Source organism: Microbulbifer maximicatervae (SeqCode), assembly GCF_052468155.1.
This window is the reverse complement of record NZ_CP174335.1, coordinates 1,002,501-1,463,873: the sequence shown is the minus strand read 5'-3', so window position 1 is coordinate 1,463,873 and position 461,373 is coordinate 1,002,501. Positions and strand designations below refer to the sequence as shown.

Annotated in this window: 417 protein-coding genes, 3 tRNA genes, 3 pseudogenes and 1 riboswitch (2 of these 424 running past the window's edge); of the genes and pseudogenes, 213 read left to right on the top strand and 210 right to left on the bottom strand. The window is 50.4% G+C overall.

Translation table 11 applies throughout. From position 1 onward, the window contains the following. The 9 genes from trxA to proC form a co-directional block, all read right to left on the bottom strand. Positions 1–245: the 5' portion of a thioredoxin TrxA gene (gene trxA, locus ACJJIY_RS06325; RefSeq protein WP_444895465.1), read on the bottom strand. It extends 85 nt beyond the left edge of the window; the window shows 245 of its 330 coding nt (coding positions 1–245); the start codon lies at positions 243–245; the stop codon falls past the left edge of the window. A 147-nt stretch (positions 246–392) separates the two neighbouring features. Next, on the bottom strand, positions 393–1,607 hold the full coding sequence (gene hemW, locus ACJJIY_RS06320) for a radical SAM family heme chaperone HemW (RefSeq protein ID WP_444895466.1): 1,215 nt from the start codon (positions 1,605–1,607) through the stop codon (positions 393–395). Further along, complete coding sequence (gene rdgB / locus ACJJIY_RS06315) at positions 1,600–2,217, bottom strand: RdgB/HAM1 family non-canonical purine NTP pyrophosphatase (RefSeq protein ID WP_444895467.1); 618 nt, start codon at positions 2,215–2,217, stop codon at positions 1,600–1,602. Before rdgB ends, hemW begins: the two co-directional genes overlap by 8 nt. Positions 2,218–2,309: 92 nt before the next feature. Next, positions 2,310–2,759, bottom strand: coding sequence for a DUF4426 domain-containing protein (locus tag ACJJIY_RS06310; RefSeq protein WP_413664060.1), 450 nt, complete (start codon positions 2,757–2,759; stop codon positions 2,310–2,312). A 140-nt stretch (positions 2,760–2,899) separates the two neighbouring features. Further along, positions 2,900–3,490: a methionine biosynthesis protein MetW gene (gene metW, locus ACJJIY_RS06305; protein WP_282930320.1), complete on the bottom strand. Its 591-nt coding sequence runs from the start codon at positions 3,488–3,490 to the stop codon at positions 2,900–2,902. Next, the gene (gene metX, locus ACJJIY_RS06300) at positions 3,490–4,674 is read right to left on the bottom strand and encodes a homoserine O-succinyltransferase MetX (protein ID WP_444898269.1); all 1,185 of its coding nucleotides are present in this window, start codon (positions 4,672–4,674) and stop codon (positions 3,490–3,492) included. The genes metW and metX overlap by 1 nt, the downstream gene beginning before the upstream one ends. A 137-nt stretch (positions 4,675–4,811) precedes the next feature. Continuing rightward, a complete protein-coding gene (locus ACJJIY_RS06295) occupies positions 4,812–6,779 on the bottom strand; it encodes a dynamin family protein (protein WP_445359301.1) in 1,968 nt (655 codons plus the stop codon). Positions 6,780–7,012: 233 nt separating this feature from the next. Continuing rightward, positions 7,013–7,621: a YggT family protein gene (locus ACJJIY_RS06290; protein WP_413664057.1), complete on the bottom strand. Its 609-nt coding sequence runs from the start codon at positions 7,619–7,621 to the stop codon at positions 7,013–7,015. Between the two features lie 67 nt (positions 7,622–7,688). After that, on the bottom strand, positions 7,689–8,522 hold the full coding sequence (proC, locus tag ACJJIY_RS06285; protein WP_444926443.1) for a pyrroline-5-carboxylate reductase: 834 nt from the start codon (positions 8,520–8,522) through the stop codon (positions 7,689–7,691). A 126-nt stretch (positions 8,523–8,648) separates the two neighbouring features. On the opposite strand from proC, the gene ACJJIY_RS06280 reads away from it, so the two are divergent. Beyond that, complete coding sequence (locus ACJJIY_RS06280; RefSeq protein WP_445359300.1) at positions 8,649–10,664, top strand: alpha/beta hydrolase family protein; 2,016 nt, start codon at positions 8,649–8,651, stop codon at positions 10,662–10,664. Positions 10,665–10,744: 80 nt separating this feature from the next. Here ACJJIY_RS06280 and ACJJIY_RS06275 read toward each other — a convergent pair whose 3' ends face one another. Both ACJJIY_RS06275 and ACJJIY_RS06270 read right to left on the bottom strand, forming a co-directional pair. Beyond that, complete coding sequence (locus tag ACJJIY_RS06275) at positions 10,745–11,032, bottom strand: hypothetical protein (protein ID WP_413664054.1); 288 nt, start codon at positions 11,030–11,032, stop codon at positions 10,745–10,747. A gap of 38 nt (positions 11,033–11,070) precedes the next feature. Next, positions 11,071–11,775: a YggS family pyridoxal phosphate-dependent enzyme gene (locus tag ACJJIY_RS06270; protein ID WP_444914993.1), complete on the bottom strand. Its 705-nt coding sequence runs from the start codon at positions 11,773–11,775 to the stop codon at positions 11,071–11,073. Between the two features lie 69 nt (positions 11,776–11,844). Here ACJJIY_RS06270 and ACJJIY_RS06265 point away from each other — a divergent pair, with 69 nt between their 5' ends. The 4 genes and pseudogenes from ACJJIY_RS06265 (at position 11,845) to ACJJIY_RS06250 (ending at position 15,698) form a co-directional block, all read left to right on the top strand. Beyond that, complete coding sequence (locus ACJJIY_RS06265; RefSeq protein ID WP_445359299.1) at positions 11,845–12,879, top strand: type IV pilus twitching motility protein PilT; 1,035 nt, start codon at positions 11,845–11,847, stop codon at positions 12,877–12,879. A gap of 60 nt (positions 12,880–12,939) precedes the next feature. Then, positions 12,940–14,092: pseudogene (locus ACJJIY_RS06260) on the top strand (PilT/PilU family type 4a pilus ATPase). A 236-nt stretch (positions 14,093–14,328) separates the two neighbouring features. After that, the gene (locus tag ACJJIY_RS06255; protein ID WP_445359298.1) at positions 14,329–15,078 is read left to right on the top strand and encodes an SDR family oxidoreductase; all 750 of its coding nucleotides are present in this window, start codon (positions 14,329–14,331) and stop codon (positions 15,076–15,078) included. A gap of 11 nt (positions 15,079–15,089) precedes the next feature. Beyond that, entirely contained in the window at positions 15,090–15,698 is a 609-nt protein-coding gene (locus ACJJIY_RS06250; protein ID WP_445359297.1) for a LysE family translocator, read from the top strand. Positions 15,699–15,701: 3 nt separating this feature from the next. Here the strand turns inward: ACJJIY_RS06250 and ACJJIY_RS06245 are convergent, their stop codons facing one another. Next, positions 15,702–16,448, bottom strand: a complete 747-nt coding sequence (locus tag ACJJIY_RS06245; RefSeq protein ID WP_445359296.1) for a LytR/AlgR family response regulator transcription factor — start codon at positions 16,446–16,448, stop codon at positions 15,702–15,704. After that, a complete protein-coding gene (locus tag ACJJIY_RS06240; RefSeq protein WP_445359295.1) occupies positions 16,445–17,602 on the bottom strand; it encodes a sensor histidine kinase in 1,158 nt (385 codons plus the stop codon). The genes ACJJIY_RS06245 and ACJJIY_RS06240 overlap by 4 nt, the downstream gene beginning before the upstream one ends. An 89-nt stretch (positions 17,603–17,691) precedes the next feature. Between ACJJIY_RS06240 and argH the strand changes: the two genes are divergently transcribed. Next, on the top strand, positions 17,692–19,116 hold the full coding sequence (argH, locus tag ACJJIY_RS06235; RefSeq protein ID WP_445359294.1) for an argininosuccinate lyase: 1,425 nt from the start codon (positions 17,692–17,694) through the stop codon (positions 19,114–19,116). Between the two features lie 7 nt (positions 19,117–19,123). On the opposite strand, the gene cyaY is transcribed toward argH, so the two are convergent. After that, positions 19,124–19,450: an iron donor protein CyaY gene (gene cyaY, locus ACJJIY_RS06230; protein ID WP_282930329.1), complete on the bottom strand. Its 327-nt coding sequence runs from the start codon at positions 19,448–19,450 to the stop codon at positions 19,124–19,126. A 107-nt stretch (positions 19,451–19,557) separates the two neighbouring features. Here cyaY and lptM point away from each other — a divergent pair, with 107 nt between their 5' ends. The 4 genes from lptM (at position 19,558) to ACJJIY_RS06210 (ending at position 22,958) form a co-directional block, all read left to right on the top strand. Then, complete coding sequence (gene lptM / locus ACJJIY_RS06225; RefSeq protein WP_282930330.1) at positions 19,558–19,908, top strand: LPS translocon maturation chaperone LptM; 351 nt, start codon at positions 19,558–19,560, stop codon at positions 19,906–19,908. Positions 19,909–19,919: 11 nt separating this feature from the next. Beyond that, positions 19,920–21,173: a diaminopimelate decarboxylase gene (gene lysA / locus ACJJIY_RS06220; RefSeq protein ID WP_444911921.1), complete on the top strand. Its 1,254-nt coding sequence runs from the start codon at positions 19,920–19,922 to the stop codon at positions 21,171–21,173. Positions 21,174–21,266: 93 nt separating this feature from the next. After that, the gene (gene dapF / locus ACJJIY_RS06215) at positions 21,267–22,097 is read left to right on the top strand and encodes a diaminopimelate epimerase (RefSeq protein WP_413664046.1); all 831 of its coding nucleotides are present in this window, start codon (positions 21,267–21,269) and stop codon (positions 22,095–22,097) included. A 123-nt stretch (positions 22,098–22,220) separates the two neighbouring features. Beyond that, positions 22,221–22,958: a DUF484 family protein gene (locus ACJJIY_RS06210; RefSeq protein ID WP_444926434.1), complete on the top strand. Its 738-nt coding sequence runs from the start codon at positions 22,221–22,223 to the stop codon at positions 22,956–22,958. 74 nt (positions 22,959–23,032) lie between these two features. Here ACJJIY_RS06210 and ACJJIY_RS06205 read toward each other — a convergent pair whose 3' ends face one another. The 5 genes from ACJJIY_RS06205 to ACJJIY_RS06185 form a co-directional block, all read right to left on the bottom strand. Continuing rightward, positions 23,033–23,257, bottom strand: coding sequence for a hypothetical protein (locus tag ACJJIY_RS06205; RefSeq protein WP_108731384.1), 225 nt, complete (start codon positions 23,255–23,257; stop codon positions 23,033–23,035). Between the two features lie 383 nt (positions 23,258–23,640). Next, positions 23,641–23,979 (bottom strand): P-II family nitrogen regulator, encoded by a 339-nt coding sequence (locus ACJJIY_RS06200; RefSeq protein ID WP_108731383.1) that lies wholly within the window; start codon positions 23,977–23,979, stop codon positions 23,641–23,643. An 87-nt stretch (positions 23,980–24,066) separates the two neighbouring features. After that, positions 24,067–25,326 (bottom strand): ammonium transporter AmtB, encoded by a 1,260-nt coding sequence (gene amtB, locus ACJJIY_RS06195; RefSeq protein ID WP_444895479.1) that lies wholly within the window; start codon positions 25,324–25,326, stop codon positions 24,067–24,069. A gap of 54 nt (positions 25,327–25,380) precedes the next feature. Further along, positions 25,381–25,719 carry a P-II family nitrogen regulator gene (locus ACJJIY_RS06190; RefSeq protein ID WP_413664043.1) on the bottom strand — a complete coding sequence of 113 codons (339 nt, stop codon included), beginning with the start codon at positions 25,717–25,719 and terminating at the stop codon, positions 25,381–25,383. Positions 25,720–25,771: 52 nt separating this feature from the next. Next, entirely contained in the window at positions 25,772–26,497 is a 726-nt protein-coding gene (locus tag ACJJIY_RS06185) for a TorF family putative porin (RefSeq protein WP_445359293.1), read from the bottom strand. Positions 26,498–26,922: 425 nt separating this feature from the next. Here ACJJIY_RS06185 and ACJJIY_RS06180 point away from each other — a divergent pair, with 425 nt between their 5' ends. From ACJJIY_RS06180 to ACJJIY_RS06155, 6 genes are all read left to right on the top strand, one after another. Further along, positions 26,923–27,165 carry an accessory factor UbiK family protein gene (locus ACJJIY_RS06180; protein ID WP_444915000.1) on the top strand — a complete coding sequence of 81 codons (243 nt, stop codon included), beginning with the start codon at positions 26,923–26,925 and terminating at the stop codon, positions 27,163–27,165. 29 nt (positions 27,166–27,194) lie between these two features. After that, positions 27,195–28,691, top strand: a complete 1,497-nt coding sequence (locus ACJJIY_RS06175; protein ID WP_445359292.1) for a YifB family Mg chelatase-like AAA ATPase — start codon at positions 27,195–27,197, stop codon at positions 28,689–28,691. 153 nt (positions 28,692–28,844) lie between these two features. Beyond that, positions 28,845–31,277, top strand: a complete 2,433-nt coding sequence (locus ACJJIY_RS06170) for a Kelch repeat-containing protein (protein WP_445359291.1) — start codon at positions 28,845–28,847, stop codon at positions 31,275–31,277. 182 nt (positions 31,278–31,459) lie between these two features. After that, the gene (locus ACJJIY_RS06165; RefSeq protein WP_444915003.1) at positions 31,460–31,747 is read left to right on the top strand and encodes a putative quinol monooxygenase; all 288 of its coding nucleotides are present in this window, start codon (positions 31,460–31,462) and stop codon (positions 31,745–31,747) included. Between the two features lie 7 nt (positions 31,748–31,754). Then, positions 31,755–32,198 carry a MarR family winged helix-turn-helix transcriptional regulator gene (locus ACJJIY_RS06160; RefSeq protein WP_445359290.1) on the top strand — a complete coding sequence of 148 codons (444 nt, stop codon included), beginning with the start codon at positions 31,755–31,757 and terminating at the stop codon, positions 32,196–32,198. Further along, a complete protein-coding gene (locus ACJJIY_RS06155) occupies positions 32,195–32,392 on the top strand; it encodes a putative antibiotic biosynthesis monooxygenase (RefSeq protein WP_444915005.1) in 198 nt (65 codons plus the stop codon). Before ACJJIY_RS06160 ends, ACJJIY_RS06155 begins: the two co-directional genes overlap by 4 nt. 31 nt (positions 32,393–32,423) lie before the next feature. Here the strand turns inward: ACJJIY_RS06155 and bla are convergent, their stop codons facing one another. The 6 genes from bla to ACJJIY_RS06125 all read right to left on the bottom strand — a co-directional run bounded on the left by bla (position 32,424) and on the right by ACJJIY_RS06125 (position 36,166). Then, positions 32,424–33,296: a subclass B3 metallo-beta-lactamase gene (gene bla / locus ACJJIY_RS06150; RefSeq protein WP_445359289.1), complete on the bottom strand. Its 873-nt coding sequence runs from the start codon at positions 33,294–33,296 to the stop codon at positions 32,424–32,426. A 9-nt stretch (positions 33,297–33,305) separates the two neighbouring features. Next, positions 33,306–34,256 carry an alpha/beta hydrolase family protein gene (locus tag ACJJIY_RS06145; RefSeq protein ID WP_445359288.1) on the bottom strand — a complete coding sequence of 317 codons (951 nt, stop codon included), beginning with the start codon at positions 34,254–34,256 and terminating at the stop codon, positions 33,306–33,308. Positions 34,257–34,401: 145 nt separating this feature from the next. Beyond that, on the bottom strand, positions 34,402–34,959 hold the full coding sequence (locus ACJJIY_RS06140; protein WP_444906662.1) for a GNAT family N-acetyltransferase: 558 nt from the start codon (positions 34,957–34,959) through the stop codon (positions 34,402–34,404). A 12-nt stretch (positions 34,960–34,971) separates the two neighbouring features. Continuing rightward, positions 34,972–35,475, bottom strand: coding sequence for a GNAT family N-acetyltransferase (locus ACJJIY_RS06135; RefSeq protein WP_444906663.1), 504 nt, complete (start codon positions 35,473–35,475; stop codon positions 34,972–34,974). A 17-nt stretch (positions 35,476–35,492) separates the two neighbouring features. Beyond that, entirely contained in the window at positions 35,493–35,945 is a 453-nt protein-coding gene (locus ACJJIY_RS06130) for a YaiI/YqxD family protein (protein ID WP_152450565.1), read from the bottom strand. A gap of 2 nt (positions 35,946–35,947) precedes the next feature. Next, complete coding sequence (locus ACJJIY_RS06125; protein WP_252084134.1) at positions 35,948–36,166, bottom strand: DUF3565 domain-containing protein; 219 nt, start codon at positions 36,164–36,166, stop codon at positions 35,948–35,950. 153 nt (positions 36,167–36,319) lie between these two features. On the opposite strand from ACJJIY_RS06125, the gene rep reads away from it, so the two are divergent. After that, a complete protein-coding gene (gene rep / locus ACJJIY_RS06120; RefSeq protein ID WP_252084133.1) occupies positions 36,320–38,353 on the top strand; it encodes a DNA helicase Rep in 2,034 nt (677 codons plus the stop codon). A gap of 106 nt (positions 38,354–38,459) precedes the next feature. On the opposite strand, the gene ACJJIY_RS06115 is transcribed toward rep, so the two are convergent. Next, positions 38,460–38,885: a c-type cytochrome gene (locus ACJJIY_RS06115; RefSeq protein WP_444940250.1), complete on the bottom strand. Its 426-nt coding sequence runs from the start codon at positions 38,883–38,885 to the stop codon at positions 38,460–38,462. 186 nt (positions 38,886–39,071) lie between these two features. Between ACJJIY_RS06115 and ACJJIY_RS06110 the strand changes: the two genes are divergently transcribed. From ACJJIY_RS06110 to ACJJIY_RS06095, 4 genes are all read left to right on the top strand, one after another. Further along, positions 39,072–39,148 (top strand) — tRNA-Arg (locus ACJJIY_RS06110). A 497-nt stretch (positions 39,149–39,645) separates the two neighbouring features. Then, positions 39,646–39,966, top strand: a complete 321-nt coding sequence (locus ACJJIY_RS06105) for a hypothetical protein (RefSeq protein ID WP_445359287.1) — start codon at positions 39,646–39,648, stop codon at positions 39,964–39,966. Continuing rightward, positions 39,966–40,151 carry a hypothetical protein gene (locus ACJJIY_RS06100; RefSeq protein WP_444906666.1) on the top strand — a complete coding sequence of 62 codons (186 nt, stop codon included), beginning with the start codon at positions 39,966–39,968 and terminating at the stop codon, positions 40,149–40,151. The genes ACJJIY_RS06105 and ACJJIY_RS06100 overlap by 1 nt, the downstream gene beginning before the upstream one ends. Beyond that, positions 40,148–40,561: a type II toxin-antitoxin system YafO family toxin gene (locus ACJJIY_RS06095; RefSeq protein WP_444906667.1), complete on the top strand. Its 414-nt coding sequence runs from the start codon at positions 40,148–40,150 to the stop codon at positions 40,559–40,561. The genes ACJJIY_RS06100 and ACJJIY_RS06095 overlap by 4 nt, the downstream gene beginning before the upstream one ends. A gap of 198 nt (positions 40,562–40,759) precedes the next feature. Here the strand turns inward: ACJJIY_RS06095 and moeA are convergent, their stop codons facing one another. Both moeA and narL read right to left on the bottom strand, forming a co-directional pair. Next, positions 40,760–42,001 (bottom strand): molybdopterin molybdotransferase MoeA, encoded by a 1,242-nt coding sequence (moeA, locus tag ACJJIY_RS06090; protein ID WP_445359286.1) that lies wholly within the window; start codon positions 41,999–42,001, stop codon positions 40,760–40,762. A 41-nt stretch (positions 42,002–42,042) separates the two neighbouring features. After that, positions 42,043–42,708 (bottom strand): two-component system response regulator NarL, encoded by a 666-nt coding sequence (narL, locus tag ACJJIY_RS06085; protein ID WP_445359285.1) that lies wholly within the window; start codon positions 42,706–42,708, stop codon positions 42,043–42,045. A gap of 198 nt (positions 42,709–42,906) precedes the next feature. On the opposite strand from narL, the gene ACJJIY_RS06080 reads away from it, so the two are divergent. Next, positions 42,907–44,520, top strand: coding sequence for an MFS transporter (locus ACJJIY_RS06080; protein ID WP_444918765.1), 1,614 nt, complete (start codon positions 42,907–42,909; stop codon positions 44,518–44,520). A 54-nt stretch (positions 44,521–44,574) separates the two neighbouring features. Here ACJJIY_RS06080 and ACJJIY_RS06075 read toward each other — a convergent pair whose 3' ends face one another. From ACJJIY_RS06075 to ACJJIY_RS06020, 12 genes are all read right to left on the bottom strand, one after another. Next, on the bottom strand, positions 44,575–45,777 hold the full coding sequence (locus tag ACJJIY_RS06075; protein ID WP_445359284.1) for a hypothetical protein: 1,203 nt from the start codon (positions 45,775–45,777) through the stop codon (positions 44,575–44,577). Positions 45,778–45,877: 100 nt separating this feature from the next. Then, positions 45,878–46,996 (bottom strand): ATP-binding cassette domain-containing protein, encoded by a 1,119-nt coding sequence (locus tag ACJJIY_RS06070; RefSeq protein WP_445359283.1) that lies wholly within the window; start codon positions 46,994–46,996, stop codon positions 45,878–45,880. Next, positions 46,996–47,718 carry a molybdate ABC transporter permease subunit gene (modB, locus tag ACJJIY_RS06065; protein ID WP_445359282.1) on the bottom strand — a complete coding sequence of 241 codons (723 nt, stop codon included), beginning with the start codon at positions 47,716–47,718 and terminating at the stop codon, positions 46,996–46,998. The genes ACJJIY_RS06070 and modB overlap by 1 nt, the downstream gene beginning before the upstream one ends. Then, complete coding sequence (gene modA / locus ACJJIY_RS06060) at positions 47,715–48,497, bottom strand: molybdate ABC transporter substrate-binding protein (RefSeq protein ID WP_445359281.1); 783 nt, start codon at positions 48,495–48,497, stop codon at positions 47,715–47,717. The genes modB and modA overlap by 4 nt, the downstream gene beginning before the upstream one ends. Further along, positions 48,482–48,961: a molybdopterin synthase catalytic subunit MoaE gene (gene moaE, locus ACJJIY_RS06055; RefSeq protein ID WP_444923714.1), complete on the bottom strand. Its 480-nt coding sequence runs from the start codon at positions 48,959–48,961 to the stop codon at positions 48,482–48,484. Before moaE ends, modA begins: the two co-directional genes overlap by 16 nt. 10 nt (positions 48,962–48,971) lie before the next feature. Next, positions 48,972–49,217: a molybdopterin converting factor subunit 1 gene (moaD, locus tag ACJJIY_RS06050; RefSeq protein ID WP_444959102.1), complete on the bottom strand. Its 246-nt coding sequence runs from the start codon at positions 49,215–49,217 to the stop codon at positions 48,972–48,974. 21 nt (positions 49,218–49,238) lie between these two features. Beyond that, entirely contained in the window at positions 49,239–49,730 is a 492-nt protein-coding gene (moaC, locus tag ACJJIY_RS06045) for a cyclic pyranopterin monophosphate synthase MoaC (protein ID WP_282951931.1), read from the bottom strand. Between the two features lie 3 nt (positions 49,731–49,733). Beyond that, positions 49,734–50,276, bottom strand: a complete 543-nt coding sequence (gene moaB, locus ACJJIY_RS06040; protein ID WP_108731355.1) for a molybdenum cofactor biosynthesis protein B — start codon at positions 50,274–50,276, stop codon at positions 49,734–49,736. A gap of 2 nt (positions 50,277–50,278) precedes the next feature. Continuing rightward, entirely contained in the window at positions 50,279–50,878 is a 600-nt protein-coding gene (gene mobA, locus ACJJIY_RS06035) for a molybdenum cofactor guanylyltransferase (protein WP_444915015.1), read from the bottom strand. Between the two features lie 4 nt (positions 50,879–50,882). Then, entirely contained in the window at positions 50,883–51,860 is a 978-nt protein-coding gene (gene moaA, locus ACJJIY_RS06030) for a GTP 3',8-cyclase MoaA (RefSeq protein ID WP_413664021.1), read from the bottom strand. Then, positions 51,849–51,999: riboswitch (molybdenum cofactor riboswitch) on the bottom strand. (Overlaps the previous gene by 12 nt.) Positions 52,000–52,195: 196 nt before the next feature. Continuing rightward, the gene (locus ACJJIY_RS06025; protein ID WP_445359280.1) at positions 52,196–53,404 is read right to left on the bottom strand and encodes an alginate export family protein; all 1,209 of its coding nucleotides are present in this window, start codon (positions 53,402–53,404) and stop codon (positions 52,196–52,198) included. Positions 53,405–53,547: 143 nt separating this feature from the next. Then, on the bottom strand, positions 53,548–54,858 hold the full coding sequence (locus tag ACJJIY_RS06020) for an MFS transporter (RefSeq protein WP_445359279.1): 1,311 nt from the start codon (positions 54,856–54,858) through the stop codon (positions 53,548–53,550). Between the two features lie 402 nt (positions 54,859–55,260). Between ACJJIY_RS06020 and ACJJIY_RS06015 the strand changes: the two genes are divergently transcribed. From ACJJIY_RS06015 to ACJJIY_RS06000, 4 genes are all read left to right on the top strand, one after another. Further along, positions 55,261–56,736, top strand: coding sequence for a NarK family nitrate/nitrite MFS transporter (locus ACJJIY_RS06015; RefSeq protein ID WP_020413728.1), 1,476 nt, complete (start codon positions 55,261–55,263; stop codon positions 56,734–56,736). Positions 56,737–56,837: 101 nt separating this feature from the next. After that, a complete protein-coding gene (locus ACJJIY_RS06010; protein ID WP_445359278.1) occupies positions 56,838–58,610 on the top strand; it encodes a bifunctional protein-serine/threonine kinase/phosphatase in 1,773 nt (590 codons plus the stop codon). Between the two features lie 599 nt (positions 58,611–59,209). After that, complete coding sequence (locus tag ACJJIY_RS06005) at positions 59,210–62,776, top strand: hypothetical protein (RefSeq protein WP_445359277.1); 3,567 nt, start codon at positions 59,210–59,212, stop codon at positions 62,774–62,776. Between the two features lie 119 nt (positions 62,777–62,895). Beyond that, complete coding sequence (locus ACJJIY_RS06000; protein WP_444915022.1) at positions 62,896–63,231, top strand: hypothetical protein; 336 nt, start codon at positions 62,896–62,898, stop codon at positions 63,229–63,231. Positions 63,232–63,322: 91 nt separating this feature from the next. Here ACJJIY_RS06000 and csrA read toward each other — a convergent pair whose 3' ends face one another. Next, positions 63,323–63,511: a carbon storage regulator CsrA gene (gene csrA, locus ACJJIY_RS05995; protein WP_444915023.1), complete on the bottom strand. Its 189-nt coding sequence runs from the start codon at positions 63,509–63,511 to the stop codon at positions 63,323–63,325. A 731-nt stretch (positions 63,512–64,242) separates the two neighbouring features. On the opposite strand from csrA, the gene ACJJIY_RS05990 reads away from it, so the two are divergent. Together ACJJIY_RS05990 and ACJJIY_RS05985 are read left to right on the top strand one after the other, a co-directional pair. Continuing rightward, positions 64,243–65,085, top strand: coding sequence for a hypothetical protein (locus ACJJIY_RS05990; protein ID WP_445359276.1), 843 nt, complete (start codon positions 64,243–64,245; stop codon positions 65,083–65,085). 126 nt (positions 65,086–65,211) lie between these two features. Then, on the top strand, positions 65,212–65,643 hold the full coding sequence (locus tag ACJJIY_RS05985; protein WP_445359275.1) for a hypothetical protein: 432 nt from the start codon (positions 65,212–65,214) through the stop codon (positions 65,641–65,643). A 59-nt stretch (positions 65,644–65,702) separates the two neighbouring features. Here ACJJIY_RS05985 and ACJJIY_RS05980 read toward each other — a convergent pair whose 3' ends face one another. The 3 genes from ACJJIY_RS05980 to ACJJIY_RS05970 form a co-directional block, all read right to left on the bottom strand. Next, positions 65,703–66,737 (bottom strand): IS481 family transposase, encoded by a 1,035-nt coding sequence (locus ACJJIY_RS05980; RefSeq protein ID WP_444913809.1) that lies wholly within the window; start codon positions 66,735–66,737, stop codon positions 65,703–65,705. Positions 66,738–67,094: 357 nt separating this feature from the next. Beyond that, entirely contained in the window at positions 67,095–67,670 is a 576-nt protein-coding gene (locus ACJJIY_RS05975) for a hypothetical protein (protein ID WP_444915026.1), read from the bottom strand. Further along, positions 67,667–68,350, bottom strand: coding sequence for an AHH domain-containing protein (locus ACJJIY_RS05970; protein WP_445359274.1), 684 nt, complete (start codon positions 68,348–68,350; stop codon positions 67,667–67,669). Before ACJJIY_RS05970 ends, ACJJIY_RS05975 begins: the two co-directional genes overlap by 4 nt. Before the next feature lie 272 nt (positions 68,351–68,622). Here ACJJIY_RS05970 and ACJJIY_RS05965 point away from each other — a divergent pair, with 272 nt between their 5' ends. The 6 genes from ACJJIY_RS05965 to ACJJIY_RS05940 all read left to right on the top strand — a co-directional run bounded on the left by ACJJIY_RS05965 (position 68,623) and on the right by ACJJIY_RS05940 (position 72,779). Further along, positions 68,623–68,835 (top strand): hypothetical protein, encoded by a 213-nt coding sequence (locus ACJJIY_RS05965; RefSeq protein ID WP_445359273.1) that lies wholly within the window; start codon positions 68,623–68,625, stop codon positions 68,833–68,835. Positions 68,836–68,995: 160 nt separating this feature from the next. Then, the gene (locus ACJJIY_RS05960; RefSeq protein ID WP_444915029.1) at positions 68,996–69,514 is read left to right on the top strand and encodes a hypothetical protein; all 519 of its coding nucleotides are present in this window, start codon (positions 68,996–68,998) and stop codon (positions 69,512–69,514) included. A gap of 519 nt (positions 69,515–70,033) precedes the next feature. After that, a complete protein-coding gene (locus tag ACJJIY_RS05955) occupies positions 70,034–70,411 on the top strand; it encodes a hypothetical protein (protein WP_444915030.1) in 378 nt (125 codons plus the stop codon). Between the two features lie 184 nt (positions 70,412–70,595). Further along, positions 70,596–71,135, top strand: a complete 540-nt coding sequence (locus ACJJIY_RS05950; protein WP_444915031.1) for an SF0329 family protein — start codon at positions 70,596–70,598, stop codon at positions 71,133–71,135. Positions 71,136–71,661: 526 nt separating this feature from the next. Continuing rightward, on the top strand, positions 71,662–72,354 hold the full coding sequence (locus ACJJIY_RS05945) for a hypothetical protein (protein ID WP_444895513.1): 693 nt from the start codon (positions 71,662–71,664) through the stop codon (positions 72,352–72,354). An 8-nt stretch (positions 72,355–72,362) separates the two neighbouring features. Continuing rightward, the gene (locus ACJJIY_RS05940) at positions 72,363–72,779 is read left to right on the top strand and encodes a hypothetical protein (RefSeq protein WP_445359272.1); all 417 of its coding nucleotides are present in this window, start codon (positions 72,363–72,365) and stop codon (positions 72,777–72,779) included. A gap of 207 nt (positions 72,780–72,986) precedes the next feature. On the opposite strand, the gene ACJJIY_RS05935 is transcribed toward ACJJIY_RS05940, so the two are convergent. Continuing rightward, the gene (locus ACJJIY_RS05935; protein WP_445359271.1) at positions 72,987–73,472 is read right to left on the bottom strand and encodes a hypothetical protein; all 486 of its coding nucleotides are present in this window, start codon (positions 73,470–73,472) and stop codon (positions 72,987–72,989) included. 892 nt (positions 73,473–74,364) lie between these two features. Between ACJJIY_RS05935 and ACJJIY_RS05930 the strand changes: the two genes are divergently transcribed. Further along, positions 74,365–77,403, top strand: coding sequence for a TonB-dependent receptor (locus tag ACJJIY_RS05930; protein WP_445359270.1), 3,039 nt, complete (start codon positions 74,365–74,367; stop codon positions 77,401–77,403). Positions 77,404–77,925: 522 nt separating this feature from the next. Here the strand turns inward: ACJJIY_RS05930 and ACJJIY_RS05925 are convergent. The 7 genes from ACJJIY_RS05925 to ACJJIY_RS05895 form a co-directional block, all read right to left on the bottom strand. Further along, positions 77,926–78,390: a PraA/PraB family alkane oxidation protein activator gene (locus ACJJIY_RS05925; RefSeq protein WP_413663995.1), complete on the bottom strand. Its 465-nt coding sequence runs from the start codon at positions 78,388–78,390 to the stop codon at positions 77,926–77,928. Between the two features lie 1,136 nt (positions 78,391–79,526). After that, the gene (can, locus tag ACJJIY_RS05920; protein ID WP_445359269.1) at positions 79,527–80,174 is read right to left on the bottom strand and encodes a carbonate dehydratase; all 648 of its coding nucleotides are present in this window, start codon (positions 80,172–80,174) and stop codon (positions 79,527–79,529) included. Position 80,175: 1 nt separating this feature from the next. After that, positions 80,176–81,000, bottom strand: a complete 825-nt coding sequence (locus ACJJIY_RS05915; RefSeq protein ID WP_444892523.1) for a peptidylprolyl isomerase — start codon at positions 80,998–81,000, stop codon at positions 80,176–80,178. Between the two features lie 54 nt (positions 81,001–81,054). After that, positions 81,055–81,744, bottom strand: coding sequence for a respiratory nitrate reductase subunit gamma (gene narI / locus ACJJIY_RS05910; RefSeq protein WP_282930422.1), 690 nt, complete (start codon positions 81,742–81,744; stop codon positions 81,055–81,057). Between the two features lie 4 nt (positions 81,745–81,748). Next, positions 81,749–82,471: a nitrate reductase molybdenum cofactor assembly chaperone gene (narJ, locus tag ACJJIY_RS05905; protein ID WP_445359268.1), complete on the bottom strand. Its 723-nt coding sequence runs from the start codon at positions 82,469–82,471 to the stop codon at positions 81,749–81,751. Positions 82,472–82,490: 19 nt separating this feature from the next. After that, complete coding sequence (narH, locus tag ACJJIY_RS05900) at positions 82,491–84,038, bottom strand: nitrate reductase subunit beta (protein WP_282930424.1); 1,548 nt, start codon at positions 84,036–84,038, stop codon at positions 82,491–82,493. A 2-nt stretch (positions 84,039–84,040) separates the two neighbouring features. Beyond that, complete coding sequence (locus ACJJIY_RS05895) at positions 84,041–87,811, bottom strand: nitrate reductase subunit alpha (RefSeq protein WP_444892521.1); 3,771 nt, start codon at positions 87,809–87,811, stop codon at positions 84,041–84,043. A 320-nt stretch (positions 87,812–88,131) separates the two neighbouring features. Between ACJJIY_RS05895 and ACJJIY_RS05890 the strand changes: the two genes are divergently transcribed. Together ACJJIY_RS05890 and ACJJIY_RS05885 are read left to right on the top strand one after the other, a co-directional pair. Then, positions 88,132–89,982: a histidine kinase gene (locus ACJJIY_RS05890; protein ID WP_445359267.1), complete on the top strand. Its 1,851-nt coding sequence runs from the start codon at positions 88,132–88,134 to the stop codon at positions 89,980–89,982. A gap of 481 nt (positions 89,983–90,463) precedes the next feature. Further along, positions 90,464–91,141 (top strand): CHRD domain-containing protein, encoded by a 678-nt coding sequence (locus ACJJIY_RS05885; RefSeq protein ID WP_444892519.1) that lies wholly within the window; start codon positions 90,464–90,466, stop codon positions 91,139–91,141. Between the two features lie 122 nt (positions 91,142–91,263). Here the strand turns inward: ACJJIY_RS05885 and ACJJIY_RS05880 are convergent, their stop codons facing one another. Beyond that, positions 91,264–92,463: an alginate export family protein gene (locus tag ACJJIY_RS05880; protein WP_445359266.1), complete on the bottom strand. Its 1,200-nt coding sequence runs from the start codon at positions 92,461–92,463 to the stop codon at positions 91,264–91,266. A gap of 376 nt (positions 92,464–92,839) precedes the next feature. Here ACJJIY_RS05880 and ACJJIY_RS05875 point away from each other — a divergent pair, with 376 nt between their 5' ends. Continuing rightward, entirely contained in the window at positions 92,840–93,283 is a 444-nt protein-coding gene (locus tag ACJJIY_RS05875) for an SRPBCC family protein (protein ID WP_444892517.1), read from the top strand. A 201-nt stretch (positions 93,284–93,484) separates the two neighbouring features. Here ACJJIY_RS05875 and rtcA read toward each other — a convergent pair. From rtcA to ACJJIY_RS05855, 4 genes and pseudogenes are all read right to left on the bottom strand, one after another. Beyond that, positions 93,485–94,504 (bottom strand): annotated as a pseudogene (gene rtcA / locus ACJJIY_RS05870) (RNA 3'-terminal phosphate cyclase). Positions 94,505–94,550: 46 nt separating this feature from the next. Continuing rightward, entirely contained in the window at positions 94,551–95,711 is a 1,161-nt protein-coding gene (locus tag ACJJIY_RS05865; protein WP_445359265.1) for a slipin family protein, read from the bottom strand. A 370-nt stretch (positions 95,712–96,081) separates the two neighbouring features. Continuing rightward, positions 96,082–96,153, bottom strand: a tRNA-Ser gene (locus ACJJIY_RS05860). Between the two features lie 189 nt (positions 96,154–96,342). Then, positions 96,343–97,572, bottom strand: a complete 1,230-nt coding sequence (locus ACJJIY_RS05855; protein ID WP_445359264.1) for an RtcB family protein — start codon at positions 97,570–97,572, stop codon at positions 96,343–96,345. A gap of 219 nt (positions 97,573–97,791) precedes the next feature. Between ACJJIY_RS05855 and rtcR the strand changes: the two genes are divergently transcribed. The 3 genes from rtcR (at position 97,792) to ACJJIY_RS05840 (ending at position 101,811) form a co-directional block, all read left to right on the top strand. Further along, positions 97,792–99,390 carry an RNA repair transcriptional activator RtcR gene (rtcR, locus tag ACJJIY_RS05850; RefSeq protein ID WP_445359263.1) on the top strand — a complete coding sequence of 533 codons (1,599 nt, stop codon included), beginning with the start codon at positions 97,792–97,794 and terminating at the stop codon, positions 99,388–99,390. Between the two features lie 60 nt (positions 99,391–99,450). Then, positions 99,451–100,941, top strand: a complete 1,491-nt coding sequence (locus tag ACJJIY_RS05845; RefSeq protein ID WP_445359262.1) for a C13 family peptidase — start codon at positions 99,451–99,453, stop codon at positions 100,939–100,941. An 87-nt stretch (positions 100,942–101,028) separates the two neighbouring features. Then, positions 101,029–101,811 carry a TSUP family transporter gene (locus ACJJIY_RS05840; RefSeq protein ID WP_444918730.1) on the top strand — a complete coding sequence of 261 codons (783 nt, stop codon included), beginning with the start codon at positions 101,029–101,031 and terminating at the stop codon, positions 101,809–101,811. An 84-nt stretch (positions 101,812–101,895) separates the two neighbouring features. On the opposite strand, the gene ACJJIY_RS05835 is transcribed toward ACJJIY_RS05840, so the two are convergent. The 10 genes from ACJJIY_RS05835 to ACJJIY_RS05790 all read right to left on the bottom strand — a co-directional run bounded on the left by ACJJIY_RS05835 (position 101,896) and on the right by ACJJIY_RS05790 (position 113,591). Further along, entirely contained in the window at positions 101,896–103,122 is a 1,227-nt protein-coding gene (locus tag ACJJIY_RS05835; protein ID WP_445359261.1) for a glycosyltransferase family 2 protein, read from the bottom strand. Then, positions 103,119–104,102, bottom strand: coding sequence for a glycosyltransferase family 2 protein (locus ACJJIY_RS05830; protein ID WP_445359260.1), 984 nt, complete (start codon positions 104,100–104,102; stop codon positions 103,119–103,121). Before ACJJIY_RS05830 ends, ACJJIY_RS05835 begins: the two co-directional genes overlap by 4 nt. 268 nt (positions 104,103–104,370) lie before the next feature. Beyond that, positions 104,371–105,414 (bottom strand): DUF5700 domain-containing putative Zn-dependent protease, encoded by a 1,044-nt coding sequence (locus ACJJIY_RS05825; RefSeq protein ID WP_445359259.1) that lies wholly within the window; start codon positions 105,412–105,414, stop codon positions 104,371–104,373. A gap of 251 nt (positions 105,415–105,665) precedes the next feature. Next, positions 105,666–107,450, bottom strand: coding sequence for a DUF885 domain-containing protein (locus tag ACJJIY_RS05820; protein WP_445359258.1), 1,785 nt, complete (start codon positions 107,448–107,450; stop codon positions 105,666–105,668). Positions 107,451–107,655: 205 nt separating this feature from the next. Further along, on the bottom strand, positions 107,656–108,393 hold the full coding sequence (locus tag ACJJIY_RS05815; protein WP_413663975.1) for a YopT-type cysteine protease domain-containing protein: 738 nt from the start codon (positions 108,391–108,393) through the stop codon (positions 107,656–107,658). A 627-nt stretch (positions 108,394–109,020) separates the two neighbouring features. Continuing rightward, positions 109,021–109,758: a YopT-type cysteine protease domain-containing protein gene (locus ACJJIY_RS05810; protein ID WP_445359257.1), complete on the bottom strand. Its 738-nt coding sequence runs from the start codon at positions 109,756–109,758 to the stop codon at positions 109,021–109,023. A gap of 648 nt (positions 109,759–110,406) precedes the next feature. Continuing rightward, entirely contained in the window at positions 110,407–111,414 is a 1,008-nt protein-coding gene (locus ACJJIY_RS05805) for a fumarylacetoacetate hydrolase family protein (RefSeq protein ID WP_444895534.1), read from the bottom strand. Continuing rightward, positions 111,411–111,971, bottom strand: a complete 561-nt coding sequence (locus tag ACJJIY_RS05800) for a VOC family protein (RefSeq protein ID WP_252084079.1) — start codon at positions 111,969–111,971, stop codon at positions 111,411–111,413. Before ACJJIY_RS05800 ends, ACJJIY_RS05805 begins: the two co-directional genes overlap by 4 nt. Before the next feature lie 14 nt (positions 111,972–111,985). Beyond that, positions 111,986–113,065 carry a 4-hydroxyphenylpyruvate dioxygenase gene (gene hppD, locus ACJJIY_RS05795; protein ID WP_445359256.1) on the bottom strand — a complete coding sequence of 360 codons (1,080 nt, stop codon included), beginning with the start codon at positions 113,063–113,065 and terminating at the stop codon, positions 111,986–111,988. A gap of 274 nt (positions 113,066–113,339) precedes the next feature. Continuing rightward, positions 113,340–113,591, bottom strand: coding sequence for a hypothetical protein (locus ACJJIY_RS05790; RefSeq protein ID WP_413663971.1), 252 nt, complete (start codon positions 113,589–113,591; stop codon positions 113,340–113,342). Between the two features lie 348 nt (positions 113,592–113,939). On the opposite strand from ACJJIY_RS05790, the gene ACJJIY_RS05785 reads away from it, so the two are divergent. Then, positions 113,940–114,920, top strand: coding sequence for a calcium/sodium antiporter (locus ACJJIY_RS05785; protein WP_413663970.1), 981 nt, complete (start codon positions 113,940–113,942; stop codon positions 114,918–114,920). A gap of 138 nt (positions 114,921–115,058) precedes the next feature. After that, positions 115,059–116,045 (top strand): glycerophosphodiester phosphodiesterase family protein, encoded by a 987-nt coding sequence (locus ACJJIY_RS05780; RefSeq protein WP_445359255.1) that lies wholly within the window; start codon positions 115,059–115,061, stop codon positions 116,043–116,045. A 6-nt stretch (positions 116,046–116,051) separates the two neighbouring features. On the opposite strand, the gene ACJJIY_RS05775 is transcribed toward ACJJIY_RS05780, so the two are convergent. The 7 genes from ACJJIY_RS05775 to ACJJIY_RS05745 form a co-directional block, all read right to left on the bottom strand. Continuing rightward, positions 116,052–116,372 (bottom strand): chaperone modulator CbpM, encoded by a 321-nt coding sequence (locus ACJJIY_RS05775; protein WP_413665909.1) that lies wholly within the window; start codon positions 116,370–116,372, stop codon positions 116,052–116,054. Between the two features lie 5 nt (positions 116,373–116,377). Beyond that, positions 116,378–117,331, bottom strand: coding sequence for a DnaJ C-terminal domain-containing protein (locus ACJJIY_RS05770; RefSeq protein ID WP_444915061.1), 954 nt, complete (start codon positions 117,329–117,331; stop codon positions 116,378–116,380). A 142-nt stretch (positions 117,332–117,473) separates the two neighbouring features. Next, positions 117,474–117,842: a hypothetical protein gene (locus ACJJIY_RS05765; protein WP_444895538.1), complete on the bottom strand. Its 369-nt coding sequence runs from the start codon at positions 117,840–117,842 to the stop codon at positions 117,474–117,476. Positions 117,843–118,253: 411 nt separating this feature from the next. Continuing rightward, the gene (locus tag ACJJIY_RS05760; RefSeq protein WP_445359254.1) at positions 118,254–118,817 is read right to left on the bottom strand and encodes a TFIIB-type zinc ribbon-containing protein; all 564 of its coding nucleotides are present in this window, start codon (positions 118,815–118,817) and stop codon (positions 118,254–118,256) included. 121 nt (positions 118,818–118,938) lie between these two features. Next, positions 118,939–120,648: a flotillin family protein gene (locus ACJJIY_RS05755; RefSeq protein ID WP_282930451.1), complete on the bottom strand. Its 1,710-nt coding sequence runs from the start codon at positions 120,646–120,648 to the stop codon at positions 118,939–118,941. Further along, complete coding sequence (locus tag ACJJIY_RS05750) at positions 120,649–121,302, bottom strand: YqiJ family protein (RefSeq protein WP_445355307.1); 654 nt, start codon at positions 121,300–121,302, stop codon at positions 120,649–120,651. Beyond that, positions 121,302–121,964: a PspA/IM30 family protein gene (locus tag ACJJIY_RS05745; RefSeq protein WP_444915067.1), complete on the bottom strand. Its 663-nt coding sequence runs from the start codon at positions 121,962–121,964 to the stop codon at positions 121,302–121,304. Before ACJJIY_RS05745 ends, ACJJIY_RS05750 begins: the two co-directional genes overlap by 1 nt. 735 nt (positions 121,965–122,699) lie before the next feature. On the opposite strand from ACJJIY_RS05745, the gene ACJJIY_RS05740 reads away from it, so the two are divergent. The 10 genes from ACJJIY_RS05740 (at position 122,700) to ACJJIY_RS05695 (ending at position 136,932) form a co-directional block, all read left to right on the top strand. After that, positions 122,700–124,112: a nicotinate phosphoribosyltransferase gene (locus ACJJIY_RS05740; RefSeq protein ID WP_444915068.1), complete on the top strand. Its 1,413-nt coding sequence runs from the start codon at positions 122,700–122,702 to the stop codon at positions 124,110–124,112. A 197-nt stretch (positions 124,113–124,309) separates the two neighbouring features. Further along, positions 124,310–125,941 carry a TldD/PmbA family protein gene (locus ACJJIY_RS05735; protein WP_413663966.1) on the top strand — a complete coding sequence of 544 codons (1,632 nt, stop codon included), beginning with the start codon at positions 124,310–124,312 and terminating at the stop codon, positions 125,939–125,941. A gap of 35 nt (positions 125,942–125,976) precedes the next feature. Beyond that, on the top strand, positions 125,977–127,308 hold the full coding sequence (locus tag ACJJIY_RS05730; protein WP_445359253.1) for a TldD/PmbA family protein: 1,332 nt from the start codon (positions 125,977–125,979) through the stop codon (positions 127,306–127,308). Positions 127,309–127,335: 27 nt separating this feature from the next. Beyond that, positions 127,336–128,967, top strand: a complete 1,632-nt coding sequence (locus ACJJIY_RS05725; RefSeq protein WP_444891653.1) for a TldD/PmbA family protein — start codon at positions 127,336–127,338, stop codon at positions 128,965–128,967. A 214-nt stretch (positions 128,968–129,181) separates the two neighbouring features. Next, the gene (locus tag ACJJIY_RS05720) at positions 129,182–129,907 is read left to right on the top strand and encodes a DUF4159 domain-containing protein (RefSeq protein WP_282930459.1); all 726 of its coding nucleotides are present in this window, start codon (positions 129,182–129,184) and stop codon (positions 129,905–129,907) included. A gap of 2 nt (positions 129,908–129,909) precedes the next feature. Next, positions 129,910–130,908 carry an AAA family ATPase gene (locus ACJJIY_RS05715; RefSeq protein ID WP_444940293.1) on the top strand — a complete coding sequence of 333 codons (999 nt, stop codon included), beginning with the start codon at positions 129,910–129,912 and terminating at the stop codon, positions 130,906–130,908. A 5-nt stretch (positions 130,909–130,913) separates the two neighbouring features. After that, entirely contained in the window at positions 130,914–131,816 is a 903-nt protein-coding gene (locus ACJJIY_RS05710) for a DUF58 domain-containing protein (RefSeq protein WP_445359252.1), read from the top strand. A gap of 1 nt (position 131,817) precedes the next feature. Beyond that, positions 131,818–133,023, top strand: a complete 1,206-nt coding sequence (locus ACJJIY_RS05705; RefSeq protein WP_445359251.1) for a BatA domain-containing protein — start codon at positions 131,818–131,820, stop codon at positions 133,021–133,023. Next, positions 133,016–135,244: a hypothetical protein gene (locus ACJJIY_RS05700; RefSeq protein WP_445359250.1), complete on the top strand. Its 2,229-nt coding sequence runs from the start codon at positions 133,016–133,018 to the stop codon at positions 135,242–135,244. Before ACJJIY_RS05705 ends, ACJJIY_RS05700 begins: the two co-directional genes overlap by 8 nt. Further along, positions 135,241–136,932 (top strand): hypothetical protein, encoded by a 1,692-nt coding sequence (locus ACJJIY_RS05695; RefSeq protein ID WP_445359249.1) that lies wholly within the window; start codon positions 135,241–135,243, stop codon positions 136,930–136,932. Before ACJJIY_RS05700 ends, ACJJIY_RS05695 begins: the two co-directional genes overlap by 4 nt. Here the strand turns inward: ACJJIY_RS05695 and ACJJIY_RS05690 are convergent. Further along, positions 136,921–137,484 (bottom strand): lipocalin family protein, encoded by a 564-nt coding sequence (locus ACJJIY_RS05690; protein WP_445359248.1) that lies wholly within the window; start codon positions 137,482–137,484, stop codon positions 136,921–136,923. The two genes, ACJJIY_RS05695 and ACJJIY_RS05690, sit on opposite strands and share 12 nt — an antisense overlap. A 139-nt stretch (positions 137,485–137,623) precedes the next feature. Beyond that, positions 137,624–138,400 (bottom strand): ferredoxin--NADP reductase, encoded by a 777-nt coding sequence (locus ACJJIY_RS05685; RefSeq protein ID WP_445359247.1) that lies wholly within the window; start codon positions 138,398–138,400, stop codon positions 137,624–137,626. Between the two features lie 124 nt (positions 138,401–138,524). Here ACJJIY_RS05685 and ACJJIY_RS05680 point away from each other — a divergent pair, with 124 nt between their 5' ends. Then, a complete protein-coding gene (locus tag ACJJIY_RS05680) occupies positions 138,525–139,403 on the top strand; it encodes a LysR family transcriptional regulator (protein WP_445359246.1) in 879 nt (292 codons plus the stop codon). 49 nt (positions 139,404–139,452) lie between these two features. On the opposite strand, the gene ACJJIY_RS05675 is transcribed toward ACJJIY_RS05680, so the two are convergent. From ACJJIY_RS05675 to ACJJIY_RS05630, 10 genes are all read right to left on the bottom strand, one after another. Next, a complete protein-coding gene (locus ACJJIY_RS05675) occupies positions 139,453–139,947 on the bottom strand; it encodes a hypothetical protein (protein ID WP_444895551.1) in 495 nt (164 codons plus the stop codon). Between the two features lie 132 nt (positions 139,948–140,079). Further along, positions 140,080–141,705, bottom strand: coding sequence for a M28 family metallopeptidase (locus tag ACJJIY_RS05670; RefSeq protein ID WP_445359245.1), 1,626 nt, complete (start codon positions 141,703–141,705; stop codon positions 140,080–140,082). Between the two features lie 184 nt (positions 141,706–141,889). Further along, on the bottom strand, positions 141,890–142,633 hold the full coding sequence (locus ACJJIY_RS05665) for a hypothetical protein (protein WP_445359244.1): 744 nt from the start codon (positions 142,631–142,633) through the stop codon (positions 141,890–141,892). 14 nt (positions 142,634–142,647) lie between these two features. Beyond that, positions 142,648–143,058 (bottom strand): ACT domain-containing protein, encoded by a 411-nt coding sequence (locus tag ACJJIY_RS05660; protein WP_444911866.1) that lies wholly within the window; start codon positions 143,056–143,058, stop codon positions 142,648–142,650. Positions 143,059–143,417: 359 nt separating this feature from the next. Then, positions 143,418–144,092: a hypothetical protein gene (locus tag ACJJIY_RS05655; protein WP_445359243.1), complete on the bottom strand. Its 675-nt coding sequence runs from the start codon at positions 144,090–144,092 to the stop codon at positions 143,418–143,420. A gap of 45 nt (positions 144,093–144,137) precedes the next feature. Continuing rightward, positions 144,138–144,617, bottom strand: coding sequence for a hypothetical protein (locus tag ACJJIY_RS05650; RefSeq protein WP_445359242.1), 480 nt, complete (start codon positions 144,615–144,617; stop codon positions 144,138–144,140). 265 nt (positions 144,618–144,882) lie between these two features. Beyond that, on the bottom strand, positions 144,883–145,347 hold the full coding sequence (locus ACJJIY_RS05645) for an ecotin family protein (protein ID WP_444926362.1): 465 nt from the start codon (positions 145,345–145,347) through the stop codon (positions 144,883–144,885). Between the two features lie 44 nt (positions 145,348–145,391). Continuing rightward, a complete protein-coding gene (locus ACJJIY_RS05640; RefSeq protein ID WP_445359241.1) occupies positions 145,392–146,588 on the bottom strand; it encodes a hypothetical protein in 1,197 nt (398 codons plus the stop codon). Positions 146,589–146,711: 123 nt separating this feature from the next. Beyond that, on the bottom strand, positions 146,712–147,398 hold the full coding sequence (locus ACJJIY_RS05635; protein WP_413663932.1) for a thiol:disulfide interchange protein DsbA/DsbL: 687 nt from the start codon (positions 147,396–147,398) through the stop codon (positions 146,712–146,714). Between the two features lie 229 nt (positions 147,399–147,627). Continuing rightward, positions 147,628–148,302: a c-type cytochrome gene (locus ACJJIY_RS05630; protein ID WP_444906752.1), complete on the bottom strand. Its 675-nt coding sequence runs from the start codon at positions 148,300–148,302 to the stop codon at positions 147,628–147,630. A 124-nt stretch (positions 148,303–148,426) separates the two neighbouring features. Here ACJJIY_RS05630 and yihA point away from each other — a divergent pair, with 124 nt between their 5' ends. Continuing rightward, positions 148,427–149,086 carry a ribosome biogenesis GTP-binding protein YihA/YsxC gene (gene yihA / locus ACJJIY_RS05625; protein WP_444895556.1) on the top strand — a complete coding sequence of 220 codons (660 nt, stop codon included), beginning with the start codon at positions 148,427–148,429 and terminating at the stop codon, positions 149,084–149,086. 75 nt (positions 149,087–149,161) lie between these two features. On the opposite strand, the gene ACJJIY_RS05620 is transcribed toward yihA, so the two are convergent. The 4 genes from ACJJIY_RS05620 to polA all read right to left on the bottom strand — a co-directional run bounded on the left by ACJJIY_RS05620 (position 149,162) and on the right by polA (position 154,697). Next, positions 149,162–149,374: a hypothetical protein gene (locus ACJJIY_RS05620; RefSeq protein WP_444911863.1), complete on the bottom strand. Its 213-nt coding sequence runs from the start codon at positions 149,372–149,374 to the stop codon at positions 149,162–149,164. Between the two features lie 13 nt (positions 149,375–149,387). Further along, positions 149,388–149,846 (bottom strand): hypothetical protein, encoded by a 459-nt coding sequence (locus ACJJIY_RS05615; protein WP_413663928.1) that lies wholly within the window; start codon positions 149,844–149,846, stop codon positions 149,388–149,390. Positions 149,847–150,580: 734 nt separating this feature from the next. After that, a complete protein-coding gene (locus ACJJIY_RS05610; protein WP_413663927.1) occupies positions 150,581–151,549 on the bottom strand; it encodes a ribose-phosphate diphosphokinase in 969 nt (322 codons plus the stop codon). A gap of 409 nt (positions 151,550–151,958) precedes the next feature. Then, complete coding sequence (gene polA / locus ACJJIY_RS05605) at positions 151,959–154,697, bottom strand: DNA polymerase I (protein ID WP_445359240.1); 2,739 nt, start codon at positions 154,695–154,697, stop codon at positions 151,959–151,961. A gap of 334 nt (positions 154,698–155,031) precedes the next feature. On the opposite strand from polA, the gene ACJJIY_RS05600 reads away from it, so the two are divergent. After that, positions 155,032–155,325: a hypothetical protein gene (locus tag ACJJIY_RS05600; RefSeq protein ID WP_444918683.1), complete on the top strand. Its 294-nt coding sequence runs from the start codon at positions 155,032–155,034 to the stop codon at positions 155,323–155,325. Positions 155,326–155,380: 55 nt separating this feature from the next. On the opposite strand, the gene ACJJIY_RS05595 is transcribed toward ACJJIY_RS05600, so the two are convergent. Beyond that, positions 155,381–156,283, bottom strand: a complete 903-nt coding sequence (locus tag ACJJIY_RS05595; protein WP_444934565.1) for a metal ABC transporter substrate-binding protein — start codon at positions 156,281–156,283, stop codon at positions 155,381–155,383. A gap of 121 nt (positions 156,284–156,404) precedes the next feature. Here ACJJIY_RS05595 and znuC point away from each other — a divergent pair, with 121 nt between their 5' ends. The 3 genes from znuC (at position 156,405) to ACJJIY_RS05580 (ending at position 160,839) form a co-directional block, all read left to right on the top strand. After that, on the top strand, positions 156,405–157,196 hold the full coding sequence (znuC, locus tag ACJJIY_RS05590) for a zinc ABC transporter ATP-binding protein ZnuC (RefSeq protein WP_445359651.1): 792 nt from the start codon (positions 156,405–156,407) through the stop codon (positions 157,194–157,196). After that, positions 157,197–157,997, top strand: a complete 801-nt coding sequence (locus ACJJIY_RS05585; protein WP_445359239.1) for an iron chelate uptake ABC transporter family permease subunit — start codon at positions 157,197–157,199, stop codon at positions 157,995–157,997. It abuts the gene before it with no gap. Between the two features lie 202 nt (positions 157,998–158,199). Beyond that, positions 158,200–160,839: a TonB-dependent receptor gene (locus ACJJIY_RS05580; protein ID WP_445359238.1), complete on the top strand. Its 2,640-nt coding sequence runs from the start codon at positions 158,200–158,202 to the stop codon at positions 160,837–160,839. Between the two features lie 86 nt (positions 160,840–160,925). Here ACJJIY_RS05580 and ACJJIY_RS05575 read toward each other — a convergent pair whose 3' ends face one another. The 9 genes from ACJJIY_RS05575 to ACJJIY_RS05535 all read right to left on the bottom strand — a co-directional run bounded on the left by ACJJIY_RS05575 (position 160,926) and on the right by ACJJIY_RS05535 (position 167,980). Beyond that, a complete protein-coding gene (locus ACJJIY_RS05575) occupies positions 160,926–161,096 on the bottom strand; it encodes a hypothetical protein (RefSeq protein ID WP_444906760.1) in 171 nt (56 codons plus the stop codon). A gap of 194 nt (positions 161,097–161,290) precedes the next feature. After that, positions 161,291–161,527 (bottom strand): hypothetical protein, encoded by a 237-nt coding sequence (locus ACJJIY_RS05570; protein ID WP_444906761.1) that lies wholly within the window; start codon positions 161,525–161,527, stop codon positions 161,291–161,293. An 85-nt stretch (positions 161,528–161,612) separates the two neighbouring features. Beyond that, positions 161,613–162,809, bottom strand: coding sequence for a dipeptidase (locus tag ACJJIY_RS05565; RefSeq protein ID WP_445359237.1), 1,197 nt, complete (start codon positions 162,807–162,809; stop codon positions 161,613–161,615). Between the two features lie 197 nt (positions 162,810–163,006). Next, on the bottom strand, positions 163,007–163,585 hold the full coding sequence (locus ACJJIY_RS05560; RefSeq protein WP_445359236.1) for a CPBP family intramembrane glutamic endopeptidase: 579 nt from the start codon (positions 163,583–163,585) through the stop codon (positions 163,007–163,009). A gap of 269 nt (positions 163,586–163,854) precedes the next feature. Continuing rightward, entirely contained in the window at positions 163,855–164,523 is a 669-nt protein-coding gene (locus ACJJIY_RS05555; protein ID WP_445359235.1) for an SCO family protein, read from the bottom strand. A 7-nt stretch (positions 164,524–164,530) separates the two neighbouring features. Beyond that, on the bottom strand, positions 164,531–165,424 hold the full coding sequence (gene cyoE / locus ACJJIY_RS05550; RefSeq protein ID WP_445359234.1) for a heme o synthase: 894 nt from the start codon (positions 165,422–165,424) through the stop codon (positions 164,531–164,533). Between the two features lie 37 nt (positions 165,425–165,461). Beyond that, entirely contained in the window at positions 165,462–166,553 is a 1,092-nt protein-coding gene (locus ACJJIY_RS05545; RefSeq protein WP_444895568.1) for a COX15/CtaA family protein, read from the bottom strand. Positions 166,554–166,578: 25 nt separating this feature from the next. After that, positions 166,579–167,217 carry a redox-active disulfide-containing membrane protein gene (locus ACJJIY_RS05540; protein ID WP_444895569.1) on the bottom strand — a complete coding sequence of 213 codons (639 nt, stop codon included), beginning with the start codon at positions 167,215–167,217 and terminating at the stop codon, positions 166,579–166,581. A gap of 1 nt (position 167,218) precedes the next feature. After that, entirely contained in the window at positions 167,219–167,980 is a 762-nt protein-coding gene (locus ACJJIY_RS05535; RefSeq protein ID WP_444895570.1) for an SURF1 family protein, read from the bottom strand. Between the two features lie 17 nt (positions 167,981–167,997). On the opposite strand from ACJJIY_RS05535, the gene ACJJIY_RS05530 reads away from it, so the two are divergent. Next, positions 167,998–168,237: a DUF2909 domain-containing protein gene (locus tag ACJJIY_RS05530; RefSeq protein ID WP_444911855.1), complete on the top strand. Its 240-nt coding sequence runs from the start codon at positions 167,998–168,000 to the stop codon at positions 168,235–168,237. Positions 168,238–168,282: 45 nt separating this feature from the next. Here the strand turns inward: ACJJIY_RS05530 and ACJJIY_RS05525 are convergent, their stop codons facing one another. Genes ACJJIY_RS05525 through coxB form a run of 4 tightly spaced genes read right to left on the bottom strand, consistent with a single transcriptional unit; the run spans position 168,283 to position 172,471 of the window. Then, the gene (locus tag ACJJIY_RS05525) at positions 168,283–169,173 is read right to left on the bottom strand and encodes a cytochrome c oxidase subunit 3 (RefSeq protein ID WP_282930522.1); all 891 of its coding nucleotides are present in this window, start codon (positions 169,171–169,173) and stop codon (positions 168,283–168,285) included. Between the two features lie 5 nt (positions 169,174–169,178). Then, the gene (locus tag ACJJIY_RS05520) at positions 169,179–169,751 is read right to left on the bottom strand and encodes a cytochrome c oxidase assembly protein (RefSeq protein WP_444895571.1); all 573 of its coding nucleotides are present in this window, start codon (positions 169,749–169,751) and stop codon (positions 169,179–169,181) included. Between the two features lie 3 nt (positions 169,752–169,754). Then, positions 169,755–171,305 carry a cytochrome c oxidase subunit I gene (gene ctaD / locus ACJJIY_RS05515; RefSeq protein WP_282930524.1) on the bottom strand — a complete coding sequence of 517 codons (1,551 nt, stop codon included), beginning with the start codon at positions 171,303–171,305 and terminating at the stop codon, positions 169,755–169,757. A 20-nt stretch (positions 171,306–171,325) separates the two neighbouring features. Beyond that, positions 171,326–172,471 carry a cytochrome c oxidase subunit II gene (gene coxB / locus ACJJIY_RS05510; RefSeq protein ID WP_413663910.1) on the bottom strand — a complete coding sequence of 382 codons (1,146 nt, stop codon included), beginning with the start codon at positions 172,469–172,471 and terminating at the stop codon, positions 171,326–171,328. A gap of 953 nt (positions 172,472–173,424) precedes the next feature. Between coxB and ACJJIY_RS05505 the strand changes: the two genes are divergently transcribed. Continuing rightward, positions 173,425–174,711, top strand: coding sequence for an MATE family efflux transporter (locus tag ACJJIY_RS05505; RefSeq protein WP_445359233.1), 1,287 nt, complete (start codon positions 173,425–173,427; stop codon positions 174,709–174,711). A gap of 204 nt (positions 174,712–174,915) precedes the next feature. On the opposite strand, the gene ACJJIY_RS05500 is transcribed toward ACJJIY_RS05505, so the two are convergent. From ACJJIY_RS05500 to ACJJIY_RS05490, 3 genes are read right to left on the bottom strand one after another with little or no spacing between them, the layout of a single operon-like run. After that, positions 174,916–175,746 (bottom strand): hypothetical protein, encoded by an 831-nt coding sequence (locus ACJJIY_RS05500; protein ID WP_444895573.1) that lies wholly within the window; start codon positions 175,744–175,746, stop codon positions 174,916–174,918. Continuing rightward, a complete protein-coding gene (locus tag ACJJIY_RS05495; protein WP_413663907.1) occupies positions 175,743–176,021 on the bottom strand; it encodes a YheV family putative zinc ribbon protein in 279 nt (92 codons plus the stop codon). The genes ACJJIY_RS05500 and ACJJIY_RS05495 overlap by 4 nt, the downstream gene beginning before the upstream one ends. Before the next feature lie 35 nt (positions 176,022–176,056). Further along, a complete protein-coding gene (locus tag ACJJIY_RS05490) occupies positions 176,057–178,105 on the bottom strand; it encodes a M3 family metallopeptidase (RefSeq protein ID WP_445359232.1) in 2,049 nt (682 codons plus the stop codon). 65 nt (positions 178,106–178,170) lie between these two features. Here ACJJIY_RS05490 and ACJJIY_RS05485 point away from each other — a divergent pair, with 65 nt between their 5' ends. The 3 genes from ACJJIY_RS05485 (at position 178,171) to ACJJIY_RS05475 (ending at position 180,263) form a co-directional block, all read left to right on the top strand. Then, the gene (locus ACJJIY_RS05485) at positions 178,171–178,725 is read left to right on the top strand and encodes a gamma carbonic anhydrase family protein (RefSeq protein WP_444892455.1); all 555 of its coding nucleotides are present in this window, start codon (positions 178,171–178,173) and stop codon (positions 178,723–178,725) included. 19 nt (positions 178,726–178,744) lie between these two features. After that, complete coding sequence (locus ACJJIY_RS05480) at positions 178,745–179,659, top strand: LysR family transcriptional regulator (protein WP_444892454.1); 915 nt, start codon at positions 178,745–178,747, stop codon at positions 179,657–179,659. A gap of 85 nt (positions 179,660–179,744) precedes the next feature. Further along, a complete protein-coding gene (locus ACJJIY_RS05475) occupies positions 179,745–180,263 on the top strand; it encodes a carboxymuconolactone decarboxylase family protein (RefSeq protein ID WP_413663903.1) in 519 nt (172 codons plus the stop codon). Between the two features lie 32 nt (positions 180,264–180,295). On the opposite strand, the gene ACJJIY_RS05470 is transcribed toward ACJJIY_RS05475, so the two are convergent. The 10 genes from ACJJIY_RS05470 to ACJJIY_RS05425 form a co-directional block, all read right to left on the bottom strand. Next, on the bottom strand, positions 180,296–180,697 hold the full coding sequence (locus ACJJIY_RS05470) for a hypothetical protein (protein WP_444895575.1): 402 nt from the start codon (positions 180,695–180,697) through the stop codon (positions 180,296–180,298). A 15-nt stretch (positions 180,698–180,712) separates the two neighbouring features. Beyond that, on the bottom strand, positions 180,713–181,546 hold the full coding sequence (gene aroE, locus ACJJIY_RS05465) for a shikimate dehydrogenase (RefSeq protein ID WP_444892453.1): 834 nt from the start codon (positions 181,544–181,546) through the stop codon (positions 180,713–180,715). Further along, the gene (locus tag ACJJIY_RS05460; protein ID WP_444892452.1) at positions 181,543–181,992 is read right to left on the bottom strand and encodes a DUF6841 family protein; all 450 of its coding nucleotides are present in this window, start codon (positions 181,990–181,992) and stop codon (positions 181,543–181,545) included. The genes aroE and ACJJIY_RS05460 overlap by 4 nt, the downstream gene beginning before the upstream one ends. Before the next feature lie 30 nt (positions 181,993–182,022). Next, positions 182,023–182,928, bottom strand: coding sequence for an oxygen-dependent coproporphyrinogen oxidase (hemF, locus tag ACJJIY_RS05455; RefSeq protein ID WP_445359231.1), 906 nt, complete (start codon positions 182,926–182,928; stop codon positions 182,023–182,025). A 28-nt stretch (positions 182,929–182,956) separates the two neighbouring features. Then, positions 182,957–183,523 (bottom strand): L-threonylcarbamoyladenylate synthase, encoded by a 567-nt coding sequence (locus tag ACJJIY_RS05450; RefSeq protein ID WP_413663899.1) that lies wholly within the window; start codon positions 183,521–183,523, stop codon positions 182,957–182,959. Between the two features lie 13 nt (positions 183,524–183,536). Continuing rightward, positions 183,537–183,659, bottom strand: coding sequence for a hypothetical protein (locus ACJJIY_RS05445; protein ID WP_444895577.1), 123 nt, complete (start codon positions 183,657–183,659; stop codon positions 183,537–183,539). A 171-nt stretch (positions 183,660–183,830) separates the two neighbouring features. Continuing rightward, a complete protein-coding gene (locus ACJJIY_RS05440; protein WP_444895578.1) occupies positions 183,831–185,039 on the bottom strand; it encodes a transglutaminase domain-containing protein in 1,209 nt (402 codons plus the stop codon). A gap of 95 nt (positions 185,040–185,134) precedes the next feature. Next, on the bottom strand, positions 185,135–186,577 hold the full coding sequence (locus ACJJIY_RS05435) for a catalase (protein WP_444895579.1): 1,443 nt from the start codon (positions 186,575–186,577) through the stop codon (positions 185,135–185,137). 127 nt (positions 186,578–186,704) lie between these two features. Continuing rightward, positions 186,705–187,871 carry a DNA-processing protein DprA gene (gene dprA / locus ACJJIY_RS05430; protein WP_444895580.1) on the bottom strand — a complete coding sequence of 389 codons (1,167 nt, stop codon included), beginning with the start codon at positions 187,869–187,871 and terminating at the stop codon, positions 186,705–186,707. Positions 187,872–187,949: 78 nt separating this feature from the next. Further along, the gene (locus ACJJIY_RS05425) at positions 187,950–189,032 is read right to left on the bottom strand and encodes a LysM peptidoglycan-binding domain-containing protein (protein ID WP_444895581.1); all 1,083 of its coding nucleotides are present in this window, start codon (positions 189,030–189,032) and stop codon (positions 187,950–187,952) included. A gap of 183 nt (positions 189,033–189,215) precedes the next feature. Here ACJJIY_RS05425 and def point away from each other — a divergent pair, with 183 nt between their 5' ends. From def to ACJJIY_RS05380, 9 genes are all read left to right on the top strand, one after another. Then, positions 189,216–189,722 carry a peptide deformylase gene (gene def, locus ACJJIY_RS05420; protein WP_444895582.1) on the top strand — a complete coding sequence of 169 codons (507 nt, stop codon included), beginning with the start codon at positions 189,216–189,218 and terminating at the stop codon, positions 189,720–189,722. 75 nt (positions 189,723–189,797) lie between these two features. Next, entirely contained in the window at positions 189,798–190,745 is a 948-nt protein-coding gene (gene fmt / locus ACJJIY_RS05415; protein ID WP_444895583.1) for a methionyl-tRNA formyltransferase, read from the top strand. A gap of 2 nt (positions 190,746–190,747) precedes the next feature. Next, positions 190,748–192,055 (top strand): 16S rRNA (cytosine(967)-C(5))-methyltransferase RsmB, encoded by a 1,308-nt coding sequence (gene rsmB, locus ACJJIY_RS05410; protein WP_413663893.1) that lies wholly within the window; start codon positions 190,748–190,750, stop codon positions 192,053–192,055. A 30-nt stretch (positions 192,056–192,085) separates the two neighbouring features. Further along, entirely contained in the window at positions 192,086–193,471 is a 1,386-nt protein-coding gene (trkA, locus tag ACJJIY_RS05405) for a Trk system potassium transporter TrkA (protein WP_282930545.1), read from the top strand. An 86-nt stretch (positions 193,472–193,557) separates the two neighbouring features. Beyond that, on the top strand, positions 193,558–195,009 hold the full coding sequence (locus tag ACJJIY_RS05400) for a TrkH family potassium uptake protein (protein WP_282930546.1): 1,452 nt from the start codon (positions 193,558–193,560) through the stop codon (positions 195,007–195,009). A 97-nt stretch (positions 195,010–195,106) separates the two neighbouring features. Further along, on the top strand, positions 195,107–196,138 hold the full coding sequence (locus ACJJIY_RS05395; RefSeq protein WP_444895585.1) for an efflux RND transporter periplasmic adaptor subunit: 1,032 nt from the start codon (positions 195,107–195,109) through the stop codon (positions 196,136–196,138). A gap of 46 nt (positions 196,139–196,184) precedes the next feature. Next, positions 196,185–196,880, top strand: coding sequence for an ABC transporter ATP-binding protein (locus ACJJIY_RS05390; protein WP_282930547.1), 696 nt, complete (start codon positions 196,185–196,187; stop codon positions 196,878–196,880). Beyond that, the gene (locus ACJJIY_RS05385) at positions 196,877–198,037 is read left to right on the top strand and encodes an ABC transporter permease (protein WP_444895586.1); all 1,161 of its coding nucleotides are present in this window, start codon (positions 196,877–196,879) and stop codon (positions 198,035–198,037) included. The genes ACJJIY_RS05390 and ACJJIY_RS05385 overlap by 4 nt, the downstream gene beginning before the upstream one ends. Positions 198,038–198,100: 63 nt before the next feature. Beyond that, positions 198,101–199,288 (top strand): ABC transporter permease, encoded by a 1,188-nt coding sequence (locus tag ACJJIY_RS05380; protein WP_445359230.1) that lies wholly within the window; start codon positions 198,101–198,103, stop codon positions 199,286–199,288. Positions 199,289–199,321: 33 nt separating this feature from the next. Here the strand turns inward: ACJJIY_RS05380 and ACJJIY_RS05375 are convergent, their stop codons facing one another. Continuing rightward, on the bottom strand, positions 199,322–200,209 hold the full coding sequence (locus tag ACJJIY_RS05375; RefSeq protein WP_444895588.1) for a lysophospholipid acyltransferase family protein: 888 nt from the start codon (positions 200,207–200,209) through the stop codon (positions 199,322–199,324). Positions 200,210–200,368: 159 nt separating this feature from the next. On the opposite strand from ACJJIY_RS05375, the gene glyQ reads away from it, so the two are divergent. From glyQ to ACJJIY_RS05350, 5 genes and pseudogenes are all read left to right on the top strand, one after another. After that, the gene (gene glyQ / locus ACJJIY_RS05370) at positions 200,369–201,325 is read left to right on the top strand and encodes a glycine--tRNA ligase subunit alpha (RefSeq protein WP_445359229.1); all 957 of its coding nucleotides are present in this window, start codon (positions 200,369–200,371) and stop codon (positions 201,323–201,325) included. Further along, a complete protein-coding gene (gene glyS / locus ACJJIY_RS05365; RefSeq protein WP_444895589.1) occupies positions 201,325–203,406 on the top strand; it encodes a glycine--tRNA ligase subunit beta in 2,082 nt (693 codons plus the stop codon). Before glyQ ends, glyS begins: the two co-directional genes overlap by 1 nt. A 56-nt stretch (positions 203,407–203,462) precedes the next feature. Continuing rightward, on the top strand, positions 203,463–204,014 hold the full coding sequence (gene gmhB / locus ACJJIY_RS05360; RefSeq protein ID WP_444895590.1) for a D-glycero-beta-D-manno-heptose 1,7-bisphosphate 7-phosphatase: 552 nt from the start codon (positions 203,463–203,465) through the stop codon (positions 204,012–204,014). Positions 204,015–204,318: 304 nt separating this feature from the next. Further along, positions 204,319–205,890 (top strand): annotated as a pseudogene (locus ACJJIY_RS05355) (S8 family serine peptidase); the annotation flags it as partial. Between the two features lie 79 nt (positions 205,891–205,969). After that, positions 205,970–207,301 (top strand): fibronectin type-III domain-containing protein, encoded by a 1,332-nt coding sequence (locus ACJJIY_RS05350; protein WP_507021879.1) that lies wholly within the window; start codon positions 205,970–205,972, stop codon positions 207,299–207,301. 66 nt (positions 207,302–207,367) lie between these two features. On the opposite strand, the gene ACJJIY_RS05345 is transcribed toward ACJJIY_RS05350, so the two are convergent. Both ACJJIY_RS05345 and ACJJIY_RS05340 read right to left on the bottom strand, forming a co-directional pair. Then, positions 207,368–208,642, bottom strand: coding sequence for a serine hydrolase domain-containing protein (locus ACJJIY_RS05345; protein WP_444895592.1), 1,275 nt, complete (start codon positions 208,640–208,642; stop codon positions 207,368–207,370). Between the two features lie 426 nt (positions 208,643–209,068). Further along, entirely contained in the window at positions 209,069–210,064 is a 996-nt protein-coding gene (locus ACJJIY_RS05340; RefSeq protein WP_445359227.1) for a GlxA family transcriptional regulator, read from the bottom strand. A 273-nt stretch (positions 210,065–210,337) separates the two neighbouring features. Between ACJJIY_RS05340 and ACJJIY_RS05335 the strand changes: the two genes are divergently transcribed. Beyond that, positions 210,338–211,525 (top strand): class I SAM-dependent rRNA methyltransferase, encoded by a 1,188-nt coding sequence (locus ACJJIY_RS05335; RefSeq protein ID WP_444895595.1) that lies wholly within the window; start codon positions 210,338–210,340, stop codon positions 211,523–211,525. Between the two features lie 71 nt (positions 211,526–211,596). Here ACJJIY_RS05335 and ACJJIY_RS05330 read toward each other — a convergent pair whose 3' ends face one another. Continuing rightward, entirely contained in the window at positions 211,597–213,777 is a 2,181-nt protein-coding gene (locus ACJJIY_RS05330; protein ID WP_445359226.1) for a TonB-dependent receptor family protein, read from the bottom strand. Between the two features lie 231 nt (positions 213,778–214,008). Here ACJJIY_RS05330 and ACJJIY_RS05325 point away from each other — a divergent pair, with 231 nt between their 5' ends. Together ACJJIY_RS05325 and ACJJIY_RS05320 are read left to right on the top strand one after the other, a co-directional pair. Further along, positions 214,009–214,455: a GNAT family N-acetyltransferase gene (locus ACJJIY_RS05325; protein WP_444895597.1), complete on the top strand. Its 447-nt coding sequence runs from the start codon at positions 214,009–214,011 to the stop codon at positions 214,453–214,455. 139 nt (positions 214,456–214,594) lie between these two features. Then, on the top strand, positions 214,595–215,275 hold the full coding sequence (locus ACJJIY_RS05320) for a phosphoadenosine phosphosulfate reductase domain-containing protein (RefSeq protein WP_444895598.1): 681 nt from the start codon (positions 214,595–214,597) through the stop codon (positions 215,273–215,275). Positions 215,276–215,496: 221 nt separating this feature from the next. Here ACJJIY_RS05320 and ACJJIY_RS05315 read toward each other — a convergent pair whose 3' ends face one another. Continuing rightward, entirely contained in the window at positions 215,497–216,003 is a 507-nt protein-coding gene (locus ACJJIY_RS05315) for an SRPBCC family protein (protein ID WP_445359225.1), read from the bottom strand. A 97-nt stretch (positions 216,004–216,100) separates the two neighbouring features. Between ACJJIY_RS05315 and ACJJIY_RS05310 the strand changes: the two genes are divergently transcribed. Then, positions 216,101–216,994 carry a LysR family transcriptional regulator gene (locus tag ACJJIY_RS05310; protein WP_444895600.1) on the top strand — a complete coding sequence of 298 codons (894 nt, stop codon included), beginning with the start codon at positions 216,101–216,103 and terminating at the stop codon, positions 216,992–216,994. A gap of 251 nt (positions 216,995–217,245) precedes the next feature. Here ACJJIY_RS05310 and ACJJIY_RS05305 read toward each other — a convergent pair whose 3' ends face one another. The 5 genes from ACJJIY_RS05305 to dnaA all read right to left on the bottom strand — a co-directional run bounded on the left by ACJJIY_RS05305 (position 217,246) and on the right by dnaA (position 225,774). Continuing rightward, positions 217,246–219,027: a hypothetical protein gene (locus ACJJIY_RS05305; protein WP_445359224.1), complete on the bottom strand. Its 1,782-nt coding sequence runs from the start codon at positions 219,025–219,027 to the stop codon at positions 217,246–217,248. Between the two features lie 312 nt (positions 219,028–219,339). Then, positions 219,340–221,760 (bottom strand): DNA topoisomerase (ATP-hydrolyzing) subunit B, encoded by a 2,421-nt coding sequence (gene gyrB, locus ACJJIY_RS05300; RefSeq protein WP_444895602.1) that lies wholly within the window; start codon positions 221,758–221,760, stop codon positions 219,340–219,342. A gap of 18 nt (positions 221,761–221,778) precedes the next feature. After that, positions 221,779–222,885, bottom strand: coding sequence for a DNA replication/repair protein RecF (gene recF / locus ACJJIY_RS05295; protein ID WP_445359223.1), 1,107 nt, complete (start codon positions 222,883–222,885; stop codon positions 221,779–221,781). 117 nt (positions 222,886–223,002) lie between these two features. After that, positions 223,003–224,109 carry a DNA polymerase III subunit beta gene (dnaN, locus tag ACJJIY_RS05290; RefSeq protein WP_444895604.1) on the bottom strand — a complete coding sequence of 369 codons (1,107 nt, stop codon included), beginning with the start codon at positions 224,107–224,109 and terminating at the stop codon, positions 223,003–223,005. Between the two features lie 33 nt (positions 224,110–224,142). Beyond that, entirely contained in the window at positions 224,143–225,774 is a 1,632-nt protein-coding gene (dnaA, locus tag ACJJIY_RS05285; protein ID WP_444895605.1) for a chromosomal replication initiator protein DnaA, read from the bottom strand. 511 nt (positions 225,775–226,285) lie between these two features. Between dnaA and rpmH the strand changes: the two genes are divergently transcribed. From rpmH to ACJJIY_RS05185, 20 genes are all read left to right on the top strand, one after another. Further along, complete coding sequence (gene rpmH, locus ACJJIY_RS05280) at positions 226,286–226,420, top strand: 50S ribosomal protein L34 (protein ID WP_020413885.1); 135 nt, start codon at positions 226,286–226,288, stop codon at positions 226,418–226,420. 29 nt (positions 226,421–226,449) lie between these two features. After that, positions 226,450–226,836, top strand: coding sequence for a ribonuclease P protein component (rnpA, locus tag ACJJIY_RS05275; protein ID WP_413663877.1), 387 nt, complete (start codon positions 226,450–226,452; stop codon positions 226,834–226,836). After that, positions 226,833–227,066 carry a membrane protein insertion efficiency factor YidD gene (gene yidD, locus ACJJIY_RS05270; protein ID WP_108735100.1) on the top strand — a complete coding sequence of 78 codons (234 nt, stop codon included), beginning with the start codon at positions 226,833–226,835 and terminating at the stop codon, positions 227,064–227,066. The genes rnpA and yidD overlap by 4 nt, the downstream gene beginning before the upstream one ends. A gap of 8 nt (positions 227,067–227,074) precedes the next feature. Continuing rightward, entirely contained in the window at positions 227,075–228,745 is a 1,671-nt protein-coding gene (gene yidC / locus ACJJIY_RS05265) for a membrane protein insertase YidC (protein WP_444895606.1), read from the top strand. 79 nt (positions 228,746–228,824) lie between these two features. Further along, the gene (gene mnmE, locus ACJJIY_RS05260) at positions 228,825–230,201 is read left to right on the top strand and encodes a tRNA uridine-5-carboxymethylaminomethyl(34) synthesis GTPase MnmE (protein ID WP_444895607.1); all 1,377 of its coding nucleotides are present in this window, start codon (positions 228,825–228,827) and stop codon (positions 230,199–230,201) included. An 866-nt stretch (positions 230,202–231,067) separates the two neighbouring features. Next, the gene (mnmG, locus tag ACJJIY_RS05255) at positions 231,068–232,957 is read left to right on the top strand and encodes a tRNA uridine-5-carboxymethylaminomethyl(34) synthesis enzyme MnmG (RefSeq protein ID WP_444895608.1); all 1,890 of its coding nucleotides are present in this window, start codon (positions 231,068–231,070) and stop codon (positions 232,955–232,957) included. Between the two features lie 85 nt (positions 232,958–233,042). Continuing rightward, positions 233,043–233,672, top strand: a complete 630-nt coding sequence (rsmG, locus tag ACJJIY_RS05250; protein ID WP_444895609.1) for a 16S rRNA (guanine(527)-N(7))-methyltransferase RsmG — start codon at positions 233,043–233,045, stop codon at positions 233,670–233,672. A 126-nt stretch (positions 233,673–233,798) separates the two neighbouring features. Further along, entirely contained in the window at positions 233,799–234,608 is an 810-nt protein-coding gene (locus ACJJIY_RS05245) for a ParA family protein (protein ID WP_444895610.1), read from the top strand. Between the two features lie 12 nt (positions 234,609–234,620). Continuing rightward, positions 234,621–235,523, top strand: coding sequence for a ParB/RepB/Spo0J family partition protein (locus ACJJIY_RS05240; RefSeq protein WP_282930568.1), 903 nt, complete (start codon positions 234,621–234,623; stop codon positions 235,521–235,523). A 201-nt stretch (positions 235,524–235,724) separates the two neighbouring features. Then, on the top strand, positions 235,725–236,087 hold the full coding sequence (locus tag ACJJIY_RS05235; protein ID WP_444895611.1) for an ATP synthase subunit I: 363 nt from the start codon (positions 235,725–235,727) through the stop codon (positions 236,085–236,087). Positions 236,088–236,136: 49 nt separating this feature from the next. Next, on the top strand, positions 236,137–237,063 hold the full coding sequence (atpB, locus tag ACJJIY_RS05230; RefSeq protein ID WP_444892422.1) for a F0F1 ATP synthase subunit A: 927 nt from the start codon (positions 236,137–236,139) through the stop codon (positions 237,061–237,063). Positions 237,064–237,122: 59 nt separating this feature from the next. After that, positions 237,123–237,368 carry a F0F1 ATP synthase subunit C gene (atpE, locus tag ACJJIY_RS05225; RefSeq protein WP_020413895.1) on the top strand — a complete coding sequence of 82 codons (246 nt, stop codon included), beginning with the start codon at positions 237,123–237,125 and terminating at the stop codon, positions 237,366–237,368. Positions 237,369–237,420: 52 nt separating this feature from the next. Beyond that, positions 237,421–237,891: a F0F1 ATP synthase subunit B gene (locus ACJJIY_RS05220; RefSeq protein ID WP_282930571.1), complete on the top strand. Its 471-nt coding sequence runs from the start codon at positions 237,421–237,423 to the stop codon at positions 237,889–237,891. A 12-nt stretch (positions 237,892–237,903) separates the two neighbouring features. Then, positions 237,904–238,440: a F0F1 ATP synthase subunit delta gene (locus ACJJIY_RS05215; RefSeq protein ID WP_108735091.1), complete on the top strand. Its 537-nt coding sequence runs from the start codon at positions 237,904–237,906 to the stop codon at positions 238,438–238,440. A gap of 48 nt (positions 238,441–238,488) precedes the next feature. Further along, complete coding sequence (gene atpA, locus ACJJIY_RS05210; RefSeq protein ID WP_108735090.1) at positions 238,489–240,033, top strand: F0F1 ATP synthase subunit alpha; 1,545 nt, start codon at positions 238,489–238,491, stop codon at positions 240,031–240,033. A 77-nt stretch (positions 240,034–240,110) separates the two neighbouring features. Further along, positions 240,111–240,971: a F0F1 ATP synthase subunit gamma gene (gene atpG, locus ACJJIY_RS05205; protein ID WP_444895613.1), complete on the top strand. Its 861-nt coding sequence runs from the start codon at positions 240,111–240,113 to the stop codon at positions 240,969–240,971. A gap of 53 nt (positions 240,972–241,024) precedes the next feature. Next, positions 241,025–242,428, top strand: a complete 1,404-nt coding sequence (atpD, locus tag ACJJIY_RS05200) for a F0F1 ATP synthase subunit beta (protein ID WP_282930574.1) — start codon at positions 241,025–241,027, stop codon at positions 242,426–242,428. 18 nt (positions 242,429–242,446) lie between these two features. Beyond that, positions 242,447–242,866, top strand: a complete 420-nt coding sequence (locus ACJJIY_RS05195; RefSeq protein ID WP_108735087.1) for a F0F1 ATP synthase subunit epsilon — start codon at positions 242,447–242,449, stop codon at positions 242,864–242,866. Between the two features lie 160 nt (positions 242,867–243,026). After that, positions 243,027–245,168 (top strand): hypothetical protein, encoded by a 2,142-nt coding sequence (locus tag ACJJIY_RS05190; protein ID WP_445359222.1) that lies wholly within the window; start codon positions 243,027–243,029, stop codon positions 245,166–245,168. 164 nt (positions 245,169–245,332) lie between these two features. Continuing rightward, on the top strand, positions 245,333–246,319 hold the full coding sequence (locus ACJJIY_RS05185) for a hypothetical protein (protein ID WP_445359221.1): 987 nt from the start codon (positions 245,333–245,335) through the stop codon (positions 246,317–246,319). Between the two features lies 1 nt (position 246,320). Here ACJJIY_RS05185 and guaD read toward each other — a convergent pair whose 3' ends face one another. Next, entirely contained in the window at positions 246,321–247,718 is a 1,398-nt protein-coding gene (gene guaD / locus ACJJIY_RS05180) for a guanine deaminase (protein ID WP_445359220.1), read from the bottom strand. Between the two features lie 236 nt (positions 247,719–247,954). Here guaD and ACJJIY_RS05175 point away from each other — a divergent pair, with 236 nt between their 5' ends. Beyond that, a complete protein-coding gene (locus ACJJIY_RS05175; RefSeq protein WP_444895617.1) occupies positions 247,955–248,383 on the top strand; it encodes a VOC family protein in 429 nt (142 codons plus the stop codon). A gap of 115 nt (positions 248,384–248,498) precedes the next feature. Continuing rightward, positions 248,499–249,137: a glutathione S-transferase family protein gene (locus tag ACJJIY_RS05170; protein WP_444895618.1), complete on the top strand. Its 639-nt coding sequence runs from the start codon at positions 248,499–248,501 to the stop codon at positions 249,135–249,137. 74 nt (positions 249,138–249,211) lie between these two features. Here ACJJIY_RS05170 and ACJJIY_RS05165 read toward each other — a convergent pair whose 3' ends face one another. Both ACJJIY_RS05165 and ACJJIY_RS05160 read right to left on the bottom strand, forming a co-directional pair. Continuing rightward, positions 249,212–250,210: a hypothetical protein gene (locus ACJJIY_RS05165; protein WP_282930579.1), complete on the bottom strand. Its 999-nt coding sequence runs from the start codon at positions 250,208–250,210 to the stop codon at positions 249,212–249,214. A 25-nt stretch (positions 250,211–250,235) separates the two neighbouring features. Beyond that, positions 250,236–251,582, bottom strand: a complete 1,347-nt coding sequence (locus ACJJIY_RS05160; protein WP_444895620.1) for a methyltransferase — start codon at positions 251,580–251,582, stop codon at positions 250,236–250,238. Between the two features lie 409 nt (positions 251,583–251,991). On the opposite strand from ACJJIY_RS05160, the gene ACJJIY_RS05155 reads away from it, so the two are divergent. From ACJJIY_RS05155 to ACJJIY_RS05135, 5 genes are read left to right on the top strand one after another with little or no spacing between them, the layout of a single operon-like run. After that, positions 251,992–253,221 (top strand): NAD-dependent epimerase/dehydratase family protein, encoded by a 1,230-nt coding sequence (locus ACJJIY_RS05155; RefSeq protein WP_444895621.1) that lies wholly within the window; start codon positions 251,992–251,994, stop codon positions 253,219–253,221. A gap of 15 nt (positions 253,222–253,236) precedes the next feature. Next, the gene (locus ACJJIY_RS05150) at positions 253,237–254,214 is read left to right on the top strand and encodes an NAD-dependent epimerase/dehydratase family protein (RefSeq protein WP_444895622.1); all 978 of its coding nucleotides are present in this window, start codon (positions 253,237–253,239) and stop codon (positions 254,212–254,214) included. After that, complete coding sequence (locus ACJJIY_RS05145; RefSeq protein ID WP_444895623.1) at positions 254,204–257,335, top strand: glycosyltransferase family 4 protein; 3,132 nt, start codon at positions 254,204–254,206, stop codon at positions 257,333–257,335. The genes ACJJIY_RS05150 and ACJJIY_RS05145 overlap by 11 nt, the downstream gene beginning before the upstream one ends. A gap of 13 nt (positions 257,336–257,348) precedes the next feature. After that, entirely contained in the window at positions 257,349–259,451 is a 2,103-nt protein-coding gene (locus ACJJIY_RS05140) for a glycosyltransferase (protein ID WP_444895624.1), read from the top strand. After that, positions 259,448–260,686, top strand: coding sequence for a glycosyltransferase family 2 protein (locus ACJJIY_RS05135; protein ID WP_444895625.1), 1,239 nt, complete (start codon positions 259,448–259,450; stop codon positions 260,684–260,686). The genes ACJJIY_RS05140 and ACJJIY_RS05135 overlap by 4 nt, the downstream gene beginning before the upstream one ends. A gap of 70 nt (positions 260,687–260,756) precedes the next feature. Here the strand turns inward: ACJJIY_RS05135 and ACJJIY_RS05130 are convergent, their stop codons facing one another. Then, entirely contained in the window at positions 260,757–264,110 is a 3,354-nt protein-coding gene (locus tag ACJJIY_RS05130; RefSeq protein ID WP_445359219.1) for an amidohydrolase family protein, read from the bottom strand. Between the two features lie 226 nt (positions 264,111–264,336). Here ACJJIY_RS05130 and glmU point away from each other — a divergent pair, with 226 nt between their 5' ends. The 11 genes from glmU to ACJJIY_RS05075 all read left to right on the top strand — a co-directional run bounded on the left by glmU (position 264,337) and on the right by ACJJIY_RS05075 (position 277,576). After that, complete coding sequence (glmU, locus tag ACJJIY_RS05125) at positions 264,337–265,698, top strand: bifunctional UDP-N-acetylglucosamine diphosphorylase/glucosamine-1-phosphate N-acetyltransferase GlmU (RefSeq protein ID WP_445359218.1); 1,362 nt, start codon at positions 264,337–264,339, stop codon at positions 265,696–265,698. Positions 265,699–265,823: 125 nt separating this feature from the next. Continuing rightward, positions 265,824–266,915 (top strand): pyruvate dehydrogenase (acetyl-transferring) E1 component subunit alpha, encoded by a 1,092-nt coding sequence (pdhA, locus tag ACJJIY_RS05120; RefSeq protein ID WP_445359217.1) that lies wholly within the window; start codon positions 265,824–265,826, stop codon positions 266,913–266,915. Further along, positions 266,915–267,910: an alpha-ketoacid dehydrogenase subunit beta gene (locus ACJJIY_RS05115; protein WP_444918629.1), complete on the top strand. Its 996-nt coding sequence runs from the start codon at positions 266,915–266,917 to the stop codon at positions 267,908–267,910. The genes pdhA and ACJJIY_RS05115 overlap by 1 nt, the downstream gene beginning before the upstream one ends. Then, positions 267,907–269,124 carry a dihydrolipoamide acetyltransferase family protein gene (locus tag ACJJIY_RS05110; protein WP_445359216.1) on the top strand — a complete coding sequence of 406 codons (1,218 nt, stop codon included), beginning with the start codon at positions 267,907–267,909 and terminating at the stop codon, positions 269,122–269,124. The genes ACJJIY_RS05115 and ACJJIY_RS05110 overlap by 4 nt, the downstream gene beginning before the upstream one ends. Positions 269,125–269,247: 123 nt before the next feature. Further along, positions 269,248–270,072 carry a DeoR/GlpR family DNA-binding transcription regulator gene (locus tag ACJJIY_RS05105; protein ID WP_444895631.1) on the top strand — a complete coding sequence of 275 codons (825 nt, stop codon included), beginning with the start codon at positions 269,248–269,250 and terminating at the stop codon, positions 270,070–270,072. A 2-nt stretch (positions 270,073–270,074) separates the two neighbouring features. Next, complete coding sequence (gene glmS, locus ACJJIY_RS05100) at positions 270,075–271,904, top strand: glutamine--fructose-6-phosphate transaminase (isomerizing) (RefSeq protein WP_444895632.1); 1,830 nt, start codon at positions 270,075–270,077, stop codon at positions 271,902–271,904. A 24-nt stretch (positions 271,905–271,928) separates the two neighbouring features. Then, positions 271,929–272,807, top strand: a complete 879-nt coding sequence (locus ACJJIY_RS05095) for an alpha/beta fold hydrolase (protein ID WP_444895633.1) — start codon at positions 271,929–271,931, stop codon at positions 272,805–272,807. A 156-nt stretch (positions 272,808–272,963) separates the two neighbouring features. Next, the gene (locus tag ACJJIY_RS05090) at positions 272,964–273,980 is read left to right on the top strand and encodes a zinc-binding alcohol dehydrogenase family protein (RefSeq protein ID WP_444895634.1); all 1,017 of its coding nucleotides are present in this window, start codon (positions 272,964–272,966) and stop codon (positions 273,978–273,980) included. A 310-nt stretch (positions 273,981–274,290) separates the two neighbouring features. Beyond that, positions 274,291–275,106 (top strand): class II aldolase/adducin family protein, encoded by an 816-nt coding sequence (locus ACJJIY_RS05085; RefSeq protein WP_444895635.1) that lies wholly within the window; start codon positions 274,291–274,293, stop codon positions 275,104–275,106. A gap of 455 nt (positions 275,107–275,561) precedes the next feature. Beyond that, positions 275,562–277,181 carry a Na+/H+ antiporter gene (locus ACJJIY_RS05080; RefSeq protein ID WP_413663851.1) on the top strand — a complete coding sequence of 540 codons (1,620 nt, stop codon included), beginning with the start codon at positions 275,562–275,564 and terminating at the stop codon, positions 277,179–277,181. Positions 277,182–277,225: 44 nt separating this feature from the next. After that, on the top strand, positions 277,226–277,576 hold the full coding sequence (locus ACJJIY_RS05075; RefSeq protein ID WP_444895636.1) for an AraC family ligand binding domain-containing protein: 351 nt from the start codon (positions 277,226–277,228) through the stop codon (positions 277,574–277,576). A gap of 14 nt (positions 277,577–277,590) precedes the next feature. Here the strand turns inward: ACJJIY_RS05075 and ACJJIY_RS05070 are convergent, their stop codons facing one another. Beyond that, positions 277,591–279,408 (bottom strand): monovalent cation:proton antiporter-2 (CPA2) family protein, encoded by a 1,818-nt coding sequence (locus ACJJIY_RS05070; RefSeq protein WP_445359215.1) that lies wholly within the window; start codon positions 279,406–279,408, stop codon positions 277,591–277,593. A 52-nt stretch (positions 279,409–279,460) separates the two neighbouring features. Then, entirely contained in the window at positions 279,461–280,762 is a 1,302-nt protein-coding gene (locus ACJJIY_RS05065) for a cation:proton antiporter (protein ID WP_282930598.1), read from the bottom strand. A 519-nt stretch (positions 280,763–281,281) separates the two neighbouring features. On the opposite strand from ACJJIY_RS05065, the gene ACJJIY_RS05060 reads away from it, so the two are divergent. Together ACJJIY_RS05060 and gstA are read left to right on the top strand one after the other, a co-directional pair. After that, positions 281,282–281,677, top strand: coding sequence for a DoxX family protein (locus ACJJIY_RS05060; protein ID WP_413663848.1), 396 nt, complete (start codon positions 281,282–281,284; stop codon positions 281,675–281,677). A gap of 114 nt (positions 281,678–281,791) precedes the next feature. After that, positions 281,792–282,397 carry a glutathione transferase GstA gene (gstA, locus tag ACJJIY_RS05055; protein WP_444895638.1) on the top strand — a complete coding sequence of 202 codons (606 nt, stop codon included), beginning with the start codon at positions 281,792–281,794 and terminating at the stop codon, positions 282,395–282,397. Between the two features lie 10 nt (positions 282,398–282,407). On the opposite strand, the gene ACJJIY_RS05050 is transcribed toward gstA, so the two are convergent. Together ACJJIY_RS05050 and hexR are read right to left on the bottom strand one after the other, a co-directional pair. Next, complete coding sequence (locus ACJJIY_RS05050; RefSeq protein ID WP_444895639.1) at positions 282,408–283,667, bottom strand: multidrug effflux MFS transporter; 1,260 nt, start codon at positions 283,665–283,667, stop codon at positions 282,408–282,410. A 117-nt stretch (positions 283,668–283,784) separates the two neighbouring features. Next, on the bottom strand, positions 283,785–284,639 hold the full coding sequence (gene hexR / locus ACJJIY_RS05045; protein WP_282930602.1) for a transcriptional regulator HexR: 855 nt from the start codon (positions 284,637–284,639) through the stop codon (positions 283,785–283,787). A gap of 144 nt (positions 284,640–284,783) precedes the next feature. Between hexR and uvrD the strand changes: the two genes are divergently transcribed. Together uvrD and ACJJIY_RS05035 are read left to right on the top strand one after the other, a co-directional pair. Beyond that, positions 284,784–286,988, top strand: coding sequence for a DNA helicase II (gene uvrD / locus ACJJIY_RS05040; RefSeq protein ID WP_282930603.1), 2,205 nt, complete (start codon positions 284,784–284,786; stop codon positions 286,986–286,988). A gap of 232 nt (positions 286,989–287,220) precedes the next feature. Next, positions 287,221–288,354, top strand: coding sequence for a TRAP transporter substrate-binding protein (locus ACJJIY_RS05035; RefSeq protein ID WP_444895641.1), 1,134 nt, complete (start codon positions 287,221–287,223; stop codon positions 288,352–288,354). Between the two features lie 69 nt (positions 288,355–288,423). Here ACJJIY_RS05035 and ACJJIY_RS05030 read toward each other — a convergent pair whose 3' ends face one another. The 3 genes from ACJJIY_RS05030 to ACJJIY_RS05020 all read right to left on the bottom strand — a co-directional run bounded on the left by ACJJIY_RS05030 (position 288,424) and on the right by ACJJIY_RS05020 (position 290,931). Next, positions 288,424–288,813, bottom strand: coding sequence for an acyl-CoA thioesterase (locus ACJJIY_RS05030; protein ID WP_108735392.1), 390 nt, complete (start codon positions 288,811–288,813; stop codon positions 288,424–288,426). A 184-nt stretch (positions 288,814–288,997) separates the two neighbouring features. Beyond that, on the bottom strand, positions 288,998–290,362 hold the full coding sequence (locus ACJJIY_RS05025; RefSeq protein ID WP_413663845.1) for a TRAP transporter large permease: 1,365 nt from the start codon (positions 290,360–290,362) through the stop codon (positions 288,998–289,000). After that, positions 290,359–290,931, bottom strand: coding sequence for a TRAP transporter small permease subunit (locus ACJJIY_RS05020; RefSeq protein ID WP_444895643.1), 573 nt, complete (start codon positions 290,929–290,931; stop codon positions 290,359–290,361). Before ACJJIY_RS05020 ends, ACJJIY_RS05025 begins: the two co-directional genes overlap by 4 nt. A gap of 183 nt (positions 290,932–291,114) precedes the next feature. Between ACJJIY_RS05020 and ACJJIY_RS05015 the strand changes: the two genes are divergently transcribed. The 7 genes from ACJJIY_RS05015 (at position 291,115) to ACJJIY_RS04985 (ending at position 298,166) form a co-directional block, all read left to right on the top strand. Beyond that, positions 291,115–292,167, top strand: coding sequence for a PstS family phosphate ABC transporter substrate-binding protein (locus tag ACJJIY_RS05015; RefSeq protein ID WP_282930607.1), 1,053 nt, complete (start codon positions 291,115–291,117; stop codon positions 292,165–292,167). 162 nt (positions 292,168–292,329) lie between these two features. Next, positions 292,330–293,709, top strand: a complete 1,380-nt coding sequence (gene pstC, locus ACJJIY_RS05010) for a phosphate ABC transporter permease subunit PstC (protein ID WP_445359214.1) — start codon at positions 292,330–292,332, stop codon at positions 293,707–293,709. Beyond that, entirely contained in the window at positions 293,702–294,988 is a 1,287-nt protein-coding gene (gene pstA, locus ACJJIY_RS05005; protein WP_282930609.1) for a phosphate ABC transporter permease PstA, read from the top strand. Before pstC ends, pstA begins: the two co-directional genes overlap by 8 nt. Positions 294,989–295,090: 102 nt before the next feature. Next, a complete protein-coding gene (gene pstB, locus ACJJIY_RS05000; protein WP_282934617.1) occupies positions 295,091–295,900 on the top strand; it encodes a phosphate ABC transporter ATP-binding protein PstB in 810 nt (269 codons plus the stop codon). Between the two features lie 23 nt (positions 295,901–295,923). Next, on the top strand, positions 295,924–296,625 hold the full coding sequence (gene phoU / locus ACJJIY_RS04995; protein WP_282930610.1) for a phosphate signaling complex protein PhoU: 702 nt from the start codon (positions 295,924–295,926) through the stop codon (positions 296,623–296,625). A gap of 84 nt (positions 296,626–296,709) precedes the next feature. After that, positions 296,710–297,024, top strand: a complete 315-nt coding sequence (locus ACJJIY_RS04990) for an antibiotic biosynthesis monooxygenase family protein (protein WP_444895645.1) — start codon at positions 296,710–296,712, stop codon at positions 297,022–297,024. A gap of 290 nt (positions 297,025–297,314) precedes the next feature. Continuing rightward, entirely contained in the window at positions 297,315–298,166 is an 852-nt protein-coding gene (locus ACJJIY_RS04985; RefSeq protein ID WP_444895646.1) for a putative porin, read from the top strand. Positions 298,167–298,255: 89 nt separating this feature from the next. Here the strand turns inward: ACJJIY_RS04985 and ACJJIY_RS04980 are convergent, their stop codons facing one another. Continuing rightward, entirely contained in the window at positions 298,256–299,542 is a 1,287-nt protein-coding gene (locus ACJJIY_RS04980; RefSeq protein ID WP_444895647.1) for a M48 family metalloprotease, read from the bottom strand. Positions 299,543–299,614: 72 nt separating this feature from the next. On the opposite strand from ACJJIY_RS04980, the gene ACJJIY_RS04975 reads away from it, so the two are divergent. The 4 genes from ACJJIY_RS04975 (at position 299,615) to ACJJIY_RS04960 (ending at position 301,920) form a co-directional block, all read left to right on the top strand. Next, a complete protein-coding gene (locus ACJJIY_RS04975) occupies positions 299,615–300,094 on the top strand; it encodes a DUF4265 domain-containing protein (RefSeq protein WP_108735048.1) in 480 nt (159 codons plus the stop codon). Positions 300,095–300,173: 79 nt separating this feature from the next. Further along, positions 300,174–300,950 carry a peroxide stress protein YaaA gene (yaaA, locus tag ACJJIY_RS04970; protein ID WP_444895648.1) on the top strand — a complete coding sequence of 259 codons (777 nt, stop codon included), beginning with the start codon at positions 300,174–300,176 and terminating at the stop codon, positions 300,948–300,950. Then, positions 300,947–301,558 carry a DUF938 domain-containing protein gene (locus ACJJIY_RS04965; protein WP_444895649.1) on the top strand — a complete coding sequence of 204 codons (612 nt, stop codon included), beginning with the start codon at positions 300,947–300,949 and terminating at the stop codon, positions 301,556–301,558. Before yaaA ends, ACJJIY_RS04965 begins: the two co-directional genes overlap by 4 nt. Positions 301,559–301,560: 2 nt before the next feature. Then, entirely contained in the window at positions 301,561–301,920 is a 360-nt protein-coding gene (locus ACJJIY_RS04960; RefSeq protein ID WP_444895650.1) for a hypothetical protein, read from the top strand. 12 nt (positions 301,921–301,932) lie between these two features. On the opposite strand, the gene phoR is transcribed toward ACJJIY_RS04960, so the two are convergent. The 4 genes from phoR to ACJJIY_RS04940 form a co-directional block, all read right to left on the bottom strand. Beyond that, on the bottom strand, positions 301,933–303,312 hold the full coding sequence (phoR, locus tag ACJJIY_RS04955; protein WP_444895651.1) for a phosphate regulon sensor histidine kinase PhoR: 1,380 nt from the start codon (positions 303,310–303,312) through the stop codon (positions 301,933–301,935). An 84-nt stretch (positions 303,313–303,396) separates the two neighbouring features. Beyond that, positions 303,397–304,101 carry a phosphate regulon transcriptional regulator PhoB gene (phoB, locus tag ACJJIY_RS04950; RefSeq protein WP_108735044.1) on the bottom strand — a complete coding sequence of 235 codons (705 nt, stop codon included), beginning with the start codon at positions 304,099–304,101 and terminating at the stop codon, positions 303,397–303,399. A 110-nt stretch (positions 304,102–304,211) separates the two neighbouring features. Next, positions 304,212–305,030 carry a 4-hydroxybenzoate octaprenyltransferase gene (gene ubiA / locus ACJJIY_RS04945; RefSeq protein ID WP_445359650.1) on the bottom strand — a complete coding sequence of 273 codons (819 nt, stop codon included), beginning with the start codon at positions 305,028–305,030 and terminating at the stop codon, positions 304,212–304,214. Between the two features lie 59 nt (positions 305,031–305,089). Continuing rightward, positions 305,090–305,695 (bottom strand): chorismate--pyruvate lyase family protein, encoded by a 606-nt coding sequence (locus tag ACJJIY_RS04940; RefSeq protein WP_445359213.1) that lies wholly within the window; start codon positions 305,693–305,695, stop codon positions 305,090–305,092. Between the two features lie 145 nt (positions 305,696–305,840). Between ACJJIY_RS04940 and ACJJIY_RS04935 the strand changes: the two genes are divergently transcribed. Next, the gene (locus tag ACJJIY_RS04935) at positions 305,841–307,157 is read left to right on the top strand and encodes a dicarboxylate/amino acid:cation symporter (protein ID WP_413665904.1); all 1,317 of its coding nucleotides are present in this window, start codon (positions 305,841–305,843) and stop codon (positions 307,155–307,157) included. Between the two features lie 10 nt (positions 307,158–307,167). Here the strand turns inward: ACJJIY_RS04935 and recG are convergent, their stop codons facing one another. Then, positions 307,168–309,273 carry an ATP-dependent DNA helicase RecG gene (gene recG / locus ACJJIY_RS04930; protein ID WP_445359212.1) on the bottom strand — a complete coding sequence of 702 codons (2,106 nt, stop codon included), beginning with the start codon at positions 309,271–309,273 and terminating at the stop codon, positions 307,168–307,170. Further along, on the bottom strand, positions 309,252–310,175 hold the full coding sequence (locus ACJJIY_RS04925) for a hydrogen peroxide-inducible genes activator (protein WP_282930624.1): 924 nt from the start codon (positions 310,173–310,175) through the stop codon (positions 309,252–309,254). The genes recG and ACJJIY_RS04925 overlap by 22 nt, the downstream gene beginning before the upstream one ends. A gap of 189 nt (positions 310,176–310,364) precedes the next feature. Between ACJJIY_RS04925 and ACJJIY_RS04920 the strand changes: the two genes are divergently transcribed. Continuing rightward, complete coding sequence (locus ACJJIY_RS04920) at positions 310,365–310,625, top strand: GlsB/YeaQ/YmgE family stress response membrane protein (RefSeq protein WP_108735039.1); 261 nt, start codon at positions 310,365–310,367, stop codon at positions 310,623–310,625. 141 nt (positions 310,626–310,766) lie between these two features. After that, positions 310,767–311,651, top strand: coding sequence for a sugar nucleotide-binding protein (locus ACJJIY_RS04915; protein WP_282930625.1), 885 nt, complete (start codon positions 310,767–310,769; stop codon positions 311,649–311,651). A 47-nt stretch (positions 311,652–311,698) separates the two neighbouring features. On the opposite strand, the gene ACJJIY_RS04910 is transcribed toward ACJJIY_RS04915, so the two are convergent. The 8 genes from ACJJIY_RS04910 to ACJJIY_RS04875 all read right to left on the bottom strand — a co-directional run bounded on the left by ACJJIY_RS04910 (position 311,699) and on the right by ACJJIY_RS04875 (position 321,003). Beyond that, positions 311,699–312,082 (bottom strand): Rid family detoxifying hydrolase, encoded by a 384-nt coding sequence (locus tag ACJJIY_RS04910; RefSeq protein ID WP_282930626.1) that lies wholly within the window; start codon positions 312,080–312,082, stop codon positions 311,699–311,701. A gap of 155 nt (positions 312,083–312,237) precedes the next feature. Continuing rightward, entirely contained in the window at positions 312,238–314,355 is a 2,118-nt protein-coding gene (gene spoT, locus ACJJIY_RS04905; protein WP_282930627.1) for a bifunctional GTP diphosphokinase/guanosine-3',5'-bis pyrophosphate 3'-pyrophosphohydrolase, read from the bottom strand. 51 nt (positions 314,356–314,406) lie between these two features. Continuing rightward, the gene (rpoZ, locus tag ACJJIY_RS04900; protein ID WP_413663830.1) at positions 314,407–314,670 is read right to left on the bottom strand and encodes a DNA-directed RNA polymerase subunit omega; all 264 of its coding nucleotides are present in this window, start codon (positions 314,668–314,670) and stop codon (positions 314,407–314,409) included. 98 nt (positions 314,671–314,768) lie between these two features. Further along, positions 314,769–315,389, bottom strand: a complete 621-nt coding sequence (gene gmk / locus ACJJIY_RS04895) for a guanylate kinase (RefSeq protein WP_445359211.1) — start codon at positions 315,387–315,389, stop codon at positions 314,769–314,771. A gap of 223 nt (positions 315,390–315,612) precedes the next feature. Then, positions 315,613–316,857, bottom strand: a complete 1,245-nt coding sequence (locus ACJJIY_RS04890) for a sterol desaturase family protein (protein ID WP_445355379.1) — start codon at positions 316,855–316,857, stop codon at positions 315,613–315,615. 334 nt (positions 316,858–317,191) lie between these two features. Beyond that, positions 317,192–318,943: a S8 family peptidase gene (locus ACJJIY_RS04885; RefSeq protein ID WP_445359210.1), complete on the bottom strand. Its 1,752-nt coding sequence runs from the start codon at positions 318,941–318,943 to the stop codon at positions 317,192–317,194. Between the two features lie 529 nt (positions 318,944–319,472). After that, the gene (locus tag ACJJIY_RS04880) at positions 319,473–320,027 is read right to left on the bottom strand and encodes a rhomboid family intramembrane serine protease (RefSeq protein ID WP_445359209.1); all 555 of its coding nucleotides are present in this window, start codon (positions 320,025–320,027) and stop codon (positions 319,473–319,475) included. Between the two features lie 88 nt (positions 320,028–320,115). Next, positions 320,116–321,003, bottom strand: coding sequence for a YicC/YloC family endoribonuclease (locus tag ACJJIY_RS04875; RefSeq protein WP_444915163.1), 888 nt, complete (start codon positions 321,001–321,003; stop codon positions 320,116–320,118). Positions 321,004–321,112: 109 nt separating this feature from the next. Between ACJJIY_RS04875 and rph the strand changes: the two genes are divergently transcribed. Continuing rightward, positions 321,113–321,832, top strand: a complete 720-nt coding sequence (gene rph / locus ACJJIY_RS04870) for a ribonuclease PH (protein WP_444934498.1) — start codon at positions 321,113–321,115, stop codon at positions 321,830–321,832. Between the two features lie 66 nt (positions 321,833–321,898). Here rph and ACJJIY_RS04865 read toward each other — a convergent pair whose 3' ends face one another. Further along, positions 321,899–322,666: an exodeoxyribonuclease III gene (locus tag ACJJIY_RS04865; RefSeq protein ID WP_413663823.1), complete on the bottom strand. Its 768-nt coding sequence runs from the start codon at positions 322,664–322,666 to the stop codon at positions 321,899–321,901. A 114-nt stretch (positions 322,667–322,780) separates the two neighbouring features. Between ACJJIY_RS04865 and pyrE the strand changes: the two genes are divergently transcribed. Together pyrE and ACJJIY_RS04855 are read left to right on the top strand one after the other, a co-directional pair. Then, positions 322,781–323,434 carry an orotate phosphoribosyltransferase gene (pyrE, locus tag ACJJIY_RS04860; protein ID WP_413663822.1) on the top strand — a complete coding sequence of 218 codons (654 nt, stop codon included), beginning with the start codon at positions 322,781–322,783 and terminating at the stop codon, positions 323,432–323,434. 47 nt (positions 323,435–323,481) lie between these two features. Further along, the gene (locus ACJJIY_RS04855) at positions 323,482–324,078 is read left to right on the top strand and encodes a hypothetical protein (protein ID WP_444915164.1); all 597 of its coding nucleotides are present in this window, start codon (positions 323,482–323,484) and stop codon (positions 324,076–324,078) included. Between the two features lie 64 nt (positions 324,079–324,142). On the opposite strand, the gene slmA is transcribed toward ACJJIY_RS04855, so the two are convergent. From slmA to coaBC, 4 genes are all read right to left on the bottom strand, one after another. Then, on the bottom strand, positions 324,143–324,751 hold the full coding sequence (gene slmA, locus ACJJIY_RS04850) for a nucleoid occlusion factor SlmA (protein ID WP_108735025.1): 609 nt from the start codon (positions 324,749–324,751) through the stop codon (positions 324,143–324,145). Between the two features lie 111 nt (positions 324,752–324,862). After that, entirely contained in the window at positions 324,863–325,780 is a 918-nt protein-coding gene (argB, locus tag ACJJIY_RS04845; protein ID WP_444915165.1) for an acetylglutamate kinase, read from the bottom strand. Between the two features lie 146 nt (positions 325,781–325,926). Continuing rightward, complete coding sequence (locus tag ACJJIY_RS04840; protein WP_445359208.1) at positions 325,927–328,302, bottom strand: phosphomannomutase/phosphoglucomutase; 2,376 nt, start codon at positions 328,300–328,302, stop codon at positions 325,927–325,929. A gap of 65 nt (positions 328,303–328,367) precedes the next feature. Continuing rightward, positions 328,368–329,573, bottom strand: coding sequence for a bifunctional phosphopantothenoylcysteine decarboxylase/phosphopantothenate--cysteine ligase CoaBC (gene coaBC, locus ACJJIY_RS04835; protein ID WP_413665903.1), 1,206 nt, complete (start codon positions 329,571–329,573; stop codon positions 328,368–328,370). A 148-nt stretch (positions 329,574–329,721) separates the two neighbouring features. Between coaBC and radC the strand changes: the two genes are divergently transcribed. From radC to ACJJIY_RS04800, 7 genes are all read left to right on the top strand, one after another. Beyond that, entirely contained in the window at positions 329,722–330,396 is a 675-nt protein-coding gene (gene radC, locus ACJJIY_RS04830; protein WP_444892377.1) for a RadC family protein, read from the top strand. A 215-nt stretch (positions 330,397–330,611) separates the two neighbouring features. Further along, positions 330,612–330,848, top strand: a complete 237-nt coding sequence (gene rpmB / locus ACJJIY_RS04825) for a 50S ribosomal protein L28 (protein ID WP_020413982.1) — start codon at positions 330,612–330,614, stop codon at positions 330,846–330,848. Between the two features lie 36 nt (positions 330,849–330,884). Continuing rightward, positions 330,885–331,040 (top strand): 50S ribosomal protein L33, encoded by a 156-nt coding sequence (gene rpmG / locus ACJJIY_RS04820; protein ID WP_020413983.1) that lies wholly within the window; start codon positions 330,885–330,887, stop codon positions 331,038–331,040. A 97-nt stretch (positions 331,041–331,137) separates the two neighbouring features. Next, complete coding sequence (gene mutM / locus ACJJIY_RS04815; protein ID WP_444934497.1) at positions 331,138–331,953, top strand: bifunctional DNA-formamidopyrimidine glycosylase/DNA-(apurinic or apyrimidinic site) lyase; 816 nt, start codon at positions 331,138–331,140, stop codon at positions 331,951–331,953. A gap of 71 nt (positions 331,954–332,024) precedes the next feature. Further along, entirely contained in the window at positions 332,025–332,177 is a 153-nt protein-coding gene (locus ACJJIY_RS04810) for a DUF5993 family protein (protein ID WP_282934619.1), read from the top strand. A gap of 11 nt (positions 332,178–332,188) precedes the next feature. Beyond that, positions 332,189–332,737 carry a disulfide bond formation protein B gene (locus ACJJIY_RS04805; RefSeq protein WP_444906853.1) on the top strand — a complete coding sequence of 183 codons (549 nt, stop codon included), beginning with the start codon at positions 332,189–332,191 and terminating at the stop codon, positions 332,735–332,737. Between the two features lie 84 nt (positions 332,738–332,821). Further along, positions 332,822–334,423 (top strand): amidohydrolase family protein, encoded by a 1,602-nt coding sequence (locus ACJJIY_RS04800; protein ID WP_445359207.1) that lies wholly within the window; start codon positions 332,822–332,824, stop codon positions 334,421–334,423. A 49-nt stretch (positions 334,424–334,472) separates the two neighbouring features. Here ACJJIY_RS04800 and ACJJIY_RS04795 read toward each other — a convergent pair whose 3' ends face one another. The 4 genes from ACJJIY_RS04795 to rsmD all read right to left on the bottom strand — a co-directional run bounded on the left by ACJJIY_RS04795 (position 334,473) and on the right by rsmD (position 339,190). Beyond that, a complete protein-coding gene (locus ACJJIY_RS04795) occupies positions 334,473–336,110 on the bottom strand; it encodes an NAD-dependent malic enzyme (RefSeq protein WP_445359206.1) in 1,638 nt (545 codons plus the stop codon). A gap of 139 nt (positions 336,111–336,249) precedes the next feature. Then, entirely contained in the window at positions 336,250–337,974 is a 1,725-nt protein-coding gene (ggt, locus tag ACJJIY_RS04790; protein WP_444934494.1) for a gamma-glutamyltransferase, read from the bottom strand. 62 nt (positions 337,975–338,036) lie between these two features. Beyond that, on the bottom strand, positions 338,037–338,513 hold the full coding sequence (gene coaD, locus ACJJIY_RS04785) for a pantetheine-phosphate adenylyltransferase (RefSeq protein ID WP_282930647.1): 477 nt from the start codon (positions 338,511–338,513) through the stop codon (positions 338,037–338,039). 86 nt (positions 338,514–338,599) lie between these two features. Next, complete coding sequence (gene rsmD / locus ACJJIY_RS04780; RefSeq protein WP_444915169.1) at positions 338,600–339,190, bottom strand: 16S rRNA (guanine(966)-N(2))-methyltransferase RsmD; 591 nt, start codon at positions 339,188–339,190, stop codon at positions 338,600–338,602. Positions 339,191–339,422: 232 nt separating this feature from the next. On the opposite strand from rsmD, the gene ftsY reads away from it, so the two are divergent. The 6 genes from ftsY (at position 339,423) to trmB (ending at position 344,799) form a co-directional block, all read left to right on the top strand. Continuing rightward, positions 339,423–340,646: a signal recognition particle-docking protein FtsY gene (gene ftsY, locus ACJJIY_RS04775; protein WP_444935144.1), complete on the top strand. Its 1,224-nt coding sequence runs from the start codon at positions 339,423–339,425 to the stop codon at positions 340,644–340,646. A gap of 36 nt (positions 340,647–340,682) precedes the next feature. Beyond that, on the top strand, positions 340,683–341,369 hold the full coding sequence (gene ftsE, locus ACJJIY_RS04770; RefSeq protein WP_282930649.1) for a cell division ATP-binding protein FtsE: 687 nt from the start codon (positions 340,683–340,685) through the stop codon (positions 341,367–341,369). Then, complete coding sequence (gene ftsX / locus ACJJIY_RS04765) at positions 341,350–342,366, top strand: permease-like cell division protein FtsX (RefSeq protein WP_445359205.1); 1,017 nt, start codon at positions 341,350–341,352, stop codon at positions 342,364–342,366. The genes ftsE and ftsX overlap by 20 nt, the downstream gene beginning before the upstream one ends. A gap of 222 nt (positions 342,367–342,588) precedes the next feature. After that, positions 342,589–343,443 (top strand): RNA polymerase sigma factor RpoH, encoded by an 855-nt coding sequence (rpoH, locus tag ACJJIY_RS04760; RefSeq protein ID WP_282930650.1) that lies wholly within the window; start codon positions 342,589–342,591, stop codon positions 343,441–343,443. 108 nt (positions 343,444–343,551) lie between these two features. Then, positions 343,552–343,929, top strand: coding sequence for a DUF423 domain-containing protein (locus ACJJIY_RS04755; RefSeq protein ID WP_444895670.1), 378 nt, complete (start codon positions 343,552–343,554; stop codon positions 343,927–343,929). 84 nt (positions 343,930–344,013) lie between these two features. Further along, positions 344,014–344,799: a tRNA (guanosine(46)-N7)-methyltransferase TrmB gene (trmB, locus tag ACJJIY_RS04750; RefSeq protein WP_444958967.1), complete on the top strand. Its 786-nt coding sequence runs from the start codon at positions 344,014–344,016 to the stop codon at positions 344,797–344,799. Positions 344,800–344,872: 73 nt separating this feature from the next. Here the strand turns inward: trmB and ACJJIY_RS04745 are convergent, their stop codons facing one another. Beyond that, positions 344,873–345,883, bottom strand: coding sequence for a hypothetical protein (locus ACJJIY_RS04745; protein WP_445359204.1), 1,011 nt, complete (start codon positions 345,881–345,883; stop codon positions 344,873–344,875). 203 nt (positions 345,884–346,086) lie between these two features. Between ACJJIY_RS04745 and ACJJIY_RS04740 the strand changes: the two genes are divergently transcribed. Then, a complete protein-coding gene (locus ACJJIY_RS04740) occupies positions 346,087–347,025 on the top strand; it encodes an outer membrane beta-barrel protein (protein WP_282930654.1) in 939 nt (312 codons plus the stop codon). A gap of 86 nt (positions 347,026–347,111) precedes the next feature. Here ACJJIY_RS04740 and ACJJIY_RS04735 read toward each other — a convergent pair whose 3' ends face one another. After that, a complete protein-coding gene (locus tag ACJJIY_RS04735) occupies positions 347,112–349,031 on the bottom strand; it encodes an ABC-F family ATP-binding cassette domain-containing protein (RefSeq protein ID WP_444906861.1) in 1,920 nt (639 codons plus the stop codon). A 108-nt stretch (positions 349,032–349,139) separates the two neighbouring features. Between ACJJIY_RS04735 and ACJJIY_RS04730 the strand changes: the two genes are divergently transcribed. Further along, positions 349,140–349,634 carry a TIGR02444 family protein gene (locus tag ACJJIY_RS04730; RefSeq protein WP_413663807.1) on the top strand — a complete coding sequence of 165 codons (495 nt, stop codon included), beginning with the start codon at positions 349,140–349,142 and terminating at the stop codon, positions 349,632–349,634. Positions 349,635–349,749: 115 nt separating this feature from the next. On the opposite strand, the gene ACJJIY_RS04725 is transcribed toward ACJJIY_RS04730, so the two are convergent. Next, positions 349,750–350,712, bottom strand: coding sequence for a histidine kinase (locus ACJJIY_RS04725; RefSeq protein WP_445359203.1), 963 nt, complete (start codon positions 350,710–350,712; stop codon positions 349,750–349,752). Between the two features lie 457 nt (positions 350,713–351,169). On the opposite strand from ACJJIY_RS04725, the gene bamJ reads away from it, so the two are divergent. After that, positions 351,170–351,970: an FKBP-type peptidyl-prolyl cis-trans isomerase gene (bamJ, locus tag ACJJIY_RS04720; RefSeq protein WP_445359202.1), complete on the top strand. Its 801-nt coding sequence runs from the start codon at positions 351,170–351,172 to the stop codon at positions 351,968–351,970. A gap of 134 nt (positions 351,971–352,104) precedes the next feature. Here bamJ and rsd read toward each other — a convergent pair whose 3' ends face one another. The 9 genes from rsd to rpmE form a co-directional block, all read right to left on the bottom strand. Next, positions 352,105–352,572 carry a sigma D regulator gene (gene rsd, locus ACJJIY_RS04715; protein WP_413663804.1) on the bottom strand — a complete coding sequence of 156 codons (468 nt, stop codon included), beginning with the start codon at positions 352,570–352,572 and terminating at the stop codon, positions 352,105–352,107. A gap of 169 nt (positions 352,573–352,741) precedes the next feature. Next, positions 352,742–353,428, bottom strand: coding sequence for an LrgB family protein (locus tag ACJJIY_RS04710; protein ID WP_444895677.1), 687 nt, complete (start codon positions 353,426–353,428; stop codon positions 352,742–352,744). Further along, entirely contained in the window at positions 353,425–353,811 is a 387-nt protein-coding gene (locus ACJJIY_RS04705) for a CidA/LrgA family protein (RefSeq protein ID WP_413663802.1), read from the bottom strand. Before ACJJIY_RS04705 ends, ACJJIY_RS04710 begins: the two co-directional genes overlap by 4 nt. 36 nt (positions 353,812–353,847) lie before the next feature. Further along, positions 353,848–354,339: a disulfide bond formation protein B gene (locus ACJJIY_RS04700; RefSeq protein WP_282930663.1), complete on the bottom strand. Its 492-nt coding sequence runs from the start codon at positions 354,337–354,339 to the stop codon at positions 353,848–353,850. Next, the gene (locus ACJJIY_RS04695; RefSeq protein ID WP_445359201.1) at positions 354,336–354,938 is read right to left on the bottom strand and encodes an acyl carrier protein phosphodiesterase; all 603 of its coding nucleotides are present in this window, start codon (positions 354,936–354,938) and stop codon (positions 354,336–354,338) included. Before ACJJIY_RS04695 ends, ACJJIY_RS04700 begins: the two co-directional genes overlap by 4 nt. A 34-nt stretch (positions 354,939–354,972) precedes the next feature. Then, complete coding sequence (gene gshA, locus ACJJIY_RS04690) at positions 354,973–356,601, bottom strand: glutamate--cysteine ligase (protein ID WP_413663800.1); 1,629 nt, start codon at positions 356,599–356,601, stop codon at positions 354,973–354,975. 40 nt (positions 356,602–356,641) lie between these two features. Next, positions 356,642–357,073, bottom strand: coding sequence for a hypothetical protein (locus ACJJIY_RS04685; RefSeq protein WP_445359200.1), 432 nt, complete (start codon positions 357,071–357,073; stop codon positions 356,642–356,644). A gap of 130 nt (positions 357,074–357,203) precedes the next feature. After that, positions 357,204–358,457, bottom strand: a complete 1,254-nt coding sequence (locus ACJJIY_RS04680) for a malic enzyme-like NAD(P)-binding protein (RefSeq protein WP_445359199.1) — start codon at positions 358,455–358,457, stop codon at positions 357,204–357,206. Between the two features lie 382 nt (positions 358,458–358,839). Beyond that, positions 358,840–359,052, bottom strand: coding sequence for a 50S ribosomal protein L31 (gene rpmE, locus ACJJIY_RS04675; RefSeq protein WP_108734996.1), 213 nt, complete (start codon positions 359,050–359,052; stop codon positions 358,840–358,842). A gap of 330 nt (positions 359,053–359,382) precedes the next feature. On the opposite strand from rpmE, the gene ACJJIY_RS04670 reads away from it, so the two are divergent. From ACJJIY_RS04670 to ACJJIY_RS04640, 7 genes are all read left to right on the top strand, one after another. Further along, positions 359,383–361,596 (top strand): primosomal protein N', encoded by a 2,214-nt coding sequence (locus ACJJIY_RS04670; protein WP_445359198.1) that lies wholly within the window; start codon positions 359,383–359,385, stop codon positions 361,594–361,596. A gap of 82 nt (positions 361,597–361,678) precedes the next feature. Further along, positions 361,679–362,257, top strand: a complete 579-nt coding sequence (locus ACJJIY_RS04665; protein ID WP_445359197.1) for an SPOR domain-containing protein — start codon at positions 361,679–361,681, stop codon at positions 362,255–362,257. Between the two features lie 165 nt (positions 362,258–362,422). After that, on the top strand, positions 362,423–362,962 hold the full coding sequence (gene hslV, locus ACJJIY_RS04660; RefSeq protein WP_108734993.1) for an ATP-dependent protease subunit HslV: 540 nt from the start codon (positions 362,423–362,425) through the stop codon (positions 362,960–362,962). Between the two features lie 73 nt (positions 362,963–363,035). Further along, on the top strand, positions 363,036–364,352 hold the full coding sequence (gene hslU / locus ACJJIY_RS04655) for an ATP-dependent protease ATPase subunit HslU (RefSeq protein WP_282930670.1): 1,317 nt from the start codon (positions 363,036–363,038) through the stop codon (positions 364,350–364,352). A 5-nt stretch (positions 364,353–364,357) separates the two neighbouring features. Beyond that, positions 364,358–364,732: a gamma-butyrobetaine hydroxylase family protein gene (locus ACJJIY_RS04650; protein ID WP_413663796.1), complete on the top strand. Its 375-nt coding sequence runs from the start codon at positions 364,358–364,360 to the stop codon at positions 364,730–364,732. A 265-nt stretch (positions 364,733–364,997) separates the two neighbouring features. Next, complete coding sequence (locus ACJJIY_RS04645; protein WP_445359196.1) at positions 364,998–366,533, top strand: alkaline phosphatase; 1,536 nt, start codon at positions 364,998–365,000, stop codon at positions 366,531–366,533. A 16-nt stretch (positions 366,534–366,549) separates the two neighbouring features. Then, on the top strand, positions 366,550–368,112 hold the full coding sequence (locus tag ACJJIY_RS04640) for an alkaline phosphatase (protein ID WP_445359195.1): 1,563 nt from the start codon (positions 366,550–366,552) through the stop codon (positions 368,110–368,112). Positions 368,113–368,167: 55 nt separating this feature from the next. Here ACJJIY_RS04640 and ACJJIY_RS04635 read toward each other — a convergent pair whose 3' ends face one another. Continuing rightward, positions 368,168–368,980, bottom strand: a complete 813-nt coding sequence (locus tag ACJJIY_RS04635) for a CHAD domain-containing protein (RefSeq protein WP_445359194.1) — start codon at positions 368,978–368,980, stop codon at positions 368,168–368,170. A 123-nt stretch (positions 368,981–369,103) separates the two neighbouring features. Here ACJJIY_RS04635 and ubiE point away from each other — a divergent pair, with 123 nt between their 5' ends. The 8 genes from ubiE (at position 369,104) to tatC (ending at position 374,656) form a co-directional block, all read left to right on the top strand. After that, a complete protein-coding gene (gene ubiE, locus ACJJIY_RS04630) occupies positions 369,104–369,853 on the top strand; it encodes a bifunctional demethylmenaquinone methyltransferase/2-methoxy-6-polyprenyl-1,4-benzoquinol methylase UbiE (RefSeq protein WP_108734987.1) in 750 nt (249 codons plus the stop codon). A 55-nt stretch (positions 369,854–369,908) separates the two neighbouring features. After that, positions 369,909–370,538: a ubiquinone biosynthesis accessory factor UbiJ gene (locus ACJJIY_RS04625; RefSeq protein ID WP_413663791.1), complete on the top strand. Its 630-nt coding sequence runs from the start codon at positions 369,909–369,911 to the stop codon at positions 370,536–370,538. Between the two features lie 2 nt (positions 370,539–370,540). Next, complete coding sequence (ubiB, locus tag ACJJIY_RS04620; protein ID WP_445359193.1) at positions 370,541–372,151, top strand: ubiquinone biosynthesis regulatory protein kinase UbiB; 1,611 nt, start codon at positions 370,541–370,543, stop codon at positions 372,149–372,151. Between the two features lie 51 nt (positions 372,152–372,202). Continuing rightward, positions 372,203–372,595 (top strand): phosphoribosyl-AMP cyclohydrolase, encoded by a 393-nt coding sequence (hisI, locus tag ACJJIY_RS04615; protein WP_282934621.1) that lies wholly within the window; start codon positions 372,203–372,205, stop codon positions 372,593–372,595. Positions 372,596–372,602: 7 nt separating this feature from the next. Further along, the gene (locus ACJJIY_RS04610) at positions 372,603–372,935 is read left to right on the top strand and encodes a phosphoribosyl-ATP diphosphatase (protein WP_282930677.1); all 333 of its coding nucleotides are present in this window, start codon (positions 372,603–372,605) and stop codon (positions 372,933–372,935) included. Positions 372,936–373,023: 88 nt separating this feature from the next. Beyond that, entirely contained in the window at positions 373,024–373,287 is a 264-nt protein-coding gene (tatA, locus tag ACJJIY_RS04605) for a Sec-independent protein translocase subunit TatA (protein ID WP_444892350.1), read from the top strand. A gap of 29 nt (positions 373,288–373,316) precedes the next feature. Then, entirely contained in the window at positions 373,317–373,910 is a 594-nt protein-coding gene (gene tatB / locus ACJJIY_RS04600; RefSeq protein WP_444915181.1) for a Sec-independent protein translocase protein TatB, read from the top strand. Then, positions 373,907–374,656: a twin-arginine translocase subunit TatC gene (tatC, locus tag ACJJIY_RS04595; RefSeq protein WP_413663789.1), complete on the top strand. Its 750-nt coding sequence runs from the start codon at positions 373,907–373,909 to the stop codon at positions 374,654–374,656. The genes tatB and tatC overlap by 4 nt, the downstream gene beginning before the upstream one ends. A gap of 308 nt (positions 374,657–374,964) precedes the next feature. Here the strand turns inward: tatC and ACJJIY_RS04590 are convergent, their stop codons facing one another. Further along, entirely contained in the window at positions 374,965–375,138 is a 174-nt protein-coding gene (locus ACJJIY_RS04590) for a DUF3149 domain-containing protein (protein ID WP_282930681.1), read from the bottom strand. A gap of 415 nt (positions 375,139–375,553) precedes the next feature. On the opposite strand from ACJJIY_RS04590, the gene ACJJIY_RS04585 reads away from it, so the two are divergent. The 6 genes from ACJJIY_RS04585 to ACJJIY_RS04560 all read left to right on the top strand — a co-directional run bounded on the left by ACJJIY_RS04585 (position 375,554) and on the right by ACJJIY_RS04560 (position 386,469). Further along, on the top strand, positions 375,554–376,702 hold the full coding sequence (locus ACJJIY_RS04585) for an aminopeptidase (protein ID WP_445359192.1): 1,149 nt from the start codon (positions 375,554–375,556) through the stop codon (positions 376,700–376,702). Positions 376,703–376,922: 220 nt separating this feature from the next. Further along, complete coding sequence (locus ACJJIY_RS04580; RefSeq protein WP_444895691.1) at positions 376,923–378,341, top strand: winged helix-turn-helix domain-containing protein; 1,419 nt, start codon at positions 376,923–376,925, stop codon at positions 378,339–378,341. 389 nt (positions 378,342–378,730) lie between these two features. Further along, positions 378,731–379,963: a BamB-related PQQ repeat family beta-propellar protein gene (locus ACJJIY_RS04575; protein WP_444895692.1), complete on the top strand. Its 1,233-nt coding sequence runs from the start codon at positions 378,731–378,733 to the stop codon at positions 379,961–379,963. An 871-nt stretch (positions 379,964–380,834) separates the two neighbouring features. Continuing rightward, entirely contained in the window at positions 380,835–382,763 is a 1,929-nt protein-coding gene (locus ACJJIY_RS04570) for a hypothetical protein (protein ID WP_444895693.1), read from the top strand. Between the two features lie 361 nt (positions 382,764–383,124). Next, on the top strand, positions 383,125–385,932 hold the full coding sequence (locus tag ACJJIY_RS04565; RefSeq protein WP_444918573.1) for a TonB-dependent receptor domain-containing protein: 2,808 nt from the start codon (positions 383,125–383,127) through the stop codon (positions 385,930–385,932). Positions 385,933–386,067: 135 nt separating this feature from the next. Then, complete coding sequence (locus ACJJIY_RS04560; protein ID WP_444895695.1) at positions 386,068–386,469, top strand: VOC family protein; 402 nt, start codon at positions 386,068–386,070, stop codon at positions 386,467–386,469. Between the two features lie 494 nt (positions 386,470–386,963). Here ACJJIY_RS04560 and gap read toward each other — a convergent pair whose 3' ends face one another. Next, positions 386,964–387,971, bottom strand: coding sequence for a type I glyceraldehyde-3-phosphate dehydrogenase (gene gap / locus ACJJIY_RS04555; protein ID WP_444895696.1), 1,008 nt, complete (start codon positions 387,969–387,971; stop codon positions 386,964–386,966). A 109-nt stretch (positions 387,972–388,080) separates the two neighbouring features. Next, a complete protein-coding gene (gene tkt, locus ACJJIY_RS04550) occupies positions 388,081–390,081 on the bottom strand; it encodes a transketolase (protein WP_444911791.1) in 2,001 nt (666 codons plus the stop codon). Between the two features lie 258 nt (positions 390,082–390,339). On the opposite strand from tkt, the gene ACJJIY_RS04545 reads away from it, so the two are divergent. From ACJJIY_RS04545 to ACJJIY_RS04525, 5 genes are all read left to right on the top strand, one after another. Then, positions 390,340–391,296, top strand: coding sequence for a metalloregulator ArsR/SmtB family transcription factor (locus ACJJIY_RS04545; RefSeq protein ID WP_444895698.1), 957 nt, complete (start codon positions 390,340–390,342; stop codon positions 391,294–391,296). 72 nt (positions 391,297–391,368) lie between these two features. Further along, positions 391,369–392,589: a methionine adenosyltransferase gene (gene metK / locus ACJJIY_RS04540; protein ID WP_282930687.1), complete on the top strand. Its 1,221-nt coding sequence runs from the start codon at positions 391,369–391,371 to the stop codon at positions 392,587–392,589. Between the two features lie 107 nt (positions 392,590–392,696). Continuing rightward, positions 392,697–394,073, top strand: coding sequence for an adenosylhomocysteinase (gene ahcY / locus ACJJIY_RS04535; protein WP_369974263.1), 1,377 nt, complete (start codon positions 392,697–392,699; stop codon positions 394,071–394,073). Positions 394,074–394,137: 64 nt separating this feature from the next. After that, positions 394,138–394,977, top strand: coding sequence for a methylenetetrahydrofolate reductase [NAD(P)H] (metF, locus tag ACJJIY_RS04530; RefSeq protein WP_444895699.1), 840 nt, complete (start codon positions 394,138–394,140; stop codon positions 394,975–394,977). A gap of 115 nt (positions 394,978–395,092) precedes the next feature. Continuing rightward, a complete protein-coding gene (locus ACJJIY_RS04525) occupies positions 395,093–395,770 on the top strand; it encodes a pseudouridine synthase (protein WP_445359191.1) in 678 nt (225 codons plus the stop codon). Positions 395,771–395,863: 93 nt separating this feature from the next. On the opposite strand, the gene ACJJIY_RS04520 is transcribed toward ACJJIY_RS04525, so the two are convergent. Both ACJJIY_RS04520 and ACJJIY_RS04515 read right to left on the bottom strand, forming a co-directional pair. Beyond that, complete coding sequence (locus ACJJIY_RS04520; protein ID WP_444895701.1) at positions 395,864–398,785, bottom strand: TonB-dependent receptor plug domain-containing protein; 2,922 nt, start codon at positions 398,783–398,785, stop codon at positions 395,864–395,866. 1,205 nt (positions 398,786–399,990) lie between these two features. Beyond that, on the bottom strand, positions 399,991–402,345 hold the full coding sequence (locus ACJJIY_RS04515) for a Tex family protein (protein WP_445359190.1): 2,355 nt from the start codon (positions 402,343–402,345) through the stop codon (positions 399,991–399,993). Positions 402,346–402,639: 294 nt separating this feature from the next. Between ACJJIY_RS04515 and ACJJIY_RS04510 the strand changes: the two genes are divergently transcribed. The 6 genes from ACJJIY_RS04510 (at position 402,640) to ACJJIY_RS04485 (ending at position 409,632) form a co-directional block, all read left to right on the top strand. Continuing rightward, positions 402,640–403,890, top strand: a complete 1,251-nt coding sequence (locus tag ACJJIY_RS04510; protein WP_444911788.1) for an efflux RND transporter periplasmic adaptor subunit — start codon at positions 402,640–402,642, stop codon at positions 403,888–403,890. After that, the gene (locus ACJJIY_RS04505) at positions 403,890–407,021 is read left to right on the top strand and encodes an efflux RND transporter permease subunit (protein WP_445359189.1); all 3,132 of its coding nucleotides are present in this window, start codon (positions 403,890–403,892) and stop codon (positions 407,019–407,021) included. The genes ACJJIY_RS04510 and ACJJIY_RS04505 overlap by 1 nt, the downstream gene beginning before the upstream one ends. 131 nt (positions 407,022–407,152) lie before the next feature. Further along, positions 407,153–407,899 (top strand): 16S rRNA (uracil(1498)-N(3))-methyltransferase, encoded by a 747-nt coding sequence (locus ACJJIY_RS04500; RefSeq protein WP_445359188.1) that lies wholly within the window; start codon positions 407,153–407,155, stop codon positions 407,897–407,899. A gap of 43 nt (positions 407,900–407,942) precedes the next feature. Next, positions 407,943–408,308, top strand: a complete 366-nt coding sequence (locus ACJJIY_RS04495) for a hypothetical protein (RefSeq protein WP_282930692.1) — start codon at positions 407,943–407,945, stop codon at positions 408,306–408,308. Positions 408,309–408,322: 14 nt separating this feature from the next. Continuing rightward, positions 408,323–408,970, top strand: a complete 648-nt coding sequence (locus ACJJIY_RS04490) for an HAD family hydrolase (protein WP_282930693.1) — start codon at positions 408,323–408,325, stop codon at positions 408,968–408,970. Between the two features lie 86 nt (positions 408,971–409,056). Beyond that, a complete protein-coding gene (locus ACJJIY_RS04485; RefSeq protein ID WP_445359187.1) occupies positions 409,057–409,632 on the top strand; it encodes an OmpA family protein in 576 nt (191 codons plus the stop codon). A gap of 43 nt (positions 409,633–409,675) precedes the next feature. Here the strand turns inward: ACJJIY_RS04485 and ACJJIY_RS04480 are convergent, their stop codons facing one another. Next, entirely contained in the window at positions 409,676–411,379 is a 1,704-nt protein-coding gene (locus ACJJIY_RS04480) for a phytoene desaturase family protein (protein WP_413663774.1), read from the bottom strand. A 151-nt stretch (positions 411,380–411,530) separates the two neighbouring features. Here ACJJIY_RS04480 and ACJJIY_RS04475 point away from each other — a divergent pair, with 151 nt between their 5' ends. Continuing rightward, entirely contained in the window at positions 411,531–411,737 is a 207-nt protein-coding gene (locus tag ACJJIY_RS04475) for a ParD-like family protein (protein ID WP_413663773.1), read from the top strand. A gap of 34 nt (positions 411,738–411,771) precedes the next feature. Continuing rightward, on the top strand, positions 411,772–412,515 hold the full coding sequence (gene map / locus ACJJIY_RS04470) for a type I methionyl aminopeptidase (RefSeq protein ID WP_413665901.1): 744 nt from the start codon (positions 411,772–411,774) through the stop codon (positions 412,513–412,515). A gap of 84 nt (positions 412,516–412,599) precedes the next feature. Here map and ACJJIY_RS04465 read toward each other — a convergent pair whose 3' ends face one another. After that, a complete protein-coding gene (locus ACJJIY_RS04465; protein WP_444895708.1) occupies positions 412,600–413,562 on the bottom strand; it encodes a right-handed parallel beta-helix repeat-containing protein in 963 nt (320 codons plus the stop codon). Between the two features lie 303 nt (positions 413,563–413,865). On the opposite strand from ACJJIY_RS04465, the gene ACJJIY_RS04460 reads away from it, so the two are divergent. Next, positions 413,866–414,114: a hypothetical protein gene (locus ACJJIY_RS04460; RefSeq protein WP_413663771.1), complete on the top strand. Its 249-nt coding sequence runs from the start codon at positions 413,866–413,868 to the stop codon at positions 414,112–414,114. Between the two features lie 14 nt (positions 414,115–414,128). Further along, the gene (locus ACJJIY_RS04455) at positions 414,129–414,776 is read left to right on the top strand and encodes an SOS response-associated peptidase family protein (protein ID WP_444895709.1); all 648 of its coding nucleotides are present in this window, start codon (positions 414,129–414,131) and stop codon (positions 414,774–414,776) included. A gap of 34 nt (positions 414,777–414,810) precedes the next feature. Here ACJJIY_RS04455 and ACJJIY_RS04450 read toward each other — a convergent pair whose 3' ends face one another. From ACJJIY_RS04450 to ACJJIY_RS04435, 4 genes are all read right to left on the bottom strand, one after another. After that, a complete protein-coding gene (locus ACJJIY_RS04450) occupies positions 414,811–415,452 on the bottom strand; it encodes a DUF6058 family natural product biosynthesis protein (RefSeq protein WP_445359186.1) in 642 nt (213 codons plus the stop codon). Positions 415,453–415,558: 106 nt separating this feature from the next. Next, complete coding sequence (locus ACJJIY_RS04445) at positions 415,559–416,356, bottom strand: prolyl hydroxylase family protein (protein ID WP_444895711.1); 798 nt, start codon at positions 416,354–416,356, stop codon at positions 415,559–415,561. 34 nt (positions 416,357–416,390) lie between these two features. Further along, the gene (locus ACJJIY_RS04440; RefSeq protein WP_444918561.1) at positions 416,391–417,722 is read right to left on the bottom strand and encodes an aldehyde dehydrogenase family protein; all 1,332 of its coding nucleotides are present in this window, start codon (positions 417,720–417,722) and stop codon (positions 416,391–416,393) included. A gap of 65 nt (positions 417,723–417,787) precedes the next feature. After that, the gene (locus tag ACJJIY_RS04435) at positions 417,788–418,702 is read right to left on the bottom strand and encodes a CmcJ/NvfI family oxidoreductase (protein WP_444895713.1); all 915 of its coding nucleotides are present in this window, start codon (positions 418,700–418,702) and stop codon (positions 417,788–417,790) included. Position 418,703: 1 nt separating this feature from the next. Between ACJJIY_RS04435 and ACJJIY_RS04430 the strand changes: the two genes are divergently transcribed. The 3 genes from ACJJIY_RS04430 to ACJJIY_RS04420 all read left to right on the top strand — a co-directional run bounded on the left by ACJJIY_RS04430 (position 418,704) and on the right by ACJJIY_RS04420 (position 422,566). Next, positions 418,704–419,735, top strand: coding sequence for a LysR family transcriptional regulator (locus tag ACJJIY_RS04430; protein WP_445359185.1), 1,032 nt, complete (start codon positions 418,704–418,706; stop codon positions 419,733–419,735). Positions 419,736–419,842: 107 nt separating this feature from the next. Next, positions 419,843–421,039, top strand: a complete 1,197-nt coding sequence (locus ACJJIY_RS04425; protein ID WP_445359184.1) for a YHYH protein — start codon at positions 419,843–419,845, stop codon at positions 421,037–421,039. A gap of 189 nt (positions 421,040–421,228) precedes the next feature. Then, positions 421,229–422,566 (top strand): dicarboxylate/amino acid:cation symporter, encoded by a 1,338-nt coding sequence (locus ACJJIY_RS04420; RefSeq protein WP_445359183.1) that lies wholly within the window; start codon positions 421,229–421,231, stop codon positions 422,564–422,566. A gap of 37 nt (positions 422,567–422,603) precedes the next feature. Here the strand turns inward: ACJJIY_RS04420 and ACJJIY_RS04415 are convergent, their stop codons facing one another. From ACJJIY_RS04415 to ACJJIY_RS04400, 4 genes are all read right to left on the bottom strand, one after another. Continuing rightward, positions 422,604–422,720 (bottom strand): DUF1810 family protein, encoded by a 117-nt coding sequence (locus ACJJIY_RS04415; protein WP_445359649.1) that lies wholly within the window; start codon positions 422,718–422,720, stop codon positions 422,604–422,606. Between the two features lie 184 nt (positions 422,721–422,904). After that, positions 422,905–423,528, bottom strand: a complete 624-nt coding sequence (locus ACJJIY_RS04410) for a GDSL-type esterase/lipase family protein (RefSeq protein WP_445359182.1) — start codon at positions 423,526–423,528, stop codon at positions 422,905–422,907. 377 nt (positions 423,529–423,905) lie between these two features. Next, positions 423,906–424,343 carry a DUF1810 domain-containing protein gene (locus ACJJIY_RS04405; protein ID WP_413663762.1) on the bottom strand — a complete coding sequence of 146 codons (438 nt, stop codon included), beginning with the start codon at positions 424,341–424,343 and terminating at the stop codon, positions 423,906–423,908. A gap of 101 nt (positions 424,344–424,444) precedes the next feature. Then, positions 424,445–425,242, bottom strand: a complete 798-nt coding sequence (locus ACJJIY_RS04400) for a hypothetical protein (protein ID WP_445359181.1) — start codon at positions 425,240–425,242, stop codon at positions 424,445–424,447. A 1,441-nt stretch (positions 425,243–426,683) separates the two neighbouring features. Between ACJJIY_RS04400 and ACJJIY_RS04395 the strand changes: the two genes are divergently transcribed. Both ACJJIY_RS04395 and ACJJIY_RS04390 read left to right on the top strand, forming a co-directional pair. Next, complete coding sequence (locus ACJJIY_RS04395; protein ID WP_444895720.1) at positions 426,684–427,079, top strand: SEN1984 family lipoprotein; 396 nt, start codon at positions 426,684–426,686, stop codon at positions 427,077–427,079. 1,101 nt (positions 427,080–428,180) lie between these two features. Then, the gene (locus ACJJIY_RS04390; protein ID WP_444895721.1) at positions 428,181–428,900 is read left to right on the top strand and encodes a methyltransferase domain-containing protein; all 720 of its coding nucleotides are present in this window, start codon (positions 428,181–428,183) and stop codon (positions 428,898–428,900) included. Between the two features lie 333 nt (positions 428,901–429,233). Here ACJJIY_RS04390 and ACJJIY_RS04385 read toward each other — a convergent pair. From ACJJIY_RS04385 to ACJJIY_RS04360, 6 genes are all read right to left on the bottom strand, one after another. Next, positions 429,234–429,309 (bottom strand) — tRNA-Phe (locus ACJJIY_RS04385). Between the two features lie 126 nt (positions 429,310–429,435). Then, positions 429,436–429,711 (bottom strand): oxidative damage protection protein, encoded by a 276-nt coding sequence (locus tag ACJJIY_RS04380; protein WP_282930759.1) that lies wholly within the window; start codon positions 429,709–429,711, stop codon positions 429,436–429,438. A gap of 15 nt (positions 429,712–429,726) precedes the next feature. Next, on the bottom strand, positions 429,727–430,812 hold the full coding sequence (gene mutY / locus ACJJIY_RS04375) for an A/G-specific adenine glycosylase (RefSeq protein WP_445359648.1): 1,086 nt from the start codon (positions 430,810–430,812) through the stop codon (positions 429,727–429,729). Positions 430,813–430,891: 79 nt separating this feature from the next. Continuing rightward, entirely contained in the window at positions 430,892–433,051 is a 2,160-nt protein-coding gene (locus ACJJIY_RS04370) for an AsmA family protein (RefSeq protein ID WP_445359180.1), read from the bottom strand. Between the two features lie 176 nt (positions 433,052–433,227). Beyond that, positions 433,228–435,345: a TonB-dependent receptor gene (locus tag ACJJIY_RS04365; protein ID WP_445359179.1), complete on the bottom strand. Its 2,118-nt coding sequence runs from the start codon at positions 435,343–435,345 to the stop codon at positions 433,228–433,230. An 83-nt stretch (positions 435,346–435,428) separates the two neighbouring features. After that, entirely contained in the window at positions 435,429–435,719 is a 291-nt protein-coding gene (locus ACJJIY_RS04360; protein WP_444940439.1) for a hypothetical protein, read from the bottom strand. Between the two features lie 125 nt (positions 435,720–435,844). Here ACJJIY_RS04360 and hisB point away from each other — a divergent pair, with 125 nt between their 5' ends. Genes hisB through hisF form a run of 4 tightly spaced genes read left to right on the top strand, consistent with a single transcriptional unit; the run spans position 435,845 to position 438,626 of the window. Beyond that, the gene (gene hisB / locus ACJJIY_RS04355) at positions 435,845–436,432 is read left to right on the top strand and encodes an imidazoleglycerol-phosphate dehydratase HisB (RefSeq protein WP_282930763.1); all 588 of its coding nucleotides are present in this window, start codon (positions 435,845–435,847) and stop codon (positions 436,430–436,432) included. Next, positions 436,432–437,085: an imidazole glycerol phosphate synthase subunit HisH gene (gene hisH, locus ACJJIY_RS04350; protein WP_282930764.1), complete on the top strand. Its 654-nt coding sequence runs from the start codon at positions 436,432–436,434 to the stop codon at positions 437,083–437,085. Before hisB ends, hisH begins: the two co-directional genes overlap by 1 nt. A gap of 48 nt (positions 437,086–437,133) precedes the next feature. After that, complete coding sequence (gene hisA, locus ACJJIY_RS04345; protein WP_413663754.1) at positions 437,134–437,865, top strand: 1-(5-phosphoribosyl)-5-[(5-phosphoribosylamino)methylideneamino]imidazole-4-carboxamide isomerase; 732 nt, start codon at positions 437,134–437,136, stop codon at positions 437,863–437,865. Further along, positions 437,865–438,626 carry an imidazole glycerol phosphate synthase subunit HisF gene (gene hisF, locus ACJJIY_RS04340; protein WP_445359178.1) on the top strand — a complete coding sequence of 254 codons (762 nt, stop codon included), beginning with the start codon at positions 437,865–437,867 and terminating at the stop codon, positions 438,624–438,626. Before hisA ends, hisF begins: the two co-directional genes overlap by 1 nt. Before the next feature lie 47 nt (positions 438,627–438,673). On the opposite strand, the gene ACJJIY_RS04335 is transcribed toward hisF, so the two are convergent. The 3 genes from ACJJIY_RS04335 to gpmI form a co-directional block, all read right to left on the bottom strand. Then, positions 438,674–440,032, bottom strand: a complete 1,359-nt coding sequence (locus ACJJIY_RS04335) for a S41 family peptidase (protein ID WP_445359177.1) — start codon at positions 440,030–440,032, stop codon at positions 438,674–438,676. Positions 440,033–440,404: 372 nt separating this feature from the next. After that, positions 440,405–441,532, bottom strand: coding sequence for a murein hydrolase activator EnvC family protein (locus ACJJIY_RS04330; RefSeq protein ID WP_445359176.1), 1,128 nt, complete (start codon positions 441,530–441,532; stop codon positions 440,405–440,407). Continuing rightward, the gene (gpmI, locus tag ACJJIY_RS04325) at positions 441,532–443,079 is read right to left on the bottom strand and encodes a 2,3-bisphosphoglycerate-independent phosphoglycerate mutase (protein ID WP_444940443.1); all 1,548 of its coding nucleotides are present in this window, start codon (positions 443,077–443,079) and stop codon (positions 441,532–441,534) included. Before gpmI ends, ACJJIY_RS04330 begins: the two co-directional genes overlap by 1 nt. A 216-nt stretch (positions 443,080–443,295) precedes the next feature. Between gpmI and ACJJIY_RS04320 the strand changes: the two genes are divergently transcribed. The 6 genes from ACJJIY_RS04320 (at position 443,296) to smrA (ending at position 446,703) form a co-directional block, all read left to right on the top strand. Continuing rightward, positions 443,296–443,712: a rhodanese-like domain-containing protein gene (locus ACJJIY_RS04320; protein WP_282930770.1), complete on the top strand. Its 417-nt coding sequence runs from the start codon at positions 443,296–443,298 to the stop codon at positions 443,710–443,712. A gap of 30 nt (positions 443,713–443,742) precedes the next feature. Continuing rightward, the gene (gene grxC / locus ACJJIY_RS04315; protein ID WP_282930771.1) at positions 443,743–444,003 is read left to right on the top strand and encodes a glutaredoxin 3; all 261 of its coding nucleotides are present in this window, start codon (positions 443,743–443,745) and stop codon (positions 444,001–444,003) included. Positions 444,004–444,163: 160 nt separating this feature from the next. Beyond that, entirely contained in the window at positions 444,164–444,655 is a 492-nt protein-coding gene (gene secB / locus ACJJIY_RS04310; RefSeq protein WP_282930772.1) for a protein-export chaperone SecB, read from the top strand. A 133-nt stretch (positions 444,656–444,788) separates the two neighbouring features. After that, entirely contained in the window at positions 444,789–445,241 is a 453-nt protein-coding gene (locus ACJJIY_RS04305; RefSeq protein WP_282930773.1) for an acyl-CoA thioesterase, read from the top strand. Then, complete coding sequence (locus ACJJIY_RS04300; protein ID WP_282930774.1) at positions 445,234–446,097, top strand: SDR family oxidoreductase; 864 nt, start codon at positions 445,234–445,236, stop codon at positions 446,095–446,097. The genes ACJJIY_RS04305 and ACJJIY_RS04300 overlap by 8 nt, the downstream gene beginning before the upstream one ends. Positions 446,098–446,157: 60 nt before the next feature. Beyond that, the gene (smrA, locus tag ACJJIY_RS04295) at positions 446,158–446,703 is read left to right on the top strand and encodes a DNA endonuclease SmrA (protein ID WP_445359647.1); all 546 of its coding nucleotides are present in this window, start codon (positions 446,158–446,160) and stop codon (positions 446,701–446,703) included. A gap of 90 nt (positions 446,704–446,793) precedes the next feature. Here the strand turns inward: smrA and ACJJIY_RS04290 are convergent, their stop codons facing one another. After that, positions 446,794–447,354 (bottom strand): META domain-containing protein, encoded by a 561-nt coding sequence (locus ACJJIY_RS04290; RefSeq protein WP_282930776.1) that lies wholly within the window; start codon positions 447,352–447,354, stop codon positions 446,794–446,796. A 64-nt stretch (positions 447,355–447,418) separates the two neighbouring features. Beyond that, positions 447,419–447,892 (bottom strand): META domain-containing protein, encoded by a 474-nt coding sequence (locus ACJJIY_RS04285; RefSeq protein WP_413663749.1) that lies wholly within the window; start codon positions 447,890–447,892, stop codon positions 447,419–447,421. A 177-nt stretch (positions 447,893–448,069) separates the two neighbouring features. Between ACJJIY_RS04285 and pyk the strand changes: the two genes are divergently transcribed. Continuing rightward, a complete protein-coding gene (gene pyk, locus ACJJIY_RS04280; protein ID WP_445359175.1) occupies positions 448,070–449,506 on the top strand; it encodes a pyruvate kinase in 1,437 nt (478 codons plus the stop codon). 40 nt (positions 449,507–449,546) lie between these two features. Here pyk and ACJJIY_RS04275 read toward each other — a convergent pair whose 3' ends face one another. From ACJJIY_RS04275 to hutC, 6 genes are all read right to left on the bottom strand, one after another. Next, a complete protein-coding gene (locus ACJJIY_RS04275) occupies positions 449,547–449,723 on the bottom strand; it encodes a hypothetical protein (RefSeq protein WP_413663747.1) in 177 nt (58 codons plus the stop codon). A 240-nt stretch (positions 449,724–449,963) separates the two neighbouring features. Next, positions 449,964–450,464 (bottom strand): hypothetical protein, encoded by a 501-nt coding sequence (locus tag ACJJIY_RS04270; protein WP_282930780.1) that lies wholly within the window; start codon positions 450,462–450,464, stop codon positions 449,964–449,966. A gap of 95 nt (positions 450,465–450,559) precedes the next feature. After that, entirely contained in the window at positions 450,560–450,892 is a 333-nt protein-coding gene (locus ACJJIY_RS04265) for a hypothetical protein (RefSeq protein ID WP_282930781.1), read from the bottom strand. A 280-nt stretch (positions 450,893–451,172) separates the two neighbouring features. After that, a complete protein-coding gene (gene hutH / locus ACJJIY_RS04260; RefSeq protein ID WP_445359174.1) occupies positions 451,173–452,723 on the bottom strand; it encodes a histidine ammonia-lyase in 1,551 nt (516 codons plus the stop codon). A 267-nt stretch (positions 452,724–452,990) separates the two neighbouring features. Beyond that, positions 452,991–454,667, bottom strand: coding sequence for a urocanate hydratase (gene hutU, locus ACJJIY_RS04255; protein ID WP_445359173.1), 1,677 nt, complete (start codon positions 454,665–454,667; stop codon positions 452,991–452,993). 89 nt (positions 454,668–454,756) lie between these two features. Then, positions 454,757–455,467 carry a histidine utilization transcriptional repressor HutC gene (gene hutC / locus ACJJIY_RS04250; protein ID WP_282930784.1) on the bottom strand — a complete coding sequence of 237 codons (711 nt, stop codon included), beginning with the start codon at positions 455,465–455,467 and terminating at the stop codon, positions 454,757–454,759. 187 nt (positions 455,468–455,654) lie between these two features. Between hutC and hutI the strand changes: the two genes are divergently transcribed. The 4 genes from hutI to ACJJIY_RS04230 all read left to right on the top strand — a co-directional run bounded on the left by hutI (position 455,655) and on the right by ACJJIY_RS04230 (position 459,353). Then, entirely contained in the window at positions 455,655–456,884 is a 1,230-nt protein-coding gene (gene hutI, locus ACJJIY_RS04245) for an imidazolonepropionase (RefSeq protein WP_444895744.1), read from the top strand. Further along, positions 456,868–457,830 (top strand): formimidoylglutamase, encoded by a 963-nt coding sequence (gene hutG, locus ACJJIY_RS04240; protein ID WP_444895745.1) that lies wholly within the window; start codon positions 456,868–456,870, stop codon positions 457,828–457,830. Before hutI ends, hutG begins: the two co-directional genes overlap by 17 nt. Positions 457,831–457,960: 130 nt before the next feature. Next, entirely contained in the window at positions 457,961–458,860 is a 900-nt protein-coding gene (locus ACJJIY_RS04235) for a LysR family transcriptional regulator (RefSeq protein WP_445359172.1), read from the top strand. Positions 458,861–458,951: 91 nt separating this feature from the next. Further along, entirely contained in the window at positions 458,952–459,353 is a 402-nt protein-coding gene (locus ACJJIY_RS04230) for a RidA family protein (protein ID WP_282930788.1), read from the top strand. A 42-nt stretch (positions 459,354–459,395) separates the two neighbouring features. Here ACJJIY_RS04230 and ACJJIY_RS04225 read toward each other — a convergent pair whose 3' ends face one another. The 3 genes from ACJJIY_RS04225 to ACJJIY_RS04215 all read right to left on the bottom strand — a co-directional run. Next, a complete protein-coding gene (locus tag ACJJIY_RS04225; RefSeq protein WP_445359171.1) occupies positions 459,396–460,415 on the bottom strand; it encodes an alpha/beta hydrolase in 1,020 nt (339 codons plus the stop codon). A 30-nt stretch (positions 460,416–460,445) separates the two neighbouring features. Beyond that, a complete protein-coding gene (locus ACJJIY_RS04220) occupies positions 460,446–460,868 on the bottom strand; it encodes an organic hydroperoxide resistance protein (protein WP_445359170.1) in 423 nt (140 codons plus the stop codon). Between the two features lie 264 nt (positions 460,869–461,132). Next, a protein-coding gene (locus ACJJIY_RS04215) for a MarR family winged helix-turn-helix transcriptional regulator (RefSeq protein WP_444906922.1) crosses the window boundary here: on the bottom strand, positions 461,133–461,373 show its 3' portion. 203 nt of this gene lie beyond the right edge of the window; 241 of the gene's 444 nt are visible here — the last part of the coding sequence; its start codon lies off the right edge, out of view; its stop codon occupies positions 461,133–461,135.

Genomic DNA, 461,373 nt, shown 5'->3' with positions numbered 1-461,373 from the left:
AGCAGCAGCGTGGGGATACCACGGACATTATATTTGGCCGGGCTCTCTTTATTCGCATCAACGTCTACTTTTACGATCTTCAACTTATCGCCGTAGTGGCTTGCCAGGTCTTCCAGCACTGGAGCGATCATCTTGCACGGACCGCACCACTGTGCCCAAAAATCTACCAACACCGGGCCTTCAGCTTTGAGAACTTCTGCTTCGAATTCAGCGTCAGATACGTTGACGATTGAGTGCTCGCTCATATTGCATTCCTGTTCTTTAGTTACTCGATGCGTGGGCACCGCCAACGCATCTTCTCACGGTCACAGCGGTGGTTATACAGCTGCGATGCACCATTGCCCTCAAAATTGGGGCGCAAAATGGGATTTCAAGTCTTTCCTGCCACAGACTTACGCCTGCTCCAGGAAGCGCTGCAAAATCTCATCGATATAGTCAAAGCCAAAAGCCGTGGCAGCAATCCGCTTATCGAGACACTCTACAAGCTCCATTGCCATCAGGGTAGGCCATTGTTTTTGCAGCTCGGACATCGGCAACCCGGTGTAGCGGGTAAAAGTATCACTGGGAACACCATCCGCCAGGCGAAGGGCATTCATAAGAAACTCCAGTGGCAAATCCTCATTCTCAACCCTGTCAGTATGGGGTTCAGACAAGGCACTGTGCAGCAGCTCGGGATGTTGCCTGGCGATAGACAAGTAGTCCCTCGGAGTGCGTGTGCGACGACTGCGCAGAATTTGCCCAGTTTCAGCTAGGGTTACCTTGCCATGAGCACCGGCACCAATCCCTAGGTAGTCTCCAAATGACCAGTAATTAATATTATGGCGGGATTCAAGTTCGGGTTTGCTATAAGCCGACACCTCGTAACGACGATAGCCCTCGGACGCCAGTAGTTCGCGTCCGCTGCCCTGCATACTGGCAATCAGCTGGGAGCCGGGGGTGACTGGTGGCGCACTGTAGAATGCGGTATTTGGCTCAATCGTTAATTGGTACCAAGAAATATGCTCTGGAGCCAAGGAAATTGCTCGGCGCAAATCGCCAAGGGCTTCCACCTCGGTCTGATTGGGCAATCCGTGCATCAGGTCGAGGTTAATATTGTCAAAGCCCGCGCGACGCGCCATCGCCAGGGCACCTTCGGCCTCTTCTCCGCTGTGAATACGTCCCAACTGCTGTAGCTGATTGGAATCGAAGCTTTGCACTCCAATAGAAAGACGGTTAACTCCAGCAGATCGATAGCCAGTGAACTTGGCTTGCTCAAAAGTGCCGGGGTTGGCCTCCAGGGTTATCTCGATCCCCTCAGCAAAACCCACCACCTGCTCAGCAGCCTCCAGGATCTGCCCAATTGCTTGGGGGGAGAACAGGCTCGGCGTACCACCACCAAAAAAGATGGATTGCAATTTTCGCCCCTGCACCCAAGGCAACTGGCTGATCAGATCCTGGCGCAACTGCGCCACGTACTCGGATTCCGGTAGGGCGTAGTCGGAATTAGCCCGGTCTCTATCAGCCTGGTGGGAGTTGAAATCACAGTAGGGACATTTGCGCACACACCAGGGGATATGGATATACAGGCTCAGCGGTGGCAGCTGTAATTCAGCAATCTGATCAGGCAAGGTCGGCACCCTGCATATTTTGCTGCCATAAAAGCTCAAATTGAGACATAGCCTGGGCCCTGTGGCTCAGTCGATTCTTCAAGTCTCTCGGCAGTTCAGCGGAGGTCATTCCCTCAGATTCAACAAAAAACAGCGGGTCATAACCAAAACCCTGCTCTCCCGCCGGCTCCCGCAAAATTGTCCCGCTCCACTTTGCACTAGATACCAAAGGCACCGGGTCATCCCATTGCCGCACAAAAGCCAGCGCGCAGTGGAAACTGGCAGTGCGATTCTTAGATTCAACATCAACCATGGCCTCCAATAACTTCGCATTGTTTTTTTCATCAGTCGCCCCGACACCTGAGTAGCGTGCAGAGTAAATTCCCGGCGCACCACTCAATGCATCCACCGACAGCCCGGAGTCATCGGCTAATGCCGGCAGGCCACTGATACGGCTGGCGTGGCGGGCCTTAATCAAAGCATTCTCAATAAAGCTCAATCCGGTCTCATCAGCGTCACTTACCCCAAAGTCAGATTGAGGAAGAACCTGTATATCCCATGAGGCGAACAGCTGTGAAAACTCACGAAGTTTGCCGGCATTACCGCTGGCAAGAACAATTTTATTTACCATATTGCTTCAAACAAAAAGCGGGCCTCGGCCCGCGGTGAATCTTAAAGAAGGGGTTTCGACCAGCTCTCAGCCAGCGGAACCTTGGCAGATATCTATCGGTTCAGTCTGCGACGGAAAGTGATCGTCTCACTTTTACCATTGGGCAGCTTAATATCTACGTTAAAAGTAAGGGTTTCCTCATCCTCAAAACGCAGGGGCGCGAGATAGTAAACAGCATCCCCTTCCCGAATTTCTTTGAACTTAAGTGGTCTTGACTGCTGGATCAGGTTGGTAGCTGTACCAGACATCTCAGCGCTGAGGCCATGAGTTCCGCCCTCTTTCTTGACGACAGAGACATTTACATAGGCCCGATCTTTTGCTCGAGCCAACTGGTACTGACGGGCGATATCCGGCTGGATAAAATCGCTATTGAACACTGAATAGACTACTCGATAGTCGCCAAAATCAGCGTAGTTCTTAATCGTACGCGCTTCTTGCGCGGCAGCGCCGACAGATAAAAATAGCAAGGCCACAGAAGCAGCCAGGGTAAGGATGCGTTTCACGCTCCACCTCCAGTTGTTATAGGCGCCACCTCTCCCGGCAGGTTTGGTGGTCAATTCCAGTCAGGCCCCCTCAGGAGTGCCTTTCTCGATCTATTTATCGCGCCAAAGTCCTCCACAAAAGAGCTGGCGCAAATCTTAGTTTAGCGAGTTAGGTGATAGATGGCTGTCTCACCAAACAAATTTGGTAAAAAGTCTTTGAATGCCCGCCCAACCATGGACTCAGAAACCACTTGCCGATGCAGAATCGCCCAGCCGTTTTCTCGGCATAACACCTCAAAGTCTGTAAAAGTACAAAAGTGAATATTGGGAGTGTCATACCATTCGTATGGCAATAAGTCGGATACTGGCATGCGCCCGGAGAATGCGAGGTGCCAGCGGGCCTTCCACTGCCCAAAATTGGGAAACGTAATAATGCAATCCCGCCCAACCCGGAGCATTTCCTCTACCACTAAATGAGGCTGACTCAAGGTTTGCAGTGCCTGGGTCATCACCACAGCATCAAAGCTGCCATCAGCAAAATTTCCCAGCCCTGTATTCAGATTTTGCTCGACAACATTGACCCCACGGGCCACACATCGCTCTATTTGCTCGGGATCAATCTCCAGGCCATAGCCTTTCACATTTTTATTTCTCCCCAGCTGATCGAGCAGTGCACCATCGCCACAGCCGAGGTCGAGAACCCGGCTGTTGGGAGCGATCCATTCCTGGATCACATCCAAATCTATCCGCATCAGTACACCTCCTCAGCAATTTCTGCCGCAACTCTCTGCATATAGGCACGAAATACACCTTCATAACGACCATTGGGCAGCAGGAAGGCATCGTGTCCCATTGCTGACTCTACTTCGGCATAGCTGACTGGAATATCCGCGTGCATCAGGGCATCGGCGATTTCCCTCGAGCGCTCCGGCGCAAAGCGCCAATCAGAAGTAAATGACACCAATAAAAACCGGCACTTGGCATGGGAGAAGGCCTCTACCGGGTCATCCCCGTATTCCCGAGCTAAGTCGAAGAAATCCAGCGCTCGAGTCATCAGAATGTAAGTATTGGGATCGAAGGTGGTGGAAAAACTGGCTCCCTGGTAGCGCAGATAACTTTGTATCTGAAACTCCACCTCTTCATCCGACCCCTGTTGAAAGCTGCCACTGCGCAATTCTCGACCAAACTTGCGTCCCAACCCATCGTCAGACAGATAAGTGATATGCCCGATCATACGCGCAACGGCCAGGCCTCTACGGGGTAACTTATCCTGTTGGAGGTAGTGCCCATCGCAAAAGTCCGGATCGGATGTTATCGCCTGGCGTGCGGTCTCATTAAACGCGATATTCTGTGCAGATAACTTCATGGCAGAGGCAATCACCACACAATTGCGCAGGCGCTCAGGGTATTCCAGTGACCAGCGCATCGCCTGCATTCCACCGAGACTGCCGCCAACAACCGCCGCCCACTGTCGAATGCCTAGCATATCCCCCAGACGCGCTTGGCTGTGGACCCAGTCGCGGACACGCAGTGATGGAAAATCCGGCCCCCAGGTAGTGCCGGTATCCGGGTTGATGGATACGGGGCCAGTAGATCCGTGGCAACCGCCGAGATTATTAACAGACACCACGAAGAAGTGATTAGTATCTATCGGCTTACCCGGGCCGATATAGTGGTCCCACCACCCCGGGCGCTTATCATCGATACTGTGTCGCCCCGCAGCGTGATGATGCCCAGACAGAGCATGACAGATCAGAACTGCGTTAGTCTTTTCCCTATTGAGTTCACCGTAAGTCTCATAAACCAGAGTGTAATTTTTCAGCACTCGGCCACAGGCCAATTCCAGCGGTTCACTAAAGTGATGACTTTTAGGCTCAACAAGGCCCACCGAGCCTGGGTCACCGGTAGTTGCGGTTTGGGCTTCCGCAGAAGCGATAGGATTTTCCGTTGACAAGGCACTGTATCTGTCAGGTTGATAGGTGCTGCCTGGCAAATTGCCGAAGCAGTCAGTGAATAAGATCACTGCAACTTATAACAAATGCCAGTCAGAACCAATATCAATTAGCACCCAATTCAGGTGGTATGCGAGGCCTTCAAGGGGGTTACGTTGTGCGCGCGCGGCGCCGGCGCAACCGGCTGTGGTGCAGAGCTGTTGTGCCGCAGTAAATCCTCTAACGCCACCAGCGCCTTATCATTGCGCTGAACCTCATCCTCGAGAGTTCGAAGATCCGTGCGACGACTGCGAGTTTTCTGTTTCAACTCGGTGAGCTTAATCAAATGGCGATTGAGTAACTGTTTCTGATACTGCGCATGCTGTTTAAGAGGCTCAAGAGCCTGCTCTAACCAAGTTTCCGCTTTGTTACCCATATCGTCGTAAAGCCGACCCACTTCACTGGCAAGCGTGGTAATAAAGCGCTCGCTGAGACGGCTGCGGCGCGCCAATAACAGCTGCGGGGATCGCCTCAGCTGAGCGGCCTGGCGATGCAGTCCACGCAACGCGAAGCGAAATTTGCGGATAGTAAAATACTGCTCAGCATCATCGACTTTCTTCAAGCTGGAGCGCTCAAATACAGCGTCGAGCAAGCGATTAGCCTGATCCACTTCCCGCTCGAGGTTAGACATCTGATGGTCTACCCCTTCCATAAAAGTATCGATAGCCCTGGCCATGCCCATGGGCGTCCAACGGCGATTGAGAGTAGCCAGTGTATCGTCAATCAGCGCCTGCAACTGCTGTCTGGATATCGGCGCCAACAAAGAAGTGCTTTGTCGTGTAAGCATTCTCTGGCTGGATTTGAGCGTCAGCAATTCCTGATGACAAATCTTATGCTGCTCGCGCACGGTCGTCTGCAACTGTTCCAACTCTGCCAATTGCTCTGAGGTGTTGCCACTATTGCGCTGCAGGTGAGCCAACGCTGCCCGGCCACTATTCAAACGACGCTTGAGTAGATCGCGGGTATCAGCCATCAGGGTGAGAGCTTGATGCAGTGAGCGGTGCTCGGCCATTTTATGCCGGTGCTCCAACAGGCGCTGAACCAGCATCCTTTCAAACTCACCGAAGCGGCTGCTTCGCACCAAATCCGCATCCCGCTGCTGGCGCCCCAACAGAGCCATTTTTGCAGAGACTCCGGCAACACTTTCCAGAGGCAGAGACAAGAGACCGGCCACTTCGCTGCGCATGCGTCGCAACAGCAACTCAGCATCCTCCTCCGGATCATCCCAAAGTACATCCATCTTGTTGAGCAGGGCCATCACGGATGTTCCGCGATGCTCTTGCAATGGCGCCAGGTGAGTCTCCCACATACTCATATCGGTGCCACTTACGCCCGCATCGGCAGCCAGCAGAAAGGCAACCGCCTGGGCCCCGGGCAGTGTACTCAATGTGAGCTCCGGCTCATTGCCGAGGGCGTTCAGTCCCGGGGTATCAATAATACGCAACCCCTGATCCAGCAATGGGTGCGGCAGACAAATCAAAGCAAAACGCCAGGCGGGGATCTCGACTAGGTTCCCCTTGCCATCCAAGTGGCGCCGATCGAAGCCATAACGAGCGGCCTCTTCCGGCATTACTGACTTGGTCGAGGCAACCTTCAATAAAGTCTCCCGGGTCGCCTCGGGATCATTGGCATCAAACTCGTGAGTTACCCACTTTTGCGGAATTCGGCGGAAGCTCTCCAGGCTGGTATTCGTCGCCAGGGTCTCAATCGGAAGCAGCCGCAGACTGGCGCGCTCGCCGCCATCACTGAAAATTTCCGTGGGGCACATAGTGGTGCGCCCCGGTCTTGAGGGCAGTAGACGCTGGCCGTAAGTTTGCGACAACAGGGCATTGAGCAGTTCAGTTTTTCCCCGTGAAAACTCCCCAACTAAAACCAGAGTGAACTGATCATCTGCAAGTAGGGCGCGGGCCTGCTGTACAACCTGGCAGGCACCAGCGGAATTAGAGAAGTGCTGTTCAAGCCATTGGCTGAAGTGGGCAAACTGGCGATCGAGATTCTTTTTCCAACGGTCGTAGTCAGAAATATGCTGGCGTAAAAGTGCGTCTTCCATTTCACGGTGTTCTTGTTATTGAGACCCGGGACTACCGGCCCCTACTAAGACAAGAGAAAGAGCCGTCAGTCGATAGTATAAGAGTCTAACACCGCGCCAAATACGATCTAGTGCGCACAGGTGAAGAAATGTTCAGCCGGTCACAATTTAAGAAACCTTCGAACAACTGCGCAAGCCCCAGAGGGCGGGGCTTGAAAGATGCAGGGGATATTTTGGGGTTGATCAGAGTCCGGTTAAAAGCCGGGGATATGCCAAAACAGGCTGTACACGAAAGCCGGCATGTTGGCCATTTGGGCAAAACCAATAAGCAGCCTGTTAATCACAGTGAGCAGGATAAAGACAAATATCGGGCTGATATCAATCACCCCCAACGGCGGAATCAAGCGTCGCACAGGTCCGCAAAATGGCTCCAGGAGTTGGTGCAATAAAATTAGAATTGGATGGCCGCTATTCGGCGCAATCCAGCTGGCAACGATGGAGACCAATAAGCCGACAAACACCATCGCTATCACAGTGGAGACACAGCCGATCAACGACCACAGCAGGGCACTGAGGGGGTTAACCAGGCCGTAACCTGCAATCATGGCGCAAGCCATAATCATCGCCCAACCGACTATCAACGCCAGTACTACTGAGGCCATATCGACGCCAAAAAGTCCTGGCACCACTTTGCGCAGCGGCAGCAGCAAAGGGTTGGTAACCTTCACAACTCCCTGAGATATGGGGTTGTAAAAATCCGCACGGCCCAACTGCAATAGGAAACGCAATAACACGGCGAAAAGGAACAAAATGCCCAGTATGCCCACGACATAAACGCCGATATCGCTGAAGGTATTGACCATGGATAAACCCTAAACAAAAAGATTTTCAGCAGCCACCGCTGCACCTACCCAATTGGACCGGAACCTGTTACCGATCCAATTCCTTTGCCATTTCCGTCGCCCGCTGCTCGCAATCGCGCATGGCATCGGCCACTAACTGCGGCAACCCACCCTTCTCGAACCGTTGAACAGCGCGCTCAGTGGTTCCACCTGGTGACATCACATTGCGCTTCAACTGGGCGACGTCAACATCGCTGGCGACCGCCAGTTTGGCGGCGCCCAGGGCAGTTTGCAACACAAGGCGCTCCGCATCTGCACGAGCAAGGCCACCGGCGGAAGCCGCATCAATCATGGCCTCCATAAACTGGAAAAAGTAAGCCGGTGCCGATCCCGCTACCGCAATCACCTGATCGATGCCGCGCTCTTCCTCAACCCAGTATGAGATGCCTACCGCATCGACGATACGCCCGGCAAGTTCCTTCTGTTCGCCCGTAACCTTGCTATCGGCATAAAGACCGGTAACTCCGGTTTGCACCAGGGCCGGGGTATTAGGCATAGCCCTGACAATAGGGAGGTGCATTCCCATCCAACGGTGGTAAGCCGCGAGCGGAATTCCCGCAGCAAAAGTGATAATCAAGGGCGAGCGATCCACCAAATGGGGTTTCAGTCCCTCACAAAGTTCTCGCATAACTTGCGGTTTCACCGACAGTACAATTACATCGGCATCAACAATAGCGGCAACATTATCGTCACTAATAGCTACCCCATGGCTCTCGGCAAAAGCATTGAGTTTGTCCCGATCACGGCCTGTAGCAGTGATCTGGTCCGCCGGATAACCGGAGGCCACCAAACCACCGATCACTGCCCCCGCCATATTGCCGGCGCCACCAATAAAAACCATCTTAGGGTTCGCTGTACTCACTCATATCACCTTGGGCGGTTACAAAAATTTTGTTGCTTTTCCCCGTTCGGGGCATTCCGCTAATATGTGGCCGCCAGATTCAAATAACAAGAGAGCCATACCAAGTGGCTCCTAACGGAGGACAGTATGCAAAAAGGATGGCGTTCACTGCTTATAGCAGCACTGATCACTGCGACCAGTGCTGCTGGTGCAGTAGAAACTCGCACGCTAAACAACGGCCAATTGATACTCGAAGATGTGCCAAACATTCCCCAAACTATCATCAATGAGCTCAATCGTTACCAGAACGTACGCTCAGCTAGCTTCCGGGGCTGGGATCTTGACGGTAACGGTATCTATGTCAGTACCCGCTTCGGCGAAGTTTCTCAATTACACAAGGTAGAGAATGCAGGTGGCGCTCGCCGACAACTAACTTTTTTCGAAGAGCCGATAGGCGGCATCTCTACCCGCCCGGAGCACAGCCAACTGGCATTCACCATGGATGCCGGCGGCAATGAATACGCCCAGATTTTCCTGTTTGATACAGAAAACGGCACTAGCGAGATGATTACTGATGGTGAGTCTCGCAATGGCAGTATTCTCTGGAATAAGCAGGGCTCAGCTATCGCTTACCAGAGTACTCGCCGAGATGGCAGGGCCAATGATATATGGTTAACCACTTTCGACGGTGACAAAAAAGAAGACCGCTTGATCCTTAAGTCTGAGGATGGCAGTTGGTGGGGCCCCAGTGATTTCTCACAATCCGGCAGCCAAATTTTGGTCATGCAATATATCTCCTCCACTCGATCTAATGTTCATTTGCTGGATCTCGACAGCGGCGAAGTCTCACTACTCGCCGGTACGAGCGATGAAGAGGCTGATTCCCGCAATTTCCCAGCGGGTTTCAGTTATGACAATCGCTCGGTTTATATCATCTCTGATAAAGGGCGCGAATTTACCCAACTGATCCGCAAAGACCTGGAGAGTGGCGATGAAAAGATAATTACCTCCGATATCCCCTGGGATATCAGCAGCTTTATCCTCAGTAAAGACGGTCGCCGCGGCGCTTTTGTCGCCAACGAAAATGGTATGTCCACCCTTTATCTATACGATCCACGCAATGACCGCTACCGCAAGGTCGACTCGCTACCGATCGGTCTTATCGGTGGAATAGAATTTAACCCCGAAGGTGATAAGCTGGCCCTAACCCTTAACACACCTAAAACTCCCTCCGATTCCTTCGTAATGGATCTTGGCCGCCGCCCGCTATCCAGTGGTGACCTTACCCGATGGACATTTAGTGAAGTCGGTGGTCTCGACAGCGAAAGCTTTGTCGAACCCGAACTGGTGCACTATCCCACTTTCGACGAGGAGGATGGAAAGCCGCGTGAAATTCCCGCATTCGTCTATAAGCCGCGCAATGCCAAAGGCCCCGTACCTGTGGTTATTTCAATCCACGGTGGCCCTGAAGGGCAGTACCGCCCCATGTTTTCCAGCACATACCAGCTGTGGCTAGAAAAACTTGGCGTTGCTGTAATTGCTCCAAATGTACGCGGGTCCGCTGGTTATGGTAAGAGCTACCTAGCCATGGATAACGGCTACAAGCGAGAGGACTCAGTTAGGGATATCGGCGCTCTTCTGGATTGGATTGCTACCCAGCCTGATCTGGATCCGGAACGCGTTGCTGTGTTTGGCGGCAGCTACGGTGGTTACATGGTGCTGGCCAGTAGTGTTTACTACTCCGATCGTTTAAAAGCAGCAGTGGATATCGTAGGCATCTCTAACTTTGTCACCTTCCTCACCAATACCAAGAGCTATCGTCGCGACCTTCGTCGAGTCGAATACGGTGATGAGCGGGATCCGCAGATGCGCGCCTTTCTCGAAAAAATCAGCCCCAACAACAATGTGGACAAGATCCAGGTGCCAATGTTTGTAGTGCAGGGACAAAATGACCCTCGGGTACCTGTCACCGAGGCTGAGCAAATCGTGGCTGCACTTCGTGAGAATGGCAATCAAGTCTGGTATATGAACGCACTCAATGAAGGGCACGGCTATCGCAAGAAAGAGAACAGTGATGCCTTTACCCAGGCAACAGCGCTCTTCTTTGCCGAACACCTACTGAATGAAGATCAAAAAAAGCAGCTCAGCTTGAATGAACAATAATTATTTGTTCCCAGAAAAAGAAAACGGCCTTTAGGGCCGTTTTCTTTTTAGAACTTAACTATGTAAAGAGCCCCTGATGATTAACTAAACAAAAAAGGAAATGTTTCCACAATCGCAATCAAGTTCAAAACAATCGCCAGTATCCAAAGCCAATAGCGGCTCTTATCTCCGAATATCCCAATAACTGCCGAATTCAAAAAACCGGTCACCAATGAGATTTTGGGAGAAACAAATGCAATCAGGCAGATAAAAGCCAACCACTCAAGCGCCACCCAGGTCACCAGCACACTATTCGTTACAGACAAAGATAGAACTGCGCTTACTGATAAAAGCAGCAGCAATACATCTACAGTCCCAGATTTTGTCATCCCATATCCCAAGAAAGTCTACTTGCGTACTAATTCTGTCATGCAGAATAGTTTCGTGCCCCAAAAATATCTGTGCCAATACGCACAATAGTGGCACCGCAGGCAATAGCAGCCTCCATATCTTTAGACATCCCCATGGATAGAGTATCCAGGGCCTGCTCAGGAAATTCTTCGCGAAGACTTTGCAGCAACCCTGCCAACTGGATAAATGGTTTTTCCTGCTCAAATACATTGTCACGAGCAGCGGGAATCGCCATCAAGCCACGCAGGCATAGCCCCGGCAATGTCATCACTTCACGCGCCAGAGCCACCAAATCCTGTGGAGCTATGCCAGACTTGCTCTGCTCGCCATCGATATTCACCTGCAAGCAGATATTGAGTGGTGCCATATTACTGGGACGCTGTGCCGACAGACGTTGGGCGATTTTTAAGCGATCCACCGTGTGCATCCATTGGAATCGCTCTGCCACAGCGCGGCTTTTGTTCGATTGAAGCGGCCCAATAAAATGCCAGTGAATATCCAGGTCGGACAGGGCATCCTGTTTTTGCAGGGCTTCCTGTAAATAATTTTCGCCAAAGTGATGCTGGCCAGCTGCAAAAGCAATCCGCAGGTCTTCCGCCGGTCGTGTTTTGGAAACCGCCAACAGGGTAATTTCTGCAGGGTTGCGATCGCAGTTGTTGCAGCATGTCACAATCCGCTCACCTACTGCATTCAGGTTTTCGACGATTGTCTCTTTGCGCATATACTGATGCCCTTACCGATTTGAGCGGCGATTTTACCTGAGCCCAAACAAGAACCATAAGGTAGCAGTATGGATATCACTGAACTCCTCGCCTTTAGCGCCAAGCAAAACGCCTCGGACTTACACCTCTCGGCGGGCCTGCCGCCGATGATCCGTGTCGACGGCGACGTGCGCCGTATCAACCTGCCCTCAATGGAGCACAAGCAGGTACACGGCCTGATCTACGAGATCATGAACGATAAGCAGCGCAAGGATTACGAAGAACTACTGGAAACAGACTTCTCTTTTGAAGTCCCCGGTGTCGCCCGCTTTCGTGTAAACGCCTTTAACCACAACCGGGGTGCCGGCGCCGTATTCCGGACCATTCCCTCCAAAGTTCTCACTATGGATGACCTGGGAATGGGTCAGGTGTTTAAACAGATCTCAGATACTCCCCGTGGCTTGGTACTGGTGACCGGGCCCACGGGTTCCGGTAAGTCCACCACCCTGGCGGCGATGATGGACTACATCAACGACAATAAATACGAGCATATCCTCACCATCGAGGACCCGATCGAATTTGTGCACGAATCCAAGAAGTGCCTGGTGAACCAGCGTGAGGTGCACCGGGATACCCACGGCTTTGCCGAAGCGCTGCGCTCTGCACTGCGTGAAGACCCGGATATCATTCTCGTGGGTGAGATGCGGGACCTGGAGACCATTCGCCTGGCGCTGACTGCGGCAGAGACCGGTCACTTGGTATTCGGCACCCTGCACACCACTTCCGCCGCCAAAACCATTGACCGTGTGGTGGATGTATTCCCGGCGCAGGAGAAAGCCATGGTGCGTTCAATGCTGTCGGAATCCCTGCAGGCCGTTATCTCCCAGACGCTAATGAAGAAAAACGGCGGTGGCCGGGTCGCTGCCCACGAAATTATGCGCGGTACCCCAGCCATCCGTAACCTGATCCGCGAAGACAAAATCGCGCAGATGTACTCGGCCATCCAGACCGGAGCCAGCGTCGGCATGCAGACCATGGACCAATGCCTGGAAGACCTAGTGGCACGCCGCATCATCAGCCGCGAAGTGGCTCGCGAAAAAGCCAAGATGCCGGAGAACTTCTAAACGGCCAAAACCCGCCCCCAATCTGGGGAAGAAAAGTCGAGATAAAACGCGGTAATCACCATGGATATTGAAAGACTTCTACAACTGGTTGTAGAGAAGGGCGCTTCGGATTTATTTATCACGGCGGGCGTCCCGCCCTCCATCAAACTGCACGGCCGAGTGGTGCCCTGTAGCAGCACCGCGCTCACGCCAGAGAAAGCGCGCGAGCTGGTGGTGGGAACCATGAACGAGAAACAGCGGCGCGAGTTTGCCGAGCAAAAGGAATTGAACTTCGCGATTGCAGTGCGCAACGTGGGGCGCTTCCGGGTATCGGCCTTTTTCCAGCGCAATCTGGTAGGTATGGTGCTGCGTCGCATCGAAACCAAAATCCCCACTATCGATGGACTCGGACTACCCGACGTACTCAAAGACCTGGCCATGACCAAACGCGGTCTGATTATTTTTGTGGGCGCCACCGGTACCGGTAAGTCCACATCCCTCGCCTCCATGATCGGCCACCGCAATGAGAACACCAAGGGCCATATCATCACCATTGAGGACCCAATCGAATTTATCCACCAGCATCGCGGCTGTATTGTGACCCAGCGCGAAGTGGGCCTGGATACCGAGTCTTTCGATGTAGCCCTGAAAAACACTCTGCGTCAGGCACCAGATGTTATTCTGATCGGTGAGGTGCGCTCCCGCGAAACCATGGACCACGCCATCGCTTTCGCCGAGACCGGCCATTTGTGTCTGTGTACCCTCCACGCCAACAATGCTAACCAGGCCCTCGATCGGATCATTCACTTCTTCCCGGCAGACCGCCACAAACAGTTGTTTATGGACCTGTCCCTCAACCTGAAGGCGATGGTGGCCCAGCAGCTGGTACCAACCCCCGATGGCGATGGCCGCCGTGCCTGCCTTGAGATCATGATCAATACCCCGCTGATGTCGGACCTGATCCGCAAAGGCGAAGTGGATAAGATCAAGGAGTTGATGAAGCGCTCTGGTGAGCAGGGAATGCAGACCTTCGACCAGGCACTCTACGAGCCTCTACGATGGGGGAGAAATTACCTATGAGGATGCCCTCTCCCACGCCGACTCCGCCAACGATTTGCGCCTGATGATTAAGCTCAAATCCGAATCCGATGCCGAGTACTTAAATAGTGCCGCTGGCGAGTTGAGTCTACAAAATGATTCAGAGTACGGAGACGGTGGTCCTCAGCTCTACTAGCCCCCGATCCAGCCAGATCAAAACCGTTTACAGACATATCAAAGGTCCCCAGCCTGTAAACGGTTTTCACCCGGTATAATCCGCTGCGGATATTTCCGCAATGCAAAAGCTGATCCCGCCCGATATTGAATGATATCGCAGGCTCTTTTTTGCAGCATTTTTATTGGAAGAAAATAGCCTTTCAATAAGTCTCTATTTTCCTGCGCAATATCCCGTTTAAAGAGTGACCAATCAATATGAATAAAAAAGTTGCCTTGATCACTGGCGGCAACCGGGGCATTGGTGCCGCGACAGCCAAATTACTTGCCCACAGGGGGTACCAGATTGCCATTAGCTACCGGCAGCGCAAGCAGCAAGCGGAAGAACTGATCGTCGAGCTTCGGTCTTTTGGTGTTTTAGCAATAGCCGTTCGCGCCGATATCTCCTCGGAGAAAGATATTGTCCAGCTATTCAATACGGTCGACGAGCAACTAGGCCCAATTAGCTGCCTGGTTAACAACGCGGCAATCATTAAACCGCAAATGCGCGTCGAAACGATGGACGCTGAGCGCATCAATGAAATCCTGCTTACCAACATCACTGGCACCCTGCTCTGCTGCCGGGAAGCAATCAAAAGAATGTCTATCAAAAATGGGGGCACTGGAGGAACCATCGTGAATATTTCCTCTGCTGCCAGCCGTTCGGGATCACCTAACGAGTACATCGACTATGCAGCGAGTAAGGGCGCTATCGATACGCTGACCATCGGGCTCAGCCAGGAAGTCGCCGATGAAGGGATTCGCGTAAATGGTGTTAGGCCTGGCTTTATTTATACAGAAATGCACGCTGATGGTGGCGAAGCAGACAGAATTGAGCGAGTAAAGTCTGCGATTCCACTCAAGCGTGGGGGGCGAGCAGAGGAAGTGGCTAAAGCTGTGGCTTGGCTACTCGGTGATGAATCCACCTTTACTACCGGTTCATTTATTGACGTTGCAGGCGGGAAGTAGGACCAAAAATTATGTTAGAAGCACTTTTTTCACTAATTGCGGCAACCGCTCTGTTGCTCGGCTCCCCTGGCCCGGCACCACTTGCCCTGGCCGCATCGGGAGCGACATTTGGAGTGAGAAAAAGCGGCAGTTTCCTTATCGGCATCCTGCTCGGCCTGAGTGTCGCCATTGTCGGGGCAACCGCCGGCATCGCCGCACTACTGGCAGCCTGGCCAGAAGCGCGCTTGGCGGTTCAGCTTTGCGGTGCCTTATATATTGGCTATATCGCGATCAAAATTGCCACGGCCCCGGTACTGGAGCAGGGCGCATCGGCGGAAGCTCAGCCTCCGTCGCTGTTGGATGGGTTTATTTTTAACTTATTGAACCCCAAGGCTTATGCCGCCTTCCTTGCCATATTTTCCCAATTCTTACTACCGATTGAAGAGAGTGGCCTGAGCTATTTAGCTACAGGGTTGGTCTGTTTACTGGTAGCCACTGCGGTGGATTTTATCTGGTTGTGCTTAGGAGGAAGCCTGAGGCCAGTTTTTCATAAACCCAGGCAGGCGCGAATAATCAGGGTATGTTTTGCGGTATTAATGGTGGCAGCCGTACTCGCTGTTTTTATCCGCGGAAGCATTTAAGCTCTAACACATCTCTGCGATCAATCCTTTTACCGAAGGCAGCATGCGCCGGCTCACCAGCGGCGCTGCTGTTACGCCATCCAGCTCCACCCGGTAATTTGTACCTTCCCTGCGCAACCCAACAATATATTGCACAGCCACTAGCGCGCTGCGGTGAATACGCACGAAACGCTGTCCAAACTCACTCTCAAGCTCTTTTAGAGACTCGTCCAGAATGGTCTCTCCAGCGGAGTGATGGGCTACAACATACTTGCTGTCCGCAACCAGACAGCGGATAGAATCTACATCCAGCAGCTCCACCCCCAGGCGGCTTATCGCCTTAATGCGGCTGCGGCCACTGGGCTCCTCCAGATCCTGCTTGGTTAACAACTGCTGCTGCGGCTTACTCAGACGCTGCGCTTTGGAAACCGCCTCGCGCAGCTGTTCGACATTCACAGGTTTTAATAGATACCCCACCGCTGAGGTGGCAAAAGCGGGCAAAGCAAACTCATCGTGAGCAGTGCAGAAAATTATTGCCGGCGGGCACACAAAGCTGGATAACTGCTGAGCCAATTCCAGGCCGCTACCACCGGGCATTTCAATATCCAGTAGCACAAGGTCCGGGTCGAGTTCGCGGATCTGTGATAGCCCGGCTTCAATATCTGCCGCTTCTCCCACAGCAATACAATTATCGATCCTCTCCAACTGCCGGTGCAGACGGGCACGAGCCAAAGGCTCATCATCAACAATCAGTACGCGCAATTGGGTCACTCCATCACCTCGATAGTCTTCTTGGAATTTGTGGTGGACTCTATTTCCCGCCGGTCCACTTCCCGGGGAGATAAGGGTAGCTGTAGTATGACCCGGTACCGGCCCTCCTCCCGACAGGCGGTAAATTTGAAGCGATCGCCGTAGTATGCAGTGAGACGCTGGCGAATATTCTCTGTCGCCATGCCATTACCAGTCTTCGCAGGAACTGCACTGTCCTGTGGCAATGGGTTTTCAATAACAACTTTGAACATGCCCCCCTCTTGCGAGAGTTGTACACTGATCTCTCCGCCTGCCCGCAACTGTGCCACACCGTGCAACACCGCATTCTCCAATAGGGGTTGTAGCAACATACTGGGCAGCTGAACCTTATCCAGGCCCTCGTCTAGCTGCCAACTCTGGCGCAAACGTTCCCCCAGACGCAGGGCTTCAATCTCCAAATAGCGTTGAGCTAGAGTAATCTCTTGCGCTAAAGGCACCAGCTTTGGATCGGCGAGGCTTGCACGAAATAATGCACATAAATCCTCTACCAACCGCTCCGCGCGATCAGGATCAACAGCGATCAAACTAGCCAGGCTGTTCATACTGTTAAAGAGGAAATGGGGGCGAATCCGCGATTGAAGTGCCTCAATTCGAGCACCGAGCTCCGCCTGCTGCTGGTTGTAGAGTTGCTGCTGAAGATAGGCGTAGCGCAATACCACCCCCGCACAAATAGCCCCAAGCAGGCAGTCGCCCGCAAACCCCCAGCTGTCAAAGCTGGTCTGTAACAGCACCGCGCGCAGGGAGCGCTGCACTGCCATCACCAATGTGAGCACCGACAGCACTGCAATAAAACTCAAGCCGCCAGCGAGTTTGTGGGGCATTTTCGCCAGGCTCGGCCGAAGCCGGCACAGCAGCGCGGCCGAGGGCAATATCACCCATTGGATCACCAGAGAGATCAGCCCCAAGCGCTGCCAACTGAACTCCGGTAAACCGTCCAGGGCCAGGACCAAGACCAATGCCAGCAATTCCCCCATCAACACCAGTACCGCCAGAGAGGTGACACTACAGAGGTCTGGCAGAAACGGAAGCTGCCCAGGTAGCGCAGAATCCTTATTTCCTGTGCGATATTTTCGAATTTTCTGCGTTATAATGCCCGACGGCCAGGGGAATGACATGCAGTTATTATTCTTGATTGTCCCAAAGTTCCAAGCGCAAGATATCACCAAGCTCCCCAGCCTTTCATCTCACTGCAGCCAGGAAAACCATGAGTAACGAAAAATCCCCCTCCGAGTCCGCCAACAATCCTGCCGCCAAACTCTGGGGCGGCCGCTTTAGTGAAGCCACCGATGCCTTTGTCGAGCGATTTACCGCCTCGGTGACTTTTGACCAGCGCATGGCCATGGAAGACATCCAGGGATCACTTGCCCACGCGCAGATGTTGTCAGAAGTGGGGGTATTAAGTGCTGATGAATATCACAAGATAGCCGACGGTCTGAAGGGCATCGCCGAAGAGATAAAAGCGGGAGAATTTCCCTGGTCTGTGCAGCTCGAAGATGTCCATATGAATATCGAAGCGCGCCTGACCCAACGCATTGGTGCCACTGGCAAGAAACTGCATACCGGCCGCTCGCGCAACGATCAGGTGGCAACCGACATCCGCCTGTGGCTGCGTGGGCGCATCGATCTAATAGCTGCCGAACTAACCCGCCTGCAAAATGGCTTGGTCGATTTAGCGGAGCGCGAAGCCGATACCATTATGCCCGGCTTTACTCACTTACAGAGCGCGCAACCGGTGACCTTTGGCCACCACTTACTGGCCTGGAATGCCATGCTGAGCCGGGATTTCGAGCGCCTGATGGATTGCCGCAAACGGGTTAACCGCTCACCGTTGGGGGCCGCAGCACTGGCCGGCACCAGCTATCCGATCAATCGCGCACGCACGGCGGAGCTGCTGGGCTTCGATGCCCCCACAGAAAACTCCCTCGACTCAGTCAGCGACCGGGACTTCGCTATTGAGTTTTGTGCTTTCGCCGCGCTGCTGCTAACCCATCTGTCTCGGGCCAGTGAAGAGCTGGTGCTGTGGACTTCCAGCCAGTTCGACTTTATTGACCTGCCCGATCGCTTCTGCACCGGCTCCTCAATTATGCCGCAGAAGAAAAACCCCGATGTTCCGGAGCTGGTGCGCGGAAAAACCGGCCGGGTTAACGGCCACCTGATTGCGCTGCTGACACTGATGAAGAGCCAACCGCTGGCCTACAACAAGGACAACCAGGAAGATAAAGAGCCGCTATTCGATGCCGCCGATACCGCACTGGATTGCCTGCGCGCGTTTGCCGATATGGCGCCGGCACTGAAGGCAAAAAAAGAAAATATGCTGGAAGCTGCGGCCAAGGGCTTCTCCACCGCGACGGACCTGGCCGATTACCTGGTATGCAAAGGGGTGGCCTTCCGCGATGCTCACGAGATTGTCGGGCAGTCCGTATCCTTTGCCATTGAACAGGATAAAGACTTATCCGAACTCAGCCTGGTCCAACTACAACAATTCTCAACAGAAATTGACGAAGATGTATTTGAGGTGCTGACTTTAGAGGGCTCGGTTGCGGCTCGCGATCATATTGGCGGTACCGCACCAAACCAAGTGCGCGCGGCCTGTAAACGCGCACGGGAAGAGATTTCGCAGCGCGCTTAAGCGCTGTTTAAGCGGATAATCCGAGGGAAACCTGTTCGCCTTGCTGCTCGCTCAATACGCGGTCGAGCAAAGTCGGCAGGTCCTCACCGGTCGTGGTGCACTTCCAACCGGGGTTTTCAAAAGAAAGATGGTAGCCACCGGATTTGGCGGCGACCCACAACTCCCGGTTGGCAGACTGGCGCGAGAGAATTACCTGGCTGCCATTGTCTTCCAGGGTCAGGGTCAGTACCGCATCACTGCGTTCGTAGTCAATATCCCAATCGCAGTGATCGAGTGCATCCTCAATACCGATTAGAGTCTGCTCCACAGCCGCATCATATTCCGCTTGGCTCATCTTTGGTTACTTCTGTTACCGTGTAATGTGTTGAATCAGGTGGGCCGCTATACTATCAGGCTTTTGCCGGTTGCCGCTGCGAATCTCCGACTCTCAGGATGTTATCGATGCTCAAAAAACGACTCTCTCTATTAACCATCACCATCGGTGCCACCGCACTGTTACTGGGCTGTGGCCAAAAAGGTCCTCTCTATCTTCCACAGGACCCCGCCATGCCCGCCTCCAATATTCCAGGTGGCCCGCCGGAGACAGTACCCACCAGTGGTGCAGCACAACCCGGCGAGCCCGGCTCCGCAGCAGAGCAAGCGGTGGAAACCGTTGACGAAATTGAATCTGAAGACGGCTATGGGCCCGATTTTGATATCGATGACACCATTGAGACCGGCCCGACTATCGAAGTCGACGACGAATCGGGCACAGCGGATGACTCCAATGTCGAGGAAGATTTAGAAGAGTAAGAACCGGTCATATGAGAGAGTTTAGTTATCGCGACGGTAGCCTGTGGGCTGAGCAGGTTTCACTGGAACAAATAGCTGAGAATTTCGGCACCCCCACTTATGTCTACAGCCGCGCACACTTTGAACGGCAATATCGGGATTACGCCGAGGCCCTCGGCAATCGTCCCGGCCTAATCTGCTACGCAGTGAAAGCCAACAGCAACCTGGGCATTCTGTCACTGCTGGCACAGCTGGGGGCGGGCTTTGATATTGTTTCCGGCGGGGAACTTGAGCGAGTGCTGCTCGCCGGCGGCGACCCATCGCGAATCGTATTTTCCGGAGTGGGTAAAACCTCAGAGGAAATGCGGCGTGCTCTGGAGGTTGGAGTGCACTGCTTCAATATTGAATCAGAAGCGGAAATTGACCGCCTTGAGCGCGTGGCCGCAGAGTGTGGCAAGACCGCCCCAATTTCCATCAGGGTCAATCCCGATGTGGATGCCCAAACCCACCCCTATATTTCCACTGGCCTCAAAGAAAATAAATTTGGAATCGCTATAGACAAGGCGATCGAGGTTTATCAGCACGCAGCGGATTCTGAGCACCTGAAAATTACCGGTGTGGACTGCCATATCGGTTCCCAGCTCACCGAAGTCGCCCCCTTCCTGGATGCACTCGATCGCCTGCTGGTCCTTATCGATCAGCTCGCCGAGCTGGGAATTACTCTGGAACACCTGGATCTGGGCGGAGGCCTCGGAGTGCGCTATCGGGGTGAGGAACCACCCCCTGTCGGGGATTACCTGGCGGAGGTCCACAAGCGTATCGGCGAACGCAATTTATCCCTGATTCTCGAACCCGGCCGCTCCATTGCCGCCAACGGCGGCGCCCTGCTGACCCGGGTCGAATACCTGAAGCGTACCGAAGAGCACAACTTCGCTATCGTCGATGCCGCCATGAATGACAACCTGCGTCCGGCCCTTTACCAGGCATGGCAGGATATTGTGCCAGTGACACCGGACGAGAGTGAAAGTACCCTGTGGGATATTGTCGGTCCGGTATGCGAAACGGGTGACTTCCTGGGTAAAAACCGCTCCCAATCTCTGCGAGAGGGGCAACTGTTAGCCATGTTGTCGACCGGTGCCTACGGTTTCACCATGAGTTCCAATTACAACAGCCGCTGTCGCGCTGCTGAAGTACTTGTGGATGGCGACAAAACTTACCTGGTGCGTGAGCGGGAGACTTTTGCCGACTTGGTTCGCGGTGAGACCACTGTCCCCAAAAAAGCCTGATCAGCTACTTGCATCGCAGTGGGGTCCATTTTTCAGCCCGGGCCCCAAACCGCAGCTAACGCCGCGGAAAATCAGTACGAACAGAGAAATGGAATGCGCGTTAAATTCAGCAAGATGCATGGGCTCGGCAACGATTTCGTGATGCTAGACGGCGTCAGCCAAAAAATTAAACTGACCCCGGAAAAAACTCGTCGCCTGGCAGACCGCTGCCTCGGCGTGGGCTGCGACCAGGTACTGCTGGTGGAGCCGCCCCGCACACCCGAGGCGGATTTTCGCTATCGCATATTTAACGCTGATGGCAGCGAAGTGGAAAATTGCGGCAATGGTGCCCGCTGCTTTGCCCGCTTTGTACGTGAACGCCGCCTTACCGGTAAGAAAAATATCCAAGTAGAAACTGCCGCCGGTTTACTGCACCTGAGAGTGCTGGACGGGGATCAGGTTAGTGTCGATATGGGAGCACCGGTCCTCGAGCCCCAAAAAGTGCCTTTTTCCGCCGATCGCCGTGCAGAATCCTATCCCCTGGAAGTGGACGGGGAGACCTTCACCATTGGTGCTGTATCCATGGGAAACCCCCACGCGGTTCTGCTGGTGGAAGATATCGCTTCCGCACCGGTAGAAAGACTCGGGCCCCTAATTGAACGCCACCCGCGGTTCCCACAAAAGGTCAACGCTGGCTTTCTGCAAGTGGATACACGCACCGAAGCCCGGCTCAGGGTATTTGAGCGCGGCGTTGGCGAAACTCGTGCCTGTGGCACCGGCGCCTGTGCTGCCATGGTATACGCTCGCCTGCGAAACCTGGTGGATGACAAAGTCCAAATTCAGCTCCCCGGCGGCACACTGACAATTCACTGGAGCGGACCCGGCCAGCCAGTTACTATGACCGGGCCCGCAACCACGGTTTTTCACGGGCAAATTATTCTCTAAACAATTGTCCGGGTATTTGGCAGTAAACCCGCCACAAGCGGGTACGGGATAACTCAGAGAGCAGAACGCTTCGCCACATCAGTTGTCCGATGCCCCATCCCCGTGCCAGAAAAAGCAAACACAATGGAACACACAGACGCCAATCAGCCCCCCGAAGAGATTGCCGGCGACACTCACAAGGAAACCCAGCGTGACGATAAACTGCTGGCACGGCAGGTAGCCCGCTACCTGATTCAAAACCCGGAGTTCTTTGAAGAGCGCATGGAACTGCTGGAAACCATCAAGTTGCCACGGGAAAATGGCAAGACCGTGTCGCTGATGACCCACCAAACGAATTTGCTGCGTGAGCGCAATATCGAAATGCGCCAGCGCCTCGACCAGCTCTTGCACAACGCACGGGACAACGACCAGTTATTTTTCAATAGCCGCCGACTTATCCTGGCACTGCTGGAAGCTGAAAATATCGGTGAAGTCACAGAAGCTCTCTATGCCAGTTTCGCCGCTGACTTCAATGTTGAGTTCACCAGCCTGACTCTGTTCGAGCCACTATCTGTTCCCCGCCAAAGCCTGGGACAAGTTCAGACCAGCACATTTTCCGATGCCGAGACGGCAATTGGCGGAATAATTCGTAACGGCCGCCCCATCTGTGGTGTTTTGCGCCAGCGGGAAAAAGAATTCCTGTTTGCGGAAAAAGCGCAATATATCGCTTCAGCTGCCGTAGTTCCTTTGGGCAATCAACTTGGCACCCTAGCGGTAGGCTCTGCTGATCCCCAGTACTACCGGTCTAGCCTGGGCACTTTATTCCTATCCTATATCGGCGAAGTCCTGGAGCGCCTGCTACCAAAACTGCTCAATCGGTAAAAGCTCTGAGAGGCTGAGAGGGGTTTGGCCAGCTGTCACTCCTCCTGCTGGAGGAGCAACAGCGACCAGAGAGATTAGATAGGGCGGCTGCCATATTTTGGCTGCGGTTTGCGCGGGGGGTCGGCGGTAACTTCTGGATCAACTTCACTAATCGCGCCGCCACCGGCGAGAAACTCCTCTACATCGGAACTTAACTGGCTTCTGGCGCGCTGGCGAGAGGTGATACTGCGTTCTTCTGCAAATTCCTCGGAGTCCTTGCTGCGAGAGTTCTTACCCTGATCTTCATAACCATCTTTCATAGCTAAAACCCTGTAACCTTTACTCCTGTTACAGAGGGAGTACCTCTGTGCCGCCCCTTTCCCGCGGCATCTACAAAACTGACAACCACTTTTCAGTGGCGATCCCCTACCGCGTCAATAGCGGCGATTAATTTATAGGCAGTTCCCCACCCCCGTGCCAGTAACACAAGGAGGAGGCTGTAGAGTTTTTTGTTGGGAAATGAAATGGGAATATTTCAGTTAGTTATGCAGATTTTTGCGCCTGCACCGATAGCAGGTATTTCAAACAAAATAGATAACAAAGATGGGAGGGAAGATAGCGGGACTTATCAGAAGTGCATATAAAGCCCCTTGCGGGGCTTATGATACTCAATCGCTACGTTATGAAAGAGTTATCAAACAGGTTACACAGCTTCGCTACCGGTTTCACCGGTACGGATACGAATGACTTCTTCGAGAGCCGTGATAAAGATTTTGCCGTCACCGATTTTGCCGGTTTGCGCCGCCTTGGTGATTGCCTCAACAGCGGAGTCCACCATCTCATCATCAACAGCGAGTTCCAATTTTACTTTCGGTAGGAAGTCCACCACATATTCGGCGCCACGATAAAGTTCTGTATGGCCCTTTTGACGCCCAAAACCTTTTACCTCGGTGACGGTCATTCCTTGCACGCCCACTTCAGACAGGGCAGTGCGTACATCATCCAATTTGAAGGGCTTTACTACAGCCGTAATCAATTTCATCTTGAGTATTTCCCCTGATTCGTCCTCGTCGAGAGAACCTTACCCAGGCCACTGCCCCGCCTATGGAGCAGCACCGACACTGTTAACTTACTTGTTCATAAATTCCGGGTAAGCTTCCATTCCGCATTCGGTCAAGTCAACACCCTCTTGCTCCTCATCTTCGCTCACACGGATACCAGTGACGAGCTTGAGCAGGTACCACACTGCAAATGAACTGACGAATACCCAGCCAAAGATGGTCAGTGCACCAATCAATTGCCCGCTGAAACTGGAATCACTGTTAGTCACAGGTACCAATAGCAAACCGAGCAAGCCGACAACGCCGTGTACAGAGATAGCGCCCACCGGATCATCAATTTTCAGCTTATCCAGGGTGATGATAGAGAAGACCACCAACACACCGGCGATCATACCGAAGAGGGTTGCCTGCAATGCAGTCGGGGTCGATGGCTCCGCAGTAATTGCTACCAGACCAGCCAGGGCGCCATTGAGCAACATGGTCAGATCAGCTTTACCGAACAGGATACGGGCGGTGATCAGTGCAGCAATAGCACCACCGGCAGCAGCGGTATTGGTATTCACAAAGACCATGGCGACGGAGTGTGCACTGGCAGCATCGCCCAGCTTCAGTACGGAGCCGCCATTGAAGCCAAACCAGCCCATCCACAGGATAAAGGTACCCAAGGTTGCCAACGGCAAGTTAGCACCGGGAATGGCATACACCTGACCGTTGGGGCCGTATTTGCCTTTGCGCGCGCCCAGTAGCAGGACACCAGCAAGCGCAGCCGCTGCACCCGCCATATGCACGATACCGGAACCGGCAAAATCAGAGAAACCGAGATCGCCCAAGTTGTACAGGCCGAAAACCTCTTTGCCGCCCCAGGTCCAGGCACCTTCCAGTGGATAGATGAAACCGGTCAAAACTACTGCAAAGGCCAGGAAACTCCACAGCTTCATACGCTCGGCAACCGCACCGGATACAATGGACATAGCGGTAGCTACGAAAACCACCTGGAAGAAAAAGTCTGAAGCTCCGGAATAAACGGAGTCACCTTCAAAACCATTTTCTGCAGAATCGCTGAGGACGCCTTCCAGACTAAACGCCTCAATACCGGACAATGCCCAGCCACCATCGTACATAATGGCGTAGCCAGTCAGCAGATACATAATGCAGGCAATCGCAAACAGGGCCACATTCTTGGTGAGAATTTCCGTGGTGTTTTTGGAACGCACCAAGCCGGCTTCCAGCATGGAAAAGCCGGCGGCCATCCACATTACCAAGGCGCCGCACATCAGAAAGTAAAAAGTATCAATTGCATACTGCAATTGAAAAATTTGGTTCTCCATATTCCTCTCCGTTCAAATCTGGATATTTATTAAAATTATGTTTTCGGTTTTTAATTAAATTGCTGCATTACCGGTTTCTCCGGTACGTATGCGCACGACCTGCTCAAGCTCTGCGACAAATATTTTTCCGTCACCGATCTTGCCACTCTGCGCGCTGGAACCAATTGCTTCGATAACCGCATCCAGTTGCGAATCTGACACCGCTATTTGCAGCATGGTTTTCGGAAGAAAATCCACCACATACTCTGCACCGCGATACAATTCCGTATGCCCTTTTTGGCGACCAAAGCCCTTCACTTCAGTAACCGTTACACCATTAACCCCCGACTCCCGCAGGGCATCTCTCACAGCATCCAGCTTGAAGGGTTTAATGATTGCAGTGATTAATTTCATGGTATTCCCCTAAAGAAAAACGGGCCCTCGTATTAGCGAAGGCCCTTTTGTATTACCAGGTATAAGTCGCGCCAGCGAGCAATGTAGGTTCGCACCAGTCGGTCTCGTAGCACTCTTTATCGCTGACATCGGTGCCCACGAAAGAAGCGCTCAGGCTCAAGCCGCCAAATTCTTTACTGAGGGAAACGGAGTAATCGATATAGGAATCAGATTCATCGAGAAAACCTTCTTCTTCAAAAAGGTTTAATCCCAGATGTAGATCGAGAGAAAAATCTGAGGGAAGAGCGAAACTATATTCCGCATAAGGGTAATAAAATTCACCGGTATCCGCCCAATAATCATCGGAATAGGCAAACCCCAACGTTAAATCTGAAAAACTCAGGCTGCCGTATATTTCCTGATAATCTTCATCGGCATTTCCGCCGTGATAGGCGTAATAGATGTAGCCAACATCAAAGCTGACACTGTCATTGATATCTCCGCTATAACCGCCGTAAAAATCCTGTTCATAATCGGTTTCATCGGAGCCGTAATCAAAATCCACTTGGGATGCCCAGGTGCCAATATAAATGCCGTTTCCAAAATCAACATCGACACCACCCTGTACTGCGGGGCCTCCATCAGTCTGGCTAATTCCACGGAATCGATAGTCAGAAACAAGACCCACATTGGCACTAATGCTGGGACCGCCCTCGGCAGCCATCGATAAATTTGCAGCGCCCAGTGCGAGAACGGCACCGGTGACGAGAGTGGCAACTTTATACATTTTATTTTCCACTTTGATCCTCCAAGGCTTTTGAAGCTGTTTTTTCGAGTGCTTTTATGGCGCCGCCTGCAATCAGTCCTTCACTGTCGGGTGTGACAGAGGGTCGCTTGCGTCTCGTGAACTGCTACTTTCCCAGACTCCCAATGATCGTTAATGGGACACCTGCACAGATTGTTTGCAGACTTGATGCCAACACCGCAAGCGCAAATAAAATCAATGAGTTAGAGGAAATTAAGTTAGTGAAATCAGTACGAATAGAGGCGAATTGGCAATGAGATGCACCAACATAGGCCCCTCCACCAGGCCGTGCACTGAAGTGGGGAGCAAAGGTTTTTAGTGCACTCAGAACGGTGCGCAGGTAGTCTGCTTTTTCCCCAAAATGCACTGGGTTACAATCCAGTACTATTCATATTCACCCGATTAGCGAGGAATTGCCTGTGGCAGCCGATAAACTGCAACAGCTGCTGAAAGAGCTACAACAACAAGGCGCCGTGGTAACCAGCGACTTGCGTAGTGCTCTTGAGGTTTCACTGGACAAATTGCCGCTGGTCTCCCAACGGGAGTTCGATACCCAAGTGGAGATACTGCGTCGCACCCGCGAAAAACTGGCACGCCTCGAAGATAAAGTCGAAATGCTGGAGCAAGCATTAGCGCAGAGAGACAGCGCCGCCGAGGACTAAGACACAGGAGTCACTTCAAGGATGAAATCGTGAGCCTCTCAGTTACCTATTCCCGAGCCCAGCTCGGGGTCTCCGCCCCCTTGGTAACGGTGGAAACCCATCTGGCAAACGGCTTGCCCGCTTTCCATATTGTCGGCCTGCCCGAAGCTGCCATCCGCGAGAGCCGCGACCGGGTGCGCAGCGCCCTGATCAATAGTCATTTCGAATTCCCCCAACGCCGTATCACCGTCAACCTGGCCCCCGCCGACCTCCCCAAGGAGGGCGGCCGCTACGATTTGGCGATTGCCATTGGTATCCTCAGCGCCTCGGGACAGGTTCCCACCGAAATTCTGGAACGCTATGAATTTATTGGCGAGCTAGCACTCACCGGTGCCTTGCGGGAAGTAAGTGGTAGCTTACCGGCAGCGGTAGCCAGCACCAATGAAGACCGTAAACTCGTTGTGCCTACCGAGAACGGTGCGGAAGCCGCGCTGGCAACCGGCGAAGTCAGCATTGCCAACTCCCTGCTGCAAGTTTGCGCCGAACTTCATGGGCGTGAATCTATGCCCAAAGCTGTTGCAGAGCCTATTACCGAAGAGCACCTGTGCGCGGACTTAGCCGATGTGCGCGGTCAACTAAAGGCCCGCCGCGCTCTCGAGGTGGCAGCAGCCGGCGGCCACAATCTGCTTTTTTACGGCCCTCCCGGCACCGGCAAAACCATGTTGGCCAGCCGCCTGCCGGGCATATTGCCCCCGCTGACAACCGAAGAGTCACTAGAAGTAGCGAGCGTTTACTCCAGCGCAGGCCTACCCCACCAGAGCCTGCGCCCTTTCAGGGCCCCGCACCATAGCGCCTCACCAACGGCGCTGGTGGGTGGTGGCAGCACCCCAAGGCCCGGTGAGATATCCCTCGCGCACCGGGGAGTCCTATTCCTCGATGAAATGCCCGAATTTCCCAGGCACGCTCTGGAGATACTGCGGGAACCCCTGGAGAATGGTGAAGTGCGTATCTCCCGCGCGCGAGCCCAAGTCACCTATCCCGCTCACTTTCAACTGGTCGGGGCTATGAACCCCTGCCCCTGTGGCTATTTAGGCGAGCCTCGCTGTCGCTGTACCCCAGACCAGATAGATCGATATCGCAACAAGCTCTCGGGCCCGCTATTAGATCGTATCGACATGCAGGTAGAGGTGGGCGCTATGAATGCAGTCCAACTGCAGGATTCAGCTCCCGGAGAAACTTCCGATACCGTGAGAGAGAGAGTTTGTGCCGCACGCCAGCAACAAATACAGCGGCAAGGTAAGACAAATAACCTGTTAAAAGGCGCAGAGCTGGAAAAGCACTGTGCCTTGGGGGAAAAGGAAAAGCACCTCTTACGCCAGTCAGTAGAAAAGCTGGGGCTATCCGCGCGTAGTTACCATCGGGTCCTTAAAGTAGCTCGAACCCTGGCAGACCTCACTAATTTTGAACATATAAGTACTACTCAAATTGCTGAGGCACTAGCCTATAGAAATCTCGACCGAAGAAATGTAATTGCTTTATCAAACTAGTCAAAAACCTGAGTTATAAAGTAGATAGTTATTAACCCTTTCCAATCCCTATCAATATTTAGGATTAAAATCAGTATCTAAATACTGTTATTATTTTCTATATAAAATTAGCTCTAATTAATACGTAAGTACGTACTCATAAAGGACGAGTCGATGATAAAAATAAAAATTAACCCCATTTTATCATTATTTATCACTATATTTATTAGTATTTTTTTAACTGGCTGTGGTGGTGGTGGTGGTGGTGGTGGTGGTGGTGAGAAGTCTGACTCATCGTTGAGCCAACAAAATTTGACATTCGCCTACACTGGTTCAATTGATTTATATCTTGGCGACAGTTTACAAAATACTGCAACTGGGCAAGGCTCAGGCTTAATCGCTTATAGTTCTAATAATCCAGAAATAGTCACTGTTGATTCAGAAGGCTTAATCACTGCTATAGCCGCAGGCTCAGCTACCATAACGGCAAATATAGATCAGGACAATCAATACTTTTCCGCTTCATCTAGCTATCAAGTTAACTCTGAAATAAAAACAATCAGTATGACTGCGTGGGTAGGCAAATCTGATACTAAAATTCAGTTTTCTGAGTCAGATGACAATATCTTATTTTATCGTAGCGCTGAGAATGAGTGTAATCTAGAAAGCTATAATACTTGTAAAAATGGGCAGTTAAGTACTATCAACGGTCAAATAGTTACCGATACAGCTGCCACTCTCTCCCAGCCAGCTTTCTACAATCTTGTTTCTGATACTTCAAAAGCCTCTGTCACAGTAACTACATCAGAATTTTCTGGGAGAGAGGGACACCAGGTAATAGCTTTTAAAGAAAAACTTTGGCTCATCGGTGGTTATGATGGTTTGGAGTACCAAAATGATATCTGGTCCAGTAGTGATGGAATTATTTGGGAACTACAAACCAAAAATGCACCTTTTCCTCTAGCCTGGTCCCCTAAAGCCGCCGTATACAATAATAAATTATGGGTTGTTCTAAGTCCTATTAGTAACCCTGAAAATAATGAAATTTGGTCATCAGATGACGGCATTACCTGGGAACTGGTTACGGATAATCCCAATTTTCCGAGTCGCATTACACAGAGGTTTATTACTCACGATGATAAATTATGGATCATTGGTGGTGCGTATAGAGATTCAACAGGGGACAATTTTCACAATGATGTATGGTCGTCTACTGATGGAGTCACATGGACTCTTGTTACAGAAGACCCCTCATTCTTAATCGGATGGGCAGCAGAAACAATTAGTTTCAACAATAAACTATGGATGATCGGCGCCCTGGGATTTGATTTCACAAAGAGTGAAATTTGGTCATCAGAGGATGGAGAACATTGGAAACAGGTATCAGAAGAGACCCCATTTATGGCGAGAGAAGACCACCAACTAGTATCCCATGACAATAAGCTTTGGGTAATTGGTGGCAGTGAAGGTGGCAGCCCAAATAATATAAACGATATTTGGTCATCAACAGACGGAGTTAGATGGCAGCAAGAAACCGAAAGTACTCCTTTTTCATCCCGTGAAAACCATCAAGCTATTAGTTTTACCGGAAAAATATGGTTAATTGGCGGTCGGTCAGGTGGTATGTTTAGTGGGTTAAGAAATGACATCTGGTCATCTATAGATGGTGTGAATTGGCAACAACACACAAAAACTGATGAGATACCACCAAGAACACAACATCAAGCTATTTATTATAAAAATAAATATTGGATTATTGGTGGTTCTGGAAGTTCAAAGAATGATATCTGGTCATCTAGTAACGGGGCAGATTGGACACTAGCGACAGACAGTCCAAATTTCCCTTTCAGTTATCGACATCAAGTCGCGATCCACAATGAAAAAATGTGGTTAGTTGGAGGTAATGACGGAGCATGTTGCGAGCAATCTCACGGATTAAAGAATGACGTTTGGTCATCTATTGATGGAATAGATTGGAAGTTAGAGTCAGAGACTCCTGGATTCTCAGCCCGATTCGGCCATCAACTCATAAGTTACGATGAGCGGCTATGGCTTATTGGAGGTACCGAAGATTATGGCGATACAGGAAAAAAAGATATCTGGTCATCAATAGATGGTATTAACTGGACACTTGTCACAGATAACCCTCCATTTATATCTCGCCACTTTCATCAGGCACTCAGTTTCAATAATAAAATTTGGGTTTTTGGAGGAAAAGGGGACTTAGGTTCAGATGATGTCATGTGGTCATCTACCGATGGTATCAATTGGTCAAAAGAAACGCTTAACCCAATCTTTAATACTCGTTACGATCACCAATTTGTAGCCTTTAAGAATAAGCTATGGCTAATTGGGGGATGGGACACAGAAATGGCGGAATATACCAATGATATATGGTCTTCTATGGATGGGGTTAACTGGACTCTGGAAACCTCTTCCGCCCCCTTCTCAGCCAGAGGCTCTCACGAAATAGTGAGCAATGGTGACCATCTATTACTTATTGGGGGTCAGGGTGAGGGAATAAATAATGACATATGGAAATCAGAAGACGGTATCCAGTGGCGTAAGCTTTACAAGCGCCAAGTTTATTTTGCCACTCCAAGGTAGCTCATTACTAGTTTCGTGCAATCTTCATTTCTGTGGCTCCTAGTTGAGCCACTGCTATCTCTACAATGTTAAGTAAACCGACTGTTCTCCTCCACTCCTTACATTAAACTGACCCACAAGTAGTTTGACAATCCACCCCATTTGATTATCATGATAACTAAATTCCATAGAGAGCGACGTTTATGGCTATAAATTTATTCATTATTGCCAAGATTTCTCCCAAGACAGAGTTCTTTGACCAAGCCAAGCAGGCCATCCTGTCCATAGTGGCTAATACATTGGAGGAAGAGGGCTGCCTGAAGTTTGCAGTACACGAGGACGGGGAAAACTTGTTTTTATACGAGGAGTGGCGCAGTCAGGAAGATCTCGATAAGCATTACACTATGCCCTACATCACCCCGATTTTCGAAGCCTATCAAGAGTGGCTAAAAGAGCCTGTGGAGATCAATAAGCTGGAGAGGTTAGCTTAAAACCCTTATGTTTTTTCTCAAAGAACTTCCCTCACAACAGATGGTTGAGGGATATTCCAAACGATTTTCTGTAAAAGATCCTGCTGCCGTTCAGGGCGCCCTCACCATGATGCGGGATGCGAGCCTCCTATTGCGGGAGCTGGAGGGGTATTTTTCTGAACACGGAACCTCCCAGCTGCGCTTCCTGGTAATGATCGTTATCGACCGGGAGCCTCAAAGAGACAGTTTGCTGGCTTCAGAAATCGCAGAGCGCATCGATGTTTCTCGGCCAGTAATGACACGAACCCTGAAAAGTATGGTGGAAGATGAGCTCATCGTTATGGGAGCAGACTCCAGCGATGGTAGGGCAAAATGTGTAGCACTTACCAAGAGTGGAAAACAATTTTTACAGAAAATCTTACCCGGGTATTTTAAGACAATTTCTAAATTTATGGAGGAGTTGAACAAATGAAGAAAGCGATACTACACGCCCTGTGCATCTGGGCATTGGTTTACCCTATTGTTACTCTATTACTTCTAGGGATGCAAGCACTGGAATTGCAAATTGCAATTGGTTTAAAAGCGCTAATAATGACCGCTATTCTGGTCCCACTAATGTATTTCTATCTTGTACCAAAGGTGCATCAATTTTTGGCTCGGCATTAATATGCCGAGCCATGTTTTGTGGCGCCAACATCTAGTCAGCTGAACCTTTCTCCGCTTCCAGCTTTTCACTTAATTTTGCGTCCGCTTTCTCTGCATATTGATGACAGCTGACTGATTTTTTCTGTATAGCTTTGTTTTTAAACTCCCAGCCGCTGGCAGGTGCATGAGGGGTAAGTAGTAAATCACATGGTAAATCCCGCACGCGGGCAAAGCTTGTGCGGAAGTCCTCTACGATATTGGGGTAGCGGCGGTTATCAATCAGTTGATAACCGGGCGCTGTAAGGCTATCCACATAAGCTATATCTTTAGTTTTACCATCAACTTTGTCTTCCCAGGTCCAGGCCATACTGCCTGGTGTATGGCCTGGGATAAAATGTACGCGTAGACGCAAATCCCCTAGAACCACTTGCTCGCCATCGTGCAGGATTCGATCCGCCTTTATTGGCGGATATAAAAGTTCGTCGGCAAAGTGAATATCATTGGCACCACCGCGAGCCATTAACACCGCTGACTCGGCATTAGTTACCACCTGTGCACCAGTTACGCGTTTTAGCTCCGCTAAGGAACCTATGTGGTCTGCATGGGCCTGGCTGTGCAAGATTAATTTGAGATCCGAGGGGGCGACTCCCAACCTGCGCATATTCTCCAATAAATGCTCGGCCGTCTGCTCCATGCCACCGTCAATTAGAATTGATCCCTCTTTGCCTTTTAATAACAGTGAGGTAATTCCCTCGGTACCTATTTGCCATGTGTTACCTGCAATCTTTAGAGGCGCTACTGGCTGACGCCAGGATTCTGGTACCTTGTAGGTTTCCAGTTGTGGTAAGACAGCATAGTTTTCCGCTGCCGAAAAACTGGAATAAGCGGCCATCACTATTGCGGCTAATTGGATTCTTATATTCATCTATCAGTCTCAACTTTTACCGGCATCAGGAATACACCCGGGAGCCCCATTTAGTGCAGCTTTGTTAATCCATCCTGCAATTCTTTCAAAAACTTCTCCCCGGTGATTTACACCATTCTTATCCGTCATATAGTGATCGTAACCGGGGTACTCCCAATAAGTCAGCTCACAACGTCCGGCTGATGCGTAGGCATCTCGTGCTGCTCGGCCGGAACTGACCGGGGCAGATTTATCTTCTGTACCCTGGATCAATAATACGGGGGCATGGCTGTTCAATAAATCGTTGACCGGTACCCGATCGACGACATCGGCCCACCAACGCATAGAGTTCCCACCCCAGACTTCCGCGCTTTCTGGGTTAGCTCGGGCATAGGCGAGTTTGGCATCTACCTCTTTAGCTACGTGGGGCGGAACCAAACTCTTTAGCACTTGAGCAAAGGACTCCCCCAATCCACTTGAAAATACCACTGCCGCATCGGGATTTAGCCTCGGCGCCAGTCGTGCAACAAGATCACCACCCTCGGAACCGCCGAACAAAACCAGTTTGCCATTCCACCAATCAGCCCCGCGCAGTTCGTCGACAATCTGCTCTACATCTACCGCACGCTGCTCAACTGTATGGTTAGCTACATACTCTTTTGAACAATCTTTAAATTGCTCTTCCGGGCTGTCAGAGTGAGTTACACCATATTTTTCTACCAATAAAACAGCATATCCTGCCGCTAACTCTTTAGCCTGTTGGATAGTAGTATTTTTAACAGCAGGTAAGCAGCCAGACCCCTGGGCTATCAAAAACAAGCCATATTTCCCGTTAGCCGATGGTTGCTCTAAAGACCAGTAAAGCGTTGATCCATCTGGGCGTTTACTGACTTTAAGTAGAGGTTCGGCGGACACGCCGATATGCAAAGTCGCTAGCAGAAAACCAGTTGCCGTTATAAAGGCCGATTTAAGACAACCCATAGCGAGAACTCCCTGCCCTCACCTGAAATTAATGGTGGGGCTATATTTGCTTGGTTATTGTTGAAGAGGGGATGAACCTCATATTCACCCCCTCTCCGAACCCAAGAAAAAGTAATGGTTCCCGAGTTAACTGAAACGAATCACATCAAGATTTTTTCCAATCATCAGCACTTAAGCGATAAAGGCAGTGCCGCTGCAGATGGCTTTCGCTGGGGACCAGTGGATGTTCAAAGACGAGAGAATCCCGCCGCATACCCAGCCGCTCCATCACCCGCTGGGAACGAAGGTTTTGTAGTGCAGTAAAGGAAACGACTTCGCTGAGATTCAGGGTATTAAAAGCTACATCCAAAGATGCTTGTGCAGCTTCACTAGCATAGCCTTTTCCCCAGTGGGGAAAAGCCAAGCGCCAGCCAATCTCTACCGCTGGAGTGAAAGGCAAATCTTCGGTCACATTTTTCATACCGACAAATCCGAGAAACTCGTTGGTGTCTCTCAGCTCCAAGGCCCAAAAGCCCCAGCCGTATTTCTCAATATGCGCAATACTGCGATCCACACCGGCATCACTCTGCTGTCGCGTCAGCAATGATGGGAAAAACTCCATCACCCTTGGGTCGGCATTCATTTCCGCGAATACAGGCTTATCTTCCGCTCGCCACTGGCGCAGCTGTAAGCGTTCGGTCGTGGGTTGTATTAATTCAGGCATGAAATATTCGCGCTATTCAATATTTTGTTTCTGCTGAAAATCTACAGACGGTGCGACCATAAAATCGCACTGATCCAGCCATTTTCGCTGCCCTGGATAAGCCGCTTCCTCAAAACCCAATTTCTGGTAGAGAGTCCGTGCCGCTAGATTAGTACGCAGGACAAATAAAGAGCACTCGATTGCATCCAGGGCTCTGGCTCCTGTTTGTGCAAGCTGTACTACCAGCGCACGCCCTAATCCGGCTCCGCGATGATTGGGAGAGACAATTAGGCGACTTAGGTGGCAACGACCCAGGTGTTGGTAATACTGCCCAAAAGCCAGCACATCACCGCTGCTGTCCTGAAGTGCGTAGCTGGGCAACTCCGGCCAACGACAATCCTCCAAGAAGGACCTCCCCTCGAACGGAAACCTGAAATCAGGACCACCCCACTGTTGGCACTGCTCCCTATCAGGTAGCCAAGACATCAATGTTGGGAATTGCCACTCTTCCATTGGCTTCAGTCTCAAATTATCCACGGCAATTCTCCTTAAAGTTACTTGCGACTCTTTGCCAGCCATCGATCTAACTGATCGGCAAAAGCTTTACGGTCCGCCTGGCTAAGGGCCGGTGGTCCGCCGGTATGCACGCCGCTGGAGCGCAGGGTATCCATAAAGTCCCGCATATTAAGACGCGCGCGGATATTGGCCTTCGTATAGCGCTCCCCACGGGGATTAAGGGCTTCAGCACCCTTGTCGATCACCTCTGCTGCCAGTGGGATATCGCTTGTAATAATCAGGTCCCCCGCCTCACAGCGCTGCACTATCTCGTTATCCGCCACATCAAAACCGGCTGTCACTTGCACGGAGCGAATATAGCGCGACGGCGGCACCCGCACCGCTTGGTTGGCCACCAAAGTCAGTTCTGTGGCTGTGCGCTCAGCGGCGCGAAACAGGATTTCCTTGATGGCGACCGGGCAGGCGTCGGCATCGACCCAGAGTTTTGTCATGGCTATACAACCTTTTCGAGCGTATCGGGCGGTGCACCCTCATCGCATTTCTTGCAATTGAGCTGGAATCCCAGCATGGACTCGCGCCCTTGTTCAGTAATCACCCAGGGCCGGTTGGTCCAGGGAGGATTGTGGCGTACATGTTGGAAGTGGCCACAGGCGAGCTCCGCCACCCAGTGATTCTCTTCATCCAGGTGGTAGCCGGCGATGGGTTGTTGCATGGGGTTACACAAGCAGGGAATAAGGCGCAGTTATAGCCAATCCCAAGGGCAAAGTATACGTGTGGCCGGTGGTTCGCACTGGTACTGGGATGATTCGAGCCAAGACTGCTAGAATCTCCCGCTTTTCCGCGACGCGAAGATGCAGCCCCATCTATGACCCAGCTCAATCCCCGCCAATCCGAAGCCGTGAAGTACGTCGATGGCCCTTGCCTGGTGCTGGCCGGTGCCGGCTCCGGCAAGACCAGCGTAATCACCCGCAAGATCGCCTACCTGATCGAGCAGTGTGGCTACGCCGCGCGCAATATCGCCGCCCTCACTTTCACCAACAAGGCGGCACGGGAGATGAAAGAGCGGGTCAGCAAACTGCTGGCGGGCCCGGATGGCAAGCGCTCCAAGGCGAGTCACGGCCTGACCGTATCCACCTTTCACAACCTTGGGCTGAATATCCTGCGCAAGGAATACCGCGCCGCCGGCTTCAAGCCCGGCTTCTCCATCTTCGATGCGGAAGACGCCCGCGCCCTGATCAAGGAACTGATGCTCAGGGATGGCGACCTGGATACTGACCTGTTGGATCGGGTACAGAACCAGATCTCCAATTGGAAGAACGATATGCTCACCCCGCGCCGCGCCCTTGAGCAGGCACAGAGCCCCGGTGAGCAGGCCATCGCGGTTGCCTACGATCGCTACTGTGAAGCCCTCAAGGCCTACAATGCCGTCGACTTCGACGACCTGATCCTGCTGCCGGTACAGTTGTTCGACAAAGATCCAGAGTTGCTGCAACGCTGGCGCAAAAAGATTCGTTACCTGCTGGTGGACGAATATCAGGACACCAACAACTCCCAGTACCTGCTCGTGAAGCTGCTGGTGGGCGGGCGCGGCGGCCTCACAGTGGTGGGAGACGATGACCAGTCTATCTACGCCTGGCGCGGCGCGCGCCCGGAGAATATGAGTGCGCTGAAGACCGACTTCCCCAACCTTCGCCTGATCAAACTGGAGCAGAACTACCGCTCCACCAGCCGCATCCTCAAAGTGGCCAACCACCTGATCGCCCACAACCCCCACGAGTTCGACAAGGCATTGTGGTCTGATCGCGGTCTGGGTGAGGAGATCCGCGTGCTCAAAGTGGCCAATGAAAACGAGGAGGCCGAGCGGGTCGCCAACGAGATATTTCTGCAGAAGAGCCGCCGCGGCTGCAAGTTTATGGATTTTGCCGTGCTCTATCGCGGCAACCACCAGGCGCGCCTGATCGAAATGAAACTGCAGGAGCACCAGGTTCCCTACCAGATGTCCGGCGGTACTTCCTTCTTTGCCCGCGCCGAAATCAAGGACGTGATGGCCTACCTGCGCCTGTTGGTAAATCCGGATGATGACAACGCATTCCTGCGCATTATCAATACCCCGCGCCGCCAAATAGGTACCAGCAGCCTGGAGGCCCTGGGCAACTACGCAAAGGGCCGCGAGATTTCCATGTTCAAAGCCTGCTCGGAATTGGGCTTTAAGGAGCATATCAACGAGCAGGGCTACGAACGCCTGAATCGCTTTGCCCTGTGGCTCGAAGGGGTACAGCGCAACTGTCGCGATACCACTGCCAATGGCGCCCTGCGCGAGATGCTGGAAGATATCGACTACGCCGGCTGGCTATCGCAAAACGCCAGCAGCGAGAAAGTGGCCGAGAAGCGCATGGAGAATGTGTATTGGCTGTTGGAAAGCCTCAACAAAATTATGGAGGGCACCGACGACGAGCTGGAGCAGGATATTCGCCTGGAACAGGCCATCTCCAAACTGATCCTGCGGGATATGCTGGAGCGCCAGGAAGAAGAGGAAGCCACCGATAAGGTCAGCCTGATGACCCTACACGCCGCCAAGGGCCTGGAATTCCCCCACGTATTTATGATCGGTATGGAAGAGAACTTACTTCCCCACCGCAACAGTATTGAAGACGACAATATCGAAGAGGAGCGCCGCCTCACTTACGTGGGTATCACTCGCGCCCAGCGCACCCTCACCATGACTTTGGCAGGCAAACGCAAACAGTTCGGTGAAACCCAAGACACCACGCCCAGCCGCTTTATTGACGAATTGCCGGAAGAAGATGTGTTGTTGGAAGGATTTGGTAAGGCGACGCCGGAGCAGAATCAGGCGAAGGGAGAGGAAACTTTAGGGTCTTTGTTGAGTATGTTTGATTAATTTCTTATTGATTAAATATTTTCAAATATTGCCGTAACTGCAAAAACAGATACTAAAAACAAAAAAGGCCGCTCAATGAGCGGCCTTTTTCCAATAGTGAAACAGCTTACTTGCTGTTATCCACCATGTAATTCACAGCAGCTTTGATCTCGTCATCGCTACAGTCCATACACAGGCCTTTGGCCGGCATGGCATTGATACCGTTAATGGCATTGTTGTAGAGAGTGTCCATGCCCTTGGCAATGCGGGGTGCCCAAGCTGCGGCATCACCGAATTTAGGCGCACCTGCAACACCCATTGCGTGACAAGTCTGGCAGCTTGCGTTGTAGATATCCTGACCACTGCGAGCAGCGCCGCCGCTAGCACCCTCAGGAGCTGCCGCTACTGCCGCTGCACACTCTTCACCTTTCATGCAGGTTTCACCTGCCGGAGCAATTCGCTCTGCGATTTCTTCATCAACAGACTGCTGGGCCACTGCCGTAGCCGCACTGACGGCCAATGCCGCCACAATACCCAAAATACGCTTCATCATATTCCCCCAAAAGGACCGAAGTGAGTTGGCCCACAAACGTTCAAAATATCGTCGCAAACTCCTACGCCGCGCATTATAAGCACTGCATCGCCACCTGCCAAAGACTATATAAGCCAACAGAATGTCCTTTAACCCGCCCCCCAGCTTCTGTATAATCCGCCTCCCATTGGCACAAACAGCCAATATCCGCCCGTAGCTCAGCTGGATAGAGCGTCGCCCTCCGGAGGCGAAGGTCAGAGGTTCGAATCCTCTCGGGCGGGCCATATACAAAAAAAGCCCGCTTATGCGGGCTTTTTTTGTATATGGCTAACTCCCAGGGTTTTGTTCGAACTCAGGTTCGACTCGGAGGCGACAAAGCTGCCGTAGAGCAGCGAGCCCAAAGGGCGAAGCTAATCCTCCAGCACACTATCCGCCCGCTTATGAGAGTTTTTTAATATATAGCTAACCCTCTATGACAATATTCTATGCAGTGGATCCTATATATATTCACGTACCTCAGAATCTACTTGAACACAGATTCAACTTGGAAGTAACTCAGCGGCTAAAGATTCGCCTACCCACAGGGAGAAACGACCTACTTAAAACACAACCGTAAATATTTTCTCTTTATATTATTACTGAGGAGGAATCGGTCATCTCTATACAATGAGAAAAGGAACCTTATCAAATTAAAGAGGTTTCATAGCTGGCTTAGTCCTTAAGTTAGCCTCATACTTAGATTTATATAAAGCAACAATTTTGTAAATCAGAGAGGAGCATTATGCATCGGAAAGTAAAATTCGGTCGCACTATGCCTTTAAGCGAGTTCAAAACTAATCCAAGTGCCGCATTACACGAAGCAGAAGGTGACGCCATAGCGGTGACTTCAGATAATAAAGTCCAGTTTTATGCTGTACCCAGTCAACTGTTTGAAGACATGACTGAGTTCTGTGAAGTCGCCCAGCGTGGAACCATGGAAATGAAAGATTTACCTCCCCAAGCGACGGGAGATACGATGGACATGGAAAAAGTGACTCGTAAAATGGCGAAGAAACTGAAAGATTCGAAGCCAAAAGATATAGGAGGTTTTGAGGAAGAGTAATGAATAAAGACTCAAGACATACCGAAGGTCGAAACCTAAATTTTCAATCTACTGAGTTCTCTGAAGAGATTATCGAGCCAAGTACTCGAAATTTCGAAATTCAAGAAAGTGAATTGAAGAAAATAGCACAGAAAACAACCCAGCACGCAAGGCTACGTCAACCTAAAAAGGATACTGGCTGGTGAAAGAAATTAGAGTCTTCACCCATACTTGGTTACGCGAGTCCATGGATGAACAAAAGAGAAAGGCACTAGTTGCGGAGTTTAAATCATATAAAGGGGAGGAAGGGATGCTTCCCCGTTCCTTTGGCCGTGATGTACCTTATGATCGCACATTTAGGCGTTCTTCCTTAGAACTGATGCATCTCCATTATAAAGAGCAAGGCTTTCCCGTGAGACTATTACAGTACCGCCGTACTAGTGGTTATGTTCTAGCCTACTGCCCTGGTTTTATGGAACCGGATACTTATCTCCTTATTGGGATAATAAAGCATTTTGATCCAAGAAAACCTGAAGAAGTAATAAATACAGATAGAGACAATAATTTGATGGCAAAACTAGAGGATATTGCTGAAAATTTTCGAGAACAGTATTAAAAATTATTCAGTCTAATTACTTTACATAGCTTGGGACCTATTACGCAATGCTATTTATTACTGCCAATTAAATTTCATCAGGAAATGATATATCCCATAATTACTTAATATTTAAAATAATTATGGGATGCTTAGCTTTACCTCTTTCAAGATCAGCCTCAACTGTTCAAGCAGCTTAACTTCACTCTGTATATTTACTCAACCCAACGGCACTCTCAAAGGCTCAATCACCACCTGCTCCCCAGCCTCTACACTGCCACTTTCTCGCGCCAAAACGATAAAACAGTTAGCAGCAGCCAGTCCGGAAAGAATATGGCTCCCCTGGGTACCAACCGGTTCTACTACCAATACCCCGTTTTCATCACTGCGATATACACCCCGCTGGAAATCGGTACGGCCCGGCTTTTTCTTCAGCGGTTTTAACAGTTTTGCCTGTAAGGTCTGCGGGCCAGTCCACTGATCGCCTTTCATCACACTCAAGGCGGGAACGGCCAGTTGGTAGAAAGTTACCAGGGCGGAAACCGGGTTGCCGGGTAGGCCGAAGAAGGGCGTTCCCTGTAGAAAACCAAATGCAAAAGGTTTGCCGGGCTTCATCGCCACTTTCCAGAAGCCGATCTCTCCCAGTTCTTCCAACACTTCACGGGTGTAATCCGCTTCACCAACGGAGACTCCACCGGAGGTAATAATTGCATCGGCCTCTTCGGAAGCACGCTGCAAGGCATCGGTAATAGCCTGTTTGTTATCGGGCAATATACCCAAATCCAAAATATCCAGGTCCAGCTGGTCCAGGGCTGATAACAGGGCAATGCGGTTGCTATCGTAAATATCGCCCTTACCCAGGGCGTCGCCGGGCTGGCGCAATTCATCGCCGGTGGAGAAAAGTGCGACTACCGGTTTGCGCACTACAGTTACTGTTCCCACACCGGCAGCGGCGAGCAGGGCAATATGTGGAACACTGATGCGCTCTCCGGCTTTGAGCAGGCTAGCTCCTTCAGCCACATCTTCACCGCAGCGGCGAACATGGTCGCCAGTGCGAACTTCGCAATTTATTCGTATCGACTCCCCCTGGGCATCGACATTTTCCTGCATCACTACCGTATCTGCACCGGCGGGTACTGCGGCTCCTGTCATAATGCGCACGCAGGTGCCGGGGTTCACCACACCGTCAAATGGTGCACCGGCAAAAGATTTGCCGATCAGTTCCAGTGGCAAGCCACTGGCCAGGTCTTCAAAGCGCAGGGCGTAACCGTCCATTGCAGAATTGTCGCAAGGCGGTAGGTTTACTGTGGAGATAACATCCTCAGCCAATACTCGACCGGCGGCTTGTGCCAGGGGCAAAGTCTCAGTGCCACTGATTGGGCTCAGTGCCTCAAGAAGTTTTTCGCGGGCGCTTTCGATGGGCATCAGGCCCGGTTGGCTACAGCAGTCGATAGTGGGCATGGACAATATCTCTTACTTCATTCCTTTGCGGTTGGGACAAACTAGTGGCTGCGGTTTTGGGATTCCGGTCGCTTCTGATTAACCATCCACACAGCAGCTTCCACCCTGGAGCGCATGCCCAACTTTTTCAATAAGTGTTTAACGTGAACCTTTACAGTGGCATCACTGATATCCAATTCACGGGCGATTAACTTGTTACTGAGGCCATCGGCGATCAATTGCAAGATCTGGTATTCGCGACTGGTGAGCGTCGACAGGGTATCCGCACCGGAATTGTCCGGCTTGCGCAGGGCGGAGGCGAGGATCTCGGTAAGGCGCTGGCTGATAGCGAGCTTGCCGTGTGTGGCCTGGATAACCTGATCGAGAATATCTTCCGGCTCCATATCCTTGAGCAGGTAACCATCGGCACCGGCACGAATACAGGAAACCACGTCCGCGTTGTTATCGGAAACCGTGAGTATCACGATACGTGAGGCTACATCGGCCGCGCGCATTGCCCGCAGGGTATCCAGCCCGTCCATACCGCGCATATTCAGGTCCAATAGAATAAGGTCCGGCTCGTGCAGTTTGGCCAGCTCCAGCGCTTCCTCCCCGCTACTGGCCTCGGCTACCAACTCCAGGCTGGGCTCCATAGCAAACAATTGCTTGAGACCTTTACGAAACAGAGGATGGTCATCAACCATCATTACCGTGGCAGAAGAAGTCATGGGGTGTCCTGCTTCATTGCTGTAAGTTGTACTAATTCTGAACAGTGACTTTAACACAGGGCTCAGTGCCTGCGCTTACCCCCAAATGGGTAGCTATTACGCGCGGGGGCAAAGGGGTTACTTACTGTTGGTAATTGAGCAGGGATAAGCCCCGGCCCATAGTGGCCGGACGAATCATTTCGAGGAGGAGTGGCCGCCGTGTCTGACATCTACGAGTGGGCCCCAGAGGACAGCAAATTCTGGCAGTCCAAGGGCAAAAAAATCGCAAACCGGAATTTGTGGATATCCATTCCCAGTTTGCTGTGCGGCTTCGCCGTGTGGCTATACTGGGGCATTATTACCGTTCAAATGCTCAACCTTGGCTTCCCCATTGCCAAAGCCGATCTGTTTACCCTGATGGCAATTGCCGGCCTCACCGGCGCTACTCTTCGAATACCCAGTAGTTTCTTTATTCGATTGTTCGGTGGGCGCAACACCATTGTCTTTACCACGGCCCTATTGATGGTCCCTGCCCTAGGCACGGGTATCGCCTTGCAAAATCCTGAGACCCCATTGTGGGTATTCCAGTTGCTGGCTCTGCTGTCAGGTATTGGCGGTGGTAACTTCGCCTCTTCCATGTCCAATATCAGCTTCTTTTTCCCCAAGGAAAAACAAGGGTTGGCGCTTGGCCTGAATGCGGGCCTGGGTAACTTCGGTGTTACCACCATGCAGATCCTGGTACCGCTGTTTATGACCTTCGGAGCCTTCGGCGCTGCCGGCGGCGACCCCATGACCCTGGTGAGCAGCTCTGGCTCCCTGATTGGTAAAGTACCAGCCGGTTCTGAAGCGTGGATTCAAAATGCCGGTTTTGTATGGCTGCTGTTCCTGATTCCACTGGCCTTTGTAGGCTGGTTCGGTATGAACAACCTGCGCACCGACGAAGTCACCCCGGATGTGGGCAGCTCTATCGGCGCGATGTTGAAGATGACCATGATGTTGGGAATCGGCCTCTTCACCGCAATCACAGGTCTGTGGCTGTTGCTTCCCGAAGCGGCCAACGGTTCAGGCTGGGGGGTGCCCAAGGAAATCGTTCTGGTACTGGTAATCGCCGCTACCGTGTTCGGCTTGAAGCTGCTGCCCGGTGAGATTAAAACCAGCTTGCAGCGTCAGTACCGTATCTTCAACAACAAGCACACCTGGGTGATGAGTGTCATTTACACCATGACCTTCGGCAGCTTTATCGGTTTCGCAGCGGCCTTCCCCCTGGCTATCAAGGTGATCTTCGGATACAGCCACGTGATGGTGGATGGGGTTATGACTCACGATACCATCAACAACAATGGCCCCAGCGCCCTGATGTACGCCTGGATGGGTCCATTTATCGGCGCCCTGATTCGCCCGGTGGGTGGTTGGATCTCCGACCGTATCGGCGGAGCCTTGGTTACCCAAATCTGTGCTGCAATCATGGTGGGTAGTGCCCTAGGTGTGGCTTACTACATGAAGGCCGCCTACGGCTCAGCCACTCCGGAAGAGTTCTTCCTGCCCTTCTTCCTGCTGTTCCTGGTGCTGTTCGCCGCTACCGGTATCGGCAATGGCTCTACCTTCCGCACCATCGCCATGGTGTTTCCGAAAGAGCAGGCAGGCCCGGTATTGGGATGGACCTCAGCAGTTGCCGCCTACGGTGCCTTCTATATTCCCAAGGTCTTCGGCGAGCAGATCAAAGCCACCACCCCGGAATACGCTCTGGCAGGCATTGCTATCTTCTACGCGGTTTGCCTGGTGGTTAACTACTGGTTCTACTTGCGCAAGAACGGCGAATTCTACAATCCATAATTTGGTCTCACGGGCGGGAAACCGCAGTTGCGGGGAGGTTTAACCTCCCCTTTTTTATTTCACCTGAATCAATATCGGCGTTATATCCGAACCTTCAAGCAGGCTGGAAATCAGCTGTCTATCGGTATCCCTGCGATAGTAGATCGTCACTTCATCCAAGTCTTCAACGGTTGGCATCGTCGGGCATAGATGCCTGGCAATAGCCATACACATCTGCTCATAAAAACCTAAATCGTGCAGTTTATCCAGATAGATATGGCACCCTGCGATATCCTCAGCACTAATCGTATAGTTGTAACCTATGGGCGGCTGAAAATAGTAGGCCTGCACAGTAATAGATCCATCTGCATTTTCAGTGACTTCGTATTGGACAGGTCTGCCGCAGATACTCTGTTGGTACCCAACAAGATCCTCCGCAACTGAGGCAAGACTGTCATCCGTCTCAATGGTGCTCTCAATTTCACTGTAGGCTTGATGGATAGCTTCAAAGCAGCTCAAGCAAGACTTAACACCCGCTTCTTGCAGCTCTGGCAGCAGTTCTGTCGCCATATCTTCAAGTAATTGCACCAGCTTTTCTGCCGAAATAGCGTCACGAAAATAGTAAGAGCCTTCTCTCTCAAGCGCCGACTGGAAGATTTTTAGCTTGCGCTCCGGGCAATAGAAATCGAGGTGGTAGAGAGGCTGTTCTGGATCGGAAGTGTGGTTATTTAGCTCTACCTTGCCCAAATACGGGATAAAGAAGGTAAAGGACCAGTACTCCGGGCAGTGAATAAATCGCCGGCAGTGCTCTTCGATATAACCGGGCAGATATTGAAGGTCGAAGAGATTAGCCAGATGATAGTTACCACCACCCTGGTATTCCGCTATGGAGTCATAGTTATAAAACGGGTGCTCGCCGTGGAAATCTATCTTAACGCTCTGCCCACTGGCTGCGCGGCAAGCCAAATGAAAGTACAAGGCATCGTCTTTGTAAGTAGAGCGGATAACGATAGCGTCGCCCTTTCGGCGAAGCTGATAGCGGAAAGTATCGATCCGGTAGGGCTCACAATCCTCAAGTAGCTCGGCAATTTCCAGCTCACCCGATTCCAGGCGGCTTACTCGATAGTTGTGCCCGCCTTCTTCTATGCAACGAGTAAGTACTGGGTGTAGATCCTCAATGGTCACGGCTTTCGCTACAGGTAAGCCCTCGACCTGTGCTTTTTCCCGGTAAAACTTATCGCCCTCGTTAAAGAGAGAAATTCCCAACACAACGCCCATAGGAGCACCACTAAGTTAGCTGATGTTCAAACTTAGCAAAAAAATTGCTGGGGTTTTAGGGATCGAAGCAATGCACTTTCAGAAATTGCCCTGGAACTACCTACAAACCGGCAAGACTACCGGCCTTAAACTGGGCAAAGTAGGTAGTGCCTTCACGCAGTTCCAGGCGCTCGCAGGAGAGACGGGAAATATCTGCGTAGAACACCTGATCAGCAGCGGCTAACTGTAAACGAATGCGGCCGTCGGTAAGGTTCTGCTTAGCAACTAAAGTTACCGGCAGGCAATTGAGGATACTGGACATGCCCGGCTTCTCTACACTGAGGCTAATATCTCCAGCTTCCAGCAGAAAAGCTGCGGTATCGCCTTTGCGATAATGGCCTGCCACCCTATCTGCAAAGATAGAAATCCCCCCTAAATCCAAAGTCAGCAGACCATTGTTTAGGGATTCCACTCGCGCTTCAATCCGGCTGCGGCAGCTATCCCCTACGCCGTGGTTATCCAGGCGCTGGGCAACTTCAGGTAAGGGAAGTGGCGCGGACAAATTGGCAGAATCCATCCACAAACAGCGCTGGGCCAGCAACTGGATTTCATCAAAGTCGTGACTGGTCCAGATTACCAGCGCAGGATATCGAGCCCAGAAATCCCGTAGGGTCGGCAATAGGCGCCGCAGTACCTGGGCGCGGTCAACCGCTGAAAGCGGCTCATCAAATAATTGCAGCGGCGCGTTGTTATAAAGCTGGCGTAATACAGCCACTCGCTGGGCTTCTCCACCAGACAATAGCTCCACCGGCTGATGGAGTAGCGGTTCAATACCAAAAGCCTCTAGCAGCCGACCACACTCTTCCTCGGACAGTGGCCTGCGGCTGTAACGGCGGGCCAGTGCCAGGTTATCCGCCACCGACTGGCCGGCAAACAAGCGGCTATCCTGAAAGCCCAAAGAAAGCGTTCTTTTGTGGGTAGCCAGGGCGCGGCGTCCGCGCTGCCAAACCGTATTGGCAAAAGTGATATTGCCACGGCAATGGTGTTGGCCAGCCAAAGCAGCCAGTAATGTGCTCTTGCCGCTGCCGGAAGGACCGGTAAAGCCAAAAACTCCAGAGGCAGGCAGCTCTAATTGCCAGGGAGTGGCAGCGTTAAGCGAAGTCACCAGCTCTGCAACACTCAGTCCGGTGGAATCAGAAGTGGTAGACGCAGTACCGAATAGGGGTAAGGTGATTTCCATTAGCCCAGCACCCCCATTACCGGTTTAGCGCGCTCACTGTTTAATCCACGCGGGGCCAATCTATGTCCCAGCCAACGGGCAGCGAGTAGCAGTACCGTAGTAATTCCCATCAACATCAAGGCCAGCCGGTGAGCCGCACCGTATTCCATCGCCTCCACATGTTGATAAAGAGCGATAGAAACTACCTGGGTCTCACTGGGAATAGAGCCACCAATCATCAGCACTACCCCGAACTCACCCAGGGTATGGGCAAACGTTAAAGCGCAGGCACTCACAATAGCGGCGCGACTCGCCGGCAAAAGAACTTTTAATAGTGCCGCCCAGGGCGGTATACCCAGTGCTGCGGCAGCCTGGGTCAGGCGCTGACCATTGGCATTAAACGCGGCCAACAGCGGCTGGACCATAAAAGGTAGAGAATAAATCACTGACGCAAACACCAGGCCAGTGAAGGAAAACACCAAGGGGCCATCAAAAAGTTGTGACAGCCACTGCCCGGGGGCGTAGTTAGGGGAAAATAAAAGCAGTAAATAAAAACCCAACACCGTGGGTGGCAGTACCAGCGGTAGGGTAATTAATACCTCTATGCCATGGCGCCAGCGGCTCTGCCATTGGCTCAATTTCCAGGCCAAGGGCACGCCGATAATAAACAGGAGCAAGGTAGTTAAGCCGGCCAATTTTAAAGTTAGCCACAGGGCCTGCCAGTCGGCAGCGGCGATATTCATAAACCACTCCCTCCATCTCTACTTCGATATTGAGTTGGCAAAACACCGTAACCCAAGTGCTGTAGTTGCACCTGCACTTCCGCTGAACGCAAATAGTCAGCGAGGGACTGCGCCTCTTTAGGCCGACGGCTCTGGGTGGGAATCAGCAGCTGCTGTTCAATGGGTTTGTACAAACGCTGCGGCAGCAACCAGTAGTTATCGCGGCCGGCTGCTTGCATCTGGCTGGCGGCGACAAAGCCCAGCTGCGCATTGCCGGAATCCAGCATTAAATAGACTTGGCCGGCATTGTGAGCCCGGGCTAATTGAGTTTGTTTTTTCTTCCACAAATCCAGGCTTTGCAGCGCTTGCCGTGCGGCACTGCCGAAAGGCGCTACTTTCGGATCGGCTAATACAATTTTATCGGGCCAGGTTTGCAGTAGCTGCTCGATATTCGATTCCGAATTTGGGTGCCAGAGAGCCAGTAAACCCAGGGCGTAAGTCTTACGACTGTTGGCCAGTGCCCCACCCTGCTTTTCCAACAGTTCGGGGCGCTCGCGATCGGCAGACAGGAATAAATCGAAGGGCGCGCGGTGCGCTATTTGTTGGTAGAGCACCCCGGAGCTGCCACTACTGATTTGCACCACACAGGCATGGCGACGCTCAAATTCTGGCAGTACCTCTTCCAGTGCCGGGCGGAAACTGGCCGCTACCGCCACCCGCAAGGTGCAGTTATCCGCATTTACCGGTAGCGCGATGGCCACCAGTAAAGCGGATAGCAGCAGGCTCAGCCGGCGGACCACTTTTCCATCTCCGCAGCATCACTGGCCCGAGCTTCGACCCAGCGCTCTGAAGGCTTACCGGACTCATCCGCAACCGCTTCGCGCTTCCAGAAAGGCGCCTCAGTTTTGAGGCGATCCATAATGTATTGGCAGGCGGCAAAGGCAGCCTGGCGGTGGGGGCTGGTAACACCGACAAAAACAATCTCATCGTTGATCTGCATGGGGCCAACACGGTGGACGATAGTCACACGACCCAGGGACCAGCGATCGCGGGCATCATTAATAATCCGTTGCAGGCTTTTTTCCGTCATGCCCGGATAGTGTTCCAGGGCCAGGCCGCAGACATCACTGCCCGCATTGAAGTCCCGCACCGAACCCACAAACAGGGCGCAGGCACCATCACCACTGTTGCCCTGCAGCGCAGTATATTCAGCCGCTACGTCGAGGGGCGCTTCACAGACTTCAATACGATCAACGGCTTTCATATTGGCACCACTAACCGCCGGTAACCGGCGGGAAAAATGCAACTTCATCCCCAGCCTTCACCTGGGCTCCGGTTTCTGCCAGCTCCTGGTTCAGGGCCATACGAATATCATCCCTTTGCAGGTGCGGGCTCCAATCCGGGTGCTGTTCACATAGGGTATTGCGCAACTCGCTGAGACTGCCGGAAAAGTCCTCCAGGGTAGTCTCGCCCATGCCCAATTGCTGGCGCAGACGCGCGAAAAACAGAACCTTTACCATCGCTTTACACCTCTGAAATTTTTACGCCTTGTCCGCAGCATCGCCGCGCCAGTGGCCGCGCTTACCGCCGGTTTTTTGCAGCAGGCGGGTCGGGCCGATTTCCATTGCCGGGTCCACGGCTTTGCACATATCGTAAATGGTCAGCGCCGCTACCGAAGCCGCGGTTAACGCTTCCATCTCTACCCCAGTGCGCCCCGCCAAGCGGCAGAAAGCCGTGATATGCACGCTGTGTTTTTCCGGCTGTAATTCGAAATCCACCGCTACTTTGGTCAATGCCAGTGGATGGCACAGGGGAATTAAATCCGATGTTTTCTTGGCGGCCTGGATGCCGGCGATACGAGCTACAGAGAGCACGTCGCCTTTTTTGTGCGCCCCTTGGCTCAGCAGTGCAAAAGCCTCTGCACTCATACAGATGCTGCTCTCGGCCAGGGCACTGCGGTCAGTGATGTCCTTCTCGGTAACATCCACCATGCTGGCTTCGCCGCGCTGGTTTAAATGGGTTAACTGGCTCACAAATTACCCCCGGCTCTCACAGGGCGCGCTGGCAAAGCGCACATGGGGGATAAAGTTACAGGGCTTGTGGCGGGCATCCAGCTGCTCCAGCAATATGCCTTCCCAAGCAGTGCGACAGGCTCCGGTGGAACCGGGCATACAACATATCAGTGTGCGATTAGCCAGGCCGGCGAGCGCGCGGGACTGCACGGTGGAGCTGCCGATATCCCCCAGGGAAATATGGCGGAACAGCTCGCCAAAGCCGTCGACGGTTTTATCGAACAACGGGCTCAGGGCCTCCGGCGTGGAGTCGCGATCGGTAAAACCAGTACCGCCGGTCACCAATACCACCTGCACTTTCGGATCGGCAATCCAGGCGGAGACCACCGCGCGCATCTGGTAAACATCGTCCGGGGTAATGCGCTTATCTGCGAGCTGATGGCCGGCAGTTTTGAGGGCTTCCACCAGATACTGGCCAGAGGTATCAGTCTGCTCGTTGCGGGTATCGGATACGGTAAGTACCGCGATATTGAGCGGTACAAATTCTTTGCTTGCGTGTGCGGACATAATCAGTGGTCTCTCAAAAAACTGTTTTCTGGAGTTTTATCCGGCGTACTCAAGCCGAGATAATCTGCCGGCGTATTGATATTGCGATGCCAATCGCCAGCACTTTTTATGGGTATGGATTTGGCCCCCAGGTGACGCAGCAGCGCGCCGACAGAATTGCGCGCACTGCCTTCGACGGCACGGCGCAAATAATCCAGGCAGTCGCCATTTAAAGGCAGCCACAGGGGAAAAAAGAAGTTTTCAAAATAACAGGGCCGGCCACTTGCCTGCCCTTCAGCCAATAACTCTGCGAGGTGCTTCCGCCCGAGCAGAGGCATATCTACCGGAATCACCAGGGCTGCATCGGCACCGGTTGTCAGGGCCACCGAATAAAGGCCGCCCAGTGGGCCACGCTCTGGCACCAGATCTTCGATAGCTCCGGGGCGGGCGCCGCTGGTCACGACTTTTTCCAGCGGAAGCTCACTCAGCAATGCCTCGGCATGCTGCAAAAAATTGCCCTGTTGGGGGTGTGCCAGCAGGGCCTTGTCGCAGCCCATCCGGCTGGAGCGGCCACCGGCCAGCACCACGCCAATTGTCGATTTACTAACAAGAGCCCTGGCCATAACCCTAGCCCCCCAGCATCGCCAGGTTGCGGGTAGCGCCGGTAAAACCTTCGTGCAGCTGGTGGCCTGCGGTCTTATCCACAATCAACTCGCGGATATGAGCTGCCAGCGCCTCGCTATCGCCATCGGCGATGATTTCGCGCATATCAAAGCCCTGGTCGGCGAACAGGCACAGGTGCAACTTGCCCTGGGCCGATACCCGCAGGCGATTGCAGCTTGCACAGAAGTCTTTGCCGTAAGGGGTAATAAGGCCGATACGGCCGGCGTAATCCGGGTGGAAATACTCCCGCGCCGGACCGGCATCGCGGGTGCGGATCACCTGCTCCCAACCTTCCCGCAGCAACAGGGTTTCTATATCGCCACCGGAGACATGGTTGCTGGCGAAGAACTCGCGGTTATCGCCGGTGCGCATCAATTCAATAAAACGCAGGGTCACCGGAGTCTCGCGAACCCAGGCGAGGAAATTATCCAGCTCGGCCAGGTTGTACTGGCGCATCAGCACTGCGTTGACCTTGGTATCGATACCCAAGGCCAGGGCGCGATCCAGGCCTGCTAAGGCTTTATCCAGGCGATTGTGGCCGGTGATATGGTGGAATTGAGCCGGGTCGAGGCTGTCGATACTGACATTCACCTGATCCAAGCCCGCGCGGTGCCAGTCGTCAATCTGACTGGGCAGGCGGTAACCATTGGTGGTGATGGCTAAGCGGCGAATCTTATCGCTAGCGCGCACGGCTTCGAGCAGCGGCACCAGGTCTTTGCGCAGGGAGGGCTCTCCGCCAGTAAGGCGTACCTTTTCCGTACCCAGTGAAGCGAAAGCGCGCACTAATGTGCCCACCTCAGCGACTGAGAGAGGATTTTCCCCTTCCAGGGAACGTCCGCAACCGATGCCCTCAGGCAGGCAATAGTTGCAGCGGTAGTTGCAGATGTCCGTCACGGACAGGCGCAGGTAGTAAAACCTACGGCCAAAATTGTCTTGTAACATTAAACGCCTTTCCAATGTCGGGAGGCCGCGCAGTTTCCCGCTAGACCCTGGTGGCCGGTACGGCCACGGTCCCGGCACCTTGCAACGTCAATAAAAAACGACGCGGTTTAGGTAGCGGGACTCGGTGTTTAAACTGATGTCAGTGTATCAAGCTGGTTAATTTATGCTTGGGGCAAAGGTGGTACTCCCTTGGTGCTCGAACTGATGCTCCTCAGGGAGACATCAAAATGTGGAGCTTCAGTCGATTAAAATTTATAGATCAGAAAATCAGGTTCAAGGTGCGGGGAAAACCCCGGCCGAAGCCGGGGGCCTCGCTAAGGAGTTCTTTCAGCCGCTTAGAAATTAGCGGTTACCATGATCCAAAGCTTGTCGGTGTCAGTGCTGTACTCATCAGCACGATAAGTTGCGTACTTAACGAGTGCAGAAATGTCGTCGGTAATTTTGTGCCCGTAGCTCAGGTTCCATTCGTCACCATAACTAACGGAGCCCTCGGCCGCTTCAAAATTGTGATAGGTCAAACCCAGCTTGCCGCCGGCCACTTTCATAGAACCGCCAACATACAGATCTTCAATACCGTCACCGGGGGTTCCCAGGAATTTATCCGTGAAGCCCTGGAACTTGTGCAGGGTCGCTAACGGGGTTTTAAAACCAACGCCATTATCAGAACCCAAAACTTCATAACCGAGTTTTGCCGCAACAGGACCCAGATCTGCGCCAAGCTCTGCCAGGTAATAGTTGGCGCTATAGTCATACTGGTTGTCACCAATATCTGACTGGTGTGCATAACTCAGGTTGGCTTTTACCGGACCAAATTTACCTTTGTAATCTACCCCATAAGTGCGGCTGGCATTATCGGTGAGATCTTCCAGATCCAGGTTGTAAACAAAAGCGCTGACTTTGTGATTTTCAGTTACAGGATAAATCGCGTGTAGCAGTTGGATATCGCCGCCCATATCGGAACCAGCACTGTCTTCACCGAAAATACGGTTAACGTTGTACACGTAGCTGTAATCCAACTGGAAGCTATCGGCACTGCCGTACTGATAACGAACACCATCGTAGGTCTGCTCGTTTTGTCTCCAGCCAACACCGCCGACAAATCGCTGCCCATCCAGGTTAATGCGCTGGCGACCGGCGGTAATTATGGAATTTCCACCGCTGTAGCGAATGTAGGCCTGGTTAATTTCAGTTCCTTCCGGATCAGCCACTACCGGGTATTCGCCTTCACCATTAACAGTGGAGTTGTAGCTGTCATTGCCAACTGCCGTAACATCATCCATTTCCAGGAAGCTGGTAAAGCCACGGTAGCTGCCACTGCGCCAGTTGAGGCGGGTTCTTAAAGTGGATGCAACTGCTTCATCATCAATATCATCCTGATCAACAGTCTCTACGCGGTAACGCAGATTCAATCCGACTTCACCGGATTTCAACGCATCCACCAGAGTGGCATTTTCACTTTCCTGCGCAGCGGCCTGCAATGCAACAGTGCTGCATGCCCCCAACAGTAAGGCACCGAGAATTTTTGGGAATTTGGAAACGGTCATGACGCTTTTCCTTTGCAACAACGGAGTGAACAGTGACAAATTACAATTTTTCAGACTCGACTGAAACCATAGATTTTTTCCTGCCTAATTAATCTTTACTCCCTAGCCTTTACTCAGGCGTAATCCCTTATTGGTAGTGGGCACTACCTATCCGGCAAAGCCTCGGTTTCGCTGGCTTCCTCAAGCAGGAAATTATTTTGCTGTGCGTACTGTAAACGCTGCATATAATTTTCTCTTTTAATCGCCAAATACATAACCAACATACAAATAGCGAGCACACCGTAGAGCAGCATAAAGGCCGCACTGTGGATACCTACTAAGTCCTGAGCGATACCAAAAAGTACAGGCAGGGTAAAACCACCGAGGGCACCAATAGTGGCTACGGTACCGCCAACACTCCCCATATGCGCGGGGAAATTATCGTGCAACGCTTTGTAAACAGACGCGCGGCCAAATCCCTGGGCGATACCGATAACCAGTAGCAGTAAAGTGAACAGCTCAATACCTACTTCAATATTTAAATGCACATCCCGTTCCACCCCGTGAATTGTCATGCTGGTGGGCGGATAACTGAGGAAGAAAAGACAGACCAGGCAGGTCCAGAAAACACTCCAATTTACGGTGCGCGCACCGTAGCGATCGGCAAACCAACCCCCCAAAGCGCGCAGTGAACTGGAAAGGGCCACAAACAGCAGGGTGAGTGCCATTGCTACCGGTGTACTGACTTGGTATACCGACAGATAGTAATTCGGCAACCACAATAAAAGCGCGAGAAAACTGCCAAAAACAAAGTAATAGTAGAGCCCATAACGCCAAACCCGGATTTGCGTTAGCGGCTTTAAATGACTGCGCAGATCCGGTTTTCCCCGGCTGCGCATATAGCGGGTTTCCTCTGGTGCAAAAAATTCGAATAAAACCATCATCAGGATAATCCCGGCTCCATAAGCCGGCCCTATCCACTCGCGGCCAAACCAATTTTGAATGGCTGGAGCCAATGCCAAGGTAATTGCAGCTCCTGCATTTCCTGCACCAAAAATGCCCATCGCAGTACCCTGCCGCCCTCTTTCGAACCACGGGCTGATATAGCGAATCCCCAAAACAAAAGACACCCCGGAAATACCCAGCCACAACCCCGCCAGCAAATGGGCCCCGTAGCTATCGATAAAGGGCAACAAAAAGAGCACCGGCAACAACAACAGCATCTGCAATAAAATCAGCTTTTTCGCAGAAAAATATTCCACCAGTAATCCCACCGGAAAACGCAACAGCGCCCCACTCAAAATCGGCGCAGCCAGTAGAACCCCGTATTCAGTTGCAGACAGATCCAGTTGCCCGCGAATCTCTACCCCCAATACCGCGTAGAGCGTCCAAACAGAAAAGTTAGCGGCGAACATGGCCGAGGCAAATATCAGCGCACGCCCGGCGAGTTGCTGTGTATATTGCACGGCAGGCATCTCCAAAATATTGGCTGTCGAAAATTAATTGCCGCCCCGGTTATTCACCGCATTGGCCCCCCGCCCCAGAAAAGTGATTACAGAACTACAGCGGGGCGAGAAATCCATAGAGGCAAGCTACTGGCAAGATGCACAAAAAATCGGCTAGCGACAATTACTCCTAAAAACCCTTTTTAATCATTATCAATTTCCACCAACTACCTCCACTGGGGTAGAAACGCACTAAAAGCCGCCCCTATCCACTCCGAGCTACTAACCCCAAGGGGTTACTCCCTTCCAACTACAAATCCATTTCCCTTCCACTTACCCCTTTTGCGCGCTTTCCCTCTGGCGCTGCTCAAATACTATCGGTCATGACCCTATCCACCTCTAAAAATTTCTGAGAAGCCGGAGAAAATAGTCATGAGTCAATCCAGCGGCCTCAATTTATTTAATTGGGGCGATCCCAAAATAAAGACGCTGCACGTTACTTGGTTTGCGTTTTTCCTGACTTTCGTGGTGTGGTTCTCCCACGCTCCGCTGATGGTCTTTATCAAGGAAGCGTTCGACCTCACCAGCCAGCAAGTAAAAGCCCTGTTAATCCTCAACGTGGCACTCACCATCCCCGCCCGTATCATTATCGGTATGCTGGTGGATAAATTGGGGCCGCGCCTGGTGTACAGCGGGCTGCTGATGACCTCATCTTTAATCTGTTTGGGCTTCGCCACCGCAGACAGTTATGAATCCCTGGCCCTGTTCCGCTTCCTGCTGGGATTTGTGGGTGCCGGCTTTGTAATTGGTATCCGCATGGTGGGTGAATGGTTCCCAGCCAAACAAGTCGGCCTGGCAGAAGGTGTTTACGGCGGCTGGGGGAATTTCGGTTCTGCTGCCGGTGCCATGACCCTACCCACCATCGCCCTGCTGTTCGGCGGTGAAGACGGCTGGCGCTATGCCCTGGGCCTCACCGGCATCATCGCCGGCCTGTACGGCATCATCTACTACCGCGTTGCCCGCAACACTCCTAAAGGTTCCACTTACTTCAAACCGAAAAAGAGCGGCGGCCTGGAAGTGACCAGCAAGCGGGATTTCTACTTCTACCTGCTGATGAATGTGCCCATGTACCTGGCACTGGCAGCGCTGGCTTATAAACTGTCTCCCAGCGGCGTAGCCCTGCTGAGCCAGAATGCCACCTACGCAATGTGGGGCCTACTGGTAGCACTGTTCGCCTTCCAGACCCGCATGATTTGGAATGTAAACAAAGACCACCTGCGCGAAGGTGTGCCCGAGCTGGAGAAATACAACTTCAAGCAGGTAGCCATCCTCGACCTGGCCTACTTCGTCACCTTCGGCTCAGAGCTGGCCGTGGTTTCTATGCTGCCCCTGTTCTTCCTGGAAACCTTTGAAGGATTGAGCCCGGTGAAGGCCGGCCTGCTCGCCTCTGGCTTCGCCTTTATGAACCTGGTGGCCCGCCCAACCGGTGGATACTTCTCTGACAAACTGGGACGCCGCCGCAGCCTGATGTTTCTGATCGGCGGCCTGGCAGTGGGTTACTTTGTACTGAGCCAGATCAACGGCGGCTGGTGGATTCCCGCTGCGGTAGTTGCCACCATGTGCTGCTCTTTCTTCGTGCAGGCCGGTGAGGGTGCCGTATTCGCCGTCGTACCCCTGGTGAAGCGTCGCATGACCGGGCAGATCGCCGGTATGGCCGGAGCCTACGGCAACGTGGGTGCGGTTACTTTCCTTACCGCCCTGTCTTATGTCAGCTACAGCCAGTTCTTCCTGATTATCTGCGGCGCAGCAGCGGTGATCTTCTTCGCCTGCCTGTTCCTGGAGGAGCCCAAAGGCAATATCGCCGAAGTGCTACCGGATGGCACAGTGCAGCTGATCAGCGTGGAGTGATTGGAAAGCAGTTATCCAGCAACAAACGCAAAGGAGGGCCAATGGCCCTTCTTTATTTTTCGCCGTTGGTCTGAGGGGACAAAACGAGATAGGAGAACGCTGTGAGCGAAACCAATTCCGGGGTGCAAACAGAAACCGAGGCAAACCCCGAAGCCCAGACACCGCGATTGAGCCACGGCCTCTGCACCAGTGCCGGCATCAAACCGCAGAACGAAGACGCGGCAATCTACCACTGGCCAGACAACCCGCACTTACAGGAATATCTGGGTGCAGTTGCCGCGCTAGCAGACGGAGTCAGCTCTGCCGAAGCCGGCGCCCTGGCCAGCCACACCGCCACCGAGCAGTTTGTGCGGGACTACTACAAGGTGCCGGATACCTGGTCTGTGGCCCACGCCGGACAGAAAATCCTCGCCTCCATTAACAGCAAGCTATACCGCAAGAGCCACGACTTTCCCCAACAGGAAAAGGGCTTCCTCTGCACCTTCTCTGCCCTGATTTTTAAATCCCGCACCGCCCACTACTTTCATATCGGCGACAGCCGTATCTATCACCTGCGCGGTGACAACCTTAAATGCCTCACCCGGGACCACAACATCACCCTGGCCCACCGCCAGCAGATGCTGTCCCGCGCGTTGGGAATGGATACCGGCCTGCAAGTGGATTACGGCCAGCTCAGCCTGGCTAAGGACGATGTACTGCTGATTACCAGCGACGGTGTGCACGACTTTATCAAACAGGATTTGCTGCGGGAGCTGCTGGCAGATACCCAACTAAGCGAACAGGAAACAGCGGAAACCCTGGTGCGCCTCGCCGAGGAAAACGGCAGTGACGATAACCTCTCCGCATTAGTGGTAAAGGTAAAGGCTCTGCCACAAACCACCCTGGACGACTACAGCCGCCAGCTTACCCGCCTACCCTTCCCGCCGGAGTTGGAACCAGGCATGGTACTGGATGGTTACCAGGTAGAGCGGGAGCTGTTCTCCTCCCAGCGCAGCCAGCTGTACCTGGTGCGCGACAGTGCCACCGGGGAAATCCTGGTAATGAAAACCCCCTCGGTAAATTACGAGGACGATATCCACTATATTGACCGCTTTATTCAGGAAGAGTGGATAGGACTGCGTATTCGCAGCCCCCAGGTAGTGCGTCTGCACCGCCAGACCCGTCCGCGCACCGCGCTCTATTACCTGATGGAGTATGTGCAGGGCAGCACCCTGGAGCAGTGGACCACCCACAACCGCTTTCCCAAACCGGCGGAAGCGTTTCGTATCCTTAAGGAGATTGCCACTGGACTACAGGCCTTCCACGATCAAGAAACCATTCACCAGGATTTACGTCCAGCCAATATCATGATCGACGGCGACGGGCGGGTAAAAATTATCGACTTCGGCTCAGTTTATGTAGCCGGCAGCGCCGAGATTTTCCGCCCCCTGGAACACCCGGAAGCGCTGGGCACCGCCAGCTATTCCGACCCCCACTATATCCTCGGCCACAACAGCGGTATTCGCGGCGATATCTATGCTCTCGCCACCATCGCCTACGAAATGTTTACCGGCGAACTGCCCTACGGCGAGGAAATCGAAAACTGCCGCTCCCACGCCGACTTCGAACGCCTGCGCTACCGCACCGCCAGCCAGTTTAATCCGGTAGTCCCCATCTGGTTCGACCGAGCCCTGGAACGCGGATGCAGTATCGATCTGGAACAGCGCTACTCCACCCTAACGGAATTTATGCGCGATCTGGCCAATCCGAACCCGGATTACCTAAGGGAAGATCCTACTGAGAAAGGGGATGCTTCTTTGTTTTGGAAGATTCTTTGTGGGATTTGGGTGGCTACTTTATTGGCGGTGGCGGCGTTGTTTTCGTCTAGTGCTTGAGACTAGGGTTTTCGACACGATAATGTCTTTTTGGAAATACAATAGCCCTGAATTATTACAAAGCGCTATGATTTTCTCGTTAATTTTGGGCAGTCATCATTCAGGGCATGTTCTTTATTTAAATTTAATTTCGACATATCATTATATAGTTTCTTATATTGTTAACACTAAGCAAAGCTTCATATATCCCCGATAACACGTGGGCTAATTTATTGATGTTTAATGACTAAAGCCTTCAACCAAAAGAAATAAAATATTGAGATATATTGCAGCCGCTAGATGCTGAAACAACTGAGGTATTTGATTACTATCTGGAAAAGTATGGCTGATATAGTAGTTGAGCGATGTACTTGGATGGGGATCACCACCCTAAGTTAACTCATATCGAATGTTATGTTAATGTTAGAAAACACTCCGTATGGGACGATGTCGGATTAGCTTACCAGTGTGAGTAACAAGTTGTTGATGTATTGCGTTCCGCCCCTGCGAGGGACACCTTTCCTAACTGGGTAGACATCTATCTTCTGAAAAGGGTTGATAAAATGTTATTGATAAAAATTGAAAAAACGGAATTTATAATAAAAGGATAGATAACACTTATGGCAGGTGATGGCAAAAAACTTAGTAACCCATTTTCAACTGGCAGTGGAGGGGCAAGATTTGAGGCTAATATCCAAGCCACGTTTGTAACGTTAATGCTCAGTGGAGGCTATGCTCCTTGTTTGCCCTCATGGCCAATTGTTGAAATTAAGCTACAGGGTGCGGTTACAGGGTATGGTACCGATGATTTGATAGTGCTAGTAGAGAATCCGGTAAATAATGAACGTCGCCGATTACTTGGCCAAGTCAAAAACTCTATTGCTATAACTGCCAGAAGCAAGATTTTTGCAGAAGTTATTCAAGCTGCCTGGAATGACTTCAACAATTCAGATACTTTTACCAAGGAAAAAGATATCATCGCATTGATCACTGGGCCTATCAATGCTACTGATATTGATGGAGTAAATGGCCTATTAGAACAAGCTCGCCATACTCGTGATTCTAACGAATTCCTTACCCAGGTTTCTCGTGCTAATTTTTGCTCTGATACAGTTCGAGCTAAGCTTAATGCTTTTAAAACACAGCTAAAGGCTGCCAATGGTAATCATGATGTTAACAATACCGACTTACATGAATTTCTGAAACACTTCCACCTTCTTGGCTATGACTTAGCCAAAAAAGGAAGTGTCGTATCGTCACTGTTGCAGTCTCATATCTCCCAGTTTAATAAAGATATCCCAGACAAAATCTGGTACCAAATCCTCAGTGAAGTGCAAGACTTCAATCAATATGCAGGAACAATCACAATCGAGACACTGCCTGAGGATTTGGTCGGGCATTTTAAAGAACCTGAGATTACATATATCCCAGAGAGTTTAGCCAAGGAACTAACTGTTGCTGAAGCTGAAGTAACAGATAAACCAATTTTTACTGACTGGAACCAACATCCATCAGCTTCAAAGCTCGCCCTTGCAATGCTATTTGGCAGTTGGAATGAGTCCAGTGAGGCAGATCGTGAAGTGATAAGTCAGACGGTTGGTGAAAATTATAGTGACTGGATAACTAGCTTGAGGGAAATACTGCAAGTTCAAGATACTCTTTTAACCTACAAAAATGGTATTTGGAAATTCAAAGAGCGTTTGCAAGCATGGAAAGACTTAGGCAGCAGAATTTTTGATGACCACTTGAATAGTTTGAAAGATGTTGTACTAGAAGTCCTGCGCATCAACGACCCATCATTTGATTTACCGGGCGATGAGCGATACGCGGCAGCTATTTATGGCAAGGTTCTCCCACACTCAGGAAATTTACGTGAAGGGCTGGCAGAAACACTGGCATTAGTTGGTAGTCATCATACCTCATTAACAAATTGCAGCATGGGTAAAGCTGACAGTATTGCGGTACAAACAATCCGTGAACTTTTTGAGAATAGTGATTGGCTACGTTGGGGGAGCCTCAACAACTTACTCCCTACTCTTTCTGAAGCTCATCCGGGCGAGTTTCTTTCCGCTGTAGAAAATGCCATAGTTGCTTCTCCCTCCCCATTTATCAAGTTATTTGAGCAAGAAGATACAGGTGTTTTCGGTAGAAACTATATGACCGGTCTGTTATGGGCACTTGAGGGCATTGCTTGGGATGAAGTCCACTTGAGTCGGTCGGTTGTTGTGTTGGCTGAAATAGCAGCATATGACCCAGGAGGCAACTGGGCAAACAGGCCTGGAAACTCTTTATCAGATATTTTTCTACCATGGATGCCGCATACATTGGCTTCGGTTGAGAAGCGACAGGCCGCTTTAAAAACGATATGTGCTGAACAGCCAGCTGTCGCCTGGAAACTACTTGAAAGCTTACTGCCTAACCAACACTCCACAACTTCGGGAACCCATAAGCCTGTTTGGAGAAATATAATTCCTGAAGATTGGGACAAAGGGGCTACGAATAGTGAGTATTGGGAACAATCCAAATTTTGTGGCGAGCTTATAGTACAACAGGCAGACTTCGATATTGGAAAACTTGCAACACTGGTCGGACACTATGATCACTTGCCATCCCCTGCATCAGAGTCCCTTCAAGAAAAGCTCTTGTCAGACAGTTGCTTAAGTTTGCCGGAGCATAATCGGCTGCCAATATGGAACCAATTATGCCAACTAATTGCACGTCATCGTCGTTATCCTGAAGCTAAATGGTCTCTCACGAACGAAGTTCTTGTTTCACTGGAAGTGATTGCCGATAAACTGGCCCCCAACACTCCGAGCATCTTACATAGAAGGTTGTTCTCTGACTCAGAGTCCGATTTTTATGAAGGTGGTGGGAACTGGCGGGAGGAGCAGGAAAAATTATTCCAAGTTCGTAAATCTGCTATAGAGGATATTTTAAAAGAAGGCGGCATCAGTAAGGTGCTTGAGTTTTCGTCAACGATAAAAAATCCTCACCTAGTAGGAGAAGTACTCGCAGATTTTTCCACATCTGAGTTTGACGTAGAGCTATTACCTGACTTACTTGATATGACAGAACAAAAAATGTGGCCTCTAGTCGCCTCATATGCATGGCGCCGTAGACATATAGGAAATTGGGAGTGGTTTGATAATATAGATAAGTCCGAGTGGAATTCAAAACAGATTTCCAATTTGCTTTGCGCTTTGCCATTTGATAAGAACGCATGGGATAGAGCTAATCAATTACTTGGTGAAAACGAACATGAGTACTGGAGAAATACAAGTGCTAACACCTACCAGACCGAAGATGATACTGAGCACGCATTATTAAAACTTCTGGAGTATGATCGACCACATGCTGTCATTGATGGCCTATCAAGAAATATATTTCATAAAAAAGAAATAAATCCTGAACTAGCGTGTGAAGCACTGTTGGCGCTTGTACAATCAGAAGATCAGGCAGGAAGAATTGACAATTACAATATCACGGAAATTATTAAATCTCTTCAAGCGAATAGTAACACAAACAAAGATAAACTCTTTCAGGTTGAATGGGCATATCTTTCTTTGCTGGATCAGTATGCTGAGGGTTCACCAATAACATTGGAAAATAAATTAGCATCCAATCCTGTTTTTTTCTGTGAAATGATAAAGCTAATATATCGTGCAAGAGGAGTTGAAACTACTCCCGAAAAGCCAACTGAACATAGTCGCAAGATTGCCTCTAATGCATATCGTTTACTCTCTACATGGAGTACTGTTCCTGGTACTCAATCCGATGGGACGTTCGATCCAGATAATTTTTTAAACTGGATTATAGAAATGGAAGAATTAGTTAAGGAATCAGGGCATTATGATGTCGCATTGATACAGCTGGGCGATGTGCTTGTTCACTCCCCTGAGGAGCCAAATGGTCTATGGATACACCCCGTAATTGCAGATGTAATGAATAATAGAGAGCGATCCAAATTACGAGATGGATATCACACAGGTATTTTTAATTCCCGTGAAGTTCATACTCTTGATCCAGAAGCGAAACCTGAGAGGGCGCTAGCCGAAAAGTATCGACAGCGAGCAGATCAAGTTGAGAGTGCTGGGTATCATAGGTTAGCTACAACCATAAGGGATGTAGCTGACAGTTATGAATTAGAGGCTGAGCGAATTATTTCAACCAGCGACAATCCATATTAAACTCCTGTATAACGGATGTCTTTTACAGACCGGTTTCAGCTAAAAGTCAGTCTTTAATGTGAGAATTAGCTCTCAGGCTATTCATAAATAGGAAACCCATACCAGAATAAGGAAGGTATATGTATTATTCAGATACAAATCAAGTTCTTAGTAATATTGCCTCATATTTGAGTGAACGATATGGGGAAGACTTTAAGATGGATAGGGATGGCAAGCATGATCGCTATGCTACATATCAGTCAAAAAATTATTTCTTTAAAGTAATGACTGCCTTTATACAAGCAAGAGTGAACGAAGACTTTAACCAGCCAATAAATGAGCGTTTAGATAGCGTGCTAAGCGGTATCAAGATTCAGCCTAGAGAGGAATATTTATTGACTTCACGGCTTGTTGAAAGATCTTCTCCACATGAAATTCCTGTTGAATATTGTATTTCTCTACAATCAGCAGGCTAGTTACCTAATAAATAAAGGCAGTATCACTCTATGGGCTTGACGCGCTAATGCGCGTCACTGCTTTGGGTATTTCATTGTCGTGAACAGGCTATCAATGATTTATATCTCCCAGCGACCGTTCCTTTTGAACACGTATATATATTTCCTCACGGTGAACGGGTAGGGATTTTGGAGCTCGTATTCCTATCTTCACCTGATTGCCTTTGACTTCTAATACTGTGATTGAAACATTGGCTCCAATCCTTAAGTTTTCACCTGTCCGGCGTTTTAAAATCAACATAGTTATTTCCTACTGACAGTCAAACCATGGGTAAATCTTCTCTGATGGAAGGCTGAGAAAGTAACGTTGTGAGGAAATACGGGGTGGTGCGCGAGAACGGTAGGCATAGAAGAAGAAAAGGCAGGCACAACGCCTCCAGAGCTTGGGGAGTCGCTCCAAGCCGCTGAATGTTCTCCACTTTATTGAAGACGAGCGGGTTTCTAGCGTATGATCCATATAGCCATTTTGATAGGTGGTTTATCAATTTGGTCAGCTGGCCCTGGGTGTTGCTGCACCTTGGGTCAGCGCCTTTTGCGGTCTCTTACGTCACGCTACCGTTCTCCTGTGAGAGGATGGTTCTTTAGAAAACTCTTAGATGTCTTGATTCTCTCGAATCCCTTTGGCCTTTGGCCATCGGCCTTCAAAAGGCCACCCAATTCCGGCCAAAATACCAATAAATATCAATCGATTTTACGCAGCTTTGACACTAAAACAAACTGAATAAAATCCAATAAGATCATTTTTGTGCCTATATTTTTAATGGCGATGCCCTTTCCATTAAGTGCTTCAGGCCTGAATATCCGGTACGTAAGTCCCTTTCTACTCATAAGTAATTTTTCCAACCCGGACGATCCTATCGATAGATAGTTTTTTTCTGGATAGAAAATCTTCCAATTTTTGGAATCAGTTGACCAAATGATATGATGCGATTTCTTTTGAGTATTCTGATTTACCTTCGGTAGGGTGTAAAAGTGTATAAGTACTTCGGGTTATTAGCGTTAATATTTGTATCTGCCTGCGCTACAAATATACCGGTAGAAAAATTAAGTGGTTTAGAAGCAAGAACACACCTTGATCATGAATACTGGAGCGTCTCACTGCCGGGCAAATGGAGCTATGAGGATAGTGAGGGTATGATCATCGCCACATCTCCAGAAGGTCAATATGCGCTCTATATCACGGTTTATACCGCCTCAGCATCTGCACCCGGTATAGCCTGGGGCAACGAGGAGATTAAGCATCTTAAGTCTGGAAAATATTCAAGGCCGGGGTATCTTTTTGACTTTCAAAAAGAGCAAAGTTATGAAAAAAATGGCAATGCTTATTACGAGCTTGATGGCATAGATGTAAAGAATGAAATGAGGCTTTATAGCAAAGGAATACATCTGGGTAGTATATTCTATACAGTATCATTTCATGATTACTATTATACCGACTCTCTAGAATCAGACAGTATATTGGAATTGATTCTGAACTTGTTTGAGACAAAAGATGATGAAATTAAGTGGGAAGCTATAGAAAGCCTAATCCAAGATAGTACAGCAAGTATAAGTTTTCAGCACAGCAACATTAACTGGCCTCAAATTTCCACCTGGTTGAAAGTAACTTTTGATGATCCCGACCAAAATGGGTTTTATGGCCAAATAAACGAGCTATGGATTAACTGTGAAAAAGATACTGGAACGGTAGTTACTACACGCTACTACGATAATCCAGTGTTTGGCATAAGCGACTGGAAAAAGTTAAGGCACCCCAACACACCTGTTGAGCCTGAATTAGTATACGAAATATGCAATTCATACAAAAAGGTTTAAACCAAACGCATACAAGACTTATAAATGGGGCGCTTCACTACCCAATCTCCCTTTCTGTAACAAGCTTCAACTGAATTGGTTGTAGGGTAAGCATGATCCTCTCGAATTGACCATAGAAGTAATTAAATGAAGAAAATCATCCCGATATCTGAACAGCAAGCAAAAGCAAGGTTAGCAGAACTTCAGGAAGCAAAGATATCTCATGCCTGGATAGGACATGGAAGTGCGATCTTTTTAGAATTGGGAGAGCTCACACCACCGAAACGAGGGAATAACCCTTCCGGTGAACAAACAATAATGATCGAATGGTCATGGAGACTAGAAGACAAGCAATCAATAGTACTGGGGAGTTGGAGTGATCAGACTAAAATTAACCAGCTTCCAGCATTATTAGTCGGAAGAAAGATAGAAACGATTAAACTCTTTGGCCGAATACCAGAGTTAGAAATATCCTTGAGCAAAGACCTTTGGTTACTGACATTTATGACAGATAAGAAGTATCCTGAGTGGTCAATTAGGTTTATAAATGGGCAATGGCTGGATTATGATAATGTGTAGTAGTTCAGACTTGATCTGACAGTTACCGGTTTTTCAGAAGGTACTCTGTCAGGTCAAATTCAGTTTACGAGTTTCTCCTTCCAGATACTTTTACCCTCTTCAAGGGTTACCATCGGTGTGCGACCACAACACTTTTTACCCTGATGAGTTCGATCATTATTGTAATATACGAGCCATTCGTCCAGATCCTTTTGTAGCTCTTCTATTGATCCATAGATCTTTCGTCGTAACGATGGCTGGTAGAACTCTTGTAATATAGTTTTATGGAAGCGCTCACAGATACCATTTGTTTGTGGGTGCCTGGCTTTTGTCTTGGTATGTTCTATCTCGTTGATGTTCAAGTACAACTGATAATCATGCTGCTCCAGCTTGCCGCAATATTCAGTACCGCGGTCAGTCAAAATACGCAACACCGGCAGATCATGCATGGCGTAAAACGGTAATACACGATCATTCAGAAGATCTGCTGCTGTGATTGGCGTCTTAGTGGTGTACAACTTGCAATGGGCTACCTTTGCATAGGTGTCGACATAGGTTTGTTGGTAAACACGCCCAACCCCCTTAAATGTTCCTACATAGAAGGTGTCCTGAGAACCTAGATAGCCGGGGTGTTGAGTATCAATTTCCCCGCAGGCTTCATCATCATGTCGCTTTCTTTCCAAGGCCTGAACCTGCGACTCCGTGAGGATTAGCCCCTCCTTAGCCACCTTGGCTTCAAGTGCTTTTAATCGTAACTTGAAGTTAGCCAGGTCGTTCCGTAACCAGATACTCCGAACACCACTAGGGGACACGAATACGCCACGTTTACGTAGCTCATTGGAGACTCGAACCTGTCCATGGGCAGGCTCTTGGAGGGCATAAGTCAACACGGCCTCTTCAATTGCTGTGTCAACACGGTTCTTGTGGTTAGGCACCCGTCGACTCTTTTCAAGAAGGGCGTCCACACCGCCACTTGAAGCAGCTTCCTTGTACCGATAGAAAGTGTCTCTCGATACACCAAGCATCTTGCAAGCTTTTGAGATGTTGCCAAGCTCTTCTGCAAGATTGAGCAATCCGGTCTTGTGTTTGATGATACGATCATTAGTATGGATCATGGGGTTTATCCTTGGTTTTGTTTTTAGGTTTAGGCACCTTCATCAAAACCGGTAAACCCCTCTTTTTCAAGAGGATGTGTCAGATTTGGTCTGAACTAATACAGATAATGGTTCGTTTAACATTGAAATCACAAAAATTTAATAAAAGTATGAAGCCAAATTTTAGCTCCAAAAACTAGTATTTACTAACACTTATTTAGCACTCTTCTATTTTAATAGAAACACCTTCGGGATAAAGCGTTAATTATAAGACTTCCCAAATTTAGGAGACTCCCTGTAAGCAAAGATATTGTGGGGCTTCTTATTAGCCCCACTAGGTTATATTGCTATAAAAGAGCAACGTCGTTTTAACCTAAGTTAGAATGCTGCTACGAGATTCTCCGAGAAGTTCAACCCTTTCAGCTCAGCCTCTTCTACAAGAGACTTGAAGCGGTCTCCACAATAGAGATTCGCACAGCGGTCAAATCGAGTCTTGAAAATTAAATTTGAAGCAACATCTTCATCGGTGAAGCCGATGTTTTTAATTCCCATCCAAAGATCATCTTGAATATCAGCCTCACTTACGGACTTGTCGGCGGAAACCGCATTCAAGCAGTTAAAGATTACATAGGGCTCACCATCCAGGGTAATAGGCAGGAACTCCCCGTACGGCGCAAGCTCTTTAGAAAGCACCGAGTGGGCTTTGGATGAGAGCACCAAGTGTGCTCCATTCCAAGTAGTGATATCAGGTTTCACGCTCTGATCTAAACCTTCTACCTGGATAAAAGCCCCTCCATGATCCTCCCAAATATCCTTAATAGACTTATTGTCCCAAGGATAATTCTTAAAGGCTTTCATACCGCCCATACGTTTACCCACGGTGAACATTAGCTTCTTGAGGTCAATACTGAGATTCAAAAAGTCTTCGTGGTTAAAACTGATCCTATAAGTCATTGCCCATTCCAATTCTTATCAGAAGGCGCTGTCACCTTCTCCGGTTGAGTACCATTCTTCAGGTGTGTACGAATAATGGTCAACTTAGCGCGTATTTCAGATTCACTATTAAGGTTATTGATTTGGCCGTAAACCCAACGTTCATAATTGTGCGTGTGGATCTTACTATGAGGAGTTGCTTTAGGCATTGCCCAATGACCGTTCTGCTCGCTTGAGCGCGGCATCCACACACCGTTATCAGGATCATTTATCCTAACATCGTGCATGAAAAGTGTCAGTCGGACATCGGCGGTAGCAGGTAGCTTGCCTTTCCCTTCAACAATATGGTGAGCTGTGTACTCTTTACTAGGCTTGGCCCTACCAACTAGACGTAGGTTTGTTTCAAGAACTTCAGTAGGGTGGTGCCTCTCCTGCTCATAGGCTTCTATACGCTCTTCATCGTCCTCTATACCCCGAAACTCATCTCGGTACTGCTGAAGCTGGCTCTGAACCGAAACCATTGACATGATGGTTCGGCGTTCATGCTTTAATTGTTCCATTTCCACCTTGAGACCTGCCAAGCGCTCCTTCCGCTGCTCTTCGGTTTCACCCGCCACTTTCAGCTTACGATAGTGATAGTTCTTACAACGATTCTCATATTGTTGAATGCAAAGGTCTAGTGGGGAGAGCTTCCCAAACATGGGGCGTCACACGTCTACCGTGGTCGTATTCCATCAGTCTTCTCGGTAAGGTGGTTTTAACTATGGCTAAATTGTCGATGGACATGACAAGTGAGTCCAGGGACTTAATAGCTTAGTAAGCTCGATATGAGACCCAATTATCAAAAATATCATTATTAGAATAGTGTGAAACTAGAAGTATCAGATATGTATAGAATTCGGGGAAAAATCAGGCTGATTCTTGCACGCTTGTACCGCATAGATAATACACTTTCAAAATGGAGTCGTTAGTTATGAGTTATTTAGTTGATAGTGATTTTGAAAAGTATTATTCACTTGCGCTAGATGTCTCAGATCTTGCAGAGAAAATGCCATCCTATAGTCAGCGATTTCGTGCAAAACCGAGGCTAGATAAATGGATAGCTCCCAAAGCGCACTTCTACGCTAGTGATAATTTCACAGGTAAAGAAGAATCTATACCAGACATAACTATTTGGGCTTTATGAAATATGGCTCTAAGCCCTAGAGCATTTCCGGCTCTAAAAAATATTCTCAAATCATCTGGTGAGTTCTTACCACATCGCACTATTCAGGCAACTTTTAAACTCTTGATATTTTCCAGTAAGTAATATGATATGCTTAGTTTGAGTAGTCTGTGAAATTCAAATGAAAAAGCGCAAGAAATTACTTTGGCTCAGCCTTCTTACTGTCTCTTTAATTGGAGTCGGATTCATACTTGGAATGTTTGGTAGTGCCCTAAAGCCTCCAGCAAATGCTGGTGAACTATCTCCTAGTATTGATATAGCTGATCTAGAGCCAGGGGAAATACTTACTCGGGATGTTCATTACGAGAAGGCGCGAGACATAAGATATATAATTTATAAGAATTATGAGTCGGAATTTATAGTTTTCAGCGTTCCCCTCAGAGATGGCATGGTAGATATGCCAGACTTAAAGTGGTGGAGGTGGGGCCCAGAATGTAGAAACTTTGGTCCGACCATGAAAAACGGTAAGGTAGTCCCAAATAGCCAGTTCAAATGTCATGACCACGAATTAAATACGTGGCTAGCTAAAGAAAATGTCTGGGATCTTAATGGGAATAACCTCGGTAAATATACAGAAGACATGGAAAGAGTAAAATTTTCAATAAAAGGCTTTGACCTTTTATTACATATGTATTACTAGAAAATTAACCAAAATCTCCTCCTTCTGTTATTGAGCTTTATAATGTCTGACATGCTTCATTATGAAAGAACTAAAAGTATAAACTAATATGGGATTAACAAATTATTTAGTATGTAGACTTAGTATCGCGATGCTATGTGGGTTCATCTCATATTTATTGGTAGCGACTTTTCCAACCCTTATTGCTCCAGAACTGGCGGATTTTTATAGAACACTAGGGATGTATTTCCTTTATACAGCCGTTGTTCAATTAGCAGGGTTGTTATTTTTGATATTTGGGAGCAAGCGATTACTGAATATCACAAATTTGGTTTTATCCTTGATGTGTTTTATACCTATAATAATTTACTTTATAAAAATTGCTCCAAATGTCCTGAGTTAACAATATTGGTACGATCGAGCCTTTTCCGCTGAACTACTATCGCTTTGTGGCTATAGAACTTACTGTAAGTTCTGAGTATTCCATTGAACAGGTAAAAGTACTATTATCCAAATAGATCCTGTTAATGGTTGTAAGTAATGAAAGCAAAATTACAAGAATTAATTAATGATAAACCCATAGAACAAAGCCCTCATTATCTTTTGAGTCAAGAATTGGAGTTCGATTTTTTTAAGTCCATTTCTACATTTGCTATGGCATTTATAGGCGGTATTGTTACTCTCAAAACTGCTCTTGGTATTGATACACCCATTAGTGAAGGATTCACTTTCTCTTTGGTTGTCGCCATGATATCAGCTTTATGTGCCTTTCACGCACAACATGAATTAATTAGCGACCTACGTAATGGTCGAACCCCCAGTAAAATAAAGCAGCTATTCAGGTTTTTCCCCGGACCTATCCTCCTTGGAGTGGCTATCGGATCGGCCTTTACCTATTTCGAAAGCTCATTGCACTAACAGTATTAACTTTATAATTTGTTTAAGCACTCTGGTCTCTAAACGAGTAATCAGAATAGGGGGTAAGGAGAATCTGCTGTATTCTCATCCCCTGAATTTGTGGTACCACAATATTGGAACGAAACAATCAATTGCACAACAGCCGTGAACTGATGAATTTATGTGTAAGTAGGAATATCCCCCAATGAAATGGAGCAAGCTGAAATCTCTAGTTGAAGAAAAGTTTTCTCCATCCCTGGATGGCTGTATCTCTATCAATAGTACCAGTTATGGAAACTGTTCATGTGGACATGCCTGGCTTACTCTTGATAAAGAAGTCATAGCAAACTTCTGTACAAGGGCCTTTTGGAATAGAGCGAGTGGTGATTACTATAGAAAAGATAATCGCTGGGTTACTGATTCCGAAGTGCCTGTGCATGTAAGTGAAAAGCAGAAAATATCCTATGGTGAGATGGAATATGGAGAGTTATCTCGGCAAGATGCCTATCAAGCCTGCTGGGAATTCGTTCATACCCTCAAAGTGGATGAAGCTCTAAACTCCGACAATCCATTGATTCAATCCCTAGCCACACTGGATAGGCGTTTAGGTAAGCGTAGACTCAAAGAGATTGATACAGCAACTTTACATCCATTAGCAAAGAAATTATTGAGCATAAGATTGGAGTCTGAAGGTATTAAAGCCCCAGCAATCACGGAACAAACCTCTTCAACGCAACATCCATAGGTTATTTAATTATCTAAGTATCCAGCAAGCCATCAAGATAATATTACAAGGTTTAGATAGCAGGGCCATTTACTCCAACACTTAACACCAGGCATACCCGGTACGATAGTCCACTTTTCAGAAATGTAGCTCCAAATATAGATAACGCGCTCTGATTTAACATAAAACTTTGGGCGAAGATTATCTATCACACCCCATTTTTTTATTTCTTATTCTCGGTGTAATGCTATGTTATTTCTTGCGTTAGTAGCATCAAGGTCCAAAGGCTTCCAAGTGCATACCTACTATACACCGTACTAACTTTCTGATTCTTAATGATTTATGTCTGTGATTGATAAATATCAAAAATAGAAGATGTGAAATAGCTCCGTTTTTAGAGCGATATTATCAGCCAAAAATACACTATAACAAACTCAGCAGTACAGGATCTCTATTTTCACTTCCTTGACCCTAATTGGCTATTGTCATCTAATCAAATCGTTCTCGATAAGGAAATTCCACAATAATAACAACTGGGAAGTTAGGTATGACAAAGACATTTTCACAGCATGCTGTAGACAAGATTAATTCTATTATGAATGATCACAGCAATCATGTTGGTAGCCAGCTTAAAATAGGTAACCCCACAAAATATAAAAATCATATTTCTAGCGATTGTATAACAATGGCAATTTGGGTTCTTAAATATAGTTTTGAGAAGCTTGGAAAGCTTAATTCCAGCAAGCGAGTGGGTGGACTTGGAGAAAAAGGTACCGAGTTAGCAAAATACTTGATTAATACTCATAACTGGAAAGGCGTATATTATAATCCTGACGTTAAGCACCCTAGTGATGGTCTTGGTGAACATATTGCGAGCTACTACAATCAGGTAAAGAAAAACTGTACTTATAGTGTTGGTCGTGTGCCGATCAGCAATACTGTTATAAACTATAAGCCGAGCAAAAATAAAGTGACCACCTATTTGGATTTAACCAAGAAACAAGACGCAGATTACAACACATTTTCAAATATTCCATTTGGACTGGGAATGTCAAGTGGCGGTAGGCATGTATGGCTTTATTCAAAAGAGTTTGTGTACGAATCACACTGGGAAAAAGAAGCTGGCGATGGATTATATACTAAGACACAATTAAAAATGTTTCCCTGGCTCTCAGGAATTATTGTCGTACCGCCAGACACGCACAACCTTTTAACTATTACTTCCACCAACTGTAAGTAATTATATTTATGCTAAAACCTATAAAAATCCTACTACTATTTTTAATGACATTATCATCCTTCACCTGTGCCAGCACGGAAACGGATTATGTTAAACTGGACAAAGCTCAGGTTGATGTTGTTTTACGAGAGTGGAACAAAAAAGGATTCGGCGATAAGATCGAAACAACTACATTAACGATAATAACAGCTCCAGATTACAAGGGTGATATCGTTATTTTACGTGAAAATGAACCAAAACGTGGTTTCACTGCGGAAGTTTACAAGCCAAAGCCAAATGCACTGAATCCTGAGCTATGGGAATTTGTATCTGGTGATATTGAAAAATCCATAGTGAAACAACCTAACGGTAAATTCCATTTATCCGAGATGGTTGATAAAGGGGTAAGAATTGAAGTTATCGACCTAAGCAATGAAAATAAATAGCTATGTAATTTAGAGTAGCAATCCAGAGCCCCATAGATTTGTTGTTTGTATTACTACTTTCTATGGAATTTGGATAGCTACTCTATTTATCATAGCAAGACTATATTCATCCGGTTTAAGATCAGCGCCATTACAAGTTCCTAATATAAACCTATTAGGAACTTAATAAGGTTGGCATTTAAGTAAACTTAAATATCAGGATTCTGATTATAGCTTTGCCTGCCCCCAAAAGGTTTTGCAGATTGACTTCCAAAGTTTGCCGACTAGATCCTGATTGGAACGAGAGGCAGATTCTACAATTGCTCTATGTAGCTCCTTTTCAGATTCAGTAAATTCGCTTCTATATTTTTCTTCAATCTGTGCATAGGTCAGCCCTTTTGCCTTCATAAACCAAGATAAGAGCTGCCCTAAGTAAGATATTTTTTCTCTTGTTTTTTTCAGCTCATGATTTCTCTGAAGTACAGCGCCCTCACCTAACATCTTCCAAATACCAGCTTCAATCTGTTGAGCTTGCTCTGCAGTAAGCTGCTTATCTTTAGTTGCTTCTTCAAACATTTCATCTGCAAGTGCCTGTACGTTATCTGGCATAGTTGAAAGTGGAACGGAATACTCCCGCTCTCTGGTTTTATAATCTTGGATAACAGCCTGTAATACATAAATTATTGCAGCAATTAGAGTGGTGATAAATTTCATTGTTACGCCTCTATTGGTTGACTATTTTATAAAAGTATTTTGAATTCAAGTTGCTCTTCTAGGAGCCAAGACATATCTATATAGGTTCCCCCTAAAAAGACTGGATTAGGACCCTACTGATGGATTAAGAACGGAAGACATGCACCAGATCAGAGCATAAAAATCACACACCTGAAAAATGCTATAAATTTAATAGATAGAATTTTTACAGAAATTTATTTGATGAGAGATATATCAAGCTCTATAGAATATATATCTAAACTCACCAAATAGAATGACATGCTTTTAATAGAATAAGCTTACCTGGAAAAATATCTGTCAGAGGAAAAACAAACGCCAGAATTTAAATTAAAAATTTTTAAATATTAGAGTGTTATGATTTTTTTGATATTTTCTACCTACTTCAGACAAGGCCATTCTCACTACTAGCATACTTATCTAGTAAGACTTAGGTTTACCAAATAGTAACCACATTTAATTTCCATGCTTCTTTAACGGACAATAAGCTGAATCAAGCTAGACATTAACCTTATGATATCTATGAAAAGCTCTTTCTTTCATATGTTATACAATTCTGTTCTACGTCAACATTCTGTGAGGACTTACATTATATCTACAATGTAAATATGAGATCCTGAAGGTAATTATTTGTTGAAAAATTTCTATTTAATATAGATACCCACCAACCATTTAGGCACGGTTTTCAACGCTCAGACTTCGATTGCGCCCAATTCTTGTGCGTTACTTAGAAAAAGTAAAATTTTTAAACTTCTATATTCTTTTTTATCCCCCCTAATATCTTTTTTTTACGTCTTCAATCTAGTTGGGCCCCAAGGAAGGCAGTTTTGGCCTTGAAAAAAATAATAGTGAGCATAAGAGAGAGAAACTCAGTATGATGATGCGCCTTCGTAAACAAAAAAATTTGATTGCTCAAGCAATCCCCGCCGCAAACCCTAGCGACTATTCAACCCCCTGGTACAGTGTGGCGATTGCCTGTTTGGTAATAAATACTGCATCTGTGGCAGCATTTGCCCAGGAGGGGCAAGGGGACAAGCCCAGTAACTATTCTGGTTCGGCCATTGAAGAAGTTACGGTTACCGCACAGAAAATTGAGGAAAGCATTCAGGATGTGCCTATTGCAGTCTCTGCGCTATCTGGGGATAACATGGATGCTTTAAAGATCGAAGGGGGCAATGAACTGTTGCGAGCCGTTCCCAATGTTAACTTCTCCAAAACAAACTTTAGCTCATACAATTTCTCTATTCGAGGAGTGGGAACTCAGTCAATTTCTGCCAGTAGTGATCCTGCCGTTGCAGTAAGCTTTAATAATGCTTCTTTAATCAGGAATCGTCTGTTTGAGCAGGAATTTTTTGATGTACAGCGGGTAGAAGTTCTGCGTGGCCCTCAGGGCACATTATATGGCCGTAACGCCACTGCTGGTGTGGTTAATATGTTACCAATCATGCCGGAAGATGAATTCGCCTCAGAGATTGAGGTTGAAGTGGGCAATTATAATAGTAAGCGTACCAAGGGTATGTTGAATATACCGCTGGGTGAAACTATGGCTTTCCGCTTTTCTGGAGCCATGACCAAGCGGGATGGCTTTGATTACAATACTTATACCAAGAATGATGTTAACGACCGGGATCTCTACTCCACGCGTGCCATTTTTGAATGGACTCCCAGTGATAAGTTTAATGCTAATTTGATTTGGCAACACTTTGATGAAGATGACAAGCGATCCCGCACTGGCAAGCAGCTTTGTACTACTGACCCCGGTGATGACATGGTCGGAAACACAGAGACAACAAGTCTATCAAAAGGTATGACAAGTCAGGGCTGTTTGCCTGGTTCACTATACAGCGCAGATGCTTTTGATGCACCCAATGGAACGGGGCTCGCCTATATACTTTCAGCAGCGGGGCTGATTGACCCATACCTTTTTGGAGGTAGTTTATCAGACTGGAAAGATCCCTACAGCGGTGTAGAGCAGTCGCGAGATTTACGTGAAATATCTACTAGTTTTGACCCAGTATTTCGTGCGGAAAATGACTTGGTACAGCTGAATTTTGAATGGGCTTTATCTGATACCCTCACCTTTTACTCCCAGTCTACCTATGCTAAGGATGATTACTATTCTTCACAGGATTATAATCGGTTTACCACTGGCGCGGTCTTTAATGACCTAGCAGAAATAGGTGATCAGTGGTCATTGGGCCCCACCCCCGGAGGCATTTATACTGACCCACAACTTGGTCCTTCTGACGGTATTTTAGGAGTTGATATCAGCCGTTCCGATAATGAACAGTGGAGCCAGGAATTCCGGTTGCAGACTGCATTTGATGGGCCCTGGAATTTTTCCTTCGGTGCGAACTACCTGAATTTTGAAACCCAGGATGACTACTTTGTCTTTAATAATATGTTCACCATGATTGCTGAATATGTTTACAGCCGGGGAACAGATGAGGGTGGCAATAATATTCCGATCAATTGCGTTGACCCCACCACAGATTTAGTTAGCTCAGACTGTATATATATCGACCCTAATTCCCTGGAAAATATTGATGAAATGGGACACAACTACTTTCTCAGTCGTAACTTAGTAGATACCCGTTCCTGGGCTGTATTTGGGGAGGCATATTGGCAAATCACGGACGATGTAAAACTTACCACAGGCCTCCGGTATACTGATGACGAAAAAACTACCACCCCTATATCCAGCCAGTTATTACTTGGTACGTATCATGAAGATGGTATTACTGTTCCAGGTAACAGCTCAGGTGGCTATACGCATATGGGATATCCTGAAGGGGAGAAGTTTTCTCAAAGCTGGAAGGAGTATACCGGACGAGCGGTGCTGGACTGGCGAACAGATACCCCCTTTACCGATGATACAATGTTCTATGTTTCTTTTGCTCACGGTTATAAAGGAGGCGGCTCCAACCCACCACGGGCGGAGATTGACCCTGCGCGGGTTCAATATCAGCCACTAGACAACACTTTTGAGCCGGAATTCGTAAATTCCCTTGAATTCGGCACCAAGAATGTTTTGCTGGATGGCCGCCTAAACTTAAACGCAACTGCCTTCTATTACGACTATACCGACTACCAGGTTTCCCAGATTGTTGACCGTATCGCATTAAACGAAAACTTTGATGCAGAAAGTATGGGACTGGAGTTAGAGCTGGCATGGCAAATGACAGAGAGTACCAGGATGAATATGAATGTGGGTTACTTAAGAACCCGCATAGCGGAAGGGGAGGAATCCATAGATGTCATGGATCGTACCCAGGGGAATGAAGATTGGACCGTACTGCGGCCCTCCTTGCAGGTACCTTCCAACTGTATTGCCCCAGTCGAGTATGTTGAAGCTGCTATTGCTTTGGAGCCTATGTTTTTCATGACACCCTTATGGGCATTATGTGCAGGCTCAAAGCAGTGGGGCTCATACTCTGATGCGATTGAAGCTCCCCTAAGATATGATCAAATTTTAGCTCTTTTCGGTTACGATCTGCCCCAATATAACCCGCTAACAGATGCCCCAAATGGCGGGCGTGGTTTTTCTGCTGACCTAAGTGGCAATGAATTACCAAATGCTCCTAAGTTAACGTTTAACTTAGCAGTGGAGCATGTTATTCCCCTTTCGGATTGGGAATTAGCTTTACGTGCAGATTACTATCGACAGTCTGAGAGTTATGCGCGGGTTTATAATACCGAGTATGACCGCTTAAAAGCCTGGGATAACTTCAATGCATCAGCGACCCTTACTCATCCGGAATCAGAATTGCAAATGCAGTTGTATGTGAAGAATATCTTTGATGATACGCCTATCACAAGCGCCTTTACCAATAGCGATGACTCCGGCCTTACCACCAATGTATTTACCCTGGATCCGCGTATTATAGGCTTTAGTCTAAATAAGCGTTTCTAATTTTTATATTTCCAGTAAGACACTAATGGTTCTATAGTGTCTTACTGGTATTTCAGACTGGCTATGCTTGAAAACACCTCCATTTCTAATTTTCTTTTCACTCATATAAATCATCGATCAATCGTATAGCGGGCGGTTGGTGATTGTTTGCTAGGGCTAGCCACACACCTCCCAATTGTACTTTATTTTGGGAATACCCTAGTCTCCCTACATTGTCTTCTTATTTAGACCTAAAGTAACTTTGAGGCGAAATGCAAGTTTATACAATCTATAGACAAATAGTTTGGCAAAAACTATATATCTGTACATTTGGTACATTATTAACGTGCAGAGTTAATGAAGCGAACGGGTAAACTAATGGCAGGCATATTAAAAAAAGAGGATGAGAATTTTTTTTGCAGATAATGATTGATATTTAGAAACAAATATCTTGTTTTTTTATGAATATACCGCCGGGGAAAAAGTAGAGTAGCCAGTACTTTCTGACTACTCTACTTTAGATATTGGCCTTTTAAAGGTTACTTATGGCACGAAAGATGCCTGGGGATTTGTGGAGATAGTACCGGTTATTTTGCAGTCGCTACCAAAACCTACGCTTGGGAGTACCGCGGCATTAAAAGTAATTTCTCCGGTAGATTGGTTAAAACTACCGGTAATATCACCAAAACAATTGCCGGTAATAGCTGCAACAGTTACATCTTTTAGGGTAACGGTATTCCCTGCATTACCTACCAATGTATAGGGCAGATTGGTAAAGCTAACTGACCCACAAAGGAAACCAGTATTCAATGACAAGCTGCCCACAGAGGCGTTACCTGCTGAATTTGTAGTAGAACTACCAGATAGACCACAAGTAAGGTTTATACCCTTAGATACTTTTATATCACCGACATTGGCCAGGCCAATGGTACCTTGGGGAGACCAGGTGTCAGCGGCTGCGCCGGTGCTAACAATTGCCAGGGCGAGCGCGGTAAGGATCTTTTTCATGTTCATTATTTCCTATTTTTAGTAATTAGAATAGGTAGAAGCATGAATACGCTGGGTATTCATCCCTTACGGGTAATGCATCTACATTAATCATCGCTGGAGAAGCAAAAAATTGGGCCCACTTAAACTGCAGTAATATTCAACTTCCAAGTCCTCTTATCTCCACTCCTATAAGACGCTTTTCTTCGTCAGTTCGGAGGGATACAAATTTTGATAAACATGGTATTTGATGCCAGTTTTAGTTATATTTTTTTCGTGAGGATAAATATCGGGAGTGTTTATTAATTTTATGAATTTATAAATTACTTAATGATTTTCATTTATTCGCGAATATATTTATTTATAATAAGTAAGCCACAATCTGGGGGCGTAAAACTCTTTATCTTTGTCTGCTTATCCTTAATTTCTTGTTACTAAATTTGAATAATTTTTAAATATCGAGTCTTAAGTAATCGAAGGTTTTAAGATAAATCTTTTTGTCTCCTATCGATGTTCGAAAATCAGATAGAACTCAGACGATAAAGTGGCATATAAAGTAGCGTTTTAGGAAAAGTAGAGTGCTACGGGGAGCAGCAAGCACAGAATAGTAGAAAGAGAGATTTTAGCGTATAACTCACATATCTAAATTGATGTTCAAATGATCAATTTGATTTTGTACTTCTAAAAGTTGTTCAGCTCGTTCTAGGGTTTAGCCTTCTTTTTTTGCCAACTGATTATCTCCTCACCAAAATCTATCTCTAGCTCTTATTACGCCAGTATCCCGCGATCTTGAGTGCATTGGCTTTATTTCGCAGCTTAAGTAATTCAGGTATTTGAGGGCCCTATCAGTAATAAACCGCTATTTATTTATCATATTAGGGATTTAATCACTGTGTCTTGCACTCAGTGCAGTATTGGGAGTTAGAAGAAATAGAGATAAGCATGGGGCGAACATGTGATTGAGGATAACGGTATTTATGGTTACCCTCTTTGCAGTTTGGAAAGAGACGGCGGTATCGCTCCGCCCCACCTGATGCTGATAGCCGTCTGCTTTAGCAGAAGCCAAGTAGAATCGAACGTAGTATTACTAAAAAATATTTAAACGCAACTGCGCTATTTATACTTATGGTCTCGAAGGGGATAAAGCAGTTATAAACTCACCCCACCTCCTGCACCTCACCATAAACATGATAAATCTCTGGCACCTGACCGCGGTCGTCCATCCGCATTCCCAGATCTCTAATCAGGCCGTCGCGAATATCGTAGATCCAGCCGTGCAGGCTCAGGCGTTGGCCTCGGTCCCAGGCGTGCTGGACTATTTTGGTCATGGCCAGGTTTTGTACCTGCGCCATCACATTTAATTCACAAAGGCGCGCTGAGCGGGATTCTTTATCGAGGGATTCCAGCTCTTGCCGGTGGCGGGCGTAGACATCCTTGATATGGCGCAACCAGTTATCCACCAGGCCACATTCGCTGTGGCCCATGGCGGCCTGTACACCGCCACAACCGTAATGGCCACACACCACCACGTGTTCCACCTTGAGTACTTCTACGGCGTATTGCAGCACCGAGAGGCAATTAAAGTCTGTGTGTACCTCCACGTTGGCGATATTGCGGTGAACGAACAGCTCCCCCGGTGCCATGCCCACAATCTCGTTGGCGGGCACGCGGGAATCGGAGCAGCCGATCCATAAATACTTGGGTACTTGCAGGCGGCTCAGGCGTTGGAAAAACTCCGGGTCCTGTGCCGTCCTATCCTCTGCCCAGGCGCGATTGCGCGCGAACAATTGGCGAATCTCTGCCACCTCAGTGGGCCTCCCCCGATAAATCCAGGCCAGAGATTTGCGCGGCCTGCACCATTTTTTGCAGGTAGTCGCTGGTCATCCGGCGGCGGCGTTTTTCGGTCAGGTATTCCTCGATTCGCTCCGAGACATATTCGTATTCCAGTGGGCGGCCCGGTTCGCATTGCTCCACATAAATCAGGTGCACACCGTAGGGAGTCTCCACGGGTTCCGCTACCAATCCGGTGCCCTGCTCGAACACTGCGCGCTCGAAGGAGGCGACGGTATCACCGCGCCCTACTTGGCCGAGGCTACCACCGGCTTCGGAGGAGGAGCAGGCTGAGTGGGATTGGGCCAAACGAGCGAAAGATTGCAGCGGATTGGAGTCGGCGCGAATCTGTTCCAGCATATTCTCGGCAGCGGTGCGAGCCTTGGCGCAGGCCTCGGAGTCATCCGGTGCAGCCGGGATCAGGATATGGCGTACTTCTGCGAGGGGATCGGAGCGAAACTTGTACGGGTGGGCTTCGAAGTAAGCGCGGCACTCGGCGTCGGTTGCCGGGTTCACCTGTAGCTCGCCTTTTAATAGATCTGAGACTGCGCGATCGAAAGCCTCACTGTGCAAGTCTTCGTCGGCAGCGCAGAGCCCCTGCCCTGCGGCTCGATCCCGTAAAAGCCAGCCGATAACCAGAGCGCGTGCGGCGCAGTAAATTGCCTGACGCGGAGAATCGGCAGGCTGGTACTGCATCTCCTGGTAGATAAGGTCGGCGGGGATTTCAGTTCCGTTGACGGCCACTACCTCGGCCATCTCAAATTCGCCGCCGGCAGCATCAGTGGCCAGTAATGTATTCATGACTCAACTCCACACTGGGCCCGCTCATGGCGGGCCATTTAATAGTTGCAGGGATTAGCGCGCGGCTTTGGCGCGAACTACCTGGTAATTGCGGCGGAAGTACTGCACCGGAACACTCCATACGTGTACCAGGCGGCTGAAGGGGAACAGCAGGAACAGTGTCATGCCGAGGAAAATATGCAGCTTGTAAATGATGTTCACTCCGCTAATCGCGGCAGCTGCACCGGCACCATCTAGCGTGACAATGGACTGAGCCCAAGCCATCAGTTTGAGCATTTCAGCACCGTCCATATGGCCGGCAGATACAACAATACTGATCAGGCCGAGGATCAATTGCGCGTAGAGCATCAGCAGTATGGCCAAGTCCATTTTGGAAGTGGTGGCGCGTACGCGCTTGTTGGTGAGACGGCGCTTAACCAGAATGGTGAGACCGATAAAGCAGATCACCCCGAAGAAACCACCGATCCCCATTGCCATCATCTGTTTGGTGGAAGCTTCAATGCCGAGGAAGTGCCACACTGCCTTGGGTGTGAGTAGGCCGACAAAGTGGCCCGCGAGAATGGCGATCACGCCGATATGGAACAGGTAACTGCCGATGCGTAATTGCTTGCGCTCCAGCAGCTGACTGGAGCCGGTACGCCAGGTGTACTGATCCCGGTCGTAGCGGATCAGGCTACCCACCAGAAATACCGTGAGGGCGACAAAGGGATAAATGGCGAAGAGCAGCGTATTCAGATAGTTCATCTTGTTACTCCTGTGGTGCGGGCTGGGCAGAATTCTGCGCGGCGTTGGCCCAGTTAAGGGGCTGGCCGTCGCGCAGCTGCGTATTGCTGGGCCGCGTTATTGACTGGTCGCAACTGTTGGCGCCGCTAAAGCTAACGGCCTCTTCCTCCCAGATCTTGTCCAGCGCCTCGGGGGTATCGTCACGTTCTTCGTTGGCGACTTCTTCCTTGAGTGCTGTCAGATCGACATATACCCCGGCCATCTGCAAGAGCGCATCCATCAGCAGGTGGTAGGGACTCTCACGCTTGGACAGACGCGCGCTCAACAGGGCTATCACATGGGTAATATCGTGAACCCAGCCGTAGGCTGCTTCCCCCTGGGTGGCACAGAACTCCAAGTAGGTGGGCAGGTAATCCGGCAGTTCGCGCTCATTCAGCTCAAGGCCGGCGCTGCGATAGCGCGCGGTCAGGTCTACCATGGCTTGGCCACGATCACGGGATTCGCCGTGGATATGCTCGAAGATATGCAGGGATACAGCGCGACCGCGCTCGAACAAACCGTCGTATTCGCTCTGCCAATCGAGCGCATCCATACGCTCGTAATGGGAGATAAATGCCAGCAGCTTGTCGCGCAACGGAGCATCCAGATCCTCGGATTCAGCCAACCAGCTGGTCAGCTCATCCAGGTGCGCCACCAGCTCATCGGACGGGTAATCCAGCAGGCGGGCGATCAGGTTTAGTACTTTCATCGGTATTCTCCGCTCGACCTTAGTCGACTACTTTGGCGGGTATTACTTCGCGCACTGCGTGCTGCTTGCCACCGAAAATATTGGTGCTGTCGTTGCCGGTGCTACAGCCGTTGCCGAAGCTGAAACCACAAGAGGACTTCATGTCGTAGGCGTTTTCGGCGTAGGCCTTATGGCTTGAAGGCACCACGAAGCGATCCTCGTAATTGGCCAGTGCCATGTAGCGATACATCTCTTCTACCTGGGCTACGGTCAGGCCAGCCTCTTCCAGCAATTCGCGCTCCTGAATGCCGTCCACATGGATGCCGCGCATATAGGCGCGCATCACAATCATGCGTTCCAGGGCACGGGCCACTGGCTTCTCGTCGCCGGCGGTGAGCAGGTTGGCCAGGTATTGCAGCGGGATACGCAGGGTGGAGAGATCGGGGATCTCGGCGCCGCGACCCACGGTAACGGTTTCCACTTGGCCGGCCTGTACTGCGTTCTGGATCGGAGACAGGGGCGGCACGTACCAAACCATGGGCAGGGTGCGGTATTCCGGGTGCAGCGGCAGGGCGATCTGCCAGTCGATAGCCATCTTGTACACCGGAGATTTCTGCGCAGCTTCGAGCCAGGCTTCGGGGATACCTTCGGCGCGGGCAGCTTCCTGGACCTTGGGATCGCTGGGGTCGAGGAAGATATCGCACTGGGCTTGGTAGAGCGCTTTTTCGTCTTCTACAGAAGCGGCTTCCTCGATGCGGTCTGCGTCATAGAGCAGTACGCCCAGGTAGCGGATACGGCCCACACAGGTCTCGGAGCAGATGGTTGGCTGACCCGCCTCGATACGTGGGTAACAGAAGATACACTTCTCAGATTTACCGGTTTTCCAGTTGTAGTAGATCTTCTTGTAGGGGCAGGCGGATACGCACATGCGCCAGCCGCGACATTTGTCCTGATCGATCAGAACAATACCGTCCTCTTCGCGCTTGTAGATGGCACCGCTGGGGCACGCAGAAACACAGGCCGGGTTGAGGCAGTGTTCGCACAGGCGCGGCAGGTACATCATGAAGGTGTTTTCAAATTCACCGTAAATGTCGGCCTGCACCTGCTCGAAGTTTTTGTCCTTTTTACGCTTCTCGAATTCGGTGCCGAGAATCTCTTCCCAGTTGGGCCCCCATTCGATTTTTTCCATGCGCTCGCCAGTGATCAGCGAGCGCGGGCGGGCTACCGGTTGGTGTTTCTGCTCCGGTGCCTTGTGCAGGTTCTGGTAGTCGAAATCGAACGGCTCGTAGTAGTCGTCAATCTCCGGCATATCCGGGTTGCCAAACAGGTTGGCTAGTACGCGGTGCTTGCCACCGATCTTCGGCTGCAATTTACCGTTCTTCTTGCGGGTCCAGCCGCCGTTCCATTTGTCCTGGTTCTCCCACTCTTTGGGGTAGCCAACACCGGGTTTGGTCTCGACGTTATTGAACCAGGCGTATTCAACCCCCTCGCGGGAGGTCCACACATTTTTACAGGTCACCGAGCAGGTGTGACAGCCGATACATTTATCGAGGTTCAGCACCATGCCTATCTGGGCTCTAACTTTCATTGCTACACCTCCTCTCGCGTCGGCTCTTTGACGTCTTCGCCATCCAGCCAATCGACCTTGTTCATTTTCCTGACCACCACAAATTCATCCCGGTTACAGCCCACAGTGCCGTAGTAGTTGAAGCCGTAGGACTGCTGGGCGTAGCCACCGATCATATGGGTGGGTTTCATCACCGCGCGGGTTACGGAGTTGTGGATACCGCCCCGGGTGCCGGTGGTTTCCGCTCCCGGTGTATTCACGATGCGCTCCTGGGCGTGATACATCATGGCCATACCGTCGGGCACTCGTTGAGATACCACTGCGCGGGCAGCAATGGCGCCGTTGACGTTGAAGATTTCGATCCAATCGTTGTCTTCAATACCTGCCAACTTGGCGTCGTACTCACTCATCCAAACGATGGGTCCACCACGGGACAGGGTGAGCATCAGCAGGTTGTCGGAGTAGGTGCTGTGGATGCCCCACTTTTGGTGCGGGGTGATCCAGTTCAGCAGGATCTCCTTGTTACCGTTGGGCTTCTGGTTCAACACCGGTTGCACGGTTTTCAGGTTGATCGGCGGCTTGTACACACACATGTTCTCGCCGAAGTCACGCATCCACTCGTGATCCTGGTAGAACTGCTGGCGGCCGGTGATGGTGCGCCAGGGGATCAACTCGTGCACATTGGTGTAGCCGGCGTTGTAGCTCACATGCTCATCTTCCAGGCCAGACCAGGTGGGCGAGGAGATAATCTTGCGGGGCTGTGCCACGATATCGGCGAAGCGAATTTTTTCGTCTTCCTTGGGCTTGGCCAAATGGGTGTGATCGCGACCGGTAATCTCACCGAGGGCTTCCCAGGCCTTCACGGCTACCTGGCCGTTGGTTTCAGGGGCCAGTGAAAGAATCATTTCGGCAGCATCTACCGCACTGTCGATACGGGCGCGGCCATCGCGAGCAGTTTCGTCTTTCCAAGTGCGATTGAGCTTCTTGAGGAAGTCCACCTCATCGTCAGTGTTCCAGCTGATGCCCTTACCGCCGTTGCCGAGTTTCTCCAGCAGCGGGCCGATAGAGGTAAAGCGGTTGTAGGTGTTGGGGTAGTCGCGCTCCACCTCAATCATGCTCGGCGCGGTAACACCGGGGATCAGGTCGCACTCGCCTTTCCACCAAGCCTGTACACCGAACGGCTGGGCGATTTCTCCGGGGGTATCGTGGTGGATCGGCAGAGTCACCAGATCCTTTTCCACCCCCAGGTGGCCATCGGTCAGATTGGAGAATTCCTTCGCTATGCCTTTGAAAATTTCCCAATCACTTCGCGCTTCCCAGGCCGGGTCCACCGCCTTGGTGAGCGGGTGAATAAAGGGGTGCATGTCTGAGGTATTGAGGTCGTCTTTCTCATACCAGGTGGCCGTCGGCAATACGATGTCGGAGTAAAGACAGGTGGTGGACATACGGAAGTCCAGTGTCACCAGCAGATCCACTTTGCCCTCACTGGGGGCGTCATGCCAGGCCACATCTTCTGGTTTTTTGCCGCCTTCTTCACCCAGGTCTTTGCCCATCAAACCATGCTTGGTACCGAGCAGATGGCGCAGCATGTACTCGTGGCCCTTACCAGAAGAGCCGAGCAGGTTGGAGCGCCAGATAAACATATTGCGCGGGAAGTTCTGCGGGTTATCCGGGTCCTGGTTGGCGAACTTGAGCGCACCGCGCTTGAGCTGTTGCACCGTGTAGTCTTTGGCAGACATACCGGCGGCGGCGGCATCTTTAGTCAGTTGCAGAGGGTTGATCCCCAGCTGCGGCGCGGAGGGCAACCAGCCCATGCGCTCGGCGCGGCTGTTGTAGTCGATGATGGAAGCCTGCCACTTGCTCTTGTCGGCCAGCGGCGAAACCACTTCATCCATCTCCAACTTCTCATAGCGCCATTGGCTGGCGTGGTTATAGAAGAAGGAGGTACCGTTCATATGGCGCGGTGGACGCTGCCAGTCGAGACCGAACGCGAGTGGGGTCCAGCCGGTCTGCGGACGCAGTTTTTCCTGCCCCACATAGTGGGCCCAACCACCGCCGCTCTGGCCGATACAACCGCACATCATCAGCATATTGATGATCCCGCGGTAGTTCATATCCATGTGGTACCAGTGGTTGAGTCCGGCACCCAGAATTACCATGGAGCGTCCACGGGTCTTGTCGGCGGTGTTGGCAAACTCACGGGCAACCTGGATGACATTCTCACGACGACAACCGGTCACCTTTTCCTGCCAGGCGGGTGTGTAGGGCTTGTCTTCGTCGTAGCTCTGAGCACAGTTGGGGTCGTCGAGGCCGTGCTCGACACCGTAGTTCGCCAGGGTCAGGTCGTAGACGCTGGCTACTTTTAGAATCTCGCCATCTTTGTTTTGAACAAGCTTCACCGGCACCTTGTAGTCTATCACTTCATCGTGTTCGGTATGCTGGAAGTAGTTGTGCTCGTGGGTCTGGCCACCGAAATAGGGGAAGGCGACCTGGGCGATTTCATCGGCGCAGTCTTTAAGGCTGAGCTTCAGCTCCAATTCTTCGCCACTGCGACCATCGCGCTGTTCAATATTCCACTTGCCACGGCCTTCTTTCGCTGAGGGCTCTCCCCAGCGATAACCCATGGAGCCCTGAGGGGAAACCAGCTGGCCATCGTGATTAACACCGATAGTTTTCCATTCCGGGTTGTTATCCTGGCCGAGGTTGTCCGCCAGGTCAGAAGCGCGCAGGAATCGGCCCTGTACCAGCTTGCCGTCGCGCTCTTCCAGGGTCACCAACATCGGCATATCGGTGGTGGTGCGCACATACTCGGTGAAGTAGGCGCTGGGTTTGTCGACGTGGAATTCTTTCAGGATCACATGGCCGAAGGCCATCGCCAGAGCCGCATCGGTACCCTGGCGCGGTGCCAGCCAGGTGTCGCCAAACTTGGAGCACTCTGAGTAGTCAGGGGTGACCACACAGGTTTTGGCGCCCTTGTAACGCACTTCACTGAGGAAATGCGCATCCGGGGTACGGGTTTGAGGCACATTGGAGCCCCATACGATCAGGTAGTTGGAGTTGTACCAGTCGGCGGACTCCGGCACGTCGGTTTGCTCACCCCAGACCTGCGGTGAGGCGGGCGGCAGGTCGCAGTACCAGTCGTAGAAACTCAGACAGTTGCCGCCGATCAGAGACAGATAACGAGCACCAGCGGCGTAGGAAACCATGGACATGGCGGGAATCGGCGAGAAGCCGGTCACCCGGTCGGGACCGTATTTCTTTGTGGTGTAGACGTTGGAAGCGGCAATCAGCTCGTTGACTTCATCCCACTTGATCCGCACAAAGCCGCCCATACCGCGACGCTCTTTGTAGGACTGCGCCTTGGCCGGGTCTTCGACAATACTGGCCCAGGCCTCCACCGGATCGCTGTGTCTCAACTTGGCTTCGCGCCAGAGTTTTACCAGACGTTTGCGGATCTTCGGGTACTTGAGGCGGTTGGCCGAGTACATATACCAGGAGTAGCTGGCACCACGGGGGCAGCCACGAGGCTCGTGGTTGGGCAGGTCCGGGCGGGTGCGCGGGTAGTCGGTCTGCTGGGTTTCCCATGTGACCAGGCCGTCTTTGACGTAGATCTTCCAGCTGCAAGAGCCGGTACAGTTCACCCCGTGGGTGGAGCGCACAATCTTGTCGAACTGCCAGCGACGACGGTAGCCATCTTCCCAGCTGCGGTCGTCATTCGTCTTTTCCCCGTGTCCTCCGGAAAAGGGCTCTTTTTGTTTCTTCAGATATTTCAGTCGGTCCAGGAAATGGCTCATGCGGTACTCCCAGGGCATCGGCATGCGGTTAAAGCATCGGTTTACCGGAAATATAAAAGGGAGGGACGGCAGGATCACCTGACCAAAAAGGGGTAGAAAAGGGACGAAATACCCCCGAATAGGTAGGGAAACGGCATCAGTGGGCCGTTATGGTGGAGCCCTATCCCAGCAATAACAGGGCCTCTGTGTAAAAAACAGGCGCCAGGTTAAATTATGTGCAAAACTGGCGATCTTTAGTGGTACCCACAACTTTGTGCGCCAATGGACGGCACAATAGAGATCAGCCATCCACAACCGCCCCAGGGCGAAGTGAATCCGATATGCTGAACCGAATTCGACAGTCCATCGTCTACCGCATCGGCACCCTGATGCTACTCACTGTGCTGGTAGCACTGAGCTCTATGGTGGCGTCCTATATTATCTCCGATGCCGCCGAAAACGATGCCGCTGCCGTTAACCTGGCAGGCTCATTGCGGGCTATGAACTACCGACTTGCGGCCACTGCTCCCTCTGGGGATGTCGAAGCCACGGCTGAGTTGGCAGACGAGGTGACCGCACGCCTGACCCGGGTACTCAGCATTTCCGACTTCACTGCCAGCGATAACCTGCCCGCAGCGCGCAATTACCGCAAGGTAATCGAAAGCTGGGAGGGAGAAATCCGCCCACTGCTGGAGTCCATTGCCGCCGGGCGCACTTCTATGGACTCCTTGCAGTTAGCCAACCGTCTGGAGCCCTTTATCGGTGATGTGGATACACTGGTGTTCGATTATCAGACCATCGCCGAGGAAAAAATAAGCCTGCTGCGTTTGGTGCAGGTGGGCTCACTGTTTGCCATTGTGACCCTGGTGTATCTCTCCCTGTGCATACTGCACCGCTCTGTGGAGCAGCCTCTCAAGCAGCTGACCAATCGCTCCCTGAGCATCGCCCAGGGAGACTTCAACCAAAACCGCCTGGAGATTAACAGCGAAGACGAACTGGGGGTTTTAGCGCGCACCATCAATTATATGAGCGATGAAATTCACGCGACCCACCGGGATCTTGCCCATCGCGTGGAGTTAAAAACCTCACAGTTGCAGAAGAGCCACGAAGCGCTGGACTTCCAGTACCGTTTGGCTCGGCGGATCAGCGAGGGTCCGCTTTCGGGAGCGGAATTGGGCCAGTGGCTGGGAGAGTTCGCCAATGTCGCCAGCCTGGACAACCTGGATCTGTGCCTGATGACCCCGGAGGGCGAAGCGCCCTACGAGCATCTGGTACAGGGGCTCGGCAACACTCAGTGCACGGGTAGTGAATGCCATATCTGTGTAAACACCTGCGGCCCCTCTGATGAAGACCAACAGCGCGTGTACCGATTCCCACTGGAAGTGGACAAACGCAATTACGGCGTACTCACCTGCACCCTGCCCCGAGGTGAGAGCCTTGATGAAGAACAGCAGCAGCGCTTGGCTACCTTTGCCGACAGTGTCACTGCGGCCATCGCCATCAACGAGCGGGAGGCACAGGAGCGCCGTGTTGCCCTACTGGACGAGCGCGCAATCATCGCCCGGGAGCTACACGATTCCCTGGCCCAATCCCTGTCCTATCTGAAAATTCAGGTTACCCGACTCAACCGCGCCAATCGCAGTGAGCAGGTGGACAAGTCCAAGGTAGAGGAGATTATTACCGAGCTGAAAGAGGGCCTGGATTCCTCTTACCGCCAGCTGCGCGAACTGCTCACCACCTTCCGACTGCAAATAGGTCCCGGCGGCCTGCGCAGTATCCTGGAGCAATCTATCCTCGCTTACCGGGAGCAGCACCCGCAAATTAATGTGCTGCTGGATTACCATCTGGACGAAGTGCCCCTAACACCCCACGAGGAAATTCACCTGTTACAACTGGTGCGCGAAGCCTCGCAAAACGCTGTGTACCACTCCCAGGGCGACATGGTGCAGATCAGCCTGACCCAGGCCGACAACCACTCCCTCAATGTACGCATCCTCGACAACGGCATCGGTATCAGCAACGCGCCGGAGAAACGCAATCACTTCGGTATGTCGATCATGCAAGAGCGCGCCAGCAACCTGAATGGCAATCTGAATATCCGCCGCCGCGGCGAAGGGGGCACCGAAGTGCGCTTCAACTTTATTCCCCTCTACGCCCGCGAGCGGGAATTGGTGTGGAAAGACGTGGGGTGATAACTCTCTACCTTTATGGAAGATCACGTGGGGCGAGCAAATTATTGCCGCCCCTATTTTTCGAAATCCGCCAGTATCTTTATTACTAAAAAGGGAGAAGGAGAGAATACACCGCGCTCGGGACCCTATGAGGCATGGATGCCGATTAGGAGCTTACAGGGATGTATTCACTGCGTGTCTCGAGTGCGGTGTATTCTTTCCTTCCACCCCAGTAGTAACTATCTTCAACGACCTTATTACCTACCCAAACGCTCTTCCATCCTGAAGCTCCTCCAACACCCAAGTAGCTATCGTCAAAAATTCTGACTCTTAAATTGACCCCCAAGGGCCAACCGCGAGCCCATATGCTACAAGTACTTATCGCTAGCCTATCCCGTGATTCACACCGATGACATTGGTGAATATCAGCCTCCTCGATGGCCTGGCATCCAACCATTCCATCAAGCAATGACTATATCGATTTAATAGAGAGGAGAGGTTTATGAAACTGAGTTCATTGCCCAGAGCCACTTTCTTAATGTTGGCAGTATTTCTGCTGGCTTATTCTGCATTCACGGTTTCCGATAGCCATAACAAAAAAGAGAAAGATCCATCAGCTGCCAAGCATGGGGCTGGTGGTGAGAAAGCCTGGTCCAAAGCGGGCAATGACAAAATGTTCACCATCTTTAAATCTGACTTAACCACCGCTAATGAGAATATGCTCGGAAAGAAGGTGAATCCGCAAACCCCCAAAGATGCTGATGGATTCTTCATTGGCGCCTACGACAAACAGTCACATATGCTGCACTTTATGGTTGGCTACAGCGATCTATCAAAGGGCGGGGTGGCAATGTCGCACTTCCATATGCAATGTGCAGGCGATGGCAAAGAGCCCCCTATTTGCAAGCCGGGTAAACCCAGTGGCCCGATTATTCAAACCATCTGCGGAATGCCCAATCATCCGGGTATGGTTCCCGACTGGCCCGAGACTAAAACTGACAAAGGCAAGCACGGCTTGGCAAAAAAATGTGCTGAAGGCACCAGTGGATATATTATGGGTAAATGGATGGTGGAGGAGCCCTATCGCAAGGCGTTAATGGATGGGAAGGTCTTTGTTAACTTGCATACCCAGCTGGACCCCAAGGGTGAGGTTTCCGGCCTGTTAACAATGGACAAGTAGATTGTAAATTTACTGACGCGTCTATAAGCCAAAATTTACTGCTGAGACAAGAAAAAGCTGGGCTTCGTTATGTAGAAACCCAGCTTTTTTATATCTACCTGAAAATTGTTAATTAACAAAAATCAGAATTTTGCTGTAAGCATCAACCAGAGCTTATCGGTATCCTCACTGTATTCATCTGCATCGTAAGCAGCATACTTTACCAACGCTGAGAAATATTCATTAAACTCGTGACCGTAACTGATATTCCACTCAGTCCCGTAATCTGCTGAACCTTCATTGGCCTCAAAACTGTGGTAAGTAATTCCCAAATCTCCCCCGGCAAGCGCCAAGCTGGCACCGAGATATAAATCTTTAACACCATCTGCTGGAGTTTCAATGAACTTATCTGTGTAGCCTTGGAATTTGTGTAGTGTCGCCAGTGGTGTGCTAAAACCCACACCGTCGTCAGAACCCAGAACTTCATAACCCAACTTGCCTTTTACCGGCCCCAATGGTGCGGCAACTTCAGCAAGATAATAATCGGCTGCAAAGTTACTGGGATTATTGCCGATATCCTCCTGGCGGGCATAACTCAGCTGAGTTTCAAACAGGCCAAAATCTCCCCGGTAAGCGGCACCGAAAGTACGGGATGAGAATCTCTCAGCGTTATCCAGGTCCAAGTTGTAGAAGAAGGCAGTTAACTTATGCGCTTCTACCAGTGGATAGCTGGCATGAAACAGTTGAATATCCCCATCCAGGTCCGATAAGTCACTGTCTTCACCAAAAATACGGTTTACGTTGTAGATATAGCTGTAATCCAGCTGTAACTCCCCTTCCCCGCCAAATTGGTAACGCAGGCCGTCATATGTCTGTTCATTCTGGCGCCAGCCCACACCACCGACAAAACGCTGATCATCCAGGTTAATGCGCTGTCGACCAGCAATCACCATAGAGTTAAAACCACTGTACTTTAAGTAAGCTTGATTAACCTCTGTGCCCTGGGGGTCGGCAACCACGGGGTGCTCGGTATTGCCATTCACGGTGGAATTGTAATTGTCGTTGCCAATTTCACTAATGTTATCCACTTCAAAAAACGCATCAAAACCACGGTAACTGCCACTGGTCCAATTCAGTCGGGTTCTCAAGGTTGAGGCGATAGCAACATCGTCCATATTGTCCTGATCAACATTTTCTATCCGGTAGCGAAGATTTACCCCCGCCTGCCCTGAAGTCAGTGCATCAGTGAGTGTGGCGCTTTCATTCTCTGCTGCAATTCCCTGAGAGCCGGAAATGCCAAGGATGATGGCCGCGATTACGGTGGACAATTTTTGTTGTTTCATTCGCCGTTCCTTTGCAAAAATATTTTGTGCGGAAGGCAACTGCACAAATATGATCGAAACTATTACCGATCACAGCAGTTATCCCAGTGCGAGTGAATTATGCAGGCGGAGTACCCAGCGATTTATTGATGTATATCAGATTGATGTCTCGCTTTTAGAAAGATTTACTGGAGGCTTATGAATAAAAATTTCTTACGGGAAAAAATATTGATTAAGCGCAATTAAAAAAAAGGTGGCGGCTACTAACAAAAAACGTAAAAGGTTTCATATTTACCAGAAAAATTAATGGGCTTAAAAAACTTGTGAAAGTAATGCCAGCTGCTAAAAGTTATATTCAAATTCGCTCCAGCAATGAAAACAAAAAGGAAAGACAATCATGCCTGACTACACCACCTCTTTCTTAAGCCCTGTCACTCAGGAAGAAGCTTACCGGGCAGTTGCTGAAAAGATGTCCCAATGGTGGACGCCAACTAGCGGCCCTTTCCTGGCAGTGGGTGATACCGCCAAGACCGGATTTGGCGGTGAGTCCTACTGGGTGTTTCGCGCCAAAGCTTTGGTGCCGCAGAAGTTAATCGAACTTGAGTGTGTAGAGTCTTATATGGTTTCTGAGCAGGTTGATGATCCCCAAGAGTGGCAAGGCAGTACTCTTCGCTTTGAATTTGCTAGCGAACCCGGTGGTACCCGCCTCACCTTTACCCATATCGGTCTCTCGCCGGAGATGAAATGCTGGAAGATGTGCAAAAGCGGATGGGATTACTATTTGCCAGGAAGTCTTCAGGATTACCTCAAAGATGGGACTGGCAAACCAAATAGCTATTAGTGAGGTAAACGTGCCCCGCAAATGCGGGGAACAAAAGGTGTGAAAGCAGGGCTTTTAATCGCCTTCCGGTTTACCGCTGCATCTACAGAGAACACTAAAACTCTAACCTATTGTTTTTAAAAAATTTTTCGACGGCTTTGGCAATATCTCAGGGCTGGGGCAACCCAGCCCCTTGTACCTAACATCGGGCTTTCTTTTCTCTTAGCAGTTCTCAACCACTACTCGCCACTGATCCTCTCCCACTTGGTTCAAATCGATGGTCACTCCTGTTATATGACGCACAACTTCGATATTGGTCAAGAGGTGGAGGCTCGGCTTCAGGCTAGTGAAGCTTCCACCGGCCCCCAGCACCAATGGGAGTATTAGCTGGTCGGCCAGATGTTCGCCCACTGGCACGCCGGCGTGCATATAGCGCTGCATCTGCCGAATCGCACGATCGGCAACGCGCTCAGCGCTAACACCCTGCTCCCCCATAGCCTCAAACACCTCAGTCACTTGCTGGGATCGCAGACGCAGGGAAAGTACATTGCCAGGCCCTTGGGACTTCACCTGCCTTTGATGCAGACGCTCCGATCGCCATTCGCACTTCTTACGTACCTGCGCCAACTCCCGCTGGGCCACATGAGCAGGAATATGGGCCGAGGTCGCCACAGCTTCAGCATCCAGAAGTTCACCCCGCTCTGTCAGCTCCAGTTTTGACCACTGCGATAGCGGCTGGATACGTGTGCGCCATGAGCCACCCCCGGCAGGGTAGAAACCATAATCATCCAGGACCACTTCCACGCCGGCGCCCATACGAGCCAATAGGGGCAAATATGCCTAGGCTATAAAATCAAAGCTGGGAGCCTTTTTATTGTGAGTGCCGCCTTCAAGACACAGCTCACTGACACCATCGGACAATAACAGCGGTAGCAAGACGGTTTGAAACACCAAACTGGTACTACCGGCCGAGCCAATAGGAAAGTGGTATTTACCGGGACGCACTTTTCCCGGTGCAAAAGTTATTTCCGAAGCACCCAATTGTTCGCCGCTAACTTCGGCATGGCTAATTGCTTTGGCTGCTCGCAAGCAGGCTAGGTGCTGGCGCAACAAACCGGGTTTTTTACGACCCGCTCGAATATTCTTAATTCGAACCGGTACTCCCAAACAAACAGACAAAGTGAGGGAAGTCCGCAAAATCTGTCCGCCGCCCTCCCCCTGGGCGCCGTCTATCTCAATCACTGTTTAATTCCTTAAAATTTACATCTTTTTTTGGTGAGTGGCGCCTTTAAGCCGTAGGGCGTAACTTCACCAACTCATTCATCACCCCATCGAGACCGCCATATACGGAAATTTTATCGATGCGGGTACTGACCCGTTCCAAAGCTTCCAGTTCTTTCAAGCGCAACAGTACCGGGTTGTTATCCATCAGCTTGGCGGTATTGTGCAGAGATCTCATTGCTTGGGTTTCTTCTCTGCGCTTAATCAGATTTGCCTCAGATTCCTTCTGTGCTTCTACAACCTGATTAAGGATCATTTTCATATCGCCGGGCAAAATAATATCCTTGACTCCGACACTAGTAAGCTCGATACCATATTTCACCAGCTTGTCACGGATGCCAGTCGCAATCACAATATTCAGCCTGTCCTTATCGGCCAGAAGGCTATCCAGGGTTTGGGTACCCACGGCCTCGCGCAAATGCAGCTGCAATTCGCGATAAATAAAACCTGTACTATCGCTGAGCTTTAGCGCTACTTTTTTTGCATCGGCAATTTTGTAAGCGCCAGTCAAGTTGACACGCAGGCTGACCCTATCCTTGGTCAGAATTTCCTGGCCGCTAACTTCGATGGTTTTCAACCGCAAGTCCAGTACCTTAACCTCGATAGAGCGGTTGTATTTCCAGTAGCCATAACAGCCGGGCTGTAACACCTTTTCCAACTTACCGTTGACCATTAACAGGCCCACGTGCTCATCGGGAATCTCGTTGTAGCTTACCGCCTGAAGGGCGGTGCGCATTTGTCCAGCACGTACACCTCGCCCCAGTAAGCCCAGGACTTTTTTATCGATGGCGTATTCCTCAGAGATATCCACGATTTCCACTCGCACGGATTCACCGCCCTTCCACACAGCGCGAAAAGTACCCGGTGGCAAAATATCGACCAAGTGATTATCCCGGTAAAACAATCCCACCTGATGGTCTGACAATTCATAGGATTGCAGGTATTCACCAAGGATCTCACCATAGGTGTTTAACAAAAATTTGGCTTTGATTTCACCGAATACCACATCGGTAATATCGTAAGTTTCTGCCCGTACATCACCGGACAATAGGGATATACGATGGCTGCCAGGTGGCAGCACCCCTTCAAAACGGTTGCGGCGAAATAGCAACACTCGCTCGCTATCCGCAACATCCACGTTCTTCCATATTTTGAACAGAGATATCATGGTTCTTATCTTTTATTCCATTTCCATTCTGCGTTACCCCATGGGGCCGCAAAGGTGGGGCCCGTCCAGCGACTGGTGGTAAACCGTTTGTGCCGCGCAGGACCCAGCGGCAGAGGAATTGCAACCTTCTCCACCAGGCTCACCCTGAGCCTTCAGCCAAATTCCCTGGCCAAGAGAAACAGTCACAAATCTTGCCGTTGGATCGCACAAGGCAAACCCACGATTAACGACACAGTTGCCTGAGCACCTCCGCGATAAACCGCTAAATCCTATTTACCGCATCGGGAGGTTGTCGGACCCCGGATAGATTTTTAACAGGGAGTCGAACCCCAGGCTCTCGCCTCTTTTCCAGATCGTTTTGAGAACGATGGGACTTTGGCAGGAATCGAACCTGCTACCAATCGATAAGTTATCGACTGCTCTACCAAATGAGCTACAAAGTAAATGTTTGAACTTCTATCCCGTGGGTACACCTGCCGCCATAGGCGGTGGTGCCGGGCCGGGATTCAGAACCGGCTCCGCTGACGGGCTAAAGACCTCAAACTCGGTTGCGGCAACCCGGCGAATTCGCCCGGCGGCCTGCATACTTTAGCAATTGCCTTAGTTCGGCCGATCCCTGGCCTAAAATGCGTCAGCCTTTGACGCAAACCACTTGCTTGAGGGTGTAGACGATTTCCACCAGGTCTTTCTGTGCTGCCATAACCTTTTCAATAGGTTTGTAGGCCGATGGGGTTTCATCGATCACACCCTCGTCTTTTCGACACTCCACATCGGCGGTGGCCGCACGGTGCTCCTCCAAGGAGACCAGCTTTTTGGCCTTGGTGCGGGACATCACTCGCCCAGCCCCATGGCTACAGCTACAGAAGCTTTCTTCATTACCCAGCCCCCGCACAATAAATGACTTGGCGCCCATACTACCGGGAATAATGCCCATTTCGCCGGTACGCGCTCTTACAGCGCCTTTCCGGGTCACCAACACATCTTTGCCGTAATGATGCTCGCGGGAAACGTAATTGTGGTGACAATTCACCGCTTCCATCCGTGCCTCAAAATCCATCCCCAGGGCCTGCTTCACCGCGCTAATGGTTCGCACCATCATTACTTCGCGATTGATACGGGCAAACTCCTGCGCCCACTCCACCGCCTGCACATAGTCATCAAAGTGCTCTGTACCTTCCGGGAAATAGGCCAGGTCACTGTCCGGTAAGTGGATATGCCAGCGCTCCATATCCCGCTTGGCTTTCTCAATAAAGTAAGTACCTATTCGATTTCCCACTCCCCGAGAGCCACTATGCAACATCAACCACACGCTACCCTGTTCATCCAGGCACATCTCGATAAAGTGATTGCCTGTGCCAAGCGTTCCCAAGTGATTGATATTATTAGTGTTTTTTAATACCGGATGCCTCTCTTTGAGCAGTTCAAACTCGGCGGCTAGAGGCGCCCAACCGGCAAGTGCATCGTCCGGTGGATTCTCCCAGGCCCCCTTGTCCCGCCCTCTCCCCCGGTGCCGGCCAGTACGGCCGTGGGGCACGGCACGTTCGATGGCGCTGCGCACTCCAACCAGGTTGTCCGGCAGTTGCCCCGCCGTCAGGCTGGTGCGAACCGCCATCATGCCGCAACCAATATCCACCCCTACGGCAGCGGGAATTACTGCCCCCAGAGTTGGGACCACACTGCCAATAGTGGCGCCTTTGCCCAGATGTACATCAGGCATCGCCGCGACCCATTTATGGACGAATGGCATCTGCGAGATATTTTTGAGCTGCGCTTTGGCTTCATCTTCAAAAGGCACACCCAGGGTCCAGGACTTAATCGGTACCCCACCTGCCTGCATTACTTCATATGGCATTGGTTTCATCTTCCACTCCTTTTGAAACCGCGCTTGGTATTCATGTGTTTCATTTAATTATTGATATAGCGAATTGGGTGCCAACTTTTGTAGAAAGCTGAAAAATACTTGTAACTTATTGTTTTTTAACGATTTATTTTTTATCTCAGGGTTTTTTAGTAGATTTCTTGAGATAGGGGATTCATAAATATCTATCTTTTTTGATAGTTAAATCATATTTTAGATAGCATGAAGACAATCGCTATCAGTATTCTCGGTACCAATAAGGACCGGCGCGGCAAAGGCGACAAGCGCTGGGACAAGTGGCGCCCAAACATTTCCATGTGTCAGCACGATGACCTATTGATCGATAGGCTGGAGCTCCTTTTCGACAACCACTCAAAAAACCTGGCTGACCAGGCCACAGAAGATATTGCGCGGGTGTCTCCAGAGACCGAAGTGGTCCACCACCGGGTGAACTTCAATGACCCCTGGGATTTCGAGAGCGTGTATAGCAATCTGCTGGATTTCGCCCGCGCCTATAGCTTCAAGCCGGATGACGAGCAGTACCTGGTGCATATCACCACCGGTACCCATGTAGCTCAGATCTGCTTGTACCTGTTAACAGAAGCGGGGTATTTCCCCGGACGTCTACTGCAAACTTCGCCGGCGCGAAAGAACAGTAGCTTACCGGGCGAATACCAAATCATCGATTTGGACCTGTCCAAATACGACCAGATTGCCTCGCGCTTCCAGAGGGAACACCAGGAGGGCACCACCTATCTGAAGGGGGGAATCGAGACCAACAATCTCGCTTTTAACCAGATGATCGAGCAGCTGGAGCAGGTATCGATTCGCTCCGACGCCCCCATACTAATTACCGGTCCCACTGGGGCAGGTAAATCCCAGCTGGCCCAGCGTGTCTATGAATTGCGCAAGCAGCGGGGCAAGCTGGAGGGTGGCCTGGTAGCCGTTAACTGCGCCACCCTGCGCGGCGAAAATGCCATGTCCGCCCTGTTCGGCCATCGTAAAGGCGCCTATACCGGTGCCACCACCCACCGACCAGGCTTGCTAATGGAAGCAGATAAGGGCCTGCTGTTTCTCGATGAAATCGGTGAGTTGGGATTGGACGAGCAGGCCATGTTATTGCGTGCGATTGAGCACAAACGCTTTATGCCTTTCGGCTCTGATAAGGAAGTTAGCAGTCACTTCCAGCTGATCGCCGGTACCAACCGGGATCTGGTACAGCTCTGCCAAGAAGGTAAATTTCGCGCGGACCTGCTCGCCCGTATCGATCTGTGGACCTACCGACTGCCCTCTCTACGAGAGCGTATTGAAGACCTGGAACCCAATATAGATTTTGAGCTGGAGGCTTTCTCCAGGAAATCCGGGCATCTTGTCAGCTTTAATAGAGCAGCACGGGAAAAGTACCTGAGTTTTGGGCGCTCCCGTGAGGCCAGCTGGTCTGCGAACTTTCGCGACCTTAACGCCAGTATCCTGCGTATGGGTACCCTCGCCGATGGTGGGCGGATCACGACTCAGGTAGTAGAAGAGGAAATCCATAGGTTGCGGATTAAATGGCAAAATCCAGTAACAGATTCATCACTATCCCTTGCCCGTATCGAAGCACTGTTGGGTCGTGACCGCACCGAACAGATGGATTACTACGAGCAAATCAAACTAGCTGGGCTAATTCAGGTTTGTGCAGAGTCCAATTCGATGGCAGAGGCCGGACGCAAACTATTTCAAGTAAGCCGCACCTCAAAAAAATCCAACAACGACTCACACCGGGTACGCCAACTTTTAGATAAATACGGTCTTAAATTCGACCAGTTGAATAAAACATAGAGGCCCTCTGGCATCTTTTTTTGTTAGTCTGATTCCAAAAGCCGGACGCTGGATCATGGAATGAGATACACCTATTTAACGCCTTTTATTTTCTTACTCAGCGCCTGTGAGCCAACCCAGTTCGCAGGTGGTACCGCCTTGCCAGATGGCTCTGTTTACAAAGGCGAGATGCTTAACGGTCTGTTTCATGGGCAGGGTCAGCTCGAATGGCCCAATGGCAGCCATTATCGTGGCGACTTTCGAAAAGGTCGCATGACAGGTGAAGGTGAGTTAACTGGAAGTGATGGCTGTAGCTATGAAGGGGAGTTCCTAAACGGAGAATTCCATGGCAAAGGCCGCTATAACTGTGATGAAACCGAATGGGCGGGAGAATTCCATGAAGGGGAGCTGCAAAGCGGTACTTTAAATTGGGATGAAGATGGGAGCTATCATGGTGAATTTTTAGATTTTGATCCCCACGGCGAAGGCAAACTCACTGCGGAAGATGGCAGCCTTTATCAGGGCGCCTTTGAATACGGATACTTAATACAGGGCAGCTACTCAGATAGCGATGGCTATCGCTATACAGGCAGCTTCGAGTACGGCTCCTATTCCGGCGAAGGTGAACTCACCCAGCCTGATGGCACGATTATCCGTGCCACTTTTCGCTATGGAGAAGCAGAAGGAGAAGGCGTACGAATAAGTACGGATGCTGAAGGAAACACTGTCGAGGAGTCTGCCTATTTCTCCGGTGGTACCTATTACCCCAGCGAAGACGCCTGGCGCGCACAGACAGATATTCCCGGTGCCCAAGCAGAAGCCAGGCTCTACAGCGAGAGTGAGCGCTTACAAAGTGCCATAGCCGCCCTCCCCTCACAGCGGCCCGGCGTACGCGATATTTACACCCTACTAATAGGTGGTGACGGTACCTCTCCAGTATTTGCCAGGGAGCTGGACTGGGTGGCAGAACGCCTCGATGAAGCCTTTAGCATTGACCAACGTATGCTGCGCCTCAGTAACGGCGGCGGATACGGTTTTCCCCTGGCTACCCGCACCAGTATCCAAGAAAGCCTCAATGCTATTGATCAGTTAATGGACTCCAAAGAAGATTTACTTTTTATACACCTGGTCAGCCATGGTGCTCGAAATGGAGATTTCAAAATTGCCGAGGGGGAAATTCCCCTAAATGATTTCTCACTGAAAGATGGGCAACGATTGCTGGACAATATTAACGCCCAGTACCAATGGATCGTTGTCTCAGCCTGCTTTTCCGGTCAATGGGTAGAAGCCCTACATAGTCCCAATCGGATCATATTTACTTCGGCCGCTGCAGATCGCAGCTCCTTTGGGTGTAGCGATGATTCCGAGCGCACCTGGTTTAGTTCCGCGCTTTACGGTGAAGCCCTCAATCAGGGAGTGAATAATCCTGAGGCATGGTTTGAAGCCGCCAAGTTAAAAGTAACCGAGATGGAACAGGAACAGGGGATTAAAAGAAGCCGCCACTCCCTGCCCCAATATTCAGTGGGAGAGAATTTCCTAATGTGGTGGCATGGAAAAAAATCGATTTATTAATTTTGGAATTCCGGTACAAACCGACTAAAAATTATTTTTGGTACTAATCACTATCTATCATAATACCAAGCGAAAGGAGATACCTTCTTGGAGTTCGCTAGCCTCTCTGTAGAGTTATTGTTTATATTGTTTTTCGTCGCCGTTATTGCGGGCCTACTTGATACACTAGCAGGTGGGGGCGGCCTGATAACTGTACCGGCCCTTATTCTTAGTGGCGTCCCGCCACTAGCTGCCTTGGGCACCAATAAATTACAAGGCAGTATTGGTACTGCAACTGCTACCTACATGATGCTTAAAAACAACAAGATCAGTTGGGATGGAATTAAAAATCTAATGCTATTTGCCTTTATTGGCGCAGCCATGGGCACAATAGCAGTACAGTTCATCAATACTGATGTTTTGTCATTTATTATCCCTGCTGTTCTTTTATTTATCGCTATTTATTTTATAGTTTCTCCATCCTTTACTCATAGTAGTACTAAACCCAAGGTCTCAAGAAAGAAATACCAATATGGCGTAATCCCATTTATTGGTTACTATGATGGTATGTTTGGCCCCGGAACTGGATCATTTTTTGCCTTATCAGGCGTTGCCTGTAGGGGACAGGATTTACTAACCTCCACGGCCAATGCAAAACCTCTCAATTTTTCCACTAATATCGCATCTTTAATCGTATTCTTATTTGCCGGTCAAGTTTTATGGGCTGCGGGAATCTTAATGATGATTGGACAAGTTATAGGTGCCTGGCTGGGATCTCATTTTCTATTTAAAATTAATCCTGGTTATTTACGGGGAATGGTAGTTCTTATGTGTGGTGGAATGTTAATAAAATATATCCACTCTATGGGATGGATAGATTATATCTTCTGAAAGGTATGGAGGTGGCTGGAACTCAGAAAAATCAGATTAAATATTAAGACTTTGGATTGTTTTATGGAGTATCTAAAAAGATCTTTAATGAACTTCTTTTTTAAGCTCCATCAACTCCTTCTTGATCTCGGTGATTTGATTCGATAGCTTGCTCTCAAAATCTTCATTGATTATCGACATATACTGCTCAAACCGGCTCTGTTTTATTAGATATTCTAATCTCTCTAGTAATTCATCATTGGAAACTCTTCTCTTGGCTCTTTTCCTGGTAAATTTTATCAGTGACTTTACCCAGTCAGGCAGTCGATAATAAGTATTTTGAAACCCTCTGCTTATGGAGTATCTAATACCATTATGTCGTATATAGCTAGATAGCTTTGATGGTAGTAACCTATAAAATAGATTTAAATATTTATCCAACTTATTGCAGTCGGAATACCACTCTCTCACCAAACTCTGCTTATCTCTGTCTAACTTCAGAGCGCCTAAAGCTTCATTAAATTCTCTTTCTGTATATTTCTCTATTAATTTTGACTTAATTAATAGAGAAATTACTTTTTTATCACCATAAAGCGGTCGTAATTCTATCAAATGCAGCAACCAACACCCAAGAAGATCATTCTTATAATCCGTATCACTAGAATTTTTTGCTAAGTAGTCAAATACAAAATGGTATTGATTTAACAATCGCTGAACCATTAGATCACTTTCCTTTTCATCCATATTGACTAAACTATACGACCCAATTTCTGGCAAAACCAATATTGATTTAGCCTTGACGGTTGTTATCCAATGTAGAGAGTGACCATTAACGCAGGAACCCAAAATAAATTCGGATATTTTATTTCCACAAACAAAGTCCCTGCGATAAAACCTCCTGACATTTATAGAATTTATTTTTAAAACAAACCTGAATTTATCATCAATTGATTCTGAAAATTTTTGTAAGGGTTTATTATGGCTAAAAAATACTATATCCGGATTATCTCTATTGACTATATCCTGTAATTTAGGGATCAAGGTAGGGTACCAACAATCTCCCTCATCGATAAATCCAACATACTCGCCAAAAGTATTTTTTATCCCAAATTCAAAAATTAGCTGGTCATCAATCTGTGAAGTACTCGGGATATGAATACTTCGAATTCTGGGTATTGAACCTGTAAATTTATTAATTCGATTGCGCTCATCATTTTCGCAAAAATGAAGAACAAGAATCTCTATGTCCTTGTATTGCTGTCGAATAATACTCTGCAGACAGGTATTGAGATAGACACCGCTAGACTTTGAAATAACGACAATCGAAATCATGCGCATACCACTGAAGTTCGGTAATCTAATACTGAATTAGCAGTATCTGGATCTTTATCAAAGAGTATTCTCAAATCCGCATTACTCAATGATAGAAAAGATCTTGTAAACTGAGATTGAAAGCTCCCCCTATACTCTTCGTCAAGATTACGCCAGCACCAGTTAAACAATGCTAACTTGCTTTTGACATACAAGTGGTAAAACCTATCTCTAAGATTAATATCCTTATTAAAGAAGTCTTCAATCTCATCAAAAACCTGTAATACAGATATACGCCGTGCATCTGATATATTTGACAACCTATTTCCTGTGGAGTCGACATTATGAATACAGAAAGGGGATTCAAATAATGCAATATCTTTAGCATTTGTGAGCAAATTCCAATGTGCTAATACATCATTATGTACAGGCGTTTGTGAAAATCTAAGGGAAACTCTTTTCGCATAACTGGTTTTAATCAATCTATTCCAAGGAAAGGGTGTTAAACATAGAATGCTATCAAGATCAAAAGCGGAGAAAGTCCTGTTACCAAAGGCTCTAAGCGCTCTGTAGAAAATGGAATTGTCATCACCTGCCATACCAAGATTAATAGTGCTTCCTGGAAATCTACACTGATAGGCCATCAACAAAATATCACTATTAACTTTTGTAGCAATTGAAACAGCTCGATCCAACATATTTGGCAGGATTAAATCATCGGCATCAAAAAATAAAGTCAGTGGCTCAGCTATTTGATCGAGAGCACTATTCCTACAATAGCCTGCCCCATTGTTACCATCGTTTAAAATAATTTTATATGGAATTCTATTTTTCTGAAGAAAATCAGCGGCCAACCCAACCGTGGTATCTGAGGAATTATCGTCAGATAAATAAATTTTTACATCAGTCGAATTATTATGAACAATAGAGTTCAACGTATTAACAATATTATTGTTTTCATTATATGTTGGTATCACCACCCCAACTTTACTGTTAGGCATACAAATTCTCTTTATAATTCTCTCAATTATCCCAAAGCAGCAGAGTTAAATGTAAATTCAATAAGTAAATTAATTTGAATATAATCAAGTCTGATAAAGGCTGTACCACTTAAAGTAGACAGCTATACACCTTTTTTCAAACTTATTGATCGATGATTTGCTTAAGCTAGATGATTTCGGGAAGGCTAAGGTATACAGCAAAAGAATTAGACGCCTACTCAAGGCGCCTAGATTTACCAGAACCAATTCTTAGAGTTTTGATTAGGTGCTATATGGCAAGAATAATGTCTTCAATCGGCTTATCAAATTTTATTAAATCTTTATTTTTCTCATCCTTATAAAGCTTGATATAAGCTTTAAACATAGCTGAAGGTGATTCCTGCAAAAGTGAAATCAGATAATCCCTACCCTTTAACTCTTCGATTCTATTGCCGATATAGAAACCTACAAAATACAACGGACTATCCCATACTGCAGAAAAACCCAAATGATAGATTTTGTCGAAGTCTAAACTTGAATCACGGCATGCACGAAAAAGCATTGCTTCAAATAATACAAAGTTACTATCTATTCGTTGTAAATTTCTTTTAAATTTTTTCTTAAACCATTCTGTGTACTCTTTTCCCTCTGTAACACTTAATGGAGAACCCACAATAGAGGCTATCCCCTCCAGACGGGTTTGATTTAAGATTTTCTCACAATTAGAATCTGGATTTTCTCCCTTTCCATAAAAATTGGACTGAGCAACATGATATAACTCATGCGTTGAAAGTGTCAGTAAACCTTCATAATCTCCTTTAAAATACTGCAGCGCAATATAAAAGTTATCATCTTTGGCCCAACCGTCAGAAGTTCCCCCGACTACCATAAAAATATTGGTATCAAAGAAAATATCTTTAGGAGAATAATCACCAATTCCCCTCTTTACACTATTTAAGTATTGCTGAGGATTGCTCTTTATTATCTTGAGTATATCTTCAACTTCGGACAACCGTTCATTTAATTGTTGAAACCTAAATGGATCATTTTTAACTGGATTACCTTCAACAACATCGATCAAACTAGACCGAAATGACTCTGCATTGGCTGTATTGTCAAATCTTGAGGTTTGATGGATCGTTGCTTGTATACCCTGCAAACTCATCAGCTTATCTAATTGATCATCAGATACTTTGTCTCCAGATAAAATATCAACCAATCTATCAGCACTCTCAAAATCAATTGTTATTTTATCTGTTACTTTCGCTGAGGAAAAAGCCGTAAGGCTTATCAATGACAAGCCTAAAAAAATCACCCACTTAAAGATATTCATCTTACCTCTCGCAAAAATGTAAAAGAAAAGAATAATCAGGTATTTAATCTAAAAAGAATGCTTATTGTGTGATTATTAGACCTTTATTACCTACACAACCTCCACTCCGAATATGAGACAAAAACAATGCATTTTATGCCAACAAAGCGACTTGTGTTTTCAGCTGTCTAAAAGAAAGTTTTGCTTACGACAGAGGATATCTTAAAAAGATTAAATCCCACCCACAGGTTGTGAATGGGATTCAGGTAGACTTAGGCAGACTTCTGCTCTTCAATAAACCGCTGCATCTGCTCTTCCAGCATCGAAAGAGGCAAAGCTCCATTACTTAGCAGTGCATCGTGAAACGATCGCAAATCAAACTTATCGCCAAGCTCTTTTTCCGCAAGAGCTCGCAGCTGTCGAATTTTAATTTCCCCCATCTTGTAAGATAGCGCCTGCCCCGGCCAGGATATATAGCGATCTACTTCTGCACGTACATTAGCCGGAGAGAGGGATGTATTATTGGAAAGAAAGTTTAATGCTTGCTGTCGTGACCACCCCTGAGAATGAATTCCAGTATCAATCACAAGGCGTGCGGCACGCCACATTTCATAGCTGAGTCGCCCAAAGTGTTCGTAGGGAGTGGTGTACAGTCCCATCTCTTTACCCAGTCGTTCAGAATAAAGGGCCCAACCTTCTCCATAAGCGCTCAAGTAAAGGTTGCGACGAAAGTCCGGTACATTCTCAAGCTCTTGCGAGAGAGCATTTTGTAAATGATGCCCCGGTACTGCTTCATGCAAGGTAAGAGCAGGTAGCTCATACAAGGGACGCTGGTCCAGCCCGTGAGTATTCAACCAGTAGGCACCACCGCGAGTACCGCCAATGGCGGCTGGATTATAGGAGGCCGTAGTGTAGTTAGGAGCTATTTCACTGGGAACTGGTACCACGCCATAGGGAGTACGCGGCAATAAATTAAAGAACTCCGGCAATACATAGTCAATCCGCTTGGATATATAGGCCGTTTCCTTGAGCAGCTGTTCCGGCGTTTTAGCGTAAAACTGTGGGTCTGTGCGCAGGAATTGGGTGAATTCTGTAAAGCTGCCCTTAAAGCCTGACTCCTTGATCAGAGCTTTCATTTCCGCGCGGATTCTCTTCACTTCGGCAAGGCCCGTGCGATGAATCTCCGCAGGGTCCAGATCCAGGGTCACGTAGTAGCGAATGTTGTGGCGATAGTAGTCGCTACCACCAGGCATCTGTTCAGCACCCAAAGTCTTTGTGGCCGCCTTTAGGTAGTCGCCCTCAAGGAAATCCGCTACCCGTCCAAATGCGGGAATAGCTACTTGCTTAATCACAGCTAAACCCTGCTCTCGCAGACGCTTCTGCTCATCGGGCGCGATGGTTTGCGGCATCTCAGCAAAAGGCTTATACAAGCTGCTTTTACTGGGATCTTTATATACTTGAGCGCGTACCGTTGGCGCTATACCTTCTACAACGATTTTGGGCAACACAAAGCCAGAGCGAATACCTTCGCGCATATTGGCAATGTTCTCATCGAAGTAGCGACCAAATTCACCGATACGGGCAATATAGTCCTCGTAATCGGCGATATCCCTCATCGCCAAACCACTATTTGCCTCAAGCGCACTTGCGTAAAAACTTGAGAAGGTGTTTAGGGGAATTCGGTCGAGAAACAGTTCCTCTTCCTCAACTGAGCTGGCAAGAACCCAAGAGAGAAGCTCACTATTGACGCGGTCTGAAGCACTTAACTTACTTTGATCGATAGCCTCAAGGCGCCGGATAAAGGCCTGCTCAGCCTTTATCCGACGTTGACGATCCTCTGCAGTCACCCCGGGCAATTCTCGATTGTAATCGGAAACGCCAACTCGCCCTGCAGTAATCGGGTCTTCCCTCAGCGTGTATTGCCAGTGATCCTTAAGAACACTTTGAAGTTCTTCTGTAGCAGTTGCTGCCCAGGCTGAGGGCATCAATAGGCTAGTGGCAATAAGCGGTCCTGTTAGGGACTTGAGGTAGTAAGTAAGTGATTTCTTGAATTTCACCCTTGGCTCCGTAGTGCTGTTGGTATCTAAAAAGAACAACAGAGCTTGCTCTTTTAGTTACCCTACAGAGTAGGCGTGGCAAGCTTGTACCAGCACTATACACGAAGGATGGATAATAGTGACTCAGCGGAATAAACATACCGCCACAAGTGAGGTGGAGGAGTATAATTTCCTCCACCAAGTGGTCAAACAGTTGGCTGGTAACTTAGGTGGCATGCGCATAACAGCGCACGTCATAGCTCCCACTCAGACCAATGGCATACATAGATGTATTCCAGAAAGAGTTTACAAACCAGTTGCGGAATGCGTTCTTGGTTGGGAACCAGAATTCTCCAAAATTTGGGTCGAAAAACAACACATCTTCCGCAACCCAAGCTGCCATGGCGTGGGCACCCACCTTACCTGAAATACCGATTTTCTTGTAAGAGCCGGCGCTTCTCGTCGGCTCCCTAATAATTTCATCAGCAAGCGCTGCAGAGTTGCGCATAGTAGTTTGTCCACGATCTAACCGAGGGCCTGTGACCACGTGAATTTGGCGCTGACCATTTGGCCCAGCGATACCCACACCGCCATTATTCTGAAGAGGCAGAATATTGTGAGATTGCAGCCACGTCTCTGAGACCTGATCCTGGTTTGGTGCATTTCCACCAATCTGGTGCAAGGTCATCACATGGAAAAGATGCTGCTCACTCAATGTATTATTGGGGAAGAGCCAATTCCAAAGGCTTCCATCCTCTGCGTGAAATTTGATCCAGTGGGCACTCAGGGATTCACAGACTCCGCCAGCAGTATCCTGGTGTATGGTGATCTGTGCCTTCACCGGATCCAAACATTGACTGAAATTATATTGAAGTGTGCCACCGTGCTGGGCCACAGATCTCTGAACAGGACCAACCCTTGTCCCGGTAAGTGCAAGTACTGTTTTATCAAACCAAATCGGCATGTCCATCTCCCCTGTATTCACAATGTAGAAACACTTATTCAGCGATTAGTTAACTACTTCTGAGAAGTGCTTTCCGGTATATGCATTAGATTGAAACAGAAAAATTACAGGGCAGATAGGTGTCCATTTTTTTTTAAAATCGACTCTGGCACTCTTTTCTCAGGCCAAAGATAGCAGTTCGAAATAGATTGAGGCGCAAGTATTTATTTGACTCTGGCACTATTTTTTATGGGTAAGAATATCACGGCTATTTACGATTAATTCCATGCTAGAACAGACCCAACTACACTTGCCAGTCAGATTACACAGGTCCTTTAATTCGACTCTGGTACTATTTTTGGTGCAAAAAAATTGACCTATGACATGGAAACTATCTAAATGGAAATATTTTTTTGTAGTTGGCGACAATTGATTTTATCTTTCCAGAGATAGAGCTTATTACCTCCAGATAATTACGACTTGAAAATGAGTCAATGATAAGAAGTGAAATAGGCAGAAGTGATAATCACTAAAAAAGGCAGCCGGGTAAACCCGGCTGCCGAGCGCCCATGGGGGAAGGGCTAAGAGGAAGAAATTGGTAGTGGATTGCTACTACTAATAGAACCAACAAAAACAGCTACTGCCAATTTATGTGCGGCGAGCGTAAGAGCGAACTTCATAGCCACCGCTTAGCCCTACTGAATACATAGAGTTATGCCAAAATGATTGGGTAAACCAATTAAAGAAGGAATTTCTGGATTCGAACCAGAATTCACCAAAGTTCGGGTCAAAGAAAGTAATGTCCTGCGCAACCCAGGCAGCCATTGCATGACCAGCGAAAGTGCCATCAAGGCCTATCTTCTTATAGCAACCAGCACCGCCAGTTTGATCCAAAATAATCTCCCTTGCCAAAGCATTGGGAGAGAAAACGCCACTCTGGCCTTGCGCTCTACGAGGATTGTGAATGCCTCGAATAGTATTTCCTCCCCGGCCATTCGGGAAAGCGCCACCAAATACATTTTGGCTGGTGGGGAAGATGTTTTGTGTGCTCAGCCAGGCTTCTGTAGTTCTGTCTTGGTTGTCCTGAGTGCCCGCTTGTTGCAGGGTCATTACATGAAATAAGTGTTGTTCATCCAGTGCGCCCGCCGGCATTAACCAATCCCACAAGCTTCCCCCATCAGAGTGATGCTTGATCCAAAAGGCGGAAAGCGCTTCACAAACACCACCGGAAGTATCTTCATGAATAGTTATTTGTGCTTTTACCGGATCCTTACATTGGCTGAAGTTGTATGTCAGTTGACCCCGATGATTGGCTACAGATTGTTGTACGGGGTTTACGCGTGTTCCAGTTATAGCGAGAACGGTTTTATCGACCCAAATAGGCATATTCGATCCCTCATTTATTGAGATAAAAACGCTGCACAAATCCTTTTTCTAAAAGCTGAAAATTTGTAGCGCCTGTGAATTGGGCGGGCATTGAACCAGAAAAGTTCCAGGGCCAACAGAGTATAAAAGCGCTTTTTAAATCGACTCTGGCACTATTTTTTTATCTAGCGTTAATCTTGCCTGAATCCTACTTTGTTGAAATCTATTAGCCAAAAATAATCTGGCAACAGACAATATTTAGTCGTTTCTAACTGCGAAGAAAAAATAGAGATAAGAAGATATTTTTACTTATAAATATTTATCATTCTTAATCTCAAATAGGGCGCATAGCAATTTATAGAAAGTACACTTTTACAAAACTCATCAGTTTAAAAATGTGGCTTGTAACAACAAAAAGTTGTTAAAGCAGATGGGCAAGTACAAAAGCTATGAAATAAGTTGCATATATAAACTTAGCAATAACATCTGTGCCGGTCTCTTTGCCAACACACTTTTAGCCATTCAAGGCAGCACTACTAAGTTGGTTGTGAAAAATTTAGGGAGGAATAATTCAACAGCAGAGTGGTAAGTAAAATGCCTCGACCAAATTCTGCCCCTAGGTCGTTAACTCCAGGGGATGAAATCCGGTCGAGGTTTGGCTAAGCGGTGTTAAACCTGCTCTACAGTCTGCTCAATACGTCCAAAGATAGATTGCCCTTGATCATCGAGCATTTCGATGGAAATGGTATTTCCAAAGTCCATAAATGGCGTGCTTGCAGAGCCATTCTGGATGGTCTCAATCATGCGAATCTCGGCAATACAACTGTAACCAACACCACCTTCTGCTACAGGCTTACCGGGACCGCCATCCAACTTATTGGACACCGTTCCAGAGCCAATAATGGTGCCTGCGCAAAGTGGACGAGTTCTGGCCGCGTGGGCGACCAGTTGCCCGAAGTGGAAGGTCATATCCACACCGGCATTGGGCTCGCCAAACTTCTCACCATTCAGATGGGAAACCAGTGGCAGATGCAATTTACCCTCGCTCCAGTTTTCACCCAGCTGTTCAGGGGTTACGCAAACAGGGGAGAAAGCACTAGAGGGTTTGGACTGGTAGAAACCAAATCCTTTGGCCAGTTCCGCAGGTATCAATCCGCGCAGGGATACATCGTTGACCAACATTACCAACTTGATATGGGACAGTGCATCCTCAGCGGACACCCCCATAGGAACATCGTCGGTGATCACGGCAATTTCTGCCTCGAAGTCGATGCCAAAGCCATTGCTTTGCGGCATCTTTACCGGCTCGCGTGGATCCAGGAAGGTATCGGAACCACCTTGATACATGAGCGGATCGCTGTAGAAGCTCTCCGGCACCTCAGCACCGCGGGCTTTGCGCACCAGCTCAACATGATTCACGTAAGCACTACCGTCGGCCCAGTGATATGCGCGCGGTAAAGGCGAAGCACACAGAGTTTGGTCAAAGGCTTCCCCTTGAATCTCACCATTTTGCAGGCGCTCGTGTAGCTTCTCCAACTCGCTGCTGACCGATGCCCAATTGTCCAACGCACTCTGCATGGTGGGGGCAATATCCCCAGCTGGCACCATACGGGTAAGATCGTCGCTAACAACAACCAATTGGCCATCGCGGCCGGATTTAAGGCTGGCTAACTTCACTGTGCCTCCCCTTCAGTTTTTTCCACAAATTCTTCTTCCCCATGCATCCAGGCGGCGTGCCTTGGGGCTTTTTTAGTACGTGACCACTCTTCCAACATATCCTCAGCAACCCGCTTCAGCTCTTTATGCATACCGGGCTTGGCGGTATTGGCAGCCAGCTCGATACGATGGCCGTTGGGGTCGAAGAAGTAGATCGACTGGAAGATAGTGTGATTGGTAGGGCCGAGTACGTCGACCCCGGCCGCTTCCAGTCGCGCTTTGGTCTCAAGCATTTCTTCCATGGACTCCACTTCGAAAGCGATATGCTGTACCCATTTGGGTGTGTTCTCATCGCGCCCCATCTCCGGGGAGTTGGGGATTTCGAAGAAGGCAAGCACATTCCCCATACCCGCATCCATAAAGACGTGCATGTAAGGGTCCGGCTCACCGGTTGAGGGTACCTCGTTTTCGGCAATGGCCAGCTGGAAGTCCATGCCGAGAAGATCGCGGTAGAATTCCACTGTCTCCTTGGCGTCCCTACAGCGATACGCCACGTGGTGAATGCGCTTAATGCCCATTGAAGCCTCCGTTATTATTCCTTTTCTTTAATGACGCCACGCTTGAGCTGGTCGCGCTCAATGGATTCGAACAGGGCCTTAAAGTTACCCTCACCAAACCCTTCATCTTCCTTGCGCTGGATAAACTCAAAGAATACCGGGCCGAGCATATTAGCGGAGAAAATCTGCAACAGCAGGCGCGGTTGGCCGCCCTCGGTGGTGCCATCCAGCAGGATGCCACGGCTCTGGAATTCTTCAGTAGGTTCACCGTGCCCAGGCAGGCGCTCTTCCAGCATTTCGTAGTAGGTGTCCGGCGGCGGGGTCATAAACTCCATGCCGCGCTCTTTCAGGCGATCCCAACAGGCAATTAAGTCATCACAAGCAAAGGCGATATGCTGGATACCTTCGCCGTTGTACTTCATCAGGAACTCTTCGATCTGGCCGCCGCCACCAGCTGCTTCTTCGTTTAGCGGAATACGGATCTTGCCATCCGGTGCAGTCATCGCCTTGGACAGCAGGCCGGTGTATTCGCCTTTGATATCGAAGTAACGAATCTCGCGGAAGTTGAACAGTTCTTCGTAATACTTGGCCCAGTAATCCATACGGCCGCGATACACGTTGTGGGTAAGATGATCCAGAGTGTGGAAACCACAACCTTCAGGGCGACGCTCTACGCCCTCTTCCCAGATAAAGTCGATATCGTAGATGGACTCACCATCTTCGTAGCGATCAATCATGTACAGGGTCGCACCGCCAATACCTTTGATTGCCGGCAGGTGCAGTTCCATCGGGCCAGTATTCACATGAATAGGCTGTGCACCTTTGCGCAGGGCCTCTTCGTAGGCGAACTTGGCATCTTTTACGCGGAAGGCAAGGCCACAAGCGGAGGGACCGTGCTCCTGGGCGTAGTAATAGGCGTGGCTGTCGGGCTCGTAGTTGGTGATGAAGTTGATATCACCCTGGCGCCACAACTCCACTGCCTTGGAGCGGTGACGGGCGATTTTCTCAAAGCCCATGGCGGTAAAAACGGTTTCAAGGATGCCTTTTTCCGGCGCTGTAAACTCTACGAATTCGAAGCCGTTAAGTCCCATCGGGTTTTCAAATAAGTCGGCCATGCGGTCCTCCATTTCTTATCATCGCAGCACTTCAAAGCGGGGCTGCGGATTGTGGATTTAAAGCGCAAACGAAGTTAGTTGCAGATGTAACTAATGTCAAGAAACTCTGAATCAGCTAACAAATGAGTACTAGAAGAGTATTTTTAGTCACCAGCCTCCAAAGCTAGCGCCTGGGAGAATAACCAGCTGGCAACGGGTCCTTGGACAGGATCGGGAGAGTAATCGGGAGCCGGGTGCGACACAGTGGTTGCGCCACACCCGTGCACAGCCGACCTTATTTACGCGTGCATTTACCGGTATCGGTACGACACATATGATCCTTGTGAAACTTGCCGGTCATCTGGTCGCACTGGGATTTGCTCACATCTCCAGCACAGGCATTTTCGGCATGCTGGCAGCAACCGGTTTCAGCGGTGCCCATTCCTTTATTGCCGTCCATCCCTTCATCTTTCTTGCGCTGTTCGCAGGCAGACAGGGTCAAAACCATCGCCGCGGCCAGTATCCCAATTGAAGCTTTGAGTCTCATAAAGGCCTCCTAAATTCCCGGCTTAGCGGCCGGTGACATGGATATCGCGGAATCTGCCGCGCATTGCTTTGTGCGACCCGCGTAGATTTACCCGACATCTCCACCAGCTCAGGGATTTTGCGATTAGGCGCGCCATCCCATTATCACCCTGCAGATTTACCGGGCCATGCATTGACTGTAGCCCACACTGGCAGCGAAACCATCTGACTGACGGGACATTTACGTTAATTTGCCCCTGACAGCCCATCCAAATAACTGAATACCTTTTTGTATTTGCCAGAGCCGGTACAATCGGCCCCCGTTTGTCGGGTAAAAACCCCGCCTGAATGTAATTATTGAGGACCCTCTATGCTTCTCGCCGCTGCTGCCATCATTGCTGGCTTTATTGTGCTGGTCTGGAGTGCCGATCGCTTTGTGGATGGAGCTGCCGCCACTGCTAAACATTGCGGCATGCCCACTCTGTTAATTGGCATGGTGATCGTCGGCTTCGGTACTTCCGCTCCGGAAATGGTGGTCTCAGCCATTGCCGCCTTGAATGGCAACCCCGGCCTCGCCCTGGGTAATGCCTACGGTTCCAATATTGCCAATACCGGTTTGATTCTCGGTTTCAGTGCCCTGCTGATCCCACTATCGGTACACTCAAAGATTGTGCGTAAAGAGCTGCCACTGCTGCTGGCAATCACCCTTCTCAGTGGTGCCTTCCTGTGGAATGACCGCTTGGAGCGCTGGGAGGGTATTGTTCTGTTATTCGGTTTCTTCGCCCTGATCGGCTGGAGTATCTTTTCTGCCATGCGCAATAAAGGTGACCAGCTTGAGGGAGAAGTAGAAACTGAGCTGGAAGACAACCCTATGCCACTCGGAACTGCCATATTTTGGTTGGTAGCAGGACTGGTGCTATTGATTGTCAGTTCCCGAATCCTCGTATGGGGAGCAGTAACCATTGCCGAATCTTTGGGGGTCAGTGACCTGGTGATAGGCCTGACTATTGTTGCCCTGGGAACCTCACTGCCGGAACTGGCCGCAACTTTAGTGGCCGCACGAAAAGGTGAGCACGATATCGCCATCGGTAACGTTGTCGGCTCCAATATGTTCAATCTGCTGGCGGTGGTTGGCATTGCCGGCACCATTGCTCCCATGAACAACGTACCCCACGAGGTGCTGTCCCGGGACTGGCCGATGGTTCTCGGCCTCACAATTGCCCTGTTTATTTTTGCCTACGGCTTCAAAGGCCAGGGCCGGATCAATCGCTGGGAAGGCTCCGCGCTGCTAATGGCTTACCTCGTATATACCGGCTACCTGGTAGGAACCATTACCAAAGCTGCACTCTGATAATATTCGGGGTGGTGCCGCACCACCCCATAGTTACTGCCTGAATTCACCATAATTCGCCACCTCTGCGCCCATTTCTCTTCCCAAAAACTGACTAATATCTGCAACACCTACCAAGGAAAAGTGCAGAGCAGCTTGATGAAGAGAAGCACCATTGGCAAAACCGTAGCGCTAACAGCCCTATTTGGACTCGGTGCAATTTACCTACTCAATGCCTCTTGGCTGGCGACAGCCCAGCAAGGGGAACCGATCCTGATTGCCCATCGCGGCGTCTACCAAACTTACAACCGGGATAATTTGACCCGTGACGAATGCACTGCAGTCCGTATCTATACCCCGGAACACCGCTATCTGGAAAACACGATTCCCTCTATGGAAGCTGCCTTTTCTCATGGCGCGGACATTGTCGAAATCGATATCCATCCCACCACTGATGGCGACTTCGCGGTATTTCACGACTGGACCATAGACTGCCGCACGGATGGAACAGGTGTCACCCGGGAACAGTCCATAAAGGACTTAAAGAAGCTGGATATTGGTTACGGCTATACCTTTGATGGCGGCAAGACATTTCCCTTTCGTGGCCAGGGGGTGGGTTTACTTCCCACTTTAAAAGAGGTCTTGCTGCACTTTCCCGGCAAGCAGTTTCTGATCAATATTAAGAGTAATGATCCAACAGAAGCAGAACGATTGGATAACTATCTTCGGCAACACCAATTGCCTATTAATTCCCGGCTCATGGTCTACGGTGGCGATCGCCCAATTAAAAGGATACGGCAGTTGCGGCCAAATGCATTGGCCTTCAGCAAGACAAGCGCCAAACACTGTGCTTTGCAATATGCACTGTTCGGTTGGAGTGGCTACTTTCCCGAGTCTTGCCGGAACAGTATTGTTGTTGCACCCAATACCTGGCGATGGGCTTTGTGGGGTTGGCCCAATCGCTACTCTGAACGAGTGGCCAAAGCCAATAGCTTGGTGATGGCAGTGGACCATAAAAATGGCAAGCGGGGCTTGCCCGGTATTTACACACCGGAAGAGCTCAGTTTTCTACCCGAAGGATATAGCGGAGCTATTTGGATTGAGAAGATCGAGCTGATTGGTCCATATCTACAAGCAAGACAATAGATAACCTTAGCGTTTTCGACCTTTCTCCAGCCGTGCCAGATGCGCCTGAAGACGCTCTATTTCTTCCAGCAGCTCTATCGCTAATGCAGCGCCGGCAAGATTTACCCCCAGATCTCGCTCCAGGCTGTAAACCCGGCGCACCCGGCGCACACAAATTCCGCTAAAGCGCCACTGCACTTCCCTGCTACGCGGCTCAATAATTCCCTCCTCAACCAAGGCAATAATGCGCTCCGCCGGCACACCACAAGCCCGACACAGTTCACTCAAAGTTAACTCACTCTCTTCATCCAGGAGAACACCGCTAAGCTGCTCAACCTTTTTAGGCATCACAATTATCCTCCCATGGACTGACGCGGATTGAAGTTGAATGCGTCGCCAAACTGACGGTATGCCTCGCGTTCAATATCAGTAGTGGCTGGCGGCGTAACAGTTTGCATCACTATATACATATCCCCCGGCTGCTTTGCCGGGATACCGCGGCCCTTGAGGCGCAGTTTTTTACCATTGGTGCTGTTTGCTGGAATGGTCACTTTAATGGGACCATCGGGAGTGGGTACCTGAACTTTGGCTCCAAGCGTTATCTCCCAGGGAGCCAAAGGCAAATCCAGGTAAACCGTTTTACCTTCTGTATGGAAAAGGGGATGGGGGTTGAAAGCAATTTCCAGGTAGAGATCACCAGGCTTACCTTCTCCAATGCCAGGCTCACCCTGTCCAGCTAAGCGAATCTGTTGCCCTTCAGTGATCCCCTTGGGAATTTTTATATTAAGAGTGCGCTCACGCAGTTGCGGTCGCCCATCTGCACCCAATACCGAGTGCTTTAAGGTTACTTGGCGTGTACCGCCACGATAACTATCTTCGAGGTCTACTGTGATGCGGGCATAGGTATTTTCACCCTGGGCACTATAAGAGCGGCGCTGCCCCTGCCCATAAGCCTGACGAAACCCGCCGCGGCCAAACAAGCTTTCAAAGAAGTCACTAAAAGCTTCAGGATCAGCTTCGGTATATCCACCACCGTGAAACTCAAAACCCTGGTCCCAATTGGGAGGCGGTCGGAAATCCTGGCCAGACTGAAAACCACTGCCGAGCTGATCGTAAGCAGCTCGCTTCTCTGGGTCCTTCAATACTTCATAGGCCTCATTTACTTCCTTAAAGTGTTCTTCGGCGCCCTCCTCTTTACTGACATCCGGATGATATTTACGTGCTAATTTTCGATAGGCACGCTTAATCTGTGCCTGATCCGCACTCCGATCCAGGCCGAGTATTTTGTAATAGTCCTTGTATTCCATGGCTTTAATAAAAGCCGATGGTGACGGGATTCGCCATATATTTATGATATAAAATCGGCAAGAAGGTTAGTTGAGATCCTCCCCCCTCAACTAAGATTTAATAATATGGCGCCGATTAGATAAACGACGCCAAGCTGCAGTATTAATAACCAGTCTCGTAAAACATTGATCCATCTAAATACTCGATAGACCCATCGGTATAGTGAATATAGACCTCAGCAGGGTTTGAGGCATAAGCTCGCACTGTCACAGAACAGTACAAACCAGAGCTACAACCTTTAATCCAATTCACATAATCTATAGATTTTGTAATATTTACTATTTCCCAGCTTCCTGAAGTCGAGGTTCCAAAACTAAAATCCAAACCACCACAACGATTTGTTCCGTTGCCAATTACTTGCCCCCCAGCTTTGACGTTAAGGTTGCATTTAAGATCAGCAGAAAATGCAGGCAATGCAATGGCGGAGCCAACCAGCAAAGACAGTACTATTAATATTTTTTTGACATTCATTTGTAGAACCTTAAGATTATTTATTATTAATTGATAAACCAAAAACAACAAACCTCGTTATTGATGCTATCACCGCCAATAAACACTTCCCACAACAACAAAAATACAAATTAGATAAATAACATGAACTGGCTATCAATATAATTAAACTAATATCCAATAGCATAAAATTTCAAAGGAGACACTTGTTCCGGATACTTGGAATCAATGAACAGCCAAAAAAACTGAGATCCAAAGCCACTTCATAACTAACATTATTCGAATAAGGCAAGAATAAAGAGGATAGATATATAGATAAGTTAAAGGAATTTAACTACAACTACTCAAGTTCTACTTATAAAAAATATATTAATGTATTTAATAGAGAACCAAATTTTCTTTGGTTCCCCAAAAAACAACCTCTATCGGAGACTATCGTTCAGCCGAGTAAGGATCTTCCGCATTTAAATAGGCCAAAAAATCTGCTTTCTGTTCGGTTGAATTCAGCCACTTGCGAACTTCTTTAGCTTTATCATATAAGTCATCGCCAAATTTACTCCGATACATTTCAGAAAAAGTTTCTTGGGCCTTGTTCTCCCTGATCTTTTTCTGCCATTCATGAGTAACTAAAAAGTTAAGTGAGCCAGCAAGCCCTTCAGCTTTTAGTAAATCCCACTCGCCTTTATCTAACCAGACTCCACCGACAACAGTACTGTAATCAATACGATGTTCACTACTAGCAATAATTTTTATCTTTTGCATTATGGAGCCAGACACCGGGCACAAGATAGCTCGCTTAGTATCTTCGGAAACTACATTATTCAGATTACTAATATCTTCTGAAAATTTGTATTCAGGATTTTGTCTTTTCCAGCTTAAGTAATCTTCAATAAGAATCCAGTTACCCTCACAGGAAGAACAAGTATATCCACGAAATAACTCTTCGATAAATCCTGATTTAAGAACGCCATCTTTACAGCTGGTACAGCGCTGCATATTTTGCACCTTAATAAAAAACAACCCGGATCTACCTATTTAGATCCGGGCTATAAGAATCATTTATTTCCAAAATAATAATGAGTTTTGTACTATATAATTTCAAAAAATGTACGTTGCTCTAACTATCAATCTCAGTAGTCTTATTGAGGTCGCCAACTCCAGCTTCTTTTAAGAGCGAGTCTACCAGCGGCGCCATAGCTCGGTGTTTTAGAGCACTACCCACCAGAGCCTCAGGCAAGCTTTGTCCTTTGGATTCAGCCTCGCCATCTAAAATGCCGCTGCTTGCTCTACCATCAACACCATTTAAGCCCTCAACAGAGATAATTTTCATTCCCTCAATACTTTCCATCGGCTTAACACTTTCACGGATAATATTGGGCAGATTTTCGTGCAGACTGAGGACCTTCTTAAGTGCAATCTGGGCCTCATTAAGGCTATTAAAAGCCTCATTCATCAGGCGCTGCCCCTCAGCGTCCACCGCATATTTTTCACGATCAGCTTCGACTTTAATACGAATAGCCTCAGCTTCAGCTGCAGCCTGCAAGCGCAATGCTTCAGCCTTATCCTCTGCAGCTGCTTTCTCTGCATCGGCCATTACCTTAATACCCGTGGCCTGACGCTCCGCTACTTTTTGAGCTTCGATAATTTCAATGCGCTTATCACGCTCAGCAACTTCAACATCCTGAGCCGTGCGAACTTGCTCTTCGGCTTTTACGGCTTCAGCTCGAGCTACGTTGGCCTGTTGGTCCGCAAGAGATTGCTCTTTGGACTTTTCTGCAACAGCAATTGCACGTTCCTGCTTGGCAATTTCCACTGATTTCTCTTTGGAAATACGCTGCTCATCGAGAATACGCTCACCTTCAATCTCTTGCTCTTTCAAGCGACGCTCTTTCTCGATTTCCAGTAACTTAGTTGCCTGTTCCGCAGCAATTTGAGATTGGCTCACTTCGCGCTGGGCTTCAATTTCAGCCTTGCGTGCGGCGCGCTCCTGCTCTGCTTGTTCACGGGCGATATCCGCCTTCTGAGCAGCTTCACGATTTTCCAGCTCGCGCTGTTGCTCCAAGTGTGCGTAACGTTTTTCCTTATCAATTTCTAACTTTTGGCGTTCAGCTTCGAGGTTTTTCTTCTCGATCTGTACCATAGTTTCCTGCTCGACATCATTGACCTCTTTACGACGCGTCTCAATAGAGCGGGTCATGCTGGCGAGGCCCTCAGCATCAAACACATTGTCCTGATTGAAGAATTCTTTATGGGTTTGATCCAAACCGGTCAAAGATACAGCCTCGAGTTCCAATCCATTTTTTAATAGATCTTCGGAAACTACCTGCTGAACTTTTTGTACAAACTGACTGCGCTGCTCATGCAATTCGGCCATTTCCATTTCAGCTGCTACAGAGCGTAACGCATCAACAAATTTACCCTCGATCATTTCTTTTAATGCTTCAGGGTCTAAAGTACGCAGCCCCAAAGTCTGTGCAGCGTTGGCTATCGCATCTACATCCGGTTTTACCCGCAGATAAAATTCAGCAAGTACATCAACACGCATACGATCCTTGGTGATCAGCGCTTGATGCTCTTTTCGGGAAACCGCCAGGCGCAAAGTATTCATGTTCACAGGAATAATTTCATGTAGAACTGGTAGTACCAGTGCACCTCCATTCATTATGACTTTTTGACCACCCATACCGGTACGCACAAATGAGCGCTCTTTTGATGCTCTCGTATACAAGCGCGCAAAAATAGTTCCAATAACAATTAAGGCCACTAGTACAGCCCCGGCAATAAATACCATAACCGGTAGGTTTCCTATCACTTCTAGATTCTCCATTTAGTTATTCTCCATAAGATGTATACTGCTGGGGCGAGTTACTCGAAAATGTGCTCCCAGCTCTTCAACCAGTAACACCTTATCCCCCTGATTAAATGTTTCACTTTCATCCGGTTCCACCATTACATAGTGTGTGGTTCCGTATTCATCACTAAAACGCGCTTCTGCTGGTGAACCGATTTCTGCTTTACCGATCGTAATAATCGCTACACGGCCAATAAAGGAATTTCTCTCAACTGCCTCGGATTCATCACCCACAGCAAAGCGCCGCATAATATTGCCAACAAAACGTACCTGAGGTAGCGCAAGAAAAAAGACTGCCACAGCAAGTAAACCGCCCGGCAATAAATACCCAACAAGAGACTCTATGAGCATTTGGGCTACTAGGCCCGTCACTCCAAAGCTAACCAGAAAAGTTACTAACAGTATAAGTGCAGGAACTTCACCGAAACGCAACCACCCAAGCAGCTTAGTCATCCCCCCAGACAACCCTGTATCTGGCACGTCAACATCAAAATCTGGTAATAAATTATCCAGTAAATCTGAAATACCAACACCAATCAATGTCATGATGCCTTCAAGAAGCGCTATCATAAACATTAAAATCAGCGCACCGGTAAAGATCAGGTTTTGGTCTTGCAATAAAAATATCATCAGCCCCCCGATTTAATCTTGGCTAAACGTTCTTTCACACGATTATTTCGCGCGAACTCCTCAAGTTCTGCTAATTTGCTGGCATCTATCCCAGAGTCAAATGTCGATATAGCTGTATTACCTACTGCTCGATTAAATGCATCGGTAGCTTGTTCTACCTGGGCTTTTGGCTTTCTATCCCTGCCATATTCATCCGCAGTAACTCTACTACTTACCTTTTTATTGACTGCAATAAAATCTTGTAACTGCTCACGCATTTCACGTTTCTTACCTTGCAGGGCAAGAATATAGGAACCTAGTTCCTTTATTTCTATCTCATTTTCATTGATCGCTTTTTCTAAAATTGGAAGTTGCGCCTCAATATCCATTTGTTTGGCAATGGCGACTTCAGCCAAATCATCACGACCTTCATTTATAGCAATATCAATTTGTTCAGCTAAACGCTTATGACGAGCATTTTCATCGCTTAACGCTCTACTGTTTAGATACTTGGATGCCTCCACCTTCCCTAGCTGATCTCGCACATCTGCAATTGCATCATCCACCTCCCGAATTGCCTGCTCCATCACTGACTCTGGTGCAGCGGCTTCAACCGAGTCCACGACGGCATTGGCGGACACAGAGATTAAACGTGATATGCGCTTTATAAACCCTTCACTCATAACTTATCTCCTGCTCCCAAATAGAAAAATCCACCTTATTATTGGTTACAAACTTCAAATGATGTCGAAACAGTGTCCAATCTCTCACCAAAGATACTGTTTATGCTTTCCTGCTGTGACGGCAAGACAATTTTTCCGCAAAGTATTACGAGTCTGCAGCAGAGTTTTTATAAGTAGCGCAATAGGATTGGAATCAATACTAAATTATATCAATGCCGTATTCTCTACGAGCAATTCCAATATCATTCAAATTAGTAAACTGCGATGACTTTTTCCCAAACAATAAGTCATTAATGGAAGGAACGCTTCTACACAGGAAAGTTATGACCGGGCAGATTTTTTTGCTCTGCCGAACCTCTCTCTACAGCAACCAATTTACGCATTTTTTACTTTGTGTGACAGCGCTACTGTGATCGATCGACACCATGGTAGGCATAGTCATCCGCCGGTAAACACGCCGAAATTTACTGGAGTTCATTGAGCATGACGTTCCTTTGCCTCACATGCATATAAATGTACACATACCAATAGAGTAGGTCAATCAATAGGAGGTAAAATGAGTGGATGACAAGTTTTTAAACGTGGGTCGCTTGCTTTTATGCTTTGCTTAAGTAGCAGCTATTAGCGCTGTAAAACTGAACATTGTGGTTGGTATACAATTCAAAAATCAATTACACGCTATAACAGCAGGCAAATAGTGACATAAAATCAACGCCAACTTATGGTTTTGAAAATATGAACGCGCCCGGCTCTAATTCATCCTTTAAGTGCTTGGGAAATCCTATTCTCAATGTCGATAGCTATAAAACTAGTCATTATCTGCAGTACCCCCCAGGAACATCACATATTAGTAGTTATGTAGAGTGTCGTGGCGGTGAATTTGCGTCGACGGTATTCTTTGGCTTGCAGGCGTTTATCAAGCAATACCTAAGCACCCCCATCAGTTTTCATCAAATTAATGAAGCTGAAAATATTTTAAAACCCCATGGACTGCCATTTAACCGTGATGGATGGAATCATATTTTAAACGACCACAATGGTTTAATGCCCCTTGAAATTACAGCGATAGAAGAAGGACAAGTTATTCCAGTAACCAATGTTTTAGCTCAGGTTGTTAATACCTGCCCCTCCTGCTTTTGGCTCACCACTTATATTGAAACTGCACTTTTACGGAGTATCTGGTATCCATCAACCGTAGCTACCCAGAGCCGCGAAATAAAGAAAATTATCTCACAGTATTTATTTGAAACAGCGGAAAATCTGGATACGCTGGAATTTCGTTTACATGATTTCGGGGCTCGGGGAGCCAGCAGTCTCGAAACAGCCATGCTGGGAGGCATGGCTCACTTAGTTAATTTTAAGGGGACTGATACGATATCCGGAATATTAGCCGCAAAAAGATTTTACAACGCCGCTGTACCTGGAGCTTCCATTCCCGCCGCTGAACACAGCACAATTATCGCTTGGGGACAGCAGCATGAGGAAGATGCTTACCGTAATATACTTGAGCAATTTTCTGGGGAAGGAAAAACTGTGGCTGTTGTCAGCGATAGCTACGATTTGTGGAATGCTATAGAGAATATCTGGGGGAAAAAATTAAAGGATAAAGTTACTCAAAGTGGCGGCACATTAGTAATAAGGCCTGACTCCGGCAACCCAGAGAAAGTCGTGATAGAAGCAATAGAAAGGTTGATGCGAATATTTGGCTCGCAGAAGAATAAAAAAGGGTATCGATTACTACCCCCCTTTATTCGAGTTATACAAGGAGATGGTATCACCCGCTTTGTAATCCCGAAAATTCTCCAAGCAATGAAAGAAAACAATCAAAGCACAGAAAATCTGACCTTTGGTATGGGTGGAGGATTACTACAAAAAGTTGACCGCGATATGATGGGGTTTGCAATGAAGGCCAGCGCTATCTGTATCAATGGCAGTTGGTACGATATTTTTAAGAATCCGAGAACCGGGCCCGAGAAAAGGTCCAAGGGTGGCCGCCTTGCCTTGATTCGCGGCGATGATGGTGCACTTCGAACTATTGCACAGAGCGATCTAAAATCAGAAGCTAACCTGCTGAGGCCGGTTTACCGCAACGGTATTCTGCTTAAGGACATTACTTTCGACAAAGTTCGAAGAAATGCTGCCCTCTGATTCCCGTTCCACCCTCACAACGTCTTACCCCTACGAAACTTCACTTTACCGAGCGAGTACTTTACAACTTTAGGTTGGTCCTGTTAGTTGTGCGTATCCAAAGTCTGACCTCCGTGCACACAAGGCCTCCAGCGTCAGTCGTAATAACAATAAGTACCCGAGAGAGTGCTCGTGCTCTCGTGGGGTAAAGGTAGCCAATGGAAAGAAGAAAATTCCTCAAGATCGCCGGCGTCGGCTCCAGTGGTATTTTGTTGCCTCTACAGGGCATTCAGGTCAGCGCCGAGCAGCTGCTCAATGAGGGCATGCACAGCTCCCATAAAAGACACCTGGCTGATGTAGTCCTGAATACCGCGCGCAAAGCCGGGGCCAGTTATACCGATGTGCGTATCGGCCGCTATCTGAACCAGTACGTTATGACCCGCGAAACCAACGTGGAGAATATCGTCAACACAGAATCCCTTGGCGCTGGTATTCGTGTGATCGCCAATGGTACCTGGGGCTTCGCCGCCACCAACGACCTTACAGCGGATGGCGTCGCCCTTGCCGCGCGCCAAGCAGTTGCCGTAGCTAAGGCCAATGCCAAGTACCAAACCGAGCCCGTGCGTTTGGCACCGGTAAAAGGCGTGGGCGAGGTTTCCTGGCAGACACCTATCGAACAAAATGCCCTGCAGGTCCCCATCAGTGAAAAAGTCGATTTCCTGATGGATGTTAACAATGGGGCACTCAAAGCTGGGGCCAGCTATATCCGCTCTTCCCTGTATTTGGTGAATGAGCAAAAGTACTTTGCTTCTAGCGACGGCTCCTATATTGACCAGGATGTCCATCGCCTATGGGCACCTATGCAGGTGACCGCTGTTGATAAGCAGAGCGGTGCTTTCAAGACTCGCAACGGTCTCAGTGACCCAGTGGGGAGAGGCTATGAATACCTGGCCGGTCACGACAAAGACAAGATTCGCGGTCAGACCACGCTCTACAAAGCTTCCTATGATATGGCCGAGGATGCAGTGCTCGCAGCCGAGCAAGCCCAGGCCAAGCTGTCAGCCAAGTCCATCGATCCGGGCAAGTACGATTTGGTACTGGAACCCTCACATCTGTGCCTGACCATCCACGAATCTGTGGGTCACCCATTAGAGCTGGACCGCGTGCTGGGTTACGAGGCCAACTATGCGGGAACTTCCTTCGCCACCCTGGATAAGTGGCGCAGCGGTAAATTCCAGTACGGCAGCGATAAGGTCACCCTGTTTGCCGACAAGGTGCAACCGGGCTCCCTCGGTGCCGTCGCCTATGACGACGAGGGGGTAAAAACCAAGCGTTGGGACTTGGTAAAAGATGGCATCCTGGTGAACTACCAGGCTACCCGCGATCAGGTGCATATGATCGACCAAAAGGAATCCCACGGTTGTAGCTATGGCGATAGCTGGTCCAGTGTGCAGTTCCAGCGCATGCCCAATGTCTCCCTGGCTCCGGGCGAGAAGAAGTACTCAGCCAAAGACATGATCCGCGATGTGGAAAAAGGCATTTACATTGTCGGACGCGGCTCTTATTCCATCGACCAGCAGCGCTACAACTTCCAATTCGGCGGGCAGCTGTTCTACGAGATCAAAAACGGCGAGATCGTCGGCCAGGTTGAGGACGTCGCCTACCAGTCCAATACCCAGGAATTCTGGAATTCCTGCTCGGCGATTTGCGACAGCAGTGATTACCGCTTGGGCGGAACCTTCTTCGATGGCAAGGGCCAGCCGAGCCAGGTGAGTGCAGTCTCCCACGGCTGTTCCACCACCCGTTTTGACCAAATTAATGTAATCAATACCAAGCGCAAGATTTCCTGAGCGGCGCACAAGAATAAGTAATTGGAGAAAAGGCAATGGCCATTCTGAGTAGAAGTGAAGCGAAGCGTATTCTCGACAAGGTTTTAAAATACAGCCGCGCCGATGAAGCCAGCGCGCAGCTGGCCGGCAGCGAAACCGGCAATATTCGCTACGCGCGCAACAGCGTTTCCACCAGTGGTATCGTCAATGATATCGAGCTGGCCGTAGAGGCCCGTTTCGGCAAGAAATCCGGTGTGGCCACTATCAATGAATTCAGTGATGCCTCACTCGAAAAAGTGATGCGTCGCGCCGAAGAGTTGGCCAAGCTATCTCCGGAAAACCCGGAAGCCATGCCGATGCTGGGACCGCAGAAATATGTCAGCGTAGACGGCTTCGCCAAGTCCACTGCAGATATCACTCCAGACCAGCGCGCCAAGGCTGCGGCAGATTCCATTATTGCAGCCAAGGAAAAGAAAGTGGTTGCCGCAGGTTACCTGGAAGACCAGCGTTCTTTTGCGGCAGTCGCCACCAGTAAAGGCTTGTTCGGCTACCACGCTTCTACCTCTGCCAATTTCACTGTAACTATGCGCACCGAGAATGGCCTGGGTTCTGGTTGGGCCGAAAGTGACGTTACCGATTTCGGTGCAATGAATACCGGCAGCACCTCCTCTGTCGCCATCGACAAAGCGGTCCTGTCCCAGGAAGCCCGTGCCCTGGAACCGGGCAAGTACACCGTGATCCTGGAGCCCAATGCGGTGTCCGGCCTGGTGGGTTACATGATGAGCGGCTTCGATGCGCGCAGTGCCGACGAGGGCCGCAGCTTTATGAGCAAAAAGGGCGGCGGCAACCGTACCGGCGAGAAGATGTTCGACAAGCGAGTAAATTTCTACTCCGACCCCACCAGCCTCGATGTGCCGGCTCAACCCTGGACCGACGGTGATTTTATGCAGCTGGGACGCACCGAATGGGTGAAAGACGGCGTAGTGAAAAACCTGGCGCGCAGCCGCTACTGGGCCGAGCAAAGCAAAGGCGAAGTGGTCCCCGAACCCAACAACCTGATTATGATCGGCGGCGATAAAACCACCGAAGAACTGATCAAAAATACCCGCCGCGGTATTTTGGTATCCCGCACCTGGTATATCCGTATGGTCGATCCACAGTCCATGCTGCTCACCGGCCTCACCCGCGACGGCACCTTCTATATCGAAAACGGCAAGATCAAATACCCGGTGAAGAACTTCCGCTTCAACGAGAGCCCGGTAATCATGCTCAACAATATCGAAGATATGGGCGCCCCCCAGCGAGTGGGTATGTGGGGCATGTCCGCCATGATTCCCGCGTTGAAAGTGCGCGACTTCACCTTCAGCAGCCTTTCCGACGCCGTATAACAGCCAGCACCCATCGAGGATAACGAAATGGAAAGAAGAAAATTTCTCCAGCTCAGCGGTGCCGGCCTGGGTGTTTCCATGTTGCCGCTGTCCGGCAATCTGGTCGCCGAGAGCAAACTGACGCAAAGCGGTATTGATCTCTCGGTAAAAAAAGAATTTGCCGATGTCGCCCTGAATACCGCCACTAAACTCGGCGCCACTTATGCCGATGTGCGTATTGGTCGCTACCTGAACCAATACGTGATCACCCGCGAGATGAAAGTGCAGGACGTGGTGAACACCGAATCTATCGGCATGGGGATTCGGGTTATTGCCAACGGCACCTGGGGCTTTGCTGCCACCAATGACCTGACAGCCGATGGCGTTGCTCGCGCCACCCGCCAGGCAGTAGCTACCGCCAAGGCCAACTCCAAGTACCAGCAGGAGCCCGTACAGTTGGCTCCGGTAAAAGGCCACGGCGAGGTGAGCTGGCAGACACCCATCCAGAAAAACGCTATGCAGATCCCCCTGGCCGACAAGGTGGACCTGTTAATGGACGTGAACAAGTCCGCTATGGATGCCGGCGCCAGCTATATCAACTCCATGTTGTACCTGGTGAATGAACAAAAGTATTTTGCCTCTACCGACGGCTCCTATATCGACCAGGACGTTCACCGTTTGTGGGCGCCCTTCTCGGTCACCGCAGTGGACAAGAAAACTGGCGGTTTCCGTACCCGCCAGGGCCTCAGCCAGCCGGTAGGACGCGGCTTTGAATACCTGGATGGCCGCGCCGAAGACAAGATCCAAGCACAGACAGTGCTCTACCGCGACTCCTACGATATGGCCGAAGACGCACGCCTGGCGGCGCAACAAGCCAAGGAAAAGCTTACGGCTAAATCGGTCAAACCGGGCAAGTACGACCTGGTGCTGGACCCAAGCCACCTCTGGCTCACCATCCACGAATCCGTCGGCCACCCACTGGAGCTGGACCGCGTGCTCGGCTACGAGGCCAATTTTGCCGGTACCTCTTTCGCCACTATCGATAAATGGCGCAGCGGCAAATTCCAATACGGCAGCGACAAGGTCAACCTGTTTGCCGATAAGGTACAGCCCGGCTCTCTCGGCGCCGTCGGCTACGACGATGAAGGCGTGAAGACCCGCAACTGGGATCTGGTAAAAGACGGTGTGCTGGTGAACTATCAGGCCACCCGCGACCAGGTACATATGCTGGGGCAAAAGGAATCCCACGGCTGCTGCTACGCCGACAGCTGGTCCAGCGTGCAATTCCAGCGCATGTCCAACGTTTCGCTGTTGCCTGGCAAGGAGGAGCTGAGCGTCGACGATATGATCAAGGATGTGGAGAAAGGCATTTATATTGTGGGTGCCGGTTCCTTCTCCATCGATCAGCAGCGCTACAACTTCCAGTTTGGTGGACAACTGTTCTACGAGATTGAAGACGGCAAGATTACCGGCATGGTGGAGGATGTCGCCTACCAGTCCAACACCCAGGAATTCTGGAATGCCTGTTCGCAGGTCTGCGGCAAAGATGATTATCGTCTGGGTGGTTCCTTCTTTGACGGTAAGGGACAGCCGATGCAAACCAGTGCCGTGTCCCACGGTAGTTCCACAGCACGCTTCGACGGTATCAATGTGATCAATACCAAGCGCAAGCTGGGCTAACCACTGATCCACACGGGAGCTGGCCAGCAAACCAGTCAGCTCCCAGTATTGAAAATAAATGGGTAGAAGGAAAGAAGGTGCTCCGTTCGGGACCGTATGAGGCATGGATGCCGATTACGAGCGTACAGGGATGTATTTACAGCGTGTCTCGAACGGAGCACTTTCTTTCCTTTGCTCTCAACAATAAAAACCAACGCAGTAACAGAGTTATCCCGTGTCCCTCACCCGCAAGGCTTTTCTTCAGCGCCTGATCCTGGGTAGCTGCGCCGCAGCGCTGCCTCTGGGCACACGCGCACAAAATACAGCACCGGGTAGTGCACAGGAGCACTACGATTTTTATTTCACCCGCTTGATGTACGAATCCGGTGACTGGGATGTGGATCAGCGCATGCCCTCCAACCTGCTCAATTCACTGGTGGAATACACCAATCTCAGGGTTGATCCCAAAGAGCACATAGTGCCGCTGGCCGATAAGAAAATGCTGCTGGCGCCTTTCTGCTACCTGGCCGGACACAAGCTGGTGCAATTCACTACGGAAGAGGCAAAGAATTTTCGCGATTACGTCAATCGCGGTGGCTTTGTATTTGTTGACGACTGCAACCACGATATCGACGGTCTCTTTGCCAAATCCTTCGAAGCGCAAATGGCCGAGCTGTTTGGCGAAGACTGCCTGCAAAAACTCCCGGACAATCACGACCTCTACCGCTGTTTCTTTCAATTCGATGAATTGCCGGTAACCAGCTTTGAATTAAATGGCTGGGGTGATGATCTGGTACACGACTACCTGAAAGCCATTGTTGTAAACGGCCGTATCGCCGTGCTTTACAGCAACAAAGATTTCGGCTGCGAATGGGACTACGACTACCGCAACAAACGCTGGCTCGCCATCGATAACACAAAATTTGCGGTGAACATTGTTATTTACGCACTGACGAGCTGATTATGCTGACCACCCTGGAAAATAGTATCGAAGAACAACTGCACAGCCTCGACAATCTTCAACAGGAAATTGCGCGGGTGATTGTCGGCCAGAAACCTGTGGTGGAACAGATGCTGATCTGCCTGTTGGCCGGCGGCCACGCCCTACTCGAAGGGGTGCCGGGACTGGGTAAAACCCTGCTGGTAAAAACCCTCGCCGATGCCAGTGCGTTGGATTTTAAGCGGGTACAGTTCACCCCGGATTTAATGCCCGGAGATATTCTCGGCAGTGAGATCCTCGAAGAGGATCACAGCACCGGCAAGCGCTTTTTTAAATTCCAGCAGGGCCCGGTTTTCACCAATATCCTGCTCGCCGATGAAATTAACCGCACACCGCCGAAAACCCAGGCAGCCCTATTGGAATCCATGCAGGAAGGCTCGGTAACCGTGGGCGGTAAAACACTGAAATTGCCCGATCCTTATTTCGTACTGGCCACACAAAACCCCATCGAGCAGGCCGGCACCTATCCGCTGCCGGAAGCTCAGCTGGACCGCTTCCTGTTAAATATTCATATCGACTATCCCGATGAGCGGGATGAAGTTGAAATCCTGCGCTCCACCACCGGTGCCAGCAGGGTCAAACCCAGCCCCAGCCTGGATGCGGAGCAATTGCGCGAAATGCAGAAACTGGTGCGGGAAATTCATGTAAGCGACGATTTGTACCGCTACGTGGCGGCACTAGTGCGCGCTACCCGTATGGAAACCAGCGGCAGCGATACCCTGCAACAGTGGATCAAGTGGGGCGCCGGCCCTCGCGCGGGGCAGGCTCTGATTCTCGCCGCCAAGGCGCGGGCCCTGTTGCAGCGACGCCTCGCCGTCACCCGCGAGGATATCCGCAGCCTGTTACTGCCGGTACTGCGCCACCGGGTACTGCTCAGCTTCCAGGCCCAGGCCGATGGCGTGCAGATGCCACAGCTGATTGAAGAATTACTGGCAGCGGTGCCTGAACCGGGCCAGGGCTAATCAGCGTGGAATACCTGTCCCCCAAAACCCTGGCCAGCTGTCGCGATCTGGTATGGCTATCGCGGCATATTGCCGAGGGCGTGATGCTCGGTGTGCAACACAGCCAGCGCCGTGGCACCGGCTTGGAATTTCACCAATACCGAGGCTATCAAGCGGGTGATTCCATCCGCCATATCGACTGGAAACTGTTTGCCCGCAGTGATCGCTACTATGTGCGCGAGACCGAGCAGGAGAGCCGTATGCATGTGTGCTTTGTGCTCGATAGCAGCGCCTCCCTGGGCCAGGCGAGCTTTGTCGAGCCCAGTCTGAATAAACTGCATTACGCCAAGTGCTGGATTGCCAGCCTATGCTGGCTGCTCAACGCCCAGGGAGACAGCTTTTCCCTATTGGCGTTTAACAGCAGCCGGACCGTTTATGTACCCGAAGGCCAGGGCGAGAGCCACCAGCGTCAAATCACCCTTCAGCTACAACAACTCGACGCCAGCGGCCACTGGCCAGATCGCGCTCAACTGGCGCCGCTGTGGCAATACTTTGAACGCCCCTGTCAGGTGGTGTTGCTGAGTGATTTTTTTCAACAGGGCAATGAGATCGGCGATTTTGCCGCACGCCTACACGCCGCCGGTCGCCCCTGCCTACCGCTGCAATTGTTAATTGAGGCAGAACAGACTTTTCCTTTTGGCGGAGAGCTAAAGCTGCTCAATCCAGAAGTAAGCGCCAGTACTCCCGCTACTTTAGAAGTGGATGCCGAGCGGCAACGCCAGTCTTACCTGGATGCTTTTGCTCAAGCGCAGAGCGAGTTAAAAGCACGCTTTGCCACACAGGAGTGTTCACTGCAGACCGACCTTATCGAGCAGCCTGTGGAAAAGTCACTGCGGCAATTTATTCAACTGCACGGCAGGTTGTGCTGAGATGTTGTGGATAAATAACTTATTTCAATCCCCACAGTGGCTATGGCTATTCACAGCCCTGATTATCCCTATCGCCATTCATTTGCTGCGCCGAAGTAATCCACAGCAGATCTCCTTTGCTGCGCTGCAATGGGTACAAAGATATTCACAGAGTCGCGCGCGCCGCCCTATTGTGGATAACAAGTGGTTGCTGCTATTGCGCCTGCTAATCGTCGTACTGCTGGCAGGTTTATTGGCACAGCCGCTGATTAAACGGGAAATTTATCCCCAAGAGGGCGTGATACTGGTAGACCCCAGAATTGGGGCGGGCGAAGCGAATACATTTATCCACAATTCACTGCCACAGCTTGTCGGGGAAGGTTATAAAGTACTGTGGTTATCCCCAGAAACACCTTCCGTAACCTCACCCCCACCACAAAATGTGGACCTGTGGAAAACTCTATCAGTACTATCACGCCGGGCGGATTTGCGCAGGGCTCATATCCTGTTGATAAACAACGGGGTTCCAGCATCCCACCAGGCACTAAGAGTCAGTCCCCATTGGCAGTGGCACGGCCTCGACAAAACATCCATAGCTCCGAGCCCGGTATTACCGAGTATCGCTTTAATGGGCAAACCACCCAGCTGGTGGGCGCCAGTGCTGGAAGACTGGCAAAGCAATATGCCGGGACTATCGGTGCATATTCAGGAACAAGAAGAGACACCCAATGCCGAGCAGGCAGATTGGTTGATCTACACGGGCCCCGCTCCCCTGCCACAAGCCGTGCTGGAATTTGTTTCAGATGGCAGCCTGTTAATCACCGACAACAGCATCCCCCCTGCCGATAATCTCAACTTCGTTGCTGTGGATAACAGCCAGTCAGCTCAAGCGGCCTCAGTGGGACGGGGAAGTTGGCTGCGCTACGAAAGTGACTGGTACAGCGAGGCCTTTTATCGCCGCGCAGATTTACCTGAACGTTTATGGCAGCACTGGTCTGGGCAAGACTGGGCTCTGCAACACCAAAATCGTGGCCACTGGTCTGCCAATAAAGTAGTGGCAGGCCTTCCTGTAGAAGACAGCGAGGTAGAAAACCGCCGTATTGAACAACTGCAACCCTGGTTAATAGCCGCCCTACTGTTACTTCTGGCTTTTGAACGCCTAATTGTCCTATCGCGACCCGCAGTCATCATGGCAACCGATAGTAACGGGGAGGCCGACCATGGATAAGCGTGAGTCCACCCTTAACGCTGTGCGCAGGCGCTGGCAACTGACAGCCCTGCGGCCCTATCTCTGGCTTGCCACTAGCCTCAGCCTTCTGGCTGGCTTGGGCATTTTTGTATTCGGCTGGCCACAGTGGCTATTGCTCGCCTGGCTCGGAATTACTGTTGTAGCAATTCTATTGGATCGCAGCTGGCGCCCTAGCCCTGAAAGCCTATGTCGACAGTTGGATGGACAATATCCACAGCTGCAAGACAGCAGCCAGTTGCTTAGCCAACAGAAAACCAACCTAAGTCCATTGCAGCAACTACAGCGCACGCGTATCGAAACAGAGCTGCAACAACTGCTGGAAAGTGGCGACCGGTCGTCTTTCGGTCCAAAAAAACTCCGCAGTACCCTGACAAATGCCTTCGGTGCCTGCCTGGGACTGTTGTTATTTGTGCTGAGCAATTCTCACTTCACTGGGGATAAAACCGAGACCACGCAACAAAATACAGCTATTCCCGTTGCCGAAAAGCTCGCCATAACACGCGCGGCAACCCATATCCAGCCGCCCGCCTACACTGGGCTCACAGCCAACAACCAATCCCTACAAGTCGATGTGCCGGAGCAGTCTGCGGTCGAGTGGCTACTTGAATTGAATCAACCGGTGCAAGGGCTGGAAATGCTGGCCGAAACTGAGCGCTTCGCCTTTTCTCCACTAGGTGATCTACCCAGTAAAAAATGGCAATTACAACGCACAATCGCTAAAGCAGACTTTTACCAGCTCTCAGTGCAACTCGCGGAGAGCCAAATGCTATTGCCGGAAATTCATAATATTCGGGTGCAAAAAGACAATGCTCCGGAGTTTACCTTTGAGGCACCCAGCCTGCGCGTCGATACCATTCAAGGGAGCACCCAGGGTATTCCCGTGAAAGTAATCATTAATGATGATTACCAGGTGAGCTCTGCAGATTTATTGGTCACCCTCGCCAGCGGCACCGGGGAAAATTTACGTTTTCGCGAAGAGCGTATTGCACTCACCAGTTTGCAATCCACTGCTTTATCAACAACCCCCTCGGAAGATAAGAAAGCAGCTCGCTACGATTTCCTCCTGCCCATCCACCAGTTTTCCATGGAAGCGGGAGATGAACTCTACTGGTATCTGGAGGCCAGGGATAACCGCGAGCCCAGCGCCAACGTTGCCAAAAGCCAACACTTTATCTTGCGCTGGCCGCAAGAAGAGATTTTCGGGCTGAGTGACAGCGAGGGGATGGCGATTAAGATATTACCGGAGTACTTCCGCAGCCAACGCCAGCTGATTATTGACACCGAGGCCTTGCTAGCCGAGCGAGAGCAGCTGCATCCACAGGAGTTTCGCAAGCGCTCCGAGGGTTTAGCCTATGAACAGAATTTGCTGCGCATGCGCTACGGCCGCTTTCTCGGCGAAGAGGATTCGGAAGCGGAGCATTCTGGCGCAGATAGCGAGAAGCACGATGATAAAGAAGAAGCCGAACACGGCCATGGCCACGATCATACAGAACAAGGTGAGCACCAGGCACATGGCGAAGAAAATACCACTCCCTTTGCACAGCGAGACTCCCATTTCCAACAGGCAGAGCGCATAGCTGCTTCTGCCGGGCATCAGCATGACAGCTCAGAGCATGCCACCCTGTTTGATCCCCAAACCAAGGAGCTACTGCGCAATGCACTGAATGCCATGTGGAGTTCCTGGCGCGACCTGTCGGTTATAGAGCCCCAAGCCTCCCTGCCCCATCAGCACCGGGCTCTGCGCTTTATCAAAGAAGTACAGCAGGCTTCGCGTATTTACTTACAGAGAGTCGGCTTCGAGGCGCCGCCCATAGACGAAAGCCGTCGGCTTAGCGGTGAACGGGAAGACGTAGCGCCAGAAACTGTCGACAGTGCCTTTGAACAAAAACAAAGAGCACAGGTGCTCGCCCTAATGGCCCAAGTAGACTCTGGCGCCGAACTCGATACCGATCTGCTAGTGCAGATAAATGAGCTAGCCACAGAGCAATCATTAGATCTTGGCCTGGAGCTCGCCAAACAGCTGCGTTTATACCAGCAGCGCCACCAACAACCGAACTGTGTTGATTGCACTGACTCCCTGAGCCAGCTGCTCTATCAGCTACTACCAGTACCTGAGTCTGCGCCTTCACTGCCTTTGCAAGCTGAGGCCGACGGCCATTTCAATCGTTGGCTACATCAGCAAGGGGAGAAGTCATTGTGATTGATTTCTTGATACCCGGCCTGTGCCTGTTGGCCTGCTTAGCATCACTCGTTCTGTTGCACCGCCGAGGTGCCAAGCCGTTCGACTATGGCCTGCAACTGGCGATTTGGTTGAGTGCCTGGATGCTCTGGCAGCCGCCGGCAATCATTCCCACCGAGCGCAATATCTCTATCGACAGCAAACAGCTGGCGAGCTCACATCCAATAAATCTCAATGGTGTGGAAAATATCTCCCTCAATGGGGAGCCACTCGGCCGCGACAAACTTCGGGACCTGGCACCGGTACGTCTGGAGTTATCGAAGATCCTGGAATCTGATGGCCGCTGGGAATTGGACTGGCAGCGGCAAATTACCTTGGGTGATTCTTTAAAGTTAAAGGTTCACAACAGCCAGCCACTGACTGAAAACGTAAAAATTAGTCTGCTCAATCCCTACGGCCATATTGAAGACAGTCTTGAGCTAAAAGTGGGAGAAACAATTCAGGCACAACTCACTGCCACTCCAAAACTCGCAGGCCCCCAGCTATACCGAGTACGGACGGAAAGCGAAGCCGGCGAAACCCATACAGATCCTTTACCCATCCTGGTGCGTGAACCGCTCCAACCCAAATTGTTACTGTGGCTGGCACGCCCCTCTTTTGAGACGGCCGCCCTCTCTCGCTGGCTGCGCCAATCCGGTGTAACAGCACAAGTGATGACCCAGTTGGCACCTGAAATTAGTAGAAAAGAAACTCTCAACGGCCTTCCACTTACCGAGCCTGCGGATTTATTCACGAATGAAAGTCCCTTCGATTTAGTGATACTCGACAGCAGTTTGTGGCCACAATTTTCTGCTCTGCAAAAGCGTCAGCTCAACGAACTGGCCACTACAAAGTCACTGTTATGGTTAGTCAGTGACGATAGCTCTGAAGAGTTTCTCCAATACGCTGCTGCCCAATCCATGCCTCTACAAAAGGAAGAAGCCACCCACTTACATTCCGGCTTTGGCTACCAAAAAGCGGACAATCCGGAGATTCCCCCACTGCGTAATCTTGGCTTCAAAGTCACACAGCCCGGCTCCTACGACTTTTTACTGGGCAATGGAGAGCCCCCACTTTTCTGGGGGCGTTCGACTGAGACACAACACCTCGGGTTTATCCTATTTAGTGACAGCCATCGCTGGCTAACCAGTGGCTTTACTACTGAATTCGCCAGCCTGTGGAAGTCCATTATTGATTACCAACTCAAGCATTTGGGTAGTCAGCAGCCAGTAATCCTCTCCAATGAGTTACCGCGTACACAAGAACGCATCACCCTATGCAGCCCACTTTTTTCTGATCAGAGTCCATTCTTATCAGAGTTTCAAGATAGCTCCCGCTCTACCAAAGGAATCGCCGCAAGCAGAAGTTCCCGGGGTCAGTGCTACAGCTTCTGGCCCCAAAATTCAAGTTGGCACCAGCTTTGGACTGAATTGGAAGGGGAGTCGGTACTAGACTTCTATATCTTTGCCAAAGAGGACTGGCCTCTATGGCAGCAGTCCCTGAATGCCAGGGAAACCCAACTAATGGCTGCCGCACGTTTGGGGCCAGAAGCAAATAATCACGCAAACAGGGTTTTGTTGGGGCGCCAATGGCCGGCCCTTATATTGCTGTTACTAGTGTGTATAAGCTGGTGGCGGGAACGCAGGCTTTTGAATAGATCACGACCCTGAGGGCTTCGCCGTAGGTTTATTTCCCGGCTTAGCCTCTTGCTTGGGAAATATCATCTGGTCGACGGGATACCCCAAAGCTTTGGCCTTCTGTAAAAACTGCTCCAACACATCCTTGGGCATGGTTGGGGTGCGGGACAATATCCACAGATAGGATTTATCGTAGCCAGATACCATCGCGTATTGGTAGTCATCCGATAGAGCAATCACGATATAGGATGAGTAAAAGGGGCCAAGAAAAGAGACTTTCAAATGGCCCACATTTTTCGGGCCGACAAACTCGGCCCTCCCCTCCGCCATTTGCCAGGCATCACGCGCTTTTGAATAGCCGGTATTGATCACCGCGACAGAACCATCATGGTTGAGACTGTAGTCGGCAGTTACCTGGGTCAGGCCGCGCTCGAATGAGTGATCCAATCGAGCAATCTCATACCAGTGACCTAAATATCGCTGTAGCTGGAAGTTTTGGACAGGCTCAACCCCCTCCGGCACCCGGGTACAGGCACCCAGCCAGAAAAAGGAAAGCAGTAATACACCCAGTGAAAACAGCTTCATCTACCCACTCCCAGCAAGCTCCCCTCAAGTCAGAATAGAAGGCAGGGGTTTCACAAGATCAGGATAGTTTCGGGAATCTGTATTTCACCCATAAAAAAACCACCGCGAGGGTGGTTTTTTTATCGCTGGACTGACCAACTTATTTTTCGACGAAAGCGCGCTCAATCACATACTCGTGAGGTACACCTGCGCGGGTCTCCTTGAATCCCCAGTCATCGAGGATATTGGTGAGATCCTTCAGCATTGCCGGGCTGCCGCACAGCATAAAGCGATCTTCCTCAACACTCGGCTTGGGCACACCCAGATCGGTGAAAAGCTTTCCGGACAGCATGAGATCAGTCAGGCGGCCAGTATTCCGATAGGGCTCACGGGTCACGGTTGGGTAGTAAAGCAGTTGCTCGCGTACCATCTCGCCAAAGTACTCATGTTCCGGCAATACGTTCTCGATCTGCTCCTGGTAAGCCAGCTCAGAAACATAGCGAACACCGTGAGTAAGGATTACCTGGTCAAAACGCTCGTAGACCGTGGGATCTTTGATGATGCTCATGAAAGGTGCCAAGCCAGTACCCGTGGACAGCAACCACAGGCGTTTGCCCGGCAGCAGGTGGTCCGCCACCAGAGTACCGGTGGGTTTTTGGCTCACGTAGATCTCATCGCCCGGCTTAATCTTCTGCAGGCGGGAGGTCAGGGGGCCATCGGGAACCTTGATACTGAAGAATTCCAACTCGTCTTCGTAGTTGGCACTAGCAATAGAGTAGGCGCGCAGCAGTGGACGGCCATTGTCCTGCTGCAAACCAATCATCGTGAAATGTCCGTTCTCAAAGCGAAAACCCGAATCCCGGGTGGTCTTGAAGCTAAACAGTGTGTCGTTCCAGTGATGGACTTCCAACACCTTCTCTATATTCAATTTGGACATAAACTTAAAACCGGTTATTCCACGAGTCTCTTGATAGTTGAATTTTAGCCCTAGAAGATCTATTGGCAAAGTGGGATATTTCGATATTCCTTATCTATTTTAACGATCAACTGGAGATATCCCTTTGCGCTACACGCTCCGCCAGTTAGAGGTGTTCCTTGCCTGTGCCCATCACGAGAATGTCAGTCGTGCTGCGGAGAGCCTGAGTATGTCCCAGTCCGCAGCCTCCACAGCGCTGAAAGAGTTTGAACAGCAGTTTGAGTTGCGCCTGTTCGAGCGCACCGGTAAGCGATTGCGTCTCAATGAACTGGGACGGCAATTGTGGCCAAGGGCGGAAGAACTCCTGGAGCGAGCCCAGGAACTTGAGCAGACACTGGCCACTCACCGGGAACTGGGAAGCCTGAAGATCGGAGCCACCCTGACCATTGGCAATTACCTGACAGCCAGCGTGATGGCTCGTTATATGGAAGAGCAGCCCGGTACTCAAGTACAACTGGAAGTTGCCAATACCGCAGCGATTGCCGAGAGGGTGCTCAATTTTGAATTAGACCTGGGATTAATTGAAGGAGAGATCAATCACCCGGATTTGGAAATCATTCCCTGGCGCCATGATGAGCTGGTTGTTTTCTGTGCGCCCAACCACCCTCTGGCAAGCCGCAAGCGCCTCGCCGATAAAGACCTGGTCGGTGCGACCTGGATCACCCGGGAATCGGGCTCTGGAACACGACAGACTTTTGAAAGAGCCATGGCTGGCATACTCCCCAAGCTTCACATTTTACTTGAGTTACAACATACGGAAGCCATAAAACGAGCTGTAGAGACCGGACTTGGTATTAGCTGCTTATCCAGGGTTTCATTAGCTGAGGCGTTTAAGAGAAACTCCTTAATTGAGCTCCCTGTACCACAGAGAAATTTTCAGCGAGAGTTTTATTTTGCCCTACAGCGGCAAAAATATAGAAGTGCAGGAATTGAACGATGGATTGAGCTGTGTAAACAAGCTTAATTAAAAAAAAGCCACCTCAAGGGTGGCTTCCTAACAACTGGCAACGATATTACTTAATTCGTACCAACTGTGATTTAGCCTCTTCCGGCACTTCGTCAATAGAAGCTATATTTAACCCACCGATCGGAGCAACAGCGGTATTTGACTGCAGAGTAACATGCGCAGACTCTGGCAGTTTCCACATTGCACCAGTTGCTGGGTCAACGATCAACCAGCCAATTAAACCACCAAAAAGAATATTACCGATGTACCAGCCATCCATACCCGCTTCAATCAAAAAGCTCTGTTCATTGTAACCAGCCATTTGGTATTTCACCGTATAGCTTGCAGAAGAAAAGAACCCATTAGATGCAGGCAGGGTAATTGTGTCAGGGGTTACACCACTATGAACATCCAAGCCCGCTTCATTAATGATAGTGAAGTTTGCACCGTTCGGAGTGCTGTTGATAGTTACCGGGTAGGAACTTTCACTCACGATACTTGCACAGCCAGTTACTGTCACCAATCCAGCAACAACAGCCCCCAAAGCGTATTTCTTAAACATATTTACTCCTAGTGTTATATATTTTAATTATCGGTAACTAGCCGATAGGTTGCGCAATTTAACATAGACCTATATTCATCTTACAAAAATTACGCACAATTCTTTCACAATTGAACTGTTAGTCGCTAATATCTAATTAGTACCAAATAGTTCTCCAAAAAAATCCCCTTCATACCAATATGGCCTAGCTTCAGAGTCAGCCACTTCCCTGGCAATCAGGTAGTTCACCTCGGTAAACTGTTTGGCCGCTTCATAGCTAATCTGCTCGTCAGCAGCATCTCCTGGCTTGTGGTATCGCTCACGTAAGAAAGCCATCTGTGCAGCAGTACCATCGATGCTGGAATCTTTGGCCTCCCTTCCAGTAATCAAGTAAATAGAAGGAACTCCGCGACGAACGAAATTATAGTGGTCACTGCGCACGAAGATAACTTCCTCAGGCATGGGGTCGGGACTGAGTTTTAGCCCGGAGCGATTTGCAGCCTGCTCCGCAATTTTCCCCAAAGATGAATGTTCAGCACCGAAAGCAATAATGTCTCGGAATGGATAGAGTAACATGGGCATGTCAAGGTTGATGTTGGCTACGATAGACGCCCGTGGCACTGTGGGGTACTCAGCGAAGTAATCCGATCCCAGCAAACCTTTCTCTTCAGCGGTAACAGCAACGAACAGCAGTGATCTGCGAGGACTCTGACCAGATTCAACAAATAAGCGTGCAGTTTCCAACATAACGGCAATACCGGCCGCATTATCCTGAGCGCCGTAATGAATTTTGCCATCTTCTTTTTTTCCAACATGATCCAGATGTGCGGAGAAAACAACATATTCATCTTTAAGGTGTGGATCATTCCCTGGCAACACCGCCACCACATTGGGGCTGGTTAGGTGCTCATGCTTAGAGCTGCTGATTAATTCTGCACGGTACTCAAGCGTGAAGCCTTTCGGGATCTTTCCTTGCTCAATATCGCTAAAAATACTTTCTAAGCTGCGCTCTGCGCCGTTAAACAGCTTGCTGCCCGCAGCGATACTCAGCATAACTCCCGGGTGCATGCCCGGGATTGCACTACCCGGTATATTGTTCTTTCTCACCCAGTCAAAAGTATCATCAAGGCGATGCTTAGCGTAGTAATCAAATGGGCGGCGCTTCTCCCGCTCAGGCGTATACAGGCGAACATAACCTACAGCACCATGTTTTGCTGCGACTTGACGCTTGGTGCGCGGAGAGGAGTAGTGAGCCCCCACTTCACTGGGCAAGCTCTGCGGGCGCCCGGCAAGTGCAACCACAATCTTTCCCTGCACATCTAGATCGGCATAATCATTAATATCGTAGTCAGGGGCCTCGATACCGTAACCGACAAATATCAACTCAGCGTTGAGTCCCGAGTGTTCACTCAACGTAGAGGGGGATGCGAGGAAGTCCTCACCAAATTGCATGGAGATTTCACTGTCTGAGCCTATCAGGACAAATTTAGGTTCATCCCCGTTCCAGCTGGCGCTACGAAAAGGTACTTCCTGAAAATAGCCTCGCTCTCCCGCTGGGATCAGTCCCATTTTTTTATACTGATCTGCCACATACTGTGCTGCTTGGCGATAACCCTCACTGCCAGTATCACGCCCCTCAAGCTCCGCTGACGCAAGGAAATTGATATCCTGGCGAATGTAATCACTATCTGCTGTGGGACCAGTGTTTTCAAAGCTTGAGGTGGTGCAAGCCACCAGAAGTGCCATAGCCAAGGCACCCAATAGACTCTTTATTCTCATGGGGAGTGTTACTTCTCAGGAAAAAAGCGTGATTGTTGATACGGACAGGTCGAATAGAATTGCGCCACAAACGTTAACATTGAGGTGCCTGCGAACCGTCGAGCAATTACCTATCTTACCACGATCTAGGGCAAACTTAGCCGAGCTATCTAAACAGTATCCTTATAGCAGTTGCTAATTTCGCCTATGCGGCTTTCTCAAAACCGGGGAACACCCGCCCCACCGCACATGCTACTTTTTCGTAGGCATTATCCGCACAAAAATCTCCATGAGCGGCAAGAAAATGCAAAAAAGGCCGTCTTAAGATTTGCTCGAAATCATTCCGCATCCAACACCTTGGATCTTTATCACTTGGTGTCATTCTCGCCCGCCAAGAGGGAGCTATCTGCATGCCCTGACGTATACCTGAAAACCTCAATAGGTTTTTACCAAGCCAATTGCACCCATGCCATGACTGCCAATACTGCAAGGCATCACAACTGACCAGTAGTCCGCCACTAAACGGGAGCCACAATACGGCCTCTGGAAACTGACTTTGGGAAAAGACAATAAATTGCCCCCCCGGTATTGGACAAACACCCTCCTGTCGCAACACCTTATCTGCTTTCGGCGGATAAAAATCTGAGCCGCGCTGTGTCCAAAAGGTAAGATCAAAGTGGTCTCTGTAGTAGAGATCATCACGTCCATGGTGATAGCCAAGCCGTATCGCGTGACTCACACGCCCGAGATCTTTTAACTTTTCCTCCTGCTGTGGACGCAATCTGATGGGATTAATCAAGGTAAGGTGATCCTGCCAGCGAGCGATTCCCATATTGCGATTGATAGTGACCCCCGGCGCTAGTTTGATAGTTCCGGGAACATAAAAAAAATTAGGCAACAGTTGGCGAATCTCACCATGAGGCTCTGTGGGGGGGTAGTTGATACGCACTGGCAGGCTACATATCAGCTATATTGAACTCGATTTCGAATACCGCGCAGAATTTTTACTGCAAATTCCGCGCGCTCATCAGGGACAAAAATGTGGTCACGGTGTAGTGTGGATACCACGCTGGTATCTATTCCAGCCTCCATTAATTCCTGGGCGACCACAGGAATAACCCGCACCGCATCAAGACCAGCCAGGATCTGCAAAGTGATTTGGCGAAAGGGGGCGCTTGCGGCAATATCTAATTGCCGAGCCGAACGTTGAGGCAGTATCACACTCATTCCCTCACCTTCTCGGAAGAAACACAAACTCTCTGACAAAATATCTGTAAACCGACTATCTGAAACCTGACAAAACACATAGATTTCATCGTGCAGCTTGGGATACAAAGTTCTCAATGCTCTCACTACGGATAGATCAGCTTTCATGCTTTCTTTGCCGTCTGGAAGTTTTCTCCAACCTGATTAATACGACCGGTTTCTACACGGTCGCACTGCTTTTGGATCAATCTTTCTGATTAATACCTGTTTTCAGGTGAAAATAGTCCAACTCTAAAACTACTTTTTGTGGGCTCTCTATTACCCGGCAGCGTATTTTAATTTGGAAAAAATAAGATCACGCATTTTTTTAGAATTATTTTCCTAACAGAGCTGGCAGTTTAATAACTAAATATTTTTAAGAGTTTTCCTGAAGCTTAGAGAAGTCGGATTTTAGCTGTTGGAAAGTTAAAAATATATTGATGGGATTAATTCTTATTGAGAGAAGTTGCCCCAATGACTGTGAGAAGTTACGGATTTCTCAGCTCTTCACCATCAAATTCCGGTTCATTGGGTGCCGGAGTTGTATCCACTTCCGACGAATCCTGTTCAACCTCCCAGCTCTTCAGCACCGCATCAATATCCTTTTCCAGGCGCACACGGGGAAATTTGGGACAGGGTGAATCTCTATCTGGATCGTGCCATGCGGACAGGGGGGCTACAAAAACTACATAGGATTTATGCAGGCGATTTCGTCCAATACTCACTTCTGTCCATGTTGTTTGCCAGGCAAACTTTCCCCTCACCGCATAGTCGCTTTCGTAGGATTTTAGAGTGAGAAAATAGGGATAAATCTTCCCTCGCTTGCAAATAATTCTGCGTCCGGTCTTTATATTGGCCATTTGAGTAAATGGATCAAAATACCAATTAATATCGTATCCAAATACGAATTGCATCTCTCCATTTTGCCTTAAAAAAGCGTAGGATCTCCCAGTACCATCGGGCTTGAGACTCCAGACATGCCGCGCTTCACCATCGCGGGAAATCAGCCAGGCCCCAACCCATTGACTGGCATCGTAGCGTGATTTTGCATGCCAGCCTTCATTGAGTGTTTTTCGTTTCACTTCACTGGCATTTGCACTTACGGCAAAAATTAGCAGTGGCAGGAAGAGATAGAATTTTATCCATTCCCACCCACTACTCATCTTTTCCACGCGCGGATTAAACAGTGTTCGCACGGAGATAAACTGCTAGCGACTGACAATATCCGGGCAACTTGCTCCGGCCTTGGGGGTTCGCCAGTCAGCCAACCGACGCTGGAAGCTCAGAAGTCCACCGCCCGCCTGCAGCCAATGACGGCCATCAATCACTGCGAATAGGAGGGTGGCACGGCTCCAATCTCGAAATGCGACAGATACAATCCCGCCCTTACAGCGCACCGATGTTCCCGTTTTAACTCGCACCCGGTCACCATCCAATTGCCAGTTAATGGCAAAACCATGGGTCAATAGGCCTTTGGCATTAAATCCATAGGCATAGCCGGAGCCATCGGCATGCAGTTGCCACACTAATTGATCATCGCCTTCACTCACAACCAGCCAATTTCCCGCCCACTTTTGCTGGGCGGACTCCGCCGAGGCCCACATTGGTATCGCTAGGAAAATTGCTGTGACAAATGGAACAACCGGCTTGATAAAATGCCGCTTTGGTAAAAGACGCAAAAACTTCATGCGCTGCCCTACGGTATCGGCCCCAGTACATTACAGGGGGCGGGTTATTCAAAAGACGACTGGGGAAGTCGCCAATTTTCCTTTCCGATTACGGGGCTAAAGCCTCACTTATCGGCGTGAAAAAACGCTCAGGCGCTATTTTTCACATCCCTCGAAAAGTAAGGCTAGACGCAATTTACAACGGTGGCAGGTTAAACCTTAAAAATATTCAAACTTACGACAAATTCACAAAAAGAATGGCAAGTCACTTTTACCGGTAGTCCAACTATCTGGATTTTGCTTCGGAAAAATTCTTGTCTGCTCTCCACACCCGATACTTTAACTGCACGCCCTGAGGCAGATATATAACCATTGGCAACTTACTGCTATAAGGCAGCATCAAGCCATCACCGCGCACGGTGATAAATCGCCGGGATTCACTGCCTTGGGCACAGACCTTTTGCGTATCTGTGGTCGGGGTCAGGTCGGACAGGACATAGAAGGGGTAACCCCAGCCTGGGAGTATGTCCTTGCGCAATGGGGCGCTAAAGCTTTGCAAGTTGCATTCCGCGACTTGGCTTTTTCCCGGTATCAACTCAACCCTAAAGCGACTTTCATCGACAACCTTGGGCAGCTTGATAACGTGACGTAACTTGCCATCAACCTCCTCTGGAAATGCATCCAGAGGCTCAGAACTGTGGCAATCCAGGGCCAGTAACATCATGAAGGCAGTGGCAACTAATTTTGACATGGTATGGCCTCACTACTGCGCCGGGAAATGGCGGACAAAACTTTTTAAAGTCTAGTTCGCTTTTGTCTTCGCAGTCCCCACCAGAGCAGCGCCCCCAAACCGATTGCCAAAGCAAACAGAGCGGCAGTCCATAGGTATCGCCCCTCCCCCATCGCTGGTGGCTCCAACTTGGAGTGGGCCAGATTGAGATCCGCCCGCAGATTTTGAAACGCGGCAATAACTTCTGTAGAACTGGCATCACCAATCAAGTCACCCCGCAATTGCTGCCATTGGACCTGAAGCTGCTCCACCAGTACCTTGTCACGAATCAGCAGCTCCTGTCGTAACGGCCTATACCCATCACGATAAGCCAGCATTAACTTACCGTATGCCGCTGTTATATCTCCTCCTCGATAGTCCGTCTCCGCCAGCTGCAGCAAGCCAATTGCGCTGATAAGAGGGGGGATCAGAGTGCGTACAAGATGGGGGTTTCCGCGCCACCACATCAATGCTTGTTGCAGAGTTGGATCAAGTTCCGCCGTTTTAGTGGTCGCCATTCCCGGCAGTCCCAGTAAGCCGGGGTAACGGGTCGCCAAGTCGGAAGAGGGTGGCAACTGATTTGCCACTGGAAAAGCAGCGACAGTCACCGCTAATGCCCAGCGCTGTAGGCCGGTCAAGTCTCCATCAATGTCGACTGTGTGAATAGAGTCAGTTTCTGGGTCCAGGGTGTTATAAAGATCATAGAGACTGAACCCCGCCATTCTCTCAAGATCATTGAGGGCTGGGCCTTCATTACTACCCTCACCGTCGACACCGTGGCAGATGGCACACCGCTGCTGATAAACAGGCATCATAAAACCCGGCGAGGGCAAAGAGTAACTGGGTGACCGCTGCAGCTGATACAAAGCAGCAAGGCGATCGGCGATTGCATTGGCTCGACGGCGCACCTCTGCGCTGGAATCCTTATCCTCAATCGCCTTACGCAAGTCCGAGAGGCTTTTCTGCAAACCCTGCCGACCAGGCCGATCGGGGAGTTGAGTGACCAGGCGCAGTACTTCTTCTACCTGTTGCTTCTGTAGTTCATACAGAGGAGTGTCCAGTCGCTGCCCGTTCTCTACAGCATCGTCGTAGTCTACCGCTATATAGGAGAGAAGATTGCTGGCCTGAGCGGCCACAGTATTGCTGCTTGAAGTGTCCTGGGCTGAAACAGGTGCGATTAAGCCAGCTAGGAGGGTAAACAGTAAAATCCATTTGAATCCCATTAGTGGCTTCCGGATCGGGCAAGGTTGATCGATGTTAGTAGCCTCTCGACAGATTGCGGGGCACCTTTCTTAGGGTAGAAATAAAAAACCCCGCTCGAGGCGGGGTTTCTGCAATCGGAAAGCTTAGCCGCGATCTGCTCGCTCTTTGGCAATCAGGTAATCCGCCACTTGCAGCATCAGCTCCTGGCCATTGCTCTTACCTTTATATCCGGGGAAAGAGGAACTGATGCGGTATTTGCCCGCAACAACTACTTCCGGGGTACCGGTCATTTTGTAAGCGCGCTGATTGGCCATGCCTTGCTTAACTTTGCTGTTGATAGCGAAGGAATTCATCAGCTTCGCAGCTTTCGCACCATCTTCACCATGCTTGTTAAACAGAGCCTCGATAGCCTTTAAGTCAGGCACCCAGTTGCGACCTTCGCGGACAGCCAGCATCTGGCGCTGAGTGTAGATGGTGTTAAAGATAGGCGTGTGCATCTTTTCCAGAACACCCATGGAATCTGCTACGTAGTAAAGGCGAGCGTGCACATCCATAACCGGCTGCCAAATTGCTGGCAATTTCAGCAGCGCAACATCGCTGGGCATCTTTTCTTTCCAGCGCTCCAGAGTTGGCTCAAAAGTGAAACAGTGGGCACAGCCGTACCAGAACATCTCAGTCACTTCGATCTTGTCGTTGCTCTTCTGTGGTACAGCCTGCGGCAATACTTCATAGTGCTGGCCCGCTTTAAACTCGCCACTTTCCTGGGCGCAGGCAACGAGGCTGAACATTACAGCAAAAACCATCGTGATCGGGGCGAGAAATGCTCTCATAAGTCTTCTCCAACTTTTATTTAGTGGTGCGAACGCCATCTAGCGGCGGGCTGTCGAGCCACTGAGGACACAATAGACAACGCAGATTATTTAAGTTCCCGGACCCTCGTGCAAGGAAACACTGCAAAAACTGCCTAGTACATCTATGGAAAGCGGCTTTATGCTCAGGCGACAGGCACAAAAAAGGCCGGTTACAGACCGGCCTCAGTGTACTCAAACCCTGTGACTATTAGTCAGTCAGGCCTGCGATATAGTTGGCCAGCGCCTTGATCTCTGCATCGGAGAGTTGCTTGGCCACGGTGCGCATAGTGCGAACTTCACCGTCATTGTTGCGGGTACCCACACGGAATGCTTTCAGCTGGGCTTCGATGTACTCTGGATACTGACCGCCCAGACGAGGGTAACCGGCCGGTGCATTGCCCAGTCCAGCAGGTGAGTGGCATCCCATACATGCGGGAACACCAGTCTCCATATTGCCACCACGGTAGATTTTACGTCCAAGCATCAGGCCGTCGACGTCCTCACCGTTGTTTAGCTTCACGGAAATAGCCTCAGATCCGGTCAGCTGCATTGGCTGCGAGGCAAAGTAAGCGGCGATATCCTGCAGGTCCTGATCGTTGAAGTTGTCCAACTGACCGATCATTTGCGGCACATCGCGGGCCTTTTTACCGTCTGGTGTACCTTTAATATCTTTAAGCTGCTTATACAGATATTTTTCGCCGAGTCCGGCAATCTTTGGAAAAGCTGGAGCAATACTGTTACCGTCTGCACCGTGGCAGGCTGCACATTGAGCGGCTTTTGCCTTGCCCGCAGCAGCGTCGCCCGCAGCCAGCGCCAAGGGCACGGCGCCCAAGCCGAAAACTAAACCGAGTGCCAGAGCAGTGTTCTTGATAATGCTGTTCATACGTCGTCCCGTTGCGCGCTGAGAGATGGCGTTTCGCACCGCCCCCGATAGTCCTGCGACGCGAAAACGGCGGCATTATATACTTGCGCGCCAAGCGAGTGTACCGAATAAACAGACTTATACGATGTCAAATTCAGAATTTAAAGCCCAACCACCAAAACTGAACTACCGTTCCATACAATTTCTCACCAGTGCCCCCACCCTGACTGAGTGTCCGGAGGACTTTGGTGCCGAGGTGGCCTTTGCCGGTCGCTCCAATGCGGGGAAGTCCAGTGCCATCAATGCGCTCACGGAAAACAACAAGTTGGCGCGTACCTCTAAAACACCGGGACGCACCCAGTTGATCAACTTCTTTCGCCTCTCCGACCAGCAGCGCCTGGTGGATCTGCCCGGCTATGGCTTTGCCAAGGTCGCCCGCAGTATGAAAGATGAGTGGCAGCGCCATCTGGCCACCTACCTTGAGAAGCGAGAGTGCCTGCGTGGACTCGTGTTACTAATGGACATTCGCCAACCCCTCAAGGAGTTCGATCTGCATATGCTCACCTGGGCAGTAGAGGCCGAGCTCCCAGTGCACATCCTGCTAACCAAGGCCGACAAGTTGAAGAACGGTCCAGCCAACAACACTCGCTTTGCCGTAGAGAAGACCCTCAAGGAGCAGGGACTCAATCACGGGGTCACTCTGCAGATCTTCTCATCGACCAAAAAAACAGGCCTGGACAAACTCGAGCGCAAGCTCAATGAGTGGCTGGAAATCCCAGAGGAAGCCGCACCCACCGACGATTGAACGAGCTGGGAGCCCGGGGGCAGCGCCCCCCGAGCAACACAAGCACTTCAATTTTTCTCACACCGGAGAAAATTCCTAAAAGTGAACTCCGGGCACACCAGTTGCCGCTGCTTTGCGCTTCTGTTCGGGGATCAGGGAGCGAAGCAGTACCCGGTGCAGCCGTCGGCGTGCCCCCGGAGTTAAACAATGCAATTCCTCTGCATGTAAGTACCTCTGCGCGAGAAGAGCGGCAAGGGTTTCTTCGTGTATGGCAATCGTCAGCAGACGGGAATTGCCATTGGCATTCATCTTTTCATTCCCCTCAGTGCACTCTGTTTCCGCCATTGATACAGGCGGATATTCTGGCTGTGGAGAACTCGCGTACCTGCTGCTGTGTCTCTCCGGGGTAGAGTGAACTGATGCAATCCGCCGCAACCCTTTGCTTATGGCTATCGCCCAACTCGCGGGCGAGTACTGAGCTGGCGCCGGCAAGTATGTAGTTTCGAAGTTTTTCATCACCCAGCTCCCGGTAGGCAGCCATTAACCAGATAGCGCTTTCACTAAAACGCGTTGCCGAAATGGCATAAGTTGGCCACTGCTTTTCCAGAAGAAAGCTGGCCAGATCGAAGGCGCATCCCAAATAAGGGATTGCTTCGGCGTAATTGCACTCTTCAAGCAAAAGCTTGCCGCGCTCAATCCAATCGAGCCACGCCTTTTCCGCACGATCCGTGTCAGCGGTCAACCATTGGCGATGGTTGGCACACAAGTAACGTAAATTCACCGATAACCCCCCATATTTGATTTAACTTAAAGATAATGCGAACCATTATCATTTGCAAGCGCATTTACGAGCAACTTTTGCTTTCTGCTGTGATGGCGTCATTTACTGAAATAAAAAAAGCCGGCAGATGGGGGCTGCCGGCTAGGGGACAGTGCCCTTGGGGTGGGGCACTTGTCAGACGCACCCAGGGGGACGGGTACGCCTGAGGGTTCTTTTCATCCCAATATTTCTTTACCTGCTTCGATAGTAGGCTGAACTTTCATGCTTCCCAAGCGCAGGTTTAAACCTTTAGGTTAGACCTATGCCATGCCCCCAAAATCGATTATGCCGAAAGTGGATAACAGGTAATGTAACCGTGGAACCCAAGGGTAACTGTGAAAAACCTCTGCGGGAGTCTTGGGGAAAGCCAATCTAAGGACCTGCTCGCCACATACGAAAACTAAAAGTAGCTGAGCGGCTCACCAAACGATTTAAGCGCTTAATTCAAAAAGGAAAGGACAGGTGCCCCGATGGATGAAATTACAGAAATTCACGAAAGACATAAAAAAACCCCGGAGTTGGGGACCATCCGGGGTAGAAAAAGCTAAACGCTTTGGGGTTAGGGAGCAACAATGAACTGATTACTTGGATAGGCTCTCAAGCCCGATGGTTCCCGCCCCTTTGGTAAATAAGTGTAAACAAAATACGTGTTTTGGCGTCTCATACGTCCCCTATGTAAAGGCGGTCGATTTTTATCAAATTGTTAACTCCGCCACTGGCCCATTGCTGTGCAGGCGGCGAATACAATCTGCAATCAACGGCGCACAATCTATCCACTCACAGTTTCCTCGCAGCTGCGACTGAGGAAGAGAATTAGTCACCACAATTGATTCCACCGGCAAGCGCGCCATTGCTGTATGGGCATCGCGACTAAATTGTCCGTGGACACAAAACACTAAAATCCGCCTCGCTCCCGCTTTTATCACCGCGTCCACTGCCCGTGTAACTGTGTGGCCAGTAGCAAGTAAGTCATCGACGATAATGACCGTGGCATCCTTAACTTCCCCAATCAAAGTTCCCCCACTCAACAGAGCACCGCTGCGATACTTCTCCACAAATGCGCTAGCCACCGGCACCCCCAATTGATCCCCAAGGGCCAAACGGAATTTTTCCGCACGCTTTATCCCTCCTTCATCTGGAGACAAAACAACCAGGGGACCCGGGTCTCCGGATAGGCGCATTCGCGCTACTTCAATCAACAGGGGATTGGAAACCAGGTGAACGGTGCGGCAGCGGAATGCGTTCTCAAAGGCCGCCAGGGAGTGAACATCCATAGTCACGACTACATCCACTCCGGCGGCTTCCAGAAAACTGGCCAGATAGCGACTCGGCAGGGGGTCGCGCAATTTGGTTCGCCGCTCTTTTCGTGCATAGCAAAGGTAGGGGATGACCGCAGTCACTCTCGCGGCACCGGCATCACGAAGCGCCCCAATGAAAAACAAGCAGCGCATAAGTTTCTGGTCAACACAGCTGCTGGTATCGGTGTACAGGGATTGGACCAGAAAAACATCCGCCCCCTCCACGTCATCCAGTGGCCGAACTTTGTGTTCACCATCATCGAATTGACGCTCTTCATGGCGAGATACCGGTTCACCGAGACTCGCGGCGACACGTCCGGCGAAGTCTGCTCCCACATCGAGACTGAATAACTTAATGCGGCTCATAAGCTCAGTACCCTGCCTGACGCCTCACACTCGCTAAGCGCCTTGCCCACGTTTTAATAGAAGTATGGACAGTGAAATTTAGGATCTGGAGTACTGCGGGTGTTGCAGTTGTTGCGGCTTGCGTAGATAGGGAGGGTCAGGGCTGAAAGACAGGCAAAAAAATGCCCCGGACTTGGGGGAGTACCGGGGCAAACATCTGACTTCCTTGGGGGATGATGACGCATTCCAACGATCTTGCCTTTTTAGAGGGGCTGTCGCCGGAACAGTTCCACGGAATTTCAAAAAGATTGTAAAAACGCCTAACAAAACACAAAAATTGGCATTTTATTCATCCGTACCAACAAGGACGCGCCAAATCATTCCGGACAGCGCGCCTACCCTCAATTCTTAGATGGTTTCTTCAGTCAAATTAGTGCGCCTGATCCCAATCTCGGCCCTGCCCCAGATCCACAATCAGGGGAACGTGGAGTTCTGCCGCGCCTTGCATCAATTCAACAATGCCATCGGCCACAATTTCGACCTCATCCTTGGGTACTTCAAGAACCAATTCATCGTGTACTTGCATAATCATCCGGGTCGCCAGCTTCTTCTCCCTGAGCCAGTTATCCACAGCGATCATGGCCCGCTTGATAATATCGGCGGCAGTACCCTGCATTGGCGCATTAATTGCGGTCCGCTCTGCTGCTTGGCGCTGCATGCCATTGCGTGAGTTAATTTCCGGCAGATAGAGACGGCGTCCAAACAGGGTTTCCACATAGCCCTTTTCTGCGGCCTGTGCACGGGTATCTTCCATATAGCGCAATACACCCGGGTAGCGCTCAAAGTAACGGTCGATATAAGTTTGGGCGTCAGCCCGGGGGATATCCAATTGCTTGGCCAGGCCAAAAGCCGACATGCCGTAAATCAAACCAAAGTTGATCGCTTTGGCCCGCCGGCGCTGCTCATCAGTCACCTCATCCTGAGCCACTTCAAAGACTTCTGCCGCCGTCGCGCGGTGAATATCTGCGCCTTGAGCAAATGCATCCACCAAACCTTTGTCCCCAGACAGGTGAGCCATAATACGCAGCTCAATTTGGGAGTAGTCCGCAGCGATGATCTCACTGCCACCATTGATTCTTGGGTCAACGGTGAAGGCCCGACGAATACGGCGCCCCTCCTCTGTACGAATAGGAATATTCTGCAAGTTAGGGTCACTGGAGGATAGGCGCCCGGTAGCAGCTACTGCCTGGTGATAAGAGGTATGTACACGACCGCTACCCGGGTCGATCATTTTTGGCAGTTTATCGGTGTACGTATTCTTCAGTTTGGCCAGGCCGCGATACTGCATTATCAGTGCGGGCAGCTCGTGGTTGTGGGCCAATTCCTGCAATACCGCCTCAGCGGTAGAGGGCGCACCTTTGGGGGTCTTCTTGATCACTGGAATCTGCAGCTTTTCAAACAGGATCGCCCCCAGCTGCTTGGTGGAGCCCAGATTGAACTCTTCGCCGGCTACTTCGTAAGCCTGCTGTTCCAGCTCTCGCATTCGCTGCTCAAGTTCAGCACTCTGCTCCGCCAACATCTTGGCATCGATATAAGCACCATTACGCTCCATACGGGCCAGAACTGGTAGCAGAGGCATCTCAATTTCATCGAGTACCTTTACCAGAGTTGGCTCTCGCTCAAGACGCGCACTCAACTCATTGTGGAGACGCAGGGTGATATCTGCATCTTCAGCCGCATAGGGGCCCGCTTTGTCCAGCTCGATCTGGTTAAACGTCAGCTGTTTGGCGCCTTTACCGGCAATATCCTCGAAGTGAACCGTGTTCTCCCCCAAGTACTTGAGTGCGAGACTGCCCATATCGTGACGGCTGCCAGTGCTGTCCAGAACATAGGACTCCAACATGGTATCCCGTGCGATGCCGCGCAATTCAATATCGTAGTTGGCCAGGATATGACTGTCGTACTTCAGGTTCTGCCCCACCTTCTTCTGCTGTGGATCTTCCAGCAGGGGTTTGAGTTTGGCCAGTACTTCGTCAAACGGCAGTTGCTCTGGTGCACCCATATAGTCGTGGGCCAGGGGAACATAGGCTGCACGATAGGGCTCCACCGCGAAGGACACCCCCACTAATTTTGCCTGCATATAGCTGAGGCTGGTGGTTTCCGTGTCGAAGGCAAAGATGTCTGAACTCTTCAGTTGTTCCAGCCAGGCATCGAACTCCGCCATTTCTGTGACGATGACGTAATCGCGCTCAACGGCTTCCGCCATGGCTTCTTCAGCCTCTTCACTGGTTAGCTCTTCTAACCAGCCACGAAATTCATTCTGCGTGAATAGCTCAACGAGAGCCTCTGTATTGGGCTCTGAATTGTGCAGTTCCTGGGGGTGATAAGGCATCTCCACGTCGGTTTTGATAGTGGCGAGCTTATAGGAGAGTTCTGCCGCCTCGCGGTGCTCCGCCATCTTTTTGCCGAGGGTTTTTGAGCCACGGAACCCCAGCGGTGCAATGGCATCCAGGTCGGAATAAATGGTCTCCAAGCCTCCCAGATTCTGTAACAGTGCCAGAGCGGTTTTCTCGCCCACACCAGGAACTCCGGGGATATTGTCTGATTTATCTCCCATCAGGGCGAGAAAATCGATAATCAGTTCTGGACCTACGCCAAATTTCTTAGTCACGCCCTCGCTGTCCATTTCGGTATTGGACATGGTGTTAACCAAGGTAACGCCCGGACGCACCAGCTGCGCCATGTCTTTATCGCCGGTGGAGATTATGACTTGCTGCCCCTGGCTCTGGGCCTCCAGCGCCAGGGTGCCGATCACATCATCAGCTTCAACACCGTCGACCACCAAGCGCGGCAATCCCATAGCGTCGATGATGTCGTGAATGGGCTGAATCTGCTCACGCAGGTCATCCGGCATAGGAGGGCGATGGGATTTGTATTCAGCAAACATCTCATCGCGAAAAGTCTTGCCCTTGGCATCAAAAACAACCACTACAGGACTGCCTGGATGCTCCTTGAGGTGGCGGCGCAGCATACTAATCACACCGCGCACCGCACCAGTAGGCTTACCCTGGCTGGTGGTCAATGGCGGCAGCGCATGAAAAGCGCGATAAAGGTAGGAGGAACCATCCACCAAAATCAACGGGGCGGCTGAGGTGTTTTGTTTACTCATAGACGATGAATTCTTGCTTGCTTAGTTTGGCGTTCAGGACGCGCGGCAGGCCGATAGGATAACGCCCTTCGCTCTGTTTTTCCGCTTACTGATTCTTTCCCGCCAGACACCGTAGGCAACCTCTGCACAAAAGCCCACTCGACTTACCCCGCCGATTAAAACTATCGGCGCATCAATCTCACCAAATCCCCAGGCTTGGCTAGTCTTGCCGGTAGCGACCTTATGCGTTCGCTACTCCCCGGAAATCAAATTGTCACAGGCTGCCCCCAGGCAGTCAGGGATCTTTTATTTCCAAAAAACTGTGCCACCCGATGTTGAAGGAAGGATTCGAAAGATGAGAGGAGTGATGCGCGCCACCCTGTTGTTTGCCGCAAGTATCTTTGCCATTTCGGCAAGTGCCGGCTCGGATTGCAGTGGAGAGCATACCGCTGAAGCCGAGGCGACTGATGAAACACACTCACAGCAGTCTGAGGTAGAAGGCCATGAATTAATACTCAGGCAAGCTATCCGTGAAAGAGAGAATGATTTGCTGGAGAGACAAAAACAGCAGCTGGAGAAACTGCAAAAACAAGCGGAAAGAGATGCTGCCCGGGTAGAGAAACTACAGCAAATAACCAATCGTTCCTAGAAGCCACCCTACCAGGTCCCGCCCCCTCCCTGGGTAGGCGGGATACTTGGTGCCCTCAAGGAGCCTCTGATTTATCCTTGTTGCGGTCGGGAACCTGACTCAAGCAAGTGCGGGCTTGAGACAAGAGGGACTCTATCAATTCCCTGTAATCAGCATTTTCACTCAACTGATCTCCCAGCAGATCCAAAGCGGCGTAACGCAGCCCCAAATTTTCTGCCAACTGTTGATCTCGTTCATTAGCCGGCATATCTCCAAATAGACAGCCGTCGCCAATCTGTGACAAATCCAGCATTGCCTTGGCACCATAGCCCCCGCCACTGCCATCGCCCAGGGCATGGGTTTTCACTCCTGCGGAACCAAAAAAGTGACCATAGGCATCGTGCGTAACAACGATGGGAACTTCACGATACCCGTACAAGGCCCGATCGAGTACTTTCTGCAAGTTGGCCATCGAACTGGAAAACTGCCGTGCACGCCCCATAAACAATTCCGCCTGCTGCGGCTGTAATTGCGCCAGGCGCTCAGCGATCTGCGCCGCAGCTATTGCCGCATTGCGGGGACGCAACCAGAGGTGGGGGTCGGTAGCACTGGCTCCCTCATATTCAAGGGTCTCTATATCCAGCAGCTGCATTTGCCGGCCCGCTGGTAACAGTGCTGCCTGTTTTGCCAACACCCCCTCCATTTGCGGTCCCAACCACACCAATAGTAAGGCGCGCTCAAGTGCAGCTCGATCGGAAACCGTAGGGGCATAATGGTGAGGATCTGCTCCCTCAACTAGCACCCGAACAGGAATATCCTCACCGGTTATTTCCCGGGCGATCAGGGCTAAAGGGCGCACGCTGACGACCAGCTCTCCACCACTGTCGGATTCCGGTTTGCTACAAGCCGGGAGAAAGAGCCCGAATAGAAGCACCGTGGAGATTGTAAAAAGACGTTTGAAGGGATACATCAGAGACATTAGGCGGCGAAAAATTGCGATATAATCACAACCAGCGCCAAGCTGCCAGCCTGGTTGTCCATATCCGGTAAAGAAGGTATGGAAGCAAACATCTTAAAGACTTCCCTGCGGAGATTGAATTCTGAATCCACCCCAGCCGCTTATCACAGCTGACAATATCGCCCTTCAGGTGGGCGGCAGGCAGTTACTTAAAGATATTACAGTCGAATTGTCCCAGGGGGAGATTGTCACCTTAATTGGCCCAAATGGAGCCGGTAAAACCACTCTCCTGCGCCTTCTGCTTGGGCTCAGCCAGCCGACCCAGGGCCGCGTGTGGCGACAAACTGGGTTGCGTATTGGCTATATGCCCCAGCGGCTTCATATCGATAGCTCAATGCCCATGTCAGTTGAACGCTTCTTGCAACTTGGCCATCCGGCCATGAAGCCCGAGCAAGCGCAGTCGGCATTGGACAGGGTGGGCGCAGGGCAGCTTAGTGGCGCCTCTCTGGCAAATCTATCCGGTGGAGAAATGCAGCGGGTCTTACTCGCTCGTGCCGCATCGCGCAAACCTCAGCTGCTTGTCCTTGATGAACCCACGCAGGGAGTCGATATCGGTGGTCAAAGTGAGTTGTACCAGTTAATTGCCACTCTGCGCGACGAGCTCGGCTGCGGTGTGTTACTGGTTTCCCACGACCTTCATTTAGTTATGGCTGCAACCGACCGGGTCCTTTGTTTGAACCAGCATATCTGCTGTCACGGACACCCGGAGCAAGTAAGCCGCCACCCTGCCTATCTGGAATTATTTGGGGACAAGGTCGCCCCCTATACCCACCAACATAACCACCAACATAAATTAAGTGGAGATATTGCGCCCGCAAGCAGCTGCAATCATCAACACTCTCATACAAATACAAAAAACAAAGAGCAAAAATAAGTGGTCGATTTCGGCGAATTACTGCACAGCCAATTTCTCTGGTACGCCCTCGCCGCCGGCCTTATGGTCGCTGTTGTCAGCGGCCCTTTGGGCTGCTTCGCCGTGTGGAGACGCATGGCCTATTTCGGCGACACCCTGGCTCACTCAGCCCTTCTCGGAGTGACGCTGGGTTTTGTACTTCAGATTATGCCAACGGTGGCCGTCGGTATTACTTGCTGTGTACTGGCACTGCTGCTGATGTATTTACAGCAGCGCCAAAAGCTCGCTGTAGATACGCTGCTGGGCATATTGTCCCACTCCATGCTGGCACTGGGGATTGTCACCGTCAGCTTCTTCAAGATTAAGGTGGATCTCTTATCTCTGTTGCTGGGAGATTTACTCGCGGTCAGTGGCCAGGATCTGGTACTAATGGCCATTGCCGCCGCCACAATCCTGGGACTGCTTTATTTCCTGTGGGAACAGTTACTGGCTTTCACCCTGCACGAGGAATTAGCTTCAGTGGAAGGTGTCCCCATTGAGCGATTGCGGATCGCTCTGATATTGATGCTGGCAATACTGATCGCGATCGCAATGAAAGTTGTCGGGGTTCTGTTAATTACCGCCCTGCTGATTATTCCCGCAGCTACCGCGCGAAAACTGTCGCACACTCCGGAGCGTATGGCGGTGCTGGCCTCATTGCTGGGATGCTTAGCGGTAGTACTCGGCCTTCTTGCCTCTATCCTGTGGAATACACCGGCGGGCCCGTCCATTGTTCTGGCCGCAGCACTGTTCTTTCTCACTTCACAACTGCGTGCCAGCTGAAGGTAGCCGCAGGTTAATCTCATCCTAATTTCTTATTTTATTTCGTTATTTGTCGCACATTGTCGCTTAAATCTACCTATTGGTGAGATGCCCGTCACCGTTTATCGCAATAAGCTGATGGTTAGCCGCTAGCTAATTGTGTCAATTTTCCGTCGTTGCTAGTGTTGCCCGACGACCAGCCGTATTAGGCCGGTCACCAATAATGACAAAAAAATGGACGCACAACGATATGGAAAAGTTCTCTCTTCGTCGCAAGGTATTAACTACAGCCATAGTGGCGGCAACCGCTGCCACTAGCCCACAAACACTCTTTGCCGCCGAGGATCAGGCGATGGAAGAAGTAGCCGTTGTGGGCTCCCGTATTAGTCGCAACGCTGAATTTGAAACAGCTACCCCGATCCAGGTAATGGATCGCGATGCCATCGAAAAGTCCGGCTACACGAACTTGCAGCAGCTTTTTGAGAAAAACCCCGCTGCAGGTAATGGCACCTTCTCAACCCGGGGTAACAACCAGGACTCTACCGCAAACGGAGCTGCCGCTGTGAGCCTGCGCGGTATGGGTGCTGACGCCACTCTAGTACTAGTAAATGGTCGCCGGGTGGCTATCAGCGCATTTGCCGAGAGCATTACTACCAACTTTGTGGATATCAACAGTGTGCCCCTTGCGGCGATTGAGCGGGTCGAAGTCCTAAAGGATGGCGCCTCCGCAATTTACGGTTCCGATGCCGTTGCCGGTGTGGTCAATCTGGTGTTACGTAGAGACTTTGAAGGTACTGAGGTATCCGTAGATTACGGTGGTGCCGATGGCTATGACGAGCAATCCATGTCCGCCGTCTGGGGCATCAATGGGGATGACTCAAACCTGACTGTTATTTTTGACCACCATAAAAACAGCCGCCTATCCAGCACCGAACGCAGTGGTTTGGATACCGCTAACCAATCCAGCCGTGGCGGTATGGACTTCCGCTCCTCCAGGGGCTATCCCGGTAGCTTTAATGTGGGCGGTACCTTTGTTTCCGACCCCAACTGTCCCGAAGAGCGCGATACCGGTGAAGTTTGTGTCTATGATTACGGCCCCTGGACTTTGATCACACCCGAAGCCGAGCGCACTGGCCTATTAATGCTTGGCCATACCCAGTTGGCCGAAAACGTTGAGTTCTTTAGCGAGGTCGCTGTTCAGCACAATACCTCCGTAGCCCAGGGTGCACCTACCCCCCTCGATGGCGACGCGGGTCTCTATGTACTGGCAGATCATCCCAATAACCCATTCGGCGAAGATGTGGATATTTACCGCTATCGTACCGTGGATGCAGGCGCCCGCCAGTGGGATATCGAAACCGATAACTTGCGCGGTGTCTTCGGCCTGCGCGGCTCTGTCGCCGACTGGGACTGGGAGGCCTCGGTGCAGCGCTCCCGCAGTGAAACCACCCAGACCGGTGATCGCTCCCAGGGTTGGGTGCGTACGGACCTGCTACAAGAGCAGATTAATGCCGGTAACTACAACCCCTTTGGCGGGGTTCAAAATCCGGACTCGGTGATTGATGCCATCACCACCAGCCTGGTCCGCCAAGGCAAGTCTGACCTGACCAGCTATAACTTCTCAGTTAATGGAGATTTAGTCGATACCGCCAGTGGCACCATTGCCATGGCTGCAGGCCTGGAATATCGGGAGGAGAAAGCCTCCGACATCCCTGATGACCAGTTCCAGCGCGGTTTGATCTTCGGTACCGAATCCGTATCCGCCAGTGCCAGCCGGGATATCTCCTCAGCTTATGTGGAAGTTGCTATCCCCCTCCCTGCCAGGTTCGATCTAACTGTGGCCGCCCGTTACGATGATTACAGCGACTTTGGCAGCACCACCAATCCAATGGCAAATCTGCTGTGGACAGTAACCGACCAGCTATCCTTCCGAACCTCTTGGGGTACCGGCTTCCGCGCGCCTTCACTGGCACAGGTCGGCTTAGGCCCATCGCAGGAGTCCCTGTTCTTCGCTGATACCTATGGCTGTGAAGTTAACGATGCCTACTGTGCAAAGACCGACTACACCATTGTCTTCTCCGGCAACCCGGATCTGGATGCAGAGGAGTCAGAATCCTTCAACATCGGCGCTGTTTACGAGCCCATAGAAGACCTGCGACTGTCTCTGGATTATTGGAATATCACCCAGGAAGGTAAGATTGACGAGGTCCCCTTCGGCTATATCTACAGTCTCTATTGCTGGGATCAAGACAGCACCGTGTGCCGCCGCGATACCCCGATTGATGGTGAAACCCTTGGCGCCCTGCAATCTATCGACAGCAGCTTCACCAATATTGGTGAACAGGACGTATCGGGCGTCGACCTAAGTATTGTCTACAGCGGATTTGAGCTAGTGGGCGGAGAGCTTGGCCTGCGCCTGGATTACTCTTACCTGGCAGAATTTGAGCGTGTTGAACTGAACTCCAGCGGCGACGCATTTATCACTCGCGACCTGGCCGGTGAATACGAGTATCCACAACACCGTTGGAACGCTACCGCTGACTGGACCTTTGACACCTTCGGATTTAGTGCCGGGCTCAGCTACATTGGTGAGTTCGAGGATACTCCGGATATCGATTTCGACGGGACACTCGACTATGACAGCAATAACTCCCGCACCGTAGACTCTTTCCTGACCATGAATATGCAGGCCCGTTATACCGGCTTCGAGAATATGGTGTTGAGCCTGGGTGCGGATAATGTCTTCGATGAAGAACCGCCCTTCGCTATCGGGGATGGCGACGGAGACCTCTATGGTTATGTACAGTCACAACACGATCCCCGTGGTCGCTTTATCTACGGCAAGATGACTTATAGCTTCTAAGTTTTTTGTAAACCATAAAAATTACAAAGGGGAAGCATCAGGCTTCCCCTTTGTATTTCCTAACTAAGAGTAGTTAAGGACGACAATCATTTTTCTACGCCATTCTTCCGCACTCTTATTGCTGCCGACTCCAAAGAAATACGCTGTTTAGTCAATTCTTGCCCTGCCTTTCGAAACTCACGAATGCCCAGTAGAATTCCTATTAACTCAAAAAGCGAAACCGCCACTCCAATCAATAACAGATAAATTTCAGGCACAACTATCTCCTGCGAGCTAGCAAAGCCGTCACTTTGAAATAGATGCCCAGTGTCAGAATAGTGGGAACCCAAAGTGCGGTAAAAATTCCTTGCTCCTTATAACCGCTAAACCACAAACTCGCGGATAATATCAAAGAGATTAAAACTGCCAGTAAGATAAAGAAATCTGATACTTTGAGCACGCACCATATCCTCTAATCTTCATCAAATTCCCAGAATCCAATTGCCGCCATCAGCAAACCAAAAACTGTAATACCAGCTGGAATCCGCATCCACAATACGCCAAAAACGTCCAGCATTGAGGGAATAAATGAAAGAAATCCTAAAATTCCCCATAAAAAGAAAATACCGGCAATCGACAATCCAGTCCAACCCACTATCAATCGTACTTTCTTAGATCGAAAATAACCGGCCAAAAGTATTTTCTGCATTAATAATACAAAACAAACGGGCTTTGCCCGTTTGAACATTATTGACAGAATAGTGCAGCCTCAGCTGGTTAGAGGAGTGTGAGTCTCATCCTTTATTGCGCTTGGCGTAGTCTTCATTAGCTTGCCAAACTCTAACTAAATTTCCGCCTAGAATTTTTTTAATGTCCTGCTTGCTATACCCACGCTTTAGCAGGCCTTCAACCAAATTAGGATATTGAGAGACGTCTTTTAAGCCGACGGGCAAGCTATCTCCGACACCGTCAAAATCCGATCCAATGCCTATATGATCCACTCCCACTAAATCACGAATATGGTCGAAATGATCAAGAACATCTTCCAAATCTGCATAAATGAACTTCTCAGCTGAAAGCTTATCGGAGTACTCCTCAACTTCCTTACTATCTTTGGGTAAACCCTTTTCTTTAACAAATTTCTCAACCTGATCAGTTATTTCACGATATGAATTCAGTGAATCACCACTAATAAAAGTAGAGCCAAAATTCACCATGATGATACCGCCGTTGTCAGCCAACGCCTTTATCATTTCATCATTCATATTTCGTTCAAATCCCGGCGTAAAATGCCTTGCCGAAGAGTGTGAAGCGATAACAGGAACAGCGGATAAATCAACAACTTGCCAAAAAGCTGCATCTGATACGTGGGAAATATCGATCATTACTCCCATCCGATTCATCTCTCGTACCAAGCGCTTTCCGAATGCACTCAAGCCTTCCCAGGGCCTGTTTTTATCATACGAGGAATCAGAGATATGATTGCTCTTTGAGTGGGCTAAGGTAATGTACCTCACCCCTCTATCAGAGAAATACTTTAAATTGGCAAGATCCCCCTCAATAGGAGCCCCGTTCTCTATACCCAAAGGTAAGGAAATTAAGCCGGCATCGACTTGCTTTTGTAGATCATTTATTGACTTAGGTATTGCAAACTTATCCGGGTGCTGTTTGACCATTGCTTCCACTTTATCAATCAAAGTATCTGCATACGATTTGGCAATACCCTCATCCTCCTTTTCTGCTGGGACATAAATAGACATAAAGGGGGCATTTAGTCCACCTGCTTTAGCTCGTGGGTAATCAAAGTCTCCCTTATCCGTGCTAAGTCCAACATCTTCTTCAGCTTGTTCGAGACGATAGGGAACATCTACATGTCCATCAACAATCAAATACTCTTGAACCAGCTCTTGAGCTAGATCTTTACCTTCAACTGCAAATACAGGGTTGCAAGTTAGTGCACATAATGTCCCAACTAAAAAATAATTTTTCAAATGACAATCTCCCTATTTATATGAATATATCTATAAAATTTACCGTAGATGGTGTTCATCTAGAACCACATTTCTTAAATACATTACTTTGATTTGTTAATCTACAAAGATTAAATCGTTGTCTTTCTTATAACTGCAGATTGGCTGAATCTTAGGGGTAACAATAAAACAATGATCCAAAGCAGATGATATATGGCCTAGCCGGGTAACGGGTAAGGCAACAAGAGCATATGCATAAGATTTACCCCCCAATGCGTCATTACGCATATCCAAAAATTCTGCCGCAATGTCCAAATTAATGCATAACTGATTGAGGCGACTATCAATAATAGAACTGCGGAGATATCTGTTGACCACCCTCCATGTAGAAGCACAAACACCGTAGCTACAACTGGTACGGATAACCAGCGCCAGCGCCCTAATAGTTCTTCGGTACCCCGCTGTAATATCCACCGGAAGAACCCCTCTTCAGAAATGCAAACAATTACCAAGTTTATCATTACCGCAACGGCGATAGTGCCAGTAAATTTTATCGAAGGCGTATATAGGAGTAGACCCAATACAACGGGAGTAAATATAGCCAATAAAAGATAGGGTAAGTCCGTAAAACGGAAGGTCTGCTTCATGCGCAACATAAAAGCCAATAAGGCAATAGCAATAACTGCTTTACCGCTGTTTATGCTGGCATAGATAAGATTACCACTTGCATCTGTATAGGCTGGCAATACCTGGATATGTTCACTACCGGGAAGCAAATTTAACCCCGATACCAGCATTAAAACTGCTACAGAAAGAAAAGACAGCGCTCTCGGCCAACTGCTAGTAGACTCTATTGCTTGCAGGAAAATCCAGATTAAAGGGGCTATAAGCCCACTCCAGCCAAAAGGAATTATACAAAGTGATAGCAAGATAGGTGCAGCCCAAGGACTCACCATACCAGATGGTGTCTGATCTCCTCTTCTCCTTAAAGCAGCAACTTCATTTTGCATCGATTGGCCCAGAATTAATATCTTATTTGATAACAATAGCTCATGCGATTCCTTCACTATCCTTTAAAGGTTGCTCGTATTGAACGATAGGTCAACTTCATTTTCGCAGGATCTAGAGGTGCCTTAAAAAAGGCGTGATAATGTCCTCTAGGATTAATTAATACAACTTGAGATCCATGATCGATAGTATAACCGCCCTCAGCAAGAGAAACTTTATTAAAAGGTACATTTAGCTGAGTGGCAAATTTCTTCAGCTTAAAAAAATCACCGGTAATACCACGAAATTCAGAATTAAAATAACGGACATATTGCCCCAACTGCTCCGGCTTGTCCCTACTTGGGTCAACCGAGACGAGTACTATGTCTGTAGATGCTCTGGTACTTTCGTCTAAAGTTTTATAAAAATTATTAAGTGTAGATAGAGTTGTTGGACAGATATCTGGACAGTGGGTAAACCCAAAAAATACCAGAGTCCACTTACCTTGAAAGTCTTTAGTATAGAAATCTCTACTGTCATCAGACAATAATTGTATATCTTCTATGATTCTTGGTCTCTGCAGTTTTACAGTGCCATTAATTCTAAGTTCCTCATCAGTAATAATACGAGGCTGTCCGAGCTTATGTATAAACCCAGCAAGCACAGCAAGAATCAATACTAGAAGAACAATAACGGTAATTCTAATTCCACGTTTCTGTTTATCGATGGCAGAATATTGATTTTCCACTTTTCCCTCACACTTCAATTAAATAATGATCTAATAGCATGATAAAAAATAGTGCCATTAAATAAATTATTGAATATTTGAAAGTCTCCATACCAGCATTGGGGTTTTTTCCAATGAGCATTACAAGGCTCCAATAAACAAAACCAAATCCAAGTACGACAGCTCCCAGCAAATATAACCACCCAAACATCGCGGTGGCAAAGGGCAATAGGCTAACAGCCAGTAAAATAAAGGTATACAAAACTATATTTAGGTTTGTATAGGGTATTCCATGTGTAACCGGCAACATAGGAACATCAGCTTTTGCATACTCTTCTTTTCTATGTACGGCAAGGGCCCAAAAGTGTGGAGGAGTCCAAGCAAAAATAATCAATACTAACAACAATGCATGCCCATGCACTTCCCCAGTAACCGCAGTCCATCCCAGTAGGGGCGGAGCGGCTCCTGCAAGCCCGCCAATAACAATGTTTTGTGGTGTGGCGCGTTTCAGGAACATGGTGTAAATCACCGCATATCCGAGAAGAGATATTAAGGTTAGCCAAGCGGTAAGGGCATTTACAAAAACCAACAGGATAAACATTCCTGTCACACCCAAGATAAGAGCAAAGGCAACCGCTTTAACTGGCTCAACCCGTCCTTTCGCAATCGGGCGATTACTGGTACGAGCCATTTTTGTATCAATATGACGATCAACTAAATGATTTACTGCCGCAGCACTACCCGCACAAAATGCAATTCCCAAATTACCAAATACTAAAATATCTAGCGGCACCATTCCTGGAACAGCTAAAAACATTCCAATAACAGAAGTTAACAGCATAAGCATAACTACTCGAGGCTTAGTAAGCTCATAGTAGTCCCGCCATTGAATTTGATGTATTCCCGTGGAGTTTATGGCCATATTCGCACCTATTTTTATATTTATATACGCTTAGTATCTAATTAAGATTGGATACGGTAGTTAAACCTTCTCCCCGCTCTATTACTTCCACATCGACTACCTCTTGTTTACTTATAATGACGGCATTCATTGTGTATATTCGATAACAAAACGTTAGCAAACTAAGAAGTAGAAGAGCTGCACCAGCATTGTGTGCCACAGCAATCCCTAATGGTAGAGACATAACAACATTTGCTATTCCCAAGCTGACTTGAAGAAGTAGTACTCCGGTAAGCCATAATGACCAACCTCTCAATCCATATCTCCAAGCTAAAACTGAAAGAATAAGTACAATTGCTGTTGTAATCAGTGCTCCAATACGATGGGCAAGATGTATGGCTGTACGTGCATCATTCTCTAATGCACCACCTAAATAATTTGGGCCAATTTGTTGAAAAATATTAAAGCCTTCCACAAAGTTTGCCTGTGGCCACCATTGGTTATGACAAGTTGGAAAATCTGGACAGGCTAAAGCTGCGTAATTAGAGCTGGTCCAACCGCCGAGTCCAATCTGTAGAATTACTATTGCAACTGCAGTCAGAGCAAGTAGCCGTAATCGCCTTATTCCTGGTAAATACCTCCCATGTAATTGTCTAGGTTTATCAGCCAACCTTTCACAGAGAATCCACAACATAGATAATGTTGCCATTCCACCTAATAGATGAGCAGTAACTACCTGCGGCCAAAGCTTCAAGGTTACCGTCCACATCCCAAAAGCAGCTTGCAGTATAATAATAATTAAAAGAATATGTGTTTGCTTAAAGGTTGGAGCTTGTCGATCTCTCCAAGCAAGATAAGTGAGTAATACAACGAATAAAAGTAAAGTTCCCGCAAAGTATCGATGGACCATTTCCGGCCAAGTTTTACTAACATCTACCGGAGAGTCCGGAAAAATCATATTGGCCGTTTTAATTTCTTTTATATCGTTCGGCCAGGTGAGATGACCATAACAACCAGGCCAGTCTGGACAGCCCAAACCGGCATCCACCAGTCTAGTAAATGCACCTAGAACAACAACTACGACAGCTAGTATACAGGCCGCCCAGGTAATGATATGTCGCCAATTCTTAGGGGTTTCTTGTTTAGACACTACTGAAAATCTCCGAATAATAATCTTATTGCTCGTAGGAGTACTTCAATAATCTTTTAATATCTTTAAGTAATTGGTTTCCGCTATGCTGCCGATCATAGGCCATCATTGCATAACCCTCCTGATCAACCAGCAACGCCTTGGTTGAAGTCACACCGTCATGATCAGTTTTCTGTACCAGCTGCTTAAAGTTTTCATCATCCAAATTCACTATTTTTAGTTTCGGATGCTCAATTTGTATTTGTTCTTGTCGTTTTTCATCCAAACTATCACCAACCACCAGTAGCCTCTCAACCCTATGAGCTTTTTCCCCCAGCCGAATATGAACCTGCCTACTTATATACAAGAGATCTTCACAATCTTTACCACAATCACTGTCACTTAATATTAGATAGCGCCATTTTGATTCTCCCTCTTGTACCAGGGATTGCTGTTGTCCTTGAAAGGTGATTTTTATTTCAGTGATATCAAATGGGGGCTGCAATAATTCACCTTGATTAATCGTCTCTTTAGGCATGCCTAAGCCCGTATAGTAAACGACATAGGCAGCTGTAATTGGGAGTACGACGGATGCTAGCACTGAGAGTCCTTGAATGATTTTATTCGCTGGCTTCCTTTTGCTCAGATTTCTTTCAGGTGAAACTGGCTGACTTTTTGATTTCATTTTAAAACTCCTTTTTCAAACTTCTACTCAATCTACGACGTAATCTAAAAATAATATTTGTGGCTGAATAAACCCATAAAAGCCAGACAGCTATTGCCATCGTGAACCACTGGAAAGCATACGCTTGATGTTTTTCAGGGCCACTATTGAAAAAATTCCAATCAGTAATTAAAGCTGCACCTGAATCCGCAAACAAACGGATCGACCATCCATTGTTAACTAAGCCTATAGTCTCAATAAAATTTGAATTTATTTGTTGAATTCTATTATTAAAAACCGGGTCTAGACTAACACTCGAGGAGGTTTCAGTATCGATAGGGTATAAGTAGCCCTGAAGTGATTTCACATCAAGTGAAGCTGTTATTTCAGGTAAGCTATCTCGGTCGCCAGTAGAGGGAATCCAACCTCTATTGATAAGCCAATCAGTACTTTCTGTTGAGAATACTTGTAGTACTTCATAGCCAACACGACCGTTTCTTGTTCTGTTATCCAGAAAATATATTTCCTTCTGGAAAACTCCCACTAAAGTTACAGACGCATACTCCTGATAAGAACTTAGATTTGAGATTTCCTGCGGTTGCAGAGAGAGCCTACTCTCTACCTTTTGTATAAGTTCGACTTTCTGCTTTGCTCTATCAAGCTGCCACAATCCTAAAAAGATAAAAAGGATGAATGCACCCAGAGAAAATATCGTGATGGGCCAATTGCGAATCAGTGGTAAACTGATATCTTTCGCAGAAGCTGATGGAATATCTACTATCATGCGCAACTACATAAATAATGGAAAATAATAAAATGTGGCTAAAGATTGTTATTGTTGTCCTATTCCTTTCCGTACTTGCCAGTCTTTCAAGTGCACTTTTTTTTCTACTTAGAGATATGGGAACACCTCAATCCAAGCGCACACTCTACGCATTAGGTATTAGAATACTCCTAGCGTCACTCTTACTTCTTGCCATTTGGTACGGCTTTGAAAGTGGCATTTTGGCAAAAACGGCACCTTGGGCTGATAAATATTAAGAAAACAAAGGCTTTCTATTAATACGATAGAAAGCCTTGCCCACATTAAGCACCTAGAACATATACAAATATAAACAGCCCGACCCAAACTACATCGACAAAATGCCAATACCAACTTGCTGCTTCAAAGCCAAAGTGATCATCAGGTCTAAAATGATTGGCTATCACAGACCTTAACAACATGATCAACAACATAATTGTACCGAGTGTGACATGGGCACCATGAAATCCGGTCAGCATAAAGAATGTTGTACCATAGATTCCTGACTCAAGTGTTAACCCCAGGTGTTGATAAGCTTCGTAGTATTCTTTACCTTGTAGAAAAATAAACGCCCCACCCAATGCCACAGTGATTGCCAGTAGTATATTGAAATTTTTTCTTTGATTCTTTTTCAGGAAAACATGTGCGAAGTGTACAGTTACACTGGAAGTGAGAAGTATGATGGTGTTCCATAGTGGTAAGTGCCATGGATCTATCACATCTTTAGGCCCCATAAATTTTGCCGTTTCTCCGTTTGCTGCGGCGTCAGGAGTCACATATAGGGGCCAGCTACTTTCGAATCCCTCCCAAAGCATATTGGAAATTCCACGATCACCTTCACCACCTAGCCAGGGAACTGTAAAATTGCGTATGTAATAAAGTGCTCCAAAGAATGCAGCAAAAAACATCACCTCAGAAAATATAAACCAGCCCATCCCCCAAACATATGATCTCTTTAACTGTTCACTGTTGAGCCCTGCCATATTTTCCTTGATTACGGCAGCAAACCAAAACCACAAAACTGCGGCCATCGCTAACGCACCGGTGAAGAAAATATAAGAGCTTCCTCCATTAATCCAATTTGCTGCGCCGAACGCTATTAGGAATAAACCTATCGTCGCAAAAATTGGCAGCCTGGATTGTTCGGGCACGTAATAACTGCTTTCACTAGCCATAATTTTTATCCCTCTCGCTCGGGGTCGATATCATTCTTATCGGTTTTATTGGCAAACCTTTCCGTTACATCAAACAACGTATAGGAAAGCGTTACAGTATTAACACTTGCGGGAAGATCTGGATCCACAATAAAACGTAGTGGTAATTCTGCAGTCTCTCCCGCTTTTAATTCTTGCTGGTTGAAGCAAAAACACTCTGTTTTATGAAAGTACTCAGCAGCTTTGAAAGGAACCATACTGGGAATTGCCTGACCAACCATATCCCTAGATGTCTTATTTTCTGCAATAAAAACAGTATCTTTAATTTCTCCAGGGTGTACTTTCAAAGACATCACACTCGGGCGAAATTCCCATGGCATATTTTCATTATTGTTTGCCACAAATTGCACTGTGACCAGTCTATTTTTATCAACCGCAGCTGGCACAGCTTCATAACGACCACCGGTTTTACCATTGAGTCCTGTGATTTCACAGAAGACATCGTAAATAGGCGGCATAATGAAAATTGCAAATACCAGCATGCTGGTCGCCACGGCCAGCAGCTTGATAGTTACCTTTGCATTTTCTCCAACTTTCATAGGTTAGCGTACAACCGGTGGCGTACTAAACGTGTGATATGGGGCAGGGGAAGCAACCGTCCATTCCAGTCCCTCAGGATCATCCCAAACCTGATCGGATGCTTTTTTCCCGCCCATTACAGTTCGTACCACATTAAACAAAAATACTATTTGTGCAGCGCCAAACAGGAAGGCACCGATACTGGATATTTGATTGAAATCCGCAAATTGCAGTGCGTAATCAGGTATCCGACGTGGCATGCCGGCCAGACCAACAAAGTGCATTGGGAAGAAAGTTACATTGAGACCAATAAATGCCAGCCAGAAATGTACCTTGCCCATGACTTCGCTATACATATGGCCAGTCCATTTGGGCAACCAATAGTAAACACCAGCAGTAATTGAGAAGATTGCACCAGGAACCAGCACATAGTGGAAATGGGCAACCACAAAGTATGTATCGTGATATTGGAAGTCTGCAGGCGCAATCGCTAGCATCAGACCAGAGAATCCACCGATGGCGAAAAGAATGATGAATGCAATTGCAAAAAGCATCGGGGTTTCAAACGTCATGGATCCCCGGAACATAGTGGAAACCCAGTTAAAGATTTTCACTCCTGTAGGTACAGCGATCAGCATTGTGGCATACATAAAGAACAGCTCACCAGCAATCGGCATTCCTACAGTAAACATATGGTGCGCCCATACGATAAAGCTCAGGAATGCAATTGCTGCGGTGGCATATACCATGGAGCTGTATCCGAAAAGAGGCTTACGAGCGAAGGTGGGGATAATTGCAGAGATAATGCCAAAGGCCGGCAAAATCATGATGTAAACTTCCGGGTGTCCGAAGAACCAGAACACATGCTGGAATAAAACAGGATCACCGCCACCGGCTGCACTGAAGAAACTTGTGCCAAAATGAATGTCCATCAACATCATGGTCACTACTCCGGCTAACACTGGCATTACAGCAATCAAAAGGTAAGCAGTGATCAGCCAGGTCCATACAAACAACGGCATTTTCATCAAGGTCATACCAGGAGCACGCATATTCAAAATGGTAGCGATAATGTTGATCGCACCCATGATGGACGAGGCACCCATAATATGAATGGCAAAAATGAAGAAGGTTACGCTGGGTGGCGCATATTCCGTTGAAAGTGGCGCATAAAATGTCCAACCGAAATTAGGCGCTCCCCCTTCCATAAATAAGGTCGATGCCAACATTGCGAAAGCAAAGGGCAAAATCCAAAAACTCCAGTTATTCATTCTTGGCAGTGCCATATCTGGCGCACCAATCATCATTGGTATCATCCAGTTAGCCAACCCCACAAAAGCCGGCATAACTGCACCAAATACCATGATCAGACCATGCATAGTGGTCATTTGATTGAAAAATTCCGGCTGTACAATTTGCAAACCGGGCTCGAATAATTCAGCGCGTATAACCAATGCCATACATCCGCCGAGCAGGAACATCGCAAAACTAAACCACAAATACATAGAGCCTATATCTTTGTGGTTCGTCGTATAGAGCCAACGCTTTATACCGGGCTGAGGACCATGTGCCATTCTTAAATTCCTCCGGGCGCTTACTGCTTATTCTTAAAGTTGAGGATATCTACGGGTTGGACGGTATCGCCCATCTCATTGCCGAAAGCGTTTCGCTGGTAAGTAATTACCGCAGCCAGATCCACTTCTGATAGCTGCTCACCAAAAGCCTGCATTGCGGGGTTTACCGTAGAACCATCGATAACGATATCTAAGTGGCCATTGAGGGGACCGGTAGCAATTTTTGAGCCAGCAATTGCCGGGAATACTCCGGGTACTCCCTGCCCGTTCGGCTGATGGCAGGCGGCACATGTGCGTGTATAGACTTTTTCACCCTGAGCAAAAAGCTCTTCGAAGGTAAATGTCTTCGCTGTAAGTTCACGCATTTTAATGGCTTCTGCTGCACGAGAACTCAACCAGGCATCGTATTCAGCCTGTGGTACTGCTTTCACAACAATAGGCATAAATCCATGGTCTTTTCCGCACAATTCAGCACACTGTCCGCGATATATTCCCGGCTCCTCAATACGCGTCCAGGCATCATTGATAAAACCGGGGATAGCATCTTTTTTAACGGCTAGATCTGGGACCCACCACGCATGTATCACATCATTGGCAGTAATCAGGAAGCGGATTTTTTTCTTGATAGGAACAACCAGCGGCTCATCGACTTCTAGGAGGTAGTTAGCACCCTTAGGCTGGAGGTTATCAATTTGAGCTTTGGGAGTGGACAAGCTGGAAAAGAATGAAACATCAGTGCCCCGATATTCATATTTCCACTTCCATTGGTAACCGGTGATTACGATATTGAGATCTTCTTCCTCAGTATCGTAAATATCATAGAGCGTTTTGGTGGCCGGAATCGCCATCAGAATCAGGATGACGGTCGGAATAATAGTCCACACCAACTCCACAACCGTGCTCTCATGAAATTGGGCTGCTTGGTATCCCTTACTTTTGCGGTGACGCCACATGCTGTAGAACATGATGCTGAACACCAATGCCCCTATAGCCACACAAATCCAAAAGATCAGCATGTGTAGCTCGTAGGTGGTCTGGGCAACTTCTGTCACCCCCTGGGGCATATTAACCCCCCAGCGCTCAACGTCCTGCTCATTCGCTAACACCGCTTGTGCAGATAGCGAAGTAGCCAGCAAGGCGAACAGCCGATCAAAGCCTTTCAACATCGCCTACAGATCTCCGTGGTTGCGGGTCTCTCAGGGAAACCCGTAATTTTTATTTTGGCCACTGGCCTTCACGGATAAGCGAATTTTACCTGTATCAACTGCCTAACAGGATTAATTCCACACAAAATTTGTGGACATACTGTAGTAACACAAGACTACATACACTGGGCGAGGAGACCACCTCGCGTTACTGCCGTCAGTGCAACTTGTTATTCTTAGTAAAAGATTTTTTACTCCAGATGTCGTCGTCCGGAAAGGTACAACCAACAACCAGTTTCTTTATTTGTCGCAACTACTGCAGGTACAAAAGGAACACATCGACAAGAAAAAGTCAATTGGGATCATTTTTGAATAACGTTGCCGCTTTGTGAAAAAATTCGGTGATTAACAAATAAATTTAACCACTTTGATAGGATACTTTTCCACAAGTAGAAAAAAAGTCGCTCCAAATAGAGACATGGCAATTTATTTGGTGAAAGATGACAACTAATCAAGCATTAATAATGCTGCCAAGAGAAGTATAAATCCTCGGGTTCAAGTGCCCCTGATTACTTTTACACAGGTTGACAACGATTTTTAATCTCTAATACTAAATTCTGACTGCTTCACACAACAAAGACAGATTAGTTTCAATAAGCTTGAGGATTATCAGGCAGATCAATACAGAATCCTGTACCATCTACACTCAATCGAAATGATTTTTCCGCCAAATATTTCGTTTCGATTTTGTAAGCGTTACGAAATGAATTGCAAATAGCAGTATTGGGAGTCCAATTTAGGAAAAGGGTCTTATCAGCTCTGTACTGTTTCCATTGGTAGAATCCGCCTGCACAGCTTTTCTTTTTCTGATTTCGGCTAGAAGCCAATCTATCCGTTAGTTGTTATGACTTATGCCTTCTTCTACAAAACTTGAATCCCAACCCATGTCTCGCGTCTGGAATCTGGCTTGGCCAATGATACTGAGTAATATTTCAGTACCCTTACTCGGGATAGTAGATACCGCAATTCTTGGTCACCTCCCATCTGCAGAGTACCTATCCGGTGTAGCTATCGGGGCTAGCGTAATGTCGATGCTTTTATGGGCATTTGGGTTTCTGCGCATGGGTACTACCGGACTGGTGGCTCGGAGTACAGATCTTGGGATTCAATGGTTAGTACGTGCACTAGTATTAGCCATGGGGCTGGGAATCACTCTGTTTATTGTTGCCTCTCCTTTAATCTACTATATCGTTGAGTGGATGAATGCCAGTCAGGAAGCACAACCCCACGCACTGGCCTACCTACAAATACGTCTGTTATCTGCCCCCCTGGCTCTGGCAAACTTTGCCATTCTGGGTTTTTTTATTGGTCGACAAGATAGCCGTGCGCCTCTATATATACTTTTCGCTGCCAATCTACTGAACATAGCCCTCGATTTCCTATTTATTCTTGGCCTGGGCCTAGGGGCAAAAGGTGCAGCAGCGGCAACGGTACTCGCTGATATTTTTGCATTTCTACTGGGTCTATATCTTCTTTCCAGGGTTCATGTTGATATCTGGTCCTATATACGCAAAGAAATTGGGCAGAAGAAACTTCTCCCCTGGATCGATTCATCCCCGTGGATCAATCTTTTAAAGATAAATACAGACTTATTTATAAGAACCTGTTTGCTCTTGCTAACACTCACTTTTTTTACTGCACAAGGGGCAGCCCAAGGTGATAATGTACTTGCTGCAAATGCTATTCTTATACAGTTATTAATGATGACTTCCTATGCCCTGGATGGTTTTGCTCATGCTACCGAGGCCTTGGTTGGGGAATCTATGGCAAAGAGATCAACGGCTCTATTCAGAAATACCGTTCGCAGTGCAGGTTTGTGGGCCCTGGGAAGCGCTGTCCTGATTACGCTGGTTCTAGTTTCAGGGAAACCCTTCATTCTATCCTTATTTACAGATATCAAACCAGTGATTCTCCAAGCGGAACAGGTATATTGGTGGCTCTGTGCACTACCTTTATTAGCGGTTTGGAGCTATCAGCTAGATGGTATTTTTATCGGTGCAGGGAAAAGTCGCGATATGCGTAATACTATGTTTATAGCCTCATTACTGGTTTTCTTTCCCGCCTGGTGGTTTACAAGGGATTGGGGGAATACAGGCATATGGTTCAGCTTATTTTTGTGGATTGGAGCACGATCTTTAGGGCTCATAGTATATTTTCAATACTACACTGCAACCAACTCCTGGCTACGTAAATTACAGTAAAGCGCAGCAGGGTATTTAGAGTTATTTTTTAATGTAAAAAAATATGACATATTTTGCGATTGGGAAATTAACTATCTAAGTCAAGGTTACTGCCTATAAAAATAGTAAATCTCTTACGATACTATAAACACATTTAAAAATATAATCTCAGGATGGTAAATACTGAGCGGGCTCAGAAACAAATAATAAAGCCCGCTCATATTTTTAATAGCTTGAAGACTGCACCTGTTTTTGCACTAGAATTTGCTTAAAATTTCCATAAAACGCTCCTTCTCCCTGGATAACAGCATTATATAAGTCTTCAACCTTCTGCTTTAATTCTTGGCTATAAAAATATAGGCTGCCGTTTCGGACACTGTAGGACTTTGGATTCTCGGCCATAGTTCTATAAAAAAGGGACACTCTTTCCAGATAGGTATCTGCCTGCTTTTTGGAAAAGTTACCTTGTTGGTAATTATCTAAAACCTGAGAACTGATTCTTTGAAGAGTTAATTCGCGCTCTTCATCTGAAAAACGAAAGGCATTTAATTGCGTGTTGATATCACGCTTTAGGTCTTTCATATAGCGAGCAGCAGCTTCTGCTGATTCATACAGTGCGTGAATGGTCTTTTCCCGCTTCCGCAGAGCACCGCGATCTTTCAAAGTATATATATTGGAGAGCTCCTTTTCGGAGAAATCGCCCAGAGGGCGAAAAATAGTGACATGTTGCAAATTACTATTCCTTGTGAGCTTGTCACAAATCTTTATTGCATGTCTCCACTTTTCAAAAGACTCCCCTTTAAGGATTTGATCGGGTAGGGCTTTTACCGCAGCTCCCAGTCTATTTTCCTCTTCAATGTAATAATCTGGATGGGTCTTCCAGTCATTAGCTTGTAAACGAAATAACGTAAGTATCCCCTGATTCACACAGCTCGTTAGTAAATAGGCAACTTGCTCTCTCTGCCGTTCTGTGTTTTTTCGATGGCGATCAAGGCCATAGAGACCTATGATCGCAACCGCAATAAAAACCACCAGTATAAAAAATATTTTTTTCACTTTTTACGGCTACTTGTGGGTTGGATAAGTTTCACCGGTTTCTCGTGAATATCTTTCTCTGTATCTTGGGTAACACGAGTAGACAGTTCTGTTGGCGCTGACTGCAATCGAATTTCATCCTTAAACCCACAGGCAACACATTCCCTATAATTTTTTCCATCCTTGTGATAGTTAATAATTTTATCCATTTCGCTACAGCGGGGGCACACAGCCCCTGCAATAAAGCGTTTTTTAACGATCTTACCAGACTCAGCCGAATCTTCTTTCTTCATCATGACTACTACTCAATATTTCATGACTGACTTATCCGTTACACAGGACTGATATTCAGCTCTTGCTGCTCGATACCAGAGTGACGCAATAGGGCATCAATTTGCGGCTCTCGTCCACGGAATTGAACAAACAGCTCCAACGCATCACGGCTACCACCCTGTTCCAAAATACTGTGCAGAAATTTATTTCCCGTCTCTCTATTAAAGATACCATCTTCCTCAAATAGAGAAAAAGCATCTGCCGAAAGCACTTCTGCCCATTTATAGCTGTAATATCCTGCGGCATAACCACCAGCAAAAATATGGCTAAAAGCATTTTGGAAGCGGTTTTCTGCGGCGATAGGCACAACAGCAACCTCTGCTCGTACCTGATCCAGTAAAACCTGAACTTTATCGGCGGTCAATGCCTCTTCGCTGGCATGGAGGCGAAAATCAAAAAGTGCAAACTCCAACTGGCGTACTGTAAACATGGCAGACTGGAAATTTTTCGCTGCCAGCATTTTATTCAGTAAAGCTTCGGGAAGGGCCTCTCCAGTTTCGAAATGTGCAGAAATTATGGAAATGGCCTGGGGTTGCCAACACCAATTTTCCAGAAATTGGCTGGGCATTTCCACCGCATCCCAAGCGACACCATTAATACCAGAAACTGCTGCCACATCAATCTGTGTCAGCATATGGTGGAGGCCATGGCCGAATTCATGGAATAAAGTGGTTACTTCCGTGTGGGTTAAAAGTGAGGGGATATCACCTGCAGCCGGACTGAAATTACACACCAGATAAGCTATAGGCAACTGGAGTCCGTTGAGTGTGTGGCGACGACTACTTACTGTATCCATCCAGGCCCCGCCACGCTTTTTCTCACGTGCGAACGCATCCAAATAGAAACCAGCTATCTTTTCGCCATCTCTCAGCAGCCAAAAGAACTGCACGTCGGCATGCCAAGTAGCAACGCTGGTATCTTCTTCAACTGTGATTCCGAATAATTTATCCACCACAGTAAAGAGGCCGTCAACGACTTTGGCGTAAGGGAAATAGGGCCTCAATTCCTCTTGGCTGATGGCGTATCGCTGCTGTTTGAGCTTTTCTGCGGCCCAGGCCACATCCCATGGTTGCAACTCTTCAATACTGAGTTGGTCTGCAGCAAACGCTTTCAGCTCAGCCATTTCTCGTTGGGCAGCTGGCCTGGCTCGTTCTGCCAGATCCTGTAGAAATTCCAAAACCCGCTCTGTATTTGGAGCCATTTTGCTGGCCAATGACAACTCCGCATAGCTGTTCATTCCCAGTAAACTGGCCTGTTCAGCGCGCAATGCGAGAATTGCCTCCATCACTTCGGAGTTATCGTATTCACCTGCCTGGGGACCAACTTCGGATGCGCGACTAACAAAAGCCAAATGGACATCCCGACGCAGAGATCTATTTTCAGCATGGGTCATAACAGCGAGAAAGCTGGGCCCCTCTAAGGTAATCAGCCACCCATCCAGGCCTTCTGCCTCAGCTGCATTCCGTGCAGCGGCGAGAGCAGTTTGAGGAAGCCCCTGAAGCTGAGCTTCATCATTCGTATGCCAGGTCCAGGCATTGGTTGCATCGAGGACATTGTTGGCAAATTGGCTGGATAACTCCGCCAAACGCTGACTGTTAACGGCAAACTTTTCACGGGCCTCTCCTTCAAGGCCTACACCACCGAGTTCAAAGTCTCTGACTCCCAGCTCCAAAGACTTCTTGCGTGCCTGTGGCCAGTTTGCAAATTCGGGCGACTGCATTAATTGGAGGTACAGGTCGTAAAGTTCGCGATTTTGCCCCTGCTTTGTCCAGTAAGCCGTCACTTTGGCTAAGGCGGCCTCATAGGGCGCCCGCCAGGGGCCACTTAGAACGCTGTTCAGGTGACTGACTGGGGAGAAGGCTCGATTTAGCTGGTCTTCCGCCTGTTCCAGAGGCACCAGCGTATTATCCCAGCTGGGGGTCTCCAATCCCTGTTGAAGGGTTTGCTCACACTCTTTAATCAGTTCGGCGATGGCGGGTTCCACCTGCTCGGGCTCGAGATTATCAAAAGGCGGCAGCAGCGGGATATTCAACAGTGGATTGGACATATAAGACTCTGTGCTCGAATTAGGATAAAGCTATGATAGAGGATTCATTGTACAGGAGCTTATTTATGTCCCCACTGCGCAGCCACGATGATTCCCACGGCGAGAAGTTTCCAGAACTTGGCGACAGCGTATATATCGATCCGCAATCCGCAGTCATTGGTGACGTTACCCTGGGGGATGATTGCTCCGTATGGCCCATGGCCGTTGTGCGCGGTGATATGCATAAGATCCGAATCGGCGCGCGAACCAGTGTACAGGATGGGGCTGTTCTCCATATCACCCATGCGGGACCATTCAACGCCGACGGTTGGCCGCTGACTATTGGCGAAGATGTCACTATCGGTCATAAAGCCTGCCTGCACGGTTGTACCATCGGCAACCGGATCTTAATTGGTATCGGATCTATTGTTCTCGACGGAGCCATTATTGAGGACGATGTCGTACTGGCAGCCGGGGCACTGGTTCCGCCCGGTAAAACCCTGGAGAGTGGGTATCTCTATGTAGGCGCCCCCTGCAAAAAGGCGCGCCCCCTGTCTGACAAAGAAAAGGCTTTCTTTAAGTATTCCGCTGAAAACTACGTGAAACTGAAAGATCAGTATCTCCTTAAACAGCAACCATAGTGACAGCCGGCTCCCCGCTATGCTTAACCTGAATATGGACCAGCTGCATATTTTTGTGCGCTCCTGTGAAGTCGGATCTTTTTCGGCGGTTGCTCGCGAAGTGGGCCGGGCTCAGTCTTCTGTAAGCAGCTTGATTCAAAATCTTGAACTCGACCTGGGGCTGACTCTCTTTAACCGCGAAGGGAAATATCCCCAACCCACCGACGCCGCTTTGGCATTACTGCCATTAGCACGTCAATCGTTGGGGCAGTTGCAGCGCTTCCAACAGGCGGCAAATTCCTTCCAGCGGGGAGAAGAGCCCCAGCTCAATATATTATTTGAAGAGCTGGTAATGCCGGATCGACTAAACGATATGCTGGTAACTTTCAGCGAGCGCTTCCCGCATACTGAGCTTCAGCTCGGCAGTGTTACTGGGAAGGAAGCGGTCCAGCAGGTGACACAGGGTGAAGCCGATTTTGCCTTTGTCACCTCCAGGGATTCCTATCCCAGCTCGCTGGATACCAGTAACCTGGGACAACAGCGGGTACTTAGCCTGGCCTGCCCGGAACATCCCCTTGCCCAGAAAAAACAATCCTCATTGAATGAAGCGGCCCAGCACCGACAGATCACCACAGCACCAGAATCCCAAAGGTACCGTTGGCAGCTCTCTGCACAGACTTGGCGAAGTGATTCTCTGCTACAGGCCCTGGATCTGGCATGTAAGGGGGTTGGGTGGGTCAATGCGCCCTACGAACTGGCCCGCCCCTTTTTAAAAAGCGGCAGGTTGGTTGAGCTCAACTTAACCGGTTCTCTCAATACCTGGAGCCTCGGTGTGGATCTGCTCTGGTCCAAGCAGACGCCACAAGGCTTAGCTGCGCAATGGTTTGCCCGAGAGGCCCGGCGACTCTACGGTAACTTTTACAGCCCACCTATCGAAATATCCGATAGAAACTAATTTTTACCTATCAGGCTTTTACATAAGACTTGGCGTTGTAGGCCGATGGTCTGTGACTCAATCCGACTTGATTAGGAGCCAAACTATGTCCAAACAGCAATATCTCCAGGAAATGGAGGCCTTCTCCCAAAAATACCGCTATGACATGGACTACTTGCGCGAGTTTCTTCAGGGCTCTCCTGAAGGCTTTGAAAAATTTAGAAATTTTCAGCCCCTATCCATGCACAGGGAGTTTTTACCTATTGATGTTTTTTGGGTGAGTAAGATAGCGGCAATGCAAGTAGCTGATTGCGGCATGTGCCTGCAACTGAATGTGCGTATGGCCTTAGAGGCTGGTGTTGAACCCCACTTGGTGAAAGCTTGTATCCAAGGCGGCAGCGGCCTGCCTGAGAACTTGCAGGACATTTTTGATTTTGCAACAGCCGTGGCCAGCTACAAAACGATCGATCCTGTTCTCAATGAACGGATAGGTGCACAACTGGATAACCGACAGAGAATCGAGCTGGGGGTCAGCGTCGCTACCGCGTCAGTCTTCCCCACAATCAAGCGGGCTATGGGATATACCCAAAGCTGCAGCCTGGTTGAGATCGAATTTAAACAGTGATGTGGTAGGCCTTGGCAACCAAGGCCTCCTCACTATTTACCCTGTAGCCGCAGCAGTGCCGATGCACCTATGCCGCCAATGGCACAAGCTAGAACTATAACCAGGGGCGTCATTTGTCCCAGTACCAGAGCACCGTAGTCATAACCTCTCTGCGGCAGAAGATACAACAGCATCAACCCTGCCGGCACCAGGGATAAGAGGAAGCCCCGTATTAACCAGGCGTTGCGCAAAGGCAACAAAAGCAGCAACCCGAAAACTCCACCCCAAACTACGCGCTGGTACAGGTAGGCATTGCTCAGGGATGGCGCCAAATCTACCCCTAGAAACTGGGTGAAACCATACCGCCCCATCGCCCATAGCCCCACGGCATAGCAAAGCCCACCGAAACACCCCACAGCAAAACAAATCGACAGGTTTCGCACAATATCACGCACAACGCTTTCTCTCTTTTAATTATCGGTTGTCTGGTTGAGGTCCCGGCGCAGCTTAGCCATGACTGGCGCTGTTTCTGGACGAATATTCCGCCACAGCAAAAATGATTCAGCGGCCTGCTCTACCAACATGCCTAGACCGTCAGCAGTCTCTGCCCCCTGCCCACGGGCCCATTGTGTAAAAGGCGTTGGCTTAGCTCCATACATCATGTCGTATGCTTTGCCATGACTCGCAACGCAACCTTCAGGCAATGGAGGTAGCACACCGCCTAGGCTTGCAGAACTCGCATTGATAATCAGGTCGTAGCAGCCTCTCAACTCCTCCAGGCCACCACCGCTCAACTCTCCCAACTGGGAAAATTCTGCCGCAAGCTGCACCGCCTTTTCTGCGGTGCGGTTGGCAATATGCAAATGCGCGGGTTGCTTTGCCAGAATTGGAAGCAGTGCTCCCCGAGCAGCACCACCGGCACCAAGCAAGAGAACTTTTCTATCCCTGATTTCCCAACCCAAGTTGCTGTTAATATCAAATACCAAGCCAGCCCCGTCGGTGTTATCGCCGAGAATCTTCCCGTTTTTCGCTAGAGCCAGAGTGTTAACTGCGCCAGCGGAAGCTCCCCGTTCAGTCAGGGTATCTGCCAGTTCGAAGGCCTGTAGTTTAAAGGGCACCGTCACATTGAGGCCACAACCACCCCCAGCAAAGAAAGCCCGTACGAAGCCGCTAAAGCCATCCAGGGGAGCAAGCTGCTTACTGTACTCAACACCCTCTCCCGTTTGTGCCGCAAAAGCGCTGTGTATCTCCGGTGAGAGAGAGTGTTTTATGGGATTGCCCACTACTGCGTAGCGGTCACTCATGACCCCGCCCTCTTACGCGCTCTGACCGCCTCTCGAATTTTGGCACTTTCATCGACAATTATCAGGCCATCTATTTTGAGGCCGTCGGCAGCTTCAGCAACCAAATAGCGGGTGTGGGAACTATACAGCTCTACCGCCTTTTCCTCCCCCAGTGAATGAAGCAGGGTCCAACGCAAGCTCGCAAGGGTGCTGTATTCGTTTAACTCTATCACCTCGGTGACAGTGCCAAGAATCTGACAGACTCCCAGCCGGCGGTAAGCGTTGAGTAATTTAACCACTTGCTGGATAAACTCATCCCTCGCCACAGCGAGCTTTACGCCATCCTCCCGATAGTAATGCAGAGGGAAGCGATAAAAATCAGCTATCTGTTCCACATCTCCCGTTTCAAAATGCCGCCTGTAATCGAGAAACAGGGAATTAATGCCTTCCAATCGCGATGGGTGCACAGCAAATCTCCATTGTGACAAATTGGCTGCCTATACCCAGTCTCTGTGCGGCAGAAAATCGGTGTAGAGTTTTTCTTCCTCAGAGGCCGGCTCCGGTTGCCAGTCGTATTTCCAGCTCACCAACGAAGGCAGGGACATCAGTATGGACTCAGTTCGCCCGCCACTTTGCAAGCCAAACAGGGTGCCACGATCAAATACCAAATTGAATTCCACGTAGCGCCCGCGACGATAGAGCTGAAATTCACGCTCGCGCTCACCGTAAGGAGCCTCTTTGCGCTTCTGCACGATTGGCAAGTAGGCCTCTAGATAACTATCGCCAACAGCGCGCATAAGCGCAAAAGCGTTGTCGTAGCCACCTTCGTTAAAATCATCAAAAAAGAGTCCGCCAACTCCCCGCGCTTCATCCCGATGCTTCAGGTAAAAGTATTTATCACACCACTGCTTAAAGCGGGGATAGACCTCACTGCCAAAAGGCTCACAGGCCTGCTTGGCTGTTTGGTGCCAATGTACGACATCCTCGTGATAGCCGTAATACGGGGTAAGGTCATAGCCACCACCAAACCACCAAATAGGCTCAGCTCCGGGCTTTTTAGCCACAAATAGACGCACGTTTGCATGGCTAGTGGGCACGTAGGGATTGCGCGGATGAATTACGAGGGAGACGCCCATCGCCTCAAAAGAGCAACCGGCCAGTTCGGGGCGATTAGCTGTGGCTGACGGAGGAAGTCCATCCCCATAGACATGGGAAAAGTTCACGCCCCCCTTTTCAATCAGGTTGCCCTCTTCCAGTACCCGGGTTCGACCACCACCGCCACCGGGCCTTTCCCAATTATCTTCGCGAAATGGTTGGCCGTCTTGTTCACTCAGGGCATCACAAATGCGGTCTTGTAGGCCGAGGAGATAGGCCTTTACTTCCTTGGTATCGATATCACTCATAGGCGAAAACTACGTCACTGTTTTGAAATTAAGCACCCGCCCTCAGTACGCGGCCACTTTGCAGATCGCGTATTTCACTGGGGGCGCTGCGGCCACCGGTTGAGCCGCCACCGACAAAGTCGAGATCGCGGCCGAAATAGCGTAGTACCTGGTACTTATTACGGGCGGGCTGAGACCCGGCCGGGTTTGCTGAAGTGGATACGATAGCACCGCCAAAGGCGCGTGTTAACGCAGCAGTAAACGGGTGATCGGTGCAGCGCAGGGCCACAGATTTATGTACCCCACAGACCCAGGCAGGAATTAAGCCCCGATGGGGTACGAGCCATGTCACCGGTCCCGGCCAGCTGCAATCCAGCTGTTCCTCTTGCTGATCACTAAGGTTTCTAAGGAGCGGATCAAAATGTCTTCTGTCACCGGAGACCAGGATCAAACCCTTCTCAAGTGGGCGATGCTTGAGTTGTAGCAAGCGCCTGACAGCCAGCAGGTTATTGGGGTCGCAAGCCAAGCCCCATACAGATTCAGTGGGATGGGCAATAACACCACCCGCTGCCAGGGCGCGGGCAGCCTGTTTTACGGAAAGCGGTGAGTACTTCATTTTAACGCTAGTCTTACTTCCCTTTACGCAGTTGCAAATCTTGTTGATAGGGAATGTCGAATGTCTCCAGAACAACTTCCACTACAGGCAGATGGGAGTCCGAATCCATTGAAGTCGCAACACAAGGCTCACTCAATTCAACTCTCTTTACTATCGAAGCGGAAGGACGCTGGCAATCTAGCGGATTGCATTGATTGACACAAGATATTGCTTTATGACCTAGCCAAGTTGCTCAAAAAACATCCATCCGCTTTTTTCCAAGCTTAAGTACTTCATGGTTCTCGCTGGCATAATTGGCGCCTAACCTTCAATTCAGCCACCACCAGCTTCCCAGCACTATCAGTCGCCGACGCTCCCGAAATCTAGTCCTCTCCAGCTCGGGGATACCTAACGATTTTAGCTTCCTCCTATACTGGTCTTGATCTCGACTATTCTCAGATAGCGCCAAAGCCTTCTTAAAACTACGCTGATAACCCTTGGCTCCGGACTTTAGGCGCGCCATTCCCAGTAGAAAATGAAAACGATGGTCTTCCTTCTTTATCGAAATTGCATCTTCAGCCTTATTGGCCGCCAATTCATACAACTCATCTTCGTAAGCTGTAAGCGCTTGACCGTACCAATAATAGGGGTCCTCCTGCCTATAATCATGTAGTTTTGCTGACAGAACATTTGCCATTTGAAGGTCACCCTGAGCTCGGAGAACTTTCTCCAGATTGCTCAACGAAACCAAGTTTGCTCCATCAAGCTTCAACGCTATAGCGTAAGAACTAATTGCTTGTTTGACCAAACCCGCTGAACGATATATAGCCCCCAAATTATTCCAAAGATCTGCTTCCTCTGGCGCCAGTAACATTGACTTTCGAATATAAAGAAAGGCGTTTTTAAAATCTCGATCCGCAAGAAACTCCATAGCCAGGTTACTATAGAATTTTGCAAAGGCTGCCTTATCTTCCAGCTCTTTTTGATTATATTCTGGATTGTAATCCGTAAAGTTAAAATCCAATATGCGTTGTCTACTACCTGTATCAGCTACAACATTAATGTGCTGGTAAATAAAGGTCTGTTGGCTCTCCAAATATCTCACTTCTGGAACAAAAACCTCATTGAATTTAGCATCCACCCCAAGTTCACGAATCATTGCAACTAAAAAGGCACTAAAAGCCATGCAATTTCCTCTCTGCTGATCAAAAACTTGTGCAGCATTGAGCGTGGCATCTGCATCGTAGAGAATTGAAAAATATTGGCTCTGCAATTTATTTATCAGAGCATCCAACCTATCACTTTTTTTTCTGGTACTTATCGATTTTAAAAACAACCTCATATCATTATTCAATGCCAGGATATCAATATCAGGCAAATCAGAGTTAGTTATAGGGGAACTCCAAAAATATATACCACTAAGCAACTGTTCATCTGAAAATTCTTGAGAAATAGATATATCTGTTTTTTTTATTTGTGTAGAGCAGCCTCCCAAAACTAGAAAAATAAGGGTTAAAGCTACTTTGATCTTTTTCATAAGCATGCCTTTAATACAGTATTAAATACCAATCCAGCAGGATATATTTTTAACACAAAAGGCAAGCAAATGAATTACGTATCAAAACAGCAGGTTCAGTTGCTGACCATCGCTAACTTGACGCCCGCGGCATAGTCCGGATGCACCTTGGAAAAGTGTGCCAATTGTCGCTGAATTATTTCATCCGGTACACCCGCCATCGCTTCTGCAATATTGTTATATAAGCGCTGTTTTTGTTCATCGTTGAACAAGTCAAAGAGCGCTCGAACCTGACTGTAATCATCATTGCCTTTGCGGTGGTCATTTCTATCTGCCGCACCGGATATTGGTAACGGGGGTTCTTTCGCTTTTGGGTCCTCCTCTGGCCCAGAAAAACTATTCGGCTCATAAAAGGCATCCGGATTGCCACTGCGGATACCCGTGCTATTCATTTCACCATCCCGATAGTAATTATGGACAGGACAGCGCGGTGCATTCACTGGAAGACTCTCATAGTGAGTTCCCAAGCGGTGACGATGTGCATCGGCATAAGAGAATATACGCGCCTGCAGCATCTTATCCGGTGAGAAACTGATACCTGGCACGATATTGGATGGAGAGAAAGCTGCCTGCTCGATTTCTGCAAAATAGTCTTGCGGGTTGCGATTCAACTCCATGGTTCCCACCTCGATAGGTGGATAATCACCATGAGGCCATACCTTGGTGAGGTCAAAGGGGTTGTAGTTTGTTTTGCCGAGGTCTGCTGCGGGCATGACTTGAATCTGGAATGTCCACTTCGGGCATTCTCCGTTTTCTATTGCGCTGTACATCGCCTCCTGGTAACTCTCCCGGGAGCGCCCAATCACAGTTTCAGCTTCCGAATTGGTGAAGTACCTATGTCCCTGCTGGGTCTTGAAATGGAATTTCACCCAGAAACGCTCCCCATTGTGATTCCACAGGGAGAAGGTATGGGAGCCATAACCATTCATATGCAACGGAGATATGGGCAAACCGCGATCGGAGAACAGTATGGTCACCTGGTGGAGGCTTTCAGGGCTCAACGACCAGAAATCCCACATGGCTGTGGGGGAGCGCAAGTGAGTTCGTGGATGCCGTTTTTGTGTGTGGATAAAGTCTGGAAATTTGTAGGGGTCTCGTACAAAAAAGACTGGCGTATTGTTGCCGACCAAATCCCAATTGCCCTCCTCCGTATAAAACTTCAGTGCAAAACCACGCACATCCCGCTCCGCATCAGCTGCACCCAACTCACCGGCCACAGTTGAAAAACGGGCCAACAGTGGGGTCTCTGCCCCCGGCTGCAAAACCCGGGCACAGGTGTAGTTAGAAATATCACCAGTTACCCTCAAAACCCCATAGGCGCCCCAACCTTTGGCATGTACCGCCCGCTCAGGTATGCGTTCGCGATTTTGGTGAGCCAGTTTTTCGATAAGCTGATAATCCTGAATCAACAGAGGGCCATGTGGCCCCGCTGTAAGGCTGTTTTGATTATCGGGAACCGGAGCGCCGGCATCAGTGGTGAGTTTCGGTTTATCCGCCATAATCAGACTCCACTTTTGGAATCCACTGAGTATTAACGCTGCCCCGGAACTGCGCGAATTGATCGGCGGCTACACCATCAAACAAAGGGTTTCTGGCTAATCCTCTCCGTAACTTCCCAGCAAGACCTTAGAGACTTATTAACTCCTCAGAGGTTTTAGCCAGTTTTTCCCCATCCGTATAACGGCTGCCCTTCAGGGTTAACTGGTAAGACCCTGTCAGTTGCTCCACCAATCCCTCTAATTCTAATTCCATCAATACAGCCATCAATTTACCTGCCTCAATTCCGGTATCACGTGACAATAGCTCGATACTTCGAGGCCCACCGGCAAGCGCTCTGATGATATGTTGCTGAAGCTCTGGCAGTGGTTTACCGGGGGGGAGGTCAGTGGGTGTGGGCTCTGCCAGTAAACCGCCAAGCTGGCCAGCTACATCTGCGCTGGTTTCAACCAGTGTCGCACCTTCTTTAATCAGGTGGTGGCAACCCCTGGCCATTGGGTTGTGGATAGAACCTGGAATCGCAAAAACCTCACGATTCTGCTCCAGTGCTAAACGCGCCGTAATCAGAGAACCTGAGCGCATCGCTGCTTCTACCAGTAATACCCCCATTGAAAGGCCACTGATAATCCGGTTCCTCCGAGGAAAATTCTTTGCCTCAGCATTGCTGCCAAGAGGCAATTCGCTTATTAGAGCACCGCCTGCAGAAAGAATGTCCTCCGCCAGGGGGCGATTGTGTTTTGGATAAATGCGGTCAACTCCACTACCCAAAACTGCGATCGTGGAGCCCGCTCCCTGCAGCGCCCCTCGGTGAGCTGCGGCATCCACGCCCAGAGCCAGCCCGGAAGTGATAGCAAATCCGGAACCTGCCAATTCCGCGGCGAAGGCCCGGGCATTATCCAGACCCGCCACAGTGGCCCGACGGGCACCCACCATCGCTACCTGCGGTAGATTTAGAGCACTTTTTTCACCACGGATATAAAGCACAGGCGGGGGACGCGAGGTCTCCGATAAAAGAGCGGGATAACCGGGATCGCTGTGACAAATCAGCTGCACGCCCAGGTCTGCGCAGCGGACTCGCTCCCGCTCAACCCAATCAGCGAGCTCACTGGCGGCAGATCGGCTGGAAAATTCCCGCCACTGGTTTTGTGCCCGCGGTGATAACTTTTGCAGAAGAGGTTGAGGAAACTGCTGGAGAGCCTCTTCGGCAGTGGCAAAGTACTCCAGTAATTGCCAGTAGCGAGCTGGGCCAATTCCCTCAAGACGCAGCAACGCCATAGTAGCGGTCAATGCATCCATGCGACTTACCATTTTCTGTTTTGAAGGTTGTGCGGCAGGGCAAACAGCAACACCTGCCGCGAGATTTTCTGGGATCGCTTAGGGGTTGCGCACCATATCCATCACTGCCAGCGGGCGACGGGCATCCAGTACCAGGGCTAGGCTCATTTTTTCAAAGGTGCGGAATACCATCAACTCACCAGCGCGGGTATCTGGGAGCTTCACCACGTCACCAGCAATACGGTCGCGTACTGTTGAACCCGCTTTGTATATCGCTAGGACGTTGCCGGGTTGCAAGCCGTCTCTGTCTCCCGAATTCAAGATAACAACATCAAACTTACCAATTTGGTTTACCCCTTCATCAACACCTACAATCACCCCATCAACCGTGACACCCGGTGCGCTAGGGTGGAACAGCGCATCAATTGAGCGCTCTTCTACGGGCATCAACCGATCTTCAAGACGAACCTCACGAGAAGTGTTACGCACGCCCATTGTCGCTATAGAAAAATTCGAGTTGTTATCCGGATTGCTATCTGGGTCCAGCTGCAACAGGTCTAAAGTACCTATGCCAAGTGCCTGACGCCCGAGGACTTCACCAGATACTGGGTCAGTATAAATAGGACCAGGGCGATAGAGCCCGTACGAAGGTAAAGGCGCCGCAAAATCACCGCGAGCGTAGAGGATATCTCCAGCACCCATCAAAATATGACTTTCTGACCCAGAAACTACATAGGGAGTCCCCTCAAAAGCACCGGGCTCTACTATACGAGTCCGCGATAAAAAAGCATTGATCGCATCCAGCGGAATCGCCGGAATTGCATCCTCAACTGCCTGGCGGCGGATCGAGGGCGACAGGCGGTTGCCATCAACCCCCGGCGACAGTTGATACGCCCGGGGGCCGCGTTGCAGCTGTAGCTGTGGTTGGCCGTCTATATAAACAAGGCGCAGGCTATCTCCTGGATAAATCAGGTGGGGGTTTTCCACCTGTGGGTTCACTTGCCAAATCTCCGGCCAGTACCAGGGTTGCACCAGAAACTGACTGGAAATATCCCAGAGCGTATCGCCCTTTTGCACCACATAAGCGTCGGGGTGACTGGGGTTCAGGCGAACCTGATCCTGTGCTTCGACACCAAGGGCAACCGCTAACAACGAGATCGCGGCCAGGATAATTTTTTTCATGGAAGCATTCCTATGCTCTTTATCGCTATAATTCTCAGCGCCGGGCCACTCCCGTGAAGGGAGCGAGACCGGACCCGGGCGCATAGCGCCAGCAAAAACAGGGGTCCACTCGGTAAATTTTGAGCGCGATCATAATGTTATCAGCGCACGTTCAACGAATACTAGAAGTTTGTCACAGGTGTTATGGCTAAACTCGAGATACTGGAATTTCCCGATCCGCGCCTGCGCGAGATCGCTAAACCCGTCGCTGAAGTGACCGACGCCCACCGCCAATTGCTCGACGACATGTTTGAAACCATGTACGCCGCGCCCGGTATCGGCCTCGCCGCTATCCAAGTCAATGCGCAGGAGCGCATTGTGGTAGTGGATATATCCGAAGACGGCAATGAACCTTACGGGTTTATCAATCCCGAAATCGAAGTGCTGGACCCGGAGATCCATCAGTACGACGAGGGCTGCCTATCAGTGCCCGGTTTCTACGAAACGGTGGAGCGCCCGCGCAAAGTGCGTGTAAAGGCCCTGGACCGCAATGGCGAACCTTTTGCCCTGGAGGCCGAGGGATTGCTGGCGGTCTGTATCCAACATGAAGTCGATCATTTGGATGGTAAGCTCTTCGTGGATTATATCTCCCCGCTGAAGCGCAACCGCATCCGCTCTAAGCTGGAAAAGTCCCAGCGCCGCCGCGCCTGATCTGCGCCAGCCGCAGGAGCCTGGAGCTGCCGCCTTACGGCAGCTCTCCCACCCCCATTACCTGAGAGCAAGTCAGTGAATATTATTTTTGCCGGCACACCGGACTTTGCCGCCGTGCACCTGCAAGCGCTGCTCGACAGCGAGCACAATGTCATGGCCGTTTACACCCAACCGGACAGGCCGGCTGGGCGCGGTAAGAAATTGCTCGCCAGCCCGGTGAAACAGCTGGCACTCTCCCACAATATCCCGGTGTACCAACCCCTGAGCCTGCGCGACGAGACGGCCCAGGCGGAGCTCACTGCCCTTGGAGCGGATATTATGGTGGTGGTGGCCTACGGCCTGATACTACCGCAGGTGGTGCTGGATACCCCGCGTCTGGGCTGTATCAATGTGCACGCCTCTTTGTTGCCGCGCTGGCGCGGTGCGGCACCGATCCAACGCGCGGTGGAAGCGGGTGACAGCGAGAGCGGTGTCGCCATTATGCAAATGGAGGCGGGCCTGGATACCGGCCCAGTTTTGGTGGAAAGCCGCTGCGCGATTACTGAGTCCGATACCGGTGGCAGTTTGCACGACAAGCTGGCGGAACTCGGCGGCCCATCCCTCCTCCAGGCCTTGGCTCTACTGGAAAGTGGCAGTGCCAACCCTCAGGTACAAGACGATACCCAGGCTAACTACGCCAACAAAATTACCAAGGAAGAGGCGCAGATCGACTGGCAGCGTCCCGCTGCTGAACTGCATCGATTGATACGCGCTTTTAACCCCTTCCCAGTGTGCTGGAGTACTTATCGGGACAAGAAGGGCGAGCAGCGCCTGCGTATCTATAGCGCCGCCATCGAACAGGGCTGCCACAGTGATCAGCCCGGTACCATTCTCTCCAGTGACGACGAAGGTATTTTAGTGGCCTGCGGCCGGGAGGCCCTGCGCCTCCAATTAATACAGCTACCGGGTAAAAAAGCGCTTCCCGCAGCAGAAATTTTGAAAGGCTACCGGGAGCAGTTCGCCCCGGGTACCAAACTGGGATAATTATGAGCAGAGATGTACGCGCCGAGGCCGCCCGAGTTATCGCCTCACTGCTGGAAGAACGTGGCTCGTTGGCAAGACTTCTGCCTGCCGCCGAGGACAAAGTCGAGGAGCGCGACCGCCCTCTGTTGCGGGAGCTCTGTTACGGCAGTGCCCGCACGGCACCGCGCCTGCAATTGATCGCCGCCAAGTTACTGCGTAAAAAAGTCTCGGATATCGAGATCAATGCACTGATCCTGCTGGGCATTTACCAACTCGAGTACACTCGCATACCCGATCACGCCGCCATATCTGCAACCGTCAATGCCGCGCGCAGCCTCGGTCTGGACAGAGCGACCGGGCTGATCAACGGGGTGCTGCGCAACGCCCTGCGCAACAGTGAGCAGCTTCAGCGCAAGCTGTCCGGCAATCCACAGTTCAGCTCTATGCACCCGGCCTGGTTACAGCAGCAGATTAAAGCCGCCTGGCCTGAGAAGGCGTCAGACATCTTCCGCGCCAACAATGCCAACCCACCCATGACCTTGCGGGTAAATACTGCCAAGATCTCGCGCGAGGACTATTTACAACAGCTCGATGAAACCGGCCTCTCCGCCGAGCCCTGTACTATTTCCCCGGTCGGTATCACCCTGGTTGAGCCGGTTTCAGTCACAGTGCTACCGGGCTTTGCCGAGGGCTTGGTCAGTGTTCAGGATGAGTCCGCACAATTAGCGGCGCTGCTGTTACAGCCGCAGGAAAATGCCCGGGTGTTGGACGCGTGTGCGGCACCTGGAGGCAAGAGTTGCCACTTATTGGAGCAGGAATCCAGCATTCAGCTGAGCGCGTTGGATATTGAGGAGGACCGCCTTGTGCGGGTCGAGGAAAACCTCGAGCGCAACGGGCAGAGTGCCGAGCTTATTTGTGCCGATGCCACGTCTCCGAATGAGTGGTGGGACGGGCAGCAATACGACCAGATACTACTGGACGCACCCTGTTCGGCAACCGGGGTAATTCGCCGCAACCCGGATATCAAACTATTGCGCCGGGAAGAAGACATTGCCGAGTTAGTGGCTTTGCAGGGCAAGATCCTGCGCGCTCTGTGGCCCCTGGTTAAACCGGGTGGGCAGTTGCTTTACGCCACCTGTTCCAGCCTACCGACGGAAAACAGCGAAGTCGTCGCAGCGTTCATTGCGGAGACAGAGGATGCGAGCGACAATACCCCTGAACTGCTAAACGATAAGCCCTGGGGCGAGAAACAAGTTGCCGGTATGCAGCTTCTACCCCAAACCGGCGGCGGTGACGGTTTCTACTACGCTCTGCTGAGCAAAGCTGAATAACGACGTCGCTAGTCGCGAGTCTCATCCGATATGAAAATTGTCATTCTCGGCGCCGGCCAGGTGGGCGGCTCTCTAGCGGAGGCCCTGGCCTCCGAGCGCAATGATATTGTCCTGGTGGACAGCGACGAGAAAACCCTGCGCGAACTGCGCGACCGCATCGATATCGGCGTGGTACTGGGCCACGCCTCTCACCCGGATATTCTGATGGAAGCCGGGATTGAGGATGCGGATATCCTGGTTGCAGTCACCAATAACGATGAGACCAATATGGCGGCCTGCCAGATTGCGCACTCTCTGTTTCGCGTCCCCACCAAAATCGCCCGGGTACGGGCCTCCTCCTACCTGCAATACCCGGAATTATTCGATACCCAGGCCATCCCTATCGATGTACTGATCAGCCCGGAGCAACTGGTTTCAGAGTATATCTCCCGCCTGATGGAACATCCCGGAGCCTTGCAGGTATTGGATTTTGCCGGTGGTCGCGTACAGCTGGTAACTGTTTTAGCCGTTCAGGGCGGGCCTCTGGTTGGGCACCAACTGCGCTATTTGCGCGAGCATATGCCCAAGGTAGATACCCGGGTTGCTGCGATTTATCGCCGCAACCGGCCAATTATTCCCCAGGGTGATACAGTGATTGAAGCCGGCGATGAGGTGTTCTTTATTGCCGCGCGAGCAGATATTCGCGCGGTAATGAGCGAACTGCGTCGATTGGAACACGGTTATAAACGAGTGGTGATCGCCGGCGGCGGCAATATTGGTTTGCGCTTGGCCACCCGGCTGGAGAATCGCTATTCGGTAAAAATTATTGAGCAGAGCCACGAGCGCTGTGTATTTTTATCCGAGGAGCTGTCCCACACCATTATCCTGCACGGCAGCGCCTCCGATCAGGAGTTGCTGCTGGAAGAGAGCATCGAAGATACCGATGTTTTTCTTGCCCTGACCAATGACGACGAGGCTAATATCATGTCGTCACTATTGGCCAAGCGTCTGGGCGCACGCAAAGTGATGACGCTGATCAATAACCGCGCTTATGTGGACCTGGTACAGGGCGGTGAAATCGATATTGCCATCTCACCGCAGCAAAATACGATCGGCAGCCTGCTCACCCATGTGCGCCGAGGGGATATGGTCAACGTCCACTCCCTGCGTCGAGGTGCAGCTGAAGCCATTGAGGTTATCGCCCACGGTGACGAGCGCACATCCAAGGTGGTGGGGCGCAAGATCGAAGATATCGACTTACCCGAGGGCGCCTCGATTGGCGCCATAGTACGGGAAACGGAAAATGGCAGCGAAGTTTTGATGGCACACGATGATGTCATTGTGCAAAGCGATGACCACGTGATTGTCTTCCTTATCGACCGCCGCCAGACCCGCCATGTAGAACAGCTGTTCCAAGTTGGTTTTGGCTTTTTCTGAGCAAATAATATTTTCGTTTTCCGGCGATAACGGTCTCCGCCGTCCAGATAACATTGCAACAAATAACGATAGGCTGATAGGCGCCAATGCGAATTGCGGTAATTGCGCGAGTTTTTGGAATTCTCTTGACGGTGTTCAGCCTGACTCTGCTGCCGCCGATTGGCGTATCCCTATGGTATGAAGATGGTACTCACAGCGCATTTGTCGCAGCCTTTGTCATCACTCTGATCACCGGCCTGTTCATGTGGCTGCCAGTGCACGATTTGCGCGAAGACCTGCGCACCCGGGACGGGTTCGTAGTGACATCTTTGTTCTGGCTGGTACTGGGCAGCTTCGGTGCCCTGCCCTTTATTATCAGCCCACAGCCTGACTTGAGTATCACCGACTCTATTTTTGAATCCATCTCGGGGCTAACAACCACCGGCGCCACAGTGATTACCGGGTTGGACTCACTGCCTCCTGCCATTCTCTACTACCGCCAGCAGTTGCAGTGGTTTGGCGGTATCGGCGTAATTGTTATCGCCCTGGCCATCCTGCCGATGCTGGGTATCGGTGGTATGCAGCTGTATAAGGCAGAAATTCCCGGCCCGGTAAAAGATACCAAATTGACTCCACGTATTGCCGAGACAGCACGGGCACTAATTGTTATTTATGTGATTCTTACAATCCTCTGCGGCATCGGCTACTGGTGGGCCGGCATGACGGTATTCGACGCCGTTGGCCATGCGTTTTCCACTGTGGCCAATGGAGGCTTCTCCACCCACGATGCCAGTATGGGATTCTACGCCCACAACCGCGCGATCATGATTATTTGTATCGTGTTTATGTTTACTGCTGCCATTAACTTTGGTCTGCATTTCTTCGCTTTTCGCAACAGGACCCTCAGCCACTATTGGCGCGACTCAGAATTCCGCTTCTACGTTATGCTGATTCTCGGTGCCGGCCTGCTGATCAGCTGTTACCTGTGGATATTGAATATCTTCTCCCCCGGCAACAGCCTGCTACACGGTTTCTTCCAGGTGGTCTCGATCAGCACCACTGCCGGCTTCGCCTCGGAAAATTTCTCAGCCTGGCCAGTATTCTTACCCTACGTCCTCTTGCTGTTAGGTATTCTCGGTGCCTGCGCCGGCTCAACCTCGGGGGGCATTAAGGCGGTGCGCGGTATGCTGATTATGAAGTCCGGTATGCGCGAGCTGAATCGCTTGGTACACCCGAATGCGGTTATCCCTATCAAGATCAACCGCAAAATTGTCCCCGATCGAGTTACCGACGCTGTGTGGGGCTTCTTTGCGGTCTATGTTTCATCCTTTTTTATCCTCGCCATTATCGTCATCGCCACCGGTGAGGACTTTGTCACCTCCGTTACGACAGTAGCCTCCTGCCTGAGTAATATCGGCCCCGCCCTCGGCGAAGCCGCTGCCCACTATGGTGCGGTTAATGAAGTCGCCAAATGGTTTCTTATCCTGGCGATGCTGATGGGACGCCTGGAAATTTTTACTCTGCTAGTACTACTTACCCCGGCTTTTTGGCGCCACTAACGACACAAGATGTCATGGCCACGCTAACGCGTGGCAATATTTTTTAATTTCTGCCACAGTTGCTGTTTACAGGAAGTAACTAATAAAAACAGGCTGTATGAGCAGAGATACTAGTGCGCTGCTCGGTCAACTCAAAATTGATCGGGAAACAGCGCCCGAACCCAGTTCCCCATCGCGCAAAGTTATATTGGCGGCATCTGTCGGCCTAGTTACTGGCATAGTTATAGGCCTTGCCGGCGCTTCTCTATTTGCAGAAGACAGTACACCAGTGCTCCCCCAAAGTAGCGAACCTCAAGCCAAGACTCTCAGCTTGATTCCCAGGGAGGAAAAATTTCACGAGACCATTCTCAATGCTTCCGGCTATATCACACCGAGGCGCATGGCTACGGTCTCTGCTGAAGTAATGGGCCTGATCAGTAGTGTGGATGTCGAAGAGGGAATGCAGGTCGAGGAGGGGCAGGTTCTGGCCCGCTTGGATGATGCCAAAGCTCGGGTCGCGCTGGATTTTGCCCAGGCACAAATTCAAGTGCTTCAAGCCAAGGAAGCGAGTATTCACGCGAAGTTAAAAGAGGCTGAACGCCAATATCGGCGTTTTGCCGGACTTCGAGATAAAAATTATTCCAGCAAAGCGCAGCTTACCCAAAGTGAATCCTCGGTAGAGGGGTTACGGGCAGACTTAAAAAGTGCCCGCGCCAATATTCAAGTCGCCATTCTTGAAGCTGAGAGGCAGCGAGAACGCCTGGCAGATCATATTATCCGCGCGCCTTTTGCCGGCGTAGTTACGACAAAAAATGCACAACCTGGCGAGATAGTTGCCCCCAGCTCTGCCGGCGGAGGTTTTACCCGTACTGGAATCTGTACCATCGTGGATATGAATTCACTCGAAATCGAAGTGGATGTGAACGAGGCCTTTATTGGCCGGGTTTCTAAGGGACAGAAAGTGAACGCCAACCTGGATGCCTACCCGAACTGGGACATTCCAGCTACCGTTATCGCCATCATTCCAACGGCAGATCGAGCCAAGGCGACTGTCCGGGTGCGAATCGCTATCGATGACAAAGATGCCCGAATCCTGCCGGATATGGGCGTTAAGGTGGGCTTCCTCGCAGGCGAGGCCGCAGCTCCCTAGCAAACACCAATAAAAACACAACAGTATTTATAAGAGGGAATTTGAGATGTCAGAGGAAGTGTTGTTTCAGCTGAAGGATGTCAGCAAAAGTTTTACCAAGGGCAAAGAGACCATTTCCATTTTTGAATCCCTGAATATGGAAATTGATCGCGGTGATTTCGTTGCCATTATGGGGCCTTCGGGCTCCGGTAAAACAACGCTGTTAAATATGTTGGGCGGCGTCGATCAACCCAGCGGTGGAGAGATATGGTTTGACAGCGAGCGCATTGACTCCCTCAATGAAGGCGCCCTAACCCGCTGGCGAGCGAGAAATATTGGGTTTATTTTCCAATTTTACAATTTAATGCCGATGCTCAATGCGCAGCGCAATGTAGAGCTGCCGCTACTGCTGACAAATCTCTCCAAATCCCAGCGCCGCCACAACGTGGAAACCGCACTGGCCCTGGTGGGATTAAGTGATCGGGCAAAACATATGCCCAGTGAAATGTCCGGCGGGCAACAACAGCGTGTTGCCATCGCTCGCGCCATCGTTTCCGATCCAAAACTGATTCTGTGTGATGAGCCCACTGGTGACCTGGATCGGGCCACAGCAGATGAAATACTGGAAATGCTGCAATTGTTAAACCGCGATCACGGCAAAACCATCGTGATGGTTACCCATGATCCCGCGGCTGCAAGATACGCCAAGCGCACCCTGCATCTGGATAAAGGACAATTTGTGCAGAGGGAAATAGTGGCATGAGTGATTTTTATTTGGTTTTTAAAAATATGACAAGGAAGCCCTTGCGGCTATTCCTTACTTGCTTTGCTATTTTTATCGCCTTCTTGATTTTCGGTGCGGTTACCAGCCTCAAGTCCGCATTAAATTCCAGCGTGGAATTATCCGCCGATAATCGTCTGGTGGTATTCAATAGAATTAACTTTACCCAGTCACTACCCATTGCCTATGTGCAAAAGGTTGCAGCCGTCGAGGGAGTGAAACATGTAACTCATCTCAACTGGTTTGGCGGTTATTTTCAGGAACCCAGCCGGCAGGTCGTTTCAATGGCTGTAGATCCAGAATCCTATTTAAAAGTCTATGAAGAAATTGTTATTCCCGAGGAACAAAAGCAGGCTTGGTTTAACAATCGGCAAGGGGCCTTGGTTGGGGAAAAACTCGCGCAGATTTACGGCTGGAAAGTGGGCGATAGGATTCCTTTATCCTCCAATATTTTTTCACACAAAGATGGTGGCTACACCTGGGAATTTGTGATTTCCGGGATTTTTAAAGGGGATACGGAACAGTACGATACACGCCAATTATTGTTTCATTATAAATATTTTATGGAGACACAGACTTTCGGTGGCGACTGGATTGGCTGGATGGCACTAACAACCGATGATCCCGCCATCAATGAAAACGTCGCAAAAACTATCGATGACAATTTTGCCAACTCGCAGAGTGAAACCGATACCAGTACCGAGAAAGCCTTTAATAAAGCCTTTATTGAACAAATCGGAAATATTGGCTTAATTATTTTTTCTGTGGTGTTTACTGCCTTCTTCACCATATTGGTAGTGGTTGGCAACACTATGGCGCTGGCTATTCGCGAGCGTACCGGGGAAATCGCCGTATTAAAAACCCTGGGTTTTTCCAGCACCCGTATTTTCCGAATGGTGCTGTCGGAGTCCCTGTTAATTGCCTTTGTCGGCGGCCTTTCCGGCCTGGCCGCAGCTTGGCTGCTGGTCGAAGGAGTAAAAACCTTCCTTGCCCGCTTTTTGCCCAACTTGATTTTGGATGGGGATATCGCCCTGCAAGCCATTCTATTTATGTTGTTGTTGGGTCTGATTACCGGGCTGATGCCAGCCTTTCAGGCTCTGCGACTTAACATAGTAACTGCATTTAACCGACAACAATAAACTGGTACCCCACTGAAACTACACAATGGTTTTCACTGGGGAAACCTTAAAGGAGAAGAAATTATGGGTTCTCTTATTGCACAAATTGTTTCGGTAACCCTGATGAATCTGGGCAGCCTGCGCCGGCGCCTGTGGATGTCACTGGCCATGGTATTTGCCTCGGCAGTTGTCGTCGCAATCCTGCTGGCGTTTCTCGCTATGGCCAAGGGATTTGAGGCGACCATGAGTGGGGCCGGCTCCAGCCAGATCGCAATCCTGATGCGAGAGGGGTCTGCCAGTGAAATCAACTCTGTAATCCTGCAGGACCAGGTCAACCTGATTGCGGAATCGGCCGGTGTTGCCAGGGATACGAACGGCCCGCTGGTATCACCGGAGCTCTGCGTTATTGTCGATGGCCTGAAGAAATCCACCGGCACCGAAGCCAATATCCCCTTGCGCGGCCTCAATGAAACCGGCATGGCCATGCGCAATAACATGCGTATGGTGGAGGGGCGTATGTTTACTCCCGGCACTAACGAAATGATTGTTGGTGAAGGGGTATTGCGTGAATTTAATGGTTTCGAAATCGGTAAAGAAGTGCGCTTTGGCAAAAACCTGTGGACAGTTGTTGGGGTCTTTTCCACAGGGGGTAATATATTTGAGAGCGAGCTGTGGGCAGATATCAAAATTATCCAAAGCCACTACAACCGCGGTAACAGCTACCAGTCAATCCGTTTGCAATTGGAGAATGACGGCGATCTCAAGCCCATTCAGGAAACCATCAAACGCGAGCCCCGCCTAAACCTGGAAGCGCAAACCGAACAGGAGTACTTCGCCAGCCAGGGTAAACAGCTGCAATATATCGCTACTTTTGGCTGGATCATCAGCTCTGTGATGGCGCTAGGCGCACTGGCCGGAGCTCTCAACACCATGTATACCTCGGTAGCGGACCGGGCTCGTGAAATCGCCACGCTGCGCGCGTTGGGATTCAGCAACTTCTCCGCGTTCTGCGGCACTATTGCTGAGGCAATGGTTTTAGCCGTTGCCGGCGGGCTTTTGGGTTCCCTAGCTGCTTACCTGTTTTTCGACGGTCTCAACACCTCAACTCTGGGAGGCAGTTTTACCCAGGTGGTGTTCAGTTTTGAGATGTCCCCAGACCTGTTTGTGCAGGGCGCCGTATTGGCGCTGGTGATCGGTTTTATCAGCGGCTTCTTCCCAGCCTGGCGCGCGGCACGCATGCCGGTTGTGGTCGCTTTCCGGCACGCGACTTAAATAATTTTATGGGGGGGCTTCTATGAAGAGCCCCTACTTTTTCTTGCGGTAAATTTTACTCTTGCCTTCCGGCTGTTTCCTGAAGCGCTTGTATTCCCACTGATATTGCTCTGGTGCCTGGGCAATACAGGCCTCCACTCCCCGATTCATCGCCGCCAGGGAAACTTTCTGCTCATCGCTATAAATGGCCTTTTCCGCAGGGACAAATACCAGCTCAAAACCACCTTCAACGCGCTTGCCGAAACCAAACACCACATGGCAGTTGGTGCGCTGAATCAAGTTGTGGGCGAGGGTCATCGTCAGGGCCGGGCGGCCAAAGAAAGGAGCAAAATCACCGCCCATATCCGGCTCCTGATCGGGAAGTATCAGGGCAAAATTACCGGCTTTGAGAGCCTTAAGTAGCGAGCGAACCCCATGTACGTTGGTGGGAACCATCTTGCCACCGGTCACTTCCCGCCCATTGCGAATAACCGGGTCCAAGGCTTCAATTTTGGGAGGCTGGTATAGCACTGTGCAGGGAGCCAGGGTGCCTACATGCAAGCCAAAAATTTCCCAATTGCCCGTATGCGGCATCAGTACAATTGTGCCGGTCCTGCCTTCTTCACTCCCGTCGAGCAAGTGCTGGTTGCGCACTCCCACAATCGCATTCTTACTTTTGGCCCAGGGGGTGTTCCATAGGGCCGCCATCTCAAAGCCGGTCATTGCAGTACTGATCACGCTCTCTCTGGCGAGCCGTTCGCGCTGCTTTGGGTCCATGGCCGGATAGCACAACTCCAGGTTTATACGGCTCAGACGCAGCCCCTCGGAGCGCGTCCACACAGCAATTTTGCCAACGAGTAAACCGAGGCGTCGCGACCAAGACAACGGCAGTTTGCCAATGATTTTCAGTGCCCCTACTGCAAGGCGCCCTTTAATATCCACTGAATTACTTCCTATCCACAAAAGCCATTTTGAGACGGCTATCTAGTTCGAGAATGAACATTGACACCTCCGAAGCGGCTATAGCGCTTTAAGCACAGGAGCCGCTGCCGCTATAATTGCGTCCCTTTGCCCACAGCAGATACTGATCCGGAGATAGCGGTGTCCAAGCAATACGATCTCAGTACCTTTCAGGGACTCATTTTTGCCCTGCAGGATTATTGGGCGCGCCAAGGGTGCGTCATTCTACAGCCTCTGGATATGGAAGTGGGCGCCGGCACCTTTCATCCAGCGACCTTCCTCCGTGCCATAGGCCCGGAAAACTGGAATGCGGCCTATGTACAGCCCTGCCGCCGCCCCACCGATGGCCGCTACGGCGAGAACCCCAACCGCCTTCAGCACTACTACCAATACCAGGTAGTAATGAAACCATCCCCGGACAATATCCAGGAATTGTACCTCGATAGCCTTCGCGCCATGGGCGTAGATCCCGCTGTCCACGATATTCGCTTTGTTGAGGACAACTGGGAATCCCCAACCCTGGGTGCCTGGGGCCTCGGCTGGGAAGTTTGGCTGAATGGTATGGAAGTTACCCAGTTCACCTACTTCCAGCAGGTTGGCGGCCTCGAGTGCTACCCAGTTACCGGCGAGATCACCTACGGTCTTGAGCGTATCGCCATGTATCTGCAAGGTGTCGAGTCTATCTACGATTTAGTGTGGACCCGCAACCCGGATGGCAGCCCCGTCACCTACGGCGACGTTTTCCATCAGAACGAAGTGGAAATGTCCCACTACAACTTTGAACACGCCGATGTGGAGTTCCTGTTCGCGACCTTCGATCACTGCGAGCGCGAGAGCACACGCCTGATTGAGCTGGGCCTGCCGCTCCCCGCTTACGAGCAAGTTATGAAGGCCTCCCACGCCTTCAACCTTCTGGATGCGCGCCACGCCATCTCAGTGACTGAGCGCCAGCGCTATATCCTGCGCGTACGAACCCTGGCCCGCGCCGTCGCACAGGCTTACTACGATGCGCGCCGCGCCTTAGACTTCCCCATGGCAGATGAAGCACTGCGGGCAGATATTTTGGCGGAAGACATCGAGCAAGAGGAGAAGCAGTAATGGCTCAGGATTTTCTGGTAGAGCTGGGCACCGAAGAGCTGCCGCCCAAGGCGTTACACAAATTAATGAGCGCTTTCGCCGATGGTATTACCCAGGGCCTCAAAGGCGCCGAGTTGTCTTTTGGCGAAGTTAAAGCCTACGCAGCCCCCCGTCGCCTGGCCGTAGCAGTATTCGGTTTGGCAGATAAGCAGCAAGACAAACAAATTGAAAAGCTGGGCCCGGCTGTCAAAGCCGCTTTTGATAAAGAGGGTAAGCCCAGTAAAGCCGCTGAGGGGTTCGCCCGCAGCAACGGTGTAACTGTTGAAGAGCTGGGACGCAAAGAGACCGACAAAGGCGAGCGCCTGGCCTTTATCAGCGAGCAAAAAGGCGCTGAAACCGAATCCCTGTTAGCGGGCATTGTCGAGAAGGCATTGGCGCAACTTCCAATTCCCAAGCGTATGCGCTGGGGTGCGCGCCGCGAGGAGTTCGTGCGCCCGGTGCACTGGCTCGTCATGCTGTTTGGCAACAAGGTAGTCAACGGTGAAGTACTCGGCTTAAAAGCCGGTAACACCAGCCGCGGCCACCGCTTCCACTGCAATCGCGAGCTGGAGATCCACTCCGCCCACGACTATGCACAGGTTCTGCGCGAACCCGGCTACGTAATGGCTGACTTCGCCGAGCGCCGCGAAACCATTCGCGCCCAGGTGATCGCCGAAGCCAACAACGTCAATGGTGAAGCGGTCATCGATGACGATCTGCTCGACGAAGTGACTGCACTGGTTGAATGGCCTGTCGCCCTCACCGGTCGCTTCGAAGAGCGCTTCCTGGAAGTCCCCGCTGAAGCCCTGATCTCCTCCATGAAGGAGCACCAGAAATATTTCCATGTGGTAGATGAAGATGGCCAATTGCTGCCTTTCTTTATCACCGTGTCCAATATCGAGAGCCAGGATGCCGCTCAGGTTATCCACGGCAATGAGCGCGTAATCCGTCCGCGCCTGGCGGATGCTGCCTTCTTCTTTGAGACCGACAAAAAGACCAGCCTGGAATCGCGCCGCGAGAAACTGCGCCAAATCGTATTCCAGCAGCACCTGGGTAGCGTCTACGACAAGACTGAACGGGTAGCTGCCCTGGCCCGCACCATCGCTGAGAAAACCGGAAGCAACGGCGACTGGGCCGAGCGCGCCGGCCGCCTGTGCAAGTCGGACCTGGTTACCGAGATGGTGTTCGAGTTTGCCGATATGCAGGGCATCGCCGGCTACTACTACGCCGAAAACGACGGTGAGCCGTTGGATGTAGCCAAGGCCATGTACGAGCAGTACATGCCCAAGTTTGCCGGCGACGAGCTGCCCGCCAGCGACACCGGCACTGTAATCGCGCTGGCAGATCGCCTGGATACTTTGGTCGGCATCTTCGGCATAGGCCAACCCCCCAGCGGCTCTCGCGACCCCTTTGCCCTGCGCCGCGCCAGCCTGGGGATCATCCGCATCCTCATAGAGAAGCGTCTCGACCTGGACCTGCGCGAGTTACTGGAATTGGCCCGTGACAACTACCCGCGCACCGCCCTGGGTGAATATGACAAGGTGGTGGAACAGACTCTGCAATATGTACTGGAGCGCTTCCGCGCCCGCTACGAAGACCAGGGTATCGCCACCGAAGTATTTATGTCCGTTGCCGCACGCAAGCTGTCGCGCCCGCTGGATATCGACAACCGCGTGCACGCGGTCAACGCGTTTAGCCAGCTGCCGGAGTCCGGTGCTTTGGCCGCCGCCAACAAGCGCGTTTCCAATATCCTCGCCAAGTTAGACAGTGCTGTACCCAACAGTGTCGATGAAACTCTGTTGCAGGAAGAGGCTGAAAAGGCTCTGTTCGCCGCAGTACAGGTTGCCCGCACAGAAGTCGAGCCTCTGTATAGCGATGCGCTCTTCGCCGAGGGTCTCGCAGGCCTTGCAGGCCTGCGTGAAACCGTAGACAGCTTCTTCGACCACGTGATGGTAATGAGTGACGACGAGCAACTGCGCAACAACCGCTTGGCCCTATTGGCCCAGCTGCGCGCACTGTTCCTCGAAGTTGCCGATATTTCCCTGCTGGTTCCTGCCAAGTAATGACTTGCAGAGGCGGGGCATTAAGCCCCCGCCTCGCAAATCAGGGAGATACGAATATGGCAATTATCATTCTCGGCCGCGACGGGGTGATCAACGAAAACCCCGATAAATTCGTCAAATCCGCCGACGAATGGCAGCCCCTGCCCGGCAGTATTGAAGCGCTGGCAGCGCTCAGCCAGGCCGGCCATCAACTGGTAGTAGCCACCAATCAGAGCGGCCTGGCGCTGGGCCAATTTGATCTGGATGACCTGGAAGAAATGCACGCTAAAATGCGTGCTCAGGTGGAAGATGCCGGTGGCGAAATCGCCGCTATTTTCTACTGTCCACACGGCCCTGAAGATAATTGCCGCTGCCGCAAACCCTTGGCGGGTCTGCTGGATGCCATCGAGGCTGAATTTGATACCAGCCTGCACGACTGTTTTTTGGTCGGAGACAAGCTGGCAGATCTTTATCTGGCGTTGGAGAAGGGGTGTAAACCCATTCTGGTAAAAACCGGTGCAGGTGATCAGACGTTACAGCGACTAATCGAGCAGCCGGAACCCCGCCTCGCTAATACTTCAGTATTTGTTGATCTTTCGCATTTTTCTCAGTTTTTATTATCCCCCTAAACCGCTCCCTCTCTCTTTTCGCTAGATGATTCAAGCGACCAATATCTAACCTGGCGCACCATTTTTGCGATCTGTTGTTCAGCTAGGCGCCAATATGTTGAGCTGTATGGCGCATTCCTTTAAAAGCAACTAGCGGGAGGGCGAGCCCATTGTTGTATCAATGATTCGTGCCAAGCCAGGGATGGGTAAGGCTTGAATGACGCTCTGAACATTCCTGTCGGGGGAAAAGGAGTAATGCCCCCGGCGACGAGCTCTTTTAAGCCTTTTGTTGCCGCCTGCACAAAACAATAAAAGGGATACTTCAATGAAAAGAAAAATTCTTACTGCCCTGACAGCCGGTATGTTGTTATCCAACAGTGTATTTGCTGAATCAGCCACAAGTAAGTTTGCCCCCAGTCAGGAAAAACCAAAAAAAGTTTACATTGTTCAACTGGACAGCGAACCTCTGTCCTCCTATAGCGGTACCATCCCCGGCTTATCGGCCACCAAACCGACTAAGCGTGGCAAAATTGACCCCCAAAGCAGTAGCTACCAACACTATTCCAATTTCCTCCGGTCGCGGCGGGAACAAGTTCTATCCACCGTTCCCAGCGCACACACTATTCATGAATACGACACCGCTTTTAATGGCTTCGCCGCCGTAATGAGTGAAAAGGAAGCGGCAGCTCTGCGCGGTCGCGCCGACGTTAAAGGTGTTTGGGAAGATGAATTACTAAAGCCCCATACTGACTCCACTGCGGACTTCCTCGGCATCACAGATATGCCCAGTCCATGGCTTTGGGGGATTACAGGTGAGGATATTGTTGTAGGTGTTATCGACACGGGGATCCACCCTGAACACCAGAGTGTCGCAGATATAGCTACACCGTTACAGGGCAACCTGGGGCCCCAAGTTCCCTACGGTTCAATACCCGACAGCTTTACTGGTGACGGTTGTGAATTTGGTAACAGTGACCAAAACCCCAACGACGCTGCGTTTACCTGTAACAATAAGCTGGTTAAGGCCAAGTCATTTTCCGATGCCTTCCTGACCAACAACGAATTGGCAGATTACGAATTCCTGTCAGCCAGGGATGCAGACGGGCACGGTACTCACACCGCGACTACTGCCGCCGGTAACTATGGCGTTACCACCCCGGATGGAAAAACCCTTACTGGCATGGCGCCACGAGCCCGCATCGCGGTGTATAAAGTGTGCTGGGATGCTCCAGACCCCGACGATAGTGGTTGCTCGTCCGCCGACTCCATGGCGGCAATTGATGAAGCCGTGGCCGATGGTGTGGATGTTATTAACTTCTCGATAGGTGGCGCCAGTACCACCTTTAGTGGTGCCGATGACATCGCATTTTTATTTGCCGCCGATGCCGGCGTTTTCGTCGCCACATCTGCCGGTAATAACGGACCAGGCCCAGAGACCATGGGAACCCCTTCAGGGGTTCCTTGGATAACCGCAGTCGGCGCCTCTGAAGATGACCAGAGCTTCGGCTTAGCCCTACAAGTATCCTCACCAGAGTCGGTTTCCGGCACTTACGAAGGACGCGAGGGTAACGGCACAGTAAGTCTGGAGGAGGTTGGAGCAGTCTCTGCTGAGGTTGTTCTCAGCGAGCCGTTAGAAGCTTGTAGCGAAGTCACTAACAGCGAGTCTTTGGAGGGCAGTATTGCTCTGGTAAGACGTGGGGGTTGCTCCTTTACCGATAAATATAACAATGCTGCCGATGCCGGAGCCTTGGCTATCGTCGTTTACAACGATGGTACTGCAGACGATCGCATCAACCCGATTTCCATGTCAGCCCCTGATACCCGTATCCCCGGAATGATGATCTCGTACTACGAGGGCGAAACTCTCGCAGCCAGTAGCGAAGTTTCTGGGGTTATCGATCCATCTCAATTGATCCCCAGGGAAGACCGCGTCGCAAACTTTTCATCTCGCGGCCAGAACGGCGGAGCTTCCGGATATTATCAAGCCGGATATCAGTGCCCCGGGAGTTGGCATTATCGCGGGGATTTCTCCAGTGTTAAGCGGAGGAGAACTATTCGGAGCCCTCAGTGGAACTTCTATGGCCAGTCCCCATGTCGCCGGTGTAATGGCCATGCTGAAACAGGCCAACCCCCACTGGAGCCCGGCAATGGCCAAGTCCGCATTGATGACGAGTGCACGCAATGACCTGCGCAAGTCTTACGGACTAGCAGATGCAACACCATTTGATATTGGTGCCGGTGCCATAGTGCCCCGTGACGCCTTTAAACCGGGTCTGGTTTACGATGCGGGCTTCAATGATTATCTCGCCTTCCTATGTGGCGCTGAACTCCAGCCCGAGATGGTCGATAGCACAACCTGTGATGCTTTGACGTCCCTGGGATACTCTAGCGATTCCAGCGACCTGAACCTCGCTTCTATGGGGGTCGCCGACCTCCTCGGCAGCCAGACCATCAAACGCCGGGTTACTAGCGTCGCTCCCGGACAGCGTTGGTACTGGGCATCCATCAACGCGCCACTCGGTATCGATGTAGATATCAACCCGAAAGTACTGCGCCTCAGGGAGGGAGAGAGTGCTGAGTTTGAGGTGACCTTCACCGCCACAGAGTCCGCCGAAATGAATACTTGGGTCTTTGGTGACCTCACCTGGCAATCCGTAGGCTCCCAGATCAGTGTGCGCAGCCCAATTGCTATTCGGCCTGTTCCTCTAGCTGCACCACAGCAATTAACTGGCAGCGGCACCGATGGCAACCTCGAACTCAATGTGGGCTTCGGCTACAACGGTGATTTCCAGGTGAATGTCACTGGCCTGGCAGAGGGTGAGGCCACTACAACCACTGTTGAAGATGGCGATGTTCAAGTAATTTTCTTTGATATACCTGAAGGAACAGAGCTTGCGCATATCGCTATGTATGATGCCGATGTGGGCGACGGTAGCGGAAGTGACGACCTGGACCTGGAAGTTTATGGCCCAGCGCCAAACTATCCCGAAGTCGGTACCAGCGGCAGCGCCACTTCCGCAGAGTCAGTTTCCCTGGCTAACCCCTCTCCCGGTCAATATGCAGCCGTTGTTGTCGATTATGCGACATCCGCCGGCCCCACCAATTTCAGCTTATTCAATTTTAATCTGAACGGGGACAATGGAAATACCGCAGTGGATGCGCCGGCTCAAGCACAGATTGGCGGAACTGGGGTAGTTTCTTTGGAGTGGATGAACATTACTCCCAATACCCGCCATCTTGGTATTTTGGCTCATGGTGACGGAGAAAAAGAATTTTCCGAAACTCAGGTCATGATTAATACTCAATAGGCCTCACACGCTAATAATTGATGGTAAGAAGTGAAAGTCAAAACCGGCCGGAGTTTGGCCGGTTTTTTATTCGCAATTGAGTGTATTCTGCTGATGAATAAAAGCGCTCGCTATGTCTAGGGATACTCGACCAAAGTCCCAAAAATCTTTTGTCTTTCGATTGATATTCACAGCAACAGAAAGCTGATATTCCGGTAATATCATTAACCAACTCTGACTGCCACGACTAACTCCGCCGTGATTGGCCACTTTTGTTAATCCTACCTCAGGGATTTCTACTTCAGTCACCCGCCAACCCAAGGCATAGTTTTGTTCATTCACTTCACCATTGGCCAATTTTTGTGGCGCCCAAAATATCTCACGGACTCCTGGGGACAAGTAGTCTGCTTTCAGGAACTGAGCCCCCAGTCTCACCAAGTCACTGGGTGTGGAAATAAAGCCTCCCCCCGGCAGGCGATGACTTAAATCCACTGGACGCCATTCCCGCAGGCGAAGGGCACTGCCAGACAAGCCATTACTTTTGTAGAAACGAGCAATATTACGTTCTATATCACCATTCAGTGGCGATACCTCTGTGCTGTTCATTCCGCTAAGCGTAAATACCTCATCATGCATCACTTCCAGATAAGGTTTGTCCTCAGCACCAGCCAAAACGGCTCCCAGAAGCACTGTGCCCAAAGTACTGTAATAAAAATCGGTACCCGGTTCGAAAAGTAATTCACTAGCATCAAAAATTCCCAGAGCCCGATACATATCCTCATAGTGAACATCCAGTGCCAGAGTTTGATACAACCCCAGCCAATCGGAGTTCTTTTTATAATGTGGCAAGCCAGACATATGGGAAGCCAATTGGCGCGGGGTCATTGACGCCCAATCGGTGTTTGGTAAGGGTTCCAAATAATTTGAGATAGATTTATCCAGATCAATAGCCCCCCTCTGCACCAAACGCGCCAATGCGGTTCCTGTTAAAGCCTTAGAGGTGCTACCAATACGAAAGCGTGTCTCTGTAGAAACAGGTACTTGCTCCTCTAAATCAGCCCAGCCGGCAGCCCCAGCCCAAACTACTGCACCACAAGCAGATACTGCCGCAGAAATTGCCGGAGCACCGATTTTCTCACGATGATTTTCAATTGCTTTAAGCGATTGCCCTGCGGCAAGCTGCAATCCACTATCGGAGAGCTCTTGAGTGGACGGCGCCTTTGTAGGTAGAGCCTGCCACCCAAATGGACTTAACGGCACTGCATTTAGTGACCAGGCATAGAATTGATAAACTGGCCACAACATATAAGTAAAACCACACAGAAGTGTGGCCACGCTCATCAATATGAGCTTACCTCTCATACCCCCTCCGAATTAAACTTTAGGTCTGTTGCCCGATTTAAAAGCAAGCTTGACACAATTAAAAGTGTCGCAGGAGACACATTTACGACCAATTCCGACACGATTTTAGGTCGGCCCTAGGTCTCAAATTTTATTCTATTCCCATGTTTCCTAAGCGGTGAACAATATCGAAATTTATTTTTAGATTTTTCCAAAAAGAAGTATTTCATTGGCAAACTAATAAACTCTAGCGCCATTAGGGTATTCATAGGTTTACCTCCAACTCAGTAAATTTTCTCTAAAGTTGAAAACTAACCTTCAATAAACAATTATTAAAAATTCCGTTTGGGAGAGATTTAAAGAATCATTTACTTTTTAACTAGGCTAAATATAAATCTCCCAAATTAAATATTAACAATTGGCTGCAAGTAATTAATAATTATATTTTTAGTAAAAACGCTTTCGATATTCACTCGGCAAAATACCCTTATGCTTTTTAAAGGCTCTTCTCAATTGCTCTTGGGATTGAAACCCACAGAGTTTTGCCACTTTATCCTGTGACTGATTTTGTTCGGAAAATAATTGGCAAGCTCGTTCCACTCTTATTTGCTCTAGAAAACGAGCAGGCGTTACACCAAGTTCTCGTACAAAGCTCCGGGCAAAATTCCGTGGGCTCATAGCCGCTTCCTGAGCCAGCCTCTCCACCGTTATAGGTTTCCTAATATTCTGGTACATCCATTCAATCAAAGTTGCAAAACGATCGCTGTTTATCTGATTTTCCAATCGCACACTAAATTGCTGCTGTCCTCCATCTCTCTTTAAGTAGAGAACAAGAATTCGAGCCAGGTTGAGTGCCAAGCCCCTCCCATGGTCCTCCTCGATCATCGATAAAGCCAAATCAATTCCAGCAGTAATTCCGGCCGACGTATAAACATTATCGTCGCGGACAAAGATGGCATCTGGATCCACTTCTACCTGGGGGAACCCCTGCAACTCAGGAACATCCGCCCAATGCGTTGTAGCACGCCGTCCATTGAGAATGCCTGCGTTGGCGAGCATCAAGGCCCCACTACAGATTGAACCAATACGAGCAACTTTTTTCTGCTGCTCAGCCAGCCACTCCAGAACAGAACTATTGGCACATGCGCGCTGACAGGAGTCCGGTGGCATGCCGCTCACCAACAGTGTGTGAATCCCCTCAGCTTCATGAAACGGGAGGTCTATAAAAACCTTAACCCCTGTCGAAGTCGTAACCGGACCAGACTCAAGTCCCACCAACTGAATATCATAGAAATCCTGGTTGGAACGCCCTTGTTTGCGCAACTGGTCATTTGCCAAGGCAAAAACCTCTAGGGGACCTGTGATATCCAGGCTGGTTGCACCCGGGCAGACCACCATGGCGACTTTCCTAGCTCCATTTTGTGTTTGTTGGTGCTTATTCATCTCGGCAGTTTTCCACAACGGCTGGGGATAAGAATGACTTACAGGCGCCAGATTCTGCCAGTTATAGCCAGCTTAGACACCCTGTTACCCCAAATTGATAGTCATTTTCTCCGGTACTGACGTATAAACTTTGACGGATATGAGTAACCCTCGGGTGACTATTGGTTCTTAAAGCTCCGAACGAGCCATACATCAGCTTGCAGGCTTGACCTTCACTTAGCTGTCCGCACAATTGGCCCCTAATTTGTACACATCAACGGAGATCCCCTTTTGGTGGAGTTAATACTGAATCGAGGCGCAGAGCGCCGACTCAAGCGTGGCCACCTATGGATTTACAGCAATGAGGTGGACACTAAGCGCTCTCCATTAAAGGGAATTGATGCGGGTAGTCAGTGCCAAGTTCACGATAGCCAGGGCAAGCTGCTCGGCACAGCCTTTGTAAATCCGAGCCAACTTATTTGTGGACGAATAGTCAGCCGCAATTCTGACTTTTCCACAGATACTGTTTGTGAGCGCATACAAACTGCATTTGAACAGCGCCAGCGGTACTTTTCCCACCCCAGCTACCGGATGGTATACGGTGACTCTGACTGGCTTCCGGGCTTGGTAGTGGATAGGTTTGGGGATTATTTAGTAGTCCAGGTCAGCAATTGGGGAATGGAGCGCTACCAACAAACGATTGTGGATAAGTTGGTGGAGATGGTTAACCCTAAAGGCATCCTGCTGCGCAATGATCATCAGGGGCGCGCAGTTGAAGATATGCCGCTGGTACACACCGTAGCCTTTGGAGATGTACCCGAGATGGTCCCGTTCGAGGAGAACGGCGTTCCACTTCTGGCTCCGGTACACCAGGGGCAGAAAACCGGTTGGTTTTACGATCACCGGGAAAACCGCAGGCTATTGAATCGCTGGGTCAACGGCAAAAAAGTATTAGATCTGTTTTCCTACGCGGGCGGTTGGGGTATTCAGGCACTGGCCAATGGTGCGGCAGAGGTAGTGTGCGTAGACGCCTCACAGCAGGCCTTGGACTGGTGTTTGCTCAATGCGGATCACAATGGATTCGCCGACAAGCTCAAAACCATCCAGGGTAAAGCACTGGATGTCCTCAAAGGGTTGGTCGCAGAGGGGGAGAGGTTTGATGCGATTGTGCTCGACCCACCCGCTTTTATTAAGCGGAGGAAAGATCATAAAGCCGGCTTGGCGGCTTATCGCCATATCAATGAACTCGCAATGCGTTTGTTGGCAAAGGATGGGCTGTTAGTAAGCGCTTCCTGCTCTATGCATCTGCAATCCGATGAGCTTCTCGACTGTATCCGTGGCGCCGCTCACCGCTTGGGACGTCCAGCCTCAATTCTGGCCAGTGGTGGTCAAGGGGCCGATCACCCTGTGCATCCAGCAATTCCGGAAACCAACTACCTAAAAGCTCATTTTGTACATCTCGGGGGAAACACCAATAAGTAGGTGCTCATGAACCCCACAAGGCCCCGGTAATGACCGGGGCCTTGTTCTCAGATCGATGAGCCTACTTCAGGTCAAAAGACATACTTCATGCCTAAAGTAGCAGTGCGGGGTCTGTTTGCACGGGCGCCATCTGGACTGCGACTAATAATAACCTGCTCATCCAACAGATTATCCACTTTCAGGTAACCGGTCAGGTCATCCATGAAATCATAATGCGCAGCAGCATCTACAACCCAAAGTGACTCGGTATAATCAAATTGGTCGGTATCTCCCCGGTTGCATTGGGTATTAACACACATCTCGTCCTGATAAGCTGCAGTCAGGTACAAACGCCAAGCAGCGCCGCTATCCAGACCCGCAGATATCGCAAAGACATTTTCTGGGAGGTATTCGAGGTTGTCGCCGGCAAGCAGGTCATTACCGTCACTATCTTCACTGATTTCTGCATCAGTAAAGGTATAGGTTGCCCGCACCGGTAGTATCCAACCGTTTGTGAGCATCCACTCACTTCCAAACGTAGCTTCCAGCCCTTTGATTTCTGTTTCACCCAACTGGTAGGTACCACTCTCGGCACCATTGGGACATTTCACCGCCACCGAACAGTTTTGCACAGCATTTTCATAGTCACTGTAGAAGGCGATCAATTCAGCATTCAGGCTTCCGTTATCGAAGCGAGCACCCCATTCATAGTTTGTGGATAACTCCGGCCCCTGGCCATCGGCTGCACCTGCGCCGGGAGGGGCGAAGCCACGGTGCACACCTGCCAGCAGGCTCCACTGTTCGCTTGCCTGGTAAACAAGTCCCAAACCTGGCAGCCATTCATCCACCTGATTGGTGCGATAACTGCCCTTCTCGGTACGCTCGGCGTCGTTATAACGCTGCTGCTCGGTCTCTATATCCTCGTAACGAAGAACAGCAGTGAGAGTCAGCTTATCGTTCAGCTGGATATCGTCGTAGATAAAGAACGAAGTTGCATCCGCTTCTTCAACACGGTTATTGCTGCTTTCTTCAGCGGTATCGGGAATATCTGTGCTCAGATACACCAATTTGCCATTAACCTGCTCATAGTTTTCCACAGGCTGGAATCTATCCACCTCATCTCGATGCTGGCGCACTCCAAAGGACAGCTCATGACTAACGGAAGCAGTATTAAATCGCCAATCGGCACTGATCTGCAGGCCCTTGGCCTCGTACTCACGATTGTTGTGCTTAACACCAAAGGTGTAATCTTCAGTGCCATCCAAAACCGCTTGAGGGTCTAAAACTCCATCAACACTGCCGCCGGTATTAACAGCATCTATCAATTCACCCTCGCTGACCTTAAACCAGTCGCGTTTAAACTTGTTGTAGTAAGCCTGGGTATGCAGGGTAAAGCTGTCACTCAGTTCGATACTGTGGTTCAGCTGGATAGTGCTGTGGCGATTCTGCATTTCATCCAGGGCGCTGATACCATATCGACGGTTCGGATCTTTCTTAAAGTCGGCATCCGTTAGGCCCAGATAACTCATGCCAGACTCCTCTTCGGAGTACTGAAGCTTGATATCCAACTGCTGGCGATAAGTTGCGTCTCTATCGGAACTGATACGACCCTTTAATAGATAGTCTTCTTTAGTAATATCTGCGCTGCCGGCACTATCGATTTGTCTGAATCCATCTGCATACTGCTGCTGTGTTTCCAACAACCAGCCAGTATTTTCTGTACTGGCGCCATAATGAGCATGCAAACGGGTCTCACCGAATTCTCCAGCCTCTAGTTGCACCATACCTTCACTGGCAGTGGGAATAGGTGTGCTCAACATATTGACTGCACCACCCACGGTGAACGGGCCATATTGCAGAGATCCGGGGCCTTTCAACACCTCAATTGCATTCATGCGGCCCGCACTGGGGAAATAATAAGCTTCTGGTGCAGAGTAAGGAGCCGGAGCCACTAACACTCCATCTTCCATCAAGGAAATTTTGGCGGAGCGTCCCCCTTGGGCACCGCGAATCCCGATATTCGGACGCAATCCGTAGCCATCTTCTTCAAGAATGTAGACCCCAGGAACTGAGCGCATCATGCGATTGATATCTACAAACTCGAACTCGGCTAACTCATCAGCATCAACCAAGTGTGCAGAGCCAGGCAACTTGGAAATAGATGAGGAGTCGCCGATTACTGTTACGCTCTCCAGCTGTTGCTCGGCTAAAGTCGGCGCAGCAATAAGAGTGGCTATCGTAAAGACCAGGGGTGTAAATGGAATGTGCTTCATGAACCCTCCAAGGATTATTAGTAACCTTGAGTCATTGTTTTTATAAATACGAATGATTGTATTTTAACATTCCCATTTCACTTTATTTACACTCTTCTTTTTGCTGTTTAGCGTCACGAACTTCGCTGGTGTGCCTGCAACTTTAAGGTTTTGCTTATAAGCAGATGTTTTCTAGGATCTACTCTTCGATCTGACTAGCATTGGGCTCACGTATCCGCTTCGGGTGTGCCCATGATTAGAAAGGCAAAACTCAAAGAGCTGGACAGGTTGGAGCAACTTTGGCTACATGCATCAGCGAACTCCCACCCCTCCATACCCCGCCAGTTTTGGGTGGACCGTATAGCTCAATTTCGTAGAGACTGCCATAATGCCACTCAATGCCTGGTTTATACCGATCGCAACAATGCTGTTGCGGAAGCCTTTATCACGCTGCTTGGTGACGGTACCGTCACCCACCTCTGTGTCAGTCCTTTATTTAGCGGTTGTGGAATCGGCACTAACCTCATTTCTTCAATTCGTGACCGGCGTTACCCACTAAAGGCTGAAGTACTTCGTGAGAATCTTCGCACTCGATACTTTCTACAAAAGCATGGTTTTGTGGAGGTGGAGCGCAGCTATAACGTGGAGTATGGCCAGCATTCAATCTCCATGCAGTGCCCCAGGGCATCTGCAAGATAAAATTTGCCGCACTATGCCCATTGAATAGTCTTTCCCTTATAACTGAAGCTTATTGAATCACTTCTTTTTATTGTTTCTACGCGACTCTTGAACCGGGTAGCATGCCTCCCATCATAATTTTCCTGAGCGCTGAATTTTTATGGGACGCAACGCTTCCAGCCAAACTTTACAGCCTATTCTAGAACGCACCTTTCATCACGATGCGGATCTGGAGTCCATGAACCTGCGTTTCGCTGGCGCCAAGCCTAGTGAAATTATGCAGTTCACCATGGAACACGCTCAGAACCCGGTGGTTTTTACTAATTTCCGCCCATTGGCGATAGCCTTTCTCCACTTGGTTACCCGCGCCAAACCGGATATCCCGGTAATTTGGGTGGATCATGGCTATAACACCCCGGAAACCTATCGCCATATCGAAAACGTGGTCAAATCTCTCGAGTTGAACCTGCGCACCTACTCACCGAAGATGTCCGCGGCCCACTACAACGCTGTGTACGGGGGAATCCCGCAGCTGGACACCCCAGAGCATGACTTCTTCTCCAGGACCGTTAAATTGGAGCCGTTTAACCGCGCTATGCAGGAATTGCAGCCGGATGTATGGCTAAACGGTATCCGCCACGATCAGAATTCGCACCGCAAAAACCTGGATATTTTCACCCAGGGCAACCACGGTACTATTCGAGTGGCACCGATGTTCCACCTGAAGGAAATCGATGTGGAAGAGTATGTTTATGAGAATGATCTCCCCGATAACGATATTTACTTTGATCCGACTAAAGGTGAGGAGCACCGGGAGTGCGGATTGCTGTTGGAAAAATAGAGTGGAATACTCGGCGAGGACTAGCGTACTTCGCCTATTTCTTTAACAAGGCCTTCTATCCCAGCCGTTTATAAAGTGAATACTTTTTGCGTATTTACCGAATAAAAAAATCTATTACAAAAGGCGAGTCTCGACTCGCTGTATTTTTTCAAAAAGGAGACTCTTCTATTTACTTCCGCGTAAATCCAGGAGAGTCCTTAGATTACTTATCATGCGATAGGCTAGGCGACTGCCCCTTTTGCAAGATGACCGCCTTTTTCCATGTAAATTTTCAGGTCCTTCAGCATTTGCTCAAATTGAGATCCAGTCATCTTCTTCACCACAGGACTCAACACGCCTCCTAAAGCATTTAACTCCATATTTGCAGTGAAATTCACTGTTGTGCCTCCACCAACAGAGGGGCTTAATTTAAATTGAGATAAACTCTTTTTAACGGGGAATCCCGGTGGCGTATTTTTGATTTCAACCGAGACATCCAGTTCATAGTTTTTCTCATCAAACCTTGTAATAGTTTCATCTGCGACAAGACCCGACGGTCCCTTGTTTGTCAGCACACAAACCCGGCCTTCTACACTCGCATTTTCAACAGGTTTTCCTTCCTTAGCGAAGGAGTGAGGGATTAACGTCATCCACTCGTAAGCTGTATCAAAATCAACGGCGAGGACTTTCCAGACCTCATCAATTGGGCGGTTAATTGCGATTTCTCGGTTTACTTGGGCTTCTTTCATCTCTGATCTCCTGGGTTTCTCTACGGGAGTGCTATTGACGGGAGACAGATTAACTGGACACTATATGCAACGGAATACAGCAAAATAGGACAGTGTGTTGCATAAAGAGTCCATAGATTGGGGAGATATCCAGTTCTTTATCGCGGTAGCCAGGAGTAAGAGCGCTCGCAGCGTTGCTGACGACTTTAAAGTCAGCCATTCCACAGTTTCTCGCCGTATTGATGCCCTGGAAGAAAAGCTCCAGGCCAAGCTGTTTTATCGCAGCTCCAAAGGCTATCAGCTGACGGAGGATGGCAAAGCGATGCTCGACTACGCCCAATCGGCAGAGCAGTATCTAAATGCCGCGCAGAAGCATTTACAGGGGGGGAGTAACCAGCTCTCCGGGGAAGTTCGCATCACTATGCCGGATGTAGTCGCATCGCACTTAATTATCCCCTACCTAAATGACTTCTCACGTACGTATCCAGAGATCAACGTACAGCTACTGGTTACTAGCCACGTTCTCGATTTGGAAAGTCACCAAGCCGACATAGCACTTCGTATTCTCCCCAAAGGCGACGTCGATGTTTCGGATCGACTTGTTGCTCGCAAGCTCGCCGACCTACCCAGTTGCTGTTACGGTTCTCCGGGGTATATCGAGAAATCTGTACCTGACGATGGCCACTGGCTAGGCTGGAGTGGCGATGACGCCACATTGAATTGGGCCAAAGACACGCCCTATCCACAGATGCCTTATCAGCACCAGATTAATCACGGCTTGATACAGCTAGAGGCAGTTAAGAGTGGACTGGGGCTGGCCAGGCTGCCCTGCTTTCTTGCAGATGGTGCTGAAGGAGTCATTCGGGTCCCTGGGGCAGCCCCATCCAGCCTGCATGAACTGTGGCTAGTCTCCAACCCAGAGCATCGCAATGTTATGCGTTTTAAGGTTTTTAGAGAGTTTATCGTGGAATTGTTTGGCCGTCTGAATGATAAGTTAATAGGCAAGGCTTAACTATATCGATTGATATTTTTCTAAAAGTGATGGGATGTATTGTGACTTTAGTGATGGCTCAATACTGATTTACACGCTTTTTGGCCATAATTTGTGCTGGCCACTCCCCAATGTTCTGGGAGCTAATTGTCAGAGTGGATACTTGGTAATGGGGTAATCGGTTCATCCACTCTCATCACCAAGCTTTATATTGTCGCAAAGTAAGCTCTATTACTACCTACTTTGCGTCTTCCCTAACTTCTACTAGATAGTTACATCCTTGTAGTTGAATTCACCAACACCTCACCTTCCGCGTAGAGTTCACAACGGTCCCTTATCTGGTACTGCTTTCGCTGTTCCTCACAGGCTAGAAGAGCACTTCGATTCGCCTCAGCTTGGGTGCCTCCGCCATCTTCGTTAAAACCTGCCACAAATGCGCCACGATAGTCCGCAGCCATTGCCAGGGCTTTGTTTCCTGAGTACTTCCTGTAAGTTGACATTAATTGACCCAAACCACTGATCTCAGGCTCGAACTCCAACCCCTCTTCCTTCTCCAACTCATCCAGCATCGACTGCAACTGCGCCCGCGAGCCCTCCTCTGTAATTTGCATGAATAACGGTTGGGAGACTTTTACGAAGAGATCTTTATCTCGGTCTAGGTAAAGCTCCAGCACATACCACCAAGCGATTCCTGTTTCTCTCGGTGCACGTAAATACGCCTGCTCTAGTATTTCCGTATACTTCTGGCGGGGATACCCTAAAACTTGCATTGTGATCGCCAGTTCATGCCAGTACGCGGGTACTTCCCCACTGGCATGAACTAGTTGAACATATTTATCCCGGATACGTTTCATATTTCCAGGGTTGGGGAACCCCTCCTCCGCCAAGGCAGCCGATAGATCATTTTTTGCCTGGGCTTCAAGATACCAGGTTTCTTCGTGGTACTGCGCCGGAATAGAGTTTAAGACTTCCTCAGCTTGGGAATAATTTCCTTCGCCTGTCAGAGCAATGGCCAGTGCGGACTTTAACGATGGGCTAGAAGCCTGCTTTTTATCTGCATAGGCAATATATCTCTCTAATGCTTCGGAACCCTGCTCTGAAATTGCCATAAAGTAGGCCAGTTCTGCGACTGCGGTACTACTTTCCATCAGGTTAACGGTGGGGGACTCAACAACACCATTATCGGTAAGCTCTCCCTCGTAATAATTGAAATGACTTTTCGGCAATTTCTTATACTGCTCATTGAGTTCTTCAAAAGTCATTCCCAGAGCTTCAGGTAGGCCCGCAATTGGATCATCGCCAGCATTGAAAGCCTCCAAATATTCATTTAAGGCTTTATTTCTAGCTTTATCGAAAATCATCCAGTGAGCTAACATCCATCCACTGGCATAAAGTGCCCCGGTATCCCTTGAATTCAGTGAACCAGGAGTGGCTGAAAGCAGCTTATCCAGTGGTAACTCTCTCGCTCGAGTAAGACTAATCGCTCGATCAACAGGTATTTTTCCGAAGCTGTACTTTTTATTTTCCTCAAAATCTACCGTGGAAAATACTTCAGCAATACCTTCACTAAACCAGTAGGGGTAGAGATGCTGGCTTCCGCTATAGGTCAAAAAATGCGTATATTCATGAAACAACGTCTGACGGGCCGGGTTGTCAGGAAGGACCCGATTTCCGTTTAGGTTTAATAATGCAAAACTCCCATACGCAGTATTATGGAATTGTCCAATGACAGTTCTAGACGACTCACTACCGCTGACTCCTTTAAAGCTGAGCCGATCATCCAGGGCGTATATCGTCAACTTTTGTTGATCTGCTGAATACCTGATGTATCGTTTTGCGAAAATTCGAAATCGTTCCAAGTCTATTGCCAGTTTTTCAACTTGCTTGGGGTTGTCATTGGTAACGATCCGAAAATGCTCGGTTTCGATCTCATACCATTCGGAATTCACTAATTTCTGCGTGCTTGTGCAACCGTATAAAGCCAGTGCAATCACACCACTAGTAACTATCAAACGACGAGCATCGCCGAGAATAGAAGAGATTAGGTTCCCCATAAGCCTTATGGTCCGTTTAATTTTATTATTTCGTAGAAATAGATAAGTAGAAAGGTTACCTATAATTTTTTTCTTTTTAAAAATACAACAAAATTATTGCTTAGCCAGAGTTTACTAAAAATTTTACTGTTCACTTTAATTGTTTGTCAGTAATTTCAGGCTTTAAAGGAAGGGTAGGTACCCGATCAGCGTGACGCTTTTGATAGGGGAGAAAAAAAGACCGAATTTGTCGCAAGTTATTTTTATACGGAAAAAATCCCACAGTAATTCCCCTTTTGGGAAATTACTGTGGGATTTTCAGAAAAATGGCAATTAGACGTCGAGGTTTTCTACTGCCAAGGCGTTGGTCTCGATAAAGTCACGGCGTGGCTCTACCTGATCACCCATCAGAGTTGTAAAGATCTGGTCCGCGGCAATGGCATCTTCAACGGTTACCTGCAGCATACGGCGGCTCTCTGGGTCCATGGTGGTTTCCCAAAGCTGCTCTGGGTTCATTTCTCCCAGTCCTTTATAGCGCTGGATACCGTAACCTCTGCGACTCTCGCCCATCAGCCAGTCCATCACTTCAGGGAAGCTGCCAACAGGGTGCTGCTTCTCGCCGCGCTGGATAAAGGCACCCTCTTCCAATAGACCCACCATTTTCTCACCCAGAGCGCAGATAGACGCGTACTCGGCGGAATCGAAGAACTCGTGGTTAATCAGGTAGTCACTGCCAACACCGTGGGCCACGATATGGATATGGGGCAGGAATAGGCCGCGCTCGGTGTTCTCCTGAACCGTCACTTCGTGACGACGGGTTCCACCACTCTCTTCGTCACCGAGTTTCTCCTGAAGCTTCTCACTCCAAGCTGCGACTTTCTCCTGGGACTGCAGGTCTTCCTGAGAAAAGTTGGGCAGGTAGATCATGCTGCGCAGCACTTCCTCGGGGTACAGACGCGAAAGGCGGTCGATTGTCGCCAGTACGCTGCGGTATTCGCCTACCAGGCTCTCCAGGGAGGCACCAGAAAGCCCAGGGGCATCCGGGTTCACAAACAGAGTGGCGCCTTCCAGGGCGGCGTTGGTGAGAAACTGGGTTAGAGCGCCCTCATCCTTCAGGTACTGTTCCTGTTTGCCTTTGGAGATCTTATACAGCGGCGGCTGGGCGATGTAGATGTGACCCCGCTCGATCAGCTCCGGCATCTGACGGAAGAAGAAGGTGAGCAACAGGGTACGGATATGGGCTCCATCCACGTCAGCATCGGTCATGATGATGATGCTGTGGTAACGCAGTTTGTCCGGGTTGAACTCGCTCTTGCCGATGCCACAGCCCAGTGCGGTAATCAGGGTACCCACTTCGGCACTGGAGAGCATTTTGTCGAAGCGCGCTTTTTCCACATTGAGGATCTTACCTTTCAACGGCAGGATCGCCTGGGTGCGGCGATCGCGGCCCTGCTTGGCTGAACCACCGGCGGAGTCACCCTCCACCAGGTAAATTTCAGATAGTGCCGGGTCTTTTTGCTGGCAGTCCGCCAGTTTCCCGGGCAGGCCGGCAATATCCAACGCTCCCTTGCGGCGAGTCATTTCGCGGGCCTTGCGGGCCGCCTCACGGGCTTTGGCCGCGTCGATCATCTTGGTGACGACAGATTTGGCTTCCTGTGGGTTCTCCATCAGGTAGTCTGTAAAGTGGTGGCCCATCTCCTGCTCTACAGCGGGTTTCACTTCGGATGAAACCAGCTTGTCCTTGGTCTGGGAGGAGAATTTCGGGTCCGGTACCTTCACAGAGATAATCGCGGTGAGACCTTCCCTTGCGTCATCGCCAGTGGTGTTCACCTTGTCTTTCTTGCCCAGGCCTTCCCGCTCGATATAGCTGTTCAGGCCACGGGTCAAGGCTGCACGAAAGCCCGCCAGGTGGGTACCGCCGTCGCGCTGGGGAATATTGTTGGTGTAGCAGAAGATGCTTTCCTGGAAGCTATCGTTCCACTGTAATGCCACCTCTACTGCTATGCCGTCTTCACGTTGGCTTTGGAAGTGTAGAACCTTGTTAATCGGGGTTTTGTTCTGGTTGAGGAACTCCACGAAGGCACTCAAACCACCTTCGTATTCATAGACCTCTTCCTTACCACTGCGTTCGTCCTTCAGGACGATACGCACACCGGAGTTCAGGAAGGACAGCTCGCGCAGGCGCTTGGCCAGCACGTCGAAATGGAATTCGATATTGCTGAAGGTGTCCTCTGAGGGTTTAAAGTGCACTGTGGTGCCGGTGGTATCGCTATCACCCACAACTTCCAGGGGTGCCTGGGGCACACCGTGGTGGTAGGTCTGCTCGTGGATCTTGCCACCGCGACGGATAGTCAGCTTCAGCTCCTTGGACAGAGCGTTTACCACCGATACCCCTACCCCGTGCAGACCGCCGGAGACCTTGTAGGTGTTGTCATCAAATTTACCGCCCGCGTGAAGGACGGTCATAATCACTTCTGCTGCAGAAACCCCTTCTTCCGGGTGAATCTCTGTCGGGATACCACGGCCATTGTCCGATACGGAAATGGACTCATCCGGGTGAATGGTTACACGGATCTCATCACAGTGGCCGGCCAGCGCTTCATCGATGGAGTTGTCGACCACCTCGAATACCATGTGGTGCAGACCGGTGCCATCGTCGGTATCACCAATATACATTCCGGGGCGCTTGCGCACCGCATCCAGGCCTTTTAATACCTTGATACTGCTTGAGTCATAGCTTTGCTGCTCTGACATTTATTCGCTCCATTAAACTTATTGTGCGGCCGAAGCTTCGGCACTGATCTTCCCATGTTCCACGTGGAACACTTTCGGGCAATTCCAAGGGGCATCTAGTTGCCGCCAGGGGCGGCTTGTAGTGCCCTCCTCAATTCCGGTTACAAGCACCTGGCTGGCACAACGCCCAACCCAATGCGCAAAAATCTGTTGGTTACTGTCATCCAGCTCTGCCGGCAAGTCATCTACCAGGAATACTGGCATATCCCCCTGCCTACAGACTACCTCTGCCATGGCCGTGCGCACCGCACACACCAACATCTTCTGTTGGCCTCGAGATAGGATATTGTGGGCCGACTCACCGGCTACGGTAAAACGAATATCCGCCCTATGGGGACCAATACGCGTATGCCCCTGTGAAACATCTGATTCCCGTGATTCAGATAGAGCACCACGCAGGTCAACTTCTTTACGCCAGCCACGACGGTAACTCATATCAACACGGCTCAATAAGCTCTGTGGTAACTCATCGAGAAGTTGTGAAACAGCGGTCTGTAATTGAGAAAACTGAGCTAATCGCAGATCGTTTACACGCTCGCCACTAAGGGCCAACTGCTCTTCCCATATGCCGATGCTGGCCTCATCGATTTTACCACGACGCAGGAGAGCATTTCGCTGCCGCAGTGCGATTTGATAATTTTTCCACTCTTGGGCAAATAAATGTTCCACGTGGAACACTGTCCAATCCAGTAACCGACGCCGAACGCCGGGGCCACCATCAAGTGCAGAAAAACTTTCACTGTTTATCAGTTGAAGGGGCAGGCAACTAGCAAGCTGTGAGCTGGATTCCGCTGGAGCCTGGTTTACCCTGATTCTGCCCGAGCCATCTGCGAGGCGCTCTACCCCCAAGTTAAAACCTGTATCGAGCTGGGCAAAAACCGTAAGCCCACCAGTATCACGCTGAATAACCGACTTATGCAGGCGAGAGCGAAAGGAACGACCGGTTGCCAGCATATGTACCGCCTCTAACAGTGAAGTCTTGCCACTGCCATTCGCACCACAAAACACATTAACGCCAGGACCCAGCTTGAGATCCGCAGAGCAGATATTTCGAAAATTAGATAAGAGAAGACGGGTCAGCGCCACAGACACCTCCCCCAGAGTGAAGAGCGCGATGCACAGGCATCGGTTTGTTTATCGGCTACCCCACCGAGCGGGGAGGTAGCCTCAATCCATTCAGAAAAGAGCAATGGGTGGGCTGCCTTACAGGCGCATAGGCATAATCACGTACAGTGCATCACCTTCTTCAGGTTGCTGCAGCAGAGCACTGCTATTGGCATCCGCCAGACTGATACGGATCTGGTCACTGTGAATAGCACCAGTGACATCCAGCAGATAGGAAACGTTAAAGCCAATCTCCATTGGCTCACCCACGTAATCCACCATCATCTGCTCTTCCGCCTCTTCTTGCTCCGGGTTGTTGGCAACAATCTGCAGCAGCCCCTCAGAAACCTGAAGGCGCACCCCGCGGTATTTCTCGTTGGAGAGAATCGCCGCTCGGGAGAAGGCCTGGCGCAATCCCTGGCGATCCGCATAAACCACATTGCCCGCGCCTCGCGGCAACACGCGCTCATAGTCAGGGAATTTGCCGTCTACCAATTTAGAGGTGAAAGTAAACTGACCACTAACCACACGAATATGGTTGTTACCCAGCACCACCTGTGCCTGTGCATCGCTGTCCTCAAGCAAACGACCCAGCTCGAGTACGCCTTTGCGCGGCACAATAGCCTGGATAGGCGTGGAGACATCCAGGCCGGGGGCATCGCGATCGCAGAGTGCCAAGCGGTGGCCATCAGTAGCAACCGCGCGCAGCTGCTGCGGGCGGCATTCAAGCAGTAAACCATTCAGGTAATAGCGCACATCCTGCTGAGCCATAGCAAAACTAGTGGCTTCTATCAGGCGGCGGATCTCGCGCTGGGAGATATCGAAACGGGTCTGTGCACTGGCCTCTTCCTGATTCGGGAAGTCCGCTGCGGGCAGAGTCGACAGCTGAAAACGGCTGCGGCCACTGCGCAGTATCAGGCGCTCACCATCGCGCTCAAACTTTAGTTCAGCACCATCGGGCAGAGAGCGACAGATATCCAGCAGCTTGCGTGCGGGAACGGTCACCTCACCTTCCATTTCTACACCGTCTACACCGAGACGCCCGACAATTTCCACTTCCAGGTCAGTACCGGTCAGGGAGAGTTCCTGGCCCTGTAACTGCATCAACACATTGGCCAGGACTGGCAGTGTTTGGCGTTTCTCAACAACACCGGCCACCAGTTGTAACGGCTTCAGAAGGGCGTCCCGGCTCACATTGAATTTCATCGGTAGTTTCGCCTTGTTTTGTCAGTTATTCGATTAAGTGGTCAGCGACCGTGTCAGCAATTTAACGTCCTCGCGAATATCCGCGTCGGACTCCTGCAACTCACGTATTTTGCGGCAGGCATGCAGTACTGTTGTGTGGTCGCGACCACCGAAGGCATCGCCGATCTCCGGCAAGCTGTGATTGGTCAGCTCCTTGGCCAGGGACATAGCGACTTGGCGGGGACGGGCCACCGAGCGACTGCGCCGCTTGGAGAGCAAATCCGCCACCTTAATTTTGTAGTATTCAGCGACAACCCGCTGGATATTATCCACACTGACCAGTCGATCTTGTAGGGCCAACAGGTCTTTTAGTGCTTCGCGCACAAGGACATCGTCAATAGCGCGGCCGGTAAACTGCGAATTGGCAATTACGCGGCGCAGTGCACCCTCGAGCTCTCGCACATTGGAGCGAATACGCTGCGCAATAAAGAAAGCGGAGTCGTGAGGTAAGTCCACACCCACCTGCTCGGCCTTCTTCATCAAAATAGCTACCCGGGTCTCGAGCTCCGGAGGCTCTACAGCCACCGTTAATCCCCAACCAAAGCGGGATTTCAAGCGCTCTTCCAAGCCGTCGATCTCTTTCGGATAGCGATCACAGGTTAGGATAATCTGTTGACCACCCTCCAGCAGAGCATTAAAGGTATGGAAAAACTCCTCCTGAGAGCGCTCCTTACCGGCAAAAAACTGGATATCATCAATCAACAGTGCGTCAACAGACCGGTAGTAGCGCTTAAAGTCGCTGATTGCATTCAGCTGTAGCGCTTTCACCATATCTGCAACAAAGCGCTCGGAGTGCAAATACACTACCTTAGCATTGGGGTTGCGCTCCAACAGCGCGTTGCCAACCGCGTGCATCAAGTGAGTTTTCCCCAGACCCACGCCCCCATATATAAAGAGGGGATTGTAGGCGCCGCCAGGATTGTCAGAAATCTGTTGTGCCGCAGCGAGGCCCAGCTGGTTGGACTTACCTTCAACAAAGGATTTGAAAGTAAAGTTGCGATTGAGTGAGCTGCCGTGCTTGATAGCCCCCTCCACCTCGACCTGCCTGGCCGGCTGCTCCGGTATGGAGCGAGCCATACCATTCATAGCCGGTGGTCGCAGATCTGTCAGGGCCAGTTCGCCTGTCGTCATCTGTTCGGCAGTCACCTCCTCAGCCATAGCGGGATGAGGCACCGGCCTGCTGGCACCAAACCCAGATCCCAGCGGTGAAGTCACCGGAGGTGGCGCAGTGGCAACAGGCGGCACAGATACCGGTGGCGGTGCCACTGCCGGCTGCACCGGAGGTGGTGGCGGAGCTGGTGCCGATGGCACGGGTGTCGGTACCGGTGTCGGAGGGGCATTATTTGTTACATGGCCGCGCTGGAAGCGAGCCGGCCGGCGAGCGGTAATCTCGAGCGCCACTTGCAGAGGGCGTCCCGGTGCAAACTGTTGCACCAACTCGCGAATGCGGTTCAGGAATTTATTGCCAACCCAGTCCAGCACAAAGCGGTTCGGTGCGATCAGGCGCAACTCGCCCTCCGCACTAACGGGATTGACGCGCAACGGTCTGATCCAGGTATTGAACTGCTGAGACGGCAGCTCGTCCTGTAAACAGCTCGCGCACTGCTTCCATACGGATTCAGTCAAGAAACCCCCCAAAAAACCCCAAAATGGTAAGACCAAGGAGAGACGGCAAGGCCGGATTAGGAATCACCCGGGGCCATCAAATAAGATCGGCGCAGTATACCTTTCCACCTTTAGGTTATCCACAAGAAAGACTGCATCTGTTGAAAAAACTGCGCAAAAAGATCCACACAATCAAGGATTTGCACAACAATTAGACAATTGAGGTGGGAACCCTCTGAAAGATATCCACAGTAAGCTGTGGATATCTTGGGGTCAATCAGTGGGCATTCAGAGATACCCCTGATGACTCAACGACTTGTTTAGTTGGCGTAAAAAATTACAGTGAACTCGCACACCAACAAAAAGAATTTCCCTGATTAGCGCGTTGCTTTCACTGCTGGGTTTCTATACAATCCGCGGCCTTCGCAGCGCGTAGCTCCGTCTGCACCGGCTTTGTGCCGGACCGGAGTCCAGGCCGCGGCCGGGAAAGGTCCCGAGAAATTTTGAACACAAAGTCTCAGGTAGCAAGACTATGAAACGCACATTTCAACCAAGCAACTTGAAGCGCAAGCGCACTCACGGTTTCCGCGCTCGCATGGCAACCAAAAACGGCCGTAAGATTCTGGCCCGCCGTCGCGCTAAAGGCCGCAAAGTACTGTCTGCATAAGATCTCTTCCCTTTTAGAGATATCTCTTTATGCAGCAGGTGCGCAGCAGCTTCGGATTTGCCAAGACGCTGCGCCTGCTCAATGCGGCGCAGTATCGCTTGGTATTCAATGAAAACCAGGTGCGCGCCGCACACCCTCATCTGTTGATCCTCGCCCGTCCCAACTCCTTGGAACACCCGCGTCTCGGCCTCGTTATTGCTAAAAAGCATGTACGCAACGCCTCCGACCGCAATCAAATCAAGCGTATAACCCGGGAAACCTTCCGCCTGCAGCAATATGATTTGCCGCCGCTGGATGCCGTGGTGCTCGCGCGCCCTGGGGTCGCAGATCTGGATAAGGCCGAGTTGGCGAAACTACTGAATAAACTCTGGCGTAAACTGGCCAAGCGGGCTCGACAGCCGCAACCCCGACCATGAAGTGGATACTGATCAAGCTGATTCATGTATACCGCTACCTGGCCAGCCCCTGGGTAGGCAACCAATGTCGCTTCTACCCCACCTGCTCCCGGTACTCTGAAGAGGCCATTGAAACTCATGGAGCGATAAAAGGGGGTTATTTAACTCTGCGCCGCCTTATAAAATGCCACCCCTGGCACCCTGGTGGATTGGACCCGGTTCCCCCTACCAGACACAAGAACACGCTCTAGGTAATAAGATGGATTGGCAACGCTATACGCTGCTCGGCGGAATTCTCGCGGTTCTCCTGGCACTTATCTTCCAGTGGAACGCATTTCAAGAGCAACACACTCCTGAACTCGACCGCGAAACTGTCGTGCAAACAGGCGGCGACACTGTAAGCCAAATACCCGCCGAAACACCCCCGAGCACCGGCGACAGTGATGTTCCCCAACTTCGCTCCCAGGTGCCCGCATCCGATGAAGGCAGCAGTATCGAGAGCAAGCTGATCAGTGTCACCACCGACGTTTTTGATCTGCTCATCAATCCTCGTGGCGGCGATATTGTCAAAGTGGCGCTGCGCAAACAACAAGAGAAGTTGGATACCCCGGACCAACCCTTGATCCTGTTAAACCAGACCCGCAACCATACCTATATTGCCCAAAGTGGCCTTATCGGTAAAAACGGGACCGACAGCGCCGCTGGCCGCCCGGTTTTCAAGGTGGCAAAAACCGAATATGCGATGGTTGAGGGCGACGATACCCTGATAGTAGACCTGACTCTGCAACAGGAAGGCGCCAATATCACCAAGCGCTTCACCTTCAAGCGTGGAGACTACCTGATCCAAGTGGCCTACCTGGTGGATAACACCAGTGACAAGCCCTGGTCCGCGGCCATGTTTGGTCAGATTAAGCGCGATGCCAGTGAACCCGCAACCGACACCGGTTTCGGCATGTCGCCTTTCCTCGGCGCCGCCATCCGCACCAACGAAAAGAACTACTTCAAGCAGGACTTCGAGGAGATTGCTGAAAGCCCCACCCGCGAAACCATCGAAGGTGGTTGGGTAGCTATGGTTCAGCACTACTTTATCAGTGCCTGGATTCCCCCCCAGGACGAGCGCAATACCTTTGAATTGAAGGAGCTATCCAACGGCCTCTTCCGCATGGGCTTTACCGCACCTCAAGTGCAAATCCCCGCTGCCACCCAAGGCGAGCTGAGCGCTTCTTTCTACGCTGGCCCGAAAGATGTTTACCGTTTGGAAGAAATCTCCCCCGGCCTCGACCTGACCGTCGACTACGGCTGGCTCTGGTGGATCGCAAAACCGCTGTTCGGTGTCCTGCACTTTATCCAGGAGCATATTGTCAGCAACTGGGGCTGGGCGATCATCCTGCTCACCGTATTTATCAAGACGCTGCTTCTGCCTCTGTCCGCCGCTGGCACCAAGTCCATGGCGCGTATGCGCAAGTTTGCGCCGCAGATGAAAAAGCTGCAGGAACAGTACAAGGATAACCGGCAAAAGCTGGCGGAAGAGACCATGAAGCTCTACCGCCGCGAGAAGATCAATCCGATGGGTGGCTGCCTGCCGATCCTGTTGCAGATGCCGGTATTTATCGCGCTCTACTGGATGCTCACCGAAACCGTTGAGCTGCGCCACGCGCCCTGGATTTTCTGGATTCACGATCTGTCGGCGAAGGACCCCTACTTTATCCTGCCGGTATTGATGGGCCTGTCAATGTGGTTTATGCAAAAGCTGAACCCGGCGCCGACTGATCCAACCCAAGCCCGCATCATGCAGCTGATGCCGGTAATGATGACTGTATTCTTCCTGTGGTTCCCAGCGGGTCTGGTTCTGTACTGGATCGCCAACAACCTGATTACCATTGCGCAAACCTGGTATATCAATAAACAGGTGGATGCCGGTAAGTACTAACCAGTACCGATCTGCAGCAACACAATAAACAAGGGCCGCTAATGCGGCCCTTTTCCGTTCTGTCGAGTAAACTCAGCCGATGACACAAGAAAGCCTCAATCGCGACACTATTGCCGCTGTTGCCACCGCGCCCGGGCGCGGCGGCATCGGCGTTATCCGACTGTCGGGCGCAAGAGCCCTGCAAATTGCCCAACAAATCTGCGGGGAAAAATCCCTCCAGCCCCGCTCTGCCCACTACCGGAACTTTACCCACAAAGAGCAGTTAATCGATCAGGGATTGGCACTCTTTTTCCCCGGTCCCAACTCCTTTACCGGGGAGGATGTGGTGGAACTCCAGGGACACGGCGGCCCAGTGATTCTCGATCAGTTACTTCAAGCAACTATCGAGTTGGGCGCTCGACAAGCCCGACCCGGAGAATTTTCCGAGAGGGCTTTCCTCAACGACAAAATGGATTTAACTCAGGCCGAAGCGATCGCCGATTTAATCGACGCCGGCAGTGCCCAGGCAGCGCGCAATGCCATGCGTTCACTGCAGGGCGCGTTTTCCGAGAAAATCGAAGACCTGGTGGAAAACCTTACCCACTTGCGTATCTACGTGGAGGCCGCCATTGATTTCCCCGAAGAGGAAATCGACTTCCTCGCCGATGGCAAAGTGGCAGCTGATATAGAAACCCTACTGGCACAAATGGTGGGTGTGGAAACCCAGGCGCGCCAGGGCGCGATAATGCGCGAGGGAATGCGAGTTGCTATCGCAGGACGCCCCAATGCAGGGAAATCCAGCCTGCTCAACACACTGGCCGGACACGACGCCGCTATTGTCACCGATATCGCCGGTACCACTCGGGATATCCTGCGCGAACATATTCATATCGACGGTATGCCCCTCCAGTTTGCCGATACTGCGGGATTAAGGGATGCCCCGGATAGAGTCGAGCAAATTGGTATCGAACGCGCCTGGGAGGAAATCCACGGCGCAGATAGGGTACTTCTAGTCATGGATGCAGAGCAGCTCCACTCCCTGGATCCCACACAAGTTTGGCCAGAATTTACCAGTCAGCTGAGAGATCTCGATAAACTAACATTAGTACTGAATAAGATTGACCTCACCGACTACAGCGCTGGACTTCAGGCACATACTGAAGGCGTGCCAGTGATTGCCATCAGTGCAAAAACAGGTGCCGGGCTCGATGCGTTAAAAGAGCATTTAAAACAGAGTATTGGTTTCAGCGGCGCTGGAGAGGGAACATTCAGTGCCAGGCGCCGACACCTGGACGCACTGGGCCGGGCACAAGCTTTTATACATCAGGGCCAGCGGCAACTTCACACTAGCGGTGCAGGCGAACTGCTCGCCGAAGACTTACGCCAAGCCCAGCAGGCTCTGGGAGAAATTACAGGCACCGTCAGTGCCGATGAATTACTCGGCAAGATCTTCGGCAGTTTTTGTATCGGTAAGTAAACGCTCCATCCCAACTTCCAAGTTATCCCAAGGGGGAGGCTACTTTATCCTCCCTCGCTTCTCTCCTTCCAGCTTCCCAACATATTTCTCACTTCTTTTACACAGGCTTAACCCCGACTTTCAGGGCGGGTAAATTAAATCCCCAATTTTTCCCGATCTTATTAAATAGATTCGCGAAAAAATCTGGCAAAAAACTCTGCAAAATAAGATATGGCGCTGATCGAGTTATACATGTCCACGGGGATTTCCCGTGGATATCTTTTCACTTGCTTCAATCACCTATAAATCACATAGATACAGCAACAAAACTCACAGACTTATACAATATTCACTCTTACGCACAATTAACCCCCAAGTCTTATCACCCTCTACGCACAAGCTAAAACCTGAAATTGCCAGGTGTGAGTAAAAAAGGGGATAAACACCTGCGTAAGCAACGAATGCTATGATGATAACTTTCCCGCCAGCACGAGGCGCGCAAAGTTGTCCCGGCTTTCCACAATCATCTACCGGGGTTGCCCCCCCTTCAGCCAAGGGGTTATTGCCCATGTTTTCATTAATGTATCCTATTGATTTATAAGGTTTTTTTTTGCTTATACATGATTTGCCGGGCACTAATAAAAACAACTAAATCAAAAACCTCTCTCTAAGAAATACATTTATTCATTTATATAAACTTAAGAGAGTCCAAAAAAATGATTTCCTTAGAGAAAGAGCTCGATATGCAGGGAACTGGATAGTCTCCGTTTTTACAGCTTTACAAGGGTCTACCAACTAGAGTGCAGGAATATGCTTGTAGCCAATTGCTGACTCATACCTACTGCCTATAAAATGTGCGCCCCCAGTTGTAACCAGTAGCAGCCACTATGGAATTCCCTAAGACCTATGATGTGATCGTGATCGGCGGAGGCCACGCAGGTACCGAAGCCTCACTGGCAGCGGCACGTATGGGAGCTTCCACTCTGCTGCTGACCCACAATATCGAGACCCTTGGACAAATGTCCTGCAACCCGGCGATCGGCGGTATCGGCAAGAGTCATCTCGTGAAGGAAGTCGATGCCCTCGGTGGCGCTATGGCAACGGCAACAGACCTGGGCGGAATTCAGTTCCGGGTCCTCAATGCCCGCAAAGGCCCCGCAGTAAGGGCAACTCGTGCCCAGGCCGATAGAGCCCTGTATCGCGCCGCTATCCGTTCAATCCTGGAAGCACAGGAAAACCTGGAGATCTTCCAACAAGCGGCGGATGACCTGATTGTCGAAGGTGAACGGGTTGTGGGCGTTGTCACCAATGCGGGGGTGCGCTTTCGCGCCAAGACAGTGGTACTGACCGCAGGGACTTTCCTCGGTGGGCGTATACATATCGGCTTGGATAACCACGCCGGCGGCCGCGCTGGAGACCCGCCCTCGATTGCCCTTGCAGATCGTCTGCGCGAACTGCCTTTCCGCGTCGATCGCCTCAAAACTGGCACCCCTCCCCGTATTGATGCCCGCTCGGTAGATTTCAGCGAGCTGGAGGAACAGTGGGGAGATAGCCCCACACCGGTGATGTCCTATTTGGGCAGCCGCGATCAGCACCCGCGCCAAGTCTGCTGCTGGATTACCCACACCAATGCCCGCACCCATGAAATTATCCAGGGGGGGCTCGATCGCTCGCCCATGTATTCCGGCGTGATTGAAGGGATTGGCCCGCGCTACTGTCCCTCCATCGAAGACAAGGTGCACCGCTTTGCGGACAAAGATAGCCACCAGGTGTTTATCGAGCCTGAAGGGTTGACCACCAACGAGCTGTACCCCAATGGTATTTCCACCAGCCTGCCCTTCGATGTACAGATTGAGCTGGTGCACTCCATCAAAGGCTTTGAAAAGGCGCATATCACCCGCCCTGGCTATGCAATTGAGTACGATTTCTTCGACCCGCGCGACCTTTTGCCGTCCCTGCAAACCAAATTTATCCAGGGGCTCTACTTTGCCGGCCAGATCAATGGCACCACCGGCTACGAGGAAGCGGCTGCCCAGGGACTCCTGGCTGGCGCCAATGCCGCCCTACAGGCCCAGGAGCGCGAAGCCTGGGCCCCGCGTCGGGATGAAGCCTACCTGGGCGTGCTTGTGGATGATTTGATCACCAGCGGCACTAAAGAGCCCTACCGCATGTTTACCAGCCGCGCGGAATATCGCTTGCTGCTCCGTGAGGACAATGCTGACCTGCGCCTGACCGAAAAAGGTCGCGAATTGGGCCTGGTCGACGATACCCGCTGGGCAGCGTTCAGTGAAAAGCGCGAGGAGATCGCTCGGGAGACCCAGCGACTACAAGATACCTGGGTGCACCCAAAGACGCCCCAGGCCGCCTCTGTAGAGACTAAGCTGCCGCAGCCATTGGCGCGGGAATACAGCCTGATGGACCTGCTGCGCCGTCCGGAACTGGGCTATCAGGATGTGGCGGGCCTCAAAGGGGAAGCGGTAACCGACGAGCAGGTTGCCGAACAGGTGGAAATCTCGGCCAAGTACGCCGGCTATATCGATCGCCAGCGCGAGGAAATTGAGCGCTTGCAGGCCTACGAAGATACCCCGATCCCGGCGGACTTCGACTACAGCGATATTTCTGGTCTGTCCAATGAGGTTAAGCAAAAGCTGGGAGAGACCCGCCCGGATACCCTGGCGCGGGCCTCGCGGATACCGGGTGTGACGCCCGCATCCATATCCCTGCTGTTGATCCAGTTGAAAAAGCGCGGGCTGCTGAAGCGCAAAAAAGCGGTATAAATCGGTTTTCCACAGGGTATCCCGCGAGGCCCTGCGGGGTTTGAGTTTCGCGGGACTACTGGGGGATAGACCCATTTCTCACTCAATGGAACAGTTTCGTCCGCGCCTGTTAGAGGCGGCGGCACAGATGTCGGTGGTACTCAGTGACCGGCAGCAGAATCAGCTACTGGAATACCTGGCGCTTTTTGCCCGCTGGAATAGTGCCTACAACCTGTCCGCCATACGCGACCCAGAGCAGATGCTGGAGCGCCATATTATCGACAGCCTCAGTGTGGTAAATCTCTGTGGCGAAGGCTCTTTAATCGATGTGGGTAGCGGTGGCGGCCTGCCTGGAATTCCCCTGGCAATTGTGCATCCGGAGCGCGCCATCACCCTGCTCGACAGCAATGGCAAGAAGACCCGCTTCCTGTTCCAAGTGGCCAGCACCCTGCCCCTGCCCAATATCACGGTAGTCAATGAGCGGGTAGAAGCCTTTGTGCCAGAACAGCCTTTTGCCGGTGTGGTGTCCCGCGCCTTTGCCTCCATCGAAGATATGGTCAATGGCAGTGAGCACATGTTGGCACCCAAGGGTCGTTTTTATGCCATGAAGGGCAAGCTGCCTGAGGATGAGTTGAGCGCTCTGCCAAAAGGCATTAAGGTCGAGCAGGTGCACCGGTTGTCGGTGCCCGGCTGCGACGGTGAGCGACATATGATTCAGCTCTGTCGCACAGAATAAGATGATAGTTTGGCGGGTTTGTCGCCCGCCTAATCCTGCTCCCCTATCGTGGGGCACAACAGCCGCCGCCCGAAGCCGAGCCGGCGTCGGGGCAAACGCACCCGGAAACAACAAAGGACAAGAATCTTGAGCAAGATATTTGCTGTGGCCAACCAGAAAGGCGGGGTTGGCAAGACCACTACCTGCGTCAACCTGGCCGCATCTTTGGTTGCCAACAAGCGGCGCGTATTGCTGATCGACCTGGACCCCCAGGGTAATGCCACCATGGGCAGTGGTGTGGATAAAAGTGACCTGGAGGTGTCCGGTTACGATGTGCTGGCCGCTGAATTACCCGTTGAGCGGGCCATTGTATCCACAGAGAGCGGTTTTGATTTGATCCCGGGCAACGGTGACCTGTCTGCGGCAGAGGTGGAGTTGCTGAATCTGGAGGGCCGCGAATCCCGCCTGCGCCGCGCCCTGGCTGCGGTGAGTAATCGTTACGACTACGTGATTATCGACTGTCCGCCGTCGCTGAATATGCTGACGGTAAACGCCCTCTGTGCAGCTCACGGCGTATTGATTCCCATGCAGTGTGAATACTATGCCCTGGAGGGGTTGTCAGCACTGGTGGATACCATCACCCAGATCCAGCAGGCCGCCAATCCGGACCTGAAAATCGAGGGTATCTTGCGCACCATGTACGATCCGCGCAACAGCCTCACCAGCGAAGTGTCGGCGCAGTTGCAGGAGTTTTTCGGCGATCGCCTGTATCGAACCTGTATCCCGCGCAATGTCCGTTTGGCAGAGGCTCCCAGCTTCGGCAAGCCGGCGCTGGATTACGACCGCCATTCGAAAGGGGCTATTGCCTACCTGGCACTGGCTTGCGAAATCAATCGCCGCCATCCCGCCAATCAATCTTCCAATAAGAAAAGCCGCCCTGTGGCGGAAGCCGTATAAGGGGTAATTACTATGGCCGCCAAACGCAAAGGACTGGGCCGGGGTTTATCCCACCTGATCAGCAATAAAAACAGCACCGCGATCGCCGAGGCTACCGGTGAAGCTGAAACCGAAACCGCCGTGGTCGACGGTGAGCTGAAGGAGTTGCCGATAGAGTTTTTGCAGCGCGGCCGCTACCAGCCACGCCGGGATTTTCCACAGGAATCCTTGCAGGAGCTGGCGGACTCGATACGCGCCCAGGGCATTATGCAGCCGATCGTCGTGCGCGGTATCGGTGAGCAGAGCTATGAAATCATCGCCGGTGAACGGCGCTGGCGCGCGGCCCAATTGGCGGGACTGGAGAAAGTGCCGGCACTGGTGCGCAGCGTTTCCGATGAAGCTGCCATCGCTATGGCGCTGATTGAAAATATCCAGCGTGAAGACCTGAATCCGGTAGAGGAAGCTGTAGCCCTCAAGCGTTTACAGGATGAGTTCAAGCTGACCCAGCAGGAAGTGGCCGATGCGGTGGGCAAATCCCGTACCGCAGTAACCAACCTTTTGCGACTGTTGAGTCTCAGTGAAGAGGTACGGACTTTCCTGGAGCGTGGCGATCTGGAGTTGGGGCACGCCAAAGCCCTGCTCGGTCTATCCGGTGCCACCCAGCGCTCTGCTGCGCGCCAAGTGGTCGAGCGCAGCCTTACCGTGCGCCAGACTGAGGCGCTGGTGCGCCGTTTACAACAGCCGGCTGCCCCCGCACCGGAAAAACCGAAGCCCGACCCCAATATCCGTCGCCTAACTGAGCGCCTGGCAGAAAAAGTCGGAGTGCCCGTATCTATCGATCACAACGATAAAGGCAATGGCCGCCTGGTACTCAAATACACCACTCTGGAAGAGCTGGATGGAATCCTGGCCCACCTGGGTTACGCCGAGGACTGAGGCCACAGGGAAATGCGCGTCCTAGTGGCGCGCGCAATAACTGTTGGCAAATACTCACTGCGGCGAGTAATTCCGTGCAAAACCTCCTGAAAATCAAATAAGTTGACGACATTTGCCGGTTGAATCGGCGATGCTGTTGCCGCATAATTCGCACGCCCAAATTTTGGGCGGACAGCGCAAAAAAGTCGGCTTATCCCGTCTATGACAAAACTCCCGGTATTACGAATTGCCGCGGTACAGCTTCTGCTGATATCGCTGACCAGTGCGGTACTGCACTTGAGTGGCAAACCGGTGACGGCGCTCTCCGTATTTATCGGTGGCGCTTTGTGTGCGCTACCCGGAGCATATTTTGGCTGGCGCGCCTATCGCGATAGCGGAGCGCGCGCGGCCCATCGCGTGGTAGGCAATTTCTACCGCGCGGAAACCGGCAAATTTATATTGACCATGGCAGGTTTTGCAGCGGTGTTTGCCACCGTCAGACCACTGAATGCCGCGGCGCTTTTTATCAGCTACGCCCTCTGTGTAATCGTGCAGTGGATTTTGGTAGCGCGCATGGTCCGCTAGCCGGTGGATAAGAAAAAAGAATTCTTACTTTTACGATTGTTGAGGAACTATGGCAGGCGAAGCTCAAACCGCGACGGGGTATATCCAACACCACCTGCAAAACATGACTTACGGCAAGCTGCCGGCCGGGTATACCCGCGCCGATGGCTCTGTGCTGAATGAGTCTACTTGGACTATGGCGCATTCCTCCCAGGAAGCTGCGGATATGGGCTTTTGGGCCCTGCACGTAGATACCCTGGGCTGGTCTATCGGCCTCGGTCTGATTTTTTGCTTCCTGTTTGCCCGCGCAGCCAAGAAGGCTAGTGTGGACAAGCCCACAGGCTTCCAGAGCTTTGTGGAGCTGGTTACCGACTTTATCGACAAGCTGGTTAAGGAAACCTTCCCCCACCGCAACACTATGGTTGCCCCGATGGCTCTGACCATCTTTGTGTGGGTGTTCCTGATGAACCTGATGGACCTGGTACCGGTAGACTGGCTGCCGATGGCTGCCGCCAAGATCTCCGGCAACGATCACCTCTTCTTTAAAGTGGTCCCGACTACCGACCCGAACGCCACCCTGGGTATGGCCCTGGCGGTGTTTGCGCTGATGATTTTCTTCAGTATTCGCGAAAAAGGTGCCATCGGCTTCCTTAAAGAGCTGACTCTGCACCCTTTCCATACCGGCAAGTTGTTCTTTGACATCCTGCTGATCCCGGTGAACTTCCTGCTGGAAGCAGTATCCTTGATCGCCAAACCGATCTCCCTGGGCCTGCGTCTGTTCGGAAACCTCTACGCCGGTGAAATGATCTTTATCCTGATCGCGATTGTGTTTGGCGTTGGTGTTCTCGGCTTTATTGGTGCGGGCCTCCTGCACATGGGCTGGGCGATTTTCCACGTACTGGTAATCGTGCTGCAGGCGTTCGTATTTATGGTATTGAGCACCGTGTACATGGCGATGGCACACCATCGCGACGATGAGCACGAGCACGATCAATAAGTTTTTAACCCTTTTTTCGATCTTTACAACAACTCTTTAACTTTGATTTGGAGAACACAATGGAAGCATTAGGTCTGGTTTACATCGCAAGTGCACTGCTGATCGGTCTGGGCGCCCTGGGCACCGCAATCGGTTTCGGTACTCTGGGTGGCAAGCTGCTGGAAGGTTCCGCTCGTCAGCCTGAACAGGCTCCGGCTCTGCAGGGCAAGATGTTCCTGATGGCTGGTCTGCTTGACGCGGTTCCGATGATCGGTGTTGGTATCGCTATGTACCTGATCTTCGCCGTAGCTCCTGGTCTGGTTTAATTACGCCGTTCCAATTGCCCTTAACCCTATTTAAAGAGCAAGAGGTGTCGGAGTGAATATCAACCTGACTCTAATCGGCCAGTCGATTACTTTCCTGTTTTTCGTCTGGTTTTGCTGGAAGTTTGTTTGGCCGCCGCTTTTGGGCGTGATGAAAGAGCGTGAGCAGAAGATCGCAGATGGTCTCGCTGACGCCGAACACGCACAGAAAGATTTGGAACTGGCCAAGCGCAAAGCTGCCGAGCAGTTGAAGGAAGCCAAAGATCAGGCTAACGAGATCATTGATGGTGCCAACAAGCGCGCCAACCAGATTCTCGATGAAGCCAAGCAAGCGGCTCAGTCTGAAGGCGATCGCCTGAAAACTGCGGCCAAAGCTGAGATCGACCAGGAAGTGAATCGCGCTAAAGAGCAACTGCGCAGCCGTGTGGCAGACCTGTCTGTCCTGGGTGCGGAGAAGATTCTCGCGGTCAATATCGACGCTAAGGCGCACGACGACCTGATCGATAAACTGGCAGCCGAGCTGTAAGCGAGGAACCCAATGGCGGAACTCAGCACACTGGCCCGGCCCTACGCTAAAGCTGCATTCTCTTATGCGCAGGAAGCCTCCCACTTAGGTGGTTGGAGCACTGCGCTGAGCACTGCGGCAGCGGTCAGCCAGAACGAAAAAGTGCGTGAGCTGCTGGATAATCCCCAGCTCACCAGTGAAGAGCGCGCAGATAAATTCCTGTCGATCTGTTCAGACGAACTCGGCGAGCACGGAAGGAACTTCATCCGGTTGCTGGCGGAAAACAACCGCCTGCAGCTGCTGCCGGAAATTTCCGAACTGTTCGAAGAGCTGAAAGCGCAAGCGGAAGCCACCCTCGAGGTGGAAGTTGTTTCCGCGCACGCCTTGAGCGATGCACAGGCGCAAGCACTGGGCCAAAAGCTCAGCGCGAAGTTTGAACGCGAAATACATCTGCACAGCTCGGTGGACGAGAGCCTGCTGGGCGGCGCGATCATCCGCGCCGGTGATACAGTCATCGACGGTACCGTACGCGGCCGTCTGGCCAAGCTCGCCGAGGCGATGAACTCCTAAATTACTCTCCCCGTTGGTGTTAGCCAGCGGGGACTTGAGGAACAGAGCATGCAGCAACTGAATCCCTCTGAGATCAGTGAAATCATCAAGAGCCGCATCGAAAATCTCGATGTGAGCACTGAAGCCCAAAATGAGGGCACCATTGTTTCCGTATCCGACGGCATCATCCGCATCCACGGCCTGGCCGATGTGATGTACGGCGAGATGATCGAGTTCGAAGGCGGCGTTTACGGTATGGCGCTGAACCTGGAGCGCGACTCCGTTGGTGCTGTAATCCTGGGCGACTACAAGGCGCTGGCTGAAGGCCAGAAGTGTCGTTGTACCGGCCGTATCCTGGAAACCCCGGTTGGTCCAGAACTGCTCGGCCGCGTTGTAGACGCGCTGGGTAACCCGATCGACGGCAAGGGCCCGCTGAACAACAAGCTGACCGACGCGGTAGAAAAAGTAGCGCCTGGCGTTATTGCCCGTCAGTCCGTTGACCAGCCTGTACAAACCGGTTTGAAAGCGGTTGATACCATGATCCCGATTGGCCGTGGCCAGCGTGAACTGATCATCGGTGACCGTCAGATTGGTAAGACTGCTGTGGCGATCGACGCCATCATCAACCAGAAAGGCACCGGCGTTAAGTGTGTCTACGTTGCCGTGGGCCAGAAGCAGTCCTCTATTGCCAACGTAGTGCGCAAGCTCGAAGAGCACGGCGCTATGGATCACACCATCGTAGTAGCCGCTGGCGCCGCCGATCCGGCAGCGATGCAGTTCCTGGCTCCCTACGTCGGCTGTACCATGGGTGAGTACTTCCGCGACCGCGGTGAAGACGCCCTGATCGTATACGATGACCTGACCAAGCAGGCTTGGGCCTACCGTCAGATCTCCCTGTTGCTGAAGCGTCCGCCTGGACGTGAAGCCTACCCCGGTGACGTTTTCTACTTGCACTCCCGTCTGCTGGAGCGCGCCGCGCGTGTAAATGCCGACTACGTAGAGAAGTTCACCAACGGTGAAGTGAAAGGCAAGACCGGCTCTCTGACCGCCCTGCCGATCATCGAAACCCAGGCCGGTGACGTATCTGCGTTCGTACCGACCAACGTGATTTCCATTACCGACGGCCAGATCTTCCTCGAGACCGATCTGTTCAACTCCGGTATCCGCCCAGCGATCAACCCGGGTATCTCTGTATCCCGTGTAGGTGGTGCAGCGCAGACCAAGGTGATCAAGAAGCTGTCCGGTGGTATCCGTACCGCTCTGGCTCAGTACCGCGAACTGGCGGCATTCTCCCAGTTTGCCTCTGACCTGGACGAAGCTACCAAAGCCCAGCTGGATCACGGTGAGCGCGTAACCGAGCTGATGAAGCAGAAACAGTACTCTCCGCTGTCTATCGCGGACATGGCTGTTTCCGTTTACGCCGCCGACAAGGGTTACCTGAAAGAAGTAGAAGTTGCCAAGGTTCTCGATTTCGAAGCCGCCCTGCTCGCTTATATGAACAGCGAACACGCAGAGCTGATGGAGAAAGTGAACAGCACTGGTAACTACAACGACGAAATCGACGCAGCTTTCAAAGCCGCTATCGAGAAGTTCGTCGCTACTAGCAGCTGGTAAGAACTCCCTGGAGAGCGCGAAAGAGCGGCGTGTCCGCTCTTTCGGAATCTAACTTCCAGCGAACAAGGTAAATCACTATGGCAGGCGGAAAAGAAGTACGCACAAAAATTGCCAGCATCAAGAGCACGCAGAAAATTACTGCCGCAATGGAAATGGTTGCAGCCAGTAAGATGCGTAGGGCTCAGGATCGCATGGCACTGGGGCGTCCCTACGCCCAGCGCATACGCGCAGTGATCGGCCACGTCGCCAACGCTTCGGCCGAGTACCAGCATATTTACCTGCAAGAGCGCGAGGCCAAGCGGGTCGGTTTTATCCTGGTATCCACTGACCGCGGACTCTGTGGTGGCTTGAACGTCAATATGTTCAAAGCCGCTATTCGCGAGATGCAGGCGTGGTCCGAGCAGGGTGTCGACGTCGAAGTCTGCGCGGTAGGTAACAAGGCGGCCAGTTTCTTTAATGCCATCGGCAGCAAGGTTGTCGCAGCGGTGCGCGATCTGGGCGATGCGCCCCAGGCCAACCAGCTGATTGGCTCAGTTAAGGTAATGCTGGACCGTTACGCAGAAGGCGATATCGATCGCCTGTTCCTGGTATCCAATGAGTTTATCAACACCATGTCCCAGAAGCCGCAGGTTGAGCAATTGCTGCCGCTGCCGAAGGACGAAGATGAAAAACTCATGCACGAGTGGGACTACCTCTACGAGCCGGATCCGGTTGAATTGCTGGATGGATTGCTGGCTCGCTACATCGAGTCCCAGGTATACCAGGCAGTAGTTGAAAACAAAGCCTGTGAACAGGCAGCGCGTATGATCGCGATGAAGAGCGCCACCGATAACGCCGGTGAGCTGATCGATCAGTTGCAGCTTGTCTACAACAAGGCGCGCCAGGCGGCCATTACCCAGGAACTGTCCGAAATTGTCGGCGGTGCGGCGGCGGTTTAATCCGCTGTCAGTAATGGTCAGCCTAGAAAGAATTTAAAGCTGAGGATCCGGAAATGAGTAACGGGCAAATTGTGCAAGTGATCGGAGCGGTCATCGACGTGGAATTCCCACGCGATTCTGTTCCGAATGTATACGACGCACTGGTGGTTGAGGACAAGAACCTCACCATGGAAGTGCAGCAGCAGTTGGGTGACGGCGTGGTACGCGCTATTGCCATGGGTTCATCCGAAGGTGTCAGCCGCGGTCTGTCCGTGCGCAATACCGGCGCTCCGGTTTCTGTACCGGTTGGCCTGGAAACCCTCGGTCGCATCATGGACGTGCTCGGCAACCCGATTGACGAGTGTGGCCCTATCGGTGAGAAAGAGCGCTCCTCTATCCACCGCGCTGCGCCGACCTACGAAGAGCAGTCCAGCTCTACCGAACTGCTGGAAACCGGCATCAAGGTAATCGACCTGGTTTGCCCGTTCGCCAAGGGTGGTAAGGTTGGTCTGTTCGGTGGTGCCGGTGTAGGTAAAACCGTAAACATGATGGAACTGATCAACAACATCGCTACCGAGCACTCCGGTCTGTCCGTGTTCGCAGGTGTTGGTGAGCGTACCCGTGAAGGTAACGACTTCTACTACGAGATGGCTGAATCCGGCGTTGTTGACCTGGAAAATAAAGCCAACTCCAAAGTGGCGATGGTTTACGGCCAGATGAATGAGCCGCCCGGCAACCGTCTGCGCGTAGCCCTGACCGGCCTGACCATGGCGGAGAAATTCCGTGATGAAGGTAAAGACGTACTGTTGTTCGTCGACAACATCTACCGCTACACCCTGGCCGGTACCGAAGTATCCGCACTGCTGGGCCGTATGCCTTCTGCGGTAGGTTACCAGCCGACCCTGGCGGAAGAGATGGGCGTTCTGCAGGAGCGTATTACCTCCACCAAGACTGGCTCTATCACCTCTATCCAGGCGGTATACGTACCGGCGGATGACTTGACTGACCCGTCTCCGGCGACCACCTTCGCGCACTTGGACTCCACTGTAGTACTGAGCCGTGATATCGCCGCTAAAGGTATCTACCCGGCTGTTGACCCGCTGGACTCTACCTCTCGTCAGCTGGACCCACAGGTAATCGGTCAGGAGCACTACGAAGTGGCTCGCGGCGTACAGTCTGTACTGCAGCGCTACAAAGAGCTGAAGGACATCATCGCGATCCTGGGTATGGACGAGCTGTCTGAAGAAGACAAGCAGACCGTAGCCCGCGCCCGTAAGATCGAACGCTTCCTGTCCCAGCCGTTCCACGTTGCGGAAATCTTCACCGGTGCACCAGGTAAATACGTTTCCCTGAAAGAAACCATCCGTGGCTTCCAGGGCATCCTGAACGGTGAATATGACCACATGCCGGAACAGGCCTTCTACATGGTGGGAACCATCGACGAAGCTGTGGAAAAAGCCAACAAAGCCAAGGGCTAATCGAGAGAGGCATATACTATGGCCATGACAGTACATTGTGACATTGTCAGCGCCGAGCAGTCTCTCTTCTCCGGGCTGGTAGAGATGGTGATTGTGAGCGGTATCGAGGGTGAGCTGGGTCTCTCCTACGGTCACGCCCAGTTGCTCACCGCTCTGAAAGCCGGTCCGGTGCGCATCATCAAGCCCGGTGGTGAAGAGGAAGTACTGTTCGTCAGCGGTGGCTACGCCGAGGTACAACCTAATATGGTGACTATCCTCGCCGATGTAGCCGAACGTGAGATTGATGAAGACGCCGCGCAGAAGGCCCGCGAAGAAGCGGAACACGCCCTGCACAAGGCGCCGTCTGAAGTCGACTACGCGCGCATCTCAGCCCAGCTGGCCGAAGCCGAAGCGCGTCTGCGTACCCTGCAGGCAATTCGCAAGGCGGCCGGTAAATAAACAGTTCTTACTTTCTCGTAAGGCCTGTTTCCAGGCGACAAAAAAGCAGCTTCGGCTGCTTTTTTTATATCTATTTTTTCGAGTGGCTCTTATTAAGTGAAGGGAGGTTAGCTTTCCCGTCTATATATGTGCCATTACTCCTCTACATCAAAGAGCATTAATGTTGAAAACCTCTATTAGAAACTACTTATTAATAACCTTCCTGATGTACTTAATGGTTGGATGCGGAGGGGGTTCTTCTTCAGGGGGCAACGACTCTTCGATACCGAAAGAGGAAACCGATAGTGAATACCCAAGCGCAAGTATTATCTTTCCCGCTAGCGACGGGCTATGGAGTGATAAAGAGCAGCTGGTTGTGCGTGGTAGTGCAAATGATAATGTTGGTGTTGCCAGGGTATCAGTAAATGGAATTGACGCAACATCGGATGATAATTTTGCAACCTGGCAAGCTGAAATAACGCTTGAGGAAGGCTCTACAACTAGTATTAATATTGAGGTAACAGATGTTAATGGGAATACCTCCCCAGATGCTGCCTCAGTGAGTGTTAATAGCTATGACGGGTTTAATAGCTACAGATTTTGCGGTCCGTTGGCATTTGATAGCGATAGAAATCTAGCGTATGCCTTTAACCCTACTAGGGTATTAAATCTGGAAAGTATGCAGGAAGATTATATTTCCTCAGAGCTCTCCGATGTGGTCGGAGCTGAATTTGATGATAGAACGGGTAATTTCTTAATCATCCAAAATGACCAATTAATTTCTGTCGATCGTGAATTTAATACCTTAAATATCATTTCCGAGTCAGGAGATGATTCAATGTCATTTGGGAAAAGACCACAAATTACTATTGATATCAGTTCTGGTGATATCTATGTGCTAAATTATTTTCCAAGTTATTTAGTAAAAGTAGATCCCATTACCGGTGAGCGTGAAAAAATATCCTCTTTTAATTATGAAGACGGAAGTTCAGTAGGCTATTTCAATCAGGGGTTCGAAATTGTCGACGGACGATTTTTTGTTGTAAGTGAAGATGGATTACTGGAGTTAAATCCTGCTACCTGGCAGGCAACCGAATTATCAGGAGTGAGTGTAGGCTCGGGAGAGTCTCTACAAAACTTGACAGGCTTAACGATTGATCTAGAAGTCAACTTAGCCTATGCCACTGATACCCATAGCAGATTGATTGAGATCGACCTAATTAGTGGTGATCGAAAGCTAGTGTCGTCAGAATTAGACATCGGCGATGAAAACCTCAATTTTGATGAAGCGAAGAATGGTATCATTGATACGGGTGATTCAATTCTAATTAGCGCATGCTCAACAGGGCATATTCTTTTGGTTAATAAGCAAAATGGAAGCCGAATACTAATATCAAAAAAAATAAGAGGAAAAGGTCCCCTACTCTCAACAAACTCGGGCCTTATATATGATGAGTACAATCAAAGACTTATTCTACTCAATCATAGCTATGCAGAATCCAGATACTCTAAATTTGAATATGATGATATTCACCAAGTAATAGCGATAGATCCACAAACTGGTGATCGGGAGATTATATCTGGGCCTAATAATGGAGAAGGGCTAGTCGAGGGACACTTTCAAGATTTGGCAGTAGATAGTCGAAACGGAAATATCTACGTCCAAGAAATAAATTCTCAAAGTATAATTAAAGTAGATCCAGCAACAGGAGAAAGATCGGTTATTTCTGGTCCTGGTATCGGTGTTGGAGAGAATTTTACTGGCCTTACAGGACTATCTATAGATACTACTCGAGATAGAATACTCGCTATTTCTAGTAGCTCACTGATATCGATAGATTTGCAGTCTGGAGATCGAACTGAAATTAGTTCTTTCCCCGATATGGGGTTATGGTATCCAAACCATATATCAATAAATTTAGAATCCACAGAAATATATATTTCAGATATTCATGGGAAAGTTGTTGGGTTTAATCTGGAAAATGAAATAACAAAAATCATATCAAGTAATGAAATTGGTGCTGGAGAAAGTGTTTATGAATTAGGGGAATTGGCGTATAGCAGTGAAGGTAATCTAATATATGTAGAAGATTACAATCACACAGAAAGCGATGATGAACCAATTAACATCGAGCTTTTGGCTATAGATAGAGAAACTGGAAATAGAACCCTGCTTTTAAGTGTCATACAACAAGAGTGGGAGGATATGCTGCTTACTCCAGCAGTAGATCAAGCTAAAAATGTTCTGTATGTCTCTATGCCAAATCGAGGCGTTGCTGTTTTTGATATTGAAACAAAACAGTATCTAATGGTGTCACAATAATTTATTTAGCAGGTATAAGCTATATGAGCTAATACCTGCATACAAAGGACGATAAATAAAATAACTGTCTCACTTGATAGTTAAGTTCACATATAAAATAAAAAGCTATATAGAGTACCTTGTTGCTACACTAACTAATGAAACTTTATGGATTCATATTAAAGATGTTTTCAACGATGAAGCACTTGGCATTTGGCGTATTGATTTTCACTTTTGTTGTTTTATATGCTCTTTCTAAAAATACACATGCTGAGGGTAGCCCCCCTACTTTGGGCGCTAACTTGAAGCAAACAGAACGCATTTTTTTGCATGGAAACATTGTGTCATCGACAACTATAAATCCGGGTAATATCGTGCCAGAGCACCTAACGGATTTTGGATTCTTTCATTCCGGTTGGACAATAGATGAAATTGCTCAAGTTGCGTCATTCACCACTTTTGTAGACGTATATTACTATGACATAGATATAATGAAAGAAGCCAGAAGTCATGGATTAAAGCTTTGGATACAACTAGCACCTATATTTTTTGATGGTTATCCTACCTATAGGAAAAGAGAGGATTATCTTGAACGCTGGGAAAGAGCAAAGAGGCAGTTAGAGCCATTTAGCGATATTATAATGGCCTTTGACCCGCTAGATGAACCATTTTATCGCTCAAAATTAAGTAACATAACGCTTAAGCTCTATCTTGAAGAGATCGCTCAACTAGTTAAAGATAGTTTTCCAAAAGCAAAAAGAGCAATTACATTTATGAATGAAACGGTCAGAAAATCACGTTTTGAGGAAATGGTACCAAAAAAATATAATCTATTTGCTGTAAATTATTACGTGGGAGTAAGTTTTCAAAATAAGATAGTCGAAAAACTAATGACAAGAACATCACATTTAGATGTAAATTATTATCTTATCCCGAGAGCTTTTAAAACATCGAATAGAGCCTTCGGTAGCATTACAGAGCCACAATTAATTAGCCAGGCTAGGCAAGCTTATGACTTTGCGATAGGAAACCCCAAGGTAATTGCCATATACCCTTTTGTTTGGGAGAGTATGTTTGGCGATGGTGAAGAGTACTACCTTGGGGTTGATAACCTAAATCGAATACAAGAAGAATACCGAAAAATAGGTAACGCGATATCAAGTTCTAGATGAACTATTTTCTATTTCCCATTATATATGTGCTATGTATAGCCCTGTCATCACCGAGTACCTGAAGTGCAAATAATTTCTCTTCGAGGGTTCTAGCCGACTTCATTCTAAATTTCATTAAATCGGTGGATTTTAAATCAATTACGATAAAATCAGCTTCCTTACCCTTCTCAAAACTCCCGACTTTGTCATCAATATCTAATGCCTTGGCAGATCCCAACGTAGCAAGGTAAAGTGCTTTTAATGGAGAGAGGGTTTTCACTCCGGTGTTATTGCCGATGGATTTTTGTAGCTGAATCACCTTATAGGCCTCATCCATAGTCTCTAACATCGAGAAACTGGTGCCAGCTCCTACATCGGTTCCCAGGTCCACACTAACATTGATTTCTTCAGCTCTATTAAGCGGGAATAATCCGCTCCCTAGAAACAGATTAGACGTTGGGCAAAAAGCTATAGCGCTACCTACTGAAGCCATACTTTCCATCTCTTGGTCATCCAGATAAATACCATGAGCAAACACTGAGTGGTCCCGATTTAATCCATATATGTTATAAACATCAAGATAACTGTTTGCTTCTGGGAACAATGATTTTACCCAATTAATTTCATCCTTATTTTCGGAAACATGGGTATGCATATACACATCGGGATATTCATCTAGTAACTTAGCTGCCTGCTTAAGCTGTTCAGGAGTACTTGTCGGGGCAAATCTTGGAGTAATGGCATAGCTCAATCGATCCTTATTATGCCAACGTTCGATTAGCTTCTTGCTATCGGAATATGCACTTTCGGGCGTATCTTGCAGGTATTCTGGAGCATTGCGATCCATCAGTACCTTGCCTGCAATTAGTCGCATGTTTTCCCGTTGAGCAATTTCAAAGAGAGCATCTATAGACTCTGGGTGAACGGTACCAAATACAAGTGCTGATGTTGTGCCATTCTTTAGCAACTGACTAATAAAGAACTCTGCAACTTCCTTCGCGTGTTCTTTGTCGGAAAATTTACTTTCAGTTGGAAAGGTGTATTCTTTAAGCCACTCTAATAATTGCTCGCCATGAGCCGCAATCATCCCCGTCTGTGGATAGTGAATATGAGAATCAATAAAACCGGGAAGTATTAACTTGCCGCGATAATCTACAATCTCTGCTTCTTTTTGTTTTTCCGAAATTTGTTGTTCAGAAATTATCCCTGCAATTATTCCATCTTTGACAATTAATCCGCCATCCTCAATATATTCATAAGCTTTATTGGTCTTCGCCGGGTCGGCTGTAAAATGAAGTATGTCACCTTGAAATATAGTTGTCTCTGCATAAACAAAGTTGCTAGAAGCTGAGAGTAATAAAAATAATTTAACTATGTTGGACTTTATACTGCTGCTTAGGGATAAAGTTTCGACCACCATTTCACTCCGTTAAAACAATAAGCAAACCTATATATTTAGCATTTGAAAGATAATGTGACAAATTTATTTCGGTACTCTCTAGAAGAACTGGAATACAAAACAACAAATTAACTTATATATTGAGTAATAACCTGCTTGAAAATACAAAAATTTGATTTGTATATTTTGTATTTGGAAAAAACTTAAGTAATTACATCTAAACTTGTACTTAAATCCAGATTGAAGGCTCTCAATCCATGTTTAAACACCCAGATCACGTAACAGTAGTTGTTACGAAATTAGAGGAAAGTGTCAGTTTTTTTGAATTGCTGGGTTTTGAGCTTCTACTCAAAAATTATCTAACTGGCGAGAAAGCGTCACGGTATCTCCAGGTGGATAATGTAGAAGCAGATCACTTTACGATGGTACTAAAGCAGTCATCTCCGAAATTTGAGATACAGCTACTTCACTACCGAAATCCAGTGGTTAAAACTAATCCATCACTAATTGACTTGGCAAGGCCCGGTTATAACCATCTGTGTTTAAAGGTAGATAATTTGAATGAAGCTTTAGAGTATTTATCGAAGCAAGGAATTAGTACAAGAAGCGGAATATTGGAGTATCAAGATAAAAAATTAGCTTTTCTCTTGGGGCCAGAGAATATAACTGTTGAATTAGCCGAGTGAATTATCCAAGTAAATAGATAGTACTTTTACTTAATAACTTGACATGTAAATCTCTCGAAGAAATGATACTTGCCTAGCTAAAATTTATGTCTCCACATAATTTCGAGATATTGACATGGCAAATGAAATCATCTTTTATACGAATCCTCAGTCGAGAGGCTGTATTGTTCGATGGATGTTAGAGGAGATATCAGTACCCTATCAAACCAAAGTACTTGAATATGGCGAAGACATGAAATCGCAAGAGTATCTTGCTTTGAATCCCATGGGGAAAGTTCCAACACTAGTGCACGACAACAAAATAATAACTGAAGCAGCAGCAATATGTGTCTACTTGGCAGATGTATTTTCTGATTCAGGTTTGTCTCCGATAAATAACGAAGAGCGTGCCAATTATTACCGATGGATGTTTTATTCGGCTGGACCTCTGGAGTCCGCCATTGTGAATAAATATATCTTTGATGAAGATGTGGCTAAAGATAAACAGCAAATGTTGGGTTACGGTAATTATAAATTGGCACTAGATACGCTTTCTAGTGCAATTAAATCAAACCCGTATATTGTTGGAGAACGTTTTACAGCAGCAGATGTATATATTGGTGCACAGCTGGGGTGGGGGTTACAGTTTGGAACTATAGATAAGCGTGAAGAGTATCAGGAGTATGTAACTCGTTTATCTCAGCGTAAAGCATTTCAACGAGCTCATGAACTTGATGCAGCTTTGGAAAAAGACATGAATATAAGTCCCGCTTAAATTTAAGTATAGTTTGAACTAAAAGGTCAGAAATTATACTTCTGACCTTTCTAATTTATCCCAAATACTAGTTTTCAACTAAAAATTCCGCTTTTTATTTGCCGAACAGCTCTGTTGAATCGAAAACGATCATTTCTGTCTATAGAAGTATTTTCATCCATCATATGCTCATAATCACTTTCAACTACTTTGAGATAATCTAGTGCTTCATCTTTATCCCCCTTCATTGCAATAAGATATGAGCGAGATAAGCACATTCTTAATTTGTGAGCATCTGTTAGATGTTCTTTAGGATGATTATCGTGGAGCTTCAAGCATTCCTCTAGGCTAGCTTCGGTGAATGGGTCGTATTCAGCTACTTCCTTAGGAATTGGTTTTTTACACTTATAGATTGAGCTTGAAAATACTTGCCCATACCAGTCGAAATAATCTTCAAGATATCCCATGGTTACTTTAATCCATGGTAAACGATCAAAGAAAAAATCCTGATTAATGAAAAATGATTCGCGCTCAATAAGCTTTGGCATAAACTCTGCTGAAACATGTTTATTTAGGTCCTGAGTTTTACATACATCAATAAAACAAATTTCAATTGGATTATCAGGCCAGGAAAACTCATTAAAATCACCGATATTTAGTTCAATCAATGACTGAAATGGAGAAATACTATTTTCTAATATTGGAACAAAAGATTCACCAAACTTATAGGTCAGTGAGTCACACTCCCAAACACGATCCGAACCATTTGCAGGTTTAGGTAGAAAACCCAATTCATAACTACTAATAGGCTTACTATTCAATATATTTGAATTTACGTTGTTTGAAAAATTTGAATTACTCATCAATCCATGCGCGAGAGAAACTACAGAAGCTCCCATAAAGCTTCCTGCATCAACAATATATCCTTTTTGCTGGAAATTTTTTGACGCCAATGAATAGAGTAATTTGCGTTCCGCAATCGAAACCATTCCTGGCGTCTCAAATACGCTCTGGGGGACTTCAGTTTTAGAGAATGATATTTCTGGGTGTACATAACAACCCCTTGCAATTTCCGCATCTTCAATTTCGTACATTATTTTGCTCCGGAAAGAAAATTAATTACTTAGCGTAAGCTACACAAAAAACAACATTTGTCTTCATTTCATCCAGTGTAATATCAGGAATTTCTTCTCTTACTCTGGTCTCTATTTCCGGAGTTAAACGTTCTAAAACATTACTATGTGAAGGCTGTAGTTCCCAGGTATCGATATTAAAATACTTACGTGTTAATGCGCGTAATTCATCGATTCGAATGCGATTTAGATGTGTGTGTAAATAGTGGTCGTGTGGCAAATGGCGAACAATATTAATATGGTTCCAATCACAAAACTTAAGATGATCTGGATTCCCTTCATCCAAGACTGATGGATTATGAGGAGGCATATGGTGCCCACTCCAGCCATAAAAGTTGTGATGCAGAAATATAATTTTCCCTCCTTTGGTTAACAACCCCGCAATATCTTCAAACACACCTTCTATTTCCAATAGGTGCTCAGTGACATTGTGTAGGCAAACCGTATCAAAGGTTTTTATACCGACGAGATCGCGGGTAGAGCACTGGCGTAGATCAATATCCGGGATCAAATCCATGATGTCCTGGCCGGACATTGGAGCGTTAACCCACTTTCTTATCCTTTTATTGCGAACTCTCCTGGAGTCTAAAGACATTGCAGGGTCTACACCGGTATAACTATTTGCCCCAGCACAGAGGTAGCCCATGGCATAGCCGCCAAAACCACAACCGACATCTAAAACATTGCACCCTTGTACATATTTATGTAATTTTCTTGGCCATGAGCAGTAGCCGAGTTCAACGGCACTAGTGATGAGATCCGAATCAAAATTCTTTAGTGCGTGGCGTATATTAGTGCAGTTGTGGAAAAATGCGATTTTAGCCTGTAATTCATGATTGTCCCAATCTTCTAAAGGTTCTATTTTCTTCAGTTGTTTTGCTGCCTTTGAGCGGGAAAGTTTTGAAAATGCAGGGTGAGACCGGGAAGTGTCTAAAATTTCAATCGCTTCTCTGGCATTATTTTCGATTCGTATTAGTTTGACTTGGTCAAAGACTTTCAGAGCTCGTTTATGTTCTGGGTTACACTTGATTGCTATTTTTATATCTTTTTCAGCTTGATCTATATCTCCTTTAGCTATATTTAGCATAGCGGAGATTATTCTCATGCCTACATGGTGTGGATGTCTTGAGATGAAGGTCAGCGCATACTTATCACAATTTAGAATCGAACCATTTTTTGATTCGGCATAGCACAGAAAATAAGTAGCCGGATGAAAAGGGTTGAGATCGGCAATTGGACGCAATAACTCTCTCGCCAGGTCTATTTCTCCAGCTAATGCAGCTTGCTTCCCTTGTTCAAAGTTATCCAGCTGATTGATTTCTAAAGTAGACATTTAATTTTCCAAGTAATGGTAACCAGGTTTTTTGGCGTGGATATTGACTTGCATGCTGCAAATAGGTGCAGTTGCGCTCGATTTAAATCAAATATAATAAGATTGCTTATTATTGAGTACATGCTCGCAGCTAGCACTGATTTTCTTAAGCTATGGAAATATTCATAAATGTGAAAGTTGGAGCTGTCAAATAATAAATTTATTTTCTCTGAGAAAACTATTCAAGGTGCAATCTATAAAAGTTGGCGCGGATGCTAACTCGTATAATCGGTAAAGGTGGAAAGCCTGTGTTATAAATTGGATTTTGTAAGATTCACGTTATCCAATTAAGCAGCAGACGATAACACCTCAACCCTGAATAAATTGATCTGCCAACGGCCTGGTTGGCAAAACTTGTGGAGGTGGCTCTTTGAAACTGATAATAGTCGGTGGCGATGGCTTTTGTGGATGGCCAACCTCATTACATCTGAGTAATTTAGGTCATGAAGTTATTATTATTGACAATTTTTCTAGAAGAAAAATTGATAGTGAGCTCAATGTAGAATCATTAACACCGATTCGAGAACTGAAAGAGCGTATTGATACCTGGTTTGAATTAACGGGAAAGGTTATTCGCTTTGTCGAGTTGGATGTTTCCCAGAAATTTAACGATCTTGTAAATCTCCTAGAGGAGGAAAAGCCAGATAGTATAGTCCATTTTGGTGAGCAGCGCGCTGCGCCCTATTCGATGAAAAGCAGCGCTACTAAAAATTATACGATCGCTAATAATATTTGTGGTACCCATAATATTCTCAATGCGATTGTAGAGACGCAGCTTGATATTCACTTGGTTCACCTCGGTACAATGGGAGTGTATGGTTACGGCCATGAGGAGCCCATACCAATACCTGAAGGTTACTTGGATGTAAAAATAGAGACAGTTGATAATCGTCAAATTTCAGACTCTATCGTTTATCCGCCTAATCCCGGCTCCATTTACCATATGACCAAGACGATGGATTCGCAGATGTTTCAGTATTATGCGAAAAATGACAGGCTTCGTATTACTGACCTTCACCAGGGGATTGTTTGGGGAACGCAGACTGAACTCTCTAGTTTGGATGAGCGTTTGATAAATCGTTTTGATTATGACGGGGACTACGGCACAGTCCTAAATAGATTTCTAATGCAAGCGACTGTCGGTTTCCCACTGACTGTTCATGGCACAGGTGGTCAAACTCGCGCATTTATCCATATCTCTGATACTTGCAAATGTATTGAGCAGGCACTTTTACATCCACCGGAGCTCGGTGAACGGCCACTGATTCTCAATCAGATGGCGGAAACGCAATCACTTTCTGATCTTGCACAATTAGTTCAATCACTGACAGACTGTGAAATAAGTTATCTGCCAAACCCGAGGAAGGAGGCAGAGAGAAATGATCTCAATGTAAAAAATGATTTACTTCGTTCATTTGGATGGCAGCCGATTCTTATTAAAGATAGTCTTCTACAAGAAATTACAGATATAACAATGCAATATCAAGATCGGGCTGATCATACAAAAATACCTTGCGTTTCTTATTGGACAAAGGGTAATAAACTTGCCGATATTTCCTATCGGGAAAAAACTAGTGAAGTTACTGAAACCATTTCCTAGTGGGTAGCTTTAGCTATGTCTACGCGAATCCTTATTACTGGTGGATGTGGATTTATAGGTTCAAATTTAGTCAAATATCTCAGTACTTTGAGTTTATATGACGAAATTTTAGTTTTAGATAATGAGGTCACTGGCACTACCGCAGCATTAGCCGGAATACCTCACCAATTTATTAGAGGAGATGTTAGAAATCAACGGGATATAGATGAAGCTGTAAAGCAAGCTGATGCTGTTATACATTTAGCTGCAGATACACGTGTTATTAATTCAATAAATAACCCCGTCTATAATTTTGAAGTAAATGTACAGGGGACTGTCAATCTTCTGGAAGCAATGCGAAGGTATGAGGTTAAACATCTCATTAATGCTTCTACAGGTGGGGCGATCATTGGAGAAGCTGATCCACCAGTACACGAATTAATGCCAGTGAATCCCGCATCGGCTTATGGTGCGTCTAAGGCTGCAGCAGAGGCCTACTGTTCTGCATATTCTCAAAGTTATGGATTATCAATAACTTCTTTACGATTCTCTAATGTTTATGGTCCGCTTTCCTTTCACAAAGGAAGTGTGATAGCAGCCTTTATTAAAAATATTCTGAAAGGACAGGTCTGTGATGTCTACGGAGATGGCTATCAGACTAGAGACTTTATTTTTGTAGGCGATCTCTGCCAGGGAATAATTAGGGCTCTGGAAAAGAGAGAAAATGGGGTATTTCAGCTGGGTAGCGGCCAGCCGACGTCAATTAACGAAGTAATTAGTTTACTAAGGGATGTCTCGGGCTGCCATGAAGATCTTGAAATAGCTAACCACCCTTTCAGGGCAGGTGAAGTGCGCCATAACTATACGGATATTACTAAAGCAAAACAGTACTTGGGCTTTAGGCCTGAGGTATCATTAAGGGACGGTATTCAAATTACATGGGATTACTTTGTCAATAAGGAGGATGTTCTGAAGCCTAGCCTCTCGCAGAGGGCCCTACAGAATGCAGATTGACAAATTTTCAGTAGAATCATTCCCTGATTTAAATACTTATGCAGGTTTTGAGTCGGACCAGAAGCTCAGAGTTTGTATAGCCACAGAAGAAATCCTAGGTCCGGTGAGAAATGGAGGGATTGCTTCAACCTACTATCACCTAGCGAAAGGACTGGCAGGACATGGGCATGAAGTACATGTGCTCTACTTAAAAGGTGAAACAGTTGAGAATGAAACACCTGAGTATTGGGTTGAGGAATATTCCAATTTTGGTGTTTCACTGCACTATTTGGTGCACACGGATGAAACAATAATTGGCCCCTCACAGAGTTGGCAGCGACGATATAGTGCGGCATACCGCTGGTTAATTGGACAGAGACGTTTTGATGTTATCCACACTTCCGAATGGCGAGGTGGATTAATTTATGCGTTGATGGTTAAGAAGTTGGGTTTGGCGTTCAAAGATACATTATTTATTGTAAAGACATCGTCCCCGCACCTCTGGAATCGTCATTATCAAATGCAGCCATTGGTAAAAAGGGAGCTGTTACCAGCGAGTTTTGCTGAGCAGAAATGTGTTGAATTTGCCGATATGGTAATTGGTGGTAGCGCACATCTACTTTGCTTTATGCGCTATGTCGGCTATAAGCTGCCAACATCAACTTATGTTCAGCCAAATATTCTCGATTTTTCCGAAGTTCCCGTTGATGATAAACGCATTAATCGACAGCCTGGTGATGTAGTTCGCACTAACGAATTGACCTTCTTTGGTCGTTTGGAAATGCGGAAGGGATTGGAGCTCTTTTGTACCGCTCTGGATTTACTTGAGCGGACGGGGAATTGTCCTACCAGAGTTAATTTCCTAGGTAAATATGGTGAAGCCTTACCTAATCAAAACAATGAGAAGGTTGCGGACTATATTGAGAGAAAAGCATCTACTTGGAGTTTTGAAGTCAATTGCATCACAGATTATAACCAGCCGGAAGCTCTCTCGTTTTTATGTTCCAGGGATATGATAGCGGTAATGCCCTCCCTGATTGAAAACTCCACCATGGCAGTATATGAAACACTAGAGAATAATATTCCTTTTATTGCAACGCGAGTAGGGGGAACTCCAGAGCTTATCGCAAAAGAAGACCATGAAAGTTGTCTTATCGCACCCTACGCATTTGAGCTTGCGAAAAGGCTAGAAGAGGTACTGAAGAGTGGGCATAGGATTGCACATTCCAGTTTTGATAACAATTATAACCTTCAAGTTTGGTATGGTTTTCATGCCTACTTAGCAGATCTTTTTAAGCAGTATAGTGGCGCTGAAGCGATCACCAAGATTACAGGCTCTCCCACCTTAACAACTTCTAATGAGATGGAGTTACCGACCCTAGAAGTGGTTGTTCTATTGCGGGATACTGAGAGTGTTATGGAGTTTTCTGAGGCACTTTTAGTTGATAGACCCGACTCCATCAAATTTTTATTAATTGATCCCTATCTTGAAAATATTGCTGAGAGAGCTTCTAACTTTCTATTGGAAGCCGGTCTCAATTGTAGTTTGGTGGATTTCATTGGATTTCCAGCAGGGATTGCACTGGCAAAAAGTCTTTCTGAAAGTACTCTAGATGCTTGCATTCTCTGTGACGGTACATCCTCTCGGTTAGGTGGAAAATTTTGTGGTGAGTTACGCAAAACTCTTCAAATAAATCATGAATTCATAATCACTAGCTTTTTATCTCTACCTGAAAACAAGGTGGTAATGCCGATAGGTGTAGATATCGTGTCTGAGATCAGCTTTGGAAATGCTATAGGCACAAATATTATTTGTATTCCAAAACTGGTATCAAGCAAGGTGGGGTCAATACTCCCTTATGATATTCGCTACGGTTTGGTACAAGAATATATTTTAAGGGCGAACAAAGAATTTGGGTTTGAATTGATGGTTATTCCTGAGTGCCATCTTCGAAGCGATTACTATTTAGAAGAACTGGAAGAATCTCGAAATAACGCTAACTCCGTCTATCTTCGCTCAATGCCGTTGATTGAAAATGATAATATTGCCTATCGTAAACTAGCCCTTCTTCCTTCAGCTCAGCCTATTGGAGCTAAATTAAGACCAGCACTTTATCGGGATAAGAATCGTTTGGATGAGGAACCTGTGTGGCTTTTACATGCCGACCGGCCTCGTAAAATGAAAAACCGTAATCCGAGGGTGGTTGTAGGTTTGGACGAGAGAAATTCCCATTTGCTCTGTGTAGCCAAAGGTTCGGGAAATAGGCAATTAATCGTTAATGGCGAGCCCCAGTCAATTTCTTTGGAGCTACAAGATAATGAACTTACTTTACATAGATTCCCAATTCCAGATAAATGGGAAGAAGGTGAAAAATTTAATATTAAGTTTCTGTTAGAAGATCAAGAAATGACTTATACCCGTTTTATAAGGGTTATAAAACTTTCTAAAAATGTATTTGCAGCTATCTCTGGGAGTCCAATACTTAATGAGGTAGCTGTTGAGGAGATATTTAACCAAAAATATACCTGGAGTTTCTTCTCTAAATCGGAAAATAACACACCTGAAAATATTCAAGAGATAGATACTGAAGATACCACTTTATATGGGCAAGATCACGCAGAGGCAGGAGAGTTTGTAGACAAGGATTATACAGTAGAAGGTAAGGATGAGCCTGAACATGATATTGCAAAAATTATCCATGAGCAGGGAAAAATCAATGAAACTGAATTTAAACCCAAGTTTAGTTTTCAGGCTGTGATTCAAAAATCAGGTACTACCTTGCAACGTATATTTAAGGGATATACTGGCTCACCTATTAAGGGGTCAATTCCACCACGAGAGCTTTTTGCACTCGATCCACGGGTTCTTGAGGGATGGGCATGGGATAGAAGCAATATAGCTAAAAATTTAGTGATTGTCTTAGAGGTGAACGGAAACATTGTAGCTGAAGCCACGGCGAATCGTTATGTGGAGCGTTTCGGTACTCGAAACCCGAAACTAGCTTGGTATGGATTCCGGTTCTCATTAACCCCTGAAATAAAGCAGGAAAACTCAGAGATTACCGTACGTGTTAAGGAAAATGGACTTGTCTTACGAAATGGCCGATTGCGTTATCTTAAACAAATGTTAGTCGCGATCTAAGGTGGCTTGAATAATGAAAGAGCTTCACGAGGATATACGCCTTGAAGCTGTTCAGAAATCTAAACGTATTTGCATCCTAACGGAGGATATATTTGGTCCAATAAAAAATGGTGGTATTGGAACGGCTTACTTTCATTTGGCTATTTTTCTGCAGAGATCTGGTCACATAGTCACCATCTGTTTCGTTAATGGTTTAGCAAAAAATCCTGTTAAAATGAAAATCACAAAAAAATTTTTTGCAAAACTTAATGTTGAATTTCATGGTGTTGCACCCCAAGCGCTAGCCAAAACGACAATGGCTCGTACTATGGCAATGCCCTATGCAGCCTATGAATGGCTCAAGCGAAATGATCGCTTTGATATTGTCCATGTTTCAGAATGGCGTGGAATGGGTTATATAGTGTTACTTGCCAAGAGTCTTGGTATTGCATTCCAAGATATACATTTTGCTGTTAAAGGTTCTTCCCCAACACTCTGGTCTGCCGAAGGTAATCAACAATTCCTTAAAGAGGAACGGCAATTGGGGTGGGTATTTATGGAGCGCAGAAGTGCCGAGATGGCAGATACTCTGATCTGTGGAAGTCAGCATTTAGTCTGCTGGATGGAAAATAATAAATACCGCCTGCCTGACCGCAGTTACTATTGGCCAAATGTATTTTTGGATGATCTATTACCTGATAATGAAGCCATAAAAAATAGTAATTTAGAGACAAAAGAATGGGTGTTTTTTGGGCGGCTTGAGCCTCGCAAGGGGGTCATTCTTTTTGTGAATGCATTAAACACTCTTGCTAAAAGAGGGGTTAGATTACCATCGATTACTTTTTTGGGAGGACACTCTTATCGATTTGATGCGCGAAAATTCATAGAGGAAAACCAGAAGCATTGGAGTACAGAAGTCTCATTTATAAGTGATTGTAATGCTATACAGGCTGTAGAGTATTTGAGTGGAGAAGGACGTTTGGCTGTGATCCCAGCTTTGTTAGAGAATTCCCCGATTTCTGTCTACGAATGCCTTGCAACTAAAGTACCATTTATTGCTGCTGATACTGGTGGTACTCGAGAGTTACTTGATGACGAAAATGGAAAAAAAATCCTCTTCAAGCCAAATCATATTGCTTTAGCGAGAAAGTTAGAATTACATGCAAAGAAACTGCCTGCGCCGGGTATAAAACACCAGAGGCTTAAGAAGTCGTTAGATGTATGGAGTAAATGGCATGGCCAAGAGCATTCAATTATTAAAAACGCCCGATCTTCCAATAGACATGATCCCTTAGTTTCTATATGCGTAACTCATTTTGAGCGTCCAGACTTTCTCTATCAAGCGTTAAAAAGCATTGAAGATCAGACTTATAAGAACATAGAAGTTATTGTGGTTGATGATGGTAGCCATTCACAAGAAGCGCTACACGCGCTGGAAATTTTAGAAAGTCACTATCAGAAGAATGGCTGGCAGTTTGTATACCAGGAAAACCGATATGTAGGGGCTGCTAGAAATACTGCAGCACAAAATGCAAGTGGAGATTATCTACTTTTTTTTGACGATGACAATGTCATGATGCCGGAAATGGTAGATAAGTTGGTTAGCGCTGCAACTTTTGCAGATATTGATTGCCTGACTTGTAGCTCTATCCGATTCAGCGGTAAAGGGGCACCTAATACTCCAGAAGGTAAGCTCGGAACTCAAATTCGTTTTATGGGTCCAGCTAGAGCTTGGGCAACGAAGGTAAATATAGTCGGTGATGCGACGTGTCTGATAAAAGCTTCTAAGTTTAGAGATCACGGAGGTTATACAGAGAGATATAGAACAGGTAAGGATGATATTGAATTCTATAGCAAGCTAATTTTAGCAAAGGAAAATGTATCCTATTATCCTGATCCTTTATATTACTATCGCACCGGTGACAACTCTATGAAAGCCAGAAATCACCTTCAAGAAGAAGGAGATTTCAGGCAAATAAGTCCTTACCTTGAAGGGCTCGACTCGGAAGAGAAAAGCCTCCTACTACTAAGAAAACAGCAAAAAGAAGCGAAAAAAAATAAAGGGGAAAAATATAAGCCAGGGTTTTTAAAGCGAACGATTCGAAGGCTGCGTAAATTCGCTAGGGTGAAAGTTTGAAAGTAGTTAAGTACATTGAAAGTGCTAGTGAAACACGCTTCCCTCTTATTTGTATCTTCCGAGATGAATTGGATATTCTCCCAGCTTTTCTTGACCATTACCGGTCTTTAGGTGTGACATGTTTCCATTTGGTGGATACGGGAAGTAGTGATAACTCGGTAAGCTATCTACTAAAGCAGAATGATGTCCAGCTATACGAAGTTGATTGTGGCTACCCCCAGGCAAACGCAGGTGTAGATTGGGTTAACCGAATTGCCCGGAATTATTGCCAGGGAAAATGGACTCTTGTGGTTGATGCTGATGAGTTTCTCTGGTTACCTGAAATTTCAGGTAAAACTTCCCTGAAAGTTATGACTCAGCTTATGCAGGGTGAATTAGCTTTTGCTCTATATACTCCACTAATAGATTTCTTTAGCGACAACCTTCAAGGGAATACATATGATATAAGAAATCTTTCCGAGTTAATGGAATTAACGCCTAACTATGTATCTTATAAAAGCTTTAAGAAAAAAAGCATATTAGCTTTTCCTTTTTTTGAAATTCGCTCCAAAGCCAGAGCGCAAATATCTGGTATTTCTGATTACTTTGTTAAATCCTATAAAATTCCGCTGGTTTATTGGCGGACGGGTTTTCAATATTTACGTTCAACCCACTCATGTACGCCGGTTCCTCTCAGTAAAAATTGCGCTCATCTTCTCCATTTCAAATTCCGATCCGGCTTTCAGCAAAGGCTTAGTCGGGAATTGCAGAACCCTGACCGGATGAATGCTGATGTATATCGCATTTCTAAGGCCATCATTAAAAATCAGATAACTATCCCTCAGTACACATCGGATCTGCGTAAGATAGGTGGATTCGGGGAAAGCGATTGGCTAACAAAGATGGATTTTGATACTGATTGGCAGAATGAAAATAAGTCCAAAAGCCACTATTTCGAACTGCTCACACAGCAAAAGATAGCCTCGGAGAGCTTTCTCGTCGATAACTTAAACCGTATAACCAAGTCTTTTAGTTGGCGGCTGAGCCGGCCTTTACGCAGATTTCTGTTTCACAGGGGCATATTGCGACACGATCACTATCCAGAAAGGCTCGATCAGGATCATCCATTAGTGGATCAGACGATTGCCATCTATGAGTCATTTTGGTGGCTGGTTACGGGAATCTTTAGACTGCCTGTCGCTATCTATCGCGCCATTCTCTGGCATAAGCTGGGAGGACGTCGCCGGACCAAGTAGGGCTTTATACAAAAACGGCCGGGGAAGTTTGTCCCCGGCCTTTTGTTTACATCTCAGTTTGTGCCTGAGGTTAGTGTACCCAGTGGTGGCGTTCCATCTTCTCCTGTACCGCTTCTGCCGTAGGAGCGGGCATAGCGCTGATAGGCAGGCGTTCGTGGAAGAATGCCAAGCGTTCGCCAGCCCCTACTTCGTTCATGGTTTCCGCCTCAAACACACGGCCATTAATTACCGTGTAAGTAATGTTCTCTGATAGGCGGAGGTTATCCAAGGGGTTGCCGTCAACCACGATCAGGTCAGCCAGCTTACCAGCTTCAATGCTGCCGATATCACCGTCCATACCCAAGTAGCGGGCACCATCGATAGTACCGGCACGGAAGGCTTCCCAAGGAGTAAAACCACCCTGCTCCATCATCCACATCTCCCAGTGGGCTCCAAGTCCTTCGCGCTGGCCGTGGGCGCCGATATGTACGGTGACACCTTCGTCGCGCAGCTGCTTGGCCTGACGGGCCACATTAAAGTGGTTGTAGTGGGCATCCGGCGCAGTGGGGCGACGGATAGAGCGGGGGTTAACGATAAAATCGGGGGTAAAGCGGGTCAGGCGCTCGTTCTTCCATACCTCGGTGCGGTCATACCAGTACTCCTCACCCCAGAGACCGCCGTAGGCCACGACGAAGGTCGGTGTATAACCCACTTGGGTTTGGCTCCACAGCTGCTCCACATCGCCGTAGACATTGGCGATCGGCAGTGAGTGCTCGATACCGGTGTGCCCGTCCACAATCATGTTCATATTGTGCTGGTACTTACCGCCGCCCTCGGGCACTACCATAATGCCGGCTTCGCGGGCTGCCTGCAGCACTTGCTGGCGCTGGTCGCGGCGGGGCTGGTTGTAGCTCTTCACCGAGATGGCGCCCATTTCCTTGAGGCGGTTCACGTGGAACTGAGCGTCCTCCAGGGAGTTGATCTTGGCTTTGTAGCCTGGACCTTTGGCGCCATAGAGGATGGTGCCGGTGGAGAAAATACGCGGCCCAGTAATCAGGCCGGCCTTTTGCATTTCAGCGGCGGAGAAGATCTCGCTGCTGTCATTGGAGGGGTCGTGAATAGTAGTCACTCCAAATGCCAGGCTGGAGAACAGGTTCCAGTTCTGCTGCGGGATAATTTCTTCGCGACCCTGAGCACCGTGGGCATGAGCGTCAATAAGCCCCGGTAAAACGGTTTTGCCGGTGATATCGATACGCTTCGCTTCGGTGGGAATCTCTACTTCCGCTGCGGGTCCCACGGCGACAATGCGGTTGCCCCGGAACAGAACCACACCATTGTCGATAATTTCACGGGTGTTTTCCGCATCACGCATAGTGACAACCTTGCCGCCGGTGAGGGCAACGAGGCCTGCGCGATTGTCGAAGGACTGTTCAAAGCTCAGGTCGATGCCTTCAGAAACTGGCTCTGGCAGTTCCTCCGGAGCGCCGGCGACAAATTCGAAGGCGTCCTTCAGTTCACGCTCGAACAGTTTGGGGCCGTGTGCCCAGCCCAAAGTGTCGCTATCGGCAGACCAATGCAGGTTTTCACCGGCGCGCTTGGATACCTGGGTGACTTTGACTGCTTTGCTATCGGGGCCGATAACCTCGGATTTGCCAGTATGCATAAAGGGCGCGACAAAGGCTTTGAAGTCCTGGGTGAAGGCAACCCACTTGCCGTCCGGAGACAGGCGGAAGGAAGTAATCTCAGCGCCGTGCAGGTGCTCCCGCTCATCTTTGCCTTCCAGGTTGGTGCTCTTCAGCACACGCTTTCCGCCGTCTGCGTTTTGGTACTCGGAGAAGTAGATACGATCTTCGCTGGCGCCGAAATGAGGCTCATAGCCAGACTTCACGACCCGGCGCTGCCAGTCGCCGTCGGCGTCTGCCAGGTAAATGCCCGGTTCCAGGGAGTACTCGGGGCTGAGCAGATAGCCGCCGGTAAAGCGACGGTAGGCCACTGCGTCACCACTTGGAGAAAAGCTTGGTTCAACGTATAGGCCCGGCTGCTTGGTGATGTTTTTACCGCGACCGTTGCGAGCGGAAACTACCCTCACATGGCCCAGGTTTTGGTCGTCCCAAGAGACATAGGTGATCTCGCGACCATCGCGGGACCAGCTGGGATAGAACTCAAAGTGGTCGTCCTGGCGGGTCAGACGACGACGCTCACCACTGGCGACATCCTGAATATAAATCTTGCCCAATGCCTGGAAAGCGACCTGCTTGCCGTTGGGGGATTTCTGCGCCCAGCGAATCATCTTCACATCGAAGGTTTCCGGCGCTACGTCTACAGGGAAGCGCACCGCATCCGCTACCTGTTTCTCAACTTTCACATGGGCCGCAATCGGTGCGACGCTGTCGCCGTTGATGGAGATGCGCAGGAATTTACCGCCAGTCCAAACGACCAATGACTCACCATCGGGCATCCAGTCGTATTGAACGTAGTTGCCATGGGGGCCAAAGATTTCCTGCAGGTCGCGTTCGAGGCCGGAGTAAACCGGTGTTTCCAGTCCTGTGTCCAAATCTTTCAGGAATAGGGAGGTCTGGTTGTCCTGGCGGCGAATAAAGGCCAGTTTACTGCCATCCGGGGATGGTACAGGTGCCACTGCGCCACCGGGACCGGAGACAAAGGTCTCCTCTTCACCATCCTGGAGGTCATAGCGGTTGATGGCAAAAATTTCCTGGGTGGAGTTTTTGTTGTACTTCCACACGGTGCCGGGGGTGGTATCGATGGAGTAATAGACATAGCGTCCATCTGGAGAGAAAGCTGGATCGGCAATATTTTTCTGGGCGATATCGCCACCGATGCGCTCTTTCAGTTGGCGACCTTCACCCCCACCGTAGTGGTACATCCAGATTTCACCAGCGGGGATACTGCGGCCAGACATAAAGCCTTTACGCGCTACCAGGTACTGGCCATCGGGACTCCAGTTGGGCGAGTGCAGCAAGTTTTCCTTCTCTGTCGTGAGCTGGCGAAGGTTGTCGCCATTGCGATCCATCAACCAGATGTTGTCGGCGCCGTCACGGTCGCTGATAAATACGATGGTCTTGCCATCCGGGCTGAAGCGCGGCTGCATATTCCAGGCGATTTCATTGGTCAGGGCTACCGCCTCGCCGCCTGCTACCGGTACTGTGTAGATATCGCCGAGCATATCGAACAGGATGGTTTTGCCATCTGGGCTGATATCCAGGTTGCTCCAGGTGGTCTCGCGGGTGTCCAACTGGATCGGTTTGAATTCGTAGGGTGGCTTGTTGATATCCCAGGGTTGGGCTTCCGCCTTTTCTACTTTCTTTTCTTTGGTGGCTTCGAGAGCGCTTTCGGCTTCTGCCACAGCACCCATCGGCAGGGTCAGTGCCAGGACAGCCAGAGCCAACAGATGGCGGCGCGGCTTGTTCTGCTTGGTGGTATTCATTGAAATATCCCTCCGCCCGATTCTGTGTTTGGCGGCTATATTTGTTTTGTTGGGTTGAGTAACCGGTTGATTTCACAGGGGGTAAATTACCGGGATCAAAGCGGCGCAGCAATCTTAATGCGTTGAATACCAGGGCCCCGGGGCGAACTGTTGTTTGCTTGAGTAAACCGGGTCTAGTGGCCACAATGCACTCAAATTTTGTAGACGATTGGAATATCGACCCGTTATGACTATCGATGTTGTGATTTTGGCCGCCGGAAAAGGCACCCGCATGCACTCTGACCTGCCTAAAGTGCTGCATCCTATTGGCGGTATTCCCATGCTTGAGCGGGTAATTGATACCGCCATGTTGTTGGGAGAGGTGCAGATTACTGTAGTAATCGGGCATGGTGCAGACCTGATACGTGACCGCTTCGCTGATCGTGGTGTCAGGTTTGTGGAGCAGGAGCAGCAATTGGGTACCGGACATGCAGTGGCCCAGGCGGTGCCCCATTTCCGCGAGGGAGCTACCGTTTTGGTGCTCTATGGCGATGTGCCTCTGGTCAGGGCCGGCAGTTTGCAATCACTGCTATCGGCAGCGGATCACGGACCTGCCCTGCTGTCAGTTGAAATGGCAAATCCCGCGGGTTACGGGCGCATCGTGAGGGATAACAGCGGCTGTGTGCAGTCGATCGTTGAGGAAAAGGATGCCGATGCGGATACCCTGGCTATCCGTGAGGTTAATACCGGCATTTTGGCGACTCCTGGAGCACTGTTGGCTCGCTGGTTGCCGGAGTTGTCCTGTGACAATGCTCAAGGTGAGTACTACCTGACCGATATTATCGGTCGTTCGGTCAGTGAGGGTATTCCTGTAACGGGCGTAATTGCCAGTGATCCACTGGAAGTGGCGGGAGTAAATAGCCGTGCGCAGCAGGCACAGATGGAGCGCGCTTTGCAGCATAACCATGCGACCAGTCTTATGAATGCGGGGGTGACTTTATTGGACCCCATGCGTATAGATGTTCGCGGCAGCCTGGAGTGCGATACCGATGTCTCTATTGATATCAATTGCATTTTCGAAGGGACAGTTTCACTGGGTAAGGGGGTACAAATTGGACCTAATTGCCTGCTAAAAAACTGTCGTCTGGCAGATGGCACCAAGGTAGAGGCCAATTCCATCATCGAAGGCGCTGAGATTGGTGAGGCTTGCACTATCGGTCCCTTTGCACGTTTGCGTCCGGGCACAGAGCTGGCCACCGGTGCCAAGGTCGGTAATTTTGTCGAAACCAAAAAAGCCAAAATTGGTGAGGGCAGTAAGGTTAATCATCTCTCTTATGTCGGTGATGCCCTGGTGGGCGAAGCGGTCAATATCGGTGCTGGCACCATTACCTGTAATTACGATGGTGTGAATAAGTCTCTGACCGAGATCGGCGATAAAGCCTTCATTGGCTCTAACACGGCTCTGGTAGCCCCAGTAACTGTGGGCGCCGGAGCCACAGTGGGGGCTGGCTCCACCATCACCCAGGCTGTCGGGAGCGAAGAGTTGGCGGTAGCGCGCAGCAAGCAGCGCAATATTACCGGCTGGCAGCGCCCTACCAAGAAAAGCTAAATAACCCTTACCGTAATTGGGTTGCCCTTCGGAAACTATAATTCCGGCGGGCATTCCCTCTCTACAACTGTTGATAGCCACCCTATCCATTAAACTTGCGCTTCGGGAACAAAAGGAATGGCCCGATGCACAAGCCCAGATTACAGCTGCTTGCCAGTTTTGATATTGCTTCGCTGCAATATTTGGATGAACAGGGACAGACGACCCAAGCCCTACCGGAATTTGCCACCCCGGATACCCTGATTGCTTACTACCGCCAGATGACGTTGGCTCGTATGGTGGATGATCGCGCGGTAAAAATGCAGCGTACCGGTCAACTTGGCACCTATCCCTCCAGCCTCGGCCAGGAAGCTATTGGTGTTGGTCTCGCAGCCGCCATGGCCAAAGAGGATATCTACTGCCCCAATTACCGAGAGACAGGTGCTCTTCTGGAGCGAGGCGTCACTATCGAGGAGATCTACGCAATCTGGGGGGGCGATGAGCGGGGGCAGAACTTTCGCCATAGCCGCGAAGACTTGCCCTTGAGTGTGCCTATAGCCACCCAGATGCTGCACGGTGCCGGTGTAGCCTTTGCCCTGAAATATAAACATGAGCATTTCGGTGAACCCATGCGCGTCGCTGTCTCGACCGGGGGCGATGGATCTACTTCGCGGGGAGACTTTTACGAGGCGATAAACCTGGCTGGGGATTGGCACCTGCCTTTGGTGATCGTTATCAACAACAATCAATGGGCTATTTCCCTACCGCGAGATGAGCAAACTGCCTGTAAGACCTTGGCACAGAAGGCTATTGCCGCCGGAATACCCGGCTTGCAGGTAGACGGCAACGATGTGATTGCCGTTCGTGAGGCGGTGGGTGATGCCGTGGAGCGGGCGCGCAGTGGTGCTGGCCCAGCTCTGATCGAAGCGATCAGCTATCGCCTGTGTGACCACACCACCGCCGATGATGCCAGTCGCTACCAGCCCAAAAAAGATGTCAGTGAAGCCTGGTCCCGAGAGCCTCTGCGGCGCCTGCGATCCTACCTGGAAAACTGCGGTGCCTGGGATGATGCGCAGGAAGAAGAGCTGCAACGGGAGCTGACCCAGAAGCTGGAGAGAGCGGTCCATATCTACCGGGAAACCCCCAGAGATGCCGCCACGGCAATATTCGATCACCTCTATGCAAAGTTGCCGGAGCCTTTTCTGGAGCAGTATCAACAGTTGCAGGGAGATAGCTAATGGCTGAGATAACTTTGGTCGAAGCTGTCACCCAGGCTCTGGCTTACGAGATGCAAGCAGACCCGATGGTGGTTCTATTTGGTGAAGATGTTGGTCTGAACGGTGGCGTATTTCGCTCTACCGAGGGGTTGCAGGCCAGGTTTGGCCGGGACCGGGTGATGGATACCCCCTTAGCCGAGACCATGATTGCCGGAATGGCTGTCGGTATGGCGGTGCAGGGCCTGCGACCGGTGGCCGAATTCCAGTTTATGGGTTTTATCTATCCCGGTCTCGATCAGATCCTCAGCCACGCCTCGCGCTATCGCAATCGCACTCGCGGCCGCCTCTCCTGTCCGATTGTCTACCGGGCCCCCTATGGAGGTGGAATCCATGCACCGGAGCATCACTCTGAGAGCACCGAGGCCCTGTTCGCCCATATTCCAGGTCTGCGCCTTGTGGTGCCCTCCTCTCCTGCACGGGCCTACGGTTTACTATTGGCGGCGATTAGAGACCCAGACCCGGTAATTTTCCTGGAGCCTAAACGTATTTACCGAGCAGTTCGTCAGGAAGTGCCCGACTCTGGTGAAGCTCTACCGCTGGATCGCGCCTTTGTGTTGCGGGAGGGCTGCGATATTACGCTTATTGCCTGGGGCGCTTCCCTCAAAGAGACCCTGCAAGCCGCAGAGCAGCTCGCAGAGGAAGGGGTAGAGGCTGAGGTTATCGACCCGGCCACTCTGAAACCCCTGGATATCCACACGGTAATAGACTCCCTGGAGAAAACCGGGTGCTGTGTCGTTGTGCACGAGGCGGCCAGGTTCTGTGGCCTGGGTGCCGAGTTGGTCGCACAGATTAATGAGTATGCCTTCGATCTTTTAAAGGCACCGGTACAGAGGGTGACCGGTTTCGATACGGTGATGCCCTACTATCAACTGGAGGATGAGTATCTACCCGGAGTGCCGCGTATTTTGTCGGCCGTACAGGAAGTGCTGGACTACGCCAACGGAGGGCCACAATGAAGACTTTTACCCTTCCGGATCTCGGCGAAGGTCTGCCCGATGCGGTAGTGCGGGAGTGGCATGTCAAAGAGGGAGACACCATAGCCGCCCATGAAACTCTGGTGACAGTGGAAACCGCTAAGGCCTTGGTGGAAGTGCCGGCTCCTTGGGGCGGCACTATTGAGAAGCTATTTGCGGCAGTGGATGAGACTGTGAATGTTGGCGATCCCCTGGTGGGATTTATGGCCGAGGGAGAAGTCGCAGTTGAAAGCCCGCCCACTAAAGCTGAAGAATCGGAACAAGAGATTAGTCCTCGGGCCGACAGCGGCACGGTGGTGGGAAAAATAGAGCAAGGGCAAGGTGTGTTGGGGGCTGAGCGGGGGCCGGAGGTGGGCTTGAAGCGACTGGCCACCCCGAGAGTACGGGCCCTGGCCAGGCGTTTGGGGGTAGATTTACAGTCAATATCACCTGCGGGTGCAATGGTAACGGAAGCTCAGGTACGCACTGCGGCGGGGCCGGGAACAAAGGCCAAAACTGTGGCGAAGGGGCAGCATCCATCACCTGCCCGCGCTTCTGCCGAACAAACTACAGCCGTTGCCCCCCAATTCGATTATGAGTCTGAAGTCATGACGCCTGCACGTCGCGCTATGGGTTTGTCCATGAGCCGAGCGCGGGATGAAGTAAAGCAGATAACGCTGTGTGACGATGCGGATATTTCCAACTGGTGGGGTAGTGCTCCGGCGCTGCTGCGATTGATTCGTGCAGTACAGGAAGCTTGTGAGGCGGAACCTACCCTCAATGCCCTGTATCAGGATGAGAAGCTGGCGCCGCAAGGCAGTATCAATATTGGCTTGGCAGTGGACTCTCCACGAGGGCTCTATGTGCCGGTACTCAGGGATGTCGCCCAGCGTACTGATGAAGATCTGCTCCAGCAGGTGGCGGACTTTAAACACCAGGCCCGCGAGGCCGGGATCGCCCAGCGAGACCTTCAGGGGGCAAGCATACTTCTCTCCAACTTCGGCTCCATAGCCGGTCGCTATGCCACTCCGGTAGTCATGCCGCCCACTGTTGCCATTGTCGGTGCCGGGCGGGTGTGCCAGGGAGTTGTGGTGGTCAATCGATGGCCGGCACTTCGCCCCCTACTCCCTCTCTCTATCAGTGCCGATCACCGGGCCGTTACCGGTGGAGAGTTGGCGCGCTTTCTTCAGACAATGTTGGAAACTTTGTCTCTCTAGCAGACAGTCTGAGTGGGTCCTATACCGGTATCTAATCAGTTGAGTAATGGTTATTGATAAAATTTGTGGGAACTTTAGTTTCGTTTTGCTATCTTTAAGTTTCGAAACGAAACTTGTATACCTATGTCCAAACGTAACACCCAACAGCGCCGCCACGGCATTCTCCACTTGCTAAATGAAGTAGGAGAGACCAGTGTCGAGCAATTGGCGCGGCAGTTCGGAACTTCGGAAGTTACGATTCGAAAGGATCTGACGGCAATGGAAAATCACGGCTTGTTGCTGCGTCGCCACGGTGGTGCTATCCCAGTGCCGAGGGAGTTGGTCAATGAAGAAGGGCCCTCAGGGAGCAAGCGGGCCATTGGTCGAGCCGCTGCTGAACTGATACCGGATCACCATCGAATTGTGATCGATTACGGTCGCACCACGGCGGCAATGATTCCTGAGCTTGAAAGCAAGCGCGGCCTGGTGGTGATGACCAACTCGCTGCATGTGGCCAATGCACTGCGCGAACTTGAAAACGAACCGACGCTGTTGATGACCGGAGGCACCTGGGACCCACACTTTGAGGCCTTCCAGGGGCAGGTTGCAGAACAGGTACTGAGGGGATACGACTTCGATCGCGCTTTTATTGGTGCCGATGGAATCGATTTGCAACGCGGTACCTGTACTTTTAATGAACAAATTGGCCTCTCCCGCGTAATGGCGGAAGTTGCGCGGGAAGTGGTTGTACTGGCGGAGTCCAGTAAAGTGGGGAAGCGGATTCCCAATCTGGAATTGTCCTGGGAGCAGGTCGATATCCTGGTAACTGATGATGGCCTGGCGGATGCCGTGGGCCAAAAACTGGAGCAGCTGGGTATCCAGCTCATTTGTGCCGCTGAAGATAGGAGCAGAGGCGCTCAGCCTGAAATGTTAATGGGCGGCGAGACTCCCGGGTTAATGAGGAAATAATTATGTGCGGAATCGTAGGTGCGCTGGCACAGCGCAATGTGACGGGGATTCTTCTGGAAGGGCTGCGCCGCTTGGAGTATCGCGGTTACGACTCAGCCGGAGTCTGCTTAAGCAGTGGAGATGGCCAGCTGCAATTGCGCAAAAGCCTGGGCAAGGTCGCAGATTTGGAAGCCAAATTAAGTGAGGAGAGCGCCGAGGGTCATATTGGCATTGCCCATACCCGTTGGGCTACTCACGGTGTTCCCTCCGATGAAAATGCCCATCCCCATCTGTCAGGCCATATCGCTCTGGTTCACAACGGCATTATCGAAAACCATCAGGAATTGCGTTCAGAGCTTCAGGGAAAAGGTTATGAGTTTGAGTCTGAAACCGATACTGAAGTTGTGGTTCACCTTATTCACTCATTAAGTTCTGAGGGCCGCAGCCTGGTCGACTCAGTGACTGAGGCCACGCATATATTGGAAGGTGCTTACGCTCTGGCAGTTGTTAGTCATGAAGAGCCCGAAGTATTGGCTTGTGCCCGCTCTGGGAGTCCCTTGGTCTTAGGTGTTGGCATTGAAGAAAACTTTATTGCTTCTGACCCTATGGCGCTGAGACAGGTGACCGATCGTTTTATTTTCCTCGAAGAGGGCGATGTGGCGGAAGTGCGTCGCAGCGGCATTGCAGTCCGAGACAAGTTGGGAGAGGAAGTCAGCCGTGCGGTACATAAACTGACAGGGGGCCACGAAGCCACTGATAAAGGGCGCTATCGCCACTATATGCAAAAAGAAATATTCGAGCAGCCTCAAGTTGTCGCGGCCACTTTGGCGGGCCGTATCGGTGAGCGCTCGGTATTGGCCCAGGCCCTCGGTGCCCGCGCCCAGGCGATTTTGCCAAATGTAGAGCAGGTACAGATAGTGGCCTGTGGCACCAGTTACCATGCGGGCATGGTAGCCCGCTATTGGCTGGAGGACTGGGCCGGTATTCCCTGTTCGGTGGAGGTGGCCAGTGAACTGCGCTACCGTAAGAAAGTTGTGCGCCCGGGAACCCTGTTTGTGAGTATTTCCCAATCCGGGGAAACGGCCGATACCCTCGCCGCCCTGCGTCAGGGCAAGGACCTGGGCTACCTGGCCTCTATGACCATCTGCAATGTGCCCAATAGCTCATTAGTGCGAGAGTCTGAGCTATCGCTAATGACCGAGGCGGGCCCTGAGATTGGTGTGGCCTCGACCAAAGCCTTTACGACCCAATTGGTAGCATTACAACTGTTCTGTATCGCCCTCGCCAAGGTTAATGGCCTATCGGCAGAGCGTGAAGCTGAACTGGTCAGCGCCCTGCACCAGTTACCTGAGCTGATGGAGAGTTTTACTGGTCTGGATAAGGTGGTTAAAAATACCAGTGAGGCCTTTGCAGAGAAGCATCACGCGCTTTTCTTGGGGCGCGGTGTCGAATTCCCTATTGCCCTTGAAGGCGCTCTAAAGCTGAAGGAAATTTCCTATATCCACGCGGAGGCCTATCCCGCCGGCGAATTGAAGCACGGTCCCCTGGCACTGGTGGACGGCGATATGCCCGTGGTTGTTGTTGCCCCCAATGATGAGCTGCTGGAAAAACTCAAATCCAATTTGCAGGAAGTGCGTGCGCGGGGTGGGCAACTGTTTGTTTTCGCCAGCCCCAAGGCCGGATTTACCAGTGAAGAAGGTGTTACCGTGGTGGAAGTTCCAGATTCCCCAGAGAGTCTGGCGCCGATTCTCTACACCGTGCCGCTGCAGCTATTGAGTTACCATGTGGCGCTGCTAAAAGGTACTGATGTGGACCAACCCAGAAACCTGGCTAAATCAGTCACGGTTGAATAACCGTTTACCTGCCGCAAAAGGTTTATGCACAAGCGAGTAAAGCTGTGTGAATTTACTACCTCTGATAGCGTCACCCTGCGCTATCTGGAGGCCGGCAACGGCCCCATATTATTGATGCTACACGGCTGGTCCCAGGGGGCGGTGTTGTATAAACATCAGCTCGCTGGGCTCAGCGATCAGTTTCGTGTGATCGCGCTGGATATGCGTGGTCATGGTCAGTCTGACAAGCCCAATCATGGATATCGAATTTCCCGCCTCGCCAAGGATTTGCAAGAGCTGATCTCAAGTCTGCAACAGGAACCCCTTCATTTACTCGGCCACTCCGCCGGCTGCTCGGTGATATGGAGCTACCTGGAAATGTTTGGTGGGGATAGGGTCAGTGCACTAGTGCTAATCGATGAACCACCCTGTCTACTGGCTGATCCCGCCTGGAGTGAAGCGGAGCGATTGGCCGCTGGAGGCATACTGACCCCGGAGAGCCTCTTCCAGTTTGTGGATAACTTGGTTGGAAAAAAAGGTGTTGAGGCCACCCGCCAAATTCTTATGTCTATGGTCACGCCTTTAATGGGGAAAACCCAACGGGATGAGCTGGTTGCGGTTAATCTGCAGTGTCCCCGTCGCTGGGCTGCAAAGCTTTTTGTGGATAACGTAACAAAGGACTGGCGGGATTTTATCCCCAGGATTGATAAGCCGACGCTAGTGGCTTTCGGTCGTGCCAGTCCACACCCAATAGAGTGCCAGCAGTGGATTCACCAGCAAGTTGAGGGTTCCAGGCTTGAGATCTTTGATGTGGCGGAAGGAGGAAGCCATTTCCTATTTCTGGAAGCAGCGCAAAGATTTAATGCCTTGGTGAGTAAATTTCTTCTCAAGTTTTCCACAGATAGCCATTTCCCCGTGCCCTAGTTCAGCTTTGTGGATAACTGTGGATAGAGTTATCCATAGTTACTGGAATTTAAAAAAATAATTGAAACAACTTCTGCGAGAAGGCAGTTTTTCCTGTGGATATTCCTTTTTAAGATACCTTCACACCCGTTACCCCATTGGAAAAGGATAAAACTGATGATGAAGGCCGTCGGTTATCAACAGTCTCTGCCAAGCAGTGATAAAGAAGCGCTACAGGATATAACCCTCCCCATACCGCAAGTCTCCGGCCGGGATCTGCTGGTAGAAGTACAGGCCGTTTCAGTTAACCCGGTAGATACTAAAGTGAGGCAGCGGGCCAGCCCGGATACCGGTCAGTGGAAGGTACTTGGCTGGGATGCTGTGGGCATAGTGAAAGCGGTAGGCCCGGAAGCGGGACTCTTTAAGGTTGGCGATCGGGTTTGGTATGCGGGCGATATCTCCCGTTCCGGCAGCAATGCCCAGTACCAGCTGGTGGATGAGAGAATCGTTGGTACTGCCCCCAAGACGGTTGGCTGTGCCGAGGCGGCGGCGCTGCCTCTCACTGCGATTACCGCTTGGGAAATGCTTTTCGACCGCCTGCAAGTTGCGGTGGGTAAAGGGGCAAACAACAAGACACTGCTGATCATTGGTGCCGCTGGTGGCGTGGGTTCGATTATGGTCCAGTTGGCCCGTCGTCTGACCAATTTGACTGTGATAGGTACTGCCTCCCGCCCCGAAACCAAAAGCTGGCTTGAGGAGCTTGGAAGCCACCATGTGATCAATCATCGTCAGTCTCTTAGCGAGCAGTTGAGCCGCGAAGGCATCGATGGCGTCGACTATGTCGTTAGCCTCACTAATACCGAAGAGCACTTGGCGGAAATTATCAAAAGTATCAGACCTCAAGGGAAGTTTGGTTTGATTGACGACCCCGCCTCCTTGGATGTTATGGCACTGAAGCAGAAGAGTGTGTCCCTGCACTGGGAGTTTATGTTTACTCGCGCGCTGTTTTCTACCGAGGATATGGTTGCCCAGCATGTTTTGTTGAATGAACTTGCGGAATTAATTGACCAGGGATTAATTAAAACCACTATGGGGCAGAATTTTGGGAAAATAAACGCAAATAATCTTTTAAAAGCGCATCAGCTTATCGAATCCCAGGCTGCAAAAGGAAAGATAGTCCTGGAAGGTTTTTGATAGAGTAAACTCTCTCCTACTCAGAGTCATATCTATGACATCTGGGTGGGAATTTACTTTGAGTAAGCAGTCCTAACTATTTGATAAAAAAAACTAAGTGCAAGATACTTATTTTTCATTATTTGGCAGTAAATTTTTGCTTATATTTCTACCGGGCGAAAATAAACTGATAGAAAAGACATCAAAGTCACTTTTATATTTTTCCGCATTAAACAGTCACCATTTTATTAAGTTATTAATCCTCGCATAGAAAATAAAAGTCATGCTATAACCATGCCTCGGCATTTTCCAAAGATGAGAGGGCCGCTAGGTGGCTACAACAGAAAAAAATAAAACAAAAACCGGTATTGATGCTGCTGTTATGAATGGCGACATCAATATGTTGCTTGGCGAGCCAACCCAGCCGCCAGAACAAGTTCGTGAAGAGCGCAAGAGGAAGCTGACGGCGGCTTTTCGCCTGTTTGGAAAATTTGGATTTGATGAAGGTGTAGCCGGTCATATCACTGTCCGCGACCCGGAATATGACGATCATTTTTGGGTCAACCCCATGGGGGTTTCCTTTAAACAGATGACGATGTCACAACTATTGCTGGTCAATCATCAAGGAGAGGTGGTTGAGGGGGATGGTTACCTTAATGGCGCAGCCTTTACTATTCATTCTCACATCCATAAAACCCGCCCAGATGTGGTAGCCGCTGCGCACGCTCATTCCCTTTATGGGAAAAGTTGGTCTACTCTCGGACGCCTTCTAGATCCCATTACCCAGGATGCTTGTGCCTTTTATCGGGATCACGGTTTGCTGAATACTTTTTCCGGCGTGGTATTGGAAATGGGAGAAGGCGCAGCCCTTGCTAAAGCCTTGGGTAACCACAAAGCACTGATATTGCAGAATCACGGATTACTAACGGTGGGTAAATCCGTCGATGAAGCTGCCTGGTGGTATATCACTATGGAAAAAAGCTGCCAGGCTCAATTACTGGCGGAAGCAGCTGGGCAGCCTATTTTAATTGATCCAGAGGTGGCAATACGAACCCGGGCGGTTGTGGGAACTGAACTGGCGGGATTATTTAGCTTTCAGCCCCTCTACAATGTAATTGCAAAAGAACAGCCGGATATGTTTGAGTAAAGAAGTTCCAAAAACTCTGCCAAATTTGCAGAGTAATTTTTTGGAGCGCTGCAAAGCGCCGGCACTTTTTCTCAGAATTTATTCCCTGTTTTCTATTCTCGCATAAACTTCCTGATATTGAGTGAGCAGCACTAGGGAGCCTCTGAATAACTCCATGATACCTCTGGCATGCAGAGCGGTTCACAATCAAGGCGCGGCTTCGCAGGAATGTCTAGACCTTTCAAGAAGTCGCAACGCGGAGTGTGAATCGCTCTGTAAGCCCCGAAGGGCGGGCCTTGAAGGCCACATCTGCTGCGTTGCAGCTCTTGCAAAGGGCTACGGCCATTCGCGGCGAGCTGCGCCTAACATCTGCAGCCTTCAAGACCCGCAGAGGCATTACGGAGTTATTCAGAGGCTCCCTAGTTACTCGAGAGAGATCTATTTCAATAAGGCGTCACAGGGAACTGTAGCGAGTAATGCACTATCTGGTTATTGCGCTGGTGCTGTTGTTAGTTGTGGCCATTACCCTGGTTATTGCGCGCCTGTTGCCTTTACCTATTCCACTGCCTCTATTGCAAATTGCTGCGGGAGCAATACTGGGTAGCTTTTTGGGAATAGAAATACCCCTCGAGCCAGAAATTTTTTTCCTGCTGTTTGTTCCGCCCTTATTGTTTATTGCCGGTTGGCGAATACCGAAAGGCGCCCTGTTTCGAGATATCGGTGCCATTGTTACCTTGGCTATTGGATTGGTGCTTTTTACCGTTGTGGGTATGGGGTATTTTATTTCCTGGTTGGTGCCTGTCATGCCACTGGCGGTGGCTTTTGCAGTAGCGGCAATTTTGGCACCGACCGATCCCGTGGCGGTATCGGTGGTCCACGGTGGAACGTCTATGCCACCACGGCTGGAGCATATCCTCGCCGGAGAGTCCCTGTTTAATGATGCCTCGGGATTGGATATTTTCCGTTTTGCAGTGATTGCTGCCCTCACCGGGACCTTTTCATTTCCCCACGCACTGGCTGGTTTTTTCTGGGTCGCTATCGGCGGTGTGGTTATTGGTGCTGGAGCGGCATTTGCCTGTGGATATATTTTGCGTCTGCTGGTCAGAATTGGCGGTGAGGACACTACTGTACAAGTTCTAGTGAGCTTATTAGTGCCCTTTGCGGCATATATTGCCGCCCATACTTTACAGGTATCGGGTATTTTGGCAGCTGCCAGTGCTGGAATTGCGACTCACTATACCACCTTACACGGCGCAGAAATGTCGACTACACGGATGGACCGCCGTGCAGTATGGAAAACAGTACAAGCAGTTCTTGACGGTATTATTTTTGTTTTGTTGGGAGAGCAATTGGTTCGAATTACTGGAGCGGATTTCTCCGGTGCGCGCCACACTGGTGACTTAACAATTATTTTTTATGTCCTGGCAATATTTGTTGTACTACTTCTCCTGAGATTTGTGTGGGTATGGGTCTCCCTATATCTCTCACGTTTTGGGCAGAAAGTAGAATCTTTTGGTACCCATTTTTTATTGGTTAGCGTGTTGACCATCGCCGGGGTAAGAGGGGCGATTACATTGGCGGGAGCCTTTTCCCTTCCCCTCGCTATGACAGACGGAAAGCCGTTGCCCGGTCGTGATTTAGCCCTGATTATTGCAATGGGCGTTATCTTGCTCTCCTTATTGCTGGCAAGTTTTTTATTGCCCGTTCTATTGCGCCGTTTACCCGAAGCTCCCAATTTTGCCGCTATCGGTGATGAAAAAGGTGCGCGAATATCTGCTGCCACAGCGGCAGTGAATCAGCTAATGAATATGCGTCATGATATTGATCGAGGCGAAAAAGATCGCGATCTTGCTTTTGAGGCGGTGGATCACCTTTTGGCTATTTATCGGCGGCGCATAACCCTAGGAGAAGATGAAAGCGAGGATATTATCTGGATGCGTTCCAGGGTTGAGCGTCATTACCACCTTGCTGCACTTTCCGCTGAGCGCGAACAACTGCTGGAATTGCGTGTCTCCAGGAAGATTGATGATGAACTCCACCGCAAATTGGTTTTGGAGGTCGATCTGGTAGAGGCGAGCTTAATTAACAAAGAATAAATTTTCTCTTTTAATAGACACGCTTAAATTGGTGAAAACTTGATATGGAGTTTGTAGAGCTGTGTTCAGTTAATGGGGTTTCCCTTTTTCAGAAAAGAAAAATAGACAGTCCCCAGCGCGAGCCCCTGGGTAATTACTCAATCCCCTATCCCGCCAAGCAGGTGCAGTTCCGGGAGTTTAGCGAGGGGCAGCGTTTTGATTGGCACTGTGCCCCGCAGGCGCAGTTTATTCTTTATCTTGAAGGCAGGGTGAAGCTCACAACCAGCTCCGGTGAACAATATATCTTTGCTCCCGGAGATATCTTATTAGCCAATGATTTACACGGAAAGGGGCATATCAGCGAGAGTCTGAGTCCTGGCAGGGCTGCCATTGTCGTGCTTAATGACAACCCCTAGGGCCAATAACCGGCTTACTGTTTTTCCATCTCGGGCTTGGCTTCTTCCCAGTAGTGATCCAGATGCAGGTCCTTATCGCGGCGGTCTTGTTGTAACGCCTGTAAAAGCTGCTCGCGATAGATTCGGCTTTGCGCAATATGCTGGGACTCATCGCGCCAGTAGGGGAAAAGTGCCTCCAGCATACGCTGGTCGTGCTGCTTGAATTTCAAGGCGGCGCGGCGCGCCTGTATGGGACTGAGTCCCAATAGTTCCAGCGCCTTTTCGCCGATGGTCAGGGCCGAGTCCACGGTCTCGCGGAAGATATAGCGGACCCCGGCTTCCATCAAAGCATATTGGTGCATACGGTTACGGGCCCGGGCGAGGATGGTCACATTGGGGAAGTGTTTTTGCAGCTGGGCCACAATTTCCAGACAGGCGGCCTGGTCGCTTAAGGTTAGGATAACCAGCTTCGCATTTTGGGCTCCGGCGGCGCGCAGCAGATCCTCTCGCGAGGCATCCCCGTAGTAAGCCTTGATACCATAGCGGCGCACCAGATCCAGCTGTTCTGCATTGCGTTCGAGCAAAGTGGTATTGAAACCGCAGGCATTTAGAAGTCGCCCGGCGATCTGCCCGAAGCGCCCGTAGCCAATAATGATTACCGGTGAGCCGGAATCCACAGGCGGTGATGTATCTATGTTGGCGGGAACCTCTGGGCCGGTGACAAACCGCGGCTGGATAAACTGTTCGTAGATCAGCAGCAGCACTGGTGTCAGGGCCATGGTCAGAGCAATTTGAGCTACTAACAGATTGCCGATGTCCGCACTCAGGACCTGAAGCTGGGTAGAGAACGCTACCAATACAAAACCGAATTCACCGGCTTGCGCCAATGACAGCGCGAACAACCAATCCTCGCCCTTTGACATTCGCAAGGTGCGCGCCAGGGCAAACAGCACGGTAAATTTTACCAGCACCAACGCCAATGCTAATCCGATTAGCATCAGCGGGTTGTCCGCGATCAGGGAGAAATTCAGGCTGGCACCCACGGCGATAAAGAAGAGACCCAACAGCAGGCCCTTAAAAGGCTGTATATCCGCTTCCAGCTCATGGCGGAACTCGCTCTCGGCCAGCAGTACCCCGGCGAGGAAAGTACCCAGTGCCGGCGATAGGTCCAGCCAAGTCATTACCGCAGCTGCGGCAAATACGATCAGTAGCGCGCTCACGGTAAACAGTTCGCGAACTTGGCTGCCTGCCATTAGACGCAGCAAGGGACCGAGCAGGTAACGTCCGGCAAAAATAAAAGCCAACATGGTGCCGATAACTGCCGATGCGTAATACCAACCACTCAAGCCACTTTCATGGGGGCTGGCAGCGGTACCTGCCAGCAGTGGCAATAGCGCGAGGATGGGAATAACAGCGATATCCTGGAACAAAAGTACCGCAAATGCAGCACGCCCGCCCTGGCTTTTCAGCAGGCCCTTTTCACTGAGGGATTGCAATACGATCGCAGTTGAGGACAGTGCCAGGATCAGCCCGATAGCCACCGAAGAGCGCCAATCCATCTCGGAAAAGGCGAGAACCAACCCAGCGATGGCCGCAGCGGAAAACAGTAGTTGGGCACTACCGGTGCCTAGGATAGCACCGCGCATTTTCCACAACTTCTTCGGCTGCAGTTCCAGGCCGATCAGGAACAGCATGAGTGCAACACCAAACTCGGCAACGTGCATTTCATCGCTGGCATCGCCGACCAGGCCTAGGGCACTTGGGCCAATGGCCACACCGGCGAGTAAGTAACCGAGGACTGAGCCCAGGCCCAGGCGGGTGGCAATGGGTACCGCAATCACTGCAGCAGCCATGAAAATTACTGCCTCAATAAGGAAGCCGGAGTGTTCCATTTAATCGTTATCGCTATTTGGCTGTCGGTTGCTGGGGCTCGTCGCGTTCGGGCTCAGAAAACTCCCGGCTGCGACGAATCAATGGCGCTATGGTAGAGCCCTGTACGACGATAGAAAAGAGCACCACTCCATAGGTCATGACCACCCACAGGTAGCGAAGGTCCTGTCCCTGGACGAAGGCACTGCCGGCGGGAATCGACATCGCCAGCGCCAATGCCAGACCACCTTTCAACCCTCCCCAGATCAAAATCCGGTTGGTATAGGGGTGGTACTTGCGGCGACTTTTTAAATACAGGAAGGGTATGCCGACAGCGAAAACTCGGGCGGTGAGAACAATGACAATGCCCACTGCCATCAGTAGGTAGTCGGAGGGGCGCAGGTCGATAGTAATCAGGAACAGGCCCACCAGCAGGAAGAGCAAACCGTTGAGGAAGTCCTCGGTGATGCTCCAGAAATTATCCAGCTCGTGTTGGCTCACCCGGGAAAAGCCGCGCTCGCGGGTAAAGTTGCCAATAATAATGCCACTCACCACCATTGCCAGGGCGCCGGAGACCCCGAGCACATTGGCCAGGGAAAAACCGGCAGTGGGAATAACCATGGTCAGCATCAATTCCAGGCTGTGATCATTGGTACAACAAATGGCCCAGTGGAAAACGCCACCAATGATCAGTCCCAGCAATATGCCCCCCAGTGCCTCGATGGCGAATAGCTCAGCCACTGCCGGTACCGTAGGTTGGCCGCCTTCGAAAGCGAGTGCGTAAATCACCGCGAAGATCACGATACCGAAGCCATCGTTGAACAGGGACTCACCTTCCACCTGAATGGAAACCTGCTCCGGGGCCTTCAGGTTTTTCATAATTGCCAGTACGGCGATAGGGTCGGTGGGAGAGATCAATGCACCAAATAACAGGCAGTAAACAAAAGCCACCGGCATATTGATCAGCATCAGGAACCAGTAAAGAAGGGCCCCGACCACAAAGGTGGAAATGAGGGTACCGACAATGGCGAGAAGACCGATCTCCAGTTTCTGGTTGCGCAGTTCCAACAGATCGATATGTAAACTGCCGGCAAAAAGCAGAAACCCGAGCATTCCCTTGAGCAGAATATCCTCAAGGTTGAGCAGCGGCAGAAGCTGATCTGCCCAGGTGCGCAACTCCACCACCCCCAACTTGCCCAGGGCGGTGACCAATAGTGATAGGGCCAGGGCACCGGCGGTAATAGCGATTGTGGTTTGGGCGCGCAATACGTATTGGTTCAAGAAGCCCAGAAAAACTGATACGGCGGCAAGAAAACAAAAGGTGTAATAAACTTCCATGCCGTGTGTGGACTCCAGCGCTGAAATATTCTCGGATGGTTTAATGCCATTTTGGGGAGCGCCCCGGCGGCAATTTATATGATGGTGAGTGTGCCGTTATTGTAGTCGTGCAGAGGCTGCTCGATTTCCCTTGGAGTGGATCTAGGGCAACAGGATTACACCGGGGCGGGCCGCGCAGGCACAAGCGGCCAACTCCCTTTTATATGGGCGCGCAATTGTAGCGGCTCTAGGGCGCCACACAACTGCATTTTTCAGTTTTGCGCTCAAACGGATCGACTTCCCCTACCCACTAAAATTCATTAATGCCTTAGCTTTTTAAACATTACTTCATTACTTTCTAACTGCCAATTAGTAGATTCCTACTGACTATTGAAAATAAAAAGGATGATTATCACGCCAGTCTAGTGGTTTTTATTCCTCCTGAGTAAAGGCAGCTACCGACTATCTCATGAATTTTCACGACAGTGTCTACACTGGTTGATAGTCCATACCCATAAATGCGCAATTGAGGAAGTAGTAGTGAAGCATTCGATGTTGTGCGACACCTCAAAGCTGATCGGTCGGGTACTGATGTCGCTGATCTTTATATTTGCCGGCTGGAATAAAATTGGCGGCTACGAAATGACAGAGGCCTTTATGGTTTCCATGGGGATACCCGGCTTCATTTTGCCCCTAGTCATCGTTATTGAGTTGGTGGGAGGACTCGCGGTGTTACTGGGGATATTCACCCGGATTTCTGCTTTTGTCCTTTTCCTGTTCTGTCTCGCTTCGGCCTTCCTGGTACACCTGTCCCCTGGTGATGCAACAGAAATGACCAGCTTTATGAAAAATATCACGATTGCCGGTGGTTTCCTGATTCTGACCTGTGCCGGTGCCGGTCGCTTTAGCCTGGACCATTGGATACGCGGTAAGTAGATTTCAGCAACAGTTGTTGAGAGGAATTGAAGCCAGTTTCAGTCGAGCTTCAGTGGGGAGAAATTAGCCGGGCCTATACTGCCTGGATATAGGTAATGACTCTACAGGATTACCATGAAGCTTTTTTATGCACCGGGTGTTTGCTCTCTATCGCCTCATATTGTCGCTTGTGAAGCAGGGATCAATCTGGGCCTGCAAAAGGTCAATCTAAAAACCCATGAGCTGGAAAACGGCGACGACTTTACAAGGATTAGTCCTAAAGGGTACGTGCCGGCACTGCAACTGGAAGGCGGAGAAGTACTGACAGAAGGTCCGGCAATCGTCCAGTTTTTGGCGGAGCAAAAGCCCGACGCGCAACTGGCGCCACCAGTGGGCACCCTGGCCCATTACCGGCTTCTCGAATGGCTCAACTTCCTCAGTGCTGAAGTCCACAAGCTATTCAAACCACTGTTTTGGCATGGTACAGAAGAAGAACAGGAGGATTCCCGGGTTAGGCTTATCCGCTGGTTTGACTATATCGAAGGGCAGCTTGATAAAGACTACTTAATGGGAGACGATTTCACGGTTGCCGATGCCTACCTGTATGTTCTCTCTCGCTGGCTGAAACATCAGCAGTTTGATATGCCCCGGTGGCCCCGGCTTCAAGCATTCCAAAAGAGAATGGAAGAAAGGCCCGCAGTGCAGCGGGCGCTTCAGGAGGAAAGTTTAGAGCCGGTGTAAAGAGCTGCCGTTAACGCGGGGTAAAGCGCCGGGTTGCAGGGATATCGGACTCGATCGGTTGGCGAACCTTCGCGACAAATAGTGCAGAGAGTAGTGCCACAAAAGCACAGCCCGCCATAGATCCTGCAATAGGTGTCAGGGTTCCGGTGTGCAGGCTGCTTGCCAGTCCACCCAGTATCCCCCCGGTAATAAACAGAGCGGCGCCGTATAGCGCGTTGGCACTACCGCTGATTTTGGGGAAGAACTCCAAATAACAGGCGGCGGCATTGGGGCCGGTAATACCGATACAGCTCATCACCAGTACCAGGGGAATCATCCACAGGGTAAGTTCTTTGACTCCTGTCATAGTTCCCAGCAGCAGCAGGCCGCAACCCAATAGCTGCAACACAATACCCGCCAGCAGGATATTGCGCGGCTCAAAAAAGTTAAGTAGGCGGATATTCACCTGAACCATGCAAATTAGCCCGAGTACGCAGATACCAAAAAACAGTGGGAACTGATTCGCGCTAACACCGAAGTAATCCATAAACACAAAGGGCGCGGTGGTGATGTAGATAAACATCGAACCGCTGACACAGGCCTGTGCAATCAGGAACCCAATAGCGCGGGGATTGCGCAAAACCTGGCCGTAGCTGCCCACGAGAGACTTTAGCGGCATCATCTGGCGGCGTGCGCGGGTAAAGCGGGAGACGGTCTCCGGTAGCAGTAACTGTACTAGTACGAGCATTGCAAGAGCATACAGTAACAAAAAGACGAAAATACTTTGCCAGCCGCCAACGGCTAGTAGTGCTGAGCCGATCACCGGGGCGATTAGCGGTGCAATCAGCATGATGGTGCTAATCAGGGAAATAATTTTTGCCGCCTCACGGCCACTGTGTAAGTCGCGCACAATTGCAGCACATATTACTGTGGCAAAGCCGCCGCCAACTGCCTGGCAGAATCGCAGAATAATCAGTTGGTCTACATGGTCGGTAAACAGGACTAACAGGGAGCTGGCTATATAGATACTGAGGCCGATAGTTCCTACAAGGCGCCGTCCCCAGCGATCTGATAATGGTCCGCCAAACAGTTGTCCGAGGGCAAAGCCCAGCAGAAAACTGGACACTGAGTACTGCATCCGCTCGACTTCTGTATCCAGGGCCGCCGCCATCGCCGGAATGGCCGGCAGGTAGCTGTCGATGGAAAAAGGTGTCAGAGAAACGAGTGCGGCCAGCCACACCACTAGCCAGCGCGGGGCTTTCTCGTCCGAGTTAGAAGCGATGGATGTCATTATGTTGCTCAGGTACAGCCTGGAAGGATCTTCCCGGCAAAGCCCAATTGGCGGGAAATGGCTTTGGTAGAAACGGGCGGGCACATTGTCCCTTGCCCGCTTTGGATATCAGGGAGTTTAGTGCTTGTCTTCCCGCAATGTGTACAGTCCCTGTTTCAGTTTCAACAGGTGCTCCTGTAGCTGAGGACCTTTGCGCTGGGCTACGCCGATAGCGAGGACATCGATTACCACCAGGTGGGCGATGCGCGAGGACAGCGGCGTATAGATCTCAATATCCTCTTCTACATCCACTTCCAGTGGGATGCTGGCTTGTTGTGCCACCGGCGAGCCGCTGGGTGCCAAACCAACCACCAGAGCGCCCTGCTCTTTTGCCATGCTCATGGAGCGAAGTAACGCCTTGGTGCGACCGCTCTGGGAGATAGCTACTACTACATCCCCCGCTTGCATGGACATGGCCGACATATTCTGGATGTGGTGGTCTGAGTGAGCAGCGGTGGCCAACTGTAGGCGGAAGAACTTGTGCTGGGCATCGGCAGCGACGGCACCGGAGGCGCCAAAACCGAAGAATTCCACCCGCTTGGAAGCGGCCATCGCAGTGACAGCGGCCTCGAGGGCACGGTCGTCAATTCTATCGCGGACTTTCAGCAGGGTATCCACCGTGGAGTCGAAAACCTTGCGCTTGTACTCGGCAATGGTATCCGTTTCCGTAACCGCAATCTGGCCGAAGCTGGGGCTGGAAGCCAGCTGCTGCGCCAGGTTCAGCTTGAACTCCTGGAATCCGGAGCAGCCCACGGCGCGACAAAAGCGCACCACGGTAGGTTCACTCACCTGGGCTTCAGTAGCCAGGTCGACGATGCGCATATGAATGATTTCATCGGGGTTGGCGAGAATATACTCCGCCACCTTGCGCTCTGATTTGCGCATGGATGACAGTTGTTCACTGATTCGTTGCGTTACTTCCGCCGGTTTCACAGGACTTCCTTCTCTATGCCAGATGGCGCAGTTTAGCCGCTGTGCCCTCTGCTGGCGAGCGACATCACATTACATTGTCAGGCGGGACAAAATCCTGTTTATTTACACAGGTCTTGTGCATCAGCTCTGGTACAATCTTCGCCCATGGACGTATCTCAGATTTTAGACCCCCTCAACGACGCCCAGCGCGAAGCAGTAGCTGCCGCGCCCGGCAATCAATTGGTTCTGGCCGGTGCCGGCTCGGGCAAGACCCGGGTGCTGGTACACCGCATCGCCTGGCTGATGCAGGTGGAGGGCGCCTCGCCCTACTCCATTATGGCGGTAACCTTTACCAACAAGGCGGCCCGCGAGATGCGCGCCCGTATCGAAGAGCTGCTGGGGGTGAATACCTTTGGCATGTGGGTGGGCACCTTCCACGGCCTGGCTCACCGCCTGCTCAAGGCTCACTGGCAAGAAGCCAAGTTGCCGCAGAACTTCCAGATTCTGGATTCCGATGACCAGCTGCGTCTGATCAAGCGGGTACAGGCAGATCTGGGGCTGGATGATAAAAAGTGGTCACCGCGTGAAACCCAGTGGTGGATTGGTGCGCAGAAAGATGAAGGTCTGCGCCCGCAATATATCAATGCCGGCGCCGATCCCTGGTTGCAGACCATGGTGCGAATCTATTTCGCCTATGAAGAGGCCTGTCAGCGCGGTGGATTGGTGGATTTCGGCGAGCTGCTGCTGCGGGCCCACGAGCTCTGGCTGAATAACGACGCTATTCTGGCCCACTACCGCCGGCGCTTCCCCCATATTCTGGTGGATGAGTTCCAGGACACCAACACGATTCAATATGCCTGGCTGCGCTTACTCGCCGGTGAGCAGTGCCATATCACCGCCGTGGGTGACGATGATCAGTCCATCTACGGTTGGCGCGGTGCCAAGATCGAGAATATCCAGCACTTTTCCACAGATTTACGAGAAGTGCAGACGGTGCGACTGGAGCAGAACTACAGATCCACCTCCACCATTCTGAACGCGGCTAATGCGGTGATCGCTAATAACAGTGGCCGCTTGGGCAAGGAGTTGTGGACCAAGGGTGAAGAGGGTGAGCCCATCGCCGTCTACGCGGCCTACAACGAACAGGATGAATCGCGCTTTATTGTCGAGCGCATCAATGACTGGGTGCGCGACGGTAATCGCCGCGACAGCATCGCCATCCTCTACCGCTCCAATGCCCAATCCCGGGTACTTGAAGAGGGGCTTTTGCGCGAGCAGGTGCCCTACCGTATCTATGGCGGCCAGCGCTTCTACGAGCGCCTGGAAATCAAGAATGCCCTGTCTTATTTACGCCTGATTACCAACCGCGATGATGATACTGCGTTTGAACGGGTGGTGAATACACCCACCCGTGGCATCGGTGCGCGCACTGTAGAGATGGTGCGTTCTTATGCCCGGGAGCAGGGCTGCTCCCTGTGGCAGGCGGCCAAGCTGATGTTGCAGCAACGGGTATTGGCTGCTCGCGCCGGCAATGCCCTGCAGAGCTTCCTGGACCTGATTAACCAGCTGGCAGCAAATGCAGAAGATAAAGAGTTGGATGCTATTGCTGAGGATGTGATCGAAAACAGCGGTTTGCTGGAGTTTCACGGCAAAGAGAAAGGCGAGAAAGGCCAAACACGGGTGGAGAACTTGCAGGAACTGGTCACTGCCTGTCGCGGCTTTACCGGTGCAGGCCTGCCCGAAGGAGAGGAAGATGAAGAGGAAATTCCGCTTCTTAACCAGTTCCTCGACAGCGCTGCCCTCGATGCCGGTGAAGGTCAGGCGGATGAGTTTGAGGATGCCGTCCAGCTGATGACCCTGCACTCCGCCAAAGGCTTGGAGTTTCCCCTGGTATTTATGGCGGGTGTGGAGGAAAACCTGTTCCCCCACAAGATGTCGGCGCAGGAGCCCGGCCGCATGGAGGAGGAGAGACGCCTCTGCTACGTGGGTATCACCCGCGCCATGCGCAAGCTATACATTACCTACGCGGAAAACCGGCGTCTGTTTGGCAGCGAAACCTATAACAGCCCTTCCCGCTTTATCGGCGAAATTCCACCTAATTTGGTGCAAGAAGTGCGCCTGAAGACCGAAATTTCCCGTCCTCTCTATCAGGCGGACTACGGCAAGGTAGGCCAGTTTTCCGACCCGGCGCCAGACTTCGATGATTTACCCCCGCTGGTCCTGGGCGGGCGAGTGGACCATGCCAAGTTTGGTGAAGGAACTGTCATTGAGTTTGAGGGAACGGGTCCTCGAATGCGGGTGCTGGTTAATTTTGACGATGTTGGCGACAAGAGGCTGATACTTTCAATGGCCAAGTTGCAGCCGCTTTAAGTGATGGCTTGAGCTGGCACTAAGCATTAAATACTGAGTGCCAGAGCATGTCGGTACTGAGAAGCATGCAGAATTGAAAGTTAGATAGTGGTGAATGGATTCCAGCGATAGCGGGAATCCATTCAAAATACCAGGGTCAGATCACAGAGGACTTCCCCTGAAGACCTAAGTTGGCGACCAAAGCGTCTGCCGATAATTTGTACAATACAAAAATAACGATAAATTAGTAGCAATGAAAAAACTCAATTGGTACCCGGCTATCATTCTCGGGCTCTTAGCCCTGCTCGCCATTACCTTCGCCGCCCTGGTAGCTTCCCGTGCAGCGATGGGCCCTGCCCAGCACTTTTCCGCAGAGGGCAATAAAGAGTTGTTCGAGTGGAAATTAGTTACTACCTGGCCCAAGAATTTCCCTGGCCTCGGCAGTGCGCCGGAGCGTTTTGCCAAGAAAGTCGAGGCGATGTCAGCCGGGCGTCTCAGGATCAAAGTGTACGGTGCCGGTGAGTTGGTACCTGCCCTGGGCGTATTTGGTGCTGTATCGGAAGGCGCCGCGCAGATGGGACACGGTGCTGCCTATTACTGGAAAGGCAAGGTGCCCGCTGCCCAGTTTTTTACTGCGGTGCCTTTTGGCTTGAATGCCCAGGAAATGAATGGTTGGTTACACCACGGTGGTGGTCTCGAACTCTGGGAGGAGATCTACGAGCCCTTTAACCTAATTCCACTTGCGGGGGGCTCCACCGGTGTGCAGATGGCGGGCTGGTTTAACAAACCGATTGAGTCGGTGAAGGATTTAAAGGGCCTAAAGATGCGTATTCCCGGCCTGGGTGGTGAGGTTTTAAACCGCGCAGGCGGCACTGCGGTGACCATTCCCGGTGGAGAACTCTATACCGCCCTCCAGACTGGAGTGATCGATGCTACCGAATGGGTGGGGCCCTACAACGATCTCGCTTTTGGTTTCCACCAGGTCGCTGAGTATTACTACTACCCCGGGTGGCATGAGCCGGGCTCTATCCTGGAATTTATCGTTAATAAAAAGGCGTTCAAAAAATTGCCTGCTGATTTGCAGGAAATAGTGCGGGTCGCCGCCCGTGAAGCTAACCAGGATATGCTGGACGAATACACGGCACGCAATAACCGGGCCCTCAAGGAGCTGGTAGAAGAGCACGGGGTAAAAGTGGAGCGCTTGCCGGAGGATGTTCTGTCTCACCTGAAGAAGATCAACAACGAAATTATGCAGGAGACGGCGCAGCAGGACCCGGAGTTTGCCCGTGTTTACAAAGCCTTTAAAGAATTTGAACGGGATGTGAAGCCCTACCACGAGATCAGTGAAGAGGCTTACTACCAGGCGAGAGAGTTAAAGGAAGATTAGCGCCCAACTACTGGGCCGATGATATTGCCGGCTGTGTTGCTCTACAGCCGGCGAACTCGAAACCTACAATCAGGGCAGCGGCCTGGTACGGCCGGCATCGTCGATAGCGACAAATACAAACTCACCCTCGGTGACCTTGACCTGCTCACCGGAATCCACCCGCGTCAGCCAAACCTCTACCATGGTGCGAATCGAGGAGCGCCCTTCTTCGATAGCCTCCGCATAGCAGCTGACTGTTGAGCCAACCGGAACCGGGCGCAGGAAAACCATGCTGCCCACTGCAACGGTTGTGACACGGCCGCGTGCCATGGTTTGTGCGAGAATGGCGCCAGCGAGGTCCATCTGCGACATCAGCCAACCGGCAAAAACATCCCCCTGCGGATTGGTATCGCGGGGCATAGCCAGGGTTTGCAGGGTTAGCGTGCCTGTGGGTTGCGGATCTTCATCGAGAGCTGACAGTGCGGACATCGGGTACTCACAGATTGTTAGAGTTATTGGTTTCCACTACTGGAATGGTGGCGCATTCTAGCACAATTTGGCCAGTAATTGACCAGAATAAATTTCGGCCTTTAGTCGACCGTAGGCGCGTTTTTGGCCGTTGGTACTGCCTCTCAGTCTATGGATGGCTCTCCACATGCGCAGATCACTGTTGCTGAACCACCCCCGGCAGCCAAGTGGCCAGGGCCGGCCATATCGCCAGCAGGCACAGCAGTAAAAGTTGGATGGCAATAAAAGGCGCTACCCCGCGATAGATGGCCGATGTGGCGACAGAACTGGGGGCCACCCCGCGCAGGTAAAAGAGAGCAAACCCAAATGGAGGCGTTAGGAAAGAGGTTTGCAAATTGATGGCAATCATAATGCCGAGCCACACCGGATCGACGCCCATTGCCAGCAGTACCGGGCCCACAATTGGTACCACTACAAAGGTGATCTCGATAAAGTCGAGGATAAAGCCCAGCAGGAATATTACCAGCATCACCAACAGGGTCGCGCCGATTACCCCTCCGGGCAGGCTGTGGAAAAATCCTGTCACCAGCTCTTCGCCGTTGTAACCGCGAAATACCAGAGAAAACAATGAGGCGCCAATCAATATGGCGAAAACCATGGCCGAGACCTGAAGTGTACTGCGGCCTATTTCCCCGGCGCGCTTAAAGCTCAGTGCTCCGCGACTGGACGCCAGTAACGCCGCCCCCAGTGCGCCGACGGCGGCCGCTTCTGTAGGGGTGGCAGCGCCAACGATGATTGATCCGAGCACAATCAGCATTAAGGCAATCGGGGGTAAAAGACTGCGAAGCAGCTGGGCCTTATCCACTTCTGGAGGCTCGCTGCTCTCCGTGGGTTTGGGGCGACGGGCAATAAATAATAGATAAATGATATAGGCGGCCACCAGCAGTAAGCCGGGAATAATTGCCCCTACAAACAGATCCCCTACGCTGACTGGCTTGGGATTGAAAATGCCTGCAGATAGTTGTGCCTGTTGATAGGCATTGGAGAGGGTGTCACCCAACAGAACCAAGGCAATAGAGGGTGGGATAATTTGCCCGAGGGTACCGGTGGCGCAGATAGTGCCGGTAGCCAGTTTGGGGGAGTAGCCATTTTTTAACATGGTGGGCAGTGACATCAGCCCCATGGTGACTACAGTTGCACCGACGATGCCAGTACTGGCGGCGAGCAGCGCGCCTACTACCACTACGGAAATGGCAAGTCCCGAGGGAGCCCCCATAAAGGCTTTGCTCAGATTAACCAATAAATCCTCAGCAATCTTGGCTCGCTCCAGTATTACCCCCATCAGCACAAATAGCGGAACGGCAACCAGAGTGCCGTTTTGCATAATGCCGTAGAGGCGATCGGGGAAAGCGCGCAGCAACTCAGCATCAAATACGCCATACACAATACCCAGGCCCGCTGATAGCAGGGCGGTACCCGCGAGGGTAAAAGCTACTGGGTAGCCGAACATAAGCAGAGCGCAGACGACTGCAAACATCAGAAAGGGGATTAGCTCAATCACACTTCGGCCCCTTCTACCTGCTTCAGTACTGCTTTTGACGACGACATTGGAATGGACTGTTGTTGGGGCAGCATCAATTGCATCAGCGCGCGAATAAACTGGGCCAGCCCCGCCAGAGCCAGGGTGACGGCGGACAGAGGAATCAGGCTCTTCAGTAAAAATACTCCAGGCAGGCCGCCGGCGTTCGCACTGTCTTCAAAAACTGACCAGCTATTCAGTACAAAGTGCCAGCTGCTTATAAATAGAAAGACGCAAAGCGGTAAGAGGAATATCAGATAGCCAATTGCATTGACCCAGGCTTTGGCCCTGGCGCTCATCCTGCGGTAGAAGACATCCACCCGCACATGGGCTTCGGTCTGCAACGCATAGGCCAGCCCCAGCATAAAGACGGCACCGTGCAGGTAAATCACAGATTCCTGTAGGGCGATAGAACCGGTATTGAAGCCGTGGCGCATCACCACAACACAGCTTTGTAACAGGACCATGGCCCAGGTGAACCAGGACAGCAGTTGCCCGGTATGACTGGTCAGGCGCTCGAGTGCCTGCGCGCTGCACAGCAGAAAACGCATGGGGGCTTCTCTCTTTACATCTTATTGTTATTTATGTTGCTCGAAGGTTAACCCTTTGCCCGCTCTCATGCCAGCAGGGTAAAAATACAGCTGTAACCTTTTTGTAATCTTTTATTCATAGAATCGTCACCCGTTGTTCCTAGCATCGCCGCGTGAAATAAAAACACTCATCGGAGTTACACAATGAACAAGCAAATTCTGGCGACTTCTCTGGCAGCCCTGACCCTGGCAACTTCACAGGTTGCTATGGCAGCGCGCGATTACATTAGTGTTGTAGGTTCCTCTACTGTTTACCCGTTTACTACGACTGTGGCGGAGCGTTTTAGCCGCGCAACCCAGTTTAAAACTCCAGTCGTTGAGTCCACTGGTACTGGTGGTGGCATGAAGTTGTTCTGCCAGGGTGTTGGAGAAAGCACTGCGGATATCACCGGTGCCTCCCGTCGCATTAAGCAATCCGAATTGGAAATGTGTAACAGCAACGGTGTTGATGTTGTTGAAGTACAGATCGGTTACGACGGCATTGTTCTTGCGAATGCTAAGAAAGCGGCTCCCTTTAAGCTGACTCGTAAAGACATCTTTCTGGCTCTGGCTAAGGAAGTACCTAACCCAGACGGTTCTGAAACTCTGGTAGCCAACCCCTACAAGACCTGGAAGGACGTAAACCCAGCTCTGCCCAACACCAAAATCGAAGTTTTGGGTCCGCCCCCCACTTCCGGTACCCGCGATGCTTTTGCCGAGCTGGCAATGGAAGGTGGCTGTAAGAAGTTTGGCTGGATCAAAGCCATGAAGAAAACAGACAAGAGCGCTTACAAAGCGATCTGTCACAACGTTCGCGAAGACGGCGCTTATGTTGAGGCCGGTGAGAACGACAACCTGATCGTGAACAAGCTGGTTGCCAACCCGAACGCTCTGGGTATCTTCGGCTTTAGTTTCCTCGACCAGAATGCTGACAAGGTACAGGGCTCTCTAATCGAAGATCAGGCTCCTACTTTCGACTCCATCGCTGACCAGAGCTACCCGGTTTCCCGTCCGCTGTTTATCTACGTCAAGAAGCAGCACGCTGACGTGGTTCCCGGTGTTAAGCAGTTCCTGGCTGAATTCACCAATGAGCGCGCTTGGGGTGAAGATGGCTACCTGGCTGACAAAGGTATGATTCCTCTGCCCACCGAGAAGCGTCAAAAGATTGCTACTGATGTGCGCAAGCTGAACGCACTGAGTAATCTCGCAGCCAAGTAAAAAAATTCTGGAGTTGTACTGTCAAAGGGAATTGACGGCCAAGCTCGAAAGGGCTTGGCCGTTCTTTATAAGAAGACTCACAAATTGTCGCCCCCCCTGTGATGGAACGCGGGGATAAAGTCTGGATAATGCCAGCGACGATATTTTTAGTACGGTAATTCAATGCAAACCCCCACACTGTTCGCACTTTTGCTGCTCCTGATATTAGTGGCCTACGGCACTGGCTTTCGCCGTGCAGTGAACGCTGCTCGCAGTCTTGGCGGCGTTCGCAATCTGGCCGCCCTGCCCAGTTACTACGGATTACTCACCGCCCTTTGGTGTGGTTTGCCAGCACTGGTATTACTCTGTGGCTGGTTGGTGTTTGACGATTCGATCATCCGTGCGATGGTCATGAATAGTATTGCCGATAAGCCGGAGAGCATCTCCGGGCAGAACCTTCTCTACGCGCAGATCCAGAATCTCGCGGCGGGCCACCTGATAGGGGAAAAGTCCCAGCAATTGCAGAGTGCTGCGGACTACCTCAGTCAGTTGCGTTCCAGCTCCAATAATTTACAGGCCTTCCTGAGTTTGGTGTTGGCCAGCGGCCTTGCCGCTTTTGCACTGCTGCGCTTTTCTCCGAAGCTGCGCGCTCGCGAAAAAGTTGAAAAAGTGCTGCGCACGGTGCTGATTGCCTGTGCCAGCGCTGCGATTCTAACCACTGTCGGAATTTTGCTATCGGTACTGTTTGAATCCCTGCGCTTCTTCCAGTCCGTGCCGGTGAGTGAATTCCTGTTTGGATTGCACTGGAGCCCACAGATGGCCCTGCGCGCAGACCAGGTGGGATCGAGCGGTGCTTTTGGTGCTGTCCCGCTGTTTACCGGAACCCTGATGGTGTCCGCGATCGCCATGTTTGTGGCGGTACCTGTGGGATTGATGGCGGCTATTTATCTGGCCGAGTACGCCAGTAAGCGCGTGCGTTCCCTGGCCAAGCCGGTACTCGAAATTCTCGCCGGTGTACCCACCGTGGTATACGGATTTTTTGCTGCCTTAACCGTTGCTCCATTTATTCGCGAGTTGGCCACCTCTATGGGCCTACAGGCCTCCAGTGAAAGCGCACTGGCTGCTGGCCTGGTGATGGGAATCATGATCATTCCCTTTGTTTCCTCTCTGTCCGATGACGTGATCAATGCGGTGCCCCAGTCTCTGCGCGATGGTGCCCTGGGCTTGGGGTCCACCCAGTCTGAGACGGTGCGCAAAGTTGTGATTCCTGCGGCACTACCCGGCATCGTCGGCGGTGTATTGTTGGCGGTTTCCCGCGCAATTGGTGAAACCATGATTGTGGTGATGGCCGCCGGACTCGCGGCAAACCTCACCGCCAACCCGCTTGAATCGGTCACGACTGTGACGGTGCAGATTGTGACTCTGTTGGTTGGCGACCAGGAATTTGACAGTCCAAAGACCCTCGCCGCTTTTGCTTTGGGCCTGATGTTGTTTATCTCCACTTTGGTGCTGAACTTTATTGCCTTGCACGTAGTGAAAAAATACCGGGAGCAGTATGACTGATCTTACTCAGGCGCAAGTTCGCGAGCGCATAGAGAAAAGCCTCGCCAGCCGTCACCGCAAAGAAAAGCTGTTTCGTGGGCTGGGTATTGGCAGTATCGCCTTTGGTGTACTCGCTGTACTGATTCTGTTCACTGACATTATCAGCAAAGGCAGTGGTGCCTTTGTGCAGACAGCTATCCAGCTGGAAGTGCACTACGACGAACAGGTTTTGGGCATCGATAAGGTCGATGATGAAAGTCTGACCTGGGCAAACTTCACCGGTGTTATTCGCCAGTCCCTGCGCGAGCGCTTTCCCACTGTGACTGGTCGCAGTGACAAGCGTGAACTCTACAGCCTGGTTTCCTCCGGAGCACCTTTTACCCTGCGCGATCGCTTAGCTGCGAATCCGGAACTGTTGGGTAAATCCGAGAAAGTCTGGCTGTCAGTCGATGACGATGTGGATACTTTCGTCAAAAGCCTGAAGGATTCCAAAGAGGGTTTCCGTGGTCGTACCTCGGACCAGAAGGCTGGTTGGATTGAGCAGCTGTTGGACAGCGGTGAACTGAAGAAGCGGTTCAATACCATCTTCTTTACTAATGGCGACTCCCGTGAACCAGAGCAGGCGGGCATCCGCGCAGCCTTGATGGGGTCCCTGTTTACCCTGTTGGTAACTCTGGCACTGTCATTTCCTATCGGTGTGGCGGCGGCGATTTACCTGGAAGAGTATGCACCCAAAAACCGTTGGACCGATTTGATTGAGGTGAATATCAATAACCTCGCGGCAGTGCCTTCTATTGTTTTCGGCCTTCTGGGCCTGGCGATATTTATTAATTTCTTTGAGTTGCCGCGTTCGGCACCTCTGGTAGGGGGCTTGGTACTGACACTGATGACCTTGCCCACGATTATTATTTCCAGCCGCGCGGCTTTGAAGGCGGTGCCACCCTCAATTCGCGAGGCGGCAATGGGTATGGGGGCTTCGCGTATGCAGGTGGTTTTCCACCATGTGCTGCCCCTGGCCATGCCGGGAATGTTGACTGGCGCGATTATCGGTATGGCCCAGGCCCTCGGTGAGACGGCGCCCCTATTGATGATTGGTATGGTCGCTTTTATTGTCGACGTACCTGCTGGGGTAACCGACCCGGCCACCGTGCTGCCTGTGCAGATTTTCCTGTGGGCAGACAGCCCGGAGCGCGCCTTTGTCGAGCGCACCTCCGCAGCCATTATGGTGTTGCTGAGTGTGCTGATTGTGATGAATACCAGCGCGGTATTGCTGCGCAAGAAACTTGAGCGCCGCTGGTAACAGAGCGCGGATTATCAGAAAGCGGGATATTATATGAGTACCATGACCCTGGATGCCGCCAGCCAAACTGATGCGGCGCAATCCGATGTTGCGGGTAGGCAAATGATGAATGATCGGGCTGATGTTAGAGAAACAGTTGGCCAACCCTTCTGTGACACCGCCAAGTTGCGTATGCGCAATGTGAATGTTTTCTATGGTGAAACCCAGGCGATCCACTCGGTCGGTCTCGATATCGGAAAAAATGAAGTGGTTGCCATGATCGGTCCCTCCGGCTGTGGTAAGTCGACGTTTTTGCGTTGCCTCAACCGCATGAATGACACTATTGAAGGTTGTCGCGTCGAGGGCGAGTTAAGTCTGGATGGTGACCCCATCTACGGCCCCAAAGTGGACGTGGTACCCCTGCGCGCCCGCGTCGGTATGGTATTCCAGAAACCAAACCCTTTTCCCAAGTCCATTTACGAGAATGTGGCCTACGGCCCAAAAATCCACGGCATTGCCAGCCGCCGTGCCGATCTGGATGAGATCGTAGAAAACAGCCTGCGCCGCGCCGGTCTGTGGAATGAGGTTAAAGATCGTTTGGATAAGCCGGGTACGGGTCTGTCCGGTGGTCAGCAGCAGCGCCTGTGTATCGCCCGCGCTATTGCGGTGAGCCCGGAAGTAATCCTAATGGATGAGCCCTGCTCTGCCCTGGACCCGATTGCAACGGCGCGAATCGAAGAGCTGATCGATGAGCTGCGCCAGAACTACACTATCGCAATCGTTACTCACTCGATGCAGCAGGCTGCGCGGGTGAGTCAGCGTACGGCTTACTTCCATTTGGGGCATTTGGTGGAAGTTAATGATACTGAAACGGTGTTCACCAACCCCGAGCACGAACTCACTGAAGCCTATATCACCGGCCGCTTCGGCTAAGGTTCCTGCTCGGAGGGAAAACTATGGAAATGCATTTCGATCAACATATCTCACGCCAATTTAATGAAGACCTGGAAAGCTTAAAGACAGAGATGCTGGAAATGGGCGGTATGGTCGCCCGCCAGGTTGCCGATGCGGTTGATGCCCTGGCCAATGCGGACAGTGAGCTGGCCGAGGAAGTGCTGCGTATTGAAGAAGTCATCGATAAAAGTGAGATGGCCCTGGATGAGCACGCCACGCTAATTATTGCCAAGCGCCAACCGGCCGCATCCGACCTCCGCATGGTGCTATCTGTCATTCGAATTGCCCGAGACCTGGAGCGCATTGGGGATGAGGCGAGCAAGATTGCCAAGATGGCCATAGCACTGACGGATGAAGGTACGTCGCCGCGCGGGTATACCGAAATCCGTCATATTGCCAATGCCGTGCGGAAAATGCTCAATGACGCCCTGGATGCCTATACTCGTTTCGATGTGCAGTCGGCTCTGCAAACTCTTGCTGAGGACCAGCAGGTTGATATGGACTACCGTACGGCCGTACGTGAGCTGGTGACTTACATGATGGAAGACCCGCGTAGTATTTCCCGGGTCATTAATGTGTTGTGGACCCTGCGCTCACTGGAGCGGATCGGTGACCATGCGAAGAATATTTGTGAGCAGGTTGTTTACTTGGTGGAAGGTGCTGATATCCGGCATGGGCACCAGGAAAATCTGCGCAAGTCCTAAAGGGCTTTGCTAATTTAAAAAGGTCGCCTAGCGCGGCCTTTTTTTTGTTGGAATCTAATTCTTAGTCGTCAGGTAGTACAGGGAATGAAATTTATCTTCGAAGTTCATCTACAAGATGGGTTTAAAGCTGAGGATTATGCCGATGCCTGGGTGCGTGCTTCCGAGATCATACAGCGCTCCCCGGGAGCGATGGGCACAGAACTTCATCGAAAAATTGATGACCCCAATGTGTTGATAGCCATTGCTAGCTGGCGATGTAAAAAAGATCGGGATGCTATGCAAACTGAACACAGTAAAAAAATTGATGAAATCATTGCCAGCGTGGCCCCTTTTGTAAAAATTAATCTAGTAGGGGAATTTTATGACCCGCAATGGGTCGTAAAAAATATAGAGGATTGATGTTAATCAGTTGAACCTGAATGAAGCCTGAATAAGTTTGCTTATTATAATTAAAATAAAATTTTTTATTTTAATGCTTTTAATAGATATGTTTGCGTTTCATGTATTACAGGTGATTACAGTTTTTATTTTTTGTTTTAAAAAAGTTATTCGTCGAAAAATAATATTCACTTTGCCGCAAATTTGACCTTAATTGCTTACCGTGTAATTTGCTGTTGTTGCGCACTTAAAAACTTTTGTTACAATCCGCAGCCCAATTTGGATCGCTACGTTAACGAAGGATTTATTCAATGAGATTCAAGCTTGCTGCTCTTCCCTTAATGCTTCTTGCCGCAACTGCTGGTGCCGAGGAGTATAATTCCATCACTACTTTGGATTATTCAAACCTGGATTTCGATGGAGCTGATGGCAATCAGTTTTCTGCTGAAACCACCTATTACTTCTCCGGTAAAGAGGCACTAGGTCCTCTAAAAGAGTTTGAATATATCAATAAGGCTAGCAATATATCTGCTGCTTACACTCACTACGATGTATCTAGCGAAGATTTAGATAACATTGCCATCGCAGGTGAATACTTCACTAGCTTTGGTCTGGTTTTAGGTGCGAGCCTAACTGAAACTGATGATGAAGGTGTTAATACAGCTTCTATCGGATACTTGTTTACTCCAAATTTCTTGGTAGAGCTGTCCCATACAGATTTTGATGGCACTGACGAGACTTTTGTTGAGCTTCGCTATAACCACCAATTGAGTGGTTCCGATTACATCGGTTTTGATTTTATCGCTGGCGATGATGCAGGTGTTTTTTCAACCAAGTACTTTGCTAACTTGGGTGGCGATCAATATGTGACCGCAGAATTTGCTTATGCCGATTATGACGATGGTGGCGACTACTGGCAGCTGGGTGCAGACTACTTCTTCTCCCAGAATACTTCTTTTGGTGCGAAGATTGACGAGAATGAAGATGTAAAAGTTGGATTCTCGCACTTCTTTAGCCGCAATGTTGCTGTTGAAGCTGGTTACAGCACTATGTTTGCAGATGGTCTGAATATCCGTAGCTTTGGTTTAAATACCTACGGTGTAGGTGGTAATGCAGATATTGATGTAGACAAGTTTGAGCTGGGTTTGACAGTTCAGCTGTAATTTGGCATAGAAAAGGGCTATCGTCGATAGCCCTTTTTGTGTCCATAGGTTTCTGAAAAAATAGGCAAATAAAATTTTTTGCTTAAAATTTAACCTTTGCCGGCTATCGCCTTAATTCTATTTTGAGCCATGGTGCCAATTTCCCCTCCAGCCCCGGCAGCCTCCTGATAGTGCTTGTAAGCACTTTGCTTATTTCCCTGCCTCTCATAGGTCTGGCCAAGGTAGTAGTGTGCGTAAGCGGTATCCAGATAGCGTAGTGATCTGGTTAGGTCGCCCTCTGCAGAGCTATAATTTTTTAATTGGATATTAGTGATTCCCCGCTTTAGCCAATACGAAAATAGCGCTGGATTCTTTTGAATGGCACTATCGTATGCCTTTCGGGCATTTTTATATTGTTTCTTTTGGCTGAGTAAATCTCCTTCTAGCGCAAAAAAGGCAGCTTCTTTGGGTTGCTGTTTTTGAGCTTTTCTCACCAGCTTTAGTGCAGAGTCAAACTTTTTATTATTGGCCGCGGCAACCGCATCGTCGTAATTCTTGTAAGCATCGGCATCGCGCTTTAATTGCGCTATGGCTTTTTGGTAGGCGGCCCGGTTGGTGATTCCCCCTTTGGGTAGAGATTGACTGTGCTTGATATTAGCGCTGACACGAGATTGGGAAGGGGGATGGCTGGCAAAGAGCGCTTCCAGTCCACCAGTTTGACGCCCCTCCGACAGTTCAACAAATTTTCTTTGCAGGCGTACGGCCCCCTGGGGATCATATCCCGCAGCGGCCATATATTTCATACCGTATTGATCTGAATCTAACTCATTGCCGCGACTGTAGCGGGCAATATAGGCGGAGCCCCCCAGTTGAGTCCCGGTGGCAATCAAGTCAGAGTAGCCAGAGTCCTGGGTGGCAGCTCCCACGATTGCCAGGCCTGCGCCCAATAATTGTTGTTGGGACATCGCAGTTGCGGAGTGGCGCGCAGCGGCGTGAACTATCTCATGGCTCAGTACGGCGGCGAGCTCAGCTTCGTCATCGAGTAACACCAGTAGGCCTCGATTGATGGCGATTTTGCCGCCGGGCAGGGCCCAGGCGTTGGGAACCGAGTTGTTCAGAACCACAAACTCGTAAGGTAGCTGGGGGCGGTCAGAGACCCGTGCCAGCTTTTGGCCAACCTGGCTGACGTAGTTTTGCAGGGCCGGATCAATGGTGTATTGGCCGCCCTGCTGTTGTTGGTTGGCAGTGTAGTGCTGTTGCCCCAGTTGAATTTCCTGCTGCGGAGATATCAGCGAAACCTGTTTCTCACCGGTGACTGGATTGACAACGCATCCTCCGAGAATCGTGGTCGTCCAAAACGCGACACATGCCGTAAGCGCTTGGGTACGCGAGATCATTGCCTCCCTCCCTGTATAATGTTGAGTCATTAGAATGGTTACTCATTGTACACAGTACAGGAACTGAGGTTTATGACGGCACTTCAAGTCATTGAGTTATTTGCGGGCAACAACCCCGAAGGTGAGCCTGTTGTGGAACGGCTACAGGTTCGTGTGAGCGAGGATGATAGCTGCCAACTGGTGCGATCCCCTGTCTTTATTAAGGGAATCGCCAGTGGGGATTACATTAAGGTCGATAAAGACACCCAGCAATTTGAGTTGGTAAAGCGCTCGGGCAATTTGGCGGTGCGTATTTTTTGTCGTGGCGATAGCACGGAGCTGTCTGATAAGTTGACCCCACAGCTGGAAAAGCTCGGGGGTGAGTTGGATCTCGAGGCACCGCGCGTATTGGTCTACAGCATTCATGTCAGCTGTGGATTCGATAAGATTGAGGAAATCCTCAACAGTGCCTGCGATGGGGCTAATAGCGTTTGGTATTACGGCAATGTTTATGACCCCAAAGATGGGCAGACACCGCTCAACTGGTGGCAGGACGTCCTAAAGCCAGAGTAAACATCCGCGATATATTTGGGTCAGCCACAATAGCTTGGTAGTGTGTGGTTGAGGCGATAGCGAAGCGAGAAGGCACCCGATGTTAATAGTTATTTCACCGGCGAAAACCCTGGACTATGAAAGTGATATTCCCTCACTGGAAACCACCCAGCCGGACTTTTTGAAAGAGTCAGCAGCCCTGATCAAAGAGCTGCGTGAACTGAGCCCGCAGCAGGTTTCCAGCTTGATGAAGATTTCAGATAAGTTGGGAGTCTTGAATTACGATCGCTTCCACACTTGGAAGCGCCCGTTTACCGATAACAACGCCCGCCCCGCCCTGCTCGCCTTTAAAGGTGATGTTTATACCGGATTGGAGGCGGAGACTATGGGTAAGCGGGACTTTGCCTATGCGCAAAAGCACTTACGTATGCTCTCTGGCCTGTATGGTTTGCTGCGCCCATTGGACTTGATGCAACCCTATCGCCTCGAGATGGGCACTAAATTTGAAAATGCCAAGGGTAAGAATCTCTATGAATTTTGGGGAGATAAGATTACCGAAGCATTGAATGCGCAGTTGCAGGGCGTGAAGAGTCGCGAGTTGGTAAACCTGGCATCCAATGAATATTTCAAATCAGTCAAAACCAAGCAGCTTGATGCTCAGGTGATCACCCCGCATTTTAAGGACCTGAAAAATGGTCAGTATAAGATGATTAGTTTCTTCGCTAAGAAAGCCAGAGGCATGATGAGTCGCTGGGCGATTGATCAGAGGGTGAAGAAGGCGGAAGAGCTGAAAGGGTTTGATGTGGCTGGTTACGGCTATAACCAGAAGATGTCCACTGAGTGGGATTGGGTATTTACCCGGGATGAGCCGCAGTGAGTAGTACAGAGTTGCCGGATGCGCCCTCCTGCGGGCGCAATCGCGAGCCGATTCTCCAACAACTGACTCGCCTGTTGGCTTCAAGTCGTAAAGTGCTTGAGGTTGGCAGTGGTACAGGTCAGCACGCAGTATATTTTGCTCCGCATTTACCGCATCTTGAATGGCAAACTTCAGAGCGATCGCAACAGCTGGAGGCAGTAAAGTCCTGGCTGGCGGAGGTACCCAGTAGCAACCTGCCGCAACCGCTAGCGCTCGATGTTGGTGATTCTTGGCCCGAGATTTCGGTTGATGCTATTTTCACTGCAAACACCTTGCATATTATGTCGGCTGAACTGGTGCAAAAGTTCTTTCTGCACAGTGCCGATGTTCTGGAGCTGGAAGGTTTGTTGATCGTTTATGGTCCGGTGAAAATTGCAGGAGAGTTTATTGGCCCTACTAATGCTGATTTTGACATTCAGTTGAAGGAGCGTGATCCCAAGCGGGGGATTCGCGATCTCGAATGGCTCGATCAGGTGGCGGAAAGTGCGGGGTTCTGTCGCGTAGAACTAAATTACCTGCCAGCCAATAACCAATTAATGGTCTGGCGGAAAAGTGATAATAAGGAGTAACTATGCCTGAGTGGTTGGAAATAGTGGTAATTGTGGCTTTTGCCATAGGAGCGGTATTCTTTTTTGCTAAATACCGAGAGACAGCGGCGGCACTGCATGAGAGCGAGCGCATGAAAGCCCGTTTGTCGAATGACTTGAATCGCTATCGCGATGTGCCCAAGCTGCGCGCTCTGCGAGATGCCCTCATCGGTGTTAAGGCCCTGCCTACCGACGATGAGGGCAATGAGCACCTACTGCTGCGCGATGGGGATTTGCAGTTGCACCATTTGGTTTTGCGCCGGGAAGCAAACGCTCTGGGTAAAGAAGGCACGGCCAGCTATATTAAAGACGGTAAAGAAGTAGAGCTGCAGGAACTGGAGTAATCGAAAGCCGCTTTAATTAGCGGCTTCAGAACTCAACCTGGATGCTGGCTTTTGAGCCAGCTTTGCTGGCGGAAAGTGAAGCGTGAAGAGACTGCCCTGCCCGGGCGTACTTTCTACACTCATTTCTCCATTGTGTCGCAGCAACACATGCTTAACGATCGCCAACCCGAGACCTGTGCCGCCACTGTCCCGTGAGCGGCCTGGATCAACTCGATAGAAGCGCTCAGTCAGGCGGGGAATATGGATCGAATCGATACCGATACCGTTGTCCTCTACGGAAAAGTGCCCGCCTTTGTCATCCTGCCACCAGCGCAATTGAATCTCGCCTTCTTCAGGAGTGTATTTCACGGCATTTAAAACTAAGTTGGCAAAAGCACTGTGTAATTCGCCGGGGTCTCCATTGAGGTAGCAATCCCCCTCGCAATCAACTTCGATATGATGATGTCGATCGCCACTGAAGCTGCGCGCTTCCTGGGCCACCCTCTCAATCAGTTCTGGCACTGCCACAGCCATATCCCCGCTTTTGCGCTCAGAGGTCTCCAAGCGAGCCAATAGCAGCAGGTCATTGACCAGCGTACTCATGCGGCCAGTCTGCTCCTCCATTTGAGCCAGGGGTTTCCTCCAGGGAGGTGGTGCCATATCACTGCTTTGCAGTGTTTCCAGGTAGCCGGCAATTACCGTGAGGGGGGTGCGCAGCTCATGGGAAACATTGGCGACAAAATCCCGACGCATCTGCTCGAGATTGTGTAAACGGGTGATGTCGCGAACAATGACCAATGCCTCATCTTTACCGTAGCGGGTGACTTCCAGCTGTAACATGCGGGCTTCATTGCCAGGTGCGGGCAGAGTGAGGGGTTCCCCGTTGTTGTCACTGTGCATATAGCTGACAAAGCCAGGGTCGCGGACAAAGTTGACTAATGACTGGCCGGAGTCACTGGCCTGTAACCCGAGCAGTTCACCGGCAGCAGGGTTCCACCAGGCCAGGTTATCGCCGTCTTCCAGGGCTACAATGCCCTCGCGCAGTGCGCTGGTACTGTCCTGTACCCGGCGCAACATCACATGCAGCTTCTGCTTCTCGCGGCGGTGGCGCCGCTGCATACGGTAAAAGTCGTCGTAGATTTCGCCCCAAATTCCAAAGGCGGTTGGGGCTGGGCCGCGTCTGCCGTTTGCCAGCCAGCGGTTGAAACGTTGCTGTTGCCACAGCACTGAGATTAGGTAGCTGGCCAATCCCGCAATCAGGGCGAGAGACCAGCTGCCGGAGGTGACACCGAGAATGGTGCACCCCAGGGCGATAATTACGAAACGCGAGAACTCGCCAATACTGCGATCCAACATAGAGTTGCCGTGTTGCCTGATAGATGGCGGCAGTGGCACAGCCTCTTCCGCCCACATTCAATACCTCATGGAACCAGGCCCGCACCCGTTAAGTGCGGAGGTTTGATTCTGCAGGGATCGGTACCGATCCAGAGAGGATTGTCACACTTTTTCTGCGGTTTGCACAGAAAACCGATACCCGGTGCCGCGAACTGTCTGGATATAGCGGTCGTGGCCATCAATGGCCAGGGCTTTGCGCAGACGGCGAATATGGACATCCACGGTGCGCTCCTCTACATAGACATTCCCACCCCATACATGATCGAGGAGTTGGGTGCGTGTATAGGCGCGCTCCTGGTGGGAGAGGAAGAAGGTAAGCAGGCGAAATTCTGTTGGCCCCATATCCACTGGCTGCCCTTTGATAGTGACTCGGTGACTCAGTGGGTCCAATATCAGTGCGCCGGCACTGAGCGGTTCTTCCGGGGTTGCCGGGCCCGCGCGGCGCAGTACGGCCTTTAAGCGTGCAACCAGCTCCCGGGGGGAGAAAGGCTTGGTGATGTAATCGTCGGCCCCGGTCTCTAACCCTTTGATTTTATTGTCTTCTTCACCTTTTGCTGTGAGCATGATGATCGGCAATGAGGTGGTGAGTTCATCGCGCTTGAGGCGCCTTGCCAGCTCTACCCCGGAAACATCCGGCAGCATCCAGTCGAGCAGCACTAAGTCTGGCTTCTCGTCGATAATCAGGGCGTGAGCTTCCTGGGCGTTTTCCGCCTCAAGGCAGCGGTAATCCGCCATTTCCAGTGCGACCCGCAGCATATCGCGCACTGCGGATTCGTCATCGACAATCAGGATCGTTTTACTGTGCATTTGCCTGCCATACCCGCTCTGTTGTCAGGGTTTCCCCAGTTATGGCCGAGGATTAAACGGGATTTATATGACAAATATATGACGCTCCACTTCTTGGGCCCAATCATCTTTCAATTCAGCAGAAAATGCAGCGATATGCCGGCGAAAATGGCAAAACCTACCCAATTATTGTTGATAAAAGCCTGAAAACAGCCCTCTCGCCCTCGGTCCCGAATTAGCCACTGCTGATAAACGAATAAACTGCAAACCGGCAATAGCGCCAAGTAGTAAAAAATACCGAGTGAGAACCTTGATCCAATAAGCAGTAGGGCAATTAGAACTAAAAGTTGTAAGGTTCCGGTGATCACTTTGTCCATTTCCCCAAACAAAATGGCGGTGGATTTAACGCCGATCTGAAGATCGTCATCGCGGTCCACCATCGCATAGAAAGTGTCATAGCACAGGGTCCAAACCAGGTTGGCGGTATAGAGCAACCAGGCCTCTGCTGGTACTTCTCCTGTAAACGCTGCAAAAGACATGGGGATTCCCATACTAAAGGCGGCGGCCAGGACCATCTGGGGTAGGTGTGTGTGGCGCTTTGCAAAGGGATAGCCGAATGCCAGAGCCAGAGCTAAAAACGAGAGGAGAATCGTGAGTGTGTTGGTGGTGAGTACCAGAAGGAAGGCGGCAGCGCTGAGGCCGGCGAAAAGCGCCAATGCAGACTTTGGCGTCAGTGCGCCGGTGGCCAGAGGACGCTCCGCAGTGCGCTTTACATGGGCGTCAATTTTGCGATCGGCGAAATCATTGACTGCGCAGCCAGCCGCTCGCATCAGGATCACACCGAGTGTAAATACGATAAACAAGTGAAAGCCCGGCCACCCCTCAGCGGCTAGCCATAGTGCGCACCAAGTGGGCCAGAGTAACAGCAGTGAACCTATGGGCTTGTCCATCCTCGCCAATTGCCAGTAGGGCAGCGCGGTGGGCCAGCGTTGTGCGATCTGTTGGCTGATCACAGTGAATCCTCAGTTGCGATAGTTTTGGCTGATTCTTGCGCTATGGGGTCACCTGTCGGTGTGAAGTTGGGAAGAAAAGCCTCTGACACCAGTAAAGGCTTGTCCCGCAGCCAGAATACCGAGCGGCGACCCCAGACTTCAGAATCCTTTTCCCCAAGTTCACGATCGGCGCAGCCAGGGGATTTCTGCAGCAAATTTAGGGTGATCTCCCCCCTGCGAATGCCCGGCTCACTAAACAGCAACTCCCCCAGCGGGCGGGTATCCAGGCTGCGCAGATTGCGAGATTTTCCTTGCAGGCTGCGCTCGGGTAAAACGCTGCGGGCATACACCCAGGGCTGTCCGCAACCGTAGAGCAAAACTTCCCGAATCAGGGCCCGGTTACCATTGTGCAATCCCAGTACAAGGCATTCTTCAGGGCGGGGTGTCTGCCAACCCTGATACAGCACGCGAACATAAAAGTCCCCGTCACTTTGCTGCTTGAGAGCGGCGGTGAGTGATCCGGAATAGGTCAGCCAGGGCACCAGATTTCTGGGTGGTTGCTGCTGGGTTTCAAGAGGCAAACTCTGCCAATCGCCAGAGGGCACAAATGGTGATTGGTGCAACGATAACTCCGCAGTCTGGATAAAGGCCCCATTGTATCCCGGCCGGTGCAGCAGGTCTCTCCCTGTTGCATTTTTGCTCCCCAGCACGGCAATGGATATAGTGCTCACTGCAATGAAAACAACGATTCATAAAGAGAAGCTTGTTATGGGGCTTACTACCAAAATCTTAGTGGGGATGTTTGCGGGCATTACCGTTGGGGGGTTAATCAACTCCTTGAATGAGACCCAGCTGCTCGGTGCTGGCGTGAACAGTGCTATTAATCTTTACCTGACCGAAGGCCTGTTCGATGTTATCGGCCGTATCTTTATCGCGTCACTAAAGTTGATGGTGGTACCTTTGGTTCTGGTCTCGCTGATCAGTGGCGCCTGTGCCCTATCGGAAGGCAGCCGAATTGGGCCGCTGGCGGGTAAAACCGTCCTGCTTTATATGGCGACAACGGCCATTGCCATTACTCTGGCACTGTGTCTGGCATTAATCTTCCAGCCTGGAGTTGGTGTTAATGAAGCTGCAGCTGAAGCCGCTTCAACATTTGTGCCGAAGGAGTCCCCACCTCTTTCAGAGGTACTGGTCAATATATTCCCGACCAACCCTGTTGCCGCTATGGCTGAGGGAAATATGCTGCAGATTATCGTTTTTGCCCTGTTGATGGGCTATGCGATCTCTCGTTGCGGGGAGCCGGGTCAACGTATTGCCGCTTTCTTTAATGACCTCAATACCGTTGTTTTGCGCATGGTCGGTGTACTGATGGTTTTTGCCCCCTATGGCGTTTTTGCGTTGCTGGCGAAAACCTTTGCCGGTCTTGGGTTAGGAGGCTTGATACAACTCGGAAAGTATTTCCTGGTCGTGGTCTGTGCCCTGCTTCTGCATGCATTGGGTACTTACTCGGTGATTCTGAAGCTGCTGAGTGGGCTCAATCCCCTAGAGCTACTGAAGAAAATGTGGTCGACCATGTTATTTGCCTTCAGTACCGCTTCCTCTGCTGCCACTATCCCGGTGACTTTGTCGACGGTAGAGAAGCGCCTGGGTGTGGATAATAAAATTGCTGCATTCACAGTTCCCCTAGGTGCGACTATCAATATGGATGGCACCGCGATTATGCAGGGTGTGGCTACGGTCTTTATTGCCCAGTTCTTTGGAATTGAGATCGGCCTGACCGGCTTTCTGACGGTGATCCTGACAGCAACTCTGGCGTCTATTGGTACTGCTGGGGTGCCCGGCGTCGGCCTGATTATGTTGGGTATGGTATTGCAGCAGGTGGGTCTGCCACTCGAGGGGATTGCCATTGTGATCGGCGTAGACCGCCTGCTGGATATGGTGCGCACGGCGGTCAATATTACCGGTGATGCGGTAGTAAGTAGTGTGGTGGCGAAGAGTGAAGGTGCGCTGGACGAAGAGACTTACTACGATGCCAATTACAAAAGTGTCAGCATTAACGACAACAACACAGTAGGAGCCCACTAGGGCGCTTTCCTCAAGCCTCGGCAAATCGGGGCTTGTTCTGTAACCAGCGTTTAATCAACTGTTGTCGCATGCCCTCTGTCAATTGAGGGGAAATAGCAATTTTTTGCACTTGCGGCAGCAGCTCAGCATCTCTCTGCAAGTCTGCGATACGGTGCTGGATCTCCCCTGTCTGGCGGGTGCCGAGGATTTCCCCGGGACCTCGCAGACGCAGGTCTTCCTCTGCAATAGCAAAACCATCACTGTGTTGACGCAGCGCTTGCAAGCGGGCGCGGCCATTCTGCGATAGCGGTGTGCCGTACAGCAGCACGCAGTGGCTGGCGATGGAGCCGCGCCCGACCCTGCCGCGCAACTGGTGCAATTGGGCCAGGCCCAGGCGTTCGGGGTTTTCGATAATCATCAGGCTGGCATTGGGAACGTCGACGCCCACTTCAATGACCGTGGTGGCCACCAGCAAATCCACTTCCCCGGCCTTGAAGGCGCTCATCACCTGCTCTTTTTGCTCTGGCTTCAGGCGGCCGTGTACCAAGGCTACGCGAACGCCTTCGAGCATTTCGGCGAGCTCTTCGGCGGTCGATTCTGCCGCCTGGGCCTGCAGGCTTTCCGACTCCTCGATAAGGGTGCAAACCCAGTAGGCCTGGCGGCCCTCGGCGATAGCGCTTTGCACCCGTTCCATAACCTGGTCCCGCCGATCATTGGCAATGGCAACGGTGTTGATGGGTTGTCGCCCCGGCGGCAGCTCATCGATGATTGAGCAATCCAGGTCAGCGAAGGCGGACATCGCCAGGGTCCTGGGAATCGGTGTAGCGGTCATAATCAGCTGGTGGGGTTGCAGCCTGCCGGTAGCTCCACTTGCCGCCCCTTTCTCACGCAGCTCCAGACGTTGCTGTACGCCAAAGCGGTGTTGCTCATCGATAATCACTAACACCAGGTTGTGGAAAGCCACCTCTTCCTGAAAAAGTGCGTGGGTGCCCACCACTAACTGGGCATCGCCACTGGCGATCTTGCTCAGCTGCTTACGCCGCTCGGCAGCCTTTAAGCTGCCCGTTAGCTGAGCAACTTCAATACCCAAAGGTTCCAGCCAATTACAAAAATTGATCCGGTGCTGCTCTGCCAGGATTTCTGTCGGTGCCATGACTGCTACTTGAGCACCGGTCCCAATGCCTTTGAGGGCAGCCATAGCGGCGACCAGGGTCTTTCCCGCGCCCACATCTCCTTGCAATAAGCGCATCATCGGGGTTTGCTGAGCCAGATCCTCAGCGATTTCCTCGCAAACTCTCTGCTGTGCGCCGGTGAGGGAAAATGGCAGACGCGATAAAAAGTCTCGCTCCAGGGATCGGTTAACGGACAGAGGTGGTGCCGCTACCCTAGCGCTATTGCGTCTCAACTCCAGCAGACTCAGATGGTGTGCCAGTAACTCTTCCAGGGCCAGACGCTGCTGGGCGGGGTGAGTACCTGCTGCCAGTTGATCTAGCTGGGTGCCAGCCGGAGGGGCGTGCAAATAAAGCAAGGCGTCTCTGAGGGGGTAGCGCAGAGATTTGGGTAACAGCTCTGCCGGCAAGAACTCGGTAACAGCGCCGTTTTTCAGTAGAACCAGTGCCTGTTCCACCAATCCTCGCATACGGGCCTGGCTCACACCTTCTGTTAGCGGGTAAACCGGCGTAAGGGTATCTGCGGTCTCCGCGTTTTTGATACCGACGATTTCCGTTTCCGGGTGGTAGAGCTCCAGGCCGTTGGCACCGCGACGGGCCTCCCCAAAGCAGCGTATTCGGGTTCCTCGGGCAAAGCGGCTTTTCTGTGCGGCGGAAAAATGAAAAAAGCGCAGGGTTAAGGTGCCGCTGCCATCCTGTAATCTGACCACCAGGCTGCGACGGCGGCCGAATACGACATCGGCGGCACTGACCTCCCCTTCGATTACCACATCCATACCAGCGGTGAGGCCGGCAATAGGCACCACCCGGGTGCGGTCCTGGTAGCGTAGGGGCAAGTGGAAAACCAAATCCTGTAGGGAGTTGATATGGAGTTTGCCCAACACCTGGGCAAATTTATCCCCCACGCCTTTGAGGGTGGTAACGGGCAGCTCGGCCAGGTTGTTATCTATCCCACGGTCAGGTGACACTGGCTGATGGCCTCTCGCAGTATGTCGATTGCGCGGTGTCGGGGGAAGCTTGCCCGCCAGGCCAGTGCTACGGTGCGGCGTGGGCCCGGTGCGGTAAAGGGGCGGGTCTCCAACAGGCCACTGGCATACTGTGATGCGGTGGCGGCTGAGAGTGGCAATACGGTAATTCCAAGCCCTGAGGCCACCATATGGCGGAGTGTTTCCAGTGAGCTGCCATCGGCCGCTGTGCGTATGCTGCCGCCGCCCGCTTCTTTTTCCATGGTTAGTTGCAGGTGCGGACAAGCTTCCAGTACCTGATCACGGAAGCAGTGGCCTTCACCCAGCAGAAGCACATTGTCTTCAGTGAGTTGATCCGGGGAGATAACCTCCTGCTTTGTAAGTGGGTGCCCCGCGGGCATCAATACAACAAATGGCTCGTCGTACAGGGGTTGGGTGACAACGTCGGGCTCGGTAAAGGGAAGCGCAATAATGATGGCATCCAGTTCGCCCTTGCGTAGCCTCTGTCTCAGCGTGGCGGTATATCCCTCCTCAACATAGAGTGGCATTTCTGGTGCTAAATGCTGTAGTTGGGGAATAAAGTGTGGGAACAGGTAGGGCCCAATAGTAAAGATGGCGCCAACTGACAGGGGGCTCGCCAGCTGGTCCTTGCCGGCGCTGGCAATGTCTTTGATAGCTGCTGATTGTTCCAGAACCAGCTGGGCCTGGGCGACAATTCTCTCGCCCAATGGTGTTGCCTGCACTCGAGTTTTTGAGCGCTCAAACAGAGCGACACCGAGCTCTTTCTCCAGTTTCTTTACTGCGATAGAGAGTGTCGGTTGGCTGACGTAACAGCGCTCGGCGGCACGGCCAAAATGCTGTTCCTGGGCGAGAGTTACGATATAGCGCAGTTCATTGAGAGTCATGGTCGAGGCAATTAGATGGCCATTAGTAATAGTAATTATTCATAAATAATCGCCGCTGGCCAATACCCTGTCTCAATCTGTAAGCTGAGAGCGAATATTGGGAAAATTTACTAGTTTTGGGAATTCAGGTGGGATTGAGGCGCAAAATTTTGCTATATCTGTAAGGGGCACACCGAACGGAGATACGTCATGGGAGTTCTGTCCTGGGTCATTCTCGGGTTGATTGCCGGCGCTTTGGCAAAGTGGATTATGCCCGGGAGAGATCCTGGTGGTTGGATAGTCACTATGGTCATCGGCATTGTCGGTGCCTTTATTGGAGGCTGGCTGGGTGCCCTGATTGGGTTCGGTGGTCCAGTGACTGGTTTCGGAATTGGCGACATAATAACGGCTACGATTGGTGCGATAATTTTTCTTGCGATCTATCGCATGTTCAAAAGGCGTGGCAACTAGTCCGCCTTTGGGGAGAGCCTCGGCGGCGAACTATAAGCATTCCGAATTTGAATTTGCCCAAATGACCCCAGCACCTTAGGACTGAATAGCACTGAATCAAGGGAATAAGGTGAGCAGCAAAGATTGTTCACCGGGAACTATATGACACAACAAGAAAAGCTTTGGATCCTTGGGTGTGGTGACCTCGGGGCGAGACTGGCACTGCATATAGACCGAAAGCAATACGCGGTTTATGGAATGCGGCGCAATCCCCTGGTAGCTCTGGCGAGTAAGCGCCGGGCAGATGTGGTGAATTGGCGCCGGGGGGATGCCACTAAGAAAGAAGATATTGAACGCTTGTTGTCTACGGGGGCGGATGTCATTCTCGCGACATTTACCCCCACTGAGCACACACCAACCGGCTATCACCGCGCCTATGTGGAAACGGCAAAGGCAGTCGCTGAAGTTGTTCCGCACCTTCCATCCCCACCGCGCTTGGTTATTTGGGTTTCATCTACTCGTGTTTATGGCCAAAGCGGTGACGACTTTATCGATGAGCAAACCTTACCCCTGCCCAGTGGTTTTCAGGGAGATAGTTTGCTGGCAGCTGAAGAGATCATTCGCAACGCAATTCCCAACAGTTGCATTGTGCGCTTTGCGGGAATTTATGGGCCTGGTCGAGATCGCTTGTTGTCGCAGGTTCGCGCTGGTCGCTGCGCTCCTCCCCAGCCACCGCAATATAGCAATCGCATCCATGTCGATGATTGTATTGGTTTTTTATTGCACCTTATTGAAAGGCACAAACAGGGGTGGGTCCCGGAGCCCCTTTATATAGGCGCCGATAGCCAGCCTGTGCCGATGTACGAGCTGCAACAGTGGTTGGTAAAAGCGATGGGATATACCAGTGCCCACCTGCGCGAGATTGTGCAAACGAGCGAGCGCCGCTCGAAAAAGCTCAGCAATCAGTTGATGCTGTCCAGTGGTTACGAATTGAAATATCCAGATTACAAGGTGGGCTATAGCGCTCTGTTGGAGTCGGAGGGCTGAGCTGCCCTCCTCAATTATTGCCACAGCATCGGCGAGAACTTCTTGCCTCAGGTCACCATAATCGCTTCGGCTTCAAAAAGGGCTCCCCGCGGCAACTCCTTGACGACGACGGTTGCCCTGGCGGGATAAGGCTCTTCGAAAAACTCTGCCATTATCTCATTTACAGCGGCAAAGTTGCTGCTGTCGGTAATGTAGAGATTGAGTTTCACAATATGCTGAAGCGATCCGTCAGAGGCCTCACAGACTGCGCTGAGGTTGCGAAAGACCTGGTGGACTTCATCGCTAAAACCTCCGCTAATCATCTGTTGTGTCTCTGGGTCCAGAGCGATTTGTCCCGACAGGTAAACAGTATTATCCACTTTTACTGCCTGGGAATAGGTACCAGCTGCGGCGGGTGCCCGGTCGGTTTTAATAACGGCTCGATTGGGCATGGGGTACTCCATTACTTATCAATATTGTTGAAAAGGAAGACCTATACGGAACTTCCGATTAATCCCTTACTTATTTGCGGGGCTTTCAGAAGTCGGTTAAATATATCGCGCTTTGAAGCCTAATGGCAGTTCCCAATGGGATTCCCTTGTGTTCCTCAAGGGCGGGCGATGCGTATGACAGAAGGGAGGTTGCGCAGGCGCTTCATAACCCGAGCCAAATGTACACGGCCACTGACTTCCAGGGTCAGGGAGATCACGCTGTTGTGAGCATCCTTCTCATCCACATTGATCTGCTCGATGCTGGCGCCCTCTTCCGTAATACGAGTAGCCAGTCGGGCAATAATCCCTCTCTCTGACTCGACTTCTACCCGCACATCACCGAGGAACTCTCCTGTCACATCCGGTGACCAGTTCACCAGCATGATGTTTTCCGGGTGCTCGCGAAAATCACCGGTATTGCGGCAGGTGTCGCGATGTACTACTACGCCTTTGCCCGAGCTGATATGGCCGATAATGGCATCCCCGGGAATGGGGCGGCAACAGCGGGCAAAACTGATCATCATGCCCTCTTGGGCATCGATCGTTAAGGGTGAAGAGATATTGCTAGCTTCAGTCTCTTCACTGGTGACGGGCGCGAGTAATTTAGCGGCAGAGAAGGCCACTTTACTGCCCATACCTATCTCTTCCAGCAGCTTGTCCAAAGTTGCGCATTTCGCTTCTTTGAGGCCTGCTTCTAATTGCTCTGGCGATAGCGCGTCTAGGCTCGTGTCGAACTTACTGAGTGCTTTTTCCAGCAGGCGCCGGCCAAGGGTAATGGAATCGTGGTGACGCTGGTGTTTGAGGAAGTGACGGATAGCACTGCGCGCTTTGGCGGTTACTACAAAATTGAGCCAGTTAGGGTTTGGCTGTGCAGTTTTGCGCGTGAGAATCTCAACTTTTTGCCCGCTCTCCAGAGGTTGGGACAAAGGGGCCAGGCGCTGATTGATACGCACGGCAACACAGGAGTTGCCGATATCCGTGTGTACGGAATAGGCGAAGTCCACAGCAGTGGCTCCTGCGGGGAGGTCGACGATCTGCCCTTTAGGGGTAAAGACGTAAACTTCATCCGGGAATAGGTCAATTTTTACGTTTTCAATAAACTCTAACGAGTCGCCGGCGCGCTGCTGCATCTCCAGCAGTCCCTGGACCCAGCGCCGTGCGCGCACTTGGCTGGTGCCACCGGTATTGATCACCTCATCGCCGGAGGCTTTGTACAGCCAGTGGGCGGCAATGCCACTGTTGGCCATTTCATCCATTTCCTTGGTGCGGACCTGAACTTCAATGGGCACCCCGTGCATACCCAGCAGCACTGTGTGCAGTGACTGGTAGCCATTGGATTTGGGGATAGCGACGTAATCTTTAAACTCGGAGATTACCGGCTTGTACAGGCTGTGCATAACACCTAGAACCCGGTAACAGGTATCCACACTGTCCACAATGATGCGGAAAGCGTAGACATCCATTATCTCCTTGAAGGACTTCTTCTTGGCGCGCATCTTTTGGTAGATGCTAAATAGGTGCTTTTCCCGACCAATCACCAGAGAGCTGATGCCCTCCCGCTGCAAGCGCAGTTCTATAGCATTCTGAATCTGTTCCAGCAGCTCTTTGCGATTGCCGCGGGCGGCGACCAGGGCGGCGCGCAAGCGGCTGGCACGCAGTGGGTAGATGGCAAAAAAAGCGCGATCCTCGAACTCGATACGAACGTCGTTCATACCCAGTCGGTGGGCGATGGGTGCGTAGATCTCCAGCGTCTCGCGGGCAATACGGGCACGCTTCTGCGGTTTCAATGCGCCGAGAGTGCGCATGTTGTGCAGGCGGTCGGCCAGTTTGACCAGAATCACGCGGATATCGCGGGCCATGGCTAGCGCCATCTTCTGGAAGTTTTCCGCCTGCTTTTCTGCCGGGCTGTCGGTCTCGAACTGGGTTAGTTTGGAGACCCCATCGACCAGGTCGGCAACCTCTCCACCAAACTGCTCAGCCAGAGCTGCCTTGGGGATACCCGTATCCTCGATCACATCGTGCAACATGGCTGCCGCCAGGCTCTCGTGATCCATATGCATGCCCGCGAGAATAGTGGCAACTGCCAGCGGGTGGGTGACATAGGGCTCGCCGGAACGGCGCTGCTGACCATCGTGAGCCTGCTCCGCGTAAAAATAGGCGCGGCGGACGATTTGGATCTGGTCGGGAGGAAGGTATGAGGAGAGGCGGTGGGCCAAACTATCTATGGTGTGCAATGCCGCGCGCGCCTCTCGTAAAACTCAAAAAGTACCTAGTAAGAGACCTGATCAGACTTGCTGATCTGTTAGGTAGTTGGGGGCAACGATAGGAGCAGGTGCCTCTTCGCGTTCCGGCTCGTCGAGGATGGCGGCATCCACCAGGCCCTCTTCGATTTCGCGCAGGGCAATTACCGTGGGCTTATCGTTTTCTTCGGGAACCAATGGATCCCTGCCGCCTGTAGCGATCTGACGGGCGCGTTTGCTGCCGACGATAACGAGCTCGAAGCGGTTGTCCACATGCTCAAGGCAATCTTCAACGGTAATACGTGCCATAAACTTTCGTTTCCATTTGCTGTGCCCGAAGGCAAATTCTGTACAGGGGACCGGCTATTTTACCGGACCGGGAAATGTATGCAATTCGATCAATTGGTTCAGTGGCGCAACAGTGACTGAAGTAGGTCGCCGTGGCGCAGTTGCTGCAGCTCTAAGCGCTGTCGCTGGGCAACGATAATGGCACGCAGCTCTGTTAACGCTTGGTCGAACTTGTCGTTGATTACCAGGTAATCTGCGGCGACATAATGGGTCATTTCGTCGATGGCCTGGTCCATACGGCGATCAATGACCGCTTGATCGTCCTGACCGCGTCCGGTGAGGCGCTCGCGCAGGGCTTCCTGGGACGGAGGCAAAATAAAAATACCCACTGCATCAGGGCGCAGACGACGAACCTGTTCGGCCCCCTGCCAATCGATTTCCAGGATAACATCGCGACCACTGGCAAGAGTCTCTTCGATCTCAGCTTTGGCGGTGCCGTAATAATTATCGCCATAAACTTGGGCGTGCTCAAAAAAAGCATCACGCTCCAACATTGCCAAAAATTCTTCTCGCTCGACAAAGTGATAGTCAACGCCGTGAGTTTCGCCTGGGCGCATGGCACGAGTGGTATGGGAAACCGATACGGTAACCTGGCTGTCGCTGTCTACCAGCGCTTTGACCAAGCTGGTTTTTCCTGCACCGGAGGGAGCGGAGACGGTGTAGAGGGTTCCTGTTTGCACAACTGATCCTGTTCGCGAGCAAAGAGTCCATTATAACCGAAGCTTGCGTCTGGAGATGAAAGAGTGTCATGAAGGGACAAGGCTAGCCCCCGACCGGAGTGGGGGTATCTGTTGGGAGATTCAGGGCGCGTTACCACCTGCGCGCCTGGGCCCGGCCGGGATAGCCTCGCGGGAGTTTCTCAATCACCGCCAACCACCTGTGATTAAGGGGACCTCCCTGTTGTTAATCGCTAACGAAAGTGACTCTATCCTCTTTGCGCCGGGTTGCCAACCACCACCATACCAAAGAGCTTGCGAGCAAGTAGGATATGAAGAGTGGTACATATGTATTGTTTAGTAGCGGAATAGCGCAGATGAGTGCTGCGAGTCTCAAAGTTTCGAGGCGCCCTGAAATAGGATGACCATCCAGTATCCTTCCATTAATTGCCAGGCAAATAATCAAGGCAATAACCGAGCCCATAAGTTGCCAGAAACTCAATACGCTGGTGAACCAGAGGAGAGATAAGGTTGTGGCGGTGTAACAGAGGTGCTGTGCGAATGCGTAGTTGCGCAAACCAGGGCTAATTTCAGGGTTGAAACGTTTAAAGTTTGTCAGATCGGTAGAGGCTACTGGCATGGATTTTTCTACATCTGCGGGCCTGTAGCCGGTGGGGCGGAACCAAAGAGTGCACTTGTCCCACCAGCTTTTCGTGTGCCAGGCATCAATGGCCATGCGCTTTAAGTGTTGTAAATTGGCTGCTACAGGATCAAAGGTATTCAGGGGCTTACGCACACCGTAAAGACAGGGCTCAGTTTCGAGTTCCTGCTGGTAGGTGCCAAATAAGCGATCCCAAAGTATTAGTATTCCGCCGTAGTTTTTATCTACGTAGACAGCGTTCTGGGCGTGGTGTACCCGGTGATTCGAGGGGGTAATGACAAACCACTCCAACCAGCGGATCTTGGGTATTTTTTGTGTGTGAACCCAAAACTGGTAAATAAGATCAATTGCGCCGGCGACAATAACAATTTCTGCCGGCAAGCCAATCAATAGAAGCGGTAGATAAAATATCCAATCCAGCTGTAGCCCCCCCGAAGACTGGCGCAATGCTGTGCTCAGGTTGTAGTCCTCACTCTGGTGGTGCACCAGGTGTTCTGCCCAAAAGATGTTTACCTCGTGACAGATACGGTGCTTCCAGTAGTAGCAGAAGTCGTATGCGAGAACCGCCAGGGCCAGGTGCCAGACATTGTCGATAGACCAGTTGAAACCAACCCATTGATAGTAGGGTTGTAGCAACGTAAACAGCGGGATATAGATAACGAGGAATAAGCTTTTATAGGTAAGCCCGATAATACGATTGAGAATCCCCGTGCTGAGATTGCCAATAGTGTCATTCAGCCTGTAGAGCCCCCAGCCTTTCCAGCGATCCAGGGCGAACTCCATAAGCATGGCGGTCAGAAAAAATGGAATGGAGAAAGTAAGCAGGTCCACAGAAACCCCATATTTTTATTATTAGATAGCGTATCTATCGAACTCTGCCACACGGCTACTGGGCCGCATATGCCAGTGAAGCATGGATTCTGAAATCAGTCAGTATTCGCTAAAGGGATTTTGACGTAATTAACTTTCAGGTTTACAAAAGTGGTGCCTGATTGGCACTAATCAAAAGATTGGCAAGAGCATGCGATACGTCGAATTGGTACCACGGCTAGGTGTGACTTTTGATGTTTAGGCATGGTTTTCTTCGTGAAAGGATTTTCTTTGGAGTTTATAAATAGAAAGACCGGCAAATGCCGGTCTTTTTTTACTCTGAACGGGTCGTTATTTACTCGCTAGCTTCCGCTTCCAAAGTCACACCGCTGTAGGATTCATACCCATAGACACTGATGTACCAGGTGCCGGAATCCGGGTTGCTAATGGTGCAGCTCTCCTCGTTACCCCAGAGGTATGGACGACAGTCATATCGACGCAGAGTAGGATAGTTACCGTGGCGCACGTAGAGATCAACTTCGCCAGAGCCACCGGACATCTCTATAGTAAGGGTGGAAGTCCCCGACTCAACATCAATGGTGAAGTCATTCCAGCTGCCCTGGCTGCCAGAAAGGTTAGTTTCTGTCCAACCTGAACCATTGCTGCCACTGTCGTCATCGTCGTCGCCGCCATTACCACTATCGTCGCCGCTCGCCATAGCTACAGCTGCTGCCGCGTCCACAATACCGGAGCCGCAGTTGTTGCAAGAAGAGGGGAAGCTGCGAGCGGTGCTGGTGAGGATCGATTCAACTTCATCCGGAGTAACGTCGGGGTTAACCGAATAAATCAGCGCTGCTGCGCCGGCGACATGGGGGGCTGCCATACTGGTGCCCTGGCTGTAATAGTAGCTATCGCTGCCCGCATCGGTAGAGCCGTTGTTGTAGGTGGAAAGGATACCGTCGGAATCGTTTGCGAAGCTCTGTGCGCCACCGGGTGCAGCGACATCAACCACATTGCCATAGTTGGAGTAATAAGAGCGGCCGCCGGTACGGTCAGTTGCCGCAACGGTAATAACCCCATCACAGCTGGCGGGCGAGTATTGGCTTGCGTTGGCACCACTGTTACCAGCGGCGACAACCACGGTAGCGCCGAGGCTGCGCGCAGTGTCGATAGCGCTTTGCGTGGTAGTGTCACAGCTACCGCCACCGCCGAGGCTCAGGTTCAATACTTGGGCTGGGTTTTGGTTGCTCGGTAATCCGCTGACAGAACCACCGGCACCCCAGATAATGCCGTCGGCAATATCAGAGGTATAGCCACCACAGCGTCCAAGCACACGAACGGGCACTATCTTCGCATCATAGGCTACACCGGCGATACCCATGTTGTTGTTAGTAACCCCGGCAATGGTGCCGGCTACATGGGTGCCGTGCCAGCTGCTGTCGCTCTCGGAGGGGATGCTCGGGTCGTCACCGCAGGCTTTATCTGTATACCAATCCCCTGGGTCAGTGGGATCGTCATCACGTCCATCTCCATCTACGGAGACGAAAGTGTCAGAAATCATATCGTAGCCTGGTAGGATATTGTCTACCAGATCGGCGTGGGGGAGATAACCGGTATCGAGTACGGCAACCACTACGCCATCGCCCTGGGTAACGTCCCAAGCTGAGGGCAGGTTCAAGCCGCCGGTGGACTCGTAGTAATGCCACTGGCTGAGATAGCTCGGGTCATTGGGCTCGGCCATCGCTTTCATAATCAGGTCCGGCTCTGCGTATTCCACATCCGGATCCTGTTTCAGGCTATCGATGATCGCGTTTACTTCAGCTCTACTTTTACGGCCTTCCAGGCGCATTACCTGAGCGCCAGTGGCCATACGGCGGAGGTGGCGCATCTTGTGGCCGGCGCGACGGGAAGCTTTTTCGACCGTCTCTGTGGCCATGGTGGCCGCCCTCCCAACTTTAGCGCTCTCCTTGTACTTTACGATGATGCGGTCGGTTAGCAGTGTTTTTTCCGCGTCCGCTGCGTGAGTAGCGAAAGGGGTAGCACACAGTAACGAAAACGCACTCGCCAGAGTCGTCTTTTGCAAAAGACTTTTCAATGATGATTTCATTATTGTTATATCTCCGAGATATTTTAAATCCGGCTATCAGTATTCCGATAGGCCGGAGACTCCTGAAAAACTCCGCACTAACAAAATAAGTTTGCTTAACGGATAGGCCTAGAAACTGTCTTTCTCACAGTCGGTAAGTCAGTTTGACCAAAATTGGTACCAAAGTTTCAAAATGGTACTTCTTTATAACGTTCGTGAAATTATTATCCTCAGCTTAGGCCTTTAAATTTGTGTGGCTTTTGGCGACAAATTTATAAGTTTTGGGAAAAAAATCTGATAGTGAGAATTTATCTACGGGAGAGACGTGGAGGGGTTCACAGGAGGGAAATTGGATAATAAACGAATATTTTCAGATAAAAGAATTATCGTGCGTAGAAAAGGTGAATTGCTAAACGCTTCTTAGTGACGTGTACGTAGCATTTACGTAGCTTGGCTTTGGGGCCTGTTTCCTGAGGGTACCCCAGTAATGAAAACCTTTGCTGGCTACTACTGGGGTTTGAGGTTGAAAGGTTGGTGTTAGGACTTGTGTTTATCTGGCCTTGCTATAACTGGGAACTTTGGCCCACAGCTTTGCAGCCAGCAACCCAAAGATAAATCCAAATAGGTGGGACTCCCAGGAGATAAAACCACCCCGTGGTAAGACACCGAAAATAAGCCCTCCATAAAGGACGGCTACCACAATAGATATTAATAAACGGCTAAATTTCCTGCTGATAAATCCCGCAAGAAGCAAAAAGCCGAAATAGCCATAGATAACTGAGCTAGCTCCCAAATGATTACCCCTGCCAGCAAAAAGCCAAACGGCCACTCCGGTGGTGATCACAACGAACAGGGTCACTTTCAGGTAAGTTTTTACCCCGTACTGCAGCACTAAGAAACTGAAGATGCACAGAGTGAATATATTCGAGAAGAAGTGCCAGCTATTTCCATGCAGTAATGGTGCAGAAAAGATATGGGGGAGGTGGTTGATTGAGCGGGGAACAATACCAAAGTAATTAAGCGATCGGCCGCTCAGAATATTAATAATCTCAATTGCAGCAAGCACTAAAAAAATAGCGCCGACCCACTTCAGGTTTTGTCGCATAAATATTCCTTAAAGGGTGAGCTATCACAAATCCCTCTGTCTGGTGGTAGAGGGGCATCCGCAGTCTCGGTGAGAATGCCCCAGAGGGTTACTCGATGTTTTGTACTTGCTCGCGCATCTGCTCGATCAATACTTTGAGCTCTACCGCAGCCTGGGTTGTGTCGGTAACCACAGACTTTGAGGAGAGGGTGTTGGCTTCGCGATTAAACTCCTGCATCAGGAAATCCAGCCGCCGGCCGATTGATCCACCGCCGGCTAAAACCCGACGTGTTTCAGAAGTGTGCGCACTGAGGCGATCGAGCTCTTCATCCACATCAGCCTTCTGGGCCAACAGGACGATCTCCTGCTCGAGCCGGTCCTTGTCCAGCTCCACTTGCAACTCTTCCAGGCGGCTGCGCAGCTTGTCTCGCTGTGCCTCAAGAATTTGGGGAAGCAGTTCTCGAACCTTGGCCACCTGCTCTTCGATTCCCTTGAGTCGGGCCTCAATAAATTTGGCTAGCTCAGCGCCTTCTCGTTCACGGTTTGCGCGCAGCTGTCCCAGTGCCTCGCGAAAAGCCTCCAATATCGTTGCCGACTGTTGATCGGTATCCGCCTCCGGTTCACTGATAACACCGGGCCATTGGAGAATTTGCAAGGGATTGAGTGGTTGAACATCCTCGCCACCCGCTACCTGTTTTGCCGCTTGAATCAGTGCCTGGGCGAGGGGTTGATTGATTTCCAGCCCAGTGTCTTCGGCGCTATTGGTCTTCAGGCTCAGGGTCAGTTCAATTTTGCCGCGGGACAGTGTTTTGCGTAGCGTATCGCGCAGTTGTGTTTCCAGGGAGCGAGCCGCTTCGGGCAAACGGAAATGTGGTTCCAGGTAGCGATGGTTGACCGAGCGCAGTTCCCAGATAGCGGTGCCGTTTGCGTAATTGGCCTCGGCGCGTCCAAAGGCTGTCATGCTGCGCACTTTGTTCTGTTCCCGTTGACTGGCCATAGCTGATCCCCTACAGGCGTATTAATCGGCCCGGCATAATAACACAGCGTTTGGATCGCCATGCTGGGGTATATAATGCGGGGCTTTCATTCAATATTTGAGGTGGACTATGCAGCGTCCCAGTGGCCGCGCCCCTGCGCAATTGCGCCCGGTAAAAATTACCCGCAACTATACCCGTCATGCGGAGGGGTCTGTGTTGGTGGAGTTTGGTGATACCAAGGTTTTGTGTAATGCCTCTCTATCCAGTGAAGTCCCAAGGTTTTTACGCGGCCAGGGCAGCGGTTGGATTACTGCAGAGTACGGCATGCTGCCACGCTCCACAGGCTCTCGTATGCTCAGGGAAGCGGCCAAGGGCAAGCAGAGTGGGCGCACCGTGGAAATTCAGCGCTTGATCGGGCGCTCACTGCGAGCGGCGGTAGACCTGGAGAAGCTGGGTGAGAATCAAATCACCGTCGATTGCGATGTTATCCAGGCCGATGGTGGTACCCGAACTGCAGCAATAACTGGTGCCTGTGTGGCATTGGTTGATGCCCTGCGTCATATGCAGCGAGAGAAAATCATAGCCGATGATCCGCTCAAGAATATGGTAGCGGCGGTATCAGTGGGAATTTATGAGGGGGAGCCGTTACTGGACCTGGATTACCCGGAAGACAGTTCAGCGGATACCGATATGAATTTGGTGATGGCCGAAGATGGCGGCATGATCGAGGTTCAAGGCACTGCAGAGGGTGAGCCATTTACCGAAAAGCAGTTCGCTCAGATGCTGGGGTTGGGCAAGGCGGGTATTGATGAATTGATCGCTTTGCAAAAGCGGGCGCTGGACGAGTAAAGCAGCCGCCCCTTGGTTTGTATCCGGCCCTCTCCCAATAGGGAAGGGGCCGGAACTCCATGCGATTCAGACTTCGATTTCGTAGTCCATGATTACCGGCAAGTGGCTGGAGAATTTCACATTCTTATTGATTGCACCGTACTCAATGCGATTTTTCAGACCGTGAGAAACGATCTGCATATCAGTACGCCAGCCATCTCCTTCTCCGACAGTACCGCTGGGCCACCAGCTAAATTCGTCGGTATCTTTTACTACACGGCGAAAAGCATCGACATAGCCAACATCATTAAACAGCTGGTCCAGCCAGCGCTGTTCGTGACGCATAAAGCCGGGAGAATCCTGGTGATCTTGCCAATTCTGTACGTCTGCACGACGGTGAGCCATGCCCCAGTTACCACAGAAAATAAAGTCGCGGCGTTTGCGGCTTATTTTTAGCAAGTGCGCCTGCATGTCCTCAAAGAATTGGACTTTTTTCTCTAACGACGTCTCATCTGAGGCGACTGGCGCGAGCAGGGAGCCAACACTCAGTCGCTCGAAATCCGCCTGTAGATAGCGGCCGTACATATCCTCACCATTGGCGAAGCCCATGCCGAATATGATGGCTTTGGGCTGGCTTCGGGTGTAGATAGCCACACCGTTTTCGTGGGGAGTTCCCGAGTCGAAAAAGTAACTGTAATAACCGTCGGGGTGAAATATTGGGTGGTCCAATTCAGGCTCGAGAGAGCGCAGGTCCTGAAGGCAGATAATATCTGCGTCCTGCTCCGCCAACCAATCGTAGAGACCGCGTTGGGCGGCCTGATGAACGCCGTCTACCGACAAGCTTACTATTCGCATTATTAGCCCCTTACCAGCGGACTGTGTATCATTAGAAACATTATATGCATGCCTACCCCCGGGAATGCTACGGGGAGGTCTCCCTTCACCTTAGCCAATAGTTAACAATTTTCCATGCAGCAATATCAGCGCGATTTTATCCAACTTGCCCTGGATCATCAGGTTTTGTGTTTCGGCGACTTCACATTGAAGTCGGGCCGTCAAAGCCCCTACTTTTTCAATGCCGGCCGTTTCCACACCGGTGCTGCACTGGCAGCGCTGGGACAGGCCTATGCCGAGGCGATAATCGCTTCGGGAGTGGAGTTCGATGTCATTTTTGGGCCGGCCTACAAAGGTATCCCGCTGGGTGCGGTGACTGCTGTGGCTCTAGCCCAAAAGGGGATCGATAAGCCTTTCTGTTACAACCGAAAAGAAGCCAAGGATCACGGTGAAGGCGGAACCTTAGTGGGTGCGCCGCTTAATGGCAAGGTTTTGATTATCGATGATGTTATTACTGCGGGCACAGCCGTGCGCGAAGTGATGCAAATTATCGAATCTCATGGCGCAGAGGCGGCGGGAGTTGTGATTGGTCTCAACCGCCAGGAAAAGGCTAGCGAAGATTGTGAATTCTCCGCTATTCAGCAAGTTGAGAGACAGTACAATATTCCTGTGGTCGGCATCGTGCAGTTAGACGATGTGATTAGCTTTCTCGAGCAGGAGTCGAATGACAGCGATACTCTGCAGAAAATTGTGGACTACCGGCAGCGCTACGGTGTCGCGGGTCAATAAATTTTGTCCCTCCTAGCCGTGGGCCGGTTAATTTAGAGAGAAGAGCGATGCGAGTCGCCCCTTTAGTACCTCTATTGGTCAGCACCCTTTTGATGCTGGCTGTAGAGGCTTATGGCAACAATAGCCGGGTTTTGTATCGATACACTGATCACCAGGGAGTCCTGGTGATCAACGATGCTATTCCACCGGAATTTGTTCCAAATGGATATGAGATTCTCACTCTTACCGGTCGTGTAGTTGAAGTAGTTGCACCGCAGCTCAGTCCCGAAGAGTACCAAGCCGAACTTCAGCTAGAGGCCCAGCGGGAAGCGGATCGTAAGTTGCTCAAGCGCTATAACAGTATTGCGGATATTGAGAGTGCTCGGTCGCGCAAGTTGGCTGTCGTAGAGCAGGATATGGCTATCATGCGGTCAAATATCAGCAGTCTACGCCGGCAAATTGCCCAGGAAGAAGCCTCTGCTGCGCGCACGCAGCGGGGCGGCCGTGAGGTGGCTCCCGAATTGTTGCAGAGAATTGCTGATCTACAAAAAGAAATGGAAGTGCTTGAGGAGCGCCTCAGCCGGCGTGCGGCTGAAGCGGATACCATAGGGGTTGATTTCGATAAGGCGGTAGCCCGCTATACCGAACTTAATGCTGAGAGCTAGCTAATTTCTCAATGCCTGAATAATTTCGGAGGGCTGCCGCTAAACAGCCCTCATGAGGAAATGGTTATCTGGCTGCAGCCACTGTCTCACGGAAGAAACCAGCCGTTAATACGGGCCACTGTTCTGCCCAGTACTCTGTAGGCTTACGCTTAAAACCGCTGCGCACGTATTGGACGATGCGCCCCTCCGCGCTCGCCAAAAGCAGGTTGGCAGCACCACCGAGAGGAAGAGTCGGGCGCAGGTGTTCGCGCAATTCGGCTTCGCGCAAGATCTGTCTAATTTGGGTTTCCAGTCGATCAAACAACTGCAGGATTCGTCCATGCAGCCTCTCAGTTTCACCGGTAAGCGCGTCGCCTGTAAGCAGGCGAGTGATTCCTGGATTGCGTTCACAGAACGCCAGAAGAAGCTGCAGAATTTTCTGGCAGCGATTGAGAGCCGAGGGCTCCTCCTGCAGGATCATTGCGATACGGCTGAAAATGGTCTCCTCAATAAATTCGATCAGCCCTTCAAACATCTTGGATTTACTGGGGAAGTGACGATATAGCGCGGCTTCAGAGAAACCAACTTCCTTGGCCAGTGCTGCTGTTGTAATACGTGCGCCGGGACTGACTTCCAGCATATGTGCTAGAGCTTCCAGGATTTGTTGACGCCGATTGATTTTTTCGCTGCTCATTGACTGCCTTTGGTCCGCTTGGGGGGCGGAATTTAGTTTTGCTCTTGTCGTCTTATTTTGACGGCGGCGGAATCCTACCGATTCGCCGGGCTGTCTTCAATTGCCAAGGGCCTAGTGGTCCACAGTTTGCGCTTCGATGTTGGTAATCAGGGTACCCACGCCTCGATCTGTAAATATTTCGAGCAATATGGCGTGGGGCACACGGCCGTCGATGATGTGAGCGGAATTTACCCCATCCTGAACAGCGTCCAGAGCGCAGGTGATTTTTGGCAGCATGCCGCCATAGATGGTGCCATCCTGAATTAAGCCCTCTACTTCATTGGTAGTCAGTCCGGTGAGAACCTCCCCCTCCTTATCCTGCAGACCGGCGACGTTGGTAAGTAACATCAGCTTTTCTGCTTTCAATTCCTCAGCGATTTTTCCAGCGACGAGATCGGCATTAATATTGTATGAAACCCCATTGCCGTCGACTCCGATGGGCGCAATAACCGGGATAAAGTCACTGTGGACCAGCATATTGATCACATCAATATTAACTTTCTCGACTTCCCCAACCTGGCCAATATCAATGATTTCAGAGGCATGTAGTCCCGCGCTCTCATTTTTTCGGGTCAACTTTCGCGCTTTAACCAGTAATCCGTCTTTACCGGTGATACCTACCGCGCGGCCCCCATTTTTGTTAATCAAATTGACGATCTGTTTGTTGACGGTGCCCCCTAACACCATCTCCACAACATCCATGGTTTCGCTATCGGTGACTCTCATTCCGTCTACGAAGCGGGACTCAATACTGAGCTTATTTAGCAGCTGCCCGATTTGAGGTCCGCCGCCGTGCACCACCACTGGGTTCATACCTACCAGCTTCATCAGGATAATGTCTCGAGCGAAACTGTTTTGTAGTTGCTCATCCACCATGGCGTTGCCACCGAACTTGACCACAATAGTTTTGCCCGTAAAGCGCTGGATATAGGGCAGTGCTTCATTGAGGACCTGGGCACTTTTCAGCGCAGAGTTTAGATCTAGGGACATGGGCAGTTCCTTACACAGGGCGACAGGCAATTAGGTTTGGGGTCCTGACTTGAGTCGCCAACGATTTAAAGCAAATGTGGTGGGTTGTTTTCTAAGCAATAGAGGCAGTGGCCCGATGGCGGCGCAGTCTATTCCGCCGTTTAATCTTAATCGAGCAGCTGCCAGTCTGGTACAGTAATTGCGGGAGCAATCTTTCTGAGCTGTCCCATCACCTCTGTACGGATGCGCTCCAGGGCCTGTTCATTTTCAGCCTCAAAGCGCAGGGTTAGTGCGCTAGTGGTATTGGAGGCACGTACAAGCCCCCAGCCATCGGGAAACTCTATACGCAAGCCGTCGATAGTATTGATATCGGCATTGCCAAAATTCCCCTTATCGCGCAGCTGGTCTATCAGTGAAAACTTCTCAGTTTCCTCTACTGGTAGCAGGATCTCAGGGGTGCTGTGCATTTTCGGCAAGGTGTCGAGAAGCTCATCAAGACTTTGTTCTCGCAGTGCCATAATTTCTAGTACCCGCGCAGCAGCGTAGATACCATCGTCGAAACCAAACCAGCGGTCCTTAATAAAGATATGTCCGGAAAGCTCGCCGCCCAAAATGGCTTTGGTCTCCAACATCTTGGCTTTCATCGGAGAGTGTCCGGTCTTCCACATAATGGGGCGGCCCCCATACTGGCTGATTAGCTGGGATAAACTGCGACTGCTCTTAACGTCGAAGACAATATTTTCTCCCGGATTGCGCGCGAGGATATCCCTTGCCAGCAACATAACCAGTTGGTCTGCCCAAGCGATACGGCCGCTGCTTGAAATCAGGGTAACACGATCACCATCACCATCCAGGGCCACGCCCAGATCTGCTCCTGTAGCCAGAACCTTTTCAGTCAAGGCTTCGAGGTTTTCTGGTCTGGAGGGGTCCGGTGCGTGATTGGGGAAGTTGCCATCCACCTCACAATAGATCGGTGTTACCGCACAGCCGAGCTGCTCAAAGAGGCGGGGAGCCAGGTTAGAGGTGGCGCCATTGCCAGCATCGATAACCAAGTGCGGTTGCCCGGCGAGGGCGACATTATTGAAAACTTCATCGATATATTTATCGGTGATTTCTTGCTCCCGATTGGCGCCTTCCCCACTTTTGAATGGGCCTTTTTTCATCAACTGGTAGAGCCCCTGCAGTTTGTCTTCCGCCAGGGCGCGACCTTTCAGTACGATCTTAAAGCCGTTGTATTCCGCAGGGTTGTGGCTTGCGGTAACAATGACCCCACTACTGGTATTTTTTCCTTTCGCACAAGCGTAATAGAGAAGTGGTGATGGAATCAGGCCGAGATTAATAGAGTTGCAGCCACTATCTAGAATTCCCTCAATCAGGCACTGGCTAAGTGTTTCACTGCTATTGCGTCCATCTCGGCCAACTAGTAAGAGATGTTCTCCAGCGTGCTGTGCCAGGGTGCCGAGCGCTCTGCCTAGCTGATAGGCAAAAGGTTCATTGATTTCCTGCCCGGCGATTCCACGGATATCGTAGGCGCGGAAAACATGCTGGGGATACTCAGAGGTCAGAGGCAGCTCGGGCTTGTCATCGTCACTTTCTGGCAAGTCCTTTGAACTATTTTCTTTTTCTTCGCTTTCTGAGTTCTCCGAATCAGAGTTCGAGATACTGGGTGCTGAGGCCAGGCTCTGCGGCAGAAAATCTGTATTGGAAGCCTGTGTAGTTCCTCCATCAGAGGCTTGTGGGTGCGCCTTATTAAGCTCGCTGCCACTAGCATCCTTACTTCTTTCCCATGGGGCTCTCGAATCGCGAGGTAGGAATTTCAGTAGGGCGAATAGGCTCACCAATATTCCAATGCCGGCTCCGATGTAAATCCAGGATGTGGGCAGACTGTGCTGTTCGACAAAGGTTTCGGAGGGACTGAAGTGGAGGCTTAAATAGCTGTCCTCAAGTTGCTCTACAGTGTTGTAGCCTTTTCCTGTGCCTGCGCGCCACAGTGTTTGTCGGTGGGCATCGGGAAACTTCTGCATTAACTGAACTTGTCCATGACTACCGCCCAGACTTTTTAAAATATTTTCCAGTACGGAAAAGGGTTGGGTGGCCAGTAGTTGTTCATTTTCCAGGGTGATAACACTATGCAGTTGCCAGCTATTTTCCACACCTGTACGCAGTACTTCCATCGGTTGCACAGGTGTTTCCTGACTGCGCTTTAACAGATCGACCAAGGCAAAGTTCAGGGAGGGATTTTGCCCTGAGCCCACTCGAACCTGTTCGGTAGAAAAGGCCTGGAGGGATACCTGCTCAGGTAGTTTGGTAGATTCAATCAGTGTTGCTGCAGGGAGCTTCCTTGATCCAAGGGCCTGCAGGCGCTTCGAATAGTCTGCGACGTAAGACTGCACGACTTCAGCTAGTTCGGCAGTTTTTTGCTTGGCGGCTAGCTCAATCTGCGAATGATTGTGGGGTATTACAAGATACTGGATTAACAGATAGGCACCGCCCAGCCAAGCGACAACTACTAATAATAACGGTAAAAATAACCCTTTCTGCATGGTACCGCCTGGTTTCTTTTTGTTGTTGGAGCCCACAGATATCCCTGATTTGAGCGTAAATGTTGTCACTGAGCCTTGGAGGCGATGAGTTCAATGAGCTGTCGGGCTAGGTCGGTCTTTAATGCGGGAGCCAGTCGGCTCTGACCATCCGCATCTATCACAGTGACAGCGTTGTGATCGCTGTTAAATCCCGAGTCCGATTGGCTCACATCGTTGGCAATGATCATATCGAGGTTTTTCCGCTGCAGCTTGCTCTGGGCGTGGGCGAGAACCTGTTCTGTCTCTGCGGCGAACCCGATAGTGAAAGGCCGTAGCTCAGTACGCGTGGCTATGGCTGCAACAATATCGGGATTTTTGATGAGGGCAATTGCATCATCATCTTGCCCGTCTTTCTTTTTGATTTTCTGCTCAGCGACTTGGGCCGGGCGGAAATCAGCAACGGCTGCTGCACTGATAAAGATATCGCAGTGATCGGCGGCACTTTTGGCGGCCTCATACATATCCTGGGCGCTGATAACATCAATACGATTGACCTTTGGCGGCGTATCCAAATTTACGGGGCCGGCAATCAATGTCACTTCGGCACCGGCACTCTGCGCCGCTGCAGCTAGGGCGAAGCCCATTTTTCCAGAGCTGTGGTTGCTGAGGAATCTCACTGGGTCAATGGCTTCCCTGGTAGGGCCGGCAGTGATTACTACTTTACGGCCCTGCAGTGAGTGGCTTGTGTGAAACAGGGATTCAGTGTGTTCCGCCAGGTTTTCTGGTTCCAACATACGGCCGGGGCCCACGTCGCCACAGGCCTGGCTACCCGCGCCTGGGCCCCAGAATATGACTCCGCGCTCCTTTAGGGTCTGAGCATTGGCTGAGGTAGCTGCGTGGCGCCACATGGCTTGGTTCATGGCTGGTGCCAGGGCCAGGGGGGCTTCGCTGGCCAAACAAAGGGTGGTTAAGAGGTCATCAGCCATACCGGCAGCCAACTTTGCCATTACCTGGGCACTGGCTGGAGCAATCAGGATAAGATCAGCCCATTTCGCCAGTTCGATATGACCCATAGCGGCTTCTGCCGAGGGATCCAACAAGTCTGTATGCACCGGGTTAGCGGATAGCGCCTGAAAGGTCAGTGGCTGTACAAACTCCTGTGCTCCGGCGCTCATTACCACTCGGACATCGGCACCGCGCTCTTTGAGCCGGCGAACCAGGTCGGCACTCTTATAGGCGGCAATTCCACCGCTGATACCTAAAAGTATGCGTTTGTCGGCCAGAGAGGACATAAATGCTGTTTCCGATTTGGTGCGAGCCGGTAAGATTAGCATTTCTGTGTCGTTTCTTATAAGACTGCAGTAGTGCTTCAAAGGCGCAGCATGGAAGAGGTGTTCAGTAGATGTGCGATAGATAAGACACTGACTAACTGGGCTACAAATGAAAATAAAGGACTGGCCGGCAGGTGAGAGGCCCCGGGAAAAGCTGTTGGAGAGAGGGGCTGAGGCTCTGTCGGATGCAGAGCTGTTGGCAATTTTTCTGCGCGTGGGGCTACCCGGCCTCTCAGCAGTGGATCTGGCCAGGGGACTACTCAATGATTTTGGTGGCTTGCGCCCTCTATTAGAGGCCGAGCGAGATGACTTTTGCCGCGCGCGAGGGCTCGGCGACGCCAAGTTTGCTCAGTTGCAAGCGGCGCTGGAAATGGCCAAGCGGCACTTGGCGGAGACGATACAGCACGGCAGCGCACTGTGCAGTCCCGGGGCGGTCAGGGATTACCTGGCAATCCAGCTCAGGCACCGGCGCAGGGAAGTGTTCTGCTGCCTCTACCTGGATAATCAACACCGGGTGATCGCTTTTGAGGAGCTGTTCGAGGGGACTCTGAATGCAGCGAATGTCTACCCGCGCGAAGTAGTACAGCAAGCGCTGTTGAAGGGGGCTGCGGCGGTTATTTTGGCGCACAACCACCCTTCTGGTGTCAGTGAGCCCAGCCAGGCAGATATCTGGATTACCGAGCGGTTGACCCAGGCACTAGAGCTGGTGGATATCAAGGTTCTGGACCATTTGATCGTCGGTGAGGGCAAGGCGCTATCCTTTGCAGAGCAGGGATTGATGTAAAGGTGTCGTTCCCGGCGTTGAAATGTTGTACAAAACTTGCTCCCTACGGGCTCTTTTGGTATAAAACGCCGCTCTTTGCGGCCGGGCCAGATTCTGCACAGGTTCCGCCGCCATCCAGGAACCGGATTAGAATCCCTATTTTTATGTTCCCGCACTACCTTTTCCTCTTCAGGATTGGCGCCATGCGGGCACAAGCGTTTTGAAGAGGCCAACAGATGTCCAAGGTATGTCAGGTAACCGGTAAGCGTCCGGTCACCGGAAACAATGTATCCCACGCTAAGAACCGCACCAAGCGTCGCTTCGTGCCGAACCTGCACAGCCACCGTTTCTGGGTTGAATCCGAGAAGCGTTTTGTGAAGCTGCGTGTTTCCGCGAAAGGCATGCGCGTTATCGATAAGAAAGGTATCGACGCTGTCCTGACTGAGCTGCGCGCCCGCGGCGAAAAAGTGTAACGGCTGTAGCCCAGCTAATAGATTGGAGATAGAGCAATGCGTGAGAAGATTCGTCTGAATTCCAGCGCCGGTACTGGCCACTTCTACACCACTACCAAAAACAAGCGCAACATGCCTGAGAAAATGGAGATCAAAAAGTACGATCCCGTTGTACGCAAGCATGTAATGTACAAGGAAGGCAAAATTAAGTAATTGCCTACCGCTACTGTACAGAAAGCCCGGTTTTAACCGGGCTTTTTTGTGCGTATTGGAAATTGAGCAGCCAGTTTACACAGGGTAACTCCAGACGATGCCAGAGCTCCCAGAAGTAGAAACCACTCTCAGAGGCCTGCAACCTCACCTGGAGGGGCATAAAATTCGCTCCGCAAAAGTGCGCCAGCATCAGTTGCGCTGGCCCGTGGAAGCAGACTTTGAGCGCCGTGTCCGCAATGCCCGGATACTGAAACTGGAGCGTCGGGCTAAATACCTACTGGTACATACTGACAAGGGCTGCGCTATTTGGCACCTGGGAATGTCTGGCAGCCTGCGTATGGTCGAGGCTGCACAGGCACCGGAAAAGCATGATCATATCGACTGGCGCCTGGATAGTGGTCTCACACTGCGTTACCGCGACCCGCGCCGCTTTGGTGCCCTACTGTGGACAGTGGCGGACCCACTGGCCCACGACTTACTCAGCCATCTGGGCCCAGAGCCTCTCTCGGAAGAATTTAGTGGTGAGTATCTGTTTGAAACCTCGCGCAAACGTAAGCAATCGGTCAAAACCTTCATCATGGATGGCCGTATCGTTGTGGGGGTGGGTAATATTTACGCCAGTGAATCTCTTTTTCTGGCGGGCATTCGCCCAGATCGACAGGCCGGTTCTATTTCCAAAGCCCGACACCAGCGCTTGGCTGAGTCCATAAAGCAGGTTCTCAGTCAGGCAATCGCCCAAGGTGGGACTACCTTGCGGGACTTTATTGGCGGTGATGGAAAACCTGGCTATTTCGCCCAACAGCTAAATGTTTATGGCCGTGCGGGTGAGTCCTGTCCCTCTTGTGGCCGAGCAGTCAAAGATATGGTTTTGGGCCAGAGAAATACCTTTTTCTGCTCTAGCTGCCAACGTTAAATCGCATCCTTCTGGCAGCTTTAGACAATACTAATATCATCGTATTGTCGATAAGGAGCTGCTTAGTGGTCATGATATTGCCTTTTCTTACGGTCACCCTGTCGATTTGGGCCGTTTGGAATGGTCGTCGCCGCTCTGCAATGGGCTGGTGGTTGTTGACCTTGCTGATCTTCATTATGTGGTGTGGATATCATATGACGCGAGCACTGTCGCTGTCTTTCTAGGGGCCGTGCCCATGATGGTGTTTATGGTCAGAAGGCTGGATAGCTTGGCGCTGTTAGCGGTAAGCATAATCCTATGGATTGCCTTGATCATGGAGTTGGCATCCCACCAACACCCCTGCCCTCTCTGTCTCTTACAACGTGTTGCCTTTGCCATGATTGGCATGGGATTGATGTTGAACCTGCGCTTTAGTATTCGTGCAGAGCATTACGGCGTTGTTATTCTTTCGTGTCTAGCCGGTCTGGCTGCTGCTGTAAGGCAGGTATTGCTGCATATCACCCCTGGCGATCCAGGGTTTGGCAGCCCAGTCTTGGGCTTGCATTTATACACTTGGTCTGCACTGATTTTCTTTGTCTTACTGATCTACTGTGGCGTTGCATTAATGTTTGGCTTTAAGCGACGAAGTTTTGCCACTAGAGAGTTAACTTTGATTGAAAAGTGCATTGCCATCTCTTTCTTCACTGTCGTGTTGGCCAATTTAGTCGCGGTTCTCCTCGAGTGCGGTCTGGGTCCCTGCACCAGTGGGTCATTTGGGTATCACTGGTTGTGGTCTCGAGGTTAGGCACACAAATGTGTCCGAGCTTTCTACACTTTTCCTGATAAGACCCGAGTCCCGGGGAATTACGGAAAACTGTGAGGAGTCCCTATGCGTCTGGCCTGCCTGCTCATTTCACTATTGTTAATTGCTTGTGAACGAGCTGAATCCCCCTTGCCGGCCGCCAGTGTTGAACCCGCCCAGCACGTTTTAAGGAATGCGTATATCTATACCGTCGACCCGGCCCGTAGTATTGCCTCGGCAATGGCAATTCGCGATGGGCGCATAGTCTATTTGGGGAATGAAAATGGAGTGAATAGGTATGTCGGAGTTCACACTCAGGTTAATGATTTGAAAGGAAGGTTAGTACTTCCCGGTTTCATCCAGTCAATTTCAAACAATACCGATTATAGCGGTCTGGATTTGTCTTTGTTTCAATCAGTTGAAGCCTATCAAAATAAGATTCAAGATTACATTCTCAATAATCCTGAGGCCCAAATTGTCGTCGGCCGTGGCTGGAAAATGGAAGTATTTGGTGACGACGAGCCCCATAAAGCAATGCTTGATCAGATTAATGATCTAGTACCAATTATTATGTTCTCAGCGGATCACTCATATGTGTGGACTAATTCTGAAGCTATAGCGGCGGCTGGAATAGATATGAGCACCAATAGTTCGACTGAGAATTTTATTAAAAGAAGTGATGATGGAATTCCTATTGGCCTATTTCAAGGTAGGGGAGCAGTAAGTGTTTTTAGTAGTCTAATTCCTGAAGACAAGGTGAGCAAAGAGTTTCATAATCTCAGTGAGCTAAAGGATGTAGCCCTTTCCATGGGGGTCACGACTTTACATTCATTTCATATTCCTTTTTTTGAAAGTGAAAATAAAGCTGAAAAATTTAAAAAATCAAATTCTTTGGAAAATCGTGATGTTCGTATTAGAGCGTTTTTAACGGTTCCTATGAACATGCCTTCTGATCGATTTATATCCCTTAGGAATTATGCGGATAAAATTTCTTCAGATGATTTTAAAGTGATTGCTATTAGTTTCGTAATTCCAGACTCTATTTCAAATTATAATTATCTAATTCAAGACGAGCTGGGAGAAAGTGTAAAAGATACTTCTGCATGGCTTGTCGATCTTTTTCATCAGGCAAATTTATATAAGTTTCAGGTGCATTTTAGCCTTCCTGAAGGGAGTTATGAAAGTGGCATATTAAGGGGCCAAGTTGAAAAGTTAATTAATGCGGAGTATCAAGGGGTCCGTAATATCGTATCAAATATTCCAGAATTCTTACTGGTTGATTTGTTGGAGAAAAATAATGCGGCAGCAATTGTTTATGAGGGTAAGTTGCCAACCTTTAATGTCGATAAATTAACAGAAGGCACAGGTTCTTATATGGGGGATAAAATTTTATTTTTTGCAGGTGATGGGAAGCTAGAAGGGCAGATGAATAGCCTAAATGTGATACGAGATCCGATTTCCATTATACACACAGGAGCTAAGCATAAGGTTCCAGTTGACCTTATGATAAGGTTGCTCACAATTAGGGGGGCTTATGCTATTCATCTGGAGAATGAAGTAGGAAGCTTAGAGGTGGGAAAGTGGGCTGATTTTATCGTTCTGGATGGAAATTTATTGAAAATAAAATCAGCCGAAATTGATAAAGTTAGAGTGTTAAATACCTACTATAAAGGTAGGCAGGTATACTAAAAAATCCATTAATAAATTGGTGGTTGCACTTTAGAGTAAAATATGAAGCTTATGTGAATGTCCTATATTCTGCTTTATAGCTTAACTCTTCAATGAATTTATATAGATTCTTGGGCTCTTGTATTTCGGCCAGACCAAGCTTGAATATTTTTTCACTTACCCTGACAGCAGTGTGCAATGACACTTTAAGTATGTCCGCTTGTGGTGGAAATAAGCAGCCTTGATCAAGAAGTTCGTTTGCGACCTGTTCTGCAACACCAATAGCCGCCTCTATAAATAGCTCATCTGGGATTCTTTTTGCTTTGGTCGCATAGATTGCAAGAGCAACTGCAGGGAAGATGTAGAAATTATTTGCCTGTCCAGGTAAATAATTTTTCCCATTAAAGTTGTAATTTGGAAACTGAACTCCAGCAGCGTAAATAGCTGTGCCTTGAGACCACTGATAAGCTTGCTCCGCTGTACATTCAGCGTGCTCGGTTGGATTGGATAAGGCAAAAATTATTGGTTTTTGATTAAATTTTGCCATAGTCTCTACTACTTGCCGCGTAAATAGCTGCCCAACAGTACTGACGCCGATAAGAGTAGTTGGCTTATGTGTATTTACAGCGGTAAACAGGTCATTGGTAGGGGGTAAATCATGCGCATAGGGTTGCTGAAAATCATATAAATCTGTCCGACCTTTAACCAATAGGCCATTTTGGTCAAACATAATAATTCTAGCTCGGGCATCTTTTTCATTTAGCCCATCCTCGATCATTTTACTGACGAGTAAGTCAGCTATACCTATGCCTGCCGACCCTGCTCCGGCAAAAAATATTCGCTCATTTTTTAGCGTACTACCTTTGATTTTCAGTGCATTGAGCATGCCTGCGAGAACTATTCCGGCGGTTCCCTGAATATCATCGTTATAACAGCAAGCTTTGTCCCGGTAGCGTTTCAGCAGGTGTACAGCATCACTGCCAGTCCAGTCCTCGAAGTGCAAACAACAGTTGGGATATTGCTCCTGAACAGCAGCAACAAACTCATCGACAAAGGGATATAGGACTTCACTGGTGGGACGTTTTTCTCGTAAGCCGATATATAAGGGGTCACTGAGAATAGCCTCGTTATTCGTCCCCGCATCTAAAAAGAGCGGCAGTAAATGTTCTGGTGGTATAGCTGCCGCCACGGTATATAGCTGTAATTTTCCAATGGGAATGGCCATGCCATTGGCTCCGATATCGCCCAGTCCTAGAATTCGTCCACCGTTAGTTACGCAGATAAAACGGATTTCCTGATCCGGCCAATGGTGCAGGTATTCGGCGACTTTGCCCCGGTGGTTAGTGCAAAGGTAAACGCCCCTAACCCGGCGTATGATATGGCTAAATTTAACGCAAGCTTCACCGATGGTAGGGTCATAAATAATAGGTAAAAAGCGCTCTGGGTCGGACATAACCACGCGGTAGAAAAGCGTTTCATTGGTGTCCAATAGCCCAGTGAGGTAAACAAAGCGATCAATGTCTGAATGCTTGTGATTCAACTGCATCATTACCCGTTCTACTTGGGTTTCTATGGTTTCAACCGCATCTGGAATTAAGCCTGTGAGACCAAATTTTTGTCGTTCTGCTGCAGTAAAGGCTGTGCCTTTGTTGGTTATCGGGTTGTGTAGGAGTCTGAGTCCCCCCAACTCGGTTTTTGGTTTTTTCACTTGCCAAGCTCTCTTACTCGATTAAGCAAAAAGAAGTATGGACTAAGGTGGACTCGGTTAATGGCAGGGTTGGCGGGGGATCAATGGTTTTTGCTTGGGAGCGTGAGTGGGCAGGCTAATCACCACGAGGGTGGGCCATTTAGCGGCCCACTGCGCTGCCCTCGCGGCGGGGGTCGGCTCCACCGTACAGCTTGTTATTTTGCAAAGCGATGGCATGGATACCACTGTTGAGGCCCCTTTCGACAACCTCGTGTCCACGGGCTTCGAGTTTCTCGATAGTATCGGGGCTGAAAAAGCCGGGCTCCAATTCGACTCTCTTACCAATAGCGCCGATATTTCCCGCAGAAATCGCTTCGGCAATCGGCATATTCAAGCCCAGATGGTAGAGAATGGTGCGCGCGGTGTAGTCAATAATTCGTGAACCGCCGGGGGAACCCACCAGAAGGCGCATGCTGCCATCTTTGTTGAAAACGATGGTGGGGGACATGGAAGAGCGTGGTCTCTTGCGCGCTTGAATGCGGTTGGCCACCCGCTCCCCACTACTGTTTTTTGGAGTGAAGGAAAAATCGGTGAGCTGGTTGTTGAGCAGGAAGCCCTTCACCATCAGGCGCGACCCGAAGCCGGTTTCAATACTGGTCGTCATACTGACACCATTACCGTAGCGGTCGACAATCACTAAATGACTGGTGTTGGGCAACTCTGGCGACTGGGCCATCACCCGCTTCACCCCGAGTTCGGCTGGGGTACCCGGAGTCGCAGCTGTGGCGGAGTCCGGGTCGATTAACTGCGCGCGGCGAGCTAAATAATCCCTGGACACCAGTGATTTACTGGGTACTTGGACAAAGTCGGAATCACCGGAGTAGGTGTTGCGATCGGCAAATGCCAGTTCCGAAGCTTCGATAAATAAGTGGGTGAGCAGATCACTGCCAGGCTCGAAGCGCTCCAGTGGAAATTGTTGCAGCATGCCCAGAATGCCGCCTACTGTGGTACCTCCGGACGACGGGGCATCCGCACCGCACACACGATATTCGAGAAACTCCGAACACAGGGGCTGGCGCTCCTTGGCCCGGTAGCTAACCATATCTTCGAGGCTCAGGAGCCCTGGGTTGGCACTGTCATAGCGCACAGCTTTGACGATAGCCTTGGCAATGTCGCCGTGATAGAAGGCATCCGCACCGCCCTGGGCAATGGCCTCCAGGGTTTCCGCGTAAGCTGGATTCTTCAAGTTGTGACCCACCGGAAGGGGCTTGCCGTTACTGTTGAAGAAGTAGCTGGCAATTTCCGGTCGAGCAGCCACCTTCGGCATGCGCAGTAACAGCTGGTGAAGGCGCGGTGATATCTGAAAGCCGGATTTGGCCAGGTGTATGGCCGGCTGAAATAACTGCTCCCAGGGTAACTTGCCATCGCGCTCGTGAGCCATTTCCAGCATTCGCACAACACCGGGAACGCCGACCGAGTAGCCGCCGATTACAGACTCAAAAAATGAACGCGGCTTGTTGTCGCGGATAAAGTAATTTTCGTCTACCTGAGAGGGGGCTGTCTCGCGCCCGTCGTAGTACTTGAGCTTCTTTGCCGCAGCGTCATAGCTGAGCATAAATGCTCCGCCACCAATCCCGGAGGATTGTGGTTCTACCAATCCCAATACCATCTGAGCGGCAATGGCGGCATCCACAGCGCTGCCGCCCCGGGCGAGAATCTGCTCGGCAGCCCGGCTGGCGTGGGGGTTGGCAGTGACTGCCATATAGAAGTTGGCCGTTGAGGACTTAACGGCTGTGCGACCGGTATCAAGCTCTGGTTGAGGTTCATCGGCAAAAGCGAAAGCGGGACTCAGAACCAGTGCAAAGGCGGCGAGAAAGTTGCGCACGTAACACTCCGCGGATTGTGGATAAATCCGCTCGAGTGTATCAGAAATAGCCAGATTCCGGCTTAACGAAATTTCTCTTCCAGCGCGCTCTGTACAGCAGCCGGAACAAACTTGGTGACATCGCCGCCCAGGGAGGCAATTTCACGCACTAAAGAGGATGAAATGTAGGACAAATGTTCTGCCGGTGTCAGAAATAGGCTTTCCATATTGGGCGCTAACTGGCGGTTCATATTGGCCAGCTGGAACTCGTATTCAAAGTCGGACACCGCGCGCAGACCGCGCAGTACGCCATAAGCATCTACCTGGCGCACCAGGTCGGCGAGCAGGATATCGAATCCAATGACTTCGACATTGGGCAGGTGGCCGAGAACTTTTTGTGAAAGTTCTACCCGCTCCTCTAAGGTGAACAGGGGGTTTTTGCGGTTGCTGGCAGCCACAGCCACGATAACGTGGTCAAACAAGCGGCATGCGCGCTCCACCAAGTCCAAGTGACCATTGGTGATGGGATCGAAGGTTCCGGGATAGACGACTTTTTTCATACGCCAGGGCTTAAATGCGGGCCGAATGGGATGCGAATGGTAAACAATTTACGGCTAAGGTCAAAACCGAATCTTTTTATTCTTTCCTAACCTGCCGGGCCAGCACGGCGAAACAAGCGCATACACACCTGTCCCGCACGTTTTTCTTTTTCCTGTTCCCAGCCAGGTACTGATGCGACCACTGTGTCTCGCGGTGTTTCCACATAGATTAATGCATCCTGCGAAAGATGGCCGGACAGGGCGCCTAGAGTTGCCTGCCAAAGATTGTCGGCAAAAGGGGGATCGATAAATACGAGGTCGTATTTACTTCCATTACTTCCGAGGAACTCTTCTGCACTACAGTTATGGACTTTGGCTTCCCGGGCGTTTAACTGTTTTAACTGTTCCGCCAGGGTTCGCGCAGCGCGAGTATTCAGCTCGACAAAATCTACCGAGCCGGCGCCTCGGGATAGCGCCTCCAGACCCAGGGCACCTGAACCGGCAAAGAGGTCCAGGCAGCGGGCGTCGGGCAGGTAGAACTGCAACCAGTTAAACAGAACCTCCCGCAGTCGGTCGCCGGTAGGTCTCAAGCCCTCCACTGGGGCAAACTGTAATTTTCGCCCGCGCCACTGTCCGCCAATGATGCGTAACTGTGAAAGGTTTTGCGGGCTTTGCTTTCGGGATGAACTTCTGGCCAAGGTAACTCTCTACTGGGGGCTTAGCGATGCTAAGATTAGCGTCTTTCTGCAAGCGGTACATCCGGACATACGAATGATTTTTGACTTCCTGCGCAAAAAGAAGAAGCGCAAGCCCGAACAAAGTGAGCCCCAGCAATCCCAGGCGGAGGTCACTGCTGCGTCTGAAGAGGAATCATCGGCGCAGAGCCCAGAGCCTTCAGCGCTAGATAAAGAGCCCTCGGCGCTGGACAAAATGCCCTCAGACATAGAGGAAAAGTCGTCTGCCCAGGGAGAAACCTCCGCACTGGAGGAGGCAAAGGCCCCTATCGATAAACCCACTGCCCCAGCTTCTGTCCCCCAAGAGGAAAGTGCCGGCTGGGCGCAGCATGCTGATGCGGCGGGCGAGCCGGAGGCCGTTGTCGAAGCCCCCCAGGTGGTTGCAGCAGAGCCTGTAATAAAAGAAGAGGCCGAGAAGCCAGCCCCGATTCAACCCGAGCCAGCTCCAAAACCCAGAGCTAAAGAGCAGCCGAAACCGGAAGCCAAAAAGAAAGAGGGCTTCTTTGCGCGTATTCGTCGCGGCCTCAGCCGCACCAGCAACCAGTTTGTCGAGGGGATGGGAAACCTGTTCCTAGGGGCCAAGGAAATCGATGAAGATCTGCTGGAAGAACTTGAGACACAGCTGTTGATGGCAGATGTGGGAGTTGAGGCCACCAGCGAGATCGTCGAGCGCCTGACCGAACGGGTATCCCGTCGGGAATTGGCCGATGGCGATGCACTTTACAAGGCACTGCAGCAGGAGCTGGCTGACTTACTCGATAGTGTTGATGCTCCCCTGGAAATCGATATTAGCAAGAAGCCTTACGTCATTCTGGTAGTGGGCGTAAACGGTGTGGGTAAAACCACAACAATAGGCAAGCTGGCCCACCGCTTTCTCGGTGAAGGTAAGTCGGTGATGTTGGCTGCCGGTGATACATTCCGTGCCGCAGCAGTTGAGCAGCTACAGGTTTGGGGGCAGCGCCACGATGTACCGGTTGTAGCGCAGCATACCGGTGCCGATAGTGCGTCAGTTATTTTCGATGCGGTTCAGTCTGCCCAGGCGCGCGGCGTCGATGTGGTAATTGCCGATACCGCCGGGCGCCTGCACACCAAATCCAACTTGATGGAGGAGTTGTCCAAGGTGCGCCGGGTGATGGGCAAGCTGGACCCCAGCGCGCCCCACGAGGTGCTGTTGGTACTGGATGCTGGCACTGGCCAAAATGCGATTAACCAGGCCTCTCAGTTCCGTGAGGCGGCCGGCGTTACTGGCCTGGTGCTGACCAAGTTGGATGGTACTGCCAAAGGCGGCGTTATCTTTGCCCTGGCTCGTCGCTTTGGCATCCCGGTGCGTTTTATCGGTGTGGGTGAGCAGGCGGAAGATCTACAGCCATTCCGCGCTCGTGAGTTCGTATCCGCCCTGTTTGGCCGCGATAAGGCCTGATAATTCGCCTAGGAAATAACAAGAACAACAGAAGCCGTGATCACTTTCGATAATGTGAACAAGCGTTACGCATCGGGGCAGGATGCCCTGGTGCGAGTCAGTCTGGAAATCCCCCGTGGCGATATGGTGTTTCTCACCGGTCACTCCGGTGCGGGTAAAAGTACTTTGCTGAGACTCCTGACCGCGATTGAACGCCCTACGAAGGGCAGTATTCTTGTCGCCGGACAGAATCTCAACCGTCTGCGCAATGGCCAGATCCCCTACTACCGCCGCAATCTGGGTATTGTCTTCCAGAATCACCAGCTGCTATTTGACCGCAGCGTTTTTGACAATATTGCCCTGCCCTTGTCTGTTGCTGGTTGCAATAAGCGCGAGGTGGGGCGTCGGGTTCGCGCAGCCCTGGATAAGGTCGGCTTGCTGCACAAGGAAAAGCAAAATCCCATTATGTTGTCTGGTGGTGAGCAGCAGCGGGTTGGGATTGCCCGCGCAGTCGTTAACAAGCCCGCGATACTGGTTGCCGATGAGCCCACCGGCAACCTGGACCCAACACTCTCTCAGGAAATTATGCAGTTGTTCGCCGACTTTAACGCAGTGGGAGTTACGGTGCTGGTGGCGAGCCACGACTTGGAACTGATTGCACGGATGCGCCGACGGGTATTGACCCTACAGGCTGGCCAACTGATATACGACGGAGTTCCGAGCCGTGAAGTACACCCAAGCTAAAGCGCAACGACAGGCCAACCCTGCCGCAGACAAACGTGTGCGCAGCACCGGCGCTGTTGTTGCACAAACAGGGTTGGGCGATCGATGGAATAGCTGGTTGGGGCACCACCGTGAGATGGCCGCCGACTCCGTCAGTCGATTTTTTAGCGCACCCATGGCCAGTGCAATGACGGCGCTGGTGATTGCTATTGCCCTGGCCCTGCCGGCGGCATTGCAATTGGGATTGTTGAATTTCCAGCGGGTGGTGGCCGGTTGGGATGGGCAGCCACAAATTTCAGTTTTTCTACACAAAGATGCGAGACAGGCTGCGGTTAATTCCCTGGCCGACAAATTGCGCAGTGATCCCGCTATCGCGGAGGTAACTTATGTCTCCCCGGAAGATGCCCTGGCAGAGTTTGAACAGGCCTCGGGGCTTGGGGATGTATTGGTTGGCCTGGATGCCAACCCCCTGCCGGCAGTGCTGTTGCTGCGGCCAAGGGATGCGAAGGACGGCGATAAACTTCAGGCTTTGGTGGAGAACCTGAGAGCCCAGGCACTGACGGATTCAGTGGTCTTGGATCTCGCCTGGGTCCAGCGCCTCGCCCAGATCACCGAACTGGGACAGCGTCTCTCCGCAGGTCTAGCCCTGTTATTGGCGCTGGGGGTGGTATTGGTGGTGATCAATACCATACGGCTGCATATCGAAAGTCGCCGGGAGGAGATCCTGGTAGTAAAGCTCGTCGGCGGCACTAACGCGTTTGTGCGGCGGCCGTTCCTTTACAGTGGCATTTGCTATGGACTATTTGGCGGGCTGTTGGCGTGGCTGTTGCTTGCAGGTGGTGTGGCTATGTTGTCTGGACCAGTTGAGAGTCTGTCATCAAGTTATGGCAGCAGCTTCGAATTGAGAGGGCCGGGAGCCAGTTACTTCTTTCAATTAACGCTGGGGGCCTCCTCGCTGGGCCTATTAGGAGCCTGGCTTGCGGTAGCGCGACACACTCGCAAGATAGAACCCCGCTGACCGTTCAGTCTGATCAAGAAGGGTAAAGTGTTCTGGCAAAGGGAACCTGAGGCGTAAAAAGCCCCTCTAATTCCGCGAAATACAACAGAATACGGTAGTTGTTGGCGGGCTTTCTTATCTGCCCGTGCAAGTGCTACACTGAGTCCAGCTTGTCGCCGGATACAGTATCCGACGGCAGCGGCCGGTAAGATCGGCCGACTAATAATGACAGGAGAGACCTGAATGGGAACCAGCCTACAGCCAGTGCATACGCTGTCTCCGGGCGCCAACCTGGGAGCTTATATCCAGACCGTCAGTGGTTTTGACGTACTGACCGCTGAACAGGAAAAGCACCTGGCAGAAGACCTCTATTACCGCGAAAATCTCGATGCTGCACGCCAGCTGGTCATGTCACACCTGCGCTTTGTAGTGCATATCGCCAAATCTTATTCCGGCTACGGGCTCAATGAAGCCGACCTGATTCAGGAAGGTAATGTCGGTTTGATGAAGGCCGTCAAACGCTTCAATCCCGAAAAGGGAGTGCGCCTGGTATCCTTTGCGGTACATTGGATTAAAGCTGAAATCCACGAATTTATTCTGCGCAACTGGCGTATTGTCAAAATTGCCACCACCAAGGCGCAGCGCAAATTATTCTTCAACCTGCGCGGTCAGAAGAAAAAACTCGCCTGGTTGACCAATGCAGAAGCTAAAGCCGTCGCCAAAGACTTGAATGTGGATGTCACCCAGGTCCATGAAATGGAAGGCCGCCTGGCTGCACACGATGCGGCTTTTGATGCAGGTGTCGATGACGATGACGATACCGCCTGGCAGGCACCGGCTCACTACCTGGAAGACCGCAGTTTTGATCCGGCCGCCCAGCTTGAGCGGGATAACTGGCAGGAAACCAACTTGACCAGCCTCGCCAGTGCTATGGCACAACTGGATGATCGCAGCCGCGATATTATTCAGGCCCGCTGGCTCAGTGAGGAGAAATCCACATTGCATGAGTTGGCTGATAAGTATGGTGTTTCCGCTGAGCGAATTCGCCAGCTGGAAAAAAATGCCATGAAGAAAGTGCGTGCTGCTATGGAAGCCTAAATCGGCGTTCTGGTACACGGGTAGAAAACCGCGCAGTAGCGCGGTTTTTTTTGTCCCGCCTGTTACAGGTATACCTGTCACCACAGGGTAAAACAAAAAGGGAAGGTAATGGCCAAACTCTATCTGCTACTGTGTGCACTCTTTGGCGCTAGTGGTGTGGCTCTGGGGGCGTTTGGGGCTCACGGCCTGCGCGGTAAAGTGGCAGAGAACCTGCTAGAGGCCTATAAAACCGGAGTCCAGTACCAGATGATTCATGCCCTGGCGCTGTTTGGTGTGGTGCTGCTAATGCAAAACTGGGGAAACCGTTTATCGCTGACCCTGAGCGGTGCTCTTTTTACTTTCGGTATTATCTTCTTCTCCGGCAGTCTCTATGCCCTGGCACTGGGAGGCCCCCGATGGCTAGGTCCAATCACCCCTCTCGGCGGGCTGATGATGATAGCCGGTTGGGTAGTCCTGTTTTTTGCCGCATTTAATTTCTCTAAGTAGCCAGCTTTACTGGGCTTAGACGCTGATACCGAGCCCGAACAGAATATCAAGATATAAACCGTTTCGCATAAGAGGTCGCGAACAATGCAAGACGAATCTGCGGAAGATTTTCCCTACCGCACAGAATTTAAGAAGAAATCTATCCGCAGCTATGTGATTCGCGCGGGGCGAATGACAGAGGGGCAGCGCAATGCCTTTGACAATTATTGGGGACAGTATGGGCTCTCCCTATTTGACGGACCTTTGGATCGCCAACAGGTTTTTGGCCGCGAGGCGCCACTGGCGTTAGAGATCGGTTTCGGTATGGGGGATTCCCTGCTGGCCATGGCTGAAGCCGAGCCAGATAAGGATTTTATTGGTATTGAAGTACACCCGCCGGGGGTTGGCCGGTTGATCAATAATGCCGGCAAGGCAGGTATCAAAAACCTGCGTGTTTACATGGCCGATGCGGTCGATGTCCTAAACGATTGTATTGCCGATGGGAGCCTGGATCGTTTCCAGCTGTACTTCCCTGATCCCTGGCACAAGAAGAAACACCACAAACGCCGGATAGTGCAGCCGGAATTTGTTCGCCTGATTTGCAGCAAGTTAAAAACTGGCGGCCTTATGCATATGGCGACAGATTGGGAGAATTATGCCGAGCATATGCTGGAAGTATTGCAAGGTGAAAACCTGCTAGAAAATACCGCCAGTGAGGGTGATTATGTTGCCCGGCCAGAATGGCGCCCAGAGACCAAGTTTGAGCGTCGAGGGCAGAGACTGGGGCACGGTGTTTGGGATCTGGTATACCGCAGGTTACCTGGTGAAGCGCTGCCGCTAACTACCACTGACGTAGATGCGTCAACTGTTGAAGAGTCCAAAGGCGAATAATTCGCACTGACGATCGATGCTTGCCACCGGTGCTAACATGGCACCAGTGGCATGCAATAGCCCACCTCTATTGCTAGAAAAACTCATTCCAGTTTTTCTTGGCGGCTTCCCATCGGCGTTTATCTTCGACAACATTCAGGTTGCGGATGGTGTTACTGTCATAAGACATCCAGTCCGACAGTTCAATATTATTTTGGGTGCCCGCAAAATAACGCATGCGAAAGCGGCGAATAAATTGGTTGGGAATAGCCATAAAGGCAACTTCACGTCCCTGGGTGACAGTGGAAACCTCTACACATTGGTGGTTTCTTTTATCGAGCTCATAGATAAAACCGGTAGTGGCTAAATCACCCTCATTTGTTCCATGCACAAAATAATACCTTTTTGGGCAATAAGTTTTATTGTGCCAGGCAAAGCGCGCAACAATATTTGCATTGGTAGTGGTTGAGATGACTTGGTTAGATGCTCCGGTACCCAGGTGCGGATCAAAGCGGCCATTTTGATTCATCCAGGGAAAGAATCCCCCGACTTGCCACAGCTTCTGTGGTGGGCGGGTATCGCCACGGTATAACAGCGTTGTCACTGTGTGCAGATTAAAACCACTGCGGCTAAATCGGTAATTAAATAGTGAGAAAGGGACGTCCAAATGGGCTTCGATGTTGGATATTGCTCTCCTCTCAGAGCTGAAAGCTTCACTGGCTTGTCGATACCAGCAGTAAGCTCCACCGAGTAAAGCTAAAACGGCATCTTTACGGCGTGTTATTCCATCGCTATCGAGTAGCTTGGTGGGTGTGGAGGGATCAAATCCAGTAAGCCAGGTATATAGGGTTTCCACTAGTACTTTGGCGACACGGGTAATCCTTCCGTAATCATTTGTTTGAATTTGTACTGCCTGGCTCACTAATTGGTCGATCCGGGTTAGTCCATCACTACTGCGCTTGTGATACCACTTACTGTTGCTATTGGAATTATTTTGGAAGTCCTGTGCGTACTCACGGATACTTTTGGGGACATAGCAGGTGGTTTGTATGTTTTGTGGGTGAACCAAGTTCCTAACATAGTTATCGATATTGGGTGCCAGCAAGGGTTAACTCTCCTGTCTTTATTACTGTTTTTCGCCACTAGCCGTCTATGCTTCTAGTGGTGCTGTGATTATCGAATTTTATTTCCAATAAGAACCGGATTCAGGAAGCATCGCGAAAACAAAACCGAATTATTTTTATTAATAGATATTGATGTTAATAATAATTTGGGGGGTTGATCAAGGAAGGAATCTTGGTGTTTCTAATGAGAAGGCGTGACCCTCTGCTTTCATTTCTCTATAGCCTGCCGTTTATCTTACTCTTTACAGTTTCTGAAGTCCGTGCTGATTTTGTTGGAACTTTAAACCTCTATGTTAATGGGGGTAAGCATTGGTTTGATGGTGACCGCCTACAAGGCACGCCATTTCGCGGTTTTGAAATGCGAGATACCTCAGGTGTCGGTGCCGGTTTTGGCTTTAACATGACAAATCATTGGGCGATGGAAGGGGTTGTCGACTATTTCGTCGTGAGTGTTGCGGATACGCCCGAGAAAGTAGATGTGTATAACTACCGCATAGATCTCCTATATCAATTTGGAGGGCAGTTCTGCGGTAATTTTTGTTGGCAGCCCTATGTCGCGTTTGGCCTGGGTGAAATGCGTATTAATTACGACCGGCGTTACCGTAAAAAACACTGGCATCCAGATGACCCAAAGTATGTCTATGATCCGGATCATCCCTACGACCCATACTATCCCTATCCTTGGGATTGTCGTAAGAAATTCTATGTCCCTGAGGATCGGCCAGACGGCCACCATTATCCCTACCCGCCTTACCATTGTGACTGGCATGACCGGCAAAATATGGTGAATGTGGGAATGGGAATTAAATATCACCTGGGGCCCCGTTGGCAGGCCCGCGCAGATATACGTCTTTTCCAGGGGGTCGAAGAAGGTGGTGTCGATGGTTTTGCCAGCTTGGCGGTCGGCTATCAATGGCTTGAATATCCGGATTTTTGGTATGACGAAGATGCCGATGGTGTTATTGATGCCACTGATCAATGTCCGCAGACCCCAGTGGGAATCGATGTGCAATTAGATGGCTGCCCGCTGGATACAGATTTTGATGGTGTACCCAGCTATATCGATCAATGCCCAAATACACCGATTGGTATTGCAGTGGATGAATACGGTTGTATTCGTTAAGGGCAACTAAAATCGATTTCTTCAGCGGGCGGCAGAAAAGTTCTGAAGCCCGCTGAAGATATTGTTTAAAATGATTTTCTATAAAATTACTCGCTGCGAATTTCTTCGAGCTTCTCAGAAATTTCCAGCCATTCCATTTCCAGTTCTTCCATTAATTCCTGCTGCTCCGACTGCTCTTTATTAAGTCGAGCTATTTCCTCCTGCTGGCCACCGCTATATAGCGCTTCATCGGCAAGTTTTTCCTGTACTGCGACCAATGCCTTTTCTGCCGAAGCCATCTGTCGCTCAATATTCTTGAGTTTGTTGGTCAGGGGTTTCAGTTGTTCGCGTAGAGCGGCGGCGGCGCGCCTTTGGGCCTTCTTATCCTCAGGGGCTTTTTCCTCTGTGCTTGTAACAGTGGAGGCGCTCTCTTCTTTGCGTTTCTTTTCCCGGTTAAAGCCGAGCAGCCACTGTTTGTAGTCATCAAGGTCACCGCTATAGGGTTCGGCGCGGCCATTGGCCACCAGAATAAATTCGTCGGCAGTATTGGCCAGTAGATGACGATCGTGGGAAACCAATATGACGGCACCGGGAAACTCCGCCAGCGCCAGGGTCAGGGCGTGGCGCATTTCCAAATCAAGGTGGTTTGTCGGTTCATCGAGAAGCAACAGGTTAGGTTTTTGCCAGGCCAGTAGTGCCAGGGCTAAACGGGCTTTTTCACCGCCGGAAAAGCCCCCTACCGTTTCGAAAACCCGATCGCCGATAAAACCGTAGCCGCCGAGAAAATCCCGCAGCGATTGCTCCGAGGCATCGGGGCTCAGCCTTTGCAGGTGCAGCAACGGGGAACCGTTGCTATCCAGTGCTTCCAGCTGATGCTGGGCGAAGTAGCCGATGGCCAAGTGTTCGCCACATTGGCGCTCGCCTCTGAGGGGGGCGAGTGTGCCAGCCAGGGTTTTGATTAGAGAGGACTTGCCCGCACCATTGGGGCCGAGCAGGCCGATACGGCGTCCCGGTTGAATGCCCAGCTGAACGTTCTTCACCACTATTTTTTCGGCATAGCCAATATCCGCCTCGCGCAGGTCGATTAACGGATTAGAGGTTTTCTCTGAGGATGGCAAAGTAAAATGAAAAGGGGAATCCACATGGGCTGGGGCAATCAGAGCCATCCGGTCCAGGGCTTTCAGGCGGCTTTGTGCCTGCTTGGCCTTGCTCGCTTTGGCGCGAAAGCGCCGCACAAAGTCTTCCATATGTGCGCGTTCGGCTTGCTGTTTTTCAAACTGTATTTGCTGCTGGGCCAGGCGCTCAGCGCGAGCGCGCTCGAAGGCACTGTAATTGCCGCTGTACAAGACCAGTTTTTGCTGTTCAAAACTGACAATGCCGTCGACCACTGCATCGAGAAAGTCGCGGTCGTGGGAAATAATCAGCAGGGTACCGGGGAAGCGTTGCAGCCACTGTTCCAGCCAAAGGGTGGCATCCAGATCCAAGTGGTTGGTGGGCTCGTCCAATAGCATAAGATCTGCGGGGCACATCAGGGCACGGCCCAAATTGAGGCGAATACGCCAGCCACCTGAGAAGCTGCGAACGGGGCGCTGTTGCTCTTCGTGGGAAAAGCCGAGCCCGTCGAGGAGTTGCGCGGCGCGCGCCGGGCCACTATAGCCATCAATACTGGCCATGCGCTCGTGCAGTTCTGCCAGTTTGTGACCGTCGGTATCGCCGCTCGCTTCAGCCTCTGCCAGTTGCTTTTGCAATAGCCGCAACTCGCTATCGCCGTCTAAAACGTAATCCAGTGCTGACTGCTCACTAGCTTCTACCTCTTGAGCCATATGGGAGATACGCCAGGTGCTGGGGAGGTCCACCCGCCCTGCATCGGTTTCCAGTTGTCCAAGCAGCAGTTTGAACAGAGTTGACTTGCCACAGCCGTTGGCACCGATAATTCCCACTTTGTGGCCGGGGAATATTCTGCAATCTGCGCTGTCAAGCAAGTCGCGCTCACCTCGGTGCAGAGAAACCCCTTGTAAATTGATCACTGGAAAAACCTCATATGAATAGGCCGATGAATGCTAGGCTATTGAACAGACCCGGACTCCACAGAGACTGGGGCACTATGCCGATCAGCAAAGGGTCGGGATTTTAACGTGACAAATACTTCACCTCCATCTTCCCCCAAGGAAAACCCCCTCTGGCAGTTCAGCTTGGACTTTTATGCCTACCAGGATGTTGAGAAGTTCCTACTCGACTGCCAAGACAGAAATGGCGCTGACGTGTGTCTTCTGCTGTGGGCGAGCTATACAGCCGTTTGTGGCAAGGAAATCAGTGAAGAGGGATGGAGAGTCGCAGATCGAGGCGTTGCGCCGCGCAGGCGAATGATTCGCAGTGTGCGACACCTGCGTCGTTGGTTGGGGAGTTTGCGCCCCCATACCCAGCGGGCCTACGCACTGTGTAAACGCTATGAATTGAAGCTGGAGCAGTTGCAGTTGGCTGCGCTGTGGAAAATTTATGCTGAGGACTGGCCGGGGGATCGTTCTGCACTGGAGCTAGCATCCCAGCAATATGGTTTGCAGCAAAAAGATCAGGCCCGCTGGGCGGGCCTGATCGAAAGCTACTTGGCTCACAGGGGGGCAGCGGGTTAAGCCACTGTTACACCCCTCTGGGCACTGTACTTTTCTGGGGTCGCCGGTAATACAGTCGTGAAAAGTACAGAGCTCAATTAAGCAGCACCGTATTTGGCTGCGAGGAGTCCCGAGACTACTCGCCGCTGGGTTGCTCCGAAGAAAACAGGCTGTTTGCCGGAGTGCTAGGAGTAATCGTTGCTGCTGGGCGTGGAGTATCCATCGGTTTCTGCTGTTCAGCTGGAGCCATGGTTTTTGAATCGTCTTTGGGCTTCTCTACGGTTTCTGGCTTGCTGGCAGCCTTCACCTTCGGAGTTTCCGCGCTTGGCTTGACTGTTGCAGGCTTGGCTTCCGTAGAGGGTTTGCTCGCCGCTGGTTTTTTGGCAGCAGTAGTTTTAGCTGGAGCTTTCTTCGCTGAAGTTTTTTTCTCGGCAGCAGAAGCTTTCTTGGCTGGCGCTTTTTTCGCAGCAGTGGAGGCTTTCTTTGCGGGAGTTTTCTTTACTGCTTTAGTGGCAGCGGCGGTTTTTGCCGGCGCTTTCTTGGCACTAGTTTTCTTTTCTGTGGCTTTTTTTGCCACTGTCTTTTTCGCTGTTTTGGTGGTGTTGGTAGTGCTTGCTTTAGTGCGGCTCTTTGCTGCGGTTGCTTTAGGAGCGGCTACTTTTTTTGAGGTGGTAGCTTTACGGGCTTTTGGCTTGGATTTGTTCAGCAGTTTTTCTGCTTTTACACCGGCCTTACGTACAGCTTCGGCAGCTTTCAGCTCGGCTTTTGCCTGGGACTCAGTACCCTTTGCTTCGGCGTGTGATGCCTTTGCTTGCTGGAGTACTTCGTTATGCTTTTCTACATTGGCCTTGGCGGTTTCTACACGCTTTTGAGTGGCAGCTGTCTTTCGTGTCTTGGCTGCAGTTCTAGCGTCTACTAGTTTGGTTTTCGCTTTAGCTAATTTTTCTTTTGCGGAAGTCAGTGCTTTTCCGGCTTTTAAAACACTTTTGCCGGCATCGGTAACTTTCTTGTTGCGGGCTTTGTCCAGCTTGACGGTTAGCTTGGAAATTTGTGCTTCCAGTTCTGCGACTGAATTGACAGCTCTTTGTTTGGCAGCCATGAGTAAATGTCCTGACGTTTATTATCAATTGGAACATCCGGACAGTGTACGGATCAGATCTATATGTAATAGACATATTTAAATCGGGGATCTGAACACTGTAAATTGTTCTGAAACTGAAAAGCACCTCAAACAGTCCGGAACAATAACCGGCGACTGGTCGATAATAGCGCTGTTTTTAAAAAAAATGTATGCCGTAAGCAGCGAAAATAGTGCTGTAAATGTATTTTTTTCTCGCTGGTCCCTGGAACCTTAAGGTGGAATGTGGTGTCCTGCACAGTGTGCGCGTCATCGGTATGCACTTGCAGTCGCCTTAGGTTAGACTTGACCGGACTGGCGGAAAAGGTGCGCCTGGAGGCTAAGGGCCGAATCAGGATTACTTGATAAGCCGCCGCAGGCATTGACCCTGGGTCAAGCGCGAATCATTCAACGCAATACGGACAAAGAGACAACACCCATGAATAAATACCCTTTGGCTGCAGCAATTGCCCTTGGCCTGGCGCTGACCGGCTGTAACGAACAGGGATCTAAGCAGGAAAAAGAAGTTGCCCTGGACACCCAGGAGAAGAAGGTCAGCTACATCATTGCCGAAGATATGGCGAAGCGCCTTGAAGCTCAGGATGTGAAATTAGATCCCCAAGTGGTGATGATGGCTCTTAAGGATGTCTCCAGCGGCCATGAATCCCGTTTGACTGAAGAAGAAAAGCAGCAAACTATCGCTGCCTTCCAAGAGCAAATGCAGAAGAAGCAGCAGGAAATGCTGGCTCAGCAAGAGAAAGAATTCAAAGAGACTGCTGATAAAAACCTGCAGGAAGGAAAAGCCTTCCTCGAAGAGAATGCCAAGAAAGATGGTGTTGTTACCACTGATTCCGGCCTGCAGTACAAAGTGATTACTGAGGGTTCCGGCGGCCAGCCCAGTGAGAACAGCACTGTTGAAGTGGACTACAAGGGTACCCTGATTAATGGTGAAGAGTTTGATAGCTCTTACGCCCGTGGTGAGCCGGTCCAGTTCCCGGTTAATGGTGTTATCAAAGGTTGGACCGAAGCGTTGCAACTGATGAAAGAGGGTTCCAAGTGGGAGCTTTACATCCCCTCCGAGCTGGCATATGGCCCGGGTGGTGCAGGCGGTAAGATCGGCCCTAACGCAACGCTGATTTTTGAAGTGGAGCTGCACAAAGCCAATGTTGGCAAGGAAGATGGCGCCGAGAAAAAAGAAGAGAAAAAAGAAGAGAAAAAAGAAGAGCCCAAAAGCGAGTAATTAAATTTACTACTTTGGATTCAATAAAGGCGCCCAATGGGCGCCTTTATTTTTTACCTTGAAAAATCAACAGCAAAAATATTCGATTAAAGGCGCCGGCTTCCCATCGCCTTTACAGTGATGAATTCAGTTTTTTAGACCAGCTGGTTTTTATGGGCTGTGTGCAAAAGTGCGATCATTCGATCCTCGGAACTAAAGCGGGTTTCCAGTGCTTCCCCCAGCTGTGACAAATCTGGGTTCAGGCTGGATAGATCGTCGGTTTCCTGGTACTTATCATTGAAATCGACAGCGACATCAGTGGTCACATCAATATCCCGATAGAGTTCCCGCGCTTGTTGCAGCCCCTGTTTATCATCAAAAGCCTGGCCTTCCAGTATGAGCTGTTCGTATACCTCAAAGTGTCCCGCAGAGACGTAGTCCACTAGCAACTGGCAAAGATGACGAACACCGTTCTCGGTCTCCGAATCCCCATCGTTAAATTCTTTCTTCTCAGATAGATGGTAGTAACTTACCAGCAGGATTTGTCGGGACTGTAGCCAGCGGTCAATGATTTCACTGACGCCACCCCAGCGCTCGCGCGCAGATTTACAATTTTCCAGCATCTCCAAGAATCCTTTGGTTACTGTTGCCGTGATAGCCAGCTTTATTGCTGATCCCGAAGGCCCTAAGAAGATAGGAGATTCCCCCGCCGACGGCAAGGTGCAGAGTGTGATCTACGCCAGAATACAACGATGCCTGCGGCGATCTTTGGTGGAGCAAATCTAGGGTGTTTTATCCTCTGATAATGAGCGGCAAAATCAGCGCGGTGAGCGCACCGCAGGTACCCATGGCCAATGCTGCACAGGCGCCGCACAGGGCGCTGATTTCTAATGCTCGTGCGGTCCCCACCGCGTGGGCATTGATGCCGAGTACGATACCGACAATGCGCTCATCGTGAATATTGAGCCTACTCATTAGAGCTGGGCCAGCGATAGCACCGACCACCCCGGTCAAGACCACAATAGCTGCAGTGAGGCTGAGAGAAGCGTGGATTGTTTCAGCCAGGGCCAATGCGATGGGTGTGGTAATAGATTTGCCGCTCAACGCCAGTAGTACTGACTTGCCCGCGCCAAATACCAAGGCGATTAATACCGCTATAACTGGGGCCAAAATCGCACCCACAAAAATAGTGACAAGTAGCGGCCAGCCGGCTTTGCGGATAATCACTAGATTTTGTTTGAGAGGGACAGCCAGGGCAACAACTGCTGGCCCTAGCAAGCTGTACAGTAATGCACTGGAGCCCTGGTAACTCTCATAGGGGATATGGAGAACACTCAATGTTATTGCGGTCAAAATGCTAGCGCTGATGATAGGGTGCAGCAGAACAGTCTTGTAGCGCCGGTAAAGGGTAACGCCGACAAGAAAAGCGATGACATTCAAGGGCAATACAAAGATTGGGCTCGCCAGAAATTCATTCACTCTCTATTACCCCCAGAGCGAATCAGCAATTTCTTTAGTAGCTGTGCGCAAATAGCGATACTGATCAGTGTGCCAATCACAATAGCGGCGATTAAGGCTAGCCAGTCGGATAGAGTCAGGCCCTGGAAAAAAAATACCCCGACAGCCGCCGGTAGCAATAACAGCGGCAATAGGTAAAGCAGTTGTGAGCTGACTTTGGCAAGGCCTGCGGGAGCCCCACCATTGAACACGAGAATCACCAGTAGCATCAGCATCCCTATGACAGATCCCGGAATGGGTAGTGACAGGCTTGAGCTGGTGAAATTGCCCAGCCAGGTACAGGCAACCAGAATGGCAGCTCCCCCCAGCCAGCGGAGTATGTTGTGCAGCGTGGATTTTGACATGTAGGAGATGGCGGCCGGTAAAGCCGCCGGAGATTGTTAAGCTCTGCGGAATGCTTGCCAGCCACCGAACAGGATCAGACCGGCAAAACCGATAGCGGCCCAACCGGGGATACTCAGGCCCATCATGGTCCACTGTACTTCAGCACAATTGCCATCGCCGCTCAGCAGTGCCTTGAGCACATCGGCCATCGGGAAAACTTCAATCATATAGCTGACGCTTGGACCACAGGCCGGCACTTGGTCTTCCGGCAGGCTTTGCAGCCACAGTTGGCGACCGGCAAAGTAGAGACCGCCCATTGCCCACAGGGATACCAGCAGGCCGTAGACACGACGGCCAATGGTGGCAGGGTTGTGCAGGAATGCGATCAACGAAACTACACCAACACCCAATAGCATTACCCGCTGGGTAATACACAATTTGCAAGGCTCCAGCCCCTGCACGTACTCGAGATAAAAGGCGGAGCCGAGTAAAAAGGCCACCATTAGGAAGACCAGAAGAAAAGTGATGCGCGGGTTGGGTAAGGTCATGGTAATTCGGGTCCTGAATAGTGCTGTCGAAAGCGGTTCGCTTCGAGATTCAAGTCGGTTAATAGTTTATTGAAATTGCTTTCCAGTTTGTTCCGCCCGGCGATAAGTTCAGGCAGTAGCTCCTGCAGTGCTACCGGGCGGCGCAACCGCTGTCCAACCCGCTCCAGGGTCAGCTCGATTACCCGCTCCTCGCGGTAACTTTGCAGCAGTTTAATTTGCTCGGCGCGCTCAATAAATGCCATTGCGCGTGGCGGAATATACCGGCTGTCGAAATGAAAGTCTCTCCAACAGCGCCGGCAAAACTCATCCAGCGCTTCAGGGTGCCACTGCTGCCAGTTTTCTGCCAACAGGTGATCAAACCATATATCCAGTGCGATACCGGCATAGCGACGCCAGCGCGGGTCCAGTTCTGACAGGGCATCCCGGTAGGCCGGGTGAGCATCGGTGATGGCATCGATGCGACGGTGCAGGCGAATACCATGCTCAATATCCGTTGGCCAACTGTCATCCAGGGGACCTTTAACAAAGTCCCCCAGGAGCCCGCCCAGTCGCCAGCGCGGATTGGGCCCGGACAGTAACAGGTGTGCCAGATAGTTCATAAGCCTCGCTCAGGCTGCGGCACTGTATCAGCCGCTAGTCCTGGCAGCAGTTGTATTGGGCATAGTAACGGCTCAGGAATGTTTCAAAAGTACCGCTATCCTGCGCTTCAATTTCTTTTTGCTTGAGCAGTGAGGTTTCTGCCTGTTGTAAGAAGTCTTGCAGATAGTCGCTGTCCAGAGGGCGCTCCAGGAAGTAGCGGCGGTGCTGTTCGGCTTTATCCATAGCCCACTGGGAAAAGGTAATGTTTTGTTCGCGCATCTCTGCCAGTATCTGTTGTGCCGGTGTGAGGATATCCCCTTTCACCTTGGCCTTCTGCACGCCCACTGAGCCGCGGTATTGCGAGCCGCCCCAGGCGTTATCCAGCAGTTCTGCCACTGAGTCGACCTCTTCCAATAACTGGGTGGCCCAGTCGCTCAGTTTACGCTCGCCACCGTTATCCAGCAGTGTTAGTTCCGGTTCGTGACCCCGGTAGACGATACGCTGTTGGTTCTCCTGGGTACTGCGGTAATCGGCATCACTGGTTTTGGGGCTGTCAGTGAGCAGGCAGTGCAGCAGGAAGCTATCGAGAAAGCGCATCTGCTGGGCGTCAATTCCCAGGGGGGCGAAGGGGTTCAGGTCGAGACAGCGCACTTCAACATATTCAACACCGCGATTATCAAGGGCAGACAGCGCTGTTTCGCCGCGTTTGGCGGGGTTTTTGGGGCGGATCGGTGAGTAAAACTCATTCTCGATTTGCAGTATGCCTGTGGACAATTGCTGGTAGTCGCCGCCTTCATTTTTAACCCCCATTTCCTGGTAGGGGCCGTAGGAACTGCTGATCGCTGAACAGAGCGTCGATAAATAGCTGCGCAGGTCGTTGTAGCAAACCACTAGTGACTGCTGCACGTTGCTGTTGTAGCCCAGGTCGCCCATACGCAGGGACGTAGCGTGGGGCACGTGCAGAGTGTGGTCATCCCCATTGAAGGGCTCAAGACTGTGCTCGCGGCCATCGACAAAAGAAGCGCATACCGCAGGTGCGGCGCCAAACAGGTAAATCAGCAACCAGTAATTGCGGCGGAAATTGCGAATTAGATCGAAGTAGCGACGGGTTTTAAAACTCTTTAAATCCTCACTGCTGCCTTCGATTTCATGCAGCCACAGCCAGAACTCTTCAGGAAGCGAAAAGTTGTAGTGGATACCGGCGATGGTCTGCATGGCTCGGCCGTAGCGCAGCCCCAGGCCCAGCCGGTAAATAGTTTTCATTGTGCCGCTGTGAGAGCTGCCGTAGCGGGCAACCGGAATATCTTTATCTTCGCCAATCGCACAGGGCATGCTGTTAACCCACAGGCGCTCGTCACCGATCTGGTTGTAGGTGTAGCGGTGGATACGGTCCAAGACCTGTAACGCTTCCTCTGGGGTCGCTACTGGCGGCGTAATAAATTCCAGTAGGGCCTCAGAGAAGTCGGTAGTAATACTTTCATGGGTAAGTGCGGAGCCCAGTGCTGTGGTATGCGGCGTTTGCGCAAGGGCGCCATCGGGAGCGACACGCAGGCTCTCTTTCTCGACACCGCGGAGGATGCCTTTGAGCAGTTGGGCTGGTTTGGCTTGCGATAGCGCGGCCAGGTGGGAAATGGGCACTCGAATCTCCTTGGTACTACCGGAACGCTTCTTTATCGCTGCCATCTCGGGCGACTCTCTGTGCCGGTGCTGAATGTTCTGGCGCTCAGGCGGCGGATTCAGATTTGTTTTCGTCAGGCTGTGCGGGCGTTTCAGCGGGCGCTGGTTCCGGGGCAACCTCAGGCGCTTCTTCCGGTGCGACTTCAGGCGTAGGCTGGGGTTCTATCTCCGGGTTGGCCTGCTCTGGCAGTTCCTCAGGTGTTGAGGGGGTGATTTCAGGGTCACCCTGACTCACATCACTGGATACCGGTGCCAGAGCTTCCTCGGGGATCTGGGGCTGCCCCTTAATGCTGAGTTCGCACAGTAGCAATTCAATGCGTAGGCTCACATTGCGAGTATTAGCCTCGAACATCTGGTTGATAGCGACGTCTTTATGCTCGCTGCGAAACAGTTTGTTCGGCTCGCGGCCATCGGTCCATTCGCCGCTTTTACTCAGGAACTGCTGGTGCTGATTGGTCAGCACGTACACATGACTCATTATGTTGGGCAACTTTGATGCTGTGACAGAAAGGCAGTTTAGCGACGGGGGCTTTATGGCTCAAGAACTCCGTTAGAGCGAAAGCGGTAAATGCCTGCTCTAACGGGTTAAGTGAGGAAATCTGTGATCTTTACAGGGGTTCCAGGGGATAGTTGTCCGGGTAGGGCAGGCGCGCACAGCCACTGTCTACGGCTGCTCGAGCTACGGCCGAAGCCACCTCAGGCAGTAAACGCGGGTCGGTTGGCTTGGGCAGGATATAGTTGGGCCCGAAGCTGAGCTCGATACCGCCATAACCTTCGCGCACTGAATCCGGTACCGGCAGGTGGGCAATTTTGCGGATCGCCTCGATCGCTGCCAGCTTCATCTCTTCATTAATGCGCGCAGCGCGAACATCCAGGGCACCCCGGAAAATAAACGGAAAGCAGAGGACGTTGTTAACCTGGTTTGGGTAGTCGGAACGGCCTGTGGCCATAATCAGGTCGTCGCGCACACTGTGAGCCAACTCGGGCTTAATCTCCGGGTTGGGGTTAGAGCAGGCGAAGACCACCGGTTTTGGGGCCATGCGCTGTAGCTGCTCGGCGGAGAGCAGGTCCGGGCCGGATACCCCGAGGAATACATCCGCACCGGCGATGGCATCGTCGAGGGTGCGCATATCGGTATCCCGTGCCCACTCACCTTTGTAGGCGTTGATATCCGTTCGACCCGAGTGGATAACCCCACGGCTGTCGAGCATGGTGATCTGCTCTTTGCGCGCTCCGGCAGCCAGCAGCAGTTTGCAGCAGGCCGTCGCAGCGGCACCTGCGCCCAGGCAGACCATATGCACTTCACTAATTTTCTTACCCTGAATCTCCAGAGCATTGAGCATACCGGCAACGGTCACAATGGCGGTGCCGTGCTGATCGTCGTGAAAAACCGGTACCGGGCAGCGCTCGATTAGGGTCTCTTCAATATGGAAACACTCTGGCGCCTTAATATCTTCGAGGTTGATACCGCCGAAGGTGTTGGCGATTGAGGCCACGGTCTGAATAAACTGCTCCGGGCTGCTGGCATCAACTTCGATATCTACGGAGTTGATATCGGCAAAGCGTTTAAACAGCAGTGACTTGCCTTCCATCACGGGTTTTGAGGCCAGCGGGCCCAGATTGCCGAGACCGAGAATGGCACTGCCATTGGAAATGACTGCTACCAGATTACCTTTGCCGGTGTATCGATAGGCTGTTTCTGGGTCCTTGGCAATTTCTCGCACCGGTTCGGCGACGCCGGGACTGTAAGCCAGGGACAGGTCTTCCTGGGTTTCGGCAGGGGTCGTCAGCTCTACTGAAAGTTTGCCGGGACTGGGGAGCGCGTGGTAATCGAGCGCTGCCTGGCGCAATGAATCCGTCATTTGGGGGCTTATCTCTCGAATACTGTGGGCAACACTTAAGTGTTATCCCGGTTACTGCGGGGACCAGAGAATAACCGAGGGAAGCTTGGCGCTACAAGCGTGAAAATCTGCAATAAGTGGTACGGACTTCTATTTTTATCGTGCCTATCGACGATTTTCAGGATAAATAGCCGCAGTATTCTGATTTATAAGGATAAAGTTATCGCCATTGGCGGAAAGGTTAAGCGATTCAAGTCGATTTTGATTTTACATACAGAGGATTACAGCAGCGGGGTATGAAACGCTGAGAATAGATACAAAAAAGGCACCATCGCAGTGCGAGGTGCCTTTTTGGAATGGATCCTGCCGCAAGCGGCGGGTCCATTCGAGCGAAGAGCCCGGATTATTTGCCGATACGGCTGCCGAAACGCTTCTTGAAACGGTCAACACGACCACCAGTGGTAGCCTGCTTCTGCTTGCCAGTGTAGAAAGGGTGGCACTGGGAGCAAACGTCGATTTGCAGGTCTTTGCCCAGAGTGGAACGGGTTTTTACAACATTGCCGCAGGAACAGGTAGCGGAGATGTCGGTGTAGTTAGGATGGATATCTGCTTTCATGATTGCCTCTTTTCGAAACCGCCACTCGATCTTTTGCCGAGCACGGCATCGTCATTGGTGCAGGAACCAGTATGGTTCCAGGCTGTTTAAAAAGTCGGCGCATACTATCAGATTAATGTCGCGGTTCAAGCACAATTGGGTGGCGAAATAACTGAGGATGGCCACTTGTTAGCATTGCACAACAGCTTTGATAACAATTGACTTCACTAATTCCTCTGTGACGCCTAAGTCGCCAATTCGGTCATAACAACCATTATCCCCGACGAAGCCCTGCAACTTGCCACATCTGCTATTACACTAGCGCCTTTTGTTTGAGTGAGTGGGGGCCAGGTGCAGGAGTCAGTCCAACAAAGAGTCATTTTAAGGCTGGCAGTGCCCGTGCCCCTGAGGCGCTTGTTTGACTATTTGCCGCCAGAGGGACTGTCGCCGGAGTCACTGCGGCCCGGCCAGCGCCTCTGGGTGCCCTTTGCCGGGCGTAAGTTAGTGGCAGTACTATTGGATATAGTGCAGGAGTCGCCGCACAGCAGTTTGAAGCCAGCGCTGGAACTGGTGGATTCGGAGGTTCTGTTTGGTGATGGCAGCCGCAAGCTGCTGTCCTGGATTGCCGACTATTACCAGGCGCCCCTCGGCGAGGTCTACGCCGCTGCCCTGCCCGTGGCACTGCGCAAAGGTAAGCCGTCTGATCATTGGGCGGAGCAGTGGCTTCAGCTCACGACAGAGGGAAAGGGCTTACCGAAAACTGCACTGGCACGCGCCCTCAAGCAGCAGGCTCTGTTCCAGTTGCTGTTGAGTGATGGCAAGCAGAGCCGAACCCATCTTAAGACCCTCGGCCACAATACCCCCGTGATTCGCGCCTTACAGGATCGCGGCCTGGTGGAGTGGATTCCAGGCCCTACCGTACCTGCGCCGCTACCCGCAGCAGAGAGTACACCGGCTCCGGAGCTGAATAGCGAACAGCAACAGGTGCTCGACAGTATCGATTGCAGCGGCTTCTCTGCTTCATTACTGGAGGGCACCACCGGCAGTGGCAAGACCGAAGTTTATCTGCGCCTGATGCAGCGGGTTCTGGATAGCGGTCGCCAGGCATTGTTACTGGTGCCGGAGATTGGACTTACGCCGCAAACGCTGAGGCGTATTGCCGCACGATTTCCCAAGCACAGTATTGCAGCGCTGCACTCTGGCTTGGCCGACGGCGAGCGCGCTCAATCCTGGTTGGCGGCAGCGGGTGGGCAGGCAGATATTGTGATCGGCACCCGTTCAGCCATTATGACCCCCCTGCCCAGGCTCGGCGTTGTGATTGTCGATGAAGAACACGATGCTTCTTTTAAACAGCAGGACGGTGTGCGCTATTCGGCCCGGGACTTGGCCGTGGTTTTGGGGCGCAATAATAATGTGCCGGTGGTTTTGGGTTCGGCCACGCCCTCTCTGGAAACCTTGCACAACGCTCTGAATGGGCGCTATCAACACCTGCGTATGCGCTATCGCGCCGGTGATGCCAAGCCGCCGCAAATTCACGTAGTACCGACACTGCGGGAGCCGTTGGAAGAGGGATTTTCTCCCCAGGTGCTTCGCCATATCGGTGATACCCTCGCGCGAGGTGAGCAGGCTCTGGTGTTTATCAACCGGCGCGGCTTTGCCCCCGCGCTGACTTGTGATGATTGCGGCTGGTTGGCGGATTGCCCGCACTGCTCGAGCAAGCTGACTATGCACCGGCGCCAGCGCCAGTTGCGCTGCCACCACTGTGATTACCGCCGCCCGCTGGTTGATAGCTGCCCACAATGTCACAGCCGTTCGATCTCAGCCCTGGGTGCCGGCACGGAACGCAGCGAGGAACTGTTGGCCCGTCGCTTTGCCGACTACCCAGTGATACGTGTGGACCGGGATACCACGGCGAGCAAACAGGCGCTGGATAAATTGTTAGCACCGGCGCGAGAGGGCGAGCCCTGCCTGTTGTTAGGAACCCAGATGCTGGCCAAGGGGCACCATTTGCCCAAGGTCACTTTGGTAGTGATCCAGGATGCCGATGGCGGCTTGTTCAGTGCAGATTTCCGCGCGCCAGAGCGTACCGGCCAGTTACTGGAACAGGTGGCGGGCCGTGCGGGGCGCGGCAGTCTCAGTGGGCGGGTATTGGTTCAGAGCCGCTTTCCCGAGCACCCGCTTTTACAATTGCTGCTGGAAAAAGGCTATGGCGCTTTTGCGCGCCAGTTGCTGAGGGACCGCACGGTTGCACAGTTGCCTCCCGCGAGTGCTATGGCACTGGTGAGGGCGGAGTGTGAAGAGCCCGGTTGGGCCGAAGAGTTTCTACAAAATGCGCGACTCTTTATGCAGTCCCTGGCACCCCCATCGCCGCAGATCCAATATCTGGGGCCGGTGCCGGCACTACTGGAACGCAAATCCGGGCGCTTCCGATTTTATATTCAGGTCACTGCACAAAACCGAGCCCACTTACAGCCGCTGCTGGCGCGAGTGTGTGCTTGGGCGGAGGGCAATAAAAATCGCCGCCTGCGCTGGGCTGTGGATATGGATGCGCAGGAATTATCGTGAATATGCGCTGGGTTACGCGCCTGGCACTAAATTGGCGGTACAATTCACAAACCGCTAAAACCTTGCAGGGAAGAAATTTTCGATGAGCCGTCGCACCAGTAATCGCCGCAGTAAAAAAGCCGCAGGCAAACCCGCATGGGTTTGGTTTGTCCTGGGGAATTTTGTCGGTGGCTTTGCGGTGGCCGTACTGTTTCTTCAGGGCATGGCCAAGGACAGCCGGGGAATAAGCAGCATTAAGCCAAAGGCGGTACAGCAGCGAGAGGAAACATCGCCTCAACCGCGTTTTGATTTTTATACAAAATTAAAAGAAAACGAAGTCACGGTACCCCCGCCCAAAGTGGCACAACCGGCGCGCCGCAGTGACTCCACCAACAATTCCCAGAGTAGTAGCTCGTCGGAACCCGATCGCAGCACCCCGGCACAGGTATATATCCTGCAGGCGGCATCGTTTCGCGATGCCTCTGAAGCGGAGCGCCTGCGCGTTGAGCTGACCCTGGCCAACCTGGATGTCAAAGTGGAATCGGCCACCGATAACCGGGGAACCTGGCATCGGGTACTGGTGGGCCCTTATAGCAACCGCTCCCGGATGGCCAAAGCGCGCCAGACACTGGCTGAGCATCGCCTGATGCCGCTGGTGCTAAAACGCCCGGCGACCCAGTGACCATCAATTCCGTTTATTAAGGTGTGTTGCCCCACTCAGTAATTGTGACCTCTCTTATTGAAATCGGCGCGAACCGTCCTCACTTACCTAGTCTGAAGATAATTCCCCGGCGCGGGCACTTCGATGCCCGCTGCCAGAGTACACGCGCAATCCGAGAGGTCTCCATTGGAACAGTATCGCGGAACTACTATTTTATCCTGTCGCCGCAACGGCAAAGTTGTGATTGGCGGCGACGGCCAGGTGTCCATGGGCAACACCGTTATGAAAGGCAATGCACGCAAGGTGCGTCGCCTGTACAAAGATAAGGTTATTGCCGGTTTTGCCGGTGGTACTGCAGACGCTTTCACCCTGTTCGAACGTTTTGAAGCCAAGCTTGAGGCCCACGGTGGCCAGCTGACCCGCGCCGCTGTGGAGTTGGCCAAAGATTGGCGTACCGACCGCGCCCTGCGCCGCTTGGAGGCCCTGCTGGCGGTTGCTGATTCCACTGCCAGTTTGATTGTGACCGGTAATGGCGACGTGATTCAGCCGGAAGACGACCTGATTGCTATCGGTTCCGGTGGCCCCTTCGCCCAGTCGGCAGCCCGTGCGCTGCTGGACAATACCGATATGGATGCTCGCTCTATTGTGGAGCAGGGACTGAAGATCGCCGGTGATATCTGTGTTTACACCAACCAGAACCACACCATCGAAGAACTGGCTTATTGATTACCGGGTACACCTTAGAGTGACCGGCTGGCGGGCTGTTTAAGCCCCCGCAAGAATTTTTGCAGGAATTTGTATGTCCCAGATGACACCCAGAGAAATTGTCCACGAACTCGACCGCCATATTGTTGGCCAGCAGGAGGCCAAGCGTGCGGTAGCCATTGCGCTGCGCAACCGCTGGCGCCGTATGCAGGTTAGTGAAGACCTGCGCGCCGAGATCACGCCGAAAAATATTTTGATGATCGGCCCTACCGGCGTGGGCAAGACGGAAATTGCCCGCCGCCTGGCCAAACTGGCGAACGCGCCCTTTATCAAGGTAGAGGCGACTAAATTTACCGAAGTGGGCTATGTCGGTCGGGATGTAGAGTCGATTGTCCGCGATCTTGTTGAGATGGCAGTGAAGCAGGAACGCGAGCAGGCCATGGCTGGTGTTGAGCAGCGCGCTATGGATGCCGCAGAGGAGCGCATCCTCGATGCCCTGTTGCCTCCGGCGCGCTCCACCGAGCCCACCGATAAGGATTCCAGCACTCGCCAGCTGTTCCGCAAGAAGTTGCGCGAAGGTGATCTCGATGACAAAGAGGTTGAGGTGGATCTGGCCGCTGCGCCCATGGGCGTAGAAATTATGGCCCCTCCCGGTATGGAGGAGATGACCAACCAGCTCCAGGGCATGTTCTCCAATATGTCCCAGGGCAAGACCCGCAAGAGCAAGCTGCCGGTGAAACAGGCCCTCAAGCAGCTTACCGACGAGGAAGCGGCCAAGCTGGTCAACGACGAAGATGTTAAGACCCGTGCGATCCGCGCTGCTGAGCAGAATGGCATCGTATTTATCGACGAAATCGATAAGGTTGCCAAGCGTCAGGAGAGCGGCGGTGCCGATGTTTCCCGCGAAGGGGTACAGCGCGACCTGCTGCCACTGATTGAAGGCAGCACGGTTAACACCAAGTACGGCATGATCAAAACCGATCACATCCTGTTTATTGCCTCCGGTGCCTTCCACCTGTCCAAGCCCTCGGACCTGATTCCCGAGTTGCAGGGTCGCCTGCCCATTCGTGTGGAATTGAATTCGCTGAGCTCCGCAGATTTCGAGCGTATCCTCACCGAGCCGTCCGCTTCCCTCACTGAGCAGCAAAAAGCATTGCTGGCCACTGAGGGGCTGGAACTGCAATTTAGTGAAGATGGTATTCGCCGCATCGCGGAAGTGGCCTTCGAGGTGAATGAGCGCACCGAGAATATCGGTGCGCGCCGTCTGCACACGGTATTGGAGCGCTTGCTGGAGGAAATTTCCTTTGATGCGGGCGATGGCAATACTTCGCTGAACATTGATGCCGCCTATGTGGACAGCCATCTGGGCGAGTTGAGCCAGAACGAAGACCTGTCGCGTTTTATTTTGTAAATATAATGAAACCGCAAAAAATCCGATTAAATCGCGCAGAGAAAAGCCTGCATCTGGTATTTGGCGATGCTGAATTTACCTTGCCGGCAGAGTACCTGCGTGTCTACTCCCCCAGCGCCGAAGTGCGTGGCCACGGTGCCAGCGAACCGGTGCTGGTCAGTGGCAAAATGCATGTGGGTATCGATACGGTGGAGGCGGCTGGCCGCTATGCGCTAAAAATCGATTTCGACGATGGCCACGACACCGGTATTTTTACCTGGGAGTATTTGCACGAACTAGCTGAAAACTATTCGTCCAACTGGGAGGCTTACCTACAGCGCCTGCGCGATGCCGGCCAGGGCCGCGACCCGGATGAGAGTGTGGTGAAGTTTATCGGCTAGTGGCAAATTGATCGGGAATGACAACCGCTCCCTAGGGGGCGGTTCCACCCTTCTCTCTCTTAATACCTCCCCACTCTTCTCAATAATTTATTACCGAAATAATTAATTTTTGGTACGTCTTTGCCAAATATTGCCAAGTTTACGTAATTCTTTGATATTCATTGATTTTCAGAGCAAAGATATTAACAACGTAACCGGCGCGTAATTCTTTTGTCACATTTTGGAACTCTAATGCTCGCCAAATTAACGAGTTTCGGAGGCCCCCATGGCAAAAACAATTGTCCGCGCACTGAGCGCCTTTTGTCTGATTCCTCTCGCTTCCGCTGTTTCAGCGGCAACCCTGCCCGACTACCAAACCAATAGTGCCTGGTACACGGAAAGTGCTGACCGATTGGAAGAGCGCGCTTCGCTTTCCCGCGAGGCAAAAACTGCGAAGAATGTAATTCTGTTCGTCGGTGATGGAATGGGCATTTCCACACTAACCGCCGCCCGTATCCTTGAAGGCCAGCTAGTCGGTGAGAGCGGCGAAGAAAATGCGCTCTCTTTTGAAGAATTTCCGTATACCGCACTGATCAAAACCTACAACACCAATCAGCAGACTCCGGATTCTGCCGGTACCATGACCGCTATGATGACCGGTGTAAAAACCCGCGCCGGTGTAATTAATATCGACGGCGATGCACTGCGAGCTGATTGCGCCAGCACTGAGGGTAAGGAATTAAACACCTTCCTGGAAATGGTGGAGAGCCGTGGCAAGGCCACCGGCATTGTTTCCACTGCGCGCCTGACTCACGCCACGCCCGCAGCCACTTACTCGCGCAGCCCGGAGCGCAACTGGGAGTATTCCGCCGAGGGTGATTGTTCCGATATCGCCTCGCAGATGGTTGAGATGTCTGCCGGCGACGGTATCGATGTCATGCTCGGCGGTGGCCGCCGCAACTTTGTTACCACCGACAACGATGGCAAGCGAGAAGATGGCCGCGACCTGACCAGTGAATGGCTGGAGCGCTATGACGGCGAGCAGACTGCTGTGTACGTGGAGAGTGGGTCCGAGCTGGAAGGCGTCGATATTGCCTCCACCGATAAGTTATTGGGGCTCTTCACCAGCAGCCACATGAGTTACGATGCGGATCGCATCGCCAAGGACAGCGATGAGCCGAGCATTGCCGAGATGACTGATACCGCCATCGAGCTGTTGGAAAAAGACAGCGATGGCTACTTCCTGATGGTAGAGTCCGGGCGTATCGACCACGGCCACCATGCCGGTAATGCCTATAACGCCTTGCACGATGCCATCGCCTTTGCGGATGCGGTACAGGTTGCTTTGGATAAAGTGGATCTTGAGGACACCTTGATCCTGGTGACCGCCGACCACAGCCATGTGATGACTATCGCCGGCTATCCGACTCGCGGTAACCCGATACTCGGTAAAGTGGTTGAGAATGACAGCAGCGGTGCCGCAGAAGCGGAAGAAGGTCTCGCTGCGGACGGTAAACCTTACACCACCCTGAGCTATGCCAATGGCCTGGGTTATGCCGATTTAGGTGAAAATACCGACGCGGATGAGCGCTACGATATCGCCGCCGATACCGGACGCAAAGATCTCTCCGGCGTGGATACCGAGGCGCCGGGCTTCCACCAGGAAGCAATGGTGCACCTGGAGTCTGAGAGCCATGCGGGCGAGGATATCAGCTTGCACGCTATCGGCGCCGGCGCCGAGCGGGTACAAGGTAGCCTGGAGCAGAGTGCAGTCTTCCACGTGATGACTGCTGCGACCGACCTGTCGCTGACAGAAGAATAACTGGGGGTAATTCACCATGAGACATTTTAAGAAAACAGTACTGGCTTTCTCTGTCGCCCTACTGGCCACCGCCTGTAGCGACGACAACTCAAACTCTGACGACGTAGTGGAATTACCCGAAGAGGAGCATGTCGGTGTTTCCTCTGCGCAGAGCAACAGCAGCTGGTTCCAGGAAGCTCAGCAGGCGATCGAAGAAGCGAGCGCTGTAGAAATCAACAACACCCCCGGTGCCGCCAAGAACATTATCCTGTTCGTTGGCGATGGTATGGGTATCTCCACAGTGACCGCCGCCCGTATCCTGGCGGGTCAGCAGCAGGGCCTCGATGGTGAGGAATACCAGCTGAGCTTTGAGAAGATGCCATTTGCCGGTCTGGTCAAAACCTACAACACCAACCAGCAAACCCCGGACTCTGCCGGCACCATGACCGCGCTGGTAACCGGTGTTAAAACCAAGGCCGGTGTATTGAGTGTTGCCGAAAATGTTGCGCGCGGCGATTGTGCCGCCAGCCTCGAGTACCCGCTGACGACGGCAATTGAGCTGGCTGAAGACCTGGGCAAGAGCACCGGTATTATCAGCACCGCGCGTATCACCCACGCTACCCCGGCGGCTACTTATGCCAAGGTGCCTGAGCGCGGCTGGGAGGAAGCAGCCCCGGATGGCTGCACCGATATCGCCGCTCAACTGATAGAGTTTGAAGCCGGTGATGGTATCGATGTGGTAATGGGCGGTGGTCGTCGCAACTTCCTGCCCACCGATATTACCGATATTGAAGGTGAAGCGGGGCGCCGTGAAGATGGGCGCAACCTGGTGGATGAATGGAAGGCCCGTTACGACGACGGTGTAAACAATATTGCCTACGTTGAAGATACCACTGCTTTTGAAGCCGTAGACGCCTCCGCAACTGACAAGTTGTTCGGCCTGTTTAATTCCTCACACATGGAATATGAAGCCGTTCGCGAGGACGATAAAGCCGGTGAGCCCTCCCTGTCAGAGATGACCGCCAAAGGTCTCGAGATGCTGCAGAAAAATGAGGACGGCTACTTCCTGATGGTGGAATCCGGTCGTATCGACCACGGTCACCACGCCGGCAACGCCTATCGCGCGCTGACCGATGCGGTGGAATTTGCCGAAGCGATTCAGTACGCCATGGATAATACCAGTGCAGAAGACACCCTGATTGTTGTTACTGCGGACCACAGCCACGTGATGACTATCGCCGGCTACCCCACTCGCGGTAACCCCATTCTCGGAAAAGTGATTGGCAATGACGGCAATGGCGAAGCGGAAACCTCCCATGCCCTGGCGGAAGATGGCCTGCCCTATACGACTCTGAGCTATGCCAATGGCCCGGGTTACAGTGCCGGTGATAGCGGAGCGCGTCCGAGCCTGGTGAGCACAGATACTGCCGCCCTGGATTACCAGCAGGATGCCTTGATTCCCATGAGCAGTGAATCCCACGCGGGTGAGGATGTGGGTGTTTGGGCGCGCGGACCGGGTGCGCACCTGGTGAGTGGCACCAACGAACAAAACTTCCTGTTTCACGTAATGGCGCGCGCTGGCGGATTATTGGAACAGTAATTCCATCAGCTGTCGGTGTGGATGGCATGTTCATCCACACCATCACTTTCCCCGGTCAGATCTTGAATTGAGGCTTGGAGAAGAGCGCCTCACAGAGTGCTTCGGTCTTTTTCATTAGTAGGCTTTGTCGGTGCCGGATAATTTTTAGCACCGTGCCAAACTCACTTTGCAGCTTGTCTCCCTGAGTGATTACCAGCCGTGCCAGCAAATGGAGATCACGCCAGTCACCCAGAACTTCTCCCAACTCCTTTAGTGACTTGCAGCGCTCGCCCACAGTGAGCGGATAACGCTTCCTCAATAAGCGGCTCTGGTACCAGTGATCCTTGGCTCTTTTACGCAATAGATGCAGGCAGTTTGCATTTTTGTGCCTGCGCACTTTACGCCATGCGCTTGCGGCTTTTCGGTAGCCGCGCAGGTAACCGGCGTCCGCATCATGCCAGCCGAGCTGTTCAAGCGGCCATGATGGAATTCTTATTTGACCTTTATCGAGGAGTTTCAATGCCGCTTGAACCGCTGAGTGGTTTTGCTCTGCCTGGATCAGTTCGTCGAGGAGATGGTGTAACCGGTGAAAGTGATGTAGCGGTGCCAATCCCAGTAAAGCGATGCGTAGTGCTGTGAGGTCGCGGGTGTGGGCGAGAGTGTTTGCCAATTTTCTGTAGTGGGTATTTTCACGCTGAAAAGTGCTAATGATTTGTGGGCGGACCAGGCGCAGTAGCGCGCGAATTTTCTTGCAGCGTTTGCGCAGTTCGTGGACAGCAGTTTCCCCTCCGTTGCGGAGCAAGTATCCGTTTGCCGCCGTTACTTCTGCCTGGGCGATAGATTTGATTTGCTCGGGAAAAGGAGAGTCACATTGGAATTGATAGCTCATAGAACAGTCCCGGGTGATCTCACTAAATTTTAGTGGTTTCCGCTCTGCTTGATTTCAAGCGGTGCCCCACTGGCTCCGGCAATGTACAATGGCCTTTTAAAGTTTTCGCTCAGCAGGCATAGCATGAAGGATCGCAAGACCACCCACTTCGGCTACCAGGAAGTGCCGGTGGAAGAAAAGGCCGGTCGTGTGGCAGAAGTGTTCCACTCTGTAGCAGCCCGTTACGATGTAATGAACGACTTGATGTCTGGAGGTGTTCACCGCCTCTGGAAGCGTTTCACCATCGAATTGTCCGGGGCCCGACGGGGCCAAAGTATTCTCGATATCGCCGGGGGTACCGGTGACCTCACCGCGCGCTTCTCCCGTATTGTGGGTGCCAGCGGCCAGGTAGTATTGGCGGACATCAATGAATCGATGTTGCGAGTGGGTCGCGATCGCCTGCTCGACCGGGGAATCGCCGGCAACGTGGTGCCGGTGCAGGCGGATGCCCAGTACCTGCCCTTCCCAGACAATACCTTTGATTGCATCACGATCGCTTTCGGCCTGCGCAATGTCACCGATAAGGACCTGGCACTGCGCTCCATGTTGCGCGTGTTGAAACCCGGTGGCCGACTGTTAGTGCTGGAGTTTTCCAAGCCCCAGTCGAAGCTGTTGGAGAAAGTCTACGATCAGTACTCTTTCCGCCTGTTGCCATTTATGGGCAAACTGGTTGCCAATGATGCGGACAGCTATCGCTACCTGGCGGAGAGTATCCGCATGCATCCAGATCAGGAAACCCTCAAGGGGATGATGGCGGATGCCGGTTTTGTCGATTGTGAATTCCACAATATGACCGGCGGAATTGTCGCTTTGCACCGGGGCATCAAGCCCTGAAAAACTGCATAAGCCTATTTTTTCTCTGAGCGCAGGCACGAGGCCGTAATCCGCCATGAGCGACCCCACTTTTCGCGCGGGCTTTGATGCCGCGCTGGAAACCACAATTAATGCTGCCCTCCAGTATGACCCGGCGACACGCGAGCGCCTTTCCGCACTGGATGGGAAAACCATGGCGCTGGATTTAACCGCCCCGCAACTACAGTTTTGCCTGTGTATCGAGGGTGACCAGGTGCGGGTGCGCCAGCACTGGGAGGGGGAAGTTACCACCCAGTTAAGCGGTTCAGCGCTGTCTTTTGTACGCCTGATCAAAGACCCGGATGCAACTCCTGCCGGATTGGGGGTGTCAGTGAGCGGCTCCAGTGCCCTGCTGGCAGAACTGCAATGGATCTTGAGTGACCTGGATATCGATTGGGAAGCGCCGCTGGCGCAAGTGGTTGGCGATATTCCCGCCCACTCAATTGGCAATGTCCTGCGCGATGCTGCCCGCTGGTTGGGAGGCAACCTGAATCGAGCGCCTGAAGTGGCGGCAGAGGCTATTAGTGAGGAGTGGCAGCTGACTCCACCCCAGGCCCAGTTCGAAGCATTTGTCGAAGACCTGGCCGAGGCCTCTCTAGCTGCTGAACGGCTCGAGGCACGCGTACGCTTGCTGGAAGAAAAGTTTTCCCGCAGGGAGGCCGAGTAGCTTTGCCTGTTCGTCGAAGTCTCACAATTGCGCGGGTTTTTCTGCGCTATCGTCTCGATCAATTATTGCCTGCCGAGGAGCGCCCACTGTGGTTGCGGGGATTGCTACTTCCGGTGAAGTTGCTGCCGCAGTCCAAGATGCCACGGGGCGAAAGGCTGCGCCGAGCCTTGGAAGAGCTGGGCCCCATTTTCGTTAAATTCGGCCAACTTCTCTCCACTCGTCCCGACCTGCTACCGCCAGATATTGTCGAGCAATTAGATTATTTACAGGACAAGGTGCCGCCCTTCCCCAGTGACCAGTGCACGGCTCTGATCGAAGAAGCCCTTGGTGCCAAGGTGGAGGAGGTCTTCGCCAAATTTGATCAGCAGCCACTGGCAGCGGCTTCAGTTGCACAGGTGCATGCGGCTGAATTAAAGAGCGGCGAATCAGTGGTCGTCAAAGTACTGCGCCCGGGCATTGATGAGGTAATCCAGGAAGATTTGAAACTCCTGGGGGTGATCGCCCGTGGAATTGAACGCTTTGTGCCCGAAGGGCGCCGCATGCGCCCGGTGGAGGTGGTTGAGGACTATCGGCACACGATTGAAGGTGAATTGGACCTAACTCGTGAAGCGGCCAACGGCACCCAGCTCCGCCGCAACTTTACCAACTCCCCGCTGTTGTATATCCCCGAAGTGCACTGGGATTACACCCGCGAAAATGTCCTGGTGTTGGAGCGTATCGACGGTATCCCCGTCACCGACCTGGCCCAGCTTCGCGCCCAGGACACCAATATGCAGCTGCTAGCTGAGCGCGGTGTTGAGATCTTCTTTAAGCAGGTATTCGAGTACAACTTCTTCCATGCGGATATGCACCCGGGCAACATTTTCGTTTCCAGGGAGCACCCGCAACGCCCGCAATATATTGCGATTGATACCGCAATCGTCGGTAGCCTGACACGGGAAGACCAGTACTATTTGGCGCGCAATCTCCTGGCGATGTTCCGCCGCGATTACCGTATGGTGGCGGAGCTGCACGTGCAAAGTGGTTGGGTTCGCTCCGACACGCCGATCAATGCCTTTGAGTCCGCTATTCGCTCGGTCTGTGAGCCCATTTTTGAAAAACCCCTGGGAGAGATTTCCTTCGCTCGGGTGTTGATCAGTCTGTTCCAGACTGCGCGCCGATTCGATATGGCGGTACAGCCGCAGCTGGTACTGTTACAAAAGACCCTGTTGAATATCGAAGGTTTGGGTCGACAGCTTTATCCGCAGCTGGATCTGTGGAAGACTGCTCATCCATTTTTAGAGCGCTGGATGCGCGATCGAATCCACCCCAAAACAATTGTGGGTGAGATAAAGCGCTACGGTCCAGAGTGGCTTGAGAAATTCCCGCAGATGCCACAGCTGGTGTACTCAGCTCTGGAGCAGTCGCGGGAACTGGCGCCCCAGTTAGAGGTAATTGGCGAGCAGTTGGCGGGCTCACAACGCCGAGGCTTGCGCCAATATATTCGGCGGGTCGCCGGAGTTGTGTTGGGCATTGGCGCCATCGCTGTCAGTAAGCCGGAATGGCTGGCTCAGTTGCCGCCGACTGGTTGGGTACTGGGCGTTGCTGCACTAGTGCTACTGCTGTGGCCCTAGGGCGCTTCGGCCTACACTGGAACTTCTAAGGATTGTTAGACATTGACTCAAATTCAAGCAAAGGCCGGTTTTCTCGATAAAGTCAGCTGGAACAGTGATGGCCTGGTTCCTGCGATTGCGCAGGATTTCAAAACCGGGCGGGTGTTGATGATGGCCTGGATGAACCGGGAATCGCTGGCGCTCACTGCCAGTGAGGGTTACGCAGTCTATTGGTCCCGATCCCGCAAGGGCCTGTGGCGCAAAGGAGAAACCTCCGGCTTCCTGCAGAAGGTGCGTGAATTGCGTCTGGATTGTGACGGGGACACCGTATTAATGTTGGTCGAGCAGGAAGGTGGAATCGCCTGTCATACCGGACGCAGTAGTTGTTTCTATCACCTCCTTCAAGATGAAGAGTGGCAGGTGAATCAGCCGGTGATTCAGGACCCGAAGTCCATTTATAAGTGAAACAATTATGAAAGATGTGCTGCAACAGCTCGATGCGGTGTTGGAAAGCCGTAAAAATAGCAGTGATGCTTCTGAATCCTATGTGGCCAGTCTACATAGCAAAGGCCTGAACAAGATTTTGGAAAAAGTCGGTGAAGAAGCCACTGAAGCTATTCTTGCAGCAAAAGACGCACAGAGTAGTGGCGATAATCGAGACCTGGTTGCCGAGACAGCGGACCTATGGTTTCACTCGCTGGTCATGCTATCTCACTTGGGCGCTGATTCTCAGGACGTGGTTCGAGAGCTTGGGCGCCGATTTGGTCTTTCTGGCCTGGAAGAGAAAGCTGCGCGAACTAAGTAAAATTTGAATCACTTGTGGCACCACCCCTGATGGCGGGAGTGCCCGGTAAGAAACTCAAGCCATCCTATTGAATGTAATGGAGACAATTATGGGATTCGGTGGAATTAGTATCTGGCAGTTGTTGATTGTCCTGGTCATAGTCTTACTACTGTTCGGAACCAAGCGTTTGAAAAACCTCGGAGGCGATCTGGGTGGCGCAATTAAGGGTTTCCGAAAAGCGGTTAAGGATGAAGACAAATCCAAGGATGCTGATGAAGACAAAGATGTCGAGCGTCTCAAGCACGATGAGGAAGAGAAGCCAGGCCAAGACAGTACTGTCAAAAATAAAGATAAACAGTCTCAGGACAAATAATCGGCAACGACTAAGGCGAGTGTCACTCTGTGTTTGATATCGGCTTTTTAGAACTATTGGTAGTTGCTGCCGTGGCCCTGTTGGTGGTTGGCCCTGAGCGACTGCCCGATGCGGTGCGTACCACTTCCCGCTGGTGGTCCGGTTTGAAGCGGACCTTACATAGTGCTCGCGAAGAATTGGAGCGAGAGGTTGGAGCCGATGATATACGGCGTGAACTTCACAACGAGCGCATTATGCGTGAGATTGAGGAGAGTCGTCGTGAGATGGAGCAAACCTTTAGCGAAGCCAATAAGGAAGTTCACGACGCACTTAATCAGCCTGAAAAACCACAAGTTGCAGGGACACCAGTAGAAAAACAGGCAGCTGGAGTCAACCATCCTGAGGCACCAAAACCTGAAAAGGCGATAGAGGAACCTGCTCATCCTCGTGCAGAGCAGGAGGATTATTTGCCAGAACAGGATGAAACTGCCGAGGAGTTACAGGACCCCGAATACCCGGAGCATTGGCATGACTTTGGGGACCCGGACCTAAACCCGGACCATCCTGAAAACATCGATGAAGATGAAGAAGAAAAACAAAGCGAGAAGAAAACATCGCAACAGGAGAAAGACAGCCAGTCATGAGCGATCAGTCCCAAGATAAGCATCAGCCTTTTATCGACCACCTGATCGAACTGCGTGATCGCCTATTGCGAATCCTTTTGGTCGTATTGGTCTTATTTGTCTGCTTGATGCCGTTTGCGTCTGAAATTTATAATTTTATTGCCCACCCACTACAGGAGCGTTTGGCGGGTGATGTTGGAATGATCGCTACAGAGGTGACTTCCACGTTCCTTACTCCGTTCAAAACGACCTTTATAGTTTCTTTTTTTATTGCAATCCCTTTTGTGCTTTACCAAGTTTGGTCATTTATTGCCCCGGGGCTGTATAAAAATGAAAAACGTATTGCTATTCCATTATTAATTAGTAGCGTCGCACTTTTTTATATCGGCATTGCATTTGCGTATTTTGTGGTCTTTCCCCTTCTTTTTGATTTCTTTGTTGGAACTGCTCCAGAAGATATTAAGGTAATGCCAGATATGCGCAGTTATCTGGATCTGGTGCTGAAGCTTTTTTTTGCTTTTGGTTTTGCTTTTGAAATCCCTATTGCGACAGTCCTACTGATCTGGAGTGGGGTAGTGGATGCCAAGACCCTGGCAAGTAAGCGCCCTTATGTGATTGTGGGATGCTTTTTAATTGGGATGCTACTGACACCGCCGGATATAATTTCCCAATCCTTATTGGCCTTCCCCATGTGGCTATTGTTTGAGATTGGCATTTTATTTGGGCGTTGGATGAAGTCTTCACCCAAAGATAAGCCTGCTACCTGAGATAAAAAGTCACCACTGGGCTTTCAGCGGTTAGCTTCACAGGCAGCGCTTGAGGTATTGCAGTTGCGCTCTCGATAGGGTTACTCACCTGAGAGCGCTAGCTATACGGGTACAACGCCGCACTCTCTTCTCAGTAGCATCAACTCCACCTCTTCCATGACAAGAAGCTTTATTACACGGTTATTTCCCAGCTGCAGGGAGGTTGACCACCCTACCGGCTGTAGAAAGCCCGCTATTAGATACCAGATCGAGAGATAAACGCTAAACTAGCTTGTGCTTGGTTGCTTACAACAACGATGGAAGCCTAGCTATTTATTGGAACCGGTTGCTTGTGCTGCGATGCGTTCCTGCTCGGCAACAGCTTTTTCAACATTGTTGCGAACCAAGCGAACGAAAAACGCTGCCATCAGGAATATAAAGGCAATAACGGCCAAGCTGAGAAGGCCAGAAAAGCTGGTAAACAGGTCAATTAAAGCATCCATTTTTCTCTCCAGATAGGCTAATGCTTCACCTATGCAGTCTAGGGAGCTGTAATGGAAATCTCTTGACCTAAATCAAGCTGGATCAACTTATTGTAAGAACGACGGGTTGGTCAACGCAGGGTCAAGGCTGCTAGCAGGCAGAGTAAGGACGCGCCACATAAAGAATAAAGATCACTATTTTCTCGCCTGTCAGGCAGAAGCAGCAAAAGCGCCAAAGGTGGTATAAATAGTGCTATCAGCCCCGACAAGGGGTCACGACTAAAACCAATAAATAGCAGTCGCAACCAGGCAACAGCACCTAAAACCAGCGCAAATACTGTTAAGACGGCTGCCACTGGTGACATGGAATAACCTTTTGCACATGGAATCGTTTGACTGGTGGGTTTCTCTAAGAAAAATACTAATAGGAAAAAGAGTGTATATCAGTATTTCTGATCTTAGGTTTTTAGCGCGCCCCAGAGTTTGGCTGCTCGTATTAGTATTGTTAGGGCTCTACGGGTGCGAGACTGCGGGCTATTACTTCCAGGCTGCAAGCGGTCAATTGCGGATACTCTCTGCCCGGCAGCCGATTGAAGAGCTGGTTCAAGACGGCAATGCCAGTGATCAACTCCAGAAGCAATTACAGCTCGTTCAGGAGATCCGTGCCTATGCAGCACAGGAGTTAAAACTACCAGTGGGGCAAGCCTATAGCTCCTATGTTCAGCTCGATGATGAGTACCCTATATGGAATGTCTTGGCCGCACCAGAGTTTTCCCTGAGCCCCAAACGATGGTGTTACCCCATAGCCGGTTGCGCTAGCTATAGGGGCTACTTCCGCAAATCAGCGGCTATTGCCAAAGCAAATAGCCTGCGGAACCAGGGTTATGATGTCTATCTGGGAGCCGTTCCGGCCTATAGCACCCTGGGTTGGTTTAACGATCCTGTGTTATCAAGCTTTGTGAATTGGACACCGGAGAGGCTAGCGGGGCTCTTATTTCATGAGTTGGCCCACAGAAGAGTTTATGTGCCGGGTGATACCCGCTTTAATGAGAGCTTTGCTACAGCAGTGTCCGAAATTGCTTTACCTGATTGGCTTCGTAGCCAGGGTCTCTCGAGTTCTGCTGAGGAGACTAAGGCTCAGGCACTGGCGGTACGACAGTTAATGACAGCGACGCGTAAAGAGCTTCAGCCAGTCTACCAATCCAACTTGCCGGACGAGGAAAAGCGCCAAGAAAAGGAGGAAATTCTGAGTCGATTGAGGCGTTGCTATTGGCGTATGGCAGCAGAGTGGTCTTATCCCGCGCGCTACCAGGCTTATATAGAGAAAACCAATAATGCTACTTTGGCTTTGGCTGCAGAATATGAATCTTTAGTTCCAGCTTTTCGTCAGCTTTATATTGATAGTAATGGTTGGGAAGATTTTTATAATGCGGCTGAAAGATTGGGTGAGCTTGACCGCCAAGAGCGAGAGCAATATTTATTGGAATTAGCTAATGGATACAGAAAAAAGAGGAACAAGGCGCCGACAATGGCTAAATTTGACTCTCAGTTTTGTATGCGACAGGGGGGGAAGTTCTATAATTAGCTAGCTCTAAAAATTATACTAATTTTCAATTTTAATCTCCTATTTTAAAAAGCATAATCTAACTCAACATGGTACATGCTTAGAAATAAAAATAACGTAGAAACCCCACCTTTTACTTAACAATTTTTATTTTTAGGCGTATATTTAATTTTATTTTAATATTTGAAACTAGTCTGGTCGTTAAAAATTACTTATTTGTAAGTTTTCAGTGTAGAAGTTTATGAAAGTAACAAGAAATATTAAATTGGGAAGGTGGATTTTAAATGAAGAGCAAGGTTATTTGCTATGTGGTGAGAATAAAAATCAGCTGGACCATATACCACTTCAAGTCTTATTAGAGTTAGTCAATCATCAAGGCTGTCTGGTGACTAAGAAGCATCTGTTAACTACAGTTTGGGCTAATAAGGTCGTAGGGGATGAAGTACTTACTGTGGCTATTAGTCAAATTAGAAAAGCTCTAGGAGACAGAGCGAAGCAACCGGAATACATTAAAACTATTTCAGGTCAGGGTTATCGCCTAATTTGTACAGTGGAGGATATAGAGTCAAACAATAAAGCGGATGCTGTAGATAGCTCTTGGTGGTTCAGTCAAAAATATATTGTAGGATTGATTGCTAGCATTTTTTTACTTATTGGGCCTCTACTATGGTTTTCTTTCCATGCAGACCCTATTCCATCATTATCCATTTCTCAGAATGAGAAATTCCAAAAGGGACGCTATCTCTTAACGCTACAAGATTACGCTAAGTGGCGACAAGCTCAAACTTTATTTGAGCAAATAATAATAGAGTCTGAGGAATTCTCTCCTGCTTACCTAGCTTTAGTAGAGAGCAAGTTATTAATTGATCAAGGAAATACTCAAAAACTTTTTAATAATTGTAAAAGTTTGAATAAATTAGTTGATAAGGCGATTGATCTATCGCCATCTAACGTGGATGCTTACCTACTTAAAGCTCGTATTGCTTTTCACATCGAATGGAACTTTGATATGGCAGATAAGTATTACCAAAAAGCTTTATCACTGGAGCCGATGAATGGGAAAGTTCACCATGATTATTCACAGTTCTTGTTAGCTAGGCGAGATTACCCTGAAGCGCTGCAACATGTTTACAAGTATATAGACTCAGATCCCTCAGCTTATTCCAAGCCAATGGTTGCCTGGATATATAATATGTCGGGAAAGTATAAGGAAGCAAATGAAGAGCTAATTAAAATTGCCAAAATCGCTCCACGCTCAATAGCGTATCACGTATCAGCGCACTCGACGCTTGAGAATATGGGGCGAGATGCTGATGCATTTATTCATTTAAAGGCTATCTTGTCTCATGTTGGCTACAACAATGATGACTTGAGAACAGTAGAAGAAAAATTCCAGGTGGGCGGCCTTGCAGCAGTAAATAAGTGGCTATTAGATATAAAGCAAGAGGCAGCTGATATTGGCCAGTATAGACCTCCATTAGCTTATGCGCGATATGCTGCTACAGCGGGAGATATAGAGAGAACCCTATACTATTTGCAGCAGGCTATTGAAGAAAGACAGTTGGAAGTGTTGTGGGTTAACACTGACCCGAAGTACGAGTTAGTAAGATCTCTTCCTGCTTATATCAAATTAATGAGAAAAGTCGGGCTGTCTGAGTAAACTTCTAAGAGTTTAATAGGATATAAGTAAAGCTAACATATTATATACAATTAATTGAAGCAAGTTCCGCCTTTTGGAACAGCTGATAGTTCATCCCCTAATATATCCTGTATTAGTTGATTCTCGTGCCACATAAAAACTAACTGTTATTCCACAGACCCGCTATAAATTATTTGGGACTTTGGATCCTATGATACATGTTTAAGAAGGTATGAAATAGTATTTATATAGATATGACCTTTAGCTTGAAGCGATAAGCTAATAGTTAATTGGTGCTAATGTGTTAGTTAGGCCACCTTAATTAGAAAATTTAAGGATTTCTTAGATATTTTTCAGGTATTTTTGTCAATCATCTTTTAAATTCCAAGTTGATAATTTGGAGTATTAGTATGGATCGTATAAATAAAATTAAGTTGTGTGTATGTATAGTTTTACTTTTATTTTCTTTTGATCTACATGCGCATAGTACTTGGCGATATAAAATGCCCGGTCCAGTTGCAGGAGCTCCACTTGTTTTAGATGATCAAATTATCGCCACTGGTGGATCACTTGTAGTGGGCCTTAATAAGGAAGGAAAGCTCCTTTGGCAATGGAATCTAGGCTCTACCACCGCTGCATCGGCAGCTACAGATGGAGAATATCTATTTATTAATGCAGATAATGGCCTTCATGCATTAAGTCTAGATGGGGAGCCCTTGTGGTATTTTAAAAGTGAGGACAATGAAAATCTTATTGATGGCCGTCCTATGGGGTGGGGAAAGATATTTGTTCCAGATTCTTGGAGCTTTTATAGATCTTCTCCAATAGTAGCTGGTGGTAAAGTTTACTTTGGTAATCAGCGAGGTACGTTTGCTTTGGATGCTAAGACTGGTAAGCAATTGTGGCACCTTAGTACTGGAGTTACGCATACTACTCCGGCTATATACAAAGGGATGCTAGTTGTTGGGTCGTGGAATAATAAGCTTTATGGCATAGATATAATTAGTGGATCTATTATTTGGACTTTTAAAGGAAAGCAACCGTACGGCCAGGTCATATATGAGGGATTCAATCAGTCTCCGGTGATTTATGATGGTACTGTATATATAGGTAATCGCGATACCTATTTTTATGCCGTTGATGCTGAGACGGGGAAGCAAAAGTGGAGTTATAAACACCCTACTTCTTGGATTGGTTCTCCAGCAATTGAAGAGGATGGAGAGCTTTATTTTGGTATGTCGGATGGTTTAACACTGATAAGATTAAATGCAAAAAATGGAAATCAGAGTATGAATTTTAATGCCAATTTTTTTATCTTTGCTAAACCTCAAATGACCGATACTCAGGTTTTTGTTGCCACAATGGCTGGTCAAGTTTTTGCAGTAGATAAGAAGAGTAGTAAAGGACAGCTACTTTTTTCTACACCAGATTGTTTAAAAAAATGTGAAAGTTTGATTAAGCCAAGCGGGGGGATGAAATATATAAATGATACCTCTGCCGACGGTATGGCTAGGAATGTTGAATTTATGGTTGACATGGCTGATTCACTCCTGAGTATGACATACAGTGATAACACCCTTTATTTGGGGAGTGCTAAAGGTCATATTTATGCATTAAACCCACATATAGAAATTACTCATTAATATACAAGTTAGCACCATTATAAAATAATCTAAGAACTATTAATCGCTCAAGTTTTTCTACCAGCTATAGATATACATAGGGTTATATCTAATCACGCCTCTGAACCTCTCTTGATAGTCCATTGACTAGCCAGTTCAATTAATGAGCTGGTTTTTTTTATTAAACACCTGATAAAAAGGCTGTGCAATAAATTCATATGATCTTATAAATAAAAACTAATATATCATGTCAGATGATTTTCATCTGTGGTGAGTGGATGATAATAATAGGTTTTACGTAATAATATCTCTACCCCAGAAATAATTGAGAGATAAATCGATCTTATTAAATTCTAGACTAGCAGGATTTTACTAGAAAATACGTCCTTAGAGAGTACGTTTAAAGCAATAGTTAATTTTTATAATAACAATTAGTTGCTGACTATTAAAAGTTCAAGCTAGGCAGAGTGGGCCATTGTATATGGAGAGTGGCAATTCAGTGCTATATCGTCTGCTCATTTTAATTAGATCCTATCGCGGTATCTAACATATCTAAAAAAGTACCAGAAAACTAGAGTATGTTATTGGCTGTAAGACAGTGTGATTTATAGAATTTTATGTTTTTTTAGGAAAATTATGTTTTATTTCAGGTATTTTTATATTCCTATTTGTAGGGTGGTTGTATTACTCGGAGCCAAAAATAATTGGCACTTTGGAGTTTGTATTTTATTGCTGGCCAAAACTGCTGGAAAGTGAAATAAAATATGAAAAACATGCTTGTGGATGCCCACAAGAAATCGTGCAAGGTTTTTAGAGTATATATAAGTCTAATTTTTTCGTCATGACTGTTTGAGAGAGTATCCAATATATGTTCGAATATAGATGTACCAAAGTGATGGGATTTATTACTGCTCTTGCTCTATCTGGATGTTGGAATAAAGGTGAGGATAGTAATTATAGGGATAGTAATATTCCAACGTCTGATAATTACTTATACATCCAGGGGGAAGTGATTGATGGACTGCCAACAGGTACAAAACTTGAAGTTCTTGTTGGTGATAATTTGGTCTATACCACAATTATAGATCGTGATAGATATTCAGTTGAAATCAATTTGGATAAGAGCAACTCTGATGGTTTGGTAAAGCTTATTGCCACTTCCGAGACTAATGAGAGAATTAAACTTGTAAGTACATTGGGATTCTTACATGCGCTTCAGGAGGATGCAGGTTCTGATAAAACACTTGTTTATTCCGAAAATAAATTTGTCCAAATTAGTGGAATATCAACAGCAATTTCAGCGACATTAGATAATTCAACTAATGAGTCGTCAGGCTGGAATAACATTACTAGGCCTATAGAGGCAAGTGAAGTTTTTGCTAAAGCCACTATGATTAAAATGTTAGTAGAGCATTCACAGAAAGGAATGGCAATACCTTCAGATATTCAAGATACTTTCCAGCTAGCATCAGATTTTAATCTCTCTTCGAAATACATTAGCCTCTTTAGAAAGGCGGTTAAAGATATTTATCAGGAAGTACAGGCAGATATATATGAGAGTGGAAAGTATTTGCATGTAATAGATGAAAATTTAATAGCGGATACTTATTATGTTGATAGTGGAATATTAACACTTAATGTAGACGGTACTGGAGAGTACATTGAAAACGGTGAAGTGGTTGATCTTACCTGGGAGAAAACACAACAAGGCGTTGACTTGGAATCAGACAGTAGCATTGTTTTTACCGATACGATTTTAGTTGAAGGCCAAAAGATTGAGTTTGAGCGACACAGACAGATTAATAGAATTTCATGGATGTTCAACTCTACTGCTCAATCGATGTTTGTTTTTGAGGTAAATGACAGATTTCATTACCCTAGTGGAGAGCTTCAGGATTACATGGAAAATGGGTATGAAGCTGTTTCAGGCGCTCGAGCGAGTAATTTAGTAGACCCGAAAGATTTAATAAGCATTGGTAAAGTGTATAGCATGCCTATACCAAATAGTCGCGGGGAAATCGCTGGTAGTGTTGATAGCGAAACCCCACGATTTAGTTTTAAGGCGGTGGAAATAAGTTTTTCTGGAGACTTCTCGAATGGTGGAACCGCCAGTATAAAAGTACCTTCAATCTCAGCTTCCGGAGAAGCTCTCTATACTGAGATATCTGCTACTTGGCAGCTAGATAATAATAGAATAGATTTAGACTTCCCTGATGGTTCAAGTCTTGAATATTCAATTCTTAGTTTATCTAGTCATGGCTTTGCTAAAATTCACGTTATTTATCAGTCGGAACAAGGAGAGAAAAGCACTTATTCTTCATATGTTTTAGAAAAAGAGGGAGTTAGCTGGTCAGATATAGATATACCAGGAATATACACTCTTCCATTGAGCTTGTTGGATAATCTCAGTAATTACTTCTACGACTTTTCATCAAATGGAACCCTAGAAATTGTATCTGTCCAAGATCTTAATTTAAACGGGAATATTGACGATGGAGAGTACAGCGAGGTACCTGCTTATTGGAATATTGATGATGGGGGACATCTTACAATAAGAGTTTATCAAGGAGCGGAGGGATACTGTTTGCCTGAGGCTTTGGATATCACTGATAGTATTTGTACATTAACTGATGAAATAAGTTGGGATCTGTACCAGATTTATAACATCGATAGTTTTGGTGTTAGGCAAACTGAAAATAGCTTCTATAAGCCATTTGGTTCCTATGCAAATAGTATAAAAACTCGGGAGATATTATTAAAGTATGGAGATATCGATAATATACGGCTAACGAAAGTGCCAGAAAGACCATTTAAAAATTAACCAAATATCTATTTGGCCTACAAGAATAATATGGACATACCTTAAAGGTTTGTATTTTATTCTTATGCTTTTTTGTGCGATAACACAAGCAACTTTTCCGACCAAATCAGTTGGCTATTAATATGTTATGGAAGTGAAGTTATAATTTTTATTTACTTAAAATAAATCTTTAATAGTTTATTCATGTCTATTCGGCTTTAGCGTCGTACGCGGAAAAATAGATACTTAAGGCCTTAAGTCACAATGAAATAGTTGCTTTTAAAAAATTGCCGGGTGAGTTTCTTTTTTTCTAATGGAGGCAATTTTAAGAATTCTTAGTAGATAAATTTAAAGTGATAATAAAATAGTAAAAGGGTTAACAATGAAAAATAATCTAATATCTATTGCCGTTAAGAGTGTTATTAGCTTGACAGGTGCAGCAATAATATTCCCTTCTATACCTGTGCTCGCTCAAGAAGATGCAGAATTGGTTGAAGAAATCGTTGTAACCGGGTCACGTATTAAGCGTGCAGATTTGGATAGTCCAAGCCCGGTAACTGTACTCGGGCGAGAAGATATGAAAATATCTGGCAAAACTGATGTGGGAGCTTTAATTCAAAGCTTGCCTTCAATGTCAGGTTCGCCGTTGGGAACAACTATCAATAACGGCGGTAATGGGGCTGTACAAATTAACTTGCGTGGACTGGGTGCTAACCGGACACTAAATTTAGTAAACGGGCATCGCTCAGTAGATATGGGGGACTATCAATCCATTCCTTCAGTTATGATTGAGCGGATTGAGATACTCAAAGATGGAGCTTCTGCAACTTATGGTGCTGATGCTGTTGCTGGGGTTGTAAATATCATAACGCGAAAGGATTTTGAAGGAGTTGAGGTTGAGCTTCAGAATGCCGACTTTATGGATGTAGACTCGATTAGCCAAAATAGTGTGAGTTTTATCGCTGGTCGAGAGTTTGATAGCGGAAATTTTGTTTTTGGTACAGAGTATATATCTCAAGAGGGTGCTTACCAATCTGACACTCCATGGGGTATCTTTCAGAATACTTATCATATTTTTCCGGAAGGTGGTTGCGAAAGTAATCCGGTTAGTTGCTATTCCGAAGGCTCCTCACGTATACCCGAGGGTCGACTCAATATTGGCGGTTCTAAATACATCAACTTGGGAGATGGCTTAGTTGAAGATGATGATCGCACCTATAACTATGCACCCTCTAACTATATTCAGACTCCGTTTGAACGGTACAACGTCTTTGCTGAAAGTAATGCTGAAATTACAAACAATGTGCGATTTATTTCCGAGGTCCGTGTAAATTATCGCGAGTCGGCCCAAGAATTGGCACCGATTCCCTATGACAGTCGCCCTGGTTTTGATCCGGCCTACAACGGTTATTTCGACTTCGATGGTGATGGTGTTTTGGAGGCTTACAATGGCATTCACCAAGACAATTATTATTTATCTAGGGCATTGGCAGATGCAGGAATTGATCACCAGCCGGCTATCGATGTACGTCGGCGTGTGGTAGAGGATCGCCGCAGAATGGAACAAAGGGTCCTCCAAGTACAGGGAGTGTTTGGCTTCGAAGGTAATATTAACGATTACGACTGGAAAATCAGCTACAACCGAGGCTATCGTACTCGAACGGACATTAATACTGGACAATTTCTTGGGGCGAGGCTGGCAAAAGCACTTGGTCCATCAGCAGATCTTGATGGTAATGGTGTTCCCGAATGTTATGCCGATATTAGTGATCAAAGTACATTGATAAGTGATTGTGTACCAATCAATATGGTTGATGGGGCGGGCACAATTACCGAAGAAATGCTTGCTTATGTGAGTTCAGATCTCACAGATCATAGGGTTACTACCCAAGAAGTTATCGACCTTAATATTAGTGGCAATGGATTTGAACTTCCTGGGGGAGCAATGACGTGGGCCCTAGGTGGAGGGTATTGGGCGCGTTCATTTACCCTCTCTCCAGACTCGGGTAAAGCAACCGGTGATGTTACCGGGTCTGTGGGGACGGGTACAGAAGGCTCTTTGTACAATACCAATCTACTTGCCGAGGTGCATCTTCCGATATTTAATAACGGTATTCAATCTATCGATATTAAAGGTGGATTACGCTATGACTCCTATAATATCTTTGGCAGCGATAACACTTGGCAATTGGGTTTGGATATGCAGGTGTTTGAAGAGCTTAAATTGCGTAGCACTTATGGAACGGTTTTCCGTGCCCCGACAATTACTAACTTATTCGGGGGGCGAAATGATAGTGCTCCATCAGCTATTGACCCGTGTTATGTCGACAGTATTAGCCAGCTTCCTGCTGGTTGCATTCAAATATCGGAGCAGGAGGATACTCAACTTCCTGCAACAGTCGGTGGCAACGAAGAGCTCCTACCGGAGTCAGGGAATACATTTACCCTAGGCCTTGTCTGGACACCGGACTTTATCGGAAGTTCGGATTTAAGCCTCACCCTGGACTACTGGAAAGCAGAAATTGATTCAGGTATTAGTTCTTATGGTGCTCAGTACATTATGGATCAATGTTACATAGAGCAGGTAGCCAGCTACTGTGACCTCATCACCAGAACTAGTGACTATACGATTCAAAATATATTGGATATTAATCAAAATGTTGCCGAACAGGGAGCGGCCGGAGTTGATTTTGAAACTCGATACTCATTAGATACCGAATTTGGACAATGGGATGCAGTCTTACTATGGACCCACTTGATTGAGCGTACCAAAATTGCTTATTCAGGGGCGGAGGCTATCCATTTAGAAGGACGTACCACTGATAGCACGGCACAAGATGGAGGGACTTACGCAGAAAACAAAATAAACTATTCCCTATCCTGGAATTGGAATGACTTCAATTTAAGTTACCGAGGTGAATATATAGGTGAGGTGAAAGGAGATCTTAACTATGGAACTTACATGGATGAAATATGGCGAGACTATAAGCAAACTATAAAAGCTCAGCTCTATCATGACCTTGTTGCTTCATATAATTTTAGTAATGGTATGGCTATTTCGGGCGGAATCACTAACCTTACTAACGAGGCTCCCCCATTTATTGATATTGGTTTCAATGCAAAAACGGACCCTTCGGTTTACCGCACATTTGGGCGAGGCTACTACCTGAGGCTGAGCCATAAATTTTAAGGAGTGGTAGTTGCCACAATTAAGGGCCGTATTTACGGCCCGCTTCATCTTCATGCACTACTTGATTTCTTAAAAAATATATAGCCCCGCTCTCAAAGGTGGCTATAAATCGTGTATTAGCCAGGGAAACTTCTAATGAACTCAATTGGCAGACTGGTAATTCTTGTCAACAGCTACGAAGAAGCTATTACCTTTTATTGTGATAAATTGGGGTTTGAAATTTTTATAGACTATCAAGCAAAACCACACCGATTCGTTCACATTCGGCTTCCGGAACAAAGAGATATGGGCATATGGTTACTTAAGGCAGATTCTGAGAATCAGCTGAAGAAAGTTGGAGCACAAACTGCTGGGCAGCCTTGCGCCGTTATTTACACTGAGAGCTTTGACCGAGAATATAAGAGGCTTGTAAACAATGGCGTCCACTTTAGCAAGCCCCCCACCTCTGACGCAGATGCGGAGTTTGCTCACTTTGAGGACCTGTATGGCAACGAATTTATTTTAGTTGAATTAAAAAAAGTAGGATCCCTGGAATAGACTTTAACTTGTCACTTTTGGTGCTTTTATAGAATACGCGAAATACGGTCTTGTACTAAGAATTAAAAAAAGGGGACATTCCAGGAGTACACCAAACTAAAGGAGTAGTCAGTTGTATTTTGCTATGAAGTTGTATATCGATACCGATGACAATTTTGGACTATCCAATAGTCTCTGCACAACAGTGGGAAGCCGATATGATATTGCTGTATTAGGTATATTTCTTCATGTAAAAGAGGAGTGAGCCCGGGGAACTCTGACTATAGAGGTGAGGAAAGCTGAGAAAGACTAAACTTAAAGATAAAGAATTATGTATTATAGAAAGGATGAGGCACTTGAAGCACCGCCTGATTTATAAAAATATTTTTAGGGATTAAAAAATACGTTATCGAGAGCTAGTAAAAACACTTCAGGCTTATTTCTACGGGCAGGTTTTACCAGCCTGCTTATTAGAATATGGCACCTTTTGATTTAAGATAAATGCACCTTATCTGCTAAAGCAGGGCTTTTGTCACATCCAGCATCCGATTCGCAAATCCCCATTCATTATCAAACCAAATCAAAATCTTGGCTAAGCGATTCCCCGCTACACGAGTTTGGCCTGCATCAATAATCCCCGATCGGGGGTCGTGATTAAAATCACAGGATGCGAGGGGTTCTTGGGTGAAGCCAAGTACACCATTAAACTCAGACTCAGAAGCTGATTTTAATAGGGCATTAATATCTTCCCGGCTCACTTCTTTTTGTAGTGAGACTGATAAATCGATAGCAGAAACATTGACAGTGGGAACTCGTAGGGCCTGCGCCTCAAATTTACCTGCCAGGTTGGGTAGTATTCTCTCAATACCTCTTGCCAAAGCAGTATCAACCGGGATAACAGAGGTTATTGCCGAACGTGTTTTTCTCAAGTCAGTATGATGGTAGGCATCACTTACCGGTTGATCATTCATTGCAGAATGAATGGTGGTAATGACTCCTGCCTCAATACCGAAGGCTTTATCCAGTGCGGCGATAACTGGAACACTGCAATTAGTCGTGCAGGAGGCTGCCGAAATTACCCGTTCCTTGCCTGTCAAAATATGGTCGTTCACCCCGTAAACAATCGTGGCATCGACATCGCGGCTGGCGGGTTGAGAAAACAGTACTTTCTTGGCTCCTGTGGCAAGGTGTAACTCCGCGCCTTGTCGCTGCTTAAAGCTGCCGGTGCATTCCAGTACGATATCTACTTGATCCCGTTGCCAATCTAGGTCTTCTAACTGCTCGTAATGAGTTACGGAAATAGAATCTCCGTTAACCACAAGGACATCTTTATGCACGGAAACTTCACCTGAGAAGCGGCCGTGGACAGAGTCGTACTTTGTCAGGTGTGCAATGGTGTCGCAGTCAGCCAGTTCATTGATGGCGACTATTTGTAAGCTATCGCGGGCGCCAGACTCATAGAGTGCGCGTAAAACGGAGCGGCCGATACGGCCGTAGCCATTGATGGCAATTCTAGTGGTCATAGCACAACTTTAGGCAGGAGAAAAAATGTCAGCTAAGCGTCCCCGTGCGGCGCTGAGCCAGTGCCGCACGGGGTTGATACCTAAATGATATTCAGTGGAGAGAACAGTATTACTTCAGCAGTTTTTCTACCGCTTCAGCCACATTGTCCACAGTGAAACCAAAGTAGCGCATCAAGTCGCCGGCAGGGGCAGATTCGCCAAAGGTTTCCATACCGATAATAGCGCCATCGAAACCGACAAACTTATACCAGTAGTCTTTGTGGCTCGCTTCTACCGCTACTCGTGCACGTACAGAAGAAGGCAGTACGGACTCACGATAAGCCTCTTCCTGCTCCATAAACAACTCGGCACAGGGCATGGAAACAACGCGAACTTTCTTGCCAACCAGTTTTTCCTGGGCCGCCATCGCCAGCTCTACCTCGGAGCCAGTGGCAATAATAATGGCTTCAGGAGCACCTTCGCAGTCGGACAGTACGTATCCACCGCGCTCAATCTGAGCCAGCTGTGCGCTGTCGCGATCTTGAGGAGCCAGGCCCTGGCGGCTAAAGACCATGGTGCTGGGGCCCTCTTTGCGCGCGATAGCCATCTTCCAGCTCACTGCAGATTCAGTGGCGTCACAGGGGCGCCAAGTGTGCAGGTTCGGAGTGGCGCGCAAGGCGCTGAGCTGTTCTACCGGCTGGTGAGTCGGGCCGTCTTCGCCGAGGCCAATAGAGTCGTGGGTGTAGACAAAGACCACACGCTGCTTCATCAGTGCAGCCATGCGCACAGCGTTGCGGGCGTATTCCATAAACATCAGGAAGGTAGCGCCGTAGGGCACGAAGCCACCGTGGAGAGCGATACCATTCATAATGGCGCTCATACCGAATTCGCGCACACCGTAATAGATGTAGTTGCCGGAGGCATCCTCGGCGCTGACACCTTTGGAGCCTGACCAGATAGTGAGGTTGGAGCCAGCCAGGTCGGCGGAGCCGCCGAGGAATTCGGGCAGCAGCGGGCCGTAAGCGTTCAGAGCGTTTTGGCTGGCTTTACGGGAGGCGATCTTCTCTGCATTTTCCTGGCAGGCTTTGATGTACTCATCTGCTTTGCTGAGGAAATCTGCGGGCAATTCACCGCTCATGCGGCGCTCAAATTCGGCTGCCAGCTCCGGGAATTCTTCGCGGTAATCGGCGAGGATATCTTTCCACTCGTCTTCCTGGGCTTCACCTTTGGCTTTGGCATCCCAGCCAGCGTAGATATCTTCGGGGATTTCAAATGGGCCGTGGGCCCAACCGAGGGTTTCGCGAACCAGGGCAATCTCTTCGTCACCCAGCGGTGCACCGTGACACTCTTCGCGCCCCTGTTTGTTCGGGGAGCCGAAGCCGATTACGGTTTTGCAGCAAATAATGGTGGGCTTATCGGTAACAGAGCGAGCTTCTTCAATAGCGGCTTTGATAGCGGCGGAATCGTGGCCATCCACATTGGGAATTACGTGCCAGCCGTAGGATTCAAAGCGCTTGGGCGTGTCGTCGGTGAACCAGCCTTCCACTTCACCATCGATGGAGATGCCGTTGTCGTCATAGAAGGCGACCAGCTTGCCCAGGCCCAGAGTGCCGGCCAGGGAGCAGGCTTCGTGGGAGATACCTTCCATCAGGCAGCCATCGCCCAGGAATACATAGGTGTGATGGTCTACCAGCTCATAGCCGGGGCGATTGAACTGGGCAGCCATTATCTTTTCTGCCATTGCCATACCAACAGCGTTGGTGATGCCTTGGCCCAGTGGGCCGGTGGTGGTTTCTACACCAGGGGCATAACCGTATTCGGGGTGGCCCGGAGTTTTGGAATGCAGTTGGCGGAAGTTCTGCAGCTCTTCAATCGGCAGGTCATAGCCGGACAGGTGCAGCAGGGAATAAAGCAGCATGGAGCCGTGACCATTGGACAGTACAAAGCGGTCGCGATCGGCCCAGCTGGGGTTGGCCGGGTTGTGCTTTAAGTAGTCATTCCACAGCACCTCGGCGATATCCGCCATACCCATGGGCGCACCGGGGTGGCCGCTTTTGGCTTTCTGGACCGCGTCCATGGACAGGGCGCGAATGGCGTTGGCCTTTTCAGCGCGAGAGGGAGTAGAAGACATAAGAAGAGCTCTCTGGTTTCTTAGCTAGGGTGCGGCGCTGCTCTGCCGGCAGATTCCCGCAACAACAAAATGGTGGCGTATTTTCCCGTAAAGGACGGCCCCGCGCAAAGCTTTGGTTGGGGATTTGTTGTTGAGTGCAGCAACAAACTTCCAATTCTATGCATTAGGCGGCGCCATTAACATCTATATCAAAAATATTTAATAAAGCTATATCAAAACATTTTGATATAGGTGTGCTCCCCTGCTAGACTTCGCCCCATGTCTGAAAATGAGCCAGCACCCGAACTGAGTCCAGCCGAGGCAATTCCTCAGCTGGCCTTGACCTTGAAAGCCGCCGGAGATCCCCTGCGGCTCGAAATATTGCGCCTGCTCAGCCAGGATTCTTACAGTGTTTTAGAGCTGTGCCGAATCTTCGATTTGCGCCAACCTGCCTTGAGTCATCACTTGAAAGTGCTCGCCCAGGCAGGTCTGGTAAACAAGCACCGCGAAGGTAATAACCTTTTCTACCGGCGCACTGCAGCTACTCCACTGCTGGCACAGCTTTTTACCAACCTGGATCATTTGCCTCTGGCCGATGTGCGTGTGCAGGCGGTATACCGGATTTCTGAGGAGAGAGCGGAAGCATCGCGACGTTTCTTTGCCGATTACGGCAACCGCTTTCGCGAGCAGCAGGAATTGATCGCCAGCTATGACGTATACGGACCACAAGTGGCTCAGCTGCTCAAACCTGGTCGCCATGCCTTGGAAGTTGGGCCTGGAGAAGGTGAATTTCTACAGGAGTTGGCTCAGCGTTTCGCGACAGTGACAGCACTGGATCTGTCTTCTGCAATGTTGGAGCGGGCTCAATCTTTTGCCGATGAACAGGGTATTAAAAATATCGAGTTTGTCTGTAGCGATACTCGCGCTGCTGCGGCACGGCCGGCGAGTGCCGATACTATCGTGGTGAACATGGTGCTGCACCACACTCCTGACCCGGCACAAATTTTTCATGATTTGCACGGCGCCCTAAAAAAGGGCGGGCAGCTTTTAATCGCAGAATTGCAAGAACACAGCCAGGACTGGGCCAGAGAGGCCTGCGGAGATTTATGGCTGGGTTTTGCTCCAGAGCAGTTGAGTGACTGGGCCGCGACTGCCGGCCTGCAAGATGGGCGCAGTATTTACAGTGCCTTGCGCAACGGCTTTCAGATCCAGATAAGAGAGTTTATTAAGCCCTGACGGGGGTTTGTCAGGCACAGCCTGAAGTTAAAAGATATTCAACCGCTGCGGCGGGACAATGGAGACCTCAAAATGAGTGAATACAGACTGTTTACCTCAGAATCCGTATCTGAGGGACACCCGGATAAAATTGCCGACCAGATTTCCGATGCTGTATTGGATGCTCTACTGGCCCGTGACAAGCAGGCGCGGGTAGCCTGTGAAACCCTGGTGAAAACCGGTATTGCAGTTATTGCCGGCGAGATTTCCACCTCTGCCTGGGTAGACCTGGAAGAGCTGGTGCGTAAAGTTATCACCGATATCGGCTACACCTCTTCTGACGTGGGTTATGACGGTGAGACCTGTGGTGTTATCAATGTGATCGGTAAACAATCTGTGGATATCGCACAGGGTGTAGACCGCGCTAAGCCGGAAGACCAGGGTGCTGGGGACCAGGGGTTAATGTTTGGTTATGCGACCAACGAAACCCCCACCTTTATGCCTGCACCGATCTACTATTCCCACCGTCTGGTTGAGCGTCAGGCTGAAGTGCGTAAATCCGGTCTGCTTCCCTGGTTGCGTCCCGATGCAAAAAGCCAGCTGACCTTCCGTTACGACGAACAGGGTCGCCCCTGTGCGATCGATGCGGTTGTTCTTTCAACTCAGCACAACCCGGATGTCAGCCAAAAAGATCTGCGCGATGCAGTGATGGAGTTGATTGTTCACAACACCTTGCCGCTGGAATGGCTGCATAAAGACACCAAGTTCCATATCAACCCGACGGGCAACTTTGTTATTGGCGGGCCAGTTGGGGACTGCGGTCTCACCGGGCGCAAGATTATCGTCGATACTTACGGTGGCTCCGCTCGCCATGGCGGCGGTGCGTTTTCCGGTAAGGACCCCTCTAAGGTTGACCGCTCTGCCGCTTACGCAGGTCGCTATGTGGCTAAGAACATTGTCGCTGCAGGCTTGGCCAAGCGCTGTGAGATTCAGGTTTCCTACGCCATCGGTGTCGCCGAGCCGACTTCCGTAGCAATTAATACTTTTGGAACCGGTTTGGTACCAGAGGATAAGCTGGTAGAGCTGGTGCGCGAAAACTTTGACCTGCGCCCTTACGCCATCTCCAAATCCCTCGACCTGTTGCACCCGATGTATCAGTTGACCGCAGCTTATGGTCACTTTGGTCGCGATCCGTTTACCCACACTTACAATTGGATCGACAGCAATGGCCAGGAACGCAGTGAGAGCTTTACTGCTTTCCCATGGGAAAAAACCGACAAGGCGGATGCGCTTCGCTCCCAAGCCGGCCTCTAAGTTTCAGAAATAAATATTCATGCCTGCGCCAAAAGCGCGGGCACACAAAATATGCTGGGTACCACTCGGCAAGCTGATAATTTTTGGACTCAAAAACGATGAATCAAATGAGCACTGAATTTAAAGATTACAAAATCGCGGATATTTCCCTGGCCGAGTGGGGGCGCCGTGAAATTGAAATTGCAGAAGGTGAAATGCCGGCACTGATGACTCTGCGTGAGAAATACCGCGCAGAGCAGCCGCTGGCGGGTGCCCGTATCATGGGCTGTATTCACATGACGATCCAGACTGCAGTGCTGATCGAAACTCTGGTCGCACTGGGTGCTGAAGTTCGCTGGTCCTCCTGTAATATTTTCTCCACTCAGGACCACGCCGCTGCCGCTATTGCTGCGCGCGGAATCCCCGTATTTGCCTGGAAAGGTGAAACTGAAGAAGAGTATGAGTGGTGCCTTGAGCGCACTATTGGTGCCGATGTTGCCGGCTGGCAACCCAATATTATTCTGGACGACGGTGGCGACCTCACCGAGCTGCTGCACCGCGAATACCCGCAACTTCTGGATGCTTGCCACGGTGTGAGTGAAGAGACCACCACCGGCGTACACCGCCTGCAGGATATGCTGCGCGAAGGCACCCTGAAGATTCCTGCGATCAACGTCAATGACGCTGTGACCAAGAGCAAGAACGACAATAAATACGGCTGCCGCCACAGCCTCAACGACGCCATCAAGCGCGCCACTGACCACCTGCTCTCTGGTAAGCGAGCGCTGGTTATTGGCTACGGCGACGTAGGTAAAGGTTCCGCAGCATCCCTGCGCCAGGAAGGTATGATCGTACGGGTTTCTGAAGTGGACCCGATCTGTGCGATGCAGGCTTGTATGGACGGCTTCGAGCTGGTTTCCCCCTACATCGACGGCGTTAATACTGGTACCGCTGAGGGTATTAACAAGCAGCTGCTAGCCAATACAGACCTGATTGTTACTACAACTGGCAACGTAAACGTTTGCGATGCCCACATGCTTTCCGCCCTGAAGAGTGGTGCGGTGGTTTGTAACATTGGTCACTTCGATAATGAAATCGACACCGCCTTTATGCGTGAAAACTGGGAGTGGCAGGAAGTTAAGCCGCAGGTACATAAGGTGGTTCGCAATAGCGAAACCAACGATCACTTGTTGCTGCTGTCTGAAGGCCGCCTGGTAAACCTCGGCAATGCTACTGGCCATCCGAGCCGCATCATGGATGGCTCTTTTGCCAACCAGGTTCTCGCCCAGATCCATTTGTTCAAAGAAAAGTTTGCTGACTTACCGGCAGATCAAAAAACTTCAGCGCTGTATGTAAAAGTACTGCCCAAGCACCTGGATGAAGAAGTTGCACGCTATATGGTTGAGGGTTTTAGTGGTGTTATCACCCGTATGACCGAGCAACAAGCAAACTATATCGGTGTTTCAGTTGAAGGTCCGTTCAAACCTGAAAGTTATAAGTACTAATAGCCCCTAACTAAAAGGTGCCGGCATCGCCGGCGCCTGAATTGTGCGGGGTTGGAGAAATATAATGAAAGACTCCATTCGCATAAGTTTCGAATTTTTCCCTCCCAAAACGCCGGAGGGTCGCGAGAAGCTATACAAAACTCGCGAAGCGCTCCAGGCATTTAATCCTGAATTCTTTTCTGTTACCTATGGTGCCGGTGGTACCACGAGAGAGACAACGTCGAGTATTGTGACCAATATGCGGCGAGATGGTATTTCAATTGCCCCTCATTTATCGTTTGGTGGTGATAATGAAGAGACAATACTGGGTTTGTTAAATGAATATAAAGAGGCGGGGATTAATCGAATAGTTGCACTGCGTGGTGATATGCCGTCGGGCATGGGTGCAGTGGCGCAACTGGTTTATGCGAATGAATTAGTCGCCTTTATTCGTCGACATACCGGTGATCAATTTCATCTTGAAGTAGCTGCCTATCCAGAGATCCACCCGGAGTCGAACAGCTATGATGACGATATTCGCTATTTAAAAGGTAAATTTGAGGCAGGTGCTAATAGCGCACTGACTCAATATTTTTATAACCCGGATTCCTATTTTTACTTTATTGATCAGTGTGAAAAGGCGGGTATCGATGCGCCCATTTATCCAGGCATTATGCCGATAGCTAATTTTGCCAACCTTGTGCGTTTCTCTCGCAATTGTGGTGCGGAAATCCCAAGATGGTTGGTTAAGCGCATGGAAAGTTATCGTGACCCAGAGGATGTTAGGAAGCTTGGGTTAGAGGTTGTAACCGACCTCTGTGAGACCTTATTAGAGGGTGGCGCACCGGGCTTACATTTTTATACGATGAATCAGGTTGAAACTTCTACACATATTTTGAACGCCCTTGGTTTAGTGCCCAGATAGATTTGACTTGAAATAGGAAGATTTTTTGCCGTAGGGAGGGGCTAAAACTTATAGATATATTTTCAGGGCATTATTAATGCGTAAGTATAACCCTCCCACGGAGCCTTACCTTTCCGTGGTTTATGAAGATTCTTACCTACTGGTAATGGACAAGCCAAGCGGGCTCCTCAGTGTACCTGGCCGGGATCCTGCCAATAGGGATAGTTTGGCAAGCAGGGTTCAGGAGCGTTACCCGGAAGCACTTACAGTACACCGCTTGGATATGGATACTTCGGGGTTAATTGTAATGGCGCGCAATGCTGAAGTGCATAAATCTCTTAGCGCACTGTTCCAAACTCGCCGGGTTGATAAAACTTATTATGCTCGAGTATGGGGTGTACCAAAAAGTGTTAGCGGCGAAGTGGATTTACCCCTCATTTGTGACTGGCCAAATAGACCAAGGCAAAAAGTAGACTTTAAGGAGGGAAAACCGTCGCTGACTCGCTGGAAAAAAGTTTCAAGTTCAGGTAACAGCAGTTTAATTCAGGTAAAGCCAGTTACTGGTCGTTCACACCAAATCCGGGTGCACATGAAGGCTATAGGGCATCCTATACTGGGAGATCGGTTTTATGCTCATTCAGAGGCATTATTATCGGCGCCGAGATTACTTTTACATGCTAGTAATCTTGATTTTTTCCACCCCATTATCGGCAAGTTAATTAGCTTTAAGAGTGAGTTAGGTGAGGTTTTTGAGAGAAACCTAAAAAAAACTGATTTGAATAGTGGAGAAAGATCTAGGTTAGCTAAATCGTGATCGGGAACCTTTCGACTTTGCTTGACGACTGATTTAAGTATTATCGAGAGAGGTCCTAAGTGAATTACTTAGGACCCCTAAATCCTCTAGGTTTTATTGTATTGAATAATTAAACCCGACATAGAAGCTGCGACCTAAGGTGTCATACATGCCTGAGCCTTCACCAGTTCCAGAGAGGCCCGAGGGTGGCTCTTTATCAGTGAGATTATTCACACCACCATATACTTCAAGATCTGAGAAGGTGTAGCGGGCCTGAATATCGTGATACCGCATACTTGGGGTCTTGTATGGACCTTGAAGGTCGGTACGATCATCCGTTTGAATCAGTAGCATATCGGCGATATAGCGACTGCGCCAATTTACCTGGAGCTCACCATAGTTGTAGGTGAGGTTCGTGATGTAAGATTGACGAGGGTCGCCTAATTCACCATCTACTTTATCGGCGGTGCTTGGGTCTTCCTGGAATGGGTAATCATCCCGATCCAATAACTTCGTGCCCACCAGGCTAAAGTCTACGGAGCCCCAGTTTGCATCGGCAGAGAAAGGTGCGGCTAAGTCAAAGCTATAATCAAGCTGATAGTCAATTCCTCGAGCGGTTAAGCTGGCGATATTCAGCCCGGTAGAAGTGATAGAAATAATTTCGCCGGTCTCTGGATCGCGAGGGGCCAGTGAGCAGTACACATTGTTGATGCTAGCGCTATCGACACAGCGGTCCACAATGTCTTGACCGGAAATGTAGGAAATAGCATCAGTAATCTCCATATCCCAGTAGTCGAAGGTCAGGGATAGGCCGGGAATAAAGCGCGGGGTTAACACCACTCCATAGGTGTAAGTATCTGCGGTTTCCTCGGTCAGTTCCGTGTTACCACCCGAATAGCCTGGGAGGCGTGCGGAATCTGTCGCTGAGTGATAATCGGCTGCAAGCCCTAGGTCCGCGCAGCGCGCGGCCCTTTGGGTTGGGTCGCTCGCATTATCGATCTTGTCGTAGCTACAGGGATCTTCGACAGGGAAGAAGTTCTGGCCCAGTGGAGAATACAGTTCTTCGATACCAGGGGCTCTTACAGACTCAGAGATTGTCGCACGGAGGCGCACATCTTCCGTGATTGTCCAGTCAAGTGATGACCCCCAGGTGGTAGTGGTCCCAACAGTGCTGTAGTCGGAGAAACGCGCCGAGCCATTCAGCACCAGGCTTTCTACTAGTGGTACATCCGATATCAGAGGGGCAGAAAACTCGCCATAGACCTCGGTGACATCATAATCGCCAGAGGTAGCAGAGAGGGCATTCATGAAAGTCTCGCCATCCTTGATTACTTGGTCGTAATCTACTTTCGAGGTCTCCTCTCGATATTCTGCACCGAAAGCCGTGGAAAATGCGCCGGCCGGTAATTCAAACAGATCTCCGGTGATATTGGCGGAGTAGATAGTTTGCGTCATTTCCTCTGTTGAGCCGGTATCTTGCAGCATAAAGTAATCGATTGCTTCTTGGCTGTTTAATCCGGAGCCGAAGAGATTGATCGGTATACAGCCGTTGGCCTGGGCCTCCTCACTGCGGCAAACCACTTCACCAGTTGCGGGATCTACGACAGCATCAACGGCGTCAAAATAGCGCTCATTATGGCGGTTGTTGGAGTAGTCGACCTCTGCATCGTAACGGCCATAAATTGCGGATAATTCATAGTGCCAGTCTCCGGCGAAGTCCCCCTCAAGGCCCAGCACATAGCGCTGTACTTCCCGTTCAGCAACGTCACCGCGCAAGCCTAAATCGACATTGTGGCGGTTGTACCAGAAGCTGTCCATACCGGCCTCATCCAGAAGGCCTTTAAGCTCAGTTGGAATAAAGGCGTTATCAGCGGAGATAACTAAATCGCCAAGGTAATCGAAGGAAGCTGTACTAAATGTGATGGCTTTACTGAAGCTGTATTTCGCTTCAGCAAAAACACGCATACTCTCATTGATATCAAAATGCGCTTTTGAGAAGAAGTTTTGCGACTCAAGCTCTGGGTACATTTGCGTACTGTTTGTGAAATTAGAGCCATCTCCTCCAATAGAAGTTGATTCTCCTAGAGGCGCTTCCCCCGGGTTAAAGGCAACAAATTGCCCGTCCTCAGTAAAGGTATAAGGCCCTGATTCCATGCCCATAATAGGTATATAGCTGTCAGGAAATTGCCAAACAGTTGTAATTGGATGGGCTCCCCAAATTACTCCGGTATCGCTCAGAAAATTGTTGGTGGTGTTATAGACAAGAACTGAGTCCGGGATACCGTCATTGGGCTCTGCATTAGGGTCATCCTGCCAGCCGGGAGATCGCGCCACCCAGGGTCTGTCTTTGCCGAAAACTTCAGCGGTCTCTGAGTGTTGGAAGCTTAGGGCCACATTACCGCGCCCATCGGCAAAGTTGCTACCCCAGGTTACGCTATATTCACTCGCCTCACCGCCGTCCAGTTCTGGCTGCATATGATGTACACTGACTTTAAGGCCTTCAAAGTCATCACGGGTAATAAAGTTAACAACCCCTGTTACAGCATCGGCACCGTAAACAGCTGATTGGCCTCCAGTAACTGTATCGACTCTTGCTAAAAGATCTTCGGGGATTGTATTAATATCGACTGCAGAGGTTCCGATACTGGAACCGACGTGGCGGCGGCCATCTTGTAATACTAGGGTACGTGAAGTGCCCATTCCACGTAAATCCAGCAAGCTTAGGCCTGAGGTGCCGATATAGCGGCCAGCATTACTATTGCTGAAAGTAGAACGCAGTGCGGGGAGTTCGTTCAGAAAATCCCCAAGGCTGATAGCTCCACTATTTTTGATATCTTCAATCGATACGGAAGTAATGGGGCTAGCAGTTTCGAGGTTCATCTTCTTGATACGAGAACCCGTAACTACAACCTCTTCTAGGGCCTCAGATTCACTAATATCAGTATCGATTTTATTTTCTTGTGCGAAAGCGGGTGCCCCACCGACGGCAAAAATAATTGCCGCACTCAGAAAGTTCAGTTTGAACTTCTGTTCCATAAATTCCTCCAAGGATCCAGTGTGTAATTGTAATTTTGTATTCCTGCATGTTTTTATTGCATCAATATGATTGCAGGATATAGGTGATAATAACGCTATCCTCTGTGAGTCTCGAGATCCTCAAGAAAAATGGAGTGTCTATCATGTTTTTTTGATATTTGTTGGTTATTTATTGCCGAGAATTTGTTTTTAGTGTGTTGTTTTTGTGGATAATTCGGTTTTTTGGGGATGTTTAGTTCTGGGTAGATTGCAAAGTAAGTTGCTTTTTTAGTGTTGTGGCCAATATTTATGTAGATGCGCTAATCTAGCATGATTAAAAATCATGTTTTAACGAGTGTTTTATTTAAAACAATATGCCGAAAGTGAATTTTATGACACTTGTGACTTTCTGAGGGGGGTAAGATCAAATTGACTTTAACAATATTTGCGTTACCCCTTTGTTGGCTGTTTAGTTACTCCTAAATCATAAGCTGCTGACTGTAGGTTGGAAGCTATACTGTACTCATGAGTATATGCACGATCCATTTGCTCTGCTTACCCGCAGATCGGGAGCAAGTGCTAAAGTTGGATTAAATCTGTGGTGTTTCTGACCCCCTAATATTTAATAGATCTCAGTATTTTATACTTCTTCAAGGTCCATTTAATCGCGTTTTTTTGAGTTAAGTGTTGAAACTTAATCGGCTCTTTCGATGATTTTGGGATGAAAATGTTTCTAGTGCTTATCTCACTTAAATTTTCTTGAAATATTATTCTGAGCAGCCAAGAAGCTCTCTTTTGGAGTTCACCTCTACATTTGTATTATGACCGATCTCAATTTTTAAGGCTTTACTTTATTTGGATATTTTTTTCTGGGGATGGTGGGGTTGGCTTGTAACTTTTTTTCTGGAAAGAAAAGTATATCGAGTGTGTTGATTTGTACTTTATTTTTCCATGTACCCTCTTTTAGGGTGAAATTATATTTCAATATATTTTAGGGGGCTATTTAGAAAAATATTTTCTTAAGCGTCATGATCTTTATTTGGGTGGTTCTAGAAGGCAATTTTTTATTTCTCGTATAGGTTATAGTGAGTTTAGCCTAGCCATAAGTCAGACAACTATCAATTGCCTATTTGCCAGCTATTATTTTATTGGTTTACTTTGTATTTAAGTGGCTAATTTTGATGTGGCAAGTTAAGGGCGACATTGTCGCCCTTAACTTGCTATATTTATTTTTTATTCTTCATCGCCGCCATCAAAATATCACCCATGCTGCCACGGCCATTACCTTGGCCCCCTTTCTGGGAGCGGTTGCCCTGTTGCTTATTGTAGCGCTGGGCTTGGCGGTTTTCGCGTTGGTCACCCTTTTTGATACCGCCACTACCCTGCTCACCGGGCTCATCAGATAAACGCATGGAAAGGCCGATACGCTTGCGGGCAACGTCCACTTCCATCACTTTAACTTTGACAATATCACCGGCTTTTACGACTTCGTGAGGGTCTTTAACGAACTTCTCTGAGAGTGCAGAGATATGTACCAGGCCATCCTGGTGAACACCGATATCCACAAAGGCACCAAAGTTGGTGACGTTGGTAACGGTCCCCTCGAGTACCATTGCCGGGCGCAGATCTTTAATTTCCTCTACGCCCTCTTCAAATTTGGCCGTGCGGAATTCCGGGCGCGGGTCGCGACCGGGTTTTTCCAGTTCGGCGATAATATCGGTAACGGTAGGTACACCGAATTTTTCGTCGGTATAGTCTGCTGGGTTCAGTCGGCGGAGGAAGCCGGAGTCGCCGATAAGGCTGTTAATTTCACGGCTATTTTTCTCGGCAATGCGTTTAACCACGATATAGGACTCGGGGTGCACACCGGATTTATCCAGCGGGTTTTCACCGTTATTAATACGCAGGAAGCCGGCGGCCTGTTCAAATGCCTTGGGCCCTAAACGCGGAACTTCCATCAGTTGCTTGCGATTTTTGAAAGCGCCGTTCTGGTCGCGGTAGCTGACGATATTGTTGGCAATAGATGCAGTCAGGCCGGAAACCCGAGCCAGCAGCGGTGCAGAGGCGGAGTTCAGCTCAGCGCCGACACCGTTTACACAGTCCTCAACCACTGCGTCCAATGAGCGGGCCAGTTGAGTCTGGGAAACGTCGTGCTGATACTGGCCAACACCAATGGATTTGGGCTCGATTTTCACCAATTCTGCCAGCGGGTCCTGCAGACGGCGGGCGATGGAGATGGCTCCACGGATAGTCACGTCAAGATCCGGGAATTCCCGCGCAGCAAATTCAGAGGCGGAGTAAACGGAAGCACCGGCTTCGTTAACCACTACTTTTTGAGCCGTCAGCTTGTATTGTTTAATGGTTTCCCCGACAAATTTGTCGGTCTCACGGCTGGCGGTGCCGTTACCAATGGCGATCAGGCCCACATTGTATTTATTACACAGGGCGGCAATAACTGCTGCAGACTCCTGGTGACGATTCTGTGGCGGGTTGGGGAATATGGCGGTGTGATCGAGTATCTTGCCAGTGGCATCGACCACGGCGACCTTGACCCCGGTGCGCAGGCCCGGGTCCAGGCCGATGGTGGCTTTTTGCCCGGCCGGAGCTGCTAGCAGCAGGTCTTTCAGGTTGCGGGAGAATACCTTGATGGCCTCCTCTTCTGCTTTCTCGCGCAGCTCACCCATCAGGTCAGTTTCCAGTGCGGTCAGCAGTTTGATTCGCCAGGTCCAGCGCACCACTTCGCCGAGCCATTTGTCTGCAGGACGACCTTCATCGGTGATATCCACATGGCGGGCAATCATGGCTTCGCAGGGGTGGCTGGCGGTTGGGGAAGCCCCCTCCTCTTCGGCAAGGCCGACACTGATAGCGAGCACGCCTTCGTTGCGGCCACGGAAAATAGCCAGGGCACGGTGCGAGGGAACCTTGGACCAGTCTTCGGCGTATTCAAAATAGTCGCGGAACTTGGCCCCTTCTTCTTCTTTGCCTTCGAGCAGTTTGGATTTCACCTGTCCATCGCGCTTGAGGAATTCACGTAGCTTGCCCAGCAGCTCGGCGTCTTCGGCAAAGCGTTCCATCAGGATAAATTTGGCTCCATCCAGAGCGGCTTTGATGTCTTTGACGTGAAGGGAGGCGTCTTCGTTGTCGGTGTTGAGGTATTGCTCTGCTTCGGCTGCGGGGTCTAGGGAGGGGTTGTTGATCAGTGCATTGGCCAGTGGCTCCAGTCCAGCCTCGATGGCGATTTGTCCTTTGGTGCGGCGCTTGGGTTTGTAGGGGAGGTAGAGGTCTTCGAGGCGGTTCTTGGTGTCGGCACTGTTGATTTGTTGTGACAACTCCGGGGTAAGCTTGCCCTGCTCATCGATACTTTTCAGGATGGCAGCGCGGCGCTCTTCCAGTTCGCGCAGATAGCGCAGCCGATCTTCCAGGGTGCGCAGCTGGGTGTCGTCCAGGGCCCCTGTTACCTCTTTCCGGTAGCGCGCAATAAATGGGACTGTGGCTCCTTCATCGAGCAGGGATACTGCGGCGGTAACCTGTTGTGGTCTGACATTGAGTTCTTCGGCGATGCGAACGTTGATATCCAGCATTTGATGTTTACATCCGTTTTCCGGGAAATTTCGTACCGTTAAGGGCGATGTTGGACCAGTAAGTAGCCTTTCAGTTTCCGTGGTATTTGGCGGGTAAACGAGAGGGCCCTTACAGGAGTAATTTTGGGTCGGCATTATGCGTTACCCGAGCGCAGCGAGGAAGGTTTGCGGCAGGACACAAAGTTGTGCGGCAGTCTGCATCCAAATTGCCTCTTATGTGCGTCGAACTCCAGTAGAATGCGTACTAACTAAAATTTGACCAATTCAGGTCAGGGAACGGGGTAGAGGGTACCTGTGAAAGTCTCGAGTAAAAACAAGCTGTTATTCATTGTATTGTTAGTCGGGGTGGCTGTTATTGCTGCGGTGGTTGTATTGAAGCCGAAGCCGGAGGAAAAACCGCCAGAGGTGGTGGTACCGCCAATGGCCGATGTTCTCTATATAGAACCCCGTCGCCAGACACTATTGGTACCCAGCCAGGGAACCGTTCATGCCCGCCATGAAATCGATGTGATCGCGCGAGTTGGCGGTGTGATCGAAAGCGTGGATGAGGCATTTGTTCCCGGTGGCTTCTTCAATAAAGACGCCCGTTTATTACAGCTTGAGCAAGCAGACTATCGCTACCAGGTCACTCGCGCAGAATCGCAACTGGCAAATGCCAAGTCCGCCCTGGCTCAGGAGCAGGGCCATGCCAAGCAAGCTAAGCGCGAGTGGCGTGACCTGGGATCTGAAGCTGCCAATGCCCTGTTCCTACGCAAACCCCATCTCGAAGCTGCCCAGGCTGCAGTGGAAGCCGCGAGAGCTGACCGCGACCAGGCCAAGCTGGATTTGGAGCGCACATCACTCAAAGCACCCTTTGCAGGTCGTGTAGTTGAGACTTTTGTCGACCTGGGACAGTACATTACCCCCGGCACCCCTCTGGCAAAAATTCACAGCACCGGTATCGCTGAAGTCCGCCTCCCTCTGACCGACCAGCAACTGGCGTTGCTCGATCTTCCCCTGGGGAAAACTATTGAGAATGGCCCCGCTGTGCGTCTGAAAGCTGTTGTGGCTGGACGTGAACACGAGTGGCGTGCGCAATTGGTGCGAACCGAAGCGAGTATTGATCCCAACAGCCGCTTTATTTTTGCTGTTGCCCAGGTGCAGAAGCCCTATGAAGGGGATGTACCGCTGATGAATGGCCTGTTTGTTGAGGCAGATATTGCCGGTAGAACCTTTGATGATGTTGTGGAGCTGCCCCGTCAGGCACTACATGAAGGAGATCACCTGTTGGTTCTGAATGACGAAAGTCAGCTGATCTACAAAACTGTTGAGCTGTTACAAACCATCGGTGACAGAATCTGGCTCCGCGGGGATATCGCTATGGGTGACCGAGTGATTGTTTCAAGCTTGGGCTACTCCCGTGAGGGTATGGTACTTACCGCTAATCCCCTCAATGAGCGGCCAGCGGGCCTGGGGAGTCTTCCTGAGGATTCAGCAGATCCCTCTACAGTATCCGCTGCTGGTGATGCCGGTGGTGTTAGCAATGCTTCCCAGGGAGGCAAGTAATGAGCGGAATCATCCCGTGGTTTGCGCGCAATAGCAAAGCCGCAAACCTGCTGATGATTATGATAATCATCGGCGGAATCTTTGGCCTTATGAGTATCGACCGGGAGGTGTTTCCCACGCTGCAGCTGGGGATTGTAGAGGTTAATATCTCTTACCCCGGCGCCGGTCCGGCAGAGGTGGAGCAGCAGGTAACCGTTCGGGTTGAGGAGGCTATCTCCGAAGTAAAGGGTATTAAGGAGGTAAATTCTGCTTCCCGACGGGGTAGTGCCTCTATTGAAATCCAGGCGATGGATGGCTACGACGAGCTGCGATTGCTCAACGATATTAAGGTTCAGGTGGATAGTATCAACACCTTTCCCGACGGTATTGAGCGTCCCGTTATTCGCTTGATTGAAGCCAACGCTGAGTTAATGATGATCGCCATCGGTGGGCCAGTTTCTGAGCGTCAGCTCAAGGAAACCACCCTGGATTTGCGCGATAAGCTCAACCTGATTTCCGGTGTGCGCAGAGTTGATGTTTGGGGTGATCGACCAGACGAGTTATCCATTGAAGTTTCCGAGCTGGATTTACGTCGCTACAACCTGAGCTTTAATCAGGTTGCCGACGCGGTGCGCCGCTCCTCCCTGGATTTGCCTGCCGGCATGGTGCGCTCGGACCGCGGTGATATTCAGGTGCAAACTCGTGGCCAGGCCTATACCGCTGAAGACTTCGAGCGTATCCCCGTAGTTAGCCGTGCCGATGGCTCTGTATTGTTGCTGCGCGATGTAGCGACAGTGCGCGATGGCTTTGAGGAATACAACAACGTCATCCGCTTTAATGGCAATCCAGCCATGAACCTTCGCATTATTCAGGGCGAGCCCCTGGATGTGGTGAAAACCGCTGAGCGAATCAAAGCGTTCCTGGAGGAGACTCGCGAGCAATTGCCACCGGGCATGGAACTGGATGTCTGGTTCGACTTCTCCAAGGCATTTGAAGGCCGCATGAATCTGCTGACTACTAATGCCCTGAGCGGTTTTGCCATGGTGTTTGTCATGCTGATGCTGTTCCTGCGCCCGGCACTGGCCATGTGGGTAACCGTGGGCATTGTTGTCGCTTTCCTGGGTGCTTTCTGGCTGTTGCCGGTGACCGGCGTCAGCCTGAATATGCTGTCACTGTTCGCCTTCCTGTTAATACTCGGGATTGTGGTGGACGATGCCATCATTGTGGGGGAGGCAGTGCATGCTGCCCACGATAGAGGTGAATCTGGCTTAGCTGCAGCTGAGCAAGGGGTGAAGCAGGTAGCTTCCCCGGTAATTTTCGCCGTGACCTCCACCATGGTGTTCTTTATCCCCATGCTGTTTCTACCCGGCATTACCGCACAGATGATGCTGGCCCTGCCGGTGGTGGTACTGTTGTGTCTGGTCTTCTCCCTGGTGGAATCCCTGTTGATCCTGCCGGCTCACTTGGTGGGCATGAAGCCAGAGAAACCTGCCAAATCGACTTTGGGAATTAAATTACAAAACGTACGTAGAAGTTTTGCCGGTGCGATGAAGACGGCCGGAGATAAGTACTACCTACCTTTGCTGGAAAAGTCCCTTAGCAATAGCCGCACCACAGTGATGAGCTTTATGTTGGCACTGGGTTTGTCGATCGCTGTTTTCCAGAGTGGTTATGTGGGCTCTTCATTCTCACCCCAGGTCCCCTCTGATTTATTGCAATTGCGAATTTCTATGGCCTCAGGTGAACCCTTCAGTGAAGCTGAACGGGTAATGAAGCAGGTACTCACTGCCGCTGATAAGTTGGAAACCGATGAGGGAATGCTGGAGCAGAACAAGGGTGAGTCTTTCTTGCAAAACTCCCTGGTTTTCAATTGGCGTGGCAATATTTATGTAACCTTGCAGCTTACCGATGGAGAGATGCGCGATGTCACCTCCGAGTCTCTAGCGTTGCGCTGGCGCGAATTGATTGGCGAGCTGCCGGCTAGCGTCGAGGACATGAATATTGATGCGAGCATCAACAATAGCAGTAATGGTATGAGCCTGAACCTGAGCACTGCCTCAGGGGATATGGGTGAACTGCGCGCTGCTGCTGATTTGGTTAAGGAAAAACTGGATAGTTATGTCGGTGTTTATGATGTGCGGGATAACCTGACCAGTGCCCGTCGCGATATTGAGATCCAGCTGAAACCCTATGCCACTACGATGGGTATTAACTTGGCAGACGTGGCCAGGCAGGTTCGTCAGGGTTTCTACGGTGAGGAGGTTCAACGTATCCCACGTGGTCGTGAGGATGTTCGCGTAATGGTTCGCTACCCCATGGAGGAGCGCGCTAGCGAAGAGCAGATGGACCGCATCCGTATTCGCACCAACGATGGGGAGGTACCCTTCTCAGCGGTGGCCGAGGCAGTTTACGTGCCGGGCTATACCACGATTCGCCGCAACGATCGCGAGCGCACCGTGCGGGTATTTGCCGAAATAACGCCGAATACTTCCAGCGCGCAAGATATCCTTAAGGATATGCGCGAGACCCTGGTACCTGAGCTGGAGCGCCAGTTCCCCGGTTTCTCCCTGAGAACCGCTGGGGAAATGCAGGAAGAGGAAGAGTTTAACGGTGCTATCCTGGCCTTCTTCGTATTGTCCCTGTTCGGCATTTATGCGCTGCTGGCGATTGCTTTCCGCTCCTACTCTCAGCCGTTGCTGATCCTCACTGCTGTACCTTTTGGATTCTTCGGTGCTTTAGTTGGCCACCTGTTGATGGGGCACAACATCAGCATTATGTCGATGCTCGGTTTCCTCGCAGCGGCGGGCGTGGTTGTGAACGACAATCTGGTATTGATGGATCGTATTAATCAGCTGCGCGCTCAGGGTATGGCGGTTATGGATGCGGTAGTACACGCGGGCCGGGATCGTTTCCGCCCGATTATCCTGACCTCGATTACTACCTTTATCGGTCTGGTACCGATTATGTTCGAGCGTTCAATCCAGGCCCAGTTCCTGATCCCGATGGTGATCAGCCTGGCATTCGGTGTACTGTTTGCAACGGCAGTGACTTTGATCTTGGTTCCCAACCTGTACAAAGTTATTGAGAAGTTACGCCCGAAGCACAAAGTTGCAGTAGAAGACGATACCCCGGTCTCATTGGAGACTGTGTAGCGCAGGTATTCAGGCGCAGTGGTGGATCGCCTTCACCATTGCGCCTTTGGGGTATAAATGCCTAAACTAACTGCCAGCAAAATGCCGACATTCCTGTCGGCTTTTTTATGGTGTTTGAATAGGATTCTCCCATGCGCATCCCGCGTATTTTTTCCAAGCAGCCTCTGGCTTCCGATCAAGAAGTAGACCTGGATGAGCTGGCTTCCCGTCACCTGGTAAAAGTACTTCGCTTGAATGCGGGCCACCCTTTAGTTCTTTTTGACGGCAATGGCGGTGAGTACACGGCGGAGTTGATCGAGATCGGCAAACGCGCGCGCGCGCGCACGGGAGAATACTGTGCAGAGGATCGCCAGTCACCGTTGGCACTGACCCTGGCGATCGGTATTTCCCGTGGCGATCGCTTCGATTGGGTGATACAGAAAGCCACTGAGCTGGGGGTGGCGGCGATACAGCCGCTGTTTACCGAACGTTGTGAAGTGAAGCTGTCCGGGGACCGCTTACAGAAAAAACTGGGTCACTGGCGCCAGATTGCTATCAGTGCTTGTGAGCAGTGTGAGCGCAACCGGGTGCCGGAGATTGCCGAACCGATAAAGCTGGCGCAGTATTTACAGAGTGAATCTGCTGAAGCTGAGCCCCAAGCCAAGTTGGTACTGCATCACCGCACCGAGCTGGATCTGCGCCAATGGCAGGCGGAGCGCGGTACACCGGAGTCCGCCCTGCTACTGGTAGGTCCAGAAGGCGGGCTATCGCAGGTGGAAATCGATGCGGCACTGGCGCAGGATTTTATGCCTCTGCGCTTGGGACCAAGGGTGATGCGCACTGAGACAGCGCCGATAGCAGCATTGTCGGTATTGCAATTTCAATGGGGTGACTTGTAGTCGCTGAAGGAATGGACTCGAGAGTATTCAGGGAGAGAAGAGCATGATAAAAGCATTTATCTGGTTGTTGGGCATTGTCATCGTTGTGTTATCACTGGCGATTATTGCCAAGCCGAAACTGGCACAAAGCCTCAGCGAACGGCTTAACGAAACCGGCTATGCCCTCTCCGCCTGGGCGCGAATTATTATTGGCCTGATCCTTTTACTAATTGCAGACACTCGCCACTGGTATATTTTGTTCAATGCCCTCGGCGTACTGGTGCTATTGAGTGGTGCCTATATGCTGCAAATTGGTTTTGAGCGGGGCAAAGAATTAGCGGTTAAAATTTCCCGTGGTAATGAAAATTTCCTGCGTATTAGCGGCGTCATCGGTGTCATCCTCGGCCTGATGCTGCTCTCTGCGCGTTAACGATGTAGGTTCCCATGTCTTCTACCGATTTAATTATTTTTGACTGTGATGGTGTGCTGGTAGACAGCGAGAGCATCGTCTGTCGCATATTGGCAGAAGAAATGAATCGCCTGGGCTTGCAGACCACCGCCGAGGAGCTGGACGAGCAATTCAGCGGTCGCCCGGCCAGGGACTGCTTGGTGGAAATCGAGAAGCGCTTTGGCGGACCACTACCGGATAATTATTTTGGCAATACGGAGCGGCGTATCCGCGAGGCGTTCCAGCAGGAATTACAGCCGGTTGTGGGTATTGAAGGCCTGCTCGACCAACTGCAACAGCTGGGTCTGCGCAGCTGCGTGGCCTCCTCGGGCTCTCACCAGAAAATGCAGCTGACACTGAATAAGACCGGCTTGTACGATTATTTCGACGGGCGTATTTTCAGTGCCGACGATGTATCCCGGGGCAAGCCCTGGCCAGAGCTGTTCCTGCACGCGGCAGATGCCATGGGGGTGGCACCGGAGCGCTGTCTAGTGGTGGAGGACTCCATTGCCGGTGTCTCTGCGGCCGTCTCTGCAGGTATGCGCGTGGTTGGCTACAGCGCTCACCCAGTGCGGGGCCCCCAGCTGGAACAGCAGGGTGCCCGGGTAGTCACAGATATGATGGCAGTTCTCAACTTTATTTAATGGCCACAGCGGCCGGGGCTTCCGGTTGATCAGCGCTTTTGCTGTTCTACACTGAATTTGACGTCGAGAAACCGGAAGCTGTACCTATGGCGGGTAAATTCTTGTCTGCCAATTGCCTATTCTTATTGGCCTTTACTCTGGTGGGCTGTGACCAGTCCGAATCCCCAAAGAAATATACGCTCGAGCCTGTCGATGGAATACAGTCAGGTGACAGTGAGAAGACTGCCCGAAAAGCGGCCCCCTTTGCCGATGAGCTGGTGAGGTTTTTACGGGGAAATAATCGGTCCATCGGGGACACGTTCCGCCTGCGCCTGGAGTTCGATCCCGGCGGTTTTGCCCCCCGCATAGAAACCATTGCCGACCTGGAAGCCTTGCTGGTGATCATGCGCGATTTTTCAGAGATGCGAATCTCCATTGAGGGGCATACAGACAGTGGCGGCGATGCGAAGAAGAATCTCAGCCTGTCCCAGCGCAGAGCGGATTGGGTAAAGCATTTCCTGATAGAGCGAGGCGTCTCCGCTGATCGTATGGAAGCCCAGGGCTACGGCGATACTGATCCGATTGCGGATAATGAGACAGAGAAAGGCAAGCGGGAGAACCGCCGCCTGATGATCCGGGTACTAAATTTTGATCGTGTTCCCAGCAAACTGCCGAGGCGCTAACCCCGAACAGCTTGCAGGTGAAGAGCTAGCTTAGGATAGTGTCTCAGCTAGAGGCATTACCCAATTCCTCACTGGAATTTACCGGCGCCTTTGGGGCTTGGTTGGAAAATATTTTCTTCATCAACTTTCCAGTTTGACGCAATCCAATAATACTCTGCGCTGTGAGCATACCGGAGATCATTGCACCGGCTACGCCGCAGCTCATCACATCCTGCCCTGTAAGGTAGAGCCCTTTGACCCGGCTTTTGGGTCTCAGCCAGGATTGCTCAAAGCGGTTGGGATCGTGATCCAGTCCGTAGATTTCTCCCCGTGGGTAGAAGCAGAAATAATCCGTGGATAACGGGGTTGAAAGCTCGTAGTAATCGATTTCCCCACGCAACTGCGGCATATGCTTATACAAATGCTCCAGCAGGCGCTGGCTAAATGCCTCCTTTAGGTCCTCGTAATCATCTCCCCGCTTGCCCCAAGGCTTGTCGTGCCACTGGGCAAACCAGTCGTAGTTGGCCGGTGCCACAATTTCGATGGTGGCGCGGCCCGGGTAGCGCTGGGTAAAGGTGGGGTCTTTCGCAGACGGGAAAGAAATATAGACTAGCGGTATTTCCTTATCCTGATCGTCGATAAAGGCCTGCATATCCTCTTCGTACTGATCGCTGGAATAGATCCAGTAATTGGTCTTGGGCAGGTTTAATTCTTCTGCAGTTTTTTCCAAGCCAATATACAGACACAGGTGAGACATAGAGCGGTTTACTGTGTCCAGGTCACGGATATACCCCATACGCTCACTGGTACTGCGCGGTAACAGCTTCTCGAAGGTATTAAATACCCCTGCGCCGGAGACAACTAATGGCGCTTCGATTTCATGTCCGTCGGACATTCTTACACCGCGAACCTGATCCCCATTCATCAGGATGGTTTCCACCTTGGCATAGGTAAATACATCTCCACCACTGGCCTGGATTTGGGGAATAATCGTTTCGGAGATTTTGCTGGCGCCACCGACAGGATAGTAACCGCCATAGAGATAATGTTTGGCGATCAGGGCGTGAATAATAAAGCTGCCCTCGGATGGGGTCATGCCATTATCACCCCACTGCCCTGTCAGTACAGAGATCAGCTTTTCATTGCTGGTGATTCCACTGAGAACTTCGCGGGTGGTTTTATTGAGCCAGGCGGGTTCGCGCAGCTTTCTCCACAGGCGAATAAAAGGCCCACACCAGGAGGGCAGCATTTTTTCCATTGCCAGTCGCTGCATGGCTTTGGCAACCACATTCAGCCGTTGCAGGTACTCCTCGATATTCGCGCGCTCATCGGGGAAGTGGCTGACCAACTCATCGATAAATTGCTGGCGGCCGGCTTTCAGGTCGTATTGTTTATCGCCAATACAGATGCGGTCATAGGTGCTGTCCATTGGCGCCCAGTGCAACTGGTTATTGGAAATAAAGTCGAAGATCTTGCGGGTCATGGTGGGGTGTTCGCCCACATCGCCGATATAGTGGACGCCGACATCCCACTCATAACCATTGCGGTCATAGGCGTGGGTGTATCCCCCGGCAGTGTAGTGTTGCTCAAGGACAAGTGCTTTCTTGCCCATGGCACTGAGCATCGCAGCACAAGTCAGACCGCCAATGCCTGAGCCAATGATAATGGCGTCGTAATTGCCTTCTAGGCGGCTCGGGCGATAGCGCCGACCAATACGCAGCCGGCTTGGTTTTGGGGCACTGCGCTTCTTCTCAGGGGTCTCTGTCATGATGGCCTCGCCACTATTGTTTTTATTCCTCAACCATAGCGCCCCCTATCGAGCTATGCAATAAGTTGCATATTAATATTCTGTATATCTATTGTGCACCTTTATATATCGCGTATACAATTTGCATATAAAGCATATCAAGGTAATAGTTATGGGCATCGTCAAGATATCCGATGAGCTACACGATGAGATTCGCAAGGCCAGTACGGTGATGGCCCGTTCAATTAATTCCCAGGCGGAGTACTGGATCAAGATTGGGATGCTGGCGGAGCTGAACCCGGAATTAAGCTACAGCGACTTGTGTAAGAAGTTGCTGCGCAATCAGGCATTAACCCTGGAAGAGCTGACACGTGAGTGAAATAAAAATAAAGACTCCTGATGAGCAGGAGTTAATGCGCCAATCGGGTCAATTGTTGAGCCGTGTATTTGCCATGCTGGACTCCTTTATTGAACCGGGGGTCTCGACAATGCAAATTAATGAGCGGGTAGAAGAATTTATTGTCAATGAACTCAATGCTCGCCCCGCCAGCAAGGGGCAATATGATTATCCCTACGCCCTGAACACCTCAGTCAATGAAGTAGTCTGTCACGGCATGCCGAGCGATAAGCAGCTACTGCGGGAGGGAGATATCATCAATGTGGATATTACCCTGGAGAAATCTGGCTATATTGCGGATTCCAGCAAAATGTATAGCATCGGTACCGTGACCCCTATTGCCAGAAAACTGGTAACCACCTGCTATGAAGCTATGTGGGCCGGTATTGCCACGGTAAAGCCGGGAGTTACTTTTGGTGATATCGGCAATGCAATCCAGCGCCATACCGAGCGCAACGGATTCAGTGTCGTACGGGAATATTGTGGTCATGGTATTGGCCGGGAAATGCACGAGGCCCCGCAGGTTCTTCACTTTGGGCGGCCTGGTTCCGGTGAAGTTTTGCAGGAGGGAATGACATTTACCATTGAGCCCATGATCAATCAGGGAAATCGTAAAACTAAACTTAAGAAAGATGGCTGGACTGTAGTAACTAAGGATAAAAAGCTATCGGCTCAATGGGAGCATACGATTTTGGTAACCGGTGACGGCTATGAAGTGTTAACGCTTAGGGATGAAGAGCGATCTTCTAAGATTAAATAGCGGCCAATTAGTGATCGTTAGGTAGATAGCAATGGGTAGCGAGACACTTTACATTTTCGCTACCCACTGTTTTCAATAGATATTTTAATCCAGGCATGCAGGTTCTGCTGCGGTAAACGTGTTAAAGACCCAAGTATTGGTGCCGCTGCAATCGCCCGGATCGGTATCATCTTCCAAATCGTAAGGTGAGTTATTGAGAGAGGTATTTCGAACAATCTTGTTAAATTCACTACCCTCAACAAAGATACCGATACCTCCTTCGCCATTACTCTCTACGGTATTTTGAGTTACTAGAGTATTTGAGGAAAGCCTAATCGGAATACCTAAACCAGAATTTCCTGAGACGTTATTTAGTGAGATGGTAGAAAAATCAGCATTGTCAGATTCATCTCCTTCCCCTACGGCAATACCATCATTTAATCCGTTGGTCACTATATTAGAGAAGACATTGGTAAATTGCCCATTTACTTCGATTCCCTGATTGCCACTTCCACTTATCTCATTAAAACTAATATTGTTAAAGGATCCTCTTAATTCAATGCCCGAGTTATCAATACCCGTTATGGTATTTCGAGTTACGGTATTAGTGTTACCATTTAATTCTATGCCATCGCCGCGATCGCTGTTGGTGATAATATTATCCCTGGCAATACTGTTATTGGATTCTATGTAGATGGCATCGAATATCGTATCAATGATTTCCATAGAATAAATACTGTGTGAGCCTTCCCCTTCCGCATTGACCCCGTCTCGACAGGCCGCAATGATCCCACCATATACCTGGGCTCCAATACCAGTTAACAGTATTCCGGCCTGCCCCGTTGCCTCTTCATCATCACAGGTAAGCTGAAAGCCGTCCATATTCAGGCTTCCACTAGGACCCTCTATGGTTAAAGCGACTTCATTTTGTTCCGTTATCACACAGAGCAAATCCCTATCCAGAGTGGTTGGTGTTGTAATAATATCTCCACAGTCAATAGCCCAAACAGAAAATGGACTCAATAATCCTGAAAATAAAACTGTTGCGTAAATGTTACGTATTTTCATTATGTGTACCTTTTAAGTGGAGAGTATTCCTATGACATTCGTTATGTTCCAATTGCGAATTTATAGGAATTAATCCCAATTTTGTAATATATAATTGGAATCTATTTTCTGTTTTATATCAGAATTTTAGATTTATTTATTTTTTTGTTTGGTGGCTGGCGCGCCAATTATTTATGTCGAATTCCTAAGGAAAGTATTGCGTTCGTGTAATGGTGACAGTGACTTCAGTCTTCTGTTTCCTTGACAGGTTCACGTCAAATGAAGATATACTGTATTTTTGTACAGTATTGTAGGTGTTTAATTATGCGCCCCAGAGTTATAGTTTTTGATAGTGAACCGATTCGTATCTGCCGCTATAGGTCCAGTTATGACAATCGCCCTATGTACGCGATTAGTATTTTGAACTATGAAAAGTACGTACGTCGGTTTTCTGTTGCTGTGGGAGTGGATTTGCGCAAGGAATTGGAGTTAACCTTGTGCCAGATGAGAGGGATCGAGAGTAATTTAAGGTGGCTGTCCGAATATACTGAAAAAACCAGTTCAGCGGGATAAGTGGGAGGCTCTGGGTGTGTAGTGTCTTTGATGTCAGTGATCATGCGGGTATGGAGCGTTTTCTCGATACCTATGACATTCGGGGTGCCGGACATATGATTTACGGTAGACGCCGGAGGCCCACCCAGCAGGTGTCTATTGTAACTACTCGGAAGGGTTCTGCTGAAATAGAAAATGCCATTTGGCATCTCTATCTTGAAAGGCATGGTGATACTTGGCGGCCCCATAAAAAATACTGGTCCATCAACAGTAATTGGAAGAAACTGGACTCCAGACCGGAATATCGCAAGTCCCGTTGCTTAATACCCGCTACCGCCTGGGTGGAAAGCCAAGGTGGCAAGTACCCGGTAGAATTCAGTTATGGTGAACCTTTTTTCTTTTGTGGTTTGTATAAAATCTGGGGAAATTTACTCAGTTGCTCAATCATTACTTTGGACTCCCACCCAGCCACTAAGCGCTACCATGAAAAGTCACTTCCCATGATTGCGCCCAATCGCCCAGATTTTGTAGAGTCCTGGTTAAATTGTACGGAGTTGACAGAAGATTTTGGCCCATTCCTGAAACCGTCCGTTGAGTATTCGGGGAAAATACTTACAGCTCATCCTTTGCTGAGGGCAACTTCTACGGAGTATATCGGGGACCCTATCCCCGTAATTGAATAATTATTTGCCCTGGGATATTGGTGTATAGAAAAATTTATATTGCACAACCTAAATTGTACTCCTGGCGTGGTATATCAATTAGCTTCGTTCTTGAGCTTGTACTTCTTTCGTGAGGTGCAAAATATGCGCTGGTTTCATCTAGAAGATCTACAAAGCGATTAAGCCGATGTATTTGTTTTTGGTTTAAATTATCTTGAGCAAGAAGTGCATTGATTTCTGTGCTAGCCAGCTCCTTTGCTGCTATATCTTCTGGCAGGCCACTGCGAGTACATAATCCATAAGTCCCCTCAATAAAGTGTTGCCATTCCTCTTCGATATGTTGAGAAATTCCGGATGAAAATTTTGGGTTTCTTGATTCGTATCTTAAATTTTGCAATTGAGCTATTTTAGCCATATATCGATTAGCAAAGCATTGATAAATAGAGTTAAAGTCTTGCTTAGCCTCTATGATACCAATCCAGCTGGCGTAGCCTTTTGCAAAGTACTCAACTGCCTGTTTTTCGGAGTGGGGTCCAAAAAAGGATTCACAGTCCCATTGAATATTAAGCTTATAAGAGGGCTTTGGCATAACACCCTCATCCTGGTAGCGCTGCAATTGTAGTTCGCTGATTTGAGTAGCCTGAATAAGCTGTTCTTTGGTCAGGAAGTGTTTATCCAGATAATTAAGCAATTTCACTGAATGTGCTCCGAGGTAGAAATCGAATGGAATTCTAGCGCCTGGAGCACTTAATACTTCGATGTGAGCCGAAGCATCTTTTCCCTTTTAACAAGTCTTGGAGAATTTATTCCTGCAGGAAGAGAATATCCGTTCTAATAATATATTTGATTCCTCGGGTGATTGGAGTAGAGCTGTGAATTCTGTGTAAGGGATGCATTCCATGGGGGAAGCACAGTACGGCTCCGGCAGGTGTGCGGACATCGATGTCTAATAAAGAGTCCCGACTGGGTTGTTTTAGGGGGTCATCTGCATTCACCCTGAATCGGGTTGCACCACCTTCAAAATCTTCACTCAGCAGTACTAAAAACGTCATTTCACTATAGCGATCGGGGTAGCCATTGGTGATCAACTGGTTGTTGTCAATGCGGCTACCGGGCCAGGCGCCATCGGTGTGGAACTGGAAGAAATCTCCCTCACCATAGCGATAAAAGCGAAAACGCCGATTTATGCCAACAGCCTCTCTTCCACCAAAGTAACCATTTAAGTCCTGCGCCAGGTCTCGGCATCGCTGCCAGATCTGCCGCTCTGTAACCTCGTCAACCACCCAGGTCAGGTTGTCGTTATGGCGGACCTCCCGGGGCAGGGAGACGGCTGCATCCGGTAAATAACCCACCGCTTCAGTGATATCAATCAGCCCTTGGCATTCGTCTTTGGAAAAGACATTGAGCAATTGGAAGGCTCCGGGTACCTCGGCGATATCTCGTCGTGAAACCGGTTGCGGTGCTTGTTCGGCCAGGGCCGCCGGGTTTTTACTGCGTGTAGCCCAGGTGGGTAGAGCCGGGTGTTCTGCTCCGGGTTCGCGAGCGATAACAAAGAAGTCATCCAAGTGGGTGACAGTATCAATACTTTCAGTCGTGGACATCTGCTGTACTTCTATTGGAAAATTTTTCAAAAACTTAGCGGTTTAAAACGGTAATTTGGGCAAACTGCCGGTGCCCTTCAGCTCCACCGTGGAAGCCAAAGCCACTTTGCTTGGCGCCCACCCAAGGTGAGCCGCCGGCGCCCTGGTTGATGCCAATCATTCCCGCTTGCAGCTGGCTGGCGACTTGCTCGGCCTGTTTGCTTTCACCAAACACAACCGCACCAAGACCGTAAACAGAGTTATTGGCCCGCTCGACCACATCGTCTACTGAGCTAAAGCGGTCGATGGCTACGATAGGCCCAAAAGTCTCATCATCTTCCACCAGCATGCCCGGTCGAATACCGCTGATAACTGTGGGCGGAATAAACGGCACCTGTGGATCGCGCTCCCCTAGAAGAAGCTTTGCGCCTTTATTCAGGGCATCGTGGATATGCTCCACTACCTTTTGATGTTGGCGGTGATTAACCAAGGGGCCGATATCCACCTGTGGCTCCTGCCACCCGCCGACACGATACTGCTTCGCCAATGCCACCACGGCATTCTCGAATTTATCGGCAATTTTTTCGTCCACATAAATACGCTCTGTGGAGGTACACATCTGGCCTGAATTCTCAAAACTGGAGCCAACGGCAAATTGTGCCGCCTGGGGAATATTGGCGCTCTGCAACACGATCATTGGGTCATTGCCACCCAACTCCATAACCAGGCGTTTCAATGCCGGAGCGGCATTGGCCATAATTTTTTGGCCCGTTGTTCGCGATCCAGTAAAGGCGACCATATTGATGGGGGATTTCACCAGGGCTTCACCGGTTGCGCCATCGCCGTGAGCAATTTGTAAAATGTCCTGGGGCAAGGTTTGATTGAGTGTTTTCACCAATAAGTCAGCGACCAATGGCGATTCTTCTGAAGGTTTTAAAATCACAGCGTTGCCGGCGACCAGGGCGGGAACAACCAGGTTATTGGCCATGGCAAGTGGATAATTCCAGGGGGAGATAACCGCAACAACGCCCAGTGGTCGATATTGAATTTCGCTACCGCCACTGCGTTTTGCCCGCAGGGCCTCTCCGGCATCCCCCGCTAACCAGGCACCGCCTTGGACTACGCCGCCGGCTTCATACTGTGCACGCCGGGCATCTTTGCCCATTTCACGGCTGATAAGTTGTGTCAGCTCTCTCTCTTCCGCATTCAGTTTTGTGTAAGCCTGCTGAAGTAGTTGTACCCGCTCCTGAAGAGATTTACTCGACCACACTCGCTGCGCTTTGTGGGCTTTCTCCACCATGTCCTGAATATCTTGGGGCTTGCTGACAGGTAGCGATCCGATGGCCTCTCCGGTTAGTGGATCAATCGATTGAAGTATATTTTCCATAATGAGGTCCCACTCAATCCGGCCACTTTATTGAGTGGCCGGGTGTTTTCTTAAAAGCGTTGGTGTTATTGGTCAAACAGGACAATAGTGCGAATTTCCAGGCTGGTTCTGCGTGGTGCCCCTGCACTTCCCGGCAGGTCGAAAGCGCAGTGGGGAACACCAGTTACATCGCCTCGGTGCTGGCTATCGAAGACCCGCAGTAAAATGCCTTCGCCGGGCTGCATATCGCTAAACCAAATCCAGCGGTGAACCGGGTTGAAACTCAACACCGAAATCTGCCCTTTTCGCTCTGGGTAAATTAATCGCATATTGTGGAAATCACTGGCGGCGACAGTGCGCAGGTCCACCATTGCCAACGGTGACTCCTGCACCGGGCGCAATAGGGGCAGCCAGAGATTAATAAACTGGTAGCGCGGATAATCTGATGGCTTGTACCCCCGGGCCTCCAGGGTTTCCTTTAGCTGGCGCTCTGCGGACCAGGGTGTGTAGTCGTTGTGCACCAATTTCACCGGGGATCGGCGACTGCGACTCAGCTCCGGTGCCGCATCAGTCGATGGTTGGGCTCGTAACGTGTGGTCAAAGGTCAGTACCTTTGCTGCACCCAGGTGAGCGCCTATCCAGGATTCAATAGCTGGATACCATTGGGTGCGAATCAACTGGTCGCGCTCCTCAGGGCTGGGGCTACTCCCTGAGGGTTGGTCCAGCGCGTGTAGCGCATCATCCAGCTGGCGCAGGTTTATGCCGAGCATAGGGCGTACAAGCTCAAATCCCTGGGTATCGAGACGAAAACGCTCCCCGGCGGTTTTCAGGGCGCGACCATCGTAGATGTGAACCTGCTGGGAAATAACATTCTCGACCAGATTGGCGGGCCCGGGGCCCTCTGAACGCTTGTCGTACACCAGATCGCTACTGGGATCAGCGTAGTGAATAATTGCTGTAACTAATTGATCCTGAAAGGAGGATCGGGCTGCGGTTTGCATAGTGAACTCTCCCCCCACCGAAGTGGATGCCATACGGGCCAATCTACTCACAATGCTAGGGTTACGTGGATACAATGAAAACCAAGTAACAGTTGTGAGTGATACAGGTTTGAGCAGAAATCATCGGGCGAACCCACTGGAGAGGCTGGAGTTTCGTCAACTTCGCTTAATGAACGCTATCTTGCGGGAACTGAACTTATCCCGGGTGGCTGACCAGCTGGGTGTGAGCCAGCAAACGGTCAGTGAACAATTGAAACGCCTGCGGGAAATCTTCGATGACCGGCTGTTTATTCGCACCAGCAACGGTGTTATTCCCACCCCCCTGGCCGAGCGCCTGGCTCCCAAATTGGATGAGATCCTGAATAATGTCGCGGCGCTGCTGCGTACGGATGAATTTGATCCGGCACAGCATCGGGGCATCTTTACCATTAGTGCAACGGACTTTGAGCAGCGGGTGGTACTGCCGGTTCTCCTCAAGCAATTGCGTCAGCAGGCTCCAGATATAAAAGTCGTGGTGCTTAAGCTGGAAATTGATCGCATGGCCCAGCAACTGCAAACCGGTGAAGTGGATCTGGTGTTTAGCACGCCGGGATTTGTGCCGGATAACAGTCCCAGCATGTTGTTGTATCGAGAGCACTACGTCTGTGTATGTTGTCAGCACACCGATATGCTGCACAGCGCCAATCAGCCTTTGGAAATGGAAGAGTTGGCGGCTTTGCCACAGCTGGTGGTATCACCTTCCAGGGGAGATCTGCGGGGCATGGCGGATAGTTGGTTTGAGCAGTTTGGTTTGGAGCGCAATGTGGTGCTGTCTGTCCCCTCTTTTGCTGCTGCAGCCGAGTGCATTGCCTCTACCAATACCGTTGCCTTTTTGCCCTCGCGACTGTTGCCTGATCCCCGACTAAAAACACTGCCTATTGTCGAACAGCCCCCGGGGTTTGATGTGATTGCCGCCTGGCATACCCGCAGCAGTCAGGACCCTTTGCACAAGTGGATTCGCGCCCTGTTAGCACAACAATTTCCCAGTAATTAAGGAGCCTCTGAATAACTTCGTGATACCTCTGGCATGCAGAGCGGTTCACAATCAAGGCGCGGCTTCGCAGGAATGTCTAGACCTTTCAAGAAGTCGCAACGCGGAGTGTGAATCGCTCTGCAAGCCCCGAAGGGCGAGCCTTGAAGGCCACAGCTGCTGCGTTGCAGCCCTTGCAAAGGGCTAGAGCCATTCGCAGCAAGCTGCGCCTAACATCTGCAGCCTTCAAGACCCGCAGAGGCATTACGGAGTTGTTCAGAGGCTCCTTAGCGAGGGAGGTAGCGCTGCTAAACTTGAGCATTCCAAGTGTTCAGGTAGTGGTCGCCATGCGTGTAGCATTTTTTCTGCTGATATTTTTGAACTCTTCTGTTTACGCTCATTCCGATTTTACCGAGCAAATGGGCATCCCCCACTTATTTGCCAAGGACGCACTGGTTGAGGAAATTAAAAAGGTGGATTGCACCCTCTCCGAGGGACGCAAGACCCAATGCTGGATGATTGTGGTAAAGGCAGAACCCAAACATAAAATGGGGCCCTGGTGTCCACGCAATGTTGTCGACCCAATTACGTCTGGCGGCATGATGTTTATCAAGCAGCAGATAGTGCCGATTGATGGACCTTTCGTTAAAAATGCCGCGACCTTTTTCTCTGATCCAAAATGGAGCCTATACGATCCCAAAACCGGGGCGATAAAGGTTACCGATTCGAAGCAAGCCTGCGAGATGGCCGCGCGGCCTGATGTGGCACCGCAATACAACAATTACTGCGTGGAGTGCCTGGCCAGCTATATGGGCCCGGATTTTCATACCCGCTACCTGATCCCCGTACAGCCTGAGAAGGCCAAGTCAAAGCAGAATCCCGATGGTTTTTCCGGTTATGGAGTCGCTTTTAATGGGGTTAAATTTGATATCGCCGCGCCTATCGGCGCAATTTTAGGTGCACACACCTTAGCGCCAGTGGATGCCTGTGGTGGTCATGTAAACCCCCATGTGGGCTATCACTACCACGCTGCCCTGGGTTGCAGCCAAGCCTACCCGTCTGCCGCAAGCCATGCAGCGATTGTCGGTGTCGCCATAGATGGCTACCTGATCTATGCGCGGGAGAATGCCGATGGCCGCGAGCCCGATGACCTGGACGAATGCCGTGGCCATGAGTTTGCCGACCTGGGCTACCACTACCACGCCAACCTCGCTGCAGAAAACGATATTCTGCATTGCCTAAAAGGGGAGAGAGGTTGTGCCCTGGCCGGCAATCAAAGCCAGTGCGATTTCTCCCATCGGGGACCTCCCGGACCACCCAGGCGTTAACTCAGGCCCGATTGCTGCTTCAAATAGTGAAAGACGAAGAGAGCCTCAGCGCTCTTTTTGGTATTGATATCAATAAATGGCGTCGAATAACTGTCTTATAAGCCCAGGACTTGATCTGACCGTCAGGTTTCCTTAATGGCCCTGGGAGATAATGCCTCTAACTATTTCAGGTAATCCGGAATACCAACAATGAGCAATGGTACAAATTTCTATCTGATCCGAATGGTGGAATCCCTCGGTGTGCTGGTGCGCACTCGCCTGTGGATGCAGATAGTGGTCGCCATGATCCTGGGGCTAACTGTCGGCCTGCTGCTATCTCCTGAAGGGGCCGCGCTGGTGAGCCAGGATCTCAGTACGGCATTGGCCAGCTGGTTTAAGCTGCCGGGCTCCATCTTTCTGAATATGATCCAGATGGTGGTGATACCGCTGATTATGTCCTCAATCATCCTGGGGCTCAGTGGCAGCGGGAACGTCAGTCAGCTTAAACGTGTCGGACTGCGCATCGCTCCCTACTTTGTCGGCACTACCACTGTTGCGGTGATTATCGGCATTATCTTGGTCCAGTTGATCCAACCCGGTGACTATATCGATGAGTCCCTGCTCAGCGCCGCCACTGAGTTACAGGTTGCGAGCGCCCCCCAGGTGATGGAGTCCAAACCGCTTCCCGAGCGTATTGCTGAATTGATTCCCGCCAACCTCAACGAAAGTATCGCCATGCGCAATATGTTGCAGCTGGTGGTCTACGCGATTTTTATTGGTGTTGCAGTGATGCTGTTGCCGCAAAAGCAGCGGGAAACCGCGGTATACGCTTTTGGCATTATTCAGGAGGTGGCACTTAAAGTGGTTGGCTGGGCCATGCTGTTTGCGCCCCTGGCCGTATTTGGCCTCCTGGCAGATATTGCTATTCGCGTGGGTCTCACTGCAATTCTGGGAATGTCTGTGTATGTGGGCACCGTGATTTTGGGACTACTTATTCTTCTCAGTTTTTACCTGATAATTGTTTCCCTGGTGACCTCCGTCGGCCCGATCACATTTTTGCAGAGAATTAGCGGAGTGCAGCTGCTGGCATTCTCCACATCCAGCTCTGCCGCGGTAATGCCGCTGTCAATGAAAGTTGCAGAAAGTCCCCTGGGAGTAAAACCACCCATCGCCAAATTTATTGTGCCCCTGGGCGCTACTGTGAATATGGATGGCACGGCGCTCTATCAGGTAATCGCTGCGGTGTTCCTAACCCAGGTATATGGCATTGACCTGACAACCGCGCAGCTAGTGGGGCTGACCGTAACTACCGTTGGCGCTTCAATTGGCTCTCCCAGTACGCCGGGCGTCGGTATCGTAATCCTGGCGACAATTCTGGCCGGTATTGGAGTACCGCCGGAAGGTATTGCGTTGATTCTGGGGGTGGATCGGATTCTCGATATGTGTCGTACAGCAGTCAATGTGACCGGGGATCTGACAGCCTGTCTGGTGATGGACCGCTTGTTGGGCAGCGACAACCTGGAGGAGGAAGCTGCCCAAACGGCCTGACTGTCAAAGTGATGGCTTGAATGAGGGTTCCCGGTTTCTATTGCGGCATAACTAGAATTTCCAGAGTACGAGGGTCTTTTTGACCTTCGTAGTATTTCTCCAGGACTGCATCAAATAAAGTTCTGCCCTCTTCTACCAATGGGAATAAGGCCATAGAAGATTGCATCTTAAAATCTTAATTACTTATAGTGTATCTAAAGGAAGCTTGAAATAGAAAAAAGTGGCATATGTAAAGTATGGGTGATCTTTATAATATGAAAAAACAAATATAAATTATTTAATATCGTTCCAGTCTTTATATTTTTATAATATATTTGATTGAAAAATATGTATAAATACTAAAAGTAATTTTTAGAGATAAAATCCCAAATCTGTTCATACAGTAATTGATGTCCCTTGGGATTTGCATGGAGGCCATCCTCTGAGAGAAGGGTAATAAATTCCTGAGCTCGCCATAAATTGCCAAACTCCAGTATGGGGATCATTTCGGTAGTGGCAGATTCTCTCATAGCTTGGTTATAAAGGTCCGCATCAGCCTGATAGAAATAGCTATCACTATTCCGAAAGGGAGTAGTTCGTTGCTCATCGAACGGAATGCCTGTCATTAGGAAGGACGGCGCGATGGTTTTAGACGTTTGTAACAGCTGTCGCACTGTTTGACGGAAAGAGTCCAGCGATACAGAGTTCTCAGCCTTTGGTCCCCCGATACGGCAAATATCATTGAAACCAGGATATATCCCGATTAAGTGTGGCCTTCTTGGAGGCAGTTCTCGGGAAAGTCTTATGGCTAAAGAGTTCGCGTTCTCTCCGAATATTCCCAGAGCGTAAACTATATTATGGGGATCTAAAGTTTCGAACCGAAACCGGAATCGTTGAACAAATCCGCCTAGTTCTGTATCACCTTTTCCATAGATAGAACTGGAGCCAATAAAGACAATTTTTTTGGGGACTCTTCGTGCCATAGAAAGTCACTAATTTGGCTGAACTTTGGATTTTATTTACCGTTACCATTATAGACATCGACTAGGTCCAAGTTGTATGCATTAGTATCAAATCTTGATTTCGAAAAGTTGAGAGTCCAAGGCTGGAGTAGGAATAGCCTTGTTAAAAAACAATTAGAAATCGAATGGAGAGAGTTCTAAGGTGGGTAGCAAATTTACAGTCTCTTTGGGGGGAAAGAGGTGCTGATCGGTTCGGCCTAAAATGGTGGGGAAAATTTAATATGGGTAGAGTGGTGGATTCTGTGAGTATGGATACTACAGCTTGTACGCCAATATAATGGTTCAGATCATGATTGCCATCCAGCCTTCCGATCATAAAGCTCCACCCTTGCAGGTAACTAATGTTGGACAGGAACTTTCAGTATCTCGAAAGTACGAAGGTCCTTCTGTCCTTCATAGTATTTTTCCAGCACCTCTTCAAATAGCTTGTCTTTGGGATCGGCGATAGAAAATAGCGTCATGGATGACTTAAGTTTTACATCATCCGGTGAGCCGAATATCTGGTAAGCGGAGTAATTATTCAGTTGCAATAACTCCTTGCAGCACTCTTTGAGCCTGGGGCCGAGCACAGGGTGCTCCAGGTAAGCCCGGGCTTCATCCAGGTTTTTAATTGCAAAATGTTCGGATGTCGCGCTGTGCCCCAGGCCGGAGATCTGGGGGAATATATACCACATCCAGTGGGAGCGTTTATGGCCGCTATGTAACTCACTCAGGGCACTTTCATAAGAGCTTTCTTGCGCCGTCACAAAACGCTCAAGGTGAAATGGTTGGGCCATGCTTTGATTCCCTTTATTCTTATTCCTTTGCAGGCCCAAGGTTAGCAGCAATAAGGATGAATGCGAGAGGATGAACTGCCTGACGGCTGAACTTCCACCAATTAATTGATATTCATCATGATCTCAGCAAGGGCGGGCTCCTTGGCTCCCACAGGAGAATCTCCCAATAGGTTCTTCATATCGGCATAGGAAAGTTGAATTAGCCGATGTATGTCATTGGAAGTGTCAGCAGTACAAGGAAAACTACCGCTGACAAAGACGGAAATTGAATTTGTTCGCTGAGTATTAAAAATACGAATTTCCCGCCTGAAAAAATCATTGCCGCGACAGGATGCCGCTCTTCCTGATGGAATACTATTTCCTGCGGGAACGCTTAGCAGTACTTCTTTGGATCTTTCTTCAAAGGGGCCACGTCTGTAAATTAGCATCTCTCGTAGGCCTTTAGATACTGGATGATTAAATTCCAAACCTCTAATCGCATCGACAACCTGCACGCTTTTGATATCGTAGTAGCTGTGAGCCTTTCGATCAAAAGGCCCTTTCAATCCATAGAGAAGCTCGCGCAAACGTTGAGATACATCAGATTTAATAGGTTGCTTTTCAATTTCTCCAATTAATTCAGGATCTGTGGGTAAATAGAAATTGCCAAACTCTTTAAGTAATGCCTTAGATTCACGCCGGGCTTCTTCGTCCTGGAATAGTTTGCCCAGTACAGATCTAATGGAAACTGCACTGTTGTTACCATCCACTTGTAGTTCTAGCTCGCTATTTCCCACTTTGATGCGTAAAGAGCCAATTTTTTCACTCTTATATAGAAAAAAGCAAAAACTCAACACAATTAAAACGAGAATACTCCCGTAGATAATATGAATATTTCTATTGGGCTTTCCCGCTGACATCTATACACCTCTGATATAAAGCAAGAATTTTTCTATTATTGATGGCTTTGTTGAGCCTGCACTTGATGCAGAAGAAAGCAATCAGTAGAATATTTTACTACAAAAAGCGCATGTTGAAAAATTTAATTGTGAGTCTAGACAGTGAATGTGGTGTATATATTTATTAGTGCCACCGGCCTGGGCCTGAGAGGTAGCCCGATAGACTGGAATTACAATCGAACCCCACTAAATACTTAGGCTCAGGCTGTGGTAAAGGGTTGCAGGGGATTTCTGAGCTAATGGGAGCCATTGCACTTTTCAGTCACCCTAGATAAAGATTCACAGTTATTTTATTCCTTTATTTATAAGGCTAGCGAAATTAGGCTGAATAACTCGACAAATCGGCGTCTGCCGAAAACTAAATTCACCATATCAATCTTAATGCAGTCACGCACAAGCCCAATGGTTCGAGCGAGAACTCTGCCCTGGTTACCTCCCATGAATCCAAGTACATGCACAATGCTCTCCTAGATATTTAGCGATTGATTTTTTATCCCTCTTTCCAAAGAACTAAACTAAGGTAGTTCATCGCCTCCAGTGTGCTCTTTAACTTATCGATGTAAAAGAGCTGTCCGTACAAAATTTTTCGAGTATAGTCATACAGTAATGCAAACTCCTATGAAGTATGCATATCAGCTGTGGTTACCTCATATTCACGTATCAGTTTATATTTGTTGTCCATGCAGATTTAATTCTTTTATCTGTAGCATCTCTCATTGCTTTTCTTGGTCTAGTGAGTATCAAAGTCTTACTGTTGCTTGGTTTTTAGGTTTTGCCTGCTTACTTTAAAATCTTATATACCTAACTTACTCATTTTCTTCTCGACTACCTCAGTATTTCGGTATATTGATAAAGTTGGCATAAATTATTTGTACTTCTGAGCACTATATATTTAGGTTTTAAGATGGAATTGATGTCCGAAAGTGGGTATTTCATGATTCTTACCCGTATTAGTTATTCCAAAAGTAGACAGGTTATTTTCGCGTGTTGAGTGTGTTGTATATTAAGCTAGATGTAGATATAAAGTTTTTATAAAAATAGGCTTTTCATAAGGCGAATGTATTTCGCCAGATGTTAAAAACTCTTTAATAGTAGTTCTATCTAGTTCAGAATATTTTAAATTGTCTAATTTTTAGAGATGCGCTAAATCTAGAATAACTATTCGGTAGGCGCTCTTATGGTGTATTGAATTACAAAATCTTACAGGCTTGGTACTTACGTATAGCTTATTCCTTATAATTTTATGCAATTTGGCTTTTTTGTAGTCAAAAAAATGCTGTAAGTGGGGCGAAAGCTCCATTTTCTATTTAGGTGGCACAGCTGTGCTTTTTAATCATCTGTTCTTCGATTTTTGTTTGTTTTAAGATTCGTGCCTTCTTAAACCTCAAGTTGGAAATTAAAAATGATAAATAAAAAAAATGTAGTATTAGCTTCATTTCTTTCAATATTTATTGGTGGATGTGCTTCTTCTGGTGGTAATCAGGCTCTAAAAGAGGAAAGCGAAACTAGTGTTCAAGAAAAAATTACAGAAGGTGTAACCACTAAATCTGATATTAAGTCTATGTTTGGATCTCCGAATAGTACCAGCTACACTGATAGTGGGAAAGAAATTTGGCACTATTTTTTGACGGAAAGCCAAGTTGACGCAGTGAGCTATGTTCCAGTTGTAGGTTGGTTTGGGGGTTCTACATCAGGAACACAAAAACAACTCGTAGTTATGTTTGAGGGCGATGTAGTCAAAAAATATAACATGTCAGAATCTGATATCAGTAGCAAATCAGGTGTTTTTAATAACTAAAGAGACCTTACAAAATTGGTTTTTCATCCGGCACTTCACGTTATCGTAAAAGAGCTGGCTACTTTTCTGAATCCCAATTTTCTATATAGGTGTATCTCCATTTGATTACTTGAAACCTGAGACCTTCGGGTTTCAGGTATATTTATGCTGAACTAGTGGGCCATACGGGAAGTAATACTTAGATTGTCAGTATAATTGATGCAAACATACTCGCTCGAAACTTCAGCGAACGCAAGTACTTAAACATTTTCCTTGGAAGCCCTCAGTGGTAAATTATTTAGCAACTGAGCGGTTTTTATATTTCTTAAGTTTCATTCGTTTAGTAGTTTATTTAGAGTCAGCGCTTTTCAGTTCACGATCAAGTACCTTCATGACGAAATTAATCTGAACCCCATGCCGCAGATACAATAGCGAGAGATAAGTATTCTCACAAAATTATAGTAAAAACGACTGAGCTGAATAACTTTATTCGTGGGGAGCTACGATCTGGTATCGTTCTTTCATGGCAGGTGGCGGGAATGAGTTTCCATGAAATTCCTGGCTTGTTGGTGTGGAATTTGCCTGGTATATAGTCAATTGGTCTTCTTCGTTATCATCATGTGTGTCGGTTATTGTAGTAGTCTAGATTTTAACTTGCCGTATATAGGGGATTATTATTTTTAAAATTAAGATTGAATTTTGCTTTGTCCTCAAAAGTTGTCCTATATTATTTCTTTTTTAGTTTCATTAGAGACATTTTTTTGAAAGCAGGTAAAATTTTTTTGTGCCTTATGCTGAGTGCAAGTGCATATCGGCTGCTACTTTCAACTCATGATCCTGCCTTTCTTGGGTGGCGTAGCTTGCGATCATTTTAATTTTATTTGATTTTTATCATCACAAACAAATATGGAAGGTGGGGAAAGATTTTATCTTGCCTGTATGGTTTAAATAAAGAATGACTCGGTAATGGTGTAGAGTAAATAATAAAAATATGCATCCAAGTGATTCGATCGTATCATTTGTGCGTCATTAATAGCTGCCACTAATATGGCAGAGTTAGCTTTATCGCTAGAAATAATCTGATACTATGATAAATTGTATGTTATGTTAAAACGGATATTTATGGCTGAAGAATTATATGGTTTGCTCGAAAGGCGAGCTCTTAGTGGATACTTGAGATATCACTTCCCTAGATTTGAAATTTTATTTGATACCGTTAGTCATTATCATGAAGATGGATTTCGAATCTTAGATATTGGTAGGTCTGATTTTACTGAAGTCCTGATCAGTAAGTTTCAAAATGTAGACACATTAGGTCTTGAGCGCGAAAGTGATAATTCTATCTCCCGTCACTTTAATTTTAATTTAAATGATTGTAGAGATAGGTCATTGTGGAGAAGGGATGTCCCTAAATACGATATAATAATATTTTCTGAAGTTGTTGAGCATTTATATACTTCCCCAGGTCAGGTTTTAGGCTTTCTTAAGACTCTTCTAAATAAAGGAGGCGTTATTATAATACAAACGCCCAATGCCGTTGCTCTACATAAAAGGCTGAAGATTATATTTGGTAGAAATCCATATGAGTTGATCCGAGAAAATCATAACAACCCAGGGCATTTCCGTGAGTATACCAAAAAGGAATTGATTTTTTATTTGGCAGAGCTAGGCTTTAGTCTGCTAAAGTTTAGATATGAAAACCATTTTGATTATAGATTTTCAGAGCACTCAAATAAAAATGTCCTCTTAAAAAATGATAAGCGGAAGATTTTTAATATTATCTCCTCGGCTCTTCCTGGGCCGCTCAAGCCTGGTATGTTTTTCGTTGCTCAAAACCCTTGAGTGTAAAGAGTTAAGTTTGCCTATAGTTCACTTCTTAGATGTTGCCGCTAATGTGAATTGAAGGTAAGGGTGCTAACTGGGGCAGCACTATTAAAGGCTATCTATAGGAAGCTGCTTTCTTTTAGTGTCTTAAAGCTGCTCCGATTATCGGGCTGCTTTTTCTGCTAGTCCCTAGCGCAAGTTTTGGCTTTGTATCGGTTGAAGTGCCAATGTAGTTTAACGCTAGGATACCCTTAAGGGTTGGGCTTTAGTGGGAGACATGGCGTTGGCTGAGGGGTTGCTTTAGGGGTATAAAAAAAGCCCCATCCTTGCGGATGAGGCTTTTGGATATGGTGGTGCCCGGAGGCGGAATCGAACCACCGACACGGGGATTTTCAATCCCCTGCTCTACCGACTGAGCTATCCGGGCTTTGCGATCTTGCTGGGCTTCCCCTGCGTCGCGAGGCGCGTATTAAAGCCCTTCCCCGGGTCAGAGTCAACCCCTTGATTATAAAAAAGTTTTTTTTCTTTGCCGGGAAAGCTTCGGGGCCTTGTGTTACTGCTGTTCCGGCGGAACGTAACCGTCGGCTGCGTCGTATTCCTCGCCGCTTAAGAACTTCATCATCTGCTCGCTCAAGTAGGCGCGGCTTGAGGGTTCCATCATGTTCAGGTGCTTTTCGTTAATCAGCATGGTCTGGTGGGACATCCACTCCAGCCAGGCTTTTTTGGAAACGTTCTCGAAGATATCCATGCCTTTGGGGCCGGGGAAGGGCGGTGCATCCAGACCTTCCAATTCCTCTTGGTACTTGCGGCAGAATACGGTTCTGGACATGGACTCCTCCTGGTTTTAGTCGGCAGTGGTCGGCGTGAGCAGGGGAGCCTGCAGCGCCAGTAGTTGTTTTGCCAGCTTGACGATAGGGGCGGGTAGCCCCAGTTCCTGGGCCGCACGAGGGCGGTTTAAACGCCGCAGTTTATACCAGCCAGCGCCGCTCTCCGCCACCTGTGCTGGGACTTTGCTCAGTTGTACCCACACCGGGGAAATATCCAGGTGAAAGTGAGTGAAGGTGTGTCGCAGGGTCGGCAGGCTTTGGACGTCACTGGCACGCCAGCGCTTTGCCTTGAGCCAGTCGCTGCTATTGTCGGCTTCAGGCGGGCTCCAGAGTCCGCCCCAGATTCCGCTGGGCGGGCGCTGTTCTAGGTAGATTTCACCTTTGTGTTCAAGCAAGAGCAGGGTGGCGCTGCGCACCGGCTTTTCCTTGCGCGGTTTCTTGCCGGGGTAATCCTGTGGGTTGCCCTGGGCGTGAGCCACACAGGATTTTTTCACCGGGCACTCCTCGCAGCGTGGTTTCGAGCGGGTGCACAGGGTGGCACCCAGGTCCATCATCACCTGGGTGTAGTCGTTAACGCGTTGGTTTGGGGTGTAGGTCTCGGCCAGTTGCCACAGTTGATTGGCAACTGCGGTCTGTCCGGGCCAGCCCTCCACGGCGTGAAAGCGAGCCAGCACCCGTTTGACGTTGCCATCGAGGATCGGCGCCCTGAGTCGCATACTGATACTGGCAATAGCGCCAGCGGTGGAGCGGCCTATGCCGCTTAATTCGGTCAGTTCCTCTACGTCCTGGGGAAACTCCCCTCCGTATTCCTCTAGCACCGTCTGGGCGCACTTGTGCAGGTTGCGGGCGCGGGCGTAGTAGCCGAGGCCGCTCCAGTGAGCCAGGACTTTGTCCTGAGGCGCGCGGGCGAGGCTTTCCAGGGTGGGGAAGCTCTGCATAAAGCGCTCAAAGTAGGGAATCACCGTGGTGACCTGGGTCTGTTGCAGCATGATTTCGGACACCCAAACCCGATAGGGGTTGATGTCCTGCTGCCAGGGCAGGTCTTTGCGCCCGTGTTTGTCGAACCATTTCAGGACGGCATTTTGGAACTGCTTTGGGGTCATGGGGATACTGCGGGCTGGAATCTGTGGTTGAACGCTGGAGTTGTGCACCGGGTAGACCCCGGTGCACTTTAGCGGGGCCTTAGCGGCCGAAGAGATTTTTCAATTTTTCTTTCAGTTCGTCGACCTTTTCTTCAACTTTATCGCCATATTTCTTTTCGGCTTTGTGCTTCAGTTCTTCCCGCAGCAAGTCGTCGAGGCGGCGGCTGTCGGGTTTACAGGTGCTGATGTTCACATCGTCGAAGTCGCCCTTGCAGCGCAGTGGCAGCGGGCGGTTGCGCCAGCGCTTGTTGCGCACGGTACAGCCGTCGGCGGAGGTGCTTTCGCCCACCAGGGCCAGGCCGAGCTTGAAATCGAAGTCCTGTTTCTTCAGGTCCACCTCTCCGTCACCGGTCAGGGCGATATTTTCGATACCGGCGAGAATTTCGCTCACATCTACCTGGTCGCCTTTCACCGCGATGGTGGCGCGAAGGTCCTGCAGTCCGGTGCTATTGGGCCAGTCCCGGGTGGGCATTTCGGTATTTTCCGCGTAGCTGAACAGCTGGCACATGTTTTTCTCCAGATTGAATGGAGAAATCGACATTTCCTTGCTGGAAACCTCAACGGAGGCGCGCAGGTTTTTCTCTAAGGCTGTGGATGTTTTACCTTTGGTGCTGGCACTCCAGTTAACGCTGGCTTCCCCAGCCAGCTGGACGTCTTCACTGGGGAAGAGGGCAGCTTGGACCTTGCCGATATCGACATTGGTGAGACCGCCGCGCATCTGCGCCTCGGCGGACTGGGCGCGAGCGTTGAGCTGGCCATTCGTGTTCAGCTGGCCACCATAGATATCGGCGCTCAATTTTTGCAGGCGGTAGAGGCCGTTATCCACGGTGAGTTGGATTTCCGGGCTGTCCATTTGCAGGTCAGCGGCTTGCAGTTGGTCCAGTGCCAGGCTGATATTGGCGTTGAAGCCGCGCAGGTCGCTCAGTGGCAGGGGTTCTGCCGCGGGCGGCTTGGCTGCTACTGTTCTCTTTGGTTTTTCTGCGGTTTCAGTTTGATCACTCTGTGTCGCCTGCTCTCCCGGCTTTTTGCTTTCAGCGGCAGGAGCTTGCGCACTCTGTGCTTCCACTCCCTCGGTTTGTTCCGCCGAAGCGGCTCCAGCCTCATCTTCGTTCGAAGGGGGCAGATAGTTATCCAGATTAAAGGCGCCGCCGCGCAGGTTCAGGTCCAGCCCGGGCATTTCTGCGTTGCGCAACTGGGCGTTGCCGCTAAAGGTGACGTCGTCCAGTTTCAATTGCAGCGGTGTTAGGTCGAGCTTTTGCTCTGTACCTTCCACACTCGCTTCGATACTCAGCTTTTGCAGTGCCGCTTTATCGCGGGTATCGATTTCGGTGCCCGTCAGTTCAAACCAGGGGCGCAGAGGGTCGGCATTGGCGTTGACGTTTAGTTGTATACGCCAGGGCTGGGTGTTGCTGTCCCTGCGCAGGTAGCCGCGCATATGCAGGCTGGCCTTGGCGCTGTTCTCAGAGGTGAGGTCTACTTGTAGCGGTTGCAGGCGCAGCCCATTGAGGCCCTCATCCAGGGCGAGGGTGCTATCAATTTTAAGCTTCAGCGGGTGTTTGAGGTCGCTGCCGGTAAGGTCTGCTGCGGCAGTGAGTTTGCCCGGCTCGCCACCCGGCACCAGGTTGATAACGCTTACCTGCAGGTCTTGGACTTTGTACTCTTTGTTGGTCTGGGCATCGCTGTAGAGCACCACGCCCTTCTCGATACGCAGCTTTTGCAGACTCAGGTCGACCTGTTGTTGTGAAGGCTCTTCCTGTTCCTTGGGGATGGAGAGTTTGGGAGGTTGCTTGCTCTGCGCTTCCAGGGCCTCGCTGATCAGTTCCCAGTTACCGCGTCCCTCCTTGTCAACGGTGAGCTCAATTTGCGGAGCCACCAGGACGATTTCTTCAGCTTCCACTTTGCGCTGTAGAAGAGGTTTGAGAGCGACACCGATGGCAATTTTATCCGCCTTGACCAGAGTCTGCTTTGGCAGTTTTAGCGGTGCAAGTTGAACGTCTTCCAGTTGCAGGCCGAGCTTGGGCCACAGCTGCCAGCCGATATCGCCTTCGAGCTGCAGGGAGATGCCCTGCTTGGCGGCGAGCTCTTCCAGCTGCGGTTTGTACTGGTTGATATCGAGCCCTGCGAGTAGCCAAGCGACGGCGCCGGCGAGAAGCAGGAAGACGATCAAAAGAGCGATAAAAGTGCGCTTGATCCAGGCCATGGAGTGCATTGTCCCTGTTTATTTACAGAAAGTGAGTCATGTAATACTACATGTCAGACGTCACAGCGCGGCTAGATGTTCCCGCGCACTTCTACGTAGAGGGTATGCCGGAATTGTAGGAGATACAGCCCCGCGAGGCTGGGAAAGCGCTGCGGGGCCATTGAAGCAGGTGTTTATTAGAAAATAAACCGCACACCAGCTTCGACGCTGCGACCAGCTTCAGGAGCGTAGTCGCGTAGTAGTGAGGTGGAGTTGCGAATTTCTTCGTCGAGCAGGTTGCGGGCGCTGGCGAAGATCACCGCGTCGCTGCTGCCGATGTTGAAGTTGTAGTGGGCACTCAGGTCCATACGGGTATAGCCGTCGGTTTCCTCTTCGTAGGCGCCGGCGCGATCCTGGTCTGCAGCTTCGACTGTGCGCCATTCCCAACCCCACTGGTCGTACTCTGCTCCCAGGGCGAGGCCCAGGCGCAGGGGAGGCATGCGCGGCACATCGGAACTCTCACCGGCGATATCTTCGTCGAAGCTCGCGCGTACAACATCGCCAAACAGAGTCAGATAGAAGTTGCTGCGCAGGGGAAATTTCACCGAGGCTTCAGCACCGTAGAAGGTGGCATCGCGATTGGCATAGGCGTAGATGGGCAGCTCTTCTTCGTACTCAAGACCGGTATTCTGCGAATAGATGTAGTCGCCGATGCGGTTGTAGAAGACGCTGGCTTCAATCTGCGCTGCATGCCAGCCGCTGGCTGCTTCGTTGTGGTGGTGATAGCCCAGTTCCAGGTTTAAAGAGCGTTCTTTGTCCAGGTCGCTGTTACCGATCAGGTAGCGCGACTCGGCCAGGTGCTCACCGTCGGCGAACAGCTCTTCGGCTACCGGGGCGCGCTCGGAGTGGGTGGCGCCAACGCTGATATGCTGGTGCTCTTGCAGGAAGTACTGCAGAGTGGCACTGGTGCTGAACAGATTGAAGTCACGATCCTCTGCGGTCTCCGGATCGATATCGACACGCTCAATACGCGCGCCCAGGTCCAGGTGCCAGTTGCCCCATTCGCGCTCTTTCATGGTGAAGAGGCCGGCGCTGCGGGTGCGGGAGGGCTGGATAAAGGCTTCGTCGCCCACTGCAGCAAAGTCTTTGTCGGACAATTGCAGGCCGTAGGCACCACGCCACTCACTATCGTTGTCGTGGGTGATCTCCAAGCGACTTTCCCAGGCTTCATTGGTAAAGCGGGTACCGGGTTCACCTTCTTCCAGCTCTACGTGCTCATAGTCGTTATAGCCGATACGCAGGCGCAGCTTGTCCCAATAGTTGCTGTTGAAGCGGTGCTCGCCTTTGAGGTCGTAGCGAGTCTGCGCCATATCGATACGCACAGCTTCGACTTCGCTCTCCTCCTCATGCTCTTCGTGTTCCTCGTGATCGTCCTCGTCGTGCTCCTCCTCTTCATGGTGGTGCTCGTGAGTGCCGAGGGGAATGCCGTAGTTGTTCTCAAGCTTGTTTACTGACAGACCGATATAGCCACTTTCAGTAATCCAGGAAACTCCACCGCTGTAGCTGTGGGCGCGGGCGTTGGTGTTGCCGACGTAGCCGTCGGTGTTGAATTCTTCCTCGTGCTCGCCTTCGTCCTCGCCTTCGTCCTCGCCGTGCTCTTCGTGTTCCTCGTGCTCGACAATAGCGAGGCCGGGGATTTCGGTATCGTCATTTTCGCGATAGACACCGTCGAAGTACCAGGCCAGCTGCCCGGCACCGCCGGTAAAGCGGAATACCGAGGCATCCTGGCTGTTGGCAGTGTCGTGGCGCATCTCAACCGCGCCTTCAACTTCCTCGGGTACCTCAGTGGGGATGCGACCGTCGATAATATTTACCACCCCACCGATAGCGCCGCTGCCGTAGCGCAGTGCCGCCGGTCCGCGCAGTATTTCGATGCGCTCCGCCAGTAGAGGTTCGATACTGGCAGCGTGATCGGCGCTGGTGTTGGAGGCGTCAGAGACATCCAGGTTGTCGTTCAGGATCTTCACCCGGTTGGCGCTCTGGCCGCGAATAACCGGCAGGCCCACGCCACTGCCGAAGGAGGCGTTGGCCACTCCCGGCTGGTTCTTCAGGGTTTCGCCCAGGGTGGCGGAAGCGGCTTTGCGCAGGGTCTCGCCGGAGAGCACCGATACCGGCGCAGCTACTGCGTCGGCGGGCTTATCCAGGGGAGATACGGTGACGTTAACTTCTTCCAGTTTGTTGCTGTCTTCTGCGGCGCAAATAGCGGGCACGGCCAAGCTGGCAATAGCCAGGGCCAAAGTATTGAACTTAGTCATTGTTTTTTATTCCTGTCACAGGCGGACAATGCCATACGCGCTCCAGCGCGGGCATTCATTAAAAAAATATCGGTTTTTGGGTGTTAGCTGAGTGACAGGAAGAAGGGAGGGGCGCGCGCACTCTGGCGCTCTGGCTGGCAATCGCGCGCGGTTGGCGCAGAGGGCCGTTCATAGTGACTTTGGGGCTCAGCCTGTACGAGCAATGGCTCGCTGCCGAGTGCTGCAGGTGAATGCATGCAACACAGGTCACACATCTCTACCTGGGTATTGCCCAGGTGAAAGTGCTCCGCCCACAGCGGCTGAGCTGCTACTACGGCGAGTAACAGGAACAGGCTGGCCCAGTAATGGGATTTTCGGCGCTTTAGAGTAACCATGCGGAGCATGATAGGGCTAAACAATTACGAATCAAGTTTCATCTGACACTAGAGAGCCACAGGAGATGTCATTCATCCTATAATTTGCGCCCTCTGTCTTATCGTGCAAATAAGGATCGCTTTCGATGCGTACAGCTAGCGTCACCCGTGACACCCTGGAAACCAAGATTCAAGTCAGCGTTAACCTGGACGGCCAAGGTCATGGCAAGTTCGCGACTGGGGTTCCTTTCCTGGAGCATATGCTCGATCAAATTGCCCGCCACGGCATGATCGACATGGACATTAGCTGCGATGGCGATATTCATATCGATGACCATCATACGGTGGAAGATATCGGCATTACCCTGGGCAAAGCCATTACCGAAGCGCTGGGAGATAAAAAGGGGATGACCCGTTACGGCCACAGCTATGTCCCATTGGATGAGGCGCTTTCCCGGGTCGTAATCGACTTCTCCGGGCGGCCCGGCCTGGTTATGGATGTGCCTTTCACCCAGAAGAGGATCGGCAACTTTGATACTGAACTGTTTTTTGAGTTCTTCCAGGGCTTCGTCAATCACGCGCTGGTAACCGTACATATTGACTGCCTGCGTGGCCACAACGCTCACCATCAGGTGGAAACTGTATTTAAAGCCTTTGGCCGCGCCCTGCGTATGGCGTTGACCCCGGACCCCCGTATGGCCGGCACCATGCCCTCCACCAAAGGAGTCTTGTGATGGGTAAGATTGCGGTACTCGATTACGGTATGGGCAACCTGCACTCGGTGGCCAGCGCCCTGAACAAGGTGGCGCCGGAGGCCGAGGTGGTGCTGGCACAAACTCCGGAGCAGGCCGAGGGCGCAGAGCGCCTGGTGGTGCCCGGTGTGGGTGCCATTCGGGATTGTATGGCAGGGTTTGTCGAGGCGGGTTTTTCGCCGCTGCTTCGCGAGGCTATCAGTGTGGGTACCCCGGTGCTGGGTATCTGTGTGGGTATGCAGATTATGATGCACCACAGCGAGGAGAATAATGGCGTTGATTGCCTGGGGATTTTCCCGGAGCCGGTGAAGTTCTTCGGCGACAACATTCCCCCGGCGCAGAGTGCTGAACGGCTCAAGGTGCCCCATATGGGCTGGAACAGTGTTCAGCAGCGTCAGCCGCACCCCCTGTGGGCCGATATTGCCGATGGCAGCCGTTTCTACTTTGTCCACAGCTACTATGTGCCGGCTGCTGAAAATCCGGATATTGCCGGGCAAGCCGAATACGGCATTCCCCTGGCTGCCGCAGTTGCCAGGGAGAATATCTTCGCCACCCAGTTCCACCCGGAGAAGAGTGCCGAGGCTGGCTTGCAGCTGCTAAAGAACTTTGTCCACTGGAACGGCCGGGCCCAATAGGCCCAGCTCACCGATCACACTGAAATTACTGCCGACGTAAGAAAAAACATGATTGTAATTCCCGCGATTGATTTAAAAGACGGCCAATGCGTGCGCCTGCGCCAGGGCGAGATGGATGACGCCACTGTATTTTCCGATGATCCCCTGGCGACAGCCCAGCATTGGGTGAACGAGGGAGCCAAGCGCCTGCACCTGGTGGACCTGAATGGTGCCTTCGCCGGCAACCCGGTGAACGGTGAAGCGGTAACTGCTATCGCCAAACAGTTTCCCGATTTACCGGTGCAAATTGGCGGAGGCATTCGCGATTTGCACACTATCGAGCGCTATCTGGATGCCGGTGTGCAGTGGGGGATTATCGGCACTGCGGCAGTAAAAAATCCCAAGCTGGTGGAAGAGGCGTGTCGCGAGTTCGAGGGCCATATTATTGTCGGGCTCGATGCCAAAGATGGCTTGGTGGCTACCGAGGGCTGGGCTGAGGTCTCCGAGCTGAAGGCGACAGAACTGGCCAAGCGCTTTGCCGATTGTGGTGTCAGCTCTATTGTTTATACAGATATTGCCCGCGACGGCATGATGCAGGGCGTCAATATTGAGGCGACCCTGGAAATGGCCCGCGCAGTGCAGGTGCCTATTATTGCCTCCGGCGGTGTTAGCAGCATTGAGGACATTGAACAGCTGTTGGATGCCGGTGAAATCTACGGTGCGATTACCGGCCGGGCGATCTACGAAGACAAGTTGAACCTGCGCGAAGCGCAGCAGCTTTGCGACCAACGGAACAAATAATGGCTCTGGCGAAACGTATTATTCCCTGTCTCGATGTGGACAACGGCCGTGTGGTGAAGGGTGTTAACTTTGTCGATATTCGCGATGCCGGCGACCCGGTGGAAATTGCCCGCCGCTACAACGAAGCGGGCGCGGATGAAGTCACTTTCCTCGATATCACCGCCACCCACGAGCAGCGCGATACCATCCTGCACACCGTGGAGAAAATGGCCCACGAGGTGTTTATCCCCCTCACTGTTGGCGGCGGTGTGCGCACCTTGCAAGATATCCGCAATCTGCTGAATGCCGGTGCGGACAAGACTGCAATCAATTCAGCGGCGGTGAAAAATCCCGAGTTTGTACGCGAGGCCGCCGAACGCTTTGGCAGCCAGTGTATTGTGGTGGCCATTGATGCTAAACAGGTGGGAGAGGGCCGCTGGGAGATCTTCACTCATGGCGGGCGCCAGCCCACTGGCATTGATGCAGTGGCCTGGGCCCGGCAGATGGCCGAATACGGTGCCGGCGAAATCCTGCTGACCAGTATGGATCGCGACGGCACCAAGAACGGTTTTGACCTGGCCCTGACCCGGGCGGTTACTGAGGCGGTTCAAGTGCCAGTCATTGCTTCCGGTGGTGTGGGAGATCTACAGCACCTGGCGGATGGCGTATTGTACGGCGGTGCGGATGCGGTATTGGCTGCGAGTATTTTTCACTTCGGCGAATACACCATTGCCGAGGCGAAAGCGTTTATGCACAGCGCGGGGATTGAAATGCGCTTGTAGGAAGGTGTAGGTCTTGCACGGCGGGCCTTGGGCCCGCCGCACTCTGCTTACTGCTGTTCGTCTGCGCGGGCAAGGCGCTCGCGCAAACCCCTGTCCCTGTGAGCGTAGAGATTGAGGCCCTTGAGTACATTGAGGGCTTCGAAGATTTGATTGTCGCGATCCATCCAGTCTTCCCGTTCTTCCTGTTCTCTCGAGCGGTCTTCAGAAGTCCGGTCGGCACCACCGTTACCGTTGTCCAGATGCCCGGCCAAATCCGCTTCAGTGGGTCTGGGAGAGTCGTCCAAGCGGGTAACTTTCACCCGCTCTACCACGATATCCGGTGTGATGCCCTGGGCCTGGATTGAGCGGCCATTGGGAGTGAAGTAGAGCGCGGTTGTCAGCTTGATGGCGCGTTCATTATTGATAGGGATTACTGTTTGTACCGATCCCTTGCCGAAGCTGTCGGTGCCCATCACCACTGCGCGGCGGTGGTCCTGTAGGGCGCCGGCGACAATTTCCGCTGCAGAGGCGGAGCCCGCGTTGATTAATACAACCAGCGGAGCGCCTTCGGTTAAATCGCCCGGCTCGGCGGAATAGCTCAGGTTGGCGGCTTCATTGCGGCCTTCGGTGTAGACCACCAGGCCCTCTTCCAAAAATGCATCCGCTACTTCCACCGAGGATTGCAGCACGCCACCGGGATTGTTGCGCAGGTCGATAACCAGCCCTTTAAGTGCGCCTTTCTTCTGCAACTTGATCAGCTCGTCGGCCACATCGGCGCCGGTGTCCAGCTGAAACTGGCTGATGCGCAGATAACCGTAGCCATCATCGAGGACTTTGCTGCGCACACTGCGCACGCGCACGGTGTCTCGCTTGAGGGTGACATCGAAAGGCTCTTTAAAACCTTTGCGAGCGATGGTCAGGGTGACACTGCTTCCTTTGGGCCCGCGCATCCACTCCACCGCTTCATCCAGGCTCACGCCCTTCATGGATTTGCCCGACAAGCGCAGTATGACATCGCCGGCCTTGAGGCCAGCGCGGGAGGCGGGGGTGTCGTCCATGGGGGTGACGACGGTGATATGGTCGTTTTCGATGCCCACCTCGATCCCTAGGCCGGCAAACTCACCGGTGGTGTTGGCTTGTAAATCGTCAAAGGATCGGCGATCAAGATAGGAGGAGTGCGGGTCTAGGCCTTGCAGCATGCCCTTGATGGCGTATTCCAGCAGGGTGCGGTCGTCCACTTCCTCGATATAGCCCTGGCGAATTTGCTCGAAAACTTTGGCAAAGCTGCGCAGATCTTCCAGCGGCAGGCGGGCTTCAGTGTCTACAGCCACCTGGGAATGGCTATCGCCGTCGGTCAAACCCATTAAAGGCAGGGCTGTCAGAGCGGCTGCGCCGATCAAGGTTGTCAGCGCCTTGGGGATAAACATGTTGTTGTGACCTCTGCCTTATTTCTTCGCTGCTTTGCGAAAGTGTAGACCGCAGAGATTGGCAGGGATTCTAAGCGGACGCCAAATTCTACAGTGTCACGATCTTAGTCGTCATAAGCCCAGGGGTCTTACACCTGGGTTGGCTCCCGCTCTTATTCTCTTTTGGCGATAAAAAAGCCGCTACTCCGCAGCTTTTCGTCGTGGTGCTTTCTCATTTAATTAGCTCAGCGGCGGGAGTCGTGAGATGAAGTGGAGAGCATTAGGCGGGTGTGTAATCCCGATCGCTGTGATTTGCGAGGGAGCTCTATAACGGGTGCGTGGAAAATGCCCGGGATTTTACGCCTCGTATTATGCCCTCTGTGCCAGCTCCGATCAGGAGCTGCACCAAACCGTAGGGTCCTGCGCTTTACCCCGGTGGCGAATTTCGAAGTAAACACCGCTATGGCTGAGTCCACCGCTATTGCCAACCCGAGCGATGGTGTCACCACTTTCCACCCACTCGCCAATATTGCGGGTGAGGGACTGGTTGTGGGCGTAGAGACTCATGTACTCCTCTCCATGATCCAGGATAACCAGCATGCCGTGGCCGCGCAGGTAATCGGAGAAAACCACACGGCCGCGGTGGATTGCCCGCACCGGCTCTCCTTCATTGGCGCGCAAGGTGACACCTTTCCAGGTGATGCCATTGGCGCGGCGCTGTCCATAGGCATTGGCGCGGCGGCCATCAACAGGCCACTGCATCTTGCCCCGCTGGCGCGCAAAGGGCTTTTGCTCGCTGGGGTTTACCAGTGAGGCGATGGCGCGGCCTACTTCGTCGATCAATTTTTGCAGGCGTGTGCGATCTCCTTGGAGCTGCTTGAGTTCACCGCTGCCATCGGAGAGCCGCGCCGCCAGTTTATCCAGCGTGTCCTTGCGATTCTGCTGAGCGACGCGCAGTTTGCTCTGGCGTTTCTGCAGCTGCTCTCGCTCCGCTTTCAGGGTCTCGCGCTCGCGCTCAATGGAGGCGGATACGGTTTCCAGTGAGATGAGGGTTTCCAGGTAAGTGTCTATGATGCGGCTGCGTTCTTGGAGGAAGTAATCGTGGTAGCGGAGATGGCGGGCGACGTTCTGTGGATCTTGCTGGTTGAGCAGGAGCTTGATCTGCTCCTGTCGGCCTAGTCGGTATGCGGCGGCGATCTCCTGCTCGACCCGCCGCTGCATACTTCGTCGCGACTCTTGCAGTTGCTGTTGTTCCTGCTGGAGTTCGTGCAGCTTGTCCGAGCGGCTGCGCATATCCTGTTTGATCTTGTCTATGCGCTGGTGCAGCCCAGAAATATCTTTCTCGTTCTCTTCCAAATCCTTGAGCAATTGGTCGCGCTGGCCCCGCACCTGGTTGAGTTCCTGTTGCAGGGACTCAATGCGTTGCTTGATTTGCGCCAGGCGCGCCTGCTCATCTCCCTCTGCCTGGCTCCAGGCGGGCAGGGAAATCAGGGCGATCAGGAAGAGTACGAGAGTTTTCATCAGTCCATTTTTACCAAACTTTGGCCGGTCATTTCCGCCGGTTGTGGCAGATCCATCAACGCTAACATGGTTGGTGCTACATCCGCCAGACTACCTCCGTCACACATTTGCACATTGCGCTCGCCGATATAAACAAAAGGCACCGGCAGAGTGGAGTGCTGGGTGCTAACTTGGCCGGAGTTGGCGTCGAACATCTCTTCCACATTGCCGTGGTCGGCAGTTATCAGCACTTCGCCGCCGGCAGCCAGAGCGGCGTTTACGACGCGCTCTACACACTGGTCCAGGGCTTCGACGGCTTTTACTGCCGCCTCGAAAACACCGGTATGGCCGACCATATCGCCGTTGGCGTAGTTGCAGATAATGGCGTCGTACTCGCCGCTCTCAATCGCCGCTACCAGTTTGTCAGTGACGATTGGTGCATTCATTTCCGGTTGCAGGTCGTAGGTGGCCACATCCGGTGACTTGATCAGTTCGCGGGTTTCGCCGTTGTAGGGCTCTTCGCGGCCGCCGCTGAAGAAGAAGGTAACGTGGGCGTACTTTTCTGTCTCGGCGATGCGCAGCTGGGTTTTGCCCTCTGCAGACAAGTACTCGCCGAGGGAGTTGACCAGGTTTTCTGGTGGGAAGGCACAGCTGGCGTGGATATCGGCAGCGTATTCGGTCGTCATGACAAAGTCCGCCAGCTGCGGCTTGGCTTTGCGCTCGAAGCCGCTGAAGTCCTGCTCGGTAAAAGCGCGGGTTAACTGGCGCGCGCGATCCGGGCGGAAATTCATAAAGATAAGGGCATCGCCGTCCTGGATCGGAGCGGGCTCGCCAATCACCGTTGGCGCGACAAATTCATCGTTTTCACCGCGCTCATAGGCCGAGGCCAGCCCTGCCAGGGCATCACTGGCACTGTGCTCTGCTGTACCCAGGGTCAGCATGTCGTAAACGGACTCGGTGCGCTCCCAGCGCTGGTCGCGATCCATGGCGAAGTAGCGCCCGGCCAGGGTAGCCATATGGGCATTGCCGACGGAGTCACACACCTGCATCAGGCGCGCCAGGGAGGGTTCGGCACTGCGCGGTGGGGTGTCGCGGCCATCGAGAAATGCGTGTACATAAATAGCGCGGGCGCCGCGCTGTGCCGCCAGGGTTATCATGGCGACAATATGATCTTCGTGGCTGTGTACGCCGCCTTCGGACAGGAGTCCCATAATATGGACGGCGCCGTTGTTGGCGATAGCCTTATCGACCGCAGTGGTGTAAGCGGTATTGCGGAAGAAGTCGCCGTCCTGAATGGCTTTGTTGATCCGGGTGAAGTTCTGGTAGACCACTCGACCGGCGCCCAGTGTCATATGGCCGACTTCCGAGTTGCCCATTTGTCCATCGGGCAGGCCCACCGCCATCCCGGATGTCTGGATCAGGGTTTTTGGGCGGGTTGCCCAGATATTGTCCCAAACCGGAGACTTGGCTGCGTGAATCGCATTGTGCTCGGGATTGTCGCTGTGGCCGAAGCCGTCCAGAATCAGCAGGACCAGGGGGCGTTTTTGCGGGGCTTGCGTAGCGGCCATAGCGACAGTATTCCTCTTCCAAGGGTTAAATTGCGGACGCGGATTTTAACCTGTGGGGCTGGTATTTCACCATGTTATTTAGCTTAAGCCGGATTACAAAGAGGCTGGGGCGGAGGGATTTGGTTGATTAGAATTTCGCCATGATCGTGTATACTCCCGCCGGCATTGGGCGCCGTAGTGCCCTATTGATTACCACTTGAGGATTTTGGGGGCGAAGTGGATTTTCTCGACTTTTTAGCTGAGCAGTGGCTGTTGGTCGGCCTGCTTGTGGCATTGCTTTACGCATTTGTTTTGACTGAGCGATTCAAGTCTGGCGAGCCGGCATCACTTCATGAAGTGACCAAGCTGATCAATAGCGACGGGGCCAAGGTGCTGGATATTCGCGATCGCAGCGAGTTCACTGCCGGTCATATTGTCGACTCCCTGCATATTCCCCACGGGGATGTGGCTGAGCGCATTGCCGAGCTGGAACCGTTTAAAGACAAGACCATTATTGTCGCTGACAAGATGGGGCAGCACGCAGGTCCGGTGGGGCGCATGCTGAAACAGAAAGGTTTCCAAGTGCGTCGCCTGCAGGGCGGAATGAGCGAGTGGGCTAACCAGAACCTGCCTGTCGTTAAAGGCAAAGGTTAACCTGAAGTATAAGTTTGACGGAGTTTTGTCATGCAGAATGTTGTCATTTATACCACCCGTTTCTGCCCCTACTGTATTCGCGCCAAGCAGCTACTGGATAGCAAGGGTGTCGCTTATCGCGAAATCCCTGTGGACAATAATCCCGGCTTGCGCGCAGAAATGGCTGACAAGGCGGGGCGCCGCTCGGTGCCGCAGATTTGGATTGGCGATAAGCATGTAGGTGGTTGCGACGACCTGATGGCGTTGGAGCGCGGTGGCCGACTCGACAAATTGCTGAAAGCAGCGGGATAAGCGGAAAACTGACGCGGCCGCCAACATGCGGTCCCCAATTTTTGCTATTTATCCGGTCTGGGCCTTGAAACGTTTTATCGAGGCCCCAACTGTTGAGTTATTACCGGAGTCTTTCTCACGGAAGGCATCAATAAACTTTTTATAATGAACAGGCTGTAACATGGCTGAAGAATTAAATGGCGCAGCGGCAAACGCAGAGGCTCCACAAGTACAATTTGCGATGCAACGCATCTACCTGAAAGACCTCTCCTTCGAAACCCCGATGGGTGCCGAGGTCTTCAAAAAGCAGTGGAAGCCCCAGGTTAATCAGGAGCTGAACACCAAGACCGCGAAGATCGAAGACGATCTGTACGAAGTGGCTCTGACCCTGACTATCACCGTAAAGCTGGAAGAAGACACCGCTTTCCTGGTGGAAGTAAAACAAGCTGGCCTATTCGGTATCAAAGGTCTGGAAGGTCAACAGCTGGCCCAGGCCCTGAATACTGCCTGCCCGCAAATTCTGTTCCCCTACGCTCGCGAAGTGATCGATAACGCAGTAGTTAAAGGTTCTTTCCCGGCACTGATGTTGCCGCCTGTGAACTTCGACGCTCTGTTCGCTGCTGCCCTCGATAAGGCACAGAAAGAAGCAGAAGGCGCTCAAGCGAACGCTTAATTCGTTTTAGCCCAGCTGGCACGATAAAAAGGTCCCTTAGCGGGGCCTTTTTTTATATCTGTAATCTCCCCGGGGATAGCGTCCATTTTACTGACTATCCCTCCGCAACCGCAGCACAAACCTGGAGCCGCTTATGCAGTGGGATCTGCCAAACCCATTTATCACCAAAGTGACGGTTGGCGCCGAACATGTGGATGGTCTGAGTCATGCCAACAATGCGGAATATGTGCGTTGGTGTGAGGCTACCGCCTGGGCGCACAGCGCAGCCCTGGGTCTGGATGTCACGAATTATCAGCAGCTTGACCGGGGAATGGCAATTCGTCATGGCGAGTATGACTATATACTGGCGGCCAGAGAGGGGGAGGAATTGCTGTTTGGCACCTGGCTCACTGAGGTGGACGGGCGTCTGAATATGACTCGCCGCTTTCAGGTGTTTCGCGCCGCCGATAAGGCATTGGTATTGCGGGCCGAATGGCGGATGGTGTGCATTGAGCTTTCCACTGGCAAGCCAAAACGTATGCCGGCGATCTTCAAGGAAATTTACAGTCCGGCAGTGACTGCCCCGGAGGCTGAAAAAAATGAGTGAAGAGTTTGTATCCCTGACCAACAATTCAGGGGCGCTTAAGGACAAGACCATCTTTATCACTGGTGCCAGTCGCGGCATCGGCCGGGCGATTGCCCTCAAATGCGCGGCGGATGGTGCCAATATCGTGATTGCCGCTAAGTCGGCAGAGCCACATCCCAAGCTTCCGGGAACCATCTTCTCGGTGGCGGAGGAAGTGGAGAAAGCCGGCGGCAATGCCCTGGCCCTGCAGGTGGATGTGCGCGATGAGCAGCGAGTAGAGCAGGCTATGTCGGAGGCTGCCGAAAAATTTGGCGGCATCGACGCTGTGATTAATAATGCGGGCGCGATCAACCTGACCAATGTTGAGTCGACACCACCCAAGCGCTACGACCTGATGCAGAGTATCAACAGTCGCGCGGTGTATCTCACCGCCCACTTGGCGACTCCCTACCTGAAAAAAGCTGACAACGCCCATATCCTCAGCCTGTGCCCACCGCTGAATATCCAGCCCAAGTGGTTGGGGCCCTTCGCTCCTTACGCCCTGTCAAAGTTTGGTATGACCATTCTCAGCCTGGGTTTGGCGGAAGAGCTGCGTGAGGCGGGGATCAGCGTGAACACCTTGTGGCCGCGCACGCTGGTGGCCACCGCTGCGATTGAGTTTGCGGTGGGTAGTCGCGATATGTTTGAGCAGAGCCGCAAGCCCTCAATTATGGCCGATGCGGCCTACGAGATACTGACGACTAAAGATGTCGCCTTGAGCGGTCGCCAGCTAATCGATGAAGAGCTGTTGGCAGAGCGCGGTGTGAAGGATTTCACCGGTTATGCCCACAATCCAGCCAATGCAGACAATTTAACCAAGGATTTATTTCTCGACTGACGCTGGCAGGGGGTATTTGTGAGCAGCGACAGCAAATTATTTAAAGACGCTCTCGGTGAAATGGGAGACGTTAAACCGCTGGCGCAGGAGCGCCGCGTCAATTTGCGCAAGGAGCCGAAGCAATCTGAGTCTATGTTGCGGGAGCGCCGCGCCGCTGCCACACGACTGACAGAGCGGGAAATGAACCCCCTGTCCGGTGAATATATTGATCTGGTAGAGCCATGGGATCCGTTGGAATTCAAGCGCGATGGTGTGCAAAACGGGGTCTATCGCAATTTGCGCCTAGGCAAATACAGCATAGATGCGCGCCTGGATTTACATCGCCACTCTGTGGAGATGGCGCGCAGGGCCGTGATGGAATTTATCCGTGATTGTGTTGAAGCGGATGTGCGCTGTGCCCTGATTACCCACGGTAAGGGTGAGGGGCGTAAGCAGCCGGCGTTATTGAAAAGCTGTATCAATCACTGGTTGCCGCAGCTGCACGAAGTACTGGCTTTTCACAGTGCGCAACCCCAACACGGGGGCTTGGGAGCGACTTATCTGCTGCTGAGAAAGAGTGAACGCAAGCGGCAGGAGAATCTGGAGATACATCAAAGACGCCGTTAAGGTTCTTTTGTAACTTTTCTGTCACTTATGCAAATTAAGATGCGCCGCTGAGGCTTTCCCCTCAAGAGTGCTTTTTTAGACTCCTAAAGCTCATCTTTTTGATTCTTCTTGATTGTCATTCTGGCGACCCAATGGGTCGCCTTTTTTATAGGGTTGGGCCTGGCGGTAGCTGCGGTCTACTTGTTCAAACTCAATATAGGCACTGCCATCGGTATTGCTGATCATCATCTTGTTACCCACGATAACAATCAAATCAGACTTTCTCAGGGCATTGAGGTAATCGATCTCCAGTTCATCGCTGGGGTGTGCTCCCCCCATGCGCGCAATAGCGGGAATCCGCTCCCAGGTGAAAGCACCGCTGCTAGTGAGAGAAAATCGCCCCAAGTACGGATTGGTGCCACTGTTGCCCCTAACGTAACCAAATTGATCGCATTTGAAAAAGGGTCTATCCCGCCAAAACCTGCTCCAGCTCAGGGTTGAATCATAAGTGCGCCCGGAGTAGTACAAGCTCGATAGCACCCACTCGTGCTCACAGGCAGACCAAGCCGATCGTTGGAGTTGGGGAATAGGGGGATTGGGGGTGCTGCAGCCTGCAAGCACCAGGTTGCATACGATAATACTCAGTAGTAAGTAAAAAGCACGACGTGGCATGATGTCGTTCTCATTGATTTTGCGACATTTAACCTAAAAATTTACAGGTCTTCTGTGGCGGCGTTCAAGGTCCGGCCTTTACGTATTCTATATAGATATCACCGGAGGGGTCACGAAGTATCAAACGATTCCCGCGCGATTTGGTAAATGCCTGGCGAGTGGCGGCGAGGGCACCGAGGTAGGCATGCTCTTGCCGCAGCAAGGGTTCGGGGCCGCCCATCTTGGTAGAGACAAAGCTGGAGGTATCCCAAAGTAACTGCCCGTTATCGGTTACCTGCACCTCTCCCCGATAGGTGTTTATGCCACTCCTCCCCATGACATTGCCTTGGAGATTGCACACAAAGGTAAAGTCCGCAGGCCTCTGGATGTCGACCACCCCACCATTGACGCGCAGGCGCACCAGCTGCCACTTCTTACCACAGACTGCTCCCATACTGCCTGAGGATTGAACAACTTGGGCTTCTTCTATTCGGTTTGTTAGACATCCGCCGACAACTAATAGGGCTCCCAGAAGCCATATTTGTACCAACCTACTCATCGAAGAATAACTCCCAAACACAAACCCTTCTCCAGCCCACACCCAAGCCAGCCACTTTTCGGCTTTCACAAAAGCTTAGTTGTTGGCTGCCGTGACGAGACGACAGCAGTGACAAGCTATGCTTGCACTGATGTAAAAAAATAGTATTTGGCCATCGATTAAAGGACGGTCGTCGATATGATCAGGCGCACCAAAATTGTTGCCACCCTGGGTCCAGCTACCGATAAAGAAGAAACACTTCGGCAATTAATCAAGGCCGGTGTGGATATGGTTCGCCTGAACTTCTCTCATGGAAAAATTGATGATCACAGGCGCCGGGCAAAATTTGTCCGCGAGGAAGCCGAGCGTCAGTGCAGACATATTGCCCTGCTGGGAGATTTGCAGGGGCCCAAAATTCGTGTCGGAAAATTCACTGATGGGCGTATATATCTGCGCAAAGGTGAAGAATTTATTTTGGACCCGGATTGGGATAAAGATAGTGGCAGTCCTGAAGGTGTCTGGGTTGATTATGAAGCACTCGCAGAAGACTGTAATGAGGGAGACCGCCTGTTACTGGATGACGGCCGATTGAGTTTGTGCATCAAAAAAATTATTGGTCTGTCGTTAAAAACTGAAGTTGAAAATGGTGGCTGGTTATCTGATAGAAAGGGAATAAATAAGCAGGGAGGTGGCCTTACTGCGCCGGCACTGACAGAAAAAGACCACCGGGATATCAAAGTTGCCGCCGAGTTACAGGTAGATTATTTAGCCGTTTCTTTCCCTCGCGATGCTCGCGATATTCACAAAGCGAGAAAGTTACTCAGAGAGGCGGGTGGCACAGCACATATTATTGCCAAAATTGAAAGGGCTGAAGCGGTATCCAATGATGCTCGCCTGGAGAAGCTCATCTTGGCCAGTGATGCCATTATGGTAGCGCGCGGTGATCTCGCCGTGGAGATTGGTGATGCAGAATTAATGGGGGTACAAAAACATTTAATCAGCTATGCCCGCTATCTCAATCGGGTAGTTATTACTGCGACACAAATGATGGAGTCGATGATTTCGAGTCCGGTACCTACTCGAGCAGAAGTCTGCGATGTGGCGAATGCAGTACTGGATGGTACTGATGCGGTAATGTTATCTGCTGAGACAGCGGCAGGTGAATATCCTATTGAAACCGTTAAGCATATGGCTGAAGTGATTCTTGGGGCAGAAAAACACCGTAAAATTTATTCCACGCCGGAAAGCCTTCGCGGCGATTACCCTGCGGGTGATGCGTGTATCGCCATGGCCGCCATGATCATCGCGAATCATTGCCGAGAAATTAAAGCCATTATTTGCCAGACCGAAACTGGAAATACTGCGTTATTGATGTCGAGAGTATGTGCATTAATTCCTATTTACGCTTTTTGTCGGCACCAAAAGTGCTGCAATCGTGTAGCCCTCTACAGCGGCGTTGACCCCGTATTAATGGATGTATCCAACATGGACGGCCCGCTGCGAGATCAAAAAGCAATTTCTTATTTATTGGATCAGGAACTGCTAATTTCAGGGGACTTCGTGTTGATATCCCGGGGCTATCAACAGGATATTGGTGGTCACACCGATACCCTGCGTATTGTCCGCGTGCCCTGATACAAACGATTAAATTAAAAATTTTCACAGTGCAAATAACTTACCCCGCACGAACACATCTAACTAGTACCTTGGTCTCCAATTCCTGCTCAACACAGCGAAACTTCTGCCCGTCAAGGGTTAATGACTTTGGGCTTCCCTGGGGCGCGGTTGTCGAACAACCGGCAACTCCTGTCGCCAGGGCCACGGCAAGCAGAATAAGTAGTATTTTCTGCACCGCAGTTACCTCTTTGAGTAGTGTGAGTGACGCATTCCCGAATAACTTGTTTATTCAGGGTAGAGGTAATAGCCGTCATTGAGATGCATAGCGCGCCAATTTGTTAAAAGTGGCGACAGTGATATTGGAGGGAGAAGGCTAATTAAACGGACGGTTGTATTGAGGTTGGCGATTAACTAACCCCGCTGCGTTTTTTGATGGTTTGCTACAGCGGGGTTAGTTACCTAATAAAGCTTGGAGTTAGCGTCTACCGCGATGGTGTCCACCGCGAACACGATAGTGGCCTCTATGGCCCCGGTAGCCGCGATAACCGCCGCGGTGATAACTTCTATAGCCTCGGTGATGGGCCCGGTAGCGGGCATGGGGCGACCGAGGGTAATAGAAACGGTTGTAGTAGGGCATTCCGCGATAGTAATAGCGAGCCCGGTAGCGAGGGTGGCCGCGGAATGATGCGGATCGGTAACTGGCGTAGCCACCGCGGTAATAATAGGTATTCACCGGTGTGAAACCAACGGTTTGGTAAACCGGTGTCCTGTAGGAAGTTAAATAGACATTACTCGAAGCGTAATAGTTGGGCGTGGCATAGGGATAAGCGTAGGAGGAGGTGTAAGCGACTTGCCCTCCACTTGGGCCACCGTAACTGGTGTAGGTGGTGTAGTAACCATCGGTGGCACAGGCACCCAGGGCTAGGGCTGTGCACACCGTGGCGGTGAGAATCACCGTTTTTACAGCTCTATTCATAGTGCTTTCTCCGGTAAGTGGAATTTCCCCCCGGAGAGGCCCGGCAGGGGCCAAGCCCCTAGGCGCGCCAACTAGGCGAGCACAGAATCTCAGACTTAGTAAGGTCTTGCGCGCGGCGGTGGATCGACAATTTGATACTGGGTATTTACAACCGCAGGCGGTCTCAGGCGATAAAAGTTGCCGTCCCAGTAGAAGTTACAGTGCTGCATATTGTGACAGGTGCCATCCGGGTGGCAGTGGGCATAGCGGCCACGCAGGTTGTAATACGTCTTGTTGTAATAAGGGCTGTATCCGTAATAACTGGCGGAACAATCGTTGCCTCCGCAGGGATAGCCGGATGTTCCATTACAGGCCGATAGAGCCAGTCCTGCTGCGATGGCGAGCGCACAACCTGAGCCTCGCAGCAATCTAGTGGGCAGCGGTTTCATCAAGACCTCCACACCTATTGGCGGGTAACACTTCTACATTCAGCCTAGCATTTTTGGCGCGTGAATCATCACGGGGCAGAGTAAATGTTCTAGCAAAGCTGAATACCGAGGCAGGTCTGTATTGGTTGATGGAAACTCTTCAGTTTCAATTTGATAGACCCACTTGTTCGGAGTCAAAAAAGGTAAGGTCGGCAGGCGGGTGAAACCACTAAAAATTCGCACATTGTGAGAAAAAAGGTTCTCTCACAACGTGCGAATTAAGCCCTGAAGGCTCTTTAACTTAGTGACTACTTGGCAGGAGATTGGGGTCTATTGATTCTAAGTAGGCGCCGCTGCTCAGTAATTGTTTCGCCTCTTCAATATCCGGGGCAAAGTAGCGGTCCTTGTCATAGAAAGGTACTCGGGCGCGCAGTTTTGCCTTGGCGGCCTCCAGTTTTTCCGTGGATTTTAATGGCGCGCGGAAATCCAGTCCCTGGCAGGCAGCGAGTATCTCCACCGCCAGGATGCCACAGGTATTGTCGGCCATATCCCGCAGGCGACGGCCGGCAAAGGTGGCCATGGATACATGGTCTTCCTGATTGGCGGAGGTGGGCAGTGAGTCCACGCAGGCTGGGTGCGCCATGGATTTGTTCTCACTGGCAAGCGCCGCTGAGGTGACCTGGGCGATCATAAAGCCGGAGTTCACCCCGCCATTTTCCACCAGGAAAGGAGGCAGGCCCGATAGGTTGCTGTCTATCAACAGGGCCATGCGACGCTCGGATAGGGAGCCGATTTCTGCCAATGCCAGCGCCAGGTTGTCGGCGACCATAGCAACAGGCTCCGCGTGGAAGTTACCGCCGGAAATAATGTCGGAGTTATCCGGATTTTCCTCGTCGGTAAATACCAGCGGGTTATCAGAAACACCATTTGCCTCGGCCAACAATACTTCGGCAGCGAAGCGCATCTGCTGCAGACAGGCACCCATTACCTGGGGCTGACAGCGCAGGGAGTAGGGGTCCTGCACTTTTTCACAGAACTGGTGGGAATCACCGATCTGGCTGGTCTCACCGAGCAGGTCCCGATAAATTGCCGCTACGTCGCGCTGAGCCTGTTGGCCGCGGGCGTTGTGAATACGATCATCGAAGGGGCGGCGTGAGCCCTTGGCGGCTTCCAGGGTAATAGCACCGGTTACCAGGGCGCCGGCGAACAGGTCTTCACTGGCGAACAGGCCGAGCAGGGCAAAGGCGGTAGACGCCTGGGTGCCGTTTAGCAGGGCGAGGCCTTCTTTGGGGGCCAGGGTAATAGGCTCTAGCCCTGCCGTTTTGAGGCCTTCGTGAGCACTCTTGCGCTCGCCCTTGATAAATACTTCCCCTTCACCGAGAAGTACCACGCTCATATGAGCCAGTGGCGCCAAATCGCCAGAAGCGCCGACAGAACCTTTCTCAGGGATAGCGGGGTATACACCGGCATTGACCAGTTGCATTAAGGCTTCGATAACCTGTGGGCGCACACCGGAGAAGCCGCGCGCGAGCGAGTTGATTTTTAACACCATCAGCAGACGCACGGTGGCTTCACTCATAAAGTTGCCGGTACCGGCGGCATGGCTCAGTACAATAGCGCGCTGCAGGTTTTCCAGGTCGTGCTTTTCAATGCGGGTGTTGGCCAATAAACCAAAACCGGTATTAATTCCGTAAACCGTGCGCCCCTCGGTAATAACCTGGGCAACAGTGTGGGCAGAGGCTTCAATAGCGGGGTAGGCGCTTTTCGCTAGGGACAGCTGCACCGACTCGCGGGCTACCCGGCGCAGTTGCGCAAGGCTCAATTGACCGGGATCGATTTCCAATTGATACATAAATTCATTCACCAAAAAATATTTACTGCTTAGCAGGCTGTTGAAAAACAGCCTGCGTGGGCGGTGCGAAAGCGCCTGCCGCAAAATCAAGCACTGCAAATGCTTTATTTGAGTGCCCATCTTTGTGGACATGTGCCGCAAAGATGGCTTGAAAAAGTCGCTTGTTGGCTTTTTCAACACCCAGTTAGGTGCCGGCGGCGCAGCCCGATCAAAGTTATTCGGGCTGTAAAAGATTTCCGCCGGCGGTATTTTTATTGCGGTAAAAAATCAGTCGTTCAGCATGGGCAGGTCTAGGCCCTGCTCTTTTGCGCATTTTTTTGCGATCTCATAACCGGCATCGGCGTGGCGCATTACGCCGGTGGCGGGATCATTCCAGAGAACCCGTTCGATACGTTTGCGCGCAGCTTCGGTACCGTCACAGACAATGACCACCCCAGAGTGCTGGGAGAAGCCCATGCCTACGCCACCACCGTGATGCAGGGATACCCAGGTAGCGCCGGAGGCAGTGTTCAGCAGGGCATTCATCAGCGGCCAGTCGGAGACAGCGTCGGAACCATCCATCATGGCTTCAGTTTCGCGGTTGGGGCTGGCTACAGAGCCGCTGTCGAGGTGGTCGCGGCCGATCACTACTGGTGCTTCCAATTCACCGTTGGCTACCATCTCGTTAAATGCCAGTGCCAGGCGCGCGCGATCTTTCAGACCTACCCAGCAGATACGTGCGGGCAGTCCCTGGAAGTGAATCCGCTCGCGGGCCATATCGAGCCAGTTGTGCAGCTGCGGATTATCGGGAATCAGTTCTTTAACCTTGGCATCGGTCTTGTAGATATCTTCCGGGTCGCCGGACAAGGCCGCCCAGCGGAAAGGACCGACACCTTCGCAGAACAGCGGGCGAATATAAGCGGGTACAAAGCCGGGGAAATCAAAGGCATTTTCCACACCTTCCTCGAGAGCCATCTGACGAATATTGTTGCCGTAGTCGAGGGTTGCGGCGCCGCGCTTTTGCAGCTCCAGCATGGCTTCAACCTGAACCGCCATAGATTGTTTGGCAGCCTTAACTACTGCGGCTTCATCTTTCTTGCGCATCTCCGCAGCGTACTCCATGGTCCAGCCCTGGGGCAGGTAGCCATTTAAAGGATCGTGTGCGGAAGTCTGGTCGGTAACCGAATCCGGCAGAATATTGCGTTTTACAATTTCCGGGAAGATATCTGCTGCGTTGCCCAGCAGGCCAACGGAAATGGCTTCGCCTTTTTCCATCGCGGCTTCAATCATTTGCAGGGCTTCGTCGAGGCTGGTGGCTTTTTTGTCTACATAGCCAGTGCGCAGACGGAAATCGATACGGGTTTCGTCGCACTCTACTGCGATCATGCAGAAACCGGCCATGGTCGCCGCCAGTGGCTGAGCGCCACCCATGCCGCCGAGGCCGCCGGTAAGAATCCATTTGCCTTTCGCTTCGCCATTAAAGTGTTTGCGTGCGACGGCGGCAAAGGTTTCATAGGTACCCTGGACGATGCCTTGGGAGCCGATATAAATCCAAGAGCCGGCAGTCATCTGGCCGTACATGGCCAGGCCTTTTTTATCCAGCTCGTTAAAGTGTTCCCAGTTGGCCCAGTGGGGTACCAAGTTGGAGTTGGCAATTAATACCCGGGGTGCATCGGCGTGGGTTTTAAAGACTCCGACAGGCTTGCCGGACTGCACCAGCAGGGTTTCGTCGTCTTCCAGGCGCTTCAGCACTTCGACAATCTTGTCGTAGCACTCCCAATCCCGCGCGGCGCGGCCGATACCACCGTACACCACCAGGTCCTCCGGGCGTTCAGCTACCTCGGCGTCCAGGTTGTTCATCAACATGCGCAGGGGAGCTTCGGTGAGCCAGCTTTTGGCATTGAGCTCACTGCCGCGAGGCGCGCGGATTTTGCGGCTGGGATCGTGGCGTTTGTCGGTAGACATAGCTTCCTCGTCAATTTTTCTCGTAAAAAAATTCACACGTCCCGGATTTGATTGCTTCTTTTCCCAGGGCGCGCGGGATAAATCAATAACTAGAATCTCAGTTGTGCACCGAGGCGGTATCGATTGCCTGGGTGAACCAGGCGCGCGAAGCTCACGGTGCCGGCACTGCATTTAGTGCGCCGCCAAACCTGGAGGCACGCATCTCCGGGGGCAATTTCCAGAGCGTGGGCGATAGCGGCTTCCGCAGCTATGGCCTCGACGGTTGTATCGGCCTCGGTCAGCGGTGCGACTTTGGAAAGATAGGCGTTGGGGGTGGTGTGGGCGAAGTCCTGGTCCAGGTAATCTGGAGCCAGGGCTGGATTGGTAAACCGCTCTTCCCACTGCACCGGCAAGCCGTTGTCACAGTGCACAATAATGGAGTGAAAAACTTTTGCCTGTTCGGGCACTTCCAATGCCAGGGCTACATCGGCGCTGGCGACACAGGGTTGAGCTAACAGAATGCGGTTGCTGTAACTGTGCCCCCGGGCCGAGATCTCGTCGGCGATATTGCGCACTTCCAACAGTGAGCTGGCGGGCACCGGCTCGGCGACAAAAGTACCCAGCCCCTGGGAGCGCATCAGAACGCGCTCATCGGTTAACTCGGTAAGTGCCCGCCTTGCGGTCATCCGGCTCACACTGAATTGCTGCGCCAGTTGGTTCTCCGAGGGCACCTGGGAATGAATTGGCCACTCGCCAGACTCAATTTGTTGGCGGATATGGCGCTTGATGGCCGCGTATCGGGGTTCACTTGCAGTATTCATAGACTCAGGTACAGTGCTTCCGTGGCTTGTATATTGTTGTATATACAAGAATAGTTACGGCTACTATGGTTTCCCTGCTGCGGGCTGTCAAGTCGAAGAGGGGAGCTGTATCCTGCCCGTTACTGGGTTGTCGGTCATCGGGCCGAGCATCTATGGTTTAAAAGGAAAAGCGTGCCGCTAAAAGCTTATGTCAGAACGCTGTGATTTGCTGATTACCAATTTGAATGCCGCCACAATGGACCCATCCATTGCCGGTGGTTACGGTGTTATCGAGGATGCTGCAATTGCGGTAACCAAAGGTCGGATTGTATGGATTGGTCCCCGCCGGGACCTGCCCGAGTGCACCCCAGACCGCATTGTTGATGGCGAAGGTCAATGGGCAACTCCGGGCCTGATCGATTGCCACACGCATCTCGTATATGGAGGCCATCGCGCAGGGGAGTTTGCCCGTCGCCTGGGGGGAGAGAGTTACGAAGAAGTGGCTCGCTCTGGCGGAGGTATTATTTCTACCGTGCGGGCGACACGGGGTGCCAGTGCCGAGAACCTGTATAAGTTGGCTGAGCCCCGTCTGCACGCCCTGATGGCCGAAGGCGTTACAACCGTGGAAATTAAATCCGGTTATGGCCTGGACCTGGATACTGAACTAAAGCAATTGCGCACCGCGAGACGCCTGGCGCAACACAACTCAGTGGAAATAGTAACGACCTGTCTGGCAGCTCACGCTCTGCCACCGGAATACGACGGTCGTGCCGATGAATATATCGACCTTATCTGCGAGCAGATATTGCCCGCTGTAGCCCGCGAGCAACTGGCCGATGCCGTGGATATGTTTTGCGAGACGATTGGATTTACTGTCGATCAGTGCCAGAGAGTTATCGATGCAGCGAAAAAACTGGACCTGCCAGTAAAAGTGCACGCCGAGCAGTTGGCGCGTACAGGGGCTACTGAAATGGCGGCAAAGTCCGGGGCATTATCGGTAGATCATATTGAATACATCAGCGATGCGGATGTCCGGGCCATGGCGGAAAGCGGCACCGTGGCCGTCCTCCTGCCGGGTGCTTTCTATACGCTGCACGAAACCCAGGTTCCGCCCATTGAAAAATTACGCGAGGCGGGGGTTTGTATGGCATTGGCTACAGACCTTAATCCCGGGAGTTGTCCAATCGCTTCCCTACGTTTGATGATGAATATGGGTTGTCAGCTGTTTGGCTTAACTCCGGCAGAAGCTCTCGCAGGCGTTACCCGTGCAGCCGCTCGGGCATTGGGTTTGTGCTGTTCTCGCGGTGTACTGCGGGAGGGGCTTCGAGCAGATATTGTTCTTTGGCCGATGGATACCCCGGATCAACTCGCTTATGAAGTGGGTGCGCTAAAGCCTGCAAAAATTTTCTTGGGAGGTCGCGATGTTACAACTTGCTGATATGCAATTATGGAGCGGTCGCACTGATTCTGAGGATGGGCGAGCGGGTGAGCGTTGGCACCAGCGGATTTCTCCTTTGCAGTTAGATGATGCTCCTGGCCTCACAATTCTAGGTTTTGCTTCAGATGAAGGGGTACGCCGAAATAAAGGGCGTATCGGTGCAGCGAAAGGTCCGAGAATCCTGCGTCTGGCTATGGCTAACCTGCCGGCAACTTTTGATGCGCCCTTATACGATGCGGGTAACGTCAGAGTCGAACGGGAAGACTTGGAGTCTGCCCAATCGCTATTGGGTGCCCGTATCAATGAGTTGCTCGGTGCCGGTCACTTTCCACTGGTATTGGGAGGCGGCCATGAAATTGCTTTTGGCAGTTATCAGGGAATTGCCCGCTGGATGCGTGAGCATCACCGCGAGAGCAGTCTGGGTATTATCAATTTTGATGCGCATTTGGATTTACGCACACCTGCGCCAAAGGGGTCATCGGGTACGCCATTTTTCCAGATTGCAGAGCAGTGCAGGATAAATGGCCGCGAATTTAATTATCTCTGTGTAGGCGCAGCGGATAACGCCAACACGCCTGCTCTCTACCAGAGAGCTGATGAGCTGGGTGCCCAGGTTATTCGGGATCGTGAAATCAGTAGTTGGAATCTGAATACTGTTCAGGCGCGAATCCGCGACTTTATCGAAAAGGTGGATTTTGTCTATTTAACGGTATGTCTGGATGTATTGCCGGCGGCAGTTATGCCAGCGGTGAGTGCCCCCTCTGGCAGGGGGGTTTCCATGGAGTTTCTGGAAGTCTTGCTGGATACCGTTTTGGAATCCAATAAAGTTTGTTTGGCGGATATCGCTGAATTTAATCCTTATTTCGATATTGAGGATCATGGTGCGCGTACCGCGGCCCGCCTGGGATTTCAAATTGCAAATCGTGCGGCCAGAAAAATCCCCTGAGTATTTTTAATAATACAGCGCGGCCACTATGGCTTTGGAGGTCGCGTTAACTTCAGTATTAGAAACCACTATTTTAATCTTTATCTACAGCCGTAAGTGACTGGCAGAAAGCTCCGCTTTTGTAGTTGATATGATCAAAGATCTTGAAATTAATCACTTGAAAACCCTGGAAATACTATTCAGGGTTGAAAGTATCTCCCTTGCCGCAGAGTATCTGCAGGTTTCGCAGCAAGCTGTCAGTTTGCAGCTGAAGAAGATTAGAAAAATAGTTGGGGATGATCTATTTGTGCGCACTGGGCATGGGATGGCTCCCACCAGTTATGCAAAATTTATAGAGCCACAGATTCGACAGGTGCTGACGTTACTCAGTGAGATTCCCGCCCCGGGTTCTCTTGATTCAAGCCAGACTTCCCGGACCCTGGTGATCTCTGCTACAGATTACGCGCAAAAAGTGGTTGTTGCCGAGTTGATCCAAAGGGTCAGGCAATATGCGCCGAAAGTGAAATTTATTGTCACTAATATTGAAAGCGTCTCGCTCACCCAGAAAATGCATCAGGGAGAAATTGACTTAGCTTTCACATCAGTGGGGTATGTGCCTCATGGAATTAATACACAGGTGCTCTTTAATGAGCGTTATGTCTGTGTATCGGCTAATCCTATGTACAGTTTAGATGAGTTGGTCCCTATTGATCAGTTGATGCAATCTGATTTTGTGATTACATCGCCAGGGGTTGGAGGCTTGCGCGGTTCAGCCGATCGTTGGCTAGAGGGGCAAGGTCTAAAAAGAGAGATTGTTGTTTCGGCGCCCTCTTTTTATATAGCCCAGGAGTTCTTGAAAAGGACGGAAACCCTGGCCTTTATTCCCTCTAGGTTGATGCCTTGTGAGGGCTTGGTTGAAATTACCTTGGACAAGTATCCACCTGGCTACGAAGTTGTAGCCGCCTTTCACCCCCGAGTGGAAAATGATCCATTGGTAAGTTGGATTCTCAATGATCTGCACCAGCGGTTTTCTAAGTCAATGGCTTCCTGATTGTATCCGTAACAAGCTTTACTCCATAGCTTTGGCAAAGCTGCCTTTCTACTATGATTTTTTCAAAAGCTAGAAAGCGTACAGGTCTGTTATGAGTATTCTGAATATTAATCCTTCTTCACTTTATGATGGCAGTTCTTCCTGCCTATCCCACGCCCGAGTCGATACCAAAACAGGCTTGGTATTTGTATCGGGTCAGGTGGATTGGGATAGTAATTGTGAAGTTAAAAACATAGGGGTTGGTGCTCAGGCGGAAAGCGCCATGCAAAACTTATTGACAGTATTGGATGAGGCCGGATCGTCGGTAGAGAACCTTTTGCAGTTACGTATCTATGTGCGTGGAGAAGTTAGTGAGCATCTGGGGGAAATAGTCCCCGTGCTATCTAAATATTTGGGTACTACTCGCCCGGCAATCACGGGAGTGGGAGTCACATCCCTGGCGTCGCCAGAGACATTGATAGAAATTGAGGCAGTGGCTAAAACGCTGCTTTAAGTACCTGAATAAAAAAGCCCCGCATTGCAGGGCTTTTAAGTTTTACTTGAGGTGTTCCTTAAGCTCGGAGCCTGCTTGATCAAGGGCATCCTGCACTGCGGGCACGTCACTCAGGGCATTTAGTAGGCCGTAGTCGTGAATCATGCCGTTATAACGAACAGCAGTTACGGTCACACCAGCTTCGTTAAGTTTGCGGGCGTAAGCTTCGCCTTCATCTCTCAGCACATCCATCTCAGCAGTCTGCACCAGAGCGGGAGGCAAGCCGACCAACTGGGATTTGCTTGCGCGCAGAGGTGAAGCATAGATCTCGTTGCGCTGTTTGGGGTCGGTAGTGTAGTTATCCCAGAACCACTTCATCATACCCCGTGTCAGGAAGTGATCCTGGGCGAACTGCTTGTAAGAAGCGTTGTTGAAGTTGGCATCGGTAACCGGCCAGAGCAGCAGTTGGAATTGCAGATCCGGTGTTCCTTTCTCTTTCGCCATCAAGGCAACCACGGCTGCCATATTGCCACCAACACTGTTACCGGCCACGGCAAGACGGGACCCGTCGACACCGATCTTTTCGCCATTCTCCGCGACCCACTGGGTAGCCGCATAAGCCTGGTTAATTGCAGTCGGGTACTTGGCCTCTGGAGATGGGGTGTAATCCACATATACCGCAGCGGCGCCGGAGCGTTGAACCAGATCGCGGATCAAGCGTTCGTGGGTTGGGTAGTCACCCAAGACCCAGCCTCCGCCGTGGAAATACATAAAGGCGGGAATCTGGCCCCGGGTGTTTTTCGGTTTAACGATAGTCAGTTCCAGCTTTTCGCCATTAACCCTAATGGTTTTCTTGCTGACTTCAGCGGGCGGCAATTGCGCACCCTCTTGGGCTCCGACCAGGACGGCGCGGGCATCTTTTGGTGATAGTTGCTCAATGGGTTTGCCGCCACCTTGCGCCAGTGCTTGAAGGAACCCCTGGGTATTTTTCTCCACACCAGGGGAAATAGAAGCAGATGCAGAAGCCATACCAAGAGCAAAGAAAAGGGGTAGTGCCAGCTTGGAAATTTTTAAGCCATTCATAACGGATACCTTCAACTCTCTACCGGTTGCTTAAGCGGATATGTGCAGGCGCACATCAACATTGCCTCGGGTTGCATTGGAATAAGGGCAAACTTCTTCGTGAGCGGTGTTGGCAATTTTTTCTGCCGTCGCCTGATCCAGGCCAGGAAGATCGATGTAGAGGTCAATATCCAGACCGAACCCCTTACCCTGGGGACCGATTCCAACTTCAGCGCGCACAGTGGTTTCTTCCGGGACTTTTACTTTCTCTTTACCGGCGACAAACTTAAGAGCGCCAATAAAGCAGGCAGAGTAACCCGCAGCAAACAGTTGCTCTGGGTTGGTGCCATCGCCACCGGGGCCGCCAAGCTCTTTGGGAATACTGAGCTTGACGCTTAACTTTCCATCTGATGATTGAGCTTCGCCATCACGGCTGCCATTTGCGGTTGCTACTGCGGTGTAAACTGTTTGCATTAACCTGTCCTCATTGATGTGTGTTTGTCTGTCAGAAGCCGCCTGGAATGGAGTCCAGTCCTTTTCCCGCTGGATTTATTGAGCTGGGGGTAGTAGTCCGGATTTCTAAGTCAGCTTCTAAACAGCGCGTCAGCTTGGGCGCCAGATAAAGTTATTGCAATAACTATTATTGCGATAATTAAATATCTCTATAAGGGTGATAGCTATAACAAATGGAGTCAAAGCGGGGCCCCGCTAATGGCGGGGCGATAAAAGAGGGAAAGATTAGGGGTTCGCTAAATATTGGCGAAGCGCCTCTATTTGCGTCTTTAGCGCCCGTGCAGACTGAGGATTCAAGCCACAGGCATTCAGCACCTGAGTGGGAATTGAAGAAGCCTCTTTTTGCATCGACCTACCGGCATCAGTCAGCTCGATAATGACTCGACGCTCGTCCTCCGGATCTCGGTGGCGGTTGATCAGCTTTTGATTCTCCAGTCGTTTGATAACTGGCGTTAGGGCACCCTTA

Coding starts and splice junctions, on each gene's coding strand:
- rdgB (WP_444895467.1), bottom strand. CDS start 2,217: ATGGTAAATAAAATTGTTCTTGCCAGCGGTAATGCCGGCAAACTTCGT.
- metW (WP_282930320.1), bottom strand. CDS start 3,490: ATGCGGATAGATTTGGATGTGATCCAGGAATGGATCGCTCCCAACAGC.
- ACJJIY_RS06295 (WP_445359301.1), bottom strand. CDS start 6,779: ATGGAAGACGCACTTTTACGCCAGCATATTTCTGACTACGACCGTTGG.
- ACJJIY_RS06290 (WP_413664057.1), bottom strand. CDS start 7,621: ATGGTCAATACCTTCAGCGATATCGGCGTTTATGTCGTGGGCATACTG.
- ACJJIY_RS06280 (WP_445359300.1), top strand. CDS start 8,649: ATGCAAAAAGGATGGCGTTCACTGCTTATAGCAGCACTGATCACTGCG.
- ACJJIY_RS06275 (WP_413664054.1), bottom strand. CDS start 11,032: ATGACAAAATCTGGGACTGTAGATGTATTGCTGCTGCTTTTATCAGTA.
- ACJJIY_RS06270 (WP_444914993.1), bottom strand. CDS start 11,775: ATGCGCAAAGAGACAATCGTCGAAAACCTGAATGCAGTAGGTGAGCGG.
- ACJJIY_RS06265 (WP_445359299.1), top strand. CDS start 11,845: ATGGATATCACTGAACTCCTCGCCTTTAGCGCCAAGCAAAACGCCTCG.
- ACJJIY_RS06255 (WP_445359298.1), top strand. CDS start 14,329: ATGAATAAAAAAGTTGCCTTGATCACTGGCGGCAACCGGGGCATTGGT.
- ACJJIY_RS06250 (WP_445359297.1), top strand. CDS start 15,090: ATGTTAGAAGCACTTTTTTCACTAATTGCGGCAACCGCTCTGTTGCTC.
- ACJJIY_RS06240 (WP_445359295.1), bottom strand. CDS start 17,602: ATGTCATTCCCCTGGCCGTCGGGCATTATAACGCAGAAAATTCGAAAA.
- argH (WP_445359294.1), top strand. CDS start 17,692: ATGAGTAACGAAAAATCCCCCTCCGAGTCCGCCAACAATCCTGCCGCC.
- cyaY (WP_282930329.1), bottom strand. CDS start 19,450: ATGAGCCAAGCGGAATATGATGCGGCTGTGGAGCAGACTCTAATCGGT.
- lptM (WP_282930330.1), top strand. CDS start 19,558: ATGCTCAAAAAACGACTCTCTCTATTAACCATCACCATCGGTGCCACC.
- lysA (WP_444911921.1), top strand. CDS start 19,920: ATGAGAGAGTTTAGTTATCGCGACGGTAGCCTGTGGGCTGAGCAGGTT.
- dapF (WP_413664046.1), top strand. CDS start 21,267: ATGCGCGTTAAATTCAGCAAGATGCATGGGCTCGGCAACGATTTCGTG.
- ACJJIY_RS06210 (WP_444926434.1), top strand. CDS start 22,221: ATGGAACACACAGACGCCAATCAGCCCCCCGAAGAGATTGCCGGCGAC.
- ACJJIY_RS06205 (WP_108731384.1), bottom strand. CDS start 23,257: ATGAAAGATGGTTATGAAGATCAGGGTAAGAACTCTCGCAGCAAGGAC.
- ACJJIY_RS06200 (WP_108731383.1), bottom strand. CDS start 23,979: ATGAAATTGATTACGGCTGTAGTAAAGCCCTTCAAATTGGATGATGTA.
- amtB (WP_444895479.1), bottom strand. CDS start 25,326: ATGGAGAACCAAATTTTTCAATTGCAGTATGCAATTGATACTTTTTAC.
- ACJJIY_RS06190 (WP_413664043.1), bottom strand. CDS start 25,719: ATGAAATTAATCACTGCAATCATTAAACCCTTCAAGCTGGATGCTGTG.
- ACJJIY_RS06170 (WP_445359291.1), top strand. CDS start 28,845: ATGATAAAAATAAAAATTAACCCCATTTTATCATTATTTATCACTATA.
- ACJJIY_RS06165 (WP_444915003.1), top strand. CDS start 31,460: ATGGCTATAAATTTATTCATTATTGCCAAGATTTCTCCCAAGACAGAG.
- ACJJIY_RS06160 (WP_445359290.1), top strand. CDS start 31,755: ATGTTTTTTCTCAAAGAACTTCCCTCACAACAGATGGTTGAGGGATAT.
- ACJJIY_RS06155 (WP_444915005.1), top strand. CDS start 32,195: ATGAAGAAAGCGATACTACACGCCCTGTGCATCTGGGCATTGGTTTAC.
- bla (WP_445359289.1), bottom strand. CDS start 33,296: ATGAATATAAGAATCCAATTAGCCGCAATAGTGATGGCCGCTTATTCC.
- ACJJIY_RS06145 (WP_445359288.1), bottom strand. CDS start 34,256: ATGGGTTGTCTTAAATCGGCCTTTATAACGGCAACTGGTTTTCTGCTA.
- ACJJIY_RS06140 (WP_444906662.1), bottom strand. CDS start 34,959: ATGCCTGAATTAATACAACCCACGACCGAACGCTTACAGCTGCGCCAG.
- ACJJIY_RS06130 (WP_152450565.1), bottom strand. CDS start 35,945: ATGACAAAACTCTGGGTCGATGCCGACGCCTGCCCGGTCGCCATCAAG.
- ACJJIY_RS06125 (WP_252084134.1), bottom strand. CDS start 36,166: ATGCAACAACCCATCGCCGGCTACCACCTGGATGAAGAGAATCACTGG.
- rep (WP_252084133.1), top strand. CDS start 36,320: ATGACCCAGCTCAATCCCCGCCAATCCGAAGCCGTGAAGTACGTCGAT.
- ACJJIY_RS06115 (WP_444940250.1), bottom strand. CDS start 38,885: ATGATGAAGCGTATTTTGGGTATTGTGGCGGCATTGGCCGTCAGTGCG.
- ACJJIY_RS06105 (WP_445359287.1), top strand. CDS start 39,646: ATGCATCGGAAAGTAAAATTCGGTCGCACTATGCCTTTAAGCGAGTTC.
- ACJJIY_RS06100 (WP_444906666.1), top strand. CDS start 39,966: ATGAATAAAGACTCAAGACATACCGAAGGTCGAAACCTAAATTTTCAA.
- moeA (WP_445359286.1), bottom strand. CDS start 42,001: ATGCCCACTATCGACTGCTGTAGCCAACCGGGCCTGATGCCCATCGAA.
- narL (WP_445359285.1), bottom strand. CDS start 42,708: ATGACTTCTTCTGCCACGGTAATGATGGTTGATGACCATCCTCTGTTT.
- ACJJIY_RS06075 (WP_445359284.1), bottom strand. CDS start 45,777: ATGGGCGTTGTGTTGGGAATTTCTCTCTTTAACGAGGGCGATAAGTTT.
- ACJJIY_RS06070 (WP_445359283.1), bottom strand. CDS start 46,996: ATGGAAATCACCTTACCCCTATTCGGTACTGCGTCTACCACTTCTGAT.
- modB (WP_445359282.1), bottom strand. CDS start 47,718: ATGAATATCGCCGCTGCCGACTGGCAGGCCCTGTGGCTAACTTTAAAA.
- moaE (WP_444923714.1), bottom strand. CDS start 48,961: ATGAAAGCCGTTGATCGTATTGAAGTCTGTGAAGCGCCCCTCGACGTA.
- moaD (WP_444959102.1), bottom strand. CDS start 49,217: ATGGTAAAGGTTCTGTTTTTCGCGCGTCTGCGCCAGCAATTGGGCATG.
- moaB (WP_108731355.1), bottom strand. CDS start 50,276: ATGTCCGCACACGCAAGCAAAGAATTTGTACCGCTCAATATCGCGGTA.
- mobA (WP_444915015.1), bottom strand. CDS start 50,878: ATGGCCAGGGCTCTTGTTAGTAAATCGACAATTGGCGTGGTGCTGGCC.
- moaA (WP_413664021.1), bottom strand. CDS start 51,860: ATGTTACAAGACAATTTTGGCCGTAGGTTTTACTACCTGCGCCTGTCC.
- ACJJIY_RS06025 (WP_445359280.1), bottom strand. CDS start 53,404: ATGACCGTTTCCAAATTCCCAAAAATTCTCGGTGCCTTACTGTTGGGG.
- ACJJIY_RS06020 (WP_445359279.1), bottom strand. CDS start 54,858: ATGCCTGCCGTGCAATATACACAGCAACTCGCCGGGCGTGCGCTGATA.
- ACJJIY_RS06015 (WP_020413728.1), top strand. CDS start 55,261: ATGAGTCAATCCAGCGGCCTCAATTTATTTAATTGGGGCGATCCCAAA.
- ACJJIY_RS06005 (WP_445359277.1), top strand. CDS start 59,210: ATGGCAGGTGATGGCAAAAAACTTAGTAACCCATTTTCAACTGGCAGT.
- ACJJIY_RS06000 (WP_444915022.1), top strand. CDS start 62,896: ATGTATTATTCAGATACAAATCAAGTTCTTAGTAATATTGCCTCATAT.
- csrA (WP_444915023.1), bottom strand. CDS start 63,511: ATGTTGATTTTAAAACGCCGGACAGGTGAAAACTTAAGGATTGGAGCC.
- ACJJIY_RS05985 (WP_445359275.1), top strand. CDS start 65,212: ATGAAGAAAATCATCCCGATATCTGAACAGCAAGCAAAAGCAAGGTTA.
- ACJJIY_RS05980 (WP_444913809.1), bottom strand. CDS start 66,737: ATGATCCATACTAATGATCGTATCATCAAACACAAGACCGGATTGCTC.
- ACJJIY_RS05975 (WP_444915026.1), bottom strand. CDS start 67,670: ATGACTTATAGGATCAGTTTTAACCACGAAGACTTTTTGAATCTCAGT.
- ACJJIY_RS05970 (WP_445359274.1), bottom strand. CDS start 68,350: ATGTTTGGGAAGCTCTCCCCACTAGACCTTTGCATTCAACAATATGAG.
- ACJJIY_RS05965 (WP_445359273.1), top strand. CDS start 68,623: ATGAGTTATTTAGTTGATAGTGATTTTGAAAAGTATTATTCACTTGCG.
- ACJJIY_RS05960 (WP_444915029.1), top strand. CDS start 68,996: ATGAAAAAGCGCAAGAAATTACTTTGGCTCAGCCTTCTTACTGTCTCT.
- ACJJIY_RS05955 (WP_444915030.1), top strand. CDS start 70,034: ATGAAAGCAAAATTACAAGAATTAATTAATGATAAACCCATAGAACAA.
- ACJJIY_RS05950 (WP_444915031.1), top strand. CDS start 70,596: ATGAAATGGAGCAAGCTGAAATCTCTAGTTGAAGAAAAGTTTTCTCCA.
- ACJJIY_RS05945 (WP_444895513.1), top strand. CDS start 71,662: ATGACAAAGACATTTTCACAGCATGCTGTAGACAAGATTAATTCTATT.
- ACJJIY_RS05940 (WP_445359272.1), top strand. CDS start 72,363: ATGCTAAAACCTATAAAAATCCTACTACTATTTTTAATGACATTATCA.
- ACJJIY_RS05935 (WP_445359271.1), bottom strand. CDS start 73,472: ATGAAATTTATCACCACTCTAATTGCTGCAATAATTTATGTATTACAG.
- ACJJIY_RS05930 (WP_445359270.1), top strand. CDS start 74,365: ATGATGATGCGCCTTCGTAAACAAAAAAATTTGATTGCTCAAGCAATC.
- ACJJIY_RS05925 (WP_413663995.1), bottom strand. CDS start 78,390: ATGAAAAAGATCCTTACCGCGCTCGCCCTGGCAATTGTTAGCACCGGC.
- ACJJIY_RS05915 (WP_444892523.1), bottom strand. CDS start 81,000: ATGAATACATTACTGGCCACTGATGCTGCCGGCGGCGAATTTGAGATG.
- narI (WP_282930422.1), bottom strand. CDS start 81,744: ATGAACTATCTGAATACGCTGCTCTTCGCCATTTATCCCTTTGTCGCC.
- narJ (WP_445359268.1), bottom strand. CDS start 82,471: ATGAAAGTACTAAACCTGATCGCCCGCCTGCTGGATTACCCGTCCGAT.
- narH (WP_282930424.1), bottom strand. CDS start 84,038: ATGAAAGTTAGAGCCCAGATAGGCATGGTGCTGAACCTCGATAAATGT.
- ACJJIY_RS05895 (WP_444892521.1), bottom strand. CDS start 87,811: ATGAGCCATTTCCTGGACCGACTGAAATATCTGAAGAAACAAAAAGAG.
- ACJJIY_RS05890 (WP_445359267.1), top strand. CDS start 88,132: ATGCTGAACCGAATTCGACAGTCCATCGTCTACCGCATCGGCACCCTG.
- ACJJIY_RS05885 (WP_444892519.1), top strand. CDS start 90,464: ATGAAACTGAGTTCATTGCCCAGAGCCACTTTCTTAATGTTGGCAGTA.
- ACJJIY_RS05880 (WP_445359266.1), bottom strand. CDS start 92,463: ATGAAACAACAAAAATTGTCCACCGTAATCGCGGCCATCATCCTTGGC.
- ACJJIY_RS05875 (WP_444892517.1), top strand. CDS start 92,840: ATGCCTGACTACACCACCTCTTTCTTAAGCCCTGTCACTCAGGAAGAA.
- ACJJIY_RS05865 (WP_445359265.1), bottom strand. CDS start 95,711: ATGATATCTCTGTTCAAAATATGGAAGAACGTGGATGTTGCGGATAGC.
- ACJJIY_RS05855 (WP_445359264.1), bottom strand. CDS start 97,572: ATGAAACCAATGCCATATGAAGTAATGCAGGCAGGTGGGGTACCGATT.
- rtcR (WP_445359263.1), top strand. CDS start 97,792: ATGAAGACAATCGCTATCAGTATTCTCGGTACCAATAAGGACCGGCGC.
- ACJJIY_RS05845 (WP_445359262.1), top strand. CDS start 99,451: ATGAGATACACCTATTTAACGCCTTTTATTTTCTTACTCAGCGCCTGT.
- ACJJIY_RS05835 (WP_445359261.1), bottom strand. CDS start 103,122: ATGATTTCGATTGTCGTTATTTCAAAGTCTAGCGGTGTCTATCTCAAT.
- ACJJIY_RS05830 (WP_445359260.1), bottom strand. CDS start 104,102: ATGCCTAACAGTAAAGTTGGGGTGGTGATACCAACATATAATGAAAAC.
- ACJJIY_RS05825 (WP_445359259.1), bottom strand. CDS start 105,414: ATGAATATCTTTAAGTGGGTGATTTTTTTAGGCTTGTCATTGATAAGC.
- ACJJIY_RS05815 (WP_413663975.1), bottom strand. CDS start 108,393: ATGCCGATTTGGTTTGATAAAACAGTACTTGCACTTACCGGGACAAGG.
- ACJJIY_RS05810 (WP_445359257.1), bottom strand. CDS start 109,758: ATGCCTATTTGGGTCGATAAAACCGTTCTCGCTATAACTGGAACACGC.
- ACJJIY_RS05800 (WP_252084079.1), bottom strand. CDS start 111,971: ATGGGCATTAAGCGCATTCACCACGTGGCGTATCGCTGTAGGGACGCC.
- hppD (WP_445359256.1), bottom strand. CDS start 113,065: ATGGCCGACTTATTTGAAAACCCGATGGGACTTAACGGCTTCGAATTC.
- ACJJIY_RS05790 (WP_413663971.1), bottom strand. CDS start 113,591: ATGAGACTCAAAGCTTCAATTGGGATACTGGCCGCGGCGATGGTTTTG.
- ACJJIY_RS05785 (WP_413663970.1), top strand. CDS start 113,940: ATGCTTCTCGCCGCTGCTGCCATCATTGCTGGCTTTATTGTGCTGGTC.
- ACJJIY_RS05780 (WP_445359255.1), top strand. CDS start 115,059: ATGAAGAGAAGCACCATTGGCAAAACCGTAGCGCTAACAGCCCTATTT.
- ACJJIY_RS05775 (WP_413665909.1), bottom strand. CDS start 116,372: ATGCCTAAAAAGGTTGAGCAGCTTAGCGGTGTTCTCCTGGATGAAGAG.
- ACJJIY_RS05770 (WP_444915061.1), bottom strand. CDS start 117,331: ATGGAATACAAGGACTATTACAAAATACTCGGCCTGGATCGGAGTGCG.
- ACJJIY_RS05765 (WP_444895538.1), bottom strand. CDS start 117,842: ATGAATGTCAAAAAAATATTAATAGTACTGTCTTTGCTGGTTGGCTCC.
- ACJJIY_RS05760 (WP_445359254.1), bottom strand. CDS start 118,817: ATGCAGCGCTGTACCAGCTGTAAAGATGGCGTTCTTAAATCAGGATTT.
- ACJJIY_RS05755 (WP_282930451.1), bottom strand. CDS start 120,648: ATGGAGAATCTAGAAGTGATAGGAAACCTACCGGTTATGGTATTTATT.
- ACJJIY_RS05750 (WP_445355307.1), bottom strand. CDS start 121,302: ATGATATTTTTATTGCAAGACCAAAACCTGATCTTTACCGGTGCGCTG.
- ACJJIY_RS05745 (WP_444915067.1), bottom strand. CDS start 121,964: ATGAGTGAAGGGTTTATAAAGCGCATATCACGTTTAATCTCTGTGTCC.
- ACJJIY_RS05740 (WP_444915068.1), top strand. CDS start 122,700: ATGAACGCGCCCGGCTCTAATTCATCCTTTAAGTGCTTGGGAAATCCT.
- ACJJIY_RS05735 (WP_413663966.1), top strand. CDS start 124,310: ATGGAAAGAAGAAAATTCCTCAAGATCGCCGGCGTCGGCTCCAGTGGT.
- ACJJIY_RS05730 (WP_445359253.1), top strand. CDS start 125,977: ATGGCCATTCTGAGTAGAAGTGAAGCGAAGCGTATTCTCGACAAGGTT.
- ACJJIY_RS05725 (WP_444891653.1), top strand. CDS start 127,336: ATGGAAAGAAGAAAATTTCTCCAGCTCAGCGGTGCCGGCCTGGGTGTT.
- ACJJIY_RS05715 (WP_444940293.1), top strand. CDS start 129,910: ATGCTGACCACCCTGGAAAATAGTATCGAAGAACAACTGCACAGCCTC.
- ACJJIY_RS05705 (WP_445359251.1), top strand. CDS start 131,818: ATGTTGTGGATAAATAACTTATTTCAATCCCCACAGTGGCTATGGCTA.
- ACJJIY_RS05700 (WP_445359250.1), top strand. CDS start 133,016: ATGGATAAGCGTGAGTCCACCCTTAACGCTGTGCGCAGGCGCTGGCAA.
- ACJJIY_RS05690 (WP_445359248.1), bottom strand. CDS start 137,484: ATGAAGCTGTTTTCACTGGGTGTATTACTGCTTTCCTTTTTCTGGCTG.
- ACJJIY_RS05685 (WP_445359247.1), bottom strand. CDS start 138,400: ATGTCCAAATTGAATATAGAGAAGGTGTTGGAAGTCCATCACTGGAAC.
- ACJJIY_RS05675 (WP_444895551.1), bottom strand. CDS start 139,947: ATGTTTAAGAAATACGCTTTGGGGGCTGTTGTTGCTGGATTGGTGACA.
- ACJJIY_RS05670 (WP_445359245.1), bottom strand. CDS start 141,705: ATGAGAATAAAGAGTCTATTGGGTGCCTTGGCTATGGCACTTCTGGTG.
- ACJJIY_RS05660 (WP_444911866.1), bottom strand. CDS start 143,058: ATGAAAGCTGATCTATCCGTAGTGAGAGCATTGAGAACTTTGTATCCC.
- ACJJIY_RS05655 (WP_445359243.1), bottom strand. CDS start 144,092: ATGAGTAGTGGGTGGGAATGGATAAAATTCTATCTCTTCCTGCCACTG.
- ACJJIY_RS05650 (WP_445359242.1), bottom strand. CDS start 144,617: ATGAAGTTTTTGCGTCTTTTACCAAAGCGGCATTTTATCAAGCCGGTT.
- ACJJIY_RS05645 (WP_444926362.1), bottom strand. CDS start 145,347: ATGTCAAAATTAGTTGCCACTGCCTTCATGATGTTACTGGCCCTGGAT.
- ACJJIY_RS05640 (WP_445359241.1), bottom strand. CDS start 146,588: ATGGGATTCAAATGGATTTTACTGTTTACCCTCCTAGCTGGCTTAATC.
- ACJJIY_RS05635 (WP_413663932.1), bottom strand. CDS start 147,398: ATGAGAGCATTTCTCGCCCCGATCACGATGGTTTTTGCTGTAATGTTC.
- ACJJIY_RS05630 (WP_444906752.1), bottom strand. CDS start 148,302: ATGAACAGCATTATCAAGAACACTGCTCTGGCACTCGGTTTAGTTTTC.
- yihA (WP_444895556.1), top strand. CDS start 148,427: ATGTCAAATTCAGAATTTAAAGCCCAACCACCAAAACTGAACTACCGT.
- ACJJIY_RS05620 (WP_444911863.1), bottom strand. CDS start 149,374: ATGAATGCCAATGGCAATTCCCGTCTGCTGACGATTGCCATACACGAA.
- ACJJIY_RS05610 (WP_413663927.1), bottom strand. CDS start 151,549: ATGAGCCGCATTAAGTTATTCAGTCTCGATGTGGGAGCAGACTTCGCC.
- polA (WP_445359240.1), bottom strand. CDS start 154,697: ATGAGTAAACAAAACACCTCAGCCGCCCCGTTGATTTTGGTGGATGGT.
- ACJJIY_RS05600 (WP_444918683.1), top strand. CDS start 155,032: ATGAGAGGAGTGATGCGCGCCACCCTGTTGTTTGCCGCAAGTATCTTT.
- ACJJIY_RS05595 (WP_444934565.1), bottom strand. CDS start 156,283: ATGTCTCTGATGTATCCCTTCAAACGTCTTTTTACAATCTCCACGGTG.
- ACJJIY_RS05580 (WP_445359238.1), top strand. CDS start 158,200: ATGACAAAAAAATGGACGCACAACGATATGGAAAAGTTCTCTCTTCGT.
- ACJJIY_RS05570 (WP_444906761.1), bottom strand. CDS start 161,527: ATGCAGAAAATACTTTTGGCCGGTTATTTTCGATCTAAGAAAGTACGA.
- ACJJIY_RS05560 (WP_445359236.1), bottom strand. CDS start 163,585: ATGCTGGTATCGGGGTTAAATTTGCTTCCCGGTAGTGAACATATCCAG.
- cyoE (WP_445359234.1), bottom strand. CDS start 165,424: ATGGCCATAAACTCCACGGGAATACATCAAATTCAATGGCGGGACTAC.
- ACJJIY_RS05540 (WP_444895569.1), bottom strand. CDS start 167,217: ATGAAATCAAAAAGTCAGCCAGTTTCACCTGAAAGAAATCTGAGCAAA.
- ACJJIY_RS05535 (WP_444895570.1), bottom strand. CDS start 167,980: ATGATAGTAGATATTCCATCAGCTTCTGCGAAAGATATCAGTTTACCA.
- ACJJIY_RS05530 (WP_444911855.1), top strand. CDS start 167,998: ATGGAAAATAATAAAATGTGGCTAAAGATTGTTATTGTTGTCCTATTC.
- ACJJIY_RS05525 (WP_282930522.1), bottom strand. CDS start 169,173: ATGGCTAGTGAAAGCAGTTATTACGTGCCCGAACAATCCAGGCTGCCA.
- ACJJIY_RS05520 (WP_444895571.1), bottom strand. CDS start 169,751: ATGAAAGTTGGAGAAAATGCAAAGGTAACTATCAAGCTGCTGGCCGTG.
- ctaD (WP_282930524.1), bottom strand. CDS start 171,305: ATGGCACATGGTCCTCAGCCCGGTATAAAGCGTTGGCTCTATACGACG.
- coxB (WP_413663910.1), bottom strand. CDS start 172,471: ATGTTGAAAGGCTTTGATCGGCTGTTCGCCTTGCTGGCTACTTCGCTA.
- ACJJIY_RS05505 (WP_445359233.1), top strand. CDS start 173,425: ATGATACTGAGTAATATTTCAGTACCCTTACTCGGGATAGTAGATACC.
- ACJJIY_RS05495 (WP_413663907.1), bottom strand. CDS start 176,021: ATGATGAAGAAAGAAGATTCGGCTGAGTCTGGTAAGATCGTTAAAAAA.
- ACJJIY_RS05490 (WP_445359232.1), bottom strand. CDS start 178,105: ATGTCCAATCCACTGTTGAATATCCCGCTGCTGCCGCCTTTTGATAAT.
- ACJJIY_RS05485 (WP_444892455.1), top strand. CDS start 178,171: ATGTCCCCACTGCGCAGCCACGATGATTCCCACGGCGAGAAGTTTCCA.
- ACJJIY_RS05480 (WP_444892454.1), top strand. CDS start 178,745: ATGCTTAACCTGAATATGGACCAGCTGCATATTTTTGTGCGCTCCTGT.
- ACJJIY_RS05475 (WP_413663903.1), top strand. CDS start 179,745: ATGTCCAAACAGCAATATCTCCAGGAAATGGAGGCCTTCTCCCAAAAA.
- aroE (WP_444892453.1), bottom strand. CDS start 181,546: ATGAGTGACCGCTACGCAGTAGTGGGCAATCCCATAAAACACTCTCTC.
- hemF (WP_445359231.1), bottom strand. CDS start 182,928: ATGAGTGATATCGATACCAAGGAAGTAAAGGCCTATCTCCTCGGCCTA.
- ACJJIY_RS05450 (WP_413663899.1), bottom strand. CDS start 183,523: ATGAAGTACTCACCGCTTTCCGTAAAACAGGCTGCCCGCGCCCTGGCA.
- ACJJIY_RS05440 (WP_444895578.1), bottom strand. CDS start 185,039: ATGAAAAAGATCAAAGTAGCTTTAACCCTTATTTTTCTAGTTTTGGGA.
- ACJJIY_RS05435 (WP_444895579.1), bottom strand. CDS start 186,577: ATGGCGGATAAACCGAAACTCACCACTGATGCCGGCGCTCCGGTTCCC.
- dprA (WP_444895580.1), bottom strand. CDS start 187,871: ATGGATGCATTGACCGCTACTATGGCGTTGCTGCGTCTTGAGGGAATT.
- ACJJIY_RS05425 (WP_444895581.1), bottom strand. CDS start 189,032: ATGAAAAAAATTATCCTGGCCGCGATCTCGTTGTTAGCGGTTGCCCTT.
- def (WP_444895582.1), top strand. CDS start 189,216: ATGGCTAAACTCGAGATACTGGAATTTCCCGATCCGCGCCTGCGCGAG.
- rsmB (WP_413663893.1), top strand. CDS start 190,748: ATGAGCAGAGATGTACGCGCCGAGGCCGCCCGAGTTATCGCCTCACTG.
- trkA (WP_282930545.1), top strand. CDS start 192,086: ATGAAAATTGTCATTCTCGGCGCCGGCCAGGTGGGCGGCTCTCTAGCG.
- ACJJIY_RS05400 (WP_282930546.1), top strand. CDS start 193,558: ATGCGAATTGCGGTAATTGCGCGAGTTTTTGGAATTCTCTTGACGGTG.
- ACJJIY_RS05395 (WP_444895585.1), top strand. CDS start 195,107: ATGAGCAGAGATACTAGTGCGCTGCTCGGTCAACTCAAAATTGATCGG.
- ACJJIY_RS05390 (WP_282930547.1), top strand. CDS start 196,185: ATGTCAGAGGAAGTGTTGTTTCAGCTGAAGGATGTCAGCAAAAGTTTT.
- ACJJIY_RS05385 (WP_444895586.1), top strand. CDS start 196,877: ATGAGTGATTTTTATTTGGTTTTTAAAAATATGACAAGGAAGCCCTTG.
- ACJJIY_RS05380 (WP_445359230.1), top strand. CDS start 198,101: ATGGGTTCTCTTATTGCACAAATTGTTTCGGTAACCCTGATGAATCTG.
- glyS (WP_444895589.1), top strand. CDS start 201,325: ATGGCTCAGGATTTTCTGGTAGAGCTGGGCACCGAAGAGCTGCCGCCC.
- gmhB (WP_444895590.1), top strand. CDS start 203,463: ATGGCAATTATCATTCTCGGCCGCGACGGGGTGATCAACGAAAACCCC.
- ACJJIY_RS05345 (WP_444895592.1), bottom strand. CDS start 208,642: ATGAGAGGTAAGCTCATATTGATGAGCGTGGCCACACTTCTGTGTGGT.
- ACJJIY_RS05340 (WP_445359227.1), bottom strand. CDS start 210,064: ATGAATAAGCACCAACAAACACAAAATGGAGCTAGGAAAGTCGCCATG.
- ACJJIY_RS05330 (WP_445359226.1), bottom strand. CDS start 213,777: ATGAAGCACATTCCATTTACACCCCTGGTCTTTACGATAGCCACTCTT.
- ACJJIY_RS05325 (WP_444895597.1), top strand. CDS start 214,009: ATGATTAGAAAGGCAAAACTCAAAGAGCTGGACAGGTTGGAGCAACTT.
- ACJJIY_RS05320 (WP_444895598.1), top strand. CDS start 214,595: ATGGGACGCAACGCTTCCAGCCAAACTTTACAGCCTATTCTAGAACGC.
- ACJJIY_RS05315 (WP_445359225.1), bottom strand. CDS start 216,003: ATGAAAGAAGCCCAAGTAAACCGAGAAATCGCAATTAACCGCCCAATT.
- ACJJIY_RS05305 (WP_445359224.1), bottom strand. CDS start 219,027: ATGGGGAACCTAATCTCTTCTATTCTCGGCGATGCTCGTCGTTTGATA.
- gyrB (WP_444895602.1), bottom strand. CDS start 221,760: ATGTCAGAGCAGCAAAGCTATGACTCAAGCAGTATCAAGGTATTAAAA.
- dnaN (WP_444895604.1), bottom strand. CDS start 224,109: ATGAAATTCAATGTGAGCCGGGACGCCCTTCTGAAGCCGTTACAACTG.
- rpmH (WP_020413885.1), top strand. CDS start 226,286: ATGAAACGCACATTTCAACCAAGCAACTTGAAGCGCAAGCGCACTCAC.
- rnpA (WP_413663877.1), top strand. CDS start 226,450: ATGCAGCAGGTGCGCAGCAGCTTCGGATTTGCCAAGACGCTGCGCCTG.
- yidD (WP_108735100.1), top strand. CDS start 226,833: ATGAAGTGGATACTGATCAAGCTGATTCATGTATACCGCTACCTGGCC.
- yidC (WP_444895606.1), top strand. CDS start 227,075: ATGGATTGGCAACGCTATACGCTGCTCGGCGGAATTCTCGCGGTTCTC.
- mnmE (WP_444895607.1), top strand. CDS start 228,825: ATGACACAAGAAAGCCTCAATCGCGACACTATTGCCGCTGTTGCCACC.
- mnmG (WP_444895608.1), top strand. CDS start 231,068: ATGGAATTCCCTAAGACCTATGATGTGATCGTGATCGGCGGAGGCCAC.
- rsmG (WP_444895609.1), top strand. CDS start 233,043: ATGGAACAGTTTCGTCCGCGCCTGTTAGAGGCGGCGGCACAGATGTCG.
- ACJJIY_RS05240 (WP_282930568.1), top strand. CDS start 234,621: ATGGCCGCCAAACGCAAAGGACTGGGCCGGGGTTTATCCCACCTGATC.
- ACJJIY_RS05235 (WP_444895611.1), top strand. CDS start 235,725: ATGACAAAACTCCCGGTATTACGAATTGCCGCGGTACAGCTTCTGCTG.
- atpB (WP_444892422.1), top strand. CDS start 236,137: ATGGCAGGCGAAGCTCAAACCGCGACGGGGTATATCCAACACCACCTG.
- atpE (WP_020413895.1), top strand. CDS start 237,123: ATGGAAGCATTAGGTCTGGTTTACATCGCAAGTGCACTGCTGATCGGT.
- ACJJIY_RS05215 (WP_108735091.1), top strand. CDS start 237,904: ATGGCGGAACTCAGCACACTGGCCCGGCCCTACGCTAAAGCTGCATTC.
- atpA (WP_108735090.1), top strand. CDS start 238,489: ATGCAGCAACTGAATCCCTCTGAGATCAGTGAAATCATCAAGAGCCGC.
- atpG (WP_444895613.1), top strand. CDS start 240,111: ATGGCAGGCGGAAAAGAAGTACGCACAAAAATTGCCAGCATCAAGAGC.
- atpD (WP_282930574.1), top strand. CDS start 241,025: ATGAGTAACGGGCAAATTGTGCAAGTGATCGGAGCGGTCATCGACGTG.
- ACJJIY_RS05195 (WP_108735087.1), top strand. CDS start 242,447: ATGGCCATGACAGTACATTGTGACATTGTCAGCGCCGAGCAGTCTCTC.
- ACJJIY_RS05190 (WP_445359222.1), top strand. CDS start 243,027: ATGTTGAAAACCTCTATTAGAAACTACTTATTAATAACCTTCCTGATG.
- ACJJIY_RS05185 (WP_445359221.1), top strand. CDS start 245,333: ATGTTTTCAACGATGAAGCACTTGGCATTTGGCGTATTGATTTTCACT.
- guaD (WP_445359220.1), bottom strand. CDS start 247,718: ATGGTGGTCGAAACTTTATCCCTAAGCAGCAGTATAAAGTCCAACATA.
- ACJJIY_RS05175 (WP_444895617.1), top strand. CDS start 247,955: ATGTTTAAACACCCAGATCACGTAACAGTAGTTGTTACGAAATTAGAG.
- ACJJIY_RS05170 (WP_444895618.1), top strand. CDS start 248,499: ATGGCAAATGAAATCATCTTTTATACGAATCCTCAGTCGAGAGGCTGT.
- ACJJIY_RS05165 (WP_282930579.1), bottom strand. CDS start 250,210: ATGTACGAAATTGAAGATGCGGAAATTGCAAGGGGTTGTTATGTACAC.
- ACJJIY_RS05160 (WP_444895620.1), bottom strand. CDS start 251,582: ATGTCTACTTTAGAAATCAATCAGCTGGATAACTTTGAACAAGGGAAG.
- ACJJIY_RS05150 (WP_444895622.1), top strand. CDS start 253,237: ATGTCTACGCGAATCCTTATTACTGGTGGATGTGGATTTATAGGTTCA.
- ACJJIY_RS05145 (WP_444895623.1), top strand. CDS start 254,204: ATGCAGATTGACAAATTTTCAGTAGAATCATTCCCTGATTTAAATACT.
- ACJJIY_RS05140 (WP_444895624.1), top strand. CDS start 257,349: ATGAAAGAGCTTCACGAGGATATACGCCTTGAAGCTGTTCAGAAATCT.
- ACJJIY_RS05130 (WP_445359219.1), bottom strand. CDS start 264,110: ATGAATACCACCAAGCAGAACAAGCCGCGCCGCCATCTGTTGGCTCTG.
- glmU (WP_445359218.1), top strand. CDS start 264,337: ATGACTATCGATGTTGTGATTTTGGCCGCCGGAAAAGGCACCCGCATG.
- pdhA (WP_445359217.1), top strand. CDS start 265,824: ATGCACAAGCCCAGATTACAGCTGCTTGCCAGTTTTGATATTGCTTCG.
- ACJJIY_RS05115 (WP_444918629.1), top strand. CDS start 266,915: ATGGCTGAGATAACTTTGGTCGAAGCTGTCACCCAGGCTCTGGCTTAC.
- ACJJIY_RS05110 (WP_445359216.1), top strand. CDS start 267,907: ATGAAGACTTTTACCCTTCCGGATCTCGGCGAAGGTCTGCCCGATGCG.
- ACJJIY_RS05105 (WP_444895631.1), top strand. CDS start 269,248: ATGTCCAAACGTAACACCCAACAGCGCCGCCACGGCATTCTCCACTTG.
- glmS (WP_444895632.1), top strand. CDS start 270,075: ATGTGCGGAATCGTAGGTGCGCTGGCACAGCGCAATGTGACGGGGATT.
- ACJJIY_RS05095 (WP_444895633.1), top strand. CDS start 271,929: ATGCACAAGCGAGTAAAGCTGTGTGAATTTACTACCTCTGATAGCGTC.
- ACJJIY_RS05090 (WP_444895634.1), top strand. CDS start 272,964: ATGATGAAGGCCGTCGGTTATCAACAGTCTCTGCCAAGCAGTGATAAA.
- ACJJIY_RS05080 (WP_413663851.1), top strand. CDS start 275,562: ATGCACTATCTGGTTATTGCGCTGGTGCTGTTGTTAGTTGTGGCCATT.
- ACJJIY_RS05075 (WP_444895636.1), top strand. CDS start 277,226: ATGGAGTTTGTAGAGCTGTGTTCAGTTAATGGGGTTTCCCTTTTTCAG.
- ACJJIY_RS05070 (WP_445359215.1), bottom strand. CDS start 279,408: ATGGCTGCTGCAGTGATTGCGGTACCCATTGCCACCCGCCTGGGCCTG.
- ACJJIY_RS05065 (WP_282930598.1), bottom strand. CDS start 280,762: ATGGAAGTTTATTACACCTTTTGTTTTCTTGCCGCCGTATCAGTTTTT.
- gstA (WP_444895638.1), top strand. CDS start 281,792: ATGAAGCTTTTTTATGCACCGGGTGTTTGCTCTCTATCGCCTCATATT.
- ACJJIY_RS05050 (WP_444895639.1), bottom strand. CDS start 283,667: ATGACATCCATCGCTTCTAACTCGGACGAGAAAGCCCCGCGCTGGCTA.
- uvrD (WP_282930603.1), top strand. CDS start 284,784: ATGGACGTATCTCAGATTTTAGACCCCCTCAACGACGCCCAGCGCGAA.
- ACJJIY_RS05035 (WP_444895641.1), top strand. CDS start 287,221: ATGAAAAAACTCAATTGGTACCCGGCTATCATTCTCGGGCTCTTAGCC.
- ACJJIY_RS05020 (WP_444895643.1), bottom strand. CDS start 290,931: ATGCGTTTTCTGCTGTGCAGCGCGCAGGCACTCGAGCGCCTGACCAGT.
- ACJJIY_RS05015 (WP_282930607.1), top strand. CDS start 291,115: ATGAACAAGCAAATTCTGGCGACTTCTCTGGCAGCCCTGACCCTGGCA.
- pstC (WP_445359214.1), top strand. CDS start 292,330: ATGCAAACCCCCACACTGTTCGCACTTTTGCTGCTCCTGATATTAGTG.
- pstA (WP_282930609.1), top strand. CDS start 293,702: ATGACTGATCTTACTCAGGCGCAAGTTCGCGAGCGCATAGAGAAAAGC.
- pstB (WP_282934617.1), top strand. CDS start 295,091: ATGATGAATGATCGGGCTGATGTTAGAGAAACAGTTGGCCAACCCTTC.
- phoU (WP_282930610.1), top strand. CDS start 295,924: ATGGAAATGCATTTCGATCAACATATCTCACGCCAATTTAATGAAGAC.
- ACJJIY_RS04990 (WP_444895645.1), top strand. CDS start 296,710: ATGAAATTTATCTTCGAAGTTCATCTACAAGATGGGTTTAAAGCTGAG.
- ACJJIY_RS04985 (WP_444895646.1), top strand. CDS start 297,315: ATGAGATTCAAGCTTGCTGCTCTTCCCTTAATGCTTCTTGCCGCAACT.
- ACJJIY_RS04980 (WP_444895647.1), bottom strand. CDS start 299,542: ATGATCTCGCGTACCCAAGCGCTTACGGCATGTGTCGCGTTTTGGACG.
- ACJJIY_RS04975 (WP_108735048.1), top strand. CDS start 299,615: ATGACGGCACTTCAAGTCATTGAGTTATTTGCGGGCAACAACCCCGAA.
- yaaA (WP_444895648.1), top strand. CDS start 300,174: ATGTTAATAGTTATTTCACCGGCGAAAACCCTGGACTATGAAAGTGAT.
- ACJJIY_RS04960 (WP_444895650.1), top strand. CDS start 301,561: ATGCCTGAGTGGTTGGAAATAGTGGTAATTGTGGCTTTTGCCATAGGA.
- phoR (WP_444895651.1), bottom strand. CDS start 303,312: ATGTGGGCGGAAGAGGCTGTGCCACTGCCGCCATCTATCAGGCAACAC.
- phoB (WP_108735044.1), bottom strand. CDS start 304,101: ATGCACAGTAAAACGATCCTGATTGTCGATGACGAATCCGCAGTGCGC.
- ubiA (WP_445359650.1), bottom strand. CDS start 305,030: ATGGACAAGCCCATAGGTTCACTGCTGTTACTCTGGCCCACTTGGTGC.
- ACJJIY_RS04935 (WP_413665904.1), top strand. CDS start 305,841: ATGGGGCTTACTACCAAAATCTTAGTGGGGATGTTTGCGGGCATTACC.
- ACJJIY_RS04925 (WP_282930624.1), bottom strand. CDS start 310,175: ATGACTCTCAATGAACTGCGCTATATCGTAACTCTCGCCCAGGAACAG.
- ACJJIY_RS04920 (WP_108735039.1), top strand. CDS start 310,365: ATGGGAGTTCTGTCCTGGGTCATTCTCGGGTTGATTGCCGGCGCTTTG.
- ACJJIY_RS04915 (WP_282930625.1), top strand. CDS start 310,767: ATGACACAACAAGAAAAGCTTTGGATCCTTGGGTGTGGTGACCTCGGG.
- ACJJIY_RS04910 (WP_282930626.1), bottom strand. CDS start 312,082: ATGCCCAATCGAGCCGTTATTAAAACCGACCGGGCACCCGCCGCAGCT.
- rpoZ (WP_413663830.1), bottom strand. CDS start 314,670: ATGGCACGTATTACCGTTGAAGATTGCCTTGAGCATGTGGACAACCGC.
- ACJJIY_RS04885 (WP_445359210.1), bottom strand. CDS start 318,943: ATGAAATCATCATTGAAAAGTCTTTTGCAAAAGACGACTCTGGCGAGT.
- ACJJIY_RS04880 (WP_445359209.1), bottom strand. CDS start 320,027: ATGCGACAAAACCTGAAGTGGGTCGGCGCTATTTTTTTAGTGCTTGCT.
- ACJJIY_RS04875 (WP_444915163.1), bottom strand. CDS start 321,003: ATGGCCAGTCAACGGGAACAGAACAAAGTGCGCAGCATGACAGCCTTT.
- rph (WP_444934498.1), top strand. CDS start 321,113: ATGCAGCGTCCCAGTGGCCGCGCCCCTGCGCAATTGCGCCCGGTAAAA.
- ACJJIY_RS04865 (WP_413663823.1), bottom strand. CDS start 322,666: ATGCGAATAGTAAGCTTGTCGGTAGACGGCGTTCATCAGGCCGCCCAA.
- pyrE (WP_413663822.1), top strand. CDS start 322,781: ATGCAGCAATATCAGCGCGATTTTATCCAACTTGCCCTGGATCATCAG.
- ACJJIY_RS04855 (WP_444915164.1), top strand. CDS start 323,482: ATGCGAGTCGCCCCTTTAGTACCTCTATTGGTCAGCACCCTTTTGATG.
- slmA (WP_108735025.1), bottom strand. CDS start 324,751: ATGAGCAGCGAAAAAATCAATCGGCGTCAACAAATCCTGGAAGCTCTA.
- argB (WP_444915165.1), bottom strand. CDS start 325,780: ATGTCCCTAGATCTAAACTCTGCGCTGAAAAGTGCCCAGGTCCTCAAT.
- ACJJIY_RS04840 (WP_445359208.1), bottom strand. CDS start 328,302: ATGCAGAAAGGGTTATTTTTACCGTTATTATTAGTAGTTGTCGCTTGG.
- coaBC (WP_413665903.1), bottom strand. CDS start 329,573: ATGTCCTCTCTGGCCGACAAACGCATACTTTTAGGTATCAGCGGTGGA.
- radC (WP_444892377.1), top strand. CDS start 329,722: ATGAAAATAAAGGACTGGCCGGCAGGTGAGAGGCCCCGGGAAAAGCTG.
- rpmB (WP_020413982.1), top strand. CDS start 330,612: ATGTCCAAGGTATGTCAGGTAACCGGTAAGCGTCCGGTCACCGGAAAC.
- rpmG (WP_020413983.1), top strand. CDS start 330,885: ATGCGTGAGAAGATTCGTCTGAATTCCAGCGCCGGTACTGGCCACTTC.
- mutM (WP_444934497.1), top strand. CDS start 331,138: ATGCCAGAGCTCCCAGAAGTAGAAACCACTCTCAGAGGCCTGCAACCT.
- ACJJIY_RS04810 (WP_282934619.1), top strand. CDS start 332,025: ATGATATTGCCTTTTCTTACGGTCACCCTGTCGATTTGGGCCGTTTGG.
- ACJJIY_RS04805 (WP_444906853.1), top strand. CDS start 332,189: ATGATGGTGTTTATGGTCAGAAGGCTGGATAGCTTGGCGCTGTTAGCG.
- ACJJIY_RS04800 (WP_445359207.1), top strand. CDS start 332,822: ATGCGTCTGGCCTGCCTGCTCATTTCACTATTGTTAATTGCTTGTGAA.
- coaD (WP_282930647.1), bottom strand. CDS start 338,513: ATGAAAAAAGTCGTCTATCCCGGAACCTTCGATCCCATCACCAATGGT.
- ftsY (WP_444935144.1), top strand. CDS start 339,423: ATGCCCTCAGACATAGAGGAAAAGTCGTCTGCCCAGGGAGAAACCTCC.
- rpoH (WP_282930650.1), top strand. CDS start 342,589: ATGGGAACCAGCCTACAGCCAGTGCATACGCTGTCTCCGGGCGCCAAC.
- ACJJIY_RS04755 (WP_444895670.1), top strand. CDS start 343,552: ATGGCCAAACTCTATCTGCTACTGTGTGCACTCTTTGGCGCTAGTGGT.
- trmB (WP_444958967.1), top strand. CDS start 344,014: ATGCAAGACGAATCTGCGGAAGATTTTCCCTACCGCACAGAATTTAAG.
- ACJJIY_RS04740 (WP_282930654.1), top strand. CDS start 346,087: ATGAGAAGGCGTGACCCTCTGCTTTCATTTCTCTATAGCCTGCCGTTT.
- ACJJIY_RS04725 (WP_445359203.1), bottom strand. CDS start 350,712: ATGGCTGCCAAACAAAGAGCTGTCAATTCAGTCGCAGAACTGGAAGCA.
- bamJ (WP_445359202.1), top strand. CDS start 351,170: ATGAATAAATACCCTTTGGCTGCAGCAATTGCCCTTGGCCTGGCGCTG.
- rsd (WP_413663804.1), bottom strand. CDS start 352,572: ATGCTGGAAAATTGTAAATCTGCGCGCGAGCGCTGGGGTGGCGTCAGT.
- ACJJIY_RS04705 (WP_413663802.1), bottom strand. CDS start 353,811: ATGTCAAAATCCACGCTGCACAACATACTCCGCTGGCTGGGGGGAGCT.
- ACJJIY_RS04700 (WP_282930663.1), bottom strand. CDS start 354,339: ATGACCTTACCCAACCCGCGCATCACTTTTCTTCTGGTCTTCCTAATG.
- ACJJIY_RS04695 (WP_445359201.1), bottom strand. CDS start 354,938: ATGAACTATCTGGCACACCTGTTACTGTCCGGGCCCAATCCGCGCTGG.
- gshA (WP_413663800.1), bottom strand. CDS start 356,601: ATGGCAGCGATAAAGAAGCGTTCCGGTAGTACCAAGGAGATTCGAGTG.
- ACJJIY_RS04685 (WP_445359200.1), bottom strand. CDS start 357,073: ATGAGTCATGTGTACGTGCTGACCAATCAGCACCAGCAGTTCCTGAGT.
- ACJJIY_RS04680 (WP_445359199.1), bottom strand. CDS start 358,457: ATGACGGATTCATTGCGCCAGGCAGCGCTCGATTACCACGCGCTCCCC.
- rpmE (WP_108734996.1), bottom strand. CDS start 359,052: ATGAAAGCAGATATCCATCCTAACTACACCGACATCTCCGCTACCTGT.
- ACJJIY_RS04665 (WP_445359197.1), top strand. CDS start 361,679: ATGAGCCGTCGCACCAGTAATCGCCGCAGTAAAAAAGCCGCAGGCAAA.
- hslU (WP_282930670.1), top strand. CDS start 363,036: ATGTCCCAGATGACACCCAGAGAAATTGTCCACGAACTCGACCGCCAT.
- ACJJIY_RS04650 (WP_413663796.1), top strand. CDS start 364,358: ATGAAACCGCAAAAAATCCGATTAAATCGCGCAGAGAAAAGCCTGCAT.
- ACJJIY_RS04645 (WP_445359196.1), top strand. CDS start 364,998: ATGGCAAAAACAATTGTCCGCGCACTGAGCGCCTTTTGTCTGATTCCT.
- ACJJIY_RS04640 (WP_445359195.1), top strand. CDS start 366,550: ATGAGACATTTTAAGAAAACAGTACTGGCTTTCTCTGTCGCCCTACTG.
- ACJJIY_RS04635 (WP_445359194.1), bottom strand. CDS start 368,980: ATGAGCTATCAATTCCAATGTGACTCTCCTTTTCCCGAGCAAATCAAA.
- ubiE (WP_108734987.1), top strand. CDS start 369,104: ATGAAGGATCGCAAGACCACCCACTTCGGCTACCAGGAAGTGCCGGTG.
- ACJJIY_RS04625 (WP_413663791.1), top strand. CDS start 369,909: ATGAGCGACCCCACTTTTCGCGCGGGCTTTGATGCCGCGCTGGAAACC.
- ACJJIY_RS04610 (WP_282930677.1), top strand. CDS start 372,603: ATGAAAGATGTGCTGCAACAGCTCGATGCGGTGTTGGAAAGCCGTAAA.
- tatA (WP_444892350.1), top strand. CDS start 373,024: ATGGGATTCGGTGGAATTAGTATCTGGCAGTTGTTGATTGTCCTGGTC.
- tatC (WP_413663789.1), top strand. CDS start 373,907: ATGAGCGATCAGTCCCAAGATAAGCATCAGCCTTTTATCGACCACCTG.
- ACJJIY_RS04590 (WP_282930681.1), bottom strand. CDS start 375,138: ATGGATGCTTTAATTGACCTGTTTACCAGCTTTTCTGGCCTTCTCAGC.
- ACJJIY_RS04580 (WP_444895691.1), top strand. CDS start 376,923: ATGAAAGTAACAAGAAATATTAAATTGGGAAGGTGGATTTTAAATGAA.
- ACJJIY_RS04575 (WP_444895692.1), top strand. CDS start 378,731: ATGGATCGTATAAATAAAATTAAGTTGTGTGTATGTATAGTTTTACTT.
- ACJJIY_RS04565 (WP_444918573.1), top strand. CDS start 383,125: ATGAAAAATAATCTAATATCTATTGCCGTTAAGAGTGTTATTAGCTTG.
- ACJJIY_RS04560 (WP_444895695.1), top strand. CDS start 386,068: ATGAACTCAATTGGCAGACTGGTAATTCTTGTCAACAGCTACGAAGAA.
- gap (WP_444895696.1), bottom strand. CDS start 387,971: ATGACCACTAGAATTGCCATCAATGGCTACGGCCGTATCGGCCGCTCC.
- tkt (WP_444911791.1), bottom strand. CDS start 390,081: ATGTCTTCTACTCCCTCTCGCGCTGAAAAGGCCAACGCCATTCGCGCC.
- ACJJIY_RS04545 (WP_444895698.1), top strand. CDS start 390,340: ATGTCTGAAAATGAGCCAGCACCCGAACTGAGTCCAGCCGAGGCAATT.
- metK (WP_282930687.1), top strand. CDS start 391,369: ATGAGTGAATACAGACTGTTTACCTCAGAATCCGTATCTGAGGGACAC.
- ahcY (WP_369974263.1), top strand. CDS start 392,697: ATGAGCACTGAATTTAAAGATTACAAAATCGCGGATATTTCCCTGGCC.
- metF (WP_444895699.1), top strand. CDS start 394,138: ATGAAAGACTCCATTCGCATAAGTTTCGAATTTTTCCCTCCCAAAACG.
- ACJJIY_RS04520 (WP_444895701.1), bottom strand. CDS start 398,785: ATGGAACAGAAGTTCAAACTGAACTTTCTGAGTGCGGCAATTATTTTT.
- ACJJIY_RS04515 (WP_445359190.1), bottom strand. CDS start 402,345: ATGCTGGATATCAACGTTCGCATCGCCGAAGAACTCAATGTCAGACCA.
- ACJJIY_RS04505 (WP_445359189.1), top strand. CDS start 403,890: ATGAGCGGAATCATCCCGTGGTTTGCGCGCAATAGCAAAGCCGCAAAC.
- ACJJIY_RS04500 (WP_445359188.1), top strand. CDS start 407,153: ATGCGCATCCCGCGTATTTTTTCCAAGCAGCCTCTGGCTTCCGATCAA.
- ACJJIY_RS04495 (WP_282930692.1), top strand. CDS start 407,943: ATGATAAAAGCATTTATCTGGTTGTTGGGCATTGTCATCGTTGTGTTA.
- ACJJIY_RS04490 (WP_282930693.1), top strand. CDS start 408,323: ATGTCTTCTACCGATTTAATTATTTTTGACTGTGATGGTGTGCTGGTA.
- ACJJIY_RS04485 (WP_445359187.1), top strand. CDS start 409,057: ATGGCGGGTAAATTCTTGTCTGCCAATTGCCTATTCTTATTGGCCTTT.
- ACJJIY_RS04480 (WP_413663774.1), bottom strand. CDS start 411,379: ATGACAGAGACCCCTGAGAAGAAGCGCAGTGCCCCAAAACCAAGCCGG.
- ACJJIY_RS04475 (WP_413663773.1), top strand. CDS start 411,531: ATGGGCATCGTCAAGATATCCGATGAGCTACACGATGAGATTCGCAAG.
- map (WP_413665901.1), top strand. CDS start 411,772: ATGCGCCAATCGGGTCAATTGTTGAGCCGTGTATTTGCCATGCTGGAC.
- ACJJIY_RS04465 (WP_444895708.1), bottom strand. CDS start 413,562: ATGAAAATACGTAACATTTACGCAACAGTTTTATTTTCAGGATTATTG.
- ACJJIY_RS04460 (WP_413663771.1), top strand. CDS start 413,866: ATGCGCCCCAGAGTTATAGTTTTTGATAGTGAACCGATTCGTATCTGC.
- ACJJIY_RS04445 (WP_444895711.1), bottom strand. CDS start 416,356: ATGTCCACGACTGAAAGTATTGATACTGTCACCCACTTGGATGACTTC.
- ACJJIY_RS04440 (WP_444918561.1), bottom strand. CDS start 417,722: ATGGAAAATATACTTCAATCGATTGATCCACTAACCGGAGAGGCCATC.
- ACJJIY_RS04435 (WP_444895713.1), bottom strand. CDS start 418,702: ATGCAAACCGCAGCCCGATCCTCCTTTCAGGATCAATTAGTTACAGCA.
- ACJJIY_RS04420 (WP_445359183.1), top strand. CDS start 421,229: ATGAGCAATGGTACAAATTTCTATCTGATCCGAATGGTGGAATCCCTC.
- ACJJIY_RS04415 (WP_445359649.1), bottom strand. CDS start 422,720: ATGGCCTTATTCCCATTGGTAGAAGAGGGCAGAACTTTATTTGATGCA.
- ACJJIY_RS04410 (WP_445359182.1), bottom strand. CDS start 423,528: ATGGCACGAAGAGTCCCCAAAAAAATTGTCTTTATTGGCTCCAGTTCT.
- ACJJIY_RS04405 (WP_413663762.1), bottom strand. CDS start 424,343: ATGGCCCAACCATTTCACCTTGAGCGTTTTGTGACGGCGCAAGAAAGC.
- ACJJIY_RS04400 (WP_445359181.1), bottom strand. CDS start 425,242: ATGTCAGCGGGAAAGCCCAATAGAAATATTCATATTATCTACGGGAGT.
- ACJJIY_RS04395 (WP_444895720.1), top strand. CDS start 426,684: ATGATAAATAAAAAAAATGTAGTATTAGCTTCATTTCTTTCAATATTT.
- ACJJIY_RS04390 (WP_444895721.1), top strand. CDS start 428,181: ATGGCTGAAGAATTATATGGTTTGCTCGAAAGGCGAGCTCTTAGTGGA.
- ACJJIY_RS04380 (WP_282930759.1), bottom strand. CDS start 429,711: ATGTCCAGAACCGTATTCTGCCGCAAGTACCAAGAGGAATTGGAAGGT.
- mutY (WP_445359648.1), bottom strand. CDS start 430,812: ATGACCCCAAAGCAGTTCCAAAATGCCGTCCTGAAATGGTTCGACAAA.
- ACJJIY_RS04370 (WP_445359180.1), bottom strand. CDS start 433,051: ATGGCCTGGATCAAGCGCACTTTTATCGCTCTTTTGATCGTCTTCCTG.
- ACJJIY_RS04365 (WP_445359179.1), bottom strand. CDS start 435,345: ATGACTAAGTTCAATACTTTGGCCCTGGCTATTGCCAGCTTGGCCGTG.
- ACJJIY_RS04360 (WP_444940439.1), bottom strand. CDS start 435,719: ATGGTTACTCTAAAGCGCCGAAAATCCCATTACTGGGCCAGCCTGTTC.
- hisB (WP_282930763.1), top strand. CDS start 435,845: ATGCGTACAGCTAGCGTCACCCGTGACACCCTGGAAACCAAGATTCAA.
- hisH (WP_282930764.1), top strand. CDS start 436,432: ATGGGTAAGATTGCGGTACTCGATTACGGTATGGGCAACCTGCACTCG.
- hisA (WP_413663754.1), top strand. CDS start 437,134: ATGATTGTAATTCCCGCGATTGATTTAAAAGACGGCCAATGCGTGCGC.
- hisF (WP_445359178.1), top strand. CDS start 437,865: ATGGCTCTGGCGAAACGTATTATTCCCTGTCTCGATGTGGACAACGGC.
- ACJJIY_RS04335 (WP_445359177.1), bottom strand. CDS start 440,032: ATGTTTATCCCCAAGGCGCTGACAACCTTGATCGGCGCAGCCGCTCTG.
- ACJJIY_RS04330 (WP_445359176.1), bottom strand. CDS start 441,532: ATGAAAACTCTCGTACTCTTCCTGATCGCCCTGATTTCCCTGCCCGCC.
- gpmI (WP_444940443.1), bottom strand. CDS start 443,079: ATGGCCGCTACGCAAGCCCCGCAAAAACGCCCCCTGGTCCTGCTGATT.
- grxC (WP_282930771.1), top strand. CDS start 443,743: ATGCAGAATGTTGTCATTTATACCACCCGTTTCTGCCCCTACTGTATT.
- secB (WP_282930772.1), top strand. CDS start 444,164: ATGGCTGAAGAATTAAATGGCGCAGCGGCAAACGCAGAGGCTCCACAA.
- ACJJIY_RS04305 (WP_282930773.1), top strand. CDS start 444,789: ATGCAGTGGGATCTGCCAAACCCATTTATCACCAAAGTGACGGTTGGC.
- ACJJIY_RS04300 (WP_282930774.1), top strand. CDS start 445,234: ATGAGTGAAGAGTTTGTATCCCTGACCAACAATTCAGGGGCGCTTAAG.
- smrA (WP_445359647.1), top strand. CDS start 446,158: ATGGGAGACGTTAAACCGCTGGCGCAGGAGCGCCGCGTCAATTTGCGC.
- ACJJIY_RS04290 (WP_282930776.1), bottom strand. CDS start 447,354: ATGCCACGTCGTGCTTTTTACTTACTACTGAGTATTATCGTATGCAAC.
- ACJJIY_RS04285 (WP_413663749.1), bottom strand. CDS start 447,892: ATGAGTAGGTTGGTACAAATATGGCTTCTGGGAGCCCTATTAGTTGTC.
- pyk (WP_445359175.1), top strand. CDS start 448,070: ATGATCAGGCGCACCAAAATTGTTGCCACCCTGGGTCCAGCTACCGAT.
- ACJJIY_RS04270 (WP_282930780.1), bottom strand. CDS start 450,464: ATGAATAGAGCTGTAAAAACGGTGATTCTCACCGCCACGGTGTGCACA.
- ACJJIY_RS04265 (WP_282930781.1), bottom strand. CDS start 450,892: ATGAAACCGCTGCCCACTAGATTGCTGCGAGGCTCAGGTTGTGCGCTC.
- hutH (WP_445359174.1), bottom strand. CDS start 452,723: ATGTATCAATTGGAAATCGATCCCGGTCAATTGAGCCTTGCGCAACTG.
- hutU (WP_445359173.1), bottom strand. CDS start 454,667: ATGTCTACCGACAAACGCCACGATCCCAGCCGCAAAATCCGCGCGCCT.
- hutC (WP_282930784.1), bottom strand. CDS start 455,467: ATGAATACTGCAAGTGAACCCCGATACGCGGCCATCAAGCGCCATATC.
- hutI (WP_444895744.1), top strand. CDS start 455,655: ATGTCAGAACGCTGTGATTTGCTGATTACCAATTTGAATGCCGCCACA.
- hutG (WP_444895745.1), top strand. CDS start 456,868: ATGTTACAACTTGCTGATATGCAATTATGGAGCGGTCGCACTGATTCT.
- ACJJIY_RS04235 (WP_445359172.1), top strand. CDS start 457,961: ATGATCAAAGATCTTGAAATTAATCACTTGAAAACCCTGGAAATACTA.
- ACJJIY_RS04230 (WP_282930788.1), top strand. CDS start 458,952: ATGAGTATTCTGAATATTAATCCTTCTTCACTTTATGATGGCAGTTCT.
- ACJJIY_RS04225 (WP_445359171.1), bottom strand. CDS start 460,415: ATGAATGGCTTAAAAATTTCCAAGCTGGCACTACCCCTTTTCTTTGCT.
- ACJJIY_RS04220 (WP_445359170.1), bottom strand. CDS start 460,868: ATGCAAACAGTTTACACCGCAGTAGCAACCGCAAATGGCAGCCGTGAT.